The sequence below is a fragment of the Streptomyces luteogriseus genome, from assembly GCF_014205055.1.
Lineage (GTDB): Bacteria > Actinomycetota > Actinomycetes > Streptomycetales > Streptomycetaceae > Streptomyces > Streptomyces luteogriseus.
This window is the reverse complement of record NZ_JACHMS010000001.1, coordinates 2,908,968-3,360,321: the sequence shown is the minus strand read 5'-3', so window position 1 is coordinate 3,360,321 and position 451,354 is coordinate 2,908,968. Positions and strand designations below refer to the sequence as shown.

The 451,354-nt window shown below is 71.1% G+C and carries 419 protein-coding genes, 3 tRNA genes, 4 pseudogenes and 1 riboswitch (2 of these 427 only partly in view); of the genes and pseudogenes, 248 read left to right on the top strand and 178 right to left on the bottom strand.

Going from position 1 to position 451,354, the window contains the following annotated elements:
- Both BJ965_RS14430 and BJ965_RS14425 read left to right on the top strand, forming a co-directional pair.
- On the top strand, window positions 1–362 hold the 3' portion of the coding sequence (locus BJ965_RS14430) for an N-acetylneuraminate synthase family protein (RefSeq protein ID WP_184909016.1). Its footprint begins 577 nt before the window's first position; 362 of the gene's 939 nt are visible here — the last part of the coding sequence; the start codon falls outside the window, past its left edge; it ends in the stop codon at window positions 360–362.
- Between the two features lie 46 nt (window positions 363–408).
- A complete protein-coding gene (locus BJ965_RS14425) occupies window positions 409–1,596 on the top strand; it encodes a hypothetical protein (protein WP_246545897.1) in 1,188 nt (395 codons plus the stop codon).
- A 10-nt stretch (window positions 1,597–1,606) separates the two neighbouring features.
- On the opposite strand, the gene BJ965_RS14420 is transcribed toward BJ965_RS14425, so the two are convergent.
- Window positions 1,607–2,287 (bottom strand): class I SAM-dependent DNA methyltransferase, encoded by a 681-nt coding sequence (locus tag BJ965_RS14420; protein ID WP_184909015.1) that lies wholly within the window; start codon window positions 2,285–2,287, stop codon window positions 1,607–1,609.
- 298 nt (window positions 2,288–2,585) lie between these two features.
- Here BJ965_RS14420 and BJ965_RS14415 point away from each other — a divergent pair, with 298 nt between their 5' ends.
- The 9 genes from BJ965_RS14415 to BJ965_RS14375 all read left to right on the top strand — a co-directional run bounded on the left by BJ965_RS14415 (window position 2,586) and on the right by BJ965_RS14375 (window position 13,438).
- Window positions 2,586–3,818: a M20 family metallopeptidase gene (locus BJ965_RS14415; RefSeq protein WP_184917157.1), complete on the top strand. Its 1,233-nt coding sequence runs from the start codon at window positions 2,586–2,588 to the stop codon at window positions 3,816–3,818.
- 627 nt (window positions 3,819–4,445) lie between these two features.
- Entirely contained in the window at window positions 4,446–5,489 is a 1,044-nt protein-coding gene (locus BJ965_RS14410; RefSeq protein WP_184909014.1) for a BMP family lipoprotein, read from the top strand.
- A gap of 280 nt (window positions 5,490–5,769) precedes the next feature.
- Window positions 5,770–6,816 carry a BMP family lipoprotein gene (locus BJ965_RS14405; RefSeq protein ID WP_184909013.1) on the top strand — a complete coding sequence of 349 codons (1,047 nt, stop codon included), beginning with the start codon at window positions 5,770–5,772 and terminating at the stop codon, window positions 6,814–6,816.
- 210 nt (window positions 6,817–7,026) lie between these two features.
- The gene (locus BJ965_RS14400) at window positions 7,027–8,598 is read left to right on the top strand and encodes an ABC transporter ATP-binding protein (RefSeq protein WP_184909012.1); all 1,572 of its coding nucleotides are present in this window, start codon (window positions 7,027–7,029) and stop codon (window positions 8,596–8,598) included.
- Window positions 8,598–9,716, top strand: coding sequence for an ABC transporter permease (locus BJ965_RS14395; protein ID WP_184909011.1), 1,119 nt, complete (start codon window positions 8,598–8,600; stop codon window positions 9,714–9,716). The genes BJ965_RS14400 and BJ965_RS14395 overlap by 1 nt, the downstream gene beginning before the upstream one ends.
- Window positions 9,713–10,978, top strand: a complete 1,266-nt coding sequence (locus BJ965_RS14390) for an ABC transporter permease (protein ID WP_184909010.1) — start codon at window positions 9,713–9,715, stop codon at window positions 10,976–10,978. Before BJ965_RS14395 ends, BJ965_RS14390 begins: the two co-directional genes overlap by 4 nt.
- Window positions 10,975–11,379: a cytidine deaminase gene (locus BJ965_RS14385; protein ID WP_184909009.1), complete on the top strand. Its 405-nt coding sequence runs from the start codon at window positions 10,975–10,977 to the stop codon at window positions 11,377–11,379. The genes BJ965_RS14390 and BJ965_RS14385 overlap by 4 nt, the downstream gene beginning before the upstream one ends.
- Window positions 11,380–11,464: 85 nt before the next feature.
- Window positions 11,465–12,748 carry a thymidine phosphorylase gene (locus BJ965_RS14380; protein WP_030842265.1) on the top strand — a complete coding sequence of 428 codons (1,284 nt, stop codon included), beginning with the start codon at window positions 11,465–11,467 and terminating at the stop codon, window positions 12,746–12,748.
- Between the two features lie 96 nt (window positions 12,749–12,844).
- Window positions 12,845–13,438 (top strand): Uma2 family endonuclease, encoded by a 594-nt coding sequence (locus BJ965_RS14375; protein WP_184909008.1) that lies wholly within the window; start codon window positions 12,845–12,847, stop codon window positions 13,436–13,438.
- A 1-nt stretch (window position 13,439) separates the two neighbouring features.
- Here BJ965_RS14375 and BJ965_RS14370 read toward each other — a convergent pair whose 3' ends face one another.
- A complete protein-coding gene (locus BJ965_RS14370; RefSeq protein ID WP_184909007.1) occupies window positions 13,440–14,360 on the bottom strand; it encodes an AEC family transporter in 921 nt (306 codons plus the stop codon).
- 155 nt (window positions 14,361–14,515) lie between these two features.
- On the opposite strand from BJ965_RS14370, the gene BJ965_RS14365 reads away from it, so the two are divergent.
- The gene (locus BJ965_RS14365) at window positions 14,516–14,902 is read left to right on the top strand and encodes an STAS domain-containing protein (RefSeq protein ID WP_184909006.1); all 387 of its coding nucleotides are present in this window, start codon (window positions 14,516–14,518) and stop codon (window positions 14,900–14,902) included.
- Here the strand turns inward: BJ965_RS14365 and BJ965_RS14360 are convergent.
- The 3 genes from BJ965_RS14360 to BJ965_RS14350 all read right to left on the bottom strand — a co-directional run bounded on the left by BJ965_RS14360 (window position 14,786) and on the right by BJ965_RS14350 (window position 18,472).
- Window positions 14,786–15,802 carry a sigma-70 family RNA polymerase sigma factor gene (locus tag BJ965_RS14360; RefSeq protein ID WP_184909005.1) on the bottom strand — a complete coding sequence of 339 codons (1,017 nt, stop codon included), beginning with the start codon at window positions 15,800–15,802 and terminating at the stop codon, window positions 14,786–14,788. The two genes, BJ965_RS14365 and BJ965_RS14360, sit on opposite strands and share 117 nt — an antisense overlap.
- 150 nt (window positions 15,803–15,952) lie before the next feature.
- On the bottom strand, window positions 15,953–17,101 hold the full coding sequence (gene dnaN, locus BJ965_RS14355; protein WP_184909004.1) for a DNA polymerase III subunit beta: 1,149 nt from the start codon (window positions 17,099–17,101) through the stop codon (window positions 15,953–15,955).
- A 96-nt stretch (window positions 17,102–17,197) separates the two neighbouring features.
- A complete protein-coding gene (locus tag BJ965_RS14350) occupies window positions 17,198–18,472 on the bottom strand; it encodes an MFS transporter (protein WP_184909003.1) in 1,275 nt (424 codons plus the stop codon).
- A 62-nt stretch (window positions 18,473–18,534) separates the two neighbouring features.
- Here BJ965_RS14350 and BJ965_RS14345 point away from each other — a divergent pair, with 62 nt between their 5' ends.
- A complete protein-coding gene (locus BJ965_RS14345) occupies window positions 18,535–19,497 on the top strand; it encodes a LysR family transcriptional regulator (RefSeq protein WP_184909002.1) in 963 nt (320 codons plus the stop codon).
- A 95-nt stretch (window positions 19,498–19,592) separates the two neighbouring features.
- On the opposite strand, the gene BJ965_RS14340 is transcribed toward BJ965_RS14345, so the two are convergent.
- Window positions 19,593–20,351 carry an alpha/beta hydrolase gene (locus BJ965_RS14340; protein ID WP_184909001.1) on the bottom strand — a complete coding sequence of 253 codons (759 nt, stop codon included), beginning with the start codon at window positions 20,349–20,351 and terminating at the stop codon, window positions 19,593–19,595.
- 123 nt (window positions 20,352–20,474) lie between these two features.
- Here BJ965_RS14340 and BJ965_RS14335 point away from each other — a divergent pair, with 123 nt between their 5' ends.
- On the top strand, window positions 20,475–21,632 hold the full coding sequence (locus BJ965_RS14335; protein ID WP_184909000.1) for an adenosine deaminase: 1,158 nt from the start codon (window positions 20,475–20,477) through the stop codon (window positions 21,630–21,632).
- A gap of 141 nt (window positions 21,633–21,773) precedes the next feature.
- Window positions 21,774–22,127: a hypothetical protein gene (locus BJ965_RS14330; RefSeq protein ID WP_030842287.1), complete on the top strand. Its 354-nt coding sequence runs from the start codon at window positions 21,774–21,776 to the stop codon at window positions 22,125–22,127.
- Between the two features lie 78 nt (window positions 22,128–22,205).
- Here BJ965_RS14330 and BJ965_RS14325 read toward each other — a convergent pair whose 3' ends face one another.
- From BJ965_RS14325 to afsQ1, 5 genes are all read right to left on the bottom strand, one after another.
- Window positions 22,206–22,418 (bottom strand): PspC domain-containing protein, encoded by a 213-nt coding sequence (locus BJ965_RS14325; RefSeq protein WP_107455762.1) that lies wholly within the window; start codon window positions 22,416–22,418, stop codon window positions 22,206–22,208.
- A 62-nt stretch (window positions 22,419–22,480) separates the two neighbouring features.
- Window positions 22,481–23,056 carry a VanZ family protein gene (locus tag BJ965_RS14320; protein ID WP_184908999.1) on the bottom strand — a complete coding sequence of 192 codons (576 nt, stop codon included), beginning with the start codon at window positions 23,054–23,056 and terminating at the stop codon, window positions 22,481–22,483.
- A gap of 85 nt (window positions 23,057–23,141) precedes the next feature.
- Complete coding sequence (locus BJ965_RS14315) at window positions 23,142–23,759, bottom strand: hypothetical protein (RefSeq protein ID WP_184908998.1); 618 nt, start codon at window positions 23,757–23,759, stop codon at window positions 23,142–23,144.
- Window positions 23,756–25,363 (bottom strand): sensor histidine kinase, encoded by a 1,608-nt coding sequence (locus BJ965_RS14310; RefSeq protein WP_184908997.1) that lies wholly within the window; start codon window positions 25,361–25,363, stop codon window positions 23,756–23,758. The genes BJ965_RS14315 and BJ965_RS14310 overlap by 4 nt, the downstream gene beginning before the upstream one ends.
- Window positions 25,360–26,037, bottom strand: coding sequence for a two-component system response regulator AfsQ1 (afsQ1, locus tag BJ965_RS14305; protein ID WP_097219620.1), 678 nt, complete (start codon window positions 26,035–26,037; stop codon window positions 25,360–25,362). The genes BJ965_RS14310 and afsQ1 overlap by 4 nt, the downstream gene beginning before the upstream one ends.
- A gap of 238 nt (window positions 26,038–26,275) precedes the next feature.
- Between afsQ1 and BJ965_RS14300 the strand changes: the two genes are divergently transcribed.
- Window positions 26,276–27,049 carry a SigE family RNA polymerase sigma factor gene (locus BJ965_RS14300; protein ID WP_184908996.1) on the top strand — a complete coding sequence of 258 codons (774 nt, stop codon included), beginning with the start codon at window positions 26,276–26,278 and terminating at the stop codon, window positions 27,047–27,049.
- 231 nt (window positions 27,050–27,280) lie between these two features.
- Here the strand turns inward: BJ965_RS14300 and BJ965_RS14295 are convergent, their stop codons facing one another.
- On the bottom strand, window positions 27,281–28,084 hold the full coding sequence (locus BJ965_RS14295; protein WP_184908995.1) for a DUF4253 domain-containing protein: 804 nt from the start codon (window positions 28,082–28,084) through the stop codon (window positions 27,281–27,283).
- On the bottom strand, window positions 28,084–28,788 hold the full coding sequence (locus BJ965_RS14290) for a uridine kinase family protein (protein ID WP_184908994.1): 705 nt from the start codon (window positions 28,786–28,788) through the stop codon (window positions 28,084–28,086). Before BJ965_RS14290 ends, BJ965_RS14295 begins: the two co-directional genes overlap by 1 nt.
- 56 nt (window positions 28,789–28,844) lie before the next feature.
- Between BJ965_RS14290 and BJ965_RS14285 the strand changes: the two genes are divergently transcribed.
- Window positions 28,845–29,252, top strand: coding sequence for a hypothetical protein (locus tag BJ965_RS14285; RefSeq protein ID WP_184908993.1), 408 nt, complete (start codon window positions 28,845–28,847; stop codon window positions 29,250–29,252).
- Window position 29,253: 1 nt separating this feature from the next.
- On the opposite strand, the gene BJ965_RS14280 is transcribed toward BJ965_RS14285, so the two are convergent.
- Both BJ965_RS14280 and BJ965_RS14275 read right to left on the bottom strand, forming a co-directional pair.
- Window positions 29,254–30,771 carry an MDR family MFS transporter gene (locus tag BJ965_RS14280; RefSeq protein ID WP_184908992.1) on the bottom strand — a complete coding sequence of 506 codons (1,518 nt, stop codon included), beginning with the start codon at window positions 30,769–30,771 and terminating at the stop codon, window positions 29,254–29,256.
- A 26-nt stretch (window positions 30,772–30,797) separates the two neighbouring features.
- On the bottom strand, window positions 30,798–31,394 hold the full coding sequence (locus tag BJ965_RS14275; protein WP_184908991.1) for an NADPH-dependent FMN reductase: 597 nt from the start codon (window positions 31,392–31,394) through the stop codon (window positions 30,798–30,800).
- Window positions 31,395–31,510: 116 nt separating this feature from the next.
- On the opposite strand from BJ965_RS14275, the gene BJ965_RS14270 reads away from it, so the two are divergent.
- Window positions 31,511–32,254 (top strand): TetR/AcrR family transcriptional regulator, encoded by a 744-nt coding sequence (locus BJ965_RS14270; RefSeq protein ID WP_184908990.1) that lies wholly within the window; start codon window positions 31,511–31,513, stop codon window positions 32,252–32,254.
- A 71-nt stretch (window positions 32,255–32,325) separates the two neighbouring features.
- On the opposite strand, the gene BJ965_RS14265 is transcribed toward BJ965_RS14270, so the two are convergent.
- From BJ965_RS14265 to deoC, 3 genes are read right to left on the bottom strand one after another with little or no spacing between them, the layout of a single operon-like run.
- On the bottom strand, window positions 32,326–33,216 hold the full coding sequence (locus BJ965_RS14265) for an aldehyde dehydrogenase family protein (protein WP_184908989.1): 891 nt from the start codon (window positions 33,214–33,216) through the stop codon (window positions 32,326–32,328).
- The gene (locus BJ965_RS14260) at window positions 33,217–34,674 is read right to left on the bottom strand and encodes an aldehyde dehydrogenase family protein (protein WP_184908988.1); all 1,458 of its coding nucleotides are present in this window, start codon (window positions 34,672–34,674) and stop codon (window positions 33,217–33,219) included. It lies immediately after the preceding gene.
- Between the two features lie 5 nt (window positions 34,675–34,679).
- Window positions 34,680–35,642 carry a deoxyribose-phosphate aldolase gene (gene deoC / locus BJ965_RS14255; RefSeq protein ID WP_184908987.1) on the bottom strand — a complete coding sequence of 321 codons (963 nt, stop codon included), beginning with the start codon at window positions 35,640–35,642 and terminating at the stop codon, window positions 34,680–34,682.
- 188 nt (window positions 35,643–35,830) lie between these two features.
- Between deoC and BJ965_RS14250 the strand changes: the two genes are divergently transcribed.
- Both BJ965_RS14250 and BJ965_RS14245 read left to right on the top strand, forming a co-directional pair.
- Window positions 35,831–36,535 carry a PH domain-containing protein gene (locus tag BJ965_RS14250; RefSeq protein WP_184908986.1) on the top strand — a complete coding sequence of 235 codons (705 nt, stop codon included), beginning with the start codon at window positions 35,831–35,833 and terminating at the stop codon, window positions 36,533–36,535.
- Window positions 36,536–36,758: 223 nt separating this feature from the next.
- On the top strand, window positions 36,759–37,118 hold the full coding sequence (locus BJ965_RS14245) for a DUF6204 family protein (protein WP_184908985.1): 360 nt from the start codon (window positions 36,759–36,761) through the stop codon (window positions 37,116–37,118).
- Window positions 37,119–37,187: 69 nt separating this feature from the next.
- On the opposite strand, the gene BJ965_RS14240 is transcribed toward BJ965_RS14245, so the two are convergent.
- The 3 genes from BJ965_RS14240 to BJ965_RS14230 form a co-directional block, all read right to left on the bottom strand.
- A complete protein-coding gene (locus tag BJ965_RS14240; protein ID WP_184908984.1) occupies window positions 37,188–38,855 on the bottom strand; it encodes a phospho-sugar mutase in 1,668 nt (555 codons plus the stop codon).
- Between the two features lie 354 nt (window positions 38,856–39,209).
- Window positions 39,210–40,034, bottom strand: coding sequence for a purine-nucleoside phosphorylase (locus BJ965_RS14235; RefSeq protein ID WP_031110318.1), 825 nt, complete (start codon window positions 40,032–40,034; stop codon window positions 39,210–39,212).
- A gap of 107 nt (window positions 40,035–40,141) precedes the next feature.
- A complete protein-coding gene (locus tag BJ965_RS14230; protein WP_030842346.1) occupies window positions 40,142–40,579 on the bottom strand; it encodes a gamma-glutamylcyclotransferase in 438 nt (145 codons plus the stop codon).
- Window positions 40,580–40,676: 97 nt separating this feature from the next.
- On the opposite strand from BJ965_RS14230, the gene BJ965_RS14225 reads away from it, so the two are divergent.
- Both BJ965_RS14225 and BJ965_RS14220 read left to right on the top strand, forming a co-directional pair.
- Entirely contained in the window at window positions 40,677–42,125 is a 1,449-nt protein-coding gene (locus BJ965_RS14225; protein ID WP_184908983.1) for an NAD(P)H-quinone dehydrogenase, read from the top strand.
- 165 nt (window positions 42,126–42,290) lie between these two features.
- Window positions 42,291–43,277: a DeoR/GlpR family DNA-binding transcription regulator gene (locus BJ965_RS14220; protein ID WP_184908982.1), complete on the top strand. Its 987-nt coding sequence runs from the start codon at window positions 42,291–42,293 to the stop codon at window positions 43,275–43,277.
- Window positions 43,278–44,366: 1,089 nt separating this feature from the next.
- Here the strand turns inward: BJ965_RS14220 and BJ965_RS14215 are convergent.
- Entirely contained in the window at window positions 44,367–46,139 is a 1,773-nt protein-coding gene (locus tag BJ965_RS14215) for an acetyl/propionyl/methylcrotonyl-CoA carboxylase subunit alpha (protein ID WP_184908981.1), read from the bottom strand.
- Between the two features lie 337 nt (window positions 46,140–46,476).
- Here BJ965_RS14215 and BJ965_RS14210 point away from each other — a divergent pair, with 337 nt between their 5' ends.
- The gene (locus BJ965_RS14210) at window positions 46,477–46,953 is read left to right on the top strand and encodes a hypothetical protein (RefSeq protein WP_184908980.1); all 477 of its coding nucleotides are present in this window, start codon (window positions 46,477–46,479) and stop codon (window positions 46,951–46,953) included.
- On the opposite strand, the gene BJ965_RS14205 is transcribed toward BJ965_RS14210, so the two are convergent.
- From BJ965_RS14205 to BJ965_RS14195, 4 genes are all read right to left on the bottom strand, one after another.
- Window positions 46,922–47,542 carry a Maf family protein gene (locus tag BJ965_RS14205; protein WP_184908979.1) on the bottom strand — a complete coding sequence of 207 codons (621 nt, stop codon included), beginning with the start codon at window positions 47,540–47,542 and terminating at the stop codon, window positions 46,922–46,924. The two genes, BJ965_RS14210 and BJ965_RS14205, sit on opposite strands and share 32 nt — an antisense overlap.
- Before the next feature lie 32 nt (window positions 47,543–47,574).
- Window positions 47,575–47,703: a morphogenic membrane protein MmpB gene (gene mmpB, locus BJ965_RS39925; protein WP_107051621.1), complete on the bottom strand. Its 129-nt coding sequence runs from the start codon at window positions 47,701–47,703 to the stop codon at window positions 47,575–47,577.
- A 75-nt stretch (window positions 47,704–47,778) separates the two neighbouring features.
- The gene (locus BJ965_RS14200) at window positions 47,779–47,988 is read right to left on the bottom strand and encodes an acyl-CoA carboxylase epsilon subunit (protein WP_184908978.1); all 210 of its coding nucleotides are present in this window, start codon (window positions 47,986–47,988) and stop codon (window positions 47,779–47,781) included.
- Between the two features lie 25 nt (window positions 47,989–48,013).
- Window positions 48,014–49,618 carry an acyl-CoA carboxylase subunit beta gene (locus tag BJ965_RS14195; RefSeq protein WP_184908977.1) on the bottom strand — a complete coding sequence of 535 codons (1,605 nt, stop codon included), beginning with the start codon at window positions 49,616–49,618 and terminating at the stop codon, window positions 48,014–48,016.
- A 110-nt stretch (window positions 49,619–49,728) separates the two neighbouring features.
- On the opposite strand from BJ965_RS14195, the gene BJ965_RS14190 reads away from it, so the two are divergent.
- On the top strand, window positions 49,729–50,595 hold the full coding sequence (locus BJ965_RS14190; protein ID WP_184908976.1) for a biotin--[acetyl-CoA-carboxylase] ligase: 867 nt from the start codon (window positions 49,729–49,731) through the stop codon (window positions 50,593–50,595).
- A 224-nt stretch (window positions 50,596–50,819) separates the two neighbouring features.
- Window positions 50,820–51,926 carry an adenylate/guanylate cyclase domain-containing protein gene (locus BJ965_RS14185; protein WP_142160202.1) on the top strand — a complete coding sequence of 369 codons (1,107 nt, stop codon included), beginning with the start codon at window positions 50,820–50,822 and terminating at the stop codon, window positions 51,924–51,926.
- A gap of 24 nt (window positions 51,927–51,950) precedes the next feature.
- Here the strand turns inward: BJ965_RS14185 and BJ965_RS14180 are convergent, their stop codons facing one another.
- Window positions 51,951–52,622, bottom strand: a complete 672-nt coding sequence (locus BJ965_RS14180; RefSeq protein WP_184908975.1) for a hypothetical protein — start codon at window positions 52,620–52,622, stop codon at window positions 51,951–51,953.
- A gap of 233 nt (window positions 52,623–52,855) precedes the next feature.
- Between BJ965_RS14180 and BJ965_RS14175 the strand changes: the two genes are divergently transcribed.
- The 3 genes from BJ965_RS14175 to hutH all read left to right on the top strand — a co-directional run bounded on the left by BJ965_RS14175 (window position 52,856) and on the right by hutH (window position 56,605).
- Complete coding sequence (locus tag BJ965_RS14175; RefSeq protein WP_184908974.1) at window positions 52,856–53,656, top strand: enoyl-CoA hydratase/isomerase family protein; 801 nt, start codon at window positions 52,856–52,858, stop codon at window positions 53,654–53,656.
- A 109-nt stretch (window positions 53,657–53,765) separates the two neighbouring features.
- The gene (locus BJ965_RS14170) at window positions 53,766–54,917 is read left to right on the top strand and encodes a GGDEF domain-containing protein (protein ID WP_184908973.1); all 1,152 of its coding nucleotides are present in this window, start codon (window positions 53,766–53,768) and stop codon (window positions 54,915–54,917) included.
- Between the two features lie 149 nt (window positions 54,918–55,066).
- Window positions 55,067–56,605: a histidine ammonia-lyase gene (gene hutH / locus BJ965_RS14165; RefSeq protein WP_184917154.1), complete on the top strand. Its 1,539-nt coding sequence runs from the start codon at window positions 55,067–55,069 to the stop codon at window positions 56,603–56,605.
- 46 nt (window positions 56,606–56,651) lie between these two features.
- On the opposite strand, the gene BJ965_RS14160 is transcribed toward hutH, so the two are convergent.
- Window positions 56,652–56,966 carry a hypothetical protein gene (locus tag BJ965_RS14160; RefSeq protein WP_184908972.1) on the bottom strand — a complete coding sequence of 105 codons (315 nt, stop codon included), beginning with the start codon at window positions 56,964–56,966 and terminating at the stop codon, window positions 56,652–56,654.
- A 109-nt stretch (window positions 56,967–57,075) separates the two neighbouring features.
- On the opposite strand from BJ965_RS14160, the gene BJ965_RS14155 reads away from it, so the two are divergent.
- The 6 genes from BJ965_RS14155 to BJ965_RS14130 all read left to right on the top strand — a co-directional run bounded on the left by BJ965_RS14155 (window position 57,076) and on the right by BJ965_RS14130 (window position 65,444).
- Window positions 57,076–57,405 (top strand): hypothetical protein, encoded by a 330-nt coding sequence (locus BJ965_RS14155; protein ID WP_184908971.1) that lies wholly within the window; start codon window positions 57,076–57,078, stop codon window positions 57,403–57,405.
- Window positions 57,406–57,690: 285 nt separating this feature from the next.
- Window positions 57,691–58,941 (top strand): L,D-transpeptidase, encoded by a 1,251-nt coding sequence (locus BJ965_RS14150; protein ID WP_184908970.1) that lies wholly within the window; start codon window positions 57,691–57,693, stop codon window positions 58,939–58,941.
- Between the two features lie 150 nt (window positions 58,942–59,091).
- A complete protein-coding gene (locus BJ965_RS14145) occupies window positions 59,092–60,546 on the top strand; it encodes an ABC transporter permease (protein ID WP_184908969.1) in 1,455 nt (484 codons plus the stop codon).
- A 103-nt stretch (window positions 60,547–60,649) separates the two neighbouring features.
- Window positions 60,650–61,333: an ABC transporter ATP-binding protein gene (locus tag BJ965_RS14140; protein WP_184908968.1), complete on the top strand. Its 684-nt coding sequence runs from the start codon at window positions 60,650–60,652 to the stop codon at window positions 61,331–61,333.
- Window positions 61,334–61,599: 266 nt separating this feature from the next.
- A complete protein-coding gene (locus tag BJ965_RS14135; RefSeq protein WP_221513778.1) occupies window positions 61,600–64,854 on the top strand; it encodes a S8 family serine peptidase in 3,255 nt (1,084 codons plus the stop codon).
- A gap of 77 nt (window positions 64,855–64,931) precedes the next feature.
- Complete coding sequence (locus BJ965_RS14130) at window positions 64,932–65,444, top strand: hypothetical protein (protein ID WP_184908967.1); 513 nt, start codon at window positions 64,932–64,934, stop codon at window positions 65,442–65,444.
- Window positions 65,445–65,477: 33 nt separating this feature from the next.
- On the opposite strand, the gene BJ965_RS14125 is transcribed toward BJ965_RS14130, so the two are convergent.
- The gene (locus BJ965_RS14125; RefSeq protein WP_184908966.1) at window positions 65,478–66,392 is read right to left on the bottom strand and encodes a helix-turn-helix domain-containing protein; all 915 of its coding nucleotides are present in this window, start codon (window positions 66,390–66,392) and stop codon (window positions 65,478–65,480) included.
- A 180-nt stretch (window positions 66,393–66,572) separates the two neighbouring features.
- On the opposite strand from BJ965_RS14125, the gene BJ965_RS14120 reads away from it, so the two are divergent.
- From BJ965_RS14120 to BJ965_RS14110, 3 genes are all read left to right on the top strand, one after another.
- A complete protein-coding gene (locus BJ965_RS14120) occupies window positions 66,573–67,613 on the top strand; it encodes an NAD(P)-dependent alcohol dehydrogenase (RefSeq protein WP_184908965.1) in 1,041 nt (346 codons plus the stop codon).
- A gap of 154 nt (window positions 67,614–67,767) precedes the next feature.
- On the top strand, window positions 67,768–68,151 hold the full coding sequence (locus tag BJ965_RS14115) for a VOC family protein (RefSeq protein ID WP_184908964.1): 384 nt from the start codon (window positions 67,768–67,770) through the stop codon (window positions 68,149–68,151).
- Window positions 68,152–68,243: 92 nt separating this feature from the next.
- Complete coding sequence (locus tag BJ965_RS14110; RefSeq protein ID WP_184908963.1) at window positions 68,244–69,005, top strand: SDR family oxidoreductase; 762 nt, start codon at window positions 68,244–68,246, stop codon at window positions 69,003–69,005.
- Between the two features lie 9 nt (window positions 69,006–69,014).
- Here BJ965_RS14110 and BJ965_RS14105 read toward each other — a convergent pair whose 3' ends face one another.
- The 6 genes from BJ965_RS14105 to BJ965_RS14080 all read right to left on the bottom strand — a co-directional run bounded on the left by BJ965_RS14105 (window position 69,015) and on the right by BJ965_RS14080 (window position 74,329).
- The gene (locus tag BJ965_RS14105; protein WP_184917148.1) at window positions 69,015–69,998 is read right to left on the bottom strand and encodes a DUF5829 family protein; all 984 of its coding nucleotides are present in this window, start codon (window positions 69,996–69,998) and stop codon (window positions 69,015–69,017) included.
- A 111-nt stretch (window positions 69,999–70,109) separates the two neighbouring features.
- A complete protein-coding gene (locus BJ965_RS14100) occupies window positions 70,110–70,805 on the bottom strand; it encodes a DUF4389 domain-containing protein (protein ID WP_184908962.1) in 696 nt (231 codons plus the stop codon).
- A 108-nt stretch (window positions 70,806–70,913) separates the two neighbouring features.
- A complete protein-coding gene (locus BJ965_RS14095; protein ID WP_184917145.1) occupies window positions 70,914–72,047 on the bottom strand; it encodes an AI-2E family transporter in 1,134 nt (377 codons plus the stop codon).
- A 72-nt stretch (window positions 72,048–72,119) separates the two neighbouring features.
- Window positions 72,120–72,446 (bottom strand): hypothetical protein, encoded by a 327-nt coding sequence (locus BJ965_RS14090; RefSeq protein WP_184908961.1) that lies wholly within the window; start codon window positions 72,444–72,446, stop codon window positions 72,120–72,122.
- On the bottom strand, window positions 72,439–73,107 hold the full coding sequence (msrA, locus tag BJ965_RS14085) for a peptide-methionine (S)-S-oxide reductase MsrA (RefSeq protein WP_184908960.1): 669 nt from the start codon (window positions 73,105–73,107) through the stop codon (window positions 72,439–72,441). The genes BJ965_RS14090 and msrA overlap by 8 nt, the downstream gene beginning before the upstream one ends.
- A 100-nt stretch (window positions 73,108–73,207) precedes the next feature.
- Entirely contained in the window at window positions 73,208–74,329 is a 1,122-nt protein-coding gene (locus tag BJ965_RS14080; protein WP_184908959.1) for a hypothetical protein, read from the bottom strand.
- A gap of 152 nt (window positions 74,330–74,481) precedes the next feature.
- On the opposite strand from BJ965_RS14080, the gene BJ965_RS14075 reads away from it, so the two are divergent.
- Window positions 74,482–75,636: a cystathionine gamma-synthase gene (locus tag BJ965_RS14075; RefSeq protein ID WP_184908958.1), complete on the top strand. Its 1,155-nt coding sequence runs from the start codon at window positions 74,482–74,484 to the stop codon at window positions 75,634–75,636.
- Between the two features lie 19 nt (window positions 75,637–75,655).
- On the opposite strand, the gene BJ965_RS14070 is transcribed toward BJ965_RS14075, so the two are convergent.
- From BJ965_RS14070 to BJ965_RS14060, 3 genes are all read right to left on the bottom strand, one after another.
- Window positions 75,656–75,904, bottom strand: coding sequence for a hypothetical protein (locus BJ965_RS14070; protein WP_184908957.1), 249 nt, complete (start codon window positions 75,902–75,904; stop codon window positions 75,656–75,658).
- Window positions 75,905–75,929: 25 nt separating this feature from the next.
- A complete protein-coding gene (locus BJ965_RS14065; RefSeq protein WP_184908956.1) occupies window positions 75,930–76,433 on the bottom strand; it encodes a sigma factor-like helix-turn-helix DNA-binding protein in 504 nt (167 codons plus the stop codon).
- A gap of 176 nt (window positions 76,434–76,609) precedes the next feature.
- A complete protein-coding gene (locus BJ965_RS14060) occupies window positions 76,610–77,116 on the bottom strand; it encodes a MarR family winged helix-turn-helix transcriptional regulator (RefSeq protein WP_184917142.1) in 507 nt (168 codons plus the stop codon).
- Window positions 77,117–77,279: 163 nt separating this feature from the next.
- Between BJ965_RS14060 and ilvA the strand changes: the two genes are divergently transcribed.
- The 3 genes from ilvA to BJ965_RS14045 all read left to right on the top strand — a co-directional run bounded on the left by ilvA (window position 77,280) and on the right by BJ965_RS14045 (window position 80,641).
- Complete coding sequence (gene ilvA / locus BJ965_RS14055; RefSeq protein ID WP_184908955.1) at window positions 77,280–78,509, top strand: threonine ammonia-lyase; 1,230 nt, start codon at window positions 77,280–77,282, stop codon at window positions 78,507–78,509.
- Between the two features lie 300 nt (window positions 78,510–78,809).
- Complete coding sequence (locus BJ965_RS14050; RefSeq protein ID WP_184908954.1) at window positions 78,810–79,787, top strand: ATP-binding cassette domain-containing protein; 978 nt, start codon at window positions 78,810–78,812, stop codon at window positions 79,785–79,787.
- Complete coding sequence (locus BJ965_RS14045) at window positions 79,784–80,641, top strand: ABC transporter permease (RefSeq protein ID WP_184908953.1); 858 nt, start codon at window positions 79,784–79,786, stop codon at window positions 80,639–80,641. Before BJ965_RS14050 ends, BJ965_RS14045 begins: the two co-directional genes overlap by 4 nt.
- 58 nt (window positions 80,642–80,699) lie before the next feature.
- On the opposite strand, the gene greA is transcribed toward BJ965_RS14045, so the two are convergent.
- Both greA and BJ965_RS14035 read right to left on the bottom strand, forming a co-directional pair.
- On the bottom strand, window positions 80,700–81,197 hold the full coding sequence (gene greA / locus BJ965_RS14040; RefSeq protein ID WP_030842446.1) for a transcription elongation factor GreA: 498 nt from the start codon (window positions 81,195–81,197) through the stop codon (window positions 80,700–80,702).
- Window positions 81,198–81,377: 180 nt separating this feature from the next.
- Window positions 81,378–81,776, bottom strand: a complete 399-nt coding sequence (locus BJ965_RS14035) for a DUF4307 domain-containing protein (RefSeq protein ID WP_184908952.1) — start codon at window positions 81,774–81,776, stop codon at window positions 81,378–81,380.
- A gap of 147 nt (window positions 81,777–81,923) precedes the next feature.
- On the opposite strand from BJ965_RS14035, the gene mca reads away from it, so the two are divergent.
- Window positions 81,924–82,805, top strand: coding sequence for a mycothiol conjugate amidase Mca (mca, locus tag BJ965_RS14030; RefSeq protein WP_184908951.1), 882 nt, complete (start codon window positions 81,924–81,926; stop codon window positions 82,803–82,805).
- On the top strand, window positions 82,798–83,079 hold the full coding sequence (locus BJ965_RS14025) for a hypothetical protein (RefSeq protein ID WP_184908950.1): 282 nt from the start codon (window positions 82,798–82,800) through the stop codon (window positions 83,077–83,079). Before mca ends, BJ965_RS14025 begins: the two co-directional genes overlap by 8 nt.
- 112 nt (window positions 83,080–83,191) lie before the next feature.
- Here BJ965_RS14025 and BJ965_RS14020 read toward each other — a convergent pair whose 3' ends face one another.
- Window positions 83,192–86,389, bottom strand: a complete 3,198-nt coding sequence (locus BJ965_RS14020) for a tetratricopeptide repeat protein (protein ID WP_184908949.1) — start codon at window positions 86,387–86,389, stop codon at window positions 83,192–83,194.
- A 156-nt stretch (window positions 86,390–86,545) separates the two neighbouring features.
- Between BJ965_RS14020 and BJ965_RS40430 the strand changes: the two genes are divergently transcribed.
- The 6 genes from BJ965_RS40430 to BJ965_RS13990 all read left to right on the top strand — a co-directional run bounded on the left by BJ965_RS40430 (window position 86,546) and on the right by BJ965_RS13990 (window position 96,596).
- Window positions 86,546–87,883 (top strand): recombinase family protein, encoded by a 1,338-nt coding sequence (locus BJ965_RS40430; RefSeq protein WP_376777918.1) that lies wholly within the window; start codon window positions 86,546–86,548, stop codon window positions 87,881–87,883.
- A 14-nt stretch (window positions 87,884–87,897) separates the two neighbouring features.
- A complete protein-coding gene (locus tag BJ965_RS14010; protein ID WP_184908947.1) occupies window positions 87,898–89,931 on the top strand; it encodes a thioredoxin domain-containing protein in 2,034 nt (677 codons plus the stop codon).
- 146 nt (window positions 89,932–90,077) lie between these two features.
- A complete protein-coding gene (locus BJ965_RS14005; protein ID WP_184908946.1) occupies window positions 90,078–91,361 on the top strand; it encodes a glycosyltransferase in 1,284 nt (427 codons plus the stop codon).
- Window positions 91,358–93,007, top strand: coding sequence for an ArnT family glycosyltransferase (locus BJ965_RS14000; RefSeq protein ID WP_184908945.1), 1,650 nt, complete (start codon window positions 91,358–91,360; stop codon window positions 93,005–93,007). The genes BJ965_RS14005 and BJ965_RS14000 overlap by 4 nt, the downstream gene beginning before the upstream one ends.
- Window positions 93,004–94,197 carry a glycosyltransferase gene (locus BJ965_RS13995; RefSeq protein WP_184908944.1) on the top strand — a complete coding sequence of 398 codons (1,194 nt, stop codon included), beginning with the start codon at window positions 93,004–93,006 and terminating at the stop codon, window positions 94,195–94,197. The genes BJ965_RS14000 and BJ965_RS13995 overlap by 4 nt, the downstream gene beginning before the upstream one ends.
- Window positions 94,194–96,596, top strand: a complete 2,403-nt coding sequence (locus BJ965_RS13990; RefSeq protein WP_184908943.1) for a galactose oxidase-like domain-containing protein — start codon at window positions 94,194–94,196, stop codon at window positions 96,594–96,596. Before BJ965_RS13995 ends, BJ965_RS13990 begins: the two co-directional genes overlap by 4 nt.
- Before the next feature lie 69 nt (window positions 96,597–96,665).
- Here the strand turns inward: BJ965_RS13990 and BJ965_RS13985 are convergent, their stop codons facing one another.
- From BJ965_RS13985 to trhA, 3 genes are all read right to left on the bottom strand, one after another.
- On the bottom strand, window positions 96,666–97,397 hold the full coding sequence (locus BJ965_RS13985; protein WP_184908942.1) for a Mut7-C RNAse domain-containing protein: 732 nt from the start codon (window positions 97,395–97,397) through the stop codon (window positions 96,666–96,668).
- A gap of 33 nt (window positions 97,398–97,430) precedes the next feature.
- Window positions 97,431–98,057 carry a TetR/AcrR family transcriptional regulator gene (locus tag BJ965_RS13980; protein WP_449343238.1) on the bottom strand — a complete coding sequence of 209 codons (627 nt, stop codon included), beginning with the start codon at window positions 98,055–98,057 and terminating at the stop codon, window positions 97,431–97,433.
- Between the two features lie 83 nt (window positions 98,058–98,140).
- Window positions 98,141–98,854 carry a PAQR family membrane homeostasis protein TrhA gene (gene trhA, locus BJ965_RS13975; protein WP_184908940.1) on the bottom strand — a complete coding sequence of 238 codons (714 nt, stop codon included), beginning with the start codon at window positions 98,852–98,854 and terminating at the stop codon, window positions 98,141–98,143.
- A gap of 328 nt (window positions 98,855–99,182) precedes the next feature.
- On the opposite strand from trhA, the gene BJ965_RS13970 reads away from it, so the two are divergent.
- The gene (locus BJ965_RS13970; RefSeq protein ID WP_184908939.1) at window positions 99,183–101,012 is read left to right on the top strand and encodes a phosphoenolpyruvate carboxykinase (GTP); all 1,830 of its coding nucleotides are present in this window, start codon (window positions 99,183–99,185) and stop codon (window positions 101,010–101,012) included.
- 204 nt (window positions 101,013–101,216) lie between these two features.
- On the opposite strand, the gene BJ965_RS40150 is transcribed toward BJ965_RS13970, so the two are convergent.
- The 3 genes from BJ965_RS40150 to BJ965_RS13960 form a co-directional block, all read right to left on the bottom strand.
- Window positions 101,217–101,462, bottom strand: coding sequence for a hypothetical protein (locus BJ965_RS40150; RefSeq protein WP_313666860.1), 246 nt, complete (start codon window positions 101,460–101,462; stop codon window positions 101,217–101,219).
- Between the two features lie 68 nt (window positions 101,463–101,530).
- Window positions 101,531–101,683, bottom strand: a complete 153-nt coding sequence (locus BJ965_RS40145; protein WP_313666859.1) for a hypothetical protein — start codon at window positions 101,681–101,683, stop codon at window positions 101,531–101,533.
- On the bottom strand, window positions 101,683–101,886 hold the full coding sequence (locus BJ965_RS13960; RefSeq protein WP_184908938.1) for a hypothetical protein: 204 nt from the start codon (window positions 101,884–101,886) through the stop codon (window positions 101,683–101,685). The genes BJ965_RS40145 and BJ965_RS13960 overlap by 1 nt, the downstream gene beginning before the upstream one ends.
- A gap of 157 nt (window positions 101,887–102,043) precedes the next feature.
- Between BJ965_RS13960 and BJ965_RS13955 the strand changes: the two genes are divergently transcribed.
- Both BJ965_RS13955 and BJ965_RS13950 read left to right on the top strand, forming a co-directional pair.
- Window positions 102,044–102,898, top strand: coding sequence for a helix-turn-helix domain-containing protein (locus BJ965_RS13955; protein ID WP_184908937.1), 855 nt, complete (start codon window positions 102,044–102,046; stop codon window positions 102,896–102,898).
- Entirely contained in the window at window positions 102,879–103,169 is a 291-nt protein-coding gene (locus tag BJ965_RS13950) for a DUF397 domain-containing protein (RefSeq protein WP_184908936.1), read from the top strand. Before BJ965_RS13955 ends, BJ965_RS13950 begins: the two co-directional genes overlap by 20 nt.
- A gap of 149 nt (window positions 103,170–103,318) precedes the next feature.
- On the opposite strand, the gene BJ965_RS13945 is transcribed toward BJ965_RS13950, so the two are convergent.
- The 3 genes from BJ965_RS13945 to BJ965_RS13935 all read right to left on the bottom strand — a co-directional run bounded on the left by BJ965_RS13945 (window position 103,319) and on the right by BJ965_RS13935 (window position 106,057).
- On the bottom strand, window positions 103,319–104,104 hold the full coding sequence (locus BJ965_RS13945; protein WP_184908935.1) for a sulfite exporter TauE/SafE family protein: 786 nt from the start codon (window positions 104,102–104,104) through the stop codon (window positions 103,319–103,321).
- A gap of 192 nt (window positions 104,105–104,296) precedes the next feature.
- Window positions 104,297–104,713, bottom strand: a complete 417-nt coding sequence (locus BJ965_RS13940; protein ID WP_184908934.1) for an SCO4983 family protein — start codon at window positions 104,711–104,713, stop codon at window positions 104,297–104,299.
- A 132-nt stretch (window positions 104,714–104,845) separates the two neighbouring features.
- A complete protein-coding gene (locus BJ965_RS13935) occupies window positions 104,846–106,057 on the bottom strand; it encodes a pyridoxal phosphate-dependent aminotransferase (protein WP_184908933.1) in 1,212 nt (403 codons plus the stop codon).
- Window positions 106,058–106,183: 126 nt separating this feature from the next.
- On the opposite strand from BJ965_RS13935, the gene BJ965_RS13930 reads away from it, so the two are divergent.
- Entirely contained in the window at window positions 106,184–107,110 is a 927-nt protein-coding gene (locus BJ965_RS13930; RefSeq protein ID WP_184908932.1) for a hypothetical protein, read from the top strand.
- A 162-nt stretch (window positions 107,111–107,272) separates the two neighbouring features.
- The gene (locus tag BJ965_RS13925) at window positions 107,273–108,199 is read left to right on the top strand and encodes a S1 family peptidase (RefSeq protein ID WP_184908931.1); all 927 of its coding nucleotides are present in this window, start codon (window positions 107,273–107,275) and stop codon (window positions 108,197–108,199) included.
- A 21-nt stretch (window positions 108,200–108,220) separates the two neighbouring features.
- Here the strand turns inward: BJ965_RS13925 and BJ965_RS13920 are convergent, their stop codons facing one another.
- Window positions 108,221–109,834 carry an N-acyl-D-amino-acid deacylase family protein gene (locus tag BJ965_RS13920; protein ID WP_184908930.1) on the bottom strand — a complete coding sequence of 538 codons (1,614 nt, stop codon included), beginning with the start codon at window positions 109,832–109,834 and terminating at the stop codon, window positions 108,221–108,223.
- A gap of 13 nt (window positions 109,835–109,847) precedes the next feature.
- Window positions 109,848–111,128, bottom strand: a complete 1,281-nt coding sequence (locus BJ965_RS13915) for an amino acid deaminase (protein WP_184908929.1) — start codon at window positions 111,126–111,128, stop codon at window positions 109,848–109,850.
- 182 nt (window positions 111,129–111,310) lie between these two features.
- On the opposite strand from BJ965_RS13915, the gene BJ965_RS13910 reads away from it, so the two are divergent.
- The 5 genes from BJ965_RS13910 (at window position 111,311) to BJ965_RS13890 (ending at window position 115,705) form a co-directional block, all read left to right on the top strand.
- Window positions 111,311–112,345 carry a sugar kinase gene (locus BJ965_RS13910; RefSeq protein WP_184908928.1) on the top strand — a complete coding sequence of 345 codons (1,035 nt, stop codon included), beginning with the start codon at window positions 111,311–111,313 and terminating at the stop codon, window positions 112,343–112,345.
- Complete coding sequence (locus BJ965_RS13905; RefSeq protein WP_184908927.1) at window positions 112,342–113,103, top strand: IclR family transcriptional regulator; 762 nt, start codon at window positions 112,342–112,344, stop codon at window positions 113,101–113,103. Before BJ965_RS13910 ends, BJ965_RS13905 begins: the two co-directional genes overlap by 4 nt.
- A complete protein-coding gene (locus tag BJ965_RS13900; protein ID WP_184908926.1) occupies window positions 113,100–113,510 on the top strand; it encodes a RidA family protein in 411 nt (136 codons plus the stop codon). The genes BJ965_RS13905 and BJ965_RS13900 overlap by 4 nt, the downstream gene beginning before the upstream one ends.
- Before the next feature lie 102 nt (window positions 113,511–113,612).
- On the top strand, window positions 113,613–115,091 hold the full coding sequence (locus BJ965_RS13895; protein WP_184908925.1) for a GntP family permease: 1,479 nt from the start codon (window positions 113,613–113,615) through the stop codon (window positions 115,089–115,091).
- A gap of 65 nt (window positions 115,092–115,156) precedes the next feature.
- Window positions 115,157–115,705, top strand: coding sequence for a hypothetical protein (locus tag BJ965_RS13890; RefSeq protein WP_184908924.1), 549 nt, complete (start codon window positions 115,157–115,159; stop codon window positions 115,703–115,705).
- On the opposite strand, the gene BJ965_RS13885 is transcribed toward BJ965_RS13890, so the two are convergent.
- Window positions 115,702–117,054, bottom strand: coding sequence for a M14 family metallopeptidase (locus BJ965_RS13885; protein WP_184908923.1), 1,353 nt, complete (start codon window positions 117,052–117,054; stop codon window positions 115,702–115,704). The genes BJ965_RS13890 and BJ965_RS13885 overlap by 4 nt on opposite strands.
- 276 nt (window positions 117,055–117,330) lie before the next feature.
- Between BJ965_RS13885 and BJ965_RS39325 the strand changes: the two genes are divergently transcribed.
- The 5 genes from BJ965_RS39325 to BJ965_RS13855 all read left to right on the top strand — a co-directional run bounded on the left by BJ965_RS39325 (window position 117,331) and on the right by BJ965_RS13855 (window position 123,671).
- On the top strand, window positions 117,331–120,240 hold the full coding sequence (locus BJ965_RS39325; protein ID WP_246545895.1) for a LuxR C-terminal-related transcriptional regulator: 2,910 nt from the start codon (window positions 117,331–117,333) through the stop codon (window positions 120,238–120,240).
- Window positions 120,241–120,310: 70 nt separating this feature from the next.
- A complete protein-coding gene (locus tag BJ965_RS13870) occupies window positions 120,311–121,210 on the top strand; it encodes an MEDS domain-containing protein (protein WP_184908922.1) in 900 nt (299 codons plus the stop codon).
- An 80-nt stretch (window positions 121,211–121,290) separates the two neighbouring features.
- On the top strand, window positions 121,291–121,773 hold the full coding sequence (locus BJ965_RS13865; protein ID WP_246545894.1) for an ATP-binding protein: 483 nt from the start codon (window positions 121,291–121,293) through the stop codon (window positions 121,771–121,773).
- A 135-nt stretch (window positions 121,774–121,908) separates the two neighbouring features.
- Window positions 121,909–123,225, top strand: a complete 1,317-nt coding sequence (locus BJ965_RS13860) for an Nramp family divalent metal transporter (protein WP_184908921.1) — start codon at window positions 121,909–121,911, stop codon at window positions 123,223–123,225.
- Window positions 123,226–123,242: 17 nt separating this feature from the next.
- A complete protein-coding gene (locus BJ965_RS13855) occupies window positions 123,243–123,671 on the top strand; it encodes a hypothetical protein (protein ID WP_184908920.1) in 429 nt (142 codons plus the stop codon).
- A gap of 6 nt (window positions 123,672–123,677) precedes the next feature.
- Here the strand turns inward: BJ965_RS13855 and BJ965_RS13850 are convergent, their stop codons facing one another.
- On the bottom strand, window positions 123,678–125,366 hold the full coding sequence (locus BJ965_RS13850) for a chitinase (protein ID WP_184908919.1): 1,689 nt from the start codon (window positions 125,364–125,366) through the stop codon (window positions 123,678–123,680).
- A 366-nt stretch (window positions 125,367–125,732) separates the two neighbouring features.
- On the opposite strand from BJ965_RS13850, the gene BJ965_RS13845 reads away from it, so the two are divergent.
- The 17 genes from BJ965_RS13845 (at window position 125,733) to BJ965_RS13765 (ending at window position 142,203) form a co-directional block, all read left to right on the top strand.
- Window positions 125,733–126,566, top strand: a complete 834-nt coding sequence (locus BJ965_RS13845) for a hypothetical protein (RefSeq protein ID WP_184917131.1) — start codon at window positions 125,733–125,735, stop codon at window positions 126,564–126,566.
- Window positions 126,567–126,635: 69 nt separating this feature from the next.
- Window positions 126,636–127,343: a Flp pilus assembly protein CpaB gene (gene cpaB / locus BJ965_RS13840; protein WP_184908918.1), complete on the top strand. Its 708-nt coding sequence runs from the start codon at window positions 126,636–126,638 to the stop codon at window positions 127,341–127,343.
- Between the two features lie 9 nt (window positions 127,344–127,352).
- Window positions 127,353–128,606 (top strand): AAA family ATPase, encoded by a 1,254-nt coding sequence (locus BJ965_RS13835; RefSeq protein ID WP_184908917.1) that lies wholly within the window; start codon window positions 127,353–127,355, stop codon window positions 128,604–128,606.
- Entirely contained in the window at window positions 128,603–128,998 is a 396-nt protein-coding gene (locus BJ965_RS13830) for a TadE/TadG family type IV pilus assembly protein (protein ID WP_184908916.1), read from the top strand. The genes BJ965_RS13835 and BJ965_RS13830 overlap by 4 nt, the downstream gene beginning before the upstream one ends.
- Window positions 128,995–129,354: a TadE/TadG family type IV pilus assembly protein gene (locus BJ965_RS13825; RefSeq protein ID WP_184908915.1), complete on the top strand. Its 360-nt coding sequence runs from the start codon at window positions 128,995–128,997 to the stop codon at window positions 129,352–129,354. The genes BJ965_RS13830 and BJ965_RS13825 overlap by 4 nt, the downstream gene beginning before the upstream one ends.
- Window positions 129,355–129,370: 16 nt before the next feature.
- On the top strand, window positions 129,371–130,708 hold the full coding sequence (locus BJ965_RS13820) for a CpaF family protein (RefSeq protein ID WP_030842570.1): 1,338 nt from the start codon (window positions 129,371–129,373) through the stop codon (window positions 130,706–130,708).
- A 10-nt stretch (window positions 130,709–130,718) separates the two neighbouring features.
- Window positions 130,719–131,663: a type II secretion system F family protein gene (locus BJ965_RS13815; protein ID WP_184908914.1), complete on the top strand. Its 945-nt coding sequence runs from the start codon at window positions 130,719–130,721 to the stop codon at window positions 131,661–131,663.
- A 12-nt stretch (window positions 131,664–131,675) separates the two neighbouring features.
- A complete protein-coding gene (locus tag BJ965_RS13810; protein WP_184908913.1) occupies window positions 131,676–132,563 on the top strand; it encodes a DUF5936 domain-containing protein in 888 nt (295 codons plus the stop codon).
- Between the two features lie 878 nt (window positions 132,564–133,441).
- Complete coding sequence (locus BJ965_RS13805; RefSeq protein ID WP_184917128.1) at window positions 133,442–134,635, top strand: sensor histidine kinase; 1,194 nt, start codon at window positions 133,442–133,444, stop codon at window positions 134,633–134,635.
- A gap of 26 nt (window positions 134,636–134,661) precedes the next feature.
- Window positions 134,662–135,630, top strand: coding sequence for a response regulator transcription factor (locus BJ965_RS13800; RefSeq protein ID WP_184908912.1), 969 nt, complete (start codon window positions 134,662–134,664; stop codon window positions 135,628–135,630).
- A 148-nt stretch (window positions 135,631–135,778) separates the two neighbouring features.
- A complete protein-coding gene (locus BJ965_RS13795) occupies window positions 135,779–136,012 on the top strand; it encodes a hypothetical protein (protein WP_030842584.1) in 234 nt (77 codons plus the stop codon).
- The gene (locus BJ965_RS13790) at window positions 136,009–136,635 is read left to right on the top strand and encodes a pilus assembly protein TadG-related protein (protein ID WP_184908911.1); all 627 of its coding nucleotides are present in this window, start codon (window positions 136,009–136,011) and stop codon (window positions 136,633–136,635) included. The genes BJ965_RS13795 and BJ965_RS13790 overlap by 4 nt, the downstream gene beginning before the upstream one ends.
- Window positions 136,636–136,651: 16 nt before the next feature.
- Complete coding sequence (locus BJ965_RS13785; RefSeq protein WP_184908910.1) at window positions 136,652–137,233, top strand: hypothetical protein; 582 nt, start codon at window positions 136,652–136,654, stop codon at window positions 137,231–137,233.
- A gap of 8 nt (window positions 137,234–137,241) precedes the next feature.
- Window positions 137,242–137,892 carry an OmpA family protein gene (locus tag BJ965_RS13780; protein ID WP_184908909.1) on the top strand — a complete coding sequence of 217 codons (651 nt, stop codon included), beginning with the start codon at window positions 137,242–137,244 and terminating at the stop codon, window positions 137,890–137,892.
- A 459-nt stretch (window positions 137,893–138,351) separates the two neighbouring features.
- On the top strand, window positions 138,352–140,958 hold the full coding sequence (locus BJ965_RS39920; RefSeq protein ID WP_184908908.1) for a Tox-REase-5 domain-containing protein: 2,607 nt from the start codon (window positions 138,352–138,354) through the stop codon (window positions 140,956–140,958).
- A gap of 18 nt (window positions 140,959–140,976) precedes the next feature.
- On the top strand, window positions 140,977–141,705 hold the full coding sequence (locus BJ965_RS13770) for an Imm52 family immunity protein (protein WP_184908907.1): 729 nt from the start codon (window positions 140,977–140,979) through the stop codon (window positions 141,703–141,705).
- 60 nt (window positions 141,706–141,765) lie between these two features.
- A complete protein-coding gene (locus BJ965_RS13765; protein WP_184908906.1) occupies window positions 141,766–142,203 on the top strand; it encodes a hypothetical protein in 438 nt (145 codons plus the stop codon).
- Between the two features lie 178 nt (window positions 142,204–142,381).
- Here BJ965_RS13765 and BJ965_RS13760 read toward each other — a convergent pair whose 3' ends face one another.
- Window positions 142,382–142,795 carry a DUF192 domain-containing protein gene (locus BJ965_RS13760; protein WP_184908905.1) on the bottom strand — a complete coding sequence of 138 codons (414 nt, stop codon included), beginning with the start codon at window positions 142,793–142,795 and terminating at the stop codon, window positions 142,382–142,384.
- Between the two features lie 310 nt (window positions 142,796–143,105).
- On the opposite strand from BJ965_RS13760, the gene BJ965_RS13755 reads away from it, so the two are divergent.
- The 5 genes from BJ965_RS13755 (at window position 143,106) to BJ965_RS13735 (ending at window position 147,160) form a co-directional block, all read left to right on the top strand.
- Window positions 143,106–143,765, top strand: a complete 660-nt coding sequence (locus tag BJ965_RS13755) for a hypothetical protein (RefSeq protein WP_184908904.1) — start codon at window positions 143,106–143,108, stop codon at window positions 143,763–143,765.
- Window positions 143,753–144,781, top strand: coding sequence for a hypothetical protein (locus BJ965_RS13750; RefSeq protein ID WP_184908903.1), 1,029 nt, complete (start codon window positions 143,753–143,755; stop codon window positions 144,779–144,781). The genes BJ965_RS13755 and BJ965_RS13750 overlap by 13 nt, the downstream gene beginning before the upstream one ends.
- Before the next feature lie 140 nt (window positions 144,782–144,921).
- A complete protein-coding gene (locus BJ965_RS13745) occupies window positions 144,922–145,800 on the top strand; it encodes an LLM class flavin-dependent oxidoreductase (RefSeq protein ID WP_184908902.1) in 879 nt (292 codons plus the stop codon).
- A 35-nt stretch (window positions 145,801–145,835) separates the two neighbouring features.
- Window positions 145,836–146,297 (top strand): GNAT family N-acetyltransferase, encoded by a 462-nt coding sequence (locus tag BJ965_RS13740; protein WP_184908901.1) that lies wholly within the window; start codon window positions 145,836–145,838, stop codon window positions 146,295–146,297.
- Between the two features lie 62 nt (window positions 146,298–146,359).
- Window positions 146,360–147,160, top strand: coding sequence for a class I SAM-dependent methyltransferase (locus BJ965_RS13735; protein ID WP_184908900.1), 801 nt, complete (start codon window positions 146,360–146,362; stop codon window positions 147,158–147,160).
- A gap of 55 nt (window positions 147,161–147,215) precedes the next feature.
- On the opposite strand, the gene BJ965_RS13730 is transcribed toward BJ965_RS13735, so the two are convergent.
- Window positions 147,216–148,376, bottom strand: a complete 1,161-nt coding sequence (locus BJ965_RS13730; protein WP_184908899.1) for a winged helix DNA-binding domain-containing protein — start codon at window positions 148,374–148,376, stop codon at window positions 147,216–147,218.
- 809 nt (window positions 148,377–149,185) lie between these two features.
- Here BJ965_RS13730 and BJ965_RS13725 point away from each other — a divergent pair.
- The 4 genes from BJ965_RS13725 (at window position 149,186) to BJ965_RS13710 (ending at window position 154,349) form a co-directional block, all read left to right on the top strand.
- On the top strand, window positions 149,186–149,959 hold the full coding sequence (locus BJ965_RS13725; RefSeq protein WP_184908898.1) for an isoprenyl transferase: 774 nt from the start codon (window positions 149,186–149,188) through the stop codon (window positions 149,957–149,959).
- A gap of 497 nt (window positions 149,960–150,456) precedes the next feature.
- Entirely contained in the window at window positions 150,457–151,782 is a 1,326-nt protein-coding gene (locus BJ965_RS13720; RefSeq protein WP_184908897.1) for a PhoH family protein, read from the top strand.
- A gap of 420 nt (window positions 151,783–152,202) precedes the next feature.
- Window positions 152,203–152,904, top strand: coding sequence for an aggregation-promoting factor C-terminal-like domain-containing protein (locus tag BJ965_RS13715; RefSeq protein WP_184908896.1), 702 nt, complete (start codon window positions 152,203–152,205; stop codon window positions 152,902–152,904).
- 137 nt (window positions 152,905–153,041) lie between these two features.
- Window positions 153,042–154,349: an AI-2E family transporter gene (locus BJ965_RS13710; protein ID WP_184908895.1), complete on the top strand. Its 1,308-nt coding sequence runs from the start codon at window positions 153,042–153,044 to the stop codon at window positions 154,347–154,349.
- An 80-nt stretch (window positions 154,350–154,429) separates the two neighbouring features.
- Here the strand turns inward: BJ965_RS13710 and BJ965_RS13705 are convergent, their stop codons facing one another.
- Window positions 154,430–154,963, bottom strand: coding sequence for an alkyl hydroperoxide reductase (locus tag BJ965_RS13705; protein ID WP_030842655.1), 534 nt, complete (start codon window positions 154,961–154,963; stop codon window positions 154,430–154,432).
- Between the two features lie 6 nt (window positions 154,964–154,969).
- The gene (locus tag BJ965_RS13700; RefSeq protein ID WP_030842656.1) at window positions 154,970–155,524 is read right to left on the bottom strand and encodes a peroxiredoxin; all 555 of its coding nucleotides are present in this window, start codon (window positions 155,522–155,524) and stop codon (window positions 154,970–154,972) included.
- Between the two features lie 133 nt (window positions 155,525–155,657).
- On the opposite strand from BJ965_RS13700, the gene BJ965_RS13695 reads away from it, so the two are divergent.
- A complete protein-coding gene (locus BJ965_RS13695) occupies window positions 155,658–156,608 on the top strand; it encodes a LysR substrate-binding domain-containing protein (RefSeq protein WP_184908894.1) in 951 nt (316 codons plus the stop codon).
- 28 nt (window positions 156,609–156,636) lie between these two features.
- Here BJ965_RS13695 and BJ965_RS13690 read toward each other — a convergent pair whose 3' ends face one another.
- From BJ965_RS13690 to BJ965_RS13670, 5 genes are all read right to left on the bottom strand, one after another.
- On the bottom strand, window positions 156,637–158,979 hold the full coding sequence (locus tag BJ965_RS13690) for an ABC transporter permease (protein ID WP_184908893.1): 2,343 nt from the start codon (window positions 158,977–158,979) through the stop codon (window positions 156,637–156,639).
- Window positions 158,976–159,665 (bottom strand): ABC transporter ATP-binding protein, encoded by a 690-nt coding sequence (locus tag BJ965_RS13685; RefSeq protein WP_030842666.1) that lies wholly within the window; start codon window positions 159,663–159,665, stop codon window positions 158,976–158,978. The genes BJ965_RS13690 and BJ965_RS13685 overlap by 4 nt, the downstream gene beginning before the upstream one ends.
- Window positions 159,662–160,186, bottom strand: a complete 525-nt coding sequence (locus BJ965_RS13680) for a PadR family transcriptional regulator (protein WP_184908892.1) — start codon at window positions 160,184–160,186, stop codon at window positions 159,662–159,664. The genes BJ965_RS13685 and BJ965_RS13680 overlap by 4 nt, the downstream gene beginning before the upstream one ends.
- Window positions 160,187–160,361: 175 nt before the next feature.
- A complete protein-coding gene (locus BJ965_RS13675) occupies window positions 160,362–160,622 on the bottom strand; it encodes a hypothetical protein (protein ID WP_184908891.1) in 261 nt (86 codons plus the stop codon).
- The gene (locus tag BJ965_RS13670) at window positions 160,619–161,554 is read right to left on the bottom strand and encodes an SPFH domain-containing protein (RefSeq protein WP_030842677.1); all 936 of its coding nucleotides are present in this window, start codon (window positions 161,552–161,554) and stop codon (window positions 160,619–160,621) included. The genes BJ965_RS13675 and BJ965_RS13670 overlap by 4 nt, the downstream gene beginning before the upstream one ends.
- Before the next feature lie 261 nt (window positions 161,555–161,815).
- Between BJ965_RS13670 and BJ965_RS13665 the strand changes: the two genes are divergently transcribed.
- Entirely contained in the window at window positions 161,816–164,104 is a 2,289-nt protein-coding gene (locus tag BJ965_RS13665) for a transglycosylase domain-containing protein (RefSeq protein WP_184917125.1), read from the top strand.
- A gap of 77 nt (window positions 164,105–164,181) precedes the next feature.
- On the opposite strand, the gene BJ965_RS13660 is transcribed toward BJ965_RS13665, so the two are convergent.
- From BJ965_RS13660 to BJ965_RS13645, 4 genes are all read right to left on the bottom strand, one after another.
- Window positions 164,182–166,326 (bottom strand): SpoIIE family protein phosphatase, encoded by a 2,145-nt coding sequence (locus BJ965_RS13660; protein ID WP_184908890.1) that lies wholly within the window; start codon window positions 166,324–166,326, stop codon window positions 164,182–164,184.
- A 292-nt stretch (window positions 166,327–166,618) separates the two neighbouring features.
- Window positions 166,619–167,311 (bottom strand): cytidylyl-2-hydroxypropylphosphonate hydrolase, encoded by a 693-nt coding sequence (gene fomD / locus BJ965_RS13655; protein WP_184908889.1) that lies wholly within the window; start codon window positions 167,309–167,311, stop codon window positions 166,619–166,621.
- 83 nt (window positions 167,312–167,394) lie between these two features.
- Window positions 167,395–168,798, bottom strand: coding sequence for a class II fumarate hydratase (locus BJ965_RS13650; RefSeq protein ID WP_184908888.1), 1,404 nt, complete (start codon window positions 168,796–168,798; stop codon window positions 167,395–167,397).
- A 238-nt stretch (window positions 168,799–169,036) separates the two neighbouring features.
- On the bottom strand, window positions 169,037–170,707 hold the full coding sequence (locus BJ965_RS13645; RefSeq protein ID WP_184908887.1) for a fumarate hydratase: 1,671 nt from the start codon (window positions 170,705–170,707) through the stop codon (window positions 169,037–169,039).
- A 166-nt stretch (window positions 170,708–170,873) separates the two neighbouring features.
- On the opposite strand from BJ965_RS13645, the gene BJ965_RS13640 reads away from it, so the two are divergent.
- Together BJ965_RS13640 and BJ965_RS13635 are read left to right on the top strand one after the other, a co-directional pair.
- Window positions 170,874–171,572 carry a DUF1707 SHOCT-like domain-containing protein gene (locus BJ965_RS13640; protein WP_184908886.1) on the top strand — a complete coding sequence of 233 codons (699 nt, stop codon included), beginning with the start codon at window positions 170,874–170,876 and terminating at the stop codon, window positions 171,570–171,572.
- A 114-nt stretch (window positions 171,573–171,686) separates the two neighbouring features.
- Window positions 171,687–172,064 carry a WhiB family transcriptional regulator gene (locus tag BJ965_RS13635; protein WP_031103048.1) on the top strand — a complete coding sequence of 126 codons (378 nt, stop codon included), beginning with the start codon at window positions 171,687–171,689 and terminating at the stop codon, window positions 172,062–172,064.
- Window positions 172,065–172,230: 166 nt separating this feature from the next.
- Here the strand turns inward: BJ965_RS13635 and glpX are convergent, their stop codons facing one another.
- On the bottom strand, window positions 172,231–173,265 hold the full coding sequence (gene glpX / locus BJ965_RS13630) for a class II fructose-bisphosphatase (RefSeq protein WP_030842703.1): 1,035 nt from the start codon (window positions 173,263–173,265) through the stop codon (window positions 172,231–172,233).
- Between the two features lie 128 nt (window positions 173,266–173,393).
- Here glpX and BJ965_RS13625 point away from each other — a divergent pair, with 128 nt between their 5' ends.
- Window positions 173,394–173,918 (top strand): DUF4245 domain-containing protein, encoded by a 525-nt coding sequence (locus tag BJ965_RS13625; protein WP_184908885.1) that lies wholly within the window; start codon window positions 173,394–173,396, stop codon window positions 173,916–173,918.
- A gap of 55 nt (window positions 173,919–173,973) precedes the next feature.
- Here BJ965_RS13625 and BJ965_RS13620 read toward each other — a convergent pair whose 3' ends face one another.
- The 4 genes and pseudogenes from BJ965_RS13620 to BJ965_RS13605 form a co-directional block, all read right to left on the bottom strand.
- Complete coding sequence (locus tag BJ965_RS13620) at window positions 173,974–174,564, bottom strand: malonic semialdehyde reductase (protein ID WP_184908884.1); 591 nt, start codon at window positions 174,562–174,564, stop codon at window positions 173,974–173,976.
- A 126-nt stretch (window positions 174,565–174,690) separates the two neighbouring features.
- Complete coding sequence (locus BJ965_RS13615; RefSeq protein WP_184908883.1) at window positions 174,691–174,936, bottom strand: exodeoxyribonuclease VII small subunit; 246 nt, start codon at window positions 174,934–174,936, stop codon at window positions 174,691–174,693.
- Window positions 174,937–174,945: 9 nt separating this feature from the next.
- Window positions 174,946–176,154 carry an exodeoxyribonuclease VII large subunit gene (gene xseA / locus BJ965_RS13610; RefSeq protein WP_184908882.1) on the bottom strand — a complete coding sequence of 403 codons (1,209 nt, stop codon included), beginning with the start codon at window positions 176,152–176,154 and terminating at the stop codon, window positions 174,946–174,948.
- 61 nt (window positions 176,155–176,215) lie between these two features.
- A pseudogene (locus BJ965_RS13605) lies at window positions 176,216–176,395 on the bottom strand (amino acid permease); the annotation flags it as partial.
- A 150-nt stretch (window positions 176,396–176,545) separates the two neighbouring features.
- Between BJ965_RS13605 and BJ965_RS13600 the strand changes: the two are divergent.
- Window positions 176,546–177,571, top strand: coding sequence for a 4-hydroxy-3-methylbut-2-enyl diphosphate reductase (locus BJ965_RS13600; RefSeq protein WP_184908881.1), 1,026 nt, complete (start codon window positions 176,546–176,548; stop codon window positions 177,569–177,571).
- Between the two features lie 68 nt (window positions 177,572–177,639).
- Entirely contained in the window at window positions 177,640–178,386 is a 747-nt protein-coding gene (gene ppgK, locus BJ965_RS13595; protein ID WP_184908880.1) for a polyphosphate--glucose phosphotransferase, read from the top strand.
- Window positions 178,387–178,481: 95 nt separating this feature from the next.
- Here ppgK and BJ965_RS13590 read toward each other — a convergent pair whose 3' ends face one another.
- Window positions 178,482–179,078 carry a DUF6542 domain-containing protein gene (locus BJ965_RS13590; RefSeq protein ID WP_184908879.1) on the bottom strand — a complete coding sequence of 199 codons (597 nt, stop codon included), beginning with the start codon at window positions 179,076–179,078 and terminating at the stop codon, window positions 178,482–178,484.
- 170 nt (window positions 179,079–179,248) lie between these two features.
- Here BJ965_RS13590 and ychF point away from each other — a divergent pair, with 170 nt between their 5' ends.
- Entirely contained in the window at window positions 179,249–180,337 is a 1,089-nt protein-coding gene (gene ychF, locus BJ965_RS13585; RefSeq protein WP_030842729.1) for a redox-regulated ATPase YchF, read from the top strand.
- A 96-nt stretch (window positions 180,338–180,433) separates the two neighbouring features.
- Here ychF and BJ965_RS13580 read toward each other — a convergent pair whose 3' ends face one another.
- The 4 genes from BJ965_RS13580 to BJ965_RS13565 form a co-directional block, all read right to left on the bottom strand.
- Window positions 180,434–180,718 carry a hypothetical protein gene (locus tag BJ965_RS13580; RefSeq protein ID WP_184908878.1) on the bottom strand — a complete coding sequence of 95 codons (285 nt, stop codon included), beginning with the start codon at window positions 180,716–180,718 and terminating at the stop codon, window positions 180,434–180,436.
- Complete coding sequence (locus tag BJ965_RS13575) at window positions 180,706–181,152, bottom strand: class F sortase (protein ID WP_313666849.1); 447 nt, start codon at window positions 181,150–181,152, stop codon at window positions 180,706–180,708. Before BJ965_RS13575 ends, BJ965_RS13580 begins: the two co-directional genes overlap by 13 nt.
- Before the next feature lie 202 nt (window positions 181,153–181,354).
- Entirely contained in the window at window positions 181,355–182,182 is an 828-nt protein-coding gene (locus tag BJ965_RS13570; protein ID WP_184908877.1) for a DUF4397 domain-containing protein, read from the bottom strand.
- A gap of 96 nt (window positions 182,183–182,278) precedes the next feature.
- The gene (locus BJ965_RS13565; RefSeq protein WP_184908876.1) at window positions 182,279–182,893 is read right to left on the bottom strand and encodes an RNA polymerase sigma factor; all 615 of its coding nucleotides are present in this window, start codon (window positions 182,891–182,893) and stop codon (window positions 182,279–182,281) included.
- A gap of 161 nt (window positions 182,894–183,054) precedes the next feature.
- Here BJ965_RS13565 and BJ965_RS13560 point away from each other — a divergent pair, with 161 nt between their 5' ends.
- From BJ965_RS13560 to BJ965_RS13545, 4 genes are all read left to right on the top strand, one after another.
- Window positions 183,055–184,092 carry a MerR family transcriptional regulator gene (locus BJ965_RS13560; RefSeq protein ID WP_184908875.1) on the top strand — a complete coding sequence of 346 codons (1,038 nt, stop codon included), beginning with the start codon at window positions 183,055–183,057 and terminating at the stop codon, window positions 184,090–184,092.
- Window positions 184,093–184,439: 347 nt separating this feature from the next.
- Window positions 184,440–185,699, top strand: coding sequence for a lycopene cyclase family protein (locus tag BJ965_RS13555; RefSeq protein ID WP_313666848.1), 1,260 nt, complete (start codon window positions 184,440–184,442; stop codon window positions 185,697–185,699).
- Window positions 185,696–186,454: a class I SAM-dependent methyltransferase gene (locus BJ965_RS13550; RefSeq protein WP_184908874.1), complete on the top strand. Its 759-nt coding sequence runs from the start codon at window positions 185,696–185,698 to the stop codon at window positions 186,452–186,454. The genes BJ965_RS13555 and BJ965_RS13550 overlap by 4 nt, the downstream gene beginning before the upstream one ends.
- Entirely contained in the window at window positions 186,451–188,013 is a 1,563-nt protein-coding gene (locus BJ965_RS13545) for an FAD-dependent oxidoreductase (protein WP_184908873.1), read from the top strand. Before BJ965_RS13550 ends, BJ965_RS13545 begins: the two co-directional genes overlap by 4 nt.
- A gap of 58 nt (window positions 188,014–188,071) precedes the next feature.
- Here the strand turns inward: BJ965_RS13545 and BJ965_RS13540 are convergent, their stop codons facing one another.
- From BJ965_RS13540 to BJ965_RS13510, 7 genes are all read right to left on the bottom strand, one after another.
- A complete protein-coding gene (locus BJ965_RS13540; protein WP_184908872.1) occupies window positions 188,072–189,088 on the bottom strand; it encodes a DUF5914 domain-containing protein in 1,017 nt (338 codons plus the stop codon).
- Complete coding sequence (locus tag BJ965_RS13535) at window positions 189,081–190,064, bottom strand: phytoene/squalene synthase family protein (RefSeq protein WP_184908871.1); 984 nt, start codon at window positions 190,062–190,064, stop codon at window positions 189,081–189,083. The genes BJ965_RS13540 and BJ965_RS13535 overlap by 8 nt, the downstream gene beginning before the upstream one ends.
- Window positions 190,051–191,604: a phytoene desaturase gene (locus BJ965_RS13530; protein ID WP_184908870.1), complete on the bottom strand. Its 1,554-nt coding sequence runs from the start codon at window positions 191,602–191,604 to the stop codon at window positions 190,051–190,053. The genes BJ965_RS13535 and BJ965_RS13530 overlap by 14 nt, the downstream gene beginning before the upstream one ends.
- Window positions 191,601–192,743: a polyprenyl synthetase family protein gene (locus tag BJ965_RS13525; RefSeq protein ID WP_184908869.1), complete on the bottom strand. Its 1,143-nt coding sequence runs from the start codon at window positions 192,741–192,743 to the stop codon at window positions 191,601–191,603. The genes BJ965_RS13530 and BJ965_RS13525 overlap by 4 nt, the downstream gene beginning before the upstream one ends.
- 122 nt (window positions 192,744–192,865) lie before the next feature.
- Window positions 192,866–194,239 carry a cryptochrome/photolyase family protein gene (locus tag BJ965_RS13520; protein WP_184908868.1) on the bottom strand — a complete coding sequence of 458 codons (1,374 nt, stop codon included), beginning with the start codon at window positions 194,237–194,239 and terminating at the stop codon, window positions 192,866–192,868.
- Between the two features lie 4 nt (window positions 194,240–194,243).
- The gene (locus BJ965_RS13515) at window positions 194,244–195,827 is read right to left on the bottom strand and encodes an SDR family oxidoreductase (protein WP_184908867.1); all 1,584 of its coding nucleotides are present in this window, start codon (window positions 195,825–195,827) and stop codon (window positions 194,244–194,246) included.
- A gap of 117 nt (window positions 195,828–195,944) precedes the next feature.
- The gene (locus BJ965_RS13510; RefSeq protein WP_184908866.1) at window positions 195,945–198,056 is read right to left on the bottom strand and encodes an MMPL family transporter; all 2,112 of its coding nucleotides are present in this window, start codon (window positions 198,054–198,056) and stop codon (window positions 195,945–195,947) included.
- Between the two features lie 90 nt (window positions 198,057–198,146).
- Between BJ965_RS13510 and BJ965_RS13505 the strand changes: the two genes are divergently transcribed.
- From BJ965_RS13505 to tgmB, 6 genes are all read left to right on the top strand, one after another.
- A complete protein-coding gene (locus tag BJ965_RS13505) occupies window positions 198,147–198,656 on the top strand; it encodes a MarR family winged helix-turn-helix transcriptional regulator (protein ID WP_184908865.1) in 510 nt (169 codons plus the stop codon).
- Window positions 198,657–198,879: 223 nt separating this feature from the next.
- Window positions 198,880–199,152, top strand: a complete 273-nt coding sequence (locus BJ965_RS13500) for a hypothetical protein (RefSeq protein ID WP_184908864.1) — start codon at window positions 198,880–198,882, stop codon at window positions 199,150–199,152.
- 308 nt (window positions 199,153–199,460) lie between these two features.
- The gene (locus tag BJ965_RS13495; protein WP_184908863.1) at window positions 199,461–200,195 is read left to right on the top strand and encodes an RNA polymerase sigma factor; all 735 of its coding nucleotides are present in this window, start codon (window positions 199,461–199,463) and stop codon (window positions 200,193–200,195) included.
- Window positions 200,180–200,941: a hypothetical protein gene (locus BJ965_RS13490; protein WP_246545892.1), complete on the top strand. Its 762-nt coding sequence runs from the start codon at window positions 200,180–200,182 to the stop codon at window positions 200,939–200,941. Before BJ965_RS13495 ends, BJ965_RS13490 begins: the two co-directional genes overlap by 16 nt.
- A 220-nt stretch (window positions 200,942–201,161) precedes the next feature.
- Window positions 201,162–201,353, top strand: coding sequence for a putative ATP-grasp-modified RiPP (gene tgmA / locus BJ965_RS13485; RefSeq protein WP_031110112.1), 192 nt, complete (start codon window positions 201,162–201,164; stop codon window positions 201,351–201,353).
- Window positions 201,354–201,366: 13 nt separating this feature from the next.
- Window positions 201,367–202,299 (top strand): ATP-grasp ribosomal peptide maturase, encoded by a 933-nt coding sequence (gene tgmB / locus BJ965_RS13480; protein ID WP_184908862.1) that lies wholly within the window; start codon window positions 201,367–201,369, stop codon window positions 202,297–202,299.
- 7 nt (window positions 202,300–202,306) lie between these two features.
- Here the strand turns inward: tgmB and BJ965_RS13475 are convergent, their stop codons facing one another.
- Window positions 202,307–202,528 carry a DUF2283 domain-containing protein gene (locus BJ965_RS13475; protein WP_184908861.1) on the bottom strand — a complete coding sequence of 74 codons (222 nt, stop codon included), beginning with the start codon at window positions 202,526–202,528 and terminating at the stop codon, window positions 202,307–202,309.
- 246 nt (window positions 202,529–202,774) lie between these two features.
- Here BJ965_RS13475 and BJ965_RS13470 point away from each other — a divergent pair, with 246 nt between their 5' ends.
- The 9 genes from BJ965_RS13470 (at window position 202,775) to BJ965_RS13430 (ending at window position 212,381) form a co-directional block, all read left to right on the top strand.
- Entirely contained in the window at window positions 202,775–203,236 is a 462-nt protein-coding gene (locus BJ965_RS13470; protein ID WP_184908860.1) for a hypothetical protein, read from the top strand.
- Between the two features lie 226 nt (window positions 203,237–203,462).
- The gene (locus BJ965_RS13465) at window positions 203,463–204,584 is read left to right on the top strand and encodes a DUF4190 domain-containing protein (protein WP_184908859.1); all 1,122 of its coding nucleotides are present in this window, start codon (window positions 203,463–203,465) and stop codon (window positions 204,582–204,584) included.
- A 147-nt stretch (window positions 204,585–204,731) separates the two neighbouring features.
- Window positions 204,732–205,484, top strand: coding sequence for a GntR family transcriptional regulator (locus BJ965_RS13460; protein ID WP_030842776.1), 753 nt, complete (start codon window positions 204,732–204,734; stop codon window positions 205,482–205,484).
- A 341-nt stretch (window positions 205,485–205,825) separates the two neighbouring features.
- The gene (locus BJ965_RS13455; protein WP_184908858.1) at window positions 205,826–206,020 is read left to right on the top strand and encodes an SPOR domain-containing protein; all 195 of its coding nucleotides are present in this window, start codon (window positions 205,826–205,828) and stop codon (window positions 206,018–206,020) included.
- 245 nt (window positions 206,021–206,265) lie between these two features.
- Entirely contained in the window at window positions 206,266–206,721 is a 456-nt protein-coding gene (locus BJ965_RS13450; RefSeq protein WP_184908857.1) for a (deoxy)nucleoside triphosphate pyrophosphohydrolase, read from the top strand.
- 124 nt (window positions 206,722–206,845) lie between these two features.
- Window positions 206,846–207,286 (top strand): ATP-binding protein, encoded by a 441-nt coding sequence (locus tag BJ965_RS13445; protein ID WP_184908856.1) that lies wholly within the window; start codon window positions 206,846–206,848, stop codon window positions 207,284–207,286.
- Window positions 207,287–207,541: 255 nt separating this feature from the next.
- Window positions 207,542–210,178 carry a SpoIIE family protein phosphatase gene (locus tag BJ965_RS13440; protein ID WP_184908855.1) on the top strand — a complete coding sequence of 879 codons (2,637 nt, stop codon included), beginning with the start codon at window positions 207,542–207,544 and terminating at the stop codon, window positions 210,176–210,178.
- Between the two features lie 119 nt (window positions 210,179–210,297).
- Window positions 210,298–211,389: a glycosyl hydrolase family 18 protein gene (locus BJ965_RS13435; RefSeq protein WP_184908854.1), complete on the top strand. Its 1,092-nt coding sequence runs from the start codon at window positions 210,298–210,300 to the stop codon at window positions 211,387–211,389.
- Window positions 211,386–212,381, top strand: a complete 996-nt coding sequence (locus BJ965_RS13430) for a phosphotransferase family protein (protein WP_184908853.1) — start codon at window positions 211,386–211,388, stop codon at window positions 212,379–212,381. Before BJ965_RS13435 ends, BJ965_RS13430 begins: the two co-directional genes overlap by 4 nt.
- Here BJ965_RS13430 and BJ965_RS13425 read toward each other — a convergent pair.
- The 4 genes from BJ965_RS13425 to BJ965_RS13410 are packed head-to-tail and all read right to left on the bottom strand — an operon-like array spanning window position 212,356 to window position 216,272.
- A complete protein-coding gene (locus tag BJ965_RS13425; RefSeq protein ID WP_184908852.1) occupies window positions 212,356–213,132 on the bottom strand; it encodes a succinate dehydrogenase/fumarate reductase iron-sulfur subunit in 777 nt (258 codons plus the stop codon). The two genes, BJ965_RS13430 and BJ965_RS13425, sit on opposite strands and share 26 nt — an antisense overlap.
- Window positions 213,129–215,069: a fumarate reductase/succinate dehydrogenase flavoprotein subunit gene (locus BJ965_RS13420; RefSeq protein WP_184908851.1), complete on the bottom strand. Its 1,941-nt coding sequence runs from the start codon at window positions 215,067–215,069 to the stop codon at window positions 213,129–213,131. Before BJ965_RS13420 ends, BJ965_RS13425 begins: the two co-directional genes overlap by 4 nt.
- A gap of 18 nt (window positions 215,070–215,087) precedes the next feature.
- Window positions 215,088–215,924 (bottom strand): hypothetical protein, encoded by an 837-nt coding sequence (locus tag BJ965_RS13415; protein WP_184908850.1) that lies wholly within the window; start codon window positions 215,922–215,924, stop codon window positions 215,088–215,090.
- A gap of 57 nt (window positions 215,925–215,981) precedes the next feature.
- Window positions 215,982–216,272 (bottom strand): hypothetical protein, encoded by a 291-nt coding sequence (locus BJ965_RS13410; RefSeq protein WP_062928894.1) that lies wholly within the window; start codon window positions 216,270–216,272, stop codon window positions 215,982–215,984.
- A gap of 288 nt (window positions 216,273–216,560) precedes the next feature.
- On the opposite strand from BJ965_RS13410, the gene BJ965_RS13405 reads away from it, so the two are divergent.
- From BJ965_RS13405 to BJ965_RS13370, 8 genes are all read left to right on the top strand, one after another.
- Window positions 216,561–218,708, top strand: a complete 2,148-nt coding sequence (locus tag BJ965_RS13405; RefSeq protein ID WP_184908849.1) for an ABC transporter family substrate-binding protein — start codon at window positions 216,561–216,563, stop codon at window positions 218,706–218,708.
- A gap of 113 nt (window positions 218,709–218,821) precedes the next feature.
- Window positions 218,822–219,502 carry a hypothetical protein gene (locus tag BJ965_RS13400; RefSeq protein WP_184908848.1) on the top strand — a complete coding sequence of 227 codons (681 nt, stop codon included), beginning with the start codon at window positions 218,822–218,824 and terminating at the stop codon, window positions 219,500–219,502.
- Window positions 219,503–219,738: 236 nt separating this feature from the next.
- Window positions 219,739–221,646, top strand: a complete 1,908-nt coding sequence (gene typA, locus BJ965_RS13395; protein ID WP_184908847.1) for a translational GTPase TypA — start codon at window positions 219,739–219,741, stop codon at window positions 221,644–221,646.
- Window positions 221,647–222,251: 605 nt separating this feature from the next.
- Window positions 222,252–223,865: a peptide ABC transporter substrate-binding protein gene (locus BJ965_RS13390; RefSeq protein ID WP_184908846.1), complete on the top strand. Its 1,614-nt coding sequence runs from the start codon at window positions 222,252–222,254 to the stop codon at window positions 223,863–223,865.
- Between the two features lie 133 nt (window positions 223,866–223,998).
- The gene (locus BJ965_RS13385; protein WP_184908845.1) at window positions 223,999–224,928 is read left to right on the top strand and encodes an ABC transporter permease; all 930 of its coding nucleotides are present in this window, start codon (window positions 223,999–224,001) and stop codon (window positions 224,926–224,928) included.
- Complete coding sequence (locus BJ965_RS13380; protein ID WP_184908844.1) at window positions 224,921–225,883, top strand: ABC transporter permease; 963 nt, start codon at window positions 224,921–224,923, stop codon at window positions 225,881–225,883. The genes BJ965_RS13385 and BJ965_RS13380 overlap by 8 nt, the downstream gene beginning before the upstream one ends.
- 11 nt (window positions 225,884–225,894) lie before the next feature.
- The gene (locus BJ965_RS13375; RefSeq protein ID WP_184908843.1) at window positions 225,895–226,953 is read left to right on the top strand and encodes an ABC transporter ATP-binding protein; all 1,059 of its coding nucleotides are present in this window, start codon (window positions 225,895–225,897) and stop codon (window positions 226,951–226,953) included.
- A complete protein-coding gene (locus BJ965_RS13370) occupies window positions 226,946–228,094 on the top strand; it encodes an ABC transporter ATP-binding protein (RefSeq protein ID WP_184908842.1) in 1,149 nt (382 codons plus the stop codon). The genes BJ965_RS13375 and BJ965_RS13370 overlap by 8 nt, the downstream gene beginning before the upstream one ends.
- Window positions 228,095–228,266: 172 nt before the next feature.
- Here BJ965_RS13370 and BJ965_RS13365 read toward each other — a convergent pair whose 3' ends face one another.
- The 3 genes from BJ965_RS13365 to BJ965_RS13355 form a co-directional block, all read right to left on the bottom strand.
- Window positions 228,267–228,809, bottom strand: a complete 543-nt coding sequence (locus BJ965_RS13365; protein ID WP_184908841.1) for a hypothetical protein — start codon at window positions 228,807–228,809, stop codon at window positions 228,267–228,269.
- A gap of 150 nt (window positions 228,810–228,959) precedes the next feature.
- A complete protein-coding gene (locus tag BJ965_RS13360; protein WP_184908840.1) occupies window positions 228,960–229,418 on the bottom strand; it encodes a GNAT family N-acetyltransferase in 459 nt (152 codons plus the stop codon).
- Window positions 229,419–229,654: 236 nt separating this feature from the next.
- Entirely contained in the window at window positions 229,655–231,781 is a 2,127-nt protein-coding gene (locus tag BJ965_RS13355) for a S9 family peptidase (protein ID WP_184908839.1), read from the bottom strand.
- Between the two features lie 177 nt (window positions 231,782–231,958).
- On the opposite strand from BJ965_RS13355, the gene BJ965_RS13350 reads away from it, so the two are divergent.
- The 8 genes and pseudogenes from BJ965_RS13350 (at window position 231,959) to BJ965_RS13315 (ending at window position 239,775) form a co-directional block, all read left to right on the top strand.
- Window positions 231,959–232,153, top strand: coding sequence for a hypothetical protein (locus BJ965_RS13350; protein WP_030842840.1), 195 nt, complete (start codon window positions 231,959–231,961; stop codon window positions 232,151–232,153).
- 28 nt (window positions 232,154–232,181) lie between these two features.
- Complete coding sequence (gene mshB / locus BJ965_RS13345; protein WP_184908838.1) at window positions 232,182–233,084, top strand: N-acetyl-1-D-myo-inositol-2-amino-2-deoxy-alpha-D-glucopyranoside deacetylase; 903 nt, start codon at window positions 232,182–232,184, stop codon at window positions 233,082–233,084.
- Window positions 233,081–233,491, top strand: coding sequence for a DUF6113 family protein (locus tag BJ965_RS13340; protein ID WP_184908837.1), 411 nt, complete (start codon window positions 233,081–233,083; stop codon window positions 233,489–233,491). Before mshB ends, BJ965_RS13340 begins: the two co-directional genes overlap by 4 nt.
- A gap of 156 nt (window positions 233,492–233,647) precedes the next feature.
- Window positions 233,648–236,209 (top strand): hypothetical protein, encoded by a 2,562-nt coding sequence (locus tag BJ965_RS13335; RefSeq protein WP_184908836.1) that lies wholly within the window; start codon window positions 233,648–233,650, stop codon window positions 236,207–236,209.
- 206 nt (window positions 236,210–236,415) lie between these two features.
- Window positions 236,416–237,264: pseudogene (locus BJ965_RS13330) on the top strand (ABC transporter ATP-binding protein); the annotation flags it as partial.
- A complete protein-coding gene (locus BJ965_RS13325; RefSeq protein ID WP_184908834.1) occupies window positions 237,261–238,001 on the top strand; it encodes an ABC transporter permease in 741 nt (246 codons plus the stop codon). The pseudogene BJ965_RS13330 and the gene BJ965_RS13325, both read left to right, overlap by 4 nt.
- Window positions 237,998–239,164 carry a sensor histidine kinase gene (locus BJ965_RS13320; RefSeq protein ID WP_184908833.1) on the top strand — a complete coding sequence of 389 codons (1,167 nt, stop codon included), beginning with the start codon at window positions 237,998–238,000 and terminating at the stop codon, window positions 239,162–239,164. Before BJ965_RS13325 ends, BJ965_RS13320 begins: the two co-directional genes overlap by 4 nt.
- Complete coding sequence (locus BJ965_RS13315) at window positions 239,161–239,775, top strand: response regulator transcription factor (protein ID WP_184908832.1); 615 nt, start codon at window positions 239,161–239,163, stop codon at window positions 239,773–239,775. The genes BJ965_RS13320 and BJ965_RS13315 overlap by 4 nt, the downstream gene beginning before the upstream one ends.
- A gap of 110 nt (window positions 239,776–239,885) precedes the next feature.
- Here BJ965_RS13315 and BJ965_RS13310 read toward each other — a convergent pair whose 3' ends face one another.
- Together BJ965_RS13310 and BJ965_RS13305 are read right to left on the bottom strand one after the other, a co-directional pair.
- Complete coding sequence (locus BJ965_RS13310; protein WP_184908831.1) at window positions 239,886–240,737, bottom strand: transglutaminase family protein; 852 nt, start codon at window positions 240,735–240,737, stop codon at window positions 239,886–239,888.
- A gap of 17 nt (window positions 240,738–240,754) precedes the next feature.
- Window positions 240,755–241,783, bottom strand: a complete 1,029-nt coding sequence (locus BJ965_RS13305; protein WP_184908830.1) for a GNAT family N-acetyltransferase — start codon at window positions 241,781–241,783, stop codon at window positions 240,755–240,757.
- Between the two features lie 140 nt (window positions 241,784–241,923).
- Here BJ965_RS13305 and fdxA point away from each other — a divergent pair, with 140 nt between their 5' ends.
- Entirely contained in the window at window positions 241,924–242,244 is a 321-nt protein-coding gene (fdxA, locus tag BJ965_RS13300; RefSeq protein WP_003973842.1) for a ferredoxin, read from the top strand.
- Window positions 242,245–242,365: 121 nt separating this feature from the next.
- On the top strand, window positions 242,366–243,457 hold the full coding sequence (locus tag BJ965_RS13295; RefSeq protein WP_184908829.1) for a bifunctional succinyldiaminopimelate transaminase/glutamate-prephenate aminotransferase: 1,092 nt from the start codon (window positions 242,366–242,368) through the stop codon (window positions 243,455–243,457).
- A gap of 101 nt (window positions 243,458–243,558) precedes the next feature.
- Here the strand turns inward: BJ965_RS13295 and BJ965_RS13290 are convergent, their stop codons facing one another.
- Window positions 243,559–244,005 (bottom strand): ATP-binding protein, encoded by a 447-nt coding sequence (locus tag BJ965_RS13290; RefSeq protein WP_184908828.1) that lies wholly within the window; start codon window positions 244,003–244,005, stop codon window positions 243,559–243,561.
- Between the two features lie 367 nt (window positions 244,006–244,372).
- Window positions 244,373–245,356: a heavy metal transporter gene (locus BJ965_RS13285; RefSeq protein WP_184908827.1), complete on the bottom strand. Its 984-nt coding sequence runs from the start codon at window positions 245,354–245,356 to the stop codon at window positions 244,373–244,375.
- Window positions 245,357–245,441: 85 nt separating this feature from the next.
- On the opposite strand from BJ965_RS13285, the gene dapE reads away from it, so the two are divergent.
- Both dapE and BJ965_RS13275 read left to right on the top strand, forming a co-directional pair.
- Window positions 245,442–246,521 (top strand): succinyl-diaminopimelate desuccinylase, encoded by a 1,080-nt coding sequence (gene dapE / locus BJ965_RS13280; protein ID WP_184908826.1) that lies wholly within the window; start codon window positions 245,442–245,444, stop codon window positions 246,519–246,521.
- Between the two features lie 119 nt (window positions 246,522–246,640).
- On the top strand, window positions 246,641–247,399 hold the full coding sequence (locus tag BJ965_RS13275) for an LOG family protein (RefSeq protein ID WP_031109448.1): 759 nt from the start codon (window positions 246,641–246,643) through the stop codon (window positions 247,397–247,399).
- A 56-nt stretch (window positions 247,400–247,455) separates the two neighbouring features.
- Here BJ965_RS13275 and folP read toward each other — a convergent pair whose 3' ends face one another.
- Complete coding sequence (gene folP, locus BJ965_RS13270) at window positions 247,456–248,316, bottom strand: dihydropteroate synthase (RefSeq protein ID WP_184908825.1); 861 nt, start codon at window positions 248,314–248,316, stop codon at window positions 247,456–247,458.
- A 144-nt stretch (window positions 248,317–248,460) separates the two neighbouring features.
- On the opposite strand from folP, the gene BJ965_RS13265 reads away from it, so the two are divergent.
- Together BJ965_RS13265 and BJ965_RS13260 are read left to right on the top strand one after the other, a co-directional pair.
- Complete coding sequence (locus tag BJ965_RS13265; RefSeq protein WP_246545890.1) at window positions 248,461–248,841, top strand: DivIVA domain-containing protein; 381 nt, start codon at window positions 248,461–248,463, stop codon at window positions 248,839–248,841.
- A complete protein-coding gene (locus BJ965_RS13260; protein ID WP_184908824.1) occupies window positions 248,838–249,425 on the top strand; it encodes a DNA-3-methyladenine glycosylase I in 588 nt (195 codons plus the stop codon). The genes BJ965_RS13265 and BJ965_RS13260 overlap by 4 nt, the downstream gene beginning before the upstream one ends.
- A 17-nt stretch (window positions 249,426–249,442) precedes the next feature.
- On the opposite strand, the gene chcB is transcribed toward BJ965_RS13260, so the two are convergent.
- Window positions 249,443–250,246: a 2-cyclohexenylcarbonyl CoA isomerase gene (gene chcB, locus BJ965_RS13255; protein WP_184908823.1), complete on the bottom strand. Its 804-nt coding sequence runs from the start codon at window positions 250,244–250,246 to the stop codon at window positions 249,443–249,445.
- A gap of 385 nt (window positions 250,247–250,631) precedes the next feature.
- Here chcB and BJ965_RS13250 point away from each other — a divergent pair, with 385 nt between their 5' ends.
- Window positions 250,632–250,799, top strand: a complete 168-nt coding sequence (locus tag BJ965_RS13250) for a DUF3117 domain-containing protein (RefSeq protein ID WP_003966491.1) — start codon at window positions 250,632–250,634, stop codon at window positions 250,797–250,799.
- Window positions 250,800–250,933: 134 nt separating this feature from the next.
- On the opposite strand, the gene BJ965_RS13245 is transcribed toward BJ965_RS13250, so the two are convergent.
- Window positions 250,934–251,632 carry an O-methyltransferase gene (locus BJ965_RS13245; protein ID WP_269783204.1) on the bottom strand — a complete coding sequence of 233 codons (699 nt, stop codon included), beginning with the start codon at window positions 251,630–251,632 and terminating at the stop codon, window positions 250,934–250,936.
- A gap of 234 nt (window positions 251,633–251,866) precedes the next feature.
- Here BJ965_RS13245 and sigE point away from each other — a divergent pair, with 234 nt between their 5' ends.
- The 5 genes from sigE to BJ965_RS13220 all read left to right on the top strand — a co-directional run bounded on the left by sigE (window position 251,867) and on the right by BJ965_RS13220 (window position 257,214).
- Window positions 251,867–252,568, top strand: a complete 702-nt coding sequence (gene sigE / locus BJ965_RS13240; RefSeq protein WP_037833444.1) for an RNA polymerase sigma factor SigE — start codon at window positions 251,867–251,869, stop codon at window positions 252,566–252,568.
- The gene (locus BJ965_RS13235) at window positions 252,565–253,605 is read left to right on the top strand and encodes an anti-sigma factor family protein (RefSeq protein ID WP_184908822.1); all 1,041 of its coding nucleotides are present in this window, start codon (window positions 252,565–252,567) and stop codon (window positions 253,603–253,605) included. Before sigE ends, BJ965_RS13235 begins: the two co-directional genes overlap by 4 nt.
- Before the next feature lie 131 nt (window positions 253,606–253,736).
- Window positions 253,737–255,656: a S1C family serine protease gene (locus BJ965_RS13230; protein WP_184908821.1), complete on the top strand. Its 1,920-nt coding sequence runs from the start codon at window positions 253,737–253,739 to the stop codon at window positions 255,654–255,656.
- 222 nt (window positions 255,657–255,878) lie between these two features.
- Window positions 255,879–256,319, top strand: a complete 441-nt coding sequence (locus BJ965_RS13225; protein ID WP_184908820.1) for a sec-independent translocase — start codon at window positions 255,879–255,881, stop codon at window positions 256,317–256,319.
- Between the two features lie 223 nt (window positions 256,320–256,542).
- Entirely contained in the window at window positions 256,543–257,214 is a 672-nt protein-coding gene (locus BJ965_RS13220; RefSeq protein WP_184908819.1) for a hypothetical protein, read from the top strand.
- Between the two features lie 133 nt (window positions 257,215–257,347).
- On the opposite strand, the gene BJ965_RS13215 is transcribed toward BJ965_RS13220, so the two are convergent.
- Genes BJ965_RS13215 through BJ965_RS13205 form a run of 3 tightly spaced genes read right to left on the bottom strand, consistent with a single transcriptional unit; the run spans window position 257,348 to window position 260,396 of the window.
- Window positions 257,348–258,481: an Mrp/NBP35 family ATP-binding protein gene (locus tag BJ965_RS13215; RefSeq protein WP_030854741.1), complete on the bottom strand. Its 1,134-nt coding sequence runs from the start codon at window positions 258,479–258,481 to the stop codon at window positions 257,348–257,350.
- 42 nt (window positions 258,482–258,523) lie between these two features.
- A complete protein-coding gene (locus BJ965_RS13210; RefSeq protein ID WP_184908818.1) occupies window positions 258,524–259,123 on the bottom strand; it encodes a DUF1003 domain-containing protein in 600 nt (199 codons plus the stop codon).
- The gene (locus BJ965_RS13205; protein WP_030854746.1) at window positions 259,113–260,396 is read right to left on the bottom strand and encodes a magnesium transporter MgtE N-terminal domain-containing protein; all 1,284 of its coding nucleotides are present in this window, start codon (window positions 260,394–260,396) and stop codon (window positions 259,113–259,115) included. Before BJ965_RS13205 ends, BJ965_RS13210 begins: the two co-directional genes overlap by 11 nt.
- A gap of 225 nt (window positions 260,397–260,621) precedes the next feature.
- Between BJ965_RS13205 and BJ965_RS13200 the strand changes: the two genes are divergently transcribed.
- Entirely contained in the window at window positions 260,622–261,377 is a 756-nt protein-coding gene (locus tag BJ965_RS13200; RefSeq protein ID WP_184908817.1) for a hypothetical protein, read from the top strand.
- A 4-nt stretch (window positions 261,378–261,381) separates the two neighbouring features.
- Here BJ965_RS13200 and BJ965_RS13195 read toward each other — a convergent pair whose 3' ends face one another.
- On the bottom strand, window positions 261,382–261,894 hold the full coding sequence (locus tag BJ965_RS13195) for a hypothetical protein (protein WP_184908816.1): 513 nt from the start codon (window positions 261,892–261,894) through the stop codon (window positions 261,382–261,384).
- Window positions 261,895–261,917: 23 nt separating this feature from the next.
- Window positions 261,918–263,036 (bottom strand): magnesium and cobalt transport protein CorA, encoded by a 1,119-nt coding sequence (locus tag BJ965_RS13190; RefSeq protein ID WP_184908815.1) that lies wholly within the window; start codon window positions 263,034–263,036, stop codon window positions 261,918–261,920.
- Window positions 263,037–263,491: 455 nt separating this feature from the next.
- Between BJ965_RS13190 and BJ965_RS13185 the strand changes: the two genes are divergently transcribed.
- Entirely contained in the window at window positions 263,492–264,076 is a 585-nt protein-coding gene (locus BJ965_RS13185; RefSeq protein ID WP_184908814.1) for a suppressor of fused domain protein, read from the top strand.
- A 30-nt stretch (window positions 264,077–264,106) separates the two neighbouring features.
- Here BJ965_RS13185 and BJ965_RS13180 read toward each other — a convergent pair whose 3' ends face one another.
- On the bottom strand, window positions 264,107–265,330 hold the full coding sequence (locus BJ965_RS13180; RefSeq protein WP_184908813.1) for an MFS transporter: 1,224 nt from the start codon (window positions 265,328–265,330) through the stop codon (window positions 264,107–264,109).
- 161 nt (window positions 265,331–265,491) lie between these two features.
- Here BJ965_RS13180 and BJ965_RS13175 point away from each other — a divergent pair, with 161 nt between their 5' ends.
- From BJ965_RS13175 to BJ965_RS13165, 3 genes are all read left to right on the top strand, one after another.
- A complete protein-coding gene (locus BJ965_RS13175; protein WP_184908812.1) occupies window positions 265,492–266,133 on the top strand; it encodes a DUF6758 family protein in 642 nt (213 codons plus the stop codon).
- Between the two features lie 241 nt (window positions 266,134–266,374).
- Window positions 266,375–267,235 (top strand): PHP domain-containing protein, encoded by an 861-nt coding sequence (locus BJ965_RS13170; RefSeq protein ID WP_184908811.1) that lies wholly within the window; start codon window positions 266,375–266,377, stop codon window positions 267,233–267,235.
- A gap of 280 nt (window positions 267,236–267,515) precedes the next feature.
- The gene (locus BJ965_RS13165) at window positions 267,516–268,121 is read left to right on the top strand and encodes a MarC family protein (protein WP_184908810.1); all 606 of its coding nucleotides are present in this window, start codon (window positions 267,516–267,518) and stop codon (window positions 268,119–268,121) included.
- 9 nt (window positions 268,122–268,130) lie between these two features.
- On the opposite strand, the gene BJ965_RS13160 is transcribed toward BJ965_RS13165, so the two are convergent.
- Entirely contained in the window at window positions 268,131–270,236 is a 2,106-nt protein-coding gene (locus tag BJ965_RS13160; protein WP_184908809.1) for a trypsin-like serine peptidase, read from the bottom strand.
- Window positions 270,237–270,372: 136 nt separating this feature from the next.
- Window positions 270,373–270,549 carry a hypothetical protein gene (locus tag BJ965_RS13155; RefSeq protein ID WP_167545766.1) on the bottom strand — a complete coding sequence of 59 codons (177 nt, stop codon included), beginning with the start codon at window positions 270,547–270,549 and terminating at the stop codon, window positions 270,373–270,375.
- 203 nt (window positions 270,550–270,752) lie between these two features.
- On the opposite strand from BJ965_RS13155, the gene BJ965_RS13150 reads away from it, so the two are divergent.
- Window positions 270,753–271,646, top strand: coding sequence for an NYN domain-containing protein (locus BJ965_RS13150; RefSeq protein WP_184908808.1), 894 nt, complete (start codon window positions 270,753–270,755; stop codon window positions 271,644–271,646).
- A 26-nt stretch (window positions 271,647–271,672) separates the two neighbouring features.
- On the opposite strand, the gene BJ965_RS13145 is transcribed toward BJ965_RS13150, so the two are convergent.
- Both BJ965_RS13145 and BJ965_RS13140 read right to left on the bottom strand, forming a co-directional pair.
- Window positions 271,673–272,551: an alpha/beta fold hydrolase gene (locus BJ965_RS13145; protein ID WP_184908807.1), complete on the bottom strand. Its 879-nt coding sequence runs from the start codon at window positions 272,549–272,551 to the stop codon at window positions 271,673–271,675.
- Window positions 272,552–273,085: 534 nt separating this feature from the next.
- Window positions 273,086–275,710: a DEAD/DEAH box helicase gene (locus BJ965_RS13140; RefSeq protein WP_184917110.1), complete on the bottom strand. Its 2,625-nt coding sequence runs from the start codon at window positions 275,708–275,710 to the stop codon at window positions 273,086–273,088.
- A 475-nt stretch (window positions 275,711–276,185) separates the two neighbouring features.
- Here BJ965_RS13140 and BJ965_RS13135 point away from each other — a divergent pair, with 475 nt between their 5' ends.
- The gene (locus tag BJ965_RS13135; protein WP_030854785.1) at window positions 276,186–276,935 is read left to right on the top strand and encodes a ferritin-like fold-containing protein; all 750 of its coding nucleotides are present in this window, start codon (window positions 276,186–276,188) and stop codon (window positions 276,933–276,935) included.
- Window positions 276,936–277,046: 111 nt separating this feature from the next.
- Here BJ965_RS13135 and BJ965_RS13130 read toward each other — a convergent pair whose 3' ends face one another.
- The 4 genes from BJ965_RS13130 to BJ965_RS13115 form a co-directional block, all read right to left on the bottom strand.
- Window positions 277,047–277,316, bottom strand: coding sequence for a hypothetical protein (locus tag BJ965_RS13130; RefSeq protein ID WP_142159830.1), 270 nt, complete (start codon window positions 277,314–277,316; stop codon window positions 277,047–277,049).
- A 225-nt stretch (window positions 277,317–277,541) separates the two neighbouring features.
- Window positions 277,542–277,769: a DUF3107 domain-containing protein gene (locus tag BJ965_RS13125; protein WP_184908806.1), complete on the bottom strand. Its 228-nt coding sequence runs from the start codon at window positions 277,767–277,769 to the stop codon at window positions 277,542–277,544.
- 134 nt (window positions 277,770–277,903) lie between these two features.
- The gene (locus tag BJ965_RS13120; protein ID WP_184908805.1) at window positions 277,904–278,551 is read right to left on the bottom strand and encodes a TetR/AcrR family transcriptional regulator; all 648 of its coding nucleotides are present in this window, start codon (window positions 278,549–278,551) and stop codon (window positions 277,904–277,906) included.
- A gap of 207 nt (window positions 278,552–278,758) precedes the next feature.
- The gene (locus BJ965_RS13115) at window positions 278,759–278,983 is read right to left on the bottom strand and encodes a hypothetical protein (protein ID WP_030854796.1); all 225 of its coding nucleotides are present in this window, start codon (window positions 278,981–278,983) and stop codon (window positions 278,759–278,761) included.
- A 255-nt stretch (window positions 278,984–279,238) separates the two neighbouring features.
- Between BJ965_RS13115 and BJ965_RS13110 the strand changes: the two genes are divergently transcribed.
- The 12 genes from BJ965_RS13110 (at window position 279,239) to moeZ (ending at window position 294,086) form a co-directional block, all read left to right on the top strand.
- Entirely contained in the window at window positions 279,239–280,285 is a 1,047-nt protein-coding gene (locus BJ965_RS13110) for an alpha/beta fold hydrolase (protein ID WP_184908804.1), read from the top strand.
- Window positions 280,286–280,293: 8 nt separating this feature from the next.
- Window positions 280,294–282,075, top strand: coding sequence for a DUF3152 domain-containing protein (locus tag BJ965_RS13105; RefSeq protein WP_184908803.1), 1,782 nt, complete (start codon window positions 280,294–280,296; stop codon window positions 282,073–282,075).
- 69 nt (window positions 282,076–282,144) lie between these two features.
- Window positions 282,145–282,237 (top strand): Ms4533A family Cys-rich leader peptide, encoded by a 93-nt coding sequence (locus tag BJ965_RS40140; protein ID WP_311774658.1) that lies wholly within the window; start codon window positions 282,145–282,147, stop codon window positions 282,235–282,237.
- A gap of 198 nt (window positions 282,238–282,435) precedes the next feature.
- Entirely contained in the window at window positions 282,436–284,154 is a 1,719-nt protein-coding gene (locus BJ965_RS13100; protein ID WP_184908802.1) for an ABC transporter substrate-binding protein, read from the top strand.
- A 4-nt stretch (window positions 284,155–284,158) separates the two neighbouring features.
- Window positions 284,159–285,169, top strand: a complete 1,011-nt coding sequence (locus tag BJ965_RS13095) for an ABC transporter permease (protein ID WP_184908801.1) — start codon at window positions 284,159–284,161, stop codon at window positions 285,167–285,169.
- Window positions 285,166–286,164 (top strand): ABC transporter permease, encoded by a 999-nt coding sequence (locus tag BJ965_RS13090; RefSeq protein WP_184908800.1) that lies wholly within the window; start codon window positions 285,166–285,168, stop codon window positions 286,162–286,164. The genes BJ965_RS13095 and BJ965_RS13090 overlap by 4 nt, the downstream gene beginning before the upstream one ends.
- Window positions 286,161–287,753, top strand: coding sequence for a dipeptide ABC transporter ATP-binding protein (locus tag BJ965_RS13085; RefSeq protein ID WP_184908799.1), 1,593 nt, complete (start codon window positions 286,161–286,163; stop codon window positions 287,751–287,753). The genes BJ965_RS13090 and BJ965_RS13085 overlap by 4 nt, the downstream gene beginning before the upstream one ends.
- Before the next feature lie 224 nt (window positions 287,754–287,977).
- Complete coding sequence (locus BJ965_RS13080) at window positions 287,978–289,702, top strand: DUF3492 domain-containing protein (RefSeq protein WP_184908798.1); 1,725 nt, start codon at window positions 287,978–287,980, stop codon at window positions 289,700–289,702.
- Window positions 289,699–291,027: a hypothetical protein gene (locus BJ965_RS13075; protein WP_184908797.1), complete on the top strand. Its 1,329-nt coding sequence runs from the start codon at window positions 289,699–289,701 to the stop codon at window positions 291,025–291,027. The genes BJ965_RS13080 and BJ965_RS13075 overlap by 4 nt, the downstream gene beginning before the upstream one ends.
- 120 nt (window positions 291,028–291,147) lie before the next feature.
- Window positions 291,148–292,107, top strand: a complete 960-nt coding sequence (locus tag BJ965_RS13070; protein WP_010047687.1) for an NAD-dependent epimerase/dehydratase family protein — start codon at window positions 291,148–291,150, stop codon at window positions 292,105–292,107.
- Window positions 292,095–292,844, top strand: a complete 750-nt coding sequence (locus BJ965_RS13065; RefSeq protein WP_184908796.1) for a spherulation-specific family 4 protein — start codon at window positions 292,095–292,097, stop codon at window positions 292,842–292,844. The genes BJ965_RS13070 and BJ965_RS13065 overlap by 13 nt, the downstream gene beginning before the upstream one ends.
- A gap of 63 nt (window positions 292,845–292,907) precedes the next feature.
- Window positions 292,908–294,086: an adenylyltransferase/sulfurtransferase MoeZ gene (gene moeZ, locus BJ965_RS13060; protein WP_030854826.1), complete on the top strand. Its 1,179-nt coding sequence runs from the start codon at window positions 292,908–292,910 to the stop codon at window positions 294,084–294,086.
- A 71-nt stretch (window positions 294,087–294,157) separates the two neighbouring features.
- Here the strand turns inward: moeZ and BJ965_RS13055 are convergent, their stop codons facing one another.
- From BJ965_RS13055 to BJ965_RS13045, 3 genes are all read right to left on the bottom strand, one after another.
- Window positions 294,158–295,627, bottom strand: a complete 1,470-nt coding sequence (locus BJ965_RS13055) for an alpha/beta hydrolase (RefSeq protein ID WP_184908795.1) — start codon at window positions 295,625–295,627, stop codon at window positions 294,158–294,160.
- A gap of 136 nt (window positions 295,628–295,763) precedes the next feature.
- Entirely contained in the window at window positions 295,764–297,308 is a 1,545-nt protein-coding gene (locus tag BJ965_RS13050) for an alpha/beta hydrolase (RefSeq protein WP_184908794.1), read from the bottom strand.
- Window positions 297,309–297,404: 96 nt separating this feature from the next.
- Window positions 297,405–300,134: a lysylphosphatidylglycerol synthase domain-containing protein gene (locus BJ965_RS13045; protein ID WP_184908793.1), complete on the bottom strand. Its 2,730-nt coding sequence runs from the start codon at window positions 300,132–300,134 to the stop codon at window positions 297,405–297,407.
- Between the two features lie 186 nt (window positions 300,135–300,320).
- On the opposite strand from BJ965_RS13045, the gene BJ965_RS13040 reads away from it, so the two are divergent.
- The 5 genes from BJ965_RS13040 to nudC all read left to right on the top strand — a co-directional run bounded on the left by BJ965_RS13040 (window position 300,321) and on the right by nudC (window position 310,559).
- A complete protein-coding gene (locus BJ965_RS13040; protein ID WP_281402927.1) occupies window positions 300,321–300,710 on the top strand; it encodes an MGMT family protein in 390 nt (129 codons plus the stop codon).
- Window positions 300,711–300,976: 266 nt separating this feature from the next.
- A complete protein-coding gene (locus BJ965_RS13035) occupies window positions 300,977–304,315 on the top strand; it encodes an ATP-dependent helicase (RefSeq protein WP_184908791.1) in 3,339 nt (1,112 codons plus the stop codon).
- A gap of 180 nt (window positions 304,316–304,495) precedes the next feature.
- Complete coding sequence (locus BJ965_RS39915) at window positions 304,496–308,044, top strand: ATP-dependent DNA helicase (protein ID WP_184908790.1); 3,549 nt, start codon at window positions 304,496–304,498, stop codon at window positions 308,042–308,044.
- Window positions 308,045–308,054: 10 nt separating this feature from the next.
- The gene (locus tag BJ965_RS13025) at window positions 308,055–309,458 is read left to right on the top strand and encodes a dipeptidase (RefSeq protein WP_184908789.1); all 1,404 of its coding nucleotides are present in this window, start codon (window positions 308,055–308,057) and stop codon (window positions 309,456–309,458) included.
- 156 nt (window positions 309,459–309,614) lie between these two features.
- Window positions 309,615–310,559 carry an NAD(+) diphosphatase gene (gene nudC, locus BJ965_RS13020; protein WP_184908788.1) on the top strand — a complete coding sequence of 315 codons (945 nt, stop codon included), beginning with the start codon at window positions 309,615–309,617 and terminating at the stop codon, window positions 310,557–310,559.
- Between the two features lie 168 nt (window positions 310,560–310,727).
- Here the strand turns inward: nudC and BJ965_RS13015 are convergent, their stop codons facing one another.
- Window positions 310,728–310,970, bottom strand: a complete 243-nt coding sequence (locus BJ965_RS13015) for a mycoredoxin (protein ID WP_030854849.1) — start codon at window positions 310,968–310,970, stop codon at window positions 310,728–310,730.
- A 183-nt stretch (window positions 310,971–311,153) separates the two neighbouring features.
- Between BJ965_RS13015 and BJ965_RS13010 the strand changes: the two genes are divergently transcribed.
- From BJ965_RS13010 to BJ965_RS12990, 5 genes are all read left to right on the top strand, one after another.
- Window positions 311,154–313,349 carry an ATP-dependent DNA helicase UvrD2 gene (locus tag BJ965_RS13010; protein WP_184908787.1) on the top strand — a complete coding sequence of 732 codons (2,196 nt, stop codon included), beginning with the start codon at window positions 311,154–311,156 and terminating at the stop codon, window positions 313,347–313,349.
- A 164-nt stretch (window positions 313,350–313,513) separates the two neighbouring features.
- Entirely contained in the window at window positions 313,514–313,840 is a 327-nt protein-coding gene (locus tag BJ965_RS13005; RefSeq protein ID WP_078615418.1) for a hypothetical protein, read from the top strand.
- 173 nt (window positions 313,841–314,013) lie between these two features.
- Entirely contained in the window at window positions 314,014–314,382 is a 369-nt protein-coding gene (locus tag BJ965_RS13000; RefSeq protein ID WP_030854855.1) for a WhiB family transcriptional regulator, read from the top strand.
- Window positions 314,379–314,702: a hypothetical protein gene (locus tag BJ965_RS12995; protein ID WP_030854862.1), complete on the top strand. Its 324-nt coding sequence runs from the start codon at window positions 314,379–314,381 to the stop codon at window positions 314,700–314,702. The genes BJ965_RS13000 and BJ965_RS12995 overlap by 4 nt, the downstream gene beginning before the upstream one ends.
- Window positions 314,703–314,972: 270 nt before the next feature.
- Window positions 314,973–315,191: a hypothetical protein gene (locus tag BJ965_RS12990; protein ID WP_184908786.1), complete on the top strand. Its 219-nt coding sequence runs from the start codon at window positions 314,973–314,975 to the stop codon at window positions 315,189–315,191.
- A gap of 16 nt (window positions 315,192–315,207) precedes the next feature.
- Here BJ965_RS12990 and BJ965_RS12985 read toward each other — a convergent pair whose 3' ends face one another.
- Together BJ965_RS12985 and BJ965_RS12980 are read right to left on the bottom strand one after the other, a co-directional pair.
- On the bottom strand, window positions 315,208–316,578 hold the full coding sequence (locus BJ965_RS12985) for an ABC1 kinase family protein (RefSeq protein ID WP_184908785.1): 1,371 nt from the start codon (window positions 316,576–316,578) through the stop codon (window positions 315,208–315,210).
- Window positions 316,571–317,785: a ThiF family adenylyltransferase gene (locus BJ965_RS12980; protein WP_184908784.1), complete on the bottom strand. Its 1,215-nt coding sequence runs from the start codon at window positions 317,783–317,785 to the stop codon at window positions 316,571–316,573. Before BJ965_RS12980 ends, BJ965_RS12985 begins: the two co-directional genes overlap by 8 nt.
- A gap of 352 nt (window positions 317,786–318,137) precedes the next feature.
- On the opposite strand from BJ965_RS12980, the gene BJ965_RS12975 reads away from it, so the two are divergent.
- The 4 genes from BJ965_RS12975 (at window position 318,138) to BJ965_RS12960 (ending at window position 322,080) form a co-directional block, all read left to right on the top strand.
- Window positions 318,138–318,746 carry a M48 metallopeptidase family protein gene (locus BJ965_RS12975; RefSeq protein WP_184908783.1) on the top strand — a complete coding sequence of 203 codons (609 nt, stop codon included), beginning with the start codon at window positions 318,138–318,140 and terminating at the stop codon, window positions 318,744–318,746.
- Window positions 318,747–318,888: 142 nt separating this feature from the next.
- The gene (locus BJ965_RS12970) at window positions 318,889–320,616 is read left to right on the top strand and encodes a TerD family protein (RefSeq protein WP_184908782.1); all 1,728 of its coding nucleotides are present in this window, start codon (window positions 318,889–318,891) and stop codon (window positions 320,614–320,616) included.
- Window positions 320,617–320,627: 11 nt separating this feature from the next.
- A complete protein-coding gene (locus BJ965_RS12965; RefSeq protein ID WP_030854889.1) occupies window positions 320,628–321,308 on the top strand; it encodes an AIM24 family protein in 681 nt (226 codons plus the stop codon).
- Window positions 321,309–321,324: 16 nt separating this feature from the next.
- Window positions 321,325–322,080 (top strand): AIM24 family protein, encoded by a 756-nt coding sequence (locus BJ965_RS12960; RefSeq protein WP_184908781.1) that lies wholly within the window; start codon window positions 321,325–321,327, stop codon window positions 322,078–322,080.
- Between the two features lie 144 nt (window positions 322,081–322,224).
- Here the strand turns inward: BJ965_RS12960 and BJ965_RS12955 are convergent, their stop codons facing one another.
- Both BJ965_RS12955 and BJ965_RS12950 read right to left on the bottom strand, forming a co-directional pair.
- The gene (locus BJ965_RS12955) at window positions 322,225–322,746 is read right to left on the bottom strand and encodes an NUDIX hydrolase (RefSeq protein ID WP_184908780.1); all 522 of its coding nucleotides are present in this window, start codon (window positions 322,744–322,746) and stop codon (window positions 322,225–322,227) included.
- Window positions 322,743–324,215: a zinc-dependent metalloprotease gene (locus BJ965_RS12950; protein ID WP_184908779.1), complete on the bottom strand. Its 1,473-nt coding sequence runs from the start codon at window positions 324,213–324,215 to the stop codon at window positions 322,743–322,745. Before BJ965_RS12950 ends, BJ965_RS12955 begins: the two co-directional genes overlap by 4 nt.
- A 192-nt stretch (window positions 324,216–324,407) precedes the next feature.
- Between BJ965_RS12950 and BJ965_RS12945 the strand changes: the two genes are divergently transcribed.
- From BJ965_RS12945 to BJ965_RS12930, 4 genes are all read left to right on the top strand, one after another.
- Window positions 324,408–325,529, top strand: coding sequence for an SDR family oxidoreductase (locus BJ965_RS12945; protein ID WP_184908778.1), 1,122 nt, complete (start codon window positions 324,408–324,410; stop codon window positions 325,527–325,529).
- Between the two features lie 121 nt (window positions 325,530–325,650).
- On the top strand, window positions 325,651–326,112 hold the full coding sequence (locus BJ965_RS12940) for a molybdenum cofactor biosynthesis protein MoaE (protein ID WP_184908777.1): 462 nt from the start codon (window positions 325,651–325,653) through the stop codon (window positions 326,110–326,112).
- 115 nt (window positions 326,113–326,227) lie between these two features.
- Complete coding sequence (locus tag BJ965_RS12935) at window positions 326,228–326,392, top strand: hypothetical protein (protein ID WP_167455419.1); 165 nt, start codon at window positions 326,228–326,230, stop codon at window positions 326,390–326,392.
- Between the two features lie 101 nt (window positions 326,393–326,493).
- On the top strand, window positions 326,494–327,585 hold the full coding sequence (locus BJ965_RS12930) for a YlbL family protein (protein ID WP_184908776.1): 1,092 nt from the start codon (window positions 326,494–326,496) through the stop codon (window positions 327,583–327,585).
- Window positions 327,586–327,703: 118 nt separating this feature from the next.
- On the opposite strand, the gene BJ965_RS12925 is transcribed toward BJ965_RS12930, so the two are convergent.
- Window positions 327,704–328,246, bottom strand: coding sequence for a PPA1309 family protein (locus BJ965_RS12925; RefSeq protein WP_184908775.1), 543 nt, complete (start codon window positions 328,244–328,246; stop codon window positions 327,704–327,706).
- 163 nt (window positions 328,247–328,409) lie between these two features.
- Between BJ965_RS12925 and BJ965_RS12920 the strand changes: the two genes are divergently transcribed.
- From BJ965_RS12920 to BJ965_RS12905, 4 genes are all read left to right on the top strand, one after another.
- The gene (locus BJ965_RS12920) at window positions 328,410–331,349 is read left to right on the top strand and encodes a UPF0182 family membrane protein (protein ID WP_221513732.1); all 2,940 of its coding nucleotides are present in this window, start codon (window positions 328,410–328,412) and stop codon (window positions 331,347–331,349) included.
- Window positions 331,350–331,406: 57 nt separating this feature from the next.
- Window positions 331,407–331,480, top strand: a tRNA-Met gene (locus tag BJ965_RS12915).
- A 234-nt stretch (window positions 331,481–331,714) separates the two neighbouring features.
- Complete coding sequence (locus BJ965_RS12910) at window positions 331,715–333,538, top strand: tetratricopeptide repeat protein (protein WP_184908773.1); 1,824 nt, start codon at window positions 331,715–331,717, stop codon at window positions 333,536–333,538.
- 82 nt (window positions 333,539–333,620) lie between these two features.
- Window positions 333,621–333,694, top strand: a tRNA-Met gene (locus BJ965_RS12905).
- A 124-nt stretch (window positions 333,695–333,818) separates the two neighbouring features.
- Here BJ965_RS12905 and BJ965_RS12900 read toward each other — a convergent pair.
- Window positions 333,819–334,235 (bottom strand): Fur family transcriptional regulator, encoded by a 417-nt coding sequence (locus tag BJ965_RS12900; RefSeq protein WP_184908772.1) that lies wholly within the window; start codon window positions 334,233–334,235, stop codon window positions 333,819–333,821.
- A 145-nt stretch (window positions 334,236–334,380) separates the two neighbouring features.
- Here BJ965_RS12900 and BJ965_RS12895 point away from each other — a divergent pair.
- Window positions 334,381–335,650 (top strand): annotated as a pseudogene (locus tag BJ965_RS12895) (catalase).
- Window positions 335,651–335,720: 70 nt separating this feature from the next.
- Here BJ965_RS12895 and BJ965_RS12890 read toward each other — a convergent pair.
- Window positions 335,721–336,110, bottom strand: coding sequence for a CBS domain-containing protein (locus BJ965_RS12890; protein ID WP_184908771.1), 390 nt, complete (start codon window positions 336,108–336,110; stop codon window positions 335,721–335,723).
- 462 nt (window positions 336,111–336,572) lie between these two features.
- On the opposite strand from BJ965_RS12890, the gene BJ965_RS12885 reads away from it, so the two are divergent.
- Entirely contained in the window at window positions 336,573–338,123 is a 1,551-nt protein-coding gene (locus BJ965_RS12885) for a PIN-like domain-containing protein (protein ID WP_184908770.1), read from the top strand.
- A gap of 129 nt (window positions 338,124–338,252) precedes the next feature.
- Here BJ965_RS12885 and BJ965_RS39300 read toward each other — a convergent pair whose 3' ends face one another.
- Together BJ965_RS39300 and BJ965_RS12875 are read right to left on the bottom strand one after the other, a co-directional pair.
- Window positions 338,253–338,531, bottom strand: a complete 279-nt coding sequence (locus BJ965_RS39300) for a hypothetical protein (protein WP_246545888.1) — start codon at window positions 338,529–338,531, stop codon at window positions 338,253–338,255.
- A 258-nt stretch (window positions 338,532–338,789) separates the two neighbouring features.
- Entirely contained in the window at window positions 338,790–339,560 is a 771-nt protein-coding gene (locus BJ965_RS12875; protein ID WP_184908769.1) for a transposase, read from the bottom strand.
- Between the two features lie 93 nt (window positions 339,561–339,653).
- Between BJ965_RS12875 and BJ965_RS12870 the strand changes: the two genes are divergently transcribed.
- Both BJ965_RS12870 and BJ965_RS12865 read left to right on the top strand, forming a co-directional pair.
- Window positions 339,654–340,205, top strand: a complete 552-nt coding sequence (locus tag BJ965_RS12870; RefSeq protein WP_184908768.1) for a hypothetical protein — start codon at window positions 339,654–339,656, stop codon at window positions 340,203–340,205.
- A 528-nt stretch (window positions 340,206–340,733) separates the two neighbouring features.
- Complete coding sequence (locus BJ965_RS12865) at window positions 340,734–341,222, top strand: hypothetical protein (protein ID WP_184908767.1); 489 nt, start codon at window positions 340,734–340,736, stop codon at window positions 341,220–341,222.
- An 89-nt stretch (window positions 341,223–341,311) separates the two neighbouring features.
- On the opposite strand, the gene BJ965_RS12860 is transcribed toward BJ965_RS12865, so the two are convergent.
- The 3 genes from BJ965_RS12860 to BJ965_RS12850 form a co-directional block, all read right to left on the bottom strand.
- A complete protein-coding gene (locus BJ965_RS12860; protein WP_184908766.1) occupies window positions 341,312–342,058 on the bottom strand; it encodes a hypothetical protein in 747 nt (248 codons plus the stop codon).
- A gap of 254 nt (window positions 342,059–342,312) precedes the next feature.
- Window positions 342,313–343,113 carry a histidinol-phosphatase gene (gene hisN, locus BJ965_RS12855; RefSeq protein ID WP_030854928.1) on the bottom strand — a complete coding sequence of 267 codons (801 nt, stop codon included), beginning with the start codon at window positions 343,111–343,113 and terminating at the stop codon, window positions 342,313–342,315.
- A gap of 33 nt (window positions 343,114–343,146) precedes the next feature.
- Window positions 343,147–343,887, bottom strand: a complete 741-nt coding sequence (locus BJ965_RS12850) for a GbsR/MarR family transcriptional regulator (protein ID WP_184908765.1) — start codon at window positions 343,885–343,887, stop codon at window positions 343,147–343,149.
- 233 nt (window positions 343,888–344,120) lie between these two features.
- On the opposite strand from BJ965_RS12850, the gene BJ965_RS12845 reads away from it, so the two are divergent.
- From BJ965_RS12845 to BJ965_RS12830, 4 genes are all read left to right on the top strand, one after another.
- Window positions 344,121–344,792: a DUF4097 family beta strand repeat-containing protein gene (locus tag BJ965_RS12845; RefSeq protein WP_184908764.1), complete on the top strand. Its 672-nt coding sequence runs from the start codon at window positions 344,121–344,123 to the stop codon at window positions 344,790–344,792.
- 32 nt (window positions 344,793–344,824) lie between these two features.
- Window positions 344,825–345,778: an ATP-binding cassette domain-containing protein gene (locus BJ965_RS12840; protein ID WP_184908763.1), complete on the top strand. Its 954-nt coding sequence runs from the start codon at window positions 344,825–344,827 to the stop codon at window positions 345,776–345,778.
- On the top strand, window positions 345,775–346,566 hold the full coding sequence (locus BJ965_RS12835; RefSeq protein ID WP_184908762.1) for an ABC transporter permease: 792 nt from the start codon (window positions 345,775–345,777) through the stop codon (window positions 346,564–346,566). The genes BJ965_RS12840 and BJ965_RS12835 overlap by 4 nt, the downstream gene beginning before the upstream one ends.
- A 198-nt stretch (window positions 346,567–346,764) precedes the next feature.
- Window positions 346,765–347,373, top strand: coding sequence for a TetR/AcrR family transcriptional regulator (locus BJ965_RS12830; RefSeq protein ID WP_184908761.1), 609 nt, complete (start codon window positions 346,765–346,767; stop codon window positions 347,371–347,373).
- A 7-nt stretch (window positions 347,374–347,380) separates the two neighbouring features.
- Here BJ965_RS12830 and BJ965_RS12825 read toward each other — a convergent pair whose 3' ends face one another.
- The 4 genes from BJ965_RS12825 to BJ965_RS12810 form a co-directional block, all read right to left on the bottom strand.
- On the bottom strand, window positions 347,381–347,704 hold the full coding sequence (locus BJ965_RS12825; protein WP_184908760.1) for a DMT family transporter: 324 nt from the start codon (window positions 347,702–347,704) through the stop codon (window positions 347,381–347,383).
- 136 nt (window positions 347,705–347,840) lie between these two features.
- Window positions 347,841–348,851: a ribosome small subunit-dependent GTPase A gene (gene rsgA / locus BJ965_RS12820; RefSeq protein ID WP_184908759.1), complete on the bottom strand. Its 1,011-nt coding sequence runs from the start codon at window positions 348,849–348,851 to the stop codon at window positions 347,841–347,843.
- A gap of 17 nt (window positions 348,852–348,868) precedes the next feature.
- Window positions 348,869–350,185, bottom strand: a complete 1,317-nt coding sequence (aroA, locus tag BJ965_RS12815) for a 3-phosphoshikimate 1-carboxyvinyltransferase (protein ID WP_184908758.1) — start codon at window positions 350,183–350,185, stop codon at window positions 348,869–348,871.
- A gap of 110 nt (window positions 350,186–350,295) precedes the next feature.
- Window positions 350,296–351,018, bottom strand: a complete 723-nt coding sequence (locus BJ965_RS12810; RefSeq protein WP_184908757.1) for a M50 family metallopeptidase — start codon at window positions 351,016–351,018, stop codon at window positions 350,296–350,298.
- 103 nt (window positions 351,019–351,121) lie between these two features.
- Between BJ965_RS12810 and BJ965_RS12805 the strand changes: the two genes are divergently transcribed.
- The 10 genes from BJ965_RS12805 to BJ965_RS12760 all read left to right on the top strand — a co-directional run bounded on the left by BJ965_RS12805 (window position 351,122) and on the right by BJ965_RS12760 (window position 361,223).
- On the top strand, window positions 351,122–351,937 hold the full coding sequence (locus tag BJ965_RS12805; RefSeq protein ID WP_184908756.1) for an SOS response-associated peptidase: 816 nt from the start codon (window positions 351,122–351,124) through the stop codon (window positions 351,935–351,937).
- Between the two features lies 1 nt (window position 351,938).
- Window positions 351,939–352,595, top strand: coding sequence for an alpha/beta hydrolase family protein (locus tag BJ965_RS12800; RefSeq protein ID WP_376777917.1), 657 nt, complete (start codon window positions 351,939–351,941; stop codon window positions 352,593–352,595).
- A 256-nt stretch (window positions 352,596–352,851) separates the two neighbouring features.
- Window positions 352,852–353,538 (top strand): RNA polymerase sigma factor SigR, encoded by a 687-nt coding sequence (sigR, locus tag BJ965_RS12795; protein WP_313667743.1) that lies wholly within the window; start codon window positions 352,852–352,854, stop codon window positions 353,536–353,538.
- Window positions 353,535–353,846: a mycothiol system anti-sigma-R factor gene (gene rsrA, locus BJ965_RS12790; protein WP_030851585.1), complete on the top strand. Its 312-nt coding sequence runs from the start codon at window positions 353,535–353,537 to the stop codon at window positions 353,844–353,846. Before sigR ends, rsrA begins: the two co-directional genes overlap by 4 nt.
- A gap of 172 nt (window positions 353,847–354,018) precedes the next feature.
- Entirely contained in the window at window positions 354,019–355,356 is a 1,338-nt protein-coding gene (locus BJ965_RS12785) for an HD-GYP domain-containing protein (RefSeq protein ID WP_184908754.1), read from the top strand.
- On the top strand, window positions 355,353–356,600 hold the full coding sequence (locus tag BJ965_RS12780) for an HD-GYP domain-containing protein (protein ID WP_184908753.1): 1,248 nt from the start codon (window positions 355,353–355,355) through the stop codon (window positions 356,598–356,600). Before BJ965_RS12785 ends, BJ965_RS12780 begins: the two co-directional genes overlap by 4 nt.
- Window positions 356,601–356,717: 117 nt before the next feature.
- Window positions 356,718–357,698: a tetratricopeptide repeat protein gene (locus tag BJ965_RS12775; protein WP_030851595.1), complete on the top strand. Its 981-nt coding sequence runs from the start codon at window positions 356,718–356,720 to the stop codon at window positions 357,696–357,698.
- A 126-nt stretch (window positions 357,699–357,824) separates the two neighbouring features.
- Entirely contained in the window at window positions 357,825–358,475 is a 651-nt protein-coding gene (gene def / locus BJ965_RS12770) for a peptide deformylase (RefSeq protein ID WP_184908752.1), read from the top strand.
- Window positions 358,476–358,770: 295 nt separating this feature from the next.
- Window positions 358,771–359,856 carry an epi-isozizaene synthase gene (gene cyc1, locus BJ965_RS12765; protein ID WP_184908751.1) on the top strand — a complete coding sequence of 362 codons (1,086 nt, stop codon included), beginning with the start codon at window positions 358,771–358,773 and terminating at the stop codon, window positions 359,854–359,856.
- Window positions 359,853–361,223, top strand: coding sequence for a bifunctional albaflavenone monooxygenase/terpene synthase (locus BJ965_RS12760; RefSeq protein WP_184908750.1), 1,371 nt, complete (start codon window positions 359,853–359,855; stop codon window positions 361,221–361,223). Before cyc1 ends, BJ965_RS12760 begins: the two co-directional genes overlap by 4 nt.
- Window positions 361,224–361,235: 12 nt before the next feature.
- Here the strand turns inward: BJ965_RS12760 and BJ965_RS12755 are convergent, their stop codons facing one another.
- The gene (locus tag BJ965_RS12755) at window positions 361,236–362,198 is read right to left on the bottom strand and encodes a GlxA family transcriptional regulator (protein ID WP_184908749.1); all 963 of its coding nucleotides are present in this window, start codon (window positions 362,196–362,198) and stop codon (window positions 361,236–361,238) included.
- 93 nt (window positions 362,199–362,291) lie between these two features.
- Between BJ965_RS12755 and BJ965_RS12750 the strand changes: the two genes are divergently transcribed.
- Window positions 362,292–362,534 (top strand): hypothetical protein, encoded by a 243-nt coding sequence (locus BJ965_RS12750; protein WP_179878966.1) that lies wholly within the window; start codon window positions 362,292–362,294, stop codon window positions 362,532–362,534.
- Here the strand turns inward: BJ965_RS12750 and BJ965_RS12745 are convergent.
- The 5 genes from BJ965_RS12745 to BJ965_RS12725 all read right to left on the bottom strand — a co-directional run bounded on the left by BJ965_RS12745 (window position 362,447) and on the right by BJ965_RS12725 (window position 369,008).
- Window positions 362,447–363,454 (bottom strand): ribonucleotide-diphosphate reductase subunit beta, encoded by a 1,008-nt coding sequence (locus BJ965_RS12745; protein ID WP_184908748.1) that lies wholly within the window; start codon window positions 363,452–363,454, stop codon window positions 362,447–362,449. The genes BJ965_RS12750 and BJ965_RS12745 overlap by 88 nt on opposite strands.
- Window positions 363,454–365,811 carry a ribonucleoside-diphosphate reductase subunit alpha gene (locus BJ965_RS12740; protein ID WP_184908747.1) on the bottom strand — a complete coding sequence of 786 codons (2,358 nt, stop codon included), beginning with the start codon at window positions 365,809–365,811 and terminating at the stop codon, window positions 363,454–363,456. The genes BJ965_RS12745 and BJ965_RS12740 overlap by 1 nt, the downstream gene beginning before the upstream one ends.
- 124 nt (window positions 365,812–365,935) lie before the next feature.
- A riboswitch (cobalamin riboswitch) is annotated at window positions 365,936–366,061 on the bottom strand.
- 145 nt (window positions 366,062–366,206) lie between these two features.
- Window positions 366,207–367,835 carry a monocarboxylate uptake permease MctP gene (gene mctP, locus BJ965_RS12735; RefSeq protein ID WP_184908746.1) on the bottom strand — a complete coding sequence of 543 codons (1,629 nt, stop codon included), beginning with the start codon at window positions 367,833–367,835 and terminating at the stop codon, window positions 366,207–366,209.
- Window positions 367,832–368,098 (bottom strand): DUF3311 domain-containing protein, encoded by a 267-nt coding sequence (locus tag BJ965_RS12730; protein WP_107051731.1) that lies wholly within the window; start codon window positions 368,096–368,098, stop codon window positions 367,832–367,834. Before BJ965_RS12730 ends, mctP begins: the two co-directional genes overlap by 4 nt.
- Before the next feature lie 145 nt (window positions 368,099–368,243).
- Window positions 368,244–369,008 carry a GntR family transcriptional regulator gene (locus BJ965_RS12725; RefSeq protein ID WP_097220267.1) on the bottom strand — a complete coding sequence of 255 codons (765 nt, stop codon included), beginning with the start codon at window positions 369,006–369,008 and terminating at the stop codon, window positions 368,244–368,246.
- Between the two features lie 312 nt (window positions 369,009–369,320).
- Between BJ965_RS12725 and BJ965_RS12720 the strand changes: the two genes are divergently transcribed.
- The 6 genes from BJ965_RS12720 (at window position 369,321) to BJ965_RS12695 (ending at window position 375,052) form a co-directional block, all read left to right on the top strand.
- The gene (locus BJ965_RS12720; RefSeq protein WP_184908745.1) at window positions 369,321–370,601 is read left to right on the top strand and encodes an extracellular solute-binding protein; all 1,281 of its coding nucleotides are present in this window, start codon (window positions 369,321–369,323) and stop codon (window positions 370,599–370,601) included.
- Between the two features lie 73 nt (window positions 370,602–370,674).
- A complete protein-coding gene (locus BJ965_RS12715) occupies window positions 370,675–371,664 on the top strand; it encodes a carbohydrate ABC transporter permease (protein WP_184908744.1) in 990 nt (329 codons plus the stop codon).
- Window positions 371,661–372,503, top strand: coding sequence for a carbohydrate ABC transporter permease (locus BJ965_RS12710; RefSeq protein ID WP_184908743.1), 843 nt, complete (start codon window positions 371,661–371,663; stop codon window positions 372,501–372,503). Before BJ965_RS12715 ends, BJ965_RS12710 begins: the two co-directional genes overlap by 4 nt.
- A gap of 9 nt (window positions 372,504–372,512) precedes the next feature.
- The gene (locus BJ965_RS12705) at window positions 372,513–374,051 is read left to right on the top strand and encodes a glycoside hydrolase family 3 protein (protein WP_184908742.1); all 1,539 of its coding nucleotides are present in this window, start codon (window positions 372,513–372,515) and stop codon (window positions 374,049–374,051) included.
- A 210-nt stretch (window positions 374,052–374,261) separates the two neighbouring features.
- On the top strand, window positions 374,262–374,510 hold the full coding sequence (locus tag BJ965_RS12700) for a helix-turn-helix transcriptional regulator (protein WP_030851643.1): 249 nt from the start codon (window positions 374,262–374,264) through the stop codon (window positions 374,508–374,510).
- A complete protein-coding gene (locus BJ965_RS12695; protein ID WP_184908741.1) occupies window positions 374,507–375,052 on the top strand; it encodes a hypothetical protein in 546 nt (181 codons plus the stop codon). The genes BJ965_RS12700 and BJ965_RS12695 overlap by 4 nt, the downstream gene beginning before the upstream one ends.
- Before the next feature lie 76 nt (window positions 375,053–375,128).
- Here BJ965_RS12695 and nagB read toward each other — a convergent pair whose 3' ends face one another.
- The gene (gene nagB, locus BJ965_RS12690) at window positions 375,129–375,914 is read right to left on the bottom strand and encodes a glucosamine-6-phosphate deaminase (protein WP_184908740.1); all 786 of its coding nucleotides are present in this window, start codon (window positions 375,912–375,914) and stop codon (window positions 375,129–375,131) included.
- 278 nt (window positions 375,915–376,192) lie between these two features.
- Between nagB and BJ965_RS12685 the strand changes: the two genes are divergently transcribed.
- Entirely contained in the window at window positions 376,193–377,266 is a 1,074-nt protein-coding gene (locus BJ965_RS12685) for an SIS domain-containing protein (RefSeq protein WP_184908739.1), read from the top strand.
- A 223-nt stretch (window positions 377,267–377,489) separates the two neighbouring features.
- Here the strand turns inward: BJ965_RS12685 and BJ965_RS12680 are convergent, their stop codons facing one another.
- Window positions 377,490–378,242, bottom strand: a complete 753-nt coding sequence (locus BJ965_RS12680; RefSeq protein ID WP_184908738.1) for an SDR family oxidoreductase — start codon at window positions 378,240–378,242, stop codon at window positions 377,490–377,492.
- A gap of 97 nt (window positions 378,243–378,339) precedes the next feature.
- On the opposite strand from BJ965_RS12680, the gene BJ965_RS12675 reads away from it, so the two are divergent.
- On the top strand, window positions 378,340–379,029 hold the full coding sequence (locus BJ965_RS12675; protein WP_184908737.1) for a TetR/AcrR family transcriptional regulator: 690 nt from the start codon (window positions 378,340–378,342) through the stop codon (window positions 379,027–379,029).
- Between the two features lie 352 nt (window positions 379,030–379,381).
- A complete protein-coding gene (locus BJ965_RS12670) occupies window positions 379,382–380,848 on the top strand; it encodes a sensor histidine kinase (RefSeq protein ID WP_184917102.1) in 1,467 nt (488 codons plus the stop codon).
- 239 nt (window positions 380,849–381,087) lie between these two features.
- Here the strand turns inward: BJ965_RS12670 and BJ965_RS12665 are convergent, their stop codons facing one another.
- Both BJ965_RS12665 and BJ965_RS12660 read right to left on the bottom strand, forming a co-directional pair.
- A complete protein-coding gene (locus tag BJ965_RS12665; RefSeq protein WP_016639615.1) occupies window positions 381,088–381,345 on the bottom strand; it encodes a WhiB family transcriptional regulator in 258 nt (85 codons plus the stop codon).
- 322 nt (window positions 381,346–381,667) lie between these two features.
- Window positions 381,668–382,636, bottom strand: coding sequence for a diacylglycerol/lipid kinase family protein (locus BJ965_RS12660; protein WP_184908736.1), 969 nt, complete (start codon window positions 382,634–382,636; stop codon window positions 381,668–381,670).
- Window positions 382,637–382,751: 115 nt separating this feature from the next.
- Here BJ965_RS12660 and BJ965_RS12655 point away from each other — a divergent pair, with 115 nt between their 5' ends.
- The gene (locus BJ965_RS12655) at window positions 382,752–383,201 is read left to right on the top strand and encodes a hypothetical protein (protein WP_031107095.1); all 450 of its coding nucleotides are present in this window, start codon (window positions 382,752–382,754) and stop codon (window positions 383,199–383,201) included.
- A gap of 3 nt (window positions 383,202–383,204) precedes the next feature.
- On the opposite strand, the gene BJ965_RS12650 is transcribed toward BJ965_RS12655, so the two are convergent.
- From BJ965_RS12650 to BJ965_RS12640, 3 genes are all read right to left on the bottom strand, one after another.
- Window positions 383,205–384,341 carry an RNA polymerase sigma factor SigF gene (locus BJ965_RS12650; protein ID WP_184908735.1) on the bottom strand — a complete coding sequence of 379 codons (1,137 nt, stop codon included), beginning with the start codon at window positions 384,339–384,341 and terminating at the stop codon, window positions 383,205–383,207.
- Between the two features lie 17 nt (window positions 384,342–384,358).
- Entirely contained in the window at window positions 384,359–384,772 is a 414-nt protein-coding gene (locus BJ965_RS12645) for an ATP-binding protein (protein ID WP_003992877.1), read from the bottom strand.
- Window positions 384,773–385,032: 260 nt separating this feature from the next.
- Entirely contained in the window at window positions 385,033–385,293 is a 261-nt protein-coding gene (locus tag BJ965_RS12640) for a UBP-type zinc finger domain-containing protein (RefSeq protein WP_078615354.1), read from the bottom strand.
- A 62-nt stretch (window positions 385,294–385,355) separates the two neighbouring features.
- Here BJ965_RS12640 and BJ965_RS12635 point away from each other — a divergent pair, with 62 nt between their 5' ends.
- Window positions 385,356–386,954 (top strand): Na+/H+ antiporter, encoded by a 1,599-nt coding sequence (locus BJ965_RS12635; protein WP_184908734.1) that lies wholly within the window; start codon window positions 385,356–385,358, stop codon window positions 386,952–386,954.
- Window positions 386,955–387,040: 86 nt separating this feature from the next.
- On the opposite strand, the gene BJ965_RS12630 is transcribed toward BJ965_RS12635, so the two are convergent.
- The gene (locus BJ965_RS12630; RefSeq protein ID WP_184908733.1) at window positions 387,041–387,973 is read right to left on the bottom strand and encodes a 1-aminocyclopropane-1-carboxylate deaminase/D-cysteine desulfhydrase; all 933 of its coding nucleotides are present in this window, start codon (window positions 387,971–387,973) and stop codon (window positions 387,041–387,043) included.
- 255 nt (window positions 387,974–388,228) lie between these two features.
- Here BJ965_RS12630 and BJ965_RS12625 point away from each other — a divergent pair, with 255 nt between their 5' ends.
- The 7 genes from BJ965_RS12625 to BJ965_RS12595 all read left to right on the top strand — a co-directional run bounded on the left by BJ965_RS12625 (window position 388,229) and on the right by BJ965_RS12595 (window position 394,357).
- Entirely contained in the window at window positions 388,229–389,635 is a 1,407-nt protein-coding gene (locus BJ965_RS12625) for a family 2B encapsulin nanocompartment shell protein (RefSeq protein WP_184908732.1), read from the top strand.
- Window positions 389,636–389,746: 111 nt separating this feature from the next.
- Entirely contained in the window at window positions 389,747–390,916 is a 1,170-nt protein-coding gene (locus BJ965_RS12620; RefSeq protein WP_184908731.1) for a family 2 encapsulin nanocompartment cargo protein polyprenyl transferase, read from the top strand.
- Window positions 390,917–391,288: 372 nt separating this feature from the next.
- Window positions 391,289–391,912, top strand: coding sequence for a GNAT family N-acetyltransferase (locus BJ965_RS12615; protein ID WP_184908730.1), 624 nt, complete (start codon window positions 391,289–391,291; stop codon window positions 391,910–391,912).
- Window positions 391,913–392,037: 125 nt separating this feature from the next.
- The gene (locus tag BJ965_RS12610) at window positions 392,038–392,367 is read left to right on the top strand and encodes a hypothetical protein (protein WP_184918066.1); all 330 of its coding nucleotides are present in this window, start codon (window positions 392,038–392,040) and stop codon (window positions 392,365–392,367) included.
- An 85-nt stretch (window positions 392,368–392,452) separates the two neighbouring features.
- Window positions 392,453–392,866, top strand: a complete 414-nt coding sequence (locus BJ965_RS12605) for a YciI family protein (RefSeq protein WP_184908729.1) — start codon at window positions 392,453–392,455, stop codon at window positions 392,864–392,866.
- A 29-nt stretch (window positions 392,867–392,895) separates the two neighbouring features.
- The gene (locus BJ965_RS12600) at window positions 392,896–394,116 is read left to right on the top strand and encodes an RNA polymerase sigma factor (protein WP_184908728.1); all 1,221 of its coding nucleotides are present in this window, start codon (window positions 392,896–392,898) and stop codon (window positions 394,114–394,116) included.
- 10 nt (window positions 394,117–394,126) lie between these two features.
- Complete coding sequence (locus BJ965_RS12595) at window positions 394,127–394,357, top strand: hypothetical protein (protein ID WP_184908727.1); 231 nt, start codon at window positions 394,127–394,129, stop codon at window positions 394,355–394,357.
- Here BJ965_RS12595 and BJ965_RS12590 read toward each other — a convergent pair.
- Window positions 394,354–395,088: a VOC family protein gene (locus BJ965_RS12590; RefSeq protein WP_184908726.1), complete on the bottom strand. Its 735-nt coding sequence runs from the start codon at window positions 395,086–395,088 to the stop codon at window positions 394,354–394,356. The genes BJ965_RS12595 and BJ965_RS12590 overlap by 4 nt on opposite strands.
- 105 nt (window positions 395,089–395,193) lie before the next feature.
- Between BJ965_RS12590 and BJ965_RS12585 the strand changes: the two genes are divergently transcribed.
- Complete coding sequence (locus tag BJ965_RS12585; RefSeq protein WP_184908725.1) at window positions 395,194–396,348, top strand: inorganic phosphate transporter; 1,155 nt, start codon at window positions 395,194–395,196, stop codon at window positions 396,346–396,348.
- Between the two features lie 137 nt (window positions 396,349–396,485).
- Here the strand turns inward: BJ965_RS12585 and sodN are convergent, their stop codons facing one another.
- Window positions 396,486–396,881, bottom strand: a complete 396-nt coding sequence (gene sodN / locus BJ965_RS12580; protein WP_031140564.1) for a superoxide dismutase, Ni — start codon at window positions 396,879–396,881, stop codon at window positions 396,486–396,488.
- Here sodN and sodX point away from each other — a divergent pair.
- A pseudogene (gene sodX / locus BJ965_RS40425) lies at window positions 396,793–397,278 on the top strand (nickel-type superoxide dismutase maturation protease); the annotation flags it as partial. The gene sodN and the pseudogene sodX sit on opposite strands and share 89 nt — an antisense overlap.
- Window positions 397,279–397,343: 65 nt before the next feature.
- Here the strand turns inward: sodX and BJ965_RS12570 are convergent.
- Window positions 397,344–398,003 carry a CGNR zinc finger domain-containing protein gene (locus tag BJ965_RS12570; RefSeq protein WP_376777916.1) on the bottom strand — a complete coding sequence of 220 codons (660 nt, stop codon included), beginning with the start codon at window positions 398,001–398,003 and terminating at the stop codon, window positions 397,344–397,346.
- An 89-nt stretch (window positions 398,004–398,092) separates the two neighbouring features.
- On the opposite strand from BJ965_RS12570, the gene BJ965_RS12565 reads away from it, so the two are divergent.
- Window positions 398,093–398,863 (top strand): class I SAM-dependent methyltransferase, encoded by a 771-nt coding sequence (locus BJ965_RS12565; protein ID WP_184908724.1) that lies wholly within the window; start codon window positions 398,093–398,095, stop codon window positions 398,861–398,863.
- A 56-nt stretch (window positions 398,864–398,919) separates the two neighbouring features.
- Here BJ965_RS12565 and BJ965_RS12560 read toward each other — a convergent pair whose 3' ends face one another.
- From BJ965_RS12560 to BJ965_RS12550, 3 genes are read right to left on the bottom strand one after another with little or no spacing between them, the layout of a single operon-like run.
- Window positions 398,920–399,681 carry an amino acid ABC transporter ATP-binding protein gene (locus BJ965_RS12560; RefSeq protein WP_030851712.1) on the bottom strand — a complete coding sequence of 254 codons (762 nt, stop codon included), beginning with the start codon at window positions 399,679–399,681 and terminating at the stop codon, window positions 398,920–398,922.
- Window positions 399,678–400,619, bottom strand: coding sequence for an amino acid ABC transporter permease (locus tag BJ965_RS12555; protein ID WP_184908723.1), 942 nt, complete (start codon window positions 400,617–400,619; stop codon window positions 399,678–399,680). The genes BJ965_RS12560 and BJ965_RS12555 overlap by 4 nt, the downstream gene beginning before the upstream one ends.
- A gap of 32 nt (window positions 400,620–400,651) precedes the next feature.
- The gene (locus BJ965_RS12550; RefSeq protein ID WP_184908722.1) at window positions 400,652–401,602 is read right to left on the bottom strand and encodes an ABC transporter substrate-binding protein; all 951 of its coding nucleotides are present in this window, start codon (window positions 401,600–401,602) and stop codon (window positions 400,652–400,654) included.
- A gap of 625 nt (window positions 401,603–402,227) precedes the next feature.
- On the opposite strand from BJ965_RS12550, the gene BJ965_RS12545 reads away from it, so the two are divergent.
- From BJ965_RS12545 to BJ965_RS12530, 4 genes are all read left to right on the top strand, one after another.
- The gene (locus BJ965_RS12545) at window positions 402,228–403,460 is read left to right on the top strand and encodes an NAD(P)-dependent malic enzyme (RefSeq protein WP_184908721.1); all 1,233 of its coding nucleotides are present in this window, start codon (window positions 402,228–402,230) and stop codon (window positions 403,458–403,460) included.
- Between the two features lie 403 nt (window positions 403,461–403,863).
- A complete protein-coding gene (locus BJ965_RS12540) occupies window positions 403,864–404,829 on the top strand; it encodes a zinc-binding dehydrogenase (protein ID WP_184908720.1) in 966 nt (321 codons plus the stop codon).
- A gap of 100 nt (window positions 404,830–404,929) precedes the next feature.
- A complete protein-coding gene (locus tag BJ965_RS12535; protein ID WP_003992902.1) occupies window positions 404,930–405,139 on the top strand; it encodes an HTH domain-containing protein in 210 nt (69 codons plus the stop codon).
- Window positions 405,139–405,711, top strand: a complete 573-nt coding sequence (locus tag BJ965_RS12530) for a Clp protease N-terminal domain-containing protein (protein WP_184908719.1) — start codon at window positions 405,139–405,141, stop codon at window positions 405,709–405,711. Before BJ965_RS12535 ends, BJ965_RS12530 begins: the two co-directional genes overlap by 1 nt.
- A 39-nt stretch (window positions 405,712–405,750) precedes the next feature.
- Here BJ965_RS12530 and BJ965_RS12525 read toward each other — a convergent pair whose 3' ends face one another.
- Window positions 405,751–406,842, bottom strand: coding sequence for a helix-turn-helix transcriptional regulator (locus tag BJ965_RS12525; protein ID WP_184908718.1), 1,092 nt, complete (start codon window positions 406,840–406,842; stop codon window positions 405,751–405,753).
- A 1-nt stretch (window position 406,843) separates the two neighbouring features.
- Window positions 406,844–407,815 carry a DUF4097 family beta strand repeat-containing protein gene (locus tag BJ965_RS12520; RefSeq protein WP_184908717.1) on the bottom strand — a complete coding sequence of 324 codons (972 nt, stop codon included), beginning with the start codon at window positions 407,813–407,815 and terminating at the stop codon, window positions 406,844–406,846.
- A 148-nt stretch (window positions 407,816–407,963) separates the two neighbouring features.
- Between BJ965_RS12520 and BJ965_RS12515 the strand changes: the two genes are divergently transcribed.
- Complete coding sequence (locus BJ965_RS12515; RefSeq protein ID WP_184908716.1) at window positions 407,964–408,794, top strand: hypothetical protein; 831 nt, start codon at window positions 407,964–407,966, stop codon at window positions 408,792–408,794.
- A gap of 79 nt (window positions 408,795–408,873) precedes the next feature.
- Here the strand turns inward: BJ965_RS12515 and BJ965_RS12510 are convergent, their stop codons facing one another.
- The 5 genes from BJ965_RS12510 to BJ965_RS12490 all read right to left on the bottom strand — a co-directional run bounded on the left by BJ965_RS12510 (window position 408,874) and on the right by BJ965_RS12490 (window position 415,908).
- The gene (locus BJ965_RS12510) at window positions 408,874–409,053 is read right to left on the bottom strand and encodes a DUF6104 family protein (protein WP_003992906.1); all 180 of its coding nucleotides are present in this window, start codon (window positions 409,051–409,053) and stop codon (window positions 408,874–408,876) included.
- An 86-nt stretch (window positions 409,054–409,139) separates the two neighbouring features.
- Window positions 409,140–412,964 (bottom strand): multifunctional oxoglutarate decarboxylase/oxoglutarate dehydrogenase thiamine pyrophosphate-binding subunit/dihydrolipoyllysine-residue succinyltransferase subunit, encoded by a 3,825-nt coding sequence (locus tag BJ965_RS12505; RefSeq protein ID WP_184908715.1) that lies wholly within the window; start codon window positions 412,962–412,964, stop codon window positions 409,140–409,142.
- Between the two features lie 281 nt (window positions 412,965–413,245).
- A complete protein-coding gene (locus BJ965_RS12500) occupies window positions 413,246–414,358 on the bottom strand; it encodes a HAMP domain-containing sensor histidine kinase (RefSeq protein ID WP_184908714.1) in 1,113 nt (370 codons plus the stop codon).
- Window positions 414,355–415,095 (bottom strand): response regulator transcription factor, encoded by a 741-nt coding sequence (locus BJ965_RS12495; protein ID WP_030851757.1) that lies wholly within the window; start codon window positions 415,093–415,095, stop codon window positions 414,355–414,357. Before BJ965_RS12495 ends, BJ965_RS12500 begins: the two co-directional genes overlap by 4 nt.
- 135 nt (window positions 415,096–415,230) lie before the next feature.
- Window positions 415,231–415,908 (bottom strand): spermine/spermidine synthase domain-containing protein, encoded by a 678-nt coding sequence (locus BJ965_RS12490; protein WP_184908713.1) that lies wholly within the window; start codon window positions 415,906–415,908, stop codon window positions 415,231–415,233.
- Between the two features lie 152 nt (window positions 415,909–416,060).
- Here BJ965_RS12490 and BJ965_RS12485 point away from each other — a divergent pair, with 152 nt between their 5' ends.
- On the top strand, window positions 416,061–416,885 hold the full coding sequence (locus tag BJ965_RS12485; protein ID WP_246545887.1) for a rhomboid-like protein: 825 nt from the start codon (window positions 416,061–416,063) through the stop codon (window positions 416,883–416,885).
- Window positions 416,886–416,897: 12 nt separating this feature from the next.
- Here BJ965_RS12485 and BJ965_RS12480 read toward each other — a convergent pair whose 3' ends face one another.
- Window positions 416,898–417,557: a GNAT family N-acetyltransferase gene (locus BJ965_RS12480; RefSeq protein WP_184908712.1), complete on the bottom strand. Its 660-nt coding sequence runs from the start codon at window positions 417,555–417,557 to the stop codon at window positions 416,898–416,900.
- A 176-nt stretch (window positions 417,558–417,733) separates the two neighbouring features.
- Here BJ965_RS12480 and lon point away from each other — a divergent pair, with 176 nt between their 5' ends.
- Window positions 417,734–420,148, top strand: coding sequence for an endopeptidase La (gene lon, locus BJ965_RS12475; protein WP_184908711.1), 2,415 nt, complete (start codon window positions 417,734–417,736; stop codon window positions 420,146–420,148).
- A 190-nt stretch (window positions 420,149–420,338) separates the two neighbouring features.
- Window positions 420,339–420,830, top strand: a complete 492-nt coding sequence (locus tag BJ965_RS12470; protein WP_184908710.1) for a MarR family winged helix-turn-helix transcriptional regulator — start codon at window positions 420,339–420,341, stop codon at window positions 420,828–420,830.
- 33 nt (window positions 420,831–420,863) lie between these two features.
- Here BJ965_RS12470 and BJ965_RS12465 read toward each other — a convergent pair whose 3' ends face one another.
- Entirely contained in the window at window positions 420,864–421,649 is a 786-nt protein-coding gene (locus BJ965_RS12465; protein WP_184908709.1) for a protein phosphatase 2C domain-containing protein, read from the bottom strand.
- 369 nt (window positions 421,650–422,018) lie between these two features.
- On the opposite strand from BJ965_RS12465, the gene BJ965_RS12460 reads away from it, so the two are divergent.
- The 5 genes from BJ965_RS12460 to BJ965_RS12440 are packed head-to-tail and all read left to right on the top strand — an operon-like array spanning window position 422,019 to window position 428,105.
- Window positions 422,019–425,261, top strand: a complete 3,243-nt coding sequence (locus tag BJ965_RS12460; RefSeq protein WP_184908708.1) for a sensor histidine kinase — start codon at window positions 422,019–422,021, stop codon at window positions 425,259–425,261.
- The gene (locus tag BJ965_RS12455) at window positions 425,258–425,782 is read left to right on the top strand and encodes a roadblock/LC7 domain-containing protein (RefSeq protein ID WP_184908707.1); all 525 of its coding nucleotides are present in this window, start codon (window positions 425,258–425,260) and stop codon (window positions 425,780–425,782) included. The genes BJ965_RS12460 and BJ965_RS12455 overlap by 4 nt, the downstream gene beginning before the upstream one ends.
- Window positions 425,779–426,201 carry a DUF742 domain-containing protein gene (locus tag BJ965_RS12450; protein ID WP_031110388.1) on the top strand — a complete coding sequence of 141 codons (423 nt, stop codon included), beginning with the start codon at window positions 425,779–425,781 and terminating at the stop codon, window positions 426,199–426,201. The genes BJ965_RS12455 and BJ965_RS12450 overlap by 4 nt, the downstream gene beginning before the upstream one ends.
- Window positions 426,182–426,829 (top strand): GTP-binding protein, encoded by a 648-nt coding sequence (locus BJ965_RS12445; protein ID WP_184908706.1) that lies wholly within the window; start codon window positions 426,182–426,184, stop codon window positions 426,827–426,829. Before BJ965_RS12450 ends, BJ965_RS12445 begins: the two co-directional genes overlap by 20 nt.
- A 13-nt stretch (window positions 426,830–426,842) precedes the next feature.
- Window positions 426,843–428,105 carry a styrene monooxygenase/indole monooxygenase family protein gene (locus BJ965_RS12440; RefSeq protein WP_184908705.1) on the top strand — a complete coding sequence of 421 codons (1,263 nt, stop codon included), beginning with the start codon at window positions 426,843–426,845 and terminating at the stop codon, window positions 428,103–428,105.
- Here BJ965_RS12440 and BJ965_RS12435 read toward each other — a convergent pair.
- From BJ965_RS12435 to BJ965_RS12415, 5 genes are all read right to left on the bottom strand, one after another.
- Window positions 428,069–429,400: a C40 family peptidase gene (locus BJ965_RS12435; RefSeq protein ID WP_184908704.1), complete on the bottom strand. Its 1,332-nt coding sequence runs from the start codon at window positions 429,398–429,400 to the stop codon at window positions 428,069–428,071. The two genes, BJ965_RS12440 and BJ965_RS12435, sit on opposite strands and share 37 nt — an antisense overlap.
- A 106-nt stretch (window positions 429,401–429,506) precedes the next feature.
- Window positions 429,507–429,806, bottom strand: a complete 300-nt coding sequence (locus BJ965_RS12430; RefSeq protein WP_030851794.1) for a hypothetical protein — start codon at window positions 429,804–429,806, stop codon at window positions 429,507–429,509.
- A 10-nt stretch (window positions 429,807–429,816) separates the two neighbouring features.
- A complete protein-coding gene (locus tag BJ965_RS12425; RefSeq protein WP_184908703.1) occupies window positions 429,817–430,470 on the bottom strand; it encodes a TetR/AcrR family transcriptional regulator in 654 nt (217 codons plus the stop codon).
- A gap of 240 nt (window positions 430,471–430,710) precedes the next feature.
- Window positions 430,711–431,706, bottom strand: a complete 996-nt coding sequence (locus tag BJ965_RS12420; RefSeq protein ID WP_184908702.1) for a hypothetical protein — start codon at window positions 431,704–431,706, stop codon at window positions 430,711–430,713.
- 89 nt (window positions 431,707–431,795) lie between these two features.
- Window positions 431,796–432,734, bottom strand: coding sequence for an AurF N-oxygenase family protein (locus BJ965_RS12415; protein ID WP_031108281.1), 939 nt, complete (start codon window positions 432,732–432,734; stop codon window positions 431,796–431,798).
- A 121-nt stretch (window positions 432,735–432,855) separates the two neighbouring features.
- Between BJ965_RS12415 and BJ965_RS12410 the strand changes: the two genes are divergently transcribed.
- The gene (locus BJ965_RS12410; RefSeq protein ID WP_184908701.1) at window positions 432,856–433,968 is read left to right on the top strand and encodes a ferritin-like domain-containing protein; all 1,113 of its coding nucleotides are present in this window, start codon (window positions 432,856–432,858) and stop codon (window positions 433,966–433,968) included.
- Between the two features lie 156 nt (window positions 433,969–434,124).
- Here BJ965_RS12410 and BJ965_RS12405 read toward each other — a convergent pair whose 3' ends face one another.
- The 6 genes from BJ965_RS12405 to BJ965_RS12380 form a co-directional block, all read right to left on the bottom strand.
- Entirely contained in the window at window positions 434,125–435,600 is a 1,476-nt protein-coding gene (locus BJ965_RS12405) for a penicillin-binding transpeptidase domain-containing protein (RefSeq protein ID WP_184908700.1), read from the bottom strand.
- Window positions 435,597–436,961 carry an FtsW/RodA/SpoVE family cell cycle protein gene (locus tag BJ965_RS12400; RefSeq protein ID WP_184908699.1) on the bottom strand — a complete coding sequence of 455 codons (1,365 nt, stop codon included), beginning with the start codon at window positions 436,959–436,961 and terminating at the stop codon, window positions 435,597–435,599. Before BJ965_RS12400 ends, BJ965_RS12405 begins: the two co-directional genes overlap by 4 nt.
- 52 nt (window positions 436,962–437,013) lie before the next feature.
- Window positions 437,014–437,550 (bottom strand): SH3 domain-containing protein, encoded by a 537-nt coding sequence (locus BJ965_RS12395; RefSeq protein ID WP_184908698.1) that lies wholly within the window; start codon window positions 437,548–437,550, stop codon window positions 437,014–437,016.
- 113 nt (window positions 437,551–437,663) lie between these two features.
- Window positions 437,664–438,911, bottom strand: coding sequence for a sensor histidine kinase (locus tag BJ965_RS12390; RefSeq protein ID WP_184908697.1), 1,248 nt, complete (start codon window positions 438,909–438,911; stop codon window positions 437,664–437,666).
- Window positions 438,908–439,732 (bottom strand): hypothetical protein, encoded by an 825-nt coding sequence (locus tag BJ965_RS12385; RefSeq protein WP_184908696.1) that lies wholly within the window; start codon window positions 439,730–439,732, stop codon window positions 438,908–438,910. Before BJ965_RS12385 ends, BJ965_RS12390 begins: the two co-directional genes overlap by 4 nt.
- Before the next feature lie 168 nt (window positions 439,733–439,900).
- On the bottom strand, window positions 439,901–440,404 hold the full coding sequence (locus BJ965_RS12380) for a protein-tyrosine phosphatase family protein (RefSeq protein ID WP_184908695.1): 504 nt from the start codon (window positions 440,402–440,404) through the stop codon (window positions 439,901–439,903).
- 119 nt (window positions 440,405–440,523) lie between these two features.
- On the opposite strand from BJ965_RS12380, the gene BJ965_RS12375 reads away from it, so the two are divergent.
- Window positions 440,524–441,327 carry a nuclease-related domain-containing protein gene (locus tag BJ965_RS12375; RefSeq protein WP_184908694.1) on the top strand — a complete coding sequence of 268 codons (804 nt, stop codon included), beginning with the start codon at window positions 440,524–440,526 and terminating at the stop codon, window positions 441,325–441,327.
- Between the two features lie 181 nt (window positions 441,328–441,508).
- On the opposite strand, the gene ligD is transcribed toward BJ965_RS12375, so the two are convergent.
- Window positions 441,509–442,390 carry a non-homologous end-joining DNA ligase gene (gene ligD, locus BJ965_RS12370; RefSeq protein WP_184908693.1) on the bottom strand — a complete coding sequence of 294 codons (882 nt, stop codon included), beginning with the start codon at window positions 442,388–442,390 and terminating at the stop codon, window positions 441,509–441,511.
- A 63-nt stretch (window positions 442,391–442,453) separates the two neighbouring features.
- Between ligD and ku the strand changes: the two genes are divergently transcribed.
- The gene (ku, locus tag BJ965_RS12365; RefSeq protein WP_449343237.1) at window positions 442,454–443,479 is read left to right on the top strand and encodes a non-homologous end joining protein Ku; all 1,026 of its coding nucleotides are present in this window, start codon (window positions 442,454–442,456) and stop codon (window positions 443,477–443,479) included.
- A 308-nt stretch (window positions 443,480–443,787) separates the two neighbouring features.
- Here ku and BJ965_RS12360 read toward each other — a convergent pair whose 3' ends face one another.
- Window positions 443,788–444,261 carry an Asp23/Gls24 family envelope stress response protein gene (locus tag BJ965_RS12360; protein ID WP_184908692.1) on the bottom strand — a complete coding sequence of 158 codons (474 nt, stop codon included), beginning with the start codon at window positions 444,259–444,261 and terminating at the stop codon, window positions 443,788–443,790.
- A 215-nt stretch (window positions 444,262–444,476) separates the two neighbouring features.
- Here BJ965_RS12360 and BJ965_RS12355 point away from each other — a divergent pair, with 215 nt between their 5' ends.
- A complete protein-coding gene (locus BJ965_RS12355; RefSeq protein ID WP_184908691.1) occupies window positions 444,477–444,920 on the top strand; it encodes a DUF7144 family membrane protein in 444 nt (147 codons plus the stop codon).
- A 28-nt stretch (window positions 444,921–444,948) separates the two neighbouring features.
- Here BJ965_RS12355 and BJ965_RS12350 read toward each other — a convergent pair whose 3' ends face one another.
- Window positions 444,949–445,632: a hypothetical protein gene (locus tag BJ965_RS12350; protein ID WP_184908690.1), complete on the bottom strand. Its 684-nt coding sequence runs from the start codon at window positions 445,630–445,632 to the stop codon at window positions 444,949–444,951.
- A gap of 247 nt (window positions 445,633–445,879) precedes the next feature.
- Here BJ965_RS12350 and BJ965_RS12345 point away from each other — a divergent pair, with 247 nt between their 5' ends.
- Window positions 445,880–446,635 (top strand): formylglycine-generating enzyme family protein, encoded by a 756-nt coding sequence (locus BJ965_RS12345; protein WP_184908689.1) that lies wholly within the window; start codon window positions 445,880–445,882, stop codon window positions 446,633–446,635.
- Window positions 446,636–447,471: 836 nt separating this feature from the next.
- Here BJ965_RS12345 and BJ965_RS12340 read toward each other — a convergent pair.
- Complete coding sequence (locus BJ965_RS12340) at window positions 447,472–447,786, bottom strand: hypothetical protein (RefSeq protein ID WP_184918063.1); 315 nt, start codon at window positions 447,784–447,786, stop codon at window positions 447,472–447,474.
- A gap of 446 nt (window positions 447,787–448,232) precedes the next feature.
- Between BJ965_RS12340 and BJ965_RS12335 the strand changes: the two genes are divergently transcribed.
- Entirely contained in the window at window positions 448,233–448,841 is a 609-nt protein-coding gene (locus tag BJ965_RS12335; protein WP_184908688.1) for a hypothetical protein, read from the top strand.
- Window positions 448,842–448,971: 130 nt separating this feature from the next.
- Here BJ965_RS12335 and BJ965_RS12330 read toward each other — a convergent pair.
- Window positions 448,972–449,043 (bottom strand) — tRNA-Arg (locus BJ965_RS12330).
- 115 nt (window positions 449,044–449,158) lie between these two features.
- Between BJ965_RS12330 and BJ965_RS12325 the strand changes: the two genes are divergently transcribed.
- The 3 genes from BJ965_RS12325 to lysA form a co-directional block, all read left to right on the top strand.
- Complete coding sequence (locus BJ965_RS12325) at window positions 449,159–449,677, top strand: response regulator (RefSeq protein WP_184917090.1); 519 nt, start codon at window positions 449,159–449,161, stop codon at window positions 449,675–449,677.
- A 481-nt stretch (window positions 449,678–450,158) separates the two neighbouring features.
- The gene (nrtL, locus tag BJ965_RS12320) at window positions 450,159–451,205 is read left to right on the top strand and encodes an ArgS-related anticodon-binding protein NrtL (RefSeq protein WP_184908687.1); all 1,047 of its coding nucleotides are present in this window, start codon (window positions 450,159–450,161) and stop codon (window positions 451,203–451,205) included.
- A 16-nt stretch (window positions 451,206–451,221) separates the two neighbouring features.
- Window positions 451,222–451,354 carry the 5' portion of a diaminopimelate decarboxylase gene (gene lysA / locus BJ965_RS12315; protein ID WP_184908686.1) on the top strand. 1,259 nt of this gene lie beyond the right edge of the window, so 133 of the gene's 1,392 nt are visible here — the first part of the coding sequence; the start codon lies at window positions 451,222–451,224; its stop codon lies beyond the right edge, outside the window.

The window sequence follows — 451,354 nt, the reverse complement described above, 5'->3', positions numbered from 1 at the left end:
AGCTCAACCTGCGCGTCATCAACACTCTCCAGCAGGAGTTCCCGAACGTCCCGATCGGCTACTCCGGCCACGAGACCGGCCTGCAGACCACCCTCGCCGCGGTCGCCCTGGGCGCCACCTTCGTCGAGCGTCACATCACCCTCGACCGCGCCATGTGGGGCTCGGACCAGGCCGCGTCCGTGGAGCCGCAGGGCCTGACGCGCCTCGTCCGCGACATCCGCACCATCGAGGCCTCCCTCGGTGACGGCGTCAAGAAGGTCTACGAGTCCGAGCTCGGCCCGATGAAGAAGCTGCGCCGCGTCAGCGGTGTGGTCGCCGAGGCGGAGATCGCCGACGCCGCGGGTGAGCCGGTAGGCGTCTGATCCCCACCCCCCACAACCCCCCTCACCACGGGACGGTCGTACGTCGATGAGCCCCCGCGCCGGGAACGCCGGCCCCCACACTCTCGCCTTCGTCGAGAGCCCGGTACAGCTGCTGAACGTGCTGGAGTGGGCGCACGCGCACGCCCCCGGCGTGGGGCTCACCCTCGTGGTGCTGTCGCCCGTCGACCCGATGACGCGCGGCCAGCTGCGGCGGATGTCCGACCTGGCCCGCGACGAGGGTCACCAGGTCCGCTGGGAGGAAGCGCGCGGCGGGCCCCTCGCGCCCTTCCAGACCATCGGCGGCCTGTCCGGCCTGCTCCGCAGGGCACGCCGGGTCGTGCTGGGGGACCCCTTCTCCCGCTACGTCCAGCTGCTGCTGACCATCACCCGCGCCCGTGACCTGGTCGTCGTCGACGACGGCACGGCGACGATGGAGTTCGTCGGGCAGCTGGCCCGGGGCGAACGCCTGGTGCGCTGGCACCGCAAGGGCGGCCGCCCCGGCCCGCGGGACGTGCTCTTCGCGCCGGTGTCTGCGTCGGCCCGCCGCCGGCTGACCCCCGGTGAGCGCCGCCGCATCGCGATCTTCTCCTCCATGCCGATGACGGAGACCCCGGCGGGCGTCACCGTCAGCGCCAACACCTTCGCCTGGACCCGGACGCGCTTCGGCCCGCCCCGCATCACCAGGGGCGCGGACATGGTGGGCACGTCCCTGGTGGAGACCGGGGTGGTGGACGACGGCCGCTACCTGGAGGCCGTCCACACCCTGGCCAGGGCCCACGGCGCCACCCGCTACTTCGCCCACCGGCGCGAGAGCACGGACAAGCTCCACCGCCTCGCGGCCGTGACGGGGTTGGAGATCGTCCGCCCCGAACTCCCCCTCGAACTGATCGCCCGCCGCGGCCCCATCGGCCGGACGGTCCTCAGCTTCCCGTCCACGGTCGTCCACACCCTCCCCCTCGCCCTGGCCGGCACGGAGGTCCGCGTCGCCGTCTGCGACATCGACCCCGCCTGGCTGACCGAGACCGCCTCCCCGCGGGCCCAGGGCTTCCTGTCCGGGGTCACGGGCACGGCCCGAGACGTCCACCGGCTGTCGCCGACGGCTCCTACGGCCGCCCCGAACCCGGCGAGCCCGGCGAACCCGGTGAACCCGGCGAGCCCGTCCGACCCGACCGGCCCGGCCCGCTTCAGCGCCACGCCGCCTTCCGCGGGCCTGGTCGGCCCGGCGGCGTCGTGACGCCCCCGGCTCACACCTCCCGCGGCACCGGCCCGGGCCTGCGCGCCAGCAGGAACGCGCGCGGCAGCTTCTCACCGGGGCCGGGCTCGCGCAGCACGCGGGCGTAGGGCTCCAGGCCGGCTGCCGTGAGGTGCCCGGTGACCGTGTCCGGGGTGCGCCAGTAGTAGTCGAGCGCGATCTCCTGCCCGTAGCGCTCGGTCAGACGCTGGTGGCCGTCCTCGTCGCCGGACTGGAAACCGAGCAGTACGGGTGCCCCCGGCAGCAGGACGCGGCGGAACTCGGCGAAGGCGGCCGGCAGATGACCGTCCGGCACATGGATGATCGAGTAGAGCGCGACGATGCCGCCGAGCGTCTCGTCCGGCAGGTCCAGCGCGGTCATGGAACCGACGTGGAAACGCAGCTCCGGGTGCGCCCGGCGGGCCAGGGACACCATGCGGGGCGACGCGTCGACCCCGAACACCGGCAGCCCGGCCTCGTGCAGCCGTGCCGTGACGTACCCCGGACCGCTGCCTACGTCCGCGACCGGCGGCTGCCCGGACCGGTCGGGCACCCGGGCCAGCTCCACGAAGGCCGTCAGCAGCGCCCGCTCCAGCGGTCTCCCGGCCAGGCTGTCGGGGTGCTCGGCGGCGTAGGCCTCGGCGATGGCGTCGTACGAGGCCTGCGTGGACTGTAAGAAATCGGGGGCGCGCACGGGCGCAGACTAGCGGGGGCGCGCGTCCGGCAGATGAACACGCCCGTGTTCGCCGCGCAGGGCGTGGTATCCGTGGAGAGGATGGATGGATACCGGAGTCGTGACGCGCATGTGGTCGAAGTCACACTCCGGGGGGTGGGTGGCCCGGCCAGGCCCAAAAGGCAGGCCAGTTTACCCATCTCACTTGATAGCTATGCGTCCGGCGGTCATATTTTCTTCCCCTTTCGGGTTGAAGTTTTGTTGATCCAGGGTCGGTCGACCGCCTTGGCGCCCTACCCTTCAAAGGGTGAAGCCACTGATGTCACTGGAGTCCGAGGTCGATCTTCCCGGAGGAGCCGTACTCCCCGGTGCGCTGCCCGACGCTCTGCGGGCAGAGCTCATCGCGTTCCGGCGCGACATGCACATGCACCCGGAGCTCGGCAACCAGGAGTTCCGCACCACCGCCGCGATCAAGGAGCGGCTGGAGCGGGCCGGCCTCAAGCCGCGTGTTCTCGCCGTGGGGACCGGACTCGTCTGTGACATCGGCGTGGAGGGCGAGCAGTGGGACGGAGGCCCCAGCATGCTCGCTCTGCGGGCCGACATCGACGGCCTGCCCATCCCGGACACCAAGGCGGACTGCCCGTACCGCTCCACCGTGCCCGACCGCGCGCACGCCTGCGGTCACGACGTGCACACCACCGTCGTCCTCGGTGCCGGCCTCGTCCTCGCCGAGCTGCACCGGCGCGGCGCGCTGCCTCGCCCGGTCCGGTTGATCTTCCAGCCCGCCGAGGAGGTGCTGCCCGGCGGCGCCGCCGACGTCATCAAGTGCGGGGCGCTGGAAGGTGTGGGCGCGATCATCGCCGTGCACTGCGACCCCCGTGTGGACGCGGGCAAGATCGGTCTGCGCGAGGGCCCCATCACCTCCGCATGCGACCGGCTGGAGATCGGCCTCGACGGCCCGGGCGGCCACACCGCCCGCCCCCACCTCACGACCGACCTGGTCACCGCCGCCGCCCGCGTCATCACCGACGTGCCCGCGCTGGTCGGCCGGCGGTTCGACAGCCGCAGCGGGCTCGCCATCACCTGGGGCCGCGTCGAGTCCGGCCACGCCCCGAACGTGATCCCGCAGCACGCCGAGCTCTCCGGCACCGTGCGCTGCCTCGACCTCGAGGCGTGGCGGCAGGCTCCCGACGTCGTCGTCGCGGCCATCGACGAGATCGCCAACCTCCACCGCGCCAAGTCGGAGATCAACTACGTCCGCGGCGTCCCGCCCGTCGTCAACGAGCCCGGCGTCACCGAACTGCTGCGCGAGGCCATGATCGCCCGGCGCGGCGTCGAGTCCGTCGAGGGCACCGAGCAGAGCCTCGGCGGCGAGGACTTCTCCTGGTACCTGGAACACGTCCCCGGCGCCATGGCCCGCCTCGGCGTCCGCACCCCCGGCGAACGCCAGATCCGCGACCTCCACCAGGGCGACTTCGACGTGGACGAGTCGGCCATCACGGTAGGAGTGGAACTCTTCACAGCAGCGGCCCTGGTCAACGGCCTCCGCTAGACGCCCCCTCTCGGAGGCGCGGGTTCGTCGGAGGCGCGGGGAACTGCGCACCCGGCCACGACGGCACGGGTTCGTCGGGGACGCGGGGAACTGCGCGACGAGCCACGACGGCGCGGCTCGGGCTTTTAGGGGCGCGGGGAACTGCGCGACGAGCCACGACGGCGCCGCACGGGCTCCCAGGGGCGCGGGGAACTGCGCACCGACGGCACGGGTTCGTCGGGGACGCGGGGAACTGCGCGACGAGCCACGGGCGCGGCACGGGCTTTTGGGGGCGCGGGGAACTGCGCACCCAGCCACCACGGCGCCGCACGAGGCAGACAACCCCGCCCCCCGAGGCCGACCCGGGCGGCGCCCCGCCCGGTCCAGCAACCGCCCACCCGGCGGAGCCTCCGGTTGCGAGCGACGCATCCCCACGGCAGCCTGGTGCGCGTCACGAGGTAGGCACACGCCGTGTCCCCGAGTACACCTTTCGACCCCGTTCGATCCCGTGGTTCACAAGGGCGTAACCGGCCATCGGCACGAATGGATAACGGCCCCGCGGCGAACCGTTCCCAGGAGTGTCTACGCGCGTTAATGTGCGCCGAACCGAGCACCCATCGCGGGGCTTTGGAGAATGGGGAACTTCAGATGCGTCGGATTTCCAAACTGACCCGTGTCGCGGTGGGGGTCGCGTCGCTCGGGCTCGTCGCCACGGCCTGCGGCGGAACCAGCAGTGACAGCGGCGACAGCGACAGCAGCGAGCGCGGCGTCGCGATCGCGTACGACGTCGGCGGCAAGGGCGACCAGTCCTTCAACGACGCCGCCTACGCCGGCCTGACGAAGGCCAAGGACGAGTTCGGCTACAAGACCGCCGACATCGAGCCCACCGAGGGCGAGACGGACGCCGACAAGGAGCAGCGTCTGGCGTCGCTGGCCAAGCAGGGCTACAACCCGGTCATCGGCGTCGGGTTCGCCTACGGCCCGGCGTTGAAGGCCGCGGCCGCCAAGTATCCGGACACCACCTTCGGCATCGTGGACTCCGTGGTCGAGGCCAAGAACGTCGCCTCCCTCGTCTTCGCCGAGGAGCAGGCCTCGTACCTCGCCGGTGTCGCCGCCGCCAAGGCCACGAAGAGCGACGTCGTCGGCTTCGTGGGCGGCGTGGACATCCCGCTGATCCACAAGTTCGAGGCCGGCTACAAGCAGGGTGTCGAGGACACCAAGCCCGGCGTGCAGGTCCTGTCGCAGTACCTCACCCAGACGGCCGAGGAGGGCGGCTTCGCCAGCCCCGACAAGGGCAAGGCCGCCGCCGAGGGCCAGATCGAGAAGAAGGCCGACGTGCTCTACGCGGCCGCCGGCCTGTCCGGACAGGGTGTGATCGAGGCCGCCGCCAAGGCGAAGGTCTGGGCGATCGGCGTCGACTCCGACCAGTACAAGCAGGCCGCTCTGGCCCCGTACAAGAACTCCATCCTCACGTCCGCGCTCAAGGACGTCGGCGGAGCGGTCTACGCGCTGTCCAAGTCGGTCAAGGACGGCAAGCCGCTGAACGGCACGAAGACCTTCGACCTGAAGGTCAACGGTGTGGGGCTCTCCGAGTCCAACCCTGAGTACGCGAAGGTCCCGGGCCTCCAGGACGCCGTGAACAAGGCCAAGGAAGAGATCAACAACGGAACCATCAAGGTCAACACCGAGTAAGCGGGCCGGTGGGACCAACGCGGAGCGGGCGGACACCCCAGGGTGTCCGCCCGCTCCGTGCTTCCCGGCCTCCCCGACCGGATCACCCAGCGCCACGCCCCGTTTGCGGTCGGCAACGCCCCGGCCAGGTCCGGGTGATGGCTTGGGCACGGGCGCATAACAAGGTGGACAGAAGGGGTTTTCAGGCAGGTCTACGCGCGTTAATCTGCGGCGAAGCCAGCGCTGAAGCTGAACCGTCCCGGCGCTGTGCGACCTCGTTGTACGACAGGAGCACCCACACATGCGCCGGATTTCCCGGATCACGGTCGCAGGCGCAGCGACCGCCTCCCTGGCCCTCGCGCTCTCCGCCTGCGGCGGCACCTCGACCTCCGGGTCGTCCGACTCGAAGGGCGACAAGGGTCTCGCCATCGCCTACGACGTCGGCGGCAAGGGCGACCAGTCCTTCAACGACGCCGCCTACGCGGGCCTGGAGCAGGCGAAGAAGGAGTTCGGGTACCAGACGGCCGACGTGGAGCCCACCGAGGGCGAGACTGACGCCGACAAGGAGCAGCGCCTGGTCTCCCTGGCCAAGCAGGGCCACAACCCGGTCATCGGTGTCGGCTACGCGTACGCCGCGGCCGTCAAGGGTGCCGCGGAGAAGTTCCCGGACACCACTTTCGGCATCGTCGACGACGCCACGATCAACACCAAGAACGTGGCCGACCTGGTCTTCAGTGAGGAGCAGGCCTCCTACCTGGCCGGTGTCGCCGCCGCCAAGACCTCCAAGTCGAAGGTCGTCGGCTTCGTCGGCGGTGTGGACATCCCGCTGATCCACAAGTTCCAGGCGGGCTTCGCCCAGGGCGTCAAGGACACCGACCCGAAGGTCAAGGTGCTCTCGCAGTACCTCACCCAGACGGCTGAGGAGGGCGGTTTCGCCAGCCCCGACAAGGGCAAGACGGCTGCCGAGGGTCAGATCGAGAAGAAGGCCGACGTCGTCTACGCGGCCGCCGGTCTGTCCGGTCAGGGTGTCATCGAGGCCGCCGCCGCCAACAAGGTGTGGGCCATCGGTGTCGACTCCGACCAGTACCAGCAGGAAGCCCTTGCCAAGTACAAGGACTCCATCCTGACCTCGGCGATGAAGGACGTCGCCAAGGCGGTGTACAACCTGGCGAAGTCGGTCGAGGACGGCAAGCCCGAGACCGGTATCGTTCGTGGCGATCTGAAGACCGGCGAGGTGAGCCTGTCGAACTCCAACCCGAAGTTCGCGGACGACGCCGAGCTCCAGGCAGCCATCAAGACGGCCAAGGAGAAGATCATCAGCGGCGAGATCAAGGTCAAGAGCAGCTGACGAGCGACTGCCTCGAAGCAGGCGGTAACCCCCGGGGTTACGTCCGCTCGACGGGGTACGGGGAGCTGCTCCTCGTGCCCCGTTGCCGCGGGGCGTCGTCCCCTTTGTATGCCGTAGGGGCGCTACGCGCGTAGACGGCCCCCGTCCCCAGGAGAGTGCGCCATCAACGCGTCCAGCAGCCCTCCGGCCGGAGCGGCGGTCAACGAATCGGTGACCGCCGTCGAACTCGCCGGGATCACCAAGCGTTTCCCCGGAGTCGTGGCCAACCACGACATCCACCTCAGCGTCCGCAAGGGCACCGTGCACGCCCTCGTCGGCGAGAACGGCGCCGGCAAGTCCACGCTGATGAAGATCCTCTACGGCATGCAGAAGCCGGACGAGGGCACCATCGCCGTGGGCGGCGAGCAGGTCACCTTCTCGTCGCCGGCCGACGCCATCGTCCGCGGCATCGGCATGGTCCACCAGCACTTCATGCTCGCCGACAACCTCACGGTCCTCGAGAACGTGGTCCTCGGCAGCGAGAAGCTCTACGGCATCGGCGCCAAGGCCCGCCGCAAGATCAAGGAGCTCTCCGAGCGCTACGGCCTCGACGTCAAGCCCGACCTCCTCGTCGAGGAACTCGGCGTCGCCGCCCGCCAGCGCGTGGAGATCCTCAAGGTCCTCTACCGCGGCGCCACCACCCTCATCCTCGACGAGCCGACCGCCGTGCTCGTGCCGCAGGAGGTCGACGCGCTCTTCGCGAACCTGCGCGAACTGCGCGCCGAGGGCCTGTCGGTCATCTTCATCTCGCACAAGCTCGGCGAGGTGCTCTCGGTCGCCGACGAGATCACCGTCATCCGCCGCGGCACCACCGTCGGCACGGCCGTCCCCGCCGAGACGACGCCCCGTCAGCTCGCCGAGATGATGGTCGGCAGCGAGTTGCCCACGCCCGAGACGGCCGAGTCCACGGTCACCGACCGCCCGGTCATCAGCGTCGACCAGCTGCGCCTCGCGGCCCCCGGCGGCAAGGCCCTCCTCGACGACATCAGCTTCACCATCCACGCGGGCGAGGTCCTCGGCATCGCCGGTGTCGAGGGCAACGGCCAGACCGAGCTCGTCGACGCCCTCATCGGCCTCCGGTCCGCCGACAGCGGCACCATCCGGCTCGCCGACGAGGAGATCACCGCCTGGCCCACCCGCAGGCGCCGCGAGCAGGGCATGGGCTACATCCCCGAGGACCGGCACCGCCACGGCCTCCTCCTGGAGGCACCCCTCTGGGAGAACCGCATCCTCGGCCACGTCACCGAGAAGCCCCTCGCCAAGGGCGTCTGGCTGGACCCGAAGGCGGCCCAGGAGGACACCCGCCGGATCGTGACGGAGTACGACGTCCGCACCCCCGGCATCGACGTCACCGCCGCCTCCCTGTCCGGCGGCAACCAGCAGAAGCTGATCGTCGGCCGCGAGATGAGCCACAAGCCGCGCTTCCTCATCGCCGCGCACCCCACCCGGGGCGTGGACGTCGGCGCCCAGGCCGCCATCTGGGACCACATCCGCGAGGCGCGCCGCGAGGGCCTGGCCGTGCTGCTGATCTCCGCCGACCTGGACGAGCTGATCGGCCTGTCCGACACGCTGCGCGTGATCTACAACGGCAAGCTGGTCGCGGACGCCGACCCGGCCACCATCACCCCCGAGGAGCTCGGCTCGGCCATGACCGGTGCCGCCACCGGGCACCTCGAGCACGACGAAACCCCCGAGATCTCGAAGGCCGACGCCCCCGAGTCTGGTGAAGACGAGGCCCGCTGATGAAGAAGTTCGACAAGGAGCGCCTGCTCCTCGCGGTGGCCGGACCGGTCATCGCGCTGGCCGTGGCCTTCGTCCTGAGCGCGATCGTGCTGCTCGCCTCGGGCAAGAGCCCCTTCGAGCCGTTCGCCCTGATGTTCGAGCAGCTGGGCTTCTCCGACATCCAGGTGCTGATCATCAACCAGGCCTCGATGTACTACATCGCGGCGCTCTCGGTGGCCATCGGCTTCCGGATGAACCTGTTCAACATCGGCGTCGACGGCCAGTACCAGCTCGGCGCGATGCTGGCCGCGATCGTCGGCGCCCACGTCGCTCTGCCGGCCGCCCTCCAGGTCCCGCTGCTGCTCCTGACCGCGGTCCTCACCGGCGCCTTCTGGGCCGGCATCGCCGGCGTCCTCAAGGTCACCCGCGGCGTCAGCGAGGTCGTCGCCACGATCATGCTCAACGCGATCGCCACCTCCGTGATCGCCTACCTGTGGCTGCCGAACGTCTTCGGTGTGAAGGTCGGCAACAACAACACCACCGGCGAGATGCACGAGTCCGGCTGGATTCCCGGCATCCCCATGGGCGCGGCCGGTGAGATCTACGGCCTGGTGCTGCTCGCCGTCCTGCTCGGCATCGGCTACTGGGTCGTCCTGAACCGCACCCGCTTCGGCTTCGACCTGCGCGCCTCCGGCGCCTCCCAGACCGCCGCCGCGGCCAGCGGTGTGGACCCCAAGCGCATGGTGCTCAGCGCCATGCTGATCTCCGGCGGCATCGCGGGCCTCGCCGGCCTGCCGATCCTGCTCGGCGACACCCACACCTACAGCCTGAACTTCCCCACCGGCATCGGCTTCCTCGGCATCGGCATCGCCCTGCTCGGCCGCAACAGCCCCGTCGGCATCGCCTTCGCGGCCCTGCTGTGGGCCTGGCTCGACAAGGCCTCGCCCGAGCTCGACTTCCACGGCTACGACAAGGAGATCGCGGTCATCATGCAGGGCCTGATCGTCCTCTCGGTCGTCGTCTCCTACGAGGCCGTCCGCGAATGGGGTCTGCGCCGCCAGCAGCGTCGCGTCGGCGCCGAACTCGCCGCCGGACACGTCCTCGGCGCTCAGAACACGAAGGAGGTGGCTGGCCGATGACCACCGCGACCGACGTCAACCAGCCCACGCTGCAGCCCGCGGCGCCGACCGGCCGCCGCCTGTCGTGGCCCGTCCTGCTGCTCATCATCGCCGGAGGCCTGGCGCTCACCTCGATCGTGCGCCTCATCACCGGCGCCGACGGCATCACCAACGTCAGCCAGATGTCCACCGCGCTCCAGCTCGCCGTGCCGATCGGCCTCGCCGGTCTCGGCGGCCTGTGGGCCGAGCGCGCGGGCGTGGTCAACATCGGCCTCGAGGGCATGATGATCCTCGGCACCTGGTTCGGCGCCTGGGCCGGCTTCCAGTGGGGCCCGTGGACCGGTGTCCTGGTCGGCATCCTCGGCGGCGCGATCGGCGGTCTGCTGCACGCCCTCGTGACCGTCACCTTCAACGTCAACCACATCGTCTCCGGTGTGGCCATCAACATCCTCGCGCTCGGCGCCACCCGCTACCTCGCGCCCCTCGCCTTCGAGGGCCACACCGGCGGCTCCGCCAAGCAGTCCCCGGCGGTCGACTCCCTCGGCCACTTCACCGTGCCGGGGCTGTCCGACGCACTGCGCGACCTGAACAGCCAGGGCTGGTTCTTCGTCTCCGACATCGCGGGCCTGCTCGGCGGCCTCGTCACCAACGTGTCGTGGCTGACCCTGATCGCCATCGCGCTGATCCCCGGAACCTGGTGGATCCTGTGGCGCACCGCGTTCGGCCTGCGCCTGCGCTCCTGCGGCGAGAACCCGGTCGCCGCCGAGTCCCTCGGCGTCAACGTCTACAAGTACAAGTACATCGCCGTCGTCATCTCCGGCGGACTGGCCGGCCTCGGCGGTGTCTTCCTGTCGACCGTGGCCAACCCCTTCTACCTGGAGGGCCAGGTCAGCGGACGCGGCTTCATCGGTCTCGCGGCGATGATCTTCGGCAACTGGATGCCGGGCGGCCTCGCCCTCGGCGCGGGCCTGTTCGGCTACACCGACAGCCTCAACCTGCGCGGCGGCTCCGCCAACGTGCACGCCCTGCTGCTGCTCGGCGCACTGCTGCTGATCATCGGGGCGATCTTCCTCGTGGTCCGCAAGAAGTACGCCCCGTCGATGATCACCGCGGTCGTCGCCGCCCTGGTGTTCGCCTGGTACGCGAGCACCGACGAGGTCCCGAACCAGGTCGTCTCCGCGACGCCGTACGTCATCACCCTGGTGGTCCTGGCCATGTCGGCCCAGCGACTGCGGATGCCCAAGGCGGACGGGCTGCCGTACCGGAAGGGGCAGGGCAAGTGACCGGCACCGGTCCGGCCGTCGACTGGGAGAAGCTGCGCGCGGTGGCCCGGGACGCGATGTCCCGGGCGTACGCCCCGTACTCCGGCTACCCGGTCGGGGTGGCGGCCCTGGTCGACGACGGCCGGATCATCTCCGGCTGCAACGTCGAGAACGCCTCGTACGGCCTCGGTCTGTGCGCCGAGTGCGGCCTGGTGTCCGAGCTGCACAACACCGGCGGCGGCCGGCTGACGCACTTCACCTGTGTCGACCGCCACGGCGACACACTCGTCCCGTGCGGCCGCTGCCGACAGCTGCTCCACGAGTTCGGCGGCCCGGAGATGCTGCTGGAGACCCCCGCGGGGATCCTGCCGCTGTCTCAGATGCTGCCCCAGGCCTTCGGCCCGGAACACCTCAGCAAGTAATTTCCGTGCGGCCCCTCTGAGTTGCTCACGCGACCGGCTCAGGGGGGCCGTGCGGCTTCTGGAACCCTCGGAAGGAAGCCAAGCCATGGCCATGGACGTCATCTCCGTCATCCGCACCAAGCGGGACCGCGGTGAGCTCAGCGACGCGCAGATCGACTGGGTCATCGACGCGTACACCCGCGGGGAGGTCGCCGACGAGCAGATGTCCGCCCTCGCCATGGCGATCCTGCTGAACGGCATGAACCGCCGCGAGATCGCCCGCTGGACGGCCGCGATGATCGCCTCCGGCGAGCGCATGGACTTCTCGTCCCTGTCCCGCCCGACTGCCGACAAGCACTCCACGGGCGGCGTCGGCGACAAGATCACACTGCCGTTGGCCCCCCTGGTCGCCGCCTGCGGCGCGGCCGTCCCGCAGCTGTCGGGCCGCGGCCTCGGCCACACCGGCGGCACCCTGGACAAGCTGGAGTCCATCCCCGGCTGGCGTGCGCTGCTGTCCAACGAGGAGATGCTGAACGTCCTCGACACCACCGGCGCGGTGATCTGCGCGGCGGGTGACGGACTGGCCCCCGCCGACAAGAAGCTCTACGCCCTGCGGGACGTCACCGGCACGGTCGAGGCGATCCCGCTGATCGCCTCCTCGATCATGTCGAAGAAGATCGCGGAGGGCACGGGCTCCCTGGTCCTGGACGTGAAGGTCGGCACCGGCGCCTTCATGAAGACCATCGAGGACGCCCGTGAACTGGCCTCCACGATGGTCGGCCTCGGGACCGACCACGGCGTGAAGACGGTCGCGCTCCTCACGGACATGGCCACGCCCCTCGGCCTGACCGCCGGCAACGCCCTGGAGGTCCGCGAGTCGGTGGAGGTCCTGGCGGGCGGCGGCCCCGCGGACGTCGTGGAACTGACGATCGCGCTGGCCCGCGAGATGCTGGACGCGGCGGGCGTCAAGGACGCCGACCCGGCGAAGGCCCTGGCCGACGGCTCCGCGATGGATGTCTGGCGGCGCATGATCGCGGCCCAGGGCGGCGACCCGGACGCGGCGCTTCCGGTGGCCCGCGAGCAGCACGTGATCAAGGCCCCGGCCTCGGGCGTGCTGACCCGCCTGGACGCCTACGACATCGGCGTCGCCGCCTGGCGTCTCGGCGCGGGCCGTGCCCGCAAGGAGGACCCGGTGCAGGCGGGCGCCGGCGTCGAGATGCACGCCAAGCCGGGCGACACGGTGACGGAGGGCCAGCCCCTCCTGACACTCCACACCGACACACCCGAGCGCTTCGAGTACGCCCTCCAGTCGATCGAGGGCTCCTACGACGTCGCAGCGCCCGGGACGGACTTCACGCCGTCGCCGGTGGTGCTGGAACGTATCGCCTGACCAGGCGGTTTCCCCTTCGGGTGAACGGGACCGGTGGACCCCCGCCGGTCCCGTTCGGCATGCTGGGATCGGTGACGCACCGATTGGAGAACCGCCATGAGCGCACTCACCGTCGACCACTCGCCGGCCAACGGGCACGAGTGGGACGACCTCGTCCGGATCTGGCAGGAGACGGACGCGCCAGAGGGCTGCAAGGTGGAGATCATCGAGGGGATCGTCACCGTGGCACCACCGCCGTCCAACGCCCACAACGACATCGCTGACCTGGTTCAGCGAGCCTTGTACGAGGTCATCCCCAGGCACTGGGGCATCTACCAGACCCTGGGTACGGCGGTCCCGTCCCGTGACGGGCTCTACATTCCTGATCTCGCAGTAGCCCCCAGGCAGGTGCTGCGTGACGAGGGTGGCAACTTCATCCCAGCGGCTGCCGCCGAACTCATCGTCGAGATCACGTCCAAGTCGAACGCGGCGCACGACCGGATCAAAAAGGCCGCAGGCTACGCCCAGGCGGGTGTCCCGCTGTATCTGCTCATCGACGGCTGGGCCCCCGGCGGTCCCACCATCACGCTCTACGGCGAACCGCAACGGGAGGTCTACCGGGTTCTCGACGCGGGCAAGTTCGGAGAACTCATCACGCTGCCCGAGCCCTTCAGCCTCGACCTCGACACCGGCGAGTTCGCCGAGAACTGAGTCACCCCAACACAGCCGCTACCACCACCAGAACCGGCACCGACAGCACCGTCGACAGCAGGATCGCCTCCCTCGCCAGCACCTCGCCCACCCGATAGCTGCTCGCGTAGGTGAAGAGGTTCTGCGCCGCCGGCAGCGCGGACGTCACCACCACGTCGAGCAGCAGGGCACCGCGCAGGCCGAAGACGCCCGCCGCCAGGGCGTAGGCGACCAGGGGCTGGAACACGGACTTCAGGGCCACGGCGAGCAGCACCGGCGCCCGTTCCGCGCCGCGCAGCGGGAGCGTGCTGCCGCGCAGGGAGATACCGAAGGCCAGCAGGACCGCCGGGACCGACATGTTGCCGATCAGGGTCAAGGGGTCCATCAGCGGACCCGGAACCGCGAGGCCCGACGCCGAGACCGTCACCCCGGCCAGGGATCCCAGGGCTATCGGATTGCGCAACGGCGTCAGCAGTCGCTGCCACAGGGGCCGCTTCGCCCCTCCGCTCGCCAGGTCCAGGACCGTCAGCGCCACCGGTGTGACACCGACCAGCTGGAACAGCAGCACCGGCGCGACCAGGGACGCGTCGCCCAGCACATACACGGCGATCGGAATGCCCAGGTTCCCGGAGTTGACGTAACTGGAGCACAGCGCGCCGATCGTCGTCCGGCCCACACCCCATCCCCGCGCCGCGCCCAGCGCCACGAAGACACCCGCCGCCGCTGCCGTGCTCATCGCGGTGACCAGCAGCCGGTCGGAGAAGATCACCGACAGGTCGGCCTGCGCGAGGGTCGTGAAGAGCAGCGCCGGGGACGCCACGTGGAAGGCGAGCTTGGTCAGGACCTGGCGGCCGCCGTCGCCCAGATAGCCCCGGCGGCCGATCAGATAGCCGACGCCGATGACGACGGCGATGACCGCGAACCCGCTCAGCACCCCCTGCACGGCGCCTCCTCACCGGCGGAGCGAGCATCGGGCAGCGCGGCAGGGGGAGATGGTTGGGGCATACAGCCAACCCTCTGGGGAAGGCATTGCCCAGGTCAATGTGATCCTCGCGGCGCCGACCGACCCGTACGACGTCGCCGGGACCGCCCGCCGCGATGAGTTACGCCAGCCCGCCCGGTCTACCGATCGTGGACGCCATGACACCGCCCGTACTCGTACTGCCCGGCCCCGTCACCCGGGACGAGGTGAGAGGGCTCAGCGACGATGTGCGGGCACTGCTGCACGGCACCGGTGCCCGGGTCGTGGTGTGCGATGTCGCGGGTCTGGGGCCGCCGGGCCTCGCCGCCGTCGACCTCCTGGCGAGGCTCCAGCTGGCCGCCCGCCGGGCCGGGGGACGGATCCGGCTGCGCGACCCCGACCCGGCCCTACGCGCCCTGCTCGACCTGGTCGGTCTCCGCTTCGAGGTGGAGGGGGAGGTCGAAGAGCGGGAACCACCGCTGCGTGTCGAGGAAGCAGTGGAACCCGGTGATGCGGCCCTCTGAGATCTCCAGCACTTGGACCGCCCACGGCATGAAGCCCCCCTTGTCCGGGTCCGGCTTGTACTGCGCGAACCCCGGCAGGCCGTTGACCTGGACCGGCACCAGCCGGGAGCCCGCGCAGGGCGCGCCGAGGGTGGTCATGAAGCCGGTGATGTCCCGCGTACCGGTCAGCCAGAGGTCGAACGGCGGCATCGTCATGACCGCGTCCTCGTGCAGCAGGGCCGTCAGCGCCGTCATGTCGTAGCCCTCGAAGGCCGCCACATAGCGGTCCAGCAGCTTCTGCTGGTCCTCGTCCAGCGGGTCGGAGACGGCCGCCTCGGCGCCCGGCTCCTGGCGCTCGGCCAGGGTGGCGCGGGCCCGCTGGAGGGCGCTGTTCACCGACGCCACCGAGGTGTCCAGCAGCTCGGCGACCTCGCTGGCCTTCCAGGCCAGGACCTCGCGCAGGATCAGCACGGCCCGCTGCTTGGCCGGGAGCTGCTGGAGGGCGGCCATGAAGGCGAGCCGCACGGACTCCTTGGCGACCGCCGCCTCCGCCGGGTCGTGGGTCGAGGGCAGCACACGGGCGTCCGGCATGGGCTCCAGCCAGGTGTTGTCCGGGCGGGGGGAGAGGGCGGCCTGGGCGAGCGGGGTGGACTCGGTCAGGTCCATGGGCCGGGCGCGCTTGTTGCCCGCGGTCAGCATGTCCAGGCACACGTTGGTCGCGATCCGGTAGAGCCAGGAGCGCAGGCTGGAGCGGCCCTCGAACTTGTCGTAGCTGCGCCAGGCGCGGACCATCGTGTCCTGCACCGCGTCCTCCGCCTCGAAGGAGGAGCCGAGCATCCGGTAGCAGTACCCCGTCAGTTCGGTTCGGTGGGCCTCCAGCCTGGTGTCCAGGTCCGTCGGTGTCGCCGTGCCGTTCGCCATCCCGCCCACCCCTGTGGAAGTTCTGTTCACGCGCCATCGCGCCCCAGCACTTCGGAAGCTACCGCAGCCCACTGACAACGGCCCCCCGAGCGCACGAAAGCGCAGGTGGAAGGGGATGATCCAGACCGGGTCAGTCGGGTCCGCGGACCTTCACAGGAGCTCCTTGACCGACATCAGCAGATGCCGGTGCTCCCCGGCCTCCGCGCCCGCCTCCGCCGCCTCGCCGCCCGGCACGGCGCGCAGCAGCGCCCGCTGACCCGCGCCCAGCAGCTCCAGCCGTACCCGCGGGCTCTCGAAGGACGACAGCGCGTCCAGCAGGTAGGCCGGGTTGAACGCCACCGGCACCGCGTCGGCGCCGTGCAGCGTGGCCGGGAGCCGCTGGGCCGCCACGTCGTCCCCGTGGCCGGCGCGCAGCTCCACGGAGCCGTCGGCCGAGAAGTCGAGCCGCACCGGGCCGTTCGCCTCCGCCACCACCGCGACCCGCCGCACCGCCTCCGTGATTCCCGCGCGCTCCACCTCGGCGACCGCCGCCCCCGCCATGTCGAAGAGGGACGTGTACGCCGGCAGCCGCCCGTCCAGCAGCCGCAGCGCGGTGCGCGTCCGCCCGCCCTCGAACCCGACCAGCCCGCCGCCCCCGCCCGGCTCGCACCCGATCCGCACGTCCCCGCAGCGCCCCAGCGACCGCGCCACGTCCAGCAGCCGCCGCGCCGGCAGCAGGACCTCCACGACGCCGTCCCCGGCGACGGCCTCCGGCTTCCACCCCAGCCGCCGCACCGCGTACCGGTAGCGGTCCGAGGCCGACAGGGTCATCTCCCCGCCGTCGAACCTCAGCTGGACGCCCGTCAGCAGGGGCAGCGTGTCGTCGCGTCCGGCGGCGACCGCGACCTGGGCGACGGCGGTAGCGAACGCGGCGGCGCCGACGGTGCCGTACGGCGCGGGCGGTGCGGGCACGGGCGGGTACTCGGCGAGCGGCAGCGTCGACAGCCCGAAGCGCGTGCCGTCCGCCTCCACGGTGAACCGTGAGCCCTCCTGCGCACAGCCCACCGGCCCGTCCGGCAGCACCCGGCAGACGTCCAGCAGCCGCCGTCCGAGGACGAGCACCCTCCCGGGCGCCAGGACCTCCGCGTCGGCCTCCACCCGGACCGCCGCCTCGAAGTCGAACCCCGTCACGGTCAGCCGGCCCGCGTCCGCCTCCAGCAGCAGTCCGCCCAGCACCGGCACCGGCGTCCGCCCGGGCAGTGCGCGGGCCGCCCGGCCCACCGCGTCGGCGAACTCCGTACGGTCCACCCGGAACTCCATGAAAAATCCCCCTGCTCGGTCCGGTGATCAGCCGACGCGGACGGTATCCGCACCCACTGACAACCGGCCCCGACCGGGGGGGATCGCCCTCAACGCTCAGGCAGCGGTGGCCAGTTGCCGGCGCTGCAGCCGGGCCGCCCGGGTCCCGAAGACGGTGATCGTCACGACGCCCAGGACCGCCAGGAGTCCGACCCCGACCGTCCCGGCCCAGCCGCCCGCGTGGAACGCGATCGCGCCGATCGTGCTGCCCGCGCTGGAGCCGATGTAGTACGCCGACTGGTACAGCGCCGAGGCCTGGGCCCGGCCGTGCGTGGCCGTCTTGCTGACCGCCGAGGAGGCGACCGCGTGGCCGGCGAAGAAGCCCGCAGTGATGAGGACCAGGCCCAGCAGGACCAGGGGGAGGGAGCCCGCCAGGGACAGCAGCAGGCCCGCCGCCGTCGTACCGCCGCCCGCGTACAGCGCGCCCCGGCGGCCCAGCCGGCCGACCAGCCGCCCGGCCGTGGACGCCGACACCGTACCGACCAGGTACACCAGGAAGATCGAGCCGATGATGCCCTGCGGCAGCGAGAACGGGGCCTCGGTCAGGCGGTAGCCGATGACCGTGTACACGCCGCCGAACACCGTCATGAACAGCGCGCCGATCGCGTACAGCCGGCACAGCAGCGGATTGGACAGGTGGTCGCGGACCGTCCGGGCGAGCACGCGCGGCCGCAGCGAACCGGTCTTGAAGTGCTTCGGGGCGGGCAGCAGCAGCCGGAAGGCCACCGCACACGCCACCGCGATCACACCGATGACCCCGACGGCGACCCGCCAGCCCCACTCCTGCGCGACCCAGCCGGTGATGACCCGGCCGCTCATCCCGCCCACGCTGTTGCCCGCGACGAACAGGCCGATCGCGGTGACCAGCGCCTTGGGGCTGACCTCCTCCGCGAGGTACGCGGTCGCCGACGCGGGCAGCCCGGCGAGGGCGGCGCCCTGCAGCGCCCGCAGCGCGATCAGCACACCGAGGGAGGGGGCGAGGGGGACCAGCAGCCCGAGCGTGACGGCCACGGCCAGCGACCCGGTCATGACCGCACGGCGTCCGAAGCGCTCCGACAGGGCGCTCATCGGCAGCACGAACAGCGCCAGCCCGCCCGTCGCGGCCGCCACCGTCCAGCTCGCGTCGCTCGCCGCCACCCCGAACTCGCCGGAGATCAGCGGCAGCAGGGCCTGCGTGGAGTACAGCAGCGCGAAGGTCGCGACACCCGCGAGGAAGAGGGCGAAGCTCATCCGGCGGTAGCCGGGTCCGCCCGGCGAGACACGGGAGTCGGCAGCAGGGACAGGGACATCGGCGCCCACGACGGTGGACGCCCCGGTACTGGCGGGAGACATGCCTCGAACGTACGGACAGCGCACTCATCCGTCCAATGCATGGAACGGTCATAATCGTTCCCATGGTGCATCAACCGAGCTCACAGCCCCGCCTGTCACCAAGCAGTGACACAGAAGACATGGCAGAGATGTCGAAGGTGCTGGCGCCGCGCCTCGCGTACTTCGCGGGCGTCGCCCGCACCGAACACGTCACCCGCGCCGCCCAGGAGATGAACGTCCCCCAGTCCACCCTGTCCCGCTCCATGGCCCGCCTGGAGCAGGACCTGGGCGTCGATCTGTTCGCCCGGCACGGCCGCACGGTCTCCCTCACCCCGGCCGGCCGCACCTTCCTCGCCTCCGTCGAACGCGCCCTGGCCGAGGTCGAGCGCGCCGCCGAGGAGGTGCGCGCCGACGCCGACCCGGCCACCGGCAAGGTCGCCTTCGGCTTCCTGCACACCATGGGCGCCGAGACCGTCCCCGGTCTGCTGCACGCCTTCCGCGCCGACCACCCGCGCGTCCGCTTCAGCCTCGTCCAGAACTACGGCGAGGCCATGCTGGAACGCCTCCGCGCGGGCGAACTCGACCTGTGCCTGACGTCGCCGGTGCCGGACGCCCCCGACCTGGTGGCCCGCCGCCTGGACGAGCAGAAGCTGCGCCTGGTCGTGCCCGCCGACCACTCCCTGGCCGGCCGCCGCCGCATCCGCCTCGCCGAGGCCGCGGACGAAACCTTCGTCACCCTGGAACCCGGCTACGGCCTGCGCCGCATCACCGACGACCTCTGCAAGGAGGCCGGCTTCAAGCCCCGTATCGCCTTCGAGGGCGAGGAGGCGGAAACCCTGCGGGGTCTGGTGGCGGCGGGCCTGGGCGTCGCCCTCCTGCCCCCGCCGGCCGTCCCCCGCCCGGGAGTGGTCGAACTGACGGTCACGGCCCCAAGAGCGGCCCGCGAAATCGGGGTCGCCTGGTTGGAAGGCCACCCGGACACGCCTCCGGTAGCGGCTTTCAAGAAGTTCCTGCTCTCAAGAAGAGGCAGCTTGTTGCCCACCTGAGGGGCGCGGGGCTGTATCGATCTGCGGCTCCGCCGCGTGGGCGCGAGCAACCACACACCACTCACGCCCCGAAAACCACAGCAACCCGAACGGCGCTACCGCCGAGAAGGACTGAACCCCGCAGCCAACGGCATCCGCAACCCCAACGGCGGCGGCGCAGCGAACGCGTCCCGCACGGGCCGCGACACCGCCCGCCCGAACAACGCCCCCATCACGAAGTCCTCGGCCAGGGCGAGGACTTCGTCCCGATACTGGTGCAACCCGTGCCCGTCCGCGTGCACTTCGAACCGGCACACGTCCCGGTTCGCCTTCTTCGCCCGCGCCGCCAGCCGGAACGACAGCTCCGGATCCGTCCGCCCGTCGTTCGTGCCGTGCACGATCAGCGCCTGGCGGCCGACCAGCTGCTTCACCGGTTCGGGTGTCGCCGCGGCGTCCTCCTCCGGCAGCCAAGGGGCGAGCGCCAGCACGGAGTTGACGGCCTCGTGGCCAGCCGCCCGCAAGCCCGCCCGGCCGCCCATCCCGACCCCGAGGAGGCAGACCGGGACGTCCCCGTACCGCCGTACGATCTCGTCGGCCGCCCAGGTGGCGTCCTGGGCGAGATTGGCCTCGTCGCCGTTCCACCCGCGGTAGCGGTAGTGCACGACGTGCGCGGCGAGACCCTCGTCCCGGCCCGCGCGGGCCAGCCGGCGCCCGACGCCGCGCATGGAGGCGGTCGCCAGCATCGGTGACGGCCTGCGGCCGGATACCTCGTCGCCGCCGGGGAGCAGCAGCACCGCGCCGCTCACCGCCGTCGGCTCCGGACCGAGTGCCCTGCCCAGCCGGGCCCTGCGAACCGGCGTCGCTTGGTGTGCCATGACAGAACAGTGTCAGAAGCGCGGGTGTACACGACCCGTCCTCGGGATCACCGTTACGTATCGACGAAAACGCACGGCATACGGGAACGCGCCATCTACGCGCGTAGGAGTTAGAGTGCGGAAATGACGAGCCAGACCATTGCGAACACGCCGACACCGGACCAGATCCGCCGGGCGCCCAAGGTTCTGCTGCACGACCACCTCGACGGCGGTCTGCGTCCCGGCACGATCGTCGAACTCGCCCGCGAGAACGGCTATACCCAGCTCCCCGACACCGACCCCGAGAAGCTCGGCGTCTGGTTCCGCGAGGCCGCCGACTCCGGCTCCCTGGAACGGTACTTGGAGACGTTCTCCCACACCGTCGGCGTCATGCAGACCCGCGACGCCCTGGTCCGGGTCGCCGCCGAGTGCGCCGAGGACCTGGCCGCGGACGGCGTCGTCTACGCCGAGGTGCGCTACGCCCCCGAGCAGCACCTGGAGGGCGGCCTCGGCCTCGAAGAGGTCGTCGAGGCCGTCAACGAGGGCTTCCGGGAAGGGGAGCGGCGCGCACGCGAGAACGGGCAGCGCATCCGCGTCGGGGCGCTGCTCACCGCCATGCGGCACGCTGCCCGCGCCCTGGAGATCGCCGAACTCGCCAACCGGTACCGGGACCTGGGCGTCGTCGGCTTCGACATCGCGGGCGCCGAGGCCGGGTACCCGCCCACCCGGCACCTCGACGCCTTCGAGTACCTCAAGCGCGAGAACAACCACTTCACCATCCACGCCGGCGAGGCCTTCGGCCTGCCGTCCATCTGGCAGGCGCTCCAGTGGTGCGGCGCCGACCGGCTCGGGCACGGGGTGCGGATCATCGACGACATCCAGGTCCACGAGGACGGCCGGGTCGAACTCGGGCGGCTCGCCTCCTACGTCCGGGACAAGCGCATCCCGCTGGAGCTGTGTCCGAGCTCCAACCTCCAGACCGGAGCGGCCGCCTCGTACGCAGAGCACCCCATCGGGCTGCTGCGCCGGCTGCATTTCCGTGCCACCGTCAATACGGACAATCGTCTTATGTCGCACACCAGCATGAGCCGGGAATTCGAGCACCTCGTCGACGCATTCGGATACACGCTCGACGACATGCAGTGGTTCTCCGTCAATGCGATGAAATCAGCGTTCATTCCTTTCGATGAACGACTGGCCATGATCAATGACGTCATCAAGCCCGGGTATGCCGAGCTGAAATCCGAATGGCTGTTCCGTCAGACCGCCTCCACCAGCGGTTCTGCCGATTCGGACGACTGATCCAGGGGTATTCGGCGCGCAGCGGATGCGGGTGGCGTTCACAATCCGTCCGCATTTCGATGTTTGCGGCGGGTGGTGCCGGGTGTTTACGGTCGCTGGACCGCTCACCCACCCCGTCATCCCGTTACGAGGACGCATTTCATGAAGCAGTCTGCTGCCAAGTCCCTCGGTGTCGCCGCTCTCGGTGCCGCCTTCGCCGCCGCCGGCGCGGGTGCCGCCAACGCCGCCCCGGCCCTCCCGGACACCGCCCAGACGCTGGAGACCGTCACCGCGGCGCTCCCGGCGGAGCAGCTCTCCCAGGCGCTGCCGGGCTCGGGTGAGGCGCTGGGTCAGGGACAGACGGCGGCCGGCGCCGGCCTGGCCGCCGCGCAGCCGATCGCCGAGCAGGTGCTCGCCAAGGGCCCGACGGGCCCGGCCGCCAAGCTGCTGGGTGGACTCCCGGTGCAGGGCCTGCCCACGCACGGCCTGCCGGTGAACGGCGTGCCGGTCGGCTGACCGTCCCGCCGAGGCGGACACATGCCGATGGGGCGCACCCGCACGGGGTGCGCCCCATCAGTGTTCCGGCAGAGCGCGTCACCAGGCCGTCTGGGTCTTGCCGTGGACCTTGTCCTCCGACGGGAGCACGATCCACAGAGCGATGTACAGCAGGAACTGCGGGCCCGGCAGCAGGCACGAGACCAGGAAGATCACCCGCATCGTCGTCGCGGAGGTGCCGAAGCGCCGTGCCAGCGCGGCGCACACTCCGCCGATCATGCGGCCGTGGGTGGGGCGGGCGAGACGGGACATGTGCGACTCCTTCGTGAGGGTGTGTGAGGCCTCTCGTCCGAGTACCCCATCTGCACTCCACGCTACGGAGACGAAGGGGGCAAAGCGTCGCTCCACGGGGCGATCCCGACCCTGGGAATCGTCGGGGTCCGACCCTGAGCCGGCTCCTCCGGGGACAGGGGCGGACGGGCGGTGGTGCGGCGGCGCAGCCAGGAACGGCCCGCCGGAACCAGCGCGATATGCGCGAGGGCCACGCCCAGGGTGTTCAGGAACAGCGAGTCGACGTCGACGACCTGACCGGGCACGCCCGTCTGCAGCAGTTCGATGCCCCAGGAGAGCAGGGCGGCGGCCGCGACGGTGCGCAGCAGGGACGCCAGCGGCGAGACGACCATCCTGCCGCCGACCAACGGCAGCAGCACACCCAGCGGGGCGAGCAGGGCCAGCCCCTCACCGATCCGGCGGGCCGCCTCCGGCCAGCCCAGGGCGAGATCGGCCCGGATACCGGCGAACGGCCGCAGATTGGCGGGCATCACCCAGGGCACGTCCAGCGGCCGCAGCGTGAACCAGGCGACGAACGCGAGGTGGGCGACGAGGAGGACACCCCCTGTCACACGGATGCGGGACGCGGCGCTGCCGCCGATGGAGCCTTGACGCTGCACGCCTCCCAAGACGCGGCCTCCGGCAGGATCGGTTCCGGGATGAGCCCCGGTTGCCCTGTGAGGCATACGCCACAGGCGGGGCGGATCACTCCCCGGCCACGTCCTTCGACGGTGGTTCCGTGCTGCCCGGCCGGGCCCGCACCTCGTCGGTGCACTCGTAGCGGCGCGGGGCCTCGGGCCCGGGGCCGCCCAGGACCACCGAGCCGTCCCCCTCGGCCGCAGCCGAGTCGGAGAAGGTGCAGACGACCTGTGCGAGGGCGTACGAGGTGAGGCCGGCCGGTGCCGTGCTCAGCCGCAGCGTGTCGTCCGGGTCGCCGGGGCGTGGCCCGCCGACGGTGATGCCGCCGCGCACGTCCGTGCTGTAGCCGGCTTCCTTCTCGGCGGCCGACGTCGGTGTGGCGAGCTGGTCCAGCAGGCCCTGCGCCACCAGGAGGCGCCGCTCGGAGTCGGCCGCGCCGTCCGGGACCCGTACGGTCCGGTCGACGGTCACCAGCGAGGACCCGCACAGCAGGAACACCTGCACCGGCAGCCCCCGGGCGGCCTGGGTGGAGACGTCCGGCTCGGCGAGCGAGCACTGCACCCGCGAGGGCGCCGGCCCGAAGTTCGTCGGCACCTCCGTGGCCCGGATCCCGCAGCCGGCCAGCAGCACGGCGAGCGCCGGAACGGCCAGCAGACGGGGCACGGCCGCGCGACGTGCGGTCATCGTGCGTCCCCCTTCGTGTCCTCGCCCTGGGGCCGGTCGGTGTCGCTCCCGGGCGTCAGCTCGTCCTCGGCGGGCTGCTCCTCCGCCGGGGACGTGCCGCGCGGGAGCCGCAGGGTGAACACCGCGCCCGAGTCGGGCGAATTGGCCGCGGTGATCTCACCGCCGTGGATGTGGGCGTTCTCCAGCGCGATGGACAGTCCCAGGCCGCTGCCCTCGGAACGGGGCCGGGAGGCGCTGGCCTTGTAGAAGCGGTCGAAGACGTGCGGCAGAACGTCCTCCGGGATGCCGGGCCCGTGGTCCTGCACCTCGATGACGATCGAGTCCTCCGCCTCCCGCACGGACACCCGCACCGGGGAACCGCCGTGCTTGAGCGCGTTGCCGATGAGGTTGGCCAGGATGACGTCCAGGCGCCGCGGGTCCAGCCGGGCGTGCAGGCCGCGCTCGGCGTCCAGCTCGACCGCGTCCAGCCAGGCACGGGCGTCGATGCAGGCGGTGATCTGGTCGGCGAGGTCGACGTCGTCCAGGACGAGCCGGGCGGTGCCCGCGTCGAAGCGGGTGACCTCCATCAGGTTCTCGACCAGGGAGTTCAGCCGTCGCGTCTCGCTGACCACCAGCCGGACGGCGGGCTCGATCATCGGGTCCATGCTGCCGGTCTCCGCCTCCAGCTCCTCCTCGAGCACCTCCGTCACGGCGGTGATCGCGGTGAGCGGCGTCCGCAGCTCGTGGCTCATGTCCGCCACGAACCGCCGGGACGCCTCGTCGCGGGCGGCCATGTCGGCGACCCGTTTCTCCAGCGCCTCGGCCGCGTTGTTGAACGTCCGCGACAGGTCGGCGAGTTCATCGGTACCGGACACCCGCAGCCGGGTGTCCAGCTTGCCCTCGCCGAGCCGCCGCGCGGCCGCCCCGAGCCGCTGCACCGGCTTCAGCACGGTCGTCGCCGCGGCCTGCGCGAGCAGCGCCGAGCCGATCAGTGCGAGCCCCGTGGCGATGCCCAGCGACCAGGCCAGCGAGTTGAGGTCCTTGGCCTCCGGCTCCAGCGACTTGAGCATGTAACCGGTCGGGCCACCGCCGATCACCCGCGTACCGGCCACCAGGTACGGGGTGTCGTGGTCGACAATCCGCTGCCAGTACAGGTGGTAAGGGTGCTTGTTGGACCCGTCGGTCTTCTGCGTCCGGTTCACCGCCGTGCGCAGCGACTTCGGCACATCCTGGAGCGAGAAGCCGTTCAGCCCGCCGGAGCTGCCGTAGACGGTCCGGCCCTCGGTGTCGCGGCCGACCAGCAGCACGCTGAAGCGCTGGTCGCTGCCCGCCATCTGGCCCGCGGTGTGTTGCAGTTCGTCCTGCGTCGGACGCTCGGGCAGCGCGCCCGCCCGGTTCTGCATCTCCTGCTCGAAGTCGCGCAGCACGGCGTCCTGGGTGCGGGTGAGCACGGCCTCGCGGTTGAGCCAGTACGCGATCCCCGACGCGGACACGGCGGCCGTCAGGGCCACCAGGCCGAAGACGACGACCAGTCGCAGCCGCAGGCTGGTGAAGCGCAGCGGCGACAGAACTCCCTTGCGCGCCCCGGTCCAGCCGCGGGCCCCCCCTTGGTGCGCCTGGGTCACTGAGGCGCGTCCAGCCGGTAGCCGACGCCCCGCACGGTACGGATCAGCGTCGGGGACGACGGCACGTCCTCGACCTTGGCGCGCAACCGCTGGACACACGCGTCCACGAGCCGCGAGTCGCCCAGGTAGTCGTGCTCCCACACCAGCCGCAGCAACTGCTGCCTCGACAGCGCCTGGCCCGGCCGCCGGCTCAGCTCCAGCAGCAGCCGCAGCTCGGTCGGTGTGAGCTGGAGGTCCTCGCCGTTCTTCGTCACGGTCATCGCCGAGCGGTCGATGACGAGGCTGCCGAAGCTCGCCGCGTCGTTCGATTCTCGCTCGCCGCGCCGCAGCACGGCCCGGATCCGGGCGTCGAGCACCCGCCCCTGGACCGGTTTGACGACATAGTCGTCGGCGCCGGACTCCAGCCCGACCACCACGTCGATGTCATCGTTGCGCGCGGTCAGCAGGATGATCGGCAACTGGTCCGTGCGCCGGATGCGCCGGCACACCTCGAACCCGTCGATGCCGGGCAGCATCACGTCCAGCACGATCAGGTCCGGCCGCTGCTCGCGAAGGAGCTTCAGACCGTCCTCACCGCTGGCAGCGGTCGCCACGCGGTGGCCCTGGCGCGTCAGTGAGAGCTCCAGGGCCGTCCGGATGGCGTCGTCGTCCTCGATCAGCAACAGGGAAGGCACGCGCTCATTCTGGCCCATGGAGGGGTCGGGGTTCGACCGGTGGGCCCTACTGGATGCGGCCGGTACCGCCGACGCGTGTGCAGGAGCTGTGGCCGACCCGTGGTCGACCCCTGTGACAGGTCTGTGACAGTCGGCGGACACGGCGATGAAAGTGCCGCGGCAAGCTTTTCGGCACAGGCAAGGAAGCCCGCCCCAAACGGCGGGCCGCACATCGGAAGTCCACGACGGGGGGCGCGAGATGAACACGCTGCACGGCATCAGCACCAGCGCAGTTGTCACGCGTCTGCACGACGTGCACAGGGGTTCCGAGAAGTCCGGTGCCGTGAGCGGGCGGGGGTGCGCTCGCGGCACCGGGCGTCAGCACACCGCGTTCATGACGGTGGTTGACGCACCCACGGGGGAGATCAACAAGGGGTCCGCGGCGGCAGCCGCCACGGGCACCGTCGGGGGAGCAGCGTACGGGGAGGGCTCGGGGGAGCGCCGTTCGCTGACGGAGGCGGAGTTCACCGCCTACGTCCAGGAGCGCCGCGCCTCCCTGTACGCAACCGCCTACCACCTGACCGGTGACCGCTTCGAGGCCGAGGACCTGCTGCAGAGCGCACTGTTCTCGACCTACCGGGCGTGGGACCGGATCAGTGACAAGGCCGCGGTCGGCGGATACCTCCGCCGCACCATGACCAACCTGCACATCAGCGCGTGGCGCCGCCGCAAGCTGAACGAGTACCCGACCGAGGAGCTGCCGGAGACCGCCGGCGACACGGACGCGATGCGCGGCACCGAGCTGCGTGCGGTCCTGTGGCAGGCGCTGGCCCGGCTGCCCGAACTCCAGCGCACCATGCTGGTCCTTCGCTACTACGAGGGCCGCACGGACCCGGAGATCGCGGAGATCCTCGACATCAGTGTCGGCACGGTGAAGTCCAGCATCTGGCGGTCGCTCCGCCGGCTGCGCGAGGACGAGGTCCTCAGCTTCGGCCGTGACGAGGAGGACGCCTTCGGCGAGCTTGTCGCCTGAAGGTTCGGGGGGGAGCACCACAAGGGGGCCCACGGGGGAACTGCAAGGACGCTGGGGGGCGTCTTGGCAGGAGAGTGGGGAACTGCGCAGACGCTGGGGGGCGTCTCCGCAGGAGAGTGGGGGAACTCGGGGGAGGACAACGGGGGAGTACAGGAGCGGGACTGGAGGGCCGGGGGGTCCGTCCAGTCCCGCTTTTCGTGCCGTGTGCTCCCCCCCCGTCCGCCGGGCGGCTCAGTCCCACCAGAAGAACCAGAACGGCGCTGGCGCCTGGTGAGCGGCGATCTCCGGCAGCCCGCCGATGAGCTGGTCGAAGTCGGGGCAGTACGCGTACTGCTCGATCGCGACCCGCGCCGCCTGGAGCGGATCCGTAGGAGGACTCCCGACCGACAGCAGGAGCGCGGCGGTGTCGAGGTAGCAGATCTCGGCGCCGAACCGGTCGTGCCACTCGCGCAGGACGTCGGCGTGATCCCGGTAGGAGAGGGACTCCCGGCCGGGGAACGGGGTGTGGTTCGGTGTGTCGGGTGCGTCCAGGAGTTCCGGCAGGCCGACCGGGTCATCGGTGGGGACGAGGCAGATCCACTCCGGGGGCCCCACGGAGAAGGTGGCGAGGCGTGTTTCCGCGGGGCGGGGCGGCGCGGGGTGCGGAAGGGCGGCGGTGAGACGTCGGGCCAGGTCGTCCAGGTCCCGCACGGGGAGGTGTCCCGTCGGCGGCCGGAACGTCTCCGCCTCCTGGAGCAGCTCCCCCGCCTGAAGCTCCACCAGTCCGGCGATGAACGGCCCGCGGGTCTCGTCGCGGTGACTGCCGCCCGGCAGTTCCGCCCACTCCCAGTCCGACGGCGGGGTGTGGGTGATGAACGGCCACCACCCCGTGGCCGGGTGGCGCTCGCGGGCGCGCCGCCACAGGTCCAGGCACGCGTCCGGCGCGCACCGGAAGCCCAGGAGGGTGCCCCCGCGCGGGGTGGGCACCCGTTCGACGTCCTCTGCCCGCGCGCCCAGTTCGGTCGCGAGCGCGGCCCCGGCGTCCGCCCGGGGCATCAGGCCGCCGTGCCCAGCCCCGCGCACCGGCCGGCCGCCGCTGCCGCCAGCCGGCCCATCGCCTCGTCGCGGTCGCAGGCGTAGGCGCCCAGCGCCGTCTGCCGGGCCACGATCGTGCGCTCCTGCCGCATCAGGCGCCAGCCGCGGCGCAGCAGGAACGGAACCGACTTGCGGCCTTCCTTCAAATCCCGCAGGAACCGGCGGCGGAAGGTCTTCACCGGGCCGCGGCTCAGGCACAGCGCGTCGGCGAGGACGCCGAGTTCGCGGCAGCGCGTGACGATCTCCGCGGCGAAGATGCCCTCCGCGATGAACAGCGGGGTCCGCCCGATGTCGACCGTCTCCACGCCGGTGCGGGCGCTGAGCGAGAGGTCGTAGAGGGGAACTTCCGTACGGCCCGTGCGGCACAGCCGGGTGATCGCGGCGACGGCGGTGTCCGCGTCCCACGAGTCGGGATGGTCCCAGTCGATGTCGGAGCTCTCCGCCACGAGCGGCAGCGTCGGGTCGTCGGCCTCCTTGTAGAAGTCGTCGAGCCGCAGCACCGGAAGGCCGGAGCGGGCCGCGAGGAGGGACTTGCCGGAGCCGGAAGGGCCGCAGAGCAGCACGACTCGCGTCGATATGGGCAGAGGAGAACTCACGGGACACCAGTGTGAGGCATCCACCGGGGGCCGTACGACCCCGCGGGTCGCCTTTGATGCGCGCGTCACACCTCAACTACCCTCGGTCCCGACACGATTACCCAGTGCATCAGAAGGTGGCAGCCATGGCCCGACACGACTCTCCCAAGAAGCCGGCCGCCCAGCGTGCCCTGGCCGTCCTCGCGACCGCGGGTGTGGCACTGGGGGCGGGCACGGCGTCGGCCGCGGCGGACACGGCCTCGATCCTGGGCGTGGTCAACACCCGCCCCACCTCCCTCGGCAAGATCGACCCCGAGTCCGGCCTCCAGGCCGCGACCGGCACCCTCGGCTACGTCACCGGCCCGGTCGCCGGCCTCAAGCCCAACCCGCTCGCCGGTACCGGAGTCGACCCGCTCGACAACGGCATCGGCACCGACCTCGCCGACTTCAAGCCGATGACCTCCCAGGCGCTGACCGGGCCGGTCGCGCAGGCGCAGTCGATCGGGAGCATCCCGGTGGTGGGGCAGGCGGCCGGGCTGTTGTCGCAGCAGTAGGTCACCGGCCCCGCAGCGGGACCTCCCGCACCAGCCACGCCACCGCGAACGCCACGGCGCACAGGACGGCCGTGCCGAGCGCGACGCCGTGCAGACCGTCCACCACGCCGGTCCGGAACGCCTCCCGGACCGGCTCGGGCAGGTCCCGCAACAGCCCGGGTGTCAGCTCCCCTTCGGTGAGTCGCCCGCCCTCGGCACCGAGCCGATCCGTCACGGCGGCCGTGAGCCGGCCGGTGTAGACGGATCCGAGGACGGCGACACCGAGGGAGCCGCCGATGGTGCGCAGCAGCGTCTGGGTGCCGCTGGCCGCGCCCATGTCGCGGAGCTCGGCGCTGTTCATCGTGAGGAGCATCGCCGGCTGCATCAGGCAGCCGATGCCCATGCCGAGCAGCAGCGTCAGGCCGGAGGCGACGGGTGCCGTCGTGGCCGTGCCGAGCGCCAGCAGCGACAACGCCCCCGCCGTGGCGAGCACGCCGCCCGCGATCGGATAGGCGCGGTAGCGTCCGCCGCCGGCGATCCGGCGGCCGATGACGAGCTGCGCGCCCATCATGCCCAGCATCAGCGGAAGCAGCAGCAGGCCGCTCTCGGTGGACGACATGTTCCGGGCGAACTGCAGGTACTGGGGCAGATAGCTCGCCGCCGCCAGCATGGCCGCGCCCGTGACGAAACTGAGCACCTGGGCCACCGTGAAGTTCCGGTCCCGGAACAGCCGGGGCGGGATCATCGGTTCCGCGGCGCGCCGCTCGACCCTTACGAAGGCGGCCAGCGCGACCACGCAGACCAGGGCGAGCCCGATGATCTGCGGTGACGTCCAGGTGTACGTGGTCCCCGCCCAGCTCGCCAGCAGCGTCAGGGCGAGGATCGCGCCGGTGAGCAGCCCGGCCCCCGCCAGGTCGATCGGCGCCTTCACGCGGGTCGCGCGCAGCCGGACCCCGTAGCCGATGAGGGCGAGCGCGACGGCGCCGACCGGGACGTTGACGTAGAACACCCAGCGCCAGTCCAGCTGGTCGGTGAGGAAGCCGCCGACCAGGGGGCCGCCGATCATCGCGGCGGGCAGCAGCACTCCGATCAGCGACTGGGCCCGTCCGGCCTCGGCCGGGGTGAGCAGCGTGCCGATGAGCGAGAGCGCCCCCACGAACAGGCCGCCCGCGCCGATCCCCTGCAAAGCCCGGAAGGCGATCAACTGGCCCATGTCCTGGGCGAGTCCGCACAGCACCGAGCCGGCCAGGAACACGGTGATGGAGGTGAGGTAGCTGCCCTTGTGCCCGTACAGGTCGCCGAGTTTGCCCCAGACCGGGGTGGAAACGGCCGTGGTCAGCAGATAGGCGGTGAGTACCCAGGAGAGGTGGTCGAGGCCGCCGAGGTCGCCGACGATGGTGGGCAGAGCGGTGCCGACCACGGTTCCGTCGAGCGTGCCGAGCACGATGCCGAGCAGCAGCCCGAGGATGACGAGCCGGGAAGGCGGGGCAGCCGGCCGGGCCGCCTCGTCCGCGGTGGTGCCCGCCGCGCGTGTGTCCATGGTTCCCCCTGTCTCGCGGCCGGTGGTCAGGCGACGTAGCGGCGGACGGACTTGGCGTCCCGCAGGGCGTGGCCCCACCAGGCGAGCTGGTCGAGCAGGGCCTTCGCGGCGGTGTCGGCGGCGGGGTCCTTGCAGGTGCCGTCCTCGTCGAAGCGGCTCCAGGCGTCGTGGAAGCTCACGGTGTTGCGGATGGTCATGGCGTTCACCTCGGCCATGACGACCCGTAGCTGCTCCACCGCGCGCAGACCGCCGGACAGGCCGCCGTAGGAGACGAAGCCGACCGGCTTGCCGTGCCACTCCTCGCCGTGCCAGTCGATCGCGTTCTTCAGGGACGCCGGGAAGCTGTGGTTGTACTCGGGCGTGACGAGGACGAAGGCGTCGGCCGCGGCGAGGCGTGGTGAGACGAGGGCCAGTTGCTCCCGGGAGCCGGCCGGCGGCTGCCCGCCGAACGCCGGGAACACGGTCGGCAGTGGCGTCTCGGCGAGGTCGACGACGTCGGCCGTCAGGTCGTCGCGCTGCTCGAGATGGCCGGTCAGCCATGTGGTGATCACGGGTGCGAAGCGCCCCTCGCGGGTCGAGCCGACGAGGACGGCGACGCGGAGCGGTTCGATGCGGACGGGCATGGGTCTCCCCCTGGAGGTGTACGGCGTATCTGTATGCGTACAACGTACACAGCAATGTGTACGGCGTCTACTGGCGATACGCTGTACACGACACATCGACCCGGGAGGAGCGGACCATGGCGGTCACGAAAAAGGAGGGCGAGGAGAGCGGGGCCGAAGGGCCCTCCCTCTGGGAGCGTATGGAGCGGCCCGCCCCCCTCCCGCGCGCTTCACTGACCCTGGAGCGGATCGCCGCCGCAGCGGTCGAGATCGCCGACGAGGAGGGCGGCGCCGCCGTCACCATGCGCCGTCTCGCCACCCGACTGGGCGTCGCCCCCATGGCGGCCTACCGGCACGTCAACGGCAAGGACGACCTCTGGGCACTCATGATCGACCGGGTCTCCCGCGACCTTGCCGTCCCCGAGGGCACGACGGACTGGCGGGAGGTGCTCCGTTCCTACGCCGTGCAGACCCGGGAGCTGATGCTCGCCCACCCGTGGATGGCGGTCATGCCCACCCCCGTCATCATGCTCACACCGTCACGGATGGCCGTGGCGGAACGGCAGCTGGCCGCGCTCGCCGTCTGCGGCCTGGACGCCGACTCGGTGATGGCCGCCTTCCGGGCCGTCACCTCCTTCGTGCACGGCTCGGCCCAGACCGAGATCGCCCTGCGCGAGTACCAGGAACGCCACGGCTGGGCCGGCGGTGACGAGACCCGCGAGGCGCTCGCCCCGCAGATGCGCTACCTGATGAGCACGGGCCGCTACCCGGCCTTCGAGCGGTACGCCCTCGGCGCGACCCGCAAGGACGACCGAGCCTGGGAGTTCGCCTTCGGCCTCGACTGCGTGCTCGACGGCATCGGGCAGCGGCTCGGGATATGAGGCGGGACGGACGCGGAGAAGCCCCGGACCTCCTGGACGGAGGAGGACCGGGGCTTCGGCTGTGGGGGCGTCTAGTACGAGGAGCCCGACGCGCCCAGTGACCCCGTGGGGTGCCAGACCGTTTTGGTCTCCAGGAACGCCGTCAGGCGGTCGGTGCCGGGAGTCTTCGCGTAATCCACAGGCTGTGGACGGAGAACCCGCTTGAGGTTGTCGGCCGCCGCGATCTCCAGCTCCTTCGCGAGGACCTCGTCGGCGCCCGCGAGGTCGATCGCGTTGACGTCCTGGTGGGCCGCCAGCGGGGCGGCGATCTCGGCCGTACGGCCCGAGAGGACGTTGACCACGCCGCCGGGGACGTCCGAGGTGGCCAGGACCTCGGCCAGGGACAGGGCGGGGAGCGGGGAGTTCTCGCTCGCCACCACGATCGCCGTGTTGCCGGTCGCGATCACCGGGGCGAGCACCGACACCAGACCCAGGAAGGACGACTCCTGGGGGGCCACGATCGCGACCACGCCCGTCGGTTCGGGGGAGGACAGGTTGAAGAACGGGCCCGCGACCGGGTTGCCGCCGCCGACCACCTGGGCGATCTTGTCGGTCCAGCCCGCGTACCAGACCCAGCGGTCGATCGTCGCGTCCACGACCGCGGCCGCCTTGGACTTCGACAGGCCCTCCGCGTCGGCCACCTCACGGGTGAACTGGTCGCGGCGGCCCTCCAGCATCTCGGCGACGCGGTAGAGGATCTGGCCGCGGTTGTACGCCGTCGCCCCGGACCAGCCGCCGAACGCCTTGCGCGCCGCGACGACCGCGTCACGGGCGTCCTTGCGGGACGACAGGGGCGCGTTCGCCAGCCACTTGCCCTTGGAGTCGCTCACCTCGTACACCCGGCCGCTCTCGGAACGCGGGAACTTCCCGCCGACGTACAGCTTGTAGGTCTTCAGGACGTTGAGCCGATCAGTTGCATTCATTTAACGCTCGCCCTCCGGGCTCGACGGGGCGAGGTACGCCTCCAGGCCGTGGCGGCCGCCCTCGCGGCCGAAGCCCGACTCCTTGTAGCCGCCGAACGGCGACGTCGGGTCGAACTTGTTGAACGTGTTGGACCAGACGACACCCGCGCGGAGCTTGTTCGCGACCGCCAGGATGCGGGAGCCCTTCTCCGTCCAGATGCCGGCGGAGAGGCCGTACGGCGTGTTGTTGGCCTTGGCGACCGCCTCGTCCGGAGTGCGGAAGGTCAGCACCGACAGCACCGGGCCGAAGATCTCGTCGCGGGCGATCCGGTGCGCCTGGGTGACGTTCGTGAACAGCGTCGGGGCGAACCAGTAGCCGCTCTCCGGCAGCTCGCACGCGGGCGACCAGCGCTCGGCGCCCTCCGCCTCGCCCTGCTCGACGAGCGAGGTGATGCGGGTGAGCTGCTCCTCGGAGTTGATCGCACCGATGTCGGTGTTCTTGTCCAGCGGGTCGCCGAGACGCAGCGTGGACAGACGGCGCTTGAGGGAGTCGAGCAGCTCCTCCTGGATCGACTCCTGGACCAGGAGGCGGCTGCCGGCGCAGCAGACCTGGCCCTGGTTGAAGAAGATGCCGTTGACGATGCCCTCGACGGCCTGGTCGATGGGGGCGTCGTCGAAGACGATGTTGGCACCCTTGCCGCCCAGTTCGAGCGTGACCTTCTTACGGGTCCCGGCGACCGTGCGGGCGATCTCCTTGCCGACGGCCGTGGAGCCGGTGAAGGCGACCTTGTTCACGTCGGGGTGGGCGATCAGCGCGGCGCCGGCGTCGCCGTAGCCCGGGAGGATGTTGACGACACCCTTGGGCAGGCCCGCCTGGCGGCAGATGTCCGCGAAGAACAGCGCCGACAGGGGGGTGGTCTCGGCCGGCTTCAGGACGACCGTGTTGCCGGTCGCGAGGGCCGGGGCGATCTTCCACGCCAGCATCAGGAGGGGGAAGTTCCAGGGGATGACCTGGCCCGCCACGCCGAGGGGCCTCGGGTTCGGCCCGTAGCCCGCGTGGTCGAGCTTGTCGGCCCAGCCCGCGTAGTAGAAGAAGTGGGCGGCGACCAGGGGCAGGTCGGCGTCGCGCGTCTCCTTGATCGGCTTGCCGTTGTCCAGGGTCTCGAGGACGGCCAGCTCGCGGGAGCGCTCCTGGATGATGCGGGCGATGCGGAAGAGGTACTTCGCGCGCTCCGCGCCCGGGAGCGCCGACCACTTCTCGAAGGCCCGGCGCGCGGCCTTCACCGCGCGGTCGACGTCCTCGGAACCGGCCTGGGCGATCTCCGAGAGGACCTCCTCGGTGGACGGGGAGACGGTCTTGAAGACCTTGCCGTCCGCCGCCTCGACGAACTCGCCGTCGATGAACAGGCCGTACGAGGGCGCGATGTCGGCGATCGCGCGCGACTCGGGGGCCGGGGCGTATTCGAATACCGATGCCATGGTGATCAGTCCACCGTCACGTAGTCGGGGCCGGAGTAGCGGCCGGTGGCCAGCTTCTGGCGCTGCATCAGCAGGTCGTTCAGCAGCGACGAGGCGCCGAAGCGGAACCAGTGGTTGTCCAGCCAGTCCTCGCCCGCGGTCTCGTTGACCAGCACGAGGAACTTGATGGCGTCCTTGGAGGTGCGGATGCCGCCCGCCGGCTTCACGCCGACCTGGATGCCGGTCTGGGCACGGAAGTCGCGGACCGCCTCCAGCATGAGCAGCGTGTTCGCCGGGGTGGCGTTGACGGCCACCTTGCCGGTGGAGGTCTTGATGAAGTCCGCCCCCGCCAGCATCCCGAGCCAGCTCGCGCGGCGGATGTTGTCGTACGTCGAGAGCTCGCCCGTCTCGAAGATGACCTTCAGACGCGCGGAGGTCCCGCAGGCCTCCCGCACGGCGGTGATCTCGTCGTACACCTTCAAGTATCGGCCCGACAGGAACGCTCCGCGGTCGATGACCATGTCGATCTCGTCGGCGCCGGCGGCGATGGCGTCGCGCACATCGGCCAGCTTGACGTCGAGCGCGGCGCGGCCGGCCGGGAACGCCGTGGCCACCGAGGCGACCTTCACGCCCGAGCCGGCGACGGCTTCCTTGGCCACGGCCACCATGTCGGGGTAGACGCAGACCGCCGCCGTGGCGGGCGTCGTACGGTCCGTCGGATCGGGCTTGACCGCCTTCGCGCCGAGCGCCCGGACCTTGCCCGGGGTGTCCGCGCCTTCCAGCGTCGTCAGGTCGACCATCGAGATCGCGAGGTCGATGGCGTACGCCTTCGCGGTCGTCTTGATCGAACGGGTGCCGAGGGAGGCCGCACGGCCCTCGAGTCCGACCGCGTCGACGCCGGGGAGCCCGTGGAGGAAGCGGCGCAGCGCGCTGTCGGACGAGGCGACGTCCTTGAGGGGGTGAGCTGCGGTGAGTGCAGAACTGGGCATGGTCACCAGACGAGCATATCTACGCGCGTAGCGGCTGTACAGTCCCCGGTTCTCTTCGACGGGGCCCCCGTGGTCCGGGGTGCTCTTCAGGGACCCGGGACGGTCTCCAGGGCGGGGTGGAGGTGTGGGGGCGGTCTTCGGGGAGGGGGCGGAGGTCCCGGGCGGGGCGGGTCCGGCAGAATCGAGACATGACGAGCCCCGAACCCCAGCCGCCGGCGCCGCAGCCTCAGGAGCCCGAGTCCAAGGACCGGGTCTACCGGTCGGTCCCGGCCATCGCCGGTGGCGTGCTGCTGCTCGCCATCACCGGGTGGCTCGGCATCGATGCGGTGATCTCCGGAGAGGGGCGCACGCCGTGGCTGGCGCTCGCCGTGCTGCTCCTCGTCGTGCCGCTGGTCGCCGCGTTCACGCTGCGGCCCGCCGTGTACGCCGGCGATGACCGGCTGCGCATCCGCAACCCCTTCCGCCTCGTCGTCGTGCCCTGGGCGCAGGTCGCCGCCCTGCGCTCCTCCTACTCGAACGAGGTCCTCACCCAGTCCGGTGCGAAGTACCAGCTGTGGGCCGTGCCCGTCTCGCTGCGCGCCCGCAAGAAGGCCGCGCGGCGCGAGATGCGGGCGACGGCGCAGGCGCGGCGGGGAACGGGGCGGGACGCGGGGCGCGGCAGCGCGCTCGGGATGCCGACGGGTCTGGACGGGGGCCTCGGCAGGGACTCCGTCTCCGAGGGGCCCGCGCGCGCCGAGACCGACCGGATCATGGACGAGCTGCGCGGGCTGTACGAGGCGCGGCACCAGACGGAGGCGGCGCGGGGCGAGGTCACCGTGCGGTGGGCCTACGAGGTGCTGGCGCCGGCGGTGGCGGGGACGGTGCTGGTGCTGATCCTCGTGGTGGTGGGCTGAGGGTTCGGCCGGGTTCGTCGAGGGCGGGCTGAAGGTTCGGCCGGGTTTGCCGGTGGTGGGCTGAGGGCTCGGCCGGCCGTGGGGCGAGGGGCTGACCGGGTTCTGGCGGTGGTGGTTGAGGGCCTGAGCCGTTCTGTCGGCCGGGCCTGTCAGGCTTCGGCGGCGCGTCCCGGGCTGGAAAAAGCGGTGGAGGGCGTGCGCCCCCCGCGCCTAGGTTCGGGGCATGAGCACCCGTACCTTCCGTGTCACCGTCCGGGGCGTCTTCGACGGACTGAGCGCCGAGCAGCGGGCCGGGCTGCTGGAGCGGGCCGCCGAGCACGACGTGCTGCGCGCCGCGTTCACGCCCGAGGGGAGCCTGACGTACGACGTGGCCGTGCGGCCCGCCTTCACCTTCCGCTTCCTCGACTCCGGGGAGGACGAGGAGGACATCCTGGAGGCGACCGAGCGGGCCGAGGAGTCGGCGCGGGCGTGGCTGGAGCAGCGCGGGTACGGATACAGGAATCTCCGGTCCACCGCCGAGGACCTCTCCCAGGCGCCGCTCGGCAAGCGGCAGCGGCGGGAGGCCGCCCGGAAGGGTTTCTGAGTCCTCGGCGGGGGGATCGGCCGGGCGATCTGCGGGGGAGGGGAGCGGCGGTGGTGCGGGGCACTGGCCTCAGATGCCCGCAGCCGTCGACAGGTCGCGCTTGATCGACTCCAGCAGCGCCGTCGCCTTCGCGCGGGCCGCCGGGAGGTCCTCGTGGGACCCGACCGGGATCACGACCTCCAGGTAGCACTTCAGCTTCGGCTCCGTGCCGCTCGGGCGGACGATCACCCGGGCGCCGTCGAGGGTGTAGCGCAGGCCGTCCGTGGGCGGGAGTCCGGCCGTGCCCTGGGTGAGGTCGTCCGTGCGGGTGATCGGCAGGCCGGCCAGCTCCGTCGGGGGCTGTTCGCGCAGGCGCCGCATCGCGGCGGCGATGAGGGAGAGGTCCTCGACGCGGACCGAGAGCTGGTCCGTCGCGTGCAGGCCGTGCTCCACCGCCAGGTCGTCCAGCAGGTCGAGGAGGGTGCGGCCCTCCTCCTTGAGCTGGGAGGCCAGTTCCGTGATCAGCAGCGCGGCCGTGATGCCGTCCTTGTCGCGCACGCCGTCGGGGTCCACGCAGTAGCCGAGGGCCTCCTCGTAGCCGTAGCGCAGGCCCTCGGCGCGGGCGATCCACTTGAAGCCGGTGAGGGTCTCGACGTGCGGGAGGCCCGCCTTCTCGGCGATACGGCCGAGAAGGGACGACGAGACGATCGACTCCGCGAACGTGCCGGTCGCTCCGCGGCGGACCAGGTGGGCGGCGAGCAGGGCGCCGACCTCGTCGCCGCGCAGCATGCGCCAGCCGGTGGCGTCGTTACCGTCCTGTACGGCGACGGCGCAGCGGTCCGCGTCCGGGTCGTTCGCGATGATCAGGTCCGGGGCGGCCTCGCCGGAGAGCGCGCGTGCCGTCGCGAAGGACAGGTCCATCGCGCCGGGCTCCTCCGGATTGGGGAACGCGACGGTCGGGAAATCAGGGTCGGGGTCGGCCTGCTCCGCGACGAGGACCGGTGCCGGGAAGCCGGCGCGGGCGAAGGCGGCCAGGAGGACGTCCTTGCCGACGCCGTGCATCGCCGTGTACACCGTGCGGGCCGTGCGGGGGGAACCCTCGGACAGGACGGCGTCCGTGCGGGCGAGGTAGGCGTCCAGGACGCTGTCGTCGAGGGTGTCCCAGCCTTCGGTGGGGCGCGGGACCGTGCTGAGGGACGGGACGGCGGCGATCTCCGCCGCGATGTCGATGTCCGCCGGGGGGACGATCTGGGATCCGTCGCCGAGGTAGACCTTGTAGCCGTTGTCGCGGGGCGGGTTGTGGCTGGCCGTGACCTCCACGCCGGCGACCGCGCCGAGGTGCCTTATCGCGAAGGCGAGCACGGGGGTCGGGAGGGGGCGGGGCAGGACGGCCGCGCGCAGGCCGGCGCCGGTCATGACGGCGGCGGTGTCCTGGGCGAAGTCGTGGGACTTGTGGCGGGCGTCGTAGCCGATGACGACGAGGCCGGCTTCCCCTTCCCCCTCGGGGACACCCTGCTTCTTGAGGTACGCGGCGAGGCCGGCGGCGGCGCGGATGACGACCGAGCGGTTCATGCGCATGGGGCCGGCGCCGAGTTCGCCGCGGAGGCCGGCGGTGCCGAACTGGAGGGTGCCGCTGAAACGGGCGGCGAGTTCGGTCTCGTCCTTGGCGTCGATGAGGCGGGCGAGCTCGGTGCGGGTGTCCGGGTCGGGGTCCTCGGTGAGCCACGCCTGGGCCTGTGCGATGAGTTCGTCGTGCACGGTCGGTGTCAGCCTCTCGCTTGTCGGTGATCGGTGCGGGTGCCTCCGGCGGTGGGGCGGGGGCTTGCCTTCACGCCGGTGGGGGTGCGCGTGCGCTTCGCCTTCGCGTGGCGTGTGGGTCGGGGCCGCGCCGGGGGGTGTCCGTCCTCGGAACGGCGCGATGGGGTCGGACGCCGACTGACTGTTCGTTGACGCGCCGACCGCTGCGGGCGGACACCCCCCGAAACGGCCCCTTCTCGCCGTACGCGGGTGCGGGAGCGCCGTGGCTTCCGCCCCCGCTGTGGGCATGCGTGCCGCAGTGGAGCGCAGCGGCGCCCCGCGCACCCCGCCTGAGCAGCGATGCCGGGTGGTGGCCTACAGGCGGCCCAGGACCTGCGCGAGCAGGGAGCCCATGCGGGTCGCGGAGTCGCGGCCGGCCTGGAGGACCTCCTCGTGGTTCAGGGGCTCGCCCGTCATGCCCGCGGCGAGGTTGGTGACGAGGGAGATGCCCAGGACCTCGGCGCCCGCCTCGCGCGCGGCGATCGCCTCGAGGACCGTCGACATGCCCACCAGGTCCGCACCGATGACCCGGGCCATACGGATCTCGGCCGGAGTCTCGTAGTGCGGGCCGGGGAACTGGGCGTAGACACCCTCCTCCAGCGTGGCGTCGACCTCCTTGCACAGGGCCCGCAGGCGCGGGGAGTACAGGTCGGTGAGGTCGACGAAGTTCGCGCCGATGATGGGGGAGGTGGCGGTGAGGTTGATGTGGTCGCTGATGAGGACCGGCTGGCCGGGGCGCATGCCCTCGCGCAGGCCGCCGCAGCCGTTGGTGAGGACGACCGTCTTGCAGCCGGCCGAGACCGCGGTGCGGACGCCGTGGGCGACCGCGGCCACCCCGCGACCCTCGTAGTAGTGCGTACGGCCCAGGAAGACCAGGGCGCGCTTGTTGCCGATCCGGTACGAGCGGATCTTGCCTCCGTGGCCCTCCACCGCCGGCGGCGGGAAACCGGGGAGCTCGGTGACCTGGAACTCGGCCTCGGGGGCGCCCAGCGCGTCCACGGCCGGGGCCCAGCCGGAGCCCATCACGAGGGCGACGTCGTGGGTCTCGGCGCCCGTCAGTTCGCGCAGGCGGGCCGCGGCGGCGTCGGCGGCCGCGTGGGGGTCGCCCTGGATGTCGTCCGGAAGAAGAGATGCGTTCACGCCGAAGAGGGTAGCCGCTGTTTGCCTACGCGCGTAGATGGCAGAGCTCACGGGGTGGCGATCGTTGTCTTGTCGTTTCCGACGAAGGGGTCTCGCGCGGGCTGCCGTCAGCAGGGGCGCTTGCGCAGCTCCATCACGTAGTCGTGAGGGGCCCCGGCCGACTCGGCCGCGTCGGCGATCTCGCCCAGGTAGCGGGCGGAGGGCAGGCCGCCCTCGTACGCGTTGAGGGCGAAGGCCCAGGCGGAGTCCTCGCCCTCCAGGGTGTGGACCCGTACGCGCGTACGGCGGTAGATGTCGAGGCCCACGCCCTCCCAGCGGTCGAGGGACTCCTCGTCCATCGGGGCGATGTCGTAGAGGGAGACGAAGACCTGGGAGAGCGGGTCCTCCACGATGGTCGGCAGTGCGCCCTCCCAGCCCATGTGCTCGCCGCCGAAGGTCAGCCGGTACCCGTTCAGCCAGCCGGTGGCGCGCAGCGGCGAGTGCGGGGCGCGGCGGGACATCAGCCGCGCGTCGAGGTTGCCGGCGTACGCGGCGTAGAGCGACATGGGGGAAGGGTACGGCAGACGGCCCCGGCGTCACTGTCGTAACAACAGGCGCATCCCCGGGGCCCCGGGGCGGTGGCACGCCGAGCGGTGCGGGACAATGGAGTACGTGACTCGGATCGTGATCATCGGTGGCGGACCCGGCGGATACGAAGCGGCCCTGGTGGCCGCTCAACTCGGCGCGGAGGTGACCGTCGTCGACTGCGACGGTCTGGGCGGGGCGTCGGTGCTCACCGACTGCGTGCCGTCGAAGACCTTGATCGCCACGGCCGAGGTGATGACCACCTTCGACTCCTCGTACGAGGAGCTGGGGATCATCGTCGCCGACGACACCCCGCACATCGAGCAGGCCGCCCGGGTGGTGGGTGTGGACCTGGGCAAGGTCAACCGGCGTGTGAAGCGCCTCGCGCTCGCCCAGTCGCACGACATCACCGCCTCCGTGACCCGTGCCGGGGCGCGTGTCATGCGCGGGCGCGGGCGGCTGGAGGGCATGCAGGCGCTCGATGGGTCGCGCAAGGTCGTGGTGCGCACCGCCGACGGGAGTGAAGAGACCCTGACGGCTGACGCCGTGCTCATCGCCACCGGCGGGCACCCCCGTGAGCTGGCCGACGCCCAGCCGGACGGTGAGCGGATCCTGAACTGGACGCAGGTGTACGACCTCGACGAGCTGCCCGAGGAGCTCATCGTGGTCGGATCCGGTGTGACCGGTGCCGAGTTCGCCGGTGCCTACCAGGCGCTCGGGTCGAGGGTGACGCTCGTGTCGTCGCGCGACCGCGTGCTGCCGGGCGAGGACCCGGACGCGGCCGCCGTGCTGGAGGACGTCTTCCGGCGGCGCGGCATGAACGTCATGGGGCGTTCCCGGGCTCAGTCCGCCAAGCGGGTCGGGGACCGGGTCGAGGTCACCCTCGCCGACGGGCGGGTCATCACCGGCTCGCACTGCCTCATGGCCGTCGGTGCCGTGCCCAACAGTGCGGGCATGGGTCTCGAGGACGCCGGCGTCCGGCTGCGCGAGTCCGGCCACATCTGGACCGACAAGGTCTCGCGTACGACCGCTCCGGGCGTGTACGCCGCCGGTGACGTGACCGGCGTGTTCGCCCTCGCCTCCGTGGCCGCCATGCAGGGCCGCATCGCCATGTACCACTTCCTGGGCGACGCCGTGGCCCCGCTGAACCTCAAGACGGTCTCGTCGAACGTCTTCACCGACCCGGAGATCGCCACCGTCGGCTACACCCAGGCCGACGTCGACGGCGGGAAGATCGACGCCCGGTCCGTGAAGCTGCCGCTGCTGCGCAACCCGCGCGCGAAGATGCAGGGCATCCGCGACGGCTTCGTCAAGATCTTCTGCCGCCCGGGCACGGGCATCGTGGTGGGCGGTGTCGTCGTCGCGCCGCGGGCCTCGGAACTGATCCACCCCATCTCGATCGCGGTCGACAACAATCTGACAGTCGAACAGATCGCGAACGCCTTCACCGTCTATCCCTCGCTGTCGGGCTCGATCGCCGAGGTGGCACGACAGTTGCACACCCGCAAGGAGAACGGCGACGGCTGAGGCCGAAACCGACTCCTCCCTGGTCACGGGGAGTGTTCGACCATTCGTACGGCATAGTCGGTGCGACTAGGCCCTATACCACTTCCCGCTGCTCGGTGCGAACATCTTCTGCTATTCAGCGCAAACTGCTGAAAGCAGACGGTCGCTGGCGTTACTGTCAGTTTCGTGTTCGCTGCAGAACGTCGCCAATTGATCCTCGAAATGGTGCGAGCGAACGGGGCCGTGTCGCTCCGTGAGCTCGCCCGCGTCGTCCAGACCTCCGAAGTGACCGTACGGCGGGACGTGCGCGCGCTGGAGGCAGAAGGACTCCTCGACCGCCGACACGGCGGTGCGGTACTGCCGGGCGGTTTCACGCGAGAGTCCGGCTTTCCGCAGAAGTCTCATCTCGCGACCGCCGAGAAGACCGCCATCGCCGACCTCGCCGCGAATCTCGTGGAAGAGGGGGAGGCGATCGTGGTCGGGGCGGGTACGACGACCCAGGAGCTGGCCCGCCGGCTCGCCCGGGTGCCCGGGCTCACCGTCGTCACCAACTCGCTGCTGGTGGCCCAGGCGTTGGCCCATGCCAACCGGGTCGAAGTGGTGATGACCGGCGGTACGCTCCGCGGTTCGAACTACGCCCTGGTCGGCAGTGGTGCGGAGCAGTCCCTGCACGGGCTGCGGGTGTCGCGGGCGTTCCTGTCCGGGAGCGGGTTGACCGCCGAGCGCGGGCTGTCCACGTCCAACATGCTGTCGGCGTCCGTCGACCGGGCGTTGGTGCAGGCGGCCGCGGAGGTCGTGGTCCTCGCCGACCACACCAAACTCGGCACCGACACGATGTTCCAGACCGTGCCGACGGATCTCATCACGCGCCTCGTCACGGACGAGCCGCCGGCGCATGACGACCGTGCCGCCACGGAGTTGCAGGCGCTCGCCGACCAGGGTGTGCAGATCGCCGTCGCCGGGGGGCAGGGGGGTTCCGCCGGAGCGGGGGCGGGGGGCCCGGGGGGCGATGCCGTTCCGGTGCGCCAGCAGCGCCGGGATGTGCCGTTGCCCGGGCCTCGGCGGCAGGGGCCGGGGGCTGGGGGGCAGTTGAGGTCTGCCTCCGCCTCGATGCTGGGTGAGCAGGGGCCTGGGGCGGAGCGGGCCCGGGTGGCTGATCTGCGGCGTCGTTGACGTCGGGACTTCCACCGGCGGAGAGCCTGCCGCTGTCTCCGCACCCGGCGTTGTCGCTGGGGCCGGGTGGGTCCGCAGCCCGGCGCAGCGGGGTGCCGCTGCGCCCACCCGTGCCGCCCTTGGCGGCACGCATGCCCGCAGCGGGGGCGGCCGGCAGCCAGGCGGGGAGGGGGCCCGCGGCTGAGGCAGCCGCGGTGCGCATGCGGTGCGCGTGAGGTGCGAAGTTCACGGGGGCGGCTCGCGGTTCGGGGGCCCTCGACTAGGGCGGCCGCCATGGGCATGCGGCGCGGAGTGAAACGGGTCCGCGGCCTCAGGCCCGTGACGGGTGAGTCACGACGTGCCCGCAGCCACAGGCCTGCGATGGCTGGGTGAGCCAGGACGCATCCGCGGCCGAAGGCCTGCGATGGAGGGGCCGGTCACCGACGCTCCCGCGGTCATTGGGTGTGGCGCTGGGCGGGACGGCCCCGCAGTCGTCGCCCCGCGGCGCCCGGGAGAGCCGCGACGGGCCCGCAGTCATAGGGCGGCGGCCTGCGACGGCTGGGCGGGTCACCGATGTTCCCGCGGTCAATAGGGTGTGAGGCTGGGTGCGAGGGGCCCGCAGTCATTGTCCCGCGGCGCCGGGGAGAGCTCCGACGGCCCGCAGTCATAGGGCGGCGGCCTGCGACGGCTGGGCGGGTCACCGATGTTCCCGCGGTCATTGAGCGTGGCGCTGGGCGCGAGGGGCCCGCAGTCGTCGCCCCGCGGCGCCCGGGAGGGCTACGACGGCCCGCAGTCACAGGGCGGTCTGCGGCGCTCGGGAGGGCTATGGCCGGCAGTCATAGGGCGGGCGGTCTGCGGCGCTCGGGAGGGCTATGGCCCGCAGTCATAGGGCGGGCGGTCTGCGACGGCTGCTGGGCGAGTCCACGACGCTCCCGCAGCCGCCGGACGACGCAAGGGGTCGTGTCGGGGGGTGTCCGCCCGCAGCGGTTGGCGCGTCAACGGGGAGTCAGTCGGTGTGGCACCCCATCGCGCCGTTCCGAGGACGGACACCCCCCGGCGCGGCCCCGACCCGGGGCCGCGCCGTAGGCGTGCCGTGCCTCGTGCGGCGCGTCAGTCCTTGATCTCGCAGATCGCCGCGCCCGACGTCACCGACGCACCGATCTCCGCGCTCAGGCCCTTGATCGTGCCCGACCGGTGCGCGTTGAGGGGCTGCTCCATCTTCATGGCCTCCAGGACGACGACCAGGTCGCCCTCCTTGACCTCCTGGCCCTCCTCGACGGCCACCTTGACGATGGTGCCCTGCATCGGGGACGCGAGGGTGTCGCCGGAGGCGACGGGGCCCGACTTCTTCGCCGCGCGGCGCTTCGGCTTGGCGCCCGCCGCGAGGCCCGTGCGCGCCAGGGACATGCCCAGCGACGACGGCAGGGAGACCTCGAGACGCTTGCCGCCGACCTCGACGACGACCGTCTCGCGGCCCGGCTCCTCGTCCGCGTCCGCATCGGCCGGCGCGGCGAACGGCTTGATCTCGTTGACGAACTCCGTCTCGATCCAGCGCGTGTGCACCGTGAACGGGTCCGACGAGTCCGTGAGCTCGGGCGCGAACGCCGGGTCCTTCACCACCGCACGGTGGAACGGGATGGCGGTGGCCATGCCCTCGACCTGGAACTCCTCCAGCGCACGGGCGGCCCGCTGCAGCGCCTCCTTGCGCGTACGGCCGGTGACGATCAGCTTGGCCAGCAGGGAGTCCCACGCCGGGCCGATGACCGAGCCGGACTCCACGCCCGCGTCCAGACGGACACCCGGGCCGGACGGCGGGGCGAACGTCGTGACCGTGCCGGGAGCCGGGAGGAAGTTGCGGCCCGGGTCCTCGCCGTTGATACGGAACTCGAAGGAGTGACCGCGCAGCTCCGGGTCGCCGTAGCCGAGCTCCTCGCCGTCGGCGATGCGGAACATCTCGCGCACGAGGTCGATGCCGGCGACCTCCTCGGTGACCGGGTGCTCCACCTGCAGACGGGTGTTGACCTCCAGGAAGGAGATCGTGCCGTCGAGGCCGACGAGGAACTCGACCGTGCCGGCGCCGACGTAGCCGGCTTCCTTCAGGATCGCCTTGGAGGCGGAGTACAGCTCCTCCATCTGCGCGTCGGACAGGAAGGGGGCCGGGGCCTCCTCCACCAGCTTCTGGTGGCGACGCTGCAGAGAACAGTCACGGGTCGACACGACGACCACGTTGCCGTGCTGGTCGGCCAGGCACTGGGTCTCCACGTGCCGCGGCTTGTCCAGGTACCGCTCGACGAAGCACTCGCCCCGGCCGAACGCGGCGACGGCCTCACGGACCGCCGAGTCGTACAGCTCCGGCACCTCTTCGAGGGTGCGGGCGACCTTCAGACCACGACCGCCACCACCGAACGCGGCCTTGATCGCGATCGGCAGACCGTGCTCCTCGGCGAACGCGACGACCTCGTCGGCACCGGACACCGGGTCGGGCGTACCGGCCACCAGCGGGGCACCGGCGCGCTGCGCGATGTGCCGGGCGGCGACCTTGTCGCCGAGGTCGCGGATCGCCTGCGGCGGCGGGCCGATCCAGATCAGGCCCGCGTCCAGGACCGCCTGCGCGAACTCGGCGTTCTCGGAGAGGAAGCCGTATCCGGGGTGGATGGCGTCCGCGCCGGACTCGCGGGCGGCGTTGAGCACCTTCTCGATGTCGAGGTAGCTGGTGCCCGGCGTGTCACCGCCCAGGGCGAACGCCTCATCCGCGGCGCGGACATGCAGAGCGTCCCGGTCCGGGTCGGCGTAGACGGCCACGCTCGCGATACCGGCATCCCGGCAGGCCCGGGCCACGCGGACAGCGATTTCGCCACGGTTGGCGATGAGCACCTTGCGCACGATTGAGGCTCCCTCCTTGAAACAAGCCGAGTTTAGGGACTGCCGACACGACACTTCGACCCGTCCCCAGTGGTGAGCTTGCCCACACGGAGCGTGATGCGAGGCTCGCTCGACCCGCGACATCCCTTGTCGCACCGCGGTACGCAGTACTCCTCCGGGAAACCCTAGCCCTCTCCTGTGGCCAAGGTCTCTGTCATCACGTGCTGCGGGCCACTCTGTTTCTTTGTGGAGTCCCTACGAATGGCCCAATGATTCTTTGCCCGCTGCCGGACCCTTGTCCCCCGGTTTACCGGTTAGTAGCGTTCGCGGTGTCTTCGGAGGGAAGAGGGTGGGCCCGGTGATACGCAGGCCGGTGGCGTGGGTCGTGGCGGTGGTGCTGCTCGCCGAGGCGTTCGGTCTCGCGGCGCTCAACTGGTTCCTGGGCGTCGTCGTCGACCGGCAGGACATGTCGCTGGCCGGGCTCGACCCGCACATGATGTCGGTGTCGTCGAAGATCGGCGGGATCGTCTTCGGTCTCTACTTCGCCCTGTGCTCCCTGGTCGCCCTGCTGGTGGCGCTGCGGGACCGGCCCCCGGCGGGCTTTGGGCGCGTGCTGCTGATCAGCGCGGCCGTCGTGCACGGGCTGCTGGGCGCCTTCACCTGGGGCCTCGTCGGCTGGCCCGCGTTCCTGTTCATGGTGCTGGTCCTCGCGCTGATCGTGCTGCTGCTGATGACGTACGACCCCCCGGCCGAGCCCGCCGACGCCGCGCCCGAGGGCGGCAAGGGCGGCGACGGGTCTCCGGTCATTTCTCCGCCGGCGCCCACAACTCCGTGATGCCCACGCCCAGTTCGGCGAGGAGCCGGCGCAGGAGGGGCAGGCTGATGCCGATCACGTTGCCGTGGTCGCCGTCGATGCCGTCGATGAACGGGGCGGAGCGGCCGTCCAGGGTGAACGCCCCGGCGACGTAGAGGGGTTCGCCGGAGGCGACGTAGGCGGCGATCTCCTCGTCGGTGGGCTCGCCGAAGTGGACGACCGTCGAGGCGGTGGCGGAGACGTAGCGGCCGGTGAGCGTGTCGTAGACGCAGTGGCCGGTCTGGAGGGTGCCGGCCCGGCCGCGCATCGACTTCCAGCGGGCGGTGGCCTCCTCGGCGTCCGCGGGCTTGCCGAGGGCCCGGCCGTCCAGGTCCAGCACCGAGTCGCAGCCGATCACGAGCGCGCCCTTGACCTCCGGCCGGGCCGCCACGACGGAGGCCTTCGCCTCGGCCAGGGCGAGCGCCAACTCGGCGGGGGTGGGAGCGGTGACGGCGTCCTCGTCGACGCCGCTCACGATCACCTCGGGGGTGAGGCCGGCCTGGCGGAGCAGACCGAGCCGGGCGGGGGACTGGGAGGCGAGGACGAGTCGCCTGCGGTGCGGAGCAGTCATGCGGTCAGGTTAGTCACCCGGACGGGCCCGGCTCACCTGACTCCGATCACGATCATCGCGACCACCATGGCCAGGGCCAGGAGAACGCTCAGCCGCCGCAGCATGTCCTGCATGTCGCGCAGTTCTTCGGGCGGCTCGTTCTCGGGGTCGGACCACAGCATGCCTTCCATGGTCGGCCGGGGGGTGGGCCGGCGCCTGAGTACGCGTACTCAACTTGCCGAACCCACCCCCGCGCATCACCCCGGCCAGTAGGTCCGGCCCCACGCCGCGGGCCCCGGCTGGGGCAGGCGGTGGGCCGCGATGCGGGACGGGTCGGACCAGGAATCGCGGGACGCCGGCGCGCCGGGCGGGGCGGCTGCCGCCGCCGCGGCGCGCGCCCTGACCACCGCCAGGGCGGCGGCCAGCTCCTCCGGGGTCGGGTTGCCCCGTACGACCTTGATCGTCATGTGGGCCTCCTGGGCTCGCTGCGGGCTAGAGGGGGATGTTGCCGTGCTTCTTCGGAGGCAGGGATTCCCGCTTCGTACGCAGCTGACGCAGACCCCGTACGACGTGCCGGCGGGTCTCGGACGGCAGGATCACGGCGTCGACGTAACCGCGCTCGGCCGCGACGTAGGGGTTGAGGAGGGCGTCCTCGTACTCCTGGATCAGCCGCGCCCGGACCGCCTCCAGTTCCTCGCCGTTCGCCTCGGCCTCCGCGATCGTGCGGCGGTGCAGGATGTTGACCGCGCCCTGGGCGCCCATGACGGCGATCTGGGCGGTGGGCCAGGCGAGGTTGAGGTCGGCGCCCAGGTGCTTGGAGCCCATGACGTCGTAGGCGCCGCCGAAGGCCTTGCGCGTGATGATCGTGATGAGCGGGACGGTCGCCTCGGCGTAGGCGTAGATCAGCTTGGCGCCGCGGCGGATGATGCCGTCGTGCTCCTGGTCGACGCCGGGCAGGAAGCCGGGCACGTCGACGAAGGTGAGGACGGGGACGTTGAAGGCGTCGCAGGTCCGCACGAAGCGCGCGGCCTTCTCGCTGGCCTTGATGTCCAGGCAGCCGGCGAGCTGCGTCGGCTGGTTGGCGACGATGCCGACCGGGTGGCCCTCGACCCGGCCGAAGCCGGTCACGATGTTCGGCGCGTACAGCGGCTGCGTCTCGAGGAACTCGGCGTCGTCCAGGACGTGTTCGATCACCGCGTGCATGTCGTACGGCTGGTTCGCGCTGTCCGGGACGATCACGTCCAGCTCGCGGTCCTCGTCGTTGACCTCGAGGTCGGCCTCCTCGGGGAAGGCCGGCGCCTCGGAGAGGTTGTTGGACGGCAGGTACGACAGCAGCTGCTTGATGTACTCGATGGCGTCCTTCTCGTCGCCCGCCATGTGGTGGGCGACTCCGGAGGTCGCGTTGTGGGTCCGGGCGCCGCCGAGCTCCTCGAAGCCGACGTCCTCGCCGGTGACGGTCTTGATGACGTCGGGGCCGGTGATGAACATGTGCGAGGTCTGGTCGACCATGACCGTGAAGTCGGTGATGGCCGGGGAGTAGACCGCGCCCCCCGCGCAGGGCCCGACGACCAGGCTGATCTGCGGGATGACGCCGGAGGCGTGGGTGTTGCGGCGGAAGATCTCGCCGTACGCGCCGAGCGACGCCACACCCTCCTGGATGCGGGCGCCACCGGAGTCGTTGATCCCGATGACCGGGCAGCCGGTCTTCAGGGCGAAGTCCATGACCTTGACGATCTTCTGGCCGTAGACCTCGCCGAGGGCGCCGCCGAAGACGGTGAAGTCCTGCGAGAACACGGCGACCGGGCGGCCGTCGACGGTGCCGTACCCGGTGACGACCCCGTCGCCGTACGGGCGGTTCTTGTCGAGGCCGAAGTTGGTGGAGCGGTGCCGGGCGAACTCGTCGAGTTCGACGAAGGAGCCCTCGTCGAGGAGGAGCTCGATGCGCTCACGGGCCGTCAGTTTGCCCTTGGCGTGCTGCTTCTCGACGGCACGAGCGGAGCCGGCGTGTGTCGCTTCCTCGATGCGTCGCTTCAGATCCGCGAGCTTGCCCGCGGTCGTGTGAATGTCGGGCTGCTGCTGCTCTTCCGGCTCGGACATCGGGATGCGGCTCCCTGCCTGCTCAAAAGGGGGGACGGTTACTCATCCGTAGAGTAGTGGGGTGCCTCCACATCGGCAGTGCGGCGTTTGCCACACCTAGGGTGGCTTGCATGACGCCGCGAGATGCATCAGAGCCGAACGGAAGCCGGTGGTCGGACCTGGACCGCCCGCCCCTGAACGTCACCGCCCTGCGCCGGGGCCTGTTGCGGCAGGGAGGGCTGTGGTCGGAGGTGGACGTGGTGCAGCGCACCGGCTCCACGAACTCCGATCTGGTGGCCCGGGCGGCGAAGGGCGAGGTGACCGAGGGTGCGGTGCTGGTCGCCGAGGAGCAGACGGCGGGCCGCGGCCGGCTCGACCGCCGGTGGACGGCGCCGCCCCGCTCCGGCCTCTTCTTCTCCGTCCTGCTCGCACCGAGCGAGGTGCCGGTGGCCCGGTGGGGCTGGCTGCCGCTGCTCACGGGGGTCGCGGTGGCGACGGGGCTGTCACGGGCGGCGGGCGTGGACACGGCCCTGAAGTGGCCGAACGACCTGCTGGTCACGGTCGGGGGAGCGGAACGCAAGGCCGGCGGGATCCTGGCCGAGCGGGCCGGTGACGACGGGGTCGTCATCGGGGTCGGCATCAACGTCTCCCTGAAGGACGACGAGCTGCCCGTGCCGACGGCGGGGTCGCTGGGGCTGGCCGGGGCGGTGAGCACGGACCGGGACCCGCTGCTGCGGGGGATGCTGCGCTCGCTGGAGGACTGGTACGGCAAGTGGCGTGACGCTGGGGGTGACGCGGCCGCGTGCGGGTTGCAGGAGGCATATGCGGCGGGGTGCGCGACGCTCGGGCGTGTGGTGCGGGCGGAGCTGCCAGGGGATCGGTCGGTCGTGGGGGAGGCCGTGGCTCTGGACGGAGACGGGCGGTTGGTGCTGGCGACGGAGGCGGGGGTGCAGGAGCCGGTCGGGGCCGGGGACATCGTGCACCTGAGGCCGGCGTGAGCTGGGACCGGGTGGGTCCGACCCGGCGGAGCGGGGTGCCGCTGCGCCCACCCTCCCCCAAGTTCTCGGCTCCGCTCGAGCAGGGGGGACCCCCATCGCCCTCGGTGGCACGCATGCCCGCAGCGACGGCCCCGGCTGAACCTGACGGAGTGAGCTGGCGCACACCTGCCGTAGAGTTGAGGCCGGTCGATACATGACCGTGACAGATCGGAAGGGCAACACGCGTGACCGTCGACGACTCGGGTTCCGGCGAGGACGCGCAGGGCGCCGACTCCGGCGAGGATCCGCTCGCCCTGCGCCTCGAAGGGCTCATCCTGGGCGCCGAGCGCCGCTACACCCCGTTTCAGGCGGCCCGTAGCGCCGGTGTCTCCATGGAACTGGCCTCCCGCTTCTGGCGGGCCATGGGCTTTGCCGACATCGGCCAGGCCAAGGCCCTCACGGAGGCCGACGTCCTCGCCCTGCGGCGTCTCGCCGGTCTGGTCGAGGCGGGGCTGCTGAGCGAGGCGATGGCCGTACAGGTGGCCCGGTCGACCGGGCAGACCACCGCACGGCTCGCCGAGTGGCAGATCGACTCCTTCCTGGAGGGGCTGACCGAGCCGCCCGAGCCGGGCATGACCCGCACCGAGGTCACGTATCCGATCGTCGAGCTGCTCCTGCCCGAGCTGGAGGAGTTCCTGGTCTACGTCTGGCGCCGGCAGCTCGCCGCCTCGGCCGGGCGGGTCGTGCAGGCGGCCGACGACGAGGAGATGGTCGACCGGCGCCTCGCCGTCGGCTTCGCCGACCTGGTCGGGTTCACGCGGCTGACCCGCCGCATGGAGGAGGAGGAGCTCGGCGAGCTCGTCGAGGCCTTCGAGACCACGGCCGCCGATCTGGTGGCCGCGAACGGCGGGCGCCTGATCAAGACCCTCGGTGACGAGGTGCTCTACGCCGCCGACGACGCGGGCACGGCCGCCGAGATCGCCCTGCGGCTGATCGAGACCATGGCGCACGACGAGACGATGCCGGAGCTGCGCGTCGGCATGGCGTTCGGCACGGTGACCACCCGAATGGGTGATGTGTTCGGTACGACCGTGAACCTGGCCTCCCGGCTCACCTCGATAGCTCCGAAGGACGCCGTGCTCGTCGACACCGCCTTCGCCGAGGAGCTGATCCGCACGCAGGACGCTCCGGCCTCGGAGGCGGAGGCGGCCGAGGAGGCCGCGGCGGCGGAGAAGGAGGGCGAGGAGCCCCCGGTGTACCGGTTCGGGCTGCAGCCGATGTGGCAGCGGCCGGTGCGTGGCCTGGGTGTCGTGGAGCCGTGGCTGCTCACGCGGCGGGACGGGGCGCCGTAGCCGCTCGTCGGTCATCGGCGGCTGTCAGCGGCTGCCCACCGGCGAGTCCACGCACAGGCCGATCACCGGCACGCACAGGCCCGGGTCGTGCGGCTTCTTCTGCTCCTCGGGCCGGGGCGCCGGTGTGGTGCGGCTCGGTGGTGCGGGCGGGGGCGGAGCGGGGCGCGGGGCGTCGCCGCCCCCCGAGGCCGTGGGCGCCGGGGCGGGGGTGTTCAGCGTGTCGGGGATGGTCGTGGACGCCGGACCGGCGGCCGTGGCGGCCGCCGGGGTTCCGGTCGTGGCGGAGGGGGACGGCCGCGCGCCCTTGGTGACCGGCGACGGGGGCAGGCCGCCCAGGGCCGTGGGTGACGAGGGGCTCGCGTCGGGGGCTGCCGGGAAGGTCGCGGCGGTCCGGGTGGCGTCGTCCGTGGCGGTGGTGACCGGGTCCGGGCGGGGCCCGGCCTCGACGTTGCCGGCGTCGGTGCCGGGGCCGGAGGCCAGACGCAGCAGGCTCAGGGCGCCTGCGGCGACGGCGAGGCCGCCGGCGGCGAGCAGCACCTTGCGGGGGCGGGGCTTGCGGTGGCGGCCCCGGGCGCGGGGGTGGAAGGGAGCGGCCTCGGCCGGGCCCGGCTCGTGGGGCGCGGGCGGCTCACGCCGGAGGGGGGCCGTGGCGGCCCTGATGTCCTCTCGCGGCTTCGCCGTCGTGTGCGTCGTCATCACGGTCCTCCCCGAAACGGTCCCTCCCCGATGCACTCGCGCCCCCTGCGCGCCGTGGAGGACGCACGCTATGCGCTCCCTTGGGCGGTTGGGTCGGAGTTGGGGTGATGTCACTCGAACGGGTGGGCGGGGGGTGGTGGAGGGAACCGGACCCGTCGGCTCTTTCGCGGGTGGGGCGCGGCTGCGATGATCTGAGCGTCGACCTTGTTAACCCGCGTTAACCGGAGGGTGTCATGAGTGAGGAACGGTTCGGGGAGTTCGTGCTGGTGCGGCGGCATGAGCAGGGGCATGTCGCGGAGCTCGTCCTCGACCGGCCCAAGGCCATGAACGCCGTGTCGACGGAGATGGCCCGGTCCGTCGCCGGGGCGTGTGCGGCGCTGGGGGAGGACCGGGACGTCCGGGTGGTCGTGCTGACCTCGACGCACGAGCGGGCCTTTTGCGTCGGGGCCGATCTGAAGGAGCGGAACTCCTTCAGTGACGCGGATCTGCTGCGGCAGCGGCCGGTGACGCGCGGGGCGTACACCGGGGTGCTGGAACTGCCGGTGCCGACGGTGGCGGCGGTGCACGGGTTCGCGCTCGGGGGCGGGTTCGAGCTGGCGCTGGCCTGCGACGTGATCGTGGCGGACCGGACGGCGGTCGTGGGACTGCCGGAGGTGTCGGTCGGGGTGATCCCCGGGGGCGGGGGCACGCAGCTGCTGCCGCGGCGGGTCGGGGCGGCCCGGGCGGCCGAGCTGATCTTCTCCGCGCGGCGGGTGGAGGCCGTGGAGGCCCGCGAGTTGGGGCTGGTCGATCAGCTGGTGGAGGACGGGCGTGACCGGGAGGAGGCGTTGGCGCTGGCGGGGCGGATCGCCGCGAACTCCCCGGTCGGGCTGCGGGCCGCGAAGCGGGCGCTACGGCTCGGGCAGGGGCTGGATCTGCGGGCCGGACTGGAGGTCGAGGACGCGGCCTGGCGGACCACGGCGTTCTCGGGGGACCGCGCGGAGGGTGTCGCGGCCTTCAACGAGCGGCGCACGCCGCGGTGGCCGGGGGAGTAGCGGCCGAGCGGACCCTGGTGACAGCACGGAGCGGACCCCGGTGACAACAGTCGCCCCCGTTCGCGTCGTAAACAGGTCAGTCTGGCTGGAAACTCCCTAGCCTGGAGTGATGGGTGAGGACAGACGGCTGACGGCCGTCGTCGCGTTGGCTCAGGGGATGGCGGCCGCGCACGGGTCGCGTGAGGCGTGGCGTGCCGCGGCCACCGGGGCGTGCCGTGCGCTGGGTGGGAGTTTCGCCGCGCTGTCGGTCTGGGAGCGCGAGCTCGGGCGGCTGAGGGTCCTCGTCAACGTCGGCGAGCTGGCCGAGGGCGAGGAGGAGTTCCCCGAGGACGAGGCCTACCCGGTGCACCAGTTCGCGGAGATCACCGAGTTCCTGCACGAGCAGTGGGCCGGAGGCGGGGAGCCCGACGCGTGGGTGGAGACCGCCGAGGGGCCCGCCGCCGGCCGGGAGCCCGGGTACTGCCATCAGCGGGTCGCCGCTCTGCGCCGCCGGGGCCGCGGCTGCTGCGTCGTCGCGCCCATCGTGCTGGACGGGCGGGCCTGGGGCGAGCTGTATGTCGCCCGCCCGGCCGGTGAGGCCGTCTTCGGGCGCGGCGACGCCGACTTCGCCACGGTCCTGGCCTCCGTCGTGGCCGCCGGCATCGCCCAGACCGAGCGGCTGGAGGAGGCCCGGCGGCTCGCCTTCACCGACTCCCTCACCGGGCTGGCGAACCGCCGCGCCGTGGACGTGCGCCTGGAGCGGGCGATCGAGCGGCACCGCCGGGACGACACCGCCGTGAGTCTCGTCGTCTGCGATCTGAACGGGCTGAAGCGGGTCAACGACACCCATGGGCACGCCGCCGGGGACCGGCTCCTGGAGCGCTTCGGGTCGGTGTTGTCGCTCTGCGGCGCCATGCTGCCGGGGGCGCTGGCCGCGCGGCTCGGCGGGGACGAGTTCTGTCTGCTCGCGGTCGGGCCGCCCGCCGACCAGGTCGTGAAGGCGGCCGGTGAACTGTGCCGCAGGGCCTCCGAGTTGGAGCTCGGGGACGGGGTGGCCTGCGGGGTCGCGTCCACCGAGGACCCGATCGGGCCGGTGCGCTCCGCCCGGCGGCTGTTCCGGCTCGCCGACGCCGCCCAGTACCGGGCCAAGGCCGAGCGGGCGGTGAAGCCGGTGGTGGCGGGGCGGGCCGGTCCCGACGATCCCGTCGTGCGGCTCGCGGACGAGCCGTCCCAGGACGAGGGCGGAGAGCGCCGGCGGTTCCGCGGGCGGCACGCGCCCTGACCCCGGCCGGGTGGTGTGACCCCGGCGAGGCGGTGGGACCGGGACCGGGGGTGGGACCGTGACCGGGATGTGACGCATTCGGTAAGGGGTGAACGCCGCCCCCAGTGGTGACATCATCGAATTCACTGCGTACGCTCCTGAATATGGATATGCACACTGTGGTGGTGGGGACGTCCGGGGTGACCGCGTCCGACGTGCTCGCCGTGGCGCGCGGCGGCGCCCGCGTCGAGCTCTCCGAGGAGGCCGTGGCCGCCCTCGCCGCGGCCCGCGAGATCGTGGAAGCGCTGGCGGCCAAGCCGGACCCCGTGTACGGCGTGAGCACCGGCTTCGGCGCCCTGGCGACCCGGCACATCAGCCCGGAGCTGCGCGCACAGCTCCAGCGCAACATCGTCCGCTCGCACGCCGCCGGGATGGGCCCGGCCGTGGAGCGGGAAGTCGTCCGCGCGCTGATGTTCCTGCGGCTGAAGACCGTCTGCTCCGGGCGCACCGGCGTCCGGCCCGAGGTCGCGCAGACCATGGCCGACCTCCTCAACGCCCAGATCACCCCCGTCGTGCACGAGTACGGCTCCCTCGGCTGCTCCGGCGACCTCGCGCCGCTGTCCCACTGCGCGCTGGCGCTCATGGGCGAGGGCGACGCCGAGGGCCCCGACGGTGTCGTGCGCCCGGCCGCGGAACTCCTCGCCGCGCACGGCATCCAGCCGGTCGAACTGCGCGAGAAGGAGGGCCTGGCCCTCCTCAACGGCACCGACGGCATGCTCGGCATGCTGGTGATGGCCCTGGCCGACCTGGAGACGCTCTACCGGTCCGCCGACGTCACCGCCGCCCTGTCCCTGGAGGGCCTGCTCGGCACCGACAAGGTCCTCGCACCCGAACTGCACGCCATCCGGCCCCACCCGGGGCAGGCAGCCAGCGCCGCCAACATGCTGGCCGTGCTGAAGGGCTCGGGCCTGACCGGGCACCACCAGGACGACGCCCCGCGCGTCCAGGACGCCTACTCGGTGCGCTGCGCCCCGCAGGTCGCCGGCGCCGGGCGCGACACCATGACCCACGCCCGGCTGGTCGCCGACCGCGAGCTGGCGGCCGCCGTGGACAACCCCGTCGTCCTGCCCGACGGGCGCGTGGAGTCCAACGGCAACTTCCACGGCGCGCCCGTGGCCTACGTCCTGGACTTCCTCGCCATCGCCGCCGCCGACCTCGGCTCCATCGCGGAGCGGCGCACCGACCGGCTGCTCGACAAGAACCGCAGCCACGGCCTGCCGCCGTTCCTCGCCGACGACGCCGGTGTGGACTCGGGCCTGATGATCGCTCAGTACACGCAGGCCGCGCTGGTGAGCGAGCTGAAGCGGCTCGCCGTACCGGCGTCCGCCGACTCGATCCCGTCCTCCGCCATGCAGGAGGACCATGTCTCGATGGGCTGGTCGGCGGCGCGCAAGCTGCGCACGGCCGTCGACAACCTCACCCGTGTGATCGCCATCGAGCTCTACGCCGCCACGCGCGCGGTGGAGTTGCGTGAGGGGCTCACCCCGGCGCCGGCGTCGCAGGCGGTCATCGAGGCCGTACGCGAGGCGGGAGTCCAGGGGCCCGGTCCGGACCGGTTCCTCGCGCCCGACCTCGCCGCGGCGGACGCGTTCGTGCGCGACGGGCGGCTGCTGGCGGCGGTCGAGAAGGTCACCGGGCCGCTCCAGTAGGGCGACAGGGGCTCCGTCGGCCGGCGGGGCCCCGCGTCAACAACCGTCAGAAACCGAGCCGTTCCCGGCGCACCGAGTACACGACGAACCCCGCACCGAGCGTGAGGCAGAAGGTCCCGCCGATCACGTACGGCGTGCTGTCGAAGCTGCCGGTGTCGGCGAGGCGGGTGCCGGTGACGGAGGTGTCCGCGGTCGTGGCCGCGATCCGGGCCTGCTCCGTGACCTGCGGCGACGGGCTCGTCGAGACCGCGTCTCTCACCGGGGAGTCCGACGTCGCGTTCGCGGACGGGACGAACCACAGGGCGCCCAGCAGGGACGCCGCGGCGGTGGCGGTCAGCAACGGGCGGCGAGCGGATGACACGGAATATCGATCCCCTTGTGACGTCGGCGAATTGGCCGTGTGGGGCGATGTTAGTGAAAGTCGCGGGTCACGGGAAAGTCACGGGAGGGCCTGGACGTACGCTCCCGCCATGAGCACTCCAGAGACATCACGATTTGTACGGCTTCGGGTTGAACTCGTTCTCGAAGTCGACGACGCGGACGCGGTCACCAAGTCCGCGCTGCGCCGGATCGCCGACGAGGCGGAGCTGCCGGCGGCGGAACGGGCCCATGCCGAGAGCGCTGTGACGGAAGACACCGCGGAGGCCCTCGCGTACCTCGTGGACCCGTTCGACCTGGTCAGCCAGGTGCCGGGGGTCGAGCTCCAGCAGGCCTCCTGGAGCAGTGAACGGATTGACTACGACCCCGATTCGCCGGACTGGGACCTCGACGAGGATGATGGCGACGACAGCGACGGCTGAGTTGTCCGGGACTCGTGACCCCGGGCGGCAACCGCCGCCCGGGGTCTTCGCGTCTCAAGTGGCGCACCGGCCGCACCCGTAACGACCGGCCCCGTCCGTCACGGACGTGGTGATCCCCACACCTGCGCGACCTGGGGAACCGGATGAGCCGGTCGTAGCGTTGAAGGTTCCGGATGAGGACTCACGAGTCCTGGCGAGGACTCATGGGTCCCGACGGGGGCACTCAGGTTTTTGACGGGGACACTCGGGGTTTTGGGGAAATCGGCAACGATGGAGAAGCGTGTGATGACGGTCAGTAAGCGGCGCAAGGGCCTGACGGTCGCGTCCGCACTGCTCGGCGGAGTGCTGATGCTCTCGGCGTGTTCCGGAGGCGACGACAGCGCCTCCGGGGGCGACGGAGGCGACAGCTCCCAGTCGAAGGTCGACGAGGCCGCGGCGAAGAAGACCTCCGAGGCCCAGATCAAGATCACACCCGAGGACGGCTCCGACAACGCCTCCATCAACAACTCCGCCGCCGTCACCGTGAGCAAGGGCACGCTCACGGACGTCAAAATGACGACGTCGGAGGGTACCGAGGTCAGCGGCCAGATATCCGCCGACAAGACCAGCTGGAAGCCGACCGCCCAGCTGGAGCGGTCCACCACCTACAAGCTGGCGGCCGAGGCTAAGGACTCCGACGGTCGCGTCGCCCACGAGAACGCCTCGTTCACCACGGTCTCCCCGGCCAACAGCTTCATCGGCAACTTCACGCCGGACGACGGCACCACCGTGGGCGTCGGCATGCCGGTCTCGATCAACTTCGACAAGGCGATCACCAACAAGGCCGCGGTCCAGAAGGGCATCAAGGTCAGCACGACCGGGGGCCAGGAAGTCGCCTGCCACTGGTTCAACGCCAACCGCATGGACTGCCGGCCCGAGGACTACTGGAAGGAAGGCTCCACCGTCACGCTGAAGCTCGCGCTCGACGGCGTCGAGGGAGCCAAGGGCGTCTTCGGCGTCCAGCAGAAGACGGTCACCTTCAAGATCGGCCGCAACCAGGTCTCGTACGTCGACGCGAAGACCAAGAAGATGAAGATCACGCAGGACGGCAAGACCGTCCGCACGATCCCGATCTCCGCCGGCTCGCCCGAGAACAAGACGTACGAGGGCATCATGGTGATGTCCGAGAAGTTCAAGGAGACGCGCATGAACGGCGCGACCGTGGGCTTCACGGACGACGACGGCAAGGGCGAGTACGACATCAAGGACGTGCCGCACGCCATCCGCCTCTCCAGCTCGGGCACCTTCATCCACGGCAACTACTGGGGCGCGAAGTCCATCTTCGGCAGCGTGAACACCAGCCACGGCTGCGTCGGCCTGCAGGACGCCAAGGGTGCGAACGACCCGAACACGCCGGGCGCGTGGTTCTACAACAACTCGATGCTCGGCGACGTGGTGGTCGTCGAGAACACCGGCGACAAGACGGTCGCGCCGGACAACGGCCTCAATGGCTGGAACATGAGCTGGGCCGACTGGAAGGCCGGTTCCGCGGTCTGACGATCCGCCGGCTCCCCTGACGAAAGGCCGCCGCCCATCCCGGACACACGGGGTGGGCGGCGGCCTTTCGCCGCCGGGTGCTCGTCTCTTCTCATCCAGCTCTTATGCGCGGCTCAAGCCCTCATCACGGACCGTCCTTAGCTTGCCGCCATGTTCTTCACCTACCTGAGGCGCGAGTTGCGCCGCCGCAGAAAGGCGGCCCTCGTCGTCGCCTCCGGACTCGCGCTCGGTATCGCGCTGGTCATCGTCGTCACCTCCGTGTCCGCCGGTATGGGCAGGGCGCAGGACAAGGTCCTCCGGTCGCTGTACGGACTGGGCACGGACATGACCGTCACCAAGTCCGCGGCGCCGGCCGGGAGCAGCTCCGAACGGCCGCGCTTCCGCTTCGACGCCCAGGACGACGACTCGGGCGGTGAGCAGAGCAGCGACCGCGTCATGGTGCAGGGCTTCCAGACGCTGGCGGGTACGACGGTGGGCGAGGTCGACGCGCAGAGCGGTGTCGCGGACGCCGTGGGCGGGCTGAGCCTCCAGGTCGTCAAGGTCAGCGGGGCCTTCACACGCGGCCGGTTCGAGCAGGGGGAGAGCGGCGGCGGACAGGGCGGTGGCCGGGGCGGGGCCCAGCCCTCGCCGCAGGGCCGGGTGGAGGGCGGCGGCGCCGACTTCGACGTCAACAGCTACTCCGTCTACGGCACCGACGTCACCAAGCCGGCCCTCGGCCCGCTGACCTCCTCGAAGATCACCAGCGGCCGTGCCTTCACGACGGGCGAGACGAACGCGGAGGTCGCCGTCGCGGATGCGGCGTATGCCAAGGAGAAGAAGCTCAAGGCCGGGTCCACCGTCACCGTCAAGGGCACGAAGTTCAAGGTGGTCGGCATCGCCACGGCCGACAGCGGGGACGCGGCCGCCGACCTCTACATCCCGCTGAAGCGGGCCCAGACGCTCGCCGACGTCAAGGACAAGGTCACGACGATCTACGTCAAGGCCACCGACTCGCAGCGGATCGACAGCGTCAAGTCGGAGATCGGCAAGAACATCCCGGGCACGACGGTCACCACCTCCGCCGACCTCGCCGACACCGTCTCCGGCTCCCTGGCCACGGCCTCCTCCCTCGCCGCGAGCGTCGGCACGTGGCTGTCGGTCGTGGTGCTCGTGGCCGCGTTCCTGGTGGCCGGGCTGCTGACGTCCTCGGCGGTCTCCCGCCGGGTGCGCGAGTTCGGCACGCTCAAGGCGCTGGGCTGGAAGTCGGGCCGGGTGACCCGGCAGGTCGTCGGCGAGGCGGTGGTCAACGGCCTCGTGGGCGGTGCGCTCGGGATCGCGCTGGGGCTGGCGGGGGCGTACGCCGTGACGGCTGTGAGTCCCACGCTGCAGGCGCAGTTGGGCGGGGGAGGCGGAGCGGGCGGTGGCGGCTTCGGGGGCATCGGGGGCGGCCCGGGCCGTGAGGCCGCGGGGAGGACCCTCGACGTCGCCCTCACCGCTCCGGTCAGCCTGACGACCATCGCCCTGGCGGTGGCCCTGGCTGTGACGGGCGGGTTGATCGCGGGGGCCTTCGGTGGTTGGCGGGCCTCCAGACTGCGCCCGGCGGACGCACTGCGGCGGGTGGAGTAGGCGTTCCTCTCAGGCCGACGGCACCAGCACGGACCTCAGGGGCGCGGGGAACTGCGCGACAAGCCCCCACGCACCCCACTCGAAGATTCAGGAGCCTTCCACCATGTACGAACTCAGAGCCGTCACCAAGCACTACACCCGGTCCAAGGACACCGTCCAGGCCCTCGACGGCATCGACCTCACCATCCCCGACGGCGACCGACTGGTCATCCAGGGCCCCACCGGCGGCGGAAAGTCCACACTGCTCCAGATGCTCGGCGGTCTCGACCGCCCCACCTCCGGACAGGTCGTCCTGGACGGCATCGACCTCGCCGCACTGCCGGAAGCGAGGCTGACCCGGGTGAGAAGCGAAAGCATCGGCTTCGTCTTCCAGTCCTTCAACCTCATCCCGACGCTCACCGCGCAGGAAAACGTGGAGACCGCCCTCGTCCCGCTCGGCGTGAAGCCGAAACAGCGACGCGAACAGGCCGCCGAGGCACTGAAGTCGGTGGGCCTCGGCGAGCGCCTCGCGCATCTGCCCGGCGAGATGTCCGGGGGCCAGCAGCAACGCGTGGCCATCGCCCGCGCCCTGGTGAAACAGCCGAAGGTGCTCCTCGCCGACGAACCCACCGGCAATCTCGACGAGTCGACGCGCGACGAGATCATGGACGTACTCGAACGCATGTGGGAGGAACTCGGCCTCAGCTTCGTGATGGTCACCCACGACTCGGCGATAGCGAAGAAGGCTCCGCGCGTGGCGACGATCCGCAAGGGCCGGATCTCTGTCAAGGAGAACGCGCGTGCGTAACCACGCGGCCGCGTAACGGAGTTCCGTCGGCCGTGTAACAGTCGGCCGACGGAATTCTTACCGACCTCTCATCTATTGAGCACCTGATCACCCCTCGGCATACTGCGTATTCCGGGGGCGTACGGGCATGCGTGCGAGACCACCCCCGGCCGGGTGAACGGGGAATTCACCCGGTTCTTCTGCAAGGGGGAAACTTGCACAGACAAGTGAAAAGGGCGTACGCGGCCACCGTCGCGACAGCGGCGGCCGTGGCTCTGGCGGCGGGTATGACCAGCCCGGCCTCGGCCAACGGCGAGCAGGCGGCACCGTCCGCCAAGCCGGCGTCCCTTACCGCCAAGCACCGCATCACACTCATCACCGGCGACCGAGTCGTCCTGGACGCCAAGGGCCGCGTCATCGGCCTGGAACACGCCAAGGGCCGTGAGAACGTCCCCGCCCAGATCCGCAAGGTCGACGGCCACACCCTCGTCATCCCGGCCGACGCGGCCCGCCTGGTCGCCAGCGGCAAGCTCGACCAACGGCTCTTCGACGTCACCGAGCTCAACAAGTCCACGACCCGCAAGGCCCAGAAGAAGGGCCTGAAGGTCATCGTCGGCTACCAGGGCAGCGCCGCCGCGACCAAGGCCGACGTCCGTGAGGCCGGCACCCTGAGCCGCGCGCTGAAGTCCGTGAACGCGGACGCGGTGCAGACGCCGCGGCAGGACACGCCCGAACTCTGGGACGCGGTCACCAACGGCCAGAAGACCGCCGCCGGGATCGCGCACGTCTGGCTCGACGGCGTCCGCAAGGCCAGCCTCGACAAGTCCGTCCCGCAGATCGGCGCACCCAAGGCCTGGTCGGCCGGCTACGACGGCAAGGGCACCAAGATCGCCGTCCTGGACACCGGTGTCGACGCCACCCACGACGACCTCAAGGGCCAGGTGGTCGGCGCCAAGAACTTCACCACCGCGCCCGACGCCTCCGACAAGGTCGGCCACGGCACGCATGTCGCCTCCATCGCGGCCGGCACGGGCAAGAAGTCCGGCGGTACGTACAAGGGTGTCGCGCCCGGCGCGAAGATCCTCAACGGCAAGGTCCTCGACGACGGCGGCTTCGGCAGCGACTCCGAGATCCTCGCCGGCATGGAGTGGGCCGCCGCCGAGGGCGCCGACGTCATCAACTTGAGCCTGGGCGGCGGCGACACGCCCGCGATCGACCCGCTGGAAGCGGCGGTGAACAAGTTGTCCGACGAGAAGGGCGTCCTGTTCGCCATCGCGGCCGGCAACGAGGGCGACTTCGGCGAGCAGACCATCGGCTCCCCGGGCAGCGCCGCCGCGGCCCTGACCGTCGGCGCCGTCGACGACAAGGACAAGCTCGCCGACTTCTCCAGCCGCGGCCCCGGCATGGACGGCGCCCTCAAGCCCGACGTGACCGCGCCCGGCGTGGACATCACCGCGGCCTCCGCCCCGGGCAACCAGATAGCCCAGGAGGTCGGCGAGAAGCCGGCCGGCTACATGTCGATCTCCGGTACGTCGATGGCGACCCCGCATGTCGCGGGCGCGGCGGCGATCCTCAAGCAGCAGCACCCGGACTGGAAGTACGCCGAGCTCAAGGGCGCCCTCACCGGCTCCACCAAGGGCGGCAAGTACACCCCGTTCGAACAGGGTTCGGGCCGGATCCAGGTCGACAAGGCCATCAAGCAGTCCGTGATCGCCGAGCCGGTCTCGGTGAGCTTCGGTGTGCAGCAGTGGCCGCACACCGACGACAAGCCGGTCACCAAGGAGCTGACGTACCGCAATCTCGGTACGAAGGACGTCACGCTGAAGCTGACGTCGACGGCCACCAACCCCAAGGGCCAGGCCGTCCCGTCCGGCTTCTTCAAACTCGGCGCCACCTCGGTGACGGTCCCGGCCGGCGGCAAGGCCTCCGTGCCGTTCACCGTCAACACGAAGCTGGGCGGCACGGTCGACGGCGCGTACTCGGCGTACGTGACGGCGACGGGCGGCGGCCAGACCGTCCGCACGGCGGCGGCGGTGCAGCGCGAGGTCGAGTCGTACGACGTGACGCTGAAGTTCCTCGACCGCGACGGCAAGGCGGCGAAGAACTACAGCGCCGACCTGACCGGGATCGCGGGCCTGGGCAAGGGCAAGGGGGCCGCGCCGTACGACGAGGACGGCACCGTCACCGCCCGTGTCCCCAAGGGCACCTACATCCTCAACACGAGCATCTACGCGGGCGACGACCCGGAGAAGTTCGAGGGCGCCGACTGGCTCGCCCAGCCCAAGCTGAACGTCGGCAAGAACACGACGATCACGCTGGACGCCCGCAAGGCCAAGCCGGTGGACATCACCGTCCCGGCCACCGGCGTCACGTCGGAGTTCGCCTCGGCCGACTACACGGTGGAGACCGATGACACCAGCTACGGCTTCGGCTGGTGGCTGGACTCCTACGACAACTTCCGCACCGCCCACGTCGGCCCGCAGATCACCGACGGTTCGGTGACCCAGCAGTGGGACGGCCACTGGTCCAAGGGCGCCAACGAGGAGTACAACGTCGTCGCCGGCGGCAAGGTCAAGCAGCTCGCCACCGGATTCACCAAGCACTACAAGGCGAGCGAGCTCGCCACGGTGAAGGCCGGTCTCGGCGCATCGGCGAGCGGCAAGAAGGGCTCGGTCAACGCGGTGGGCTGGATGCCGTGGAGCTCCAGCGCCTCCTCGATCGGCATGCAGCAGGCCCTGCCCGGCACCCGGACGATCCACCTGTCCGCCCAGGGCGGCGTGAAGTGGCAGCTCGAGTTCGCCCAGTCCGGAGGTGTGGACGAGGACGGCTTCCCGGTCGACGAGGCCGCCTACGCGATGGGCACGCACACGTTCGCCGCCGGCAAGAGCTACTCCAAGACCGTCAACACGGCCGTCTTCGGGCCGCGCCTGACCGGCGACTTCGGTGTCATCCGTGAGGGCAACCAGATCTACGGTTCCCTGCCGCTGTTCGCCGACGGCAAGGGCAACGTGGGCTACTCGAAGTTCTCCGCGGTCGACACGACCCTGCACCGCAACGGCACCAAGGTCGGCAGCAACGACGACCCGCTGTTCGGTGACAAGCAGTTCAAGGTCCCGGCCGCCGACGCCGAGTACAAGCTGACGACGTCGGTCAAGCGGAGCGTCAAGGTCGCCGCGGCCTCCACTCGCGTCGATGCCAGCTGGACGTTCCGCTCGAAGAAGACCAGCGGCATCACCAAGCTGCCCGTCTCCACGGCCCGCTTCGGCGCGACCACGGGTCTGGACAGCAAGGCCCCGGCCGACAAGACCGTCAAGGTCCCGGTCACCGTCGAGGGCGCGGCCAAGGGCGGCAACCTGAAGTCGCTGTCGGTGTACGTGTCGTACGACTACGGCAAGACCTGGAAGAAGCTCACCGTCAAGGACGGCAAGGTGAGCGTCAAGAACCCGGCGAAGGGGAAGGCCATCTCCTTCCACGCCAAGATCGCCGACAAGAAGGGCAACAAGTCGACGATCTCGATCTACAACGCGTACTACGGCAAGTAAGCGGTAGCGCACGCGCGTTGACGGCCCGTCGGAAGCCTCGGCTTCCGGCGGGCCTGCCGCGTCAGTAGGGTCCTCGCATGACCGCCGCCGTGACCGCCATGATCACCGCCGTCGTGGGCGTCCTCGGCACACTCTTCGCGCCGGTGCTCGGCCAGCGGCTCTCCGCACGGCAGCGGGACGAGGAGACCCGGGCCGAGGAGCAGCGACGGCGGTTCGAGGAGCGCAGGGACGCGTACACGGCCATGAACAGGGCCTCACGCCAGTTCCACACCCTCCTGAAGGACGCCCTGCACCGCCTGCGCGACGGGGTCTACGGCGACGCCGAGCGCGACCAGCTCGAAGAGACGCGGCGCGACTACCGGGACCGGTACGCGCAGGCCCAGATGATCGTGCCGGAGCGCATCCTCGACGCCTCGCGGTCCGTCAACGAGGTCCTCGCGGGCATCGACGCGGCGGTCAAGCGACTCGACCGCGGCGTGGCCCGGGAGGGCGAGAGCGCGGAGGGCGCCCTGGTCGACCTGAAGGAGGCCGAACCACGGCTGTCCGCGATGCGGAGGCTGATGCGGGAGGACCTGGGCGTCGTGGACTGAGGCGGGGCGACGGTGGGAAGGCACGGGGGCCTCTCACTCCGACGGCGTCGAAGCCCTGGTGCCCGAGCGGGTCGCGTCCGCTCCCCAGCTGGCCAGCAGGCGCAGGGCCTCCGCCGACGGGCTGTCCGGTTCCGCGTGGTAGGTGATCAGGGACTGCTCGCCGTCGTCGACCAGGCGGAACGTCTCGAAGGACAGGGTCAGGTCGCCGACCAGCGGGTGGCGCATGCGCTTGACGCCGTAGCTCTTCTCCTTGACGTCGTGGGCGGCCCAGAGGCGGCGGAACTCCTCGCTCTTCACCGACAGCTCGCCCACCAGGGCGGACAGCCGCGGGTCGTCCGGGTGGCAGCCCGCGTCCATGCGCAGGTAGCCGACGATGTCGGACGCCTTCTGGTCCCACTCGACGAACAGCTCGCGGTACTCGGGCCGCAGAAACACCAGCCGCGCCCAGTTCCGCTCCTGGGCCGGCACCTCCGCCCAGTCGCCGAAGAGGGCCGACGCCATCCGGTTCCAGGCCAGGATGTCCGAGCGGCGCCCGACGACGTACGCCGGGACGGACTCGATGGAGTCCAGCAGATGCCGCAGCGCCGGCCGAACCTGCTGGCTGCGCGCCACCGGCTTCTTCTTGTTCTGCTTCGGCTTCGCCAGGTGCATCAGGTGCGCGTGCTCGGCGTCGCTCAGCCGCAGGGCGCGCGCGATCGCGTCCAGCACCTCCGCGGAGACGTTGCGGCCGTTGCCCTGCTCCAGCCGCGTGTAGTACGCCACGGACACCCCGGCCAGCTGCGCCAGCTCCTCGCGGCGCAGCCCGGGCACCCGCCGCCGCCCGAAGTCGGGCAGCCCCACGTCCTCGGGCTTCAGCCGGGCCCGCCGGGTGCGCAGGAACTCACTGAGCTCGGCGCGCCGGTCCAGGCCGCCACCGGCCGTCTGTGCGGGTTCGGGCTGTTCGTCCATGCCGTCCAGTATTCCTGGTCGTAGGCACACGAGCCTGACCCCGCCAGTGGTACGCACCGTGTGCGTACGCAAAACCGTGGTCTGGGTGAGTACGCACGGATCCGGCAGGCTGGTGATCGTGCCCGGTCAGAAGATCCAGAAGGCAGCCGGGCACAGAACCCCGCTAGGAGAACCCCCGGCATGACCACTGTTGCTGCGTACGCCGCTCCCGCTCCCAAGGCTCCGCTGGAGCGCACCACCATCGAGCGCCGCGAGGTCCGCGAGTTCGACGTCCTGATCGACATCAAGTTCGCCGGCATCTGCCACTCCGACATCCACCAGGCCCAGGAGGGCTGGGGCGAGGCGATCTTCCCGATGGTCCCCGGCCATGAGATAGCCGGTGTCGTCTCCGCGGTCGGCCCGGGCGTCACGAAGTTCGCCGTCGGCGACCGCGTGGGCGTCGGCTGCATGGTCGACTCCTGCCGCGAGTGCGAGAACTGCAAGGCCGGCCGTGAGCAGTACTGCGTCCAGGGCAACGTCCCGACGTACAACGGCATCGGCAAGGACGGCGAGCCCACCTACGGCGGCTACTCGGAGAACGTCGTCGTCGACGAGAACTTCGTCGTCCGCATCCCCGACGGCCTGTCGCTCGACGTCGCCGCACCGCTGCTGTGTGCCGGCATCACCCTCTACTCCCCGCTGCGCCGCTTCGGCGCCGGCCCCGGCAAGAAGGTCGCGGTCGTCGGCCTGGGCGGCCTCGGCCACATGGGCGTCAAGATCGCCCACGCCCTCGGCGCCGAGGTGACCGTGCTGTCGCAGTCCCTGCGCAAGCAGGAGGACGGCCTGCGGCTGGGCGCGGACCACTACTACGCCACCAGCGACCCGAAGACCTTCGAGGAGCTGGCCGGCACGTTCGACCTGATCGTGTCCACGGTGTCCGCCCCGCTGGACTTCAACGCCTACCTGTCGCTGCTGAAGACCGAGGGCACGCTGGCCAACGTCGGCGCCCCCGAGGAGCCCGTCTCCCTCAACCTCTTCTCGGTGATCGGTGGCGGCAAGACCCTCGCCGGTTCCATGATCGGCGGCATCGCGGAGACCCAGGAGATGCTGGACTTCTGCGCCGAGCACGGCCTCGGCGCCGAGATCGAGCTGATCCGCGGCGACCAGATCAACGAGGCGTACGAGCGGGTCCAGGCCAGCGACGTGCGCTACCGGTTCGTGATCGACACGGCGACGATCTGACCCCACCCCCCAAGTGAGACAGCCCTGAGGGCCCCGGCCGCGCGCCGGGGCCCTCAGGGCTGTTCGTTCGTGATGCACGACGGGGTGCGCGCGGGGTACACGTGGGGGAGTGCACCAGAGGGGTCCGCCGCCACGTACGCCAGGGGAGGCCGCCATGACCGTGCAGCTCAACCACACCATCGTCGTCGCCCACGACAAACGCGCCTCGGCCCGGTTCCTCGCCGACCTCCTGGGGCTCGACGTGAGCCCGCCCTACGGTCCGTTCCTCCCGGTCGAGATCTCCAACGGCGTGACGCTGGACTTCATGGACAGCCCCGGCGCCATCACGCCGCAGCACTACGCCTTCCTCGTCTCGGAGGACGAGTTCGACGAGATCTTCGACCGTATCCGGCAGGCCGGCCTGACCTACTGGGCGGACCCGTTCCACAGCCGCCCCGGCGAGATCAACCACAACGACGGCGGCCGGGGGGCCTACTTCGACGACCCCGACGGCCACCGCCTGGAGATCATCACGAGGCCCTACGGCAGCGGCGGCTGAGCCGTCCGCTCCCCTGCTCGTCACATCCGGTGGCGGCCGCGCGTCATACCGGCGAAGGCGACATCACCCGATGAAAGAGCTGGGGAGCAGTCATGACAGCACCGATCCTGGTCACCGGCGGCACGGGCACCCTCGGCGCCCACGTCGTCCCGCTCCTGCGCGCGTCCGGCCACGACGTGCGGATCCTCACCCGGCACACCCGCCCCGCCACGGACGGCATCGACCACGTCACCGGCGACCTGCTGAAGGACGAGGGCGTCGAGGCCGCCGTCGACGGGGTGGAGACCGTGCTGCACCTGGCGGGCGGCCCCAAGGGTGACGACCGGGCGACCCGCGCCCTGGTCCGCGCCGCGTCCGGGGCCGGCGTACGGCACCTGGTCCACGTCTCGGTCATCGGCGCGGACCGGGTCCCGCTGGCCTGGATGCGGACGAAACTGGAGTCGGAGCGTGCCGTCGCCGACTCAGGCATCCCGTGGACGATCCTGCGCGCGGCCCAGTTCCACGACCTCGTGCTGACCATGGTCGAGAAGATGGCGAAGCTGCCGGTGTTCCCGGTCCCGGGCGGCATGCGGCTCCAGCCGGTCGACGCGCGCGAGGTCGCCGCCCGCCTCGTGGAACTGACCCTCGGTACCCCGTCCGGCCTGGTCCCGGACCTGGCCGGACCGCACCTCTACGACCTCGCCGCCCTGGCCCGCCCCTACCTCCGCCGGACCGGCAGGCGCCGCCCCATGTTGCCGGTGCGCATCCCCGGGAAGGCGGGGCGGGCGTACCGGGCGGGGGCGAACCTGGCGCCGGCGGGGGCGGAGGCGGGGAAGCGGACCTGGGAGGAGTTCCTGGCGGAGAGGCTGGGCTGAGCCTCCGTCCTAGAAGGCGCTCGGCCGGTCCTGGGCCTGACCGGCGTTCGAGCGTGCCTGGTCCTGCCCGGCGCTCGGCCGGTCCTGCTCCTCGAAGGTCCACACCGCGCGGGACCCCGGGCCGACCACCAGGGCAGAGTGGCCGATCCGCTCCACGTGCCGGTACGACACCGGGTGGTTCAGCGACATCTCGATCTGCCGGAGACCCACCTGGTCCAGGGGCACGGAGTCGAACCGGATCGTCGTGCCGCCGCCCTTCGCGACGGCGCCCCCGCCCGGCAGGGACCGGACCGCGAAACCGCCGGCCTTCAGCAGCGGCAGCGTGTTGGCGAGGTCCCGTGCGGTCACCGCGAGCCGGATGCCGGTCACGTCCCGCATCAGGTGGTCGCGGTAGGCGTCGGGCAGGTAGCGCTCCCGGCCCACGTCACCGGGGTGGGAGGCGGGCTCGGTATTGCCGCGCGGGTCGGCGAAGTACTCCGGCCGGTACTCCATCCCCCAGGCGCCGAAGAGGTCGTACTCGCCGGTGGTGAAGACCGCGTCGAACCAGGGCACGGGGACGCCGTCGCCGAAGTCGCGGGTCTGCCGGAACTCGACCGCGTCGCTGATCCCGGCCTTGCGCAGCCGCTCGATCACCGTGGGCAGGTCACCGGCGCGCTCGGTGGACACGCCCAGGCCGGTGGAGCCGAGGGTGCCGTCCTTGCCGGGCACGTCACCCACCCCGAACAGCTCGAAGTAGGTCTCGCGCCCCATCAGATAGCGGCCGGTCCAGGTCTGCCCGCCGGAACCGGTGGTGGTGCGGACCTGGAAGTCGGCGAAGTCCCGCAGATACGGGGAGTGCTCGATGGCGTCCGCGGTCGCCCGGTCGAGCACACCGTAGGCGTGGTTGTAGAACAGCAGTTGCCGCCCGGTCGACGTCCCGTTCCCCTCCGCCCGTGCCGTGCTCACTCCGCCCTGGACCGCCCCCGCGAGGGCCAGAGCGATGACCATGATCAGCTGTAACGCTCGTCTGAGAACCATGCGAGGGAGCGTAGGGCGGGAGGAAACGCTTCCGCTGCGGATTGCGCGCTCTTGCGGTGACAAGGCCAAAGGCGGGTCTTGGTCCGGTCAGGGCTTGGTCAGCGGGGAGACCGGGGGCGATGCCGGGGGCGACGCCGACGGGGGCTCCTGCCCGCCCTGGTCCAGCCGGAACGGCGGGTACTGGTCTGTCAGCAGCGCGGAGTAGGCCGTCACCCGGGCCGCCCAGCGGGCGAGGCCGATCAGGAAGTCGAAGAGGTGCCGCGGGTAGCGGGCCGTGAAGAGCAGGATGACCACGGCCACCAGGGAGAGGAACGGCATCAGCCCGCCGCCGGGCCAGTCGTCCCCACTGCCCCAGCCGCTCCCGATGAACATCGCGACCACGATGTACTGCGGGATCGCCAGCAGCCACCATTTCACCAGCACCAGTCCGCGGGACAGCCTCTCGGGATAGACGACGTCGAAGTGCGCCGGGTAGTCGGGCACGTCGGCGAGGGTGAACGGCGGGTACCGGTCGGTGCCGAGGGCGGTGTGCGCGTAGTAGCTGACCCGCCAGTTCCAGCGCAGCACGCCGACGTTGTAGTCGAAGAGGGACCGCGGGTACCGGGCGGTGAACAGGATCGCGAAGAAGGCGATCACGGTGACGACGACGAATCCGATCCACAAGAACACCAGCACGATGTAGTGCGGGATGGCCAGCAGCCACTTCACCAGCCACATCCAGCGGGACAGGCGGGGATCGACGGACGCCTCCAGGCGCACGGGTGACGCGGTGACAGAGTTCATGTAGCGGCGCTCCTTCCGCCTGCAGACTCGCAAGCGAGGAGAGGCCCCGCGACCTGAGCGGGGCCGTTCGCGCGTCGATGCCGCCCGCGAAGCCCTGCGGCGGTGCCGCTACGACGGGACGGCGGCTCCGGAGTCCGGCTCGTCGGTCCCCGGCCCGCCGGCGGTCGCCTCGTCGGTCCCCGCTTCGCCCGCCCGATCGACGAGCTGTTCACGCACGTAGTTCCAGACCACGGCGATCAGCGCGGCCACGGGCACGGCGAGCAGGCTGCCCACGATGCCGGCCAGGCTGCCGCCCAGGGTCACCGCGAGCAGCACCACGGCCGCGTGCAGGCCGAGCCCCCGGCTCTGGATCATGGGCTGGAAGACGTTCCCCTCGAGCTGCTGCACCACGACGATGATGACCAGCACGATCAGCGCGTCCGTCAGACCGTTGGACACGAGCGCGATGAGCACCGCGACGAAGCCGGCGAACAGGGCGCCGATGATCGGCACGAACGCCGAGACGAAGGTCAGCACCGCCAGCGGCAGCACCAGCGGGACACCCAGGATCCACAGCCCCAGGCCGATCAGGACGGCGTCGAGCAGACCCACGGCCGCCTGGGACCGTACGAAGGCGCCCAGGGTGGCCCAGCCGCGGTCGAACACGGCCGGGACGTCGGTGGCGAGCCGGCCGGGCAGCTGACGGGACAGCCACGGCAGGAACCGCGGGCCGTCCTTGAGGAAGAAGAACATCAGGAAGAGCGCGAGGACGGCGGTGACGACGCCGTTCACCACGGTGCTCACGCCCGTGACGACAGCGCCCACCATGCTGCCGACGCCTTCCTGGGCGCGGGAGACCGCGCTGTCGAAGGCCTTGTTGATCTGCGCGTCCCCGATGTTCAGGGGCGGCCCGGCGGCCCACTCGCGCAGCCGCTGGATGCCCTCCACGACACCGTCCGTCAGCTCCCCGGACTGGGACGCCACCGGCACGGCGATCAGCGCCACCACTCCGACGGCGATCAGCAGGAACAGCACGGTCACGACCGACGCGGCCAGCGCGGGCGGCCACCCGCGCCGGCGCAGGAACCGGGCCGCGGGCCAGGTCAGCGTGGTCAGCAGCAGTCCGACCACCAGCGGCCACACCACGGACCACATCCGGCCCAGCAACCACAACGCCACGGCGGACATGGCGAACACCAGCAGCAACTCGGCGGAAACCCGCGCGGATATCCGCAGCGCGGCACGGGATTTGTCGGAACTCAGAGGCGCAGTCACGCAGGCACCCTACGGGCTGACCGGGCACCCGCAGCAGCCCCGTACCTCGGGAACGGACCGTCAGCGCACGGTGTACATGCTGAAGATGTGCAGGGCCGCTTCGATCTGTGCCCGCGTGCGGCCGTCGGGGTTGCCCGTGACCCGGACGAAGACCACGGCCGAGCCGGGGTCGTCCGCGACCAGCAGCGTTAGCGGCACCCGGCCCGACAGCGGGTAGTCGTACCAGCCGTCGGGCTTCTCGACGTCGGTGTGGGGCAGGGCGTTGCCGACGGCCTGCCAGTCCAAGTCGTCGAACTCGTAGCCCGAGAACTCCGCGATGGTCTCGCAGAACGGCCGCAGACCCTCCTCGAAGATCCAGCCCCCGCCGAAGCTCTCAGGGTCAGCCACCGGTCCTGCCCACCCCGACCGGGCAGGACACGCCCGTCCCGCCGATGCCGCAGTAGCCCGCGGGGTTCTTGTCCAGGTACTGCTGGTGGTAACCCTCCGCAGGGTAGAAGGGGCGGCCCTCGGCCGTGACGATCTCCGTGGTGACGGTGCCGTAGCCGGAGGACGTCAGGACCTTCTGGTACGCCTCGCGGGAGGACTTGGCGGCGGCCTCCTGGGCGGGGGTGTGGGTGTAGATCGCCGAGCGGTACTGCGTGCCCGCGTCGTTGCCCTGGCGGAAGCCCTGCGTGGGGTCGTGGGACTCCCAGAACGTCTTCAGGAGACGCTCGTACGAGATCTGCTCCGGGTCGAAGACCACCCGCACGACCTCGGTGTGGCCGGTCAGCCCCGAGCAGACCTCCTCGTACGTGGGGTTCTCGGTGTGACCGCCCTGGTAGCCGACGAGGGTCGTCCAGACACCGGCAGGGAGCTGCCAGAACTTCCGCTCGGCGCCCCAGAAGCAGCCCAGGCCGAAATCGGCGGTCTCCAGGTTCTCGGGGTACGGGCCGAGCAGCGGGGTACCGAGGACGGTGTGGCGGTCGGGGACCGTGAACGCCGGCTCCGGGCGCCCGGGCAGCGCCTGCTCGGCGGTCGGCAGCTGAGGCGTACGGCTGTGCAGGAACATGCGGTCTCCAATCGGCGCGACGCCCTCCACAACGCGCCGCGACCACCCGGAATTCCGGCGGTTCGCGGGCAGGGCCCGGGCGGGTTCCGGGCCCGGTGGCTCAGTGCGGCAGGCTCGCCGGGCTGCCGCCGTTCGCCTCGTAGCCCGCCACCGCCAGCGCCCGGTACACCGCGAACTCCGCCGCCGGGTCGGCCGACAGGGTCCAGGGCAGGGCGCCGACGTGGCCGTCGATGTGTATCAGCTGGTTCATGGCCTCCGACCAGCGCTCGCCGCGGACCAGGAAGAAGACCAGCATGTGCCGCACATGCGCCAGCATCGGGTCGTCGGCACGGGCCGAGTGCACCGCGTGCAGCGCGCCGTGCACCGCCTTCGTGACGACCTCGCTCTGCCAGAAGTTCGCGACCAGGGTCACCTCGGGGAGGTGCTCGAAGACCGCGAAGAGGGGCATCGCCGAGAGGAGGGAGCCCTTGGGCGCGCGGGCCGCCGCGGCCTCGGCGAACGCGTACGCCTCGGCACGGGAGCCGTGCCACTTCTCGCACCAGTAGTGCAGCGCGGCCAGGTGCGCGCCCATGTGGGCCGGGGCGCGGTCCAGGATCTTCAGCCAGACCTGCTCGAAGTCCTTCTGGGAGTAGCCGAGCCCGCGGGCCACCGACAGCTCCACGATGTACGGGATCGGGTCACCGGGGGCGAGCAGCGCCGCGTCACCGCACGCCGTCCTCGCCTCCTCCATGATGATCCGGAACTCGTCCGTGCCCGGCGTCGCCGTCCGCCACGCCTGCTGCACCAGGAACTCGGCGTGCACCGCCGCACCGCCCGCGTCCTTGGGTGCCTCGGCCCGCCACACGCGCAGCCACTGCCCGCCCGGCGCCTCGCTCACCCCGCCGGGCCGCCGCGAGAGCTCCAGCGAGGCCGCGCCCGCGAAGGCCTGCACGCGCTGCCAGCGCCGCTCGCCCTCCGTCTCCGTGCCCGCGAGGAGCTGCTGCGCGGCGCGGTAGTCCTGCGTGCGCTGCACCACGTCCAGGACGTCCAGCAGGTCCTGGTCGGGGCCGGGCATGCGGATGTCGAGCTCCTCCTCCAGGACGAAGCCGTAGTTCGCCGGGTCCGCCGCGTCCGGGTGGTCGGGGGAGACCAGCCCTATCGCACCGCCGCGCCTGCGCCGCAGGAAGGGGAGCAGCACGAAGCCCAGCATGACCAGCGCGATCAGGACCCACAGAATCTCCATGCAACAAGCGAACCAGACCGCGCCGACAATTGGCCAACCTGCTCCCGGAACCTGTGGAAAACCCGGGCCCGACCCGTCCCGCGACCTGTGGAGAACCGCGGCTCGCCCCGTACCCCGGCACGCGTCGCGTCGGCGCACTACCCTCGGTGCTCATGAGCGACAGGCACATCAGTCAGCACTTCGAGACGCTCGCGATCCACGCGGGCAACACCGCCGACCCCCTGACGGGCGCGGTCGTCCCGCCGATCTACCAGGTCTCGACCTACAAGCAGGACGGCGTCGGCGGACTGCGCGGCGGCTACGAGTACAGCCGCAGCGCCAATCCCACCAGGACCGCGCTGGAGGAGAACCTCGCCGCCCTGGAGGGCGGCCGCCGCGGGTTCGCGTTCGCGTCCGGGCTGGCGGCCGAGGACTGCCTGCTGCGTACGCTGCTCAGCCCGGGGGACCACGTGGTCATCCCGAACGATGCGTACGGCGGCACGTTCCGTCTGTTCGCCAAGGTCGTCGCCCGCTGGGGCGTGGAGTGGTCGGTCGCCGACACCAGCGACCCGGCCGCCGTGCGGGCCGCCCTCACCCCGAAGACCAAGGTCGTCTGGGTGGAGACCCCCTCCAACCCGCTGCTCGGCATCACCGACATCGCCGCCGTCGCCCAGGTCGCCCGGGACGCGGGCGCCCGCCTCGTCGTCGACAACACCTTCGCCACGCCCTACCTCCAGCAGCCGCTGTCGCTGGGTGCGGACGTCGTCGTGCACTCGCTGACCAAGTACATGGGCGGTCACTCCGACGTCGTCGGCGGCGCCCTGGTCACCGCTGACGCCGGCCTCGGCGAGGAACTGGCCTTCCACCAGAACGCGATGGGCGCGGTCGCCGGGCCGTTCGACTCCTGGCTGGTGCTGCGCGGCACCAAGACCCTCTCCGTGCGCATGGACCGGCACAGCGAGAACGCCGTCAAGATCGCCGACATGCTCACGCGTCACGCGCGCGTGACGAGCGTGCTGTACCCGGGCCTGCCGGAGCACCCCGGTCACGAGGTCGCCGCCAAGCAGATGAAGTCGTTCGGCGGCATGGTCTCCTTCCGCGTCGCGGGCGGCGAGGAGGCGGCCGTCGAGGTGTGCAACCGCGCGAAGATCTTCACGCTGGGCGAGTCCCTGGGCGGCGTCGAGTCGCTGATCGAGCACCCCGGCCGCATGACGCACGCCTCCGTGGCCGGTTCGGCCCTGGAGGTCCCCGCCGACCTGGTGCGCCTGTCCGTCGGCATCGAGAACGCCGAGGACCTGCTGGAGGACCTGCAGCAGGCGCTCGGCTAGACCGGCCCCCCGCGCGGGGTCACCAGCCGGTGAGGGGTGGAGTCGTGTCGGACGGCGGCTCCACCCACGGGCGGGCGGTCAGCGCCCACACGGTGAACGCCACGGCCGCCGCGCACAGCAGCAGCCACATCATGCGGCGGGCGAGCGCCCTGCGCCGCAGCATGCGCCCGCCGCGGCGCACCGCCTCGGTGTGGATCTCGGGCGGTACGGGGCGCGGCGCCTGTTCCAGGAGCCGTCGTACGGCCGCCTCGCGGTCGTTCCCGCTCATGTCGTCTCCCGGGCGCCGGACGGGCTCATGACCGCACCGCCTTCGCGGCCGTCACCGCGGGCGCCGGGCCCCGCGGCCGGTGCAGCAGGACCGACGTCGCCCGGTGGCAGATCGCCCGCACACGTTCGGGGGACAGGCCGAGCAGGGCCGCCGTCTGCTCCTCGGCGACGCCCTCGTAGAGCCTGAGGACCAGGATCAGCCGTTCCTGGGGGGTGAGCGGGGCCAGGGGGCTCGCGGGATGCGGCCGGGAGCGGCCGAGCGCGCCGTAGTGATGCCACGTGCCGCGCGCGAAGCGGGTGGCCAGGTACTGGCGGGTGCGGTCGTACGGATCCTCGCCGCGCAGCCGGTCCCAGCACGCGTAGGTGTGCGCCAACGACAGCGTCAGCAGGCGCCGCGCGCGAGGGTTGTCGTCGGGGGCCTCCGCGGTGAGCAGTGTGGCGGCGTGCAGCAGCCGCCCGGCCGCGCCCGCGACGAACGCCTCGAACTCCCGGGCGCGACGGGTGGCCCGGGACGCATGCCGCTCCAGCACCGCGCCTCCCGCCTGACGGCGACCCTGAGGATGCGGGCACCCGGCCGCGCGCGACGGGGGCCCGGTCTCATATCAGGCCAGGTACGGCCCCGAGGTCAAGAGCCGCGCACGGCTCGGGCGGCGCCACGCACGCGTGGAGCCCGGGCCGTGGCACCGGATTCCCTGCGGTACGGCGCTCAGGCCTCCGGCTGTGCCTCCGGCCCGGGCACCCCCTGCGCCGCCATCCGGGAGGACAGCGCGGTGTTGAAGCGCGTGAGGAGGCCGCAGAACGCCTCGCGCTCGTCGGGCTCCCAGTCGTGGGTCAGCTCGGCCATCAACTGGCGCCGTGAGGAGCGCACTTCCTCGAGGCGGGCCTGCCCGCGCGGGGACAGCTGGAGCACCACCGCGCGCCCGTCCTCGGGGTGCGAGGTGCGCTTGACCAGGCCGGTGTCGACGAGGGGAGCCACCTGCCGGGTGACCGTCGACGAGTCGATCCCCATGCTCGCGGCGAGTGCCTTGACGCCCATCGGGCCTTCTTTGTCGAGGCGGTTGAGCAGCAGGTACGCGGCGCGGTCCATGGAGTTGCGCACCTGCCCGACTCCGCCGAGCCGGGTCTGTTCGGCACGGCGGGCGAACAGCGCCACCTCGTGCTGCAGCGTGTCGAGAAGACCGGTGTCACCGACGGTCGTCATGTCCATCGACATTTCAGGTGTTGTGGGCATGGCCGGGGGCTCACTTCGTGGAGGGCTGGCAGATTGGGGGACAGGGTACGCGGCTGGAAGGCGGGCCGTACCGGCGCTGCGCAAAGCGGGTCTCGGAGGTTGGTCACAACGGTCGTTCCCGCCTGTGAACTGCGATGCTGGAGTCATGAGCTACAGCACGGCTGACTCCTTTCGACCCGTCACCCTCGACGACGTGCGCGGCGCGCAGAAGATGCTCTCGGGTGTGGCGCGGGTGACCGCGATGGAGGGCAGCAGGCACCTGTCCCAGATGGTCGGTGCACCGGTGCATCTCAAGTGCGAGAACCTCCAGCGGACGGGTTCCTTCAAGCTGCGCGGCGCGTACGTCCGGATCGCCGGTCTGCTGCCGGAGGAGCGCGCCGCCGGTGTCGTCGCCGCCAGCGCCGGCAACCACGCGCAGGGCGTCGCCCTCGCGTCCGCCCTGCTCGGCGTGCGCTCCACGGTGTTCATGCCGAAGGGAGCCCCGCTGCCCAAGGTCAGCGCCACCCGGGACTACGGGGCCGAGGTGCGGCTGCACGGCCAGGTGGTCGACGAGACGCTGGCCGCCGCGCAGGAGTACGCGGCCGAGACGGGCGCGGTGTTCATCCACCCCTTCGACCACCCCGACATCATCGCGGGCCAGGGCACGGTGGGTCTGGAGATCCTGGAGCAGTGCCCCGAGGCGCGCACCATCCTCGTCGGCATCGGCGGGGGCGGGCTGGCCGCCGGGATCGCCGTGGCGGCGAAGGCGCTGCGGCCGGACGTACGGGTGGTGGGCGTGCAGGCGGCGGGCGCGGCGGCCTACCCGCCCTCGCTGGCGGCGGGCCGGCCGGTGGCGATCGAGAACCCGGCGACGATGGCCGACGGCATCAAGGTCGGGCGGCCCGGTGACGTGCCGTTCGGGATCGTCGGCGAGCTGGTCGACGAGGTGCGCACGGTCAGTGAGGACGAGCTGTCCGCCGCGCTGCTGCTGTGCCTGGAGCGGGCCAAGCTGGTCGTGGAGCCGGCCGGGGCGAGCCCGGTCGCGGCACTGCTGAGTGAGCCGGGCGCCTTCGAGGGGCCGGTCGTGGCGGTGCTGTCCGGCGGCAACGTCGACCCGGTGCTGATGGAGCGGGTCCTGCGGCACGGCATGGCCGCCCAGGGCCGCTACCTGGCGGTCCGCCTCCGGCTGACGGACCGGCCGGGTGCTCTTGCCACTCTTCTGGGCGCATTGTCAGTGGTCGACGCTAACGTCCTGGATGTGAGCCACGTCCGAACCGACCCACGGCTCGGGCTCACGGAGGCGGAGGTCGAGCTGCACCTGGAGACGAAGGGGCCGGCGCACTGCGCCGAGGTGGGTCAGGCGCTGCGCGAGGCGGGCTACACGGTCATCGGCTGACCAAGGCCGTCGGTCACCGGCTGACCAACGTCATCGGTCACCGGCTGACCCGGCACCATCGGTCACCGGCTGATCGCAAGGCCATGGTCATCGGCTGAGCCCATGGCCAGGGCCCGGCATCGGCTGCCGGTCACACGGTCCTCGGCCCATCCGGCTCCCGAGCCGGCCCAAGATCCTTTCGTCTCACGGAGCGCAACACGGAAAAGCTCATCGCGAGACGCGATACATCGCGTTATGGTGTGTCGGTGAGAAGCTTCACCGGACATCTGTCCGGTCATCCCCGAAGACGTGGAGACTCATATGCCAGGCGCCATCTACGCCGAAGGTCTGGTCAAGACCTTCGGTGACGTAAAGGCCTTGGACGGCGTCGACCTCGACGTGCCCGAAGGCACGGTCCTCGGCCTGCTCGGGCCGAACGGCGCGGGCAAGACCACCACCGTCCGCTGCCTGACCACCCTGCTGCGGCCCGACAGCGGGCGGGCGGTCGTCGCGGGCATCGACGTGCTCAAGCAGCCCGACGCGGTCCGCCGCTCCATCGGCCTGTCCGGCCAGTTCGCGGCCGTCGACGAATACCTGACCGGCCGGGAGAACCTCCAGATGGTCGGCCGGCTCTACCAGATGCGGGCGAAGGCGGCGAAGGAACGCGCGGCCGAGCTGCTGGAGCAGTTCCACCTCGCGGACGCCGCCGACCGCCCCACCAAGACCTACTCGGGCGGCATGCGCCGCCGCCTCGACCTCGCGGCGGCCCTGGTCGTCTCGCCGCCCGTGATGTTCATGGACGAGCCGACGACCGGCCTCGACCCCCGCAACCGTCAGCAGCTGTGGGAGGTCATCAAGCAACTGGTCTCCGGCGGTACCACCCTGCTGCTCACCACGCAGTACCTGGAGGAGGCCGACCACCTGGCGCACGACATCGCGGTGGTCGACCACGGCAAGGTCATCGCCAAGGGCACCTCCGACCAGCTCAAGGCCCGCACCGGCGGCGAGCGCGTCGAGGTCGTGGTGCACGAACGCGAGCACATCCAGGGCGCCGCCGAGGTCCTCGCCGGCTTCGGCAAGGGCGAGACCACGGTCGAGGAGCACATGCGCAAGATCACCGCCCCCGTGACCGGCGGCGCCAAGCTCCTCGCCGAGGTCATCCGCGAACTGGACACCCGGGGCATCGAGATCGACGACATCGGCCTGCGCAGGCCCACCCTCGACGACGTCTTCCTGTCCCTGACGGGACACGTGGCCGAGCTCAAGGACCAGGAGACCGACAAGGAGGCCACCCAGTGAGCGCCGTCACCGACACCGTGCGGGTCGCACCCACCGCGAACCCGGTCAGCCAGTCGATCCGCGACTCGATGGTCGTCGCCAAACGCAACCTGATCCGCATGTCCCGGATCCCCGAGATGATCATCTACGGGCTGATCCAGCCGATCATGTTCGTGGTGCTGTTCACCTACGTCTTCGGCGGCTCCATGCAGATCGGCGACAGCACCAGCGCCGCCGACTACAAGAACTTCCTGATGGCGGGCATCTTCGCGCAGACCGTCACCTTCGCCACCGCCAGCTCCGGCGCCGGCATCGCCGACGACATGCACAAGGGCCTCATCGACCGCTTCCGCTCCCTGCCCATGGCGCGCGGCGCGGTGCTCACCGGCCGCACCCTCGCCGACTCCGTGCAGACGGCCCTGACCCTGGTGGTCCTCGCCGTGGTCGCCCTGCTGGTCGGCTGGCGCGTCGGCTCGAACGGCAGCACCAACGCAGCCAAGGTCCTCGCCGCCTTCGGCCTGCTGCTCCTGCTGGGCTACGCGTTCACCTGGATCGGCGCCCTGATCGGCATGTCCGTCCGGACCCCCGAGGCGGCCACGTCCAGCGGCCTCATCTGGCTCTTCCCCGTCACGTTCATCTCCAACGCGTTCGTGGACACCAGTCACATGACCCCGTGGCTGCGCCACATCGCCGAGTGGAACCCCTTCAGTGCCACGGTCCAGGCCTGCCGGGTCCTCTTCGCCAACCCGGGTCAGTCGACGTCAGACGCCTGGCCCATGCAGCACCCCGTCTGGGCCTCGCTGATCTACTCGATCCTGATCCTGGTGGTCTTCCGGACCCTGGCGGTGCGCAAGTACCGCTCGGCGACGGCATGAGAACGCCCCCGGTGCCGCAGCGACACCGGGGGCGGATCAGGGCTCGGAAGGGGGCGGGTCAGCTCTCGTACGGCTCGGCCTTGAGGATCTTCACCAGGGCCTTCTTACCGTTCGGCAGCTCGTACTCCGCGTCCTCGCCGACCTTGTGGCCGATCACGCCGGTGCCCAGCGGGGACTGCGGCGAGTAGGTCTCGATGTCGGAGCTCGCGTACTCGCGGGAGGCGAGGAGGAACGTCAGCGTGTCGTCCTCGTCGCCGTCGAACGCGATCGTGACGACCATGCCGGGCGCCACCGCGCCGTCCGCCGCGGGTGCCTCGCCGACCTTGGCGTTCTCGAGGAGCTGGGTGAGCTGGCGCACACGGAGCTCCTGCTTGCCCTGCTCCTCCTTGGCCGCGTGGTACCCGCCGTTCTCACGCAGGTCGCCCTCTTCGCGCGCAGCGGCGATCTTCGCGGAGATCTCCGCCCGCGCGGGACCAGTAAGGTGCTCAAGCTCAGCCTTGAGCTTGTTGTACGCCTCCTGGGTCAGCCAGGTGACGTTCTCGCTGGTCTGGGTCACAGGTGCTCCTCGTAGGTACTGGGAATACAAAGCATCGCCCTACCCAGAAGAATGTTCCTTCACGGAAGGGCGAAACCACGAGCCTAACAATTCAGGGGCTCAAGGGGGAGGACATAAGGCACCAGATTCACGTCAATGCAGGTCAGGCACTACGTATTCCAGGTGACACCCGGCCGTTGTTCAGCCGGCGTGGCAGCCCAGCAGCTCGGCCGTCGTCCCCGGGGAGGTCGTGCGGAGCGTGACGACCTTGTCGATGCGGGTTCCGTCCCCGTCGAAGCGGAAGTCGGCCCGGCCCACCTCGGCCCCGTTCTCGGCCTGCGAGCGCACGGTGCAGTAGCCGTCGGTGCCGGCGTCCTTGCGGACCTCCAGATGCACCTGCACGGACTCCTTGCCCGGCTCGAAGCTGATCACCTCGGCGCTGATCTCGCTCTTGGCGACGTAGTGGTAGCCGAACCAGCCGACGATGCCCAGCAGCGCCACCGCGAGGACGATGCCCACGACCTTGAGCGTGCGGTCGGCGCGCTCGTCCGAGGAGCGGCCGTATCGGCCCTCGGGCGGTCGCGTGCTCGCCGTACTCATGATCGTCCTCCTGGCAGGGCCGGGACGAAGGTCCCGGAAGGGGCTCCGGGACCGGGCCCCGGAATTATTCGCCCCCCGATTCGGTCACTATAGAAGCCGCTGATTGCGCCGACGCACACAGGGCGCCGACTTACTGAGGATTGAGTCTTGACTGACCAGTTGCGACTGATGGCCGTTCACGCCCACCCCGACGACGAGTCGAGCAAGGGCGCTGCGACCATGGCGAAGTACGTGTCCGAGGGGGTGGACGTGCTGGTCGTGACCTGCACGGGCGGGGAACGCGGCTCCATCCTCAATCCGAAGCTCCAGGGCGACGCGTACATCGAGGAGCACATCCACGAGGTACGCAAGAAGGAGATGGACGAGGCCCGGGAGATCCTGGGCGTCAAGCAGGAATGGCTCGGCTTCGTCGACTCGGGCCTGCCCGAGGGCGACCCGCTGCCGCCGCTGCCGGAGGGCTGCTTCGCCCTGGAGGACGTGGACCACGCGGCCGGTGAACTGGTGCGCAGGATCCGTGCCTTCCGTCCGCAGGTGATCACCACCTACGACGAGAACGGCGGCTACCCGCACCCCGACCACATCATGACCCACAAGATCTCCATGGTGGCGTTCGAGTCGGCCGCGGACACCGAGAAGTACCCGGAGGCGGAGTACGGCCCCGCCTACCAGCCCCAGAAGCTCTACTACAACCAGGGCTTCAACCGCCCGCGCACCGAGGCCCTGCACCAGGCGATGCTCGACCGCGGCCTGGAGTCCCCCTACGGGGACTGGCTCAAGCGCTGGGAGGAGTTCGGCATGAAGCAGCGCACGCTCACCACGCACATCCCCTGCGCCGAGTTCTACGAGATCCGTGACAAGGCGCTGATCGCCCACGCCACGCAGATCGACCCGGACGGCGGCTGGTTCAAGGTGCCCATGGAGATCCAGAAGGAGGTCTGGCCGACGGAGGAGTACGAGCTGGCGAAGGCCCTCGTCGATACCTCCCTCCCCGAGGACGACCTCTTCGCGGGCATCCGCGACAATGCCTGATATGAGCGCAAGCGCAAGCCTGGCAATGACGCACCTCGTCTCCTTCGCCAAGGAGGTGGACGAGGACAAGGTCACCCCCGGCGTCCTCGGCTTCATCGTCTTCGCGGCGATGGCCCTGGCGGTGTGGGCCCTGATGAAGTCCATGAGCCGGCACATGAACCGGGTCGACTTCACCCAGGTCCCGGACCCGAAGGCCGAGCAGCCGGAGCAGACCCCGGCGGACGCGGACGCTGACGCGGAGCCCTCCGGCCAGGTCGGCAAGAAGCAAGGCTGACGCCCCACCTCAGGGGACAGCACCCGTCGGTGGCCCGGCACCGAGCGCCGCCGACGGGTCCGCCTCTCGCGCCGGGGCGTCCCCCCGGGGGGTGCGGGCCCGGCCCCGCGGCCTACGCCTTCGACTCCACCGCGACGCCCATCACCTCGCGGGCGTGCCGGTTCGGCACCATGCCGAGTCGCCAGGCCTGCCAGCCCGCCTCCAGGGTCACGCCCCGCTCCAGGAGCAGCTGGTACGCGTCGAGGTAGTCCTCCAGCTTCCGGTCGCGCAACCCGTGGCTCGCGCGGGACAACCGGGCCAGCTCCTCCTGCGCCACCGCCGTACCCACCTCCGTGCCGCCCGGGGCCGCGTAGGGCAGCAGCGTGCAGCGCAGGAAGCGGGCCCAGTCCTCGCCCCGGCGGTCGCCGTAGGACGCGAACAGTTCCACCGCCTCGTCGCACAGGGCCAGCGCCTGCTGGGTGCGGGCGTTGCCCGCGTCCACGATCACCAGTTCCAGGCACGTCCAGGCCTCGCCGTGGGCCACGCCGATGCGCTGGAAGTCGGCCCGGGCGTCGACCAGCAGCTGCCGGGCGAAGCCGGAATTGCGCAGGGAGCCCGTCTGGGCCGCCCGCTGGTCGCGGGTGACGCGGGCCGAGTGGTGGCGGGCGCAGGCCAGACCGTACACGTCCCGCATACGGGAGAACATCGTGCGGGCACGCTCCAGCTCGCGGACGGCCTGATCGAGATCGCCCGTCTCCTCCAGGGCCTGGCCCAGGTAGTACAGCGTCCACGCCTCACCGCGCGCGTCCTCGTTGTCCCGGTGCCGGGCGGCCGCCCCGCGCAGCTCCTCCACCGCCGGAGACGCGTCCCCGGCGACCAGCAGCGCCCGGGCCAGCTGCGTCAGCGCCCAGGCCTCACCCCGGGCGTCACGGGTCCGCCCGTACAGCTCCAGGGCCGCCCGCAGTTCCGACTCGGCGCGTGGCACGTCGCCCATGCGCAGGCCCAGCTGACCGAGCTGGAAGTGCGCCCACGCCTGGCCGTGCACCGACTCGCCCGCCCGGTGCAGCACCAGCGACTCGGTCAGCAGCTCCAGCGCCTCCGCCACTCGGGCCCGGTCCCGCTCCACCGCCGCGAGAGCGTGCATCGTCCACGCCCGGTCCGTCGCCAGCTCGGGCGAGGACTGCAGGGCGAGGGCCTCGCGGAGCTTCGCCGACGCCTCCGTCAGATTGCCCTGGTGGTGCAGGGTGATGCCGAGGGAGCACAGGGCGCGGGCGGCACCCGCGTCGTGGTGGGCTTCCCGGTAGAGGTCGACGACCGAGGCCAGGGTGGTGCGGGCCTTGTCCAGCTCGCCCAGCTGCCGGGCCGCGATACCGGTGCGCCACTGCACCGAGCGGACCAGCAGGCCCTCGTCCACCGCCTGCGCCAGCTCACTGATCTCGCCCAGGCGGTAGAGGTCGCCCCGCAGCAGGCAGTAGTCGCACAGCGCGCCCAGCAGGTTCAGCACCGCCGCCTGGTCCACGCCCTCGGCGTGCCGCAGCGCCGCCGTGATGAAGCTCGACTCGTCGTCCAGCCAGCGCAGCGCCTCGTCGAGGGAGGTGAAGCCGTACGGGCTGAAGCGGTTGGTGCGGGTCGACATGTTGCCGTCGACCATCCGCAGCACCGAGTCCGCCAGCTCGGCGTAGTTCACGATCAGCCGCTCCTGCGCCGCCGTCCGCTCGGCGGGATCCTCCTCGTCGAGGAGGCGGGCCTGGGCGAAGGAACGGACCAGGTCGTGCAGCCGGTAGCGGTCGCCCCGGACGTGGTCGATCAGACCGGCGCGGGTCAGGACCTCCAGATGGCGCTTGGCCTCCGCCTCGTCCGTGGCCAGCAGCGCGGCGGCCGCGGCGGCCCCCAGCGAGGCCCGCCCGGCCAGGGCGAGCCGGCGCAGCAGCCGGCGTACGGTCTCGGGCTGGTCGGTGTAGCGCAGCCACAGGGCGCGCTCCACCGGCTCGACCGGGCCGTAGGCCTCGAGGTCGGTGGCGAGCGCGCGAGGCGAGCGCGGGCCCAGGCACGAACCCGCGATGCGCAACGCCAGCGGCAACCCGCCGCACAGCTCCCGGACCCGGTCCGCGGACTCCGCATCGTACGGCCCGGAACGATCCTGCGCGGCCGCGCCCAGCAGCTCCTCCGCACCCGCGGCGTCCAGCGGCGCGACCGCCAGCTGATGCACCCGCGCGGGCAGGCCCGCCAGCTCCAGCGGGCCCCGCGCGGTCACCAGCACCAGGCTGTCGGACCGCTCCGGGACCAGGGCGCGGATCTGCTCCGCGTCCGCGGCGTCGTCGAGGACGACCGTGACCGGCAGGCCCGTCAGATGCTGGTGGTAGAGCTCGCCCAGCCGCTTGACCTGCTGGTCGGGGGAGGAGCGCTCACGGAACAGCAACTGCTCGCGGGGCGCGCCGAGCCGGTTCAGCAGATGCAGCAGGGCGTCGCGGGTGGACAGCGGCGACTCGCCCGGCCCGTCGGCGCGCAGGTCGACGACGCAGGCACCGCGGAAGTAGTCCTTCAGCTCGTGCGTGGCGTGCACCGCGAGCGTCGTACGGCCGCTCCCGGGCGTACCGTGCAGCACGACCACGGTCGGCTGCGTCTCCGTGCTCGCCCGGGCCGACTGCACCCACTGCCGGATCTGCGCCAGCTCGTGCCGCCGCCCGGCGAACGGCTCCGCCGGCCCCGGGAGCTGCGCGAAGGACTGCTCCAGCACATTGCGCCCGCGCGCCGCCGCGCTCTTGTCCGCGCCCCGCAGCCGCGGCGCCGTCTTCTTCGGCCCGGTCGAGGCCGCGAGGACGCGCTGCTGGTCCAGGAACGGCCGGATGCCCCGCACCTCCAGTGCCGTCAGCCACTGGAGCCGCAGCTGTTCGGGCCCGCCGGGCTGGCTCGCGGCCCCGGCGCGCCGGCTGGCGGCCGGCACATGCGACCCGACCACCTTCACCACCGTCGCCGCGGCCCCCACGACCCCCACCGTCACACCCGCCCCGAGAGCGGTCCCGGTCCCCGTGCCCAGCGCCATGTCGGCGACCACGGCCGCGACGGCCGCCACGCCGGCCACCAGCAGCGGCGTCCCGGCGCCTTCACGGGCGTACCGCTGCCCGAAGGTCAGCTGCCCGGCGGACGCCTCGTCCAGGGCACGCGTGTAGGCCTCGTACTCCTCGGCCGCGCTCAGCGCCATCGCGTCGAGCCCTCCGCGCGCCCGTGCGAGCAGCACCTTCCCGTCACTGCGCCCGCCCGAGCGGCGCACCTCCTCCTCGACGGCCCGCGCCAACAGCCGCTCGGCCTCCGCCCGATGACTGTCCCGCATGTCAGGTCCCCCTCCGGCGGCAACTCCTGTGTCTACGAGTGTCCTTGGTGGGAGGCGTGAGCGCGAGGGGGCGACGATCAACGGTGCGGTTCCGGTGACCTACGAGTCACTCGCTCGTTGGTGCGAGTGGTGGGCTGACTGTCGAACGGGGGAATAATGACTGGTCACGCGCAGGGGCAAGGGGACGGCAGGATCCGAGTCGTGTCCTACGCCCGTACGTCCGAAGCCTTCCGGCAACGGGACGGCCATGGTGTGCGTCATCAGCTGCGGATCAACGAGCGGACAGCCCGGGAACACGGTTGCCTGATCGTCGCCGCGTACACCGACAACGGTCGCAGCGCTTCGAAGGAAAATGCGCCAAGGCCTGGGTTCGACGCCCTCGTTGCCGTGCTGTCGGCCGGATGCACGGCCGGTGGTCAAGCGATCCGAGGTGTCGTTTGCGTCGCGGACGACCGGCTGTATCGCCGTCCGGAGGACCTTGCCCGGTTCTTTGCCGCGCTGACCAGCAGGCCGGGGCGCGTCTACGTGGATCCGCAGGGCATGCGAGACCCGTACTCCCAGGAGGAAATGTTGCGGGCTGTGCGGTCGTTGGAGACCGCGATGACCGAGACGCGCGTGAGAAGCCGGCGTGTATCGGACTGGCACTGGGCCCGTGCGGTGGAGGGGGTGCCACACAGCGGTCCGAGGCCCTTCGGCTGGCAGGACGACAGGCTCACACTTCATCCGGTCGAGGCGGCACTGATCCGCAGAGCTGTGGCCGACCGTGTCGGGGGGAAGGCGGTGCGCGCCATCGCACGGGAATGGTGCGATCTCGGAGTGACCGGGACACGGGGCGGAAGCCCCAACGCCCAGACGGTCACTCAGATCATGACGGCGCCCCGAGTGTGTGGCTACCGAGCCAACAGAGGCGAGTTGCTGCTTCTGCCGGAGACGGGGGAACCAGTTCTCGGCCGGTGGGAGCCCGTGGTGACGCCGGAGCAGTGGAGGGCGGCGTGTGCCACGTTCTCTCCCGGAAACCTCTACATGCACCGCGGTAGCGCTGCTCCGAGACGCACCATGAGGACCACCGCCCCCAGCCGTCTCGCCAGTGGCTTCCTGCGCTGTGGTGCACGGCTTCCAAACGGAGAGATCTGCGGAGGCCCCCTGTGTGCCCAGAAGGGGAGAAGCCGGCGGAGTCCCTACGCGTATGCATGTCGCTCCTGCAGGCGGTGCAGCATCAGCGGGCCGTTGGCCGACGAAGCCCTCGAGCGCCTGCTGTTCCAAGAGGCTCCGACCCACGTGCGGCCGTCGGAGATCACGCGGCGACGCTGGCAGAAAGGGATGACGGATGCAGAGAAGCGAGAGACGATCGCGTCGGTCGTGATCCACTACGTCGTGCGTCCCGGCGTCAAAGGGAGTCACACATGGCACCACAGTCGCCTCGAGCCGGTCTGGCGTGACGCCGGCGGCGGAGAGGGGCGAGGGGCGGGTTCCGCGGTCGGGTGGCCGCTGTGAGGCAGGATGGAAGCATGCCGAACCGACTGGCTCATGAGACGTCCCCGTACCTGCTCCAGCACGCCGACAACCCCGTCGACTGGTGGCCCTGGTCGGAAGAGGCTTTCGAGGAGGCGCGTCGGCGGGGTATCCCCGTACACCTGAGTGTCGGGTACTCGAGCTGCCACTGGTGCCATGTCCTTGCGAAGGAGAGCTTTCAGGACGAGGTGACGGCCGCCTTCATGAACGAGCACTTCGTCAACATCAAGGTCGACCGCGAGGAGCGCCCCGACGTCGACGCCGTCTACATGGAGGCCGTGCAGGCGGCGACCGGGCAGGGCGGCTGGCCCATGACCGTGTTCCTCACCCCGGACGCCGAGCCGTTCTACTTCGGTACGTACTTCCCGCCCGCTCCCCGCCAGGGCATGCCGTCGTTCCGGCAGGTGCTCCAGGGCGTGCACCAGGCGTGGGACGAGCGGCGGGACGAGGTGACCGAGGTCGCCGAGAAGATCGTCCGGGATCTTGCCGGGCGGGAGATCTCCTACGGCGACGCGCAGACCCCCGGTGCGGAGGAGCTCGCGCAGGCGCTGCTCGGGCTGACGCGGGAGTACGACCCGCAGCGCGGCGGTTTCGGCGGGGCGCCGAAGTTCCCGCCGTCCATGGTGCTGGAGTTCCTGCTGCGCCACCACGCCCGCACCGGCGCCGAGGGAGCCCTGCAGATGGCGCGGGACACCTGTGAGCGGATGGCCCGGGGCGGGATGTACGACCAGCTCGGAGGTGGCTTCGCCCGCTACTCCGTCGACCGCGACTGGGTCGTGCCGCACTTCGAGAAGATGCTGTACGACAACGCCCTGCTGTGCCGGGTCTACGCCCATCTCTGGCGCTCCACCGGCTCGGAGCTCGCGCGGCGCGTCGCCCTGGAGACCGCCGACTTCATGGTGGGTGAACTGCGCACGAACGAGGGCGGGTTCGCCTCCGCGCTGGATGCCGACAGCGACGACGGGACGGGCCGGCACGTCGAGGGCGCGTACTACGTGTGGACGCCGGAGCAGTTGCGGGAGGTCCTCGGCGAGCAGGACGCCGAGCTCGCGGCCCAGCACTTCGGGGTGACCGAGGAGGGGACCTTCGAGGAGGGCGCGTCCGTCCTCCAACTGCCCGTGCGGGACGGCTTCGTCGACGCGGGAAGGGTCGCCTCCATCCGGGAGCGGTTGCTGGCGGCGCGCTCCGGGCGGCCCGCTCCCGGCCGGGACGACAAGGTCGTCGCCGCCTGGAACGGCCTCGCGATCGCCGCGCTCGCCGAGACCGGCGCCTACTTCGACCGGCCCGACCTGGTCGAGGCCGCCGTCGCCGCGGCCGACCTCCTGGTCCGGCTGCATCTGGACGAGCAGGCCCGGCTCACCCGCACCAGCAAGGACGGCCACGCGGGCGCCAACGCGGGTGTCCTGGAGGACTACGCGGATGTGGCGGAGGGCTTCCTCGCGCTCGCGTCCGTCACCGGGGAGGGTGTCTGGCTGGAGTTCGCCGGGTTCCTGCTCGATCACGTCCTGGCCCGCTTCACCGACCCGGAGTCGGGCTCGCTGTACGACACCGCGGCCGACGCCGAGCAGTTGATCCGCCGCCCGCAGGACCCGACCGACAACGCGGCCCCGTCAGGCTGGACGGCCGCGGCGAACGCCCTGCTGAGTTACGCCGCGCACACCGGCTCCGAGCCTCACCGCACCGCCGCCGAGCGGGCGTTGGGCGTCGTGAAGGCGCTCGGGCCGCGGGTGCCCCGCTTCATCGGCTGGGGGCTGGCCGCGGCGGAGGCGGTGCTGGACGGTCCGCGTGAGGTCGCGGTCGTGGGTCCGGCGCTGGACGACGAGGGCACAAGGGCCTTGCACCGCACGGCACTTCTGGGGACCGCGCCCGGTGCGGTGGTCGCTGCGGGCGCTCCGGGGAGCGACGAGTTCCCGCTGCTCGCGGACCGTCCGCTGGTCGGCGGTGAACCGGCCGCGTACGTCTGCCGTAACTTCACATGCGACGCCCCGACGACCGAACCTGACCGGCTGCGTACCGTCTTGAGTGGCTGAAGTCACGTATCGACGGAAACATGGTCTTTATCTGAACAGCCCCCAGGCTTCACAGTTCCCCCCTAATCTCTGCACAGTGACGTGGCGGACGAGGCCGGATCGGCCCACCGTCGCGACCGGGGGTTCTGGGATCTGGGGGGATCTGCTTGCTGACGTCTGTCTTCATCGCTGCCGTTTCACTTGCCCTTTTCTGGATGGCGGCGTTCACCCTGTGGTGGCAGATGCACGCCTGGCGTACGCCGGAAGTGCTCGCCTCCACGCGGTTCAGCAGTCCGGACGGGGACGAGCACGTCTCCTTCTCGCTGCTGCTGCCCGCACGGCACGAACAGGCGGTGCTGGACCACACGATCCAGCGGCTGCTGGAATCGAGCCACACCGACTTCGAGATCATCGTGATCGTCGGGCACGACGACCCGGAGACCACCGCGGTGGCCGAGTCGGCAGCCGCGCGTGACCCGCGGGTGCGGGTCGTCGTCGACACGCACGAGAAGAAGAACAAGCCGAAGGCCATGAACACGGCGCTGCCGCACTGCCGCGGCGACGTCGTCGGGGTCTTCGACGCGGAGGACCAGGTCCACCCCGAGCTCCTCGCCCACGTCGACCACGCCTTCCGCACCACCGGCGCGGACGTCGTCCAGGGCGGGGTGCAGCTGATCAACTTCCACTCCAGCTGGTACAGCCTGCGCAACTGCCTGGAGTACTTCTTCTGGTTCCGCTCGCGTCTGCACCTGCACGCGCAGAAAGGTTTCATTCCGCTCGGCGGCAACACCGTCTTCGTCCGCACGGACGTCCTCAGACAAGCCGACGGCTGGGACCCGAACTGCCTCGCCGAGGACTGCGACCTGGGGGTGCGCCTGTCCAGCATCGGCAAGAAGGTCGTCGTCGCCTACGACTCCGACATGGTGACCCGGGAGGAGACCCCGGGCTCGCTGATGTCCCTGCTGAAGCAGCGCACCCGCTGGAACCAGGGGTTCCTCCAGGTGTACCGGAAGAAGGACTGGAAGCAACTGCCCACCCTCGGGCAGCGGCTGCTCGCCCGCTACACCCTGATGACGCCGTTCATGCAGGCCTTCACCGGCCTGATCATCCCGCTCAACGTGGCGATCGCCCTGTTCCTGGACGTGCCCGTCGGCATCGCCTTCATCACCTTCCTGCCGGCCGTCACGGCCCTGGTCACCTTCGTCTTCGAGATCGTCGGACTGCACGACTTCGGGAAGCAGTACGGGCTGCGCGTCCGCTTCGCGCACTACCTGAAGCTGATCGTGGGCGGCCCCTTCTACCAGGTCCTGCTCGCCGGTGCGGCCGTGCGGGCCGTGTGGCGTGAGCAGCGCGGCCGCAACGACTGGGAGCTGACCAGCCATGTCGGGGCCCACCTCGACGAGACGGCCGTGACCCGGCAGGCCGTGACCCGAGAGGACGTTCCCGCGTGACCTCCACCCTTCCCGCGGTGACCAGTCCGAAGGTCCCCGCGCAGCGCCGGCCTGCGCCCCGCACCGGTACGCACCGACGGATCGAGCCGCCGAGCCGGCTGCGCTCCTCCCGGCCCGACCTGATCCTGTGCGGTCTCCTCCTTGCGGCGATCCTCGTCGTACAGGGCTGGAACATCGCCGACTACCCGGCCCTCAGCGACGACGAGGGCACCTATCTCGCCCAGGCCTGGTCGGTCCAGCAGGGCAACGGCCTCGCCCACTACACCTACTGGTACGACCATCCGCCGCTCGGCTGGATCCAGATCGCCGTGCTGACCTGGATCCCCGCGCTGATCAGCCCCGAGTCGATGACGGTGGGCACCATGCGCGCCGCGATGCTGGTGATCAGCGGCATCAGCGCGGTCCTGATCTTCGTGCTGGGCCGGCGCCTGGCGCTGCCCCGCTGGGCGGCCGCGCTCGGCATGGTGTTCTTCGGGCTGTCGCCGCTGTCGATCGTGCTCCAGCGGGAGATCTTCCTCGACAACCTCGCGGTGATGTGGACGCTGCTGGCTTTCACGCTGGCCGCCTCACCGAGCCGGCACCTCTGGCACCACTTCGGAGCGGGCATCGCGGCCGCCACGGCCGTGCTCACCAAGGAGACGATGCTCGTCGTCCTGCCCGCCCTGTTCCTCACCATGTGGCGCCACAGCCATCGGGACACCCGCAAGTTCGCCCTCACGGGAGCCGTCACGGCCTGCACCCTGATCGGCTTCGCGTACCCGCTGTTCGCCCTGCTCAAAGGCGAGTTGCTGCCGGGCGCCGGGCACGTGTCCCTCTGGGACGGCGTCAAGTACCAGATGACCAGACCCGGTTCGGGCTTCATCCTGGACCAGGGCTCCGGCTCCTGGGGCGTGCTCCAGTCGTGGCTGTACTACGACCGGATCCTGCCCCTCGGCGGCCTCGCGGGCGCCCTGCTGCTGCTCGTCACCTGGCGCTGGTCGGTCACCGCCCGCGCCCTGGCCGGACCCGCCCTGGCGGTGGCGATCCTCGCCGCGCTGGCCCTGCGCCCCAACGGCTACCTGCCCGCGATGTACGTCATCCAGGCCCTGCCGTTCCTCGCGCTGGTCCTCGCCGGGGGCACCGCCTCCGTCGCCCACGGGGTGCTGCGCCGCTGGCGCTCCGAGGCGGAGAAACGGTACGTCAGCGCGGGCCGTTACACGCTCGCCGCCGTCCTCGCGCTGGCCGCCGGGGCCTACGTCGTCCCGCACTGGTACGACGGTGCCCGCACGGCCGTCACGACCGACGCCAACGCCCCCTACAAGGCCGCGTCGAAGTGGCTGGCCACGGAGGTCGAGGACCCGGAACGCACCCGGGTGCTGGTCGACGACGCGCTCTGGCTGGACCTGGTGCACCAGGGCTACCGGCCCGGCCTCGGCGTCATCTGGTTCTACAAGGCCGACCTCGACCCGGCGGTGACGAAGACGATGCCGCGCGGCTGGAAGGACCTCGACTACGTCGTCGCCTCGCCGACGGTGCGGCGGGACGCGGCCGATCTGCCCAACGTCAAGGCCGCCATGGAGCACTCGGACCCGGTCGCCACCTTCGGCACCGGCGAGGACCGCATCGAGATCCGCCAGATCAAGACGTCCGCCGGAGGCGCGCGATGAGCCAGGAGTCCATTGTCCCCGCCGAGGTCGTCGAGACCGCCGAGATCCCCGAGCCCGGCGCCGTCACCATCGTCGTACCGACGTTCAACGAGGCGGCGAACGTGCGGCAGTTGCTGCGCCAGATCACCGAGGCCGTCCCGGCCCGGCTGCCCTGCGAGGTCGTCTTCGTGGACGACTCCACCGACGACACCCCCGAGGTCATCGAGAAGGCGGCGCAGGACTGCCCGTTCCCGGTGACCGTGCTGCACCGCGAGGAGCCGGTGGGCGGGCTCGGCGGTGCGGTCGTCGAGGGCCTGAAGGCCGCCACGTCCGACTGGATCGTCGTCATGGACGGCGACTGCCAGCACCCGCCGTCCCTCGTGCCCGACCTGGTCGCCACCGGCGAGCGGGCGAACGCCGGGCTGGTCGTCGCCTCCCGGTACATCAAGGGCGGCAGCCGGGCCGGACTCGCGGGCAGCTACCGCGTGTTCGTCTCGCGCGGGGCGACCTGGCTGACCAAGGCGCTGTTCCCGCGCCGGCTGCACGGCATCAGCGACCCGATGAGCGGCTTCTTCGCGATCCGCCGCAGCGCCGTCACGGCGGAGGTCCTCCAGCCGCTCGGCTACAAGATCCTCCTCGAACTCGCCGTCCGCAGCCGTCCGCGCCGGGTCACCGAGGTGCCGTTCGTCTTCCAGGACCGGTTCGCGGGGGAGTCCAAGTCGACCGCGCAGGAAGGCTTCCGCTTCCTGCGGCACCTGGCCGGGCTGCGCACCGCCTCCCCGGTCGCGCGCATGGTCGGGTTCGGCCTGATCGGGCTGACCGGCTTCCTGCCGAACCTGGTCGGCCTGTGGGCGCTGACCGCCACCGGCATGCACTACGTACCGGCTGAGATCCTCGCCAACCAGCTCGGCGTCGCCTGGAATTTCCTGCTCATCGAGCACCTGCTGTTCCGCGAGCGGCGCCGGCACCGGCGCTGGTGGGACCGGGCCGGGCGGTTCGCGCTGCTCGCCAACGCCGACCTGGTGCTGCGCATCCCGCTGATCGCGGTGTTCGTGCACCAGTTCCACCTGGGCGTGCTGTCGGCCACCGCGCTCGCGTTGGTGACGACGTTCGTCCTGCGCTACGCCGGGACCGAAGCGCTGGTCTACCTGCCGCGCCGGGGCCGGGAGAAGCCCGTGCGCGACGGCCGTACAGCAAGGAGAGCCGTGTGAGACCTCGTCGCAGAACGACCGCACTCCTGTCCGTGGCAGCCCTCACCTCGGGGCTGCTCCTGACCGCACCGCAGCCCGCCTCCGCCGCCAACCTCATCAAGAACCCGGGTTTCGAGACCGCCGGAGCCGACGGCATGCCCTACTGCTGGGAGAAGTCCGGCTGGGGCGACAACGACTTCACCTTCACCACCACGGCCGACGCGCACACCGGCGCCAAGGCGATGAAGGTCGAGCTGACCCGTCGCGTCGAGGGCGACCGCAAGGCGCTGATCACCGAGTCCGCCGCGTGCGCGCCGGTGGTGACGCCGGGCAAGCAGTACGACCTCGGCCTCTGGTACAAGACGACCACGCCCGACGCGGCGATCACGCTCTTCCGGCACGACACCACGGCCGGCTGGCAGTACTGGACCGACCTCAAGACGCTGGACCTGGCCGGGAACTGGACCGAGGCCACCGTCCGCACCCCCGAGGTCCCCGCCGGCACCGACCGCATGTCCTGGGGCGTCTCCGTCTACGGCACGGGCTCCGCCACCACCGACGACTACACCATGGACCAGGTGCCCGACCCGGTCCTGCCGCCCGAGTGCACCGGCACCGCCGATCAGTGCGCCAACGGCAAGTGGGACGTGCTGCCCACGCAGAACCCGGTCCGCTCCATGCACTCGGTCGTCCTGAACAACGGCAAGGTGCTGCTGATCGCGGGCTCCGGCAACGACGAGTCGATGTTCGAGGCCGGCACCTTCACCTCGGCGGTCTACGATCCGGCGAACGGCTCGTACAAGATCATCCCCACGCCGAAGGACATGTTCTGCGCGGGACACGTGCAGCTCCAGGACGGGCGCGTGCTCGTGATGAGCGGCAACAAGGCGTACCCGGTGCCCGGCGGGCACGGCTACGAGGGCTACAAGGACTCGTACATCTTCGACCCGGAGACCGAGACCTACTCCAAGACCAACGACATGAACGACGGCCACTGGTATCCGTCGGCGACGATCCTCGGCAACGGTGACGTCATCTCCTTCGGTGGGCTGCGCGAGGACTCCACCGGCTCGGTCACCGCCGAACTGTTCTCCGAGGCCGAGCAGCAGTGGCAGCCGCTGTGGAAGGTCAACCAGACCTGGTCGTACTGGGGCCTGTACCCGTCGATGATCCTGATGCAGGACGGCCGCCTCTTCTACTCGGGCAGCCACGTCTTCGGCAACAACATCCCGGGCACGGGATCGGCGATCTACGACTACGGCGCCAACACCACCACCCAGGTGCCGGGCCTGCGCGACAAGGACGAGCGCGACCAGTCGGCGAGCGTGCTGCTGCCCCCGGCGCAGGACCAGAAGGTCCTCACCCTCGGCGGCGGCAACATCGACTCCAACCCGGACGCGAACCGCCTGACCGACATCATCGACCTCAAGCAGCCGAACCCCGCCTACGTGGCCGGGCCGCCGATCCCGCAGGGCACGGTCGACCTCGGCAACGGTCCGGTCCCGCAGACCGGGAACCAGGGCAAGATGTACGTCTCCGCGGTGCTGATGCCCGACGGCAAGGTGCTGGAGACGGGCGGTGCGCTGCACAACCGCGCCGACCCGGTCTACGAGACGTCGATCTTCGACCCCGAGTCGGAGACTTTCGACCCGGTCGCCGTCGACCCCGAGGCGCGCGGCTACCACTCCTCGGCGTTCCTGCTGCCCGACGGCCGGGTGATGACGACCGGCGACAACCCGGGCAACGGCTCCTGGAACCAGGACGTGTCGGTGTACAGCCCGCCGTACCTCTTCAAGGGCCCTCGTCCGCGGATCACCTCCGTCATCGACACCGAGTGGAACTACGGCGACACCCAGCGGATCACCGTCGACCGGCCCATCGCCAAGGCCGAGCTGATCCGCCCGGCCGCCGTCACACACTCCTCGGACCCGAACCAGCGGTTCGTGGACCTGCCGCTGTCGGTCGACGGCGACAACGTCGACCTGAACGTCACGAGCAACCCCAACCTGGCCCCGCCCGGCTGGTACATGCTCTTCGCGGTCGACGCCGACGGCGTGCCCTCGGTGGCGAAGTGGGTGCACCTCCAGGGCCCGCAGGCGCTCAAGGCGACGGATGCCTCGGCCCATGTCCACGACTTCGCGGACGAGCCCACGGGCAAGGTCGTCAAGCCCGGCAAGAAGCGGACGTCGCAGAAGGTCAGCCCGACGATCTCGGGCTGCGACCGCCACTACGGCTCGATCAACGTCTGCGTGCCGACGGACTTCCCGGCGGAGGTGAAGAAGACCACGGCGGCACGCTGTGAGTGGCTCAGGACGAACGACTACGGCCGCCTGAAGGTCAACGGCAAGGACGATCCCTTGGGCCTGGACCGGAGCAGGGACGGGATCGCCTGCGGCAAGAAGGACCTGATCAGGCGCTGACGCCCCTGTCGGGGGCGCGGGGAACTGCGCGACGGGCCACACCGACCGCGGTTCCCCGCGGCGCTCACCTCAATGGCGCTCCGCGCGAAGCGCGATCGCCTGTTCCACGATCGCCTCCAACTGCTCATGATGCGCCCCCCGCCAATAGGCCCGGCCGCACGCCGTGCACTGCGCGAACACGTCGTACGTCGCATGCGTCCCGTGCTTCAGCTGATCGGCGACCTCGTCCTTCGTCGCCTCGCGCAGCACCCCGTTGCAGGCCGTGCACCGCGTCCAGGGAAGCAACTCGGGCCGGAACCGCTCCAGCACGTCCCGCAGCTGCTCCTCGGGCCGCGTGCTGTACACGAACGCCCCCGCCCACAGCTCCCGGCGCCGCAGCAGCCCCCGGTCGCGGCTCAGCATCACCCGCCGCTCGGCCGCCGAACGCGCCGCGAGGGCCGGGTCGCCGATGTCGGTCGACTCGTAGGCCGTGTCCACGCCGAGGAGGCGCAGCCGACGGGCCAGCGTGCCGAGGTGCACGTCGAGGAGGAAGCGCAGGGGAGCGCCCGGGACCTGCTGGGGGCGGGCGACGGCCCGCACGGTCACCGACTCGCCGGCCGCCGGGACGTGCGCGAAGGGCACCTCGCGGCCGTCCACGAGCAGCGCGCCGACCTCGGTCAGCGGCACGCCCAGCGACTCGACGACATGGCCGAGGCTGGAGACGCCGTCGGTGGCGGCCCGCACGGCGCCCGCCGCTCGGGCCCGGGGCACGAACACATGCAGCTCGGGGGCGAACTCGACCTGGATCTCGGGACCGTTCACCCGGTCAGGATGCCATGGCGCACTGCGCCGGCCTCAGTGTTTTCCGGTCGGCAGGCCGTGCTCCAGGACGTGCAGGGCGCGGTCGACGAGATCCCGGATGTCGTCGTGGTGGCCGGTCTCGGCCCAGTAGTGGCCGACCTCCATCAGCCCGCCCATCACGGACATGGAGAAGACGCGCAGCTCCAGGCTGTCGGGGTCGAGTCCGGAGCGCTCCGCCAGGGCGTCCCGGAGCAGCCGGCCGGTGGCCGCGGCGTTCTCCAGCATGCGGGCCCGGACCGCGGGCACCTCGACCCCGAGCCGCGTCCGCAGCCGGATGACGGCGGGCTCCTCGGCGAGGCCCAGATCGAGGGCCGTGCGCAACACGTACCGCAGGGTGTCGGCCCACGACTCGTCCGTGGGCCGAGCACGGAGCTCGGCCGTCATCACCGGGCCCCATTCGTCGGTGACGACGATGTCCTCCTTGGCGGGGAAGTACCGGAAGACGGTCGACGGCGACACCTCGGCGCGGTCGGCGATCTGCTCGATCGTCGTGGCGTCGTAGCCCTGCTCCTCGATCAGCGCGTAGGCCGCGGTGCGGATCGCCTGGCGGGTCTTGATCTTCTTCCGCTCCCGGAGCCCCAGCGGGGGCCGGCCGGCGGCGGTGGTGCGAGGGGCCGTCATGGAGGTCATTGTCGGCCATCGGAGTGGTCCGGGCGTGCGGAGGGCCACGGCCGGCAGCCGTGGCCCGAGTGGGGGGAGGGAGGCTATCCGTGCTGGTACGCCACCAGCGAGATCCCCACGTAGTGCGCGATGAAGGCCGCCAGGGTGAGGGAGTGGAACACCTCGTGGAAACCGAACCAGCGCGGTGACGGGTTCGGCCGCTTGATCCCGTAGACCACGCCGCCGGCGCTGTAGAGCAGGCCGCCGACGACGACCAGGACGAGGACGGCGATGCCGCCGGTCCGCATGAAATCGGGCAGGTAGAAGACGGCCGCCCAGCCCATCGCGATGTAGCAGGGCGTGTAGAGCCAGCGCGGGGCGCCGACCCAGAAGACCCGGAAGAGAATGCCGGCCACGGCCGCACCCCAGATGCCCCACAGCAGCCACTGCCCCTTGGCTCCCGGCAGGAGCAGCATGGTCAGCGGCGTGTAGGTGCCCGCGATGATCAGGAAGATGTTGGCGTGGTCCAGCCGACGCAGGACGCCGTCCATGCGGGGGCTCCAGTTGCCCCGGTGGTACAGCGCGCTCACGCCGAACAGCAGGCATGCCGTCAGGGCGAAGATCCCGCAGGCGATGCGTCCCCTGGTGGAGTCGGCGAGGGCGGTCAGCACCAGGCCGGCGACCAGGGCGGCCGGGAACATGCCGAGATGCAGCCAGCCGCGCAGCTTCGGCTTCACCGGGTGCGGCAGATCGAGCGCCTTCGGACCGTGGCCGTCGGCCGCCGAGTCCGTGGGCGCGTCGGGGACGAACGCAGTCATGGACGAATGGTAGCTACGGAACCGTAAGTCACGTATCAGTGCCTCGCCTTGTCCGGTGAAGAGTGGCCATCCTCTCACCGCGACCCCGAGATGGTCACGCAAACGGACTGTCAGGTGAACGCAACGTGCACGTAAAGACGGCGCGGGAAACCGTGGCGAGCCTCACGTTGCTCACCTGTGCGCTCCTCTGGACAGATGGGCGCGCACGTCGGATGATCAAATGAGTGCGGTCGGCACCGGATGAGCGCCAAGATCCACCCTGAAGCATCCGGGTCGCAGCCCCCACGGGGCCTCCACATCACAAAAAAACCCTCATTTAGGAGCAATCGTGGCGCGCGACATCGCGGCTCCCACCGTCCCCACCACCCATCAGGGACTGATCTCGTGGGTCAACGAGATCGCAGAACTGACGCAGCCGGACAACGTGGTCTGGTGTGACGGATCCGAGGCCGAGTACGAGCGCCTGTGCGGGGAGCTCGTCGAGAAGGGCACCTTCCGGAAACTCGACCCGATCAAGCGCCCCCACTCCTACTACGCGGCCTCCGACCCCACCGACGTCGCCCGCGTGGAGGACCGGACGTTCATCTGCTCCGAGAAGGAGGCGGACGCGGGCCCGACCAACCACTGGAAGGCCCCCGCCGAGATGCGGGAGATCTTCCAGGGCTCCGAGGGCCAGGGCGGCCTGTTCCGCGGCTCGATGCGCGGCCGGACCATGTACGTCGTGCCCTTCTGCATGGGCCCGCTCGGCTCGCCGCTGTCCGCACTCGGTGTGGAGATCACGGACTCGGCGTACGTCGCCGTGTCGATGCGCACGATGACGCGCATGGGCCAGGCCGTCCTGGACGAGCTCGGCTCCGACGGCTTCTTCGTCAAGGCCGTGCACACCCTGGGCGCCCCGCTGGAGCCCGGCCAGGCGGACGTCCCCTGGCCCTGCAACCAGACCAAGTACATCTCGCACTTCCCCGAGGACCGCGAGATCTGGTCCTACGGCTCGGGCTACGGCGGCAACGCCCTGCTCGGCAAGAAGTGCTACGCCCTGCGCATCGCCTCCGTCATGGCCCGTGACGAGGGCTGGCTCGCCGAGCACATGCTGGTCCTGAAGCTGACCCCGCCGCGCGGCGAGGCCAAGTACGTCGCCGCGGCCTTCCCGAGCGCCTGCGGCAAGACCAACCTCGCCATGCTGGAGCCGACCGTCCCCGGCTGGACCGTCGAGACCATCGGCGACGACATCGCCTGGATGCGCTTCGGCGAGGACGGCCGCCTGTACGCGATCAACCCCGAGGCCGGCTTCTTCGGTGTCGCGCCCGGCACCGGCGAGCACACCAACGCCAACGCGATGAAGACGCTGTGGGGCAACTCCGTCTTCACCAACGTCGCCCTCACCGACGACAACGACATCTGGTGGGAGGGCATGACGGAGGAGACTCCGGCCCACCTGACGGACTGGAAGGGCAACGACTGGACGCCCGAGTCCGGCGTCCCGGCCGCCCACCCCAACGCCCGCTTCACCGTCCCGGCCTCGCAGTGCCCGATCATCGCGCCGGAGTGGGAGGACCCCAAGGGTGTGCCGATCTCGGCGATCCTCTTCGGTGGCCGCCGCGCCACCGCCGTGCCGCTGGTGACGGAGTCCTTCGACTGGAACCACGGCGTGTTCCTCGGTGCCAACGTGGCCTCCGAGAAGACCGCCGCCGCCGAGGGCAAGGTCGGTGAGCTGCGCCGCGACCCGTTCGCGATGCTGCCGTTCTGCGGCTACAACATGGGCGACTACATGGCCCACTGGGTCGACGTGGCCAAGGACAAGGACCAGTCCAAGCTGCCGAAGATCTACTACGTCAACTGGTTCCGCAAGGACGACGAGGGCAAGTTCGTCTGGCCCGGCTTCGGTGAGAACAGCCGCGTCCTGAAGTGGATCGTGGAGCGCCTGGAGGGCACGGCCGAGGGCGTCGAGACTCCGATCGGGGTCCTGCCGACCAAGGAGGCCCTCGACACCGACGGCCTGGAACTGGCCGACTCCGACCTGGAGTTCCTGCTCACGGTCGACAAGGAGGTCTGGCGCGAGGAGGCCGCCCTGGTCCCCGAGCACCTCAACACCTTCGGCGACCACACGCCGAAGGAGCTGTGGGACCAGTACCGCGCGCTGGTCGAGCGCCTGGGCTGAGCCCACCCCCTGTACTCCGCGGCCGGCTGGAACCGACAGTGCCCTGACCAGCAACATCGTCACGGCCGGCCGCGGAACCGACTGGCGGGGCCCGCACAACGGCGTGCGGGGTACCGGGCCCGTCGCCGCTCTCCGTCCGCCCCGACGGAACCCGGCGGCGACAGGCCCACTCCCGCCCGCTTCGGCGCGGCCCGCTCCGCGGGCTCACGAACGTGCCGATGAATGACCGAGCGCTCCGGCCGACCGCCTACGTCGACCGGGGCGCTCGGGCGTTTCCGGTGTGCCGGCGGCGGTGACGGCGACGGCTTCGGCGTCGGTGAGCAGTTCGCACCACACCGTCTTGCGGCCGGCCTCCTGCTCCACGCCCCACCGCACGGCCAGCGCGTCCAGCAGCGCGAGCCCTCGGCCGGATTCCGCCTCGGCCCCGGCCGCTGCGACCAGGACGGGCAAGGCCCGGGGATCGGGATCGGTGACCCCCAGTCGGACCCGCCCGCCCTCCTCCGGCCACACCCGCACCGTCAGGGGACGCCCTCCCCGACGTGCCGGATCACGTTCGTGACGAGCTCGCTCGCGCAGAGCTGCACGTCGGTCCCGTACGAGCGCAGCGCTCGCCGCACACCGGACACCTCGCCGGGGGTCGCGAGCAACTCCAGCGCCACCGTCGGCCGCATCACGCCGCGCCCTTGCGGAGGGCGGCCGTCAGCGCTCCGGCGGTGCGGAGGTTGCAGTTGCCGAGCACGATCAGCGGCCGCGTGGGGCAGCGGGAGGCGAAGGCCGGGAGATCGATGCCGAGGGACGGCAGGGTGATGCCGTGTGCGGCGAGCGCGGCTCGCAACTCCTCGACGCAGGCGTCGGCTTCGGCGGGGCTGTGCATGGGGTTCACACCTTCCAGTGCGCTGAGTGACGAACTCCTCACACTCTGGCGCCGACCGTCGTAGCGTGACAGCCCTTCGGTCTCCCGCTCCTGAACTGCGGCTGCGTGGCGCAAGGGCCGGTAGCGGGCGGTAACGGCACACCAAGGACGGTGAACGATGGGTCAGCGCAAGGACATCGACGGTTCGACGGGCGTCCCGACCTTCTACGGCAGCGAGTTGCGCTGGAAACGGGAGGAGGCGGGCCTCACCCTCCAGCAGCTCGTCGAGGGCAGCTTCTACGGCCCGAGCCACCTCAGCGAGATCGAGCGGGGAACGCGCCGGATGCCGGCGGAACTCGCCGAGCACGTGGACAGGGTGCTGGGCACGGACGGCTTCTTCAGGCGGCGTTGCGAGGACGTGCGGCGGGCGAAACGGCGGGGGCACGCGAGCTACTTCGAGCGGGTGCTGGAGGCGGAGCGGCACGCCAAGTCCATCGAGGAGTGGTGTCCGACCTTGATCCCCGGCTTGCTGCAGACGGACGCCTATGCCCGGGCGCTCGTTCGAGCAGCCATGCCGCTGGCTCAGGAGGAGGAGGTAGAGGAGAAGGTCAGCGCCCGACTGGCACGGGCGCGCCTGTTCGAGGACAACCACAAGACGCCCATGTACTGGGCGATCCTCTCCGAGGTGCTGCTGCGGCAACCGGTTCTTCCCCCGGAGCGGACCGCCGAGCAGTTGGAGCACATCGCTGCGCTGGCGCATCGCCGTCGGATCGTTCCCCAGGTTCTTCCGTGGAACTGTGGGCCGCACCCACTCATGATGGGGATGGCCAAGGTCATGACCTTCTTCGATGCCCCACCGTTGGTCTACTTGGAGTCTCAGCACAGCGGGGACACAATCGACGATTCGGCTCTCGTGGAGGAGTACCGCCGGTCGTACGATCTGCTCAGGGCCGCCGCACTGCCACCCGAGGCGTCCCTCGCCCTGATTCAACAAACGGCTGAGGATGTACGAAATGGCAAGCAGCGCGATTGACTTGAGCACTGCCGTCTGGCGCAAGAGCAGCTACAGCAACGGAACGGGCGGCGACTGCGTCGAGGTGGCCGAGGCCTTCCCCGGCGCCGCCCGCTGGCGCAAGAGCACCTACAGCAACGGCGACGGCGGCAACTGCCTCGAAGTCTGCGACGCCCACACCGCCGTCGTGCCCGTCCGTGACTCCAAGGTCCCCCACGGCCCGGTCCTCACCCTCACGGCCCCGGCCTGGACGTCCTTCGTCGCGTCCCTCAAGTCGGCACCTGACGCATGACCCCGGCGGCTCCGCGAAGGCGGAGTTCGTGCCCGTTTGTCACCGGCGTGGGCGGAGGCCCCGCACCAGGCGGATGACGCAGCGCGAAGGCCAGAAGAAAGAGGGGGATCATCACTGCTGCGTAGCCCCGCATGAGCCATGGGACGGGTTCACGTCAGGGCCTGGAGCGCGTACATCCCGCCGACGCTGGTGGCGAGAATGCCGAGCAGGAGCCGCAGCACATTCTCGGGCAGGCGGGGCTGAAGCCGGGCCCCCAGGTAGCCGCCGACCAGACCGCCCACCCCGCAGGACAGCCCCAGCCACCAGTCGGGAGCGACGTCCCCGGAGCTGAGCAGGGACAGGACCGCATACACGGTGGCACCGACGACGGAGGTGGCGAACGTGGCCGCGAGGGCGGCCGGCGCCACCCGGGTCATGGGCAGGCCGCGGGCGGCGAGGACCGGCCCGAGGAGGGATCCGCCGCCGATGCCGTAGATGCCGCCGATCACGCCCACCCCGAGAGCCAGGGCAGTGAGCGCGGCCGGGGACGGTTCCGCCGCGGCGTCCGGCCGGTGGCGGGCCGGGGCGAGGGTACGGACGCACAGCCACAAGCCGAGCGGCAGCAGCAGGATGGCGATCAGGAGCCGGAAGACGCCGGGGCCGGGGAGAGCGAAGACACGGATCGCGGCTCCGAGGACGACGCCGGGCAGGGTGCCGACGACCAGACGCCGGGCCAGGCCGCCGCGCAGAGCGCCGTCGCGGCGGTACCGCCACAGGGCGCCCGGCCCGGCCACCACATTGAACAGGAGATTCGTCGGCGTAATCGCCGGACTCGGCACACCGAAGACGCTCAGGTGGACCGGAAGGAGGAACACCGCCCCGGACACCCCGACCGGCGCGGTCACCACCGCGATCAGCAGTCCCGCGGCCAGTCCCGCCCACACCGTCCACTCCACGCTGCTTCCCACCCTCCCGCCGCTGCCCGGCCAGTATCAGCGGGGCGAGCGCGGCAACGGGGAGTTGGCAACGTGATGTTCACGAGCAGCAGGAGCATCCAGGATGCCCTCGTGGAACGGTTCGTGGCGCCCGGTCCGCGCGTCGCTGCGGGTGCGCGCGGACCGGGGCCGTCAGGGGGAGCCCGGCGGGGCTCAGCGGGACGCGAGTTCGGGCTCCAGGGCCGCCGTGTGGGCGTCCATCCGCTCGGCGGCCAGGATCGCCGCCGCCGTGTCGGCGCGGGAGGCGGCGACGACCAGCGCCCGGCCCGCCAGGGCGTGCGCCCTCCGGTGCAGGGCCGCGGTGCCGCGGTCGCGTCGGCCGCTCGTCGACGCGCGCACAGGGGCGCGCCCGCCGCGCAGTCGGCTCACCTGCTCCGCGAGCCGCCCCGCGGCCGTGTCCAGGTCGGCGGAGGCCTGTGTCGCGCGCAGCTCGTCCGTGACGGCGAGCAGGGCGGCGAGATGGCCCGCGAGCTGGATGTCCAGCTCTTCCTCACGGGAGCGGTGGGGGAAGTCGGGGTTGGGGCCGTCCACCGTGCTGTGGACCGACTTGTCGCGGATCGGTTCGTACATGGGAAGGCCTCCTGTGTGCTTACAGGAAACCATCCTAGCTTAGATCTCGTCTAAAGTTGAGTTGTTCACAAAACAGGACCGCCTGCACACAAAGCGTGAGCAGGCGGTCGAGGGCGAGTCGGGAGTGCGGGGTCAGGGCTGGCTGTAGCCGTCCAGGAAGTGCCCGATCCGCCCTATCGCGTCGGTCAGGTCGCCGACCGTCGGCAGGGTCACCACCCGGAAGTGGTCCGGCTCCGGCCAGTTGAAGCCCGTGCCCTGGACGACCATGATCTTTTCGCGCCGGAGCAGGTCCAGGACCATCCGGCGGTCGTCCTTGATCTTGAAGACCTTGGGGTCGAGGCGCGGGAAGAGGTACAGCGCGCCCTTCGGCTTCACGCAGGACACCCCGGGAATCTGCGTCAGCAGCTCGTACGCCGTGTCCCGCTGCTCGCGCAGCCGCCCGCCCGGCAGCACCAGGTCGTTGATCGTCTGGCGCCCGCTGAGCGCCGCGACGACCCCGTGCTGCCCGGGCATGTTCGCGCACAGGCGCATGTTCGCCAGGATCGTCAGACCCTCGATGTAGGAGTCGGCGTGGGCGCGCGGCCCGGAGATCGACATCCAGCCGACCCGGTATCCGGCCACCCGGTAGGCCTTCGACATGCCGTTGAAGGTGAGGGTGAGCAGGTCGGGGGCGACGGCGGCGGTCGGGGTGTGCACGGCGTCGTCGTAGAGGATCTTGTCGTAGATCTCGTCGGAGCAGACGAGCAGGTTGTGGCGGCGGGCGATGTCGGTCAGGCCCTTGATCATCGCCTCGTCGTAGACGGCCCCGGTCGGGTTGTTGGGGTTGATGATCACGAGCGCCTTGGTGCGGTCGGTGACCTTGCGCTCGATGTCGGCGAGGTCCGGCTTCCAGTCGGCCTGCTCGTCGCAGCGGTAGTGCACGGCGGTGCCGCCGGACAGGGAGACGGCGGCGGTCCACAGCGGGTAGTCGGGCGCGGGGACCAGGACCTCGTCGCCGTCGTCCAGCAGGCCCTGCATCGCCATCACGATCAGCTCGGAGACGCCGTTGCCGATGAAGACGTGCTCGACGTCCGTCTCGATGCCGAGGGTCTGGTTGTGCATCACGACGGCCCGGCGCGCGGCCAGCAGACCCTTGGCGTCTCCGTAGCCGTGTGCCGACGACACGTTGCGGAGGACGTCCTCCAGGATCTCCGGCGGGCACTCGAAACCGAACGCCGCCGGGTTGCCGGTGTTCAGCTTGAGGATGCGGTGCCCTGCTGCTTCCAGGCGCATCGCCTCCTCGAGAACCGGGCCCCGGATCTCGTAACAGACATTGGCGAGCTTGGTCGACTGGATCACCTGCATGTCTGGGAGCTTACGGCCCGGTAACGCGTCCCGGGTCGTGTTTTCCGCCACGTGAGACGCGGCTATTTGGGGCGATATCGCCGCGCGCTGTCCCACCAGCACCTTCGGTCCCTAGAATGCGCCGCCATGTCCAAGCCATTCGAGTACGCCGACGGAGTGACCGGTCGCGAGGCGCAGGGCGCGCCGAACGTGTACCTGCCGCAGGCCGCCGCACCCCCCGTCTACGACGCGTACGCGGATCCGGCGGCGGCGCATGGATGGCAGGACGTGTACGACACGACGGCGTACGACACGACGGACGGCGGCGGTGCCGGGCACCCGGGCGGCGCGGACGGCACAGGCGCCTCCCGCCCCGATGTGCACCCAGCCGACGGTGGGCACCCAGGCGACGGTGCGCACCCCGGCGACGGTGCGTATCCCGCCGGCGGTGCCTATCCCGCCGACGGTGCGCACTCCGTCGACGGCGCGGACGTCACGCGCGCATACCCCGGCGGCGGCCCGCACCCCGCCGGCATGGGCGGCGCCGACGGTGCCGGCGACACCCGTGAGCTGCCCGCGGTGCCGCAGCGAGGCCGGGCCGCCGGTGGGGGGCACCGGGCCCGGCGCAAGCCGGCTCCCCGGCCCGCGCGCCGCGTGGCGGTCGCCGCCGGTGCCGTGGGGGCCGTGTCGGCGGTCGCCCTGATCGCCGGGTTCGCCCTCTCGGGGTCGCCTTCCGGCGGGACGCCGGGCGGCGAGGGAGGCCGCACGGGTCCGACGGCGGGGGAGTCGCCGACGGCGGAGAGTGGGGCATCGAGTCCGGCCAAGGGCTCCGAGGCTCCGCTCGTCGCCGGGCCGGGCGGTTCTGACGAGTCGTCCGGCACCGCGTCCGTGTCGCCCTCCTCCGGGGCGGGCCGGACTCCCTCCGCGTCCGGGACGGACAGTGCGCCGCCCCCGGCCACCGGCCCGACGGGCGGTGCCTCGACGGCCCCCGCCCCCGCTGACACGGCCTTGGCGCCCGGCAGATCCGGGGAGAAGCCCGGACGTGGCCCCGGGGGTACAAAGGGGCCCAAGTGACCGTCCGGTAAGGGCGGTTGAGTAGGGTCGGAACAGGATTCCGCAATTCCGGTTGTGGAACAGGTTCTTGTGCCGCCCCCCTGCGACGATCACAATGCACATGACAACAGTGCGGGCGGCCGGAAGATTTCCGGTCGCCTCCGTCGCAAGAGGGGACCCCCCATGAGAAAACCTCTCGCCGCCGCGTTCTGCGCCCTGGCGATAGCCGGGGCCGGCGCGGCCCCCGCGACCGCTGCCGATGCCGCCCCCACGGGCGTCGGCAAGGCCGCGGACACGGGCGAGCTCACGTCCGCCGTCTCGGGTGTGGCCACGTCCGTGGAGCAGACGCTGTCCGGGCTTCGCGGCCGGCAGGCCAAGGCCTTGAACTTCGCCGGTACCGTCGCGCTCAGCAACTGCTCCGGCTCCGTCGTCCGCATGCCGGACTCCGAGGCCGACGACCCGGCGCTCGTGATGACCAACGGCCACTGCCTGGAGTCCGGGTTCCCCGGCCCCGGCGAGGTCCTCGTCGACAAGGCCTCCAGCCGCAGCTTCACTCTGCTCAACTCCTCCGGCTCGCGCGTCGCCACCCTGCGCGCCGCCAAGCTCGCCTACGGCACGATGACCGACACGGACGTCGCGCTGTACCAGCTCACCACCACGTACGCGCAGATCAAGAGCTCGTACAACATCAACCCGCTGACGCTGAACGACAGTCACCCGGTGGCCGGCACCGCCATCAGCATCCCCTCCGGCTACTGGAAGCGGATCTACAGCTGCACCATCGACGGGTTCGTCCCCACCCTGAAGGAGGGCGACTGGACCTGGAAGGACTCGGTCCGCTACACCTCCGCCTGCAACACCATCGGCGGCACGTCCGGCTCGCCCGTCGTCGACCAGGCCACCAACAAGGTCGTCGCCATCAACAACACCGGCAACGAGGACGGTGAGCGCTGCACGGTGAACAACCCGTGCGAGGTCGACGCGAACGGCAACGTGACCGTCCGCAAGGGCATCAACTACGCCCAGGAGACCTACGGGATCCCGGCCTGCTTCGGGATCGACAACAAGCTCGACCTGAGCGCGAGCGGCTGCACCCTGCCCAAGCCGTAAGGCAGGGTGCCGGCCGGGCGGTCACGCGGGAGGAGTCCTGCGGACCGCCCGGCCCGCCAGTACATCCGTGCGGCGGCCGTCCTCGATCGCGAACCGGCCGTCGACCAGGACGTACGGGATGCCCGTCGGGAGCGTGCGCGGCTCCGCGAAGGTGGAGCCCGCCGCGACCGTCGCCGGGTCGAAGAGCACCAGGTCGGCCTTGTAGCCCTCGCGGACCAGACCCCGGTCGGGCAGCCGGAGCCGCGCGGCCGGGCGCGAGGTGAGGTGCGCGACGCACTCCTCCAGCGACAGCACCCCCAACTCCCTGACGTAGTGCCCGAGATAGTGCGGGAACGTGCCGTAGGCGCGCGGGTGCGGTTTCGCGCCCTGGAGGATGCCGTCCGAGCCGCCGGTGTGCACCCGGTGGCGCATGATCGCCCGGACGTTCTCCTCGTGCCCGACGTGCTGGAGGATCGTCGGGGCCAGCCGGTCGGCCAGCAGCAGTCCGCGTGCGGTCACCCAGGGCCCCTCGCGCCGCCGGTCCGCCGACTCCTGGATCGTCCGGCCGACGAAATCGGCCAGGGCCGGATCGCCCACGCCCGAGATCTCGATCGTGTCCCACTCGACGGGCACCCCGTGGCAGCCGTCCGAGCCGGTGACCTCCAGATGGTGACGGATCCGTTCCGCCGTCTCCTCGTCCGCCAGCCGTCTGAGGGTCTGCTCCGGTCCGCCCTCGCTCGCCCAGCTCGGCAGCACGGCCGCCAGCGTCGTACAGCCCGGGGTGTACGGGTAGGTGTCGAGGCTGATGTCGGACCCGGCCGCGAGCGCCTCGTCCAGCAGGGCCAGCAGCTCCGGGGCCCGGCCCTTGTTCACGCCGAAGTTCATGGTGGCGTGCGCGAGATGGAGGGAGCAGCCCGCCTCCCGGGTCAGCGCGACCATCTCCTCGTACGCCTGAAGGGCCCCGGCGCCGTAGGAGCGGTGGTGCGGGCAGTAGTAGCCGCCGTACGACGCCACCACCCGGCACAGCTCGGTCAGTTCGGCGTCCTTCGCGTACATGCCCGGCGTGTACGTCAGGCCCGAGGACATGCCGACGGCGCCCTGTTCCAGGCCCTCGGCGACCAGCCGGCGCATCCGGTCCAGCTCGGCCGGGGTCGCCTCGCGGTCCTCCCAGCCGACGGCGAGCGCCCGGACCGTGCCCTGCGGGATCAGGTAGGCCGCGTTCACGGCGATCCCGCGGTCCAGCCGGTCCAGGTACTCGCCGACCGTGCGCCAGTCGAAGTCGATGTCGTCACCCGGGCCGTTCCACCCGGCGATCGCCCGCCGCACCTCGCCCAGCGTGCGGTCGTCGACCGGCGCGTACGACAGCCCGTCCTGGCCGATGACCTCCAGCGTGACGCCCTGCGCGGCCTTGGCGCTGTGGTCGGGGTCGCGCAGCAACGCCAGGTCGCTGTGCGCGTGCATGTCGACGAAGCCGGGGGAGAGGACGAGCCCCTCGGCGTCCAGCTCCCGGCGCGCTGTCGGCCGCTGGCAGCCGGCCGCCGCGGCCTCCTTGACGATCGATGTGATCAGGCCGCCGTCGACCACGACATCGGCCCGGTACGCGTCCGCGCCGGAGCCGTCGACGACGTCGGCGTCCCGGATGACCAGCTCTTCCATCGCGCCCGGCCTCCTAGAAGAACGTGCGGACGTAGTCGACGACCGTGCCGTCCGCCTCCGCGACGGGGATCAGCTGCCACTTGTCGAACGAGGTGCACGGGTGGGACAGCCCGAGCCCGACCCAGTCGCCGACCTCCAGGTCCGCCTCCGGCGTGGTGGCGAGCCAGGCGTGCTGGTCGGACAGGGCCGTCACCGACACGCCCGTCGCCGGGCGCTCGGCGCCGTCCCGGCGGATCACCTGGGCGAAGGGCAGGTCGAGGTCGTAGGCAGCGTCCCGCTTGCCGGCGTTGACGAAGGCCTGCTCGGCCGAAGGCCGCGACACCACCTGGGTCCACAGCCGGAACGCCGGCTCCAGGGCGCCCTCATCGGGCACCCGGTTGAACGGGGTCAGCTTGCGGTAGTGGCCGTCGTCGTGCGAGACGTACGCGCCCGAGCGCAGCAACTTCATGACCGGCAGGGACAGTTCGGGGATCTCGGCGAAGACCTCGGCGACCGCGTCGAACCAGGCGCTGCCGCCCGCGCTGACCACGATCTCGTCCAGCCCGGTGAACCGCCCGGCCTTGTCGAAGTCGGCCGCGAGCGCGACCAGCCGCCGCAGCCACGCCGCCACCCGCGCGGTGTCGGCCTTCGGCACCTCGCCCTCGTAACCCGCGACGCCGACCAGCCGCAGCGTCCGCGTCCCCGCCACCGCGTCCGCGATGGCCGCGCACTCGGTCTCCGTACGGACGCCGGTGCGGGCGCCCTCACCGGCCGCGAGCTCGACGACGACGTCCACCGGGCGGGTGGCGTCGGCGTCCCGCAGAGCGGCGTCCATCAGCTCGACGCCGCGCACGGAGTCGACGTAACAGACCAGTTCGAAGTCCGGGTCGGCGTCCAGCTCCGCCGCGATCCAGCGCAGGGCCGCCGCGTCGACCAGCTCGTTCGCCAGGAACACGCGCCGGGTCCCGAACGCCCGCGCCACCCGCACCTGGTGCGGAACGGCCAGCGTGATGCCCCACGCCCCGTGCTCGATCTGCCGCTGGAACAGCTGCGGCGCCATGGAAGTCTTGCCGTGCGGCGCGAAGGCCAGGCCGTGCCGGGCCGCGTACGTCTCCATGAGCTTCAGGTTGTGCTCCAGGCGCTCGGCGGACAGCGCGAGCACGGGCGTGGCGAAGCCGCCGGTGAAGAGGTTGCGGCGCTGGCCGGCCAGCTCGGCGACGGTCAGCCCGTCGGCGTCCGGCGGGAGGCCCTTGAAGCGGTGATCGACGCGCTCGGCGGCGAGCCGGGCGAGGGACTGGGCGATGTCGGCCGTCATGGAGCCTCCCTGATCTGCGGTGTTGCAATCTCTGCAACCTTCATTGCGCATGTCGCTGAACGCTGTCTAACATCTCGGCCACCCCCGGTCAATGAAACCGCCACCGGCCGCACCGACACCCCGGCCGCACCGACACCCCGGCACTCCGCCACCCGACGCCTCGACGAGGAGCTACGAGCATCGTGACCCCCACCGGACCCTGCAACGCCCCCGACGTCGTGGACGTCGTCGCGCTCGGCGAGTCCATGGTCACGTTCCTGCCGTCCCGGCCGGGGCGCCTCGCCGATGTGCCGTCCTTCGCGCGGGGCATCGGCGGGGCCGAGTCGAACGTGGCGTGCGTGCTGGCGGCGGCCGGGCACTCCGCGCGGTGGATCAGCAGGGTGGGGGACGACGCGTTCGGCGATCACCTGGTGGAGACGATCGGCGGGTACGGAGTCGACGTGGCCCACGTCCGGCGCGACCCCGGCCGTCCCACCGGCATCTACTTCCGCACCGCCGGGGACCGGGCCGGCGACGCCCACGAGGTGGCCTACTACCGGACCGGTTCCGCCGCGTCCGCGATGAGCGCGACGGACCCCGACCCCGCGGCGGTGCGCGCCGGGCGCGTGCTGCACCTCTCCGGGATCACCGCCGCGCTGTCCGGGACCTGCCTCGACCTGATGCGCGACCTGACCGCCCGCCGCCCCGGCCGCCCCCTGGTCTCCTTCGACGTCAACCACCGGCCGGGCCTGTGGCGCGACACGGACGCCGCGACGGTGCTGCGCGACCTCGCCCGGGGCGCTGACCTCGTCTTCGTCGGGCAGGACGAGGCGTGGGGGCTGCACAGCGCCGAAGCCGTCCGCGCCGCCCTCCCCGAACCCGAGGTGCTGGTCGTCAAGCAGGGCGCCGCCGGAGCCACCGTCTTCGAGCGCCGGGACGTCACCTTCGTCCCCGCGCCCCGCGTCGACGTCGTCGCCGCCGTCGGTGCCGGAGACGCCTTCGCCGCCGGGTTCCTCTCCGCGACCCTGCGCGGACTGCCCGTGCGGGAGCGGCTGCGGCACGGGCATCTGATGGCCGCCGCCGCGCTCACCGTGCCCGGCGACCTCGCCACACCGCCCGCGCGGGAGCACGCCGACCGGCTCGTCGCCCTGGACGACGCGGCATGGGGGAGACTGCGACTCGGCCCGGGCTGGACCGATGAGACACAGCGGGCCGACGAGGAGGTACGAACGTCATGAGCCAGACCGTCGACCGCGCGCTCAGCATCCTGCCGCTGCTCGCCGAGGGCCCCGCCGACCTGGGGCAGGTCGCCGACCGCCTCGATGTGCACAAGTCCACGGCCCTGCGGCTGCTGCGCACCCTCCACGAGCACGGCCTGGTCTACCGCCAGTCCGACCAGCGCTACCGCCTCGGCGCCCGGCTCTTCGCGCTCGCCCAGGAGGCGATGGAGAACCTCGACGTCCGCGAGATCGCCCACCCCCACCTGGTCCGCCTCAACGAGAGCTGCGGGCACACCGTGCACCTCGCCGTGTACGAGGAGAACGAGGTCCTCTACATCGACAAGGTCGAGAGCCGCTACCCGGTGCGGATGTACTCCCGCATCGGCAAGCCCGTCGCCATCACCGTCGCCGCGGTCGCGAAGCTGCTGCTGGCCGACCTGCCCGAGCACGAGCGGCGGGCGGTCGCGGAGAAGCTCGACTACCCCATGTACACGTCCCGTTCGACACCCAACGCCGGCGCCTTCCTGCGGGAGCTGGAGAAGGTGCGCGAACAGGGCTGGGCCACCGACCTCGGCGGCCACGAGGAGTCCATCAACTGCGTCGCGGCGCCCATCCGCGGCGCCGACGGCCGGGTCGTCGCCGCGATGTCGGTCTCCGCGCCGAACGTCGTCGTCACCGCCGACGAACTCCTCACCCTCCTGCCGCTGGTGCGCCGTACGGCGGACGCCATCAGCGGGGAGTACTCCGGCAGAACACCAGTGAAGGGCACCGTATGACGGACAAGATCGCACTCACCCCCAAAACCCACACCACCCCGCCGGCCAAGTTCTCGCACGGTGTGAGGAAGGGCAACATCCTCCAGGTCGCCGGCCAGGTCGGCTTCCTGCCCGCAGAGGAGGGCAAGGCGCCCACGCCCGCCGGGCCGACCCTGCGCGAGCAGACCCTCCAGACCCTGGCCAACGTCAAGGCCATCCTGGAGGAGGGCGGCGCCTCCTGGGACGACGTGATGATGATCCGCGTCTACCTGACGGACGTCGACCACTTCGCCGAGATGAACGCGATCTACAACGCGTACTTCGAGGAGCAGGGCCTCACCCAGCCGCCCGCCGCGCGCACGACCGTCTACGTCGGACTGCCCGCGGGCCTCCTCATCGAGATCGACGCGCTGGCCGTCCTCGGCTGACCCACCCCCACCCCCGCCTTACCGAGGCGCGGCGCCACCGATGCGCCGCGCCGCGCTCCCCCCTACCCAGAAGCTGCATGCCTTTACGTAGAGGACCCCCGAATGTCCCTTCCGCTCGCCGCGTCCGCCCCTGCCGAGACCCCACCCCACACGGGAGGACTGCTCCTCCTCGTCGACGGCACGGCCGGACTCCTGCTCACCGCCGCGCTCGGCATCGTGCTGCTGCTGTTCCTCATCATCAGGATGAGACTCCAGCCGTTCGTCGCCCTGCTCGCGGTCTCCATAGCCGTCGGCCTCGCCGCCGGCCTGTCGGTCACCGAACTCTTCGGCACCGTCCAGAAGTCGGACGCCGTCTCCACCATCGAGTCCGGCATGGGCGGCATCCTCGGCCATGTCGCGATCATCATCGGCCTGGGCACCATGCTCGGCGCGATCCTCGAAGTCAGCGGCGGCGCCGAGGTACTGGCGAGGCGTCTGCTCGGCCTGTTCGGCGAGAAGCGCGCCCCGCTCGCCATGGGCCTCACGGGCCTGATCTTCGGCATCCCCGTCTTCTTCGACGTCGGCATCTTCGTCCTGGCCCCGATCGTCTACGCCGCCGCCAAGCGCTCCGGCAAGTCGATCCTGCTCTACTGCCTGCCGCTGCTCGCGGGCCTGTCCGTGACACACGCCTTCCTGCCGCCGCACCCCGGCCCGGTCGCCGCGGCCGGTCTCCTGAACGTCGACCTCGGCTGGGTCATCCTCATGGGCATCGTCTGCGGTCTGCCCGCCGTGGTGGCCGCCTGGGGCTACGCGGCGTGGGTCGGCCGCCGCATCTTCGTCCCCGTGCCGCAGGACATGGTCGAGGCGGCCGAGGAGGCCAGGCAGGCCGTCTTCGACGAGCAGCGGGCCGCCGGGGTCGCGCCCAGCGAGCAGCCGGTCTCCCTCGGCACGGTCCTCGGCATCATCGGCACCCCCCTGGTCCTCATCCTCGCGGCGACCTTCTCCTCGATCGCCCTGGACCCCTCCACCCTCCGCTCGGTGATCGAGTTCTTCGGCAGCCCGTTCGTGGCGCTGACGATCGCCCTGTTCCTCGCGTACTACCTGCTGGGCATCCGCCGCGGCTGGTCCCGCAAGTCCCTGGAGACGGTGTCCACCGCGTCCCTCAAGCCGGTCGGCAACATCCTGCTGGTGGTCGGCGCGGGCGGCGTCTTCGGCGCCGTCCTCAAGGCCAGCGGCGTCGCCCAGGCCCTCTCGGACACGTTCAACGACGTGGGCCTGCCGGTGCTGGTCCTCTCCTACCTGATCTCCGTGGTCCTGCGCGTGGCCCAGGGCTCGGCGACGGTGGCGATCGTGACGACGGCGGGCATCGTGGCCCCGCTGCTCTCCGAGGGCGACCACTCCCAGGCCTTCGTCGCCCTGGTCATCATGGCCATCTCGGCCGGCTCCATCTTCGCCTCGCATGTCAACGACGGCGGCTTCTGGATGGTCGCCAAGTACTTCGGCATCAGCGAGCGGGACACCCTCAAGACCTGGACGGTGCTGGAGAGCGTGCTGTCCGTGGCGGGGTTCGCGGTGGCGGCGGTATTGAGCCTGTTCGTGTAGGCGTCTGATAACGAAGTCGGGGTCGACTGTGTGCCGCACAGGTTTCTCGACCATACTGCTCCCCTGTGGAGCAGCGCATAGGTTCGAGCAGCCAGCCCCTGGAGGGCGCCGGATTCGACCCGGCCTTCATCCCCGGGCTCACGTCACCCGCGTCCGCACGGACGGAGGGGGACGGGCCGGAGAAGGAGCCTGAGGTCGCGGACGCCGAGGAGGCCGACGCGGCCGCCGCCGAGCCGGAAGAGGCGGCGGAGGCGGCGAAGGTGCCCCCCTCCGAGCCGGAGGAGGACACCGAGACCGACGGCCCCGTCTTCGAGGCGTCCGACCGCCGCGCCAGGATGGTCGCCGACCACAGAGGCGTACGCCTGTCCCTGGACGACCAGGAATGCGAGTTCCGCTGGGACGAGATCGGCGCGGTGGAGACGGAGACGGCCCGCTTCGGCAAGCGGTACACCGTCACCGTCCACACCCCCGACCGGCGCTGGTACCCGATCGAGATCGAGGCGCCGGCCCGCAGCCACTTCAAGGAGTGGGACGAGCAGCTGGACGCGGTCCTGGACGTCTACTTCGAGACGGAGGCCGAGACCCGGGCAGAGGCAGAGGCGGACGCGGACTAGCCGCAGTACTGGCTCTCCTTGCCGATCGACCGGTACATGCAGTCCGCGTTCTCCAGCAGTTGCAGCACCGCGTCGCGGTTACGGGAGGTCTCCCGCTCGATCACCTCGTCGGGCGGGTAGAATCCCCCGCCGCCGGACCGCGGATACATCTCGAAGGTGTACGCGAAGATCTTGTGCGTGCCCCAGAGGTAGTCGTCGATCGACCCGTCGGTGATGTACAGGTCGCTGGACTGCTCCGCCGTGTACCCGTTGCTCGCGGCCATCTTCCGCCCGACCGCCTTGAACGCCGCGTTGTCGTCCGCGGTCATCCCGGTCCCCGTGTCGGAGTACGTGTAGCCGAACGGCCACAGCACCAGCTCGCTGTACGTGTGGAAGTCGACACCGGCCTTGATCTGCTGCGTGCCCCCGACGACCCGGCTGCGCACGAAGTCGGAGACGACCTTCACCTCGGGCGCCGACTCCGCCGACGGACCCCGGTACGTCTCGGACGAGGTGGAGCCCGAGGAGCCGCCGCAGCAGCCCCAGCGGTGGCTCCAGTTGCGGTTGAGGTCCGTACCGACGTACGACGAACCGGAGTTGGGCTGCCGGTTCTTGCGCCAGGAGCGGTACGAGCCGGTGGCGATGTCGTACTCGCCGCCGTCCGGGTTGATGTCCGGGACGATCCAGATCTCGCGGTTGTTCACCATGCTCGTGACGCGTGAGTCGGAGCCGTAGTCGGAGGTCAGCTCGCGCAGCAGGTAGAGCGCCATCTCGACGGTCAGGTGCTCGCGGGCGTGCTGGTGGTGCGTGAACAGCACCTCCGGCTCGGACTCGTCGGTGCCCACGTTGTCACTGATCTTGACGGCGACGATGTTCCGGCCCTGGTACGACGTGCCGATCACGCGCTGGCTCGCGATGGACGGGTTGGCCGAGACGATCGAGTTGATCTCGCTCGTCATCTCCGCGTAGTTGTGGTACTTCGAGTCGCCCGAGGGGAAGTCGAAGAGCCGGACGTCGTCGTCGCCGGCGGAGCGGTCGGGCACCGCGCCGAGCCGGGTGACCTCGTAGCCCAGCGTGCGCAGCTTCCTGATCTGGTCCGCGCGGCCGGAGACCACGACACCGTGACCGTGGACCTCGTCCACGGTCACGCCCGTGCGCTGAAGTGCCGTGCGGTCCTCGGCCGTCGAGTGCAGATGGATCTCGTACTGCCGGACGTCGTCGGCCGAGGGGGCCGCGGTGCGGGCGCTGTCGGCGGTGGCGTCGCTCGTCGTCGCGGACAGGGGCGCCGCGAGGGCGAGGGCGAGGAGGCCGGCGAGGGCGGCGGTGCGTCTGCCGGTGCGGGCACCGGAGCCTCGTATGCGAAGTCGCATGAAATCTCCTTGTGGGAGGTGGGGTTGTTCCGTGCGACGTACGTGGTGCGGGTGGCGCACATCGTTCTGCTGATGGCATGAGCAGGTCAAGACTGAAAAGTGGCCGCGCAGTGTACGCGCGCAGTGCCGCGCCCGAGGTGTCCCGCCGGAAGTGCACCCCCAGGGGTGGCCCCGGCGTGCATATATGTACGCCGCGGGGGAGGGTGAGTGTCCGCGCAAGGGGAGCCGGAGTGTCCGGAGCCCCGGACCCCCACCCCTTCAGAGGACTGGCTGATCATGGGCGGATCAGCGCCACGACGGGACCACCACCTGCCGGCCGAGACGACCAGTTTCGTCGACCGGCGTGGCGAACTGACCCAGGGCCGCGAACTGCTGGCCCGCGCACGGCTGGTGACGCTGACCGGACCGGGCGGCGTCGGCAAGACCCGGCTCGCCGCACGCATCGCGGCCCGGGTGCAGCGGGCCTTCCCGGACGGCGTGCGCTTCGTGCACCTGTCCGGACTGCACGACCCGGCCCTCGTCCCGCTCGCCGCCGCCGACGCGCTGGGCCTCCAGGACCGCTCCGCCCAGCCGGCCCTGGACGCCCTCGTCGAACAGGTACGTGACCGGCGGCTGCTCCTCGTCGTCGACAACTGCGAGCACCTGGCGGCCGCGTGCGCCCGGCTCGCCGCGGCCCTGCTGCACGGCACCGAGGGCGTCCGGATCCTCGCCACCAGCCGCCACCGGCTCGGCCTCACCGAGGAGCACCTGCTGGAGGTACGGCCGCTGCCGGTGCCCGACCCTCACGCCGACCTGTCCGCCGCCGCCGGCTACCCGGCCCTCACCCTCTTCGCGGACCGGGCCGCCGCCGTCGTCCCCGGCTTCCGCCTCACCCCCGCCAACCGCGCCTCCGTCGCCCGCCTGTGCCACCGCCTGGACGGTCTGCCCCTCGCCATCGAACTCGCCGCCGTCCGCATGCGCGTCCTCGACGTCGACCAGCTCTTGGACCGCCTCGACGACCGCTACCGCTTCCTCACCACCGGCAGCCCCGCGGCCCTGCCCCGCCACCAGACCCTGCGGGCGGCGGTCGCCTGGAGCCACGACCTGTGCACGCTTCCCGAGCAGACGGTGTGGGCCCGGCTGTCGGTCCTGGCGGGCGGCTTCGACCTGGAGACGGCGGAGGCGGTGTGCGCGGACACCACCCCGGAGACCACCGCCCGGCCTCCGGAAGGCGGCGGCGACCTCCCGCCCGCGGCGCCCTTGCCCACGCTGCCGGCCCGGCCCAGCGAGGGCTCCGGCGCGGACGCCCGGGGCGGGGGTGGTTCCGGTGGGGGTGCTTGGCCGACGGGTGGGTCCGGCGCGGACGCCCGGGGCGGGGGTGGTTCCGGTGCGGGCACTTGGCCGACAGGTGGGTCCGGTGCGGGCGGCTGGTTCGGGGACGGGGCCGATGCGGGGGGCTGGCCGGCGGACGGGTCCGGTGTGTGTGTCCGGCCGACGGGTGGGTCCGGCGTGCACATCCGGCCGACGGGTGGGTCCGGCGTAGGCCTCCGTGTCGGCGACGGTTCCGGTGCAAGCGGCGAGCCCCCCGACGGCCGCCCCGGCACGCGCGTCCGGCCAATCGGCGGCCCCGGTGCACAGCCCGTCGACGGCCCCGACGCACGCACCCAGCCCGCCGACAACCCCAGCGCACGCTTCCAGCCCGCCGACAACCCCGGCGCACGCCTCCACTCCGCGGCAGAGCACACCGGGTCCCCCCTCACCCTGCTCTCACCCCCGGGCCCACGCACCGACGACGTCCTGGAAGCCGTCGCCGGGCTCGTGGACAAGTCCGTGCTCTGCCGGGAGCCCGGCCCCGGCGGGGTGCGGTACCGGCTGCTCGACACCCTGCGGCAGTACGGGTTGGAGCAGTTGAGGCGGATCGCAGGGGAGGAGGAGGCCGCCCGGCGGCGGCAGCGCGACTGGATGCTGCGGCGGGCCGAGGCGTGCGAACGCGGCTGGTTCGGGCCCGGGCAGCCGGAGACCGTCGCCCGGCTGCGCGCCGACCGGGACAACCTGCGCGCCGCCCTGGACTTCAGTCTCTCCACCCCCGGCGAGGCCCTGGCGGGACTGCGTCTCGCCGGCACGCTCTGGTTCTACTGGCACGCCTGCGGAGCCTCCCGGGAAGGCCTGTACTGGCTCGACCGGGCCCTGGCCGCCGCCCCCGAACCGACCCGGGAACGGGCCCGCGGCCTGTGGGTCGCCGGGCTGCTGGCCGCCGCCACCCGGGACTTCCCCCGGGGCCACCGCCACGCCGCAGAGGCCCTGGCCCTCGCCCGTGCCCTCGGCGACGCCGCCGAGGCCGCGCACGCCGAGTACGTCATCGGCGTCATCCGGCTGTTCGGCGACGACCTGCCCGGAGCGCTCCGGCACTTCGAGACCACCGTCGCCCGCGGCCCCGTGCCCGGCCGGCACCTCAGCCTCGTCGGCCTCGACCAGGTCGAACTCGCCTGCGCGCTGGCCTTCCTGGGCGAGGCCGAGCGGGCCGTCGAGGTCTGCGAACAGGCCCTCGGACTGTGCGAGCGGCACGGCGAGAAATGGGTCCGGTCCTATGTGCTGCGCATCCTCGCCCTCGCACACTCCGTACGCGGCGACTGGCCCCGGGCCGAACGGCACGGCCGCGAGGCCCTGCGGCTGAAACTCGCCGTCCACGACGTCATCGGCATCGCCCTCACCCTCGACCTGCTCGCGTCGATCGCGGCCGAACGCGGTGCCCACGAGCACGCCGCCCTGCTGCTGGGCGGCGCCGACCGCGCCTGGGCCGACATCGACACCGGCCGCTGGGGCTCCCACACCCTCAATTCCGCACGCCGGGCCAGCGAGGAGCGGTCGGCCTCGGCCCTCGGACGCGACGCGTTCGAGCGGGCCCACCGGCGGGGCCACGCGCTCGGCCTCGCGGAACTGGTCGGCCACGCCTGCCAGGAGCCGGGCCGCCCGCACCCCGCGGAGGCCACCGCCGTTCCGCCGCCGCACGACGGCACCTCGGTCCGGCTGACCCGCCGCGAGACCGAGGTCGCCCGGCTCGTCGCCGAAGGGCTCGCCAACCAGCAGATCGCGGACCGCCTGGTGATCGCCCGCCGCACCGCCGAAGGCCATGTGGAACGCATCCTCAGCAAGCTCGGCTTCCGCAACCGCAGCCAGATCGCGGCCTGGATGACCGCACAGCGCTGACCCGCCCGCGCCCGCACTCCCACCGCCAACCCCACCGTCACCGCCACCCACACCCACCCGAGGGGATCACGTGACCACCGGAGAACCCAGTCCGTTCGACCACCGCATGGCCGTCTTCGACTCCGACGACGGCTTCGTGACCGCCGCCCTGCCCTTCCTCGGCGAAGGCCTCGGCGCCTCCGGCGAGCCGCCGCCGGTGGCCATCGCCGCCCCGCGCAACCTGGACCTCCTGCGCGACGCCCTCGGCTCCGACGCGAAGGACGTCACCTGTATCCCGCACACCGAGTGGTACACCGGCTCCGCCGCCAACGCCATCGCCCGGGCCGCCGCCTACCTCACCGCACACGCCGGCCCCGGCGGCCGGCTCCACCTCGTCATGGAGCCCGTGTGGAGCGGGCGCGCCGGCCGCTCGGCCCGCGAGACCACCGAGTGGATCCGCTACGAGGCCTTCGCCAACCTCCTCTTCGCGCCCATGTCCACGACCGCCCTGTGCGCGTACGACACCCGCACCGCCGGGCCCGCCGTCGTCGCCGCGGCCCGCCGCACCCACCCCGAAACGGAGGTCTACGAGGACCCGCTGCGGCTCGCCGCCGAACTCGACGCCGTCCCCCTGCCGTTGCCCCCGGCCGGTGCGCTGTCCCTCGCCGAGCCGCGCGCCACGACCGTGCAGGGCTGGGCGGTGGGGCGGGGACTGCCCGCCGCGGACGCCGAGTTGTTCGCCGCCGCCGTGACGGAGACCGCGGCGGCCCTCGCGCCCCTCGGCGGCGACCTCCTGCTGTGGGGCGAGGCACCCGCCTGCGTCGCCGAACTGCGCTCGGTGCGCCGCCTCGACGACCCGCTCGCCGGCTTCGTCCCGCCGACCGCCGGCCCGGATCCGGGCCCGGGGCTGTGGTACGCGCGTCAGGTCTGCGCGTACGTGGACATCCGCGACGACGCCGGGGGAGCGACGGTCCGTCTCCAGTACGCATAGCCCCCTACCTGCACAAGCAGGTAGGGGATCGGGTAGTCCTCCCCCTGTGCCGGACCACCCCCGGGGATCACCCTGGACCCATGCTGCAACTCTCCGGGCGGCACCTCCCGGACCCCGACGCCCGCTACGGCCCGTTCCCGCAACCACCCCTGGGAGCAGGCCATCTGAGTGTCGAGTACCCACCCCGGACCTCCGCCGTCCGCGAGGCACGCGCGGAGGTCCGCAGGCAGTTGGAGGGATGGGGGCTCGGCGAGGACGGCGAGGTCGCGGACGTGGCCGAACTGCTCGTCGGCGAACTGGCCACCAACGCCCTGGTGCACGCCGGGAGCGGCTTCCGGCTCACCCTCTTCGCCGCGCACGGCGTCCTGCGCTGCGAGGTCGCCGACGCCGAACGCCGCGTGCCGCGGGTGCTGGACGCCGGCGCGGGGGAGAGCGGCCGCGGAATGTTCCTGGTGGACGCGCTCGCCCAGCGCTGGGGCTGCCACCGGGACGGGCCGGGCAAGACCGTGTGGTTCGAGCTCGGCACCTGCGGATCGGACGGCTGCGGTCGGCGACAGCCGTGACGCTCCGCCGGGCAGGGCCTTGGCGGTGCGTCCCGCCGCCAGGGCCCGGCCGGGCAGGTGAGTCGTACGGGTATCGCGTGAAGATCCGGCCAGGCCCTCTTGTCCCGCGGGCGCCTTTGAGCTTTCTTGACCTGCATGGCGGACACCACGGGCAACACCACGGAGAACGAGGCCACCCATCCACCGCGGCTCCGGAAAGCGAGTTGGAAACACATCGGTCCGGGCATCGTCGTCGCGGCGACCGGTGTCGGCGCCGGTGACCTGGTCGCCACGCTGATCGCGGGCAGCAATTTCGGCTACACCCTCCTGTGGGCCGCGATCATCGGCTGTCTGGTGAAGATCTCCCTGGCCGAGGCCGCGGGCCGCTGGCACCTGTCCACGGGCCGCACCCTGTTCGACGGCTGGGCGAGCCTCGGCCGCTGGACGACCTGGTTCTTCGCGGTCTACGTCGTGGTGTGGGGCTTCGTCTACGGCGCGGCGGCGATGTCGTCGAGCGCGCTGCCGTTGCAGGCGCTGTTCCCGGACGTGATGGACCTCAAGTGGTGGGGCATCGCCTGCGGCCTGGTGGGTCTGGTCTTCGTCTGGTTCAACAAGTACGCGGTGTTCGAGAAGGTCATGACGGTCCTGGTGGGCGTCATGTTCGTGGTGACGGTGTACCTGGCGATCCGGGTCACGCCGAACATCGCCGACGCCTTCGCCGGACTCCTGCCGGTGCTGCCGGACGAGAAGGACTCGATCCTCAACACGCTCGGTCTGATCGGCGGTGTGGGCGGCACGATCACTCTCGCCGCGTACGGCTACTGGGTCAACGCCAAGGGCTGGACCGACACCGGCTGGATGAAGGTCATGCGGCTGGACAACCGCGTCGCCTACGCCACGACCGGCATCTTCGTCATCGCCATGCTGTTCGTCGGCGCGGAACTGCTCCACTCGGCGAACGTCGCGATCGCGAGCGGTGACAAGGGCCTGATCCAGCTGGGCGACATCCTGGAGGAGGAGTACGGCTCGGCCACCGCCAAGTTCTTCCTGATCGGCTTCTTCGCCACGTCCTTCACCTCGCTGATCGGCGTCTGGCACGGCGTGAGCCTGATGTTCGCCGACTTCGTGGCCCGCCTGACGGGCCAGGGCCAGGCCAAGGGCGAGGAAGTCGCCTCCGGGACCCGCGAACGCTCCTGGCCGTTCCGCGCCTACCTGCTCTGGCTGACCTTCCCGCCGATGATCCTGCTCTTCGAGGGCCAGCCCTTCCGCCTGATCATCATCTACGGCGTCCTCGGCGCGGCCTTCCTGCCCTTCCTCGCCGCCACCCTGATCTGGCTCCTCAACTCCTCCCGCACGCCCCGCGAGTGGCGCAACGGCCACCTGAGCAACGCCATGCTCGCCATCGCCGGCCTGCTGTTCCTGATCCTGTGCGTGAAGCAGATCTGGGACCAGCCGTGGGGGGAGTTCTTCTAGGGCGGAAGAATGGCCGGATGACCCAGCACCCGCCACCCGGCCCGGGCTTCGGCCCGCCCCCGCCGCAGTACGCACCGGCGCCGCCCGCGTACGCGCCGCAGCCTCCGTACGCCCGGGCGCCACAGCCCCCGTACGCCCAGGCGCCGCCGCCCCAGCAGGCGGCGGCGGGGCCGGACTTCCTGGCCGTCGACAAGCGCAACGCGGTCGTCGTCGACGCGTCCGGCGTGGCCTTCGAGACCTCCGGCCACACGGTCGAGTTCCGCTGGCCGGAGATCCGCGGCGTCCACTACCGGGCGAGCCCGGACGGCAAGGCGCTGATGGTCGCCGTGGTCCACATGGACGGCGGGTTCTACGAGTGCGTGGTGGAGGCCAGGCCCAGGACGCGGCTACAGGAGTGGTTCCCGCAGCTGGCCTGGGTCCTCGGCCACTACCGTCCGATGGGGTAGGGGCCGCTACGGCAGTCCGTGCACATGCGGCCCCACCGCGTTGGACCACGCGTTGCCGGCCGTCGCGTCCCAGTTGGTCGACCAGGTCATGGCGCCGCGCAGGCCGGGGTACGTCCGGGGCGGCTTGAAGGACCCGCAGCCGGTGCCCTTGGCCAGGCAGTCCAGGGCGTTGTTCACCACGGTCGGTGAGACGTAGCCGCTGCCCGCTCCCCGGGTGGAGGCCGGCAGGCCCAGGCCCACCTGGGACGGGGCGAGGCCGTTCTCCAGCTGGATGCAGGCCAGGGCCGTCAGGAAGTCGACCGAGCCCTGGCTGTAGACCTTGCCGTCGCAGCCCAGCATGGAACCGCTGTTGTAGTACTGCATGTTGACGACGGTGAGGATGTCCTTGATGTTCAGCGCCGTCTGGAAGTAGGAGTTCGATGTCGACTGCATGTCGATGGTCTGCGGCGCCATCGTGATGATCAGCGACGAGCCCGCCTTCGCCGAGAGCGACCGCAGGGCCTGCGTCATGTAGGTGGCGTTGAGACCGTTCTCCAGGTCGATGTCGACGCCGTCGAAGCCGTAGGTCTGCATCACGGAGTACACGCTGTTCGCGAAGTTCGCCGCCGAGGCCGCGTCGTTCACCGCCACCGTGCCGCGCTCGCCGCCGACCGAGACGATGACCTTCTTCCCGGCCGCCTGCTTGGCCCGGATGTCGGCCTTGAACTGGTCGACGGTGTAGCCGCCGAGACCGGCCGAGTCGAGGTTGAAGGTGACCGCGCCCGGCGTCGAGGTCGCGTCCGCGAAGGCGACGGCGATGATGTCGTACTGCGCCTGGACGTCGGCGAGCCTCTGGACCGTCGCGCCGTTGTCGAAGTTCTGCCAGTAGCCGGTCACCGCGTGCCTGGGCAGCGCCGGGCCGGGGCCGTTCGGCTTGTTCGTGGTGCCCGTCACCGCCGCCGACTTCGGTGACTCACCGGCCCCGTTCGTCGCCGTGACCCGGAAGGAGTACGACGTCGAGGCCGCGAGCCCGGTCACCGTCGCCGAGGTGCCGGAGACCGCGGTCACCTTGGTGCCGTCGCGGTAGACGGTGTAACCCGTCGCCCCGGAGACGGCGTTCCAGGCCAGCGACACCGACGAGGACGTCGTGCCGGAGACGTTCAGGCCGCCCGGCGCGGACGGGATCGTCGGGCCCGGGTCCGTGCCCCCGCCGCCGTCGGGCCCGAAGACCGACACGTCGTCCGCGTAGTACGCCGCCTGCCCGTACCAGCCGTGCGTGTACACCGTCACCGAGGTCGTCGAGGAGCCCGTGGTGAAGGTGGTCGACAGCTGCTTCCAGGACGAGGAGTCGGGCGTCCAGGTGGACACGTCCGTGGTGCCCGTGCCGGTCACGCCGAGGTAGGCGTATCCGCCCCGCACCCAGGCGCCCAGCGTGTACGTCGAGTCGGGCTTCACCCGTACCGTCTGGGCGCACCGGGCGTTGTCCTGCCCCGCCGGGGTCGCCTGGAGCGCGGCCGAGCCGGTGTGCACCGGGGAGGAGACCGTCGTACCGCTGCCGGCCGAGCAGGTCCAGTCGCTCAGGCCCGCCTCGAAGCCGGCGTTCCTGGCGTTGTTGACGTCGGCGGCGCTGGCCTGGCCGACGGTCGTGACAGTGAGGGCCAGGGCAGCCGTGACGGCACCCGACCAGAAACGCAGGGATCGTCTGTGTGGGGACATGACAAGAAAATGGTCCAGACCAAAGCGGCTGTCAAGAGGTCCAGACCAACCTGTCGAGCGGCAGTCCCGCCGTGCGTTCCTCCGTGCATCCCGTCGACGGCGCCATGGCCGGCCCGGGACCGCCCGGAACCGTCGAGCCGACCGGCAAGATGCTCAACCTGCCCCGTTTTGACGCATCTTGTGCAACGACAGTTGCTCCTCAGCTACACAAACGCTGTTCTCCGGTCACAGAGCCGTGGATACAGTGCTGAGGTAGTCACGCAGTGAAGTCGACACGGTGCGCCGGAGTGACACCCGGCGTTCCGACGGGCATGGGGAAACGGGGAGCTGCGCGTGCCAACTGCCATTGCCGTGACCAGTGCCGACATGGCGCTGCCGCCACAGGACGAACGCACCCTGCCCGCCGTCGTGCTGCGGGACGTCGAACGACGCCCACTGGAGCAGGCGCTGGCCGAGATGCAGGCCCTGGTCGAGCACCACGGGCATGTGATCGTGGTCTGCTCACAGGCCGCGCCCACCGCGGTGCGACGACGGCTGCACACCCTGCGCTCCCTCATGGAGAGCGACCGCATCGCCCTGTTCCGGCCGGATCTGCCGCCCCTCGGACTGGCCGTCCTGGCCCGGCAGTTACGGCAGCTCGCCTCCTGCGACATCAGCCCCGGCGTGCTCGCCTCCGCCGGCCGGCTGCTCGTCCACTACATCCACGCCGGCGCGCTGCTCGGCTCCGTCGCCCGCCTCGACCGCGTCCCCGTCGGTCTGAAGTCGCACGCCAAGTCCTGGGTGCCCGGGAGCCAGTTCGGCGTCCTCGCCCACCCCGAGCCGCAGCTCGTCAAGATCACACCCGAAGCAGACCTCCCCGGCCCCGAGTTCGGCACCTGGATGCTGGTCGCCAAGGGGCAGCTCCAGTCCGACTGGGTCACGGGCACCCTCGCCCCCTCCTGGAAGGTGCAGGGGCTGCGCGAGACCCCGCTCCCGGCCGAGTCGCCCGGCTGGTGGGGCACCGGCAAGCTCATCGAGTTCTGCAGCTACCTGCCCGACCTGTCCGTGCTCTACCAGCTGGTCACCTCCGTCCGGCGCAGCCAGTGCCACTGGTGCGGCATCGACGTCATCGGCGACCGCTGCGTGTTCTGTTCGGCCACGCCACCCGTCCACGACAGCCCGCCCCGCAAGCAGCTCGAGAACCGAACGGCCGTCGGCTGAGGCTGACCCCGCTCGTCAGCACTGTTCCGATCCCGCTCGACCGATATCCCCAACGAGGTTGTACGGTTCATGAACTCCCGTCAGCGCCGCGGCGTGATCCTTCTGCTCCTGTCGATCGTCTGCGCCCTCGGCGCCTTCGCCGGCGTGCTCTCCGTGATCAGCGACGTGAAGTCGAAGGTCGGCCCCGAGGTCACCGCCTACCGGCTGAAATCCGACGTGCCGCCCTACACCACCCTCAGCACGGGCCAGTTCGAGAAGATCGAGATGCCCGAACGGTGGCTGTCCGACAACGCGGTCACCGATCTGCGGGAGATACAGGGCAAGATCGCCGTGACCACGCTGGAAGCGGGCTCGCTGCTCCAGTCCGACATGATCGTCCGTCGGCCGGCCCTCCAGCCCGGCCAGCAGGAGGTCGCCATCATGATCGACGCGGCGACCGGCGTGGCCGGCAAGATCACGCCCGGCGCCTCGGTCAACGTCTACGCCACCTTCGAGGGCGCACGCGAGGGCGACCCCGACCAGTCGAAGATCATCGTCACCAACGCCAAGGTCCTCGACGTCGGCGACCTCACCCCCCTCGAGCCCGACGAGTCCAACCGCACCCGGCAGCCCACCGAAGCCGTCCCGATCACGTTCGCACTCTCCGCCCTCGACGCGCAGCGCATCACCTACGCCGAGTCGTTCGCCAAGCGGGTCCGGCTCGCCCTCGTCGCGCCCGGCAGCGACACCACCGTCCCCGAGCGGGACCGGACGTACGAACTCGCGAAGGACAAGTGAGAGGCTGCCATGCCCACGAGGATCCTCCCGGCGGTCGGTGACACGGACGCGGTCCGGTCGATCACGACACTGCTCAGTCAGCTCCCGGACGCCGAGCCCGTCGCCCCGGTGGTCGACTCCACCCAGCTCATCGACACCCTCGCGCGCCTCGCCGCCGAGTCCGTCGACGAACTGCCCGAGGTCGTGGTGGTGCACGAGCGGATCGGCCCCGTCCCGGCGCTGGAGCTGATCCGCGAAGTGGCCCTGCGCTTCCCGGCCGTCGGCGTCATCCTCGTCACCTCCGACGCGAGCCCCGGCCTCTTCCAGGCCGCCATGGACTACGGTGCCCGCGGCCTGGTCGCCCTCCCGCTCAGCTACGAGGAACTCGCCAGCCGCGTCCAGGCCGTCGCCCAGTGGTCCGTCGGCGTACGGCGCCACCTGGGCGCGGGCGGTGACGTGTTCACCGGCGTCGGCGGCACCGTCGTCACGGTCAGCGGCGCCAAGGGCGGCGCCGGGACCACCCTGACCGCCATCCAGCTGGCCCTGGCCGCCCAGGCCTCCGGCCGCAGCACCGCCCTGGTCGACATGGACCTCCAGACCGGCGACGTCGCCTCCTACCTGGACGTCCAGTTCCGCCGCTCCGTCGTCGACCTGGCCGCCATCACCGACATCTCCCCACGCGTCCTGGCCGACGCGGTCTTCCGGCACGACACCGGCCTCGCCCTGCTGCTCGCCCCCGCCGAAGGGGAACGCGGCGAGGACGTCACCGACCGCGCCGCCCGCCAGATCGTCAGCGCCCTGCGCTCCCGCTACGAGGTCGTCGTCATCGACTGCGGCGCCCAGCTCGGCGGGGCAGGGGCGGCGGCCGTGGAGATGGCCGACCGGGCCCTGCTGATCACCACCCCGGACGTGGTCGCCGTACGGGGCGCCAAACGGGCCGTGCGGATGTGGGACCGGCTCCAGATCCGCAAGGCCGAGGAGACGACCATCGTCGTCAACCGGCACTCGCGCGGTACGGAGATCCAGCCGCCCCTCATCCAGAAGATCACCGGCACGGCCGTCGCCGCCACCGTCGTCCCCGCCAACTTCAAGGAATTGCAGAGCGTCGTGGACGCGGGCCGTATCCACGAACTGGAGAACAAGAGCTCGGTGAAGCAGGCCCTGTGGGGCCTGGCGGGCGAACTGGGCCTGGTCAAGGCCCCCGACGGTGCGCAGAAGGCGGGCCGGGGGCTGCGGGGCGGGGACCGGGGGTCGGTGAGCTTTCGGCGGAGGAGGGAGGGATGAGGGTGCTCTTAAGGAAGCGGTGGGAGCGGGACAAGGGTCAGGTGACCATCGAGTTCCTCGGGATGACGCCGACGATCATCGTGACGCTGATCGCGCTGTGGCAGGTCGTCCTCATCGGCTACACCTACATCCTCGCGGGCAACGCCGCGGACGAGGCGGTACGGCAGGCCACGGCGGCCGAGCCGGGAGCCAGGCAGGGCGTGTGCGAGGCGGCCGGGCTCAAGCACCTGTCGGACGCGTGGCGCTCCGGGGCCGAGGTGACCTGCCAGGGCTCCGGCTACGTGACGGCCGACGCGCGCCTTCAGGTCCCGGTCCTCTTCCCCGGCGCGCTGACCTTCGGGTTCACGGTCCACGGCCACGCCGGGGCGGTCGAGGAGGCGAAACCGAGATGAACGGTGTCCGCAACGGCCGCGACCGCGGCCAGGTCGCCATCGAGTACATCGGCTTCCTGCCGATCCTCCTGATCGTCGCCCTGGGGGCCGTGCAGCTGGGCCTGATCGCCTACACGGCCCAACAGGCCGGCACGGCGGCCAGGACGGGGGCGCGCAGTGCGTCGCTGGAGGGGCCGTACGAAGCGGACTGCCGTGCGGCGGTGAGCAGTTGGCTGGCCGACGAGACCAGCTGCCCGGCCTCCTACGGCGGGGACGAGGTCACGGTCACCGCCGAGATCACCATCCCGTCGGTCTTCCCGGGCAAGGACAACTTCGGCACGGCCCGCAAGACCGCGACGATGCCGCGCGACCACTGAACGGAGCACCGGACTCATGAGCCTGCGAGCACGGATCAACACCCCCGAGGAGAACGGCAACCGGGGCGAGGACGGCCACATGGTCGCCTCCTACCGGGCCAAGCTCCTGGAGGAGATCGACCTCGCGGAGATGAGTTCGCTGGCCGCCGCCGAGCGCCGGGCACGGCTGGAGCGGGTGCTCGGACACATCATCAGCCGCGAGGGCCCGGTCCTTTCGACGGTGGAGCGTGCGCAGCTGATCCGCAGGGTGGTCGACGAGGCGCTGGGCCTCGGCATCCTGGAGCCGCTGCTGGAGGACGCGTCCATCACCGAGATCATGGTCAACGGCCCGGACGCGATCTTCGTGGAACGTGGGGGAAGAGTCGAGCAACTGCCGTTGCGGTTCGCCTCCAACGACCAGCTCATGCAGACGATCGAGCGGATCGTCTCGACGGTCAACCGCCGCGTCGACGAGTCGAACCCGATGGTCGACGCCCGCCTCCCCTCCGGCGAGCGCGTCAACGTCATCATCCCGCCGCTCTCCCTGACGGGCGCCATCCTCACCATCCGCCGCTTCCCGCGCTCCTTCACCCTCCAGGAGCTGATCGGACTCGGCTCGCTGGACGAGCACATGCTGTACCTGCTGGCGGGCCTGGTGCAGGCGAAGTTCAACGTCATCGTCTCGGGCGCGACGGGCACCGGGAAGACGACCCTGCTCAACGCCCTCTCCGGGCTGATCCCCGACGGCGAACGCATCATCACCATCGAGGACTCCGCCGAACTCCAGCTCCAGCAGGCCCACGTCATCCGCCTGGAGTCGCGCCCGGCGAACGTCGAGGGCAAGGGCCAGATCAGCATCCGCGACCTCGTCCGCAACTCCCTGCGCATGCGCCCCGACCGGATCGTCGTAGGTGAGGTCCGCGGCGGCGAGTCCCTCGACATGCTCCAGGCGATGTCCACGGGCCACGACGGCTCGCTGGCCACGGTCCACGCCAACAGCGCCGAGGACGCGCTGATGCGGCTGCAGACCCTGGCCTCCATGTCGGACGTGGAGATCCCCTTCGTGGCGCTGCACGACCAGATCAACAGCGCGGTCGACGTCATCGTGCAGCTGACCCGGTTCGCGGACGGCGCCCGCCGCATCACCGAGATCGCGCTGATGGACAGCCACGGCAGCGACCCGTACCGGCTGGTCACGGTCGCCCGCTTCAACGCACAGCCGATGAGCCCCGACGGCCGTATCCACGGCTCCTTCGAGTACTACCCCCTCCCACGCCGCACCGCCGACCGCCTCTACATGGCGAACCAGCCCCTCCCGCAGGCGTTCGGCATCGCCCGGTCCGCGGACCAGCTAGCCACCCGAGAAGCCAGGTAGGACCCGACCGATGGAACTGCAATCGCTCATCACGCTCACCACCGGCATCACGCTGCTGACCTGCGTCCTGGTGGTCGTCGGCCTGCACTCCTACGCCATGGGCAAGGCGCAGCGGCAGGACCTGGTCGACCGCCTGTCCGCCACCGGCCAGGTCCCGGCGGGCGGCCGGCGCCGCAACTTCCGCGGGATCGACCGCCGTCTGCGGCGCACCAAACTCGGCAAGAAGCTGGAGCTGCGCCTGGCGGCGACCGGCCTGGACATCACCCCGGGTGAGTTCTTCGTCTCCATGCTCGCCACGGTCGCGAGCCTGTGGCTGATCGGCCAGGCGGCGCTGGCCCCGTTCTTCGGCCCGCTGGCCGGCCTGCTCGGCATCGGCGTGGCGGTCCAGTTCCTCAACTGGCAACGCCAGAAACGCATCGAGAAGTTCATCAACCAGCTCCCGGAGATGGCCCGGATCCTGGCCAACGCGACCCAGGCGGGACTCGCCCTGCGTACGGCGATCGGGATGGCGGCGGAGGAGATGGAAGCCCCGGCGGGCGAGGAACTGGGCAAGGTGTCCAACCAGTTGGCCATCGGCGCCTCGATGGACGACGCGCTGGGCGAACTGGCCGACCGCCTCCCCTCCCGCGAACTGGTCGTCCTGGTCACCACGCTGGTGCTGTCGAACCGGGCGGGTGGGCAGGTCGTGAGCGCCTTGCGGAACCTGACGGAGACGCTGGAGGAACGCAAGGAGACCCGGCGCGAGGTCCGCACCCAGCTCTCCCAGGTCACCATGACGTCATACGCCGTCCCGGTCCTGGGCGTCGGCTCCCTGTTCCTGATGAACGGGGTGAAGGACGGCGCCCTGGACCGCATGACCGGCTCCCCCTTCGGCCAGGCGGCGGTCATCATCGCCTTCTCGCTCTACGCCGTCGGCTTCGTCCTCATCCGCCGCCTGTCCCGCATCGACGTCTGAGAGGAGGCAACCATGGGACTGCTTCTCGCCCTGCTGATGGGCCTCGGTGTCTGGGGCGTCTTCGCCGGCGTCCGCATGTACCGGGCGGAGGCCAAACTGCCCGGTGACCTCGCACTGGCCCTGGAGGTGGGTTCCACCCGCACCGGCGCGGTCGACTCGCTCATCGACCGCATGGGCATGCGCTACGCGCCCGCCGTCCTGCGCCTGATGGGCCCGAAACTGGTGGCGAAGTACCGCCGCAAGATCGACCTCGCGGGCAACCCCGGCGGCCTGACGATCGACAGGTACGCCGCGCGCCGGGCGGTCTACGGCTTCCTCGGAGCCGTGGGCTTCCTCGTCTTCCTCATGCGGGGCCAGCTGCTGGTCGCCCTGCTCCTGCTGGCCTTCGGCGCGTTCTGGACGGAGGTCGGCATCTGGTCGGCGATCCGCATCCGCAAGGACGTCATCGAACGGACCCTCCCGGACTTCCTGGACGTCCTCGCGGTCGTGGTGAGCGCGGGCCTCGGCTTCCGACAGGCGCTGGACCGGGTCTCGTCCCGGTACGAGGGCCCCTGGGCGGACGAACTGCGCATCACCCTGCGTCAGATGGACCTCGGCATGAGCCGCCGCCAGGCCTTCGCGGAACTGCGCCGCCGCAACGACTCCGAGCAGGTGGCGATGTTCGTGACGGCACTGCAGCAGGGCGAGGAACTGGGCGCGCCGATCGTCGACACGCTGGTGTCCCTCGCGAAGGACATGCGCCGCACGGACGCACAGAACGCCCGCCGCAAGGCGGCCCGGGCCGTCCCCAAGGCCACTGTGATGATCACGACCTTCATGGTCCCGGCCACGATGCTCCTGCTCGGCGCGGGCCTGATCCTCGGCTCGGGCACGGACTTCGGCTCGGTGACGGGGAAGTAGGGGAGGGCGAGGGTATGTCGATGACAGGGGAGCGGACGGGTCTGCTGGGACGACGCCGCCGCCGGGCCGAGCAGAACCCGGAGATCACGACGCCCCCGGCGGGGACGGTGCTGCCCCCGCATGTCCGCACGGGCGCGCCGGACGTACCGGTGACGTCCGTGACGCCCGCGCTGCCGCCGGGGTGGGAGGCGGCGGCTGGAGGACCGACGCCGCAGATGAAGGGGGGAGGGCACCGCCAGGCGGAGGCGGGCCGGGGCTCTGCGGCGGATGCCCTTGCGCGGGAACCGCTGCCGACGTCCGACGGTCCACGGGCGCACGCGAACGGTCGCTCCGCCTCCGATGACGCCGGGCGCCCAGGGAAGCCGGACGCGGTCGGTGACGCCGCGCCGCCGCGGGAGCCGGGCGCGGTTGGTGACGCCGCGCCGCCGCGGGAGCCGGGCGCGGTTGGTGACGCCGCGCCGCCGCGGGAGCCGGGCGCGGTTGGTGACGCCGCGCCGCCGCAGGAGTCGCCCGCGATCGATGGGGCCGCGCCCTCGCAGGAGGCGTCTGCGCTTGATGGGGTTGCGCTCCCGCAGGAGTCGCCCTCGCTCGGTGTCGCCGCCCACTCAGGGAAGCGGCCTGCGCTGGATGGCGCCGGGCCTTCGCAGGAGGCGTCTGCGCTTGATGGGGTTGCGTGCCGAGGGGGGTCGGCCGCGATCGATGGGGCCGGGCGCCTGGGGAAGCGGCCTGCGCTGGATGGCGCCGCGCCCCCGCAGGAGCCGCCCGCGCCCGACGACGAAGCCCGCACGAGCGGTCCGGTGGAAACCCCGGCCCCCGCCGCAGGGCCGGCCGTCGCCGCCAGCCCCACGATCGACATCCAGGTCAACGCCCTGCAAGCCATGTGCCGCCAGGTCTTCGGCTTCAGGCTGGCCATGATCGCCCTGGCCACTCCCACCGCACTCGTCAACGCGAACGACGGCCTGCCCACCCGCCTCGTCGGCGCGGCCGTGGTCGTCACGTTCATGACCTCCTACGTCCTCTTCAGGGACTGGGAACGCTTCGGCCCCCTCCTCCTGCGCCACCCCTCCCTCCTCGCCCTCGACACCCTCTTCGGCGCCCTGCTCCTGATCGCCGCCGGCCCCGGCAGCACTCTCGCCTACGTCAGTGTCTGCACCCCCCTTCTGGCAGGCCTCGTCTACGGCTGGCGAGGCGCGGCGGTCTTCGCCTCCCTCCAGGCCCTCCTGCTGCTCCTCATCCACGCGGCACAGGAGAACCCGGCCCCCGGCATCACCGAGTCCGCCCTCCTGCCCGGACTCTGCGTCATCGCCGGCGCCGTCGGCTCCAGCCTGCGCAACCTCATGCTGCGCTTCGGCGCGGCCACCCAGGCCCTCACCACCGTCCAGGCCCGTCTCGCCGTGACGGAAGCGGTCAGCGCCGAGCGCGCCCGGCTCGCCCGCGAGATGCACGACTCCGTCGCCAAGACCCTGCACGGCGTGGCCCTGGCCGCAGACGGCCTCACCACCTCGACGAACGCCGACCGCATGGACCCGGCCCTGGTGAGACACCAGGCAGCGCTGGTCGCCCGTTCGGCCCGCCGGGCCGCCGCCGAATCCCGCGAGCTCCTGGCCGACCTGCGCCGCGAAGCGGACCCGGACCAGGCCACCGACGTCCTGGTCGAACTGGCCGCCCGCACCCGCGACTTCAGCGCCCGCTCCGGCCTCCCGGCGGTCTACCGCCCCACCGGCGCCCACGCCGTGCCCCCCGTCCCCCCGGCCGTGGCCCGCCAGCTCCTCACCATCGCCTCGGAAGCCATGGAGAACGCCCACCGCCACGCCCGCCCCACCCGCGTCGACGTCAGCGCGGGCGTCCACGGTGACCTGCTCCGCATCAGCGTCTACGACGACGGCCGCGGCCTCCCACCCGGCACCACCCTCGAACAACTGCGCCGCGCGGGCCACTTCGGCCTGGTCGGCATGGTCGAACGCGCCGCCTCGGTCGGCGCCCGCATCCGCATAGGCCGCGGCGGCCACCCCCAGGGCACGGAGGTCCGCCTGGAACTCCCCCTGGCCGCCCTGACCACCCCCACCGCATGACCCCACGACCCGAGAGGAGGCCCCTGATGCCGGACCAGACGCCCCACCCCACCGGCGCCCCGCAGCCGCCACCGCACCACCCGTTCGCCGAACTCCCGCTGCCGCATCCGGCACCACCGGCCCACCACCTCCGGGTCGTGGTGGCGGACGACAACCCCGTCGTGCGCGCCGGCCTCACCGCGCTGCTCTCCGGCCGCCCGGACATCGAGGTGGTGGCGGAGGCCGCCGACGGCCGCCAGGCCTACGAGGCCGCCCACCAGCACCGCCCGGACGTCGTCCTCCTCGACGTCCGCATGCCCGGTGTGGACGGCATCTCGGCCCTCCCGTACCTGGTCCGGATCGCGCCGGTCGTGATGCTGACCTACAGCAGGGAGTCGGAGATCGTCCAGGAGGCCCTGCGCCGGGGGGCGGGCGGCTACCTGGTCCACGGCGAGTTCACGGCGGACCAGCTGGTCGACGCCGTACGGGACATCAAGGAGGGCCGGGCCCACTTCACCCCGACGGCGGCGGGCGCCCTCCTGGCCCGACTCCGCCAGGACCGGGCCCCGGCCTCGCCGCTTCCGGACGGTCTGGGCCAGTCATCGAGTGCGACTGCATACGGAATTTCCGCCTCCGGGAAGTCGTATAGTCCGCCTCAACAGCCAGCTCCACCAGCTCATTTCCCCATGCAGCAGCCCTCTCGCCCGGTTACTTATCCGGAAAACCTTTCGCAGATGCAACCGCATGTGGGACAGTCTTCGTCTGAGTGGACGAGTGGCCCTCCGGCCGCTCCCGACAGGTCGCGGTTCCAACTGAGCACGAGGGAGGCGGAGATCATGGACCTCATCGCGTCCGGCATGAACAATCAGCAGATCGCCGCCACGTGCTTCATCAGCGAGAAAACCGTCAAGAACCACATCAACCGCATCTTCGCCAAACTCCACAGCACCAGCCGCTCCGAGGCCGCCGCGAAGTGGATCGGCACGGCGCCGGACGCACATCGGGGACGGGGGTGACCTCCGGTGACGCGAGGGGGGAACAACCGACGGCGGGGCCCGGCCCATTGGGTCCGGAATTGGGCCCAGGGGCCCTCTGGCGGACAGGGCGCTGCGCCGTACGTTCCTCGTGTCGAAAGCGACACAGCCGAAACCGGAGGGGAACACCATGAGCGACCTGATGCTGAAGACCGCCGTCGCGACCAAGGTCCGCGTGAACGGCTGGAAGAACACGACGGCCGAGGCGATGCGCCGCCGCGCGGGCGACAGGGGGCAGACGGCGGTCGAGTACCTGGGCATCATCGCGGTGGTGGTGGCTATTGTGCTGGCGATTACGGGTACGAGCCTCGGCCAGACGATCCTCGGGAAGATCCAGGCTCAGATCGCAAAGGTCGCTCCTTGACGCGACCTCGCCGGTACGGCGACGCAGGGCAGGCTTTCCCCATCTACATCACTGTGGTGGGGAGCCTGCTCTTTCTCGCGTTCGCCTACTTCGCGGTCGGCCAGGCCGCGGCGAACAGGAACGGTGCCCAGACAGCCGCCGACGCGGCGGCTCTCGCGGCGGCGCAGGACAGGCGGGACCAACTCGCCGGCGCGTGGGTGAAGGACGTACTCGACCCGGGCAAGTGGCAAGCGATCTTCCACGGGAACGCAGAAGGGCTGGGTCCCTCGTGCTGGCGTGCACATCAGCTGGCCGCACAGAACGATGCACAGGTGACCGGCCGAGGTTGTGTTCCGGATGGCCCTCTGAGCTTCACGGTCGAGGTGCAGACCAACAAGCCCATGGGGGACTCGATCGTCCCCGGCGAAGCGAACCGAAAGGCGCACGCTTCCGCCACTGCGGTGATCGAGGCCCGCTGCGAAATCGCTCCCCCAGCCGGGAACGCGGGCCCCGACGTCCTGCCGAAGCTCTTGTGCGAGGGCGAGGAGCCCTGGGAGCTGGACCCGGACGACCTCGATGTCCTGCCGGAGCCCGAAGACCTCTTCGACGTCCACCTGGCCGACCCAGTAGCGAACGACGAGTGATGAAGGAAGCAGAGAGATGAGCATTCGGTTCACTGCGAAGGCCCGCAGGGGAATGGTCGCGTTGACCGTTGCGGCCGGGTTGGCCCTCGGTGTGGCCGGCTGTGGCGGTGGTGGCGACGGCGATGACAAGTCGAGCCCGTCCGCGTCCGCATCCAAGGACCGTGGATCCAAACCGAGTGCTCAGGAAGGGCAGGCGGAGACACCGCTGGCGGAACTGAAGGGCACGGGCGGACTGCTCCTTCAGATCACGTCTGCCGCGAGGGATTCGGGCGGCTTCCTCACCGTGAACGGAGTCGTGAAGAACGACGGAGACAAGTCCGCGGTGGTCCCTCCTCAGACGAGCGGTGACGAGACGGAGGTCATCGCGCACGGTCCCTCGCTCGGTGGCGCCACCCTCGTGGATGCCAAGGGGAAGAAGCGTTACTACACGCTCCGGGACACGGAAGGGCGCCCACTGACGACAACCGGCCTCGGCAACCTCGAGGCGGGGCAGACCCTCCCGGTCTTCATGCAGTTCCCCGCACCTCCGACGAGCACGACAGAGGTCGACTTGCAGGTCCCGACATTCTCCAGCGGCACCATCAAGATCTCCGGGTGAGGCCGGCCATGAAGACCCGCACGCGCACCCGCCCGGCGACTCCCCGCCTCGCCCTCGTCCTCACCGCCGCCGGCCTCATGGTCGCCACGAACATCTACGGCGCCGTCTCGGCCCACGCCGACGAGACCCCCGGCGTACCCCCCGGCACCGAGGCCTCCGCCTCCGCCCCCGTGGAGGTCGACCCCAACGACCCCGACCTCAAACTCCCCGAAGGCGCCACCCTCGCCGACCCCAAGGTCCTCGACATCAAACAGGTCGTCGAAGACCAAAGCGGCGACGAACGCCGTGAAGACACCAACGCCGACGTCAAGTTCGCCCTCCAGGCCGAGGTCCTCTTCGGCAAGGACAGCGCGAAACTCAGCGGCGAGGCGAAGGCCCGGATCTCCGCGATCGCCGAGGAGATCAAGACGCAGAACGCGACGAAGATCCGCGTCTTCGGCTTCACCGACAACCTCGGCTCCTCCGCCCACGGCGACGTCCTGTCCAGGAAGCGGGCCGACGCCGTACAGAACGTCCTCGACCAGGAGCTCACCGACTCCAACGTCACCTACGAGGTCCGCGGCTACGGCGAGCAGTACCCCATCGCAGACAACTCCTCGGAAACCGGCCGCAAGAAGAACCGCCGCGTCGAGGTCTCCTTCCCCCGCTCGGCGACCTGACAGCAGACCGGTCCCGCCACACCCCGGCCGCGGGACCGGCCTGGTCCGGCCCTGGAAAGCCGCTCGCGCTGAATCGTGGTGCCTGTGTCAGCCGCAACAGGCCCGTCCCCAGAGGAATTGGGCCTGGGATTGGGCCTGTGGGCCCAGGTGGCTTGAAGTGACCGAACGTACGCTCTGGACCTGGATCGACGAGGGGGATCGAGGTCATCCGGAGCGCCTGGACGCGGCACCGGCTGCGCGTTCACGGGTCCGCGGAGCCGCGGGACCGGGGTTGTATGCCGTACGTGAGCGGGCCCCGGCGCGGATACCGTCACGACTCGGCGCACAAGCCTCCGTAGCCGTAGCCGTAGCCGTAGCCGTAGCCGTAGCCGTAGCCGCCTTCGCCCCATCTCCTGGGGCGCGCCCGTACGGCCCTCCTTCCCCTGACCGGTCCTCCTGCTCGCCGAGTTGAGGAGTGGCATGTCTGCGTTCGGGGGCGTTCCGGTGTTCGGCGGCGATGGATGGTCGTCGGGGAGTGGGCGGCGCCGGGAGCTGCCCGGGCCGCTGTCGGTCGCGTTGGTGCTCGTCCACACGCTGTTCGCCTTCACGGTGCTGGGCGGGATCGGTCTGCTGGCGACGGCGGCGTCGCTGGACGCCGTGGACATCCGTCTGCTGGGGCAGGTGGCGTTCGCGGCGGCGCCGGGCACGATCGGGTGGGTGCTCGCGCGCAGGTCCTGGTCAGGCGGCGTGTGGGTGTGGCGGGGCCTTCTCGCCCTGCAGGCATGGCTGATCCTCGCTGCTCTGGGCAACGTCGGAGACGGCTCGGGGCGGGGCTTCACGCAACTCTTCCTGCCCATCCTGATCGTCGTGTTCCTGACCCGTCGGCAGAGCCGGGAGTGGTTCCGGCTGCCGGATGCGGAGCGAGCGGATCGTCGCCCGTTCTCGATGGCGCGGATGATCCGCTGGCGCCGGGACGAGGGCCAGACGGCGGTGGAGTACGCGGGGCTGGTGGCCGTGGTCGCGGCGATCATCGCCGCGCTGGTGGTCAGCGGGCTGGGGACGCAGATCTTCACCGGTCTTCAGTCGGCGGTGTGCAAGGTCACCGGTACGGCGTGCCCGGCGGCGGCGGGAAACGGCGGCGAGGAGGTTCAGGCCGGGGACGGCGCTGACGGGACCGACGGTGAGAGGCCCGACGGGTCCGGACCGGCCGACCCGGGCCAGGAGGGCCAGGAGGGCCATGGCCAGGGTGATCAGGGCGCCGGCGGCCAGGGTGACGAAGACGGCGGCCAGGGTGACGAAGACGGCGGAGCCGGTGTCGGCGGCACAGGCAACCGCGGCACCGGAGGAACCGGGCCCGGCGGAGCCGACTCCGGAGGTCAGGACGCGGGCGGAGCCGACTCCGGAGGTCAGGACGCGGGCGGAGCCGACTCCGGAGGTCAGGACGCGGGCGGAGCCGACTCCGGAGGTCAGGACACCGGCGGAGCCGACTCCGGAGGTCAGGACACCGGCGGAGCCGACCCCGGAGGTCAGGACACGGGTGGATCCGTCTCGGGTGGCCCGCCCGGCGGAAACAGCGGAGGGAACGGCTCTGCCTCGCAGGACGGCGAGGGCGGCGAGGGCGGCGAGGGCGGATCCAACGGTGTCACCGGCGGCGTTTCCGGCGAGGACACCGGCGCTTCCTACACCGAGGAGACCGACGAGGAGAAGGACGAAGCGGCAGAGGACGAGCCGGGTTGGGAGGAGGACGAGGAGGCCGCCGAGGACGGCGCCGACGAAGGCGGTGACGAGGGCTGCACCTCCGGCTTCGGGGCCTTCTTCGGCTGCGTGGGGGACCAGTTCAAGCAGGTGGGGCAGGGCCTCTTCGTCGACGGCATCTGGGGTGACGTCACGGGCATCTGGGACACGGTCACCAACCCGGGCAAGGCGTGGGAAGGCCTGAAGGACTACGGCAGCTCGCTGGGCGATCAGTGGTCCGAGGATGCCAAGGACGCGGGCGGGAAGTGGGAGAACGGCGACTACTTCGACGCGCTCACCGACTGGGGCGGCGCCTCGTGGAACACGGGCGTCAAGGTCCTGGACGACATGTTCGTGGGCGACGAGGTCCGCGACCAGTGGAACAACGGCGAGAAGACCCGTGCGGTCACGAACGTCGTCTGGAACGTCGGCTCGCTCTTCATCCCCGGCTACGGCGAAGCCAAGATCGTTCAGAAACTCGGCAAGCTGGGCAAGCTCGGCAAGCTCACCGAGAACGCCGCGGAAGCGGCGGCGGACGCCAGGAAGGCGGCCAGGGCCGGTGACGTCGACGCCGCCGAGAAGGCGGCGAAGGAGGCCGACGAGGCGGCGGACGCGGCCGAGGAGAGGGCGAGGCAGTCCGGCTGCACCATCGCCTCCGCTCCCGGCCGCCGTGTCCCGTACGGCGGCGCCCCGGGCTTGACCGGGTCGGCCGGCAGCGGCACCACCGTCCTCGCCGCCGGGGGGTCCCGTTCCCCTTACGTCGTGCTGGCCGAGGGGGGCTGCGACGAAGAGGCCAAGAAGCAGGCCGAGGAAGCCCGCAAGCAGGCCGAGGAGGCCGAAAAGGCCGAGAAGGAGGCGAGGAAGGAGGAAAGCCGCAAGAAGGTCGCCAAGTGGAAGAAGCCGTCCTGGTACAACGACCTGAGGAACCCGCGGAAGGGCTCCAAGGACGGTGGCGACGGCCACTGGAAGGCCAAGAAGGCGGTGGCGTACTGGCCGAAGTCAGAGGTGTGGATGCGCTACCAGGAGCAGGTCTCCAAGGTGAAGCGCGGCAAGGAATACGCTGTCAAGGACCCCAGGACCGGCAGGGACGTCGACTTCGACGGGTGGGATTCGGCACGGCAGACTTACGTCGAGGCGAAGTTCGGCTACAGCAACAAAGTGCGGGCGGACGGCACACTCGAACCCGCTCAGGCGACCAAGTTCGTCGAGCAGGCGCGGCGGCAGCTGAGTGCGGCGAACGGGAAGCCGGTCGAGTGGAACTTCTCCAACAAGGCGGTGGCCGAGGCGGCGGAGGAAGCCTTCGACGAAGCCGGCATCGGGGTGGTCGTCAAGTACACACCGTGGGAGAAGTGAAAGACGGGAGTGCGGATCATGAGTGCGGTGACGGTGGCTGTGCACTGGTGGGCCAGATCCGAGACGCCGCAGGAGCAGGCGGAACGCTGGTCGGTGCTCCTCGCCCGGCTGACGGAACTGTCCGACGGCGAGCTGACGGAGTGGCGTTGGGACGTGGACGACGACGGCCCCGGCCCCCTGGTGCCCCGGAGTGCGGGTGAGTTCGCGACAGCGCTCCAGGCGGCGAACACGCATGACGACGTCGGCATCATCGGCTGGACAGCCCACGTGGTCGGACGCCGGCCTGACGGTGGCTACGTCCAGGTGTGGGTCTCGGCGGGCGGCACGAACGAGCACAGCCCGTTCTTCGTGATCGTGAAGCTCTTCCCCGGGCCCGGGGCGTCGGCCTCGCCGCTCGCGGACCGTCTCGCCGAGATCCTCGCCGCGCTGGCGGACGCCTGGGACCCGGACACCGGCCTTGCCTACGATCGTGAACTGTTCAAGACCGTCAAGGCGGCCTACGGTCTGTCGGCCCCCGCCCCCCGCTGCGGCTGGTCGGTCTACCTCTCCGAGAACCGTGCCGCGCGCGTCCCCGGCGACTTCACGGCCCGACGGCTGCCCACCGAGCACGGCGGTCTGGTCCTGGACCTCGCGGTGAGCCCCGGCGAGACCCCGGACACCGAAACGGTCCTTGCGGCTCACAGAGCCCTCGCTGAGAGCGGCGCCCTGGAACCCATGCCCGTACCCGCAACGGGTCCGAAGCTGTGACGATAGGGCTCACCGAGCCGGAGGGCCGGCGGTGAACGACGAAGTGGTGAGTGCCCCTCGATGAGCGTGCAGCAGCATCTGGCCCGGATCAGCGACCTCCTTGCCCGCCCCCTGACCGGAAGCGACGCCGCCTACCACCTCGTGATCTTGCGCGAGAGCCGTGACTTCGCTCCGCCGAACGACGACTGGGGCGAGCTCATGCGGACCAGCGAGGAGTTCGAGGGGGAGCTGATCGACCTGGCAGCCGCCTTGGACGCCCGATGGGGCCCGCACGCCACCCTCTCCATGGAGGGTTGCGTGCACGCCTTCATGGATCCGGACGAAGACGACCTCCCGCCCTTCTTCCGGTACCTGTGCGAGAGCGGATACTTCGGCGACCTCCTGTACTGGCGGGTCGGTGACCGTCTGCTCGCCGTGAGCGTCGGCCACGAGGACAAGGAGGAACCGGTCGTGCTGTTCGCGGGGGTGACCGGTTCCGGCGAGGGGTTCCCCACCTAGGAGCGAGCGGCTCCCGGCCAGGCGCCCGGGCCGCTGTCGGCTGCCCCCTGTCCGAAAGGCAAGCCGGGTGGGCCTGACGCGCGCTGACGCACTCGTGTCGCGGCCGCGCTTCCCCCGCACGGCCGCCGGCACACCGCGCGCGGCGGCCGGTCACCGACTCAGCCGACCGTCACGCACGTCACGAGCGGGGATGACCGGCGCCGGCGTCGTGCGCCTGACTCCGCGCCACGACGACCTCCACCCGGGCCCCTTCCCGCATCCCCCACCCCCTCATCGCCCCGGACTCCGCCTCCACCACATGCCGGGCCCGCAACCGGGGCATCCCCAGCAGCCCGGGCCGCATGGTCCGCACGGCGATGACGCGAAGACGCCGATCGAGATAGGCGACATCGATCGCCATGCGCATCCGAAAGGTGTGCACGCTGTTGGCCGGGGAGAGCAGGATCGCCCCGTCGAGGGAGTCCCGCCCCAACAGCCCCTTCGTACGGGCCCGATAGGAGGCGGCGATCTCCAGCGGCACCCTGACGGACGCCTCGCCACCACCCCCGTGCACGACCAGCTCCCCCTGCCCGTCCCGCCAACGCCGCCCCATCCAGGCCCCCTCCGACCGTGTCGCATGCCAACGGCTCTCCGCCCCGAAGGTATCCGCGGACAGCAGCCCTCACATGGGCCCACGGGCCTACGCCCTTTGCTGATTCCTGACTGAAACGCCCGACCTGGCACCGCTGTTGACGTCCGCCAATGACGCGTTATGCAACCGTTACGGCTCGAACCGGACGACGAAACGCCGATTCCTCCTCATACGCCCCGCCGGTTGACAAGCTTCACCCTGGTGCGTCCGCACCCCGCTGTATAGCTTTGGTTCGCTCAAGAGAAGCTTCGCCTCTGACCGGGAGCCGACCGTGAACCGCCGCCCCACCCTGCTCGCAGCGCTCACGCTGACCGCCGCAGCGGCCCTGACGCTGTCCGCGTGCGGAAGCGACGACAGTTCCGCACCCAAGGACAACGACAAGATCGCGGGAGCCGACACCGGCGACAAGGCGTCGCCCTCGCCGAGCGAGAGCGAAGCGGCGTCCGCCGGCCGGCCGGCCATCACCTTCCCGTCCGATGCCAAGAATGTCTTCGAGTACACGAAGACCGGCGACGCCGCCAAGGACGCGGTCCTCAAGGACAGCACGCTGAGCGTCAACTCCGTGGACGAGGCGATCCTCAAGGGGAACACCGACACCAAGGCCCTCGGTTTCTACAACGTCGGCAAGGCGCTGGAATCCTCGGTCTCCTACGCCCAGCGGTACATCGACGGCGGCGACACATGGATCGGGGAGACGCGTTACTTCGACTACAAGGTGAACCTCACCGGCGAGTCGAAGGCCTATGTCACCTACTGCTCCGATGAGAGCAAGTCCTACATCAAGAACCGGAAGACCAAGAAGGTCGACAGGTCGCCGGCGGATGCGGACTCCTACGTGCTGTACAACACCAGCCTCACCAGAAACGCCGATGGCGTCTGGCAGACGTCCAACATCGGCTCGGACAGGGGGAACAAGGCGTGCCAGCCGTAAGAAACTCGGCGCGAGTCATAACAATCCTGACCTTGGTGTGCTGCTCTGTCTTCGCTGCCCAGACGGCTTTCGCCAAGCGCGACAAGTACGGGAACAACGGGGACAGCCAGCAGAGCGCCAACGCAGGCAAAGACGGCACCGTCTCCGTCACCGTCGGCGGCGTCGTCTTCGACCGATCGAAGAACGGCAGCGGCAACTCCGCGGGCGCGCTCACGTCGACCACGTCCTGGTCCCCGCCGCCCTGCTGGTACGCCCCGAAGTACACCCCGGACCAGTTGAAGAAGTACCTCGAGCCGACCTGGGAGGCCGGTTCGACGGGCTACGAGTGGGACGCGAAGCAGCGGGACCGCTACGTCAACGGGCACCCCTACAAAGACTTCAACAAGGACAAGACCGGCAAGGGCTACTTCTGGGACTCCTTCGTCAACAAGGACTTCCCTCCGGGCTGGGACTCCTGTGAGGAGCCCATCTTCTGGGTGGACCAGGGCGACCCCCCGCCCGCGAACATCAAGAACGCCGTCACTCCGAAGGTCCTGGCCGAACTCGCCTACGCCGAGATCCGAGTCCCCGGCACCAAGGTGACCCTGGCCCCCGCAAACCAGACCAAGGTCAACCTGCCGACCTGGGCCTGGCTGGACGCCGCCGACTTCAAGCCGGTCTCCGTCACCGCCTCCGTACCGGTCATCGGCGTCACGGCGACCGCGACGGCGAGGCCCACGTCTCTCAGAATCGAACCGGGCACCAAGGACGCCGAGACCTACCCGGCCTCCGGAGTCTGCCCGATCGACAACGGACGCATCGGTGAGCCCTACGCGAAGGGCAAGGCGGACCGGACGCCGGCCTGCGGAGTGAGGTACCTGCGCTCCTCGGGCAACGGCACGTACCCGCTCCAGGCCACCGTCACCTGGGAGATCGACTGGACCGGCAGCGGCGGCGCGAGCGGCGACCTCCCCGACGGCACGTTCGGCGCCACGCAGGACGTGGTCGTACAGGAGATCCAGGCCGTCAACCGCTGAGCCGAACCACAGCTCCGACCGGCAGGCGGCCACTCGTACGGTGGCCGCCTGCGTGTCGACCTGACGCCGGCCCACCCGGCTGTCTCGGACAGCTGATAAATGGGTTGCTCCGCACCTCCGGTCCTGGGTAGGAACCCGGCATGACTCCCCTAGGCGCAGTCTTCCGCCCCCAACTGTCCCCCGAGCGACTGCGGTCCGTCTGTGCGGTCGCGGAGAGGGCCGGGCTCGAGGAGCTCTGGCTCTGGGAGGACTGCTTCAGAGAAGGTGGCATCTCCACCGCCGCCGCCGCCCTCGCGTGGACCGAGCGGCTGCGGGTCGGGGTCGGACTGTTGCCCGTGCCCCTGCGGAACGTGGCCATCACCGCCATGGAGGCCGCCTCGCTGCACCGGATGTTCCCCGGTCGGGCGATCCTCGGTGTGGGGCACGGCGTGCAGGACTGGATGGGGCAGGTCGGTGCCCGGGTCGAGTCGCCCGTCACCCTGCTGCGAGAGCATCTCGTCGCGCTCCGGGCCCTGCTGGCCGGCGAGCGGGTCACCGTCGAAGGGCGGTACGTCACGCTCGACGACGTCGCGCTCGACTGGCCGCCGGAGGGACCGCACGGCGGGGTGCTGGCCGGGGCCACCGGGCCGCGGTCGCTGCGGCTCACCGGTGAGGCCGCCGACGGCACCATCCTCACCGCCTCCACCAACGCCGAGGGCGTGCGCACGGCACGGCAGCTCGTCGAGGAGGGGCGGGCGGCGGCCGGCCGCGGGGCCGGGCACCACCCCGTCGTCGTCTACCTCCTCACCGCCACCGGGCCCGACGCCGACAGCCGGCTGCGCGCGGAACTCGCCGCCGAGGGGGTCGACTCCGTGCCGGACCTCGGGGTCGCCGGAGACGCCGGAGCCGTCGCGAAGGCCGTCGGCCGGCTGGTCGAGGCCGGGGCCGACACCGTCGTCCTGCAACCGACGGCGGACGAACCCGACCCGGAGGGATTCGTGCGGTTCGCGGCGGAAGAAGTGCGTCCGCTCGTCCCCTGAGGCTCGTTGTCAGTGGTCGCTGCCACACTCCTGGCATGAGCGATGACGACGTGGACGTGCGTCTGCGCGACGTGGTGGAAGCCGACCTCGAGTTCTTCCTGGCGTACGAGCACGATCCGGAAGCCGTTCGGCGGTCGAGGTTCACCCCTCGGCCGCGCGAGGCGTTCCTGCGGCACTGGAAGACCAAGGTCCTCGGCGACGACACCGTCTTCGTGCAGGCCGTGACCGTCGACGGTGACGTCGCCGGCAGCATCGTCACCTGGTGGGACGGGGACCGCCGATTCCTCGGGTACTGGCTCGGACGCCCGTACTGGGGCCGCGGCATCGGCAGCCGCGCCCTCGCCCTCTTCCTGGAGCGGGAGCAGAACCGGCCCCTGCACGCCGACCCCGCCGGCGACAACACCGGTTCCGTGCGCCTCCTCGAGAAGCACGGCTTCCAGCGGACCGGCACCGTCCGGCAAGGGGACAACGAGCACGTCATGCTCGTCCTCGCGTGAGCGGGAAGCGCGTGAGCGGAAATCGTGTGACTTCCCCGTCCACCCCCTGCCACCATCCCTCCATGGCAGAGCACCGGAACCCGCACACCGCCACCTTCGAAGACCTCCTCGCCGAAGGGGCCTCCGTCCCGACGGACGGCTGGGACTTCTCCTGGTTCGAGGGGCGGGCGACGGAAGCACGTCCCTCCTGGGGATACGCCGTGTCGGTGTCCGAGCGTCTCGGCCGGGCGAGTGCGGTGCTCGATGTGCAGACCGGGGGAGGAGAGGTGCTGGACTTCGCCCTCGCCACGGCCCCCGCCCCGAAGCCGCCCCTCGTCACGGTCGCCACCGAAGGCTGGCCTCCCAACGTCGCCAAGGCCACCGCCCTGCTCCGTCCGCGCGGCGTCGCCGTCGTCGCCGTTGCCGAGGACGACCCGCTGCCCTTCGCCGACGGCGCCTTCGACCTGGTCGTCAGCCGCCATCCCGTCCGCCCGCACTGGGACGAGATCGCCCGCGTGCTCCGGCCCGGCGGGACGTACTTCGCCCAGCACGTCGGCCCGAGCAGCGCCTTCGAACTCGTCGAGTACTTCCTCGGGCCCCAGCCGGACGGGGTGCGCGGTGCCCGCCATCCCGAACGCGAGCGTGCCGACGCCGAGGCCGCCGGGCTCGACGTCGTCGATCTGCGGGCGGAGCGGCTGCGCATGGAGTTCCACGACATCGGCGCGGTCGTGCACTTCCTGCGCAAGGTGGTCTGGATGGTCCCCGGCTTCACCGTGGAGGCGTACGAGCCGCGGCTGCGGGAGCTGCACGAGCTCATCCGCGCCGAGGGCCCCTTCGTCGCCCACAGCACCCGCCACCTCTTCGAGGCGCGCAAGCCCGGCTGACGCATGACCTCGGCCTCGGCACACGCAGGCGGCGCCGACGCCGACACCCGGCCGGTCACGCGTGCGGACCCACCGTCACCTCCCCCACCAGCAGCTCCGGCGTCGCTTCCAGCGCCTCGCCCACCCGCTCCACCTGCTCGCCCAGCTCCCGTTTCTGCCGTGCCGTCAACCGGACGAGCGGCTCGACCGTGACGGTCGTACGACGGCCCCGGCGCCGCTGGTGCCACACCCCCGCCACGACACCGTCGACGAGCAGCACCGGGTGGTTGCCCGCCTGCCCGCCCCCGAGGGCGCGCTGGTAGGCCGCCGCGGGGAACAGCCGCTCGCGGGGCTGCCCGGCGATGACGTACGCGTCGAAGTAGGGGAGCAGGCGCACCCCCCGTGGCGGGCCCTCCGGGAAGCCGGTGTCGCCCGCCGCCACCCAGGCCGGTGTCCCCTCGAAGCGGACCTCCTCGATACGGCCCGCCGCGGCCAGTTCGCCGAACAGCGTCGTGGCCCAGCCGGGCGGCGCCGCCAGCCAGCGCGCGAAGTGCTGCGGCGTCGCCGGTCCGTACGCGTGCAGATAGCGGTGGACGAAGGCAGCCGGCGCGTCCCCCGGGTCCGTCTCCGGGTTCCCGGGCAGCGGGCGGGTGTATGTCGCCTTGCGCCCCCGGTTCGGGCCGAAGCACAGCGTGCCCGCCCAGCCGGCCCGGTGCATCACCTGGCGCCAGCGCGGCCACAGGTCCTGGAACGCGGGCATCACGCGGTCGCCGGCCCACGGGCCCGTGCGGGCGACGACCTCCTCGGACAGTTCGTCGAGAGTGAGAAACCTGCCGTCGAGTGCGTCGCCGATCGCCGCGACGACCTGGCCGGCTTGCTCCTCCGTGAGCCGTACGCCGGGCGGGAAGGGGCTCGGGCCGCTCGGCACCGCGGTCAAGGCCGCCGAGAAGAGGGGGAGGTCCCGGGCCGGGAGGAGATGGACGGTGCCGCGCGGGCCGTACGTCTTGATCAGGGACCGGTCGTCCCACAGTGCGGCCCGTACGTCCGCCCGCGTGACCCCGTCCGCCCGCATCCCCAACGACACCTCGGCCGCGGAGAGCACCTGCGCGTGCGCGCCCAGCATCGCACCGGCCACCTCGGCGACCGGTGTGCCGGCCCCGGCCGGTCCGGCCAGAAACTGCCGCTCCGCCCGGCGCGCGCTCGCCGCGTCCCATGTGATCTCCACGGTCGTCGTCATGGTCCGACGCTAGACGCGAAAGAGGACAGATCCCGGCCTATATACCCGGCCGGCCCATGCCGCCCGTGGGTCACGCCTTTCACTCACTGCACTTGCGCATCTTCCGACGAGGGTTTTCACATCGTTATCGACCACAACTCGCCTCCGCGCCCTTGCTCACGTAGGTTCGGACCAGGGTAATTCGCGTGAGCAAAGCTGCGCGGGCGGTACCGCGCAGTGGAGGGGGCTGCGCGGTGCCAGGACCTCCCCGTCGAACCGGAGCGCCGGCGATGTCGAGTCGGCAAAGCGGTGAATCCTGGTCGACTCGGGGGCTGTGACGGTCAAGCGGGCGTTCGTGGCCGGGTCACCCGTCGGGGGGATGTCGGGACAAGTCACCCGAGTGGCCCCCAAGGCGCGGCAAATCCTTCGGATCCTGCCCCGAGGCGCCCGATTCCCCAGCGTATGCGCAGTGTTCCGGCCAGAAGTGAGCCCTGAATGAGGGCTTCCGCGAGCATCGCCGCGTTGTCGGGCGGCTCCGGAGAGTAGTTGTGACACGCCGATGCACGCAGCATCACTTACGAAGGGTTATGGTGGAAACCCCCCCTCGGGCCGGTCCGTCTCCCCCCCACGGACCGGCCCGTTTTTCTTGGTCCGCCGGGCGGCTCGAACCACCGGCCGGAACCTTTCCTTCCGCCCCCGTTGGCGGCCCACGGCCGCCGCGGGGGTAGGCTTCGCCCCCGGGGACTGCCATACGGGCAGGGACCGCCCGCGGCCACGACCGGGCCGCACGCCGCGGCCTGTCCGATCCGTACGGAGGGGCTGACAATCACGTGAACCTGCGCGACAAGCTGCGTGGCCTGCTGGTCAGGCTGTACGCACGCCGGGTGGAAGGCCACCTGGACCACGCTCAGGTGCCCAAGCACATCGGCGTCATCATGGACGGCAACCGGCGCTGGGCGAAGGCCGCCGGTTCCAGCACCGTCGACGGTCACCGGGCCGGGGCCGGGAAGATCGAGGAGTTCCTCGGCTGGTGCACCGAGACCGACGTCGAGGTCGTCACCCTCTGGCTGCTGTCCACGGACAACTTCGACCGGCCGCAGGAGGAACTCGTCCCCCTGCTCGGCATCATCGAGGACGTCGTCCGCACCCTGGCCTCCGACGGCCGCTGGCGCGTGCACCACGTCGGCACGCCCGACCTGCTGCCCTCCGCGATGCAGACGGTCCTCAAGGAGGCCGAGGAGGCCACGGCACACGTCGACGGGATAGTGGTCAACGTCGCCATCGGCTACGGCGGACGCCAGGAGATCGCCGACGCCGTGCGGTCGATGCTGCTCGACGCCCAGGAGAAGGGCACCTCGATGGAGGCGCTCGCCGAGGCCGTCGACACCGACATGATCGGGCGTCACCTCTACACGAGCCACCAGCCCGACCCCGACCTGGTGATCCGCACCAGCGGCGAGCAGCGGCTGTCCGGATTCATGCTCTGGCAGACCGCGCACTCCGAGTACTACTTCTGTGACGTGTTCTGGCCGGCGTTCCGCAAGGTCGACTTCCTGCGCGCCATGCGCGACTACGCGGCCCGCCACCGGCGCTTCGGCGGCTGAGAACCTCCGCGGCGACGCTACGCGGCCGACCTCCGCCACCGGCGCTTCGGCGGCGGCCGAGAGGCTCCGCCGTCAGCGTTTCGGCAGCTGAGAAGCTCCGCCCCCGGCTGACCACCCGCCACCAGCGCCCGTAGCGGCTGAAAACCCCCGTCACCGGACACCATGGACGCAGGACGTCCCACGTCGCAACACCTCCCGGTACCCCGTTGAAGACGCACGTAACACGGAGTTCACCGGCTCGCCGTCATATGCCGTGGCATGGCGACGCTCGTTCGAGGGCATAACCCAGACAGGTCGACGCCCGAACCACGGGTGTCGGATCTCAGCGGACGGCACGGGGCCGTCCGCCCGGGAGGCCCTTTGCACCAGCCCGATCGTGCGGTCACAGCACGGACGAAGAGGCGGAGGGCCGGTTCTCGGCCCGCGCAGGGCGGCCGACGACCGGTCCAGCTCCATACCGTCGCTCCCCGACCTCATCCGAGGGGGTACGTCCTTCCGTGGTGACCAGCACAAAGCGCCACAAGCCCGACCGGCGCACCTATGTTCTCGACACCAGCGTCCTGCTGGCCGACCCGAACGCCCTGAACCGCTTCGACGAGCACGAGGTCGTGCTCCCCATCGTCGTGGTCACGGAGCTGGAGGCGAAGCGGCACCATCCCGAACTCGGCTACTTCGCCCGGCAGGCCCTGCGCCTGCTCGACGAGTTCCGCGTCCGGCACGGTCGCCTCGACGCCCCCATCCCCATCGGGGACCTGGGCGGGACGGTCCGTGTCGAGCTCAACCACTCGGACCCCAGCGTGCTGCCCAGCGGCTACCGCCTGGGGGACAACGACTCCCGCATCCTCGCGGTCGCCCGCAACCTGCAGGCCGAGGGGTTCGACGTCACCGTCGTGTCGAAGGACCTCCCGCTCAGGATCAAGGCGTCCTCCGTCGGACTCCTCGCCGAGGAGTACCGCGCGGAGCTCGCCATCACGGACTCCTCCGGCTGGACCGGAATGTCCGAACTGACCCTGCCCGGCGAGCAGGTGGACATCCTCTTCGAGGAAGGGCACGTCCACGTCCCCGAGGCCGCCGGCCTGCCGGTGCACACGGGCCTGATGATCCAGTCGGAGCGCGGCAAGGCCCTTGGCCGGGTCACCCCCGACGGCAACATCCGTGTCGTGCGCGGGGATCGTGAGGTGTTTGGCATCAAGGGCCGCAGTGCCGAGCAGCGGATCGCGCTCGACCTGCTGCTCGACCCGGACGTCGGGATCGTGTCGATGGGCGGCCGGGCCGGCACCGGCAAGTCGGCGCTGGCGCTGTGCGCGGGCCTGGAGGCGGTGCTGGAGCGCCGTCAGCACCAGAAGGTGATGGTCTTCCGTCCGCTGTACGCGGTGGGCGGGCAGGAGCTGGGCTATCTGCCGGGCTCGGAGGCCGAGAAGATGAGCCCCTGGGCGCAGGCCGTGTTCGACACGTTGTCGGCGGTCACCAGCCGTGAGGTCATCGAGGAGGTCACGGCGCGCGGGATGCTGGAGGTCCTGCCGCTCACCCACATCCGCGGCCGCTCGCTGCACGACGCGTTCGTGATCGTGGACGAGGCCCAGTCGCTGGAAAGGAACGTACTTCTTACCGTTCTGTCCCGCATCGGGGCCAATTCACGGGTGGTTCTCACCCATGACGTGGCCCAGCGGGACAACCTCAGGGTCGGCCGGTACGACGGTGTCGTCGCCGTCGTCGAGAAGTTGAAGGGGCATCCGCTCTTCGCGCACGTGACCCTGACGCGATCCGAGAGGTCCCAGATCGCCGCCCTTGTGACCGAAATGCTCGAAGACGGGCAGATCTGACCGACTGCACCAAGTCGTGGCGGTTATCGGATAGTTGGCGCCGTCCGGAAAAGGCCAAGAGCCTAGCCGGGCGGCGCCTTCGCATGTAGGCGTTTCTGTGAATCTCCCGCGTCAAACGGGATGTGAGCTTTCACACGCAACTCAGAATTGCCTTGCCCCGTCCGGTTACGGCAGAGTCTCACTCCTGTCAGGCCCCGCATACGACACACCTGTACCCCCAGCGGTACGGCACCACAAAAGCATCAGCATCAACTGCATAGCGATGTCGTATGCCGCCCGAGCTACACACGGCACTCCCTCCGGGGGAGTTGCCCACCGGGCCCGCGCCTCCCGTGACCCCGCAGTTGGGGAGGCCAGTGCCAGGGGCACGATTGCGTCCGCGAGGGTCACCGAAGCGGGCGATGCTGGAAGGAAAACCGTGTGAGCCGGATCTCGGTCCGGGGATTCGCAGTGGCCTCGGCCACGGCGGTCACCGCTGTCGGAAGCGTCGTCGGCGTTGCCTCGGGCAGCACCGCGCAGAACAACGACGCGGAAGCGACGGCAACCGGCGCCACGCTGCTCGCGGACATCCCCGCGGGCCAGCAGGCCCAGGTACAGACCGCGTCGCTGACGCAGCAGGCCGACGCACAGGCCATCCAGGCGGACGCGAGCGCGAAGAAGGACGCCGAGGAGGCCGCCCGCAAGGCCGCCGCCGAGACGGCCGTCGCCAAGAAGGAAGCCGCCGAGAAGGCCGCCAAGGCCGCCGAGGAGGCAGCCAAGGAGCGCGCGGAGGTCAAGGCCGCCGCCAGCCGCTCCAAGGACATCTCCGACTTCCCCGTCGCGAGCTCCTACAGCATCGCCCAGCTCCAGGCGATGGCACGGCAGCTGGTGCCATCGGGTCAGTTCCAGTGCTTCAGCAACATCGTGGACCACGAGTCCGACTGGAACTACAAGGCGGTCAACCCCTCTTCCGGGGCCTACGGCATGTTCCAGGCGCTGCCCGGTTCCAAGATGTCGTCCGCCGGCGCCGACTGGCAGACCAACCCGGCCACTCAGATCAAGTGGGGCCTGAACTACATGAACGACCGCTACGGCAGCCCCTGTGAGGCCTGGTCGTTCTGGCAGGCCAACAACTGGTACTGAACCGACCGGCCCACGGCCGATCCCGCCCTTCGCGCGAGCCCCGCACCGCAGTCCGGTGCGGGGCTCGCGCCATGTACGGTCGGACGGACGACTCCCCGGGGGGAGTGGTGCGCCGAGACGGGGGAATAGGACGGATCATGTCGCGAGTGCCAGGGTGGCTCGGCCGGATCGGTGCCGGGCTGACCGAGATGAGCGAGCGGTACAACGAACGCCGCGCCGAGGCCGAACGGGAGCGGGACGACTCCGACTCCCCGGAGCTCGCCGACGACCACGTGCCGCCGCCCCCGGATTACGCACCCGACGTCGCCGCCCGCCCCGATCCCGCGCTGGCCGTGCCGTGGGGCGTGCGGGTCGCGGCCGAGGCGGGCTGGCGGCTCCTCGTCCTCGCGGGCACCCTGTGGGTGCTGATGCGGATCATCAGCGCCGTCCAGCTCGTCGTGCTCTCGTTCGTCATCGCGCTGCTCATCACGGCCATACTGCAGCCGACGGTGGCGCGGCTGCGGCGCCACGGCGTGCCGCGCGGACCGGCGACCGCGCTGACGGCCGTCCTCGGGTTCGTCGTCATCGGCCTCATCGGCTGGTTCGTGACCTGGCAGGTCATGGAGAACATCGACGACCTCTCGAGCCAGATCCAGAACGGCATCGACGAGTTGCGGAACTGGCTGCTGAACAGCCCCTTCCACGTCACGGACAAGCAGATCAACGAGATCGCCGCGAATCTGCGTGAGGCCGTCGGAGCGAACACCGACCAGATCACCTCGGCGGGTCTGGAGGGCGTGACGGTCGTCGTCGAGGCGCTCACCGGGATCCTGCTGGCGGTCTTCTCGACGCTGTTCCTGCTCTACGACGGCAAGCGGATCTGGGAGTGGACGCTGAAGCTGGTGCCGGCGGCGGCGCGGCCGGGAGTGGCCGGAGCCGGCCCGGTGGCGTGGCGGACGCTGACGGCGTACGTGCGGGGCACGGTGATCGTCGCGCTGATCGACGCGATCTTCATCGGTCTCGGCATCTACTTCCTCGATGTGCCGATGGCCGTGCCGCTGGCGGTGTTCATCTTCCTGTTCGCGTTCATCCCGCTGGTCGGCGCGGTGGTGTCCGGGGCGCTGGCGGTGGTCGTCGCCCTGGTCACCCAGGGGGTGTTCACGGCCGTCATGACACTGGTGGTGGTGCTGGCGGTGCAGCAGATCGAGGGGCACATCCTGCAGCCGTTCATCCTCGGGCGCGCCGTCCGGGTGCATCCGCTGGCGGTGGTGCTGTCGGTCGCGGCGGGCGGGATGGTGGCCGGGATCGGGGGTGCGGTGGTGGCGGTGCCGCTGGTGGCGGTGACGAACACGGTCGCCGGGTATCTGCGGTCGCACTCGCAGAAGTCGGCGCTCCGGCACTCGGTGCGGCCTCGTGGGGCCACGGCCGTGAGCGCGGATCCCGGACCGGAGACACCGCCGCAGTAGCCGGGCCTCGGAACGACAGCAGGGCCCCGCCCACCGGTCAGGTGGACGGGGCCCTGCGATGCGAGGCGTGCGGCCGGGGATTACCCGGCCAGGACCGCCTCGGCGTCCAGCGTGACGCCGACCGCCTGGATCACGGAGGCGATCTTGAACGCCTCCTGGACGACCTCGCGGTCGAGGCCCGCCTTGCGCAGCACCTGCTCGTGCGAGTCGAGGCACATGCCGCAGCCGTTGATGGCCGAGACGGCGAAGGACCACAGCTCGAAGTCGACCTTGTCGACGCCCGGGTTGCCGATGACGTTCATCCGCAGGCCCGCGCGCAGGGTGCCGTACTCGTGGTCCGACAGCAGGTGACGGGTGCGGTAGAAGACGTTGTTCATCGCCATCACCGCGGCGGCGGCCTTGGCGGCCGTGTACGCCTCCGGCGACAGGTTCGCCTTCGCCTCCGGCTCCAGCTCACGCAGCACGATCGGGGAGCGCGAGGCGATCGCCGTCGACAGCACCGTGCCCCACAGCTGCTGGGCCGGCAGGTCGGAGTTGCCGATGACCGAGCCCAGGTTGAGCTTCAGGTCCTTGGCGTAGTCCGGTATGGCGGACTTCAGGGCATCCAGCGACATGTCAGATCACTCTCCGGAGAGCAGTGCGACGGGGTCGAGGGTCTCGTCGCCCTTCGACCAGTTGCAGGGGCAGAGCTCGTCCGTCTGGAGCGCGTCCAGGACCCGGAGGACCTCCTTCGGGTTACGGCCGACCGAGCCCGCCGTCACCATGGAGAACTGGATCTCGTTGTTCTGGTCCACGATGAACACCGCGCGCTTGGCGAAGCCGTCCTCGCCCTCGATGCCGAGGTCGCGCATCAGCTCGTGCTTGGAGTCGGCCATCATCGGGAACGGCAGGTCGCGCAGGTCGTCGTGGTCCTTGCGCCAGGCGTGGTGGACGAACTCGGAGTCGCCGGAGAAGCCGAGGACCTGCGCGTCGCGGTCCGCGAACTCCTCGTTCAGCTTGCCGAAGGCGGCGATCTCGGTCGGGCACACGAAGGTGAAGTCCTTGGGCCAGGCGAAGATGACCTTCCACTGACCCTCGTAGGTCTTGTGGTCGATCTGCTGGAACTCCTTGCCCTTCTCCAGCGAGACGCAGGCGGTCAGGTCGAACTCGGGGAACTTGTCACCGACGGTGAGCACACACACTCCTTGCAGCGAAGAAACTCCCGGATCGCGGGGGTTTCCCATGGGTTGGACCGTGTTGATGTTGGCACAGGCTCGATTGATTACGGAAATAGCTACACTCGGTCGGGTTGATCGGAGGTAGTTATCAGTGACTGTCGGTAATAAGCGCAGGCAGCCCAGTCTGGCCCAGCTCCGGGCCTTCGTCGCGGTGGCCGAGCACCTTCATTTCCGGGACGCGGCCGCCGCGATCGGCATGAGCCAGCCCGCCCTCTCGGGAGCCGTTTCGGCCCTGGAGGAAGCACTCGGAGTGACGCTCCTCGAGCGTACGACGCGCAAGGTGCTGCTCTCACCCGAGGGTGAGCGGATCGCCGTACGGGCCAAGGCGGTTCTGGGGGAGGTGGGCGCGCTCATGGAGGAGGCCGAGGCGGTCCGGGCGCCCTTCACCGGGGCGCTGCGGCTCGGGGTGATCCCGACGGTCGCGCCCTATCTGCTGCCGACGGTCCTGCGGCTCGTCCATGAGCGGTATCCGCACCTCGACCTCCAGGTGCACGAGGAGCAGACCGCCAGCCTGCTCGACGGTCTCGCCGGCGGTCGGCTCGACCTCCTGCTGCTCGCCGTGCCCCTCGGTGTACCGGGCGTCACCGAACTGCCGCTGTTCGACGAGGACTTCGTGCTGGTCACGCCGCTCGACCACGGGCTCGGCGGGCGGGAGGGCATTCCGCGCGAGGCGCTGCGCGAGCTGAAGCTGCTGCTGCTGGACGAGGGGCACTGCCTGCGCGACCAGGCTCTCGACATCTGCCGGGAGGCCGGCCGCGACGACGTGCCGGTCACCACGACCGCCGCGGGGCTGTCCACGCTGGTGCAGCTCGTCGCGGGCGGGCTCGGTGTCACGCTGCTGCCGCGCACCGCCCTGAGGGTCGAGACCTCCCGCAGCAACCAGCTCCTCACCGGGTACTTCGCCGACCCGGCCCCCACCCGCAGGATCGCACTGGCGATGCGGACGGGGGCCGCGCGCGGCGCGGAGTACGAGGAACTGGCGGCCGCCCTGCGGCAGGCGTTGCGCCCCCTGCCCGTACGGGTCCTGGAGCAGGACGCCTGACGACCCGTACGGGCGGTCGGTACCGCCGCTACTCGGTGCGCAGCCCGTCGGGCCGCATCAGCCTCAGCAGCGGCGGCAGGCTCAGCAGCGTCACCACGAGGACGACACCGGCGCCGATGCCGGTCATCGACAGCACACTCGGCCAGTCCACCCGGACCGCGGTGTCGGTCATCCGCAGCAGGACCGCGCCCAGGGCGATGCCCACCGTCGCGGCGAGCAACAGGCCCAGCCCGATGGGGATCGCCGTCTGCCACAGCACCGACAGGCTGAGGGTGCGGCGCCTGGTGCCGAAGGCGACCAGGGACGACAGCAGCTTGCGGCGTTCGCGCAGCTGCTCCAGCTGCGACACGAGCAGGCTCGCCCCGATCAGCGCCAGTACGCAGGCGGAGCCGACGGACAGGCCCGTGCGGATGGTGGCGTAACGGTCGTTGCTCTCGATGCTGTGCCAGGTCATGGGCTGGACCGCCGGGTCGATTCGCGCGGCCGTGTTGCGCGCGTGGTCGTAGGCGTCCGGCACCGAGAGGTCCAGGCTCAGGAAGAGCCGCGCCGAGGTGAACGCCGCCAGCTTCCCGGGCAGCGCGCCGGGCGTGACCAGGATGCCGCCGCGCACGTACCCGGTGGGGTCCTCACGGGACTGGACCTGGCGGATGTCCTGCGGCACGGTCCAGGAGACCGGGCCCTCGCCCGAGCGTGCGGTGTCGCCCTCCGGTTCGGGCGTCCACAGGGTCGTGCCGGGCTCGGCCAGGTGGTCGCTCGCGCTGTCGTACTCCGAGCCCTTGGCCGCGAAGACGTCCCCGTCGCGGCAGGAGGGCAGCGTGGCCACCTCCCGCAGTGACGCGCAGTCGGCCAGAGTGATCTGGACGGAGGAGTCCTCGTCGCCCCGGTCGAAGAGATAGACGTCGGACAGGGTGGTGACCTTGCGCACGCCCTCGGTCTCGCGGTACTTGCCGATGACGGCCGAGGGGTCGGACCCGTCCGGCACGTCCACGCTCATCTGGGCCCGGGACACGTCGTACTGCGACGCCCGGGTGTAGTTGCCGTCCACCCCGGCGAACAGCATCTGCAGGGCGATCGCCCCGGCCACCGCCACCGCGATGCCGTTGACCATCCGGGCCGCCGCGCCACTGCTCAACTGAAGTCGCCGGACGGCCAGTTGCCAGGCGACTCCGCCCGAGCCGAGGCGGGCCACGACCGTCTCCACCACCCAGGGGAGCAGTGCCGTGACGCCGACCAGCAGGAGCATCACGCCGCCGACGACGAGGTACTGGTTGAAGGTCCCGCCGTCGTTGCCCTGCCCGATCATCGGGTAGAGCAGTGCGATTCCGCCCAGCGGCAGCAGCAGCCGCCACCACAGCCGGCGCCGTGCGGGCTTGGCCGTGCGCACCACGCCGAGCGGCTCGATGACCACCCCGCGCAGGGCGAGGATCGTCACCAGGACCGCCGCCGCCGGCACCGCCAGCGCGACCAGGACGGCCAGCACGGGGGAGGGGTTCAGATAGCTCGGGAACACGCTGACGTGGAACACCTCGGCGGAGGCCGCCAGTTCGCGTCCGAGCAGGAAGAACCCGGTGCCGAGGACGAGCCCCAGCACCGAACCCGCGAGCGCTTCGCCGGCGGCGATCCGCCGGGTCATCCGGCTGTCGGAGCCGACCAGTCGCAGTGCCGCCAGCCTGCGGTCACGCCGCTCGCCGCCGAACCGTACGGCCGCGGCGATGAACACGGCGACCGGCATCAGCAGCACCACGAAGACGACCAGGACCAGCAGGAGCAGCACCGGGTCCCAGGCGTCGGACGACCCCAGGTCGTCGTTGCCGAAGCTGTCGATCCGGGCGCCGCTCGCGGGGCCCTCCAGCACCTTCTCCAGCCCCTTGCCGCCCGCGAAGTAGGCCAGTTCCTGCGAGCCGACGAGCCCCTGCTCGCCGATGGTGCCGGCGATGCGGTAGTCCAGCCGCTCCCGCAGCAGCTTGCCGTCGTCGGAGGCGAGCAGTTCCTTCAGCGCGGGGGAGACGACCATCTCGCCCGCCGCCGGGAACGCGGCGACCCCCGGCGGCAGCGGGGCCCGCGGGCCCTCCGGCTCCAGCAGCCTGCCGCGCACGTCCAGGTCCCGGAACGTGGTGTCCGCGTCCACGACCATCAGCGTGTCGTCGGCCTTCGGCATCTTCTGCTGGCTGAACGTGTGGTCGCTGCGCGCCTCCTCACGCCGGTCCCGTTCCGCCAGGGCGCTCGGGATGGCGGCGGTGAGCAGCAGCAGCGCCACCCCGAGCCCGACGCCGACAGCCGTGAGCAGCGACCGTGTCCACCCCTCGCGCCCACCGGCGAGGGCGAACCGGGCCCCCATGGCGAGGTCCCGGCTCCACTGCCCGACGCTCATACGACGCGCTCCATGTCACGGGACTTGCCGTCCCGTACGACGATCTCGCGGTCGGAGTACGCGGCCACGCGTGCCTCGTGCGTGACGAGCACCACCGCCGCGTTGGCGGACCGGGCGGCGTCCGTCAGCAGCTCCATCACCCGCTCGCCGTTGAAGGAGTCGAGCGCCCCGGTCGGCTCGTCGGCGAAGACCACCCGCGGGTTGGTCACCAGCGACCGCGCGACGGCGACCCGCTGCCCCTGACCGCCGGACACCTCGCCGGGCCGCTTCTTGCGGAGGTCGTCGACCTCCAGCCGTTCCATCCAGGCCAGCGCGGTCCGCTCGGCCTCCTTGCGGGACGACCCGTTCAGCCGCAGCGGCAGCGCGACGTTCTCCACACAGGTGAGTTCCGGCACGAGCTGCCCGAACTGGAACACGAACCCGAACTCGGAGCGCCGCAGCGCACTGCGCTCGGCGTCGCTCATCGCGGTCACCTCGCGCCCGTTGTACGTGATCGAGCCCGAATCGGGCATGACGATCCCGGCGAGACAGTGCAGCAGCGTCGACTTGCCCGACCCGGACGGGCCCATCACGGCGACGACCTCGCCGGGATGGATGGAGAACTCGGCGCCGTCGAGCGCGGTCGTCGGCCCGTACGCCTTGCGCAGATCCTGGGCGGTGAGGAGTGAACCAGGGGGAATCGTCACCGGGTCACCGCCTCACGGAGCTTGTCCAGACGCGCCGCGGTCAGCTCCAGCCAGCGCAGGTCCGCCTCCAGGTGGAACAACGCGTGGTCGCAGATGAGCTGGTCGGCCAGATCACCCTTGCGCTTGCGGTCGGTGAGGATCCGCATGCTGCGCAGGTGCTCCGAGCGCTGGGTGTCGAGGATGTCACCGGCGTCGCGATGGGTGAGCAGCGCCAGGACGACCTTGGTGTAGAGCGTCGACTGGAGGTACGGCTCCGGCTTCTCGGGCGTGGCGAGCCAGCGCACGACGTCGGTGATGCCGGCCTCGGTGATCGCGTACCGCTTGCGCTCGGGACCACCGCCCGCCTCGATGCCGTCGACCTCGACGAGGCCGTTCTTCAGTAGCCGGGACATCGTCGAGTAGACCTGGCCGTAGTGGAGCGGCCGGTCGTGACCGAACTTCTCGTCGAACGCCCGCTTCAGGTCGTAACCGTGACGCGGGCCGGACTCCAGGAGCCCCAGGAGAGTGTGACCGATGGACATGAGCAGGACTGTACACGGGGTGTATACGCCGAATGTATACGCGGTGTGTGTAGGTCGTGGCCGGGCGGGCGTGAGCGCAGGTCGAGGGCCGTTGTCACGATTCCGCAACAGCCCTGCCCGTGCTCCGGCGGCCAGGTCCGCGGCCTCCCGGTCCGGCGCCGGGGGCCGAGGCCGTTCAGTCCGACGGGGGTCTGGGGGCGGAGCCCCCGGGAGGCCGTCCGCGCCGGGGCAGTGGTCCCGTGTCCCGCGGCAGGCGCCCCGACTCCGCCAGTGCCCTGCGCAACAGGAACTCGATCTGCGCGTTGGCCGACCGCAGCTCGTCCCCGGCCCACCGCGCGAGCGCCTCGTACACCGCCGGGTCCAGCCGCAGCAGCACCTGCTTGCGCTGCTGCTGCGGCCGGCGCCGCGGGCCCGGGCCTTCGTCGGGGACCGTCACTGGTAGAGGGACCCGGTGTTGAGGACCGGCTGCGCGGCCCGGTCACCGCACAGCACCACCATCAGGTTGGAGACCATCGCCGCCTTCCGCTCGGAGTCCAGCTCCACGATGTCCCGCTCGGTGATCCGGGCGATCGCGGCCTCCACCATGCCCACCGCGCCGTCCACGATCTGCCGGCGCGCCGCGACCACCGCTCCGGCCTGCTGCCGCTGGAGCATCGCCGAGGCGATCTCCGGCGCGTAGGCGAGGTGCGTGAAGCGGGACTCGATGATCTGTACCCCGGCCGCCTCCACGCGTGCGTGCAGTTCGACGGCGAGCTTCTCGGTGATCTCCTCGGCGTTGCCGCGCAGCGAGAGGCCGTCCTCCTCGTGGGCGTCGTAGGGGTACTCGATGGCGATGTGCCGCACGGCCGCCTCGGTCTGGGTGGAGACGAACTCGATGTAGTCGTCGACCTCGAAGGTGGCCTGGGCGGTGTCCTCGACGCGCCACACCACGACCGCGGCGAGCTCGATCGGGTTGCCGTAGGCGTCGTTGACCTTGAGGACGGCGGTCTCGTGGTTGCGCACGCGGGTCGAGATCTTCGTGCGGGAGGTGAAGGGGTTCACCCAGCGCAGGCCGTCCTGCCGGATCGTGCCGCGGTACCGGCCGAAGAGCTGGACGACGCGGGCCTCGCCCGGCGCCACCATGTTCAGCCCGCACATGGCGAGGAACGCCGCGAGGGCGACCAGGATGCCGCCGATGATCAGCCCGGCCTTCGCGCCGCTCGCGTCCACCGAGGTGGCGGCCGCGATCAGCCCGGCGCCGGCCAGCAGCCCGAGCAGTCCGAGCAGCAGGGCGAGCCCGCCGCCGATGCTGTGCGCGGTGAACTCCCGCACACGTGGCGCCGGCATCTCGGGCACGTCGGCGATGACCTGCGTGTCGTGTGTGGACATGGATGGTCCCCCGTTCTCCTGTCGAAGCCACTTCTGCATAGCTTCTGTCTAGCTAAGTGATATCACTTTTTCGCGTTGTGGCAACCCTCCGGGTGTCTCGTACGTCGGTTCCGGTGGGATGGGTGCTGATTGTCACGTCCGCAAAGGGCCGGATCGGCAGCCCTATCTCTTATCTCCCGGTGTTAGCTTTCTGAGCTGACCTGAGCGGCGAACCTGTGTGACATGTGAGCACACATGAACGAAGCGGAGCAGATCGGACTCATGGGACGAGCGGAAGAGAGACGCGCCCGACAGCGCGGTGGGCGCCGGGCGGCACCCAAGAGCCACCGTTCGTCGGCCGCGGCCGGGAAGAGCGGCATACGCAGGCTCTTCACCTGGAAGAAGATCCTCGGCACCTTCTTCGGCCTGTGCCTGCTGGGCATGGGCGCCTTCATCGTGCTGTACATGGTGATCGACATCCCCGAGGGGAACGCCGACGCCAAGCGGCAGAGCAACATCTACAAGTACAGCGACGGCTCGATCATGGCCCGCGACGGCAAGGTCAACCGCGAGAACGTCGATCTGTCCCGGGTCCCGAAGGAGGTGCGGATGACGTTCGTCGCGGCCGAGAACAAGACCTTCTTCAAGGACGCCGGCGTCGACTTCAAGGGCACCGCCCGGGGTCTGTTCAACACGGTCTCCGGCCGGGGCGCGCAGGGCGGTTCGACCATCACCCAGCAGTACGTCAAGAACTACTACCTGACGCAGGAACAGACCGTCTCGCGCAAGCTCAAGGAACTGGTCATCTCGCTGAAGCTGGACCGGGAAAAGTCCAAGGACTACATCCTCGCCGGCTACATCAACACCAGCTACTACGGCCGCAACGCCTACGGCATCCAGGCCGCCGCCCAGGCCTACTACGGCAAGGACGCCGAGAAGCTCACCGTCGCGCAGGGCGCCTACCTCGCCGCACTGCTCCAGGCCCCCAGCCAGTACGACTGGGCCGTCGCCTCGGAGAACGGTAAGAAGCTGGTGAAGGCGCGCTGGAACTACGTCCTGGACAACATGGTCGAAGAGGGCTGGCTGAGCGCGTCCGAGCGGGCCGGGATGAAGTTCCCGGTGCCCAAGGAGCCGAAGCCCGCCCCCGGCATGGAGGGCCAGAAGGGCTACCTGGTCAACGCGGCCAACGCGGCGCTGGAGAAGCAGCTCGTCGCCGACGGCACCGCCGACAGCGCCAAGGAAGCCGAGGCACTGGTCAACGCCGGCGGCTGGACCCTGACGCTCAACATCGACAAGAAGAAGCAGGCGGCGCTGGAGAAGTCCGTCCAGCGGCAGCTGAACAGCAAGCTCGACCCCGACAAGCGCAAGGTCGACGGAGACGTCCAGGCCGGTGCCGCGTCCGTGAACCCCAAGACCGGCGCGGTGGTCGCGATGTACGGCGGTGAGGACTACTTCAAGCACTACACGAACAACGCCACCCGCTCCGACTACCAGCCCGCCTCCACCTTCAAGCCGGTCATCCTGGCCGCGGCGCTGGAGGAGCAGGCGACGACGCAGAGCGGCAAGCCGATCACCGCGAACACGGTCTACGACGGCACCAGCAAGCGCCCGGTCGTGGAGGACGGCACCAAGGTCGGCTTCGCCCCCGAGAACGAGGACGACCGGAGCTACGGCCCGATCTCCGTCCAGACGGCGATGAACAGGTCCGTCAACTCCGTCTTCGCGCAGATGGGCGTCGACGTCGGCATGTCCGAGGTGGTGAAGGTCGCCGGCAAGCTCGGCATGGACACCGAGAACATGGAGGCCGTGCCCGCGCAGACCCTGGGCAGCATGGGCGCGAGCCCCCTGCAGATGGCCGGTGTCTACGCCACCCTCGACAATCACGGCAAGAAGGTCACTCCGGCCCTCGTGAAGTCGGCCGAGCGCCTGAACCAGAACGTCCCCATGCCCGACCCGGTCGGCGACCAGGTCATCAGCCGCGAGGCCGCCGACTCCGTCACATCGGTGCTGACCGGCGTGGTCGACGACGGCACCGCCCAGAAGGCCGTGGCCGAGAACCCCGGCCGCAACGGCCAGCAGGTCGCGGGCAAGACCGGTACCTCCGACAACAACAAGTCGGCCTGGTTCACCGGCTACACGCCCGACCTGGTCACCTCGGTCGGCCTGTTCGGCGAGGATGCCAAGACCCACGCCCAGGTCCCGATGTACAAGGCGGGCGGCGAGCCCCGCGTCAACGGCGGCGGGTTCCCGGCGCAGATCTGGGCGGCGTACACCTTCGGTGTGATGGGCGACGTCGACAAGTTCGACCTGGAGACCCAGCAGGGCGCGGCCGTCGAGCCGGCCTGGACGCCGACTCCCTCGCGGACGCCGACCAAGGAGCCCACGCAGGAGCCGACGACCGAGGCGCCGTCGTCGTCCCCGCCGCCGACGACCGAGGCGCCGTCGTCCTCCCCGCCGCCGTCCCCGTCGACGACACCGCCCACCCTCACCCCGCCCACGTCCCCCCAGACGACACCGCCGGGCGACGGAGGCGACCCGTTCGACCCGATCAGGCCGGGCGACGACGAGTAGAAGAGCAGGAGACGCCGAAGGGCGCCCGGTGCACACCGGGCGCCCTTCGGCCTGTTCCGTCTCGTCGTACGGCTCGGTCAGCCCCGGTTGAGCTCGAACCAGACCACCTTGCCCGTGCTGAGCCGGGTCGCGCCCCAGCGCCGGGCCATCCGGTTCACCAGGTACAGCCCGCGGCCGCCCTCGTCGGTGGCGCGTGCCTGGCGCAGCCGCGGCAGCTGCGGCACGTCGTCGCCGACCTCGCAGCGCAGCACGTCCGTGCGCAGCAGGCGCAGCGTCACCGGCCGCGAGGCGTACCGCACGGCGTTGGTGACGACCTCGCTGACGAGCAGCTCGACGGAGTCACTGAGCTCCTCCATACCCCAGCGCTGCAACGCGCGCCGGGCCAGCCGGCGGGCACGGCCGGGGGCCGCGTCCTCCGGTTCCAGGAACCAGTACGCCACGTCGCTGGGCGCGATCCCGTCGAAGCGGGCGGCGAGCAGCGCGATGTCGTCGTCCCGGTCGCCCGGGCCGAGCATGTCGAGCACCTCGTCGCACAGCGCTTCCAGGGGCGGCGGATGGTCCGGCCCGGTGAGCTGCGCGACCGCGGCGAGCTTCTCCCGCAGCTGCTCGATGCCGGTCCACACGTCGCGCAGCCGCGACTCGACCAGACCGTCGGTGTAGAGCAGCAGGGTCGCACCGGCGGGCGCGTCCAGCTCCACGGCCTCGAAGTCCACGCCGCCGACCCCGATCGGGGCACCGGCGGGCACGCGCAGCACCTCGGCACGGCCGCCCAGGTGCAGCAGGACGGGCGGCGGATGACCGGCGTTGGCGATGGTGATGCGGTGCGATACCGGGTCGTACACGGCGTAGAGGCAGGTCGCCATGCGGTCCACGCCGAGGCGCTGGGCCTGCTCGTCGAGGTGGTGCAGGACCTCCTGCGGCGGCAGGTCGAGACCGGCCAGGGTCTGGGCCGTGGTGCGCAGCTGGCCCATGATGGCCGCCGAGGTCATGGAGTGGCCCATGACGTCACCGACGACCAGGGCGACCCGGCTGCCGGGCAGCGGGATCGCGTCGTACCAGTCGCCGCCGACCCGGGCCGTCTCCGCGGCCGGCAGGTAGCGGGAGGCCAGCCGCACGCCCGTCGGGCGGGGCAGCGTCTCCGGCAGCATGGTGCGCTGCAGCTCGTCCGCGATGTAGGCCTCACGGCCGTACAGCACGGCCTTGTCGATGCCGAGGGCGCTGTGCGTGGCGAGCTGGGCGGCCACCAGGAGGTCGTCCGGCTCGAAGGCGATGCGCTCGGGGCGGCGCAGGAACAGGGCGGCACCGATCACCCGGCGCCGGCCGCGCAGCGGGGCGAGGATCGCGCGCTGCCCGTCCGGCACGGCGAACTCGCCGCCTTCACCCAGCAGTTCCGGCAGCGCGGCGCGGGCTGCGGGGGCGTCGGTGAACACCGGGCGCACCCCGCGCAGCACCTCGGCGAGAGCGCTGCCGGGCCGCACCTCGCACAGCTCGGCGCCGACCGTGTCCAGCTCGTTCGGTTCGGGCGGCGCGGCCGGCTGGAAGCCGTTCTCGGTGTCGCGCTCCGCCGGTATCCGGTCGGTGCGGCGCAGCCGCAGCACCAGCGGGCCGGTGGGCCGCTCGTCGCCGACGGGCAGCGGGTCGCGCAGATAGACCAGGATCGCGTCGGAGAAGGTGGGCACGGTGGCCCGGCACAGCCCCATCACGATCTCGTCGAGGTCGATGCCGCGGGCGATCCGCCGGGTGGCGGCCCCCACGAACCTCAGGCGGTCGCCGTCCCGCCGCATGGGCGTGGGCCGGCCGGGCGGCAGGCTCTGGCCGCTGCGGCGCTCCTGCCCGTCGGTGCTCACCCCCGGCCGGTCCTGTTCGTCGGCCGGCTGGACCGGAATGCCCTCGGGGGCCGGGCGCGGCCGAGGCGTGTCGCGCTCGGCGGTCTGCTCGGCACCCGGCTGGGAGTGCTCGAAGGCGGGGTCGCTCACGGTGTCCTTGCCCTTGCCGAACGGCGTGGAAGTGCCCGGCTCCGACGTGCCCGGCGTGCTGTGTGCCGTAGTGACCGGAACGGTGACGTCGCCGCCGGGGCGGCCCTGTACCGGTAAGGCGCCGGCGCCGGGCCCCCGCGCCGGTGTCGGGGTATGCACGAACGCCCCGCGGGGATCCACGGGGTCGACGCCCGTCTGGGGGCGTTCGAACGAGGTCGGCTGCTCCGTCACGCGTGTCGAATCCATCCGTCCGGGGCTGCGCGCCGCGCGCGCAGTTGGTCCCGCCGAAACTCCGATACCCGGATTACGTGTCCCAGGAACGGAATTCCCGCGTGGTCAGAGGTTGTTCCTGTGTCACCGGCGGACCGTCTGCGGCCCGTGGCGCAGGCCCCGCCGGTGTTGCCCTCGTACCCCTCGCTCACGTCCTGCCGCCCCTCGGTGACGATCGGTCAAGCCCAGCGCGTGCTCAGGTAGTTGCCGCCGCGCGCCCTTGCGGAGGACGATCCTACGTTTCTTTACCGGGGGCGCATCAAGGGTCTCATGAGGACACATGCGCGGGCGTACGATCCCAGTCCTCCGGGAGTGACGGTACCGCCCAGGACGGATCCGGGCGCCAGTGCTGCCAGCCTTCCGAGAACGGCGGCCCCCAGGCGCGGATCACCTCCACCGCGTCCCGCCCCGCTTCCCGTACCTTTTCCGCCTGTTGGTCGTCCATCAGCCCGTCCCGCCGGGCCTGGGCGAACTCGTCCTCGTCCCGCCAGTGCCAACTACGGTCGGGATGGACGGAGATGTCCAGGAAATGGTCCACGGAGTCGACGCCGCCCGACCAACGGACCAGCGGCTCCTCCAGGTTCACGTACCAGTTCTTGAACTGCCAGCCCGGCTCCCAGAACAGCCACACCGACCAGGGCTCGCCGGGCCGGGCCAGCTTCAGCACACCCGTGCCGAACCACCGGTCGCGCTGCACGGTCCGCGGCTTCGTGTAGCGCGACTCCAGCGGTTCCAGGTGCACGGGCGTGCCGTCGGCGAGCACGGGCTTCACACACTCGGTGCCGGGCGCCAGCCACACGGCGAGCAGGTCGGCGTCGTCCCGGACGACGGTGACGGGGCGCGCGATGTGCACGTGCGTGCCGCCGTTCTCCCGGTACCGCCACAGGATCCGGCTTCCGGGCGCCCAGAAGCCTGCCGCACCACCCGTTTCCACGCGTCTCATCGCTCCACCGTCTGCCATGAACAGATATTAGGTGCCGTAGGCATACGACGCTGCGGCGCGTGTCACGGTTCACGCGCCGGGCACACGAACGCGTCCCCTCGTCACGGGTGTGTCATCCGCAGGACATCGAGCGCCTCGTCGAGCTGCTCCGCGGTCAGGTCCCCGCGTTCCACGTACCCGCCGTCCAGCACGACCTGACGGATCGTCTTCCGCTCGGCCAGGGCCTTCTTGGCGACCTTCGCGGCCTCCTCGTAGCCGATGTACTTGTTGAGCGGGGTGACGACGGAGGGGGAGGACTCGGCGTACTCCCGCGCCCGCTCGCGGTCGGCGGTGATGCCGTCGACGGTCCGGTCGGCGAGCAGCCGCGTCACGTTGGCGAGCAGCCGGACCGACTCCAGCACGTTCTTCGCGATGACCGGCAGCATCACGTTGAGCTCGAAGTTGCCGGCGGCGCCCGCGGTGGCGACGGTGGCGTCGTTGCCGACGACCTGGGCGGCGACCATCAGCACGGCCTCCGGGATGACCGGGTTCACCTTGCCCGGCATGATCGAGGAGCCGGGCTGGAGGTCGGGCAGGGCGATCTCGGCCAGGCCCGTGCGCGGCCCGGAGGACATCCAGCGCAGGTCGTTGGCGATCTTCGTCAGCCCGACCGCGATGGTCCGCAGCTGCCCGCTGGTCTCGACGATTCCGTCCCGGGCGCCCTGCGCCTCGAAGTGGTTCCGGGCCTCGGTGAGGGGCAGCCCCGTCGTGCGGGCGACCTCCTCGATGACGGCGGCGGAGAAGCCGGGCGGGGTGTTGATGCCCGTGCCGACGGCCGTACCGCCGAGGGGCAGTTCGGCGAGCCGGGGGAGGGACGCCTCGAGACGCTCGATGCCGTACCGCACCTGGGCCGCGTACCCGCCGAACTCCTGGCCCAGCGTCACGGGCGTGGCGTCCATGAGGTGCGTCCGCCCGGACTTCACGACGTCGGCGAACTCCTCGGCCTTGCGCTCCAGGGAGGCGGCGAGGTGTTCCAGGGCCGGGACGAGGTCGCGCGTCACGGCCGCGGTGGCGGCGATGTGGATCGAGGAGGGGAAGACGTCGTTGGACGACTGGGAGGCGTTGACGTGGTCGTTGGGGTGCACGGCGCTGCCCAGGCGCTCGCCGGCGAGGGTGGCGATGACCTCGTTGGTGTTCATGTTGGACGAGGTGCCCGACCCGGTCTGGAACACGTCGACCGGGAAGTGCGCGTCCCACGTCCCCTCGGCGACCTCCCCGGCCGCGTCCTGGATCGCCTGCGCGATGTCCTTGTCCAGGACCCCCAGCTCGGCGTTGACCTTGGCCGCCGCCCCCTTGATGCGGGCCAGCGCCTCGATGTGCGCGCGCTCGATGCGCTGCCCGGAGACGGGGAAGTTCTCCACGGCCCGCTGGGTCTGCGCCCGCCACTTGGCATGGGCGGGCACCCGCACCTCGCCCATGGAGTCGTGCTCGGTGCGGTACTCGGTCCTGTCCTGCTCGTCGGTCATCGACGATCACCTCCACGTGTCACAGCGTCCGCGCCGTGACCACTGTTCCCCGTGGAGGCGAATCGGCACCGCCGTTCTCGGGCGAGTCCGGGACCGCGTACCGGAATGGACTTGAACGCGGGGGCGGGTGTCACCCGGCCCGTGCCGTTCGAGGGCGAGGCCCTTCAGCGGCCGGTGGAGATGAGACGGGCAGGGGCGGCCGGGAGGGGAGAATCCCTCTCCCGCCGCCCCCGGGGCACTACGCCAGGCCGGGTCCCCGCACCGGGATCGACGTGAACGTCGGCGCCGGCGCCGGGTCCTGGAAGAAGTCGTTGCCCTTGTCGTCGACGACGATGAACGCCGGGAAGTCCTCGACCTCGATCTTCCAGACGGCCTCCATGCCGAGCTCCTCGTACTCGACGACCTCGACCTTCTTGATGCAGTCCTGGGCGAGGCGGGCGGCCGGGCCGCCGATGGAGCCGAGGTAGAAACCGCCGTGGGCGTCGCACGCGGCCGTGACCTGCTTGCTGCGGTTGCCCTTGGCCAGCATCACCTTGGAGCCGCCGGCCGCCTGGAACTGCTCCACGTAGGAGTCCATCCGGCCGGCCGTGGTCGGGCCGAACGAGCCCGACGCGTAGCCCTCGGGTGTCTTGGCCGGACCGGCGTAGTACACCGGGTGGTCCTTCAGGTACTGCGGCATCTCCTCGCCCGCGTCCAGCCGCTCCTTGATCTTGGCGTGCGCGATGTCGCGGGCCACCACCAGCGGGCCGGTGAGGGACAGACGGGTCTTCACCGGGTACTTGGTCAGCTCGGCGAGGATCGTGTCCATCGGCTGGTTGAGGTCGATCTTCACCACGTCGGAGGACTCGTCGAGGTGCTCGTCGGTCGTCTCCGGCAGGAAGCGCGCCGGGTCAGTCTCCAGCTGCTCCAGGAAGACGCCCTCGGCGGTGATCTTCGCGACGGCCTGGCGGTCGGCGGAGCAGGACACGGCGATGGCGACCGGGCAGGACGCGCCGTGCCGCGGCAGGCGCACCACCCGCACGTCGTGGCAGAAGTACTTGCCGCCGAACTGCGCACCGATGCCGATCTTCTGCGTCAGCTCGAAGACCTTCTCCTCCAGCTCCTTGTCCCGGAAGCCGTGCCCGAGCTCGGAGCCCTCGGCCGGGATCTCGTCCAGGTAGTGCGCGGAGGCGTACTTGGCGGTCTTCAGCGCGTACTCGGCGGACGTGCCGCCGACCACGATCGCCAGGTGGTAGGGCGGGCAGGCCGCCGTCCCCAGCGAACGGATCTTCTCCTCCAGGAACTTCATCATGGAGGACTCGTTCAGGACGGCCTTCGTCTCCTGGTACAGGAACGACTTGTTGGCCGAGCCGCCGCCCTTCGCCATGAAGAGGAACTTGTAGGCGCCGCCGTCGGCCGCGTACAGCTCGATCTGCGCGGGGAGGTTGGAACCGGTGTTCTTCTCGTCCCACATGGTGAGCGGGGCCATCTGCGAGTAGCGCAGGTTCAGGTTCTGGTACGCGTCGTAGATGCCGCGGCTCAGGGCCTCCTCGTCGCGGCCCGCCGTCAGCACGTTCTGCCCGCGCTTGCCCATCACGATCGCCGTGCCCGTGTCCTGGCACATCGGCAGCACGCCCGCCGCCGCGATGTTCGCGTTCTTCAGCAGGTCCAGCGCCACGAACTTGTCGTTGCCCGACGCCTCGGGGTCGTCGATGATGCGGCGCAGCTGCGCCAGGTGGGCCGGGCGCAGGTAGTGCTGGATGTCGTGGATGGCCTCCTCGGCGAGCTTGCGCAGCGCCTCCGGCTCCACCTGGAGGAAGGTCCGCCCGTCCGGCCCCTCGACCGTGGAGACACCCTCGGAGGTCACCAGCCGGTAGGGGGTGGTGTCCTCTCCCTGGGGGAGCAGATCGGTGTACGCGAACTCAGGCATCTCAGCCCATTCCTCACTCGACGGACGGCGGCCCGCCTCCATTGGCGGGCGCCAACCAGCGTAGAACCTGCCGCTGACGGCGAGCTTGTGAGGTAAGGCTCAGTTCGTCACACTCGGCCGCGAACCAGGGGTGTCGCGATCTATCGTGTTTCGGTACGCTGCAGCCGTGGACCTTCAGAAGCACGACCTTCAGAAGCAGGAGCCCGCCGGCTCCGAGCTCCGCGCCTCCGACGCCGAGCGCGACCGCATCGCCGACATCCTGCACGACGCCCTGGCCGAGGGCCGCCTCACCGCGGATGAGCACGCCGAGCGCGTCGAGGGGGTGCTGCGCGCCAAGACCGTCGGCGAACTGGAGGTCTTCATCCGGGATCTGCCCGCGGCCCACCACCAGGGCCCCGGCCCCGCCCACGCCCCGGCCCCCCTGCGCCCCACGGCCGGCGCCATCCCGATCGACGCGGACGACAACGTGGTCGCGGTCTTCAGCAGCGCCGTCCGCAAGGGCCGCTGGCGCGCGGGACGCCGGATCCACGCTTACGCGATCTTCGGCAGTGTCGAGATAGACCTCAGCGAGGCCCTCTTCGACCACCAGCAGGTCGTCGTCAAGTCCTTCGCGATCTTCGGCAGCGTCGACATCCGCGTCCCGGAGAACGTGTCGCTGCGCGGCACGGGCGGCGGCGTCCTCGGCAGCTTCGAGGTGGCCACCCTCGACTCGGGCGAACCGCAGGCCCCCATCGTCTACGTCGACGGCTGGGCCGTCCTCGGCAGCGTCGAGGCGCGGCCGAAGCGGGGCAAGGTCGTGGCGGACATCCTGGACCGGGTGCATCGCAAGGTCGACAGGAGTTTGCGCAAACACCTGGGGCATTGACAGTCGCGAATCCCCCGAATCCGGCGGTTCGGAACTCAGTGCATAGGCGCGCGTACAGCGGGTAGGCCTTGCTGCATCGTCTCTCGCTCGCGAAGCCGTCGTCAGGAGTAGACCGTGCTGCAACCGCCGCATTCGTCCGTGCAGGTAGCTGCCGTTCCGGCCCCGCGGGTGCCAGCGCGAGACAGGGACCAAGACGCCCCGTGGCACACCGAGGCGGTGTGCCGGCGTGACGAGGCAGGCCTGTTCTTCGCCCCCTCCAAGGAGCCGACCGCCGCGAGGCTGTCCCGGGAGGAAGCGGCGAAACGGGTCTGCGCCCGCTGCCCCGTGATGGTCGAGTGCCGCGAACACGCCCTGCTCCAGCCCGAGCCCTACGGCGTCTGGGGCGGCCTCACCGCCGCCGAGCGCCGCGTGGTCCTGGCCCGGCGCCGCCGCCGCGACATGGAGCTGAAGAAGACGGCTCGCCCGGCGAACCAGATAGCGGCGGCGGGCTGACGGCCCAGCGCCACGAACGAGCACCACACGACGAACACCGCAAGACGAACACCAGAACACGAGCACACGAGACGAGCGTGACGACAAAGGGCGTCCCCACCGCACCGGGGACGCCCTTTCGTGGTGCCGGCGCTCCGCTCCCGTGCCGGCCCGCTTCGCCCCGGGGCTACTTGCCCTTGTCGAAGTCGATCGCGCTGTAGGCACGCAGCTTGCTCAGCCGGTGCTCGGACGAGATCCGGCGGACCGTGCCCGACCGGGACCGCATCACGATCGAGTCGGTCGTGGCGGTCTCCGCCCGGTAGCGAACCCCCCGCAGCAGCTCCCCGTCGGTGATGCCCGTGGCCACGAAGAACACGTTCTCCCCGGTGACGAGGTCCTCGGTCGTCAGCACGCGGTCGAGGTCGTGCCCCGCGTCGATCGCCCGCTGCCGCTCCTCGTCGTCCTTGGGCCACAGCTTGCCCTGGATCGTGCCGCCCAGGCACTTCACCGCACAGGCCGAGATGATGCCCTCCGGCGTACCGCCGATACCGAGCAGCAGGTCGACGCCCGTGCCCTCGCGCAGCGCCAGGATCGAGCCGGCCACGTCGCCGTCGGAGATCAGCCTGATGCGCGCCCCGGTCTCCCGGATCTCCTTGATGATGCCCTCGTGCCGCGGCCGGTCGAGGATCACCACCGTCACGTCCTCCGGCGCGGACCGCTTCGCCTTGGCGACCCGGCGGATGTTCACCGACACCGGGGCGTTGATGTCGACGAAGTCGGCCGCCTCGGGCCCGGTGACGAGCTTGTCCATGTAGAAGACGGCGGACGGGTCGAACATCGACCCGCGCTCGGCGGCGGCCAGCACCGCGATCGCGTTCGTCATGCCCTTCGCGGTCAGCGTGGTGCCGTCGATCGGGTCGACGGCGATGTCGCATTCGGGCCCGGTGCCGTCGCCCACGCGCTCCCCGTTGAACAGCATCGGGGCTTCGTCCTTCTCGCCCTCGCCGATGACGACGACGCCGTTCATCGAGACGGTGGAGACGAGGGTGCGCATGGCGCGCACCGCGGCACCGTCGGCGCCGTTCTTGTCACCCCGCCCGACCCAACGGCCCGCGGCCATCGCCGCCGCCTCGGTGACCCGGACGAGCTCCAGGGCGAGGTTGCGGTCGGGGGCCTCGGAGGGCACATCGAGTTCGGACGGCAAGTGATGATGCTCGGTCATCGGAGCGCACCTTTCTGTACGACGACGGCCGGATGAGGGTGTTCTTCGCCCGACTCTATCGCCGAGCCCACAAAATGAGCAGGGGCCCCCACGGATGAGCGCGGCAGGGACCTGCGACGATAGGGGGCGTGGCAGGCAAGAACGGCAAGCAGAAGACGGCGCGGGACATGATCCTCTCCATGGGAGTCATCGTCCTCGTAGCGGGCTTCGTGTACCTCTTCATCCCGCACGACGACAGCGCGCCCGACGTGAAGGCCGTCGACTACCGGGTCGAGCTGCTCACGGCACGCCGCGCGGCCTCCTACCCCGTGGCCGCCCCCCAGGGTCTGCCCGGCACATGGAAGGCCACCTCCGTCCGCTTCCAGGGCGACAGGTTCGACGCCTGGCACCTCGGCTTCCACGATCCCGAGGGGGAGTACGTGGCGGTCGAGCAGTCCACTCAGCGGCGCCCCGTCTTCCTCGACGAGGCGACCCAGGGCGCTCGGGAGACCGGGAGGACCGAGAAGATCGGCGACGGCACCTGGACCCGTTACGAGGGCGGCCGGTACGACGCGCTGGTCCTCGAGGGCACCAAGGGCTCGACGACGGTCGTGACGGGCACCGCGTCCTTCGCCCAGCTGACGAAGATGGCCGAGGCGCTGCAGACGAAGTAGTCGTACGACGAAGGCCCCCGGCGGACGCCGGGGGCCTTCGTCGTACGCGCGTCGGTCAGACGGTCGTGACGACCTGGTCGAACTCCAGGCGCGGGGAGCGCGGGTACCAGGCGTCCGGGCCGGGGCGGCCGATGTTGACGACCATCAGCGGGGTGTGGTCGTCGTCCAGGAACTCCTTGCGGACGCCCTCGAAGTCGAAGCCTGTCATCGGGCCGGCGGCGAGACCGGCGGCACGGACACCGACGATGAAGTACGCGGCCTGGAGGGCGGCGTTCAGCGCGGCGGCGTTCTCGCGGACCGGGCGCTCGGTGAAGAAGACGTCCTTGATCTGCGGGGCGGCCGGGAACAGGTGCGGCAGCTCCTCGTGGAACTCGTTGTCCGCGGAGAGGATCGCCACCAGCGGGGCGCTCGCCGTCTTGGGCCGGTTGCCCTCGGCCATGTGCGCCACCAGGCGCTCGCGGGCCTCGGGGGAGCGGACCAGGGTGATGCGCAGCGGGGTCTGGTTGAAGGCGGTCGGACCGTACTTGACCAGGTCGTAGATCGCCTGCACCTGCTCGTCGGTCACCGGCTCGTCGGTGAAGGTGTTGGCGGATCGGGCCTCGCGGAACAGCAGGTCCTGGGCGGCGGGGTCAAGAACGAGGGACATGAAGGCACTTTCTCGCGACGGTCGGTCCGGAAGATCGGCTGACGTCTCCGACCGTACCGTGAATGAAGTTCAATGTTCAATCAATGTGGGGGGTGTCGTATGCCACCCCGAACCGAACGGTCCCGGTTACTCCGCGCCCTCGTCCTCCGCGGCCTCCTCCGCCAGCGCCGCGTTCAACCGCGCCCGGGCCCCGTCCAGCCAGCGCCGGCACACCTTGGCCAGCTCCTCCCCGCGCTCCCAGAGCGCGAGGGACTCCTCCAGCGTCGTACCGCCCGCCTCCAGGCGCCGGACGACCTCGATCAGCTCGTCCCGCGCCTGCTCGTAGCCGAGCGCCTCGCCGGCGCCCGGTGTCTCATCAACCTCGCTGGTCATCCACCCACCCTATGTGTCCACTCGTACGGAGAACTCACCCTCGGAGACCCGCGCGCGCAGGGCCTCGCCGGCCTCCACCTCGCCGGGATCGCGGACCGCGTGCCCGTCCGCCTTCTGCAGCACGGCGTACCCGCGCTTCAGGGTCGCGGCGGGGGAGAGGGCCACCACGCGCGCGTGCGTGTGCGTCAGCTCCGAGTCGGCGCGGTCGAGCTGGTGCCGCAGACAGCGCCGGCCCCGGTCGAGCAGGTCCGCCACCTGGTCGGCGCGCACGTCGATCATCCGGTGCGGATCCTCTATCGACGGCCGCGCGAGCGCGTGCGCCAGCCCGCGCTCCTCCCGCTCCACCAGCGCCGCCACACACCGCCGCGCCCGGTCCCGCAGCAGCCGCACCCGCTCGTACTCCTCGCCGACGTCCGGCACCACCTTCTTGGCCGCGTCGGTCGGAGTGGAGGCGCGCAGGTCGGCGACCTGGTCCAGCAGCGGGTTGTCCGGCTCGTGCCCGATGGCGGACACCACGGGCGTACGGCACTGCGCGACCGTCCGGATCAGCTGCTCGTCGGAGAACGGCAGCAGGTCCTCCACGCTGCCACCGCCCCGGGCGACGATGATCACGTCCACGTCGTCGATCGCGTCGAGCTCCTTCACGGCCTGCACGACCTGCGACACGGCGTGCACACCCTGCACGGCGACGTTGCGCACCTCGAAGCGGACGGCGGGCCAGCGGTGCCGGGCGTTCTCCAGGACGTCCCGCTCGGCGGCCGAGGCCCGGCCGCAGACCAGCCCGACCAGCTGCGGCAGGAACGGCAGCGGCTTCTTGCGCTCCGGCGCGAACAGGCCCTCCCGCGCGAGGGCCTTCTTCAGCTGCTCCAGGCGCGCGAGCAGCTCACCGACCCCGACGGGCCGTATCTCGGCGGCCCGCAGCGACAGCTGGCCGCGCGGGGCGTACCACTCGGGCTTCGCGAGGACGACGACCCGGGCGCCCTCGCTCACCACGTCCGCGACGGCGTCGAACACCTGCCGGTAGCAGGTGACGCCGACGGAGATGTCGTACGACGGGTCCCGCAGCGTCAGGAACACCACGCCCGCGCCCGGCCGCCGCGACAACTGCGTGATCTGACCCTCGACCCACACCGCCCCCAGCCGGTCGATCCAGCCCCCGATGAGCCGCGACACCTCGCCGACGGGCAGCGGTGCTTCCGGAGTCGTGTTCACAGCCATGCCGCGAGGGTAGTGGGCCGCACCGACAACCCGGCTCAGCCGCCCTGCGAACACCGCCCCGTCACGAGGGCACCGCCCGCCGGCTCCCCTGCACCGCCAGCACCGCCAACCCCACCGCCAGCCACATCGCACCCACCACCTGGGCGGTTCCCGACGCCTCCACGATCACGGCGATCGTGATCGCCGCTCCCGCCACCGGTGCCAGCACATGGCGCCACCAGATGCCGAGACCGCGCCGCAGCGCGGGCTCCCCCTCGGCCGTACGGGCCTGCGGGCCGGTCTCGGACATCGCGCCTCCGCTCCCGCTGTACGTCACTCGCGCCGCCCCATGTCAGTCTTCCCGGGGACTCCGCACGGACGCGATCTTTGACCCGCCGTACGCGGCCTTACGATGGGACGCATGTCTGCTTCGCCTGGCCGCCGTGTCCTGCTCGCCGCCCCCCGTGGCTACTGCGCGGGTGTGGACCGCGCCGTGATCGCCGTCGAGAAAGCCCTGGAGCAGTACGGCGCTCCGGTGTACGTCCGGCATGAGATCGTCCACAACAAGTACGTCGTGCAGACCCTGGAGAAGAAGGGCGCGATCTTCGTCGAGCGTACGGAGGAGGTTCCCCCGGGCAACATCGTGATGTTCTCGGCGCACGGGGTCGCCCCCGTCGTCCACGAGGAGGCCGAGCGCGGCCGCCTCGCCACCATCGACGCCACCTGCCCGCTCGTCACCAAGGTCCACAAGGAAGCCGTCCGTTTCGCGAGCGAGGACTACGACATCCTCCTGATCGGCCACGAGGGTCACGAGGAGGTCATCGGCACCTCCGGCGAGGCCCCCGACCACATCCAGCTCGTCGACGGCCCGGGCGATGTGGCGAAGGTCGAGGTCCGCGACCCGTCCAAGGTCGTCTGGCTCTCCCAGACCACGCTGTCCGTCGACGAGACCATGGAGACCGTCGACGCCCTGAAGGACAAGTTCCCGCAGCTCATCTCCCCGCCCAGCGACGACATCTGCTACGCCACGCAGAACCGCCAGCTGGCCGTGAAGCAGATGGGCGCCGAGTCGGAGCTGGTCATCGTCGTCGGCTCGCGCAACTCCTCCAACTCCAAGCGGCTCGTGGAGGTCGCCAAGATCGCCGGTGCCCGCGAGGCCTACCTCGTGGACTTCGCCGACGAGATCGACGAGGCCTGGCTGGAGGGCGTGACCACGGTCGGCGTCACCTCGGGCGCCTCCGTCCCGGAGGTCCTGGTCGAGCAGGTCCTGGAGTGGCTGTCCCAGCGCGGTTTCGAGGACGTCGAGATCGTCAAGGCGGCCGAGGAGTCCATCACCTTCTCCCTGCCCAAGGAGCTCCGTCGCGACCTGCGCGAGGAGGCCGCGACCCTGGCCGCCGAGCGCGGCGGCGCCGGGACCGGTGAACATTCCGGGGAGTGATCGCGGACAGGCCGGGCAGCACCGCTGTCCGGCCTGTGACCGTCAGTCGTTCGTCGTAACGTAGGGCCATGCAGATCTTCGGAGTGGACATCGGCGGATCCGGGATCAAGGGTGCCCCGGTGGACCTGGACAAGGGCGATCTGGCTCAGGAGCGCCACAAGGTCCTCACCCCGCACCCCGCCACGCCCGACGCGGTGGCCGACGGCGTCAAGCAGGTCGTCGACCACTTCGGCTGGACGGGCCCGATCGGGGTCACCTTCCCGGGCGTGGTCACCGACGGAGCCACGATCCGCACGGCGGCGAACGTCGACGCCGGCTGGATCGACACCGACGCCCGCGCGCTGCTCGGCGAGCGGCTGGGCGGACTGCCGGTGACGGTGGTCAACGACGCGGACGCGGCGGGCGTCGCCGAGATGAACTTCGGCGCGGGCCGCGGCCGCCGGGGCACGGTGATCCTGCTGACCTTCGGCACGGGCATCGGCAGCGCGGTCTTCGCCGACGGCGTGCTCGTCCCCAACACCGAGCTGGGCCACCTGGAGCTGGACGGGCACGACGCGGAGAAGCGGGCCTCCAGCAAGGCCCGCGAGGACCACGACATGACGTGGGAGCACTGGGCGGTGCACCGCGTGCGCAAGTACCTCGCCCATGTCGAGATGCTGTTCTCGCCGGAGCTGTTCATCATCGGCGGCGGCGTCAGCCGCAAGTCCCACAAGTTCCTGCCCTCCATCGAGGGCATCAAGGCGGAGATCGTCCCGGCGCAGCTGCAGAACAACGCGGGGATCGTGGGCGCGGCGATGCGGGCGGCCGGGCACTAGCCGTATCCGTGCGTGCCGCCCGCCCCGGGGACGGGACCTGGGGCGGCCGCTCCGGGGAGCCGACCTGGGGGCCGGGCGCCTCGGACAACGAGAGGTCAGACCGGCGGCCGGGCCCCGGCCGTCCGCCGCCGGTGCACCAGCCGGATCCGCCGGACGATCACGATCAGCCCGGCGATGAGCGTCCCTCCGTACAGCCAGCCGGCCTGCGTGGCGAGTGCCGTCACCAGGCCCATCAGCGTGCCGCCGGTGCCGCCCTCGCCGTCGGCCACCGGCAGCAGCCCCACGGCGAACGCGATCGGCACCACGACGGGCGCGGTCATCAGGTCGCCCCGGCGCACCCAGAGGGCGGTCAGCACACTCACCGGCAGGAACAGCACCCCGTACGCCGTCAGGGACGACCCGAACAGGGCCGAGCAGAGCGCGCCGAGCAGGAACATCACCACCGCGCAGAACAGCCCGCTGCCCAGGCCGGTCAGCCGTGGGTTCGGCGGCCCTCCCGAAGCGGGCGCCGGAGCGGGCGCGGGCCGTCGTACCGGCACCGGCGGGCGGCGCCGCGGCCCCGGCGGCCGGGCCGAGCGCACGGGCTCGCCTCCCGCACCCCGCCCCGCCTGCGACGGCACGGGTTGCCGGGGCGGCCTGGGCCGGTCCCGTCGCGGTCCGTACTGAGGAGATCGCGTCCTGTATTGCTCCACCGCACCAACTTAGGTCGTTCAATATGCCGAATAGGCCTTCAGACACGCCGTCGGCCGATGCTTGGCCAAGCGTTCGACACGTCGCCGGGGCGGTTCCGGACACGCCGTAGACTGGTGGATCGGCCGGTCCCCTGGCCTCCTGGCCCCCTCCACTCACGGGAAGTCGCAACGTGTCGCTCACGATCGGAATCGTCGGTCTGCCGAATGTCGGCAAGTCGACCCTGTTCAACGCCCTGACCAAGAACGACGTGCTGGCGGCCAACTACCCGTTCGCCACGATCGAGCCCAACGTCGGCGTCGTCGGCGTGCCCGACCCCCGGCTGACGAAACTGGCGGAGATCTTCTCCTCGCAGCGTGTCCTTCCGGCCACGGTCGACTTCGTCGACATCGCCGGCATCGTGCGCGGTGCTTCCGAGGGCGAGGGCCTGGGCAACAAGTTCCTCGCGAACATCCGCGAGTCCGACGCGATCTGCCAGGTCATCCGCGCCTTCAAGGACGAGAACGTCGTGCACGTGGACGGCAAGGTCTCGCCGAAGGACGACATCGAGACGATCAACACCGAGCTGATCCTCGCGGACCTGCAGACCATCGAGAAGGTCCTGCCGCGCCTCCAGAAGGAGTCGCGCATCAAGAAGGACATCGCGCCGAAGGTCAAGGCCGTCGAGGAGGCCAAGGAGATCCTGGAGAAGGGCGACACGCTGTTCTCCGCGGGCATCGTCCAGGGCTCCGGCAACGAGGAGCTCCTGCACGACCTGCACCTGCTCACCACCAAGCCGTTCCTCTACGTCTTCAACGTCGACGAGGACGAGCTGACCGACGAGGACTTCAAGAACGAGCAGCGGGCCCTGGTCGCCCCGGCCGAGGCGATCTTCCTCAACGCCAAGCTGGAGGCGGACCTCGCCGAGCTCGACGAGGACGAGGCGCTGGAACTCCTCCAGTCCGTCGGCCAGGAGGAGCCGGGTCTCGCGACCCTGGCCCACGTCGGCTTCCGCACGCTGGGTCTCCAGACGTACCTGACCGCCGGCCCCAAGGAATCCCGCGCCTGGACCATCAAGAAGGGCGCCACGGCCCCCGAGGCCGCCGGCGTCATCCACACCGACTTCCAGAAGGGCTTCATCAAGGCGGAGGTCATCTCCTTCGACGACCTGGTGGAGACGGGTTCGGTGGCGGAGGCCCGCGCGAAGGGGAAGGCGCGGATGGAGGGCAAGGAGTATGTGATGCAGGACGGGGATGTGGTGGAGTTCCGCTTCAACGTCTAGCGGACGCTGTACCGCCATACCCGCAGGTCATACGGGGCCCGGCCTTTCCAGGTCGGGCCCGCCCGTGCTGTGAGCGGTGGGCGGGAGCGGGGGCTGTCAGCCGGGCTCGTCGTCGTGCCACGGGTGGTGCGGCGGTGGGGGTGTGCCCGTCTCGCGGGAGACCTCCTGGGTGATGCGGAGCCAGACGTCTTCGGGGGGCGGGGTCGGCAGGTCCACCGTCTCCGCGGTGCGTGCCGCCGTCACCAGTCGGGTCAGCATGGCGAGTTCGTCGCGGCAGTGGGTGCAGTGTTCGATGTGGCGCAGCGCCTCGGCGTCGGCGTCGGTCGGGGTGGCGTTGCTCAGCGCCAGTTCCACCAGGTGTGCGGACTCTACGTGGGCCACTGCGTCCTCCCGACGGGTTCCGCCGTGACGACGAGGTTCGATGCGTAGCCGCCCTGCTCGGGGACGAACGGGGGCGCGCAGGTGATGAGGGTGAGGACCGGGGCGCCGGAGCGGCGGAATGCCGAGGGCGGTAGGTCCTCCTTCGGCAGGGTGAGCCGGGAGACGACCCGGTAGGTCACCGGCGCGTCCCCCGCGCGGCGCACCTCGATCCGGTCGCCGCGCCGCATGTCGTACAGCGCCAGGAACTCGCCGAGGGCTCCGGTGTCGGTGTCGACGTGCCCGACGAGGACGGCCGAACCCCGGGCACTGCCCGGCGCGGGGCCGTGGCGGTACCAGCCGGCCACGGCCGGGTCGCCGGGGACGCTCATGTCCCCTCGGGCCGTCACGCCCACCGGGCTGATCCGGGCGTCCAGGCCGGCGCGGGGTGCGAGCACGCGACGGGGCGGTGGGTCCTGCGCCGTGCCGGGGGCCGACGTGTCCGGGGGTGTCGTCGGGGCCGCCGCCGGCCCGTGTTCCAGCGGCTCTGCCGCGAAGTCGGGCGGAGGCGCGGCCGGGCCCGACGGCGTGGGCGGAAAACCGAGGACGGCTGCCAGAGCGGCAGCCGCCACAATCGGTCCGGTCAGCCGCCGCGTGCCGTCAGCCACGCCGGCGGGCGACCCGGCGGGCCACCAGCAGGCCCGCCACCGCGACCGCTCCGGCCCCGGCGGCGAAAGCCGGCCCGAGGTCGGAGGAGTTCGGTGCGACGGCGGCACCGCTGCCGCCCGCGGGGACGCCACGGGGCGAGGACGCCATGCCGCTGAACGTCTGGGTCGCCAGGGCGAGGTTCTTGTCCTCGGCGCTGCCCCAGGCGTAGACGACATTGCTGGTACCTTCGCCGAGCTTCAGGTCGGCCGGGCCTATGGCCACGGTGTCCGTACCGGCGAGCACCACATCCGCGTTGATCGTGCCCGCGTCGACCTCGGCGGTGTCCTCCTTCGGGTTGGTCAGGTTGCTGAAGACCGGCTGTCCGCCGGCCCGGACGTCGACGGCGGGCGCTGCCGCGAGATGCCGGACCGTCAGACGGGACTTGCCGGCGTCGACCTCGGAGACGTCGTTGGTGAACGCCGTCAACTGGGGTTTGCCGTCGGCCGAGAGATGGGCGGCGACCGTGGCGTTCGCGCCCTCGGGCACCTCGATCTTCTTCTCCAGAGCGGGAGTTCCGTCAGGGCCCTGGCCCGCTTCGAAGATCTGGATGTCGTAGGTCCCGGCGTCGAGGGACTGGGGGTCCGTCACCGTGCCGGGCTTGAAGTCGCCGATCAGTTCGTCGCCGTTGGCGTACACGTCCACGGTCATGCCGGGGATGCCGTGGAAGACGGACACCATGGCCTTGTCCTCCTGGTCGGCAAGGGCGGGCGCGGAGACGCCGAGGGCCAGGGCACAGGCACCGGTCGAGGCGGCGAGGGCGAGGCGGGTGTGAGAGGTCATGGGAATCATCCCTTCGAACGGAGTCTCCGTACGGTGCGGAGTCTCGGTCCTGTTTCAGGTGTGGGGGCCGCCGCGGATGCGCGTACGGCGTCACCGCTACAGGCCCGTGCCGGGGACCGGGGGCTGCTCGATCACCAGGCGCAGCCGGTGCAGGCCGCGACGGGCGTGGCTCTTGACCGTCCCCAGGGGCATGCCGGTCCGCTCCGCGATCTGCGCCTGGGTCAGGTCCTCGTAGAAGGCCATGCACAGCACCTCCCGCTGGTGCCGCGGCAGCCGTGCCAGGGCGTCGACCAGCAGCACCCGGTCCAGGACGCGGTCCGGTACCGCTTCGTCGGGTCCGGTGGTGTCCGCGGCGCGGCCTGCCGAGTCGATCAACGTCAGCCGCCGCGTCCTCGCCGCCAGCGCGTCGACGATCTTGCGGCGCGTGATGCCGACCAGCCAGGCGCCGAGCGGGCCCCGTTCGGGACGGAATCCGGCCCGGCCGTGCCAGGCACCGAGGAAGACCTGCTGGGTCACGTCCTCCGCCTCGTACGTGTCACCGAGCAGTCGGCTGGCCATGGTGTGGACGAGCGAGCCCCAGCGCCGGTAGATCGCGGCGAACGCCTCCTCGTCGGCGGCGACGAGGCCACGGGCCAGCTCCTCCTCGTACCGCGTTTCCTCGGCGGGCGCGGTGGACGCGGTGGGGGTGGTGAGTCGCGTGTTCGTGATCATGGCCTGATTCCTCCTGCAGTGCGTCGCGCGGGGACGGAAGGCCGTCTGCCGAACCGCACCGGTCGCGCTGTGCGGAGCCGCGACCATGCGCTCTGGCCAGTGTTCGGCGCATAAACGACGCAGCTCAACATGCGTCGTTTGTGCGTCGTACAGTCGGAGGTATGGGTGTACACGAACGGGACAGCCGGCGCCGCGGACCCGAGAGCGCGCCGACCGACGCCGGACTGACCACCGGGGAGGTGGCCAGGCGGCTGGGGGTCGCACCCACCACCGTCCGCACGTGGGACCGGCGCTACGGCCTCGGCCCCGACGCCCACACCGGCGGCCGGCACCGCCGGTGGACGGCGACGGACGTGGCACGACTGGAGCGGATGTGCGCCCTCACGGCGACCGGGATACCGCCCGCCGAGGCGGCGCGCACGGTGCTCGGCGAAGCGACGCAGGAGGCGGGATCCGCGACGGAACCTGATGCCGGGGCGGTCGGGCTGACCGCCCCGGCATCACCGCCACCGCCACCGTCCGTCCCCGCCCGCAGCCGCGCGGGCAGCGGACTGCGCCTCGGTGACGTCCGTCAGGAGTGCAAGGGCATCGCCCGTGCTGCTCTGCGCCTCGACGCCGCCGCGCTGGACGAACTGCTCGAGGCCGCGATCGCCGAGCACGGGCTGGTCGCCGCCTGGACCGAAGTGATCATGCCGACGCTCCAGGCGGTCGGCCGCAAGTGGGAGAGCTCGGGCGAGAAGTACGTCGAGGTCGAGCACTTCCTGTCCTGGCACGTCTCCGGCGCGCTGCGCCGCGGTGCCCCGCCCGCGGCCGCCGACGGCCCGGGCGCGACCACCGTGCTCGCCTGCGTGCCGGGGGAGAACCACACACTGCCCCTGGAGGTGCTGGCCGCCGCGCTGGCCGAACGCGGTCTGCCGGTGCGCATGTTCGGCGGGGCCCTGCCCGTGGAGTCCCTGGTCACGGCCGTACGCAGGACCGGGCCGGCCGCCGTGGCGCTGTGGGCGCAGTCCCGGACGACCGCCAGCCGGCCGCTGGCCCAGCACGTCGCCGCGATGGAGTGGGGGGTACGGGGCGCCCGCCGCAAGCCGGTGGTCCTGACGATCGGGCCCGGCTGGAGCGGCCGGACCGTCACCGGCCTGCCGCGTCCGAGGGGGCTGGCCGAGGCCGTCGCGGTTCTGGAATCGGTGGTGTCGCGCTAGCCGCCGCCGGCTGTGTCGGGAAGTCCCGTCGGATGTCGCCTCGGCCGGCTGTGTCCGGAAGTCCCGTCGGATGTCGCCTCGGCCGGCTGTGTCGGGAAGTCCCGTCGGATGTCGCCTCGGCCGGCTGTGTCGGGAAGTCCCGTCGGATGTCGCCTCGGCCGGCCGTGTCCGGAAGTCTCGTCGGATGTGCTCCGGCCGACTGCATCCAACAGTTCCGTCGGATGCGCTTCGGCCGACTGCATCCGAACACGGCCGTCGGCCCGAAGCGGTGACGGAACTCAACACACAGTCGACCGGTCGGGTGGCCGGGAGCGGGGTACGGAGATGAGCGGCGCGTGGTGGGCCCGGTGAGCCAGGGGCCCGTCGGCACGTCGGACGTGGTGATCGTCGGGGGCGGAGCCGCCGGCCTCAGCCTCGCGCACCGACTGGTCGCGGACGGCGTCGCGACCGTGACCGTGGTGGAGCAGCCGGACGGTCCCGCGCGCCCTGCGGAGCGGACCTGGTGCTACTGGGACCATGCCGACGGTGACGGTGACGGTGACGGTGACGGTGACGGTGACGGCACCGGCGACGACTTCGGCGAGGCGGTCACCGCCACCTGGCCCCTGCTTCGGGTGCACGGCCCCGACGGCGGCCCGCTCACCGTCGACCCGGCCCCCTCGCGCTACCGCATGGTGCGTTCCCGGGCGTTCGAGCGGCTGGTGCACGCCCGGCTGGAGCGTTCGCCCGGCGGGCGGGTCCTCCGGGCCACTGCGGACTCGGTGCGCGACATCCCCGGGGGCGCGGAGGTCCGCTGCACCGCGGCCGACGGCCGCACGCTGACGCTGCGCTCCCGGTACGTGTTCGACTCGCGGCCCCTGCCCGCCCTGCCCCCGGCCCGGACGCGGCTGTTGCAGCACTTCCGCGGCTGGTTCGTGCGCACCGGCACCGACCGGTTCGACCCGGCGGTGGCCGACCTCATGGACTTCCGGGTCCCCCAGCCGCGGCACGGGCTCGCCTTCGGCTACGTCCTGCCGCTGGCCCCGGACCGGGCGCTGGTCGAGTACACCGAGTTCTCCCGGACCCCGCTGACCACCGCGGCCTACGAGGCGACGCTCGGCCACTACGCCCGCGAGGTGCTGCGCCTGGGCGAGTTCACCGTGGACACGGCCGAGCAGGGCGTCATCCCCATGACCGACGCCCGCTTCCCCAGGCGGGCCGGAGCGGCCGTCTTCCGCATCGGGACGGCGGGCGGAGCGACCCGCCCCGCCACCGGCTACACCTTCGCCGCCGTGCAGCGGCACAGCCGGGCCATCGCCGCCGCCCTGCGGGACGGCAAGGGCAGCGTGCCCGCACCGCACGGGCGCCGGGCGCTCGCCATGGACGCCGTGCTGCTGCGGGCCCTGGACACCGGGCGGATCGACGGCCCCGCGTTCTTCACCGGCCTGTTCCGCCGTACGCCCCCACAGCGCCTGCTGCGTTTCCTCGACGGCGCCACCTCGGTCCGCGAGGAGTGGGGCATCGGACTGCGCACCCCCGTCGGCCCGATGCTCCGCACCGCACTCGAAGTGCCCTTCCTGCCCCGCCGCCCCCACCCAGCCCCAGGAACCGGAGAGAGCCCCCGATGACCCTGCTGCGCGACCGCGACCTGGCCCACGCCTTCGACCACGCGTCCCGCACCTACGACCGCCTCACCGGCCTCAACCCGGGGTACCGCGCCGACCTGCTGCGCTCGGCCCGCCGGCTGAGGCTCCCCGGGGACGGGGCCGGACTGCACCTGCTCGACCTGGGCTGCGGCACCGGTGCCTCCACCCGGGCCCTGCTGCGGGCCGCACCCCGGGCGCGGATCACCGCCGTGGACGCCTCCGCGGGCATGCTGCGCCGGGCGCTGGCCAAGCCGTGGCCCGACAGCGTGCGGTTCCTGCACCTGAGCGCCGAGGAACTCTCGACGGTCAGTGAAGGGCCCGCCCCGAGCGCCGAGGAACTCGACACGGCCGGTGAAGGCCCCTTCGACGCGGTCTTCGCCGCCTACCTGTTCCGCAACGTCTCCGACCCGGACGGCGTCCTCGGCACGGTGCGCGGACTGCTGCGGCCGGGCGGGCGCCTCGCCGTCCACGAGTACAGCCTCGGCGGCTCGCCCGCGCACCGGGCGCTGTGGACGGCCCTCTGCCAGGGAGTGATCATCCCCGCGGGCACCCTCACCGGTGACCGGGCCCTGTACCGGCACCTGTGGCACAGCGTCCTCGACTTCGACACCGCCGCCGCCTTCACCGGGCGGCTGACGCGGGCCGGTTTCACGGGTGCGCGGGCCCTTCCCCTCGCCGGATGGCAGACCGGCATCACGCACACGTTCCTGGCCACGGCGGGGGAAACCGCCCGATGAGCACCCGTGAGGCCGCCCGCCGCGGCCGGGACCGCAAGGCCGAGGTCCTGATGCCCGCGCCCGGCCGGGACCGGTTCGCGCCCGGGGACGCGCCGTCCGTCGCCGTCGTGGGCGGCGGCATCGCCGGACTCGCCGCGGCCACCGGACTGGCCGAACGCGGCGCCCGGGTGACCCTCTACGAACGCGAGGAATCCCTGGGCGGCCGCCTCGCCGGGCACCCCACCCGGCTGGCCGACGGCTCCGAGGTGACCATGAGCCGCGGCTTCCACGCCTTCTTCCGCCAGTACTACAACCTGCGCGGCCTGCTACGGCGCACCGACCCCGCCCTCACCCGCCTCACCCCGCTGCCCGACTACCCCCTGCGGCACAGCGGCGGACTGACCGACAGCTTCGCCCGCGTCCCGCGCACCCCGCCCCTCAGCGCCCTCGGCTTCGTAGCCCTCAGCCCCACCTTCGGCCGCCGCGACCTCGCCGCCCTGGACGCCCGGGCGGCGCTGCCGCTGCTGGACGTGCGCGTGCCCGACGTGTACGCGCGTTTCGACCAGGTCAGCGCGACCGACTTCCTGGAGCGCATCCGCTTCCCCGAGGCCGCGCACCACCTGGCCTTCGAGGTGTTCTCGCGCAGCTTCTTCGCCGACCCGTCCGAACTGTCCGCCGCCGAACTGATGCTGATGTTCCACATCTACTTCCTCGGCTCCTCGGAGGGGCTGCTCTTCGACGTACCCGACGAGCCCTTCCCCCAGGCCCTGTGGGAGCCGCTCGGCGACTACCTCCGGCGCCTCGGTGCGACCATCCGTACCGGCACTTCCGTACTCGCAGTGGAGCCCGGCGGCACCGGTGGGGCCGAGGTGCGCACCGGCACCGGCACCGACCGGCACGACGCGGTGGTGCTCGCGCTCGACACCGGGGGGCTGCGCCGGGTCGTCGCCGCCTCGCCCGGCCTGGGCACCCCACCATGGCGCGACGGCATCGCCGCCCTGCGCGCCGCCCCGCCGTTCCTCGTCTCACGGCTCTGGCTCGACCGGCCGGTCCGCGCCGACCGACCCGGCTTCCTCGGCACCAGCGGCTACGGCGGCCTCGACAACATCAGCGTCCTGGAACGCTACGAGGGCGAGGCCGCCCGCTGGGCCGCGAAGAACACCGGTTCGGTCGTGGAGCTGCACGCCTACGCCGTCGGCCCCGGCGCGGACCGGGAGAGCGTGCAGGACGCGCTGCTCGGGCAGTTGCGGCGGATCTACCCGGAGACCCGGGAGGCGCGCGTCGTCGACGCCCGGCACGAGTGGCGCTCGGACTGCCCGCTCTTCCCGGTCGGCACCCACCACCGGCGGCCCACCGTACGGACCCCCCACTCGTGGCTGACGCTGGCCGGCGACGGGCTGCGCTGCGACCTGCCGGTGGCTCTGATGGAACGCGCCGCCACCACCGGCTTCCTGGCGTCCAACGAACTGCTCGCCGGGTGGGGTGTCCGCGGCCAGGTGCTGTGGACCGTGCCGCGGGCGGGCCGCTCTCCGCTGCTGCGGGCACTCGCCGCGCTCGCGGAGCGTCGGGTGCGCCGGTGACGCGGGGCCGCCGGACGGGCCCGGGCCGCTCCGCGCAGGCCCGTCCGGCGGGGTCGAGTCACCCGGGAAACCGCCCGGTGCTGCGCAGCTCCCAGCGCCTCTCGGCGTAGGCGAGGTCGTCGCGCCACAGGCGTCCGGCGGTGCGCCGCATCAGGGGCCGCAGCACGGGGGCGGCGGCCCGGGCCAGGGCGAAGCCGCGCCGGTCCGAAGCGGCGACGACGGCCTCGATCACGGCCGTCCGAGGCAGCTCCGCGTCCGTGGCGGTCAGCGGCGTCGCATGGGTCTCCACCACGGACGTGGCGCCCTCGCCGTCGGTGATGCGCATGACGACGGTGCGCGGCTCCGGCGCGGTGAACTGGGCCCGTACGGGCACCACCAGACGGCCCGCCACCCGGAAGGAGACGTCCACCTCGAAGGCGTCGTCCTCGTCGCCCTGAGGCTCGCCCAGCGGCTCCCTCACGACCGTCAGATCGACGAAGGAGTACGGGTGGAACCAGGAGCCGTGCCACGGGTCGAGCCGGTTGGCCACCACGTCCTGCGGTTCGCACCGCCCGACCGCCGTGTACACGGCGTCCACTCCGCTGCCCGGCGCGGGACGGTCCGGGACCACGGGCCGCTCCGTCGGCTCCTCACCGCCCACCGCGTCCAGCCGTACCCACACCAGCACCCCGTCGTCGTGGGCGGGGTACGGCTGCCAGCCGGCGAACGGGGAGCCGTCCAGGGCCAGTCCGTGCCAGTGGCACACCAGCGTGCCGCACACCACCCGGCTGTCCCGCAGCGGAGCACCGAGGTGCGGGCAGGCCCCGGGACCGGCCCGGAGCTCGCCCGACCGCGAGCGCCACAGCACCACTTCGACGCCGCCTACGGTCCTGCCGCAGGGGCTGCCGGGGCGCACCTCCCGGGAGGCCCCGGCCACGAACCAGTTGCCGGAGGGCCGGGCGGAGGCGCGTTTGAGGGTGTCGGCGATCAGCGCCGGCCGGGCCGCGCGCCAGGTCGGTGTCTGCTCCGCCCAGCCGGGGCCGCGGCGCCGCCGCAGCGGTGAGGTCCAGCGTGCATGGTCCGCCCGGTCAGCCATGGCCCGGTCCTTTCCGTTCCAGTGCGACGGGGTCCGCCGCGGGCGCCGCGTGCCACCGCGCGCGGGCCACCCTGAGGACACCGGCCGCGGCGGTGGCCGCCCGTCGCCGGCGGGGTACCACCGCCCGGTGGTGCAGCACGGTGTAGTCGTGCCGGGCGATCGCGTCGAGGATGCCGCCGTAGAGCGTGAACGCGGTCCTGATGCAGGGGCGTACCCGCGGGTCGAGCATCGCGATGCCCGGTTCCGCGTCCCGGTACACGTCCCTGGTCAGGGCCTCGGCGGCCACGAGTGCCGCCCGGATGCGCGGGTCGCCGCGCCCGCTGCGCCTGCTCCACTCCAGGAGCGGCCGGTCCACGCCGTGGGCGGTGAGCAGGTCGGCGGGCAGGTAGAGGCGACCGCGGTCGAGGTCCTCGCCCACGTCCCGCAGGAAGTTGGTCAGCTGGAACGCCACGCCGAGGGCCGCCGCGTGCGGTGCCGCCTCCTCGCGCGGGACGACCGTGCCGAGCACCGGCAGCATCTGCAGGCCGATCACCGCGGCCGAGCCGTGCATGTAGGCCCGCAGGTCGGCGTAGGTCGGGTAGTCCGTGACGGTCAGGTCGGCGCGCATCGAGGCGAGGAAGTCGGCGAACAGGTCCACCTCGATGCCGTAACGGTCCGCGGTGTCGGCCACGGCCCGGACCACCGGTTCGGTCCCGCCGCCGGTGCGCAGCGCGTGCGCGAGGTCGCCCTCCAGCCGCGTCAGCTGCAGGCCCGGCTCGTCCGGGGTCCGGCGCCGGTCCAGGTCGTCGACGATGTCGTCGGCCCAGCGGGCGAAGCCGTACAGCGCGTGCACCGCGGAACGGCGTTCCAGCGGCAGTAGGCGGGTGGCCAGGAAGTAGGTCCGGCCGTGCCGGGCGTTGAGCTGCCGGCACCGGGTGTAGGCGGCGCGCAGGCCGGGGTCGGTGATCCCGGCGGCGTCCAGTTCACGACGGGTCATGGGCACCTGCTCCGGTCGGGGCGGTCGGGCGGCGGTTCGAAGGCCTGCTCGCCCGGGTGCCGCCCCCGGTGACGCGGGCGGCGGCGAGTTTGCCGCTGATGAGCACGGTCGGTACGCCGACACCGGGTGTGGTCCCGCAGCCGGCGAGCACCACGTTGTCCAGCCCGCGGACGAGGTTGCGCGGCCGGAAGGGCCCGGTCTGGGCGAAGGTGTGGGAGACGGAGAAGGGGCTGCCCGCCGCGTGGCCCTGGGCCGTCCAGTCGAGCGGGGTCACCAGCAGTTCCTCCTCGATGCTGTCGCCGAACCCGTGGAGGCCGCGGCGTTCCAGCTCGGCGAGCAGGCTGTCGCGGTAGCGCGGGCCCAGGTCGCGCCAGGCGGTGGCGGAGGGGCCGACGGCGGTGTTGGGGCAGGGCGCCAGGACGTAGTGGAGGTGGCGGCCCGGCGGTGCCAGCGAGGGGTCGTGCGTGGTGGGACGGGTGATCAGCAGGGACGGGTCGCTCATCAGCGTTCCCGAGCGGGTCAGTTCGTCGAAGGTGCGCTCCCACGCGGCGCCGAAGGACAGCGTGTGGTGGGCGAGCTGGGGCCAGGTGCGGTCGGTTCCCGCGTGCAGGACCACCGCGGACGGCGAGTGCCGCAGCCGTACCGGGCGCCGGGGTGCCCGGCCCAGCAGCCGGTGCGCGGCGGGCAGTTCGCAGGTCAGCACCACCGCGTCGCACGGGATGCGCTCGCCCGAGGCGAGGCGGACGGCCCGCACCCGGCCCGCCGAGCGTTCCAGCGCGCTCACCTCGGCCGACCAGCGCAGCTCGGCACCGGCCCCGGCCGCCACGTCCGCCATCGCGCGGGGCAGGGCGTGCATGCCGCCCTTGGGGAACCAGACGCCGGCCACGGTGTCCATGTAGGCGATCACCGCGTAGGCCGCCAGCGCCCGGGCCGGTGCCACCCCGGCGTACAGGGCCTGGAAGGAGAAGACGCGGCGCAGGCGGGCGTCGGAGAGGAAGCGGCCGATCGCGCCGTCGAGGCGCCCGAAACCGCCGAGCGCCGCCAGCCGGGCCAGGTCCGGGTGGGCCAGTTGGAAGGGCGAGTCGAAGTTGGTGTCGATGAAGCGGCGCATCTGCGCCCGGTACAGCCGCTCCAGCCACTCCCGCAGCCTGCGGTAGCCCGCCGCCTCCGCCGGTCCGGCGAAGCGCCGCACCTCCGCCTCCATGGCGTCGCCGTCGGTGTGCACGTCGAGTGAGGTCCCGTCCGCGAAGCCCGCCCGGTAGGCGGGGTGCAGGGGCAGCAGCTCGACGTGGCGGTCGAGGCTCTCGCCGACGGCGGCGAACGCCTCGTCGGCCAGCTGCGGCATCGTCAGCACGGTGGGCCCGGTGTCCACCAGATAGTCACCGAGCCGGGCCCGCCCGGCTCTCCCGCCCGGGCCGGCGTCCCGTTCGACGAGTGTGACCCGGCGGCCGGCGCCCAGCAGATGCAGCGCGCACGCCAGCCCGGACAGGCCGGCGCCCACCACCACGACATGGTCCGTCGGTCCCGCCACCGTCCTCATACGAGCTCCTCCGCCTGCCGCGGGGCGACGCCCGAGGCCCGCTCGACCAGCGCGGCGAATTCCCGCCGTACGCCGGGGGCGGCGCCGGTCGCCCCGAAATGCCGCAGTCCGGAGGCCGCCAGGTCGGCGATCCTCGCCTCCACCTCGGCCCGGGCACCCGTCCGCTCCAGCGCCGCCCGCATCCGCTCCACGGTGTGCCCCGGCCGGGCGTCCGCGTCCGGGGCGAGCACGGCGGCGGCGTCCCGGTCGCCGGAGGCCTCCGCGAGCCGGACGGCGACGGCGAGGAGAGGGGTGAGCTTGCGGGAGCGCAGGTCCTCGTCGGCCGGTTTGCCGGTCAGCGCCGGGTCCCCGAACGCGCCGAGGAGGTCGTCGCGCAGTTGGAAGGCCAGTCCGGCGCACCGGCCGGCGGCCCGCAGCGCGCCCAGGGTGCGGGCGTCGGCACCGGCCAGCGACGCGCCCAGCGCCAGGGGCCGCGCGACCGTGTACCGGGCGCTCTTCAGGACGGCGATGGTTTGCGCCTCCTCGGCGCCGGACGATCCGCTCGCCTGTGCGCGCAGGTCGCGGTACTGCCCGGCGACCATCTCGGTGCGCATGGCCCGCCACTCCTCGAACAATCGCGGGCCGTGCGGCGAGGCGAGCGCCGTCTCCGTCAGCAGGTCGTCCGCCCACGCCAGCGCCAGATCACCCGCGAGTACGGCCGCCGACGTCCCGAACGACTCGGCGGACCCGCCGGTGCGGCCGGTCCGGTGCCCGTGGGCGAAGTCCACGTGCATCGCGGGGGCGCCCCGGCGCAGCGGTGACCCGTCCATCACGTCGTCGTGGATGAGGGCGCAGGCCTGGAGCAGTTCGAGGGCGGCCCCGGTGCGCAGGACCGCGCTCGCGTCGCCCGAGCCGCCCGCGGCCCGCCAGCCGCACCACACGAACGCCGTACGCAGCCGCTTGCCGCCGCGCCGGACGTATGCGGCGAGGCGGTCGGCCATGTCGGCGGCGAACACCGCGTCGGTGTCGCGGGCCTGCCGAAGCCGCGCCTCCAGCACCCGCTCCAGGACCGCCTCCATGGCGCGGGTGGCCCCGGGAGCGGTGAGCGGGGCGTGGTTCGTCTCCGCCGGTCCGGCCACCGTCGGCCGCGGTCCAAGCATGCGTAACCCCTTCTCGCTTCCGGTCATCCGCACATCAGTGCTTCCCCGGGCAGAGGCGTTTCGGATGCGCCGGATGGCGGGCTCTCAACCGTGAACCGGTCCCTCGGTCGTGAACCGTGCTCTCAGTCGCGGCCCCGGGCCTGCCGGAAGCGGGCCAGGCCCTCGCCGAGATCGAGGAGCGGCGCCGGATAGCGCAGCCGGGCCCGCTCGTCCTCCGGCAGTCGCCAGGGCTCGTGCACCGCGGCGCCGCCGACGTCGGCCAGTTCGGGCACCCAGCGGCGTACGTAGGCGCCGTCCGGGTCGTAGCGCTTGCCCTGGAGGACCGGGTTGAGGACGCGGTGGGGGCGGGTGTCGGTGCCGGTGCCGGCGACCCACTGCCAGTTGAGCTGGTTGTTGACGAGGTCGCCGTCGACCAGGAACCGCAGAAAGTGCCGGGCGCCGATCCGCCAGTCCACGTAGAGCGTCTTGGTCAGGAAGCTCGCCACCAGCAGCCGGGCCCGGTTGTGCATCCAGCCCTCGTGGCGCAACTGGCGCATGCCCGCGTCGACCACCGGGTAGCCGGTGCGGCCCTCGCGCCACGCGGCGATCTCCTCGGCGGCCTCCTCCTCACCGCGCCATCGGTCGCCCCGGGAGCGGTAGTCCCGGACCGACGCCTCGGGCCGGGCCGCGAGGACCTGGTGGTGGAAGTCGCGCCAGCACAGCTGCCGGACGAACGCCTCCGCCCCGGCGCCGCCCTTCGCCCGGGCCCGCCGGACCACCTCCACCGGCGACAGCGCCCCGAAGTGGAGGTACGGCGACAGGCGTGAGGTCGCGTCACCGGCCAGGTCGTCGTGCCGTTCCTCGTACCGGGCCAGGCCGGTGTCCGCCCACCGCGCGAACCTGTCGCGCCCCGCCGACTCGCCACCGGCCGGGAGATCCGCCGACACGTCCGCCACTCCGGCGCGGGACGGCAGCTCCTCGCCATGCACCGCCTCGGGCACCCGCACCGCGCGCGGGGCGGGCAGCGGGTCGCGCAGCGGCTCCTTGGACCAGCGGCGCATGTACGGCGTGAACACGGCGAAGTGGTCCGAGCCCGCCGGGGTCACGGCCCCCGGCGCCACGGCGGTGACCACACGGTCGTGCACCCGCAGCGCGACACCCTCGGCGTCGAGTTCCTTGCGCAGCCGCTCCTCACGGCGGTGGGCGAAGCCGGTGACCCCCGCCGCCATGTGCACCTCCGTGGCCCCGCACGCGGCGGCGACCACGCGGACCTCCCGGGCGACCGGCCCGGTGCGCACGACCAGCCGCCCGCCGCGCCGGCGCAGCGAGGAGTCGAGGTCGGCCAGGCAGTCGGCGAGGAACGCGGCCCGGTTGGGCACGTCGAATCCCACGGCGTGGACGGCTGGGTCGCGGACGAACAGGGGCACCACCTCGTCGGCCGCCTTCAGTGCCGCGTGCAGGGGCGGATGGTCGTGCAGACGCAGGTCCGAGGTGAACAGGACGACCGCGACGGTCATGGCGTCACTCCTGATGCGGTGGTGCGGGTTGCGTTCGTTGCTCCCGGACACTTCGCCGCTCACGGGCCCGTCGGATGCGCGCGGCGCTCCGGCGTCCGCTCGTGCCCTCGGCCGCCGCCCGCGCGATGTTGCGCGCCATGCCGCCGAACACGGCGGAGTGGAACGGGGCGACGCTCCACCAGTAGGCGTGGCCCAGCAGGCCGCGCGGGTGGAACAGGGCGCGCTGCCGGTAGCGGGTGCGGCCCGCGTCGTCGGTCTCGGCGTACATCTCCAGCCAGGCGAGGCCGGGCAGCCGCATCTCGGCGCGCAGCCGCAGCAGATGACCCGGTTCGATCTCCTCGACCCGCCAGAAGTCCAGCGAGTCGCCGACCCTCAGCCGCTCGGTGTCCCGCCGTCCGCGGCGCAGCCCGACCCCGCCCACGAACCGGTCCAGCCGGCCCCGGACCGCCCAGGCCAGGGGGGAGGAGTACCAGCCGTTGTCGCCGCCGATGCCCTCGACCACCTTCCACAGCGCCTCGCGGGAGGCGTCGACCGGCCGCTGCCGTTCGTCCTGGTAGAGGCTGCCGCCCGCCCAATCGGGGTCGGTCGGCAGCGGGTCGCTGGGCGCTCCGGGCACCGAGGCGGAGGACCAGCGCGTGGTGACCTGAGCCTCCCGCACCCGGCGCAGCGCCAGGGCGAGAGCCTCGTCGAACGGCAGCGGCCGGCCCGGGGTGTCGGGCACGTACCGGGCGATGTCGTGTTCGTGGCAGACGACCTCGTGCCGCAGCGACTCGGTCAGCGGCCGGGCCAGGGAGGCGGGCACCGGGGTGACCAGGCCGACCCAGTGGCTGGAAAGCCGTGGGGTGAGGACCGGGACCGGCACGATGAACCGCCGCCGCAGTCCGGCGACGGCGGCGTAGCGCCGCATCATGTCGCGGTAGGTGAGGACGTCCGGCCCGCCGATGTCGAAGGCCCGGTCGACGTCGTCCGGCATGGTGGCCGACCCGACGAGGTAGCGCAGCACGTCCCGCACGCCGATGGGCTGGGTGCGGGTGTGCACCCAGCTGGGGGTGACCATGACGGGCAGGCGTTCGGTGAGGTAGCGCAGCATCTCGAACGAGGCCGAACCCGAGCCGATGACGACGGCGGCGCGCAGCACCGTCGCGGGCACGGGCGAGTCGAGGAAGATCTGCCCCACCTCGGCCCGGGACCGCAGATGCGGCGAGAGCTCCCCCTCGGGGACGCCGCGCGGCGTGAGCCCGCCGAGGTAGACGATCCGCCGTACACCCGCGGCCCGGGCCTGCTCGGCGAAGATCCGGGCGGCGGCGCGGTCGGTTTCCTCGAACCGGGAGCCGGAGCCGAGGGCGTGCACCAGGTAGTAGGCGACATCCACCCCGCGCATCGCGGAGGCGAGCGACTCCGGGTCCGTGACGTCCCCCCGGACCGTCTCGGCGTGCGCCGCCCAGGGGTGGTCGCGGAGCTTGCCGGGGGAGCGGGCGAGGCACCGGACGCGGTGGCCCTCCTGCAGCAGTTCCGGCACCAGGCGCCCGCCGATGTACCCGGACGCCCCGGTGACCAGGCAGTGCAGCCGCTGCCCGTCCGTCGTCATGGTCGTGCCTCCGTCCTCCGACACCGTCGCCGTGCTGTCGGACCACGGCCGGCCCTGACGCGAACACTTCCCGCCCGGGGCCCGCGGCGGATGCGCGACACGGGCGCCGGCGACGGTTCAGCCGGAGGGGGTACCGCCGTCCGGCCCCCGCGGGTCCGTTCGGGCCAGGACGCTCGGCCACCACGCCCGGGGTCCGATGTCGATCATCAGCGCGGGCACCAGCAGGGAGCGCACGACGAGCGTGTCGAGCAGCACTCCGAAGGCGACGATGAACGCGATCTGCACCAGGAACGCCAGGGGGATCACCATCAGGGCCGCGAACGTCGCGGCGAGCACCACACCCGCCGAGGTGATCACCCCGCCGGTGGTGGTCAGCCCGCGCAGCACCCCCTGCCGGTTGCCGTGCACCAGCGCCTCCTCACGGACCCGCGACATGAGGAAGATGTTGTAGTCGACGCCGAGAGCCACGAGGAACACGAAGCCGTACAGCGGCACCGACGCGTCCGTGCCGCTGAACCCGAGCAGGTGCTGGAAGACCAGCGCCGACACCCCCAGCGTCGCCAGGAAGTTGAGCCCCACGGTCGCGACCAGCAGCACCGGCACGAGCAGGGAACGCAGCAGCAGCATCAGGATCAGCAGGATGACGGCGAGCACGATCGGCACGATGACCGTCCGGTCCCGGGCGGCGGTCTGCTGGGTGTCGTACTGCTGCGCGGTGTACCCGCCGACCAGCGCGTCGGCCCCGGAGACCGCGTGGACCTCCGTGCGCAGCCGCTCGACCGTCTCCTTGGCCGCGTCGCTGTCCGCCGCGGCCTTCAGGGTGGCGTCGATGCGTACGCGCCCGTCGACGACGAGCGGCTTGCCCGCCCCGGGACGGCCGGAGGCGGAGACGGCGCCGGCGGAGGCCACGCCCTCGGTGCTCCGTGCGGCGGCCGTCACCTCGGCGGTGCGGCCGGCGTCGGCGATGATGACGGCCGGGTTGCCGGACCCGCCGGGGAAGTGCGCACCGAGCGTCGTCTGCGCGGCCACCGAGGGCGCGTCGTTCACGAAGATCTCGTCGAGCGGCACGCCCTTGGAGGACAGGGAGGGCGAGAAGGCCGCGAACGCGGCCAGCACGAGCGCCGTCACCGCCCAGGTCCGCCGCGGCCGGCCGTTCACCGTCCTGGCGACCCGGCGCCACACGCCGGTTCCCTCCCCGGACTCCTCCGGCGGCTTCGGCCGGGACGGCCAGTAGGCGGTGCGGCCCAGCAGGGCCAGCGCGGCCGGCAGGAAGGTGAGCGTGGCGAGCACGGCGCAGCCGATGCCGATGGCGCCGACCGGCCCGAGGGCGCGGTTGTTGGTGAGGTCGCTCGCGAGCAGGGCCAGCAGGCCGAGCGCGACGGTGGCGGCGCTGGCGGTGATCGCGCCGAACGAGCGGCGTACGGCGGCCACCGCGGCGGAGAAGCGGTCCCCGCGCAGGGCGAGTTCCTCACGGAAGCGCGCGGCCAGCAGCAGGGCGTAGTCGGTGGCGGCGCCGATCACCAGGATCGACAGGATGCCCTGGACCTGTCCGTCGACCCGGACCACGCCCCGGTCGGCCAGGGCGTAGACGACCGCACAGGCGAGGCCCAGCGCGAAGACCGACCCCAGGATGATCAGGAACGGCAGCAGCACGCTCCGGTACACCAGCAGCAGGATCAGCAGCACGGCACCGAGGGCCACACCCAGCAGCAGTCCGTCGATGCCCGCGAAAGCGTCCGACAGATCGGCCTGACTGGCCGCGGGCCCGGCGATCTGCGCCGTGGTGCCCGGCACGGCCCGGGCCGCCTCGCGCACCGCGTCGAGGACGGTGGGCAGTTCGTCGCCCAGGCCGGGCTCCAGCTGGACGACGGCCTGTATCGCCTCGCGGTCGTCGGAGAGCAGGGCGGGCGACGGGCGGCCCACGACGCCGGGCTTCCCGGCGAGCGCGGCGACGGCCCGGGTGGCCTCGGCCTGCCGGTCCTCGGTGAACCGGGCCCCGTCCGCCGTCCAGACCACGATGGCCGGCACGGTCTCGGACCGGTCGAAGGCCGCGCGGGCCTCCAACACCCGGGTGGACTCGGCGCTCCGGGGCAGGAAGGCGGCCTGGTCGTTGGTGGCGACCTCGCCGAGCTTGCCCGCGTAGGGGCCGAGCGTTCCGCCCACCCCCAGCCAGACGAGGAGCAGGACGAGCGGTACGAGCCACCGGGCCCGACGCAGTGCGGTTCTCATGCGCATCCCAAGCCGTAGGAAGTGAGCCACCGGAAGAAGTAACTCACTCATAAAGTATCTCAATGATTGAGAGATACTAGGCTGGGGGGCATGAGCGGCTCCGGTGCACCCACGGCATCTCTTCCGGCGGACGACCCCACCGGGTTGCAGGCCTTCGCCGTCTTGTTGCGCCGGATGAACAGCGAGTTCAACCGCATCGCCCAGGAGTTCGCCCAGGAGCAGGGCCTGCACCTCACCGACATGCAGGCCCTGATCGCGATCCTCGACGCCGACTCCGACCCGGACGCGGGGGGCGAACCCATGACGCCGGGCCGTCTGCGGGGGCAGCTCAACCTCACGTCCGGAGCGGTGACGGCCTGCCTCGACCGGCTGGAGCGGGCCGGGCACATCCGCCGGGTCCGCGACGCCGGCGACCGCCGCGTGGTGCACCTGCACTACGCCGACACGGCCCGGGGCGTGGCCCGGGACTACTTCCGTCCCCTGGCCCGCAGCACCGACGCGGCCCGGGGCCGGTTCAGCCCCGGCGAACTGGACGTGGTCGTCCGGTTCCTCGCCGAGATGAACGCGGAACTCGCCCTCCTGCGCCGGAGCTCCGACTGAGGCTCGGCCCGGCGGGCACGACTCGTAGCGCCAAGGGGGCTACGGCGATCTCGGTCAAGGGCCGTACCCGTATCCGGATCCTGTTCCGACCCAGGCTCCTGTTCCGCCTCCGGGTCCTGCCCCGACCCCGGCTCAGGCTCCGTCGGAAAGCACTGTCCACGCGCCGGAGCCGGGCGGCCGGGCTCTCTCGGCCCTCGCCCGCAAGACCGCCGCGCCGGGGGTCATGCTCGATCCGTTCCGTACGTACCCCGCCCTGGGCGCGGGACTGGACACCCTCGTCGTGGACAAGGACATGCAACTGTCCGGCCTCGTCTCGCTGTTCAGGGCGATGAAGAGCGCCTCGGGAGGCGGGGGCGGGCAGTTGAACGTCCCCGTGGCCGGGCCCGGGCCCGGCCCGGCCGGCCGGAGTGCCCTCGAGTGGGACGCGGCGAAGGCGCAGCGGCTCTTCGCCGGACTGCGCGACGACCGGCCTGTGCGTGTCGACGATCGGGGCTGACCGGCGGGACGCAGGGCGTGTCGGGGGCGGCCGGGCTCCGTGCAGTGGACGGAGCCCGGCCCCCCGTCCCTCTCCGTCCCGCTCCCGGGGGGAGTCAGGTGCGGCACGGAGAGTGGTCCGGGACGGTCACTCACACAGCGCACGGCTCGCGCTGAACGTCACCGGGGCCCGATGAGATGTGAGGGACGCCTGGTGCGCTGTGACACTTCCGTGAGGACGCGCGCTTGTCTCCATGAGGGTGCCGCAGCGAACGGGGCGCGTCGGCCGGCACGGACTCGCCATGAACCCCGGTGCGAACGAGGACGGTCTTGGGTCAGGAACGGCAATCGCGCTACGCGCAGGCCCACGACGGCGAGCTGGGCGAGGCCGTGGCGCGGGCCCAGCAGGGTGACGAGGCGGCCTTCGCGGTCGCCTACCGGCTCGTGCAGCCGGCCCTGCTCGGCTATCTGCGCGGGCTCGTGGGCGACGACGCGGAGGACGTGGCGTCCGACGCCTGGTTGCAGATCGCCCGGGACCTCGGACGGTTCAAGGGAGACGGGGACGGCTTCCGCGGCTGGACGGCCACCATCGCCCGGCACCGGGCACTGGACCATGTGCGCCGCCAGCGATCGCGCCCACGGCCCGGCGCGCTCGAACAGGACGTGCTGGAGCTGCCCGGCCCGCACAGCACCCAGGAACAGGCCCTGGAAAGCATCTCCACCACTCGGGCCCTGGAACTGGTCCGCGGGCTGCCGCGCGACCAGGCCGAGGCCGTGCTCCTGCGCGTCGTCGTCGGCCTGGACGGCCCCGCCGCCGCGCGCGTCCTCGGCAAGCGCCCCGGTGCGGTGCGCACCGCCACGTACCGGGGCCTGAAACGCCTCGCCCGCCGGCTGGGTCCCGACCCGGAAGCCGGCGAGGGTGTGACGGATGACGCGCCGAAGACGCTGGAAGGTCGACGTCGGTCACGACGTCAGTGGCCGGACAGTCCGGCGTCCAGGGCCGGCGTTGCGGACCCATCGAACAGCTCAGGCAGGAACGGACGACGGACATGGGTGATCGGCTGAGCCGCGGCGGAGCGACGGGCCGTCGACGTGTGCACCCCGGCGACGCCGCGGACGGTCCGTGGGGCCCGCGTGACGACACCGCGCTGCGCGCGGTCCTGACCGCCGCCCTCACCGCGGACGACCCCGGCCCCGAGGCCGAGCGCCGCGCTGTGGCCGCCTTCCGGACCGCCCGCGACGCGGGAGCACACGGAGCGCGTACCCGGCACCGGGACGACTGGCGGCTGCCCGCCCCGGGGCGTACCGGCCGCCCCGTGAAGACCACGGCTGCCGCCGTGTTCACCAGCATCGCGCTGGGCGGAGTCGCGGTCGCGGCCATCGGTTCCGTGGGCTCGCCCGCGAACGGCACCGGCGGGACGGCGCCCTCCTCCGCCCCCGCCCCCGCCCGGTCGGGCGGCCAGGCCACGCAGGTCCCCTCGGACGGTCCGGGGCGGGGCGGCCCGTCATCCGCCCCGGACACCGCGGCCCAATGCCGCGCCTACGAGCGGGTCGAGGGCCGGGGAACGGCGCTCGGGGCGACCGCTTGGCAGCGGCTCGTCGCCGCGGCGGGCGGCGAGGACGAGGTCGACGCGTACTGCGCCGAGCGGCTGGCGCGGTCCACGGCCGCGCCGGGCGGATCCGGCGACCCGGGAAAGCCCGGCGACGTCGTGGTGAACCCCGGCGCGGGAGCGGGCGCGGCCGGGAACAGGGGCACGACGGGCAAGGGAAGCGTCGGCAACGGCCGCCCGGGCGGCGGCAAGGGCGAGTGACCCCTGCCGCTCCACCGCCGCCGAATGACCGCGCCGGCCCTGTCCGGCACGGCCTCAGGTGGACCCCTGTGACGATTCCGGCGCCACTTTCGGTGTGTAAGTAGTGAAGGAATTGGACGACGTAATGCCGGTGATGTGGATGAGACGTGATGAATGCGTCCTCGTGCGGGGTACGCGCGTGGCACCACATGCGGGCAGTGCGCGAACCCGGAGGCTTCGAGTGCGACCGTTCACCCTCAACTACGCGCGACCCACGTCACTTCCGACGGCGGTACCGCCCTACCGCTTCGACGACGCGCTCCAGTTGAACGTGCTCCCCGACGGCCGCCCGGCGGTCAGCGACCCGGACCTCCTGCTGGCGGTCGGGACGACGGCGTCCACCGCGGGCTCCAAAACACACTTCGACGACTGACGCCCGTGACGGCATGACCGTACTGATCCTCACGGCCAAAGACGACGTCACCGCCGACCTGGTCGTGACCAGACTCCACGACGCGGCGGTGCCCGTCATGCGGCTGGACCCCGCCGACCTGCCGGTCAGCACCGTGCTGTCCGCCCACTACGCGCACGGTGACTTCGAGGGCCTGCTGTCGGCGAACGGGCATGTGGTCAGCATGGGAGGTCTGCGCTCCGTGTGGGTGCGCAGGCCCGGCGAGCCGGCCGCGCACGCGGACGAGCCCTCCGCATGGCTGACCGCCGAGACCCGCCAGGCCCTGTTCGGGATGCTCTACTCGGCTTCCGCACGCTGGATGAACCACCCGCGCGACGCGGAGCGGGCCCGGCTGAAACCGTGGCAGCTGAGAACCGCCCACCTCAGCGGCTTCGCCGTACCGCCGACGGTCATCACCACCTTCCCGGGCCTGGCACGGCAGTTCGCCGAGGAGTACGGGGAGGTGGTGGTGAAGTCCGCCTCGGGGCCGCCGCCCGGTGAACCCGCGATGGCCCTGCCCACGACCCTGATCGGACCCGACTCGGACTTCTCCGGCGTCGCGGCCGGTCCCGCGCTGCTCCAGCGGTACGTCCCCAAGCACGCGGACATCCGCCTGACCTGCGTCGGCAGCAGGCTGTTCGCGGCGCGGAAGACGGCCGAACCGGACCAGGTGGACGGACGCTACGGCGGCACCGAGCACACCTGGGAGACGGTTCCGGTGCCCGACCGCATCCGTACGTCGGTGCACGACTACGTCGAGATGGCGGGTCTGGCGTACGCCGCCTTCGACTTCGCGGAGGACGAGGACGGCTTCTGGTGGTTTCTCGAGTGCAACCAGAGCGGCCAGTTCGGCTTCGTGGAGCTGGACACCGGGCAGCCGATCTCGGAGGCGGTCGCCCGGTGGTTGGCCCGGCCCGGCCGGGCCTGACCCGGCGTCAGCCCGTGGAGGCCTGCTCCAGTACCTCCACCGGCAGAGCTCCACCCGCACCGATCACCTCGATGCCGAGCAGCCGCCCCGACGCGTCCACGTCGAGGAACACCTCGGCGTCCGCCCCGACCCCGTCGACGGGGATCTGGCGGACGGCGGCGCCGTCCGCGATGTGCGCGACGAGAGAGACATACGCGGTGTCGTTCTCGCGGTCGTAGTCGACGTGCATGCTTCGCCTCTCGGGAACGGGCTCGGTTGCGGCCGGCGGACACGACGTCGCCGGCCATGTTGGTCACGACCCAGATCTTGCCGGTGGTGTACTTCCACGTACCCGGCGACCTGCCCTTGGTCTTCTTGCGGGACTTCACCGTACGCGCGACCATCTCCTGGCTGATGCCGCGCTGGGCCGCGTGCTTGGAGATGCTCTTGACACCTTGGGAGAGCAGCAGCCGCCTGGTGACGACGGGACACGGACATGCGGACGATGGCCCGGACGATCCACGAACTCTCGGCCCGGACCCTCACCGAACTGCGCCACCTCGTATGGTTGTTGCGCACGGCGGGAGACCCCGACGCGCAGGGCGCCCCGGGGGCCGGACTGGCCGACCTCACGGACCTGGTCCGCGACAGCGGCCTCACGGTGGACCTCGACGTGTCGCTGCCCCCGGTCCCGGTGCCCGAGCCGGTCGAACGCGCCGCGTACCGCACGGTGCGGGAGGCGCTGACCAACATCCGCAAGCACGCCCCGGGCGCGCGGGCGCGGGTACGGCTGCGCTGCGCGGCCGCCTGCACGCCGAGGTGCACAACTCCGCCCCCGGCCGCCTCCCCGCCCGGCCGGCCCTCCCGGCGGCGGCCACTGCCTGGTGGGCCTGCGCGAACGGGCCCACCTGCCGCGCGGCGACGGACACGCGTCGTTCCACCGGAACCCGCGACGTGACCGCCCTCGTCCCTCACGAACGGCGTGGGGCCGCCGAGCCACCCGGCCGCGAGGACCGGCGGGCCGTCAACCGATTCGCCGCCCGTACCGTCGCGTGCATCGACCGCATTCCGCCCGCGTCACAGTCGCGCGCATCGACCGTATTCCGCCCCCGTCGCTCCGCCCCTACGATGCGGGCGAGCCGTACGACGGACCCGCCCACCGTCCCAGCCAGGAGCACCTACCCGTGTCGATACCCCCGCCCCCTGGGAGCCGGTACCCCCAGGGCCCGTACGGCCCGCCCCCTGCCGACTGGCCGCAGGCCCACCGCCCCCACGGCACCCCGGTCTCCGTCAACGCGCTCGCCGTCGCCGCGCTGGTGCTCGGCGTGCTCTGCTTCCTGCCCGCAGCCGGGCTCGTGCTGGGGCTGATCGCGTTGTGGCAGATCCGGCGGTCCGGGCAGAGCGGGCGGGGGCTGGCGATCGCGGGGTCCGTGCTGTCGGCCGTCGGGATCGTGCTGTGGGTGGCCGTGCTGTCCACGGGCGCCGCGTCCGAGGTCTGGGAGGGGTTCAAGGACGGCGCGCGACGGGGCAACGAGGTCCTGTCGCTGGACAAGGGCGACTGCTTCGACGCGCCCGGCGGGCTGGAGGGGGACACCTACGACGTCGACCGGGTGCCGTGCGAGGGCCGGCACGACGCCGAGGTGTTCGCGGTCGTCACACTGCCCGGCGGCGCCTTCCCGGGTGAGGGAGAGATCACCGACGTCGCCGCCGAGAAGTGCTACGCCCTCCAGGACCAGTACGCGATGGACACCTGGGCCATGCCGGCCGACGTCGACGTGTACTACCTGCTGCCGTCCCGGGAGAGCTGGCGCTTCGGCGACCGCGCGATCACCTGCCTCTTCGGCGACACCGAGGCCGGGCTCAAGCTGACCGGCTCCCTGCGCGCCGACCCCACCACCCTCGACACCGACCAGGTCGTCCTCCTCTCGACGGCCAACGCCCTCGACACGGCGCTCCACGAGGAGCCCGAGAAGAGCCCCGAGGACGACCTGGCCGCCCACCGGGCCTGGGCCGGCCAGGTCCACGACGTGCTCGGCGAGCAGATCGAGGCCCTGCGCGGGCACTCCTGGCCGGCCGGCGTCCGTAAGCCCCTCGCCGGCCTGGTCGAGGACATGGAGGACGCCCGCGAGGAGTGGCGCAGGGCGAGCACCGCGCCCGACGCGGACACGTACTTCGCGCACTACGACAAGGCGTACGGGTCCGTGGACGGCCCGGCGACCGTCACGGCGCGCAAGGCCCTCGGTCTGGCGGCGACCCCGCCCGCCTCCGGGGAGGAAGAGGAAGACACCGCCGAAGCGCAGGTGTGACGGCGGCCATAGCGGGGAGAAACCGCCTGCGTAAAGCCCTCAGGGGCTCCTTGTCATCACATCGAGTGATTCTCTGGCCTTTGCTTGCACCGCACAACCTACGGTTGCCACGCTGTTGCTGTCTGTACAACCTGATGGGAGCGGCCAGTGACATTCGGTGAGCAGCCGGCGTACCTGCGCGTCGCGGGTGATCTCCGCAAGAAGATCGTCGACGGTCAGCTGCCACCGCACACCCGCCTCCCCTCCCAGGCCAGAATCCGCCAGGAGTACGGGGTCTCGGACACGGTCGCGCTGGAGGCCCGCAAGGTGCTCATGGCGGAAGGCCTGGTCGAGGGTCGTTCCGGCTCGGGGACGTATGTGCGTGAGCGGCCCGTGCCCCGGCGCATCTCCCGCTCCGGCTACCGCCCGACCGGAGGCGCCACACCGTTCCGCCAGGAGCAGGCCGACGGCGAGGGCCGCGGCACCTGGGAGTCCAGCAGTGAGCAGTCCGAGGCGAGCGTCGCGGTCGCCGAGCGGCTGGGCATCGAGCCGGGCGAGCGGGTCATGTGCACGCGGTACCTCTACCGCGAGGGCGGTGAGGCGATGATGCTCTCCACGTCCTGGGAGCCCCTCACCGTCACGGGGCGTACACCCGTGATGCTGCCGGAGGAGGGGCCGGTCGGCGGCATGGGCGTCGTGGAGCGCATGCGCGCCATCGACGTGATCGTGGACAACGTCACGGAGGAGGTCGGCGCCCGCCCCGGCCTCGCCGAGGAGCTGCTCGTCCTCGGTGGCGTCCCGGGCCATGTGGTGCTGGTCATCCAGCGCACGTTCTACGCCTCCGGCCGCCCCGTGGAGACGGCCGACGTGGTCGTCCCGGCCGATCGGTACCGGGTCGCCTACCACCTTCCGGTCAAGTAGCGAACGCTCACATCCGCCCCGCGGCGCGCACCCCGCGCGCCCCGCTCACACGCCCGCCGTGCGCACCGTCGCGGACCGGGGCGGCGCGTGCCCCGGTGCCTGCCGCCGTTGGCCCAGGTCGACGGTCGTATCCGGGGCTTGTCCAGGGCCGGTTGCGCCGAGGTGCGCCGACGGCGCGTTCGCCGACGTGCGCCCCCTGCGTTCTGGCTGGTTGCGTACCTCTTTGTGAAAAGGCGTATTCGCTGCGTGAAGGTTAGGCGTAGGGTCGGGCATATGCGCATTGCGGTTTCCTTGGCGGGTGGGGTACGGCACAGGCCGCGAGCGGGACGTGGAGGGGCGCGATGAACGACAGCACGGTCACTCTTCCCTGGCTCGTGATACGAGAGGACGACAACGGCAACCGCTACCGCGTGGGCCGGTACGCGACCCGGGCCGAGGCCCAGAAGATCGCGGACAGCCTCGACGGTCGCGGCCACAAGCAGCTGTACTGGGTCGAGCGGCTCGGTCAGAACGGGTCGGCCATGGCCCGCGACTGACCGCGTGGCAGGAACACGGCTGACCACCGTGACGGGATGCACGGCTGACCACCGTGACGAGGTACACGGCTGACCACCGTGACGAGGTACACGGCTGACCACCGTGACGAGGTGCACGGCTGACCACCGTGAACGGCAGAGCGGCTGACCACCGTGAAGGGCAGAACGGCTGACCACCGTGAAGGGCCCCGCGGAGACGTCGAGCAGGCCCCGGAGGCCGGCGGGGGCTCCCGTAGGCTCCCCGCATGAGTGAGCGGATCGTCGTAGGGGCCGCGCTGGTCGAGGACGGGCGGCTGCTGGCCGCCCGGCGCAGCGCGCCCGTCGAGCTGGCCGGGCGCTGGGAGCTGCCGGGCGGCAAGGTCGAGCCCGGGGAGACGGCCGAGGCGGCGCTCGCACGGGAGCTGCGCGAGGAACTCGGCGTCGACGCCGAGGTGGGCGGGCGCGTCCCGGGGGAGTGGCCCCTCAGGGCGCCGTACGTCCTGCACGTGTGGACCGCCCGGCTGCGCCCCGGCTCCGCCGCCCCCGAACCCCTCCAGGACCACGACGCACTGCGCTGGCTCGGCCCCGACGAGATCTGGGACGTGCCCTGGCTGGACCAGGACGTCCCGGCCGTACGGCAGGCCCTCGCGCATCTGGGAGCCCTGGAAGGCCTTCCCTCGCCCGGGCGCGGCGCCGGCGGGCCCGAAGCGCCCGGCGCCTGAAGTCGGCCAGGGGCGTGCGGCTCTCGTCGCGCCGCCGTACGGACACCCCTGCGCCTTTCGTGCCACAGCGCGCTGCCCCGCGCGGTAATTCACCCCGAATATCGGGTATGTGCCCATTAACCCCATGAAACCGGACATGGGCGGGGCTCCTGCCTGGGAAGTGATCGGCGTGATCGACACCGAAGGTGACTGCGCCGAGTGGAGCTTTCCGGACGACCCGGGTGCCGTGCGCACCGCCCGCCAGGCCGTGCGCGGCCAACTCCGCGAGTGGGGCCTCGACAGCCTCGCCGACCTCGCCGCCCTGCTGGTGAGCGAGTTGGTCACCAACGCCCTGCGACACGCCACGGGCCCCATCGGGGTCCGCCTCGTACGCCCCTCCGGCCTGGGTGGCGTCCTCCTGGTGGAGGTCTCCGACCCGTTGCCGGACCCGCCCCGCGAGCGCGCCGCCCGCCTGGAGGACGAGGGCGGCCGAGGACTGCATCTGGTGGCCTCCTCCTCGCGCCGCTGGGGCACCCGGCCCGGTGCCGCGGGCAAGACGGTGTGGTTCGAACTCGCGGTGCCGTAGTGAAAATCCGGTGTACGTACGTCTTACCGCTGTAGAGCGATTGGTTCAGGCCAGTGGCGGTTGCCGGCCTACGGGGTTCGACGACGTGTCCCCTGGTTAGAAGACTGGAAGTGTTGTCACGGTCCGGACCGAAAACCATCGGGACCGTGCTGTGATCGTGAACACCGTGTTGTGCGGTACCGTAGTGCTGGATACTGCGGGCAGCCGCCCCCGGTGACCGGTGCCGGACGCGGTGAGCTGGAGGGGACGGTTCGCGTGAGCGAGATACCAGCGAAGGCCACGGAGTCCGAGGACCCGTCGGAGGGCGCGAGGGCGAGGGCTGCCGACGGCCTGGCCTCCGTGGTGGGAGGTGCGCTCGCGGCCGACGGGGTGCGGACCGGGGACGCCATGTGGCAGAGCAGTCCCCCCGGATCCATCTACGACTACATCAGGGTCGCCTCCTTCTCCATCGGGCCCGACGGGCTGGTCGAGCAGTGGAGCCTGCGCGCCGAGCACCTCTTCGGCATCGCCGCCGACCGCGCCGTCGGCATGGACCCCATCGAGGCGTTCATCGACCCGCGTCACCGCGAGCGCGGCATGCGCAAGATGGCCGAGATCCTCGACGGCCGCGAGTGGACCGGGGTCGTGCCCTTCCGGATGCCGAGGGGCGTCGAGGGGGAGTGCGGGCACGAAGGGCTCGCCGAGGTGTACGTCATGCCGACGCGCACCGAGGAGGGTGAGAAGGCCGCCGTCTGCATCGTCGTCGATGTGCGCACCCTGCGTACCATCGAGACCGACCTTGCCGCTTCGCAGGCCATTTTCGGTCAATCCCCGTTCGGGTTCCTGCTGATCGACCCCGACCTGCGGGTCCGCCGTGCCAACCATCGATTCGCGTCCGTCTTCGGCGGCACGCCGGACGAGCATCGCGGCAAGGGCGTCCACGACTACCTCCAGCGCGGCGAGGCCGAGCGGGTCGCCGCGACCCTGCGGCGCGTCCTGGAGACCGGCAACTCCATCACCGACATGCACGTCACGGGCTTCGTGCCCGGCTCCGACGAGCGCCGCCACTGGTCCGTCAACCTCTACCGGGTGCACAGCGGTTCGGGCCGCCCCATCGGCGTGGCCTGGCTCGGCACCGACATCACCGCCCGCCGCGCCGCCGCCCGCGAGGCCGCCGCCGCCCGGCGCAACCTCGCCCTGCTGAACGAGGCCGGTGCCCGCATCGGCAACTCCCTCGACCTGGAGACCACGGCCCGCCAGCTCCTCGACGTCGTCGTCCCCGGCTTCTGCGACCTGGCCACGGTCGACCTCTACCAGGGCCTGCTGGCCGGCGACGAGACCCCGCCCGGGCTCGCCGACGGCAGCGCCGAACTGCGCCGCGTGGCGTTCGCCAGCGCCGTCTCCGACGCGCCCTTCACCGGCACCGGCGTGCCCGTCGCGGTCGGCGCCGTCCACCACTACCCGTTCAACTCGCCCTGCGCGGACGCCCTGCGCACGGCCCGCCCCCAGACCGTCCCGGGCGAGGACGGCGGACTCGTGCAGTCCACGCTCGCCGTGCCGATGGTCGCCCACGACACGGTCGTCGGGCTCGTGCAGTTCGCCCGGACGAAGGGCAGCGAGCCGTTCGGCGACCGGGACCGTGACCTCGCCGTGGAACTGGCCGCGCGGGCCGCGGTCTGCATCGACAACGCGCGTCTGTACCGCCGCGAGCACGAACGCGCGTTGATACTGCAACGGTCCCTGCTCCCGCCCGGCGACCCGGAGGCCTCCGGCCTCGACATCGCCTGCCGCTACCTGCCCGGCAACGTCAACACCGGGCGGCCCAGCGAGGTCGGCGGCGACTGGTTCGACGTCATCGAACTCCCCGGGCACCGCACCGCGCTGGTCGTCGGCGACGTCATGGGCCGCGGCCTGCGCGCCGCCGTCGCCATGGGCGAACTCCGCACGGCGGTCCGCACCCTGGCACAGCTCGACCTGGAACCGGCCGAGGTGCTCTCCCAGCTGGACGAGATCGCCCGCGGCCTGGGCGCCCCCGGGGGCGTCCAGCAGGCGACCAGGGCGGCACGCCGTCCCCGCGAGGCGGACCTGTCGGAGGTGTACCTCGCCACCTGTGTCTACGCCGTCTACGACTCCGTCACCCGGCGCTGCACCTTCGCCAACGCGGGCCATCTGCCGCCCGTCCTGGTCGAGCCGGGCGAGCCGGCGCTGATGCTCGACGTGCCGCCGGGCATGCCGCTCGGCGTCGGAGGAGAGCCCTTCGAGGAGGTCGAGGTCGAACTGCCCGAGGGCGCCCTGCTCGCGCTCTACACGGACGGCCTGGTCGAAAGCCGCGACCACCCCCTGGACGAAGGCCTCCAGGCCTTCGTCAGCGCGCTCTCCGATCCCACCCAGCCGTTGGAGGACGTCTGCGACCACGTTCTCAACACCCTCGACACCCATCACGGCGAGGACGACATCGCGCTGCTGATGGCACGTGTACAGGGGCTGCCCACCGATTCCGTCGGCGACTGGACCCTGCCGCGCGAGCCGCGCAGCGTGGGCCGGGCCCGCGAGTACGCCCGCGCCCAGCTCCTCGCCTGGGACATGGAACCCCTGGTCGACACGACGGAACTCCTGGTCAGCGAACTGGTCACCAACGCCCTGCGCTACGGTGAGGGCGACATCCGGCTGCGTCTCCTGCTCGACCGCACCCTGGTCTGCGAGGTCTGGGACTCCGGCCTGGTCCAGCCGCGCCGCCGCCGCGCCCGCGACACCGACGAGGGCGGTCGCGGCCTCCAGCTCGTCGGCCTCCTCAGCGCCGCGTGGGGCTCCCGCCGCACCCCCCGGGGCAAGACGGTGTGGTTCGAACTCCCCCTGCCCGGAGGCGACACGACCCTGACGGACCCGGCGGAGGCCTTGTTGAGTCTGTTCTGACAGACCGACGACCACCCGCACGTACGGCACCTCACCGAAGACCCCGGTTGATCGCAACCGAACGTCCGTGCTGATCGTCATCCCCGGCAACACCGATCGCACCACCGGGGGGAGACGGCATGGAGGGCACGGAGGGTACCGAGGGCACGGAGGGTGCCGAGGGCGCGGAGGGTACCGAGGGTACGGAGGAGACGACCCCCGCGAGGGGACGGCGACGCTGGGTCAGACGCGCGGCCATCGCCTTTCCCCTGCTTCTCCTGCTCCCCCTCCTCTCGGTGCTGACAGCCCTCCGCATCAACTACACGGGCGACCCGGCGGACGGCACGTACACCAGGAACCGCGACGCCCTCTGGCTCGGCCACGCCTGGGTCGACGGACGGAAGAAGGACGCCGACGTCGACGCCCTGGCCCGGCGGCTGAAGGACACCGGCATCCGGGACCTGTACGTCCACTCGGGCCCGCTGGAGCACGACGGAACCCTCCCGAAGTCGGTCTATCCGAAGGCCCGCTGGTTCATCGACGCCGTGCACGAGAAACTGCCCGGCGTCCGCGTCCAGGCCTTCCTCGGTGACGTCCTCGCATCCGAGAACAGCGAGGGCATGCTCCTGAACGACGCGGACACCCGCGCGGCCGTCGTCCGCTCCGCCCGCCAGGTCCTGGACACCGGCTACGAGGGCATTCACATCGACCTGGAACCCATGCCGTCCGGCGACCGCGACTTCCTCACCCTTCTCGACTCCCTGCGCCGCGAGACCCGCTCCCGTGACGCGCAACTCTCCGTCGCCGCGCACCAGATCGACCCGCTCCCGCACCTGCACACCGTGTTCGGCCTGTTCACCGAACACCCCAAGTGGTGGTCGCAGGAGTTCTTCGGCCAGGTCGCCCGCCGCGTCGACCAGATCGCCGTGATGTCGTACGACACCGCCCAGCCCCTGGAGGGCACCTACGGCGGCTTCGTCGCCCAGCAGACCTCCCTCGCCCTGGAGGTCACCCCGCCCTCCACCGACCTGCTGATGGGGCTGCCCTTCTACTACGAGAGCAACTTCGACCACTGGGGCCACGCCGAGACCGTCCCCGCGGCCGTACGGGGCGTACGGCTCGGGCTGTCCCGCACCGACGCCGACCGGGCCAACTTCGGTGTCGCGCTGTACATCGACTTCGCCGCGACCGAGGCGGACTGGCGTGCGTACAAGGAAGACTGGGTGCGGTGACCCCGACCCGACGCCCCCTCACCGCCACCGATCTCGCCCCCCTCGCCCGCGCCGCCCTGGGCCGGGACCGCGCCCTCACCGGCGTGGAACGCCTGCGCGGCGGCACCAAGAAGGGCGTCTACCGCCTCACCCTCGACGACGATTCCACCGCCGTCGCCTACGTCTGGTCCGCCGACGAGGACTACTGGGATCAGCCGGACCCCGACCCCCGGGACGTCTTCTCGCACGGCACGGGCCTCGGCCTGTTCACGGCGGCCCACGACCGGCTCACCGCCGCCGGTGTCCGCACCCCCCGCCTCCGGTACGCCGACTCCACGCACACGCACCTGCCCGCGGACGCGGCCGTCGTCGAGGACCTCACCGGCGGCAGCCTGGAGGACGCCCTGGCCCGCGACCCCGCCGGGGCCCCGCGGGCCATGGAGCGGATGGCCGGGCTGCTCGCCACCCTGCACAGCCACACCGGCCCCCGGTTCGGGAAGGTCGCCCTCGTCGACAACGGCGGTTCCTCATACGGCGATTCCTGCGAACAGCGCATCACCGAAGGGGCCCTGCGCTCCGTGGCCGAAGCCGCCGCGCGCGAGCCCCGCGCAGCCGCCGCACGCCGGGAGTTGGAGCGGGAGATCCACGCCCTGGCCGCCGAGGTCCGGCCCCGTGACCGCCACACTCTCGTCCACGGCGAACTCGGGGCCGACCACGTCCTGCTCACGCCCGACGGGCACCCGGCGCTCATCGACATCGAGGGCCTGATGTACTTCGACGTGGAGCACGAGCACGTCTTCCTGCGGCTCCGCTTCGGCCCTCACTACGACGCCCTGCGCGCTCCCGGCCTGGACGAGACCCGCCTGCGCCTGTACCGCCTGGCCATGCACATCGGCCTGGTCTCGGGCCCGCTGACCCTGATCGAGGGCGACTTCCCGCACCCGGGCCGGATGCGGGAGATCGCGGAACACAACCTCCACCAGGCGCTCAGCCTGCTGAAGAGCGCCTCCTGATCTTCGAGCCAAGCCACACCAGCGGGTCGTACTTGCGGTCGACCGCCCGCTCCTTCAGCGGGATCAGCGCGTTGTCCGTGATCTTGATGCCCTCGGGGCAGACCTCCGTGCAGCACTTGGTGATGTTGCAGTAGCCGAGGCCGTGTTCGTCCTGGGCGGTGGTCTTGCGGTCCAGGCCCGCCTCCGACGCCGCATCCAGCGGGTGCATGTCCAGCTCCGCCACCCGCATCAGGAAACGGGGCCCGGCGAACGCCTGCTTGTTCTCCTCGTGGTCACGGACCACATGGCAGGTGTCCTGGCACAGGAAGCACTCGATGCACTTGCGGAACTCCTGCGAGCGGTCCACGTCCTCCTGCATCATCCGGTACTCGCCGGGACCGACCCCGGCCGGCGGCACGAAGGCCGGGACCTCCCTGGCCTTGGCGTAGTTGAAGCCGACATCGGTGACCAGGTCGCGCACGACCGGGAACGCCCGCAGCGGCGTCACCGTGAGGGTCTCCTCCCGTCCGAACACCGACATCCGCGTCATGCACATCAGCCGCGGGCGGCCGTTGATCTCCGCCGAGCAGGAACCGCACTTGCCGGCCTTGCAGTTCCAGCGCACGGCGAGGTCGGGCGCCTGGGTGGCCTGGATGCGGTGGATGATGTCGAGCACCACCTCGCCGTCGTTGACCTCGACCTCGAAGTCCTCCAGGCCGCCGCCGCTCACGTCGCCGCGCCACACCTTGAAGTGGGCCGTGTAGCCGCTCATTCGTGGAGCTCCTCTTCGGCGAGGTACTTGACCAGCTCCTCCTTGTCGAACAGGGCGAGCAGGTCGTCACGGACGGGTTCGGTGGTCTCACGGGTGAGGGTGATCTGGCCGCGGACCGGGTCCGTGGCCGCCAGGCTGCCCGTGGGGTCGGTGAGCGCGCACAGCAGGTTGATACGCCGCCACGCGCGGTCCATCCCGGGGTGGTCCTCGCGCGTGTGCCCGCCGCGCGACTCGGTGCGTTCCAGCGCGGCCCGCGCCACGCACTCGCTGACCAGCAGCATGTTCCTGAGGTCCAGGGCGAGGTGCCAGCCCGGATTGAACTGCCGGTGCCCCTCGACCCCGGCCCGGCGCGCCCGGAGCCGCAGCTCGGCCAGCTTCTGAAGCGCCTGCTCCATCTCCGCCTCGCGGCGGATGATGCCGACCAGGTCGTTCATCGTCTGCTGGAGTTCCTGGTGCAGCGTGTACGGGTTCTCCGGCGGGCCGCCCGCCGGCTGCTCGATCTCCGCCTCGGCCGAGAAGGGCCGCAGTGCCTCCGCTGCCGCCGCGTCGATCTGGACGTCGTCCACCACGGGCCGCGCCCCGGCCGCCCCCGCCGCGTACTCGGCCGCGTGCCGGCCGGCCCGGCGGCCGAACACCAACAGGTCGGACAGGGAGTTGCCGCCGAGCCGGTTGGAGCCGTGCATGCCGCCGGCCACCTCACCGGCCGCGTACAGACCGGGCACCCCGCGCGCCGCCGCCGTGTCGGACTCGACCGCGATCCCGCCCATCACGTAGTGGCAGGTGGGCCCGACCTCCATCGCCTCGGCCGTGATGTCGACGTCCGCCAGCTCCTTGAACTGGTGGTACATCGACGGCAGCCGGCGCTTGATGACCTCGGCGGGCATCCGGGTCGACACGTCGAGGAACACACCCCCGTGCGGCGAGCCGCGCCCCTCCTTGACCTCGGCGTTGATGGCCCGCGCGACCTCGTCACGGGGGAGCAGCTCGGGCGGGCGCCGGTTGTGGTCCGGGTCGTCGTACCAGCGGTCGCCCTCCTCCTCCGTCTCGGCGTACTTGTCCTTGAAGACGTCGGGGACGTAGTCGAACATGAACCGCTTGCCGTCGGAGTTGCGCAGCACCCCGCCGTCGCCGCGCACCGACTCGGTGACGAGGATGCCCTTCACCGACGGCGGCCAGACCATGCCGGTCGGGTGGAACTGCACGAACTCCATGTTCAGCAGGGGAGCGCCCGCGAGCAGGGCCAGCGCGTGGCCGTCGCCCGTGTACTCCCACGAGTTCGACGTCACCTTGAAGGACTTGCCGATGCCGCCGGTGGCGATCACCGCGGCGGGCGCCTCCAGCACGAAGAAGCGGCCCGACTCGCGCTCGTAGGCGAACACCCCGGAGACCCGGCCGCCCTCTTTCAGCACACGCGTGACGGTGCACTCCTGGAAGACCTTCAGCCGGGACTCGTAGTCGCCGGTCTCCTTGAAGTCCTCCTGCTGCAGCGCGACGATCTTCTGCTGGAGCGTGCGGATCAGCTCCAGGCCCGTGCGGTCGCCGACGTGCGCGAGGCGCGGGTATTCGTGGCCGCCGAAGTTGCGCTGGGAGATCCGGCCGTCCTTGGTGCGATCGAACAGCGCCCCCCAGGTCTCCAGCTCCCACACCCGCTGCGGCGCCTCCTGGGCGTGCAGCTCGGCCATCCGCCACTGGTTGAGGAACTTGCCGCCGCGCATGGTGTCGCGGAAGTGCGTCTGCCAGGAGTCGTTCTCGTTGGCGTTGGCCATCGCCGCGGCGATGCCGCCCTCGGCCATCACCGTGTGCGCCTTGCCGAACAGCGACTTGCAGATCACGGCCGTACGGGCGCCCCGCTCACGGGCCTCGATGGCGGCGCGCAGGCCCGCACCGCCCGCGCCCACCACGACGACGTCCCACTCCTGCCGGTCGACCACGGACATCGATAAGGTCCCATCCCTCTAGAAGAAGCGCGGATCGTCGAAGGCACCGGACGCGACCAGGTAGACGTAGAAGTCGGCGAGCGCCACGCTCACCAGTGACGCCCAGGCGAGCTGCATGTGCCGGGCGTTGAGCTTCCCCGCCCACTGCCACATCCGGTAGCGCACGGGATGCCGGGAGAAGTGCTTGAGCTTGCCGCCGACGATGTGCCGGCAGGAGTGGCAGGAGATCGTGTACGCCCAGATCAGCACGATGTTGACCAGGAACACGAGCGTGCCGAGCCCCATGTGGCCCCATGCGTAGGTCTCGTCGCGGAAGGCGAGCACGGTGTCGTACGTGAGGATCCCGGCGACGAGGAGCGCGGCGTAGAAGAAGTACCGGTGGATGTTCTGCAGGATCAGCGGGAAGCGGGTCTCTCCGCTGTACTTCTTGTGCGGCTCGGCCACCGCGCAGGCCGGCGGGGACGCCCAGAAGCCCCGGTAGTAGGCCTTGCGGTAGTAGTAGCAGGTCAGGCGGAAGCCGAGCGGGAAGATCAGGATGATGATCGCGGGCGAGATGCCCCACCAGCTCCCGAAGATCTCCCAGTTCGGGCCGGACCTCATCGGCTCGCAGCGCTCCGCCAGGCACGGGGAGTAGAAGGGCGAGACGTAGGGCGCCGCGTAGTAGTGGGCGTCGGCGAAGGCCCGCCAGGTCGAGTAGACGATGAAGGCGAGCAGGCCCGCGGCCGTGCCGGCCGGGGCCAGCCACCAGCGGTCGGTGCGCAGATGCGGGGCGGCGATCGCGGCCCGCGCAGCGCCCCGCACACCGCCGCTCTCGGGTCTGGGTTCGGTGGCAGGAGGTTCCGTACCAGTGGCCACGTGACGACTCCGGTCGGGTTCGGGGGAGGTGCCGGTCGCGCTCGACTCCTTCCCGGGTCAGGGAGCGCGCCGGTCCCGGGCGCCGAGCCCCTCGTCGTCCGAGTCGCTCCACAGGGCGGAGTCGTACGGCGTGTCCGAGATGGTGACCAGCTCGGGGCGGGTCGGTGCGGCCGGTGACGCGGCGGCGTCGCGCAGCAGGGCGACGCTCTCGCGCAGGTGGTTGGCGTCGGCACGGACGCGGCGCATCTCCAGGCCGCCGGTGCCGAGCTGCTTCTCCAGGCGTCCCAGCGATCGGAACACTTCGTCGAGACTGCGCTGGACTGACGTCAGTTCGTCGTGAACGGACATGACTTGCCCTCACTTCCGCGGGTCCTTCGTGGCCCAAGGCGGCAACGTTCATGCGCCTGCGAGTGTTGCGCGTCACACCTTGTGCTGTGAAGGGATGTGCATCGATTGGCCGAGGCGTGTGGGTGCACCGTGCGGTGCGTTGGGCCGCACGAGTGGCTTCCCGTCCGTGACCGCCGTGTCGCCCTGTGTTGCCGAACCCTTTCCTCTTCAGTGGCCGCATACATCAGATGAACTCCAAATACCGCCAAAAGTGATCATAACGCCCGCGGCTTCCCGGAGGTAGCACAGATGTCCCAGCACGGCGTCGGCCCGCGCGCGGTCATGCGCTCGGTCGCCTTCCTCACCGCGGGAGTGCTCGCGGTGCCCGCGCTCGCCGGATGCGGCTCCGAGGACCCGTCCGGCAAGCCGCTCGCCGGGCAGGACATCCAGCCCGCACCCCGCGACCGGATCACCGACGGAGGCACCCTGCGCTGGGCCGTCGACTCCGTTCCCGACACGCTGAACACGTTCCAGTCGGACGCCGACGCCACCACCACCCGCGTCGCCCAGGCCGTCCTGCCGTCGATGTTCCGCATGGACGCCTCCGGCCGCCCGGAGCGCAACCCCGACTACCTGGAGTCCGCCAAGGTCGTCGACACCGAGCCCAAGCAGGTCGTCCTGTACAAGCTCAACCAGCAGGCCGTCTGGAGCGACGGCCGGGAGATCGGCGCCGCCGACTTCGCCGCCCAGTGGCGCGCCCTGTCCGGCAAGGACACCGCGTACTGGACCGCCCGCAACGCCGGCTACGACCGCATCCAGAAGATCGAGCGCGGCGACGACGCCCTGGAGGTCCGGGTCACCTTCAGCCGCCCCTACGCGGACTGGCGCTCGCTGTTCTCGCCGCTGTACCCGAAGGACGTCATGGGCACCCCGGACTCCTTCAACGACGGGGCCCGCAAGAAGCTCAAGGTCACCGCCGGGCCCTTCACGGTGAAGAAGACCGACCGCGAGGACGGGGAGATCACCCTCGCCCGCAACCCGCGCTGGTGGGGCGAGCCGGCCAAGCTCTCCGAGATCGTGCTGCGCACCGTCCCGCGCGACAAGCGGGCCGCGGAGCTGGCCGCCGGCAGCCTCGACCTGGCCGAGATCGACCCCTCCGCGGCCCGTCGCATCACCGTCGCCGCCCGCCCCCGGGCCTCCGGCAGCCCCCTGATGGGCCCGGGCGCCGACCGGTCCGCCGCGGACTCCCTGGAGTCCTGGGCCGTCGCCAACGGCTCCGACGAGGACGCCGCCGACGAGGAGACCGTCGCCCGCAAGAAGCTGCGCAAGACCACCGTCAGGTACGCCCGGCAGCAGCAGGCCCTCGGCGGTTTCGAGGTCCGCAAGTCCCTGGAGCCTGCCTACACCCAGCTCGCCCTGAACGGCGCCGAGGGCCCGCTCACCGACGAACGCGTCCGCAGGGCCGTCGCCCGCGCCCTGGACCGCAAGGAACTGGCCCAGGTCGTCCTGGGGCCCCTCGGCCTGCCCGCCGTCCCGGTCGGCAGCCACCTCGCCCTGTCCGGCCAGGCCGCCTACGCCGACAATAGCGGCGCCCTCGGCGACCAGGACACCAAGGAGGCCCAGGCGCTGCTCGCGGACGCCGGGTGGGTGCGCGGCGGCCCGGTCAAGGAGGAGAAGAAGAAGGAGAAGGCCGCCGGCCCCGAGGGCGGGGCGGCCGACGACACCGGCGAGGACGACAAGGCCCAGCACGGCCCCGACCCCGCGGGGCACCTCGCCCAGGACGGCAGGCAGTACAAGGCCCCGCACCAGGGCGGCGCCCCCGGCGCGTACGCCCCCAAGGGCACCGCGGCCCCGGCGAACCAGGAGGCCGCCCCGCTCGCCAAGAACGGCAAGCCCCTCACCCTCCGCTTCGTGCTCCCCTCCGGGCCCGGCTCCCAGACGCTGCGCACGGTCGCGGACCGCATCTCCCGGATGCTGGAGCGCGTCGGCATCGGCACCGAGATCTCCAAGGTCTCCGACGAGTCCTACTTCAAGGACCACATCGCCTCCGGCCAGTACGACCTCGCCCTGTACTCCTGGCCCGCCACGGCCTTCCCCGCCACCGATGCCCGCCCCGTCTACGCCAAGCCCGTCCCGGCCGCCGACGGCTCGCTGAACGTCGAGCAGAACTACACCCGCGTCGGCACCGACCAGGTCGACCAGCTCTTCGACGAGGCCGTGGCCACCCTCGACGAGGGCGAGTCCCGCTCCCTGCTCCGCAAGGCCGACTCCCGCATCTGGGCGGCGGCCGGCTCGATCCCCCTCTTCCAGCGCCCCCAGCTCATGGCGGCCCGCAAGAACCTGGTCAACACCGGCGCCTTCGGCTTCGGCACACCGGTCTACGAGGACATGGGCTTCCTGAAGAAGGGCGCGAAGCCCGCGTCGGGCCCGTCGGCCAAGGGCTCGCCCACCCGGTAGCTCTGGGAACGCTCAAACGCCTTGCCGCCCCCGCCCGGCGTCCGCACCATGAGATCAGCAGCGATCATGGTGCGGACGCCGGGCGTCCGTGCACGGGGGACGGGGGCAGTCGGATGCGCGGCACGGTGGGACGGGTCTGCGGGGCCGGACTGGTCGTCGGGGTGCTGGTGACGGGGCTGGGGGCGTGTACGGGGGGCGCGGGCGAGGACAAGGCCGACCAGGGCCGCAAGACCGACAAGCCCGTGGCGACGGCCTGCGCGAACGGCACCTTCACCTGGTCCCACCTCACCGAGCGGGACCGGCTGACCGGTGTCTCCGACCCCGAGCGGCTCGGCAAGGGCGGCGGCGCCCTGCGGAACCCGATGCGGCGCGTGTACACCCCGAGCCCCTCGGTGCGGGGCGACGGACCGGCCCCGTCGTCCGCGGAGATCCTCTTCTCGCTCGGCAAGAAGACCGGCGAGATCGACTCCGAGGCGCGCACCCTGGCGGAGGCGGACGAGACCTGGTCGTTCACCGACGTCCGGCAACCAGCCCCGGAACTCGACAACGACCGCGTCACGCCTCGCGCGGCGGGTGAGTTCGTCCAGTACGCCGGAGTGAGGGAGGTGTCGGCGGACTTCCGCTACACCTGCCCGGACGGCAGGGCGGTCTCCGGCCACGCCCGGAACTGGACGGTCGACATCGCGGGCCTGACCGACTGCGACGAGCGCCCGGACTCGGCCCTGGCCAGGGCGGTCGCCCGGCACGCTTGCGAACAGGCCGGGACTGACAGTCCCAGCCCGTCCGGCGCTTGAGGACGAGGCCGTCCAGGCCGAAGCGGGGGGCTGGGGGCGGCAGCCCCCAGTAGGCCCGGGCGCCGACTCCGAGGATCTCGAGAACAGGCCTGACCTGCACCGAAGTAGCCCAGCTAACCCCCGCGGCCGCAGCCCCGTACCATGGGGTGAGGCCGTGGCACGTTCAGCCCGGCAGGGCCCGCGCACCGCAGACGTCCGCGCAGGGCATTCCTCATACTCCGGGAGTACGCCGCAATATGGCCACGCGCCACGACATCCGCAACGTCGCTATCGTCGCCCACGTCGACCACGGCAAGACCACCATCGTCGACGGCATGCTGAAGCAGGCCGGCGCCTTCGCCGCCCATCAGCTCGAAGGCGTCGACGACCGCATGATGGACTCGAACGACCTGGAGCGTGAGAAGGGCATCACGATCCTGGCCAAGAACACGGCGGTGAAGTACCACCCGAAGGACGGGGGGGACGTCATCACCATCAACATCATCGACACCCCCGGTCACGCCGACTTCGGCGGCGAGGTCGAGCGCGGTCTGTCGATGGTCGACGGTGTCGTCCTGCTCGTGGACGCCTCCGAGGGCCCGCTCCCGCAGACCCGCTTCGTGCTGCGCAAGGCGCTCCAGCAGCGGTTGCCCGTCATCCTCTGCATCAACAAGACGGACCGCCCGGACTCCCGGATCGACGAGGTCGTCAACGAGACGTACGACCTGTTCCTCGACCTGGACGCCGACGAGGAGCAGATCGAGTTCCCGATCGTCTACGCCTGCGGCCGCGACGGCATCGCCTCGCTGACCAAGCCGGACGACGGCACGGTCCCCGCCGACTCCACCAGCCTGGAGCCGTTCTTCTCCACGATCCTGGAGCACATCCCGGCCCCGACCTACGACGAGACCGCCCCGCTCCAGGCCCACGTCACCAACCTGGACGCCGACAACTTCCTCGGCCGTATCGCGCTGCTCCGCGTCGAGCAGGGCGAACTGCGCAAGGGCCAGACGGTCGCGTGGATGAAGCGCGACGGGTCCGTCAGCAACGTCCGCATCTCCGAGCTGATGATGACCGAGGCGCTCACCCGCAAGCCGGCGGAGATGGCCGGCCCCGGTGACATCTGCGCGGTCGCCGGTATCCCGGACATCATGATCGGCGAGACCCTGGCCGACCCGGAGAACCCGGTCGCGCTGCCGCTGATCACGGTCGACGAGCCCGCGATCTCCATGGTCATCGGCACCAACACCTCCCCGCTGGTCGGCCGTGGCGCCACCGGCAAGGGCGCCGACAACAAGGCGGCCGTCAAGGACCGCAAGGTCACCGCCCGCCAGGTCAAGGACCGCCTCGACCGCGAGCTGATCGGTAACGTCAGCCTCCGGGTGCTGGACACCGAGCGTCCCGACGCCTGGGAGGTGCAGGGCCGCGGTGAGCTGGCGCTGGCCATCCTGGTCGAGCAGATGCGCCGCGAGGGCTTCGAGCTGACCATCGGCAAGCCGCAGGTCGTCACCAAGGAGGTCGACGGCAAGACGTACGAGCCGGTCGAGCGCATGACGATCGACGTCCCCGAGGAGCACATGGGCGCGGTCACGCAGCTCATGGGCGTCCGCAAGGGCCGCATGGACAACATGTCGAACCACGGCTCCGGCTGGGTCCGCATGGAGTTCGTGGTGCCGTCCCGCGGTCTCATCGGGTTCCGGACCGAGTTCCTGACCCAGACCCGCGGCACCGGCATCGGCCACTCCATCCACGAGGGCTTCGAGCCCTGGTTCGGCACCCTGCAGACCCGTAACAACGGCTCGCTGGTCGCCGACCGCTCCGGTGCCGTCACCGCCTTCGCGATGACGAACCTCCAGGAGCGCGGCGTGCTCTTCGTGGACCCCGGCACCGAGGTGTACGAGGGCATGATCGTCGGTGAGAACTCGCGCTCCGACGACATGGACGTGAACATCACCAAGGAGAAGAAGCTCACGAACATGCGGTCCTCCTCGGCCGACTCGTTCGAGGCGATCGTCCCGCCGCGCAAGCTGTCGCTGGAGCAGTCCCTGGAGTTCTGCCGGGACGACGAGTGCGTCGAGGTCACCCCGGAGGCCGTGCGCATCCGCAAGGTGAACCTGGACGCCCGCGAGCGCGCCCGCGCCGCGAGCCGCGCCAAGCACGGCTGACGCCCTTCACCACGGCACCGGGCACCCCGCATGGGCGGGGTGCCCGGTGCCGTTGCGTGAAGGAGGGGGAACGCGAAGGGAAGGGTTAGGGAAAACCCTCGATTTGCCGGTGACGGCCGTCAGGGACGGTTTTCTCCCACTACCCTGCTCCGGAAGCGCCACGCCTCCCCGGTACCGGGGAACGCGCAACGGCCTTGCCGCACAAGCTTCTTGAGCGCGCGACAGACTCCGGTGGCACCCTGCACGGGACCCACGGTACGTCGCAAGCGGTTTATCTCACTCTCGCGTCCGGAATGCGGACAGCCGACACCGATAGATGTGTAACAAGTCCGTTTCGCAGGGATCTTTCACCAAACCCTTTGTCCGGATTTTGGAAGATGTAGGCGAGAGCTGTGATCGAACCGAGACCTCGAGAGTGTGGTTCGGTCCAGGCGTTTGGCAGATAGTTAGGCGCGTAGAGCTCGGATGTACGGGTCAGTAGCCGGCAGCGGCGCGACTCACGAGCGCGGGGGCACTCGACGAATTCCGGCACCGGCGACGGGCGGGGGCCGTGATGTGTCGTGTGCTCCCTTCGCGGTGAACCAATGACTTCATAGGAGGAACCCATGCGCGGTGCCAAGAGCGCCAAGTGGGTCGCGGGGGCGATAGTCGTCGCCCTGGCCGCCACCGCCTGCGGCGGCAACGGTGATGACGAGGGTAAGAGCAAGGGTTCCGGGCCCGCCGGCTACGTCTCGATCGACGTCGGCGAGCCGCAGAAGCCGCTGATCCCGGCTGACACCAACGAGTCCAACGGCTCGTACGTCATCCAGTCCATCTTCACCCAGCTGCTGGACTTCGACTCCAAGGGTGACATCGTCTACACGAACGCGGAGTCGGTCACCACCGACGACTCCAAGACGTGGACGGTCAAGCTCAAGAAGGGCTGGAAGTTCCACAACGGCGAAGAAGTCACCTCCAAGTCGTACATCGACGCTTGGAACTGGTACGCCAACATCAAGAACAACCAGCAGAACTCCTTCTGGTTCCAGGACATCAAGGGCTACGACGATGTCCACCCGGAGAAGGGTGACCCGAAGGCCGACACCATGTCCGGCCTGAAGGCGGTGGACGACCACACCTTCACCATCGAGCTGAAGTACACGATGCCGTACTTCAACTACAAGCTCGGCTACACCACCTGGGCCCCGCTGCCCAAGGTCTTCTACGACGACCCGAAGGCCTTCGGCCAGAAGCCGGTCGGCAACGGTCCCTACAAGTTCGAGAAGTGGGACCACAAGAAGCTCATCCAGGTCAAGGCCTGGGACGGGTACCAGGGCCCGAACAAGGCCAAGAACAAGGGCGTCCAGTTCAAGGCGTACACGACCCTCGAGGCCGCGTACAAGGACGTCGTCTCCGGCAACCTGGACATGATCCGCCAGGTCGGCCCGACGGACCTGCCGAAGTACAAGCAGGACCTGGGCGACGGCGCCATCGAGCAGCCGTACGCGGCCATCCAGACGCTGACCCCGGCGTTCTACTCCAAGACCTTCAAGGACATCGACCCGAAGGTCCTGCAGGGTCTGTCGATGGCGATCGACCGCGACACGATCACCAAGACGGTTCTGAACAACACCCGCACGCCGGCCAAGGGCTTCACCCCGCCCGGCGTCAAGGGCTACCAGAACCTGGACACGGACGTGTTCACGTACAACCCGGCGAAGGCCAAGCAGCTCATCAAGGAGGGCGGTGGCGTTCCGGGCAACAAGTTCACCGTCCAGTACAACACCGACGGTGGGCACAAGGAGTGGGTGACCGCGGTCTGCGAGTCCATCCGCAAGGCCACCGGTGTCGACTGCACCGGTGACCCGAAGCCGGACTTCGCCACGGACCTCGAGGCCCGTGACAACGACCAGGTGAAGGGCATGTACCGCGGTGGCTGGGTCGCCGACTACCCGGTCAACGCCAACTTCATGAAGGAGCTGTACCACACCACCGCCGAGGCCAACAACGGCAAGTTCTCCAACAAGGAGATCGACGGGCTGATGAACAAGGCGGACAACGCCAAGTCCCTCGACGAGTCGGTGAAGGCCTTCCAGGAGGTCGAGAAGAAGCTCGTCGAGCACATGCCGGCCATCCCGCTCTGGTACTACCGCATCAACGGCGGCCACGGTAAGAACGTCGACAACGTCAACGTCGACTTCCACGGTGACCTCGAAGTGTGGGCCGTCACCACGAAGTAAGAGGAACCCTTAGGGCTCTTCCCCCTTGGCCGTAAGCCCGCCGCCGCCCTAGGCGGCGGTGGGAGGTGCGTGGGGCCGTCTCGTCACCAGGAGACGGCCCCCGCGCCTGCGTTAACCCCTCACGGAGGCACCTATGGGGCGCTATGTCGCACGACGACTGCTCCAGATGATCCCGGTGTTCATCGGGTCAACCCTGCTCATCTTCTGCATGATGTACGCCCTGCCCGGCGACCCCGTCCGGGCCATGATGGGAGACCAGGCGTACGACCCGACGGTGGTCGCGAGCATCAAGAAGGAACTCGGCCTCGATCAGCCGCTCCTTCAGCAGTACGTGAACTACATGACCGGCCTGCTCCAGGGCGACTTCGGTACGCAGATCGCCAGTCAGCGGCCCATCGCCGACGTCATCGCCGACGCGTTCCCGGTGACGATCAGACTCACGATCTTCGCGTTCACCTTCGTCACGCTCGTGGGCATCGGCCTCGGTGTCGTCGCCGGCCTGCGCCCCGACACGCTGCGCGACCGCGGTCTGCTGACGCTGACGCTGGTCCTCGTGTCGATGCCGTCCTTCGTGCTGGGCTTCCTGCTGCAGTACCTGCTCGCGTTCAAGTGGGCGGTCACCACGCCCACCGTGACCGACTCGACGGACTTCGCTCAGCTCGCGCTGCCCGCCACCGTGCTGGCGTCCCTGTCGCTCGCCTACGTCGCCCGGTTGACCCGCACGTCGATCGCGGAGAACCTGCGTTCCGACTACATGCGCACCGCCGTGGCGAAGGGCCTGCCGCGCCGCCGCGTCATCGGCGTCCACCTGATGCGCAACTCGCTGATCCCCGTGGTCACCTTCCTCGGTATCGAGGTCGGCAACCTGATGACCGGCGCCATCGTGACCGAGGGCATCTTCAACGTGCGGGGTATCGGCGTCGAGATCTACGAGGCGCTCAGCCGGCGTGAGGGCGCCACGGTCGTGGGCATCGCCTCGCTCATGGTGGTCATCTACCTCGTTGCCAGTTTGATCGTCGACCTGCTTTACGCGGTCCTGGACCCGAGGATCCGGTATGCCTGACAAGACCGTCGAAAAGAAGGTCGAAGCCCTTCCCGGTGACACCGTGAGCACCGCGGGTGTCGTGGTCGCCGAGGCCGGCCCGGCTCCGGGCAAGCCCCGCAGCCTGTGGTCCGACGCCTGGCACGACCTGCGGCGCAACCCGCTGTTCCTGGTCTCGACCGTGCTGATCCTGTTCCTGCTGGTGATGTCGATCTGGCCGGGACTGTTCACCGGTGCCTCGCCACGCGACGCCGATCTGGCCAAGCACTACCTGGGGAAGCCGAACTGGGGCCACTTCTTCGCTCCGGACTGGCTCGGCTACGACGTCCAGGGCCGTTCGATCTACGCGCGTGTCGTCTACGGTGCCCGCGCCTCGATCACCGTCGGTGTCGGTGTGACCGTCGCCGTCACCATCCTCGGCACGGTCATCGGCATGATCGCCGGCTACTTCGGAGGCTGGACCGACACCCTGCTCTCGCGGGTGACCGACATCTTCCTCGGCATCCCGTTCCTGCTCGGCGCCCTGGTGGTGCTCAACTCCTTCGACGAGCGCACCGTCTGGGTCGTCATCATGGCCCTGGCCTTCCTCGGCTGGACCCAGATCGCCCGAGTCGCCCGCGGTGCCGTGATCACCATCAAGCAGGCGGACTACGTCGTGGCCGCCAAGGCGCTCGGCGCCTCGACGTCCCGCATCCTGTTCCGGCACATCCTGCCCAACGCGCTCGCACCCATCATCGTCGTGGCGACCATCGCACTCGGTGGCTACATCGCGGCCGAAGCCACCCTGTCCTTCCTGGGCGTGGGTCTCGGAGACACGGCGGTATCCTGGGGCGGCGACGTGGCGCGAGGACGTGAGCAACTCCGTATCGCCCCGCACACCCTGATCATCCCGTCGGTGATGGTGTCGATCACGGTGCTGTCGTTCCTGATGTTCGGCGATGCGGTACGCAACGCCCTCGATCCCAAGCTGCGCTGAGGGAGGCGTACGTGACCATCATCGATGAAGTGGCCGAGAGTCCCGCACCGGACGGCTCGGAGGGCACGGGCCGCCCGCTGCTCGAAGTACGCGACCTGCACGTGGAGTTCCACACCCGTGACGGCATCGCCAAGGCCGTCAACGGCGTCAACTACTCCGTGTCCGCGGGCGAGACGCTCGCCGTGCTCGGCGAGTCCGGCTCCGGCAAGTCCGTCACCGCCCAGGCCATCATGGGCATCCTCGACATGCCGCCCGGCCGCATACCCAGCGGCGAGATCCTCTTCCGCGGCCAGGACATGCTGAAGATGTCCGCCGAGGAGCGCCGCAAGATCCGCGGTCAGCGCATCGCGATGATCTTCCAGGACGCGCTGTCCTCGCTGAACCCGGTGCTGAGCGTCGGCTATCAGCTCGCGGAGATGTTCCGCGTCCACCAGGGCATGTCCAAGAAGGACGCCAAGGCCAAGGCCATCGAGCTGATGGACCGGGTGAAGATCCCCGCCTCCGCGGCCCGGGTGAACGACTACCCGCACCAGTTCTCGGGCGGTATGCGCCAGCGCATCATGATCGCGATGGCGCTCGCCCTGGAGCCGGACCTGATCATCGCCGACGAGCCCACCACGGCCCTCGACGTGACGGTCCAGGCCCAGGTCATGGACCTGCTCGCGGAGCTCCAGCGCGAGTACAACATGGGCCTGATCCTGATCACCCACGACCTCGGCGTGGTCGCCGACGTCGCGGACAAGATCGCGGTGATGTACGCGGGCCGGATCGTGGAGACCGCGCCCGTGCACGAGCTGTACAAGCGACCCGCGCACCCCTACACCAAGGGTCTGCTCGAGTCGATCCCGCGCCTGGACCAGAAGGGCCAGGACCTCTACGCGATCAAGGGCCTGCCGCCCAACCTGACGCGTATTCCGTCCGGTTGCGCCTTCAACCCGCGCTGCCCCATGGCGCAGGACATCTGCCGTACGGACGTCCCGCTGCTGCACCCGGTCACCGAGCGGGACGGCGGCGAGCTTCCCGGCCGCGGCAGCGCGTGCCACTTCTGGAAGGAGACGATCCATGGCTGAGCTCGGCAAGACCGAAAAGCCCCTGGACGCCATGCCGAACGTCTCCGAGGTCGAGGTCGTCGACGCCTCCTCCGAGACGGAGGCGGTCGCCGCGATCGAGGCGCCGGTGGAGCGCGGCGAGCCGATCCTGCAAGTGCGCAACCTGGTGAAGCACTTCCCGCTCACCCAGGGCATTCTGCTCAAGAAGCAGATCGGGGCGGTCAAGGCGGTCGACGGCATCTCCTTCGACCTCTACCAGGGCGAGACCCTCGGCATCGTGGGCGAGTCCGGCTGTGGCAAGTCCACGGTCGCCAAGCTGCTGATGATGCTGGAGAAGGCGACCGCGGGCGAGATCTTCTACAAGGGCCAGGACATCACCAAGCTGTCCGGGCGTGCGCTGAAGGCGGTCCGCCGGAACATCCAGATGGTGTTCCAGGACCCGTACACCTCGCTCAACCCCCGTATGACGGTGGGCGACATCATCGGGGAGACCTTCGAGATCCACCCCGAGGTGGCGCCGAAGGGCGACCGCCGCCGCAGGGTCCAGGAGCTCCTGGACGTCGTCGGCCTCAACCCCGAGTACATCAACCGCTACCCGCACCAGTTCTCGGGCGGTCAGCGCCAGCGCATCGGCATCGCCCGCGGTCTGGCCCTCAACCCCGAGATCATCATCTGCGACGAGCCGGTCTCCGCGCTGGACGTGTCCGTCCAGGCACAGGTCATCAACCTGATGGAGAAGCTGCAGAACGAGTTCAACCTCTCGTATCTCTTCATCGCGCACGACCTGTCGATCGTCCGGCACATCTCGGACCGCGTGGGTGTGATGTACCTCGGCAAGATGGCCGAGATCGGCACGGACGAGCAGATCTACGAGCACCCGACGCATCCGTACACCCAGGCGCTGCTCTCCGCGGTCCCGGTGCCGGATCCGGAGGCCCGTGAAGGCCGCGAGCGGATCATCCTGACCGGCGACGTCCCGTCCCCGGCCAACCCGCCCTCCGGCTGCCGCTTCCGCACCCGCTGCTGGAAAGCTCAGGACAAGTGCGCCGAGGAGGTGCCCCTGCTGGCGGTACCTGTGCGTTTCGAGGGCGTGGACACGCCGGCGGCGCACGAGTCGGCATGCCACTTCGCCGAGGAGAAGAACGTCGTCCACGCGGTGTGAGCCGTCGTAGGACCCGGCCGCTGATTCCCGGCACCGACTGCGGTGCCGGGAATCAGCGTTGCCCGCCCCGAACGCAGGAGCCGCCCGAGACGCCACGGGCCGCGGAAAGTCGCGGAGACGTGGCGGCCGGGCGGCGTAGCACGCTGAGGGTGCTACTGCTTCGCTGAGGGTGCTACTTCTGCTTCAAGTAGAAGTAGATGTAGGCCGACTGGCCGCAGAAGAGAGCGTCTTCGTTCTTGCGGGACGAAATGGTCGTCTTCATGACCAAGTACGCCTTGTGCTTCTTGACCTGTAGCGTCTTGTTGATGGTGTACTTGCGGTGGTGGGCCCCCTTGCCCACGTCGCCCGGCGCCACCTTGTTCCAGACACGCTTGTTGTCGTCGACGAGGGCGTAGTTGCCCACGTAGATCTTGCGCCCGTTGGAGTGCCGGATGTCGATGCTGTTGACGCGGATGCTGCTCTTCGTCACCTTGCCCAGCTTCCAGGTGACGATCGCGTTGTAGGTGTTGTCGCTGAAGCAGCCCTTGTCTTCCGAACGGTCGACACCGGCAACGCCCGAGGTTATGGACTGAGCCTTTGTGCTGACCTTGACGTAGGTGTCTGTGCCGGGCTTCATCGAACTCGCCTGTGCGGGGGCGGTGCCGAGAGTGGCGGCCACGCCTGCAGCGGTGGCGATGGTGGCGAGCGTGAGCCCTCGCCCGGTCTTGAACGACATGCAGAACTCCTGGGTCCCTGGTCATGAGGACAGCGTCACGAATGTGACGTGATCAATATGGTTGAGTGCGCTCAACTGCGCACTTGATTTGAGGGAGTTCTGAGCTTGAGGTGCAGTTGCAAAGAAGGTGTCAAGCTGCCCCGGCCGGAGTCACGGTGTGGGTCGAAGCGAGGAGAGGCGTAGGTCGACCCAGGGGATGGTGTCGCCCGGCAGGAGGTAGCGTTCGATCTCGACGAAACCCTGCTTCTCGGCGAACCGCAGTCCGTCCTCGTTGCTGGAAAGCACGACGGTCTCGATCGTCTGCGCGCCGAGCTGCAGCGCCCGGTCGACCCCTCGCCTGTAGAGCTCGGTGCCGAACCCCTGGCCGCGGTGAGCGGGGAGCGTCCGGGCGATCACGGTCGCTGTGAGCGAGTCGCCGGCAGGCGGGCGCACCGTGCTGCAACCGACGAGCGTGTCGCCGAGATAGGCGACTTCGAGGTGGTTGCGCTGGGCGCGCTCCCGGACCTCGGCCAGAGAAAGAGTGTGGGCTGGGATGATCACGTTGTGGACGTGCTGCCAGTCCCTGAGGCCGGCGTCCTCGCTCGGCTGCTCTATACGAAGGTCGGACATCGGCACAGGAAACCGGACTGCGGTTCGAACAGCAACTCCGTTTGCCGGTGGGCCGGGCCCGAGTCTGCTTCCGCGGAGGCCCACATCCTCGCAAATCCCCGCCAACTGCGTTAACACGCAGGCAACTTCGCCGACCCGGTTCCGATATACGGACACGTCAGGCTGATCGGCGTACGGCCGTGCGGGTGCCGTAGACGGGCCGGGACGCTGTGAGGCGTCCCGGCCCGTCGTCGTGGTCAGGCGGTCGTGAGGCCCAGGGAGCGCTTCAGGAAGTCGACCTGGAGCAGGAGCAGGTTCTCGGCGACCTGTTCCTGCGGGGTGATGTGGGTGACGCCGGACAGCGGCAGCACCTCGTGCGGGCGGCCGGCGGCCAGCAGGGCCGAGGACAGGCGCAGGGCGTGGGCGACCACGACGTTGTCGTCGGCGAGGCCGTGCACGATCATCAGCGGGCGGTGCGGCCCGGCGGGGGAGGACAGCCCCTCGGCGGTGACCAGGGAGCTCTTCGCGTACGACTCCGGGTGCTCCGCCGGCGTGCCCAGGTAGCGCTCCGTGTAGTGGGTGTCGTACAGGCTCCAGTCGGTCACCGGCGCGCCCGCGATGCCCGCGTGGAAGACGTCAGGGCGGCGCAGCACCGCGAGTCCCGCCAGCCAGCCGCCGAAGGACCAGCCGCGGATCGCCACCCGGGACAGGTCCAGGGGGTGGCGCTTCGCGAGGTCCTCCAGCGCGTCCACCTGGTCGTCCAGCGACAGCGTGAAGTCGTGGTGGATCGCCTTCTCCCAGGCGGGGGAGCGGCCCGGGGTGCCACGGCCGTCCGCCACGACGACCGCGAAACCCTGGTCCGCGAACCACTGCGACGTGAGGTGGGCGTTGTGCGCGGCGACCACCCGCTGACCGTGGGGACCGCCGTAGGGGTCCATGAGCACCGGCAGCGGGGTGTCACCGTCGTAGTCCCGAGGCATAAGCACGGCGCACGGGACGCGGCGTGCGCCCCCCTCGGTGAGCGTCACGCGGGGGGACATACCGGGATCTTCGGCGTGCGAGGGGATAGTCCTGGTCGGTTTTCCGTCGCGCAGGACCTGCACCCGTGAACCTGGCCGGTTCAGTGTCGCCGAGACCAGGACCGTCACGTCGCCGGCCCGCACCGCCCCGTGCACGCCCGGCTCCTGGGACACCCGCTCCACGCCCAGTTCGTTCACCCGGTACACATGCACCTGGCCCGTCTCCGCGTCCCCGGCGGCCTCCGCACCCGCCGACGCCGAGACCAGCACGTCGTGCGCGGAGACGTCCAGCACGGCCCGGACGTGCAACTGCGCTCCCGTGAGCAGCCGTTCCCCGACCGCCAGCACCCGCGCACCCCCCTCGTCCGCGATCCGCACCAGCTGGCCCGACGGGCTCCAGCACGGCACCCCGGGGAAAAGATCAAGCCATGTTCGATCTTCGTCGGCGTGCACCATCCGGGTCGCGCCGGTGTCCGGATCCACGGCCAGGATCAGCTGACTGCGCTGGTCGCGCGCCTGGACGAGCAGCAGCGGTGCCCCCGCCGCTGACCAGTGGACATGCGCCAGATACGGGTAGCGCGCCCGGTCCCAGGCGACCTCCGTGCGCGGCCCGTCCAGCCGGATCACGAACAGCCGCACCTCCGCGTTGCCCGTGCCCGCCGCCGGGTACGGCACCCGCTGCGGCTCCCGTTCGGGATGCGCGGGGTCGGCGATCCACCACCGCCGCACCGGCGTGTCGTCCACCCGCGCCATGAGCAGCCGGTCCGACTCCGGGGCCCACCAGAAGCCCCGGGACCGCCCCATCTCCTCGGCCGCGATGAACTCGGCCAGTCCGTATGAGACATTCTCCGACTCCGGCTCGGCGAGCGCCCGGTCGTCCTCCCCCTCGGCGCCCACCACCCGCAGAGCCCCCTGTGCGACATACGCGACGTGCCGCCCGTCGGGCGACGGACGCGGGTCGATCACCGGCCCCGGCGCGGGCAGTTCACGCGCCGTCCCGGCCCTCAGCTCGGCCGTGAAAAGCCGTCCCGACAAGGCGAAAGAGGCCAGCTCGACGGCTGTGTCCGTGGCGTACCCGACGATGCCGGCCCCGCCCTCCCGACTGCGCTCGCGCCGGGCCCGCTCCTCGGGCGAGAGGTCCTCCGAGGCACCGCCCAGCAGGGCGCGCGGGTCGGCGGCCACGCGCTCCGCGCCCGCCTCCGTGTCGAGGACCCAGAGCGAATTCGCCCGGTCCGTACCGGAACCGGAGCGAAGGAACACGACACGCGAACCGTCGGGCGCCACGGTGAACGAACGCGGCGCGCCGAGCGTGAAGCGCTGGGTACGGGCGTGCCGTCGGGGGAAGGAGTGAGGCTCGGTCGTCATGCCCTGACCATATTGGCCATGCGCCCCCTTGTGCGGCCGTGCGCCGATCGATGCGCGCGGAGGGATAGTTATGATCAATGTCGCATAGTGGGTATGAACCTGCTGGCCGCTGTACGGATTTGATGCCCCCATAGTCCGACCCCCCGCGCCCTCGTGGATCTTTGGAGGTGAACCGCCGTGGCACTCTCGATTTCGGCGGTGGTGCTGCTGGCGATCATCGTCTTCCTGCTGATCAAGAAGTCGGGGCTGAAGGCGGGGCATGCGATCGTCTGCATGCTGCTCGGCTTCTACCTCGCCTCCTCGACCGTCGCTCCCACGATCAACGAGCTGACGACGAACATCGCGGGCATGATCGGCAGCATCAAGTTCTGACCGGCATGGGACCTCGTAGGCTGGTCCCATGACGGAACTGCCCTCCCCCAGGCTCTCCGAGCAGGGGGGACCCCCACCTCGCTCCGCGAGGCGTCTGCTGCTGGTGCACGCGCACCCGGACGACGAGTCGATCAACAACGGCGCCACCATGGCCAGGTACGCGGCCGAGGGTGCCCACGTCACCCTGGTCACCTGCACCCTCGGGGAGCGCGGCGAGGTCATCCCGCCCGAGCTCGCGCACCTGACGGGCGCCGCGCTGGGCCAGCACCGCCGTCGTGAGCTCACCGCCGCCATGGCCGAGCTCGGGGTCCGGGACTTCCGCCTGCTCGGCGGCGCCGGCCGCTACAGCGACTCCGGGATGATGGGTCTGCCCGACAACGACGACCCCGGCTGCTTCTGGCAGGCCGACGTCGACGAGGCCGCCGCGCACCTCGTCCAGGTGATCCGCGAGGTCCGCCCCCAGGCCCTCGTCACCTACGACGACCACGGCGGCTACGGCCACCCCGACCACATCCAGGCCCACCGGGTCGCCATGCGCGCCGTGGAACTGTCGGCCGACGCCGGTGTGCCGATCCCCAAGGTCTACTGGAACCGGGTCCCCCGGCCCGTTGTGGAGGAGTCCTTCGCGCGGCTCCGGGAGGACCTGCCCGGCACGCCCTTCGCCAAGGCGGCCGATGTCGACGACGTCCCCGGTGTCGTGCCCGAGGACCGGATCACCACCGTGATCGACGGCACCGCCCACGCCGCCGCCAAGGCCGCCGCGATGCGCGCCCACGCCACCCAGATCACCGTCGCCGAACCGTACTTCGTGCTGTCCAACGAACTCGCCCAGCCGATCCTCACCACCGAGTACTACGAGCTGGTGCGGGGCGAGCGGGCCCCCGGAGAACCGGAGACGGACCTCTTCGCCGGTGTCGGGGAGGCCTCATGAGCGACCGCACGTCGATGCTCGCCCAGCCGATGCGCCCGCCCGGCGCCGGACGCGTCGGCGCCTGCCTCGGGTTCTTCGCGCTCGGTGCCCTGGTCGGCGTGGCCGGGGCCCTGGTGCAGCCCGGCTGGTTCCCGGGCGGGCTGCTGCTCGCCCTGGCCGGTGAGGCCGGAGCCGTCCTGGGCGCCACCCGCGTCCTGCGCGGCCGGGCCGGGGGCGTCGCGGTCGCCGTCGGCTGGATGCTCGCCGTCGTCCTGCTCACCGCCAGCCGGCCCGAGGGCGACTTCCTCTTCGCCGCGGGGAGCGGCTCCTATCTCTTCCTGCTCGGGGGCATCGCCGTGGCTGTGATCTGCGCCACCCTCGCCCCGGGGCGGCAACCGGACGGCGGCCCCGTCCGACTTGCCAAGTGACGTACCACTTCGCCAGGACGTGGCCGTGGGGGTCCGGTGTGGGTTTCCATGGCGGTCACGGGATACGGGCGAGAAGTGGCCAGTATGGTGGTGCGCGCCGCCGAGCTGCCCGCGTGAGGTTGTGTCGGGCGGCGGAGCCAACCGGGAGAACCTGCCTTGAGTCGTGAAACTGACACTCCGTCCTCCGGGCCCAACGGGCGCGGTGGAGCCGCCTACCCGTCGGGTACGCCGCCGTACGGGACCCCGACGGTCTCCGACGCGGGTACGGACGCGGGCCGTTCCGCCACGCGGCCGGAGGAACGCAAGACCGAGACCACGCTGACGACCCGGATCCGGATCAACATCCCCGGGTCGCGGCCCATTCCGCCCGTGGTGGTGCGCAAGCCCGTCACGGAGGCGGAGGGGCCCGCCGACACCGACACGCACGGTGAGGCGTCGTCGGCGCCGGGCACCGCCCCGTCCGCGGGCCCGGGCGCGGCCGAGTCTCCCGGCGAGCCCGCACAGCAGGGCGACGACAAGCCGGCCAGCGACTGGTTCGCGCCCCGCAAGTCAGGCGGGGGCAAGGGCGGTCCGGGCAGCGGCTCCACCAACGGGGCCGGGCTGCCGGGCGGTTCGCGTCCGGCGCCGGGCGGCTCCGGCGCGAGCGGTCCCGGTGCCGGTGCGTCCGGCGGGGCGCGGCCGGGTGCCGGGCGTCCCGGAGGCGTGGTCGGTTCCATGGGCGCGCCGGGCGGCTCCCGGTCCGGCGGTACGAACGGCGCCGGGCTCCCGGGCGGCGCGACCGGCGGTCCTGTCGCCCCCGGGCACGGCGGCGGCACCGGCTCCTTCGACGTCACCGAGGCACTGGCGGCGGGCCCGCTGGGCAGCGGCTCGCGTCCCGCCCCGGGCGGCGGCGAACCGCGCCGCGACGACCTGCCGTACTTCTCGGAGAACGGCCGCGACGGGCAGAACGGTCAGAACGGACAGGCCGGTTACGGCGGTCAGCCCGGTGGCCCGAGCGCCGCGGACGGCTTCGGCACGCCCGGCGGCCCCGGCTCCCGGGGCCCGGCCGGCCCGACCGGCGGACCGGTCACCGGCGACGGCCCGATGGTGCCGCCGGGCGGAGCGGGCTTCGACGAGCAGGGTGGTCCCGGGGGGCCTGGCGGCTTCACCGCGCCCGGAGGCCCGGGCGCACCCGGTGCCTTCGACGCGCCCGGTGGCCCCGGCGGCTTCGGCAACGAGCCAGGTGGCCCGGTCGGCCCCGGTGCCTTCAACACCCCCGGTGGCCCCGCCGGCCGCGGCCCTGACGGCTTCGGCGACCCGGCCGGGCCCGGCGCCCCCGAGGCCTTCAACGACCCCGGCGGCCCCGGAGCCCCCGGCGCCTTCAACGCCCCCGGCAGGCCGGGAGGCCCCGGAGCCATAGGCGGCGGCCCCGGTGGCCCGGGCGCCCCCGGCGGCCCCGCCGGTACGGGCGTACCCGGCGCTGCCGGCGGCCCCCCGGGCCCGGGCGCCCGGGGCGGCACCCCCGCTCCCGGCCCCGGCGGCGGCATGAGCGACGACACCGCCATCCTGACCCCGCAGAAGCCGGCCCCCGAACCGCCGGACGGCCAGGGCTACGGCCCCCGGCACGACAACGTCTCCGGACACACGGTCACCAGCGGCATCCCCGTCGTACCGCCGGGCGCGGCCTCGCCGTTCGGCCCGGGCGCGCCCGGGGACGGCCCGGTGCCCCACACGGCGCCGAAGCTGCCCGAGCCGGTGTCGCCGCCCCCGGCGAGTTCCTCCAAGGCGCCGAAGAAGAAGGGCCGCAACAAGCTCGTGCTGCTGGCCGTCGGCGTGGTCGTCCTCGCCGGTGGCGTCTACGGCGCCGGGCTGCTGATGAACCGCACCGACGTGCCCAAGGGCACCACCGTGCTCGGCGTCGACATCGGCGGCACCACTCGCGACGGCGCGGTCCGGAAGCTCGACGAGGCCTTCGACAAGAACGCCGGCAAGGAGCTGAAGCTGTCGTTGGGCGGCAAGACCGTCTCCCTCGACCCGGACAACGCGGGCCTGCAGTTCGACATGGACGCCACGGCCGACGCGGCGGCAAAGAGCGACTACAACCCGGTCTCCGTGATCGCCTCGCTCTTCGGCAACCATCGCGCCGTCACGCCGGTCATGCCCGTCGACGAGGAGAAGCTGCACGCCTCCCTGGAGGCCGCCGCGGGCGGCTCCGGCGCGACGACCGACGGCACGATCGAGTTCAAGAACGGCAAGGCCGTCCCGGTGTACGGCAAGACCGGCAAGGGCGTCGACCTCGCCAAGTCGACGACGGCGGTGGAGGAGGCCTACCGCACCCAGGTGGAGACCGGCACGGCCGGCACGGTGAACCTCCCGACCACCACCCGCCAACCCACGGTCTCGAACGCCGAGGTCGACCGGGTCCTGAAGGACTTCGCACAGCCCGCGATGTCGGCCAAGGCCATCGTGCAGACCGACGCGGCGCACAGCATTCCGTTCGGCGCGCTGTCCCTGCCGAAGATCCTCAGCTTCAAGGCCGTCGACGGCAAACTCGTGGACACCTACAACCTGAAGGCGCTCCAGGAGGCGTACGGCACGACCTTCGAGGGCGTGCAGATCGAGGGCGCCAGCGGCAAGCGGGACGTCCTCCCGCAGGATGTCGTCGCGGCGCTGCGCAAGGCCCTGCGCGGCAAGACGCCCGCGGAGCGCATCGGAGTCATCGACACCAAGCCGAACTGACCTCCGGCCACCCGCCGCACGAGAGCCTCCGCCCGACGAGGGCGGGGGCTCTCGCCGTCACACCACACACATGACAACCGTCATGCGGCACTCCGGACGCCCGACACTGCCTCCGCCGGTGGCCCCGAAGCCACGATGTCCGTATGACAACGACAGCCTCGGTGGTCGCGTTCGACCAGGTGAGCAAGGCGTACGACGCCGTCCGGGCGGTGGACGGACTGACCCTCGACCTCAGGCCGGGGGAGACCGTGGCCCTGCTCGGGCCCAACGGCGCCGGCAAGTCCACCACCCTCGACCTGCTGCTCGGCCTCAAGAAGCCCGACAGCGGCACGGTCCGGCTCTTCGGCACCAGCCCCCGGGACGCCATCGTCGCCGGGCGCGTGGGCGCCATGCTGCAGAGCGGCGGCCTCATGGACGAGGTCACGGTCGCCGAACTCGTGCGGCTCGCCTGCGACCTGCACCCGAAGCCGTACCGGCCCTCCGAGGTGCTGTCCCGGGCGGGCATCGCGCAGATCGCCGACCGCAAGGTCGACAAGCTCTCCGGCGGCCAGGCCCAGCGCGTCCGCTTCGCCCTCGCCACGGCCGGCGACAGCGACCTCATCGTCCTGGACGAGCCCACCACCGGCATGGACGTCACCACCCGCCAGGCCTTCTGGGCCACCATGCGCGAGCAGGCCGACCAGGGCCGGACCGTGCTCTTCGCCACCCACTACCTCGAAGAGGCCGACGCCGTCGCCGACCGGGTCCTCGTGCTGCACCGCGGCCGGCTCCTCGCCGACGGCACGGCCGCCGAGATCAAGGCCAGGGCGGGCGCCCGCCGGGTCTCCTTCGACCTGGAGGGCGCCATCGACGAGCCCTCCCTGCGCGCCCTGCCGTTCCTGACCCGGATCGAGATCTCCGGACGGACCGTGCGCATCCAGTCCGCCGACGCCGATGCCACCGTCCACGCTCTGTACGGCCTCGGCGTCCGACCCCGCAACCTCGAGGTCGCCGGGCTCGGCCTGGAACAGGCCTTCGTCGCCATCACCACCGCCGAGGAGGCGAAGTCGAAGTGAACAGCCTGATCAGACTGGAACTCGCCCGCGCCCTGCGCAACCGCAAGTTCCTGTTCTTCTCCGTGATCTACCCGTCGGTGCTGTTCCTGATCATCGCGGGCAACGCCGACAGCACCACGAAGGTCCCGGGCAGCGGCCTGACCCTCCCGACCTACATGATGGTCTCCATGGCGTCCTTCGGCGCCCTCACGGCCGTCCTCATGGGCAACAGCGAGCGCATCGCCAAGGAGCGCGAGGGCGGCTGGGTGCGGCAACTGCGCCTGACCACACTGCCGGGCCGCGGCTACGTCCTCGCCAAGACCGCGAGCGCCGCCGTGGTCAGCCTGCCGTCCATCGTCATCGTCTTCGCCGTCGCGGCGGCCGTGAAGGACGTGACCCTGGACGCCTGGCAGTGGCTCGCCCTCACCGGCGCCATCTGGGCCGGCAGCCTCGTCTTCGCGGCGCTCGGCGTCGCCCTCGGCTACCTGGCCACCGGTGACACGGTCCGCCCGATCACGATGATCACCTACTTCGGCCTGTCCATGCTCGGCGGTCTGTGGATGCCCACGACGACCTTCCCGGACTGGCTCCAGGAGATCGCGAAGTGGCTGCCCACGCACGCGTACGCTGCCCTGGGACAGGCCATCGAGCAGAGCCGGGCCCCGCACGTCCAGGACCTCGCCGTCCTCGTGGTGTCGTTCGTCCTGTTCGCGGGGGGCGCCGCCTGGCTGTACCGGAAGGACACCCTGAAGGCGTGAGCGGCGTCGGGTTCGGCATGGGGCAGCGTCCGGTGAACCGCAAGCAGCGGGCGGTGAAGTCGCTGTGGACCGGCATCTGGCTGGTCTACCTCGGCGCACCCGTCTCCGACCTGCTGCACGGCGGCCACAGCACGGGCGCGCGGATCCTCGGCCGGCTGGGCCTGGCCGCGTTCGTGGCCTGGTACATGGTGCTGGTCTTCCGCACCGGCCGCGGTGAGCGCAACAACCTGGTGCTCGGCTCGCTCGGGGTGCTCGCGGCCCAGTCCACGCTCCTGGCCCTCACCCTGGGCCGCGAGTGGCTGGTGCTGTTCGTGTACGTCTCGATCGCGTCCGGCGCGGCCCTGCCGCTGCGCCTGGCCCGCTGGACGATCCCGGGTGCGTGCGCGCTGCTGACCGCCGTGGCGTTCGCCGTGCCGGACGGGCACTCCTACCTGGCCGGACTGCTCATCCCGGCCCTGCTCGGCGGCTTCGCGATGACGGGCGTACGCGAACTCGTCCGGACGACCATCGCCCTGCGCGAGGCCCGCGCCACCGTCGCCCAGCTGGCCGCCAACGAGGAGCGCCTGCGCCTGGCCAGGGACCTGCACGACCTGCTCGGCCACTCGCTCTCGCTGATCACCCTCAAGAGCGAGCTGGCCGGGCGGATGCTGCCCGGCCGGCCCGACGAGGCGGCCCGGCAGGTCGCCGACATCGAGCAGGTCAGCCGCCAGGCCCTCGTCGACGTACGCGAGGCCGTCACCGGCTACCGCCGCCCCCGCCTGAGCGCCGAACTCGCCGGTGCCCGGGTCGCCCTGGCCGCGGCCGGCGTGACCGCCGCACTCCCGGGCGAACCCGACCTCGACGGCGTGCCCGAGGAGAGCGAATCGGCCCTCGCCTGGGCGCTGCGCGAGGCCGTGACCAACGTCGTACGGCACAGCGGAGCCCACCGCTGCACGGTCGAGCTGCTGCGCCGCCAGACCCTGGACGGCCCGGTGCTGGAACTCACCGTCGAGGACAACGGCTCGGGCGGGGCGGGCACCGGCCACGGCAACGGTCTCGCGGGCCTCACCGAACGGCTCACCAAGGCCGGCGGCACCCTGGAGGCGGGCCCGCTCACGTCCGGCTTCCGCCTGGTCGCCCGGGTGCCGACGGCCGGACCGGCGGACGTAGGATCCCCGGCATGAGCCGCACGATCAAGGTCCTGCTCGCCGAGGACCAGTCGATGGTCCGCGAGGCCCTGGCCGCCCTGCTCGGCCTGGAGGAGGACATCGAGGTCGTCGCCCAGGTGGCCCGCGGCGACGAGGTCCTGGAAGCGGCCCGCGCACACGCCGTGGACGTGGCGCTCCTGGACATCGAGATGCCCGGCGCGACGGGCATAGAGGCCGCGGCCCGTCTGCACGCGGAGCTCCCGGCCGTGAAGCTGGTCGTCCTCACCACCTTCGGCCGCCCCGGCTACCTGCGCAGCGCCATGGAGTCCGGCGCCGACGCCTTCCTGGTCAAGGACGCCCCCGCCGCCCAGCTCGCCGAGGCGATCCGCAAGGTCCTCACCGGCGAACGTGTCATCGACCCGACCCTGGCGGCAGCGGCCCTGGCGGACGGCGCCAACCCGCTGACGGACCGGGAACGCGAGGTACTCCGGGCGGCCGCCGACGGCTCCACCAACGCCGAACTGGCCACGTCCCTGCACCTCTCCCAGGGCACCGTCCGCAACTACCTCAGCACAGCCATCCAGAAGCTGGCGGTGAGAAACCGAGCAGAGGCGGTCCGAGTGGCACGGGAAAAGGGCTGGTTGTAAAGCTTTTAGGGGCGCGGGGCTGTGTCGATGTGCGGCTCCGCCGCGTGAGCGCGATCAACCACGACGAGCCCACACCCTCACCCCACGCGAAGTCACACGGCGAGAAGGCGTCAGTTGAGCATCGCCCTGGCCGCGAAAGCCTCCCCCCGCACCCGCTCGGCCGCGGCCTCATCCACGGCCTCCACCACCTCCGCGTAGGCCTCCAGCTCCGAGGCCCCGCCCAGGAACTCCCCCCGCTGCACCAGCAACTGCGCCCGCTCGTACCGCAACCGAGCCGGATGCGAGGGCAACAGCAGCGACAACTCGACCGCCCACAACGCCACGTCCGACCGCTCCGGACGGGCCGCCGCCCACGCCCGCACGTTGTTCAGGATCCGCAGCACCACATCCAGCGGATCGGCCGGGCGCAGCATCGACGGATCGATACCCGTCCCCGTCGCCCCGGCCACCAGCAACTCGGCGTCCGCCCCGGTCAGCACCCGCCCGCCGTCGAACGGATCCGCGAGCACCTGTCCCTCGTCGGGCCCGAACCCGACCACGAAGTGCCCCGGCAGGGCCACCCCGTACACCGGTGCTCCCGCCCGCCGGGCCACCTCCAGCCACACCACCGACAGCAGGATCGGCAGCCCCCTGCGCCGGACCAGCACCTCGTGCAGCAGCGAGGACTCCAGCCGCTGGTAGTCCGCGGGGGCGCCGTGGAACCCCATCCGCTCACCGAGCAGTTCCCGCAGGGCGACCGCCCAGGCGTGAGGCCCGCCGGGCCGGTACGGCAGCAACCCGGCCAGCCGGTCCAGCTCGACCTGCGCGGCGTCCAGACCGGCCTCGTCCAGCTTCCCGTCCGCCTCCGCACCCACCAGCAGGCACAACGTCGACAGATCGGGCCGCTCGGACCGGGCCTCTTCGGCGAACCGCCGCCGCAGCTCGGCGGAGCGCTCGGGGGGCGGGGGAAACGGGGGACGCATGACTGGCTCGTGCCCTCTCACGACGATCGGATACCGGCCGCTGCGGCGCCGTCCGGCGCCCGGTAGTGGTGGTAGGCGTGGTGCGCCGCGAAGCCCATCCCGGCGTACAGCGCCCGCGCTGCCGCGTTGTCGGACTCCACCTGGAGCCACGCGGCCGACGCGCCCTCGTCGAGCGCCTGACGGGCCAGCGCGGCCATCACGGCCGTGGCAAGACCGCGCCGCCGCAGCGCCGGGTCGACCTCGACGGCGGCGAACCCGGCCCACCGGCCGTCGACGACACAGCGCCCGATGGCGGCGGGAGGCGCGTCCGCGCTCTCCCCGGGCACGGTCGCGAACCACACGGAGGGCCCGCTCTCCAGAACACGCAGCGCCACCTCGCTCACGCCCTTGCGCTGGTACCGGGCCAGCCATCCTTCACCGGCCTGCCGGGACAGCACGACCCCCGCCGGATCACCTCGGTCGGCGATCGGCGCCAGCGGCCCGACCCACAGCCCGGCGGTCACCTCCCGCACCCAGCCCCGCCGCTCCAGCTCGGCGCAGAGCAGCTCCTGCGTGCCCTCGGCGCCGGTCGCGGTCTGGACGTAGGCAGGCAGCCCGCGGGCGCCGTACCAGCGCCGTACGGCGTCGAGCGCCTCGTCCAGGGGCACGCCCGGCGCGCCCAGCGGCAGCACCGAGTTGGCCCGCCGGGTGAACCCGGACGCGGCCCGCAGCTCCCAGTCCCCGAGCCGCTCGCTCTCCACGGGCCGCCAGGCCCGCGCGGCGACCCGGGCCAGCTCCTCGTAGGAGGCGGCCGGACCGCGGCGACGCGCCGGTGCGGCGGGCACGGTCTTGCCCGCGACCAGCGCCGATTCCGGGATTCGGACGCTCTCGCCGCTCTTGCGTGTGATCAGCAGCACACCGTTGTCCCATGATGTGAGAACACCGACCGTGTCGGTGAACTTCTCACCCGGAGCCCCATGTTCGATCAAGCTCCGCACGGAGACCCGTTTGCCCACGTCAGCAGCGGTGATACGGACCTCGAGTCGCCCGGCGGCAGAGATTTCCACAGGTCAGTTCACCCCTCCTGTTCGGATCATGCCCAAGAACGGAGATACTAGGGGCGGGCATCGACGACGCCGCGCTCCCGCGCGCCAGGCGGCGGAGCCTGAGGAGGCCCGCCAGCGCCCTATCGAGGAGGAACGACAGCGTGACCTACGTCATCGCGCAGCCTTGTGTCGACGTCAAGGACAAGGCGTGCATCGAGGAGTGCCCGGTCGACTGCATCTACGAGGGCCAGCGGTCCTTGTACATCCACCCGGACGAATGCGTCGACTGTGGTGCCTGTGAGCCGGTCTGCCCGGTCGAGGCGATCTTCTACGAGGACGACACTCCCGAGGAGTGGAAGGACTACTACAAGGCGAACGTCGAGTTCTTCGACGAGCTCGGTTCGCCCGGCGGAGCCAGCAAGCTGGGGCTGATCGAGCGCGACCACCCCTTCGTCGCCGCGCTGCCGCCGCAGAACCAGTAAGAGCGGCCCGCACTCCGTGCCGCCTCGGTCCCGTACGGCCTGATCAGCCCGCTGATCGCCGTACGGGGCCGAGGCGTTTGCCGTGACCGGCTCGTACGTGCCAGAAAGTGAGCCCGAACCCGTGTCCGCAGTCTCCGACCGCCTCCCCACGTTCCCCTGGGACAAGCTGACCCCGTACAAGGCCACGGCCGCCGCCCATCCGGACGGCATCGTCGACCTGTCCGTCGGCACCCCGGTCGACCCGGTACCCGAGCTGATCCAGAAAGCGCTGGTGGCCGCGGCCGACTCGCCGGGCTATCCGACCGTGTGGGGCACGCCCGAGCTGCGCGACGCGATCACCGGCTGGGTCGAGCGCCGCCTCGGCGCCCGGGAGATCACCCACCGCCACGTACTGCCCATCGTCGGCTCCAAGGAGCTCGTCGCCTGGCTCCCCACCCAGCTGGGCCTCGGTCCCGGCGACCGGGTGGCCTACCCGCGCCTGGCATACCCGACGTACGAGGTCGGCGCCCGGCTGGCCCGCGCCGACCACGAGGCCTACGACGATCCGACGGAGCTGGACCCCGAGGGCCTGAAGCTCCTCTGGCTGAACTCCCCGTCGAACCCCACGGGCAAGGTCCTCTCCAAGGAGGAGCTGACCCGAATCGTCGCCTGGGCCCGCTCGCACGGCATCCTGCTCTTCTCCGACGAGTGCTACCTGGAGCTGGGCTGGGAGGCCGACCCGGTCTCGGTGCTGCACCCGGACGTCAACGGCGGCTCGTACGACGGCATCGTCGCCGTCCACTCCCTCTCCAAGCGCTCGAACCTCGCCGGCTACCGCGCGGCCTTCCTGGCCGGTGACCCGGCGGTCCTCGGCCCGCTCCTGGAGATCCGCAAGCACGGCGGCATGATGACGTCGGCTCCGACGCAGGCGGCGGTGATCGCGGCCCTCGGCGACGACGACCACGTGCGCGTCCAGCGCGAGCGCTACGTCTCCCGCCGCGAGCTGCTGCGCGAGGCCCTGGTCACCCACGGCTTCCGCATCGAGCACAGCGAGGCCAGCCTCTACCTGTGGGCCACCCGGGGCGAGTCCTGCTGGGACACCGTCGATCACCTCGCCAAGCGCGGCATCCTCGTGGCCCCCGGCGACTTCTACGGCCCGGCGGGCGCGCAGTTCGTGCGCGTGGCCCTGACGGCCACGGACGAGAGGGTGGCGGCGGCCGTACAGCGGCTGTGACCGCGGTGCGGCGGCCGTACAGCGGGTGTGACCGCGGCCGAGCACACCGAAGGGGTCCGGGGAACTTCCCCGGACCCCTTCGACGTCACAGCGCCGCCGCGTCAGCCGACTGGCAGGCTCTTCACCGGCAGGGAGTCCGCGGACGGCACGCCGCCCTTGGTCAGGGAGTCCGTGGGCAGACCGCCCTTGGCCGAACCGGCCGTGTCGCCGACGAGCTGCCCGGCGGAGCCCGCCGCGTCACCGGCCGCCTTCTGCGCCACGGGCGTGGTCTTCTTGACCGCCTTGCCGCCGGTCTTGCCCGCGGCCGGCACCGCCTTCTCGACGGTCTTGCCGCCGGTGTCACCCGCGGACTTGGTGACCTTCTGCGCAGCGCCGTCGACGGTGTTGCCGACGTTGGCCCCGTCCAGGGCGGTGAGGCCACCGAGGTTCGGGGTGGCGGGCAGCTCGGGGGCCGCGCTGGCGGAGCCGGCCGCACCGACCCCGGCAGCCGCTCCCGCAGCGACGATCAGCGCGGCACGGGCGATACGGCGGGTCAGGGGGAGGGACATGGTGCTCCTTCGACGGGAGAGAACAGTGAGCTTCGTGAAGTGTCCGACCGGGTCCGGCAGTTGATCGACTGGCTGTGGATCATCCCGGCCCGGACGCAGTGACTACCGCTCGAGGCCCGCGAAGGTTGCGGCGCCGCAACGTAAAGAGTTGGCAATGCGTCGCATTATCGGCTGCGGATAAAAACGGTCAAAAAGGCCTCCGGGGGAAACCCTGCCGAATCCTTCCAGCCCTGTGTTCGCAAGGGATTTCCCGCTTTCCCGGGCGAGAGTGCGAAAACCTGCGCACACCGTCGCCGCGGGCCCGCGCGGCCAACCCTCACGGGTGAGCCCCCGTACCCGTGCGCGATCCGGCTCCCAGTGGCAGGCCCTAGCCCATCGTGACGACACGGACGGCGTCCGCGTCCCGTTCCGCGCCCGCGGTGCCCTTCGCCGTGGGTTCCCGCCACTGGCTGGCGGTGTTCCCGGCGACCCACTCCCGCCCCGCGTAGGTGACGCGCGCGATGTGCAGTTCGGAGGCGTTGGCCACGGCCCAGTGCGCCAGCTGCCAGCCGCGCTGGTCCGGGCTCCGCCCGGTCCCCGACGGGGTGTCCGCGGCGACGGGCAGGGTCACGGTCCGCCCGCCGGTCCCGTCCGCGCCGCTCGGGGACGGCGTGGGCGTCGCCGTCGACGCACCGCCGTTCACCTCGGCACCGGCCGGCTCCAGCACGTCCCGCCCGAAGTCCCGCACGAGCGCCGCCCGCACCCCGTCCGGACCCGAGGCCCGGGTCGCGGCCGGGCGGCCCTCGCAGGTCAGCGTGGCCGCCGACTGCCCGGTGAGGGCAGCGGCGAGCAGCGCGGCGTCCGGCTCGTGCTTGGCGTAGGCCTGCGGGAAACCGCTGCGCTGGACACGCTGCGCGGCGACGGTGAGGGGCAGCCGGGTGTAGCCGGGCACCTTGACCAGGTGGTCGTAGAACTCACCGGCCGAGTACGTCGGGTCCATGATCTCCTTCGGGGTTCCCCAGCCCTGCGAGGGCCGCTGCTGGAACAGGCCGAGGGAGTCCCGGTCGCCGTGCCTGATGTTGCGCAGGGCGGATTCCTGGAGTGCGGTCGCCAGCGCGATGGTCACGGCCCGCTCGGGCAGCCCGCGCGCGGTCCCCACGGCGGTGATCGTCGCCGCGTTCACCGCCTGCTCGGGCGTGAACTCGTACGACGCTCCGTCGCCCTTGCCGGAGACCACCTGGCAGCCCGGTCCACCCGAGCCCCCGGTGATGTACTGCACGACGAGGTAACCGGCGACCGCGAGCAGGGCCATGAAGGCGGCGCCGCATCGGAAGAGGCGGCCACGACGCTTGGGAGAGGACGGCTCTGGCACGCCGTACAAGGTACTGGAGAGTACGGAGTGGCATGAGCCGGGTGTGGACAGTGAGGCCCCGGCCTGGCGCGTTAGGGTCGACGGCATGGCCGACACCTCGCTTGACCTCACGCTGGACGCCGCGGAGCTCACCGCCCGGCTCGTCGACTTCCGTTCCGAGAGCGGTACCGAGAAGCCCCTCGCGGACGCGATCGAGACCGCGCTGCGCGCGCTGCCCCACCTGACGGTCGACCGGTACGGCAACAACGTCGTCGCCCGCACGAACCTCGGGCGCTCCGAGCGGGTGATCCTGGCCGGGCACATCGACACCGTGCCGATCGCGGACAACGTCCCCTCCCGGCTCGACGAGGACGGCGTCCTGTGGGGCTGCGGCACCTGCGACATGAAGTCGGGCGTCGCCGTGCAACTGCGTATCGCGGCCACGGTCCCCGCCCCCAACCGCGACCTGACCTTCGTCTTCTACGACAACGAGGAGGTCGCCGCCGAGCTGAACGGCCTCAAGCACGTCTCCGAGACGCACCCCGAGTGGCTGGAGGGCGACTTCGCGGTGCTCCTGGAACCGTCGGACGGCCAGGTCGAGGGCGGCTGCCAGGGCACGCTGCGGGTGCTGCTGAAGACCACGGGCGAGCGGGCCCACTCGGCGCGCGGCTGGATGGGCTCCAACGCGATCCACGCCGCCGCCCCGATCCTCGCCCGCCTGGCCTCCTACGAGCCGCGCTGGCCGGTGATCGACGGCCTGGAGTACCGCGAGGGCCTGAACGCGGTGGGCATCGGCGGGGGAGTGGCCGGCAACGTGATCCCCGACGAGTGCTGCGTCACCGTCAACTTCCGCTACGCGCCCGACCGCACGCCCGAGGAAGCCGTCGCCCATGTCCGTGAGGTGTTCGCGGACTGCGGGGTGGAGGAGTTCGAGGTCGTCGACCACAGCGGTGCGGCGATGCCCGGTCTGTCCCATCCGGCGGCGAAGGCGTTCATCGAGGCGGTCGGCGGCACCCCCATGCCGAAGTACGGCTGGACGGACGTCTCCCGCTTCTCGGCGCTCGGCGTCCCGGCGGTCAACTACGGCCCCGGCAACCCCCACTTGGCGCACAAGCGGGACGAGCGCGTGGAGATCGCCAAGATCCTCGCGGGCGAGGAGCGCCTGCGGAACTGGCTGACCGCCTGACCCCACCGGGGAACCGACGGGTTTACGGCGCTTCATCGCGGACATGCTCACGTCCCTCGTTCGTAACCCGCGTAGATCTACGCTGAGGTGGAAAGACAGGCACGACGGAGGGAGCGCACATGGCGACCGGCAACCCCGAGGGGAAGAAGCAGCCGCCGGAGGAGAAGCGCCTGGGCCCGGTCCTCCAGAGGCGGGACCAGGTGCAGGCCAGCACCACCGACCAGCGGCTGCTGGACGAGCGGGCCCCCTCCGACTGGGTCCACACCGACCCCTGGCGCGTGCTGCGCATCCAGTCGGAGTTCATCGAAGGCTTCGGCACGCTCGCCGAACTCCCGCCCGCGATCAGCGTCTTCGGCTCGGCCCGGACCCCGGCGGACTCACCCGAGTACGAGGCGGGTGTGCGATTGGGGCAGGGCCTGGTCGACGCGGGCTTCGCCGTCATCACCGGCGGCGGCCCGGGGGCGATGGAGGCGGCCAACAAGGGCGCCCTCGAGGCGAAGGGCATGTCGGTCGGCCTCGGTATCGAGCTGCCGTTCGAGCAGGGGCTGAACCCGTACGTCGACATCGGCCTGAACTTCCGCTACTTCTTCGTCCGGAAGATGATGTTCGTCAAGTACGCCCAGGGCTTCGTCGTCCTGCCCGGCGGCCTCGGCACCCTCGACGAGCTCTTCGAGGCCCTCACGCTGGTCCAGACCCAGAAGGTCACGCGCTTCCCGATCGTCCTCTTCGGCAGCGACTACTGGGGCGGCCTGGTCGACTGGCTCCGCGACACGGTGATCGCCCAGGGCAAGGCGGCCGAGAAGGACCTGCTGCTGTTCCACGTGACCGACGACGTGGACGAGGCGGTGGCGCTGGTGTCGAAGGAGGCGGGCCGCTAGGGCCCGTAGAGGGGCGTAGGCCGGAGCCCAGGGGGTGGTGCCCCCCTGGACCTCGGTCAGGCCAGCCCGCGCCGGGCTACGGCAGGGGCCCGATGCCCCGCGATCGTCGCCACCATGTCCAACACCTGCCGCGTCTCGGCGACCTCGTGCACCCGGTACACCTGCGCCCCCAGCCACGCGGACACAGCCGTCGTCGCCAGCGTCCCCACCACCCGTTCCTTCACGGGGCGGTCCAGCGTCTCCCCGACGAAGTCCTTGTTGGACAGCGACACCAGCACCGGCCACCCCGTGGCGACCATCTCGTCCAGCCGCCGCGTCGCCTCCAGGCTGTGCCGCGTGTTCTTCCCGAAGTCATGACCGGGGTCGATCATGATCGACCCCCGCGGCACGCCCAGCGCGAGCGCCCGCTCGGCCAGCCCGACCGTCACGTCCAGGATGTCCGCCATGACGTCGTCGTACTCGATCCGGTGCGGCCGCGTCCGCGGCTCCGCCCCGCCCGCGTGCGTGCACACCAGGCCCACCCGGTACCGCGCGGCCACCTCCGCCAACCCCGGATCGACCCCGCCCCACGCGTCGTTCAGCAGATCGGCCCCGGCCTCGCACACGGCCTCGCCGACCTCGGCCCGCCAGGTGTCCACGCTGATGATCACGTCCGGGAACCGCCGCCGCACCTCCGCGACGAACCCGACCGTCCGCCGGGCCTCCTCCTCGGCCGTGACCTCCTCGCCCGGCCCGGCCTTGACCCCGCCGATGTCGATGATCGCGGCTCCCTCGGCCACGGCCTGCTCCACGCGCGCGAGGGCCGGCTCGTCGCGGAAGGTGGCGCCCTGGTCGTAGAAGGAGTCCGGGGTGCGGTTCACGATCGCCATGATCACCGGCTCGTGCGTCCCGAATTCCCGCCTGCCCAGCCTGAGCATCCCCTGTGACCTTTCCTGGTACGTCCCGTCTTCCGCCGCCTGCGACCCTAACCGTCGGACTCGCATGGCACGATCGGAGCCTGACAACATCCGACTCGGAGGACTCCCGGGGAGTCCGATCCATCCGACCGTGGGGGCCCCGCGATGGTTATGTTCCTGTTCCTGGTCGTCGCGCTCGCCGTCGTGGTCGGCGCGGTGACCCTCGCCGTCGTGGGCGGCGGCGAGAACAGCCCGCTGCCCGAGGCCGCCCCCGAGCGGCTGCGGGACCCGCTCCCCCCGGACCGCCCGGTCGACCGCGCGGACGTGGAGGGCCTGCGCTTCCCGCTCGCCGCCCGCGGCTACCGCATGGCGGACGTGGACGACGCCCTCAGCCGCCTGGGCGCCGAGCTCGCCGAGCGCGACGCCCGCATCGCCGACCTGGAGTCGGCCCTGGCCGGTGCCCGGTCGGCCGCCGCCCAGGGGCCCGTGCACGCCTCCGGGGAGAACCACGTGTCCATGGACAAGCGGCAGGAGGACCGGCCGTGAGCGACGGCACCGCCCTGGCCGGCCCGGACGGCGCGCTGCGCTGCCCCTGGGCCCTGTCCGCCCCGGAGTACGTGACGTACCACGACGAGGAGTGGGGCCGCCCGGTCCACGGCGACGACGCGCTGTTCGAGCGGCTCAGCCTGGAGGCCTTCCAGTCCGGCCTGTCCTGGATCACGATCCTGCGCCGCCGCCCCGGCTTCCGCGCCGCCTTCGCCGACTTCAAGATCGCCTCGGTGGCCGCCTTCACCGACGAGGACCGCGAGCGCCTGCTGGCCGACGCCGGCATCATCCGCAACCGCGCCAAGATCGACGCGACCCTCGCCAACGCGCGTGCGCTGACCGAATGGTCCCCGGGCGAACTGGACGAGCTGATCTGGTCCCACGCCCCCGAGCCGGCCGGCCGGCCGGTCCCGAAGACCCTCTCCGACGTCCCACCCGTCACCCCCGAGTCGACGGCGCTGTCCAAGGCGCTGAAGAAGCGTGGCCTGCGGTTCGTCGGCCCGACGACGGCGTATGCGCTGATGCAGGCGTGCGGCCTGGTGGACGATCACCTGGAGACCTGCGTCGCCCGAAGGGGCGCGTAGGGGGCGCGGGACGAGCGCTAGCGCCCCAAGTACTTCGGCTTCTCCTTGTTGACGAAGGCCTGGACCGCGATCGCGTGGTCCTCGGAGGAGCCCGCCCGGGTCTGGAGCTCGTCCTCCTTCTCCAGGGCCTCCTCCAAGGAGTGCGTCAGCCCGAACGCCACCGACTCCTTCAGCGCCGCGTACGCCACCGTCGGGCCCTCGGCCAGCGCCCGCGCCACCTTCTCGGCCTCCGCCCGCAGGTCGCCGGCCGGTACCAGCCGGTTGGCGATGCCCAGCTCGTACGCCTCCTGCGCGCTGATGCTCCGCGGGAAGAGCAGCAGGTCAGCGGCCCGGCCCGGGCCGATCACCCGCGGCAGCGTCCAGGAGATCCCCGAGTCGGCGGTCAGCGCCACCCCGGCGAACGAGGTGTTGAACGCCGCCGTGTCCGCCACGATCCGGTAGTCCGCGGCGAGCGCGAAGCCGAAGCCCGCCCCGGCCGCCACCCCGTTCACCGCCGCGACGACCGGCTTCGCCGCCCCGGCCAGCGCCCGCACGATCGGGTTGTAGTGCTCCCGCACCGTGCTCATGGTCTGGCCGGAGCCGGTCTCCCGGTCCTGGACCAGCAGCCCGATGTGCTCCTTGAGGTCCTGCCCGACGCAGAACGCCCGGTCACCGGCGGCTGTCAGCAGCACCGCCCGTACGGTGCCGTCGCCCGCCGCCGACTCGACCGCCTCCCGCAGGGCGACCTTGGCCGCCACGTTCAGCGCGTTCATCGCCTCCGGGCGGTTCAGCGTGATCGTCGCGAGTCCGTCGCTCACCTCGTAGAGCACGGTGTCCGTCATGGCGTATCCCCTCCGAGTCGCGGATCGGTGGCGTACCGGCCGGTACGCCCCGGGTCTGCAGGACAGCATGACGGAGATCATCGACGGGGAACCGGCCCGGACGTGTGACCTGCGTCAAAGAATTCTCGCCCGGATTCGTTCGGCGGATGTGTGTGCGGTGGCGGAGTATCGCAGTCTCATCGCCGAATTGAGTGGTTTTGCTCGCGTGCGTTGCCCAAGCGATGCCTACTGATGTTGGTCATCGGGTCCTGAGATGCGGGATAATGGCTTGGAAGCAATGTGTTCGATGCCGGTGTCGCGTGTCCTGCCACAAGGGCCGCACGTGTGCCCTTCTCAGGGGCCGTCGGCTTTGACGATGAGCTGGGTTTCAGGAAGGGGAACGAGCATGGCGGCCATGAAGCCGCGAACGGGTGATGGCCCGCTCGAGGTGACCAAGGAGGGGCGGGGCATCGTCATGCGCGTTCCGCTCGAAGGCGGCGGTCGGCTCGTCGTCGAGCTGACCCCGGACGAGGCCGACGCGCTCGGCGACGCCCTCAAGAAGGTCGTCGGCTGACGCGCAAGCGACCATACCCTTTCAGTTGCCCCGGCATCACCTGTGGTGCCGGGGCGGCTGTTTTCTCCCCGACGACACTCGCCTGCCCCGGCATCCGCCCGGCTAACGTGCGGTCCGGCTGACGTGCGGACGGGCTAGCGTTTCACCGCGCACAGCAGACCGTCGCCCACCGGCAGCAGGGACGGCACCAGCTCCTGGCTCTCGCGCACCGCGCGCAGCAGCTCCCGCAGTCGCAGCACCTCGGTGGGCTGCGGTCCGGAGTCGACCGTCCGGCCGTTGGCGAAGGCGCCCTCGAAGACGACCAGCCCGCCGGTGCGCAGCAGACGCAACGATTCAGCGAGGTAGTCCATGACCTCCAGGCGGTCACCGTCGCAGAAGACCAGGTCGTAGCCGGCGTCCGCGAGGCGCGGCAGCACGTCCAGGGCGCGGCCCGGGATGAAGCGGGCCCGGTTGCTGGCGAAGCCGGAGGCGCGGAAGGCCTGCCGGGCGAACTGCTGGTGCTCGGGCTCCGGGTCCACGGTCGTCAGGACGCCGTCCGGCCGCATACCGTGCAGCAGGTGGATCCCGGAGACACCACAGCCGGTCCCGATCTCCGCGACGGCCTTCGCGTCGACCGACGCGGCCAGCAACCGCAGCGCGGCGCCCGTGCCGGGCGTCACCGAGCGCAGCCCTGCCTCACGGGCCCGGTCCCGGGCCCAGTGCAGCGCTTCGTCCTCGGCGACATAGGCGTCGGCGAACGCCCAGCTCGTCTGCCGGTTGCCGGTAATGACCCTCTCCTGTCCCCGTGAATGCCTGGGCGTGACTGTATCCGTTGGGCACGGGAACCCGCAGATGGGACCGGTCGTTTAAAGGGATGAGCAAGTGGTGCGGGTCGGGACGGGGGGCTGGCGGTGGATCGGATCGGCGAGCAAGTGCCAACGCAGCAGTACGAGGGGTATCCACCCACATCAAATTCTCGTAAAACCGCTTATCCGGTCCTAACGGGCGAGGTGGCTATGGTAGGGGCTCCACTGGACACCACCAGAGCTGACAGGGGAGGTGCGGCTGCGCCTGTGGATCGCGGAGGAGTGCTCCGGCGCTTCCTCGGATCGGCGGGCAGGCCGACATCCGTGAACGACACCGCTGCTGACCACAGTCACGCCGCTGACTTCGCCCAGACCGCGACCTTCACCACCGACGCGGACGGGCAGGCGTGGACTCCGCCCACGTGGGAGGAGATCGTCAGCACGCACAGCGGCCGGGTCTACCGGCTCGCCTATCGCCTCACCGGTAACCAGCACGACGCGGAGGACCTCACGCAGGAGGTCTTCGTCCGCGTCTTCCGCTCTCTGTCGACCTATACGCCGGGCACCTTCGAGGGCTGGCTGCACCGCATCACCACGAACCTGTTCCTGGACATGGTCCGCCGCAAGCAGCGCATCCGCTTCGACGCGCTCGGCGACGACGCGGCCGAGCGGCTGCCCAGCAAGGAGCCCACGCCGCAGCAGGTCTTCAACGACGCGCACTTCGACGCGGACGTCCAGCAGGCCCTCGACACCCTCGCCCCCGAGTTCCGCGCCGCGGTCGTCCTGTGCGACATCGAAGGACTGTCGTACGAGGAGATCGCCGCGACCCTCGGTGTCAAGCTCGGCACGGTCCGCTCGCGGATCCACCGCGGGCGCTCGCAGCTGCGCAAGGCCCTCGCGCACCGCTCACCGGAGGCGCGCGCCGAGCGCCGCTCCTTCGTGCCCCGTGTCCCTGCCCTGGGAGGAGGGGGCGCGAGCGCGTGAGCGGATCTCGGCCGAAAGCCTCCGAGGGTCACCTCGCAGAGCAGCATCTGGGAGACCGACTCTCCGCCCTGGTGGACGGAGAGCTCGGTCATGACGCGCGTGAGCGCGTACTGGCGCATGTGGCCACCTGCCCGAAGTGCAAGGCGGAGGTGGACGCCCAGCGCCGGCTGAAGAACGTCTTCGCGGAGGCGGCCCCGCCGCCCCCGTCCGAGAGTTTCCTGGCCCGCCTGCAGGGACTACCCGCGGGCGGCGGCCCGGACGGTGAGGTCACACCGCCGGGCGGCGGAGGGCTGCGCGGAGGCCTGTCCGGACGGTTCGGATCGTCCGGCGCCTTCGGAGTGAAGCGCGGTGAGCGGTTCGAGTTCGGGTACGCCCCGTCCCGGCCGCACCTGCCCGTGCTGCCCGCGCCCCAGGGCGACCGGAGCCTCCCCTCCGACACGGGCGGTCTGCCCTCCGGCCACCGCGGCCTCCCCTCGGCGAGGGGCTTCCGCATCCACGACGTCGGCCGGCACGACGGCGACCGGTCCTCCTCGCGGCTGCGGTTCGCGTTCGCTGCCGCCGGCGCCGTCTCCCTGGCCGCGATCGCGCTGGGCGGCGTCACCACGGTCGCCCCGACCGACACGGAGGTCCGCGGCGGCCAGGGCACCGGGAGCAACGTGACACCGATGCGCACCCAGGGCACCGGCGCCGCGACCCCGCCCGAATCCCAGCGCCGCCGGACCGCGCCACTGCTCGGACAGGTGCACGGGCAGAACACGCTCGGCCACGCCCCGGTCGCCCCGACCGAGGTGTCCGCCCCGCTCCTGCCCGGGGTGCCGTCCGCCGCCCGGCACCAGGCACTGCACGCCCTGACCGCCCCGGTGATGGCCGGTGCCGCGGTCATGTCCCCGCTGATACGACCGCTCGAGGCGGCCACACCGGCCGCCCTGACCTCGTGGTCATCGGTCCCCGAGATCACGGCCCCCCTGTTCGCCGTGCCCCTCCCGGACCCCTCCTCGTCCCCCTCTTCCTCCGCCTCCTCGCGCACGGCTCACTGACCGGCCTCTGCGCGGCGGCCCGCGAACCTGATTGAATCCGGGGGTTGTCGCCCGCCGCCGAGGTGTGGCCGGGCGCCGATTCGACGAACTGCGGCCACCGCGACGAGCCGTGCCGCGGCTGTGGGGAGAGCATGAACGAGGGGAAGCCCACGAAGGCGAAGTGGTGGAGCCGTCCACGGCCGCAGGACCCGTCCGGGGACCCGGACGGTACGGGCGGTACGGGCGGTACGGACGGGGCGCGGGGACCGGCGACGGCCCCGGCGAACCTGACCGACCGTGACGGTGACTTCGAGCTGGCACGTCCAGCGGCTCCGCACGATGCAGACGGTGACTACGAGCTGAGGCGTCCCGAGGCGGCGCCTGCCGCCGCATCGACCGCCATCGCGTCACCTGCGGAGGCCGCCGCCCCGGTCCCCGCCGCCCGGGAGGCCGAACAGGACGTCCCTGTCGCGTCCGCCGCGCCCTCAGCCTCACCCGCCGCGCCGGTCGCAGGAGCTCCCAGACCGCTGCACGACCCGGACCCGTACAGCACCCCGCCCTACGGCGAGCCCGGCCCCTGGGCACCCGCCCCGCCCGTCCAGCACCCGGCGACCTCCGCCACGCCGGCGCAGGGCGTGGCGATACCCGGGCAGCCGGCCGTGCCGGGCACCCCGGCCGTGCCGTCGGTGCACGGCACACCGCCAGCCCCGGCCACCGGGACCCCGGCGCCCGCCGCTTCCGCCTCTCACGCGCCTGCCGCTCACGTGCCGGCCGAGATGCCCGCCCCCGGCACGCCCGCGCCCCTGCCGGCCCCCGGCGCACCCGCGCCGGTCTACGCCGAACCTCCGGCGCCCGCCCCCGACCCCTGGCAGCGCTACGACCCCTGGGCGGCTGCCGCGGCCGCCCAGGGGCACGGCCCTCTCCAGCAGAACGGCGCCGCCGTGCTCAGCACGGAGCAGCGGCGCAAGCGCGGCAAGAAGTCCCTGGTGCTCGGTGCCGTGCTGCTCGCGCTCGTGTCCGGGGGCTTCGGCGGCGTCGTGGGGACGTATCTGGAGCGGAACGGGGGCGTCGGGACGGTCGAGCTGCCCCAGGCCGGGAAAGAGGCCTCCGCACGGGACGCGGACAGTGTGGCCGGGATCGCCGGACGGGCCCTCCCCAGCGTGGTCACCCTGCATGTCAGCGGCGCCGGCGAGCAGGGCACGGGCACCGGCTTCGTGCTCGACACCCGCGGGCACATCCTCACCAACAACCACGTCGTGCAGCCCGCCGGCTCGGGCGGTGAGATCACCGTGACCTTCAACGGGGGGCAGACCGCCCAGGCCGAGGTCGTCGGCCGGGACAGCGGCTACGACCTCGCCGTCGTGAAGGTGAAGGGCGTCAGCGGACTCACCCCGCTGTCCCTCGGCAACTCGGACAACGTGCAGGTCGGCGACCCTGTCGTGGCCATCGGAGCCCCCTTCGACCTGGCCGGGACGGTCACCTCCGGCATCATCAGCGCCAAGCAGCGGCCCATCACGGCCGGCGGCGAGAAGGGCGACGGCAGCGACGTGTCGTACGTCGACGCGCTGCAGACCGACGCGCCCATCAACCCCGGCAATTCCGGCGGGCCCCTGCTCGACGCCCGGGCCCGGGTCATCGGCATCAACTCGGCCATCCGGTCGGCGGACAGCGGCTCCACGCAGGACGGCAGCCGGTCCGGTTCGATAGGCCTCGGCTTCGCCATACCCATCAACCAGGGAAAACGTGTCGCGGAAGAGCTGATCAACACGGGGAAGGCGACGCACCCGGTCATCGGCATCACCCTGGACATGGACTACTCGGGCGACGGCGCGCGCGTCGCCACCGAGGGCCGTGAGGGCGGAGCGCCGGTCACCGCGGGCGGCCCGGGCGCCAAGGCCGGGATCAAGCCGGGTGACGTGATCACGGAGGTCGACGGCAGCCGGGTGCACTCCGGTGAGGAACTGATCGTCAAGACCCGCGCGCACCGCCCCGGCGACCGGCTGGAGCTGACCGTCGAACGCGGCGGCAAGGAGCGGAAGGTCTCGCTCGTCCTCGGATCGTCCGGCGGCTGAGATGAGGTGCGGGACTCGCGAAGTCACCTCAACAGGCCCCACAAGGGGCCAACAAGACAAACAATCGGGAAAGCGCTCCCACCTCCCGCACTCGGAGGTCCCGGGACAGTACCGGTCGGACAGGATCGCCGGGTACCGTGGATCCGGCCCGGACCACGGCAAGACCCGCACCGACCACGAGGGCCGAGGACCGAGGACCGAGGACATCGCAAGGAGCTTCAGGTGTTCAATGACATAGGACCACTCGAGCTGGTGACGCTCATCGTCCTCGCCGTGCTCGTCTTCGGTCCGGACAAGCTCCCCAAGGTCATCCAGGACGTGACGCGCACGATCCGGAAGATCCGTGAGTTCTCGGAGAGCGCCAAGAACGACATCCGGGATGAACTCGGCCCGGAGTTCAAGGACTTCGAGTTCGAGGACCTCAACCCCAAGACGTTCATCCGCAAGCAGCTGGACAACGAGGACCTGGGGCTCAAGGAGATCCGCAACGGCTTCGACCTGAAGAAGGAGATGGCGGAGGTCACCGACGCCGTCCACAGCCGTGACGCCGACCCGTCCTCCGCGTCGTCCGCCGGGTCCTCCGGTGGTCGCATCGACATGACGAAGAAGCCGGAGACGCCCGCCCCGGACGACCGGCCGCCCTTCGACGCGGACGCCACCTGAGCGACACGCCCAGGGGCGCCCCCCCGCGCGTGACGCGTTTCATACTCCTATCGGGCTGCGTACGGCCTGATCCGGGCGCCCGTGCGGCCCACGCGCCGGGCGGTTTCCCTGCTGCTCGCAGCGGTGTGGCTATGCTGCCGAGTTGTTGTGCGGACCGTGACGAGTACGCCCGAAGGGGGGCGGGCCGTTCCGGTCCGACTAGAGCGAGGAGGCGTCCGGGCACATGGAGACGACGAGTCGGGCAGTCGCGCAGACGCCGGCCGCGGAGGGTGGACAACAGGTCCCCTCCGCCCGGCGTACGGTCGACGGCTACCTGCGTGCGCCCTTCCCGTGGTACGGCCTCGACGAGGCCTTCACGGGACCGCGCTGGCTGATGCAGGTCGGTACGACGGCCGACGGCGCCGTGGAACACGGGTCGATCGGGCACGGGGACGAACCCACGGTGCGCAACGAGCACGCGGCCGGTGGCGATCAGGATTCCAAGGAGAAGTTCGCGGTCGTCGTGACCGTGGCGGCGAACCCCTCACGGCGCACGGCGGACGGGACGGGGCTGCTGGAGGCCACGTCGGTGTCCTCCGCGGCGTGGCTCGCCGGGGTGGGGCTGCTGTCCTTCACCTGGCCCGGGCACATGGACCACACGCTGCGGGACGACTGGCTGGAGCAGCAGACCGAGACGGCGTGGGTGCTGGCGGACGACCTGGAGGGGGACGACTGGTCGACGCTGTCGCTTCCCGTGGACGGGGTGCCGACGGCGTTCCACTACCGGGAGTCCGAGTTCGGCTGGGTGCTGGCCGGGTCCACCTCGTCGGGGGTTCACGTCGGGGCGTACGGCCGGGGCATGAGTGCGTATGGGCTCGGCTTCGCCGTGGTGAAGGACATCGCGGCGTACGCGTGAGTTCCGGGGCGCCGTGTGTGTTTCGGCGCCCCTTCGCCGTGGGCTCTTCGCTTCGTGGGCGTCTGCGGGTGCGATGTGGCCGGTCGCGCAGTTCCCCGCGCCCCTGGGGGCTGCCCCCCAAGGGCGTCTCGATCTAGAACTTGTTCCTCGGGGTGATCCCCAGGGACAGGCCCGACAGACCGCGCTGCCGTCCTCCCAGCTTGCCCGCGATCGCCCGAAGGGCCGAGCCCGCCGGGGAGTCCGGGTCGCTGAGGACGACCGGCTTGCCGTCGTCGCCGCCCTCGCGCAGGCGGACGTCGATGGGGATGCTGCCGAGGACCGGGACGTTCGTGCCGGTCGTGCGGGTCAGGCCGTCGGCGACCGTCTGACCGCCGCCCGTGCCGAAGACGTCGACCATCTCGTCGCAGTGCGGGCAGGGCAGGCCGGACATGTTCTCGACCACGCCGACGATCTTCTGGTGGGTCTGCACGGCGATGGAGCCCGCGCGCTCGGCGACCTCGGCCGCCGCCTGCTGCGGGGTCGTCACGACCAGGATCTCGGCGTTCGGGACCAGCTGGGCCACGGAGATCGCGATGTCGCCGGTGCCGGGCGGCAGGTCCAGGAGGAGGACGTCCAGGTCGCCCCAGTACACGTCCGCCAGGAACTGCTGGAGGGCGCGGTGGAGCATCGGGCCGCGCCAGACGACCGGGGCGTTGCCCGGGGTGAACATGCCGATCGAGATGACCTTCACGCCGTTCGCCGACGGCGGCATGATCATGTTCTCGACCTGGGTGGGACGGCCGTCGGCGCCCAGCATGCGCGGCACGGAGTGGCCGTAGATGTCGGCGTCGACGACACCGACCTTGAGGCCGTCGGCCGCCATCGCCGCCGCCAGGTTGACCGTCACCGAGGACTTGCCGACGCCGCCCTTGCCGGAGGCGACCGCGTAGACGCGGGTCAGGCTGCCCGGCTTGGCGAAGGGGACCTCGCGCTCGGTCTGGCCGCCGCGCAGGGCGGACGCCAGTTCCTTGCGCTGCTCGTCGCTCATCACGTCGAGCGTGACGTCGACGCGGGTGACGCCCTCGACCGCGGAGACCGCGTCGGTCACGCGCTGCGTGATCGTCTCCCGCATCGGGCAGCCCGAGACCGTGAGGTACACGGTGACCGCGACCGCCCCGTCCGCACCGATCTCCACGGATTTGACCATCCCGAGTTCGGTGATGGGCTTGTGGATCTCGGGGTCGTTCACCGTCGCCAGTGCCTCGCGCACCGCGTCTTCCGTAGCCATAGGACGATGGTACGGCGCTGTACCGGTGCGTAGGAAAGCGTCTCAGCGGTCGTCTGCGTCACGTCCCCGTGGCCGTTCCGCCGGGAATACGACGGGGTCGTGCCGGTGGCCGTTCTGCCGTTCCTCCATCTCCTTGACCCAGTCCTGCAGCTCCGAGCGGATCCAGTCGCGGGTGGCGACCTCGCCCAGGCCGATGCGCAGGGCGGCGATCTCGCGGGTCAGGTACTCGGTGTCCGCGATCGACCGCTCGTTCTGCTTGCGGTCCTGCTCCAGGTTGACCCGGTCGCGGTCGTCCTGCCGGTTCTGCGCGAGGAGGATCAGCGGGGCGGCGTAGGAGGCCTGGAGGGACAGCATCAGGGTCAGGAAGATGAACGGGTACTCGTCGAACCGCAGCGGCCGGGGCGCGAGACTGTTCCACGCCACCCACAGGATGATGGCGGCCGTCATCCAGACCAGGAACCGTCCGGTGCCGAGGAAGCGCGCGATGCGTTCCGAGAACCGTCCGAAGGCCTCCGGGTCGTACTCGGGCAGGATCCGGTGCCTGGGCACGCCCGGCTGGTCGAGGCGGGCGGCGCGCGGCCGGGAGGCGGCCGTGGCGCCCGTCGGCGTGCGCTCGCGCAGGGTGTCGCGCTCAGGAACCATCGGTCGCCACCTCCTCGTCCAAGTGGAACTCCGTCTCCCGCCAGTCCTCGGGGAGCATGTGGTCGAGTACGTCGTCCACGGTCACCGCGCCCAGCAGCGAGCCGGCCTCGTCGACCACGGGGGCCGCGACCATGTCGTACGTGGCGAAGAAGCCCGCGATGGCCGGCAGCTCCGCCTCGGGGTCGAGGGGCTGCAGGTCGCTGTCCAGGATCGAGCTGACCAGGGAGGGCGGTGGCTCCCGCAGCAGGCGCTGGAAGTGGACCGTGCCCAGGTACTTGCCGGTCGGGGTCTCGTCGGGTGGGCGGCAGACGTAGACCTGGGCCGCCAGGGCGGGGGAGAGGTCCGCGTTGCGGACGCGGGCGAGGGCATCGGCGACGGTGGCGTCCGGGCGCAGCACGATCGGCTCCGTGGTCATCAGACCGCCCGCCGTGCGGTCCTCGTACGACATCAGGCGCCGCATGTCGGCCGCATCGCCGGGCTGCATCAGGCGCAGCAGCCGCTCCTGATCGTCCGTCGGCAGCTCGCCCAGCAGGTCGGCGGCGTCGTCCGGGTCCATGGCCTCCAGGACGTCGGCGGCGCGCTCCTCCTTGAGCTTGCCGAGGATCTCGATCTGGTCGTCCTCCGGGAGCTCCTCCAGCACGTCGGCCAGGCGGTCGTCGTCCAGGGCGGCGGCGACCTCGGCCCGGCGCTTGGGGGAGAGATGGTGCAGGACGTTGGCCAGGTCGGCCGGGCGCAGCTGCTCGAACGTGGCGAGGAGGCTCTCCGCGCCCTGCCCCTGTTCCTCCAGGGAGAAGCCGGTCACGGCGGTCCACTCGACGGTCAGTGCCTCGCCCTTGGCACGCCGGAAGGCACTTCCCTTCCGGCCCTTGCGGACGAAGACCCGGTCGATCTCCCACTCCCGGCGGGCCGGCAGCTGATGCACCGACAGGTCGAGCACGGAGACCTCCTCGCCGGTCTCGGTGAGCGTCACGCGCCGGTCCAGCAGTTCCCCGAAGACGAGCCGCTCGGTGGGCCGCTGCTCGAAGCGCCGGACGTTCAGCACGCCGGTGGTGATGACCTGGCCGGACTGGATGGCCGTGACCCGGGTCATGGGCAGGAAGATGCGGCGGCGGGTGGCGAGTTCTACGACGAGGCCGAGCAGTCTCGGCGGTCGCTGCCCCACCCGCAGCATGACGACCAGATCGCGCACCCGCCCCACCTGATCGCCGGCGGGGTCGAAGACGGCGATACCGGAGAGGTGCGAGACGAAGATCCGGGGGGCGCCCGCTGCCATGGCCGCGGCTCCTTTTCGTGCGGGGTGGTTCGTGGTGGCTGTGTGAGTGGCTGTCTTTGTGCCTGTGTCTTCCGAATTGCCCGCTCGGGTGGGCTTCAGGCTAGCCCGTCCCGATCGGCGACGCGTCGGCGGGCGGTCCGGACGGACTGGCTCCGATCTGCCCGTACGACCCCGGTACCCTGCGGTACGCCGTTCAGGTCTCCCGTCAGAGAGGCAGCCCCACCTGTGACTCCGATTCGCCAGAACCGTGGCCGCGGCGCCGCACTCGCGAGCGCGGTGTGCGCGCTGCTCGTGACGGGAACGGTGCTCACCGGCTGCGCGGAGGATCCGAACGAGGGCACCAACGGGGTCGGCAGACTCCCCGCCGCCAAGATCCAGGGCAAGACCCGGTCGGCCGCCGAGTCCGCCGGGGCGGTCCGGATGCACGGCAACGTCGTCAGCGGCGGGCGGACCTACGCGCTCGACGTGCGGCTGAAGGACGACGGCGGCGACGGCTCGGTCACCTCCGAGGGCGCGACCTTCAAACTGCTGCGCATCGGCGAGCAGCTCTACGTCAAGGCGGACGCCGAGTTCTGGACTCACGGCGACGGCAAGGGCGACAGCGGCGAGGGGGACGCGGCGGCGGCCTCCAAGCTCGGTGGCAAGTTCGTGAAGGTGCCGCAGGGCGACCCCTCGTACAAGAAGTTCAGCGGTTTCACGGACAAGGGTCTCCTCCTCGACAGTCTGCTGACCCTGCACGGGACGCTCGCGACGGACGGCCACGACGAGGAGGCGGGCGTCCGCACCATCCGCGTCACCGGTGACAAGGGCTCCGGCGGCACCCTGGAGGTCTCCCTGGAGGGCAAGCCGTACCCGCTGCGCCTGGAGCGGGCCGGCGGGGCGGGGACTCTCACGTTCTCCGGCTGGGGTGAGGACTTCTCCCTCAGGGAGCCGGAGAAGAACGAGACGGTGGACTACGGCAAGCAGCTGCCGGCGTCGTAGGCCGTCAGGCCCGTTTGCGCTTCTTCAGCAGCAGGCGGGGCAGACCCGCCGGGACCGGCCGGCGGGTGAGCGCCGGGGAGGGCAGCGGCGGCTGGGACAGAGAGCCGTCGGGCAGTTGCCCCGTCGCCCCGGTCGGCTCCAGGCGCAGCACCCGGCACTCGCGGGCCCAGCGCCCGGGCATGGCCTCGCCGTCGGGCGCGTTCAGCCGTTTGCCCTTGAGCTCGGCGACCGCCGCGTCCCACGCCTCGGAGCCCGGCGCGAGTTCGGCGACCCGCGCCGTCCAGGTGACCAGCCGGCCGCCCTTGTCCTTGCTGCGGACCGTCACCTTCGCCTCGGCGCCGTCGGCGAGCCCCGGCAGCGGCTGTTCGCCCGGCCCGTCGCCGACCAGGCACGCGGCACCCTCGTGCCACACGTGCCACAGCGCACGCGCCGGGCCGTCGGGGCCCTGCACCCAGACGAGGCCGGACTTCTTCGTGGCCTCCTCGACGAGGGCCTGGTCGAGCAGCTCGCTTGTCATGGGCACCAGCCTATCCAGGCCGCTCACAGCCAGCCGTTGCGCTTCAGGGTGCGGTGGATGCCGAGACAGACGACCACCGTGAAGCCCAGGATCACCGGGTAGCCGTACCGCCAGTGCAGCTCGGGCATGTGGTCGAAGTTCATGCCGTACACACCGCACACCATCGTCGGCACGGCGATGATCGCGGCCCAGGAGGTGATCTTCCGCATGTCCTCGTTCTGGGCGACGGACGCCTGCGCGAGGTTGGCCTGGAGGATGGAGTTGAGCAGTTCGTCGAAGCCGAGGACCTGCTCCTGGACGCGGGCCAGGTGGTCGGCGACGTCCCGGAAGTACTTCTGGATGTCGGGGTCGATCAGCCGCATCGGCCGCTCGCTCAGCAGCTGCATGGGCCGCAGCAGGGGCGACACGGCCCGCTTGAACTCCAGCACCTCGCGCTTGAGTTGGTAGATGCGGCCGGCGTCCGAACCGCGCGGCGAGCCCTTGCGGCCCGGGGAGAACACCTCGGTCTCGACCTCGTCGATGTCGTCCTGCACCGCGTCGGCGACGGCGATGTAACCGTCGACGACGTGGTCCGCGATGGCGTGCAGCACGGCGGAGGGGCCCTTGGCGAGCAGTTCGGGGTCGTCCTGGAGGCGGTGCCTGAGGGCCCGCAGGGAGCCCTGCCCGCCGTGCCGGACGGTGATGAAGAAGTCCCGTCCGGTGAAGCACATGACCTCGCCCGACTCGACGACCTCGCTGTTGGCGTCGAGCTGGTCGTGCTCGACGTAGTGGATGGTCTTGAAGACCGTGAAGAGGGAGTCGTCGTACCGCTCCAGCTTGGGCCGCTGGTGGGCCTGGACGGCGTCCTCCACGGCCAGCGGGTGCAGCCCGAACTCACCGGCGATGCCGGAGAATTCGGCCTCCGTCGGCTCGTGCAGCCCGATCCACACGAAACCCCCGTCGCGGCGCACCAGGCGCACCGCCTCGTGCGGGGTCAGGGCGGTCTCGGTCTCGATGCGGCGGCCGTCCCGGTAGACGGCGCAGTCGACGACGGCCGAGGCGGCCGCGGGGCTGCGGGTGGCGTCGTACGTCCCGCCGTCCTTGCGCAGCGACACACGGGACGGACGGACGACTGCTGCGCGCAGGTCGCGGATCATCGACATGGCGGGCTCCTTCGCGGGCACGCAACGAACGGCGCCGGCGACGGGTGGAACCACCCGGAATGAGGACGTAGTGACTACGGATGTTTGGCACGTCCACAAAGCGGGGAGCACCGCACCGTCGCGGTGGCCGGTTTCGTTACTGATTCAGCTACTGAGGCAGATCAGGCAAAGCGAAACGAAGCGCTCTTCCGCGGTGAAGCGAGTGCGAGAGGTGGCAGCCAGAGACAGAAGCAGCTACATCGACGGCGCGAAGAGCGTGGTGCTACTGCACGGTCGACTTCGATCCATTGCAGCCCCACCTCCTCCGGCCGGTCCCTCGTAAGGGAGTTCCTTCGGCGTCGGGGCTTGATCGCGACGCTTCTGCGTGCTGCCCCGAACCACCGGGCAAGAGTAGCAGCCGACACAACTGTCAAGGTGCTGCTTTGCCCGCTACTGGCGAGTTCTATGCTCGCCGCATGGCAGATGTTCTTCCTCTGGTCGAAGCCCGGTTGCGCACCGCGCTGGGTGACCCGGACGCGCGCGCGGCGGTCACCTTCCTCGGCACGGACCGCATCGAGGTGCTGCGCTTCCAGGAGGGCGGCATCGCCCGCTACGCCTCGCTCGGCATGTCCGCGCACCCGATGACGGACCCCACCGCGGTGGTCGCCGACCCGGTCAAGGGTCCGCGCGCCGAGCTGGTGCTCTCGGTCCGTTCCGGGGTCGCCGACACCGACAAGGTGCTCCGGCCGCTCGCCGTGCTCGCCGCGTCTCCGCAGGTGGAGGGCCTGGTCGTGGCCCCCGGCGCGTCCCTCGACGTCGGTGAGCCGCTGTGGCCCGGCGCCCCGTTCACCTCGGTCCTGGTCGCCGAGCCGGGCGGCCTGGTGGAGGACCTGGAGCTCGACGAGCCCCTCGACCCCGTACGGTTCCTGCCGCTGCTGCCGATGACCCCGAACGAGGCCGCCTGGAAGCGGGTGCACGGCGCGCAGGCACTTCAGGAGCGATGGCTGAACCACGGGACGGACCTCCGGGATCCGTCCCGGAAGTCCGTCCCGCTGGAGTGAGCAAGGTCACCAACGCCGCGATGTGCGGCGTCAGTTGGCGAACACGGTGACCCCGTCCTCGGCCGCGTGCCTCGGCTCCAGCTCCTCGGCCTCGTGTGTCAGGGCCTTGCGCCGTACGACGACCACCACCGCGCCCGCGACCGCGGTGACCGCGGCGACGACGAACGGGATGTGGATGTCGGTCCACTCCTCGATCTTCGGCGCGAAGTACGGAGCGGCCGCTGCCGCGAACCAGCGCACGAAGTTGTAACCCGCGCTCGCCACCGGCCGGGGCGCGTCCGACACGCCGAGGGCCAGTTCGGTGTAGACGGTGTTGTTCACGCCGATGAAGGCACCGGACAGGATCGTGCAGACGACGGCGGTGGTGTGGGAGCCGTAGCCGAGCACCAGGACGTCGGCCGCGAGCAGTACCAGGGAGCCGCCGAGCACCTTCAGCGAACCGAACCGCTTCTGGAGCCGGGGCGCCACGATCACCGAGAAGACGGCGAGCAGCACGCCCCAGGCGAAGAACACCGCGCCCGACTTGTACGGGGTCATGTTCAGCACGAACGGCGTGAAGGCCAGCACGGTGAAGAACGTGTAGTTGTAGAAGAACGCCGAGACCGCCGCGGAGGCGAGGCCGCCGTGGCCGAGGGCCTTGAGCGGGTCGAGCAGCGAGGTCTTGCGGGCCGGCTTCGGCTGCTCCTTCAGGAACACCGTGATGCACAGGAAGCCGACGGCCATCAGGAAGGCCGTGCCGAAGAACGGGTAGCGCCAGCTGGCGTCGCCGAGCAGGGCGCCCAGCAGCGGGCCGCAGGCCATGCCGAGACCGAGGGCCGACTCGTACAGCAGGATCGCCGCGGCACTGCCGCCGGCCGCCGCGCCGACGATGACCGCGAGGGCCGTCGAGACGAACAGCGCGTTGCCGAGGCCCCATCCGGCCCGGAAGCCCACCAGTTCGCCGACGGAGCCCGAGGTGCCCGCGAGCCCGGCGAACACCACGACGAACGCGAGGCCGAGCAGCAGCGTCCTCTTCCCGCCGATCCGGCTGGAGACGAAACCGGTGACCAGCATGGCGACGGCGGTGATGAGGAAGTACGAGGTGAAGAGCAGGGAGACCTGACTCGCCGTGGCGTTCAGGCCCTGGGCGATGGACGGCAGGATCGGGTCGACGAGCCCGATGCCCATGAAGGCGACGACCGATGCCCCGGCGGTGGCCCACACGGACTTGGGCTGCTTCAGGAGGCCGCCCGCTCCTTCGTCGAAGGGGTCCATTGCTTGCTCCCTTTCCCGAGACGTAGATAGTTGGTATATACACATACTAAGTTAGCCGAGCTAATTAATGCAAGCTACATCTAGTGTGGGTGGTGAAGGGTTCCGTCCGGATGGGTGATCGTCCTTGACGCGGCGCGGTGGGGGTAGGACCGTGGGGCCCTATGAGGGGCGAACCCAGTTGCCCGAAGTGCGGTGGCCGGGTCAGGGCTCCCGGCCTCTTCTCCGACTCGTGGCAGTGCGATGTGCACGGCACCGTTCATCCGGTGCAGCCCGTGATACCGCCCAGCGTCGACGCCCTCGACGTCGTGGTGCACCGCACCCAGGTGCCGCTGTGGATGCCATGGCCGTTGCCGGTGGGATGGCTGTTCACGGGAGTGGCCTGCGCGGGGGACGACCGTACGGGCGGCCGTGCGACCGCCGTCGCCTGTACGGGACCCGGGCCGCTCGGCGGCATGGGCGAGCTGATCCTGGTGGCCGAGGAGCTCGGGGTCGGGCTCGGGGCGCGGTACGCGGGCATGGACGGTCCCGATCCGGGGCCGCACATGAACGTCGAGAAGCCGCCCCAGGCCAAGGTGCTGGCCGCCGGCCGGCCCACGCCGTTGTGGCATGTGGCCGGGGCGCCGGAGGACCGGGCGGTGTTCGCGGGGGAGGCGCTCGGGATGTGGCTGTGGGCCGTCGTGTGGCCCGAGCAGTCCGGACTGCTGATGTACGACGAGCTCGTCCTGACGGACCTGCGGGACGCGGGCGCCGAGGTCGAGCTGGTGCCGTGCGGCGCGCTGTCGCCGCGGTTGCTGGGGGCCTGAGGGGCGCGGGGTCCGCGGTTCGTCGGTGGCTTGAGGGCGCGGGGTGCTCGCTGTTTGTCGGCGGCTTGAGGGGTGCGGCGGGCTCGCGGTTTGCCGGTGGCGCGAGGGCGCGGGGTGCTTGCGGTTTGCCGGCGGCGGCGGTGTAGGGGGCGCTTGCTGGGTTCGGGTGTGACATGGCTGGTTGAAAAGCTGGTTATCCTTGAGCAGTCCTGTCGTCCCGCCCGTGTCTGGAGTCCGTGTCGTGCGTATCGATCTGCACACCCACTCCACCGCTTCCGACGGTACGGACTCGCCCGCCGAGCTGGTGCGGAAGGCCGCTGTGGCCGGGCTGGACGTCGTCGCCCTGACCGATCACGACACCACCCGCGGGCATGCCGAGGCGATCGCCGCGCTGCCCGAGGGCGTCACCCTGGTCACCGGGGCCGAGCTCTCCTGCCGGATCGACGGGATCAGCATGCACATGCTGGCCTACCTCTTCGACGCCGAGGAGCCGGCGCTCCTCGCCGAGCGGGAGCTGGTCCGCGACGACCGGGTGCCGCGCGCCCAGGGGATGATCGCCAAGCTCCGGGAGCTGGGTGTGCCGGTGACGTGGGAGCAGGTGGCGCGGATCGCCGGTGAGGGATCCGTCGGGCGTCCGCATGTGGCGAGCGCGCTCGTCGAGCTGGGTGTCGTGCCCACCGTGAACGACGCCTTCACCCAGGACTGGCTCGCCGACGGAGGCCGGGTCTTCGTGGAGAAGCACGAGACCGACCCCTTCGAGGCGATCCGGCTGATCAAGGGAGCCGGCGGGGTCGCGGTGTTCGCGCACCCCGGGGCGAGCAAGCGGGGGCTCACCGTGCCGGAGGCCGCCATCGCCGAGATGGCCGCGGCCGGGCTGGACGGCATCGAGGTCGACCACATGGACCACGACGCGGACACCAGGGCGCGGCTGCGGGGGCTGGCCAAGGAGCTCGGGCTCCTCGTGACCGGCTCGTCGGACTACCACGGCAGCCGCAAGACGTGCGTGCTCGGGGAGTACACGACGGATCCCGAGGTGTACGGGGAGATCACCCGACGGGCCTTCGGGGCGTTTCCCGTGCCGGGGGCCGGCGGAACCGTCTGAGATCCCTCCCGTTGGCCCGTTGGCCCGTTTGGCCCGTTTGGCCCGTTGGCCCGTAGGCCCGTGAGCCCGTTGGTCCGTGGACCGGCAGGCCGTTAGCTCCTACGCTGGCTGGCTCTCTGGTCCGTTGGCTCGTGGGTCCGTTGATTCTCGGGTCCGTGGTTCCCCAGGTCCGTTGCAGGGCCGTTTCCCTCTCTCTCACCCGGCGCTGCCCGCTGCGCCCAGGCGTTCCGCCCTGCGCGACGCCTGTCCGCGGCGGCGGCCCCTTGCGCAAGGCTCACTCATGTTCGACCTCGCTGTCTTCGGCTCCCTGTTCCTGACCCTCTTCGTCATCATGGATCCTCCCGGGATCACACCGATCTTCCTCGCGCTCACCGCCGGCCGCCCCGGCAAGGTGCAGAAGCGGATGGCCTTCCAGGCCGTCTGTGTCGCCGGTGGTGTGATCACCGTGTTCGGGCTCCTCGGGCACCAGATCCTCGACTATCTGCACGTGTCCGTGCCCGCGCTGATGATCGCGGGCGGTCTGCTGCTTCTGCTGATCGCGCTGGACCTGCTCACCGGCAAGACCGACGAGCCGAAGCAGACCAAGGACGTGAACGTCGCCCTCGTACCGCTGGGCATGCCGCTGCTGGCCGGGCCCGGGGCGATCGTGTCGGTCATCCTCGCCGTGCAGAAGGCCCACAGCGTGGCCACGCAGGTGTCCGTGTGGGCGGCGATCCTCGCCATCCACGTCGTGCTGTGGATGGTGATGCGCTACTCGCTGGTGATCATCCGGATCATCAAGGACGGCGGCGTGGTCCTGGTGACCCGCCTCGCCGGCATGATGCTCTCCGCGATCGCCGTGCAGCAGATCATCAACGGCGTCACACAGGTGATCCAGGGAAGCTGACGGTCCCGGTCAGGCCCGGAGGACACCGCGGATCTCCTGGGCAGCCTTGGGGTGGCCGAGGTACTCCTCGATCTTGTGCGCGCGGTCGCGGCCGTTGGAGACGGCCAGCTGGGTGAGCTTCCCCCACCGTTCGTCCTCCAGGGGGCAGCCGATGGCCACCGCGTCGGTGGGGCACCAGACGTTCACCCAGTCACGCACCCGGGGCGGCCGCTGCGGGCCTCGGGTGAGGAGCCGTTCGTTGACGCCGTCCAAGCCGAGCGGGCTGCCCGCGGTGACCAGCAGGACGGGGTCCAGGCCGTCCGGGAGCCGGGTCAGCAGGTCCATGCCGACGACCGTGCCCAGGCTGTGCGTGACCAGCACCAGTTCGCCGCTGGTCGGCATCGTCTCCATGACGCCGTCCAGCACCGCCTGCCGCACGGCGCTGTCGCCGAGGTACAGGTCGACGTCCCGCAGGAACGTGGCGATGGTCCACTCGTCCAGGTCGGACCTGGCGGCCAGCCAGCTCAGGGGCCGGTGCAGCGCCCCGACCAGGCCCGAACCGAATCCCTCGGTGGTCGCAGGCCCGTTCTGGGGCATGCCGGCCCGGGCGGCCGCCTCGCGGAGCAGCTGCTCGTAGGAGCCGGTGGGGGACTCCGCGGCGAACACCTCGGCGGCAGCGGCGGCGCTCACCCGGTCGAGGCCGATGGGCTCCGCCGTGCTCTCCCTGCCGCTCACGAGGTCGTGCAGTCTCGTGCCGTAGAACGGGAACCACACGTCCTCCGGGTCGAGCGTGGGCATGGACGCGAGGGTGAGTCCGCGGTTCAGGCCGGCCGTCCAGGACAGGCGGAGTTCGTCGGGGTACTTCTCCTGCTGGTCCCGGCCGTGCAGGAAGACCAGGTGCTGACGGCCGCCGAAGGCGGTGCCGCGGGCCCGGAGTCCGGCCCTGGGCCGCTGGGCCTCCCTCTCGCTCTCGGTCACGGGGACCGTCACCGGGACGCCGGGGACCGGCGGTGTCGTCACACCCGGTACCGCGTCCGTCCTCCCGGGCTGTGGCGCGGGGGCCGCCGCGGGGAGGGGCGGTGCGGTGGCCATGGCCTGGTCCAGGCCGGCGTCCGGACCCATCTCGGTCAGCAGGGCACGCCGAGCCGGGTCGAGGTCCAGCCCCGCCAGGTGCTTGAGGATCGAGCTGATCCGGACCCCCTCGTTGGCGACCCACTCGATGGCGTCGTCGCCGTCGCCCTGCTGCCAGGGCCGGCCGTCCTTGCGCAGGACACGGCCCTGGTTGTCCTTCTTCGGCACGCCGCTGTGGTGCAGCGCCACGACCTCCCACTGGTCGTTGAAGACGGGGGAGCCGGAGTTCCCCGGCTCGGTGTCGGTCGTGTAGTGGACGAAGTCGTCCAGGCGGACGAGCACCGCGTTGTCGCGCAGCGCGATCTCCTTCAGCCGTCCCGAGGGGTGGCCGATGATGTTCACCTTCTCGCCGAGCACCAGCTTGCCGATCTGCACGCTCAGCCGGTTCCAGCCGAAGATCTCGCCCGGGGCGGGGCCGTCCTGGGCGGGCTTCACCGCCACGAGGGCGAAGTCGAGTCGCCGGTCCGCGGCGAAGAAGGCCCCCGGGTCGAGTTCCATCCGGACGACGGTGTCGGGCAGGTTGTCGGCCGTGACCTGGGCGTTGAACTCCGCGAAGCAGGTGCGGGCGAAGCTCTCGTCGGGCAGGACGTGGTGGTTGGTCATCAGCAGCCGCGGCGAGACCAGGAAGCCGGTGCCGTGCGGCAGCTCCCGGCCGTCGCGCCGCCGGGTGATCCGGGCGACCGTGGCCCCGGCCCTGACCCCGCGTGGCAGGAAGCTCCAGGCCTGGAGCTCGTTGGACAGGTCGATGATCCGCTCGTTGGCGTCGGGCAGGTCCATGGCCTCGCGGTGGATGTCCGCCACCACCGCCGAGGGTGACAGACCGCCCCGGCCGAGGATCCGGTCGGCGCGCACCGCGAGCGCGTCCGGGGAGTCCGGGAACCGCACACCGGCTGCCAGCCTGCCCTCGACCCGCTCACGTTCCGCGGCCGAGTCCTCGTAGCGCTGTGCGGCCTCGGCGGCGGCCTGCTGGTGCAGTTCCCTGTGCGCCCGGTCCGTCACCGACATGCTCCACCGTCCCGTTCTGGTTCGCGCCGTGCCCCCTCAGCCAGTACGCCCCCGGCCAGGGAGGTCCGCAACAGCGGAGCCCCCGCACGGCCGATGCCGGGCGGGGGCTGCGAAGTATGGGAGAGCTGCGCGCGCGTTATGAGGCCGTGGTCTCGGCCGGGCGAATCCAGAGGCGCTGCCCTATGGCGGCCGCCTGCTGAACGATGCGGTTGACGGAGGCGGCGTCCACAACGGTCGAGTCCACAGGTGTGCCGTCGACGTCGTCGAGTCGCATGATTTCGAAGCGCAAGGGCTTCTCCCTTCGTCTGGTCATCCTCCTGAGGAGAACTACTTGGGTGTGCGGCCCACCAGGCCCGTGCATGGTGTTCCGTATGGGTCAACAGGGATGCAGGGGTCAAACATTCCCTACGCTAAGGAAATTTTTCGAACGGCTAATTACCAAGCCGTAAGAGTGTCGTTACGGGACCGACCGGGAGCAGTTGTGTTCGCAGCGTGACCACCGGGACAATGGGGGTGATGAACGACGACCTGGCGGCCCTCCACACCCGCATCGACCGCACCAACGAGCTGCTCCAGCGCATGCTCGCCGAGGTGGCGAAGACGCCCTCGACCCATGCGATCTTCGTCGATGCCGGGTATCTGTACGCGGCCGCGGGACGCCTCGTCGCCGGCACGGAGGACCGCCGCGCCTTCGATCTGGACGCCGAGGGCCTGATCGACGCGCTCATCGACAGGGCCCGCACGATCTTCGCGGACAGTCGGCTGCTGCGCGTCTACTGGTACGACGGTGCCCGGCGCCGCATCCACACGGCCGAGCAGCAGACCATCGCGGAACTTCCGGACGTCAAGGTGCGCCTCGGCAACCTCAACGCCAACAACCAGCAGAAGGGCGTCGACTCACTCATCCGCTCCGACCTGGAGTCCCTCGCCCGGCACCGCGCCATCAGCGACGCGGCCCTGCTCGGCGGCGACGAGGACCTGGTCTCGGCGGTGGAGGCGGCCCAGGGCTACGGCGCCCGGGTCCACCTCTGGGGCATCGAGGCGCCGGAGGGCCGCAACCAGGCCGAACCCCTGCTGTGGGAGGTCGACAGCCAGCGCACCTTGGACCTCGACTTCTTCAAGCCGTACGTCTCCCGCCGCACCGCCCCCGCCTACGAGACGGCCGCGAACCGGCCCACCCGCGAGAACGTGCGGTTCGTGGGCGCGCAGATCGCGGCGAAGTGGCTGGCGGCACGCGGCCGGGACACGCTGGTGGAGCTGCTGCCCGGGCACCCCTACCTGCCCGGGTCGGTGGACCAGGACCTGCTCGTGGAGGCGGAGGGCCTCCTGCAGTACTCGCTGCGCGGTCAGGCGGATCTCAGACGGGCGCTGCGCGACGGCTTCTGGGAGCATCTGCGGACGCAGTACTAGGGCCTGTCCGGATGCCGGCCAGGTGACTACGGCCGTCCCAGGCCGTCCCAGAAGTCGGCGAGGGCGTGGGCCGTCGGGAGCGGCTGGTCGGCGTTGGGGGAGTGCTCGGCCCCGGTGATGACCGTGCGGTGCGCGTCCAGTCGCAGGGCCATGTCGTCCAGGATCGCCACCGGCCAGGTGTCGTCGTGCGTACCCGACAGGACGTGGAACGGCAGCGGGACCGCGGCGAGTTCGGCCACGCGGTCCGGCTCGGTGCACAACTGGCGCCCGGTCGCCAGCAGTTGGGCCGGGCTGTGGCCCAGCCAGCGGCGCCGCAACTGGTCCTGGTCGCCGAGGCCGCGGGCCGGCCCGCCGACTTCCTCCGGCGGCCCCATGGCCTCGATGGCCTCCCACACCTCCGCCATCGACAGCACGGCGAGCGCGTCCCGCAGCAGCTTCACACGCTGTTGCTGGGAGACGGAGATCTCCGCCGGGCCGGACGAGACCAGGGTGAACGAGACGAACGGGGAGTGGTCGAGCAGCACGGCCGCACGGGCGATCTGCCCGCCGAGCGAATGCCCCACCAGGTGCACGGGCCCGCCCAGCGCCGCGGCCTGCGCGAGCACGTCCCGCGCGAGCTCCCGCTGCGCGTAGACGGACTCGTCGTCCAGGGGACCCGTCGACTCGTGCTGCCCCCGCCCGTCCACGGCGACGACCCGGTACCCCCGCTGTGCGAGCGGCTCATGGAGCAGCCTGAAGTCCTCCTTGCTGCCGGTGAACCCGGGCAGCATCAGGACGACTCCGCGCTCCTCCCCACCCGCCTCCGGCGACGGCGACGAGTCGACGACGGCGAACTCACCGCGCGAGGTGCGCAGGGCGTAGGCGCGGGCGCCGGGGGGCGGAGGGAAGGCGGGGTGGCTGGTCACGGGGCGAGGGTAGCGGGTGGGGGTGGGGGAGGGAGTGGCGCTGTGTGCCCGGGTGTGGGGTCGGTGGGGAGTGGTGGTGTGTGCCCGGGTAGGGGGCGGCGGTGCTGTGCCCCGGGGTGGGCGACCGACGGAGACCGGCGCGATGCGCTGGGTGGGGATCGGCATGCGCTGGGTGGGGGTCGGCGGGGACCGGTGCTGTGTGTCGGATGGGAATCGACGGGGACCGGTGCTGTGTGCCGGATGAGGTCGGCTGGGGAGTTGAGATGCGTCCCGGGCGACTCGGCGGAGACCGACGCCCCACCCGGGTGGGGACTGGCGGGGAGTGATGCTGTCCACCCGGGGTGGGGACTGGCGGGGTGCGGCGGCGCCCCGGGGTGGGGCTCGGCGGAACCCGCGCCGTGCCCCGTGTGGAGATCGGCTGGGGAGTCGAGCGGTGCCCGGGCGGTTCGGCGGGGTCGGGCACTGTGCCCTGGGTGAACGCCGACGGCCCGGCTCCCCGTGAGGGGGCCGGGCCGTCGCAGAGGGGCGGGTGTGTCAGCCCTCCGTGGGCTCCGCGGTGGCGGCGGCCTTGCGGGTGCGGCGGGCCCTGGGCTTCGCCTCCGCCGCGTCCTCCGAAGCAGCGGCCGCGGCGGCCGTGGTCGCCTTGCGCGTACGGCGCGGCTTGGCGGCGGCCTCCGGCTCCTGATCCGCCTGTGCGGGGATCTCGGTGGGCTCGGCTGCCTTACGGGTGCGGCGGCGCGGTTTGGCCTCCGTGCCCTCGGCCGTGTCGACGGCGGCCTCCGCCGGGGCGGCGGACTTCCGCGTCCGGCGCGGCTTGGCCTCGACGGCCTCCGCGTCCGGGGCAGCGGCAGCGGTCTTGCGCGTCCGGCGCGGCTTGGCCTCGGCGGCCTCCGGCTCCTGAGCCGTCTGGGCCGGGATCTCGGCGACGGCCGGGGCGGCCTCGGCTGCCTTACGGGTGCGGCGGCGCGGTTTGGCCTCCGTGCCCTCGGCCGTGTCCACGGCGGCCTCAGCCGGGGCGGCGGCCTTGCGGGTGCGACGGGGCTTCGCCTCCGCGGCGTCGGGAGCCTCGACCGTGGCGGCCGTGGGCGTACCCGCGGTCTCGGCGCTCTCGGCGGTCTTGCGGGTGCGGCGGCGCGGCTTGGCCTCGGTGGCCTCCGCCGTGTCGAGCGCGGTCTCGGCCGCCGTCGTCGCCTTGCGCGTACGCCTGGGCTTCGCCTCTGCCGTTTCGGCGGTGGCGTCCTCCACCGCGGCCGCTGCCTTGCGCGTGCGGCGCGGCTTGGCCTCGGACGCCTCGGCCGTGTCGACGCTCGCCTCGGCCTTAGCGGCCGTCTTGCGGGTGCGGCGCGGCTTCGTCTCCGTCGGCTCCGGCGTGGACTCGGGGGTCCCCTCGGCCGTGTCGACCGCCGTCTCGGCGGCGGACGCCGTGGCCTTGCGGGTGCGGCGACGCGGCTTGGCGGCGGCCTCGGGCAGCGCAGCTTCCGCGGTGGCCGGGGCCTCGGCGACGATCGCCGACTCCGTGGCCGACGGCGTCACCGCGGCCTCGGTCTCCGCCGCCGGCGTCTCCGATCGGCGCGTACGGCGCCGACGCGGCTTCTCAGCGGTCTCAGCGGCTTCCGTCACCGTGGCCGTGCCCTCCGCCGTGGCGACGGCGGTCTCCGCCTGCTCGGACGCCGGGGACTCGACCGCCGCGACCTGAGCCTGCTCGGACTGCGCCCCACCGCGGGTGCGGCGACGGCGACGCGGCGTGCGCGGAGCCGTCACGGCGTCCGCCTCGGCGGCACCGCCGGTGGCCGTGGTGTCCGGTGCGGTGGCGCCGGTGGACTCCGGCGCCCCGTCCAGCGCGGCCCCGCCACGGGTACGGCGGCGGCGACGCGGCGTACGCGACGAGCGCTCGCGGTCGGCCGAACGGGACTCGTCCCGGTCGCCGCGGCCACCCCGGCCGCCGCGTCCGCGCGGTCCGCGGCCGCCCGGCTCGCCCAGGTCCTCGAGCTCCTCCGCGTCCAGCCCGGCGCGCGTACGCTCCGAGCGCGGCAGAACGCCCTTCGTGCCCTCGGGGATGCCGAGGTCGGTGTAGAAGTGCGGAGACGTGGAGTACGTCTCCGGCGGGTCGCTGAAGCCCAGGTCCAGCGCCTTGTTGATCAGCTGCCAGCGCGGGATGTCGTCCCAGTCGACCAGGGTGATCGCCGTACCCTTCGCGCCCGCGCGACCGGTCCGGCCGATGCGGTGCAGGTACGTCTTCTCCTCTTCCGGCGACTGGTAGTTGATGACGTGTGTCACGCCCTCGACGTCGATGCCACGGGCGGCGACGTCGGTGCAGACGAGCACGTCCACCTTGCCGTTGCGGAAGGCGCGCAGGGCCTGCTCGCGGGCGCCCTGGCCGAGGTCGCCGTGGACCGCGCCGGAGGCGAAGCCGCGCTGCTTGAGCTGGTCGGCCAGGTCGGCCGCCGTGCGCTTGGTGCGGCAGAAGACCATGACGAGTCCCCGGCCGTCGGCCTGCAGTATGCGCGACACCATCTCGGGCTTGTCCATGTTGTGCGCGCGGTAGATGAACTGCTTCGTGTTCGCGACCGTCGCGCCCGCGTCGTCCGGGGAGGTGGCGCTGATGTGCGTGGGCTGCGACATGTAGCGGCGGGCCAGGCCGATGACCGCGCCCGGCATGGTGGCCGAGAACAGCATGGTCTGACGCCGCACCGGAAGCATGTTGATGATCTTCTCGACGTCGGGCAGGAAGCCCAGGTCGAGCATCTCGTCGGCCTCGTCGAGAACCAGGCACTTCACGTGCTTCAGGTTCAGCTTCTTCTGCCCGGCGAGGTCGAGCAGCCGGCCCGGGGTGCCGACGACCACGTCGATGCCCTTCTTCAGGGCCTCGACCTGGGGCTCGTAGGCCCGGCCGCCGTAGATGGCGAGGACGCGCACGTTGCGTGCCTTGCCCGCGGTCTGGAGGTCGTTGGTGACCTGCGTGCACAGCTCGCGCGTGGGGACGACGATGAGTGCCTGCGGGGCGTCGGTGAGGTCCTCGGGCTTGGCGCGCCCGGCCTCGACGTCGGCGGGGACGGTGACGCGCTCGAGGAGCGGGAGGCCGAAGCCCAGCGTCTTGCCGGTGCCGGTCTTGGCCTGGCCGATGACGTCCTTGCCCGAGAGGGCGACGGGAAGCGTCATCTCCTGGATGGGGAAGGGAGTCATGATGCCGACGGCCTCCAGGGCCTCGGCGGTCTCGGGGAGGATTCCGAGCTCTCGGAACGTAGTCAGGGTGCTGCCTCTTCTGTGTGGGCGGCGCGAGGCGAGCGCGGGGTCGTGTCAGACCGTGCCGGGGACGTCGGCTGCCTACGGGCGGGCCGTAGAGCACGGGACCGCGCCGACGCTCTAGCGCTCATGCCGCTGAGGGTGTCCCCCTCCGGGTCTCGTACGCACTGTGGCGGACGGCCGGGGAGGGCTGTCGGGTCGGAGCCGATCGGGCCACCGACCGGGCATCCTCATACGTGCGGCCTGTCGAGGTACGGCGACGTACCAGCAGGCGCATTACCACCATACCCCGGATTCGCGCACATGCGATGGCCGATTCGGTCACGTAGTCGTCGTCACAGTGATTGACCAGGGCCTTACGCCTCCCGGCGGGCGGGCTATTGTGCGCTTCATGACGAGCTCTGACAAGCCTGAGAACGCCTCGGACACCGCCGCCGCCGAACCCACCTCAGTCGCCGCCCGGGACTGGGCGACGGCCTCAGCCGACCCGCAGTACCGCGCCGCGGTCGTGGACCTGCTCGGTGCCCTCGCGTACGGGGAGCTGGCGGCGTTCGAGCGGCTCGCGGAGGACGCCAAGCTGGCGCCGACGCTGGCGGACAAGGCGGAGCTGGCGAAGATGGCGTCGGCGGAGTTCCACCACTTCGAGAGGCTGCGCGACCGGCTCGCCGAGATCGGGGAGGAGCCGACGCGGGCGATGGAGCCGTTCGTCGCCGCGTACGACGGGTTCCACAAGCAGACGGCCCCCTCGGACTGGCTGGAGGGACTCGTCAAGGCCTACGTCGGCGACTCCATCGCCAGCGACTTCTACCGCGAGGTCGCCGCCCGGCTGGACTCCGACTCCCGCGGCCTGGTGCTGGCCGTGCTCGACGACACGGGGCACGGCGGCTTCGCCGTGGAGAAGGTACGGGCGGCGATCGACGCCGATCCGCGTGTCGGCGGGCGGCTCGCGCTGTGGGCACGGCGGCTGATGGGCGAGGCACTGTCGCAGTCCCAGCGGGTGGTCGCCGACCGGGACGCGCTGTCGACCATGCTGGTGGGCGGTGTCGCGGACGGCTTCGACCTCGCCGAGGTCGGCAAGATGTTCTCGCGGATCACCGAGGCCCACACCAAGCGAATGGCGGCACTGGGACTGGCCGCCTAGCTCCCCGCAGTCCGACCGGTCACGTCGTCACAAACGCCACCATCGGCGGCCCGTCGTCACAAACGCCACCATCGGCGGCCCGTCGTCACAAGCGCCACCATCGGCGGCCCGTCACGCGGTCGCCGATCGGCGGCGCAGTCTTCCCGCGGGGCGCAGCAGCAGCGACAGCGAGGCCACGGAGACGATCACCGCGCCGAGCAGGACGAGCAGCACGTGCCCGGCGTCCAGCGCGCTGTGCATGACGAAGGCCCCGAAAAGGGCACCGGCGACGCCGGTCGACAGGACCATGGCGCGGGCCGGGAGACGGTGCGGCAGGCGGTGCGTCGCCGCCCACGCCAGAGCGAGGCCGAGGATCGCGGAACTCAGCGCTTCCAAGAGCATGTCGGGGTCCCTCCCACATGGCCGGCCTGCCCAAATCGGTCGTAGCCCGTCTTACCCCTGACCTGCGAAATCCAATCCACCCCCGTGGGCGACTTGTGCTCCATCCGTGGAGGAACCGGTGCGCCGCAAGGGAAGTCCGGGGCCACGCGGGAGGAGTGTCCATGCGAGGGCAACGCAAACGGGGCGGGTCGGCCGAAGCCGTCCCGCCCCGTTCGCGCGCATGCGCTACAGCGCGCCGAAGCCCACCTTGCGCGGGGCCGACTCACCGATCTCGACGTACGCGAGACGGTCGGCCGGGACGAGGAGCTTGCGGCCGTGCTCGTCCACGAGGCTCAGCAGCTGCGACTTCCCTGCCAGTGCCTCGGCGACCACGCGCTCGACCTCCTCGGCAGTCTGACCGCTCTCCAGAACGATCTCGCGGGGCGCGTGCTGCACGCCGATCTTGACCTCCACGGCTTTGTCCCTCCGACGGTCAGTGATGTGCGCGACCTTCCGCGCCGTACGCAGCACACATTAGCCCGGTGAGGGGACGTACATGCTCCGCCCGAGAACGCCACGAGCGAACATCGGGCGGGAACAAAGTGCCCTCAGTGGTGCGGCTGGTCCAAGCCGTGCAGCGGGAAGCCGGCGATGCCGCGCCACGCCAGCGAGGTGAGCAGCTGCACGGCCTGGTCGCGCGGCACGCTGCGGTCGCTGTGCAGCCAGGACCGCGCCACCACCTGGGCGAGGCCGCCCAGGCCCGAGGCGAGCAGCATCGACTCCGCGCGCGACAGGCCGGTGTCCTCGGCGATGACGTCGCAGATCGCCTCCGCGCACTCGTTCGTGACCTTGTCGACGCGCTCGCGCACGGCGGGCTCGTTCGTCAGGTCCGACTCGAAGACCAGGCGGAACGCGCCGCCGTCGTCCTCGACGTAGGCGAAGTAGGCGTCCATCGTCGCCCGGACGCGCTGCTTGTTGTCGGTCGTCGACGCAAGCGCGTTCCGTACGGACTGGATGAGCGACTCGCAGTGCTGGTCCAGCAGCGCGAGATAGAGGTCGAGCTTGCCCGGGAAGTGCTGGTAGAGCACCGGCTTGCTGACGCCCGCGCGCTCCGCGATGTCGTCCATCGCCGCCGCGTGGTAGCCCTGGGCCACGAAGACCTCCTGGGCGGCACCCAGGAGCTGGTTGCGTCGGGCACGGCGTGGCAGGCGTGTGCCCCGCGGGCGAACCGCCTCTGTCTGCTCGATGGCTGTCACGCCGCCTCCCATAGTCGTCCACGTGCGGATCTGGCCGCGTCGCCATCGTACTTTTCGGTAACCGTGGTGTGCGCGGTGAGAGCGCAGAATTTCACGGACCGGACGGTTACGAAAGCGGTTGCGAAAGTTTCAAACAGGGTCAGAGCGGGCAAAATGCTGCCTCTTTCCTGTTCGGTGGAGCTGTTCGTCGCCCGTCGGCGGCGAACCTCACCGGTAGTCGTCCTCGTCGAGCGAGACGATCCGGGCCTGCTCCACCAGATCGGCCTCGTTGGCACGGTCCGGGTCGACGCCGGTCAGCGGGTCGTCGCGGTCCGGCGCGAGCTCCGCCTGCTGCTCGGCCGCGTCGACCTCGGGGGCCTCGACGTCGAACTCCTGCGCCTCGGACGCTTCCTCGGCCTCGAACGTCTCCGGGTCGGTGGGGTCTACGGCCATGCTGGGCTCCCTTCCTACGAACGTCCCTGGGAATGCAGGGGCCACACGCGGGTGCCCTCCCTACGAGCCTAGGAGACACCCGGTCCGGACGCTATGCGATCCGCGTCCGGGACGTGACGCAGTGCTCATCCCGTTGACTGCTACCCATGCGCGCCCGGGTGCCTCTCTTCGGGGCGCTTCAACTGGCCGATTCCTGTGACGGCGAACACAGGCGAACGCATGAGCCACTGCGTGATCGTCTCGTAACATTGCCGCATGTCTTCGACCGAGCTGCCGTTCGTGCCGCCCGCCAATGTGTTGCCGAAGGTGGGGACCGTCCGGGTCGCGGAGGGCGAGCGCCTGCGGTCGGTCGAGCTGCCCGGGGTCACCCTGACGGTCCGGTCGAGACCACCCGCGCGCGAGGAACTGCCACCCGCGCTGTACGTGCACGGGCTCGGCGGTTCCTCGCAGAACTGGTCGGCGCTGATGGCGCTGCTCGACGGTGACGTCGACGGCGAGGCCCTCGACCTGCCGGGCTTCGGCGACTCCCCGCCACCGGACGACGGCAACTACTCCGTCACGGGGCACGCGCGCGCGGTCATCCGGTACCTCGACGCCTCAGGCCGCGGTCCCGTGCACCTGTTCGGGAACTCGCTCGGCGGGGCCATCACCACCCGTGTCGCCGCGGTTCGGCCCGATTTGGTCCGTACGCTCACGCTTGTGTCGCCCGCTCTGCCGGAAATCCGAGTGCAGCGCTCCGCCGTGCCCACGGGGCTGCTGGCGGTGCCGGGTGTCGCCCTGCTCTTCACGCGGCTCACCCGGGAGTGGACGGCGGAGCAGCGCGTCCGCGGCGTGATGGCGCTGTGTTACGGGGATCCCGGGCGGGTGACGCCGGAGGGGTTCCGCAACGCCGTGCAGGAGATGGAGCGGCGGCTGCGGCTGCCGTACTTCTGGGACGCGATGGCGCGCTCCGCGCGCGGCATCGTCAACGCCTACACACTGGGCGGACAGCAGGGGCTGTGGCGCCAGGCCGAACGAGTTCTCGCGCCCACCCTCCTCGTCTACGGCGGCCGTGACCAGCTCGTCGGCTTCCGCATGGCACAGAGGGCGGCCCGGGTCTTCCGTGACTCCCGGCTGGTGACGTTGCCCGATGCGGGCCATGTGGCGATGATGGAGTATCCGGAGACCGTGGCCATGGCGTTTCGTGAACTCCTCCAGGATGCGGGAGAGTTGGGCGCGCAGCGAGCGAGGCGGGCCGACCGGGCGGAAGCCGGGGGCGACGCCGTCGACAGAGAACGCACCGACGAGAGCATGGGGGGCTGAGGCGCGACGTGGGACGCCACAGCCGCCGCGGACCGGTCGCCAAGGGTGACAGCGCGGACACCACAGCAGTACGGGACGGCCGGGCCGGGGCCGCGCAGGGGCAGAAGCCGGGCCAGGGTCAGGCGCCGGACGCCGGCCGGGGAGCCCGGACCGCACCACCCGGTGCCCCGCAGAGCGGCGGGCCGGCGCCGGGCCAGCGGCGGATGCCGGGGCCGCGGCCCGCACCGACGGACGGCACGCGCCCGCACGGCACGCCGCCGCAGGGCATGCCGCGTCTGCCCGATGGCTGGCACCCGGACGGCACACCGGCCCAGGGCCTCCCGCGCCTGCCCGACGGCACGCCGGTGCGGGGAGTGCCCCGCCTCGCCGACGGCACCCCGGCACGAGGCGTTCCGCGCATGCCGGACGGGACTCCGGCGCACGGTGTGCCGAGGATGCCTGACGGAACTCCGGCACGGGGCGTCCCCCGGATGGCCGACGGGACTCCGGCGCGAGGCGTTCCCAGGCCCACTGATGGGGCGCGCGGTCTACCGCGTCTGCCCGACGGGACTCCCGCGCAGGGCGTTCCCCGGCTGCCGGACGGCACCCCTGCGCACGGGACGCCCCAGGTGCCCGGCGGCGCACCGCCGCGCGGTGGACCCCGGCTGTCCGACGGGCCCCCCGCGCACGGCTTCCCACAGGCGCGTGGCGGGCATCCCGAGCAGCGGGAAGCCGGCGGTGGCTGGGGTGAGTTGAGGGGGAGTGGCGGGGGGCCCGCCGGCGCCGGTGTTCCCATACCGCGGCAGCGCCGGGCCTCCGTGCCCGGGCCGCGGCAGGACTACCTCGACGCCTTCCACGAGGAGGACGACGTCTTCGCGCCCCGTACGCCCGCCTCCGCGCACGCCGCGGACGCGCACGCCTCCGTCGCGGACTGGACCGTCGGCACCCCGGCCGACTCCGGGTCCGGCCACGACGACGCGGGGCCCACCGGCACGCCCGCACCGGGCAGGGGCGGCAAGGGCCGCGCCTTCACCGGCATCGCGGCCGCGGCCGTCACCACCGTGCTGGCCGTCATCGTCGCCGGCCAGGTCGCCGACGACCCCGGCGGCGCCGGGGTGCAGTCGCAGTCCGCCACCGACCAGGCCCGTGACCTCCGGGACGGTACGTCCCGCGCGGACGGCCGGGCACCCGCCCCCGAGGCCGCACCGCTGACGTACGACGAGAAGATGGGCCGGACGTACCCGCTCGGCGCCGAACTCAAGGGATCCGGGAAGTTCGACGCCGTTCCCGGCATCGCCGAGGCGCCGGGCGCCGGGCAGAAGTTCACCTACCGCGTGGACGTGGAGCAGGGACTCGGACTGGACGGCGCGCTGTTCGCCGAGGCCGTGCAGAAGACGCTCAACGACCAGCGCAGCTGGGCCCACAACGGCGCGCGCACCTTCGAACGCGTCTACTCGGGCAAGCCCGACTTCGTGATCACTCTCGCCAGCCCCGGCACGACCGCCGACTGGTGTGCCAAGTCGGGTCTGGACACCACCGAGGACAACGTCTCCTGCGACTCGGCCGCGACCGAGCGCGTGATGATCAACGCCTACCGGTGGGCGCAGGGCTCGGAGACCTACGGCGACAGCAAGATCCACGCCTACCGGCAGATGCTGATCAACCACGAGGTCGGCCACCGCCTCGGCTACGGCCACGTCACCTGCGACAAGGACGGCGACCTCGCGCCGGTCATGCAGCAGCAGACCAAGTTCCTCGACCACGACGGCGTCCGCTGCCGCGCCAACGCCTGGCCCTATCCCGGGAATTGACAGGCGTCGCAGCGTGGTGTGGCGCGGCTCGCGTTGACATGCTCGGAAAGTTCGTTCATATTTCTGGGCATGTCGCCCCGTCACGTCTCCGTTCGCGCCGCCATCGAGCTGGCGCTCATCGGCGTGACCCCGCTCTGCGTGGCCGACATTCACTGTTGCTGACGCCCGCCCCAGGCGCGCGTCGCTGACCCTCTCCGTGACTTTCGTCGCGGCCCTTTCGACGACCCGGCGCCGGGCAGACGTCTGTCTTCCCTTGTCTCACCCTTCGTCATTTCGTCTCGCGATCCGAGATCCGTGATCCGTAGCACCTGATCCGTGATCCGTGATTCCGAGGCGCCCTTCCGAGAGGTCGTCATTCCGATGCGCCAACCGTCCGTCAGAGCGCGCCGCGTGGCCGCGGCATCCGTCAGCCTGGTCCTGGCAGCGGGTGCCGCCGCCTGCGGGCCCAAGGACAACGATGCCAAGGGCGCCGGCGGCGACTCCACGCCGCACAAGGGCGGCACCCTCACCGTCCTGAACGCCAATCCCCAGCAGGACTTCGACCCGGCCCGGCTGTACACCTCCGGCGGCGGCAACGTCCCGTCCCTGGTCTTCCGCACGCTCACCACCCGCAACCGCGAGAACGGCGCCGCCGGCGCGAAGGTCGTCCCCGACCTCGCCACCGACACCGGGCGTCCCAACAAGGACGCGACCGAGTGGACGTACACCCTGAAGGAGGGCCTGAAGTACGAGGACGGCACCGCCATCACCTCGGCCGACATCAAGTACGGCATCGAGCGCTCCTTCGCCCCCGAGCTGTCGGGCGGCGCCCCCTACCTGCGGGACTGGCTGACCGGGGCCGCCGACTACCAGGGCCCGTACAAGGACAAGAAGGGCCTCGACGCGATCGAGACGCCGGACGAGCGGACCATCGTCTTCCATCTGAACAAGCCCGAGGGCGAGTTCCCCTACCTCGCCACGCAGACGCAGTTCACCCCCGTCCCGAAGAGCAAGGACACCGGCACGAAGTACGAGGAGCACCCGGTCTCCTCCGGGCCCTACAAGGTCGTGCGGAACGACAACGACGGGGAGCGGCTGGTCCTGGAGCGCAACCCGCACTGGTCCGCCGCGACCGACGCCGAGCGCAAGGCCCACCCGGACAAGATCGACGTACGGTCCGGGCTCGACTCGTCCGTGATCAACCAGCGGCTGTCCGCGTCCCAGGGAGCGGATGCCGCCGCGGTCACCACGGACACGAACCTCGGCCCGGCCGAACTGGCCAAGGTCACCGGGGACAAGGACCTCGCCTCGCGCGTCGGCACCGGGCACTTCGGCTACACCAACTACATCGCGTTCAACCCGAAGACCAAGCCGTTCGACGACGTCAAGGTGCGGCAGGCGATCTCGTACGCCATCGACCGGTCCTCCGTGGTGAACGCCGCGGGCGGTTCCGCCCTGGCCGAGCCCGCCACCACCTTCCTGCCCGACCAGAAATCCTTCGGCTACACGCCCTACGACCTCTTCCCGGCGGGCAAGGCCGGCGACCCGGCGAAGGCCAGGGCGCTGCTGAAGGACGCCGGGTACGCGAAGGGCCTCACCGTCACGCTGACGCACTCCAACGCCAAGGACTTCGAGACCAGCCCCGAGATCGCGACCGCCATCCAGGACGCCCTCAAGAAGGCCGGCATCACCGTCAAGCTCCAGGGCCTGGAGGAGAACGACTACTCCGACAAGATCCACAACGTGAAGACCGAGCCCGGCTTCTTCCTCGCCCACTGGGGTGCCGACTGGCCCTCCGGAGGGCCGTTCCTCGCCCCGATCTTCGACGGCCGGCAGATCGTCAAGGACGGCGCGAACTTCAACACGGGCCTGCTGAACGACAAGTCGGTCAACACCGAGATCGACGCGATCAACAAGCTGACCGATCTCGACCAGGCCGCCCGGCGGTGGGGCGCACTGGACGAGAAGATCGGCGAGAAGGCCCTGACCGTCCCGCTGTTCCACCCCGTCTACAAGCGCCTGTACGGCGAGGACGTCAAGAACATCGTGATCAGCGACTGGACCGGTGTGCTGGACATCTCGCAGGTCGCGGTGAAGTGACGCCGTGAGTGAGGCACTTCTCGCCGCCGAGGCGGCCGTGACGGACCCTGCCGTCCCGGCCGCCTCGGGGGCCCGTCAGTTCTGGCGGCGGCTGCGCACACAGCGCGCCGCCCTCGTCGCGGCCGGAGCCGTCGCGCTGCTCGTCCTGGTCGCGCTCGCCGCGCCGCTGCTCACCGCCGTCGAGGGCCAGGACCCGACCACCTACCACCCGTCCCTCGTGGACTCCGCGCGCGGCGGCGTGCCCATCGGACCCCTCGGCGGAGCGAGCGCCGACCACTGGTTCGGCGTCGAACCCCAGACCGGCCGGGACCTGTTCGCGCGGCTGGTCTACGGCGCGCGCGTGTCGCTGGGCGTCGCCCTGGCCGCGACCGTCGTACAGGTCGCCATCGGCATCACCCTGGGCGTCGCGGCCGCACTCGGGAAGCGATGGGTTGATCAACTGTTGAGCCGGTTCACGGACATCATCGTCGCCATGCCGCTCATGATCATGTCGCTGGCGCTGCTCGCGATCGTGCCGTCGAGTTTCCCGCGGCCCGTGCTCGTCGCGCTCGTCATCGGCCTGATCGGCTGGGGCAACATCGCCCGGATCGTGCGCGCGCAGACCCTCACCCTCAAGGAACTCGACCACGTCTCCGCGGCCCGGCTCAGCGGCTGGGGCACCTGGAGCATCGCCCGCCGCGAACTCCTGCCCGGCATCGCCGCACCCGTCATCACCTACGCCGCGCTGCTCGTCCCGACGAACATCACCGTCGAGGCCGCGCTCTCCTTCCTCGGCGTGGGCGTGAAGCCGCCGACGCCCTCCTGGGGACAGATGCTCACCGCCGCCGACGTCTGGTACCAGGCCGCCCCGCAGTACCTGCTGCTGCCCGCGGGCGCCCTCTTCGTCACGGTGCTCGCCCTCACGGTCCTCGGCGACGGGATCCGCACCGCGCTCGACCCGCGCGCGGCCTCCCGGCTGCGCGTCGGGACGGGACGCCGGCGGGAGTCGAAGGCGGCCGAGGGAGGCACGGCATGAACGGGTTCACCGGCTTCGTCCTGCGCCGCACCGTCGGCGCCGCGATCACCCTGCTCGCCATCTCGGTGATCGTCTACGTCGTCTTCTACGCCACCCCCGGCAACGTCGCCCAGATCACCTGCGGCCCGCGCTGCTCACCGGAACAGGTGCACCAGGTGGCCCGGCAACTGAACCTGGACGACCCCCTGTTCGTGCGCTACGGGCACTTCCTCCAAGGCCTCGTCGCCGGCCAGGACTACTCGACGGGCACGTCCGTGCAGCAGTGCTCCGCACCCTGCCTCGGCCTGTCGTACCAGAGCGACCAGCAGGTCACGCAGCTGATCTGGGCGAAGCTCCCGGTCAGTCTGTCCCTGGTGGCGGGCGCGATGGTGCTCTGGCTGATCCTCGGGGTCGGCACCGGCGTGCTCTCCGCCTGGCGGCGCGGCCGGTTCTCCGAGCGGGTGCTGACCGGCCTCACCCTCGCCGGCACGGCCACCCCGGTCTTCGTCATCGGCCTGGTCCTGATGATCGTCGTCTGCGGGGAGCTGCGGCTGCTGCCCTTCCCGCAGTACGTCGCCCTCACCGACGACCCCGAACAGTGGGCGTGGAACCTGCTGCTGCCCTGGCTGTCGCTCGCCCTCATCGAAGCCGCCGCGTTCGCCCGGCTGACCCGGGCCTCGATGCTGGAGACGCTGGCGGAGGACCACATCCGCACCTTCCGTGCCTACGGCGTCGGCGAACGGTCGATCGTCGGACGGCACGCCCTGCGCGGGGCGTTCGCCCCGGTCATCGCGCTCAATGCCAACAACGTCGGATCGGCCATCGGCGGCGCGGTGCTCACCGAGACGCTGTTCGGCCTGCCCGGCATCGGACAGGAACTCGTCCATGCCGTCAAGGTCGTCGACCTGCCGGTCGTGGTCGGCATGGTCCTGGTCATCGGATTCTTCGTGGTCCTCGCCAACGCCGTCGCGGACGTCCTGTACGCGGTGGCCGACCGACGGGTGGTGCTGACATGAGCCTGGTCGACGTGACCGGTCTCCGCGTGGACTTCGGCGCGTTGCGCGCCGTCGACGGACTCTCCTTCCGTCTGGAGGAGGGCGCCGCCCTGGCCCTGGTCGGTGAGTCCGGTTCCGGCAAGTCGACCGTGGCGTCCGCGCTGCTCGGCCTGCACCGGGGCACGGGTGCGCGCGTCGAGGGCTCGGTCGAGGTGGCCGGCACCGACGTGCAGCGGGCCTCCGACGAGGAACTGCGGCGGCTGCGCGGCGGGCGGGCCGCCATGGTGTTCCAGGATCCGCTGTCCTCCCTCGACCCGTACTACGCGATCGGCGACCAGATCGCCGAGGTGTACCGCGTGCACACGCGCGCTTCCCGGCGGGCGGCACGCGCGCGTGCCGTGGAGGTCCTCGACCGGGTGGGTATCCCGGACGCGGCCCGGCGGTCCAGGTCCCGGCCGCACGAGTTCAGCGGCGGCATGCGCCAGCGCGCCCTGATCGCCATGGCGCTCGCGTGCGAGCCCCGGCTGCTGATCGCCGACGAGCCGACGACCGCCCTCGACGTGACGGTCCAGGCCCAGGTCCTCGACCTGCTGCACACCCTGCGCGAGGAGACCGGCATGGGCCTGCTGCTCGTCACGCACGACGTGGGCGTAGCAGCCGAGAGCGTCGACGAGGTGCTGGTGATGCGGCACGGCAGGGCGGTCGAGCACGGCCCGGTCGCCGGCGTGCTGGGCGCACCGGCCGAGCCGTACACCCGGGAGCTGCTGGCGGCGGTCCCCCGGCTGGACGCGCCGCGGAAGGCCTCGACGGCTCCCGAGGAGGTCGTCCTGGAGGCGACCGGCCTGCGGCGCGAGTTCGGGCGCGGGAAACGGGCGGTCACGGCCGTGGACGACGTCTCGCTGACCCTGCGCCGCGGCGAGACCCTCGGGATCGTCGGCGAGAGCGGCAGCGGCAAGACGACCCTCGGGCGCATGCTCGTCGGGCTGCTGGAGCCGACGGCCGGATCGCTGGCCTTCGAGGGCCGCCCGCACACCGGGGTGAACCCGGCCGTGCAGATGGTCTTCCAGGACCCCGTCTCCTCCCTCAACCCCCGCCGCAGCGTGGGCGAGTCCATCGCCGACCCGCTGCGCGCCCGGGGTGAGCGGCAGGAGCGGCGCATCCGGGAGCGCGTGGGGGAACTGCTGGAGCGCGTGGGGCTCGAAGCGGGTCAGTACGACCGCTACCCCCATGAGTTCAGCGGCGGGCAACGCCAGCGTGCCGGCATCGCGCGGGCGCTCGCGGCCGACCCGCGCGTCATCGTCTGCGACGAGCCGGTCTCGGCCCTCGACGTCACCACCCAGGCGCATGTGGTCGCCCTGCTGGGGGAGTTGCAGCGCGAACTCGGGCTCGCGCTGGTCTTCGTCGCGCACGACCTGGCCGTCGTCCGCCAGGTCAGCGACCGGGTCGCGGTGATGCGGCGAGGCCGGATCGTCGAGGAAGGGCCCGTCGCGGAGGTGTACGAGTCGCCGCGCGATCCCTACACCGGGCAGCTGCTCGCCGCGGTACCGGCACTCGACCCGGAGGCCGCCGCGCGACGCCGGGCGCGGCGACGGGAGTTGGCCGCGGCGTGAGACGGGGCGCGGCGTGGGAGATGGCTGCGGCATGACGATCCGTGTCCGCTTGATCTCCTAGCGCGACAGAACGCGACCCGCACAGGAAAGTTACGACCGTTCACCCCTTTTGGTGGTGCGACGGACAACCGTCCGTCGCACCACCGCCTTGTCCGCATACGTTCGTCCCGCTGCGAGCCGCCGGGCAACGGCGGCTCCCCATACGGGAGATCGGGGGTGCACACGTGCGCATCGGACTGCTTACGGAGGGTGGCTATCCGTATGTGAGCGGTGACGCCAGGCTCTGGTGCGACCGGCTGGTGCACGGACTCGCCCAGCACGAGTTCGACGTCTACGCGCTCAGCCGCAGCGAGCACCAGGAGGACGAGGGCTGGATCCCACTGCCACCGAACGTCCGCCGGGTGCGCACCGCCCCGCTGTGGATGGCCGAGGACGACGAAGTGGTGCTCGGGCGCCGCGCACGCCGGCGGTTCACCGAGCACTTCGGGGAACTGGCCGCCGTGCTGTGCGGGGTCCCCGAGGGCGCCTCGGGGGCGGCCAGGAACCTTTCCGAGGGTGCGCCGACCTCTGAGGCGGACCGTTTCGCCAACGCTCTGTACGGTCTCGCCGAACTCGCCCGCGACGAGGGCGGGCTGGCGGGAGTCCTCCGGTCGGAGGCCGCCGTACGCACTCTGGAACGCGCCTGTCGTGCGCCCGGCGCCCACCGCGCCGCACGCGAGGCACGCGTACCGGATCTGCTCGCCGTCGCCGCACAACTGGAACGCGCCCTGCGCCCCCTCTCCCTCGACTGGTACGAGGACGACGGGCTCGGCGCCGTCGACCTCTGCCACGCCGCGTCCGGCGGCACGGCCGTCCTGCCCGGCCTGCTGGCCCGGCACTTCACCGGCGTGCCCCTGATGGTCACCGAGTACGGCGTGCGCCTGCGGACGCACTACCTCACCACCCCGGACGCCTCACCCGCCGTACGGTCCCTGCTGGCGGCCTTCCAGGGCCGGCTCACGGCCGAGGCCTACGGGCGGGCCGAAGTCGTCACCGCCGGCAACACCCACACCCGCCGCTGGCAGGAGCGCTGCGGCGCCGACCGCGAGAAGCTCCGCACGGTCTACCCCGGCATGGACGCCCGGCCCTTCGCCGCAGTGGGCGAGTCCGCGGACCGCGCGGACCCGGACACGCTCGTCTGGGCCGGCCGCGTCGAGCCCGCCAAAGACCTGGTCTCGCTGCTGCACGCCTTCGCGGAGGTCCGCAAGCGGCAGCCGGGAACGCGCCTGCGCATCGTCGGCGCCCCCGCCGGCCCCGAAGGTGCGGCCTACCTCGGTCACTGCAGGGCACTGGCCGCCCAGCTCTTCCCCGACGAGGCCGAGGGCCCGCACGCCGCCGGCGACAACCCGGTGTCCTTCGAGGAGATCGGCGGCCCCGACCTCCCGGCCGCCGCCGACGCCTACGCCTCGGGTGCCGTGACCGTCCTCTCCAGCGTCGTCGAGGGCTTCCCCGTCGGGCTCGCCGAGGCCATGCTCTGCGGGCGCGCGACGGTGTCGACGGACGTCGGCGCGGTCGTCGAGGTCATCGGCGGCACGGGGCTCGTCGTACCGCCGCGCAATCCGCGGGCGCTTGCCGAGGCGTGCGTGGCACTGCTGCGTGATCCCGAGCGCCGTGCGCGCCTGGGCGCCGCTGCTCGCGCCCGTGCCCTCGAACTGTTCACGGTCGAGCAGAACGTCGAGGCATTTCACGGCATTTACCTGGAGGTCGTCTCGCGCGCGCCCGTCCGCCGGGTCGTCCTCGACGGAGCGGGGGAGCCGCTGCCGTTCTCGGTTCCCGCCGAAGCGCACGTGCCCGTCCGCTGGACCGCCGCGGCACCCCGCCTCGCAGCCCGCAGCGGCCCCGGCTGGGCGGCGGGCAGGCCCCCCGTACGCGCCACCACTCCCGTCCCCGCCCCGGAGGGAGCGCGATGAGCGGCCTGGGCGAACTGGACCGACCGGGAGCCCCGACCGGGGCTGCCCCTGGCCGTACGGGCCCCGGGAAGCCGGTGTCTGCTTCTGACCGTACCGGCCCCGGGAAGCCGGAGTCCGCCTCCGGCAGTACCGGCCTCGGGAAGCCGGAGTCCGCCTCCGGCAGTACCGGCCTCGGGAAGTCGGAGCCGGGCGTCGACCGTGCCGGCTCCACCCCGCGGCGGGGCGCTGCCGACCCGGTGAAGGCGCTGATGCACCGTCACCGGGGCCTCTGCGAGCGTGCGGTGGACCCCTTGGAGATCGCCGCCGGACTGGAGGCGCACGGCATCACCGACCGCACCGCCGCCCGCTTCCGGCACCGGGACGTCTTCTCCCTCGCCGAGGAGATGTACGCGCGGGTCTCCCGGGACGGCGACACAACCGTGCCCGCCCCGCCCGCCGCTCCCCGCGTGCACGCCGGCTGGGTACTGCTGACCCTCCTGCCCGGGGCGCTGTGTGCCGCTGCCCTCGCTGCCGTGCACCTCACCCACGGCCGGTCGCGCCTGTTCGCGGCAGCCGCCGGGGCCCTCGCCGTGGCCCTGGCCCTCCGCGCGGCCCTGCGCCGAGGACCGCTGAGCAGGACCGGCACGGACCGGCCCGGCCCACGACCCGGCGCGGCCTCCGGCTGGACCACCCCATGGACCGTGTGGCTCGTCGCCTACTCCCTCCTTGGCAACGGCCTGCTCGGCAACGCGCTGGCCGGAGGCCCCGACACCCTGCCCACCGGCACGGCCGACGGCCCCTGGCCCCTCACCGCCGCCCCGGTCCTGGCCCTTGCCCTGGGCTGCGCGCCCGCCGCCTGGACCGCGCACCTCCTCACCGCCCGAGCCAGCCGCAAACTCGCCGTCAGCCGCGGCCTGGAGGACTTCGCCACCTCCGTACGCCCCCTCCTGATCGGCACGTTCGTCCTGTTCCTGTGCGCCCTGGCGGCCCTGCTCACCCTCAGCTCCGCCGTCCTCGGCGAGCGCGCGGCCTACCCGCAGGTCCTCACCCTGGGCGCCCTCTTCTTCCTGGCCCGCCTCCTCACCACGCACGGCTTCACCTACGCCCCCGCCGTCGTCCTCACCGCGGCGGCCACGGTCGAGGCCGCCGCCCTCGCCACCGTGTTCGCCTCCCGCCTCCCCGGTTTCGGCCTCCTGGCCACCCCCGTCGAAGCCCTCGTCACCACCTGGGGTGCCGACAGCGTCCCCACCCTCACCTGCGGAGCTGCGGCGCTGGCCCTCCTGGCCCACATGACCCGCAAGCTCACCCGGGCCTCGGCCCACGCACCGCCGGAGCCCGCGCGGTGAGCGCTGCCGGCGCCGGTCCCACCGCCGCGGGCGGCACCCGTTCCGTCCCTTCCTATCCGCCTCGAGGAGAACCCGCATGATCACCCACCCAGGAGCCCCGGCGACATGGGGAGCCGTGTGATGAGAGTCCTGCTGATCGGAGCCAACGGCTACATCGGGCGTTTCGTCGCCGACCGTCTGCTCGCCGACCCGGCCGTCCAGCTCACCGCCCTCGGCCGCGGTGACGACGCCGACGTCCGCTTCGACCTCGCCTCCGGCAGCCCCGGCGCCCTCACCCGCTTCCTCGACGCGGTCCACCCGGGCGTCGTCGTCAACTGCGCCGGCGCCACCCGCGGCGGGGCCCGCGAGCTCACCCGCCACAACACCGTCGCCGTCGCCACCGTCTGCGAGGCCCTGCGCCGCAGCGGCTGCGGCGCCCGACTGGTGCAGATCGGCTGCAGCGCGGAGTACGGCCCGAGCCAGCCCGGCTCCTCCACCGCCGAGGACGCCGTGCCCCGGCCCGGCGGCCCGTACGGGGTCAGCAAACTCGCCGCCACCGAACTCGTCCTCGGCTCAGGCCTGGACGCCGTCGTCCTGCGGGTCTTCTCGCCAGCCGGACCCGGCACCCCCGCCGGCTCCCCGCTGGGCCGTCTCGCCGAGGCCATGCGCCGGGCCATGCAGTCCGGTGACGGCGAACTGAAACTCGGCGGCCTCGGCGCGCAGCGCGACTTCGTCGACGTCCGCGACGTGGCCCGTGCCGTCCACGCCGCCTCGCTCTCCGCCGCGCAGGGCGTCATCAACATCGGCTCCGGACGTGCCGTGCGGCTGCGCGACGCCGCCGCCGTCCTCGCCCGCGTCGCCGGATACGGCGGCGCCCTCCACGAACTCGACGGACCGCCCGGCGCCCTGCGCACGGCCATCGGCCACCCCCGCCCCGACCCGGACCACGCGCCCCCCGTCGCGTACCCGTACCCGGACGGTTGCGGCAGCTGGCAGCAGGCCGATGTGCGCACCGCCCGCGACCGGCTCGGCTGGCGTCCCCGGATCGGCTTGGAGGAGTCCCTCGCCGACATCTGGATGGAGGCGGCATGCCGTATCTGACCAGATCCCGGCGGCGCACCTCGGACACGGAGCTGCGCCCCGGCGTAGGAGTCCCCGGGTACGCGCACCCCCTCCTCGCCCCCATCGAGTGGGGTGAGCTGACCCGCCCCGGCACGCCGCTGCACTGGGTGGTCCTCAACGTGGCCGACGGGCCCGGAACCCGCCCCGACCCGCACTGCCTGGAGGCGGCCGGCCGGCTGCGCAACGCGGGCATCCGCGTCCTCGGCCACCTCGACACCCGGTACGGCACCCGCAACTTCGGCGAGTTGATCTCGGACGCCCACCGGTTCGTCGACTGGTACCAGGTCGACGGCTTCCTCCTGGAGCGCTGCCCGGCGGACCACGCCGGGCTGCCCGAGGTCCGCCGCACGGTCGCCACACTGCGTGTGATCCGTGACGCAGCCCACATCGTCCTCGGCCACGGCATCCACCCGCACCCCGGCTACGTCGAACTCGCCGACCAGCTGGTCACCTTCTCCGGGCCCTGGAGCGACTACCGCTGGTCCCAGGTGGCCGAGTGGACCGTCGACCACGCGCCCGAGCGTTTCTGCCACTTCGTCCACGGCGTGCCCCGCCCCCATCTGGCCGAGGCGCTGCGCATCGCCCGCTGGCAGGGTGCGGCGACGGTCTGGATCACCGACCACACGGATCGCGGTGGAAGCACCGATCCCTGGGAGGCCATGCCCGGCTACTGGGACGAGTTCGTCTCGCGTATCGGAACAGGTGTCTCGGAATGAAAAAGGGCATGGCACTGTTACGGGGAGAACAACCGTAGTGATTGACCGACCAACGGAGTCCCCGTGTCGCTGCCACCCCTGGTCGAGCCGGCTTCCGAGCTCACCGTAGACGAGGTCCGCAGGTACTCCCGCCACCTGATCATCCCCGACGTGGGGATGGACGGGCAGAAGCGGCTGAAGAACGCCAAGGTGCTGTGTGTGGGCGCCGGCGGCCTGGGCTCGCCGGCGCTGATGTACCTGGCCGCCGCGGGCGTCGGCACCCTCGGCATCGTGGAGTTCGACGAGGTCGACGAGTCGAACCTGCAGCGTCAGATCATCCACAGCCAGGCCGACATCGGCCGTCCGAAGGCCGAGTCCGCCCGCGACAGCGTCAAGGGCATCAACCCGTACGTGAACGTGATCCTTCACGAGGAGCGGCTCGAGGCCGACAACGTGATGGAGATCTTCAGCCAGTACGACCTGATCGTCGACGGCACGGACAACTTCGCGACCCGCTACCTGGTCAACGACGCCTGCGTGCTGCTCAACAAGCCGTACGTCTGGGGCTCGATCTACCGCTTCGACGGCCAGGCGTCCGTCTTCTGGTCCGAGCACGGCCCCTGCTACCGCTGCCTGTACCCGGAGCCCCCGCCCCCCGGCATGGTTCCCTCCTGCGCCGAGGGCGGCGTCCTGGGCGTGCTCTGCGCGTCCATCGGCTCCATCCAGGTCAACGAGGCCATCAAGCTCCTCGCCGGCATCGGTGACCCGCTGGTCGGCCGGCTGATGATCTACGACGCCCTGGAGATGCAGTACCGCCAGGTCAAGGTCCGCAAGGACCCGAACTGCGCGGTCTGCGGCGAGAACCCGACCGTCACCGAGCTCATCGACTACGAGGCCTTCTGCGGCGTCGTATCCGAAGAGGCCCAGGCGGCGGCCGCCGACTCCACGATCACTCCCAAGCAGCTCAAGGAGTGGATCGACGACGGCGAGAGCATCGACATCATCGACGTCCGCGAGCCGAACGAGTACGAGATCGTCTCCATCCCGGGCGCCCGGCTGATCCCGAAGAACGAGTTCCTCATGGGCACCGCCCTGGAGAGCCTCCCGCAGGACAAGAAGATCGTCTTGCACTGCAAGACGGGTGTCCGCAGTGCGGAAGTCCTCGCGGTCCTGAAGTCCGCGGGCTTCTCGGACGCCGTGCACGTCGGCGGTGGCGTGATCGGCTGGGTCAACCAGATCGAGCCGTCCAAGCCGGTGTACTGAGCCGTAGCCGGCCTCGCTTTCCCAGCGGCGGGGGCTCCGGGCACCTCGGGTGCCCGGAGCCCCCGCCGTCGTCATGAGCAGACCTTGCCGTCCTTCGGCACCGAGTCGTCCAGCAGGTACGCGTTCACCGCGGAGTCCACGCAGTCGCTCCCACTGCCGTAGGCGCCATGCCCCTCGCCGCGCCAGGTGAGCAGCACCCCGACGCCCTTGCCCAGCTCGCCGGCCATCCTCCGCGCGCCCTCGTACGGCGTGGCCGGGTCGCCGGTGTTGCCGACGACCAGGACCGGTGCCGCGCCGGGGGCGCTCACCTCCGGGGTGTCGTGCTGTCCGGGCACCGGCCAGTCGTGGCACCAGCCGGCCGTGTCCCAGCCGAGGAACGTCCCGAAGACCGGGGAGACCTTCTCGAATCGAGGCAGCAGCTTCTTCGTCTCGGCCACCGTCGGCCGCTGCCTGTCGTCCAGGCACGATATGACCCGCTGGGAGTGGGTCGTCGTGCCGTAGCGCCCCGATGGATCGCGCTCGTTGTAGCCGTCGGCGAGGACCAGCAACTCCGAGCCGTCGCCCCTCTCCGCCGCGTCGAGGGCGCTCGTCAGCGTGGGCCAGCTGTCCTTGCTGTACAGCGGCAGGATGATGCCGGTGACCGCGAGGGCCTGGGTCAGCTTCCGCCCCGGCGCGCCCGTCGCCAGGGGGCGGGCGTCGATGCGGCGGAGCAGCTCCGCGATCTTGCGCGTGCCGGCCTGCGGGTCCTGGCCCGTGGACCTGAGATAGCCGTTCAGCGCGCGCTGGAAGCCCCTGGCCTGGTTCAGGGCATGGCCCTCGGTGTCGGCTGTGGGGTCGACGACCGCGTCCAGCGTCATGCGCCCCACCTTCTTCGGGAAGAGGTGGGCATAGGTGCCGCCCAGTTCGGTGCCGTAGGAAATGCCGAAGTAGTTCATCCTGTCGTCGCCGAGGACCTGCCGGATGCGGTTCATGTCGCGGGCCGAGTCGGCTGTCGAGACATGCGCCATCAGCTTCCCGGCGTCCTTCTGGCAGCCCTTGCCGAAGTCGGCGGCGTCCTCGAGGTACGCCTTTTCCTCGGCGGGGGTGTCCGGGGTGACGTCCACCGACTCGGCGCCCTGGATCTGCTTGTCGCCGCGGCAGCGCACGCCCTCGCTTGCGCCCACGCCGCGCGGGTCCCAGCTCACCAGGTCGTACCGCTCGCGGAGTGCGGAGACGGTCGGGGCGTACGACGGCATCATGGACACGCCCGAGGCGCCCGGGCCGCCGAAGTTGAACAGCAGCGACCCGAGGCGGTCGTCGCCGCGGGCCTTGGCGCGGATCAGCCCCAGACCGATCGTCTCGCCGTCCGGCTTCGACCAGTCCAGCGGCACCTTCAGCGTCGCGCACTGCCATTCGCTGCTCGGCGCGGGGCCGTCGGCGGTGGCCTTGCAACGGCCCCAGGAGAGCCCGCTCTTGTCGTCGCCGGACGAACCGCCGCTGCAGCCGGCGGTCAGCAGGGCCGAGGCGGCCGCCAGAGCGGTCCACCGAACGAGGCGCGTCATCGCCCATCCCCCCATCACAGGCCGTCCGCTCCGTGCCGCGGATGGCGGTCAGGCCATGGTAGGCAGATCCCGCGTCGGCCGTCGCAGCCTGTGGATAACCTTCTGACCTGCGAGTTCGTCGGGATCGTCGCAGGTGTCAGGAGCAGACGGTCCCCGTCGGCGGCACCTTGCCGTCCAGCAGATAGCCGTCCACCGCGCCCTGCACGCACTTGTTCTTGCTGTCGTAGGCGCCATGCCCCTGGCCCCGGTACGTCAGCTCGACACCGACGCCCTTGCCCAGCGCGTTCACCATGGCCCGCGCGCCCTCGTACGGTGTGGCCGGGTCGCCGGTGTTGCCGACGACCAGGATGGGCGACGAGCCCGGAGCACTGACGTCCGGGTGGTCGGCGGCGCCCGGCACCGCCCAGTCGGTGCAGCTGAGCATGGACCACGCCAGGTAGTCGCCGAACAGGTCCGACGCGGCCCGGAACTCGGGCAGCTTCCGCTGGACGTAGGCGCTGTCGTAGCGGGGTTTGTCGTCGGCGCAGTTGATGGCGACGTTGGCGGGGGTGATGTTGCTGTACTCGCCGTTGTCACTGCGCCCGTTCATCGAGTCGGCCAGCGACAGCAGGATCCGGCCGTCGCCGTCGTACGCCTGCTCCAGGCCCTCGGTGAGGTACTCCCAGAAGTCCTTCGAGTACAGCGCTTGTGCGATGCCGCTGGTCGCCGCGGTCTGGGTCAGCTGACGGGGGAAGATCCCCTGGATCGGAGTGCGGTCGAGGTCGTCGAGCAGCCTGGCGATACGGTCCTTCACGTCCTGGGCGCTGTCGCCGATCGGGCACTCCTCGGCCTGCGACACACAGTCCTCGGCGAAGTTGTCGAGTGCGAGTTGGAATCCCTTGGCCTGGCCCAGCGACCCCTGTTCGGGGTCCTGCGTGGGGTCGACGACGGCGTCGAACACGGCTCGGCCGACCCGCTTCGGGAACAGGTGGGCGTAGACGCCGCCCAGTTCGGTTCCGTAGGAGATGCCGAAGTAGTGCAGCTTGTCGTCGCCGAGGACCTGGCGCATCAGGTCCAGGTCGCGGGCCGCGTCGGTGGTGCGCAGGTGCGGCAGGATCTTGTCCGAGTTGTCCTCGCAGGCGTCGTTGAACTCCCTGGTGTTGTCGACGAGCTGGGTGCGCTCGGCAGCGTCGTCGGGAGTGGCGTCCTGCTGGAAGTAGGCGTCGAGCTGCTGGTCGTTCTCGCAGAGCACGGGGTCACTGCGGCCGACCCCGCGCGGGTCGAAGCTGACCAGGTCGTAGCGGGTGCGCAGCTTCTCGTAGCCCTCCGCGAAGGCGGGCAGCGAGGTGACGCCCGAGCCGCCGGGGCCGCCGAAGTTGAAGATGAGCGAGCCGATGCGTTCGTTCGCGGCGCCGGTCGTCCTGACCCGGATGAGCTCGAGGCCGATCGTGTCGCCCTTCGGGTCGCTCCAGTCGAGCGGGGCCTTCATGGTCGCGCACTGCCACTCACCGTCGTCCGGCAGGGGAGAGGGCGAGGCGCCGCCGCCCTGGGCCGCGTCCGGCGCCGGGCAGGCCTTCCAGCTCAAGTCCTGCCGCGTGACGTCCTCGTCCTTGGCGTCGTCGCCGCACCCCGCCAGCACGGTGGACAGCAGCACGGCGGAGGCGGTCAGGGCGGCGGCGCGCAGCCGGAGGGCGGATGGCATGGTTCCATCCTGCGGCGGTACCGGACGAGGCGCGCGGGACGCGTGCCGTATGAGGTAGGAGGGGCAGGGGAGAAGCCTGCTGCCCGCCCTGTCGGGTCAGAGGGCCTGCTTGCGCGAGAGGTGGTTGAAGGCCAGCCAGCCCGGCAGCACGGGCAGCCACAGCGTCAGCAGGCGGAAGAGCAGAACCGCCGGTGCCGCGACCTCCTTCGGCAGCCCGACCGCGATCAGGCCGACCGTCAGGGTCGCCTCGACCGCGCCCACACCGCCCGGTGTCGGCGCCGCGGACCCCAGGGCGTTGCCCGCGAGGAAGACGACGGCGACGCTGGCGATGCTGATCGACGTGGACTCGTCGCCGAACGCGCGGATCGACGCGTCCAGGCACATGACGAAGCAGGCGGTCAGCAGCAGCATGCCGCCGATGCCGGTGACCAGCTTCTGCGGCCTCTGGAGCACGTCCAGCATGCGCGGCACGACACCCGCGAACAGCGACCGCACGCGCGTGACGACGAACTTCCGCAGGAACGGCACCGACGTCACCACGAGCACGAGCACGGCCACCGTGAGCAGCCCGGCGATGACCGTCCGGGACGGCGACAGCGACGGCGTCTTCTCGGTGCCGGTCAGGTAGCCGAAGGACAGCAGCATCAGGATGTGGCAGCCGAGCCCGAACAGCTGAGAGGCGCCGACACTCGCCACCGCGAGCCCCGGGCGCACTCCCGCGCGCTGCAGGAAGCGCGTGTTCAGGGCGACCCCGCCCACCGCCGCCGGGGCGACGATCTTCACGAACGACCCGGCGACCTGCGCTGCCACGGTCCGCACGAACGGCACCCGCTCGGGCACGAACCCCAGGAGCGCCATCGCCGCCGCGACGTAGCTGCACATCGAGAACAGCACGGCCGCGGCGACCCAGCCCCACTCGGCGTTCGCGATGAGCGGCCCGAACTCGATGTGTGTGAGCTGCGTCAGCAGGAAGTACGCGCCGATCGCGCCGGCGATGAAACTGATCAGCGTGCGCGGCCGCACCCGCTCCAGCCGGGCAGGCTCGACGGGCGCCTGTGGCCTGATCCGCAGCACCGCGTGCCGGATCTGGGTGAGCAGATCCTCCTCACGCGCCTCCTCCAGGGCTTCGTCGATCGCCCGCTTCTCGGCGCGCTGCTCCGCCCGTACGGCCTTCTTGTCGGGCTTCTCCAGGACGACGGGTGACGCGTCCGCGTCCTCCTCCAGGCGGGCCTGCTTCGCCTGCCGGGATGCCTCCAGGACCGCCTCGCGCTCGCGCTGTGCACGCTCGCGGGCCAGTCTGCGCAGCGTCGCGCGCGTGGAGCGGCTGAGCGCGATGGGCTGGAGCATCGGCAGGCAGTCCGCCACCGCGTCGGGGCCGAGCACCCCCACCGCCGAGGCCACCGTGCGCTCGGCGCCGACGCGCAGGCCGAGGGTCACCAGCAGCTGGGAGGTGTCCATGCGCAGCAGCAGATCGCCGGCCGCGATCTCGCCGACGCGCAGGTCGGTGAGGATCACCTTGCCGGAACGATCCACCAGGATCGCGTCGCCCACCAGCCTGCGATGGGCGATACGCCGCGACTGCAGTGCCTTCACCTGGTGCCAGGTGTCGCGCAGCAGATCGTCGGTGATCTCCTCGTCCGACAGCGAGTCGAGGGTGCGCCCGCCGCTGTGCTCGTAGACGAGTATCACCGCGTCGGGGCCGAGCTCGGAGGTGGCGATCAGCTTGGGCGCGTTGGCCCCGGCCGCGATGGCCGCGTACGCCAGCAGGGCTTCCTGCTCCAGGGCCTGGCGCAGCGACTGGAGGCTGCTGCGGGTGGCGAAGCCGCGCAGGGTCAGGTTGCGCCAGGCGCGGTAGAAGAACCCCTGGGCCTGCTGCTCCCGGTCGACCACCGTCACGTCCAGGGGCGGGCCGTCCTCCAGCGTGACGAAGTATCGGCGGCCCCGGTCTCCGGTGTCCGGGTTGTCCGAGGTGTCCTCGCGTGAGGCGCTGACCGGGCGGAAGCCGACCGTCCGCAGGCCGGCCATCAGCGTCTGGCCGGTGGGCCGGACGTTGGGCGAGCCGACCGCGTACAGCGTGCCGTAGGCCACGGTCCAGCCGATCAGCACGGTCAGGATGATCGAGAACGGGGTCGTGTACCCGGTGACGAGCATCGAGAAGGCGTCGAGGAGCAGCACGACCCACAGCACCGCGCGCCATCTCGGTCTGCGGGACATGCCGACGGCCGTCATGTAGGCGATGACAGGGGCCAGATATCCGTGCACGGGATCGGTCAGCGCGTGGATGTCGCCGGGGGAGGGCTGGGTGAGCGCCTCCTGGATCGAATCGGGGGCGGCCCGGGCCACCCACAGGTCCGTGGCGAGGGTCACACCGTGCGCGAGGACCGCCGCGAGCACGCCGTCGGCGATGCGCAGCCCGTCCCGTTTGATCAGCCGCTCGATCGCGAAGGCGACCGGCACCAGCAGGATCGCGATGCTGGAGGCCAGCCCCGCGATCTTGATGAGCAGGTCGGGCGCCTGCCCGGTGCCCTTGTTGATGTCCTGTTCGAGACCCGAGGTGGTGCCGTGCGCGAACGCGGCGATCCCGATCAGGACCGCGACGGCGAGCACGCCCACCAGCAGGCGCATCAGGTCGGACGGGCGGTGCACGCGCGCGGGGAGCAGCGGTTCGTCGCCCTCCACCTCGTCGATGTGCGCGAAGTCGGGCTCCTCGGCGGCCGCCCGGGGCTTCTTCGCCGCCCCCTTCGGACCGTCGTCCGGAGTGTCCGGGCGCGACGAAGCGTCAGAGGTGCCCTCCGTGTCCTCGGGGTGCGCACCCTGCTGCTTCATCGTCTCTTCTTGGTCTCGTATCACCGATCACCGCCCGCACGATGGTGGCATGCCGCACCGGCACACGGGGCAATCAGGGTGCACATGCGGGGGCGGACAGTCTGCCCGATGCGCCCCTGCCGGGTGACGGAAACGCTCCGGAGCGCGCCCGGCCCGTTGTCGGTGGGGTGGGGCAGGATGGGGCGGATGAGTGAGCAGAGCCCTGAGGGGGGCCGGTCCGAGGACGGGCCCGCGCGTGCGCTGCCCGAGTACGCCGAGCAGGTCCTCGACGTCGCCGAACTGATTCCGCCGGGTCGTGTCATGACCTACGGGGACGTCGCCGAGTGGCTGGAGCAGGGGGGTCCGCGGCAGGTCGGCCGCGTGATGGCGCTCTACGGAGGAGCCGCCCCCTGGTGGCGGGTCGTCCGCGCGGACGGCGTCCTGCTGCCCGGGCACGAACAGCGGGCGCTCGGCCACTACCGGGCGGAGGGCACGCCCCTGAAGGAGGCGAGCCGCGCCGCCGAGGGCCACCTGCCGCGCATCGACATGAGACGGGCGCGGTGGGACGGCGGCGATCGCGCGGAGGGTCACACCTGACAGCTTCCGCCATCGGACGGCCTCTCGTGTGACCCGTGATCCGTACGGGGGAATCCGGGCACACCGTGGATATGACGTACGTTCGTGAGGTGAGGGGCACGAGTGCCACGCGTGCCGAGAGTGGCCGGCGGGAAAAAGGGGAAGCCCTGCTTCCGCCTCGTTCGGCGGCGTAGCGTCGGCCGCGCGTGCCCCCGTCACCCCGCGGTCACCGCCCGCCACCCGCGGTGGCCCGCCCACCAGCACTTCCACCAGAACCGGCGAACCACGTGAGCTCCTCTTCCTTCACCAACGGCCTGTCGCACCCCCGGGTGCGGCGGGGGAGCCGTGGCGCTTACCGACTGGTACGTACCCCTCCTGCTCAGATGGACCCCCCTCTTTTGGACGCCTCACAGCGTTCCGTGGTTGACCACAGGCGGGGCCCGCTGCTCGTCCTCGCAGGGCCGGGCACCGGCAAGACCACCACGCTCGTCGAGTCCGTGGCCGAGCGCGTCGCCCGGGGCGGGGACCCCGAGCGCGTTCTGGTCCTCACGTTCAGCCGCCGGGCGGCCGTCGAGCTGCGCGACCGCATGGCCCGGCGGGCCGGGGCGGCCCGCGCTCCCCAGGCGACCACCTTCCACTCGTTCTGCTACGCCCTGGTCCGCGCCCAGCAGGACAGCGACCTGTTCGTCGAGCCGCTGCGACTGATGTCCGGCCCCGAGCAGGACGTCTCGGTGCGGGAGCTCCTGGCGGGCCAGATGGACCTGGAACGGCTCGGACTCGCTCACGTGCGCTGGCCGGACGAACTGCGCGCCTGTCTGACCACCCGGGGTTTCGCCGACGAGGTCCGCGCGGTGCTCGCCCGCAGCCGCGAACTGGGCCTCGGCCCCGACGCCCTGGACGCCTTCGCCCGCCGCACGGGACGGCCCGACTGGCGCGCCGCGGCCGCCTTCCTCGCCGAGTACCTCGACGTGCTCGACCTGCAGGGCGTGATCGACTACGCGGAGCTCGTCCACCGAGCGGTGCTCCTGGCCCGCCGCCCCGACGTCGCGGCGTGGCTCGCCGCCCGGTACGACGCCGTCTACGTCGACGAGTACCAGGACACGGATCCCGCTCAGGTACGACTGCTGGACGCCCTGGCCGGCGGTGGCCGCACGCTCGTGGCCTTCGGCGATCCCGACCAGTCGATCTACGCGTTCAGGGGCGCCGACGTCAACGGCATCCTGGACTTCCCGCACGCCTTCCCCCGCGCGGACGGCCGCCCGGCCCCCGTCTCCGTGCTGCGCACGTCCCGCCGCTCCGGCGCCGGCCTGCTGGCCGCCACCCGGCTGCTCACCCAGCGCATGCCGCTGACCCGCCTGCCCGCCGAGAAGGTGCGCGCCCACCGCGAACTCGCCCCCGTACGGGACGGCGGCCGCGTCGAGGCGTACACCTACCCGACGTCCGGGACGGAACTGGACAACATCTCCGACATCCTCCGCAGGGCCCACCTGGAGGACGGCGTCCCCTGGGGCGACATGGCCGTTCTGGTGCGCGCCGGCTCCCGCACCATCCCGGCGGTCCGCCGCGCCCTCACGGCGGCGGGCGTCCCCGTGGACGTCGACGGTGACGACGTGCCGCTGCGGCACGAACCGGCGGTGGCGCCGCTGCTGACGGCACTGCGGGCGGTGGCCGCTGCGGAGGCGGGATCATCCCGGGAGCCCGACGCCCGGGAACCCGAATCCGAGGACGCCACTTCCGCGCCGCAGGACACCTGCTGGCTCGACACCGAAACGGCCCTCACCCTCCTCACGTCGCCCCTCGCGAGCATGGACGCCGCCGACCTGCGCCGTCTCGGCCGCGCCCTGCGCGACGAGGAGCGGGCCGCCGGCAATCCGCTGCCGCCGCCCTCCGACGTGCTGCTCGCCCAGGCGCTCGCCGAGCCGGAGCGCCTCGCCGTGCACGACCCCACGTACGCGCGTGGCGCCCAGCGCCTCGGCGCGCTGCTGCGCAAGGCCCGCGAACGCCTCGCCGGCGGCGGCACGGCCGAGGAGGCGCTGTGGGACCTGTGGGAAGGCACGCCATGGCCCACGCGCCTGGAACGGGCCGCCCGCCGGGGCGGCGCCGCCGGGCGCAACGCGGACCGCGACCTGGACGCCGTCTGCGCCCTGTTCGCCACCGCCGCCCGCGCCGAGGAACGCACCGGAGGCCGGGGCACCCTGAACTTCCTGGCGGAGATCGACGCCGAGGACATCGCCGCCGACACCCTCACCGGGCGAGCCGTACGCCCCGCCGCCGTCCGCCTGATGACCGCGCACCGCTCCAAGGGACTGGAGTGGCGCCTCGTGGTCGTCGCGGGCGTCCAGGAGGGTCTGTGGCCGGACCTGCGCCGCCGCGGCTCCCTCCTGGAGGCCGACCGCATCGGCCGCGACGGACTCGCCGAACCCCTCACCCCCGGCGCGCTGCTCGCCGAGGAACGCCGCCTCTTCTACGTGGCCGCCACACGCGCGCGTGAACGCCTCGTCGTCACCGCGGTCAAGGCCCCCGCGGACGACGGCGACCAGCCCTCGCGCTTCCTGACCGAACTCGGCGTCGAACCCAAGGACGTCACCGGACGCCCCCGCCGCCCGCTGTCCGTCGCCGCGCTCGTCGCCGAACTGCGCGCCACCACGGTCGACCCCCGCGTCTCCGACGTCCTCCGGGAGGCCGCCGCCCGCCGCCTGGCCCGGCTCGCCGCCCTCGCCGACGAGGACGGCCGCCCCTTGGTGCCGTCCGCACACCCCTACCGCTGGTGGGGCATGTTCGAGCCGACCGAGTCCAAGGTGCCGCTGCGCGACCGCGACCAGCCCGTGGTGCTCTCCGGCAGCGCCCTCGACCAACTGGCCAACACCTGCGCCCTCCAGTGGTTCCTCGGCCGCGAGGTGAAGGCCGACGCGCCCGCGACCGCCGCCCAGGGCTTCGGCAACGTGGTGCACGTCCTCGCCGACGAGGTCGCCTCCGGGCACACCCCGGCCGACCTCACCGTCCTCATGGAACGCCTCGACTCCGTGTGGAACGCGCTGGCCTTCGACGCGCCGTGGAAGTCCGCCCAGGAGAAGGACAACGCGCGCGTGGCGCTCGAGCGATTCCTGCAGTGGCACGTGACGAACCGCGCCGGGCGGACCCCGGTGGCCAGCGAGCACGACTTCGACGTCACCCTCGAAGCGGGCGACTACCAGGTGCGCATCCGCGGCCAGATGGACCGGGTCGAGGCCGACGGCGACGGCCGCGCCTATGTGGTCGACTTCAAGACCGGCAAGCAGGCGCCCGGTTCCAAGGAGGTGGAGCGCCACCCGCAGCTCGCCGTCTACCAGCTGGCCGTCCGCGAGGGCGCCGTCGACGAGGCCTTCGACGGTGTACGTCCCGAGCCGGGCGGCGCCGAACTCGTCCATCTCCGGCAGGGGGCGGCCAAGCGCGACGGCGGCGAGAGCCTGCCCAAGGTGCAGGCCCAGGAGCCGCTGGCGGGGGAGTGGGTCGGCGACCTGCTCGCCACCGCCGCCGGCAAGGTCCTCGACGAGCGGTTCACGCCGACCGCCGGGCAGCACTGCACCCACTGCGCCTTCCGAGCCTCGTGCAGCGCGCGGCAGGAGGGGCGTCACGTCGTGGAGTGAGCTGTCGTGGCGTGAGCTGTCCCGGGATGGTCTGTCATGGGGTGGTCTGTCACGGGGCGAGCTGTCATGGGGGGGGTCTCATGGGGTGAGCTATCGCACCACGCGTGCTGACCTGCGCTTTTTCCTCCCCCGACGGCCGACTCGGCCACCGCTGTCAGTGGCCGCCGCTAGCCTTTCGATGTGCCCGCCCGTATCACCGATCCCGAACAGCTCAAGGAGCTCCTCGGCATCCCGTTCACCCCGGAGCAGACGGCCTGCATCACCGCGCCGCCCGCCCCGCAGGTGATCGTGGCCGGAGCCGGCTCGGGCAAGACGACGGTGATGGCGGCGCGCGTGGTGTGGCTGGTGGGCACCGGCCAGGTCGCCCCCGAGCAGGTGCTCGGCCTCACCTTCACCAACAAGGCCGCCGCCGAACTCGCCGAGCGCGTCCGCAAGGCGCTGGTCAAGGCCGGCGTCACCGACCCGGACGCCATCGACCCGGACAACCCGCCGGGCGAGCCGGTGATCTCCACCTACCACGCGTTCGCGGGCCGCCTGCTGACCGACCACGGCCTGCGCATCGGTCTTGAGCCCACGTCCCGGCTGCTCGCCGACGCCACCCGCTTCCAGCTCGCCGCCCGCGTCCTGCGTGAGGCCCCCGGCCCCTACCCCGCCCTGACCCGTTCCTTCCCGGACCTCGTCGGCGACCTCCTCGCCCTCGACTCCGAACTCGCCGAGCACCTCGTGCGCCCGGAGGCACTGCGCGCGTACGACGCCGAACTGCTGCTGACCCTGCGGGGCGCCAAGCTCAGCAACGCCGACCTGCGCAAGGTCCCGGACGCGGCGGACGCCCGACGCGAACTCGCAGAGCTGGTCACCCGCTACCGGACCGCCAAGCGCGAGCGGGACCTGCTCGACTTCGGCGACCAGATCGCCCTGTCGGCCCGGCTCGCCGGGATCCCCGAAGTGGGCCGCGTCCTGCGCGACGAGTTCCGCGTGGTCCTGCTCGACGAGTACCAGGACACGTCGGTTGCCCAACGCGTCCTGCTGGCGGGCCTGTTCGGCGACGGTACCGGCCATCCCGTCACCGCCGTCGGCGACCCCTGCCAGGCGATCTACGGCTGGCGCGGCGCCTCCGTCGCCAACCTCGACGACTTCCCAGAGCACTTCGCCCACGCCGACGGCCGCCCCGCGACCCGCCAGGCCCTCAGCGAGAACCGCCGCAGCGGCGGCCGCCTCCTCGACCTCGCCAACGGCCTCGCGGAGCCCTTGCGCGCCCTCCACGCGGGCGTGGAGGCCCTCCGCCCGGCCCCCGGCGCCGAACGCGACGGCATGGTCCGCTGCGCCCTGCTCCCCACCCACGCCGAGGAGATCGACTGGGCCGCCGACTCCGTCGCCCACCTCGTCCGGACCGGAACCGCGCCCGGCGAGATCGCCGTCCTGTGCCGCACGGCGACCGACTTCGCCGAGATCCAGAGCGCCCTGGTCGCCCGGGACATCCCGGTCGAGGTCGTCGGCCTGTCCGGGCTGCTGCACCTGCCCGAGATCGCCGACCTCGTCGCCGTCTGCGAGGTCCTCCAGGACCCCGGCGCCAACGCCTCCCTCGTACGCCTGCTCACAGGCCCGCGCTGGCGCATCGGCCCGCGCGACCTCGCCCTCCTGGGGCGGCGCGCCCGGCTCCTCGTGGCCCACGCGCGCGTGGCGGACGACGACGACCAGGACCGCCGCCTCGCCGAGGCCGTCGAAGGGGTCGACCCGTCCGAGGTCATCTCCCTCGCGGACGCCCTCGACACCTTCCTGGAAACACCGCTGGACGGCCGCGGGGACGACGACGGACTGCCGTTCTCGCCCGACGCCCGCGTGCGCTTCGCCCGGCTGGCCACCGAACTGCGCGAGCTGCGCCGCTCCCTGGCCGACCCGCTGATGGACGTCCTGCACCGCGTCCTCGCCGTCACCGGCCTGGAGGTCGAGCTGTCGGCGTCCCCGCACGCCCTGGCCGCTCGCCGCCGCGAGACGCTGTCCAACTTCCTGGACGTCGCCGCGTCCTTCGCCGCCGGAGACAACGAGACGTCCCTGCTCGCCTTCCTCGGTTTCCTGCGCACCGCCGCCCAGTACGAGAAGGGCCTCGACAACGCCCTCCCCGGCGGCGAGAACACCGTGAAGGTGCTCACCGCCCACAAGTCCAAGGGCCTGGAGTGGGACGTCGTGGTCGTCCCCGGCCTGGTCACCGGCACCTTCCCCAGCAGCAAGGGCCGCGAGAAGTGGACCTCCCAGGGCAAGGTCCTGCCGCACGAGCTGCGCGGCGACGCCGACACCCTGCCCGACGTGACGTCCTGGGACGCCAAGGGGCTGAAGGCCTTCCACGAGGCCATGAAGGAGCACCAGCACACCGAGGAACTCCGCCTCGGCTACGTCACCTTCACCCGCCCCCGCTCCCTCCTCCTGGGCTCCGGCCACTGGTGGGGACCCACGCAGAAGAAGCGCCGGGGACCGTCCGCGTTCCTCCAGGCCCTCTACGAGCACTGCGAAGCCGGGTACGGCGAGATCGAGGCCTGGGCGGACGAGCCCGCCGAGGACGAGGAGAACCCGGCCCTGCACCAGGCGACGGCCGACCAGGTGTGGCCCCTGCCTCTGGACGCGGCGGCCCTGGCCCGCCGCCGCGCCGCCGCCGAGACCGTCCTGGCACACCTGGAGGACCTCGCGTCCGAGAAGGCCGGGCGCCCCGCGGCGACGCACGACCCGGACGCCCTCGACGACCCGGACTGGCCCCCGCCCCCCGAGGACGACGAGCCTCCGTACGACGAACCGGACCCCTTCGACACCGACGACGTCCCCTTCGACGAAGACGCCTCCGAGGAAAACGCCTCCGACGAGGACGCTTTCACGCAAGCAGAGGGAGCGGCGGACGGGGGCGTATGGCAGGCGGACGGGGACGCCCGGTCGGCAGACCGCCCCACGGTCCCCCACCAGGCGGGACCGCCGGAACCCCAGGACCCACAGCGACACCGCAGCCCGCGCTTCACCCCGGAGGAGGCCCGCACCGTCGCCTCCTGGGACCGCGACCTCGACGCCCTCACCGGTGAGCTCCTGCGCGCCCGCGACAGCGTCACCGAGGTGCCCCTGCCCACGTCCCTCACGGCCTCCCAGCTGCTGCTCCTGGCCGCCGACCCGGACGGCCTGGCCCAGGAGCTGGCCCGCCCCATGCCCCGGCCGCCCCAGCCGGCCGCACGCCGCGGCACCCGCTTCCACGCCTGGGTCGAGGCCCGCTTCGAGGAGCTGACGCTGCCCATGCTGGAGCCGGAGGAGCTGCCCGGCAGCGACGCGGAGATCGCCGACGAACGGGACCTGGAGTCCCTCAAGGACGCCTTCGAGCAGACCGAGTTCGCGCACCGCACGCCCTACCGGGTGGAGGCACCCTTCCAGCTCGCGCTCGCCGGCCGCGTCGTGCGGGGCCGCATCGACGCCGTCTACAAGGAGGGCGACGGCGAGGACGCGACCTACGAGATCGTCGACTGGAAGACCAACCGCGCACACACCGCGGACCCCCTCCAGCTCGCCGTCTACCGCCTCGCGTGGGCCGAGCAGCAGGGCATTCCCCCGGAGTCCGTCACGGCCGCGTTCCTCTACGTGCGCAGCGGCGAGGTCGTCCGCCCCGGCGGTCTGCCGGACCGCGCGGCCCTGGAGCGGCTGCTGAGCGAGGAGCCGTCCGGTGAGGAATCGCACTCCGAGGACGTCGGTGCGGGCCGATAGGCTCGTGACCATGAGCCAGACCCCGGACAGCGTCGTCCGTACGTACATCCAGCAGCACCGCGCCGCCTTCCTCGACGACCTCGCCGAGTGGCTGCGCATCCCGTCGGTGTCCGCCCAGCCGGACCACGCGCCCGACGTACGACGCAGTGCCGACTGGCTCGCCGCCAAGCTGAAGGAGACCGGCTTCCCGACGGCCGAGGTCTGGCAGACCCCGGGTGCGCCCGCCGTCTTCGCCGAGTGGCCCTGTGACGACCCGAAGGCGCCCACGGTTCTGGTCTACGGCCACCACGACGTGCAGCCCGCCGCCCGGGAGGACGGCTGGGACAGCGAGCCCTTCGAGCCGGTCGTGCGCGGGAACCGCCTCTACGCGCGCGGGGCGGCCGACGACAAGGGGCAGGTGTTCTTCCACACCCTGGGCGTTCGCGCCCACCTCGCGGCCGCCGACCGCAGCACCCCGGCCGTGCACCTGAAGCTGATCGTCGAGGGCGAGGAGGAGTCCGGCTCCCCGCACTTCCGCGCCCTGGTCGAGCGGCACGCCGAGCGGCTCACCGCCGACGCCGTGATCGTCTCCGACACCGGCATGTGGTCCGAGGACACCCCCACGGTCTGCACCGGCATGCGCGGCCTCGCCGAGTGCGAGATACGCCTGCACGGTCCCGACCAGGACATCCACTCCGGATCCTTCGGCGGCGCGGTACCCAACCCGGCGACGGCCGCCGCCCGCCTCGTCGCCGCCCTGCACGACGAGCACGCACGCGTGGCGATCCCCGGCTTCTACGACGGCGTGGTCGAACTCACCGACCGCGAGCGCGAACTCCTCGCCGAACTGCCCTTCGACGAAGAGCAGTGGCTGCGCACGGCCAAGTCGTACGTCGCCCAGGGGGAGGCCGGTTACACCACCCTGGAGCGGATCTGGGCCCGCCCCACCGCGGAGGTCAACGGCATCGGCGGCGGGTACCAGGGCCCCGGCAGCAAGACGATCATCCCCGCCTCCGCCCTGGTGAAGCTGTCCTTCCGCCTGGTGGCGGGCCAGGACCCCGGCCATGTGGAGAAGGCCGTCCGCGCCTGGGCCGAGCAGCAGGTGCCGCCGGGGATCCGCTGCGACATCACATTCAGCGGGGCCACGCGCCCGTGCCTGACGCCGCTGGACCACCCGGCTCTCCGGTCGGTCACCCGCGCCATGGGCCGTGCCTTCGAGAAACCGGTCCGCTTCACGCGCGAGGGCGGCTCCGGGCCGGCCGCGGACCTCCAGGACGTCCTCGGCGCCCCCGTGCTGTTCCTGGGCATCTCCGTCCCCTCGGACGGCTGGCACGCCCCGAACGAGAAAGTCGACCTCGACCTCCTCCTCAAGGGCGTCGAGACCACCGCGTATCTGTGGGGTGACCTCGCCGAGAACTGGCGCCATGAGCCCTGAGCGTCCCGTTCCGTCCGGGCCGGGCACGCGCGCGGGGCACACTGGAAGCGCCGCCCCGCACCGTCCGAGCCCGCCGGACCCGGTCCCCGCCCGCCGTACGTCCCCCTTGAACCGCCTGCCGAACCCGACCGTTCCCCCGGGGAGTTGGAAGCACCCGTGACCACCTGGACCGACCCCAACGCCGACCGCCCCATCTCGCTCACCGCCCCGAGCGGTATCGACCGGGCCGCCCACCACCGGCTCGACGAGGCCTGGCTCGCTGCGGCGTGGAGCCACCCGACGACGCGCTGCTTCGTGGTCTCCGGCGGACAGGTCCTCATCGACGAGACGCCGGACGGGCGCACCGAACTCGTCATGACCCCGTCCTTCGAGGCCCCGCTCACCGAGGCACACCGCTACTTCCTCGGCAACGACGAGGACGGCGTCAGCTACTTCGCCCTCCAGAAGGACTCCCTGCCCGGGCGCATGGACCAGTCGGCGCGCCCGGCCGGCCTGCGTGAGGCGGGCGCGCTGCTGTCGGCCCGCGACGTGGGCCTGATGGTGCACGCCGTGGGGCTGGAGAACTGGCAGCGCACGCACCGTTTCTGCTCGCGCTGCGGCGAGCGCACCGTCATCGCCGCCGCCGGGCACATCCGACGCTGCCAGGCCTGCGGCGCGGAGCACTACCCGCGCACGGACCCCGCCGTGATCATGGCCGTGACCGACGAGGAGGACCGCGTCCTGCTCGGCCGCCAGGTCCACTGGCCCGAGGGCCGCTTCTCGACACTGGCCGGCTTCGTCGAGCCCGGTGAGTCCATCGAGCAGTCGGTGCGGCGCGAGGTCCTCGAGGAGGTCGGCATCAGCGTCGGCCAGGTCGAGTACGTCGCCAGTCAGCCCTGGCCCTTCCCGTCCAGCCTCATGCTGGGCTTCATGGCCCGCGCCACGTCCACCGAGATCGAGGTCGACGGCGACGAGATCCACGAGGCCCGCTGGTTCTCCCGCGAGGAACTGCGCGCCGCCTTCGAGTCCGGCGAGGTGCTCCCGCCCTACGGAATCTCGATCGCGGCCCGGCTGATCGAGCTCTGGTACGGCAAGCCACTCCCGACGCGGAGCTTCGTCTGACGCCGCCGCCGGTGACCGACCCCCACTGGAACCAACACGTCCATCACCATCCGGCGGTGCCGTCCGCCGCACGCCGCTGTGGCGCTACGCCATGGTGTGGGACCGACCACGAGAGGGCGGCCCCCGAGAAACCTCGGGGGCCGCCCTCTCCGCACCGGCACACGGCGACTAGGCGCCGATCTTCTGCTTCACCTGAGCCAGCGAGGGGTTCGTGAGCGTCGAGCCGTCCGGGAAGAGGACGGTGGGCACCGTCTGGTTTCCGCCATTCGCCTTCTCCACGAACGCCGCGGAATCCGGGTCCTGCTCGATGTTGATCTCGGTGTACGCGATGCCCTCGCGGTCCATCTGGCTCTTCAGCCGGCGGCAGTAGCCGCACCACGTGGTGCTGTACATCGTCACAGTGCCCAGCATGTCTCTCGTGCTCCTTCGTTGGCTCGGGGCGGGTGGTCGCAGTGAGGGAACGTATGTGAAAGGTCCACCATTCCCGTGCCCCGGGCCCGGCCCGACGTGACGCCTGCCGCATTGATACGACTATCGGTGCGTGCCTGTGGACAACCGGCGCAGCCGTCTCCCGCGACCTGGCAGCATGGCTGTGTGACAGCAGCAACGCACTCCACCCTGTTCCCGCAGGTACCGGACTCCGCCGACGCGGTGCTCGAGGGGCTCGACCCCGAGCAGCGCGAGGTGGCCACGGCCCTGCACGGTCCGGTGTGCGTCCTGGCGGGCGCGGGCACGGGCAAGACCCGGGCGATCACCCACCGCATCGCCTATGGAGTGCGCGCCGGCATCCTGCACCCCTCCAGCGTGCTCGCCGTCACCTTCACCAACCGCGCCGCCGGGGAGATGCGCGGCCGGCTGCGCCAGCTCGGCGCCGCGGGCGTCCAGGCCCGTACGTTCCACTCGGCCGCCCTGCGTCAGCTCCAGTACTTCTGGCCGAAAGCGATCGGCGGCTCCATGCCCCGGCTCGTCGACCGCAAGATCCAGCTCGTCGCCGACGCGGCCGCCGCCTGCCGCATCCGTCTCGACCGGGGCGAGCTGCGGGACGTCACCGCCGAGATCGAATGGTCCAAGGTCACCCAAACCGTCCCCGCCGACTACGCGCCCGCCGCCGCCAAGGCCGGCCGCGAGTCGCCCCGCGACCCCGCCGAGATCGCCCAGCTCTACTCCGCCTACGAGGACGTCAAGCGCGAGCGGTCCGTCATCGACTTCGAGGACGTGCTGCTGCTGACCGTCGCCGTCCTGCAGGACCGGCACGACATTGCCGAGCAGATCCGCGCCCAGTACCAGCACTTCGTGGTCGACGAGTACCAGGACGTCAGCCCCCTCCAGCAGCGCCTGCTCGAACTGTGGCTGGGCGAGCGCGACAGCCTGTGCGTGGTCGGGGACGCCAGCCAGACGATCTACTCCTTCACGGGGGCGACGCCGGACCATCTGCTCGACTTCCGCACCCGCCACCCCGGTGCCACGGTCGTCAAGCTGGTCCGCGACTACCGCTCCACCCCCCAGGTCGTCCACCTCGCCAACGGCCTGCTCGCCCAGGCCCGGGGCCGGGCCGCCGACCACCGCCTGGAGCTCGTATCCCAGCGCCCCGCGGGGCCCGAGCCCGTCTACGCTGAGTACACCGACGAGCCCGCCGAGGCGGAAGGCGCGGCCCGCCGCATCCGCGAACTCATCGACTCGGGCATCCCGGCCTCCGAGATCGCGATCCTCTTCCGTACGAACGCGCAGTCCGAGACCTACGAACAGGCCCTGGCCGACGCGGGAGTGCCCTACCAGCTGCGCGGGGCCGAGCGGTTCTTCGACCGCCCGGAGGTGCGCAAGGCGGGCATCGCCCTGCGCGGCGCGGCCCGCTTCGGCGGCAACGACTCCCTCCTCGACGACGTCGTCGACCTCCCCTCCCAGGTGCGGGCCGTGCTGTCGGGAGAGGGCTGGACGACGCAGCCACCGGCCGGCTCCGGTGCCGTACGAGAGCGCTGGGAGTCCCTGGCCGCCCTGGTGAACCTCGCCCAGGACTTCGCCGCCGCCAAACCAGGCGCCACCCTGGCCGATCTCGTCGCCGAACTCGACGAACGGGCGAACGCCCAGCACGCCCCCACCGTGCAGGGCGTCACCCTCGCCTCCCTGCACTCGGCCAAGGGCCTGGAGTGGGACGTCGTCTTCCTGGTCGGCGTGGCCGAAGGCATGATGCCCATCACCTACGCGAAGACCGACGAACAGATCGAGGAGGAACGACGCCTCCTCTATGTCGGTGTGACCCGCGCGCGGGAACACCTCCGTGTCTCCTGGGCGCTCTCCCGCTCACCCGGTGGCCGCCCCAATCGCCGCCCCAGTCGCTTCCTCGACGGACTGCGCCCCGGCTCGACGGCCACCACGGGCCGCACCACCGCCGGCGGAGCGGGCGGAATCGAGCGCGGAATCCCCGGAAACAGGGAGTCCGCCCCGAAACGGGCTCAGCGAGTTCCCGCCCGCTGCCGAGTCTGCGGCCGCACGCTGACAGACCCGGGCGAGATGAAGCTGATGCGCTGCGACGACTGCCCCTCCGACATGAACGAAGGCTTGTACGAGCGGCTGCGCGAGTGGCGCGCCGACCAGGCACGCAGCAGCGGCCAGCCCGCCTTCTGCGTGTTCACGGACCGGACCCTGATGGCGATCGCCGAGTCCGCTCCCGACGACGAGCGCGAGCTCGCCCGGATCCCGGGCGTGGGGATGCGCAAGCTCACCCGCTACGGGGCCGACGTACTGGCCATCTGCGCAGGCCAGTCACTCGCTCAGGGATCAGATCAGGACTGACACGAACTCGTCGAAAAAATAGTTTGCGCATGCCCCGACGATCCCCATAGGTTCTTAGGCACGAGAACAGCGGCCTTCTCGGAGGCCCTGACTTCGTGTTGTACTTGCATACCCGCAGGACTGGTCCGTCCAGTCCCCCGAGACGCCGAGAGGAGGCGAGTCCAGTGATCAGCATCAACACCAGCTCCGTCAGCATCGTGAAAATGACCGATCGCTCGGCCGTCTCCGCGTGCATGCTCGGCGTTTCGAACCTGGGCACCGGTCTGTCCGGCATTCGTGCCGTCCGTCCGGCGTCCTCCTCCGCTGCTCCCGCGGGCCTTCCTGTCCGCGAGCGCAATGAGCGACCGACCAAGGCACTGGAAGCAGCAGTAGTGGCACAGGCACAGGCCTATGCCTTTACGGCGACCGGTGCCGGATTCCGGAAGCAGACGACGCAGCACCACCAGATGTGGGCCTTCCGTGGGCCAGAACCCTGGAGTGATCCAGCCTGATCGCAGATCAGGCCGGCGCCTTCAGGGCCGCGGAACCCCATCCGGGATCCGCGGCCCTTCTGTTTGTCCCTGAACAGGGATGACGGACCGAAGGAGCCTCGGGACAAGAAAAGAACCCGGTACCACCACCCCCCGGCCAACAGGCCGGAACGAACAGACGAGGAAGACGAACCGTGCAACTCGAAGCGCACGCCCCGTCCGTACCGCCTTCCGACACGATCCCCAAGCTCGGCTCCACGGAGGACCCCGCCTTGACCCCGCTCACCGCGCTCACCGCGCTCGACGACGCCATCGAGAACCTCGGCGTACCCGTCCCGTGCCGTTCCTACGACCCGGAGGTCTTCTTCGCCGAGTCGCCCGCGGACGTCGAGTACGCCAAGTCCCTCTGCCGCACCTGCCCGCTGGTCGAGGCCTGCCTCGCCGGTGCCAAGGAGCGGCGTGAGCCCTGGGGCGTCTGGGGTGGCGAGCTGTTCGTCCAGGGTGTCGTCGTCGCCCGGAAGCGGCCGCGTGGCCGCCCGCGCAAGAACCCGGTCACAGCATGAACACCGCAGGAACGATCGACCGACCCCTCACGCACGACCCCAAGAAGCAGGCCCCGATGAAGCCGTCCACTTACGAGCCCGCAGGCTCCGCGAACCAAGACTTCACCATCAGCGGCGCGAAGGACTCGCGCCAGAACAGGACCCGTGAGATGCAACTCATCCCAGAAGCCATGGCTCGCGCGCATATGCGCGAGCGACTGCAGGAGGCGGAGCGGGATCGACAGGCCGTGCGCCTGGTGGCCGCCCGCCGGATGCAGCGCAGGGCGGAGCGCGCTTCCCTGCGTGCCCGCCGGGCGCTCGCCATGGCGGTCATGCAGTAACCCGCCGCACCTGAAGTGGGGGCGGCCCGGCCCAGGAGCCCGGGCTGCCGCCGCCGACCTGTCACCGCGGGGGCCGGTCCGTACCGAACGGACCGGCCTCCGCGGTGCGTTGTACGGACGAACCGACTGGAGGGTGCGCGAGGCCCACCGTGCCGGGGCCCGGTGCTCACCGGCCGAGGGCGTTGCGCCCTGCACGCTCCGGGTGTTGCGCCACCGAACCCGGGGGCGTTGTGCCCACCGTGTCGCCGGGTGCGGAGTTATCGTCGCCGGGTGACGAGTCCTTCAGGAGGCAGTGCCGACGGCTCCGCCGCCCAGCCGCGGCGCTTTGTCTGTGCCCGCTGCGGCACATCGGCCGAGGTCCTGACCGACGCTCCACCACTCACCTGGACCTACTCCGTGGAGGACGGAGCGCGCCGCCACTTCTGCGAGACCTGCTCCCGGGACAACCTCAGGTCCATCGAGGGGCGCCTGGACTCGGACTGGTGGTGACGCCCACGGCCCGGGCTCACCCCTCCGCCACTGCTTCCTCGTCGTCCGCCGGGTCCTCCCAGACGAATCCCGGCAGCCACTCCTCCAGTTCCTCGCGCAGCCGCACGGTCGCCCCGAGCTGGCACAGCACTCCGATCGTGCTCAGCGTCACCCGGTGGATCAGCAGATAGGACGGGGGCAGGTTGAGCTGCTTGCCGAGCTGGTAGGCCGGGGAGCGGGGGTCGGCGACACGGGCCGCCTGGCTCCGCATCCAGCCCCGGGTGAAGGTGAACTCCTCGACCTGGGCCGGCTCGATGATCGGCAGCAGGTAGTCCATGACGGCGTCCGGGTCCAGCTCTATCGTCTCCTTGACGAACCCTTCCACGCGCAGCAGCTCGTAGACCGCCTCGGCCTCCCCGTCGAGGGTCATCCGCAGGGACTCGCCGATGGTGGCCGGCAGGCCGCCAGGGAGCCGGTCGACCGTGCCGAAGTCCAGGACGCCGAGGCGCCAGTCGTCCTCACCCTCCGGGCCGCCGGGCAGGAGCCGGAAGTTGCCCGGGTGGGGATCGGCGTGCAGCAGGCCCGTACGGGCGGGGCCGGAGAACAGGAAGCGGGCCAGGAGCTGACCGGCACGGTCGCGCTGCTCCTGGGTGCCGTCCGAGATGATCTCCGACAGCGGGATGCCGTCCATCCACTCGGTGACCAGCACCTGGTCGGACTGGTGGACCACCTGCGGCACGACCACGTCCGGGTCGTCCGTGAACTCCTCCGCGTGGGCCTGCTGGGCCTGGGCCTCCAGGCCGTAGTCCAGCTCCTCCGAGACGCGGTCCTTCAGCTCCGCGATCAGCGGCTTGATGTCCATGCCGGGAATCAGCGGTCCGAGCAGTCGCGAGAAGCGACTCAGCTGGTTCAGATCCGACAGCAGGGCTTCACCGGCGCCCGGGTACTGCACCTTGACCGCCACCTCGCGGCCGTCGTGCCACACCCCCCGGTGGACCTGGCCGATCGAGGCCGCCGCTGCGGGCTTGTCCTCGAACTCGAGGAAAAGCTCCTGCCAGCCCTCGCCGAGCCGCTCCTCCAGCACCGCGTGCACGGTGCGGGTCGGCATGGGCGGCGCGGCCTCCTGGAGCTTGGTCAGCGCGGCCCGGTAGGGGCCGGCCACCTCCTCCGGAAGCGCGGACTCGAAGACGGACAGGGCCTGCCCGAACTTCATCGCCCCGCCCTTGAGCTCGCCGAGCACCTTGAACAGCTGCTCGGCCGTGCGCTGTTGGAGTTCGCGGCCGACGAGCTCGGCGGATTCGCCGACGATCCGCTTGCCGAATCCCCAGGTCGCCCGCCCGGCGATGCCGAGCGGGAGCGCGGCGAGCTTGGCGGTCCGGGTAACCGCCTTCCGGGGAAGATCAGACATGCGCCCTCCAAGTCCCAGCCGGCCGCTCCGCCTCTGCCTCACGGCACTGCTCCGACGGCCGTTGCACAGCCATTGTCTCGTGCGACTCCCCTTCCTCCGAGAGGTGCTCCCCTTTTCCTCTCTCCACCGCCGCGCACGGGCATTCCGGATGGGCCCGGATCGGCCGCGCATGCCAGCGGAGACCAGGGACGGAGACCTCCCAGCGTGCTCCGGCGCTCGACGGGATATGGCCGTCGAGGAAAGCGAGCGCGTGCGCGGCCGCGAGGCCGGCCACGGTCGTGGCCAGCGTCAGGTCGCAGGGCCGGACCTGCCGCTGCCTGCCGGAGCGCCACTGGGCGACCAGGCGCGGCCAGGCCGGGTCCCGGTCGGCGCGGCCCTCCTGCAGGCACCTCGCGCAGCTCGTCTCCCCGGGCAGCACGAGAGGGCCGACCACGCCGGTCCCCTCCACCACACCGGCGTACAGATGGGGTGTCCCGGCAGCCATCAGCGGCTCGGCGGCGGCCGGGTCGGGCGCGTGCACGGCGACATCGTCCCGCGGAGCGAGGATCACCAGTGAGAATCCCGGGTCGCCCGCCCCCGGGCAGGCCTGAGCCGATGCGCGGCGCGGCGGCCGGTCCGGGGCCGCCCGGCGCACGGCACGGCGGGCCGACTCGTCCCTGCGATCACCGACGGACTCCGCCGGAAGCCCGCCCGGCGCGACGTCCCACGGCTCCACACAGCCACCGTCGAGTACGTCCACCTCGCCCACGCCCGCTCCGGCCAGGAGCGAGGCCAGAACTGCACCCACCCGGCCCGCGCCCCGTACCCGCACGCGCTGCGAGCGCCGGGCCGCCAGCTGCCCGATCGCGTCGCCGGGTGCCGAGGTCGTCAGGGACAGGGAGGCCAGGTCGGGGCGCAGCCGGTCCAGGACCTCCGTCTTCTTCCGCAGGACGTCGGCGGCCGGCCCTCCGCCCCGGGCGTCGTCCAGCAGCCCGGCCCGAGCGAGCCCCCGCACCAGCCCGTCGACATGACCGTCGGGCAGGCCCGTACGACGTCCCTCCTCACGCAGAAGCTCCAGCCCGCGCGTGCCGTTCAGCAGGTCGAGGAAGCTGCCCGTCGCCAGGTCCATCGGGCCGAGCGTCATCGCATGAGCCGGTGTCATCCCGAACTGCACGGTGTTGAGGTCGCGCCAGCCGCGCCTGAGCGCGGGTTTCACCATCGGATGCATGACAGGCCCCCGTATGCCATAGGTCGTCCCCGTATGCCGGCGGGGCGAGGATGCAGGCCCTGGCGGGTCACGCCGAGGCCGGCTGCAAGAGGGTCCGTGCGCAGACCAGACCCGGACACAGACGCGGGCCCGTGCGCAGGCCCACCCCGGGCGCGGGAGCGGTCCCTGGTCCCGGACCGGCCCCGCCATCGCTTCGCCGACGAGATCCAGCATGCCCAACCCCGCCGCCGGCTGCCGAAAGTTGTCCACAGGCGCGAGCATTCGTCGTACAAATCCGGCGGCCGGTGGGGGCGGCGGCACCGAACCGTCCCGGAGTCGGGACTTCCCCGTGCGCAGCGGGTAACGTCGGGGCGTGCCCGCCGACCCACTGCACCGCGCCGGAACGCCACACCGCAGCACGACGAGCCAGCCGCCGAGCGGCTCGGGGGCGAGCGCGATCGAGGTCCGCAGGAGCGCCCGCCGACGCAGAACGGTCTCCGCGTACCGCGAGGGCGATCGCACCGTGGTGCTCATCCCCGCCCGCATGTCCGAGGCGGAGGAGCAGCGCTGGGTGAACGTCATGCTCGACAAGCTGGCCGCCCAGGAGAGCAAGCGGGCCCTCGGAGACGCCGAGCTGGCCGAGCGGGCCCGACGCCTGTCGGACCAGTACTTCGACGGACGGGCCCGGCCCGTGTCGGTGCGGTGGGTGACCAACCAGAACACGCGCTGGGGGTCCTGCACCCCCGCCGAGGGCAGCATCCGCCTCTCGCACCGCCTCCAGGGCATGCCCGAGTACGTCGTCGACTACGTCCTCGTCCACGAACTCGCCCACCTGCTCGTCCCCGGACACGGACCACGCTTCTGGGAACTCCTCACGGCCTATCCGCGCACGGAGCGGGCCCGGGGATACCTCGAAGGCGTGGTAGCCGCCGAGCGGTTGCCCCATGTACCCGGCGCGCGGGGTGAGAGCCCCGCGGGGTGACCGACCGCTTTCCGCGAGCGAACAGCCGATACGGCCGAGCGGACGTTCTGTACCGGCTCTGTACCGACCTCGTCCGATGTCCGAGTTTGCCGTTAGCCTGGCGCGACGCAATCACGTTCTGGATGGGGGACGGTCGTTACGCATGGCCAGGGAATTCCAACGCGGCCACAAGGCCAGGATCAGTGACCTCACCGCGGGCACGGATCTGTACGTAGGTGTACAGATCGGCGGCCCCGGGCTGAGCTTCGACATCAGCTGCTTCGGCCTCGACGCCGACGAACGGCTCTCGGACGACCGGTACTTCGTCTTCTTCAACCAGCCGAAGTCCCCCGAGGAGTCCATTCAGCTCCTGGGCGCCCAAGCGGGCGACACGGAGTCCTTCCGGGTGACGCTCGACCGGATCCCGCCGCAGATCCAGAAGCTGTCCTTCACAGCGACGATCGACGGCGCCGGCCAGATGTCGCAGATCGCCTCCGGCTACATCCGCATCGTCGCGGGCGGCGAGGAGGTGGCGCGCTACTCCTTCAACGGCTCGGAGTTCTCCACCGAACGGGCCGTGATGCTGGGTGACTTCTACCTGAAGGACGTCTGGCGGTTCGCCGCGGTCGGGCAGGGCTTCGACGGCGGTCTGGACGCACTGCTGCAGAACTTCGGCGGCGAGGTGGCCGAGGAGGAGGCGCCCGCGCCCGCCCCGCAGGAGCCGCAGACGGGCGCCGCCCCGGCCTTCGCCCCGCCCGCGTTCGGCGTCCCCGGCACTGCGGAACCCGCCCCGGCGTCCGCACCGGCGGCGCCTCCGGCTCCCGCCCCCCAGCCCGCCGCGCAGGGCTTCGCGCCTCCGCCCGGCGCCACCCCGCCGCCGGCCCCGGCGCCCGCACCCCAGGTGCACGCCGCCCCGACCATCGTCGCGCCCTTGCACACCCCGCCCGGTGGCTCCCAGGTTCCGCCCCCCGCCCCGGCGCCCGCGCCGTACCCTCAGCCGGGCCAGCAGCCGCCGCAGTACGGCCAGGTCCCCGGTCAGACGGCCCCGCCGCCTCCCGGCTACGGCCAGCCCCAGGCACCTCATGCACCTCAGGCACCCCAGGCCCCGGCCCCGCCGCCCGGCTACGGCCAGCCCACCCCGCCCCCCGGCTACGGACAGCAGCCGCCGCCGTTCGGTCAGGCCCCCTACGGAGCCCCGCAGGGCGCCCCGCAGGGTGCTCCTCCCCAGGGCCCCGGTGTGTCCGCCGCGCTCCAGCAGTTCAAGGAGACCCCCACAGGGCAGCGCTGGACGCAGCAGAACAAGAAGCTCGTCCGCGTCGACCTCGGCATCGGCGGACAGCCCGTGCTGGCCCGGCAGGGCAGCATGGTGCTCTACCAGGGCAAGGTCGACTTCAGCTACAAGGGCGCCGGATTCGCCGGCCGGATCGTGGGCAACGCGACCGGCCAGGAGATGCAGCTGATGCGCTGCACAGGCCAGGGGCAGGTGTTCCTCGCCGAGAACTCGACCATGCTGCACCCCCTCGAGCTGCAGGGCGACGCAGTCTGCGTCTCCGCCGAGAACGTCCTCGCGTTCGACGAGACCCTCACCTACGAGGTCCGCCGCATCGAGGGCCACGGCATCCCCGGGGGCGCCCTGTTCACCATGCAGTTCCAGGGCACCGGCACCATCGTCGTGAAGACGCACGGCACGCCCGTGGTCCTGCCCGTCACGCCCACCACGTTCGCCGACTGCAACGCCGTGGTCGCCTGGTCGGCCGCAGCCCAGGTCGTCGTCTCCAGCCAGGTGCGGATGCGCCGCAACTCCTACCCCGGTGACACGGGGGAGAGCGTGAACCTCCAGTTCCGGGGAGCGCCCGGGAACTTCATCGTCGTCCAGCCGTACGAGGTCTGAGGGAGCCCGTCATGACACAGCAGCTCGCGGGCCACGCCCCCGCACCCGTCACCGCCCGCATGGAGAACCACGGCAACCACATGCTGAAGGTCGCCATGCAGACCGGGAACGACCTCCTCGCGCGCGTGGGGTCGATGGTCGCCTACGAAGGGTTCGTCCAGTACGAGCCCAACCCGCCCGCCGTGCGCCAGATCGCCAAGGACTGGCTGACCGGCGAGGGCGCGCCCCTGATGAAGTGCTCCGGCGACGGCCTGCTCTACCTCGCCGACTACGGGGCGAACGTCGTCGTGATCAACCTCAACGGCGACGGCATCTCCGTCAACGCCACCAACCTGCTCGCCTTCGACGCCCACCTCACGTGGGGCGTGGAGCGGGTCAAGGGCCTGGCGAAGTTCGCCGGGCAGGGCCTGTGGAACACCAAGATCTCCGGGCAGGGCTGGGTCGCGCTGACCTCCCGGGGCAAGCCCATCGTCGTCGACTGCGGAGGCGGCGAGGACGAGACCTACGTCGACCCCGACGCGCTCGTCGCCTGGTCCCCGAACCTCAAGGTGAAGGGCAAGCGCAGCTTCCGGGCCCAGTCGCTGATCGGCCGCGGCAGCGGCGAGGCCTACCAGATGGCCTTCTCCGGTCAGGGCATCGTCGTCGTCCAGCCCAGCGAGGACAGCACCGACCGCCTCCGGGTCCGGGGCTGAGGGGGAACCACACGCCATGCAGAGCCCGATTTTCGCCTACAACGAGCAGCAGACCCAGGAACGCTGGAGCCTGCAGAACAAGCAGATGCTGCGCGTTGCCCTGGAGGGCCACGACGACATCCTGGCCCGCAAGGGCACGATGGTCGCCTACCAGGGCCTCGTCGAGTTCGACGCCGAGTTCCAGAGCAACCAGCAGTCACGCGCGCGTGCGCAGACCGGGGAGGGCCTGGACCTCATGCGCTGCCACGGGCAGGGCACGGTCTACCTCGCCAACCTCAAGCAGCACGTCCACGTCATGGAGGTGGACCAGGACGGCCTCACCGTCGACAGCAGCTACGTGCTGGCGATGGACTCCTCCCTGCACCACGACGTCATCGCCGTGGACAGCCTGTACGGCATCTCCGGCTCCGGGAAGTACCAGCTCAACATCTCGGGCCGGGGCAAGGTCGCCCTGATGACCTCCGGGATGCCGCTGCTGCTGCAGGTGACGCCGGACAAGTACGTCAACTGCGACGCCGACGCGATCGTCGCCTGGTCGACGGGCCTGCGGGTGCAGATGCAGGCCCAGACGCACTCCTCCGGGGTGTGGCGACGGCGTGGCAGCACCGGCGAGGGCTGGGAGCTGAGCTTCATGGGCACCGGCTTCGCGCTCGTCCAGCCGAGCGAACTGCTGCCGCCGCAGAACGCCCAGATCGGCTCGGGTCTCGCCGCGCAGTACGGCATGGGCCAGCAGGGAGCGCGGGGACAGAACCAGGGCAACGCCTGGAGCTGATCGCTCCGCGGGTTGCGCCGACGGGCTCCAGGGGGCTGCGGGCCGGTCCTCGGGTGCGGGCCGTATGCGGCTGGTCGCGCAGTTCCCCGCGGCCCTGAGGGGGGCGACCGCCCATGGCGGCCGCCCCCTCAGCCGACTGTGAGCTCACAACCTCGCGCGCGTGGCCTCCAGCAGCCGTACGACCGACTCGTCCGCCACCTCCGGCACCTCGTCGTAACTGAACCAGCGCACGTCGAGTGACTCGTCGCTGATCGCGTGCATGGCGTCCGGGGGTGCCACGACCGAGTACTGGACGTCGAAGTGGCAGTGGCACGGTGGCGGGATCGGATGCCGGTCCAGCCGCACCGGGCCGCCGGGCAGCAGGGAGAGACCCGGGACGCCGGACTCCTCCGTCGCCTCGCGCAGGGCCGCGTCCGCAAGGGAGGTGTCGCCGGGCTCGCAGTGGCCGCCCATCTGCAGCCACATCCGCAGCTTCTTGTGCAGGGTCAGCAGCACTCGGCCCCCCTCGGGGTCGATCACCAGCGCGCTCGCCGTGATGTGACCCGCGTGGCAGGCCTTCCACAGGCCGTTCGGGTGCTCCGCCAGGTGGTCCAGATAGGCCTGGCGCAGCTCCGTCTGGTCCTCGTACCCCTTCAGCACGAGGACCGCGTCGTCGTACAGGCTCACCCGGCGTCGTCGCCCTTGTTCTTGTCCTCGGCCTCGTCCTCGCCCGCGTCCTTCTTCTTCAGGTCGGGCTTGTCCGCCGCCTCGCCGAGCATCTTGTCCAGCTCGGAGAAGTCGATCTGCTCGCGGTGCACGAAACCGTCCGGGTCGTCCAGGTCGGTCGCCGTCGGCAGCATGTCCGGGTGGTGCCACAGGGCGTCCCGGCCGTCGACACCGCGCGCGTCCGTGAGCGAGGCCCACAGACGGGAGGCGTCCCGCAGACGACGCGGGCGCAGCTCCAGGCCGATCAGCGTGGCGAACGTCTGCTCGGCGGGACCGCCCGAGGCGCGGCGGCGGCGCAGCGTCTCGCGCAGGGCGTCGGCGGACGCCAGACGCGGCTTGGCGGCGGCGTGGACCACCGCGTCCACCCAGCCCTCCACGAGCGCCAGTGCCGTCTCCAGACGGGCCAGGGCCGCCTTCTGCTCGGGCGTGTCCTCCGGCTGGAACATGCCCTGCTGGAGGGCCTCCTGCAGCTGCTCCGGGTTCTGCGGGTCGAACTGGCCGACCACGTCCTCCAGCTTGGCCGTGTCGACCTTGATCCCGCGGGCGTAGCCGTCGACCGCACCGAACAGATGCGAACGCAGCCACGGCACGTGCGCGAAGAGGCGCTGGTGGGCGGCCTCGCGCAGGGCGAGATACAGCCGCACCTCCTCCTGGGGAACGCTCAGGTCCTTGCCGAACGTCTCGATGTTCACCGGCAGCAGCGCGGCCTTGCCGGCCGGGCCGAGCGGAAGGCCGATGTCGGACGAGCCGACGACCTCTCCGGCCAGTACACCGACGGCCTGCCCGATCTGCGTGCCGAACATCGCGCCGCCCATCGAGCGCATCATGCCGATCAGCGGGCCGGCCATGGCCTGCATCTCTTCCGGCAGGACGTCGCCCATGGCGTTGCCGACGCGCTCGGCCACCGGGTCGACGAGCTCCTTCCAGGCGGGCAGGGTCGCCTCGACCCACTCCGCGCGGCTCCAGGCCACCGCGGAGGCGGCGCCGGAGGGCAGCGACGTGGCATCGTCGAGCCACAGGTCGGCCAGGCGGACGGCTTCCTCGACGCCCTTGCGGTCGGCGGGGCCGACGCTGGCGTCCTTGGTGCCGTCAGGACTGCCCTGGGAGACCGTCTGGCGGGCGATCTGCTTGGCCATGTCCCAGTTCACCGGGCCGCCCTCGTAGGAGAGCATCTGGCCCAGCTGCTGGAACGCGGCGCCCAGGTCGGTGGGGTTCAGCGACCCGAACATGGCTGCGAACGGATTGTCCGCACCAGGGCCACCGGGGCCACCGGGGCCTCCGCCGAAGCCTCCGGCTCCGGGCAGGCCGCCAAATCCGAACGGGTTGGCCGGTCCCTGACCACCACCGCTCTCCTGGTCCTTCTTCTTGCCCTCGTCGCCGTCGTCCGGCTCCTCCGGCGGAAGGCCGAATCCGAATGGGGTGTCACTCACGGGATTCCTCGGCTGGTAGGGCCACCGGTTCTTTCCGGCGGCACGGCTGCCCGACATCACCACCCAGCGTAGACACCCGGGGCGGATCGGGCCTCGGTGCTTCGCCGACTGACGGCCTGCGGCAGGATGGATGCCACCTGGTACGCACGCGTCGGACGCGCTCGTACTGAAGACAACCGCTGGAGACGCCCGGTGAGTTCCCCAGATCCGCAGGTTCGCGCAGCGCGAAACCAGTCAACCAGTTCCGCGAGTCCCGCGGCGCGCGGACCCGTCGTCGCGGTCACCGGCGCCGCGTGCGGCGTAGGAGCCCTGCTCACGGAGCGGCTCGCCGCATCCGACGAGGTCAAGCAGGTGCTCGCCATCGACGAGCGGCGCGGCGAGTGCGCGGCGGCCCAGTGGCACATCCTGGACGTACGGGATCCGGCCATCGCGGACAAGCTGCGCGGGGCCGACGTCGTGGTGCACCTGGCACTGGATCTCGATCTGGAAACCGACGCGGCCGCCCGAACGGCCTACAACGTACGGGGGACGCAGACCGTCCTGACGGCGGCCGCGGCGGCCGGAGTGCACCGGGTCGTGCTGTGCACCTCGGCGATGGTCTACGGGGCGCTGCCCGACAACGAGCTGCCGCTGTCCGAGGACGCCGAGCTGCGCGCCACGGCGGAGGCGACCGGTGTCGGTGACCTGCTGGAGATCGAGCGGCTGGCGCGCCGGGCACCCCGGGCGCACCCGGGGCTCAATGTCACCGTGGTCCGGCCGGCCGTGCTGGTGGGCGGCACGGACACCGCGCTGACCAGGTACTTCGAGTCTCCCCGGCTGCTTGTCGTCGCCGGGTCGCGGCCAGCGTGGCAGTTCTGTCACGTCGAGGACCTGTGCAGCGCGCTGGAGTACGCCGTCCTGGAGAAGGTCGACGGGGAGCTGACCGTCGGGTGTGACGGCTGGCTGGAGCAGGAGGAGGTCGAGGAGCTCAGCGGGATCCGGCGGATGGAGCTGCCGTCGGCGGTCGCTCTGGGCGCGGCGGCGCGGCTGCACCGGATCGGGCTCACGCCGTCCCCGGCCGGGGACCTGGCGTACACGATGTACCCCTGGGTGGTGAGCGGCAGCCGGCTGCACGATGCCGGGTGGCGGCCGCAGTACACCAACGAGGAGGTGCTGGCGGAGCTCCTGGAGGAGGTGTCCGGCCGGCACACGGTCGCCGGACGGCGGCTGGGCCGCAAGGACGCCACGGCCGCGGGTGCCGCGGGTGCGACGGTGGCGCTGCTGGGTGCGGCGGCGGTGGTGCGGCGGGCGCGGAAGGCCCGGCGGCGGATCTGAGGAACCGGCTGCCGGAATCGCCGAAGAGGGCCGCCCCTGTAGGAGGCTCCAAACGCCTACGCGCGCGTGCCGGTCGATAGCTCTATTCCGCGCTGTCGGTCGCGTGCGGCACGATGGACCCATGGCAACCACGAACGATCACCCCGGTGAGCAGGCCGCGCAGGATCCGATCAGGCTGATCGGGATCCGGGACTCGGCCCTCTCCCTGGACGAGGTGTTCCGGGCCGTCGGGGACGATGCCGCCGGCGGCACCGCGCTCTTCGTGGGAACCGTGCGCAACCACGACGGTGGTGCCGACGTCGACGAGCTGGGGTATTCGTGCCACCCCAGCGCCGAGGCCGAGATGCGGCGGATCGCCGAGAAGGTCTCCGCCGAGTTCCCGGTGCGGGCCCTGGCGGCCGTGCACCGCGTGGGGGACCTCCGGGTCGGGGACCTCGCCGTGGTCGTCGCCGTCTCCTGCCCGCACCGCGGAGAGGCCTTCGAGGCGTGCCGGAAGCTCATCGACGACCTCAAGCACGAGGTGCCGATCTGGAAGCACCAGAAGTTCTCGGACGGTACGGAGGAGTGGGTCGGCAGCTGCTGATCCGGGGAGCCGTCCTCCGGTTGCGTAACCGCACCCCCGGCGTGAGCGTTGTCACTGCGGATCGTTAATCTGCTGATCAGTCAGTTGCGGACGCTCAAAGGGGTTGGAGGTCGGCATGGCGGCGCTCGCCTGGTTGCTGATTCCGCTTGTGGCTGCCATCGGCGCGGGGCTCTGGGGCAGTTGGGCCAACCGGACCCGCAAAGTCCGTAACGACGGCCCGGAACTCACCGGCTACGCCCGCTTCCGGGAGGCCATGGAGAAGCCCCGGCCCGGTGCCTGACGGGAGAAGAACAGCAGGTCACAAGCGTGGTGGAGCGCAGGGTCGCCCCGGACGGGCGGCCCTGACGGTGCGCTGACAGGACCGTCCCGTAGTGTCGTGTCATGCCACGCCGCACCGCGACGATGCTCGCCTCCACCCTGATGCTGATCGCGCTCTTGTGCGCGGGAGTGTTCATCCCCGTGCCCTACGCGGAGATGTCCCCGGGGCCGACGGTGAACACGCTGGGCGATCACGACGGCGAGCCGGTGCTGCAGATCGCGGGCAAGAAGACGTACGCGACGAGTGGCCACCTGAACATGACCACGGTCCGGGTCACGAGCGCCGACTACCGGATGAACCTGGTCGAGGCCGTCTACGGCTGGCTCGCGCACGACAACAAGGTCGTGCCGCACGAGACGCTCTACCCGGACGGCAAGACCGAGGAGCAGTCGACCCAGGAGAACGCCGAGGAGTTCAGCCAGTCCCAGGAGAGCGCCAAGGTCGCCGCCCTGAAGCAGCTGGACGTTCCGGTGAAGTCCTGGGTCATCGTGTCGACGGTCGTCAAGGGGTCCCCGGCCGAGGGCAAGCTGCACGCGGGGGACGTGATCAAGGCCGTCGACGGTACGGCGGTGAAGGAACCGGCCGACGTCGCGAAGCTCGTCACCAAGCACAAGCCGGGCCAGGAGGTCCGCTTCACGATCGTGCCGGCCAAGGAGCAGGCCGCCGCGGAGAAGGAGAAGCGGACGCCGACCAAGACGCAGGACATCGCGATGACGACCACGACGTCCGACGACACCGGTGAGAAGCGGGCCATCGTGGGGATCTCCGCGGGGACCGACCACACGTTCCCGTTCACCATCGACATCAAGCTCGCCGACGTCGGCGGGCCGAGCGCCGGGCTGATGTTCGCGCTCGGCATCTACGACAAGCTCACCCCGGGCAGCCTGACCGGCGGCAGGTTCGTGGCCGGCACCGGCACGATCGACGACGCCGGCAAGGTCGGGCCGATCGGCGGCATCGAGATGAAGACGGTGGGCGCGCGGGCCAAGGGCGCGCGGTACTTCCTGACGCCCGCCGACAACTGCGCGGCCGCCGCCAAGGACACCCCCGACGGCCTCACCCTGATCAAGGTGGGCACCATCAAGGACGCCCTCGGGGCTCTGAAGGACATCCGCAGCGGCGACACCGCCGATCTGCCGAAGTGCGGTAAGTAGGCCGGGCCCCAAGGACCAGCCGGGCCCAAGGACCAAGGGACCAGGCGACCAAGGGACCGGGGGACCAGGGAAAAGGCGACCAGGGGCCCGGAAGACCGGACCCCACAGTCGTCAGGGGTTACTCCTCGAACGTCGCCGCCAGCGCCTCCGCCAGGCCCGGAACCAGATCGGAACCGGTGAGGACCTCGGTGGGGGAGTCCTTCTCGCGCAGCCGCAGGGCCGACTCGCGCGTGCCGTCGCGCAGGACCGCGACCGTCATGCGGACCTCCTGGCGGTCCGGGTGCTCCGCCACCCACTTCGTGAGCGCGGCCTCGCTCAGACCCTTCGGAACCTGGGCCTCCGCGGACGGCGGCAGCATCAGGCGCTCCACGGCGAGGGCGCAGCCGACCACCGCGTCGGGCCAGGCGATGGTGGCGAGGAACTCGTCGAGCGGTTTGCCCGTTGGAACTTCGTCCTGCTCGATCGGGGTGAGGCCGGAGTTCTCCGACTCGTCCCCCAGACCGAGCCGGTCCGCGAGTGAGGGCTGTTCGGCCCGCAGCCGTGCGGTGTCGACGAGGGCGAAAAGGCGGGCCGGCTGATCCCAGCCGAGGCCGGAGACGTACTCGTCGATCTCGAGAACGGCCCGGGTGAGCGGGTTCGCAGCCATGGGAGTGTTGGACATGGTCACAATCCTCTCTCGTTCCCGGCCGGAATCGGGAACCGAGTAAACGGTGAGTAAGTTGCATAGGTGGGGGCCCACGATCACGGGGGCCACGCACGGTCCGTGAAGACGCGGGCCTGACGAATCAACAGCGAACTTCGAGGTGCGCACCTTGGCTTTCCAGATGCCGGACCGCGGCGGAGGCCCTTCGGGGCCGCGGATCAGAGTGGGCCGCCCGTCCCGGCGTGTCCGGACCCTGCTCATGACGCTGGGCGTCCTGGCCGTTCTCGGCATGGCGTTCACCATGTTCGCGGGCTTTTGGACGGACTGGCTCTGGTACCGCTCGGTGAACTACTCCTCGGTCTTCACCACCACCCTGTGGACCAAGATCGGGCTCTTCTTCGTCTTCGGCGTGCTCATGGCCCTCGCCGTCGGCTTCAACATCTGGCTGGCGCACCGGCTGCGGCCGCCGCTGAGCGCCATGTCGATGGAGCAGCAGAATCTCGACCGCTACCGGATGAGCATCGCGCCCTACAAGAAGTGGCTGCTGCTCGGGATCACCGCCCTGGTGGGCCTGATCGCCGGCGCCTCCGCCTCCGGCCAGTGGCGCACATGGCTGATGTGGGTCAACGGCGTGTCCTTCGGCCAGAAGGACCCCCAGTTCAAGCTGGACGTCTCCTTTTACGCCTTCGACCTGCCCTGGTACCGGTTCCTGCTCGGCTTCGGCTTCGCCGCCGCCATCCTGTCCGTGATCGCCGCCGCGCTCACGCACTACCTGTACGGCGGTCTGCGCGTCACCAGCCCCGGCGCCCGCGCCACGGCCGCGGCCACCGGCCACCTGTCGGTGCTCATCGGCGTCTTCGTGGCCCTCAAGGCGGTCGCGTACTGGCTCGACCGGTACGGACTCGCGGTGAAGTCCAGCGACTTCAGGGCGACCGACAACTGGACGGGTCTGAGGTACGTCGACGCCAACGCCTACCTGCCGGCGAAGACGATCCTGTTCTGCATCGCCGTCATCTGCGCGCTGCTGTTCTTCGCCACCATCTGGCGGCGCACCTGGCAGCTGCCCGTGATCGGCTTCGGCCTGATGGTGCTCTCCGCGATCCTCATCGGCGGCCTCTACCCGGCGATCGTGCAGAAGTTCCAGGTCCAGCCCAACGAGCAGGCCAAGGAAGCGCCGTACGTCGAGAAGAACCTCGAGGCCACCCGCCAGGCGTACGGCATCGACGGCACCAAGGTCACCGACTACTCGGGCACCGGCAACACCGAGGACAAGACCAAGCTGCGCGACGACGTCGGGTCCACGGCGAGCATCCGGATCATGGACCCCAACATCGTCTCGCCGACGTTCCAGCAGCTCCAGCAGATCAGGAACTACTACGCGTTCCCGGAGAACCTGGACGTCGACCGCTACGCCAAGGACGGCAAGGACCAGGACACCGTCATCGGCCTGCGTGAGATCAACCTCGCGGGCATCCCGAAGAAGAACTGGATCAACAACCACTTCCGTTACACCCACGGATACGGAGTGGTCGCCGCCAAGGGCACCAGCGCCGATGCCCAGGGCCGGCCGAACTTCACGGAGTCCGACCTTCCGTCCAAGGGCGACCTCGGCACGTACGAGCAGCGGGTCTACTACGGCGAGAAGACCACCACGTACTCGATCGTCGGCGGTCCCCAGAAGGAGATCGACTACTCCGACGACAACGGCGAGAAGACCACCAGCTACAAGGGCGACAGCGGGGTCAACCTCTCCAACCCGGTCAACCGGGCCGCGTACGCGGTGGCGTTCGGCGAGCCGCAGATCCTGTACTCCGGCGCCATCGGCGACGGTTCGCGGATCCTGTACAACCGCACGCCCAAGGAGCGCGTCGAGGCGGTCGCCCCTTGGCTGACCATCGACGGCGACGCCTACCCGGCGGTGGTCAACGGCCAGATCCAGTGGATCGTCGACGCGTACACGACGACGAACGGATACCCGTACTCCTCGCGCACCACCCTCGGTGACACCACGGCCGACTCGCTGACCGCCACCAACGACAACCGCGCGGTCGTGGCCCAGCAGAACCAGGTCAACTACATCCGCAACTCGGTGAAGGCGACCGTCGACGCGTACACCGGCGAGGTCAAGCTCTACCAGTGGGACACCAAGGACCCGGTCCTGAAGACCTGGATGAAGGCCTTCCCCGGGACGGTGGAGCCCAAGAGCGACATCTCCAAGGACCTGATGGACCACCTGCGCTACCCGCAGGACCTGTTCAAGGTCCAGCGGGAGCTGCTCACCCGCTACCACGTGAAGGACGCCACGACGTTCCTCAGCGGCAGCGAGGTGTGGCAGGTGCCGGACGACCCGACGAACCGGTCGGGCAGCGCGGTGCCGCCGTACTACCTGAGCATGAAGATGCCGGACCAGAAGGCGCAGGCGTTCTCGCTGACGACGACCTTCACCCCCACCGGCCGGGACAACCTCAGCGCCTTCATGGCGGTCGACGCCGAGGCGGGCACCAGTGACTACGGCAAGATCAGACTCCTGAAACTGCCGACGAACACCACGGTCAACGGTCCCAAGCAGGTCCAGAGCCAGTTCAACTCGCAAGAGGACATCGCCGAGTCCATCAGGCTCCTGAGAGGCGGCGACTCCGAGGTCGAGTACGGCAACCTGCTGACGGTGCCGCTCGACGGCGGACTGCTGTACGTGGAGCCGGTCTACGTACGCGGTGGCGGACTGAAGTACCCGCTGCTGCGCAAGGTGCTGGTCACCTACGGAGGCCAGACCGCCTTCGAGAACACCCTCGACGAGGCCCTCAACAAGGTCTTCGGAGCGGACGGCCCGGCCACCGAGCCACCGGACGAGGGCGATACGACGACACCACCGCCGACGTCCGACAACCCGACGGTCCAACAGGCCCTGGAGGACGCCCAGAAGGCGTTCGACGCGGGCCAGGAGGCCCTGAAGAAGAACGATTGGGAGGCGTACGGCAAGGCGCAGAAGGACCTCGAGGACGCCCTGCGGCGGGCCGAGGACGCGCAGGCCGAGGCGAGCCGGGCGGGCGGTGCCGGGGGCAGCGAGAGCAAGCCCGACGGCAAGCCGAGCGGCAGTCCGAGCCCGAAGCCCAGCAGCTAGGGCCCTGGCCTGGTCAAATGCTCACCCCGCGCCGTGATACGGTTGTGAACACAACGGCGCGGGGTGGAGCAGCTCGGTAGCTCGCTGGGCTCATAACCCAGAGGTCGCAGGTTCAAATCCTGTCCCCGCTACTGAAGTCGCGATGTCCGAGCGGCACAGCGACACCGAAGGCCCGGATTCCACACAGGAATCCGGGCCTTCGTGATGTGTGAACGCATGTACTGGCACCCGCTGTGGCCGTGCCGCCGTGGGGAGTTGGGCAATCTGTGTTTGACTTGTCTCTCTGTGGGCATGTCGACAAAACGCTGAAGTGACCTCACTGGCTGCGGTATACGAGGTGTACCCAGGTTGCAGGTGGTGCGACGATGGACGTTATGGGGGACAAGGCAACTCTGTTCGAGACAGGGCGTTTTGTGCAGCCTTCCAGCCGGGAGGACACCGAGACCCCGGACGAGACCGGGGAGATCGCCGACGAGGCGGCCGAGGAGCTGCGTCAGCGGCTGGCCGCCGAGGCCGGCGACGTCGAAGCGATGAGTGTCCTCGGGGCCATGCTGCTGCGCCGTGGCGATCTCGACGGGGCCGAGCCTCATCTGCGTGCCGCCACCGCCGCGGGCGACCGGGCGGCCGCCAACAACCTGGGAGTCCTCCTTCACCAGCGGGGGTATGCCGACGAGGCCGCCGGATGGTGGCGCATCGCCGCCGTCGCCGGATCCACGGCGGCCGCGCACGCCCTCGGCCGGCACCACCGCGAGCGCGGCGACGAACCCGCCGCCGAGTACTGGCTGCGCCAGTCCGCCGAGCAGGGGCACACGCTGGGCGCCTACGCGCTCGCCGACCTGCTGGAGCACCGCGGGGACGCCGCGGCCGAGCAGTGGATGCGGGTCGCCGCCGAGCGCGGTCACCGGGAGGCGGCGTACCGGCTGGCGCGGGCGCTGGACCGGAAGGCGGCGCGGGAAGCCGACGGTGACAACGGTGTCCAGGCCCCCGAGGAAGCCGAGCAGTGGTACCGGCAGGCCGCCGCACGCGGCCACCGGCGGGCCGCGCTGCACCTCGGGACGATCCTGGAGCGGCGAGGCGAGCTCAAGGAGGCCGGGCGCTGGTACCTGACCTCCGCCAAGGACGGCGAGGCGCGGGCCGCCTGCGCGCTGGGCTTCCTGCTGCGCGACGCGGGCGACACCGAGAACGCCGCCGTGTGGTGGCTGCGGGCCGCCCAGGACGGCGACGGCAACGCGGCGAACGCGCTGGGCGCGCTGCACGCCGAGCGGGGCGAGACCCAGACCGCAGAGCGGTGGTACCGCGCCGCGATGGACGCGGGCGACGTGAACGGCGCGTACAACCTCGGCTTGCTCTGCGCGGAGCAGGGGCGCACCCCGCAGGCCGAGCAGTGGTACCGGCGCGCGGCCTACGCCGGGCACCGGGAGGCCGCGAACGCGCTGGCGATCCTGCTGCTGCGGGGCGGCGACGAGACGGGCGCGGAGCCGTGGTTCTCCAAGGCCGCGGAGGCGGGAAGCGTGGACGCCGCCTTCAATCTCGGCATCCTGCATGCCGGGAGGGACGAGGAGCAGTCCGCGCTGCGCTGGTACGAGCGTGCCGCTGCCGCCGGGCACACCGAGGCGGCGCTTCAGGTCGGCATGGCGAGGCTGCGGGACGGCGACGAGCAGGAGGCCGAGCGGCATCTGCGCTGTGCGGCCGGGGGCGGGAGCGCCGAGGCCGCGTACCGGCTGGCGACCGTGCTCGACGCGCGGCGGCCGCCGGAGCCCGCGCACGAGCTCGGGGAGCCGGTGCACCGGCGGAGCGAGTGCGAGGAATGGTACGAGCGGGCGGCCTCCCAGGGGCATCGGCGGGCGCAGGTGCGGGTCGGCATGCTCGCGGCGGCCCGGGGCGATGTCGTGGAGGCGGCTCGGTGGTACCGGGAGGCGGCCGAGGCCGGGTCTCGCAACGGCGCGTTCAATCTCGGGCTGCTGCTGGCCCGGGAGGGGAGCGAGCCGGAGGCGGCGGTCTGGTGGACTCGTGCCGCCGACGCGGGGCACGGGCGGGCGGCGTTGCGGCTGGCCCTGGTCTACGCGCGTCGGGGTGAGCTGGCGGAGGGACAGCGGTGGGCCGAGCGGGCCGTGTCGCTGGGGCCGGCGTCCGTCGCCGAGAGGGCGGAGCGGCTGAGGGACGCGCTGCGGCAGGAGCTGTCCGCGTGACCTGGTGCGGGTGGGGCCAGGGTGCAGCCGGGCAATGGATTTGCATCCGCCCTCCGCGGTGACGTAACGTTGCATTCAACGACGCGGGGTGGAGCAGCTCGGTAGCTCGCTGGGCTCATAACCCAGAGGTCGCAGGTTCAAATCCTGTCCCCGCTACTGAAGGCCGAGGGCCGGAATCCGAAAGGGTTCCGGCCCTCGGTGTATGCGGCACCGTCATGCAGCATGGCAGCAGAGAGCCCCGGCACCCATCAGTGCCGGGGCTCTCGCGCGTTCGTGCGGGCTAGGCGGCCGCGCAGTTCGGGCAGACGCCGCGGTAGGTCACCTCGACGTCCGAGACCGTGAAGCCGAAGCGCTCGGTGTCGGGGAGGTCCGCCAGCGGGTTGCCGACCGGGTGGACGTCCCGGATCGCGCCGCACCGGGCGCAGACCAAGTGGTGGTGGGGCTGGTGGGCGTTCGGGTCGTACCGCTTGGCGCGCTGGTCCGTGGAGACCTCCAGCACCTCGCCGAGGGTCACGAGCTCGCCCAGCGTGTTGTACACCGTCGCCCGGGAGATCTCGGGCAGCTTGGCGACGGCCCGGGCGTGGACCTCGTCGGCCGTCAGATGGACGTGTTCGCCGTCGAGGACCTCGGCCACGACGCGCCGCTGCGCGGTCATTCGCCATCCGCGTCCGCGCAGGCGTTCCAGAAGGTCACTCATGGACACCAGCCTAACAGCTAAGGGGACCAGGTCCCGAACAGGTGTGAGTTTAGACCCTCACGTGCTTTAGACATTGTCTATTGTAGGATCGAGAACGACTTTGGCCGGTGGACTGGATCGGTCGTGAAGGGTGCAGGAGGCGCACGTGACGCAGGGACCGCTTACGACGGAGGCCGGGGCTCCGGTCGCCGACAACCAGAACAGCGAGACCGCGGGCGTCGGCGGCCCGGTCCTCGTCCAGGACCAGCTCCTGCTGGAGAAGCTGGCCCACTTCAACCGTGAGCGCATCCCGGAGCGCGTGGTGCACGCCCGCGGTGCCGGTGCGTACGGCACGTTCACGGTGACCGCCGACGTCACCCCGTACACGCGGGCCGCCTTCCTCTCCGGGATCGGTAAGCAGACCGAGGTCTTCCTGCGCTTCTCGACGGTGGCCGGCAACCTGGGGTCGGCGGACGCGGTGCGCGACCCGCGCGTCCACGCACCAGGTGACCTGGCTGTTCGGCGACCGCGGCATCCCCGCCTCGTACCGTCACATGGACGGCTTCGGCTCGCACACCTTCCAGTGGAGCAACCAGGCCGGCGAGGCCTTCTGGGTGAAGTACCACTTCAAGACGGACCAGGGCATCAAGAACCTGACGGCCGAGGCGGCGGCCCGGCTCGCCGGTGAGGACCCCGACTCCCACCAGCGCGACCTTCGCCAGGCCATCGAGCGCGGCGAGTACCCGGCCTGGACCGTGGGTGTGCAGATCATGCCGGTGGCCGAGCCGGCGACGTACCGCTTCAACCCGTTCGACCTGACCAAGGTCTGGCCGCACGCGGACTACCCGGTCGTCGAGATCGGCAGGCTGGAGCTCAACCGTAACCCGGAGAACGTCTTCGCCGAGGTCGAGCAGTCGGTCTTCAGCCCCGCCCACTTCGTGCCGGGCATCGGCCCGTCCCCGGACAAGATGCTCCAGGGCCGCCTCTTCGCCTACGGCGACGCCCACCGGTACCGGGTCGGCATCAACGCCGACCATCTGCCGGTGAACCGGCCGCACGCCACCGTGGCGCGCACCCACTCGCGGGACGGGTACCTCTACGACGGCCGGCACGCGGGCGCGAAGAACTACGAGCCGAACAGCTTCGGCGGCCCGTTCCAGACGGACCGTCCGCTGTGGTCCGCCACGGCCGTGAGCGGCGCGACGGGCAACCACCCGGCTCCGGTGCACGCCGAGGACGACGACTTCGTGCAGGCGGGCAATCTCTACCGTCTGATGAGCGAGGACGAGAAGGAGCGCCTGGTCGCCAACCTGGCCGGCTTCATCGCCAAGGTCTCGCGCGACGACATCGTCGAGCGGGCGATCGACAACTTCCGTCGGGCCGACGGAGACTACGGCAAGCGGCTGGAGGCCGCGGTCCAGGCCCTGCGCGGCTGAACTCCAGCGCTGGACCGCTTGCGGTGGCGGACGGGCCGGGTCCCTCTCGGGGCCCGGCCCGTCCGCGTGGTTACGCCGGAACCTGCTGTCGTGCCGGTGCCCAGCAGCGGATGATGTCGCGGACCGAGACGATGCCGGCGGGTTCGCCGTCGTCCAGCACGATGAGGTGCCGGAAGCCGCCGTGTGCCATGGCGGCCGCCGCCTCCTCCAGGGTCCAGGCCGGGGCGGCGAACACGACGTCGTTGGTGGTGTGGGCCTGGGTGCGTTCCGCGTCCGGGTCCTGGCCCAGGCCCACGGAGTTGAGGATGTCGCGTTCGGTGAGGATGCCGATGCCGGCGTCGGGGTCGTGGACGACGGCCGCCCCGACCTTGCGCGCGGACATCAGCGCTGCGGCCTGGCGCAGGGTGTGGGTCGGGCCGATGGTGAGGACGACAGTGCTCATGGCGTCACGGACGAGCATGGATGGAGCCACCTCCTGGGAGTCTCCCCGCCGTTCGTTCAGAATTTCACAAATTCACAAGTGGGGGGACTCCCAGGGTGGCAGGTAAAGGGAGGGTCAACAAGGGGGCGCTCGGTAACAACGGGGGGCTCATTAGCGCTGGTTGAGATCCTCCAGTCCGGCCGAGTGTGGCCATGCGCTACACCCGGCCATCGAACTGCAAGATTGTGGTCTCCTTGGGTTGTTGGGGGTCGTTGCTGGCTCCCCTTGGACGGCCCACAGGGGCCCCGTTGAGACGCCGTCGCATGGCTGCACTGGGTGGGACGTACAGATCGTTCACGGCGAGTGGCGTCATGGGGCAGTGGCCAACCTGCGGTCTGGCGAAAGGCGGTGTCGAGTCCCTACATCCAGCTGTGGGGATGGACGACTGGGTGCAACACTGCTGAGCGTGTTGAGCGCCAGCGGGTATGCGCAGGAGGATGGATGACGGGGGAAACGGGAGCGGCGGCAGTCGGCGGGCCCGACCGGGTAGCAGAGCGGGGCATCTTCGATTGCGACGACGCTTACCGCACGGCATCGCATACTGACTACGAGCGACTATTCTCCTCCGCCATCATCGTCCTAGATACCAACGTCTTGATTAATCTGTACAGATCAAATGAGCGCACTCGTAGAGATACGTTTGCCGTACTCAATCAGGTGCAAGAACGCATTTGGATCCCGCACCAAGTTCTTTCCGAGTTTTGGCGAAACCGTGACCTGCCATCAATTCGAGGTCACCACAAAAGTAAGGCTCGCGAGGCATGCTCGGCACTAGATAAAGTCTCACGTTCAACGAGGGACGCTCTGGATCGTTGGCTGAAAGACGTTCACCTGGCCAATGACAATGAGGTTAGCCAGTACGTCAAGAATTCTACGAACGCTATAAGTAAGATCATGGCGGAGGTGAAGCAATTCATTGAAGGGCAGGCGACGAAAGACGCGCTCGAAGGCACTTCGTCAACTCTGACCGACCCGGTTTTGCAAAAACTCGAACAGATCTTGCAGGGGAGGATCGGCGATCCGTTCTCTCCGGACGAATACGACGCACTCGTCAGTGAGGCTGCCCGACGTGCAGACGAGAAGATACCTCCCGGCTATAAGGACTTTGAGTCCGATAAGACCTCAGAGCAAGCCTCGGGCGATTACCTTATCTGGGAGCAGATCCTCGCTGAAGCCGAACGGTGCAAGCGAGAGGTATTGCTGGTAACCGGCGACGTGAAAGAAGACTGGTGGGTGTCCGGCAACGGGCAAGGGGCGGCTCGGCCAAGAACTGAGCTACGCGTTGAACTTCGAAAGCGGGCCGGCGTGGAGCTGTATATGCTTACGCCTAGCCAGCTCTTGGCGGAGGCCGACCGAGTATTCGGCTTGAAGGTAGATGAACGTTCCGTAAGCGACTTGGCCACCAGCGAGAACCCTGGCACTAGGATTCGGCTACCGAGAAGACTCGCCAAGGAAATTCCCGCTTGCCTGCGTCGCTCTCATCGGCGAGCGTCGGAAGCCGTGCGGGTAGCTAATACCAACCCGGCGCTGTATGGAACCCTCATCGAATCAGCCGTCCTGGAAGGGCTCAACGAGGTAGCCCTTGGGATGGGCGGCTCCACCATACTCCTACGCTCTAAGGCTCATCCGGTGCTTGACGACCGTCTCCTTTTTCCATTCAGGTACGCGCAACACGCGGCATCGGTCGATCACGCTCTCGGCTACCTAAATCACAAGAAGTCACTGCGCGTCCTATTTAATGACCTAGTCGAGCGTCCCGAGGAACTTCCGCTGTTTGATTTGGCGCAGCCTGACGCGACGATTCCAGGACTTATCGCACCCGTAAGTTCTGACTTGGAGATTGTGCTGATTCCCTACGCATCCGACATCGACAACGGAATTCATTCAGCTCATTGGGCGACGTTGCGAATCGATACACGCAAGGGAATTGAATGGGAATATGTGGAGAGTCTGTACGTACCTCCGAACGGTGACCTAGGTGGTGTGAAGTGAATGCATGCTACGGATCTCCGCGATCTGCGGCTCATCTCACGTAATGCGCTCAAGTAATTGACCATCCGATAGCGTCGAACCGGCAGTTTGTAGAACTCTAGGTCCGTCGGCGATGCCCGCTCTGAGCGATCACCATCGACAATAGGCAACGGTCGCGTCATCTCCGGATTTGTAGCGCGGCCACCGGAGCCCCGAAGGGTCCGTGGCCTCGACCTTGCGGACCGTTTCGATCAATTCGCGGGGCCCTCCGGTCTTGAGCGTGGCGAAGACGTCGAACCAAGTCGCCATGCCGTACTCCGTCACGAGCCGGGATACGCCATCAGACATGACGGCCGCAGAATGGATGTCTTCCATTCGTGCCGTGCCGGTGAGGGCGTGCTGTGCTGCGTCTGGAATGGCTGCGGCCACTCAGTAGCCTTCTGGGGTGTTGCGTACCTGCCGCTGTGCAAGCATGAGTTGTTGCAGCGCCTCCCTGTGGCCCGGGGTGTGCGTCTCATGGCGTTCAACCTCGGCCCGCAACTCCGGAAGTACTTCGTCTACCCGGAATTCACTGATTACGATGTGATTCCCGGCGCCTTCAAGGATGATTGGCGAGTCGGCTAAGGGCTGTCCCGCAAAGATCTTGAAGTCGCCTGGGGCATGGGGGCCGCCGCGTGGCCCGCTTGTCTATCCGGCGCGCGCGAGGTTGTGCATCCGGGCGATGCCGAGCATGGCGTGGTGGACGCCGTCGCCTTTGAGGCGGCAGTCGCGGAGGATTTTCCATGTCTTCATACGGGCGAAGACGTGCTCGACGCGAGCGCGGACCTGCTTGTGGGACTCGTTGTGCTCCTCTTTCCAGTCCGGGAGTTCGCTCTGGCCGCGCTGTCGGCGGTGTGGGATGACCAGTCCAGTGCCCGGGTAGCCGCCGTCGGCGATCGTGATGGTCTTGCCGACGGCGGCCTTGGCGCCGGACTCCTCCCAGGCCTTGCAGCCGTTGCGGTTCCCGGCGAGCGGCCGGCCGACCACGACGACCAGCCGGGTGTCGGCGTCGATGACGACCTGGTGGTTGGTGGAGTACCGGTAGTTCTTCGACCGCTCGGCGACGGTGTGGTCCCGGGTGGGGACCAGGGTGCCGTCTACGATGAGGATGGTGTCCTTGGCGAATCGCTTGCGGGGCTGGAGAGCGAGCAGCGGCCCGAGGGGGTTGATGACTCGACTGGCTGTGGACTTCGAGACGCCGAACAACGGAGCGAGCTGCCGCAATGTCAGATTGGTGCGCCAGTAGGCCGTGACCAGCAACACCCGGTCCTCCAGCGGCAGACTCCACGGCCGGCCTCGGTGGACCACATCTGCTCCATTGCGCCGCAGCGTGGTCAGTAGTTTGCCGAAGCACCGCGGGCTCAGACCCGCGAATGGGGCTATCCAGGACGGCTCCGATGCCGTGCTCACACTCGCCACATCATGATCATCACTCAGGCTGGCTCAATGCCGAGACGCTCCCACAGCTACGCTGATCAGGGCAGTCCACAGGGCGCAAGACCGGGGGAAACCGTGAACCGACCGCTGCTATTCCTCGACGTGGACGGGCCACTCAACCCCTATGCAGCCAAGCCGGAGAGGCGTCCCGACGGCTACACCACGCTCAGAGTTCCCCGGAACGACGCCCATCAGGACGACGGTGGCCTCTCCTCCCGACGGCGCCCTCTGCGGGTCTGGCTCAACCCAGAGCACGGACGAATCCTGCTCCAGCTCGGCTTCGAGCTGTGCTGGGCCACCACATGGATGGACGACGCCAACCGGTGGATCGCACCGGTCCTCGGCCTACCGAAACTTCCCTTCGTAGGCTTCGGCGACGCCCTACTCCAAGAACGCCCTGATGGAGTCCACTGGAAGACCGGAACGCTGGTGGACTACGCAGGCGGCCGTCCTTTCGCCTGGGTGGACGACGAGCAGAGCGAGCTGGATCAGAGCTACGTGACCACCCACCACCAAGGGCCCGGGCTCCTCCACCACGTCAACCCGCGGTTCGGCCTACGGGAGAGCGACTTCCACACGCTCGCCGACTTCGCCCAGTCCCTGGAGACCTCACGAACCACCGGCTGAGCACGTCGCCAGCTCTTCAGGCTGCTCCGCACTCAGAGCCAAGACCTTTGCAGGACAGCCCTTAGGACCAAGTGGTCAAGGACTCCGTGGTGCTGCCGCAGGATTGCCACGGTTGCTGATGGCGTCCCGGGGTCTCTCAGGTCGCATTCCGGATGGGCCGCCGCCACGCGTTCGATGGCGTCCGCCAACCCGTCCGTGAGCGGCCGGTCAACCTCTGCTAGAGCAGTAGGCGGGGAGGGTTAGGGGCCGGTCGCGGGCGACCGTGCAGCAGACCGGTCTTGTGCGAGCACGGCCGTGGCGCCCTCCCCCGCGGCAAGAGCTCCCAGCGCGGTAGCGCCCGCCGTCGAGGCGGCAGCCGGGGACCGCCGGCAGGCGGCTCTCTCGTGGTACCGGCGGCTGACTAGGGGTGTTGCACACCCGTTCAGCGGTATCCCGCAGGTCCACTTCACGAGACCCTCGTGACTGTGTGACTGGATCACGGCCGCCTTCGGTTTGGGGGGCGCCGCCGTTGGCGCAGCGTTGTCGTTTATGGCCACCGTTTATCAGCAGAAGAAGATGTCAAGCGCTCGGCGTGAAATGGCAGAAGGTGAAGCAGCGGCGTCATTGGCAAGCGAACTGATCCGCATCCGCCGCCACCTGAGCAACATGCCGGACAAGTTCAATATTGTCCGAGCAAGAGATCGCATCGCTTGGACCGGACTCATGGCTGAGGCCAAGCGCAGCGAATGGAACGCTACTCTCGATGAGTTTTTCGCACCGGCCGAGGTAGCTGCTCGCTCTCTCCGTAACAGAGCCCTGCGCGCTCGTATGCTCGATATTCTCGAAATCTTGAGCTTTTGGTGGGCTCTAAATACGTTCGAACCTGGTTTGATGAACCAAAACTCTATGCGTGAGACGGTTAAGCACGCGTTGGAATGCCTAGGTGCCTGGCAGCGCGAAGAGAGCATCCCTACTGCCGTCCCTCCGTTTACAAAAATGCGCGAATTGTGGCAACAGGTCCAGGAGGATCAGCCGTAAGCGCAGAGCCCGTGATTCAACTGCGCGCTAAGGGAAGTCACCTTGGGGGCGTTCGTGACGGCGAAGTGCCCGCTGTTTACCGTGACTTGTCAGTACAGCTGACCCTCAGTCGTGGTCCTGAATCGGCGTTTCTGGGGGAAGCGCTCCTGCTCTGGGTCCAGGAAGTCAATCAAGTCCATCAAGGCCACTTGCAGGTCGACCAGACGGGGATGTCGCCCCGGAAGCACAGCCAATTCCTCAATACTGTTGGACAGGGGTACGAACCAGCCGGAAAACTCCAGGTCCGACTCAAGTCGTTCGCAGAACTCCGCATACCCCATGCAGTCATCTCTGCCCTTGCTCATCACAAGTTCTCCGATGGCTCGCTGGTCGCTGCGAAACAACTGGAAGTGTCGATCTGGGTAACTGTCGCCGTTCAGGACGGTGCCGATACGGGTGAGCAGCGATACAATCTGACGATTGGCTTCTTTGTTGCCGAGGTCGAGAAAATAGATACGGCGTCTGAGGATCTCGACCCATCCCAGGTACTCGGCAAACACATGCAGAGTGCTGCGGATTGCGTACTGGCGGTCATGAGGCTCAGTGAAGTAAACCCTCAGGAAGTGTCCACTGACAATGTTGAAGAGTCGGGACTGGAAGTCGAACGCAGCCCAAAGCAATGGGTCGCGAAAGCGGCTCATCGCGTCCTGCCGCTCTAGCAAGCGATGATGCTCAACCTTCTGTCGCTCCAAGTCGTTAGCGAGAAGCGAATTCTTCCTGTTCGCTTGGGCGCTGTAGGCTGCGCTCACTAGTGCGGCAGCCCCCGAAAGGACTGCCACAAGCAGTTCCGTCTTCATGGAATTGCACCGTCTAAGGCGGATTAGATGGAAAGCGTCAACACTTCTGACTACCCACGGCGTTCATCAGCGCAAACAGGTCTTGCGCCGAACGAAGCGCGCGGTCTCTGGTTGACGCTCATGCGCCGCTAGCGCTGCGACCGTCGGTCGAGGGCCCACCGTTCGTCGCCCACCGGCTGACCTTGGTGACGGCCCCACGACGGCCCAAGGGCTCTAATAGGGGAAGGAACGCGCAGGTCAGGCCGTAATCGGCCTCAGTAGCGCTGGTTGAGGTATCCCAGCAGCTCGTCGTGGAGTAGACCGTTCGACGCGGCCGCGTTGCCGCTGTGGGGGCCCGGGCGGGCGTCGAGGCCGGTGAAGGTGCCGCCCGCCTCCGTGACGACGATGGCGGTGGCGGCCATGTCCCACAGGGACAGCTCCGGCTCGGCGCACATGTCGACGGCGCCTTCCGCGACCATCATGTACGGCCAGAAGTCGCCGTACGCGCGCGTGCGCCACACCTCGCGGGTCAGGTCCAGGAAGCCGTCCAGGCGGCCCTGCTCCTCCCAGCCGCTGAGCGAGGAGTACGCGAAGGAGGCGTCGGAGAGTTTGGAGACGCGGGAGACCTGCAGCCGGGAGGCCTTGGTGAGGCTGCGGCCGGAGAACGCGCCATGGCCCTGCGCGGCCCACCAGCGGCGGCCGAGGGCCGGGGCGGAGACGACGCCGACGACGGGCTGGAAGCCGCCCTCGCCGGCCTCCATCAGTGAGATGAGCGTGGCCCAGACGGGAACGCCGCGCACGTAGTTCTTGGTGCCGTCGATCGGGTCGATCACCCAGCGGCGGGGGCCGGTGCCCTCGACGCCGTACTCCTCGCCGAGGATCGCGTCCCTGGGTCGGGCGCGCCCGAGGTGGCCGCGGATGAGTTCCTCCGCGGCCTTGTCCGCCTCGCTCACCGGGGTCATGTCCGGTTTGGTCTCGACCTTGAGGTCGAGGGCCTTGAACCGGTCCATCGTCGCGGCGTCGGCGGCGTCGGCGAGGACGTGGGCGAGACGCAGGTCGTCGAGGTAGTCGGGCATGCAACGAACCTATCTGCCGAGGTGGCGGTGGGGCTACAGGGGGTTTGTGGGGGAGTCGGAAGCGGTCTCGGGCTTGGTATGGAGGATGTCGCGTGCCTGCTCCGCGGCGCGGGCGGTGCTCTCGGAGACGAAGTCGAGGAAGCGGGCGACGTTCTCGAGGCGGACGGCGGCCGGGGTGCCGTGGCCGAGGACGCCGACGCCCTGCCGCGCGATCCCCACGACCTGGGCGATGGACCGCGCGCTGGCCAGCATCGCCTGGTACCAGACGTCGTCGTCGACGACATAGCGCTCGCGGCGGCCCGCGTCCGCCTCCCTGCGGACGAAGCCCTGGCTGTCGAGGAACGCGACCGCCTTGGACACCGACGCCGGGCTGACCTGGAGGCGCTGGGCGAGTTCGGACGCGGTGAGGCTGCCCGAGTCGGTCATGCAGAGGCAGGCCATCACACGGGACATCATCTTCGGCATGCCCGACCCCATCATGACGGTGGTGAACGTGTCCTCGTACTCGCGCAGGGCCTCGGCGTCCCGCCCGTCGGGCTGCGGGAGCGCCTTCGGGTCCCTGGGGGCGGTCTGCTTGCGGCGGGTGCGGCGTTCCGTAGCGCGATGAGCCAGGTCGGCGCGGTAGGCCGTGGGGCCGCCGTTGCGCATGACCTCGCGGGTGATCGTCGAGGTCGGGCGCTCGAGTCGCCGGGCGATCTCCGCGTAGGCGAGGCCGTCGGCCAGCCCCAGTGCGATCTGCTGACGCTCCTGCTGGGTGAGTCTGCCTCCCGGCATCGCGGCCTCCTTCGTGGTGCGTGATGTCCGCACCATAGCGTTCATCTTCATTTCATTGCAACGGGCGCGGCGGAGTTGTTGCATTAGGCGGCAGGGTCGTTGCAATGAATAATCCGCTCTGAACTGCGATTATGTCATTCGCATGCAACGAAGTCGTTGCCATCGTTGTGAATGCAACGTAGCTTTTCCATCGTTGGAAACAGCGGAAGCGAAGCGGACCAAGGAGAGCAACGATGCAGAAGTTCGACAGCCCCGCCCCCGTCTCGGCCGTCCTGGACATCCCCGCCGGGCGCATCCGCCTCATCGCGGCCGACCGGACCGACATCACCGTCGAGGTGCTGCCCGCGGACCGCTCCAAGAGCCGTGACGTCAAGGCGGCGGAACAGATGGAGATCGCCCACGAGGGCGGTGTCCTGCGGATCGCGGCCCCCGCGGCGAAGAACCGCATCCTCGGCCACTCCGGATCGGTCGAGGTCACCGTCCAGCTGCCCGCAGGCTCCCGCGTCCAGGCCAAGGGCGCCGCCGCCGACCTGCGCGGTGTCGGACGGCTCGGCGACGTCGCCTTCGACGCGGCCCAGGGTGCGGTCAAGCTCGACGAGACCGGCAGCGCCCGCCTCACCCTGCTCGCCGGTGACATCTCCGTCGGCCGGCTGGGCGGCCCCGCCGAGATCAGCACCCAGAAGGGCGACCTGCACATCGCCGAGGCCGTGTCCGGCGCCGTCGCACTGCGCACCGAGCAGGGCGACATCACCGTCACCGCCGCCCACGGTGTCTCCGCCGCCCTCGACGCCGGCACCGGCCACGGCCGGATCCACAACGCCCTCAAGAACACCGACGGCGCCGCCGCCGGCCTGACCATCCACGCCACCACCGCCCAGGGCGACATCACCGCCCGCAGCCTCTAGAAGCCCGCAGCCTGTCCGAAGGAGCACCTCTCATGACCGACCTGGCCATCGCGGCGAACGGGCTGCGGAAGTCCTACGGCGACAAGACCGTCCTGGACGGCGTCGACCTGGCCGTCCCGGAAGGAACGATCTTCTCCCTCCTCGGTCCGAACGGCGCCGGCAAGACCACCGCCGTCAAGATCCTCTCCACTCTGATCTCGCCGGACCCGACGAGCGGCGAGATCCGGGTCGGCGGCCACGACCTCGCCGCCGACCCGCAGGCCATACGCGCCGCGATCGGCGTGACCGGCCAGTTCTCCGCGGTCGACGGCCTGATCACCGGCGAGGAGAACATGCTCCTCATGGCGGACCTGCACCATCTGCCCAAACGAGAGGGACGCCGCGTCGCCGCCGGACTGCTGGAGCGCTTCGACCTCACCGACGCGGCGAAGAAGCCCGCCTCCACCTACTCCGGCGGCATGAAACGCCGCCTCGACATCGCCATGACCCTGGTCGGCGACCCCAGGATCATCTTCCTCGACGAACCCACCACCGGCCTCGACCCCCGCGCCCGCCACAGCATGTGGCGGATCATCCGCGACCTCGTCACCGGAGGCGTCACCGTCTTCCTCACCACCCAGTACCTGGAGGAAGCCGACGAACTCGCCGACCGCATCGCCGTACTCCACAACGGCACCCTCGCCGCCGAAGGCACCGCCGAGGAACTCAAGCGGATCGTCCCCGGCGGACACGTACGGCTCCGCTTCACCGACCCCGCCGCCTACCGGAACGCCGCCACCGCCCTCGGCGACATCACCCGCGACGACGACATCCTCGCCCTCCAACTCCCCAGCGACGGCAGCCAGCGCGCACTGCGCGCCATCCTCGACCGCCTCGACACGGAGGGGATCGAAGCGGACGAACTGACCGTGCACACCCCTGATCTCGACGACGTGTTCTTCGCCCTGACGGGCAACACCGACCAGCCCAAGGAGACGGCCCGATGACGTCCCTCTCGTTCGCCGTGCGCGACTCGGCCACCATGCTGCGCCGCAACCTGCTGCACGCCCGGCGCTACCCGTCCCTCACTCTGAATTTGCTGCTCACACCGATCATGCTGTTGCTGCTCTTCGTCTACATCTTCGGCGACACCATGAGCGCGGGCATCGGCGGTGGTGGTCCGGACCGTTCCGCATACATCGCCTTCGTCGTCCCCGGCCTGCTGCTGATGACCATCGGCAGCACCACGATCGGCACCGCGGTCTCCATCTCCAACGACATGACCGAGGGCATCATCGCCCGCTTCCGGACCATGGCCATCCATCGAGGCTCGGTGCTCATCGGGCACGTCGTCGGCAGCGTGCTGCAGGCGGTCGTCAGCGTGGTGCTCGTCGGCGCCGTCGGTGTGGCCATCGGCTTCCGCTCCACCGACGCCACCGTCCTGGAGTGGCTCGCGGCCTTCGGACTGCTCGTGCTGTTCGCCACGGCACTCACCTGGATCGCGGTCGGCATGGGCCTGGTCAGCCCGAACGCCGAGGCCGCCGGCAACAACGCGATGCCCCTGATCCTGCTGCCACTGCTGTCCAGCACCTTCGTCCCGCTCGACGCGATGCCGGGCTGGTTCCGGCCGATCGCCGAGTACCAGCCCTTCACCCCGGCCATCGAGACCCTGCGCGGCCTGCTGCTCGGCACCGGGATCGGCCACAACGGATGGCTCGCCCTCGCCTGGTGCCTCGGCCTCGCGGTGCTCGGCTACTTCTGGTCGACCTCGAAGTTCGACGACGACCCGAAGTAACCCTCCGGGCCGACGCCCCGCGCGACAAGGGCGTGAGCCGTCGGGCCAACGCCCCGCGGGACAAGGGCACAAGCCTCCGGCCCAACGCCCCGCGCGACAAGGCCGAAACGCGCCCCCGCGCGCGCCCGCGAACCCTTGACAGTGGTTCCACCCGCGTCAAACCTGGGCGCAGACCGCTCGCCCCAAGGGGAGGCGAAGATGCCTGCAGCGCGGGAATCCCTACTGGACGCCGCCTACGCGGCCCTGGTGCGCCGGCCATGGTCCGCCGTACGGATGGTGGACGTGGCCGCGGCGGCCGGAGTGTCCAGGCAGACGCTGTACAACGAGTTCGGCAGCAAGGACGGTCTCGCCCGGGCGCTCGTCAGGAGAGAGGCCGACGGATTTCTCGCCGGTGTGGACAGGGCGCTCACCACCGAACACGGCGATCCACGCGACCGGCTCACCGCCGCCGCCGAGTGGACCGCCTCGGCGGCCCGGGAGAACATCCTCGTCCGCGCCATGCTCACCGGCTGCTGGAGCGAGCGGCTGCCCGCCCCGGCCCTGACGGCCGTGCCGTCCACCTCCGCCGTGCCGGCCCAGCGCCGCGCCGACGGGCCGCTGCCCTCACCCGGCGACTTCGTCGCCCTCGTCCGCGACCGGGCCGTCGGCCTCCTGACCGGCCCCGGCACGGCCACTTCTGACTCCGCCGACCTGGCCCGCTCCTGCGAACTCGCCGTCCGGCTCGCCCTGTCGTGCGTGGCCGCGCCACCCGGCGAGGGCGGCGTCGCCGGCCTGGTCCGCAGCGCCCTTCAACGGCAGGCAGGGTGACGGAGCGTCAGTGTGCCGACCCCGACAACTGCAGCCCGACCACGCCGATGATGACGAGACTGATCGACACGATCTTCAGGGTGGACACCAGGTCGCCCAGGAAAATCATGCCGTAGATGGCCGTTCCCGCCGCCCCGATGCCGGTCCACACCGCGTACGCGGGACCCACGTCGAGCTTTCGCAGCGCAAGGGTCAGCAGGCCGAAGCTGCCGAGGGCGAAGATGCAGAACGCGACCGTCGGCCACAGCCGGGTGAAGCCGTGCGACAGCTTCAGACACACCGCGAAGCCGGTCTCGAGCAACCCGGCCACGATGACCAGCAGCCACGCCATGAGTCGTCCTCCCGTATCCCACGTTCAGTGACCACTTCGTCAGTTCCGTCGCTCGTCAGGCTCTGGTCGGGCTTGCATCCGGCTTGGGTGCGATTATGCACTTACCGTCCGCACGCCAGGACAAACAACGCGGAGGTCAGTCGCCTTCCTTGCGCTCGCGCGTGGCCAGCATCCGGCGCAGCGAGTACAGCCGCGCCGGATCCGCGTGCCCCTCGGCCACCCACGCGTCCAGCGCGCAGTCCGGCTCGTCGTGGCTGCACGCGCGCGGGCAGCCCTCGGTGCCCGGCTCCAGATCGGGGAAGGCGTGGATGACCTGGGACGGGTCCACGTGGTGCAGCCCGAAGGACCGCAGGCCCGGTGTGTCGATGACCCAGCCATCGTTGCCCGACAGCGGCAGCGCCAACGCCGAGGTGGTGGTGTGGCGCCCGCGGCCCGTCACCGCGTTCACGTGCCCGGTCGTACGCCGCTGCTCCTCCGGAACCAGCGAGTTGACCAGAGTCGTCTTGCCGACGCCGGAGTGGCCGACGAACGCGGTGATCTTGCCGTCGAGCTGCTCGCGCACGCGAGCGAGGGCGGTGCCGTTCTGCAGTTCCTCGCGGCTGGTCACGACGTAGGGGATGTCGAGGTGACCGTACAGCTCCAGCAGCTTGTCGGGCGGGGCGAGGTCCGACTTGGTCAGGACCAGCAGCGGCTCCAGGCCGCCGGCGTAGGCCGCGACCAGGCAGCGGTCGATCAGGCGGGGGCGGGGCTCCGGGTCGGCCAGGGCGGTGACGACCGCCAGCTGGTCGGCGTTGGCCACGACCACACGCTCGTAGGGATCGTCGTCGTCCGCCGTGCGGCGCAGGACGGAGGTGCGTTCCTCGATGCGCACGATCCTCGCGAGTGAGTCCTTCTTGCCCGTCAGGTCGCCCACGATGGCCACCCGGTCGCCGACGACCGCGGCCTTGCGGCCGAGCTCGCGAGCCTTCATCGCCAGGACCACCCGGTCCCCGACGAGGCAGGTCAGGCGGCCCCGGTCGACGGTGAGGACCAGGCCCTCGGCGGCGTCCTCGTGCTTGGGGCGGATGTTCGTCCGGGGCCGGGTGTTCCGGCGGCCCGGACGGGTGCGGATGTCGTCCTCGTCGGTGTGCTTGCCGTAGCGGCGCATGACGTGATCCCTGCGTCCTACGCCCCGAGCATCCCGGTCCACAGATCGGGGAAGTCGGGCAGCGTCTTGGCCGTCGTCGCCACGTTCTCGATCTGCACGCCCTCCACCGCGAGTCCGATGATCGCGCCGGCCGTGGCCATGCGGTGGTCGTCGTAGGTGTGGAAGATCCCGCCGTGCAGCCGGCGCGGGCGGATGTGCAGACCGTCGGCGGTCTCCGTCACGTCGCCGCCGAGTTCGTTGATCTCCTTGGTCAGTGCCGCCAGTCGGTCCGTCTCGTGCAGCCGCAGGTGGGCCACGCCGCGCAGGGTCGACGGGGAGTCCGCGAGGGCCGCGACCGCCGCGATGCCCGGCGTCAGCTCGCCGACCTCGCCCAGGTCGACGTCGATGCCGTGGATCGAGCCGGTGCCGGTGAACACCAGCCCGTACTCGGTCAGTTCGCAGGAGCCACCCATCTCGGTGAAGATCTCGCGCAGCCGGTCACCGGGTTGCGTGGTGCGGGAGGGCCAGTCCGGCACGACGACCTTGCCGCCGGTCACCAGTGCCGCCGCGAGGAACGGCTGCGCGTTGGACAGGTCCGGCTCGATGACCAGGTCCCGGCCTAGCAGGGCGCCCGGAGAGACCCGCCAGACGTTCGGCTCGCCGCCCGACTCGGGCGTGTCCACCTGGGCGCCGACCGCGCGCAGCATGTCGACGGTCATGCGGATGTGCGGCATGGAAGGCAGCGTGGCGCCGGTGTGGCGGACCTCGACGCCCTGGTTGAAGCGCGGCCCGGACAGCAGCAGGGCGCTCACGAACTGGGACGAGGAGGAGGCGTCCACGGTGACCGTGCCGCCTTCGAGGGCACCGTTGCCGTGCACGGTCATCGGCAGGGCGCCGCGGCCGTCGTCGTCGATCCGGGCGCCGAGCTGACGCAGCGCGTCGATGACGCCGTTCAGCGGGCGCTCGTAGGAGCGGGGGTCGCCGTCGAACCGGACGGGGCCGTCGGCGAGCGCGGAGACCGGCGGCAGGAACCGCATCACCGTGCCGGCGTTGCCGACGTCGACCGTGGCCGGGCCGCGCAGGCCCGAGGGGATCACCCGCCAGGCCTCACCGGTGCCGTCGGGGCCGACGCCCTCCTCGATCTCGATGCCCATCGCGCGCAGCGCCCCGGCCATCAGCAGCGTGTCCCGAGAGCGCAGGGGGCGGCGCAGCCAGCCGGGCTCGGAGGCGAGGGAGGCGAGGACCAGGGCACGGTTGGTGACCGACTTGGACCCGGGCACGTGGACCGTCGCGTCGACGGCTCCGCTCGCGTGCGGGGCGGGCCAGAGGGCGGTGTCTGCGGTGTTCGGGGCCATGGCCCCACTTTATAAGCAGGCCGACTTCCGAGTGCGGTGCCGTGGGGGCCGGTCGCGCCCGCGGGGCGGAGCCGCACCCCGTGGTGGCCACGTGCCCCTCGGGCAGGCCGTCACATCTCCAGCAGCCAGCGCCCGCCGCCGATCAGCGAGCACAGCGACACCGCGTGGAAGAGGAAGAACCACAGCCCCGCCGGCACGTGCGTCAGCCGCGACAGCTGGTCCGCGTCCGAGTCGCCCGCCCCGCCCCGCGCCCGCTTCGCCTGGAGCTCGAAGGCCGGGCGGACCCCGCCGATCAGCAGGAACCACACCACCGCGTACGCGAACGCCGCCTGGACCTGGGGCCCGGCCAGCCAGGACACCAGCACGAACAGACCGCCGGTGACGAGCATGGTCAGGGCGCCGTAGGCGTTGCGGATCATCACGAGCATGGCCAGCAGCAGGGCCGTGGCCAGCCACAGCAGGAGCGTGATGCGGCCCCCGCCCAGCAGGGCCGCGCCACCCAGACCCAGCAGGGGCGGGGCGGTGTAGCCCGCGGCGGCGGTCAGGATCATGCCGATGCCGTGCGGCTTGCCGCGGCTGACGGTCAGGCCGCTGGTGTCCGAGTGCAGGCGTATGCCGGTGAGAGTGCGGCCGGTGAGCAGGGCCACGAGCCCGTGGCCGCCCTCGTGGGCGATGGTGATGGCGTTGCGGGATATGCGCCACAGGCCGTGCGGGATCACCACGGCGAGCGCGGCGCCCAGGGTCGCGATCACCACCCACAGGTCGGGGTCGGGCTGCGTGCCGGACACCTCGCCCCAGAGGGAGGCGAGCGAGGCGGTTGCGGTGCTGTCCATGTAAGGCTTTGGCTCCCTGTGGGCGATCCAATTGGGGCGGCGCGCAGCGCCGTCGTTGAGGGGTGGTGGTCGGGCGACGGGTGGGCCTGGCAGTGTGGCACGTATGTGCGGACGGTATTCAGCGAGTCGTAGGCCAGAGGATCTCGCAGGAATCTTTGAGATCGAGAAGTGGGAGCCCGAGGAGACCCTCGCGCCGGACTACAACGTGGCACCCACCAAAGAGGTCTACGCCGTCCTGGACCGCCCCCTGAAAGACGCGGACGACCCGCGGCCGGTTCGGCAGCTGCGCACGCTGAAGTGGGGACTGGTGCCGTCCTGGTCGAAGACCCCCGAGGGCGGCGCCCGGATGATCAACGCCCGTGCCGAGACCGTCCATGAGAAGCCGTCCTACCGCCGCGCCTTCACCTCCCGGCGCTGCATCCTGCCCGCCGACGGCTACTACGAGTGGGTCACCGGCTCCCAGGAGCGCGAGCTGGAGGTCGAGGGCAGGAAGAAGCGGCCCCGCAAGCAGCCGTACTTCGTGACCCCGGCCGACGGGTCGGTCTTCGCGATGGCCGGGCTGTACGAGTTCTGGCGTGACAAGACGCTGCCGGACGACCATCCGCAGGCCTGGTGGGTGACGTGCTCGGTCATCACCACGGAGGCCGAGCAGAGCCCGCTCGCGGTGTCCCCGGCCGACGGGCCGCGGGCGCTCGCCGAGATCCACCCCCGGATGCCGCTGATGCTGACGCCCGACCGCTGGGACGCCTGGCTGGACCCCTCCCGCACGGACGCCGACGACCTGCGCGAGCTGCTCGCCCCGCCGCCCGCCGGGCTGATGCGCGCCTACCCGGTCGCCACGGCCGTCAGCAACGTCCGCAACAACGGGCCGGAGCTGCTGAAGGAGCTGGAAGGGCCCGAAGAGGGCACACTCTTCTGACGTGACGCATGTGACGAAGACGGCCCGCACGACCACCGAGACCGTCGAGACCGAGGCCGGCACCGCCCGCATCACCTGGCACGAGGCGAAGAAGGCCCGGCTGGTCCTCGCCGTCGGCCACGGCGCGGGCGGCGGCATCGAGGCCCGCGACCTGACGGCCCTGGCCGAGGTCCTGCCCGCCCACGGCGTGACCGTCGCCCGGGTGGAACAGCCCTGGCGGGTGGCCGGGAAGAAGCTGGCGCCCGCCCCGAAGACCCTGGACACCGGCTGGCGCGGTATCTGGCCCGCGCTGGCGAAGCCCGGACTGCCGGTGATCTCCGGCGGCCGCAGCGCCGGGGCCCGGGTGGCCTGCCGCACCGCGACCGAGCTGGGCGCCCACGCCGTGCTCGCGCTCAGCTTCCCGCTCCACCCCCCGGGCAAGCCGGAGAAGTCCCGCGCCGACGAGCTGCTGGGCTCCGGGGTGCCCACCCTGGTCGTGCAGGGCGGCAACGACCCGTTCGGCAAGCCGGCGGAGTTCCCCGAGGGGACGTACGCGCTCGTGGAGATCCCGTACGGGGATCATGGCTTCGCCGTGCCGAAACGTGCGCACATCTCGCAGGACGAGGCCGTGGCGGTCATCACGGACGCGGTCGTGGAGTGGACCGGGTCACTCGGGTAAAGCTTCGGGAATGCCGGGGCGGCGGTCACTGTTGTGCGGGACGTACGTGCTGGAGACCAGCGCCGACGTCGTAGGAGAGGGAGTCCGCCGCATGGGTTCGACCATCTGCCCGACCCGCAGCAGCCGCGCCGACCTGGACTGGACGGTGCTGCACGCGGCCAGGACCGCCCCTATTCGGGCGGCGGGCGGACCGGATCGTCGTCTATCCTCCGATTCGGGTGAGACCGGTCTCGGTCTCACGAGAACACTCGAGGAGGTGGGTCCGGTCACAGGGACCGACGCAGGGACCGACAACGGCCAGGCGGAGCAGCCCGAGGGCCAGGGCGGCACGGGCGCGGAGACGGCCGCGGAGCGCAGTGCGCGCTTCGAGCGGGACGCGCTCGAGTTCCTCGACCAGATGTACTCGGCCGCGCTGCGCATGACGCGCAACCCGGCCGACGCCGAGGACCTGGTGCAGGAGACGTACGCCAAGGCGTACGCGTCCTTCCACCAGTTCCGCGAGGGCACCAACCTCAAGGCGTGGCTGTACCGGATCCTCACCAACACCTTCATCAACTCGTACCGCAAGAAGCAGCGCGAGCCCCAGCGCTCCGCGGCCGAGGAGATCGAGGACTGGCAGCTCGCCCGCGCCGAGTCGCACATGTCGACGGGTCTGCGCTCCGCGGAGTCGCAGGCGCTCGACCACCTGCCCGACTCGGACGTGAAGCAGGCGCTCCAGGCGATCCCCGAGGAGTTCCGCATCGCCGTCTATCTCGCGGACGTCGAGGGGTTTGCCTACAAGGAGATCGCCGACATCATGGGGACACCCATCGGTACGGTGATGTCCCGGCTGCACCGGGGCCGCCGTCAGCTGCGCGGCATGCTGGAGGACTACGCCCGTGACCGCGGGATGGTCCCGGCCGGTGCCGGAGAGTCGAACGAAGCGAAAGGCTCGGGGTCATGAGCTGCGGAGAGCCGCACGAGACGGATTGCAGCGAAATCCTCGATCATCTCTACGAGTTCCTCGACCGTGAGATGCCGGACTCGGACTGCGTGAAGTTCGAGCACCACTTCGAGGAGTGCTCGCCCTGCCTCGAGAAGTACGGGCTCGAGCAGGCCGTGAAGAAGCTCGTCAAGCGCTGCTGCGGACACGACGACGTGCCGGGCGACCTGCGGGACAAGGTCATGGGGCGGATCGACCTGATCCGCTCCGGCCAGGCCGTCCCCGATCAGGACGTCACGGCCTCGCCCGCCACGCCCCAGGAGTCCTGACACTCCTGCGCTTTTCAACTACCCCGCTTTCCGCACGGGTAGTCACCCTCGAAGGGGTACTCACCCTCGAACACGTCACTCGAACGTGCTAATCCGCGGGTGATCGACCCGCGGACCCCCTGCCGCCGTCCTAGGCTCCGGTGCCTGACGGACATGGCCGGGGGAGGGGCTCATGACAGCGGTACCGGCGCGGGCACGTGTCTATATCGCCTGTGTCGCCATCGCCGCGCTGCTCTGCCTGCTGCCCCTGCCGGGCGTCCGCACGCCCTGGTGGGCGGCCGCGCTGCTCGCGGCGCTGTACGCGGGCTGCGAGCGCGTGGCCCGGTCCCGGTTCGTGGGGATCTCCCACCCGGCCGGGACCTTCTACCCCGTCCTGCTCGCCGGTGCCTTCCTGCTGCCGGCACCCGCGGCGGCCTTGGTGGTCGTGCCCGGCGCGCTGCTCTCGCAGGTCGCGCAGCGGCCCGTGGCGCTGCGGCGCGTGTGGCGGGCCGCCCAGCTCGTCCTCGGGGTGTGGGCCGCGGCCGAGGTGCACCGGCTGTGCGGCGGGCGGGACGCGGTCGCGGCGGGCGACGTCCCGTACGCCCTCGGGCCGGCCGGAGCGGCCGTACTGGCGTTCTGCCTGGTACTCGCGCTGCTCGACGGCGGCATCCTGGCCGTGGCGGAACGGGTGCCAGCGCGGAGGGCCTGGCGCGGCCTGGTGGCCCGCTCGCTCGCGCCGATCGCCGTGCACGGCCTCGCCGGGCTGATGATGGCTGTCCTGTGGCGCAGCCCCTACGGACCCGTCTCCGCGCTGCTCGTCCTGCTGCCCATGTGCGTCTCGTGGTGGGCGTTCGCGCAGTACCACCGGGAACGCGCCGCCCATCAGGCGACCATCCGGGCGCTGGTGCAGGCCGTCGACATCAAGGACGAGTACACCCGCGGGCACAGCGAGCGCGTCGGGCAGGCCTCCATGATGATCGCGCGCGAGCTGGGCATGGCCGACGAGCGCGTGGAGGTGCTCCGCTTCGCCGGGATCCTGCACGACGTGGGCAAGCTGGGCGTGCCCACCCGGCTGCTCAGGAAGGACGGGCCGCTCACCCCCGAGGAACGGCGGGTGATCGAGCTGCACCCCGAATACGGGCACGAGATGGTGCGCGGCATCGGCTTCCTCGGCGAGGCCCGCGCCGCCGTGCTGCACCACCACGAGCGGCTCGACGGCAGCGGCTACCCCTACGGCCTGGTGGGCCGTCAGATCCCCGAGTCCGCACGGGTCGTGGCCGTCGCGGACGCCTTCGACGCCATGACCTCCACCCGCAGCTACAGCAGGGCCCGGCCCGTCTCCGTGGCCCTGGCGGAGCTGGAGCGGTGCGCGGGCAGCCAGTTCGACCCGGTGATGGTCGCGGCGCTGGTCGAGGCCGTCGGGCGCACGGGATGGCACCCCGCCGTGACCGCCGGCGACGAGGAGACCCGCCCGTCCCGCGTGCCTCCGCCCGGCACCCACCTGGCCGGCCGTCCGGGAGCGCACCGGTGAGCGCGTACCGGCCGCCACCGCTCCTCACCCTCGTCCACGCCTGCGCCGCCCTCTTCGCGACCGGTTCCCTCGCCGTCACCTTCCACCACGGCCTGGACGAACCCCGGGTCGCCCTCGCCTTCGGCGTCCTCGTCACCGTCGGCGAGCTCACCCGGCGCAACGGCGCCCGGGTCCGGGAACCGGCGCCCCTCGGGGCCGCCGCGGCCCTCTCCTACGCCCTGCTCGGGGAAGCCGGCGGACGGGCCACCCACCACGGCCCCGCCCAGGTCGTCGCCGTCGTGCTGGCCGCCTCCCTGCTCGGCAGCGTCCCGCACGTCGCACGCGGGCAGGGACCCACCCTCGACCACCTGGCGCGCCGCGTGCTCACCGTCGGATTCGTCGCCGTGTGCTTCCAGCCCCCCTACAACCGGGGCATGTTCGACGACTGGGGCGGACCCGCCTACGCCCTGCTGCTCCTGGCGCTGCTGTCCCTGACCGCGCTGTGCGACGCGGTGTTCGCCGCCGCCCTGGCCCACACCCGCACCGGCTGGCCCTTCGGGCCGGTGCTGCGGGACGAGCTGCGGGCCGTGTACGGCATCGGGTCCGCCGTCATCGCGACCGGGGCGGTGATGGCGCTGGCGGTCGCCGTGGTGGGGCTGTGGGCGCTGCCTGTCTTCTCCGTGCCGCTGCTGCTCGCCCAGATGGCGTTCCGCCGGTACGCCGCCGTCCGGGCGACCTACCGGCAGACCATCGCCTCCCTCGCCCGGGCCACCGAGGTCGCCGGATACACCCCGGCCGGGCACGCCCGGCGCGTCGCCGTGGTCAGCAAGGCGGTGGGGCGTGACCTGGGGCTCACCGAACCCGAGCTCGCCGTGCTGGAGTACGCCGCGCTCATGCACGACATCGGCCAGCTGAGCCTCGTCGACCCCGTTCCGTCGGGCGCCACCGCCGCGCTGCCCGCCGCGGAGCAGCGGCGGATCGCCCTGCTCGGCGGAGCCGTCGTCCGGCAGACGGGCGTCGACGAGGCGGTGGCCGTCGTCGTGGAACGGCAGGCCGACCCCTACGCCGAGCAGCCGCTCGCCGCGCGAATCGTCCGTGCCGTGAACGCGTACGAGGAGAAGTCCCGGGAAGGAGGGCCCGGCGGGCCGCTGACGGCGCTGGAGGAACTCCGGCTCGCCACCGCCGGGACGTACGCCCCGGAGGTGGTGGAATCACTGGCCCGCGTACTGGCAAGGAGCAGTCTGACCCTGCCCGTGGCTGGGTAACCCATGGGTAATGAGCGCCCTCGAGGCCGTACGTGGTTGGATGCGAAGGAGAAGGTGTCCGGGGGCTCGAAACACAGCTACGGCCAGCCCACCGCACGGAACTGGCAGGCGGGAATCGTGAGGATCTTCGGCAAGGGACGGCACCGGCCCTCCGCCTCCTGGCGGCAGGCCACGGACCGGGCGTTCACCCTCATCGGCGACGGCCGGTACGAGGACGCAGGCGCACTGCTGACACGTGCCGCCGATCTGGAGCCCTGGCTTTCCGAGTCCTGGTTCAACCTCGCCCTGCTGCACAAGTTCCGGCACGACTGGGAGCAGGCGCGGGCGGCCGGCCTGCGGGCCGTGGCGCTGCTCGACCGGGACACCGGCGCGCCCGACTGGTGGAACGTCGGCATCGCCGCGACCGCGCTCCAGGACTGGCCACTGGCCCGCCGTGCCTGGCAGGCCTACGGGCTGCGGGTGCCGGGCCCGGCCAACGACCCCGGTGAACCCCTCGGCATGGACCTCGGCAGCGCGGCCGTACGGCTGTCCCCGGAGGGGGAGGCGGAGGTCGTGTGGGGGCGGCGGCTGGATCCCGCGCGGATCGAGGTGCTGTCCATCCCGCTGCCGTCGTCGGGGAGGCGCTGGGGAGAGGTCGTCCTGCACGACGGGGTGCCGCACGGGGAGCGAACGACCGCCGCCGGGCACACGTACCCGGTGTTCGACGAGATCGAGCTGTGGGCGCCGTCGCCCGTGCCCACCTGGGTGGTGCTGCTGGAGGCGGCGACGGAGGCCGACCGGGACGCGCTGGAGCAGCTGGCAGCGGACGCCGGGTTCGCCGCGGAGGACTGGTCCTCGTCGGTGCGGTTGCTGTGCCGGATGTGCTCGGAGTCCCGGATGCCGTCGGACGAGGGTGACGGGGAGCATCTCGATCCGCACGATCACAGTGAGCCGGGGCATCCCGGGCCGCTGGGGCACCGGACGGACGGGCAGCTGTGGGTTCCCGAGCGGGAGTGCGGGCTGGCTGCGCCGGCTGCGCTGGTTCGGGGGTTGCTGGACGGGTGGGTGGCGGACAGTCCGGATTCTCGTGACTGGCGGGATCTGGAAGAGGTCTGTTAGCGCCGTCGTCGGGTGCGGCTGCGTCGTGCTCGTTCGCGCAGTTCCCCGCGCCCCTGACGGGGCGCCTTCCCCGTACCCTGTATCAGCATCCCGGGTTGGATTTGTTCAGGAAGGCGTACGGACGTCATGGCTCAGCAGGACACCGATCAGCAGCGCGCGGGCGTGCTCCCCGTCGATGACGAGGGGTACGTGATCGACACGGAGAACTGCGAGGAGCGCGAGGCTGCCTGGCGGGAGCGGGGGACCTCGCGGCCCATCACGGTCGTCGGGAACCCGGTGCTGCACAAGGAGTGCAAGGACGTCACCGACTTCGGCGACGCGTTCCAGCAGCTCGTCGCGGACATGTTCGCCAGCCAGCGCACCGCCGAGGGCGTGGGCCTCGCCGCCAACCAGATCGGCGTCGACGCGAAGGTCTTCGTCTACGACTGCCCCGACGACGAGGGCGTCCGGCACACCGGCGTCGTCTGCAACCCCAAGCTCGTCGAGCTGCCCGCCGACAAGCGCCGCCTGGACGACAGCAACGAGGGCTGTCTGTCGGTGCCCACGGCGTACGCGCCGCTCGCCCGGCCCGATTACGCCGAGGTGACCGGGCAGGACGAGAAGGGCAACCCGATCAAGGTGCGCGGCACCGGATACTTCGCACGCTGTTTGCAGCACGAGACGGACCACCTGTACGGCTACCTGTACATCGACCGGCTCTCCAAGCGCGAACGCAAGGACGCGCTGCGGCAGATGGCCGAGAACGAGCCCCGCTACCCGGTCGTGGCCAACGACTGAGACCTCAGCCTCACCAGGCGCACGGCGCTTGTTCGGGTTTCCCACCCTGAACAGGCGCCGTTCGTCTGTGCCGTTCGCCTGCCCGTCGCACGTTCGATCGCTTCCGCTCGCCTGGTGACCCGCCGGTGGTCACACAACGGGAGGTTCCCGGCACCGCGGGGTAGTGAATGAAGCAAATGCGTTCCCAGGACGGTCAGTTGTAGTGCTGAATGGAATGAGCGGGGTATGCAACGGCGCACGCCCGGCACGAAGGGAGGGGCGCCCGCGCCAACTGGCGGCTGAGAGGGGTTAGTTCGTGCATGCTTTGTCACACGGCACCACATCGACACCGGTCACCATCGCAGTTCCACCGTCGCTCTCTCTCCCGGTGATCGAGGCGGAGTTTCCCCGGCAACTCCACCCGTATTGGCCGAAGTGTCAGGAGAAGACCCGGGCCTGGCTGCTCGAAAAGCGGCTCATGCCTGCGGACAAGGTGGAGGAATATGCCGACGGCCTTTGCTACACCGACCTCATGGCCGGGTACTACATCGGCGCCTCCGACGAGGTCATGCAGGCGATCGCCGACTACAGCGCGTGGTTCTTCGTCTGGGACGACCGTCACGACCGCGACATCGTGCACGGCCGTCCTGTCGCCTGGCGGCGGCTGAGGGACCGGCTCCACGCGGCCCTCGACTCCCCCGGGGAGCATCTGCACCACGAGGACCCACTGGTAGCCGGGTTCGCCGACAGTGTGCTGCGGCTGTACGCGTTCCTGCCCCAGACGTGGAACCTCCGGTTCGCCCGGCACTTCCACGCGGTGATCGGCGCGTACGACCGGGAGTTCCACAACCGCACCCGGGGCATCGTCCCGACGGTCGAGGAATACCTGCAACTGCGCCGGCTCACCTTCGCGCACTGGATATGGACGGACCTGCTGGAGCCGACCGCCGGCTGTGAACTCCCCGACGCCGTGCGCAAACACCCGGCGTATCGGCGGGCGGCGCTGCTGAGCCAGGAATTCGCCGCTTGGTACAACGATCTGTGCTCGCTCCCCAAGGAAATTGCGGGCGATGAAGTGCACAATCTCGGAATCAGTCTCATCACCCATGAGGGGCTGACTCTGGAACAGGCCGTAGTGGACGTCAGGGGCCGAGTCGAGAAAAGCATCACCGATTTCCTCGACGTCGAGCAGGAAGCCTTACGGGTCGCCGACGACCTCGCCGACGGATCCGTGCGGGGAAAGGAATTGAGCGCCGCCGTGCGGGCCTGCCTGAGCAATATGCGGAACTGGTTCAGCTCCGTCTACTGGTTCCACCACGAGTCCGGCCGGTACATGGTCGACAGCTGGGACGACCGGTCCACGCCCCCGTACGTCAACAACGAAGCGGCAGGTGAGAAATGACCGTCGAGTCTGTGCAGCCCGAAACCCCGCCGGCCGTGGAGCTGCGGGAACCGCCCCGGGCGGGCGGAGGTGTCCCCGTGCTCGGGCACGGCTGGAGGCTGGCCCGCGACCCGCTGGCCTTCATGTCCCGGCTGCGCGAGCACGGCGATGTCGTGCGGCTGAAGCTCGGGCCGAAGACGGTGTACGCGGTCACCGCCCCGGCCTTGACCGGCGCCCTGGCGCTGAGCAACGACTTCATCATCGCCGGACCGCTGTGGGAGTCCCTGGAGGGCCTGCTCGGCAAGGAAGGCGTGGCCACGGCGAACGGCCCGCGTCACCGGCGCCAGCGGCGCACCATCCAGCCCGCCTTCCGGCTCGACGCGATCCCCGGCTACGGCCCGATCATGGAGGAGGAGGCGCACGCGCTCGCCGAGCGCTGGAAGTCCGGCGAGACGATCGACTGCACGTCCGAGTCCTTCCGGGTGGCCGTGCGCATCGCGGCCCGCTGTCTGCTGCGCGGCGAGTACATGGACGAGCGGGCGGAGCGGCTGTGCGTCGCCCTCGCCACCGTCTTCCGAGGCATGTACCGGCGGATGGTGGTCCCGCTCGGACCGCTCTACAACCTGCCGCTCCCGGCCAATCGCGAATTCAACCGGGCATTGGCCGATTTGCATCTCCTCGTCGACGAGATCGTCGCCGAGCGCCGGGCATCCGGTCAAAAGCCGGACGATTTGCTGACGGCATTGCTGGAGGCGAAGGACGAGAATGGCGACCCGATCGGGGAACAGGAGATCCATGATCAGGTCGTCGCGATCCTCACCCCCGGCAGCGAAACCATCGCCTCCACGATCATGTGGCTGTTGCATATGCTCGCGGAGCACCCCGAACACGCCGACCGGGTGCATGACGAAGTGCAAGCCGTCACGGGTGGGAGGCCGGTGGTATTCGCAGACGTCCGAGGACTCAGGCACACCAACAATGTCGTCGTCGAGTCCATGCGTTTGAGCCCGGCCGTCTGGATTCTGACCCGTCGGGCGGTGCGGGACACGGAACTCGGTGGATACAGTATTCCGTCCGGGGCGGACATCATCTACAGCCCGTACGCGATCCAGCGCGACCCGAAGTCGTACGAGCGGCACCTGGAGTTCGACCCCGACCGCTGGCTTCCGGACCGGGTCAAGGACATCCCGAAACACGCCATGAGCCCCTTCAGTGTCGGCAACCGCAAGTGCCCCAGCGACCACTTCTCGATGGCCCAGCTGACGCTGGTCACGGCGGCGCTGGCCACCCGGTACCGCTTCGAGCAGGTGGCGGGGTCGAAGGACGCCACCCGCGTCGGGATCACGCTCCGGCCGCACGACCTGCGGGTGCGGCCGGTGGCGAGATGAGAGCTCCCGGACTCAGGCCGCCTCGGGGCCCCTGAAGGTCCGTCGGTAGGCGTTCGGGGTCGTCCCCACCGCCCGGACGAAGTGGTGGCGCAGGGTGGCCGCGTTGCCGAACCCCGTCCGGCCGGCGATCGCGTCCATGGTCTCGTCCGTCGCCTCCAGCAGCCGCTGGGCCAGCAGCACGCGCTGGCGCAGGATCCAGCGGTAGGGAGTCGTACCCGTCTCCTGCTGGAAGCGGCGGGCGAACGTGCGCGGGGACATATGGGCCTGGACGGCGAGCTGCTCGACGGTGACCTCCTCGTCGAGATGGCGCTCCATCCACGCCAGCACCTCGCCGATGGTGTCGCCCTCGGGCTGGGGGAGCGGGCGCTCGATGTACTGGGCCTGGCCGCCGTCGCGGTGCGGCGGCACCACCATCCGGCGGGCGATCTTGTTGGCGACCTCGGTGCCCTGCTCCTTGCGCACCAGGTGGAGGCAGGCGTCGATGCCGGCGGCCGTGCCGGCGGAGGTGATCACCGGGTCCTCGTCGACGTAGAGCACGTCCGGCTCGACGGCCACGCGCGGGTACTGCCGGGCGAGGTCCTTCGCGTGCTTCCAGTGCGTGGCGCACCGGCGGCCGTCCAGCAGCCCCGCCGCGGCCAGCACGAAGACACCGGAGCAGACGCTCAGCACCCGCGCACCGCGGTCGACCGCGTGACGCAGGGCGTCCAGCAGCTCCGGCGGGAAGTCCCGGGACGCGTAGCTGGACCCCGCCGGCACGGCGATCAGATCCGCCGTCTCCAGCCGCTCCAGGCCGTGCTCCACCTGGAGCGAGAAGCCCGAGTTCATGCGCAGCACGGGGCCCTCGGCCGAGGCGACGGCGAAGTCGTAGACCGGCAGGCCCTCGTCGCTCCGGTCCGTGCCGAAGACTTCGCACACCACGCCGAGTTCGAAGGGGTTCACGCCGTCGAGGAGGGCGACGGCCACGTTCTGCAGCATGGATCCAGTGTGCCTCGTCCGTGGCAGTAATTCGAGGGTCTACGGCAGTACTGCCACTGACGGTAAGGAGTCATCGGAGCGACAGTGGTGTCCATGAACACGAACCAGATCGAAGCACTCATCGGACTGACCGCCACCCTCGGGATCCTGGTCCTCCTGATCCTCCCGTCCGTGATCGGCCTGGTGCGCGAGAGGCGCATCGACCGTCAGATCCGGGAGGCCCAGGAGGCCCGCGGAGAGCTTCCGGCTCAGAAGTCCTCGTCCAGGTCGACGGTGCCCTCCACCGCCACCTGGTACGCGGAGGGCCGTCGCTCGAAGAAGTTGGTCAACTCCTGAACCCCCTGGAGCTCCATGAAGGAGAAGGGGTTCTCGGAGCCGTAGACCGGAGCGAAGCCGAGGCGGGTGAGCCGCTGGTCGGCGACGCACTCCAGGTACTGCCGCATCGACTCGGTGTTCATGCCCGGCAGGCCGTCACCGCACAGGTCGCGCGCGAACTGCAGCTCGGCTTCGACGGCCTCCCGGAGCATGTCCGTCACCTCCTGCTGGAGCCGGTCGTCGAACAGCTCCGGCTCCTCCTTGCGGACGGTGTCGACCACGTCGAAGGCGAAGGACATGTGCATCGTCTCGTCGCGGAACACCCAGTTGGTGCCGGTGGCCAGGCCGTGCAGCAGGCCCCGGCTGCGGAACCAGTAGACGTACGCGAAGGCGCCGTAGAAGAACAGGCCCTCGATGCACGCGGCGAAGCAGATCAGGTTGAGCAGGAACCGGCGACGGTCGGACTGGGTCTCCAGCCGGTCGAGCTTGTCGACGGAGTCCATCCACTTGAAGCAGAACGAGGCCTTCTCGCGGATGGACGGGATGTTCTCCACGGCCGCGAAAGCCGCGGTGCGATCCTCCGGGTCGGGCAGATAGGTGTCGAGCAGCGTCAGATAGAACTGGACGTGCACGGCCTCCTCGAACAGCTGGCGCGACAAGTACAGCCGCGCCTCCGGGGAGTTGATGTGCTTGTACAGCGTCAGCACCAGGTTGTTCGCGACGATGGAGTCGCCCGTGGCGAAGAAGGCGACCAGCCGGCCGATCAGGTGCTGCTCCGCCGGTGACAGCTTGGCGAGGTCGGCGACGTCCGAGTGGAGGTCGACCTCCTCCACGGTCCAGGTGTTCTTGATGGCGTCCCGGTAGCGCTCGTAGAAGTCCGGGTAGCGCATGGGGCGCAGGGTGAGCTCGAAGCCGGGGTCGAGAAGGTTCTGGGTGCTCATTACTGGCAGGCCTCGCAGGACTCGGGGTTTTCCAGGGAGCAGGCGACCGCTTCGGGGTCCGGGGTGGCCTGCGCGGGGAAGGTGGCCTGGGCGGCGCGGGCGATGCGGGTCGCCGGGCGCGAGCGCAGGTAGTACGTCGTCTTCAGCCCGGACTTCCAGGCGTAGGCGTACATCGAGGAGAGCTTGCCGATGGTCGGCGTCTCCAGGAACAGGTTCAGGGACTGGGACTGGTCCAGGAACGGAGTCCTGGCCGCCGCCATGTCGATCAGACCGCGCTGCGGGATCTCCCACGCCGTGCGGTAGAGGGCGCGCACGTCCTCGGGGATCCAGGCGAAGTCCTGCACCGAGCCGCTGGCCTCACGCAGGGCCTCCCGGCTGCGGGCGTCCCACACGCCGAGCCGCTTCAGCTCGTCCACCAGGTAGGAGTTGACCTGGAGGAACTCGCCCGACAGCGTCTCGCGCTTGAACAGGTTGGACACCTGCGGCTCGATGCACTCGTACACGCCCGCGATGGAGGCGATCGTGGCCGTGGGGGCGATGGCGAGGAGCAGCGAGTTGCGCATGCCGGTCGTGGCGACGCGCTCCCGCAGGGCCGCCCAGCGCTCCGGCCAGGTCAGTTCTACGTCGTAGTGGTCGGGATGCAGCATGCCCCGGGCCGTGCGGGTCTTCTCCCAGGCGGGCAGCGGCCCGTTGCGCTCGGCGAGGTCGGCGGAGGCCTCGTACGCGGCGAGCATGATCCGCTCGGCGATGCGGGTGGAGAGGGCCCTGGCCTCCGGCGAGTCGAAGGGCAGACGCAGCTTGAAGAAGACGTCCTGAAGGCCCATCGCGCCGAGGCCGACCGGACGCCAGCGGGCGTTGGAGCGGCCCGCCTGCTCGGTCGGGTAGAAGTTGATGTCGACGACCCGGTCGAGGAAGGTCACGGCCGTACGGACGGTCTCGTCCAGCCGCTTCCAGTCCAGGCCGCCAGTCGATGTGTCGACAAAGGAACCCAGGTTGACCGAGCCCAGGTTGCAGACCGCCGTCTCCCCGTCGTCGGTGACCTCCAGGATCTCCGTGCAGAGGTTGGAGGAGTGGACGACGTGGTCCGGCTCGGCCGTCTGGTTGGCGGTGCGGTTGGCGGCGTCCTTGAAGGTCATCCAGCCGTTGCCGGTCTGCGCGAGGGTGCGCATCATGCGGCCGTACAGCTCACGGGCGGGCAGGGTCTTCTTCGCGAGACCCTTCGCCTCGGCCTCACGGTACGCGGCGTCGAACTCGTCGCCCCACAGGTCGACCAGCTCCGGCACGTCCGAGGGGGAGAACAGCGACCACTGCGCGTCGGCGTTCACGCGCCGCATGAACTCGTCCGGCACCCAGTGCGCCAGGTTCAGGTTGTGCGTGCGGCGGGCGTCCTCACCGGTGTTGTCGCGCAGCTCCAGGAACTCCTCGATGTCGGAGTGCCAGGTCTCCAGGTAGACCGCGGCCGCGCCCTTGCGCCGGCCGCCCTGGTTCACCGCGGCGACCGACGCGTCGAGGGTCTTCAGGAACGGGACGATGCCGTTGGAGTGCCCGTTGGTGCCGCGGATCAGCGAACCGCGGGCGCGGATGCGGGAGTAAGCCAGTCCGATGCCGCCGGCGTGCTTCGACAGCCGGGCCACCTGGTGGTAGCGGTCGTAGATGGAGTCCAGCTCGTCCTTGGGGGAGTCGAGGAGGTAGCAGGACGACATCTGCGGGTGCCGGGTGCCCGAATTGAAGAGGGTGGGGGAGGAGGGGAGGTAGTCGAGGCGGCTCATCAGCCGGTAGAGGGCCGCGACCTCCTCCAGCGCGCGGGTGGTGTCGTCCTCGGCGAGGCCGCTCGCCACCCGCAGCATGAAGTGCTGGGGCGTCTCGACGACCTTGCGGGTGATCGGGTGCCGGAGCAGGTAGCGGCTGTGCAGCGTGCGCAGGCCGAAGTAGCCGAAGCGGTCGTCGGCGCCGGTGTCGATCAGGGCGTCGAGCCGGGTCGCGTGCAGCCGGACGAACTCGGCGGTGCGGTCGGCGATGAGGCCCTCGCGGTGGCCCACCGCCACGGACTCGGTGAAGGACGTGACGCCCTGCGAGGCGGCTTCCTCGCGGATGCCGATGGTCAGAAGCCGGGCGGCCAGCCGGGAGTAGGCGGGGTCCTCGGAGATCAGACCGGCCGCGGCCTCCGTCGCCAGCTCCCGCAACTCCGCTTCGTCCGCGGCGGCGGACCGGCCGCGCAGCGCGGCGGCGGCGACCCGGCCGGGGTCGGCGTCGGGGAGGTCGGCGGTCAGCTCGGTCAGGGTCCGCAGCAGCGCGGTACCGGGAGCGTCGTGCTCCTCCTCGGTGGCTGAGACCGGTTCGGCTGGCGCGATGGTCACGTGGGGCTCTCCCTCGCTCGGCACGGGGGCCTCGTCGAGGGCAGGGGGCAGCACACGAGCGCACGCGGCGTCGCGTCCACCGGCCCATTCCACGAGGCCCGGACGTCAGGGCACACCGGCCGGGTGGCCGGGCGCGCTGTCGGCAGGTCCTCGGACTGACGCTTGCGCACGGAACATGCACAAGTACACCGTTGCGGGACAGTTCCGGATTCGCACCGGATTCCCCTGCGGCGACAGCGAGCATGAGCATACATCTTGTGCCGGGCTCGGTTGGCACCCCCAGATGTTGTGTCGCGGTGGTGTCGGAGCGTCAGCTTTACGTGACAGCGGGCCGCCGTGACACGTGGTCACGACGGCCCGCTGCGGGGTGTTCGTGGTGGGCCGGAACCCTGGAATCAGTGGGCGGAGCCGGCAGTCGCAGGCGGAAGCTCCACCTGGACCCCGGGGTCGCCCGCGTCCGCCGTGTAGTCCTCCGGCTTGGTCTCGTCGATGCCGTCGGGGGCCTTCAGGGCCTTCAGGACGAAGGTCAGGACCACCGTCACCACCACGTTCAGGACGAACGCCGTGAGGCCGATGTAGCCGATCTCCCCGATGCCCGGGATCTCCTTCGCGGAGCCGCCGAAGTGCTTCTGCGTCGGGGAGGCGACGCCGTACGCCGCGACCGTGCCGTAGACCATGCCGACCGCCCAGCCCGCGAGCAGCGCCCAGCGGTGGAACCAGCGGGTGAACAGGCCGCCGACCAGGGCCGGGAAGGTCTGCAGGATCCAGATGCCGCCCAGCAGCTGGAAGTTGATGGCGACCGTCTTGTCCATGGTCAGGACGAAGGCCAGCGCGCCGACCTTCACCAGCAGGGAGACCAGCTTGGAGACCTTCGTCTCCTGTGCCGGAGTGGCGTCCGGCTTGATGAAGTCCTTGTAGATGTTGCGGGTGAAGAGATTCGCGGCCGCGATGGACATGATGGCCGCGGGCACCAGCGCGCCGATGCCGATCGCCGCGAACGCCACACCCGCGAACCAGTCCGGGAACATCGTCTCGAACAGCTGCGGAATCGCCAGCTGCCCGTTCTGCACCTTGATGCCGGCCGCGATCGCCATGAACCCGAGCAGCGCCAGCAGCCCCAGCATCAGCGAGTACAGCGGCAGGATCGTGGTGTTGCGGCGGATCACCTCACGGCTCTTCGAGGACAGCGTCGCCGTGATCGAGTGCGGGTACATGAACAGCGCCAGGGCGGAGCCCAACGCCAGCGTGGCGTACGTCCACTGGCCCGGCTCGGCCGGCGTCAGCGCACCGCGCGGCGCGCCCGTCGCCGGGTTGGTCTGGCTGTACGCCTCACCGGCCTTGGCGAAGATCTCGTCGAAGCCGCCCAGCTTGATCGGGATGTAGATGATCGCCACCGCGATGACGATGTAGATCAGCGTGTCCTTCACGAACGCGATGAGCGCGGGGGCCCGCAGACCCGACGAGTACGTGTACGCCGCCAGCACGCCGAACGCGATCAGCAGCGGCAGGTCCTTGATGAACCAGTTGGTGTTCTCGCCGCCGCCGACGCCCATCACGTCCAGCACGGCCTGGATGCCGACCAGCTGGAGCGCGATGTACGGCATCGTCGCCAGGATGCCCGTCACGGCCACCGCCAGCGACAGGCCCTTCGAGCCGAAGCGGCCGCGCACGAAGTCGGACGTGGTGACGTAGCCGTGCTTGTGGGACACCGACCACAGGCGGGGCAGGAAGGTGAAGATCAGCGGGTAGACCAGGATGGTGTACGGCACGGCGAAGAAGCCGGCCGCGCCCGCCGCGTAGATCGCCGCCGGCACGGCGACGAAGGTGTACGCCGTGTACAGGTCGCCGCCGAGCAGGAACCAGGTGATCCAGGTGCCGAACGAGCGGCCGCCCAGGCCCCATTCGTCCAGGCTCTGCTCGTTCTCGGCCTTGCGCCAGCGCGCGGCCAGGAAGCCCATGACCGTCACGGCCAGGAAGAAGAAGATGAAGACGCCGAGCGCGACGCCGTTCACGCCGTCCTTCACTGCGACGCACCGCCCTTCGCGGCCGAGCGGGCGCGCTGGTCACGCTGCCACAGCTTGTAGGCGATCATCGTCAGGACGGTGGAGATGAGCACCCACGCCATCTGGTACCAGTAGAAGAACGGAATCCCTATGAAGGCCGGGTCGGTCTTCGCGTACGAGCCGACCCACAGCATGGCCACGAACGGTGCAATGAGGCAGACGGCGATGACGACGCGCATGGGCGTCACCACCGGCCCTCCGCTGGCTTCTGGGGCTTGCGACATCAGGCGGCTCCGTCCCCTTGGTGATCACCTGTGTAATGCGCAGGCAATCTAGGTCAGGGCGTGCCGCCAGCGGAACCCCTCGTCCGCAATGCGGTACCCAACCGAAACCAGGCCTCAGCAGTGACGGAAGCGCCGCGGGGCGCCGCTAGTCGGCGGGCCGCTTCAGTCGCGCCACGAACTTGTACCGGTCCCCCCGGTAGACCGACCGCACCCACTCCACCGGCTGGCCGCCCCGGTCCAGCGAGTGCCGGGAGAGCATCAGCATCGGCAGCCCGACGTCCGTGCCGAGCAGGCCGGCCTCGCGCGGGGTGGCCAGGGACGTCTCGATGGTCTCCTCGGCCTCCGCGAGATGGACGTCGTAGACCTCGGCCAGCGCCGTGTAGAGCGACGTGTACTTCACCAGCGAGCGCCGCAGCGCCGGGAAGCGCTTCGCGCTCAGGTGCGTGGTCTCGATGGCCATCGGCTCGCCGTTGGCCATGCGCAGCCGCTCGATGCGCAGCACCCGCCCGCCGGGCGTGATGTCGAGCAGCCCGGCCAGGCGGTCGTCGGCGGTGATGTAGCCGATGTCCAGCAGTTGCGAGGTGGGTTCCAGGCCCTGGGCGCGCATGTCCTCGGTGTACGAGGTCAGTTGCAGCGCCTGCGAGACCTTGGGCTTGGCGACGAACGTGCCCTTGCCCTGGATGCGCTCCAGCCGGCCCTCGACGACCAGCTCCTGCAGCGCCTGGCGCACGGTGGTGCGCGAGGTGTCGAACTCCGCCGCCAGGGTGCGCTCGGGCGGGACCGGCGTGCCGGGCGCCTGGGTCTCCGTCATGTCGAGCAGGTGTTTCTTCAGGCGGTAGTACTTGGGCACGCGCGCGGTACGGACGGGCACCCCGTTCTCGTTCTCCGCACTGCTGACGTCGGTGCTCATGTTCCGCCTTCCCGGCTGGGTCTGCCGACACGATCCCACTTGTATACCGTCGGCGCTTCTTTTGGTCTAGTCCATCAATCGCTGTGGTCTACCCGCAGTATGCCGTGTCCACCCGGGTTTTCGCTGGCTTCTTACTTAAAGGTTCCTGCATATGTAGGTCGCATAACGGCTGGTCAGGGCCGTATCGCGACCCTTGACAGGCCTTCTGGTCTGGTCCAAGCTCCCCGTACTGGTCTACACCATTGGTCCAGGCCCGGCCCCACGTTCACTGCGGGGAGCCAGGGGGGTTGTGGGATCCCTGAGGAGGGTGGCGTGAAGCGCAAGCTGACAGCCGCGATCGGTATCGCGGGCATGATGGTCTCCATCGCGGCGTGCGGCGGCGAGGGTGGCGGGGGTTCCGACAAGGGCGCGGACGCCAAGGAGCTGACCGTCTGGCTCACCGTCGACGCGCAGAACAACTGGCCGGAGCTGGTGAAGGCCGCCGACGCCGCGGTGAAGAAGAAGCACCCCGGCGTCAAGATCAACCACGAGTACTACGGCTGGCCCGACAAGAACGCCAAGCTCGACGCCGTCCTCGCCACCGACAAGGCCCCCGACGTGGTCGAGATGGGCAACACCGAGATGCTCGGCTACATGGTCAAGGGCGCCTTCGCCCCGCTCGACCAGGCCAAGTTCGACAACTCCGACGCCTGGCTGGACGGCCTCAAGGCCTCGGTCACCTACGAGGGCAAGACCTACGGCGTCCCGTACTACGCCGGCGGCCGCGTCGCCAACTGGCGCAAGGACGTGGCGGCTTCCGTCGGGGTGAAGTCGGCGCCCAAGACGTACAAGGAGCTCACCGCCGCCCTGGACAAGATCCAGAAGAAGCAGGGCGACAAGTACAACGCCTGGTACCAGCCCACCCGCGACTGGTACGCGGCCATGTCCTTCGTCTACGACGCCGGCGGCGCCATCGCCACCGAGTCGGGCGGCCAGTGGAAGGCCTCCCTCTCCTCGCCCGAGTCCCTCAAGGGCCTCACCGAGTTCAAGAACGTCGTCGACTCGTACATGCACGGCGACAAGACCAAGGACGAGTCCGACCGTTACATCGTCTACGGCCAGGGCAAGTCCGCCATGATCTTCGCGGCGGCCTGGGAGGGCGCGACCGCCGAGGACCCCAAGAACGACAAGACCGGCAAGCTCAAGGGCAACCTCGAGAACTTCGTGATGCCCGGCCCGTCCGGCAAGAACATGCCCGTCTTCCTGGGCGGCTCCGACCTCGCCGTGCCGGTGAAGTCCGACGCGCAGGCCCTGGCCGCCGAGTGGATCAACGCGCTCACCGGCTCCTCCGGGCAGAAGGACCTGATGGCCAAGGGCAACCTGCCCAACAACAAGACCGACCTCGCGACGCTCAAGAACGACCCGAAAACGGCGGTCCCCGCCACCGCGGCCGAGTCCAACTGGTTCGTCCCGATGGCCCCCGGCTGGGGCCAGGTCGAGAAGGCGCAGATCCTGCAGACCATGCTGCAGAGCATCGGCACCGGCAAGAAGTCCGTCGAGGCCGCCGCCAAGGACGCGGACGCCGCGATCGACAAGGTCATCAACACCAAGTGACCTGCGCGCGGGGCTCCCCGGCCTGCGGAGCCCCGCCGCCGCCAAGACCTGAGGGACCGCCGAGGAGCGCGCGATGAGTGCCGCAGACACCACCACCCCCGCCAAGGTGCCGCCACCGCGGCAGGCACCACCGCCGCCCCCGAAGGACCGGCGGCCCCGCGGACAGCGCACGTCGGGCGGGGCCTTGGCCCCCTGGCTGCTGCTCGCGCCCTGCCTGCTGATCCTCGCCCTGGTCATGGGCTATCCGCTGGCCCGCCTGGTCACCCTGTCCTTCCAGAAGTTCGGCCAGTCCCAGCTGTGGGGCTTCCAGCCGGCCGAGACGGTCGGGTTCGACAACTTCGCCAAGGTGCTGGGCGACGGCGAGTTCTGGGCCGTCGTCCTGCGCACGATCGTCTTCGCCGCCGGCGCCGTCGTCTTCACGATGGTGATCGGCATGGCGCTCGCCCTGCTGCTCCAGCGGGTCTCCGGCTGGCTGAAGGTGCTCATCAACATCGTGCTGGTGGCCAGCTGGGGCATGCCGGTGATCGTCGCGACCACGGTCTTCAAGTGGCTCTTCGACTCCGACTACGGCGTCTTCAACGCGCTGCTCAGCAAGCTGCCCGGCGTCGAGATGATCGGCCACAACTGGTTCGCGAGCGGCCCCGAGGGCCTCGCCGTGATCATGCTGCTGGTGATCTGGGGAGCCGTGCCCTTCGTGGTCATCACTCTCAGCGCCGGTCTCACCCAGGTTCCCAAGGAGCTGGAGGAGGCCGCCCGCCTGGACGGCGCCGGCTCCTGGGGCGTCTTCCGCTATGTCACCCTGCCCGTCCTCAAGCCGATCATCGTGATGCTCACGACCCTGTCGGTCATCTGGGACATGGGCGTCTTCCCCCAGGTGTTCGTCATGCGCAACGGCCACCCCGAGCCGGAGTTCCAGGTCCTCAACACCTACTCCTACGACCGGGCGTTCGTGGTCAACGACTACGCCCAGGGCTCGGCCATCGCGCTGATCACCGTCGTGCTGCTGCTCGGCGTGGTCGCCGTCTACATGCGGCAGATGCTGAAGATCGGAGAGGTCGAATGAGCACGCTCGCCGGAGCCGGCCGCCGGAAGTCGCGGCTGGGCTGGAACCTCGTCGGCCTCCTCGTCTTCGTCGTCGCAGGCTTCCCGCTCTACTGGATGCTCAACACGGCGTTCAAGCCCGCCAAGGACGCCATCGACTCGGACCCGAGCCTGCTGCCGACCGGCCTCACCTTCGACAACTTCGGCCGGGCGCTGGACATCGCCGACTTCTGGGGCCCGGTGGGCCGCAGCCTGGTGGTGTCGCTGGCCGTGGTCGTCATCGGCATGGTCGTCGGGCTGCTGGCCGCGCTCGCCATCTCCCGGTTCGCCTTCCGCGGCCGCAAAATCGTCATCGTGGGCATTCTCGCCGTCCAGATGGTCCCGCTGGTCGCCATGATCATCCCGGTGTTCCTGCTCCTCAACGACCTGGGCCAGTACGACCGGCTGACCGGCCTGATCATCACGTACCTGACGTTCGTCCTCCCGTTCACCGTGTGGACGCTGAGGGGCTTCATCGTCAACATCCCGAAGGAACTGGAGGAGGCGGCCATGGTCGACGGCTGCTCCCGCACGGGCGCCTTCCTGCGGGTCGTCTTCCCCCTCCTGGCCCCCGGCATGGTCGCCACCTCGGTCTACGGCTTCATCCAGGCCTGGAACGAGTACCTCTACGCCCTGATGCTGCTCAGCCAGAAGAACCAGACCGCGACCGTCTGGCTCGGCAACTTCACCACCAAGCACGGCACCGAATACGCCCCGATGATGGCCGGCGCCACGATGATGGCCGTGCCGATCGTCGCCCTCTTCCTCCTCGTCCAGCGCAAGATGGCCGCGGGCCTGACCGCGGGCGCAGTGAAGGGATGACCTCACCCGATGACGACACTCGCCAGCGGCACCGACACGCTCACCCGCGACGCCCTGACGGTCCTCCAGCCCGGCTTCACCGGCACCACCGCCCCCGACTGGCTGCTGCGCCGGCTCGGTGAGGGCCTCGCCTCCGTCGGACTGTTCGGCCGCAACATCGCCTCCCCCGGCCAACTGGCCGCCCTGACCGCCCAGCTGCGGGCCGAACGCGACGACGTCCTCGTCGCGATCGACGAGGAGGGCGGCGACGTGACCCGGCTGGAGGTGCGCAGCGGCTCCTCCTTCCCGGGCAACCACGCGCTCGGCGCGGTCGACGACGTGGAGCTGACCCACCAGGTCGCCCATGAACTGGGCCGCCGCCTCGCCTCCTGCGGCGTCAACCTCAACTGGGCCCCGTCCGCCGACGTGAACTCCGACCCGCGCAACCCGGTCATCGGCGTCCGCTCCTTCGGTGCCGACACCGAACTGGCCGCCCGGCACACCGCCGCCTACGTCACCGGCCTGCAGTCCGCCGGGGTCGCCGCCTGCACCAAGCACTTCCCGGGCCACGGCGACACGGCCGTCGACTCCCACCATGCCCTGCCGCGCATCGACGTCTCCGCCGACGTGCTGGCCGAACGTGAACTGGCCCCCTTCCGCACCGCCATCGCCGCCGGCACCCGGGCCGTCATGAGCGCCCACATCCTGGTCCCCGCCCTGGACCCGGACCGCCCGGCCACCCTCTCCCGCCGCATCCTCACCGGCCTGCTGCGCGACGAGCTCGGCTACGACGGCCTCATCGTCACCGACGGCATGGAGATGCGCGCCATCGCCGGCACCTACGGCATCGAACGCGGCAGCGTCCTCGCCGTCGCCGCGGGCGCCGACGCCATCTGCGTGGGCGGCGGCCTCGCCGACGACGCGACCGTCCTGCGCCTGCGGGACGCCCTGGTCACGGCCGTGCGGGCCGGTGAACTCCCCGAGGAACGCCTCGCCGAGGCCGCCGACCGGGTACGGGCCCTGGCCCGCTGGGCAGGAACGGCGGGCAGCCCTGCCGAGAGCACCCACGGCACCGAGATCGGCCTGCACGCCGCCCGCCGCGCCCTCACCCTGACCGCCGCGCCCGGCCTCGGCAGCCCTGACACCTTCGAGCCCCTCACCGAACCGCCCTATGTCGCCGCCCTCACCCCCGTCGCCAACATCGCCGTGGGCGACGAGACCCCGTGGGGCGTCGCCGCGGAGCTCATCCATCTCCTGCCGGGCACGGTGACGGGCAGTTTCTCCGCCGGGGACGGCCCGGGGAGCGAGGCCGGGGAGAGCGCGGGCCGGGCGGCCCTCCAGGCGGCAGGCCCGCGGCGCATCGTCGCCGTCGTCCGCGACGAACACCGCCACCCCTGGATGGCCTCGGCCCTCGAGACCCTGCTGGCGGCCCGCCCCGACACGATCGTCGTCGAGATGGGCGTCCCCCAGGCCGCTCCCCGCGGCGCCCTGCACATCGCCACCCACGGCGCGGCCCGCGTCTGCGGCCGCGCCGCGGCCGAGGTGATCACCGGGACCCCGGGGCTGTGAGAGCACGCGGGTGAGCCGGCCGGCCCGGGGTGCTCGTGCGGCATGGCGAGGGTGCCCCGACGCGCGATCCTGAGCCGGCCCGGGGCGGTGGTGCGAGTCGAGCCGGACCAGCCGCCACCCCGGGCCGCAACACTCCGCCCGGTGCGACCCCGTGCAGCCCATCGGCCGGGACGGTTGTGAACCTGCATCCAAATGTAGTACTTCTTATACATGAGTGAGCAGGTGCACAACAGGTTGGCCGTGGTGCGCGCCGAGCACAAGGTGTCGCGCCAGAGCCTGGCCGAGGCAGTGGGAGCCCACTACCAGACCATCGGCTACATCGAGCGGGGGCAGTACAACCCGAGCCTCGACCTGGCGCTGAAGATCTCCAAGTTCTTCGGCCTGCCGGTCGAGGCCCTGTTCTCCCTCGAACCGTTCCGCCCGCTCACGGACGAGGTCTACGGGAGGAACCAGCCATGACGACGACACGCCTGACCCGCTACGACCGGAGCATGCTGCGGCTGATGAACGACCGCCGCGCAGCGGCCTGGTACGCGACGGCAGCACGCCGCCGCCTGGCCGTAGCCGCCCACGTCACCCTCACCGTGGCCCTCGGCGGTTTGATGACCCACTTCTTCCTCGCCGAGGGCGAGCCTCTGTGGACCGTGGCCGCGATGACGATGCTGCTGCTGCCCTGGATGGTCGCCACCGGCGTGATCAACGGCGCCACCCGAGGCCTGCTGGAACTGCGCGAACGCGCTCTGGATGAACGTCAGTCGGCGGAACGCAGCCGCGTCCTGGCCCGGGCTCACCGCGTGACCACCCTGCTCCTGGCCGCAGCTGCGGTCACCCTGCTGATCGCGGGCGGGACCGCCGGTGACGCCCCGAAGGCCTACGCCGCACCCCTGCTCGTCGCCGTCCTCGTCGTCCACCGGGTGATGCCCCTGTGGGTGGCCGGCTGGCGGGCCCAGGACGAGCCGGCCGATGACGAGGTGCTGGAGCCAGGGGGCCTCGGCCGCTAGGGCTCCCGGCCGCCGCCCTTTCGGCCGGATCGGACGGAGGGGAAGCGACGCCGCTGTCCGGCACCGGCGTGAGGTCTCAGATCCCCTGCCACTCCGGCTTGTTGACGTACGTGTGCCGGAAGTAGTCCGCCAGCTTCAGCTTCGACGCGGCGGCCTCGTCGACGACGACGGTCGCGTGCGGGTGGAGCTGGAGGGCGGACGCGGGACATACCGCGGCGATCGGCCCCTCCACCGTCGCCGCGACGGCGTCCGCCTTGCCCTCACCGGTGGCGAGCAGCACCAGATGCCGGGCCTCCAGAATGGTGCCGATGCCCTGCGTGATCACGTGGTGGGGCACCTGGTCGATGTCGCCGTCGAAGAAGCGCGCGTTGTCGATCCGGGTCTGCTCGGTCAGTGTCTTGATCCGCGTCCGCGAGGCCAGCGACGAGCACGGCTCGTTGAACCCTATGTGCCCGTCGGTCCCGATCCCGAGCAACTGAAGGTCCACACCTCCGGCGTCCGACAGCGCTTTGTCATAGGCCTCGCACGCCCCCTGCACATCCTCCGCCGTGCCGTCCGGGCCCGTGAACTGGTCCATCCCTATTCCGAGGGGCTCCAGCACCTCGCGGCGCAGCACCGAGCGGTAGGACTCGGGATGTTCGGCGGGCAGCCCCACGTACTCGTCGAGCTGCGCGATCCGTGCCCGCCCGACGTCCGCGGCACCGGAACGCACCTTCGCCGCCAGCGCCTCGTACACGGGCAGCGGCGTCGAGCCGGTGGCCACACCGAGCAGGGCGTCCGGCTTGCGCCGGAGCAGCTTGGCCATGGCCTCGGCAATGAGCTCGCCGCCCGCCTTGGCGTCCGGAACGATGACAACTTCCACGCTGGGCCTGCCGATCTGAGAGGAGTGCTCAACTGGGACTGGACCCGGGAGGGGTCGTGTGGTTTAGACCAATCTAACAGAGCGGGTCTGTCCCTCCCAGGGTGAACATCGCTGCTCCCGCCCGGCCAGCGCTGCCGTGCCGACCAGGCCGCCATGGGGTGAACAGCGCCGCTCCGCAAGGAGTGCGGAAGCGGGACGACCGCCTCCCGGGCGGGCGCCGCGCGGCCCGGGGGAGTGGAATGGGGTCTGCAGCCGCCCCGCTCCGGAAGGAACCCGCCATGACAGCCGCCGCCACACCGGACCCCCTCGGCGAACTCCCGGGCCGGACCATGGCCCGTGAGATGGCGGAGCAGCCCGCCGTCCTGCGGCGGATCCTGTCCGAGGGCGCCCCTGCCATCCAGGACGTGGCCCGGCGGATCGCTGCCCGCGCGCCCCGCTTCGTCCTGCTGACCGCACGCGGCACCTCCGACAACGCCGCCCTGTACGCCAAGTACCTCCTGGAGATCCGGCTCGGTCTGCCCTGCGGACTCACCTCGATGTCCACGACCACGGCCTACGGCGCCCGGCCGGACCTCACCGACGTCCTCGTCGTCACCGTCAGCCAGTCCGGCGGCTCCCCGGACCTGGTCGCCTCGACCCGGGCCGCCCGCGAGGCCGGAGCGATCACGCTGGCCGTCACCAACAACCCGGACTCCCCGCTCGCCGGCGTCTCCGAGCATCACATCGACATCATGGCGGGGCCGGAGAAGGCCCTCCCCGCGACCAAGACCTACACCGCCTCCCTTCTCGCGCTCTATCTCTTCGTCGAGGGCCTGCGCGGCGGCGACGGAGCGCCCGCGCAGGTGCTGCCGGACCTCGCCGAGCAGTTGCTCGCCCGGCAGGACGAGGTGCGCGCCCTCGCCGCCCGCTACCGCTTCGCCGAGCGCATGGTGATCACTTCACGCGGCTACGGCTACCCCACGGCCAAGGAGGCCGCACTCAAGCTGATGGAGACCAGTTACATCCCCGCCCTCTCCTACTCCGGCGCGGACCTGCTGCACGGACCGCTCGCCATGGTCGACAACGTCTCCCCGGTCATCGCCGTGGTCACCGACGGCAAGGGCGGCGAGGCGCTCCAGCCCGTCCTGGACCGGCTGCGCGGCCGCGGCGCCGACCTCGTCGTCATCGGCCCCGGACACCAGGTCGAGCAGGCGTCGGCCGGCTTCGTCCTGCCCACCGGTGACGTGGCCGAGGAGGTCCAGCCCGTGCTGGAGATCATCCCCCTCCAGCTCCTGGCCTACGAGGTCACCATCGCCCGGGGGCAGGGCCCTGACGCGCCGCGGGCGCTGGCAAAGGTGACAGAGACCCGCTGAGGGCAGGGGAGCCCGCAAACGCCCTCGGGTCCGGTGCGGCCCGGCCGGCCACGTGCCGGGCGGCCACCTGCAGGGGAGCCACCTGCAGGGCGGCCCGGCCACCGCTGGTTCTGTTCGGAGCGCCCCTCGCGGTCCACCCACGGTCTGGTCGCCGCGGCCACTGAGGCACACCCCCTCCACCCCACCGGCCGGTTGACCACCGCCACCACCGCCACCACCGCCGCTACGTGAGCGAACCCCCCGTCACATCCACCCAACTGCCCGTCACCCACCGCCCCCCGTCCGACACCAGAAACGCCACCACGTCGGCGACCTCGGCAGGCTCACCCACACCGCCCAGTGCCGATATCGCCGCGGCCTTCGCCCAGCCGTCGGGCGTGCCACGCAGCAGTTCCGCCGTGTTGTCCGTGTCGATGATCCCCGGGGCCACCGAGTTCACCGTGATACCCCGGTGCCCCAGCACCTTGGACAGGTCGCGAGAGAAGACATCCAGCGCGCCCTTCGTCATCGCGTAGGCCATGTTGTCCGGCATCGCCGCCGAGCGGGCCAGCCCCGACGAGATGTTGACGACCCGGCCGTTGTCCCGCAAGCGCGTCATGCCGTGCTTGAGGATGAAGAACGGCGCCTTCACGTTCACCGCGAAGACCTCGTCGTACTCCCGCTCCTCCAGTTGCCCGATCGGCCGCGTATTGCCGATCGCCGCGTTGTTCACCAGGATGTCCAGCCCGTCCGCGTGCCGGTCGAACTCCGCCCACAGTGCCTCGGCGTCCCCCGGCACCCCCAGCTCCACGCCCAGCGCGAACGCCGAGCCCCCGGCCCTCTCGATCGCCGTGACCGTATCCTTCGCCGCCGTCTCGTTCCTGCCGTAGTGCACCGCGACCCGTGCACCGTCGCGTCCCAGCCGCTCGGCGATGCCTCGTCCGATGCCCCTGCTCGCCCCCGTGACCAGTGCGGTCCTGCCCGTGAGCACGCCCATGACGGCGCCCCTTTCCCATTTCCCTAGCGGTCGCTACAGAAATGACCGTACAGCAGCCCTCAGACATTTCTCTAGTGCCCGCTATAAAATGCATCCCATGGTGAACGACGACGGAACCGCCCAGGCCTCGAAGGGGTCTGAAACCGCGAGCGCGCGAGTCGCCGGGGACGGCAAGGCCAGGACCAGGCCCCGCGGCCGCCCCCGTTCCTTCGACCGGGAGACCGCGCTGGAGAAGGCCCTCCTGGCCTTCTGGGAGCACGGCTACGAGGCCACGTCCGTCTCCGATCTCACCCGCGTCATGGACATCGGCGCCCCCAGCCTCTACGCCGCCTTCGGCGACAAGCGGTCCCTCTTCGAAGAGGTCGTCCACGTGTACGGCGCGAGATACGGATCCTTCACCGACCGCGCCCTCGCCGAGGAACCCACCGCGCGGGCCGCCGTCGAGCGCACCCTGCGCGAGGCCGCCACCGCGTACACCGAACCGGGCCACCCGCACGGCTGCCTCGTCGTCCATGCTGCGGCGAACTGCTCGAACCTCGAGGTGGAACAGTCATTGCGGGACCGCCGCAACGCCAACATCGCCGCCTTCGAGAGCCGCATCAGGGCCGACGTCGCCGCCGGCGTGCTGCCGCCGGCCACCGACGCCGCCGCCCTGGCCCGTCACACCGGAGCGATGATCCAGGGCATGTCGCAACAGGCACGCGACGGGGCGAGCCGGGAGGAACTGGAGGCGGTCGCGGAAATTGCCCTCTCCATCTGGCCCCGCACAGGAACCCACACAGGCTAGGCTGCCTGCTGGGCGCCGGTGCGTCCGACGTGTCGCGGAAATGACAACAACGAACAGCCTCCCACGCATGGACACCCGCAAGTGGTCTAGTCCACAATGCGTGACGAGAACGCGTGTGCAACGCGCACCAGCCTCCGTCTTCCCCGCACAGGAAGACGGACCGAGGAACCGAGGCTCTCTGCCCTGACTGCCCCGGCTCCTCATCCTTCGGCCGACCGGGACCGCACACCCCACGGCCGATGCTGCTCCGGGCTGCGGTGCCGAGAGGGTTGAGGGTCCCTCTCAGGCGCCGCGGCCCGCGGGTGTTTCAGGGCCGCACGAACCCCCGGGTACGCTCGCAGATGTGCCCTCCATGAACGAACTCGTACGCCAGCACACCGCACTCGACGACACCGATCTCGAGTGGCTGCATCTGCTGGTCTCGGAGTGGCAGCTGCTCTCCGATCTCTCCTTCGCCGACCTGGTCCTGTGGGTCCCCACCAGCGACGGCACCCGGTATGTCTCGGTGGCCCAGATGCGGCCCAACACGGGTCCGACCTCGTACCAGGACGACATGGTGGGCCACCTCGTGCCGCGCGGCCGCCGCCCGATGCTGGACGCCGCACTCGACGAGGGCCGCATCGTGCGCGAGGGAGACCCGGAGTGGCGCGAGGAGGTTCCCGTCCGGGTCGAGTCGATCCCCGTACGGCGGGAGGGGCGTGTGCTCGGCGTCATCGCGCGCAACACCAACCTCCTCACCGTGCGGACACCGAGCCGCCTGGAACTCACCTATCTGCAGAGCGCTTCCGACCTGGCGCAGATGATCGCGGCCGGGTCCTTCCCGTTCGCGAACCAGCAGCTCGACATGGACGCCTCGCCCCGGGTGGGCGACGGCCTGATCCGGCTCGACGCCGACGCGATCGTCCAGTACGCCTCCCCGAACGCCCTGTCCGCCTACCACCGGCTCGGCCTCGCCTCCGACCTCGTCGGCCAGCACCTCGGCAAGACGACCGCCGAACTCGCCCCGACCCGGGGTCCGGTGGACGAGGCGCTCGCCAAGGTCGCCAGCGGCTGGGCGCCGCGCGAGTTCGAGATCGAGGCCATTGACGGGGTCATCCAGTTCCGCGCGATCCCGCTCAAGCCGAAGGGCACCCGTATCGGTTCCCTCGTGCTCCTCCGGGACGTCACCGAACTGCGCCGCCGTGAGCGCGAGTTGATCACCAAGGACGCGACGATCCGGGAGATCCACCACCGGGTCAAGAACAACCTCCAGACGGTGGCGGCGCTGCTCCGCCTCCAGGCCCGGCGCATCGAGTCCGACCGTGGCCGCGAGGCCCTCGAAGAGGCGGTGCGGCGCGTCGGATCGATTGCGATCGTGCATGAGACGCTCTCCCAGAACCTGGACGAGCGGGTGGAGTTCGACGACATCGCCGACCGTGTGCTGGCCATGGTGGCGGAGATCTCCCCGGGCAAGGTCGCGGGCCGGCGCACCGGCCGCTTCGGCATTCTCGACGCCGAGGTGGCCACCCCGCTGTCGATGGTGCTGACCGAGGTGCTGCAGAACGCACTGGAGCACGGCTTCCGTGAGGGCGACACCGGCTCGGTCGAGGTCTCGGCGGTCCGCGGCGGCACGGCCAAGGAGGCCCGACTGCTGGTCACCGTCCAGGACGACGGGGTCGGTCTGCCGGAAGGGTTCGATCCGCACACGGCCGGCAATCTCGGCCTGCAGATCGTGCGGACCCTGGTGGAGGGCGAGTTGGGCGGCACATTCGACATGGTCCCGGCCCCGGAGCGCGGCACCCGCGTGATCCTCGACATCCCGGTGCGGTCGCAGAAGTAGCGGAAGTCGCAGAAGTGGCGGAAGCCGCAGAAGTGGCGGCATCGCAGAAATAACGGACCCCGAGCCCTGGCAAAGGGCCCGGTAAAGCAATGAGCCCCGGGCCACCAAGTGGCCCGGGGCTAAAGCTCGTTGCTGCTTAACTAAGCGCATCGGGGGAACTGCGCGCTGCGGCTCGGGGGCGGGAGATGCGTACTCGCTGTACGCGCCGCCAAGCTCAGGCTGTCAGCAGGGGTGGGTTGTCAGGCGGAGGCCTGACGGGCCCGGTTGCGGGCGGCGCGGCGCTTCATGGCGCGACGCTCGTCCTCGCTGAGACCACCCCAGACGCCGGAGTCCTGGCCGGACTCGAGCGCCCACTGCAGGCACTGCTCCATAACCGGGCAGCGACGGCAGACGGCCTTGGCTTCCTCGATCTGCAGCAGCGCAGGACCGGTGTTGCCGATGGGGAAGAAGAGCTCGGGGTCTTCCTCGCGGCAAACGGCGTTGTGACGCCAGTCCATGGCTGCTACCTCTCCTTGGTATTACATGCAGGGCTTGCTTGTGAATGTGAACGCTTTCACGAATCCCTCAACAAGTGAAGGGCCGACTGCCAGGTTCCCCGGCGAAGGTCCTGTGGATTGAAGAGGGGTTCTGGTGATCAGTGGAGGCCGGTGTTGCGGGCCGTCTCGATCGCCACGTAGAGACTCGCAAACCTCAGCGGCGGATACAACCCCTTCTGGAAAGTTTTTTTTGATTCTTCGGTGTCGACTAGGTCACAGCCGTACTTCCATGGGGTGGATCCTGGCCTAAACGTTCGAGTGAAAGGACTTTAGCCAGTTCTGCTCACACAATCACACGCAGTGCACGGCGTACGCCTGTGAACGTCACGCTTGTTCGCAGCCCCAGGTGGTCGCCGTCCATCTGGAGGGGGAGCGGGACCTTCGAATGCAAGGTGAACTCTGTCAAGTCGTGCAGAGAGGTGGCGTGCCTGCCGTGGGGTCCACGCTCGGGGGACGAAGTGAGCAACTGGGTGCCATACCGGGCAACTGCCGCAGTGGACAGGCGGCTGAGACCGAAGAGATCGAGGCCGGTATCGAACGAGGCTTTAGGCGCCGCGTAGATCGGGCGATTGCCCAGAAACGTCCATGGCGAGGTGTTCGAGACTATGGACAGCACCAGATCGGTGATCGGATCCTCGCCGGCACGCTCCAGCGTGATCGTCCCGTTGCGGCGGTTCGGCTCACCCAGCAGCTGGCGCACCACTTGGCGCACGTAGAGAGCGTGTGTGGATTTCCTGCCGCGTTCGCGGTGCTGCTCCACGCGGCCCACCACACCGGCGTCGAAGCCGAGCCCCGCGTTGAAGGTGAACCAGCGGGACGGCACCGCCTCGTCCTCCGTGCCCGGCGTGCCCGAGGTCAGACCCAGGCCGACGGTGCGCTCGCTGCCGTCGCGCAGGGCGTCCAGCAGGGCGCCGGTGGCCTCCACGGCGTCGTTGGGCAGACCCAGAGCGCGGGCGAAGACGTTGGTGGAGCCGCCCGGGACCACGGCGAGGCCGGGCAGACGTTCCGGGGCGGGGCCGGCGTGCAGGAGGCCGTTGACCACTTCGTTGACCGTGCCGTCGCCGCCGAGGGCCACCACCAGGTCGATGTCGTCACTGTCGGCCGCGTGCCGGCCCAGGTCGCGCGCGTGGCCGCGGTACTCGGTGGTGACGGCCTCCAGCTTCATCTCGCTGGCGAGCGCATGGATCAGTACGTCGCGTGTGCGCGCACTTGTGGTGGTTGCCGCCGGATTGACCACGAGAAGTGCACGCATGACTGGCAGCGTACCTACTGGGTGGTACCGGGCCCATACCGAGGTAGGGATCAGGTAAGAGGACGGGGGTGAACCGCGCCCCGGGGGGCGTGCGGGCGGGGGCTACCCTTCAGGGGTGAGCAGTGAGCAGACCCCCACCACCGAGGAAACCACCGGCCCCCGCCCCCGGCGTCTGACGTACGCGGCGCTGCTGGCCGCGCTGGAGGGGCTCGCGCTGGTCGTCGGAGGCGTCTGGATCCTCGTCCTCGGCCTCACCGGGCATCCGGACGACCGGCAGCAGGCCGTGACCGGCGGCATCACGCTGGTCGTGCTCGCACTGCTGCCGCTGCTCGCCGCCCGCGGGCTCCTCGGTTGCCGCAGCTGGAGCCGCGGCCCGGCCGTCATCACCCAGCTCATGGCGCTGCCGGTGGCCTACAACCTTCTGCAGGCCGACAGCATGGCCATTCCGGCAGGGATCGCCCTGGCGGTCGTGGCCGTCGCGTCGCTCGTGCTGCTGGTGAACCCCGAGACGACCCGGGCCCTCGGTATCCGCGGGCCCGGCAACCCCGGCAACCTGGAGAAGTAGCCGTCACTCCTCGACGAGGAGCTTCTCCCGCAGCTGCGCCAGCGTGCGTGCCAGCAGCCGGGAGACGTGCATCTGGGAGATGCCGACCTCCTGCGCGATCTGCGACTGGGTCATGTTGCCGAAGAACCGCAGCAGCAGGATCCGCTTCTCGCGCGGCGGGAGATCCTCCAGCAGCGGCTTGAGCGACTCCCGGTACTCCACGCCTTCCAGCGCCTCGTCCTCGGCGCCGAGGGTGTCGGCGACCGCCGGGGACTCGTCGTCGGTGTCGGGGACGTCCAGGGACAGCGTGGAGTACGCGTTGGCGGACTCCAGGCCCTCGAGGACCTCCTCCTCCGAGATGCCCAGCTTCTCGGCGAGCTCGTGGACCGTGGGGGAGCGGCCGTGCAGCTGCGAGAGCTCGGCCGTGGCCGTGGTCAGCGCCAGGCGCAGCTCCTGCAGCCGGCGCGGGACGCGCACCGCCCAGCCCTTGTCGCGGAAGTGCCGCTTGATCTCGCCCACGACCGTGGGGGTCGCGTACGTGGAGAACTCCACACCCCGGTCCGGGTCGAATCGGTCGACCGACTTGATGAGGCCGATCGTGGCGACCTGGGTGAGGTCGTCCAGCGGCTCGCCGCGGTTGCGGAAGCGGCGCGCGAGATGCTCCACGAGCGGCAGATGCATCCGGACCAGCTGGTTGCGCAGCTCCGCGTACTCGGGGCTGGTGCTCTCCAGCGTGCGCAGTTTGAGGAACATCTCGCGCGCCCCGCTGCGGTCCGGAGAGCCGTGCTGTCCACCCTGTGTGTGGTGGGCGCGCGGCTTCTGATCCTCGGAGTGTCGCTCGTGCTCGCTCATCGTCCCGCCCGTCGCCCTTCCCCGAGCCCTCGCCTCCTCCGTCACCCTCGGCTTCGCGCGGGTGGGGGCACCCCCTTGGGCCGGGGAGGTGGCGATCCCCGCGCCCGGAGGCGCGCTCCGTACGGCACTGTCCCGGTCCGGCCGCCCGCCGCCCGGGAGGACGGCCCCCGCTGAGTCGTCCTCGGGATGCGGGCGGGCCTGCTCGGGGATGCCGTCGATGCCGTCCGCCATGCGCCGGGCACCGCTCGGGCCGCTCGGGCCCGTGCTCTCGGCCGGCAGCTCTCGTGTGCTGCGCTCTTCGTCCCGCACCGGCCCGTCCTCGCTCCTCACGCCGGCCCGGGTCCCGCGCCGCGCTGTTTGTAGAGGCTGATCGAAACGGTTTTGTCCTTGTCCACGGCAGAGGAGACCTTGCCCGCGAGGGCGGACAGGACGGTCCAAGCGAAGGTGTCCCTTGAAGGGGCATGGCCATCGGTGGTCGGTGCCGAGACGGTGACCTCGAGTGAGTCGTCGACGAGGCGGAAGACACAACTGAGCACCGAGCCGGGCACGGCCTGCTGAAGCAGGATCGCGCAGGCCTCGTCCACCGCGATGCGCAGGTCCTCGATCTCGTCGAGGGTGAAGTCCAAACGGGCCGCGAGACCGGCCGTGGCCGTACGCAGCACCGACAGGTAGGCACCCGCGGCCGGCAGCCGGACTTCCACGAAGTCCTGGGTCGCGGGCTCGCCTGCGATCTGGGACACCCTCACCTCCATGGTGGTACAAGCGTTTCAGGGCCGAGGGTCGACCCCCGGGATAACGCGATACGTGGTTCAGCGGTGACGCTATCGCGCTCTCGACGGTCCTGTCCCCGGGACCCCAACCCCTTGTCGTCACTCACAGTAAACCTGTGGATACGCTCCGTGTCTAGGGGTTGGGCGGGCCCAAATGGGAAGAGCGCGCGCCGGGTTGACGTACCCAGACGTCAGACGGTCGAACCGTCCATCGCCGGGGTGCTGTCTCGTCACACCAGGACATGGTCGACAAAGCACCAACGCCAGGTTTCCCCGGGCTCGTGGGTCCGCATCACGGGATGACCGGACTCCTTATGATGCTCCGCCGCGTGCCGTCCCGGCGAGGAGTCGCAGCAGCCGACGTGACCGCAGCTGAGGCACAGCCGCAGCTGCACCGGATCCAGGCCCTCCGCCAGGCACTCCGGACACGTCTCGCTGAGCGGGCCGGGTTCGGGGTGCGGCAGCGCGTCGGCGTGCGTGCACTGTTTCATGATTGCCAGGTTACGACGGTCGGGCGGAAGACCGCGTCGAAAAATGAGGGCGGGCGAGAACGATGGACGTGATGCCACTGCTGCTGCTCGTGGCGGGCAGCGCCGCGATCGCCGCAGCCGCGCGGCGTACCCCGGTGCCGGCGCCGCTGCTGCTGGTGGCCGTGGCACTGGCGGTCAGCTACGTCCCGGGGGTGCCCGAGTACACGCTCGACCCGCACGTCGTTCTGCCGCTCATCCTGCCCCCGCTGCTCCACACGGCTGCCACGGACAGCTCCTACCTCGACCTGCGGGCGCAGCTGCGGCCGGTCGCGATGCTGTCGGTCGGGTACGTGCTGTTCGCGACCTTCGTCGTCGGCTGGGCCCTGTACGTGATCGTGCCGGGCATGCCGCTGACCGCGGCACTGGTCTTCGGGGCTGTGGTGGCGCCACCGGACGCGGTCGCGGCGACGGCGGTGGCCCGCCGGGTCGGACTGCCGTCGCGGATCACCACGATCCTGCAGGGTGAGTCCCTGCTGAACGACGCGACCGCGATCACTGCCTACCGGGTGGCCCTGGCCGCCGCCGTCGGCGAGGGCGCGACCTGGGCCGGGGGCATCGGTGAGTTCCTGCTCGCGGCGATCGGCGGCGTCGTCGTGGGCCTGCTGCTGATGGCCCCGATCCACTGGCTGCGCACGCACGTGAAGGAGGCGCTGCCGCAGAACACGCTCTCCCTGCTGATCCCGTTCGTCGCGTACGCCGTCGCCGAGCAGGTGCACGCCTCCGGTGTCCTCGCTGTGGTGGTCGTCGCGCTCTACCTGGGGCACCGCGCGTGGGAGGTCGATTTCGCGACCCGCCTGCAGGAGGAGGCGGTCTGGAAGATGGTCGCCTTCGTCCTGGAGTCGGCGGTGTTCGCGCTGATCGGACTACAGCTGCCGGTGGTCCTCAGAGGCCTCGGGGAGTACGAGGGCGTCGATGCCGCCTGGTACGCGGTCGCCGTCTTCCTGGTCGTCGTCGCGACCCGGTTCATCTGGGTCTATCCGGCCACCTTCCTGCCGCGGCTGCTGTCCGCCCGGGTGCGGGAACGGGAGCAGAACCCGACCTGGAAGGGGCCGTTCGTCATCGCATGGGCCGGAATGCGGGGCGTGGTCTCCCTGGCCATCGCCTTCTCCATCCCGCTCACCATGCACGACGGCGAGGAGCCCTTCCCGCAGCGCAACCTGATCCTCTTCCTGACCTTCACGACGGTCATCGGGACCCTGGTGGTGCAGGGCCTGACCCTGCCGCCGCTGATCCGGCTGCTGAAGTTCCCCGGGCGGGACGCGCAGACCGAGACGCTCGCCGAGGCCAACGCCCAGGCGCAGGCCTCCAGGGCCGCCGAACGGCGCCTGGACGAGCTCCTCGCCGACGAGCGCAACGCCCTGCCCGCCCCGCTCGCCGACCGGCTGCGCATCGTCCTGGAGCGACGCCGCAACGCCGTCTGGGAGCGGCTCGGGCAGGCCAACCCCGTCACCGGAGAGTCCGTCGACGACACCTACCGGCGGCTGTCGCGGGAGATGATCAGCGCCGAGCGCGAGGTGTTCGTCAAGCTCCGGGACGGCCGCTACATCGACGACGAGATGCTGCGGACCCTGCTGCGCAGACTGGACCTGGAGGAGGCGGCCGCCTTCCGGGAGGCCGCGTGACGGCGCCGGCGGGGAGGCCGCGTGACGGCGCGCCGGCGCTTCAGGCGACGGGCCGGCGCCTCAGGGGGAGAAGACGGGCCGACGTCTCAGAGGAGGAGACGGGCCGACGTCTCAGGGAAGGGACGGCCGGTGATCACCGCCGCCACCGCCGTCCCGCGCGGGAAGGCGCTTTCTCCGACCAGAGTGACGAGCCCGTACAGCAGCTTGGCGACATACAGGCGTTCGACCGGTAGCCCGTGCCGGTGCTCGAAGTCCGCCGCGAAGGCGTCGAGCTCGGCGGGCACGCGCGCGTAGCCGCCGCAATGGAAGCGCTCGTCCAGGCTCCAGGTGCCGCGTCTGCCCCCGAACGCGGCGCGCTGCAGGGCGTCCGTCTCGGCGGCCAGGAAGCCGCCCTTGAGCACCGGTACGCCCAGGGCCCGCTCGCCGGGCGCGAGACCGGCCGCAAGCCCCGCGAGCGTGCCACCGGTGCCGCAGGCCACGGCGACGGCCTCGGCCCGGCCGCGCAGTTCGGCGCCGAGTGCCCGGCAGCCGCGTACGGCCTCGGCGTTGCTGCCGCCCTCGGGGACGACGTACGCCTCCTCCGCGTCCGCCGCGCGCAGGATGCCGGCCAGGGTCCGCGGCTCGGACTTGCCTCGGTAGGTCGCCCTGTCCACGAAATGCAGCCGCATGCCGTCGGCCGCGCAGCGGGCCAGTGAGGGGTTGAGGGGCCGGCCGGCCAGCTCGTCGCCGCGGACGACACCGATGGTGGGGATGCCGAGCAGCCGGCCGGCCGCAGCCGTGGCGCGCAGGTGGTTGGACCAGGCACCGCCGAAGGTGACGACGGCGCGGCCGGCCGCCGCGGCCAGATTCGGAGCCAGCTTGCGCCACTTGTTGCCGATCAGTTCCGGGTGGATCAGATCGTCCCGCTTCAGCAGCAGCCGCACACCCCGGCGCTCGAACCGGTCGTCCACGACCTCCTGCACCGGCGACGGCAGCCGGGGGCGCAGGGCGGCGATTCCGGGGGTGTCGGGGCTGGTCACCGGCCCATTGTCACCCGGGAGTGGGGAAGGGTGGGCTCGGGGCTGACGGAGCGCTCTGTGCCCCGGCAGCTCGGTCCGACGGGCCGGACACGGGTGCTTTCGAACGCCGCGACGGGGCCCCATGCCCAGCGAAGCAAAGATCCATTCCCGCTCTTTCGGGTAATAGCACCGCCACGCTGAGTGAGGAAGGCTTGCTCGTGCACATCGATGCCCGAGGCATATGGGCGTCGGTCACAACCGGGAGGGCAGTTCTCTATGTCGGTAGGCGAAGAGGTCCGCACGGAGCAGACCAAGCCGCAGCAGAGTCTCGGCACGGCGGCCGCGCGGAACCTGGCCACCACGACCAAGTCCGTGCCACAGATGCAGGAGATCAGCTCCCGCTGGCTGCTGCGGATGCTGCCGTGGGTCGACATCCAGGGTGGTACGTACCGGGTGAACCGGCGGCTGACGTTCGCCGTGGGCGACGGCCGTCTGACGTTCGTGAAGACCGGCGACCGCGTCGAGATCATTCCCGCGGAGCTCGGCGAGCTGCCGGCGCTGCGGTCCTACGAGGACGAGGAGGTGCTCTTCGAGATCGCCCGCCGCTGCGAGCAGCGGGAGATCCCGGCGGGCGACGTGATCGCCTCGTTCGGCAGCCCGTCCGACGAGGTGTACCTCCTCGCGCACGGCAGGGTGGAGAAGGTCGGCACGGGCCCGTACGGGGACGACGAGTCCCTCGGAGTCCTCGCCGACGGTGCCTACTTCGGCGACGACGCCCTGCTGAACGATGACGCGATCTGGGAGTACACGGCCCGCGCCCTCACCGCGTGCACCGTGCTGGTGCTGCCCCGCCAGGAGTTCGCGCAGATCGCGGAGCGCTCGGACACCCTGCGCGAACACCTCCAGCAGCGTCGCTCGATCCCCTCGCAGCGCTCCAACAAGTACGGCGAGAAGGAGATCGACCTCTCCGCCGGCCACTCCGGCGAGCCGGACATCCCGCACACCTTCGTCGACTACGAGGCGCGGCCCCGTGAGTACGAACTGAGCGTCGCCCAGACCGTGCTGCGCATCCACTCGCGCGTGGCCGACCTGTACAACCAGCCCATGAACCAGACCGAGCAGCAGATCCGGCTGACGGTCGAGGCGCTGAAGGAGCGCCAGGAGCACGAGCTCATCAACAACCGCGACTTCGGGCTCCTGCACAACTGCGAATACGACCAGCGGATCCAGCCGCACGACGGCGTGCCCAGCCCGGACGACATGGACGAGCTGCTCAGCAGGCGCCGCGGCACCAAGATGCTCCTCGCCCACCCGCGCGCCATCGCCGCGTTCGGCCGCGAGCTCAACAAGCGCGGGCTGGTACCCGAGACCATCGACATGGCCGGCAACCGCATCCCGACCTGGCGCGGCGTGCCGATCTTCCCGTGCAACAAGATCCCGGTCTCGGACGCCCGTACGACGTCGATCATCGCCCTGCGTACCGGCGAGGCCGACCAGGGTGTCATCGGTCTGCGTGCCTCGGGCATCCCGGACGAGATCGAGCCGAGCCTGTCGGTGCGCTTCATGGGCATCAACGAACAGGCCATCATCAAGTACCTGGTCACGGCCTACTACTCGGCCGCGGTCCTGGTACCGGACGCGCTCGGCGTGCTGGAGAACGTCGAGATCGGCCGCTGGCGGTGACACTTCCGGTCCGCCGGCTGTGTCCTCGCCCGTCAGGGCGGGTACATCCTCGGGGTACGAGCCCAGCGGCAGCGGAAGCGCCACCGTCCGCTCATTCTCCGAGGCGGTCACATGGGTGAGTCCCTCATGGAGCCCAGGACGGGGACGACACTGCCCGCCCCCGGCGGGCAGCGCGGCACCGAGCCCCGGCAGGCGGCCGGGGCTCCGGGAAGGCGGGGCCCCATCGGGACGCAGGGGGACGGCGGGGTGGCACCCGCCGAAGGGCACGAGGCGGTCATGCTGCTGGAGCGGGCCCGGGCGGAGGTCGATCCGGTGCTGCGGGCGGCGCTCGGCTCGCTGCCCGGCCCGCTGCGCCGGATCGCGCTCTACCACTTCGGCTGGGAGCGGGCCGACGGCAGCCCGGCGGAGGGGGGCTCCGGCAAGGCGATCCGGCCCGCGCTGGTCCTCGCCGCGGCGGCCGCCCTCGGCGGGCCCGAGGCACGCGCGGGAGCGGCCCGCGCCGCCGCCGCGGTGGAACTGGTCCACAACTTCACGCTGCTGCACGACGATGTGATGGACCGGGACGCCACCCGCCGCCACCGCCCCACCGCCTGGACCGTGTTCGGCGACGCCGACGCCATCCTCGCCGGGGACACCCTCCAGGCGCTGGCCCTGCGGCTGCTCGCCCAGGACCCGCATCCGGCGTCCCCGGCCGCCGCCGCCCGGCTCGCGGACTGCGTCATCGAACTGTGCGCGGGGCAGCACGCGGACACGGCCCTGGAGCGGTGCGCCCCCGCAGAGGTCACTCTCGACGGAGTGCTCGCCATGGCGGAGGCCAAGACGGGCGCCCTGCTCGGGAGCGCCTGTGCGATCGGCGGGCTGTACGCGGGCGCTTCCGACGGGGAAGTGGAGGCGCTGGACGCGTTCGGCCGGGAAGCAGGGCTCGCTTTCCAGCTCATCGACGACGTCATCGGCATATGGGGTGACCCGAGCCGCACCGGGAAGCCCGTCGGTGCCGACCTGGCCGCCCGGAAGAAGTCGTTGCCGGTGGTGGCGGCCTTCGCCTCCGGCACACCGGCGGCGGCCGAGCTCGCCGGACTGTACGCCCGACCCGGCGACGAGGGGGACCTGGACCACATCGCCCTGACCGTCGAGCGCGCGGGCGGCCGCGACTGGGCGCAGGGCGAGGCGGCCGACCGGATGGCACGGGCGATGCAGCAGCTGGCCCGAGCGGTGCCGGACCCGGAGGCGGCGGGCGGTCTGCTGGCGCTTGCCGAGTTCGTGACGCGGCGGACCGGTTGACGACCGGTGGTGCCGGCCGGCAGGAGTCGACGACCGATAGCGCCGACCGGCAGTGGCCGACGCCCGACCGTGGCCGGCCGTCGACCGGCGGCACAGATGACAGCCTTCGGGCGACCGAAGGAAGAGCCCCGGAGTGCCGGGGCCGTGCGGCTCCTGACCCCGCACGGTCTCCGGCCTCCGGTCGGCGGGTCCCGCACTGCCCCACGGTGTGCGGGGCCCGCCTCTTGCCGCAGCGGCTCCTGCACCGGTGCGCGCATCGACAGAGTTTGGGCAAACGTTCGACTGAATCCCGCCAAGATCCTGCTCGCATCCCTCCGCGGGGGCCAACGCCCCTACGATCGACGCCCGTCGGGTCGAGCGAAGGGGCGGGGCATGGGTGTGGCCATCCGGACGGCGGGCGAAGGGGACAGGGAGCTGATCGTCCGGCTTCTGGACGAGGCGTTCCAGGACGACCCCGTGAGCGGCTGGGTCTTCCCGGGCGCGGAGGACCGTCGTGCCAAGCACCCCGGACTCATGGCCGCCTTCATCGACATCGTGCTCGCGGCCGGCCGCATCGATGTCATGGAGGACGGTTCCGCCTGCGCGCTGTGGCTCTCCATGCCCGCCGACGAGGGCCACGACGACCTGGACGGCGATGCCGAGGACGAAGGTCCGGCCCAGGTGCGGGAGGCCGTCGACCCGGACAACGAGCGCATCGAGGCGATCGGACGGCTGACGGCCGCCGTCCATCCCACCGGGCGGGCCCACGAGTACCTGTGGATGATCGGTGTGGCGCCCGGCCGCCAGGGCGAGGGCCTCGGCACCGCGCTGATCGAGGCCGTCCTCGACCGCTGCGACCGCGAGGGGCTGCCCGCGTACCTGGAGGCCAGCAACGCCCGCAGCCGCAAGCTGTACGAGCGCCTCGGCTTCGAGCCCGCCGGCCCGGCCCTCGACCTCCCGGACGGCCCGGCGATGTGGCCCATGTGGCGCGAACCCAGGCCGCGCCGGCCCGCGTAGGCCGAGTCTGCACAGCCTCCTGGCCCTGTCCACACCCTGAAGTCGGTGCGCACGTTCGGCAACGGCGCGCTGGTGCGCGCGTACAACAGGAAGCGCTCAGCTTCCGACCGGCCTACCCTGAGGTCATGGGCAGCGAACGACACGTCTGTCCGGCCTGCGGACAGCCAGTGGAAACAGTCGTCCGGCGCCACAAGACGCTGGGCACATGGGTCCCGCTCTGGGTGGCGGGCCCGTGCCGCAACCCCGAGTGCGGTGCCTACGACGCGGAAGGCGCCGTCCGCGGCGATACCGGCGAGGACACCCGGCCCCTGAAAAGGGACCGGTCCCTGAAAGGCGACCGGTTCCAGGAAGGCGACGGGTCTCCGGGCGACGACCGGCCCACCGAGGTCACCGCCCCGCCCGCCGAGAGCCCGCCCGAACCGGCCTCGGGAGAATCCGCCGCGGAAAAGCCCTGAGCACGTGTCGAGATGCGCGGCCCGGCTCCGACGTCCCTTGTGAAGAACCGCCCACCGGGGCGGTGAGAGCCGAAGGAGCGGACTGATGAAGTACCTGGTCATGGTGCAGGGCACACAGGCGGACTACGAAGCCATGCGCGGCACGGCGTCGGCGAACTCCCCGGCCTGGAGCGAGGAGGAGCTGAAGACCATGTTCGCGTACATGGGCGCCATCAACGACGACCTGTCCGAGAGCGGCGAGCTCGTCGACGGGCAGGGCCTGGCCGAGCCGGCTCAGACCCGGCACGTCACCCTCGGTGACGGCGGCAAGGCCGTGATCACCGACGGGCCGTACGGCGAGACCAAGGAGCTGCTGGCCGGCTACTGGGTCCTGGAGTGCGAGAGCCTGGAACGGGTCACCGAGATCGCCGAACGCGTCGCCCGCTGCCCCCAGCCGGCCGGCGCGCCCGACCATCCGGTCGTGATCCGCCCGATCATGGACGGCTCCGGCGACATCTGACGGACCGGTCGACGCCGACGGACACACTGGTGCGAAGCACACCGGAGATCGAGGACCTGCTGCGCGGCAACGCGCCGCAGGTCCTCGGTGCGCTGGTCAGGCGGTACGGGCACTTCGACGCCGCCGAGGACGCCGTACAGGAGGCGCTGCTCGCGGCCGCCGGGCAGTGGCCCGAAGCGGGCGTGCCCCGCAATCCGCGCGGCTGGCTGATCAAGGTCGCCTCGCGGCGGCTCACCGATGCCCTGCGCAGCGATCAGGCCCGGCGGCAGCGCGAGGAGCGGGCGGCCGCGCTCACGCCCCGGGACGCCTTCACGGCGCCGCCGCCCGGGGAGCGGGCACCCCGGGAGGACGACACGCTCTCGCTGCTGTTCCTGTGCTGCCACCCGGACCTGTCGCCGCCCGCGCAGATCGCGCTCACGCTGCGCGCCGTGGGCGGTCTGACCACGGCGGAGATCGCCCGGGCCTGCCTCGTTCCGGAGGCGACCATGGCGCAGCGCGTCAGCCGGGCCAAGCAGAAGGTGCGGGGCGTGCGCTTCGGCCGCCCGGACCGCTGGGAAGAACGGCTTCCGTCCGTCCTGCAGACCCTCTACCTGATCTTCAACGAGGGCTACACGGCCACCTCCGGCGCCGCTCTGCAACGCCGCGACCTCGCGGGCGAGGCCGTGCGGCTGACCCGCACGGTCCACCGGCTGCTGCCCGGCGACTGCGAGGTGACCGGTCTGCTCGCGCTGATGCTGCTCACCGACGCCCGGCGCGAGGCGCGCAGCGGTCCGCACGGCGAGCTCATCCCCCTCGACGAGCAGGACCGCGACCGCTGGGACCATGCCGCCATCGAGGAGGGCGTCGCGCTCATCACCCGGGCCCTGTCCCGGGGCCGGCCGGGGCCGTTCCAGCTGCGGGCCGCGATCGCCGCCGTGCACGACGAGGCGTCCTCGCCCGGGACGACCGACTGGGCCGAGATCCTCGGCCTGTACGACGTCCTCGTCGGCCTGGTCCCCGGCCCGGTCGAACGCCTCAACCGCGCGGTCGCCGTCGCCATGGTCCACGGCCCGCGCGCGGGACTTGCCGAAGTGGACGCCCTGGCCGACGAGTTGAAGGGCCACCGCCTGGAAGCCGTACGAGGCCACCTCCTGGAGCGCGCGGGCGAGCCCGAAGCCGCCCGGGCCGCCTACGATTCGGCCGCCTCGCAGACCCTCAGCCTGCCCGAGCAGCGCTATCTCCGGGCCAGGGCGGCGCGGTTGAGCGACTAGCGTGTGAGACATGGGCAGACCGGGGGAGCGGCGTCGCAGGGTGTGGCGCCTGGTGGTGATCGTGTGGGTGCTGGTCGTGGCCGTCGCCGGCGGGCTGACCCTGTGGATGCAGGACTCGACGGAGCCTCGGGGGCCGTATGTCTGGGAGGAGACGAATCCCGACGAGCCACCGGACCTGCCGCCCTGCCCGACGCCCGAGGAGGCCGGGGCCGTCGCCTGCGCGTACGCCGACCTGCACTAGCCGCGCGGCCCGCCCGTCACCGGGTCCCGGGTCGTCAGGCAGTACATGCCGCCCGCCGGATCACGCATCACCGTCCAGCCGGGGAAGCCGGTCACGAAGGCGGCTCCGAGTTCCTCGTGCCGTGCCCGGGTCGCCGCGACGTCCGCGCAGGCGAGGTCGAGGTGGGCGGTGGCCGGGCGTTCCTCGTTGAGGCGTTGCAGGAGCAGACGGACCGGCAGGCCGGACGGCGGCTCGACCACCTGGAACTCCGCGAGGGAGCCCGGCCGCGACTCCCAGCCGTCGAGCAGCGCGCTCCAGAAAGCGACTTCCCTCCCGAAGGCCGAGGCCGGGACGTCCACGCACACCTGGTCGAGCCGGCTTCCCCGCACCACGCCCGGCCGCGACGACTGCCCGCGCCAGGGGTCCGCGCAGAACACCTGCCCGCCGGGCGAGCGCAGCACGACGAGCGACCCCAGGCCGGCCACGACGCTCGCGCCGAGCCGTACCGCCGTGGCCGCGAACTCCGGTACGTCGTCCACACAGAAGTCGATGTGCGCACCCCCGGAACCCGGGCCGACCGCCTGCACCTTCACGCACGCGTCGGCACCGTCGGGCAGCAGGGTGACGAACTCGTCGTGTTCGCCCCGCAGTTCGGACAGGCGGGTCTTCGTTACGGCCGTCCAGAAGTCACAGGCCGCGCCGAACGTCTCACGCGGGCGGTCGATGAAGGCGTACGTCCATCTGATCCTCATGGAGGTGATCGTAGAGGGGCCGCACCCCCGCCACCTGCGTGAACCTTGACCGGCCCCCGCCACACCGTTCCCCGTCCATCGGCCCGCGCTTGTTTGCATTCAGGAATGGACCACATCACGTTCCTCGTGGCGGTCGTCATCGTCACGGCGCTCGCCTTCGACCTCACCAACGGATTCCACGACACGGCGAACGCGATGGCCACGTCCATCGCCACCGGCGCGCTCACCCCCCGAACGGCGGTCCTGATCAGCGGTGTCCTCAACGTCGTCGGTGCCTTCCTGTCCACCGAGGTCGCCAGGACCATCTCGGAGGGCATCGTGGACGACACCCTCGTCTCCCCGGCCATGATCTTCGCGGGACTGGTCGGCGCGATCCTGTGGAATCTGCTGACCTGGCTGGCCGGTCTGCCCTCGAGTTCCTCGCACGCCCTGTTCGGCGGGCTGATCGGGGCCGTGTGGGTCGGGGCGGGCAGCCAGGGCGTCAACTTCGGGAAGGTCGTGGAGAAGGTGCTCGTGCCCGCGGTGGTCTCGCCGGTCGTCGCCGGTGTCGCCGCGCTGCTCGCCACCTACCTCGCCTACCGGCTCACCGACCGGGCCCGCGAGGACTCCGTCACCAAGGGGTTCCGCATCGGCCAGATCGCATCCGCCTCACTGGTCTCCCTCGCCCACGGCACGAACGACGCGCAGAAGACCATGGGTGTCATCACCCTCACCCTGATCTCGGCCGGCGCGCTCGGTCACCACGCCGGCCCGCCGCTGTGGGTCATCGCGTCCGCGGGCCTCGCCATCGGCCTGGGCACCTATCTGGGCGGCTGGCGGATCATCCGCACCATGGGCAAGGGCCTCACCGAGATCCAGTCGCCGCAGGGCTTCGCCGCCGAGACCGCCGCGACGGCGGTCATCCTGACCTCCTCCCACCTCGGATTCCCCCTGTCCACCACGCAGGTGGCCTCGGGCAGCATCCTCGGCGCGGGGCTCGGCCGCCGGCCGGCGGAGGTCCGCTGGGGCGTCGCGGCCAGGATGGCGGTCGCCTGGACGGTCACCCTGCCCGCCGCCGCGCTGGTCGGGAGTCTGGCAGCCGCGGTCGTGCAGAACGGCGGGGACCTCGGCACGGCGGTCGTCGCGCTGGTCGGCGCGGTCCTCGCGGCGGGCATGGTGGTCGTCTCGCGCCGCAACCCGGTGCACGCGCACAACGTCAACGACGCGCACGAGGCCGGCATTCGCACCGAGCCGCCGGCCAAGGTCGGCACGGCCGCCTGAACGACGGGAGCAGGACGTGCATCCGGACGGGAGTGCACTCGGCGATTCATCTGATCGTCGCTCGGTTCCACTGACAGCGCGCACGACGAGGGGGCCCGACCGGTTCTCGGTCGGGCCCCCTCGCCGTACGAAGGCGATCAGGCCTTCTTGGTCTCCCAGAAGATCTTGTCGATCTGGGCGATGTAGTCCAGCGCCTTCTGGCCGGTGGCCGGGTCGGTCGAGCCCTTGGCGGCCGAGAGGGCCTTCAGGGTGTCGTTGACCAGCTGGTGCAGCTCCGGGTACTTCTCGAAGTGCGGGGGCTTGAAGTAGTCGCTCCAGAGCACCGAGACGTGGTGCTTCGCGAGCTCGGCACGCTGCTCCTTGATGACGGTGGCGCGCGCCTGGAAGTGCGGGTCGTCGTTGGCGGCCATCTTCTCCTGCACGGCCTTCACCGACTCCGCCTCGATGCGGGCCTGGGCGGGGTCGTACACACCGCAGGGAAGGTCGCAGTGCGCACTGACCTTGACCTTGGGGGCAAACAGGCGGGAAAGCATGGAGCATTCCTTCCTCGTGATCGTCTTCTCACAGGGGACATTACTCCGTGAGGGACGGCTTTTCGCGGGTGCCCCCATGGGCTTAGGACAAAAGTCCGGGGCGAGACTGAGACTGGTGGACGAAGAACCGGGGAGGTGCCGGGTGATGCCGGAGCTGTCGCAGGAGTCCGAGCGGGGGAGGCCGGCCCCGCCCTTCGGGGTGGCCGAGGTGACCGGGCCGTCCATGGTGCCCACGCTGTACCACGGCGACCGGCTCCTGGTGCACTACGGGGCGCGGGTCAGGCCCGGTGACGTCGTCGTGCTGCGGCACCCCTTCCAGCAGGACCTGCTGGTCGTCAAGCGGGTCGCCCAGCGGCGCGAGAGCGGCTGGTGGGTGCTCGGGGACAACGCGTACGCCGGCGGCGACAGCACCGACTACGGCGTCGTGCCCGACGACCTGGTGCTGGGGCGGGTCCGGTTCCGCTACCGGCCGCGCAGGTCGGACCGGAGGTCGCCCTGGGCGCTGCTCGGCTGGGCGCTGTCGGCGGCGAGGCCCGTCTTCTCGGGCAGGTCGGGCCGGGCGGCCTCCAGGCGTTTGCGGGCGCGGTAGGCCGCCACGTTGGCGCGGGTCGCGCAGCGGTCGGAGCAGTAGCGCCGGGAGCGGTTGGTGGAGGTGTCGAGGTAGGCGTTGCGGCAGGGCGCCGCCTCGCACAGGCCGAGGCGGTCCGCGCCGTGCTCGGTCAGGTGGAACGCCAGGCCCATCGCCGCGATCGCCGCGTAGCCCGCGGTGGCGTTCGACGGGTGGTCCGCCAGGTGCATGTGCCACAGGGGGCGGCCGTCGTCGTCGCGGAAGTCGTGCCCCGAGATCTGCGGGCTCACCGGGAACTCCAGCAGCAGCGAGTTCAGAAGGTCGACGGCGAGCCTCTCGTCGCCCGAGTCGGCCGCCTCGAAGACCGCGCGCAGCCGGGCCCGGACCGAGCGGAAGCGGGTCACGTCCGCGTCGGTGGCGCGGCGGGCGGCCGACTGGCTGGGCCCGAACAGATCGCGGACGGCCTCGACCGACGTCAGAGCGTCCTTGCCCCGGGCCGGTTCCTCGGTGTTGACGAGGCGCACGGCGTAGTCCGAGTAATAGGCCAGTTCCACTTGTAGTCCTTACGGTGGGGCTTTATCGTCGAGGGTGCGCACGTGTAACAGCTGATGGTGCTTCCAGGGTATTACGAGGGAGGGGCTCGATGACGGACGCCGGCATCACCGCGGTCACCGCCGACTGGCACGCCTGGCAGGAGAGCTGGGACCGGCAGCAGGAGTGGTACCTGCCCGACCGCGAGGAGCGGTTCCGGATCATGCTCGACATGGTCGAGGCCCTTGTGGGCACCGCTCCTCGCGTCCTCGACCTCGCCTGCGGCACGGGCAGCATCACCGCCCGGCTGCTCGACCGCTTCCCGGGGGCCACCAGCACCGGCGTCGACCTCGACCCGGCGCTCCTCGCCATCGCCGAGGGCACCTTCGCGGGCGACGACCGGGTCCGTCTCGTCACCGCAGACCTCAAGGACCCGGACTGGCCGGCGAAGCTGCCGTACGACTCGTACGACGCCGTCCTGACCGCGACGGCCCTGCACTGGCTGCACCGGGAACCCCTCGCGGACCTCTACGGCCTGGTCGCGGGACTCGTCCGCGCCGGCGGTGTCTTCATGAACGCGGACCACATGATCGACGAGACGACGCCCCGGATCAACGCGGCGGAGCGGGCGCAGCGGCACGCCCGCATGGATCAGGCCAAGCGGGACGGCATCCTCGACTGGGCCGAGTGGTGGCGGCTCGCGGCGAAGGACCCCGTTCTCGCCGAGCCCACGGCCCGGCGCCACGAGATCTACGGCGAGCACGCGGAGGGCGACACGCCCTCGGCCCGGTGGCACGCGCGCGTGCTGCGTGAGAAGGGGTTCGGCGAGGCCAGGCCCGTGTGGTGCTCGCCCTCGGACACCCTGCTGCTGGCCGTGAAGTAGCGCGCGCGAAGGGGGCGGTACGGAGATCCCGTACCGCCCCCTCGCCGTGTCCGCCGTCAGAGCACCTTGGACAGGAACGACTTCGTCCGCTCGTGCTGCGGGTTCGTCAGCACCTCGCGCGGGTGGCCGGATTCGACCACCACACCGCCGTCCATAAAGACCAGGCTGTCGCCCACCTCGCGGGCGAAGCCCATCTCGTGGGTGACGACGATCATCGTCATGCCGGACTCGGCCAGGTCGCGCATGACGTCCAGGACGTCACCCACCAGCTCCGGGTCCAGCGCCGAGGTCGGCTCGTCGAACAGCATCAGCTTCGGGTCCATGGCGAGGGCCCGGGCGATGGCGACGCGCTGCTGCTGACCGCCGGAGAGCTGGGAGGGGTAGCTGCCCGCCTTGTCGGCCAGGCCCACCCGGTCCAGCAGTTCCAGGGCGCGCTCGCGGGCCTTGCCCCTGCTCACGCCCTTGACCTGGACCGGCGCCTCCATGACGTTCTCCACGGACGTCATGTGCGGGAACAGGTTGAAGCGCTGGAAGACCATGCCGATGTCCCGGCGCTTGACCGCGACCTCGCTGTCCTTCAGCTCGTAGAGCTTGTCGCCCTTCTGCCGGTAGCCGACCAGATCGCCGTCGACGTACAGGCGGCCGGCGTTGATCTTCTCCAGGTGGTTGATGCACCGGAGGAAGGTGGACTTGCCGGAGCCGGAGGGACCGATGAGGCAGAACACCTCGCCGGACTTCACCTCCAGGTCGATGCCCTTGAGGACTTCTACGGGGCCGAAGGACTTGTGGACGCCCTCGGCCTTGACCATGGCGGTCATGCGGTGCCTCCCGTCGACGCCGAGCGGTTGGACAGGGACAGCACGTTCGCCTTGATCTTCTGGAACGGCGTGGCCGGCAGCGACCGGCTCGAACCACGCGCGTAGTACCGCTCCAGGTAGTACTGGCCGATGCTGAAGATCGACGTCATGAGCAGGTACCAGGCCGCCGCCAGGAACAGCATCTCGGCGGGGGCGCCGGAGGTCTGGCCGATGTCCTGAGCGGCGCGCAGCAGCTCGGGATACTGGACGACCGAGACCAGCGAGGTCGTCTTCAGCATGTTGATGACCTCGTTGCCCGTCGGCGGCACGATCACGCGCATCGCCTGCGGGATGACGATCCGGCGCAGCGTCTTGGCGTGGCTCATGCCCAGCGCGTGCGACGCCTCGGTCTGGCCCTCGTCGACCGAGAGCAGACCGGCCCGGCAGATCTCCGCCATGTACGCGGCCTCGTTCAGGCCGAGGCCCAGCAGCGCCGTCAGGAACGGGGTCATGAAGTCCGACCACTCGTCCTTGTAGAACGGCCCGAGGTTGATGTACTCGAAGACCAGGCCCAGGTTGAACCAGACGATCAGCTGCACCAGGACCGGGGTGCCGCGGAAGAACCAGATGTAGAACCACGCGATCGACGAGGTCACCGGGTTCTTCGACAGGCGCATCACGGCGAGCATGACGCCGCCGACGATGCCGATCACCATGGACAGCACGGTCAGCAGGAGCGTTTTGCCGACGCCGTCCAGGATGCGGTCGTCGAAGAAGTAGTCCGGGATCGCGCCCCAGTTGATCTTGCCCTGGGCGAACGCGTACACGACCCCGACCAGCAGGGCGATGGCGACGACGGCGGAGACGTACCGCCCGTAGTGCCGGACCGGGATGGCCTTGATGGCCTCCGGTCCGGCCGGGGGGGTGTCGGCCGGCGTCTTGTCGATGTCAACAGTCACGGGTGTTGCCTTTCAGTGCCGCTGCGCTGCGGTCACTTGCCGCCGTTGATGGTGGCCGCGTCGATCGAGCCGTCCGTGACGCCCCACTTCTTCATGATCTTCTCGTACTCGCCGTTCTTGACGACGGCGTCGAGAGCGGCCTTGAGGGCGTCCCGCAGCTGCGTCTGGTTCTTGGCGACCGCGATGCCGTACGGGGCGGCCTCGACCTGCTCGCCGACCAGCTGGAAGTCCTTGCCGCCACCCGAGGTCTTCACTGCGTACGCGGCGACCGGGAAGTCGGACGAACCGGCGTCGGCACCGCCCGCGCGCAGACGGGTCTGGGCCTGCTGGTCGTTGTCGAAGGCCTCGATGGCGATCTTCTTGCCCGCCGGGCACTTCTTCGACTCGGCCTTGGCGAGGTCCTCGGAGACCGTGCCGCGCTGCAGCACGATCTTCTTGCCGCACAGGTCGGACCAGCTCTTGATGCCCTGGTCGTCGCCCTTCTTGGTGTAGATCGAGACACCGGCGGTGAAGTAGTCCACGAAGTCGACACCCTCGCCGACCTTCTTGCCGGTGTCGGAGTCGATGCCCTCCTGGCGGTCCTTGGTGTCGGTCATCGCGGACATGGCGATGTCGTACCGCTTGGAGCGCAGACCCGTGATCAGCGTGTCGAAGGTGCCGTTCTCGAACTGGAAGTCGACCCCGAGCTGCTTGCCCATGGCGGCGGCGAGATCCGGGTCGATGCCGACGACCTTGCCGGAGCTGTCCTTGAACTCGACCGGGGCGTAGGCGATGTCGGAGCCGACCTTGATGACGCCCTTGTCACGGATGGCCTGCGGCAGCTTGTCGGCGAGCGGGGCGGAGGCCGCGGTGTCGCTCGAGCCGGTGTCCTTGGTCTGGTCACCGCATCCGGTGAGCATCAGCGCGCCTGCGACCGCGATCGCACCGACCGCTGCTAGCCGGGAGTGCGCGGCGGTCGTACGACGGGTGGAGCTTGCGGTCATGGTGGGTTCCTCCGGCGGATGGGTGGAGTTGCCGATGGGGCGGGCCGCCACCGATGGGTTCGGTACGGCCGTGGCACGCCGAAGGGCTCGGCAGTGCCGTGGGTCGACGAGAGCACACCTCTTCGAGTGTCGCGACCTCGTGTGATTACGGCATCTTGCCATTCGGACTGCGCGATTCTGGGGGCCAGCCATGTCAAAATCGGATAACGGGCGACCCCCGAACCGCACCACTCCGGTACATCACGGCCGGACCTTCTATGGGAATCAACCCTTCCGGCCGAAAGATCTTCGGTATATCCCGGGATTTCGATACGGGGACCGCGGCTTTTGCTAAAAGTTGAGTGGTTGTAGCTGGTTTGTCCAGGTCTTGTCCCGATTTTGGACGAAGAGTCAGGGCGCTGTCATGTGACCTTCGCGTTATGGACTCGTCCCCGATGCCGTCCGTCCGGTAAGAAGGGTCCTTACACCCCTCATCCGGGGCTCAGGGCGCGTGTGCGGCGCGCCCGTCGCGTACGCGCCCGTACGTATACACGTACAAGCACGACATGGGCCTACGCGGTGCCCGCCCACCCCTCACCAGGAGTGGCCACCCTCAAAACAATGAAGATTTAAGGGGTAAAACGAAGTGGCAGCGGAGATCGTCAATCCTCGCAGCGAGAGCAAGACCGGAGATACGGAGCACGAGGGCAGTGCGGAGCCCCTCGACTCCTTCGACCCGGCATTCGCGTTGCACCGCGGCGGCAAGATGGCTGTGCAGGCCACCGTGCCGGTCCGTGACAAGGACGACCTGTCCCTGGCGTACACGCCCGGCGTCGCGAAGGTGTGCAGCGCGATCGCGGAGCAGCCGGAGCTCGTGCACGACTACACGTGGAAGTCGTCGGTCGTGGCCGTCGTGACGGACGGTACGGCCGTGCTGGGGCTCGGTGACATCGGGCCCGAGGCCTCCCTCCCGGTGATGGAGGGCAAGGCGATTCTGTTCAAGCAGTTCGGTGGCGTGGACGCGGTTCCGATCGCCCTGAACTGCACGGACGTCGACGAGATCGTCGAGACCGTGGTGCGGCTCGCGCCCTCGTTCGGCGGCGTCAACCTGGAGGACATCTCGGCACCCCGGTGCTTCGAGGTCGAGCGGAAGCTCCAGGAGCGGCTGGACATCCCGGTCTTCCACGACGACCAGCACGGCACGGCCGTGGTGACGCTGGCCGCCCTGCGGAACGCCGCGCGGCTGAGCGGGCGGGCGCTGGGGGAGCTGCGGGCCGTCATCTCCGGCGCCGGTGCGGCGGGTGTCGCCATCGCCAAGATGCTGGTCGAGGCCGGGATCGGGGATGTCGCGGTGGCCGACCGCAAGGGTGTCGTGTCGGCGGACCGGGACGACCTCACGCCGGTGAAGGAGGAGCTGGCCGGGTTCACGAACAAGGCCGGGATCACCGGGTCGCTGGAAGCGGCGCTGGACGGGGCCGATGTGTTCATCGGCGTCTCGGGTGGCACGGTCGCGGAGTCCGCGGTGGCGACGATGGCCAAGGGCGCGTTCGTCTTCGCCATGGCGAACCCGAACCCCGAGGTGCATCCCGAGGTCGCGCACAAGTACGCGGCTGTCGTCGCGACCGGGCGGTCTGACTTCCCGAACCAGATCAACAACGTGCTGGCGTTCCCGGGGATCTTCGCGGGGGCGTTGCAGGTGCGGGCCTCCCGGATCACCGAGGGGATGAAGCTGGCCGCCGCGGAGGCGCTGGCCGCTGTGGTCGGGGACGATCTCGCCGCCGACTACGTCATTCCGTCGCCGTTCGACGAGCGGGTCGCGCCGGCGGTCACGGCCGCGGTGGCGGCGGCCGCTCGGGCCGAGGGTGTGGCGCGGCGCTGAGGCCGACCTGACGTTGATGTGAGGTGGCCCCGTCCGGGATCGGGCGGGGCCACATCTTTGCGTTTGGGTGGGGCTGTTCGGGTGGCGCGTCTGCCTGCGGCGGGCTGTGGGGTGCGCGTCCGTCTCGCCTGACCGTGGGGTGGGGGTCGGGGCCGCGCCGGGGGGTGTCCGTCCTCGGAACGGCGCGATGGACCCCCATACCGACTGACTGGCGTTGACGCGCCAACCGCTGCGGGCGGACACCCCCCGACACGGCCCCTTCTCGCCGTACGCGGGGGCGGGCGCGTCCGGCTTCGCGTCGTAGGCGGCGGCCCCAGCAACACCGGTGCCCACCTGGCAAGAGGGCGTGTCTCACAGGGGCGGATGGTTCCTTCGGTCCCTCGGGGAACCTATCGTCAAGGTCATGTTCGCTGTCTACGCCGCCCGAATCGACCGCGACCAGCCGCTGTCCGGCCTGGAGTTGGGAGAGCGTCCTGCTCCCGAGGCCCGTCCCGGCTGGAGCACCGTCACGGTCAAGGCCGCCTCCCTCAACCACCACGACCTCTGGTCCCTGCGTGGCGTGGGCCTCGCAGAGGACAAGCTGCCGATGATCCTCGGCTGTGACGCCGCCGGCGTCGACGAGGACGGCAATGAAGTCGTCCTGCACTCCGTGATCGGACAGAGCGGACACGGGGTCGGCCCGAAGGAACCCCGTTCCATCCTGACCGAGCGCTACCAGGGCACCTTCGCCGAGCAGGTCGCCGTGCCGACCTGGAACATCCTGCCCAAGCCCAAGGAGCTTTCCTTCGCGGAGGCCGCCTGTCTGCCGACGGCGTGGCTGACCGCGTACCGGATGCTGTTCACCAACGCGGGGGTGCGGCCCGGGGACTCCGTGCTGGTGCAGGGCGCCGGTGGTGGTGTCGCCACGGCGGCGATCGTGCTCGGGAAGGCCGCGGGGCTCCGGGTCTTCGCCACCAGCCGGGACGAGGCCAAGCGGAAGCGGGCCCTGGAGCTGGGGGCCGTGGAGGCGCTGGAGTCCGGGGCGCGGTTGCCTCAGCGGGTCGACGCCGTGATCGAGACTGTCGGGGCCGCCACCTGGTCGCATTCCGTGAAGTCGCTGAAGCCCGGCGGCACGCTGGTCATCTCCGGTGCCACCAGCGGCGACCGGCCCTCGCACGCGGAGCTGACCCGGATCTTCTTCCTCGAGCTCAAGGTCGTCGGATCCACGATGGGCACCAAGGACGAGCTGGAGGACCTGCTTTCGTTCTGTGCCGCCACCGGGGTGCGGCCCGTCATCGACGAGGTCATGCCGATGGACCGGGCACGCGAGGGCTTCGAGCGGCTGGCCTCCGGTGAGCAGTTCGGGAAGGTCGTGCTGACGAATCCCTGAGCTTGCTCGAGGTGCGTTGACGGTCGGTCCGGGATGGGTCGGCCGTTTTCGTTTGTCAACTATGGTTGACGGATGTCATTTGTCAACGTAGGTTGACTTCATGACCGAAGCGACCGATCTGGCCGAGCGTGCGGGTGACCGTGATCCACGGGTCGGCCTGCGGGCCGTCGCCGCGCTGCGTCGGCTGCTGGAGCAGCTGGAAGCCGTCCAGGTGCGCAATGCGCGCAACCAGGGCTGGTCGTGGCAGGAGATCGCCACCGAACTCGGTGTGAGCAGGCAGGCCGTGCACAAGAAGTACGGGAGGCATTGATGTTCGAGCGGTTCACGAAAGACGCCAGGGACGTGGTCAAGGGCGCCTACACGCATGTGGAGGGGAGTGGTGAGGGCGGGCAGTGTGTGGAGCCGGAACATCTGCTGCTGGCGCTGCTCGACCGGGAGGGCGGTCGGGGGCCCTTCGCGCTCGCTGCTCTCGGGCTCGATGAGCGGCGGGAGTCCGTGCGGGAGGCGCTGCGTGACGCGCGGCGGCGGGCCGGGCTGACGCAGGCCGAGACCGACGCGCTGGCCGGGTTGGGGATCGATGTGGGGGAGATCGTCGCCCGGGTGGAGGAGGCGCACGGGGTCGGCGCTCTGGCGGGCGACCGGAAGGGCAAGGGGCGGTGGTCGGGGCGGGTCACCTTCGGCCGGGGCGCCAAGGAGGTCTTGGAGCGCTCACTGAGGGTCGCTCTCGCCCAGCGGGACCGGCACATCGGGGACGAGCACCTCCTGCTGGCCCTGACCTTGCGCCCCGGCGTGCCGGCCGAGGTCCTCGCCGACCACGGGGTGACGTACGAGTCCCTGGTGCGGGTGCTGTACGGCAGTGGTGGCGAGGCCAAGGCCGGCTGAAGGGCAGGTCGGGGCAGGGCCAGGGCTCCGGGTGGGCGTCTACTGCTTCTGCGTCCGCAGGAGGGCTCCTATCCGGGCCGCCGCCGTCGACAGGTGGTGGCGGGCGTCACGCAGCTGGTCGGGGGTGACGCCGTGGTCGCGGGCCGCGTCGCGGATGTCGTCCCGGAAGCGGTCGAGCAGGCGGTCCAGGTCGCGGGCCGGGTCGCCGGTGGAGTCCGCGGCGTCCTCGTGGGCCCAGGCGGGTTCGTAGGCGGCCGGGAAGTCCTCCGGGGGCTGTGGCTGTGAGGGTGTCGGCTCCGCGGTGGGCTTGCCGGTGCTCGTGCCGGTGCCGGTGCCGGTCCAGTCGAAGCCGAAGTCTTTGCCGAAGTCCTTGCCGTAGTCCTTTCCGAACTCGCCCACCTCCTTGACCAGTTCGCTCAAGCCCTCGCGCAGGCCCGTCGGCCAGTCGCCCCGGGCGAAGTGGTCCTGCACCTGCTCCTGGACGCGGCGGGTGATGCGCTGCACCTGCTCCTGGGCCTGAACCCGGGCCTGTTCCTGGGCCTCCTTCGCCTGGCGGCGGGCGCGCTGGGCGTCCTCGCGGGCGCGGCGGCTCTCATCCTTGGCGCGCCGGGCCTGCTCCTTCCACTCCTGGCGGGCGCGGCGCATCTCCTCCTTGGCGATGCGCCAGGCCTCCTTGTCGCCGTACGGCGAGGAGTCGCCGTATCGGGCGCCTGTCGTGCCGTCGGTCCTGGCGCCGGTGTCCTGGCGGGCCTCGGTCGCCGCCGCGCGCATCTCGCGGCGCAGGTCGCCGGCGGCTCCACGCACGTCGGCCTGGATCTCCGCGGCCAGTTCCGCGACCGACTCCCGGATCTCCAGCTCCAGGTCGACCAGCTCGCCGCTGCGGTCGGCCAGCTCGGCGCGGCCCGCGTCCGTGATCGAGTAGACCTTGCGGCCGCCCTCGGTGGTGTGGGTGACCAGGCCCTCGGCCTCCAGCTTGGCCAGGCGCGGGTAGACCGTGCCCGCCGATGGTGCGTACAGCCCCTGGAAGCGCTCCTCGAGGAGGCGGATCACCTCGTAGCCGTGGCGGGGGGCCTCGTCCAGCAGCTTCAGCAGGTAGAGGCGGAGGCGGCCGTGGGCGAAGACGGGAGGCATGTCAGAGCACCTTCTTGTCGGTCGTGCCGTCGGCCGGGACGGTGGTGGGGTCATCGCCCGGGCCGGAGACGGAATTGTCTCCCGAGCCGTCCTGGGTGCCGCGCCCCGGGGCTGCCGCCGCGCCGCCGGCGGCGGGCGGGGTCTTCCCCCACTCGTCGTGATCGTCCTCCCCGGCGGGGCGGCGCAGCAGGGCGATCGAGCCGGAGACGGTGGTGGCCCGCAGTTTGCCGGTGCCCGCGCCCAGGCGGCCCGTGATCTTGTGGGCGCCCCACTGGCCGTGCACCCGCAGTCCGTCGAAGGCGTTGGAGACGGAGCCGCTCGCCGTGTTCGCCTCGACCTCCGCGTCCGCCGGGTACGGCAGCCGGATCGCGATCTCGCCCGAGACGCTGGTGAGCCGGACGTCCGTCGGGCCGTTCGGGTCGAGGTCGACGATCATCGAGCCGCTGACCGACTCCGCCCGCACGGAGGGCCCGGAGCCCTCGACCACCGTGAGGTCGCCGGAGACCGAGTTGAACCGCAGCTCGCCGGTCACGTCCTGGGCCTCCAGGCTGCCGGAGACGGTGTCGGCGCGTACCGGGCCCGAGAGTCCCACGAGCGTCGTGTCGCCGGTGACGCCCTTCACCACCGAAGGGCCCTGGATCCCGGAGATCACGGCGGCCGCGCCCACCACGCCCACCTCCACGCGGGTGCCGGCCGGGACGGCCAGGGAGACCACCGCGCTACGGCGCCAGCCCTTGCGGTCCAGCCACTTGAGGAAGCCCTTCCAGGGCAGGTCCTCGTAGGCCACCGTCAGGACGCCGTCCTGCTGGGTCACCACCAGGGGTGGTCCCTCGATCTCGGAGATCTCCAGGCGGGCGGAACCTTCGTCGGTGCCCACCACGTTCACCGTTCCGTTGACGAGACGTACGTGCAGATCGCTCACGGGCTCGTCGAAGGTGAGCTTCCTCGGTTCCGTGACGGACCACTCGGACATGGTGCAGACCTCCCCGATTCGACGCGCCATATCGCGTCCTCTCGTATTCACGATATATCGCGGTCCGGGAAAGTCAAGACACCCGTTCCGGGGAGGTGTGGGGGGATAAAAGTACTCAAAATCTGGCGATTCGACCTAGCGTGTGAGCATGCCGACGGAAGCTGCCCCCACCGGTCCCGCGTCCGGGGCGTTGCTGCTGTGCCGGGCGGCGCCCGCGTCCGTCGCCCCCGTCGCCCACCTGCTGCGCGAACCGATGCGGCTCACGCGCGCGGGCGACGAATGGAGCGTCCTCGTCCCCGAGGGCAGGCCCTGGCGGGACGGCGCCGAGCCCGTCGACCGCGTGGTCACCGGGTGGACCACGGCCCTCGCCGTCGGCGCGCCCTGGCCCGTCCTGGCCTTGTGGTGGGACCCCGGCCACGCGGGATTCACGTTCGCGTCAGGCTTCCGCCGCCCGGTCGGCTTCGAGTGGCTCGCGAGCGGTGTACCGGTCGGGGAGGACGAGGCGATGCGCACGTTCGCCGCCCGCCTGGGTCTCGACCCCGTGCTGGACGTGGAGGCCCTCGACCGGCTGGCCGAACCCGACTCCGCGGCGGACGCCGGCACCCGCCTGCGCGGCCTGCTCGCGGTCCTCGCGCGCGTGGGTGTCTCCCTGCCCGCCGGACTGGCCCCCGGCGCACCCGCCGACCGCCTCTTGGAGGCCGCCGCCGAACGGCCGGACAGCCTGCCCGTCGAGTGGCCGGGCTGGCGTGAGGCGGTCGCGGAACGCGGCACCGTGGACCACAGCCGCCTCGGCCCCTGGATGCCCTGGACGGGCGGCCCCAGGGCCCGCGCCCTGGCCCTGGCGCAGGTGGCGGCGGGCCTGCCGCTCCTGGTGCGGGGCCTGCGGCGGAGGGGTGGCGGCTGGGCCGCGGCCGGAGCCCTGCTCCTCGCGCACGGCGCACTGGGGCTGACCTACGCCCTCACGCACCCCCGCGACTGACACGTCCGGCGCGTGGGCCGGCCGACGGCGACGCGTTCCCCTGCTCGTCGCCACGGGGGACGGCCGACGGACGCGTTCCCTACTCGTCGTCCTCGTCGTCCAGCCGCGCCAGCCACGTGGCAAGCCGCTCCACCGGTACCTCGAAGTCGGGATTGAGATCGACGAACGTCCGTAGCTGCTCGGCGAGCCACTCGAAGGTGACTTCCTCCTCGCCGCGCCGCTTCTCCAGTTCCTCGATGCCACGGTCCGTGAAGTACATGCCCCCAAGGATAAGTGCGCGCAAACGGCCGGGCCGCACCCCCGAAACGGGGATGCGGCCCGGCCGTACAGGACGCGCGAGGGCGACTACGCCTCGAACACCTCACGCACCAGCTGCTCCTGCTCCGCCTGGTGCCGCTTCGCGGAACCCACCGCCGGGGACGAGCCGTGCGGGCGGGAGATGCGCCGCAGCCGCTCGCCGTGCGGGACGTCCGCGCCGACCGCCAGGTCCAGGTGGTCGATCAGGTTGAGCGCGATGAACGGCCAGGCACCCTGGTTCGCCGGCTCCTCCTGGGCCCACAGGTACTTCTCGGCGTTCGGGTACTTCTTGATCTCCGCCTGGAGCTCGGTACCCGGCAGCGGGTACAGGCGCTCGATGCGGATGATCGCCGTGTCCGTCACGCCGCGCTTCTGACGCTCGGCCTCGAGGTCGTAGTAGACCTTGCCGGCGCAGAAGACGACCTTCTTGACCGCGGCCGCGTCCACCGACGTGTCGCCGATGACCGGCTGGAACTGGCCCGTCGTGAACTCCTCCGCCTTGGCCGCCGCCGCCTTCAGGCGCAGCATCGACTTCGGCGTGAAGACCACCAGCGGCTTGTGGTGCGGGTTGTGCACCTGCCACCGCAGGAGGTGGAAGTAGTTCGACGGCGACGTCGGCATGGCGACCGTCATGTTGTTCTGCGCGCACATCTGGAGGAAGCGCTCCGGGCGGGCCGAGGAGTGGTCCGGTCCCTGGCCCTCGTAGCCGTGCGGCAGCAGCAGGACGACACCGGAGGTCTGGGCCCACTTCTGCTCGGCCGACGAGATGAACTCGTCCACGACCGTCTGGGCGCCGTTGACGAAGTCGCCGAACTGCGCCTCCCACATCACGAGCGCCTCGGGGCGGGCCAGCGAGTAGCCGTACTCGAAGCCCATCGCCGCGTACTCGGAGAGGAGGGAGTTGTAGACGTTGAGCCGCGCCTGGTCCTCGGAGAGGTACTGCAGCGGCGTGTACTCCTCGCCGGTGCTGCGGTCGATGATGACCGCGTGGCGCTGGCCGAACGTACCGCGCTGCGAGTCCTGGCCCGCCAGGCGGACCGGGACGCCCTCCAGCAGGAGGGAGCCGATCGCGAGGGTCTCGCCCATGCCCCAGTCGATCGTGCCGTCCTCGACCATCGACGCCCGGCGCTGCAACTGCGGCAGCAGACGCGGGTGGACGGTGATGTTGTCGGGGATGTTGACCTGGGACTCGGCGATCCGCTTGACGATCTCCGTGGTCACCGCGGTGTTCACGGCGACCGGGAACTCGGCCTGCGGGTCCGAGGACTCGACCGTACCGGGCTGGGACGTGGCCTCACGGACCTCCGTGAAGACCTTCTCCAGCTGGCCCTGGTAGTCCTGCAGCGCCTGCTCGGCCTCTTCCAGGGTGATGTCGCCGCGACCGATGAGGGACTCGGTGTAGAGCTTGCGCACCGAGCGCTTCTTGTCGATCAGGTCGTACATCAGCGGCTGGGTGAAGGCCGGGTTGTCCGACTCGTTGTGACCGCGGCGGCGGTAGCAGATGAGGTCGATCACCACGTCCTTGTTGAACGCCTGGCGGAACTCGAAGGCGAGCCGCGCGACGCGGACCACGGCCTCCGGGTCGTCGCCGTTCACGTGGAAGATCGGGGCCTCGATCATGCGGGCCACGTCCGTCGCGTACATGGAGGAACGCGAGGACTCGGGGGCCGCGGTGAAGCCGACCTGGTTGTTGATGACGATGTGGACCGTGCCGCCGGTGCGGTAGCCGCGCAGCTGCGACATGTTCAGGGTCTCGGCCACCACGCCCTGGCCCGCGAAGGCCGCGTCGCCGTGGATCGCCACCGGCAGGACCGTGAAGTCCGTGCCGCCCTTGTTGATGATGTCCTGCTTGGCGCGCGAGACGCCCTCCAGGACCGGGTCCACCGCCTCCAGATGTGAGGGGTTCGCGACCAGGGAGACCGCGATCTGCTCGCCGTCGAGACCGGTGAAGGTGCCCTCGGCGCCCAGGTGGTACTTCACGTCACCGGAGCCGTGCATCGACTTCGGGTCGAGGTTGCCCTCGAACTCGCGGAAGATCTGCGCGTACGACTTGCCGACGATGTTGGCGAGGACGTTCAGGCGGCCGCGGTGGGCCATGCCGATGACGACCTCGTCCAGGCGGGACTCGGCGGCCGAGTCCAGCACGGCGTCCAGCAGCGGGATGACGGACTCGCCGCCCTCCAGGGAGAAGCGCTTCTGGCCGACGTACTTCGTCTGCAGGAAGGTCTCGAAGGCCTCGGCGGCGTTCAGCCGGCGCAGGATGCGCAGCTGCTCCTCACGCTCCGGCTTGGTGTGCGAGCGCTCGATGCGGTCCTGGATCCACTTGCGCTGCTTCGGGTCCTGGATGTGCATGAACTCGACGCCGGTGGTGCGGCAGTACGAGTCGCGCAGGACGCCGAGGATGTCGCGCAGCTTCATCAGGGACTTGCCGGCGAATCCGCCGACGGCGAACTCGCGCTCCAAGTCCCACAGGGTGAGGCCGTGCTCGGTGATGTCCAGATCGGGGTGCTTGCGCTGCTGGTACTCCAGCGGGTCGGTGTCGGCCATGACGTGGCCGCGGACCCGGTAGGAGTGGATCAGCTCGAAGACGCGGGCGGCCTTCGTGACGTCGTCGTCGTGGCTGGCGTCGATGTCCTTGAGCCAGCGGACCGGCTCGTAGGGGATGCGCAGAGCCTCGAAGACGTCGTCGTAGAAGCCGTTCTCACCGAGGAGGAGGTTCGCGACGATCCGCAGGAACTCTCCGGAGGCGGCGCCCTGGATGACCCGGTGGTCGTAGGTCGACGTGAGCGTCATGACCTTCGAGATGCCGAGCTTGTTCAGCGTGTCCTGGGACGTGCCCTGGAACTCGGCCGGGTAGTCCATGGAACCGACGCCCATGATCACGGACTGGCCGGGCATCAGACGCGGCACGGAGTGGACGGTGCCGAGGCCGCCGGGGTTGGTCAGGGAGACCGTCACGCCGGTGAAGTCGTCCATGCCCAGCTTGCCGTCGCGGGCGCGGCGGACGATGTCCTCGTAGGCCTGCCAGAACTCGAAGAAGTTCAGCGTCTCGGCCTTCTTGATGCCCGCGACCACGAGCTGGCGGTCGCCGTTGGGCTTGACCAGGTCGATGGCGAGGCCGAAGTTGACGTGCTCCGGCTTGACCAGGGTCGGCTTGCCGTCCTTCTCCGCGAAGGAGTAGTTCATCGACGGCATGGCCTTGATGGCCTGCACCATCGCGTAGCCGATCAGGTGCGTGAAGGAGATCTTCCCGCCCCGGGCGCGCTTCAGGTGGTTGTTGATGACGATGCGGTTGTCGAAGAGCAGCTTCACCGGGACCGCGCGCACGGACGTGGCCGTGGGCACCTCCAGGGAGGCGTTCATGTTCTTCGCGACCGCGGCGGCGGGGCCGCGCAGCACGATCTGCTCGGGGCCCGAGGGGGCCTCTCCGACGGGTTCGGCCTTCTTCGCGGCGGCGGCCGGCTTGGCGGCCGGGGCGGCCTGCGCCGGAGCGGGGGCCTGGGCCGGAGCCTGGGCCTGCGCGGCGGGCTTCGCCTGGGCCGGAGCCTGGGCGGGAGCCGGCGCTGCGGCGGGCTTCTCGGCCGCCGGGGCGGGGGCCTGGGCGGGGGCGGCCGGAGCGGCCGCCTGAGCGGTGGTGGTCCCCGCGGCCCCCGCGGCCGCGGTACCCGCCGGAGCCGAGGCGGCGGGGGCCCCTGGCTTGTAGTCGGCGAAGAAGTCCCACCAGGCTCGGTCTACCGAATTCGGGTCCTGGAGGTACTGCTGATAGATCTCGTCGACGAGCCACTCGTTGGCACCGAACGACGCGGCAGGGTTCTTCCCCGCTTGGTCGGTGTCGGTCGAGATGCTCGAGTTACTGGGGGACTGTGGCGACACGGCGGCAACCGCCCTCTTCCGCTTCACAAGATGATGGACAGCGGGAATCAAGGCTACGCCCCCTGGACGGGGAAGGTCAGGCCGGGCCCGTGCAACGTCGTGCAAGTCACATCTGGAACCGTGTTTCGGGGCTTGAAATGGCGGGAAACAAGCGTGGTTCCGCTTCAGGAGGGAAGAACGGGGCAGGGCCCCGGGCGCCGATGGCGCGGGCCTGTGCCTGATCACACGTGTCAGTCGGCGCGGACGTCCGTGGATCTTGTGGCTCCGCTTCGAACTTTACGTCAACTTGGCAGAGATGCCAGTCCCGGAAGAGTGACAAGAATCCGGCAACCCCGCTCGGATTCGGCCACTCCGATCCGGCCCCCGTGCAGGTCCACCGCCCAGCGGGCGATCGCAAGTCCGAGTCCAGTGCCGCCGTCGCTGCCCGGCCCCTGCGGCCGCTTGGCGCTGCCGCGGTTGAACCGCTCGAAGACGCGGTGCCACTCGGACTTCGGAATGCCGGGCCCCTCGTCCAGGACCTCCAGCTCCAGCGACTCCGGCAGGGCGCCGCGCCGCGCCTTCACCGTCACCCGGCCGTGCGGGGGGCTGTGCTTGACCGCGTTGTCGATGAGATTGGCGACGACCTGGTGGATGCGCTCCGGGTCGGCGTGGGCGGTCAGCTCCGGCGGGTGGACGTCGAGGTGCAGATGGACGTCGGTGCGGGTGTGACTGCCCGAGCCCGTCGCGATGCCCGCGCGCACGGAGGCGACCATGTTGGCCTCCTTCAGCACCCCGGACAGATACGGCCACACCTCGAACCGCCGCTGCTTCAGCGGTACGACGCCGTTGTCCAGGCGGGACAGGTCCAGCAGCGTCTCCACCAGCCGCCCGAGGCGTTCGGTCTGCTTCAGCGCCGTGCGCATCGTCTCCGGGTCGGCCTGCGTGACCCCGTCGACGATGTTCTCCAGCACGGCGCGCAGGCCCGCGATGGGCGTGCGCAGCTCGTGCGAGACATTCGCCACGAGTTCCTTGCGCTGGCTGTCCTGGGCCTCCAGCTCGTCGGCCATGGCGTTGATCGTCACGGCCAGGTCGCCCAGCTCGTCACGGCGGTTCTCCCGCGTGCGGCGGGTGTAGTCGCCCTGCGAGATGGAACGGGCCACCGCGGTCATCTCGTCCAGCGGTGCGGTGAGTGAATGGGCCACGAACTGCGTGATGAGAAGTGTGGCGATCATCGAGAAGACCGTGATGAAGCGCAGCTCCGTCTTGGTGTGCACCGCGATCACCGACAGACCCGTGGTGATCAGCACCGAGATGACGACGAGCGCGCCCAGCTTGGTCTTGATCGAGAACGGGCTCACCCCGCCCCAGGGATCCGGCTCCCCGGGGTTTCTCCGTCCGGCCGGCCCACCGCTCATGGCGTCGGGGTCTCCAGGGCGTAACCGACGCCGTGCACCGTGCGGATCCGCTCGGCGCCGATCTTCCGGCGCAGCGCCTTGATGTGACTGTCGACCGTGCGGGTGCCGGAGGCGTCCGCCCAGTCCCAGACCTCGGCGAGCAGCTGCTCACGGGAGAGCACCGCACGCGGGGTGTTCGCCAGGCACACCAGCAGGTCGAACTCGGTGGGCGTCAGGTGAACGTCCTCGCTGCGCACCCGGACCCGGCGCTGCGCGTGGTCGATCTCCAGCTCACCGAGGCGCAGGATGCCGGAGCGGGGGGTGGCCGCCGCGATGGCGGCCCGCTCCACGCGGCGCAGCAGGACGTGCACGCGCGCCGCCAGCTCCCGCATCGAGAAGGGCTTGGTCATGTAGTCGTCGGCGCCGACGCCGAGCCCGACCAGCATGTCGGTCTCGTCGTCGCGCGCGGTGAGCATCATCACCGGCACCGGGCGGGCGGCCTGCACGCGCCGGCAGACCTCCAGCCCGTCGAAGCCGGGCAGCATGATGTCGAGGATCAGCAGGTCGGGCTGCCACGCCTCGGCCGTGTCGACCGCGGCCGGACCGTCACCCGCCGTTTGCACGAGGAATCCCTCGGCCCGCAGGCGGGTCGCGATGGCGTCCACGATCGTCGCGTCGTCCTCGACCACCAGGACCCGGCGCTGTGCGCCCGGAGTAGCCGTCGCCGAACCGTTGTGGGAGGTCTGTGTCTGCTCCATCGCCCGCCCCTGGGGTGTGCTTTCCGGAATCAGTGGGGTGATTCCTTCTGACTGGCTATGCCTGCGCATGGTTGCGATTGACGCTTGAATGATCGGCGTCAGAGGAGCAGCGTACGGGGAGTCAGCACGCCTTTGCTATCCAGGGCGGATGCCGAGGTGCACGACGTCCGGAACGCCCCGGGCAACCGGGATCTCTTCGGTACGCACCCGTTGGAACCCGGCATTCCGCAAGGTTTCTTCGAATTCCGGAGACGGCTGGGCGGACCAGACCGCCAGAACCCCGCCCGGTCTCAACACCCTTGCGCAGCTTGCCAGTCCGGCTTCCCGGTAGAGATTTCCGTTGCCCTCCGTGACCGTCCAGCCGGGGCCGTTGTCGATGTCGAGGCACAGGGCGTCGTACGTGTCGGATGTCTCATTGACGTGTGCGACGAGATCGGCCTCGACGATTTCCGCCCGGGGATCCGCCAGTGCCCGGGCGGAGAGTGAGGAGAGCGGGCCGTCCCGATGCCATTCGACGATCGCGTGCTCGCGTTCCACCACCGTGATCCGTCCCCAGCGCGGGTCCGCCGCGGCGTGCGCGAGGGAGAAGCCGACGCCGAGTCCGCCGATCAGGACGTGGGGGCGGTCCCGGCCGTCCAGGGCGTCCAGCGCGGCGTCGACCAGCAGCCGCTCCGAGCGGCCGTCGGAGGTGTCCATCAGGAAACAGCCGTTGGCGATGATCTCCAGCCGGTCACCGTGCCGCCGCAGCACCACCTCGCCGTGCGGGCCCTCGCGACGGTCCAGGACATCGGGAATGTCGTACGAGTTAGGCATGGGGGCATCCTGGCAGGAGTGGACGGAGTGGCGCCCGGCGATTCACCGGGGGCCGGAGGCAAGACGCAGCACGAGGCTTTCGGGTTGCTGTGAATCCGCTCTCGCGTGGCGCGGGTCACAGACAGCGCGGACTGTGGGGCCAAGGCTGGGACATGACGGAGGGAGTGCCCGTTTTGGAACGCACCGCGCCGCCCCACGAGTCGGCCGCACCGACGCCGGCGGACGCGCCCTTCTGTGATGCGCCCGGGCTGCTCGACGGGGTGCCGCGGCAGCGGGGCCCGCGCGGGACGGCGGTCGCGGAGGTACGGGAGCCCGTTCCGGCGGCAGCGCCCCGGCCCTGGGCACTCCGCCCCTGGCGGCTGCTGCCCACCCCCGCGGGTACGCCGTTCACCTTCGGCTACGCCACGGTCCTCTGCCTCACCTCGCTGATCGCCGCCTACGCGGATCCGGCCCTGGTGCACGCCCTGCTCCAGGGCTCCAGCACGGACGTGGCGCACCTGGTGCGCACGCCGGAACTGGCGCTGATCGGGAGCGCGCTGTGGGTCGCGGGCGGCGTGACCTCGCCGTTCGCCATCGCCTTCGTGCTGGTGCTGACCGCGCTGGAGCGGCGTATCGGGGGCCTGCGCGCGGCCGGGGTCTTCGTGCTCGGACATGTCCTCGCCACCCTCGCCACCGAGGTGCCCGTGGGGCTCGCGGTGCTGGCCGGGCACCTTCCCGGCAGTTCCCTGCACCGCCTCGACTACGGCGTCAGCTTCGGGGTCGCCGCCGGTATCGGCGCCCTGGCCGGTCTGCTGCCGCCGTGGCTGCGCCTGCCGCTGCTGGCCGGCTTCGGCTGGATGCTGCTCCAGGACCTGCTCGCCTTCGCCGACCCGATGACGAACTGGGGGCACCTCATCGCCCTGGGCATCGGGCTCGCGACCTGGCCGGTGATCCGGCGCGCGGCACGACCCGGCCCGCCGGCCTCCGCCCGGGCCTGACCGCCGGCCCCCTCAGGTCCGGGCGGAGACCGGCGGGTCGTGCTTCGCGCTGGTCAACAGGGCCACGACCTCCCAGCCCAGTGCCTCGTAGAGCCCTCGCCCGGCGGGGGTCCCGGCCAGGATCCCGGTCCGCGCCCCCTGCCGGACGGCGGCGTTCTGCAACGTTCGCACGACGAGGCTGCCCAGACCCTTGCGGCGGTGATCGGGGGACGTCTCGACCTGGTCGATCACGGCGGTCCCACCCGTCGGGGCGATCTGGCCGCGTGCCGCCAGGGATCCGTCCGGCGCGGCCACCATCACGCGGGTCACCCCACCGCGCGACCACCCGCGCAGCCGATAGCCGTCGGGGGCGGCCGGAGCGCCGTCCGCCGCCAGCGGGAGCGTCATCAGAAAGCCGGGCTCGGGGTCGATCCACCAGCTGCCGTCCAGCCAGCCCGCGACCACCGACGGATCCCGGAACGCCTTCAGCCACACGCCCTGCCCGGTCACCGCCCCGGCCACCTTGCGCACGGTCGTCTCGTCGAGCCCCTCGTCCGTCGCGCCGAACACATGCCGCGTGACGTGCCCGTACATCCCCATGTCGATCGTCCAGCCCCACGGTTCGGCCAGGGGCGGAGCGGCCCCGCGCGAGACGATCCATCCGTTCACCCATGCCCGCACGGTTTCGTTCATGCCATCCCCCCGTAATGAGTGCTCACCTTGATCATCTATTACTCAATGGGACCTTACGCGGGTGCCCGCCCCCGGCGTCAGGAGTGATCGCTGACAGCGAACAGCGGGTGGGGAACATCCGGCCCCGCCCGAGCATTGAGTCGGCATAGCTCAACTTGACTGCTGAAGGGGAGATCATGGCTTCGACGTCCACACCGCTCACCCTGCCCGTGCTGCCGCTCGACGGCGAGGTCGTGCTGCCCGGCATGGTGGTCCCGCTGGACCTGAGCGATTCCGAGGTCCGTGCAGCGGTGGAGGCCGCCCAGGCCGCTGCCCGCACAACACCCGGAAAGCCCCGGGTACTCCTGGTGCCGCGCATCGACGGGACCTACGCGAACACCGGTGTCCTCGGCACCGTCGAGCAGGTCGGCCGGCTGGCCGACGGCGACCCGGGCGCTCTGATCCGCGGCCGGAGCCGGGTGCGCATCGGCGCGGGGACCACCGGCCCCGGCGCCGCCCTCTGGGTCGAGGGCACCGGCGTCGACGAGACCGTCCCGGAGCCGCTGCCCGGGCAGACCGCCGAACTGGTCAAGGAGTACAAGGCCCTCGCGACCGCCTGGCTGCGCAAGCGCGGCGCCTGGCAGGTCGTCGACCGGGTCCAGGCCATCGACGACGTCTCGGCGCTCGCCGACAACTCCGGCTACTCGCCGTTCCTGACCACTGACCAGAAGGTCGAACTGCTGGAGACCGCCGACCCGGTGGCCCGGCTCAGGCTCGCCACCCAGCAGCTGCGCGACCACCTCGCCGAGCAGGACGTGGCCGAGTCCATCGCCAAGGACGTCCAGGAGGGCGTCGACAAGCAGCAGCGCGAGTTCCTGCTGCGGCGTCAGCTGGAGGCCGTCCGCAAGGAGCTGCGCGAGCTCAACGGCGAGCAGGAGGGCGAGGAGTCCGACGACTACCGCACCCGCGTGGAGGCCGCCGACCTGCCCGAGAAGGTCCGCGAGGCCGCGCTCAAGGAGGTCGACAAGCTGGAGCGGTCCTCCGACCAGTCGCCGGAGGGCTCCTGGATCCGCACCTGGCTCGACACGGTCCTGGAGATGCCGTGGAACGAGCGCACCGAGGACTCCTACGACATCCGGGGCGCCCAGGCCGTCCTGGACGCCGAGCACGCGGGCCTGGAGGACGTCAAGGAACGCATCACCGAGTACCTCGCGGTGCGCAAGCGGCGTGACGACCGGGGCCTCGGCGTGGTCGGCGGGCGGCGCGGCGGTGCCGTGCTCGCGCTCGTCGGGCCGCCCGGCGTCGGCAAGACCAGCCTCGGCGAGTCCGTCGCCCACGCCATGGGCCGCACGTTCGTCCGCGTCGCCCTCGGCGGCGTCCGCGACGAGGCCGAGATCCGCGGCCACCGGCGTACGTACGTCGGCGCCCTGCCGGGCCGCATCGTCCGGGCCATCAAGGAGGCCGGGTCCATGAACCCGGTCGTGCTGCTCGACGAGATCGACAAGGTGGGCTCGGACTTCCGGGGCGACCCGGCCGCCGCCCTCCTCGAAGTGCTCGACCCGGCGCAGAACCACACCTTCCGGGACCACTACCTGGAGGTCGAGCTGGATCTGTCCGACGTCGTCTTCCTCGCGACCGCCAATGTCCTGGAGGCGATCCCGGAGGCCCTGGCCGACCGCATGGAGATCGTCCGGCTGGACGGCTACACGGAGGACGAGAAGGTCGTCATCGCCCGTGACCACCTGCTCCCGCGCCAGCTGGAGCGGGCCGGGCTCGACAAGGACGAGGTGACCATCGACGAGGGCGCGCTGCGCAAGCTCGCCGGCGAGTACACACGCGAGGCGGGCGTGCGCACCCTGGAGCGGTCCGTCGCACGGCTGCTGCGCAAGGTCGCCGCCCAGCACGAACTGGGCGAGCGGAAGCTGCCGCTCACCGTCCGGGACGAGGACCTGCGCGACCTGATCGGCCGGCCGCACCACGTGCCCGAGTCCGCCCAGGACCCGGCCGAGCGGCGGACGTCCGTCCCCGGCGTGGCGACCGGCCTGGCGGTGACCGGAGCGGGCGGTGACGTCCTCTACGTCGAGGCGTCGCTGGCCGACCCGGAGACGGGCGCGGCCGGACTGACCCTGACCGGACAGCTGGGCGACGTGATGAAGGAGTCCGCCCAGATCGCGCTGAGCTTCCTGCGCTCCCGCGGCGCCGAGCTGGAGCTGCCGGTGGCGGATCTGAAGGACCGGGGTGTGCACATCCACTTCCCGGCGGGCGCGGTCCCCAAGGACGGCCCGAGCGCCGGCATCACGATGACCACGGCCCTGGCGTCCCTGCTGTCCGGCCGGCTGGTCCGCACGGACGTGGCGATGACCGGCGAGGTCTCGCTGACCGGGCGGGTCCTGCCGATCGGCGGTGTGAAGCAGAAGCTGCTCGCCGCGCACCGGGCCGGTGTCACCACCGTGATCATCCCCAAGCGCAACGAGCCCGACCTGGACGACGTCCCGGCCGAGGTGCTGGACAAGCTCGACGTCCACGCCGTCACCGACGTCCGCCAGGTCCTGGAGCTGGCGCTCGCGCCCGCCACCGCGGGTGCCACGCCGGAGGTTCCGGTCGCGGCGTGACGGACGTGACCGGATAAGGAAGGCCCGGGTTCCCGTGAGGGAGGCCCGGGCCTTCACCGTGTGGTGGCCCTGTGGACACGGACGCCCTGACCTGCGGAATACTTGCCGAACTGCGGTGATGGCGGCAGGTGGCGGAAAATCCAGGTACCGGAACTCTCACGACCGGGCGACGACCGAGGCAGGGGCTGACGTGCACGAGGGCGGCAACGACGACGGACGCCGGGACGCCGGTCTGGCCGGAAGCGGTGTGGACCAGCCTGCCTTCCTGGCGCTGGAACGCGAGCTGACCGTACTGCTGCGCCGCGCCCGGGCCAGCCAGGGCGAGATGGCCCGCGAGGTCCACCCCGACCTGGAGTCGTCCGCGTACGGCCTGCTCGTCCGGCTGGACGAGTGCGGGAAGCAGCGGGCCACCGAGCTCGCCGCCTACATCGGGGTCGGCAAGGCGACGATGTCCCGCCAGCTGCGCGCCCTGGAGGAACTCGGGCTGGTCGCGCGCGAGCCCGACCCCGCCGACGGACGCGCCTGGCACGTCGCCCTCACCCAGGAGGGGCACGACCGCGTCCGGCGGGTCCGGGAGGCCCGCCGCGCCCGCTACGCAGGCCGCCTGGCCGACTGGGACTCCCGCGAGGTCACGGAACTGGCCCGGCTGCTGAACCAGCTCAACCGCGGCATGGAGAAGTAGGGCCGGGCAGGGGCCCGGGAACCGCGCGGCCGTTCAGAACTCGACGTACACGGCCGTCGCGTCGTCGTGCCGCTTGCTCCGGCCCAGGAACGTCGCCGCGGCGTCCGACCGCTCCAGTGCCCGGACGCGGTCCACCAGCGCCTGGGGGCCCTCTTTGCGGACCAGGTGGAAGCAGTCCGTCCAGTCGCCCTCCTCGAACCGCTCCACCCAGCGGGTCGCGCCGTCCGTCAGCGCGGCCAGGGCACGCACTTCGCCGCGGGGCACGGTTCCGGTCACGGCCCGGGCCGCCACCGAGGGGTCGGCCGCCGCCGTGAAGAACCCGCCCTCCCTGTTCCGGAGGGTGGCGTCCACCTGCGCGTCCGTCGCCAGCGCCGAGCGGGGGAGCAGGGTCAGCCGGTCGTCGAGGACGGGCCTCACCACGCCGTCCGGGGACTCCAGCAGGAGAGCCGAGTCCGACAGCACCAGATACTCCACCGTGTCCGGATCCCAGCGGACCGCGACCACCGTCGCCTGGGGAGTGCGAGGGTGAGAAAGGTCACAGGTTGTGGCGTGTGCCTCGGAGGTACGCGCGATGGCACGGGACAAGGCGTCGACCAGAGGAACATCCGGGAGTGAAACGGTCAGTTCGGTCAGTGCTCCGCCGAGGCGTGCGGTGAACCAGGGGACGGAATGCAGACAGCCCGTCCCCGTCCTCGGCGGCGTGACCCCGTCCAGGACGACGACCGAACCGCCCTGTCCCGAGGCCGGTAGTCCGACGCTGGCGAAGTCCTCGTTGGGGCGGTCGGCGTCTCCCGGCTCCGAGGCGAGTTCAGTACGCATCCAGCCAGTCTGCACGAGCCCTTCACAACGTACGCAAAAGACCGGCAATGGTTGCCGGACCGGCGCAGCCGCGCAGGTCAGACGCCAGGTTTGGGATGGAATGATTTGTTCCGGGAAGGCGTGGTGGCGAATACTGCCACCGGCCGTCGCCGTCGTCCAACCGGCGTGCCGCGCAAGGTCACTGCAAGGGCCTGCGGAACTTGCCCCTCAACTCCCGTCCGAGGTTCACTCCTTCGGGTGGCGGGTCAGGTGATGCGCGTGCGCTGCCCACCGGCGCTGGGAGGGTCGGGAAGTGTACCGGGAGTACGCACCAGTTGACGGTGCGTCATCCGGGCCCAAGGGTTCACGAGTTCAGGAATGCGAGCACCGGTGCAGAAGACGCGGCCTCGTCGCACAGGCAAGCAGAAGGCCCCCGTTCAGGGTGCCGAGCCAGCGCCCCCCACCGGCAAGGGCCGCCCCACGCACGTACGCAACCGGCTGATCGTGGCCGTGGCCGTGGTGGCCGCGGCCATCGCCGGTGCCGGTACGCCGTCCGTCCTCGCCGCCTCCGGGCAACTCCACGACTCCCAGGAACTGGTGACGCTCGCGGAGCAGACGCAGGACGCCCTTGCCCTCGCGCACTCCCTCGCCGACGAGCGTGACGACGTCACCTCCTACATCGCCGCCGGGCGCCCCAAGTCCAAGGCGCCCTCCGAGCAGCGCAGCGCCCGCGTGGACCGGCAGGTCGAGGAACTGAGGGCCGACACCGACACGCCCGCCTCGCTCCGGTCGGACCTCGACGGCATAGCGGCCGTGCGCCGGGCGGCGCTCACCGGCAAGAGCAGCGCCCTCGAAGCGCACCAGGCGTACTCCACCGCCATCACCGAACTCCACGGGCTCGCTGAGCAACTGGCGCAGCGGACACCGCCGCGCGCGGGCGAAGGCGGATACGCCCTGGCCGAGCTGGACTCGGCCGTCCAGCAGGCCGCCGCGGCCCGCGGGCTGCTGCTAGCCGCGCTGAGCGTGCCGCGCAGCACCGGAACGGTCATCGACCCCGTCACCGGCCTGCCCACCGAGACCTCCAGCTCCTCGGACGCCGACACCCGGCAGCGCGACGCTCTCAGCGCCGCCGCCCAGCAGGCCCGGCTGCGCTCCGACGCGGCGCTCGCCGACTTCCGCGGCACCGCGCCCAAGCCGGCCCGCGCCTCCTTCGACTCCACGGTCACCGGCACCGACGTCAACTCCGCCGACAAGTACCTCGCCACCCTGACCGACCAGCCGACGCTCTCCCGCAGCGATCTCACCGCCAGCCCCAAGAAGCTGGACGCGGCCCTGTCCGCCCGCGTCGACCTGATGCGCGGCGTGGAGTCGGCCCTCTACGACCGGCGCACCAAGGACCTCGAGGCGCTGCGCGACGACGACGTCACCGCGCTGGAGATCCGCATCGCCGTCCTCGGCGCCCTCATGCTGCTCGCCGTCGGCGTCGCCACGGGCATGGCCCGCAGCCTCACCCGCCCGCTCGCGGTCCTGCGCCTGGGGTCCAAGCGCCTCGCCGAGGCCGACGACCCGGCGGCCGAGGAGCCGGTGAAGTTCACCGGCCGCAACGACGAGTTCGCCCAGGCCGTCCGTTCCGTCAACGCCCTGCACGCGCACGCCGCCGCCCTCACCGAGCGGATCACCACGCTGGAGTCCGACCGCAAGCACCTGGTCGGCCAGCGCCAGAAGATGGCCGACGCGCGCGAGGAACTGCGCGGTGAACTCGCCGAGTCCGCCGCCCAGCTGGACCGGCTGCGCACGGCCATCGGCGGGACGTTCGTCAACCTCGCCCTGCGCACCCTCGGTCTCGTCGAGCGGCAGCTGGCCGTCATCGAGAACCTGGAGGAGCGCGAGCAGGACCCGGACCGGCTCGCCACGCTGTTCAAACTCGACCACTTCGCGACGGTCATGCGCCGGCACAGCGAGAACCTGCTGGTCCTCGCCGGCACCGAGCACGTCCAGCACGCCGCCGGGCCGGTGCCGCTGGTCGACGTCGTCCGTGCCGCGGTCAGCGAGATCGAGCGGTACGAGCGGGTCCGGATCGCCGCGCTGCCGCCGCACGCGCACATCGCCGGGTTCGCCGCGGACGACCTCTCCCACCTGCTGGCCGAACTCATGGAGAACGCCACCTCGTTCTCCCCGCCCGACCTGCCCGTCGAGATCTCCGGCTGGCTGCTGGAGAACGGCGAGGTCATGCTCTCCGTCCAGGACGAGGGCATCGGCATGACCGAGGAGCGGCTGGAGCGCCTCAACTCCCGCCTGGCCGACTTCGACCCGGAGGCGCCCTACGACCAGGAGGGCGAGGACGGTCTCGGCCTCGGTTTGTACGTCGTCGCCCGGCTCGCCCAACGCCACGGTGTGCGCGTCCAGCTGCGCGAGCAGAAGCAGGGCGGTGTCGCGGCGGTCGTCGTCCTGCCGCGCACGCTGCTCGCCGCCGCCCCGCCCGTGGCCGCCCCGGCCTCCGGGCACCTCGCCGGCACGGCCCCCTCCTACTCCTTCCCGGGCGCCGACGCCGAGGCCAACTCCAACGTCCTGCCCGGCCGCGCGACCGGCGACGACCCGCTGGTGGCCCTGGCGGAGAAGGCGGTGGCGGTACGGCAGGACGAGGCGGCGGACACCACCGACACCGATCCGGGAACGCCTGCCGACCCGGGGGCGACGCCCGTCGACCCGGGGGCAGCGCCCGCCGACCAACCGGCCGCGCCCGCCGGACACCCGGCCGCGCCCGCCGGACAGCCTGCGTCGGCCCTGTCTGCCGCCCCGGTCGCAGACGCCGACCCGGCGACGCCCGCCGACGGGGCCGCACAGGCCGAACCGGCGCTGCCCGCCGCCACGGACGCCCTTGCGGCCCGGGCGGAGCACGTCGACACGGATGCACACGCCGCCCCGGGGACGCACGCCGACCTGGCTGGGCCCGCTGAAGGGCCCGCGCACGCCGACCCGGCGACGCCCGCTGGGCCGACGCACCCCGACACGGACGCCTCGGCCGCTGCGCCGACGCACGCCGACTCGGTCGGGTCGGTTGACGCCGCCCCGGCGACGCCCGCCGACACGGAGACGCCCGCTGGTCCGGCCGCGCACGCCGATCGGGATGCCCCCGCCGACCACGCGAGGCACGCCGCCCCGTTGGAGTCCCCCGCGGAAACCACCATGGAGCTGTGGATTCCGGCACAGCCGGAGGGCTCGGACGCGGCCGGGTCCGACGTCGCGGGCTCCGAGGCAGGGCCGCACGGGGTGTCCGTGGACGGGGACCTGACCCGTACGGGCGGCCCGGACACGGTCGAGGGGGACGGCCGCGAGCACGAGCGTGCGTCCGACGAGGAGGAGGACCGGGTCACCGACAAGGGCCTCCCCAAGCGCACTCCGAAGATCACCGCACCGACCACCGCCCCGCGCCAGCGCAGCGGCTCCGTCGACGCCGACGCCCTGCGCCGCCGACTCGGCGGGTTCCGTCAGGGCGCTCAGGCCGGCTACCGCGACGTGGAGGCGGAGATCGCCGAGAGGACGGCCTCGCACCAGCGGCCGGCCACCGGCGCAGCAGGACCAGCTGAACCCGAAGAAGCCACGGGGGGCACAGTCGAGGAGGCAAGCAGTTGACCGCTCCCAGTACCTTCGGACTGATCGGACTGAGCAGTGAGGCCCGCAACCTGCACTGGCTGCTGACCAACCTGGTCGAGGAGGTCCCCGGCATCCTCTCGGTCGCGGTCGTCTCGTCCGACGGGCTGCTCCTGCTCTCCTCCGACGACCATCGCAACAAGGAGGCGCGGGACGCCCTGCAGGCCCGCGGAACCAAGCGCACCGGCCCGCGCGGCTCGGCCGCCGACCTGGCCACCATCGTCTCCGGCATCGGCAGCCTCACCGTCGGCGCCGCCAAGCTGATGGACTTCGGCGGGGTCCGGCACACCATGGTCGCCATGGACGAGGGCAGCCTGTTCGTGATGTCGATCAGCGACGGCTCACTGCTCGGCGTCCACGGCTCCGCGGAGTGCGACATGAGCGTGGTGGCGTACCACATGGCCCTGTTCGTCGGCCGGGCCGGGCACGTCCTGACGCCCGAACTCCGCAGCGAGCTCCGCAAATCCCTGGAGGATTCCCAGACGACGGGGAGTGCCCGATGAGCAGCACGCCGAAGCATCATCTCCCGGTCCGCGGCGGCGATCGTAAACCCGCCCGGGTCCGCCCCTACTCGCTCACCGGCGGCCGCACCCGCTTCGGCCACGTCCTCCTCGTGGAGACGTTCGTGGCGAGCACGGCCGCGCTCGACGCCCCGGAGGAGCGCAAGGAACTGACGAACGGCCACCTCTCCACCCGCGTGATGCCGGAGCTCCGGGCCATCGTCGAACTGTGCCGCCGGATGCGTACGGTGGCCGAGATCGCCGCGCTGCTGAAGATGCCGCTCGGCGTGGTCCGCGTGCTCCTGAGCGACCTCGCGGACCAGGGAAAGATCCGTGTGTACGGAACGGGCACCGGCCATGGCACGGGCCGCCCGGACCGGGCTCTGCTGGAAAGGGTGCTGAGTGGACTCCGTCGTCTCTGACGCCGCTCACGGCGTCTCTGGTTCCTCCCCGTTCGTCCAGCCGGACGACAGCATGCACGCGTGGGAGACGGACCGCACCCGGGCCCCCATAGCCACGAAGATCGTGGTGGCGGGCGGCTTCGGCGTGGGCAAGACCACGCTGGTCACCGCGGTCTCGGAGATCACGCCCCTGCAGACCGAGGCGCTGATGACCGAGGCGAGCGAGGCGACCGACGACCTCACCGCCACGCCGGGCAAGTCCACCACCACCGTGGCCATGGACTTCGGGCGCATCACGCTCGACGACGACCTGGTGCTCTACCTGTTCGGCACGCCGGGCCAGCAGCGGTTCTGGTTCATGTGGGACGACATCGTGCGCGGCGCGATCGGCGCCGTCGTCCTCGCCGACACCCGCCGTCTGAAGGACTGCTTCCCGGTCCTGGACTACTTCGAGAGTTCCGGACTGCCCTACGTGGTCGCGGTCAACCACTTCGACGGCAGCGAGCTGTTCGAGCCGGAGGACGTGCGGGAGGCCTTGACCATCCCGCGACACATACCTGTCATGATCATGGACGCGCGTCGCCGGATCTCCGTGATCGAGACCCTCCTGGCCCTCGTGGGCCACGCGCTCGACGAAACCCCCGAGTAGAGGACAGCCCCGCATGCGGAAGATACTCGTCGTCGGAGCCGGTCAGTCCGGGCTCCAGATAGCTCTCGGCCTCCAGTCGCAGGGGTACGAGGTCACCTTGATGTCCAACCGGACGGCGGACGAGATCCGCACCGGCCGGGTCATGTCGACGCAGTGCATGTTCCACACGGCCCTGCAGCACGAGCGCGATCTCCAGCTGAACTTCTGGGAGTCCCAGGCCCCGAAGATCGAAGGACTCGGCGTCTCGGTCGCCGCCCCCGGCTCCTGGGCCGAAGGCCCCTCCGCCCGCGCCATCGACTGGCTGGGCAGGCTCGACGGCTACGCGCAGTCCGTCGACCAGCGCGTGAAGATGGCAGGCTGGATGGAGACGTTCGCCCAGCGCGGCGGGCAGCTCGTCATCCACGGCGCGGCCGTCGGCGACCTCGACTACTTCTCCCGCACCTACGACCTGGTGCTCGTCGCGGCCGGCAAGGGCGAACTGGTCCAGATGTTCGGCCGCGACGCCGAGCGCTCTCCGTACAGCGAACCGCAGCGCGCGCTGGCCGTGGCGTACGTCCACGGCCTGGGCCCGCGCCCCGAGCACCCCGGCACCGAAGCGGTCCGCTGCAACCTCGTGCCGGGTGTCGGCGAACTGTTCGTCATGCCGACCCTGACCACGTCCGGCCGTGCCGACATCCTGTTCTGGGAGGGCATACCCGGCGGCCCGCTCGACGCCTTCAACGGCGTCAAGGACCCCGCGGAGCACCTCTCCCTGACCCTGGAACTCATGGAGCGGTACGTCCCCTGGGAGTACGCGCGGGCCACCAAGGTCGAACTGACCGATGCCGGCGGTACGCTGGCCGGCCGCTACGCCCCCACCGTCCGCAACCCGATCGGCCGCCTCCCCGGCGGCGGACTCGTACTGGGCGTGGCGGACGTCGTCGTCGCGAACGACCCCATCACCGGGCAGGGCTCCAACTCGGCGTCCAAGTGCGCCGCCGCCTACCTCGCCTCGATCACCGAGCACGGCGACAAGCCGTTCGACGAGGAGTGGATGCGGGCCACCTTCGACCGCTACTGGAACACCGCCCAGCACGTCACCAAGTGGACCAACGCGATGCTCGCGCCGCCGCCGGAGCACATCCTGAACCTCATCGGCGCCGCCGGTGAGCTCCAGCCGGTCGCCGACCGCTTCGCCAACGGCTTCAACGACCCGGCCGACTTCGAGAACTTCTTCTACGACCCGGACAAGACGGGGGCCTACCTGGCCGAGGTGTCCGGCGCGGGCGCCGCGTAACCTCCGTCGTCCCCGTACCCCTCGTCCGACCCGTCCGCGGCACCCTCGGGGAGCTCCGGCGGCTCGTAACGCCGCAGGGGCTTCCCGCCCGGGTCCGGTCGTACGGCACCCAGGACCGGGTTGGCCGCGATCGGTGACACCTTCACCTTCGCGCCCGGCCGGGGAGCCTGGACGACCATGCCGTCCCCGAGGTACAGCGCGACGTGCGTGGCCTTCGGGAAGTACACGACCAGGTCGCCCGGGCGCAGCTCGTCCAGGGGGATCCGCTCCAACCGCTTCCACTGCTCCTGGCTGGTCCGGGGGATGGGCGTGCCGGCCCCGGCCCAGGCCTGCGAGGTCAGGCCCGAGCAGTCGTAGGCCCTCGGGCCCTCGGCGCCCCACTCGTACGGTTTGCCGAGCTGCCGCACGGCGTAGCGCACGGCGCGGCGGCCTTCGGCGGACGGGGTGGGGGTGCGGGTGGTGCCGGTGCTTGCGCGGCGGCCCCTGTTCTTACCGTTGTCCTCGGTGTCTCCGTCCACCTCGGCGGCTTCGACCTCGTCGGCTTCGGCTTCGTCGCCGTGAGCTTCGCCGGCTTCGGTTTCGCCGGCTTCGGGTTCGGCTTCGGCTGTGTTTCCGAGCGCGCCTGACGCCATGAACTCCCTCTGCGCCTTCGCGATGCCCTTCTGCTCGAACTCCGCGAGGTCGGTGAGCTGCTCGCGGCTCAGGGAGGCGAGCAGTTCCTCGACGTCGTGGAGCCGGGCGCGGACCCCGTCCCGCTCCTTCTTGCGCCGCTCGGTGAGGGCGAGCTGCCGGTCGAGGGCCGTGCGGGCCTTGCGGGCCAGTTCGTTGGCCTTGCGCTCGTTGCCGGTCAGCCGGCCGATGGTGTCGGCCCGTTCCCGGGCGAGTCGGCCGATCACATGGCCCTGCTCGATCGCGTGCTGCGGGTCGCGGGCCAGGAGCAGACGTACGTACGGGGAGATGTCGGTGCTGCTCTGGTACTGCTGCCGGGCCAGCCGGCCGGCCGCGCCCCGGCTGTCGTGCAGGGAGAGCCGGGCGCGGGCGAGGGCGCGTTCCAGGCGGTCGGTCTCGGCGCGCTGCTCCTTCAGCTTCTCCTCGGTGCCGTTGTAGGCCTCGGTGGCCTCCTCGGCCTTTCGGTACAGCTCTTGAAGGTCCGTCAGGAGGTCGGCGATGTCATGTTGTTCCGTGTCGCGCTGTTCCGTCTCCGGCTCGGGGGCAGCCGTGGCCGGGACGGGCGCCAGGACGGTTCCGGCCGCCGTCGCCGCGATGCAGACCAGACGCAGAAGCTTTCCTGACATGCCATCACCTCCGTTGCGGGGGCGGCGTGGTGCCGCCGGACAACGTGAGGATCAGGCGTGTGCGGGCGGAGCGCGCGGTGGGTGTGCGCGGTTCGGCGCAACGGGGTCACCCGTCGGCGTCGTCCGGCTTGCCGTGCGGCGTGGCGTCTGGCTTCGACCACGGCCAGTTGAGCCGGCGTGGCGGGACCCCCTCCGGGGCGTACGCGTACTTCCACCGGTTGGACAGGCCGACCCTGCCCGGGCCCCGGGGGACGCGGCGGTAGACGAGCACGGTGTCCGGTCCGCCGTCGGGGTCCGGGACGGGAATGCGGTACGTCTTGGGCGGGTGGCCGGTGATGCCGAGGAGGACCGGCAGGACCCTGCCGTCCATGGGGCCGCCCTCGAAGGGGGTGTCTTCGCTCTTCACGGGATCAGTGTCAGACATCCTCGGCGAGCGCCCGGACCAGGGCGTCGGTCTGCGGGTCGCGGCGGGCGGTCACCGTCAGCATCGCCACGAACTGCTCGACGAGCCAGTCGCGGAGCTCCTCGGCGGGCGGCTGCTTGTCCTCGTCGAGCCAGATGAGCGACGACGCCTCCACGGAGGTGATCCACATGCGGATGGTCATGCGCAGACGCGGGCCGGGGCCGGTGACGCCCAGGTGGCTGAGGATGTGCTCGGCGGCGACGCGGCGGACGCCGTCGACGATGGCGGTGGTGCGTGACGTCTCCACGACGCTGCCGCCCTGGAGGAGGGCGCTGAAGCCGGTGTCGTGCTCGTCGACGAAGGTGAGGTAGCGGTCGAGGGCGCGGGACAGGCGGGGGAGCAGGGGGCCCTCGCGGGGTTCGTCGAAGCAGTGCTGGAGCTCGTCGGCCGCGGAGCGCAGGGCGGCCTCGTAGAGCTGCTGCTTGCCGCCCGGGAAGTACCGGTACACCAGGGGGCGCGAGACCCCGGCCGCCTCCGCCACGTCGTCCAGGGACACCTCCTCCGGGGCGCTGTGGGCGAAGAGGTCCAGCGCGGAGGTGAGCAGCTGACTGCGGCGTTCCTCGACGCTGAGTCGCCGGTAGGCGGGGGTGGGGGCGGCTGGTGTCATGTCTCGCAGGGTAATCGGGGGGCCGGGGGGCTGCGTAGCGATGGCGGGGGCGGGGGCGGTGGGGGTGCGCGTTCGCTTCGCCTTCGCGTGGGGTGTGGGTCGGGGCCGTGCCGGGGGTGTCCGTCCTCGGAACGGCGCGATGGGGTTGCGTACCGACTCGCTCCCCGTTGACGCGCCAACCGCTACGGGCGGACACCCCCCGACACGGCCCCTTCTCGCCGTACGCGGGTGCGGGAGTGCCTAACGCGCGTCCACGTGCTGGAAGTCGACCGCGGTGATCCGGGCCGCCTTCGGGGTCAGTTCGGCGATGCCCTGGCCCTCGAACGTGTCCGTGATCAGCGGGCCCCTGGTGGCGCCGAACGCGGACTGCTCCTTGCTGGGCACGAGGGACGCGCTGGAGCGGTAGGGCTCCTTGAGCAGGGATTCCTGCTTGTGGGCGGCCGGGAAGAGGGCGAGGACGCCGCCGTCGGCCGTCCGCAGGGCGTAGACGCTCGGGTCGGCCGGGGACTTGGCGAAGAACATCTTCGTGGCCATGCCGTCGGCGACGCCCTCCTTGCTGCTGCGCTGGTAGGTCTTCTTCGCGTTCTCGACCGGCTTCGTGGAGGTCAGGGCGGTGCCCTTCTTCTTGCCGCCCGTCTGGAGGAGGTCCTCGTAGGCGGCGCCGATGTCGGCGGGGGCGAACTTTCCGACCTTGGCGGAGGGGTTCGCGACCTCGGCCAGGCCGTGCTTGTCGAGGGCAGGCTCGGGGAGAGGGGCGCCGCCGTCGGCCCAGAGGGAGAGCACCATCTTGTGGGTGCCGCCCACCTTGTCGAAGACCAGCAGCACGCTGTTCTTGCTGTCCTCGCTGGACGTCGCCCGGACGGCGAACCAGGTGGCCGTGCCCTTCTCGGGGATGACGTACTGGCGGTCCCGGTAGGAGAAGGGCTTGGCGTAGGCCTTCTGCTCCTTGGCCGGCCAGGTCTTGACGAGGGTGTAGGTGGCCTTGTCCATCGCGTAGACCTGGCCCGCTTCGACCGTCGCCAGAAGCTTCTCGTCCTGGGCCGCGTTGGCCTTGTTGTTGACCTGCTCGTAGTGGTCGGCGATCTTCTTGGCCTCCGCCTGGCTGACCACGCCCTGCGGTTTGGCGTCAGCGGCCTTGTCGCCGTCCGAGCCGGTGCCACCGCCGCACGCGGTCAGCGCGAGGGCGGTCGTGGCACCGATGGCGGCGGTCTTGAGACGGGTGGTGTGGGGGGACATACGGTGCTGATCTCCTTCAGGGCCACGGAGGGTGACTGCGTCCTGAAGGACAGTAGTCACCCCGCATGGACATGACGGAGTCGGGGCCTCTACGCCAGCAGCCCGGACGACTTCCACAGGCGGCGGCCGACGCCTCGGAGCACGCCGATGTCGTCGAGGAAGTCGGTCAGCCGCTTGGAGCCGTTCTGCATGACCTCCCGGCGGTGGCCGCTCGCGCGGACCTGGGCGAGGGCCTCCCGCTTGTCCAGGCCCACGTTGGTGTAGACGTCCGGGTTCACGAAGGCCACCGAGAAGACGCGGGCGAACTCGCCGGAGGTGACGCGGGTGAACTCCTGGGACCACTTGGGGGCCGTCACCATCTGGCGGCGGAGTTCCTCACGGGCGTAGCGGACGTGGCGGGCCTCCTCCACGACATGGATGCGGGTGACACCGCGGACCAGGGTCTGCACCCGCTCGTCGGGGAACGTCAGGCGCTGCATCCAGTCGAGGACCTCCTCGCCGAGGAGGGTGGCGGTGAAGGAGCCGGGGGTGGTGGAGATGGTCTTGAACAGGCGGCCCAAGTGCTGGTGGGCCCGGCTGACCGGGTACCAGGGTGTGTCGCCGTGGGAGATCAGGCGGGCGAACATCTTGGAGTGGCGGCACTCGTCCTCGATCTCCGTGAGTGCGTAGCGCACATGGGCGCTCGTCGCCGCCTTGTCGTAGATGTGCCGGACCAGCAGCTGCATCAGGATGATCTCGAACCAGATGCCCAGGGAGGCCAGGGCCGCGGCCTCGTGCTGGGAGAGGAGGATGCGCTGCTCCTCGCCCATGCGCTTCCAGAGCGGGGTGTCGTAGAGCGAGACCAGCTCCGGGGGCCAGAACCACTTGCCCTCCTCGAAGGGCGCGTCCCAGTCCAGTTCCTTGTCCGGATCGAAGGAGTGCTTGGCGGAGGAGTCGAGCAGCCGCTGGGCCACCTGCTCCCGGTCCTTGAGCAGGCCGAGGGCATCGCGCAGTCCGTCGAGCGCGTCGGCTTCCGTCAGGGTCGTCATGGCTGCCCACCTCGTTGTGCACACGTCACTGTCCCTCTTATGAGACTGCCTGTCAGCAAGCTCGTCAATCCCCCGCGCACTACTTGTTGACCCGGTGTCTACCTCGTGTGAGCCTGCGGGCATGCCGACCTTCGACCTGTACGCGATGGAACCGCCAGAGCCCGTACGACAGGTGCCGGCGAGCGGCGCGGCCCGTTTCACCTGGGAGTACGACGACGGCCGCGACCGTCTCCTGGCCCTCTACCAGAAGGGCAAGGACAAGCAGTGGGACGGTCAGAAGCGGATCGACTGGGAGCTGGAGGTGGATCCGTACGATCCGCTCGGCACCCCGGACGAGGCGATGTCCCTCTACGGGACCAGGCACTGGGCGAAGCTGACGGAGAAGGACCGGGGCGAGCTGCGCAGGCACTACGCCTCCTGGCAGTTCAGCCAGTTCCTGCACGGTGAGCAGGGCGCGATGATCTGTGCCGCGCGGATCGTCGAGTCGGTCCCCGATCTGGACGCGAAGTTCTACTCGGCGACCCAGACCATGGACGAGGCCCGGCACGCCGAGATCTACGGCCGCTTCCTGCACGAGAAGATCGGGATGCTGTACCCGATCAACGACAACCTCCAGTCCCTGCTGGACGACACGCTGCGCGACGCCCGCTGGGACATGCCGTACCTGGGCATGCAGGTGCTGATCGAGGGCCTCGCGCTGGCCGCCTTCGGCATGATCAGGGACACGACGGACAAGCCCCTGCCCAAGCAGATCCTCGCGTACGTCATGCAGGACGAGGCACGGCACGTGGCCTTCGGGCGGATGGCCCTGCGCGACTACTACCGGCAGCTCACCGACGCCGAGTTGAGGGAGCGCGAGGAGTTCGTCATCGAGGGCTGCTACCTCATGCGCGACCGGCTGCGGGGCGTGGAGGTGCTGGAGAACTTCGGCATCCCGAAGGCCGAGGCGGAGGAGTACAGCGAGCAGTCCGAGTTCCTCACCCTGTTCCGCAAGCTGCTGTTCAGCCGCATCGTCCCCTGCGTCAAGGACATCGGCCTGTGGGGCAAACGCCTCCAGCAGGCCTATGTCGACATGGGCGTCCTGGAGATGGGTGACGCCAGCCTCGACCTGCTGATGTCCGAGGACGAGGAGATCGCCGAGAAGCTCGACGCCGAGCGTTTCGCGGCGGAGGAGGAGGCGAGGACGGCGGAGGTGCGGGGGGCGATCGACGCGGGGCGGGCGGCCGGCGGCTGAGCGCCTGTCGGAGTGCGCAGCCCGGGCCCTCCGGCACGTCGCCGAGCAGGGGTGTCGCCCCCTGGGGCGGGCTCAGTCGTGAATCGAACGGCAGGCCGGGCGCCCTCGGTCCCGGCAGCCCCGTCCCGGCAACCGGGCTGCCGCGCCCGAGCCGCGTCAACCGAACGGCTGATCAGGGGACTTCAGCACCGCCTCCATCACCGCTCGGGCGATCGGCGCCGCGTCACCGCCCCCGCTGATGTCCCCGCGGTCCGTTTCCGCGTCCTCCACGACGACCGCGACCGCCACCCGCGGCGCCAGATCGCGGTCGCCCTGCGCCCAGGAGACGAACCAGGCGTACGGCGTACCGGAGTTGCCGAGGCCGTGCTGGGCGGTGCCGGTCTTGCCGCCGACCTTGGCCCCGCGGATGGCGGCGTTGCGGCCGGTGCCGTTCTCGACCACGTCCCGCATCATCGCCCGCAGCCGGGCGGCCGTGGACGGGTACATCGCCTGCCGGGTCGCCCGCGAGCCGGCCGTCGCCAGGGTGCTGCCGCCCGGCCGGGTCGTGCGCTCCACCAGGTAGGGGTCCCGCACCTGACCGCCGTTGGCCACCGCCGCCGCGACCATCGCCATCTGCAGCGGTGTGGCGCGGGTGTTGTACTGGCCGATCGACGACAGCGCCAGCTGCGCCTGGTCGAGGGTGGTGTCGAAGGTGGACCGGGCCACCGGAAAGGGGATCCTCAGCGCCCCGTTGTTGAAGCCGAAGGCGTGCGCGGTGGCCGTCATGTCCGTCACGCCCGCCTCCGCACCGAGCTTGGCGAACACCGTGTTGCAGGAGAGGGTGAAGGCCTCGCGGACGGAGGCGTTCGCGCAGCCCTTCGACGCGTTCGTCAGGCGTGTGCGCGTCCCGGGCAGCCGGTAGGGGTCGGGGGTGTCGGTCGGCGCTTCGAGGTCGGTGACCACACCGGCGTCCAGCGCGGCGGCCGCGGTGACGACCTTGAAGGTCGAGCCCGGTGGATAGGTCTGCCGCACCGCCCGGTTGAGCATCGGGCGGTCCTTGTCCGCGGTGAGCCGCGACCAGGCCCGGGCCGCCGCCGAGCCGTTGCCGGACAGCGGCTGGGGGTCGTAGGAGGGGGCGGACACCAGGGCCAGGATCCGGCCGGTCGACGGCTCCAGCGCCGCCACCGCGCCCTTGTGGCCCGCGAGCCCCTCGTACGCGGCCTCCTGGGCGGCGGGGTGGAGCGTCGTGACGACGTCTCCGCCGGCGTTGCGTGCCCGCGTGAAGTCGTTCCACAGCGGGAACGGCGCGAGCATCGGATCCGCGCCGGACAGCACGCCGTCCTCAGCGCTCTCCAGGAGCGTCGTCCCGTACAGCTGGGAGGCGAATCCGGTGACCGGGGCGTACATCGGGCCGTCGGTGTACGTCCGTTCGTAGCGGAGGTGCTCGCGGGTGTCCCGGGAGCCCGTGACGGGCCGCCCGCCGACCAGGATGTCCCCGCGGGGCTGCTCGTAGCGGGTGATGTCGGGGCGCCGGTTGCCGGGGTTGCGGTCGTACGACGGGGCCTGGACGACCTGGACGCGGGCGGCGTTCACCAGCAGGGCCACCAGCAGCAGGGCGCAGAAGTACCCGGCGTGCCGGATGTGCCGGGTCACCGGGCGTCCTGCCCGTCGTAACTCCGCCGGGCCGAGTCGCTGACCCGCACCAGCAGCGCCACGATCGCCCAGTTGGTGACCACCGACGAGCCGCCCTGCGCGAGGAACGGCATCGCCATGCCGGTCAGCGGGATCAGCCCGGTCACCCCGCCCGCGATCACGAACACCTGGAGCGCCACCAGCGAGGCCAGGCCGACCGCGAGCAGTCGGCCGAAGGGCTCGCGCTGTGCGAGGCCCGCGCGAAAACCGCGCTCCACCAGCAGGCCGTAGAGGAGGAAGACGGCGGCGATGCCGGCCAGGCCGAGTTCCTCGCCCGCGGTGGCCAGGATGAAGTCCGACTTCACGGCGAAGCCGATGAGGAAGGAGTGGCCGAGCCCGAGGCCCGTGCCGAGCATGCCGCCCTCCGCGAAGGCGAACAGCGACTGGGCGAGCTGGTTCGCGCCCTCACCCGCCTCGATGGAGGCGAACGGGTGCAGCCAGGTCTCGATCCGGCTGTGCACGTGCGGCTCCAGCCGCCCGACGGCGACCGCCCCCAGCGCGGCCAGCAGCAGACCGACCGCGATCCAGCCGGTGCGGCCGGTGGCGACGTAGAGGAGGACCACGAACAGGCCGAAGAACAGCAGCGACGTGCCGAGGTCGCGCTCCAGGACCAGCACGCCGACGCTCACCAGCCAGACGGCGAGGATCGGGCCGAGCACGCGGCCGGTGGGAAGCTGGAGCTTCCAGACGCGGCGGCCGGTGTAGGCGAGGGCGCTGCGGTTCGCCGCCAGGTACGCGGCGAAGAACACCGCCAGCAGCACCTTCGCGAACTCGCCCGGCTGGATGGAGAACCCGGCGATCCGGATCCAGATGCGGGCCCCGTTCACCGCCGGGAACAGGATCGGCAACGTGAGCAGGATCAGCGCCGCGACCACGCAGACGTACGTGTAGCGCTGGAGCACCCGGTGGTCGCGCAGCAGCAGGACGACCAGGATGAACAGCGCCACGCCCAGCGTCGACCACACCAGCTGGGCCGGTGCCGCCCGGTCGCCCGGGGTCTCCAGGTCGAGCCGGTAGATCAGCACCAGGCCGAGCCCGTTGAGCAGCACCCCGATCGGGAGGAGCAGGGGGTCGGCGTACGGGGCCCGCAGGCGTACCGCCAGATGGGCCAGCAGCGCCAGGACGCCGAGGCCGGCGCCGTAGCCCGCGGCGCCGGGCGGAAGCGCTCCGTGCCGGGCGAGTCCGACCGCGCAGTAGCCGTACACCGACAGCAGGACGGCCAGCACGATGAGGGCGAGTTCGATGCCCCGGCGCCGGGGGAGGCGGCGGACGGCGGGCGCGGGCGGGTCCGCCGTCGCCACGGTGATTCCGGCCTTGCTCATGTCCGGAACCTACCCAAACAGTGTCTCTTGTGTGCCTTTGGGTGACCGGGTGTCAGCACCAGCGTGGCGCGGGGCCGATGTTGTCGATGTACCGGGCCGCGCCCCAGGCCCAGGTGCCGTCCGTCAGCAGGTACCAGAGCGGATTGCCCTGCACGGTCTCGCCGCCCGTCTTGCAGAAGATCTTGACGACGTCGCCCCGGTGGGCGTACCGGATGATCTGCGAACCGCGGTTCGGGGCGCTGCGCAGCGCCAGGGTGTCCGCCGTGACGACGCCCTTGTAGAGGCTCTGGGTGTTGTGTTCGTTGCCGCCGTTGCCGCCGTTGCCGCCGTTGCCGCCGTTGCCGCCGTTGCCGCCGTTGCCGCCGTTGCCGCCGTTGCCGCCGGTCCAGCCGCTCCAGCCGTTCGGGTCGTTCTGGCCGTTGCCGTTGCCGTTGCCGTTGCCGTTTCCGCCGTTCGGGCCCTGCTGGCTGGTGCCGTTCCCGCCGCTCGCGTCCCAGTCGTCGTGCGCGGCGGCGGCGGGCGTGACGGTGGCCGCAGCGGCGAGGAGCCCGGCGACGGTGGCTATGGAGAGACGGGTGCGCAGGGACATGGGGTTACCTCCATGTGGGGGCGAAGGAGCCGAAGCTGACTAATCGCCACATTAGGAGCGCTCATCGGGTGCCGCTCCCCACGCTGGGCCATAGGAGGACGAGACCCGGGCGCTCACTCCGCCGCGAGTTCCAGCGTGGCCACCGCCCCGCCGTCCGGCGCGTTCGCGAACTCCAGCCGTGCCCCCAGCACCTCGGCCTGCCCCCGCGCGATGGTCAGCCCCAGCCCGTGACCCCGCGCACCGCCCTCCGTGCGGAACCGCTGCGGGCCGTGCGCGACGAGGTACTCCGGGAACCCGTCCCCGTGGTCGCGAACGGTCACCACCGGGCCGTCCACGGTCACCACCACCGGCCCCCGTCCGTGCTTGTGCGCGTTCGCCACGAGATTGCCCAGCACCCGCTCCAGCCGCCGCCGGTCCGTCTCCACGGACACATCCCGTACGACCCTGACCTCCGTGTCGCTCCCCGCCGCACGGACCGCCCGCTCGGCCAGCGGCCCGAGTCGCTCGGTGTCCAGCTCCACCCGCTCCCGGCCGGTGTCCAGCCGGGAGATCTCCAGCAGGTCCTCGGTGAGGGTGCGCAGCGCGGCCACCCGGTCCCGGACCATTTCCGTCGGACGGCCCGGCGGAAGCAGTTCGGCCGCCGCGTGCAGTCCGGTCAGCGGCGTGCGCAGCTCATGGGCTACATCCGCCGTGAACCGCTGCTCGGCGAGCAGCTTGCGCTGGAGCGAGGCCGCCATGGAGTCGAGAGCCGCGGCGACCGCGGCCACCTCGTCCGGCGGGCCGGCGTTGGTGCGCGGCCCGGTGCGGGGGTCGTTCACGCGGGCGTCCAGGTCGCCCGCGCTGATGCGCCGGGCCACCCGCGCCGTGGTGTGCAGGCGCCGCGTCACCCGCGTCACCGCGAACGCGCCGACCAGAAGTGTCGCCCCGATCGCCAGGCCCGACGACCACAGGATCGCCCGGTCGAGGCCCTCGATCGTGCGGGCCTGCTGGGAGTAGTCGACGGCCACCGCCAGCGCCCGCTCGCCGTCGACCGGACCCGCCGCCCACATCGTGGGGCGTCCCGCGCGGTCGGCGACCATCGTGCCGCGGTCCCCGGCCACCGCCAGGTTCCGCAGCTCCCGCGGCAGCTCCGGCGGATCCACCGCTGCGCCCCGCCACAGGGTGTCCCCGGCCTCGTACCGCTCCGTCGCCTGCGTCAGCCGCTGCAACGCCTGGTCGCGGGCCTGGCCGACGGTCTGGTTCGTCACCTGCACATGCACCAGGACACCGAGCAGGGCCGCCAGCGCGCAGCACATCACCGTGATGAAGACGGCGGCCTTCACGGCGAGCGTCCCGGACCACGGGGGGAGTGCGAGCCTCATCCGCCGCTCGCCGAGGGGGAGACGGACGGGGAGGCGGACGAGGAAGGGGCGGGGGAGCCGGTCGGGGATCCGGTCGGGGATCCGGACGGGGGTCCGGACGAGGATCCGGTGGGGGAGGAGCCCGATGGGTGCCGGGAGTGCTTGTGCGGGCCGGTGCGCAGCATCTCGTCATGGGTGAGGAGCATGGCGCGCTGGTCCCGGTCCCAGGTCCACTGCAGGCGGTACTCGTAACCCGCGACCTCCGACGGCGAGCGGATCACCAGGGAACGCCCGGCCAGCTCGACCCCGCTCAGGGCGTCCTCCCACCCCATCACCTGCACCAGCCGGTGCTTCTCGACGGTGTAGACGCGGACCGCGGTCGTCTTGCCGGGCAGCAGCGGGAAGCCCAGCGTCAGGTCGTCGTGCCCGTCGCCGGTCAGATCCCGGTAGTACGGCCTGAGCACCGGGCACTTCCCGCGCCCCGGGCCCTTCGCGCAGTCGGCCATCTCGCGCTTCGTGTCGCGGTAGGGAGCCTTGGCGCCGTCGTAGTCGCCCGGGTTGCCGTCGATCTCGGCCCGGACGATGGAGACCGGGTCCACCCGGCGGATGTCGTCGCCGGGGACCTTCACCCCCTTGACCACCTCGGTGTTCACCTCGCCGATCTCGAAGGCCGGGCTGGACGCCGGCGTCAGCTCCGGCCAGAGCCGCGCCGGACCCTCCGCCGTCGGCGTCGACCCCGCCCCCTCCAGCCCGCCGGCGTCCCCGCAGCCCACGGTGGCGGCCAGCAGGAGGGCGACGACGGCGAGGCGACGGGCGGCTTGTCCGGGGCGGCTGAGGGGCACTGCACTCCTGGCGTTTCATGGTGATCACACGGCGGGCACACGGCGGACGCGACCGTCGGTGGCGTGCACCTGTCGGCCGCGTACACCTTATTCGTAGGGAAGTCCCATTTGCGCGAGAGGGCGGCCGTATGTGTGCTGCCGCCGGTGAGCAGCCCTCCGCGTGCCGTGCTACTCGGTCAGTTCCTCCAGCAGCCGTGCCGTGACCAGCCCGGCCCGCAGATACTCGACGAACAGGTCGTTGTGCAGCGCCCAGGGCGAGCGGCGGGCCCGGATCAGCCGGATCGCCTTCTCGGCCGAGTGGCCCTGGCGCATCAACGCGTGCGCGACGACGAGACCGGAGCGGTTGTACCCGTGGTAACAGCGCACGAGGACCCTGCGACCCTCGTCCAACGCCTCGCACGCGGCCTCGGCCAGCCGGATCACACCGGCGAGCTGTGTCCCGTCCAGCGGCCCGTCCGGGATCGGCCACACATGGTGCCGGACACCGGGGTCGGGCCCGTGCCCCGGCAGCCGCAGCAGCGTCTGCACGAGATCGAACTCGTTCCGTACGACGGCGAACTCCAGGTGCCCCAAGGCCCCCGTGTACTCGTGACCGCCCATCCAGAGCCCGGGGACGACCTCGCTCCACGGACTCTCCGGAGCGGGTACGTCGGGTTTACTGCGGGTACGCAACGGCGCCTCCCCACGACTACCGCCCGAGGGTCCGCGGGCAGGCCCAACTCCTCTCAAAGGTAACCGGGTTCTTGCCCCCGCAGCACCCCGCCTGTTCCCATGGACAGGGGTGATGGTGCATGAACGGACTGCGCGTCATACCGACCTGGCGGCACGGCCGGGAGCGGCTCCACGTCTGCCTCCCGGACGGCAGGAACATCGCCTGGTACGACCGGGAGACCGGCCGGGTGAACCTGCTCGGCCAGGACCGCGAGGACGACGTCCTGCGGGCCCTCGGGCCCTTCATCACCGGCCCCGTGACCGTGGGGCCGCCCCCCGTCCCGACCCCTGCCGAACTGTCCCGTCTCGCCCTCCACCCCGACGACGACCTGGCCCCCAACCGACCCGGCGAGGCCCTCATCGTCGCCCTCGACCGCGACCCCGGCCCCACACACCGGCTGCGCCCCGACCCGCGCCGCAGGGCCCTGGCGGCCGAGCAGACGGTCGGCGACGCCCTGGACCGCCTCGACGGCGGGGGCTGGCACACCCTGCACTCCGTGCCGCTCCCCGGCGGTGACCGCATCCACCACCTGCTGATCGGCCCCGGCGGCCTCTACGCCGTCCACACCCTCCACGCCCGCAGGCAGCGCGTCCGGATCACCGACCCCGTGATCACCCTGGGCCGCCGCGACCCGTACCCCCTCCTCCGCCGCGTCCGCTCCGACGCCGACCGCGCCTCCTACGCCCTGACCGCGGAGGTCCGCCCGGTTCTCGCCCTGGTCGACCCGGCGGCGGTGTCGATCCCCACGGCCCCCAGGGAGGTCCACGTCCTGACGGCCACGGAGGTGGAGGGCCTGTCCCAGCGGGGCGGCGTCCTGAAACCGGCGGACGTGGAGGCTCTGCACGCGATGGCCCGCGACCGGAACACGTGGGCGCGGGTGTGAGGGGCGCGGGTGTGCGGGGCGCGGCCGGGGACGGCTGGGCGGGGCACGGCACCTGACTGCCGGGGAGGGCTGGGCGAGGCACGGCACCTGACAGCCGGGGTCGGCCGGGCGGGATACGGCACGCGCCTACTGCGACGCCCGTCGCGAACCCGCCGGCTGTCGGGCCACGGCAGCGGTCGGGCTACGGCAGCGAGCCGGCCGCCTCCGTGTCCAGCAGCGGAGCGAGCAGGTCGCCGTAGTCCTGGATCCTCGGGGCGATGTCGACAGCCTGGAAGTCCAGCCGGCCGGGTGCGCGGCACTCCTCGATCTCGTCCCAGGTCACCGGGGCCGAGACGGTCGGTTCCGGGCGGGCCCGCAGGGTGTAGGGGGTCGCCGTCGTCTTGCGTGCGGCGTTCTGGCTCCAGTCGACGAAGACCTTCCCCGGGCGCAGGCTCCTGGTCATCCGGTGGAGCGCGAGCCGCGGCATGGCCTTCTCCGCCTCGACGGCGAGTGCCTTGGCGTACTCGGACACCCGCTCGGAGGACGCTCCGCGCACGGCGGCGAGCAGATGCAGCCCCTTCGAGCCGGAGGTCTTGGCGTAGGTCTCGAGGCCGTCGCGCGCGAGCCGTTCCCGTAGCCACAGCGCGACCTCGCAGCACTGCACGATGGTCGCCGGTGCCCCCGGATCGAGGTCGAACACGATCCGGTCGGCCTCGTCCGGAGTGTCCACGAGCCACTGGTGGGTGTGGAACTCGGTCACGAGATTCGCCGACCACATCAGGCTCGGCAGGTCCTGCACCAGCACCATCCGGGAGGGTCCCTCGACCCGTGGCACCTCGGCGGTGGTGACCCACTCGGGTGTACCCGGAGGCACGTTCTTCGTGAAGAACACCTGCCCGTCCGGCCCGTCCGGATAGCGCAGGAAGGACACCGCCCGATCACGCAGATGGGGCAACAGGACCTCGGCGACGGTCGCGTAGTAGTGCAGCACCTCGCCCTTGGTGAAGCCGGTGGCGGGATACAGCACCTTCTCCAGATTGCTGAGTGCGAGCCGTCGCCCCTCCACCACAGTGATAGGCGCCATACGATAAGAATCCCACGCAAACCATGACGAACGCCCCCGAGCGTGACCGGAAGGGTGCTGCACGTGAGATCCATATGGAACGGCGCCATCTCGTTCGGCCTGGTCAGCATTCCGATCAAGCTGGTCAACGCCACCGAGAGCCACTCGATCTCCTTCCGCCAGATCCACACCGAGGACGGCGGCCGCATCCGTTACCGCAAGTTCTGCGAACTGGAGGACCGCGAGGTCACCCAGGGTGAGATCGGCAAGGGCTACGAGGACGCGGACGGCACGATCATCCCGATCACCGAGGAGGACCTGTCCAGCCTGCCGCTCCCGACGGCCAAGACGATCGAGATCGTCGCCTTCGTCCCGGCCGACCGGATCGACCCGCTCCAGATGGATGCCGCGTACTACCTCCAGGCGAGCGGAGCCCCGGCGGCGAAGCCGTACACCCTGCTGCGCGAGGCGCTGAAGCGCAGCAACAAGGTGGCGATCGCCAAGTTCGCCCTGCGCGGCAGGGAACGCCTGGGCATGCTCAGGGTCGTCGGCGAGGCCATCGCCATGCACGGCCTGCTGTGGCCGGACGAGGTCCGCGCCCCCGAGGGCCTGGCCCCCGACACCGACGTGACCGTCCGCGACCAGGAACTGGACTTGGCGGACGCGCTGATGGACACCCTGGGCGAGGTCGACCTGGAGGATCTGCACGACGAGTACCGCGAGGCCGTGGAGGAGGTCATCGCCGCGAAGGCCGCCGGCGAGGCCCCGCCCCAATCCCCGGAACCGGCCACGGGCGGCAAGGTCCTGGACCTGATGGCGGCCCTGGAGAGCAGCGTCCGCGCGGCCCGTGAGTCACGGGGCGAGGAGGCCGAGCACGCCGAGGTCAAGTCGCTCCCGCAGCGCAAGACGGCCCGGGCGGCCCCCAAGCAGACCGGCGGTAAGAAGTCGACCTCCACAGCGAAGAAGACAGCGGCGAAGAAGACCACGGCGGCGAAGAAGTCGACGGCCAAGTCGGGCCAGGGACAGGGGACGACGAAGAAGACGGCGTCGAAGAGCGCCGCGAAGAAGACACCGGCGAAGAAGTCGACGTCCCGCAAGCGCTCGGCCTGACACGGAGGGGGCGCTGCCTGGCAGGGGGCTCCGCCGGACACGGTGGGGGCTCTGCCGGACACGGTGGGGACTGCCTGGCGCGGAGGGGACTCTGCCTGGCACGGGGCGGCTCTGCCGGACACGGAGGGGACTGCCTGGCGCGGAGGGGACTCTGCCTGGCACAGGGCGGCTCCGCCGGACACGGAGGGGGGAGGCCCGGCCTTGACGCGAACCGGCCGGGCCTCCCCAGGAGAAGGACGAAGGGCACCACACCGCACGCTGCCCGCCGCCGCCTCAGGGCCGAGACCTGCTGAGGCGAATGCCTCGGTTCAGGCCACCCGCCTGCTCTCCTGCTGCTCGGACTCGTCCTCCTCCTCGTCCGGCAGATGGACGTCGCCGACGGCGATGTTGACCTCCACGACCTCCAGGCCGGTCATCCGCTCCACCGCGTTGACGACGTTGGTCCGGATGTCCGCGGCGGTGTCGGCGATGGCGGCGCCGTACTCGACGACAACGTCGAGATCGACAGCGGCCTGACGTTCACCGACCTCCACCTTCACCCCCTGGGTGACCCCGCCGCCCCCGCCCGGCACCCGCTGACGCACAGCCCCGAAGGCCCTGGTCATTCCTCCGCCGAGGGTGTATACCTCCGGGATCTCCCGGGCCGCCATGCCCGCGATCTTCGCGACGACCGTGTCCGCGATGGCGGTGCTCCCCCGGGTGCCTGGAGCACCCTTGCCGCCCTGCGATGGCGCCCCGTCCTGCCTGCCCGCTGTGTTACTGCGCTGAGTGGTCTCCGTCATGACCGTCACCTCGATGATCGGTGAGGGGGTGAGCAGCGTCGTTCCCCTCCACGGTAGAACAATGGTGCGTATGGGGCGAAAGTGGCATTTTCTTCCCTGTCGCGCTTCACCCATCCCGGGTGAGGCCCACCGCGTCTTGCCGTGGGCACGCTGAGAACGACACGGCCCTGGAGGGCGGCCACCCGACCGGACGGGATGGGAACGAGGAGGCCGGCATGACCACCACGCACCCGGGAAGCGCCCGCACGTCCCTACGGGAATGGGTCACGGGCGTCACCGTCTTCGCGGCCATCATGCTCATGATCGGCGGCATTCTCGACGTCATGCGCGGCATCGCGGAGATCGCGGACGACGGCATCTTCGTCTCGACACGGAACTACGTCTTCGAGTTCAACCTCACCGCCTGGGGCTGGATCCACCTTGCCCTGGGCGTACTCGCCTTCGTCGTCAGCTTCGGCCTGTTCATGGCATCGACCTGGGCCCGCGTCCTCGGCGTGGGCATCGCGGCCCTCGTCGTCATCTCCAACTTCCTTTCCCTGCCCTACTATCCGGTCTGGTCGATCATCATGATCGCCATCTCGGGCTTCATCGTCTGGGCGCTGTGCGTGATGCGGAAGGACGACGCGTTCGTCCCGTTCGAGAGCCCACGGGACACCTGAAGCGAGATGCGCCGCTGTGCGTCCTCGGCTACGTGTGCCGATAGGGCCGCCACGCAGGTCGCTCTGTCTCCAGCTCGATCCCATGCGCACTGATGAAATCCTTGACCGCGGCCTCCATCGCCCTGGTGAAGACCATGTCGAACAGCCGGGCGATGAAGGCGCCGAGATACAGGATCGTGGAGAACAGGCAGCCCAGGAGCGTCGCCAAGGCCAGCCAGGACCCGTCTCCGCCTTCTCGCCTGGCTGACCACTCGAGGAGGGCGAATATGGTCACTGCCGCGAGCACAGCCACCCCCAGGGAGAGCAGCGCCCGGGTGATGCGCACTTTGTACGCGATCCTGGCCAACACGAAAGGCCGCCGGAAGAACTGATTGAGCCGGTTGAACTCCTCATCGAGAGTGGGGTGGTTACGCGTGTCGTACTCCGCATCCCACCACCCCTCCGCGATCTCCTGCCAGGCGTCACGGAATTCCAGGTCATACAGAAACCTGCCGAACGGGCGATTCCTGAGAACCTGATCCGGAATCGTGTACCCGAGATTGATGGCCCGGTCGGAGAACCGAACCACCCGGGCCACTCCCGTATCAAAAACGTGCCCCAGCTTCACACGGCGCCCGACATTGTCCGTCGTGATCGCATAGAACTCGACGAGTGACGCGAGCAGCAACGCCGCGGTGATGCTGGTGGCAATGGCAGCGTAGTCCTGACTCATCTGGTACCGAGCCGCCGCGGAGATGAATGACGGTCCCAAGCGTGGCCTCCCCCGAACCCAAGTGGGAGGCGAAGCCTAGCGGGACGCCGACTCCAGGACACGACGAAGAGGGAGAGAGCCGGTGAAACTGGCTCCCGCCCTGGTCGGCTACGAGACGTCGCAAGTGACTCGGCAAGTGCCCCGGATCAGCTGACCACACTCCCTCCCGGCCGACGTCCGGGATATCCGGCTGCTAGCGTCCGGCACCATGTGGGCTCAAGAAATCGTGGCCGGCCGACCGGCTTGGCGGCACACCCCTTCCGGAGTGGTCTTCCGGGCCGTCCCCGGTGGGACGTTCCTGATGGGCCTGTCCGACGCGGAACTGGACGCGGTTCGTGCCATAGAGCGGTCCGACGGCGCCGATGACGACCTCGGATCGTTCTTCGCCGGTGCTGTCCAGGCCCGGCCCGTACGAGAAGTGCGGGTCGAGCCGTTCTTGATCGCCCGACATCCGCTCACGGTGGCGCAAGCACGGCACTGGCTGCCCGACTACGAGGACAGCTTCGCCGAATCGGATTCACGCACGGCCCGCTTCGAGGACGACTTGGACGACCTGCTGGGGGCGTTGCCCTTCCGGCTGCCCAGTGAGGCGGAGTGGGAGTACGCGGCCCGGGCAGGCACGACCACTCTGACCTTCCGAGGGGACGGGATGCCGGACGAGGACCAGGTGCTCGACGACTTTGCCGACGAGGAGCGCACCGCCGCGGCTGAGAACGCCTTCGGGCTGGCGGCGATGGGGTCGGCGAACGAGATCTGCTCCGATGTGTGGATCCCGCATTTCACGGACGCCCCGGTGGACGCCCGTCCCCGCACCGGCGACGGACCGCGGGTGGTGCGGGGAGGTGGCGGCGACCTCTCTCCGTGGCAGGGCTGCGACGAGTGGCTGCTGTTGCTCTCTGCCACCCGCTGCGAGCGCCAGGACTTCACAGCGGTCCGCCCGGTAGCACCCGTGCCGACCGGTTAGGGGCAACAGCTGGATGTCAGAAGGGGAGAGGCCAGGGGGATCGTGCCGCTGAGCTGAGCCTTCGATTCCCGGTCAGACGGCCAAGAACTCGACCGGACACCCGCGTTGACCGTGGCTACCCCCGCATCCGGCACGACAGTGGCACGAACCTCCGGTCTGGACGAGAGCGTGCACGCCGAGCGTGAGAAGACGCGAGAGAACAGCGAGCCTTGGCTTCCAGCTCCACCTGCGCACGGGAAAGGAGCCGGCTCATACGGAGGAAGATCCGGGTCGCTGATCCGGCGGGTACGGCCTCCGCGCCATGGTGACCAGGCCAACGCCCACCATCGGGAGGCCGTATCCGTATTCGGGTGCGACCCATAGGGAGATCAACGCTCCGGAGCACGTCATGACCGCACCCGCTCCCCACCACCTCGGCCGGGGCAGTCCGCTCAGGCCGAATACCGCCCCAGGGACACGCCCGCTGACCCATGCTGACAGGCCCGAGATCAGTAGAACGGCCACCAGAACGGTCGTAATGATCTTGACGGCAAACATGGACCCTCCCCTTGAACCGTGGGTCCCCACAGTTTGCGGCCTGCTGGTGCAACTGTGGTGCGCCGCTGCCGGCAGGGGCCGGACAACGAACCAACACCAGCCCGGTGACCTGGGGTTTCATCATGGATCGGGTGGCAGGAGTCGAGCTCGCGCTCTCAACTTGGCAAGCTCGGGTCCCATGCGCTCGACAGGCTTGCTGACCTGCTGCGGAGCGGCACTGTGACGCGTGAACGCGGCTGTTGAGCGACGGCTGTTTCCCGTGCATCCCCGCACCATTTGGCACGGCTCCGGCACGCAGCTCACCGCGGCCCTGGCGGCTTGGGGACATCCTTGTCCATCAGCCTGTTGATGAACTCGATCGCGAACCGGTGCGATTCGGGTGACACGTCGGTGGGCTCGCCGGCGTACCAGCGGAAGGTGTCCGGGTTCCGCTCGGCCTCGTCCAACCAGTGGGCCAAGCGGTGAAGCTCCCCTTCGCTGAGCTTGATGGCGGCCTGATGAACCCACGTCTCATCCGGCCCGGCGTAGGTCTCCAAAGCCATGACAGCCAGCTGCACCACATCCGGCGCGAAGACGGACCGGCAGAGGTCGCGAGCGTCAGGAGAGACCGGCATACGCTGAGAATGCGGTGTCCAACATGGAACGGCAACAGCGAGGAATCACCGGTTTTCGCACCTGGTGCGCATCTGACCCGAGGCGATGTTCCTTGAGCGTCCGTGCGTGGCCGTCCGCGGCGTCAATCAGTTGGACACGCATCACTGACGGCTGCGGGCGCCGCTGACTCAGTTCCGCCTCTCCTGACCAGCGGCGGTGAGCCGGCAGACCCGGACGCCCCGGCCGGCACGGATCCCTGTGGCGGAGGTAGCTCGGCGCGCCGGCGACTCGCCAGAGGTCATTCATTGCCGCTACGCGGGCGTCATCGACGACAGAGAGGAGGAGAAAACCTAGAAGATCGTGAAGACTATGGGTTGGGATATCGCCTCTAAGTGATGGTCCGTCAAGAGCGCTACAGTCACCCCTCATGCGAAGATCTGGAAGGCGCGTAGCGCCCTTCATCCTCATGACACTGCTGGCCAGTTGCGCCACAAAGACCACCACGACAAAGGCTGGTGGGGTGACGACCACGGTGGTCCAGGACAGTCAGTGGGTCACGGCACTGATATCTGCTGGTGCAGTCCTGTTCAGCTCCGCGCTCGCCGCGTGGACCGCTCACCACTTCACAGGTCGAACGGAGAAGGCACGGCAGGACCACGCTGAGAGGCAAGAAGAGTCCAAGCGTCGCCACGACTCAAAGCTTGCCGAGGAGCAGCGGGTGAGGGAGCAGGTGATCGCTACAGCGACAGCCATATCGAAGATGCTCCACGACTTCCGCGAGAAAGCCGGGGCAGCGGCCGAGGCGCTCAACGTCGATGCAGCCGAGCTCTACGACGAGTGCGCGGCGCTGGTGCGCAAGCACCATGACGAGGCGTTGCCCGTGATCGAGGTCATGCCGGACTTCGACCTGCGGCAGAGGGCCAACAACGTCTTCCACATCCACGGGCTCTGGGCTGCTCAGACGTGCGAGGCCCTCGTCAACGGCCTTGCGCTGCCCGACGCCGACGGACTGGACGACAGCCGAGAGCGGTTCTATCGCCACGCTCGGACGATCATCAAAGACGCTGCGGCTTGATCCATACGCTCCTCACACGCGAACCGTGAGAGACAGCGAGAAAGGGCGGGAGTCAGTGAGACTGACACCCGCCCTCTTCTGTCGGCATCCACCCTGGTCAGACCATGATTCTGGGTCTCTGACCGGCGAGTGCCCCCGGCAGGATTCGAACCTGCGCACACGGCTCCGGAGGCCGTTGCTCTATCCCCTGAGCTACGGGGGCGTGTTCGTCGCGTTGCTCGCGGCGACGGGTAGAACACTACCAGCTCCCTCGGGGTGGTCATGAACGGGTTTCCGCTGCCGGGGGCGGGGATGTGAGTCGCTTGTGCGGGGTGGAAGTGGGGAAAACCCGGACGCGATGGCCGGGTTCGACCTACTCTCGAGTGGTGCCAGGCGTGTCTGGTCGGGTGCTTGTTGTGGACGACAACAAGGTCATCCGGCAGTTGATCAGGGTCAACCTCGAGCTGGAGGGGCTGGAGGTCGTGACCGCGGCCGATGGTGCCGAGTGTCTTGATGTCGTTCATCAGGTGCGGCCCGATGTAGTGACCCTCGACGTCGTCATGCCCCGGCTGGACGGGCTCAGGACCGCCGCCCGGCTGCGGGCCGATCCCCGTACCCGTGACATGCCCCTCGCCATCGTAAGCGCCTGCAGTCATCCCGAGATCGAGGCCGGGCTCGAAGTCGGCGTCGACGCCTTTCTCTCCAAGCCCTTCGAGCCGGCCGAACTGGTGCGGATCGTAAGCCAGTTGGTCGAGCGAGCCCGGGCCCGGGGCGGGGGCCGGGAGCACGGCGACAGCCCCGACGCCGGAGGCGACGGCGTCCCGGTGAAGGAAGTGGATCAGCCGGCCGTGCCGTAGCGGGACGGCCCGAGCCCCGCCTCTTGCGGCAGGCCGTCACCATCGCCCCTGGCGGCAGACCATCGCCACCGGTCCCTGCGGCAGGCCGTCACCACCGCGCCTGGCGGCAGACCATCATCACCGGTCCCTGCGGCAGGCCGTCACCAGCGCCCCTGCCGCGCTGTCGCACCAGCGGCAGCTGGCCATCACGAGGTGCCGCGACCACATCCCCGACCGGCCTTCATGAGGCGCAGCGTCAAGATCCCCGACCGGCAGCCCATGAGGGGCGTCGCGTCCACATCCCCGACCGGCAGCCCTCACCAGGCCCCGCGACCGCATCCCCGACCCGCCCCCCACAGGCCCCGCGACCGCATCCCCGACCCGCCCCCCACAGGCCCCGCGACCACATCCCCGACCCGCCCCCAAAAAACACCCGTCCACATCCCGGACCGTACCGAAACCGGCTCGCATACCCACCCCCTTCCTCCCATACGCTTGTCCCGTGACCCCCGCCGAGCTCTCCCGCACCGTGCTGCACGCCGTGCGTCGCGCTGTCGACGAGGGTGAGCTCAGCGTGACCGTGCCGGAGCGGGCCGTGGTCGCGCCGCCGGGGCCGGGCGGGTGTGGTGACTTCGCCACGAACGTCGCCCTCCAGCTGGCCCGCGCGGCGGGGCGGCCGCCGCGTGACGTGGCCGAGATCCTGCGGGCGCGGCTCCTCGACGAGCAGCGGTTCGCCGATGTCGTGGTCACCGGGCCCGGATTCCTCAACGTCAGCCTGCACAGCACCGCCTCCGGTGACCTGGTCGACGAGATCCTGCGGCGCGGGCGGCGCTACGGGCACACGACGAACGGGTTCAGTAGGAGCGCCCTCAAGATCTACTGCCGGGCAGAGGTGCGTGCCGTCGTGGTCACGGACGTCGTCGCCCGTCTGGCGCGGAGCCAGGGGGACATCGTCCGTGTCTCGTGCACCGGCCGGCCCGCCCCGGAGTGGAAGTCCGTCCTCGGGGCGGACATCGTCACCCCGGGGCCACGCGTTCTTCCCGACCGGTCCGTCACCGTCCGCCCCGTCCCCGCCCCCGCCGACCCCCTTCCCCTCGGCCGGGACGCCGCCCGCTGGGCGCTGCTGCACCCCGCCGCCCACGACCGGCCCCGGATCCCTGGCGACCACCTCGTCCAGCGGGAGAACAACCCCCTCTTCCGCGTCCGGTACGCCCACGCCCGCACCCGGGCCCTCCTGCGCAACGCCTCCGACCTCGGCTTTCACCCCGAGCCCGGTCCCGTGAGCGAAGCGGAAGAGCTGCTCGCCGCACTCGGCGATCACCCCCGCGTCCTCGCCGCCACCGCCACGCACCACACCCCCGACCGCCTGGCCCGGCACCTCGTCACCGTCGCCGATGCCGTGATGCCCCTGCTCCCCGCCGTGCTGCCCCGCGGTGCGGAGAAACCCTCGGCCGCCCACCGTGCCCGGCTCGCGCTCGCCGAAGCCGCCGGGACGGTGCTGGCCGGCGGCCTGTCCCTGCTCGGCATCGACGCTCCCGACCATCTCTGAGAGACACGAACAGATCATGAGCCGTTCCGCACATCCCGCCGGGCCCCGTCACGCCGATGTCCTCCCCGAGGGTCACTACTCCGGCCCGCCCGCCGACCTCAACGCGCTGGACCCCAAGGTGTGGGCCCAGACCGTCACGCGTGACGAGG

Excerpts from the sequence above, each read along its gene's own strand:
- BJ965_RS12480 (WP_184908712.1), bottom strand. The coding sequence starts at position 417,557 with ATGAACGAAACCGTGCGGGCATGGGTGAACGGATGGATCGTCTCGCGC.
- BJ965_RS14285 (WP_184908993.1), top strand. The coding sequence starts at position 28,845 with ATGGCCCGACACGACTCTCCCAAGAAGCCGGCCGCCCAGCGTGCCCTG.
- BJ965_RS12610 (WP_184918066.1), top strand. The coding sequence starts at position 392,038 with ATGGGCAGCGAACGACACGTCTGTCCGGCCTGCGGACAGCCAGTGGAA.
- aroA (WP_184908758.1), bottom strand. The coding sequence starts at position 350,185 with ATGGCCCCGAACACCGCAGACACCGCCCTCTGGCCCGCCCCGCACGCG.
- BJ965_RS14365 (WP_184909006.1), top strand. The coding sequence starts at position 14,516 with ATGAGTTACGCCAGCCCGCCCGGTCTACCGATCGTGGACGCCATGACA.
- BJ965_RS13535 (WP_184908871.1), bottom strand. The coding sequence starts at position 190,064 with ATGACCCGTCGTGAACTGGACGCCGCCGGGATCACCGACCCCGGCCTG.
- BJ965_RS12670 (WP_184917102.1), top strand. The coding sequence starts at position 379,382 with ATGAACGAACTCGTACGCCAGCACACCGCACTCGACGACACCGATCTC.
- BJ965_RS12625 (WP_184908732.1), top strand. The coding sequence starts at position 388,229 with ATGTCGGTAGGCGAAGAGGTCCGCACGGAGCAGACCAAGCCGCAGCAG.
- BJ965_RS12640 (WP_078615354.1), bottom strand. The coding sequence starts at position 385,293 with ATGAAACAGTGCACGCACGCCGACGCGCTGCCGCACCCCGAACCCGGC.
- BJ965_RS12830 (WP_184908761.1), top strand. The coding sequence starts at position 346,765 with ATGCCTGCAGCGCGGGAATCCCTACTGGACGCCGCCTACGCGGCCCTG.
- cpaB (WP_184908918.1), top strand. The coding sequence starts at position 126,636 with ATGAACTCCCGTCAGCGCCGCGGCGTGATCCTTCTGCTCCTGTCGATC.
- BJ965_RS13220 (WP_184908819.1), top strand. The coding sequence starts at position 256,543 with ATGGAGACGACGAGTCGGGCAGTCGCGCAGACGCCGGCCGCGGAGGGT.
- fomD (WP_184908889.1), bottom strand. The coding sequence starts at position 167,311 with ATGGCAGACGGTGGAGCGATGAGACGCGTGGAAACGGGTGGTGCGGCA.
- BJ965_RS12840 (WP_184908763.1), top strand. The coding sequence starts at position 344,825 with ATGACCGACCTGGCCATCGCGGCGAACGGGCTGCGGAAGTCCTACGGC.
- BJ965_RS12635 (WP_184908734.1), top strand. The coding sequence starts at position 385,356 with ATGGACGTGATGCCACTGCTGCTGCTCGTGGCGGGCAGCGCCGCGATC.
- BJ965_RS13860 (WP_184908921.1), top strand. The coding sequence starts at position 121,909 with ATGGCGGACACCACGGGCAACACCACGGAGAACGAGGCCACCCATCCA.
- BJ965_RS12410 (WP_184908701.1), top strand. The coding sequence starts at position 432,856 with ATGCCGACCTTCGACCTGTACGCGATGGAACCGCCAGAGCCCGTACGA.
- BJ965_RS12350 (WP_184908690.1), bottom strand. The coding sequence starts at position 445,632 with ATGAGTCAGGACTACGCTGCCATTGCCACCAGCATCACCGCGGCGTTG.
- lon (WP_184908711.1), top strand. The coding sequence starts at position 417,734 with ATGGCTTCGACGTCCACACCGCTCACCCTGCCCGTGCTGCCGCTCGAC.
- BJ965_RS13895 (WP_184908925.1), top strand. The coding sequence starts at position 113,613 with ATGTCCCTTCCGCTCGCCGCGTCCGCCCCTGCCGAGACCCCACCCCAC.
- BJ965_RS14135 (WP_221513778.1), top strand. The coding sequence starts at position 61,600 with ATGACCAGCCCGGCCTCGGCCAACGGCGAGCAGGCGGCACCGTCCGCC.
- BJ965_RS14380 (WP_030842265.1), top strand. The coding sequence starts at position 11,465 with ATGGCCATGGACGTCATCTCCGTCATCCGCACCAAGCGGGACCGCGGT.
- BJ965_RS12710 (WP_184908743.1), top strand. The coding sequence starts at position 371,661 with ATGAGCACGCTCGCCGGAGCCGGCCGCCGGAAGTCGCGGCTGGGCTGG.
- BJ965_RS12420 (WP_184908702.1), bottom strand. The coding sequence starts at position 431,706 with ATGTCCCCCCACACCACCCGTCTCAAGACCGCCGCCATCGGTGCCACG.
- BJ965_RS13905 (WP_184908927.1), top strand. The coding sequence starts at position 112,342 with ATGAGCCAGACCGTCGACCGCGCGCTCAGCATCCTGCCGCTGCTCGCC.
- BJ965_RS14140 (WP_184908968.1), top strand. The coding sequence starts at position 60,650 with ATGTACGAACTCAGAGCCGTCACCAAGCACTACACCCGGTCCAAGGAC.
- BJ965_RS13405 (WP_184908849.1), top strand. The coding sequence starts at position 216,561 with ATGTCCCAGCACGGCGTCGGCCCGCGCGCGGTCATGCGCTCGGTCGCC.
- BJ965_RS12560 (WP_030851712.1), bottom strand. The coding sequence starts at position 399,681 with ATGACCGCCATGGTCAAGGCCGAGGGCGTCCACAAGTCCTTCGGCCCC.
- BJ965_RS12400 (WP_184908699.1), bottom strand. The coding sequence starts at position 436,961 with ATGAGCAAGGCCGGAATCACCGTGGCGACGGCGGACCCGCCCGCGCCC.
- BJ965_RS14325 (WP_107455762.1), bottom strand. The coding sequence starts at position 22,418 with ATGTCCCGTCTCGCCCGCCCCACCCACGGCCGCATGATCGGCGGAGTG.
- dnaN (WP_184909004.1), bottom strand. The coding sequence starts at position 17,101 with ATGGAGTTCCGGGTGGACCGTACGGAGTTCGCCGACGCGGTGGGCCGG.
- ppgK (WP_184908880.1), top strand. The coding sequence starts at position 177,640 with ATGCAGATCTTCGGAGTGGACATCGGCGGATCCGGGATCAAGGGTGCC.
- BJ965_RS14060 (WP_184917142.1), bottom strand. The coding sequence starts at position 77,116 with ATGTCGATGGACATGACGACCGTCGGTGACACCGGTCTTCTCGACACG.
- BJ965_RS13135 (WP_030854785.1), top strand. The coding sequence starts at position 276,186 with ATGACGAGCTCTGACAAGCCTGAGAACGCCTCGGACACCGCCGCCGCC.
- BJ965_RS14190 (WP_184908976.1), top strand. The coding sequence starts at position 49,729 with ATGACGCCGCGAGATGCATCAGAGCCGAACGGAAGCCGGTGGTCGGAC.
- BJ965_RS12425 (WP_184908703.1), bottom strand. The coding sequence starts at position 430,470 with ATGACACCAGCCGCCCCCACCCCCGCCTACCGGCGACTCAGCGTCGAG.
- BJ965_RS12605 (WP_184908729.1), top strand. The coding sequence starts at position 392,453 with ATGAAGTACCTGGTCATGGTGCAGGGCACACAGGCGGACTACGAAGCC.
- BJ965_RS13760 (WP_184908905.1), bottom strand. The coding sequence starts at position 142,795 with ATGGGGCGGCGTTGGCGGGACGGGCAGGGGGAGCTGGTCGTGCACGGG.
- BJ965_RS13645 (WP_184908887.1), bottom strand. The coding sequence starts at position 170,707 with ATGCCTGAGTTCGCGTACACCGATCTGCTCCCCCAGGGAGAGGACACC.
- BJ965_RS14115 (WP_184908964.1), top strand. The coding sequence starts at position 67,768 with ATGACCGTGCAGCTCAACCACACCATCGTCGTCGCCCACGACAAACGC.
- BJ965_RS12730 (WP_107051731.1), bottom strand. The coding sequence starts at position 368,098 with ATGTCGCAAGCCCCAGAAGCCAGCGGAGGGCCGGTGGTGACGCCCATG.
- BJ965_RS14405 (WP_184909013.1), top strand. The coding sequence starts at position 5,770 with ATGCGCCGGATTTCCCGGATCACGGTCGCAGGCGCAGCGACCGCCTCC.
- BJ965_RS12760 (WP_184908750.1), top strand. The coding sequence starts at position 359,853 with ATGACCGTCGAGTCTGTGCAGCCCGAAACCCCGCCGGCCGTGGAGCTG.
- BJ965_RS12805 (WP_184908756.1), top strand. The coding sequence starts at position 351,122 with ATGTGCGGACGGTATTCAGCGAGTCGTAGGCCAGAGGATCTCGCAGGA.
- BJ965_RS13275 (WP_031109448.1), top strand. The coding sequence starts at position 246,641 with ATGGCGACCGGCAACCCCGAGGGGAAGAAGCAGCCGCCGGAGGAGAAG.
- BJ965_RS13425 (WP_184908852.1), bottom strand. The coding sequence starts at position 213,132 with ATGAGCGGCTACACGGCCCACTTCAAGGTGTGGCGCGGCGACGTGAGC.
- BJ965_RS14230 (WP_030842346.1), bottom strand. The coding sequence starts at position 40,579 with ATGTCGCTCTACGCCGCGTACGCCGGCAACCTCGACGCGCGGCTGATG.
- BJ965_RS13165 (WP_184908810.1), top strand. The coding sequence starts at position 267,516 with ATGTTCGACCTCGCTGTCTTCGGCTCCCTGTTCCTGACCCTCTTCGTC.
- glpX (WP_030842703.1), bottom strand. The coding sequence starts at position 173,265 with ATGACCGAGCATCATCACTTGCCGTCCGAACTCGATGTGCCCTCCGAG.
- BJ965_RS12440 (WP_184908705.1), top strand. The coding sequence starts at position 426,843 with ATGCGGAAGATACTCGTCGTCGGAGCCGGTCAGTCCGGGCTCCAGATA.
- BJ965_RS13865 (WP_246545894.1), top strand. The coding sequence starts at position 121,291 with ATGCTGCAACTCTCCGGGCGGCACCTCCCGGACCCCGACGCCCGCTAC.
- BJ965_RS40140 (WP_311774658.1), top strand. The coding sequence starts at position 282,145 with ATGTCGCCCCGTCACGTCTCCGTTCGCGCCGCCATCGAGCTGGCGCTC.
- BJ965_RS14270 (WP_184908990.1), top strand. The coding sequence starts at position 31,511 with ATGGCGGTCACGAAAAAGGAGGGCGAGGAGAGCGGGGCCGAAGGGCCC.
- def (WP_184908752.1), top strand. The coding sequence starts at position 357,825 with ATGGCTCAGCAGGACACCGATCAGCAGCGCGCGGGCGTGCTCCCCGTC.
- BJ965_RS14180 (WP_184908975.1), bottom strand. The coding sequence starts at position 52,622 with ATGACGACGCACACGACGGCGAAGCCGCGAGAGGACATCAGGGCCGCC.
- BJ965_RS14425 (WP_246545897.1), top strand. The coding sequence starts at position 409 with ATGAGCCCCCGCGCCGGGAACGCCGGCCCCCACACTCTCGCCTTCGTC.
- BJ965_RS13420 (WP_184908851.1), bottom strand. The coding sequence starts at position 215,069 with ATGTCCGTGGTCGACCGGCAGGAGTGGGACGTCGTCGTGGTGGGCGCG.
- BJ965_RS13230 (WP_184908821.1), top strand. The coding sequence starts at position 253,737 with ATGAACGAGGGGAAGCCCACGAAGGCGAAGTGGTGGAGCCGTCCACGG.
- BJ965_RS13540 (WP_184908872.1), bottom strand. The coding sequence starts at position 189,088 with ATGGCTGACCGGGCGGACCATGCACGCTGGACCTCACCGCTGCGGCGG.
- BJ965_RS12970 (WP_184908782.1), top strand. The coding sequence starts at position 318,889 with ATGGCCAGGGAATTCCAACGCGGCCACAAGGCCAGGATCAGTGACCTC.
- BJ965_RS14225 (WP_184908983.1), top strand. The coding sequence starts at position 40,677 with ATGGAGTACGTGACTCGGATCGTGATCATCGGTGGCGGACCCGGCGGA.
- BJ965_RS12930 (WP_184908776.1), top strand. The coding sequence starts at position 326,494 with ATGCCACGCCGCACCGCGACGATGCTCGCCTCCACCCTGATGCTGATC.
- BJ965_RS13130 (WP_142159830.1), bottom strand. The coding sequence starts at position 277,316 with ATGCTCTTGGAAGCGCTGAGTTCCGCGATCCTCGGCCTCGCTCTGGCG.
- BJ965_RS14120 (WP_184908965.1), top strand. The coding sequence starts at position 66,573 with ATGACCACTGTTGCTGCGTACGCCGCTCCCGCTCCCAAGGCTCCGCTG.
- BJ965_RS13815 (WP_184908914.1), top strand. The coding sequence starts at position 130,719 with ATGGAACTGCAATCGCTCATCACGCTCACCACCGGCATCACGCTGCTG.
- BJ965_RS12530 (WP_184908719.1), top strand. The coding sequence starts at position 405,139 with ATGTTCGAGCGGTTCACGAAAGACGCCAGGGACGTGGTCAAGGGCGCC.
- deoC (WP_184908987.1), bottom strand. The coding sequence starts at position 35,642 with ATGCCCAGTTCTGCACTCACCGCAGCTCACCCCCTCAAGGACGTCGCC.
- typA (WP_184908847.1), top strand. The coding sequence starts at position 219,739 with ATGGCCACGCGCCACGACATCCGCAACGTCGCTATCGTCGCCCACGTC.
- BJ965_RS13670 (WP_030842677.1), bottom strand. The coding sequence starts at position 161,554 with ATGTCCACACACGACACGCAGGTCATCGCCGACGTGCCCGAGATGCCG.
- BJ965_RS14100 (WP_184908962.1), bottom strand. The coding sequence starts at position 70,805 with ATGAACTCTGTCACCGCGTCACCCGTGCGCCTGGAGGCGTCCGTCGAT.
- BJ965_RS13805 (WP_184917128.1), top strand. The coding sequence starts at position 133,442 with ATGTGCCGCCAGGTCTTCGGCTTCAGGCTGGCCATGATCGCCCTGGCC.
- BJ965_RS14070 (WP_184908957.1), bottom strand. The coding sequence starts at position 75,904 with ATGAGCGGGAACGACCGCGAGGCGGCCGTACGACGGCTCCTGGAACAG.
- BJ965_RS12705 (WP_184908742.1), top strand. The coding sequence starts at position 372,513 with ATGACGACACTCGCCAGCGGCACCGACACGCTCACCCGCGACGCCCTG.
- BJ965_RS12520 (WP_184908717.1), bottom strand. The coding sequence starts at position 407,815 with ATGTCCGAGTGGTCCGTCACGGAACCGAGGAAGCTCACCTTCGACGAG.
- BJ965_RS13825 (WP_184908915.1), top strand. The coding sequence starts at position 128,995 with ATGAACGGTGTCCGCAACGGCCGCGACCGCGGCCAGGTCGCCATCGAG.
- BJ965_RS13210 (WP_184908818.1), bottom strand. The coding sequence starts at position 259,123 with ATGGTTCCTGAGCGCGACACCCTGCGCGAGCGCACGCCGACGGGCGCC.
- BJ965_RS13500 (WP_184908864.1), top strand. The coding sequence starts at position 198,880 with ATGCTCGATCCGTTCCGTACGTACCCCGCCCTGGGCGCGGGACTGGAC.
- BJ965_RS13565 (WP_184908876.1), bottom strand. The coding sequence starts at position 182,893 with ATGATCACGAACACGCGACTCACCACCCCCACCGCGTCCACCGCGCCC.
- BJ965_RS12865 (WP_184908767.1), top strand. The coding sequence starts at position 340,734 with ATGGCCACCGTTTATCAGCAGAAGAAGATGTCAAGCGCTCGGCGTGAA.
- BJ965_RS14075 (WP_184908958.1), top strand. The coding sequence starts at position 74,482 with ATGAGCGACAGGCACATCAGTCAGCACTTCGAGACGCTCGCGATCCAC.
- tgmB (WP_184908862.1), top strand. The coding sequence starts at position 201,367 with ATGACCGTACTGATCCTCACGGCCAAAGACGACGTCACCGCCGACCTG.
- BJ965_RS12595 (WP_184908727.1), top strand. The coding sequence starts at position 394,127 with ATGGGCAGACCGGGGGAGCGGCGTCGCAGGGTGTGGCGCCTGGTGGTG.
- BJ965_RS14130 (WP_184908967.1), top strand. The coding sequence starts at position 64,932 with ATGACCGCCGCCGTGACCGCCATGATCACCGCCGTCGTGGGCGTCCTC.
- BJ965_RS14250 (WP_184908986.1), top strand. The coding sequence starts at position 35,831 with ATGACGAGCCCCGAACCCCAGCCGCCGGCGCCGCAGCCTCAGGAGCCC.
- BJ965_RS12965 (WP_030854889.1), top strand. The coding sequence starts at position 320,628 with ATGACACAGCAGCTCGCGGGCCACGCCCCCGCACCCGTCACCGCCCGC.
- BJ965_RS13780 (WP_184908909.1), top strand. The coding sequence starts at position 137,242 with ATGAAGACCCGCACGCGCACCCGCCCGGCGACTCCCCGCCTCGCCCTC.
- BJ965_RS14150 (WP_184908970.1), top strand. The coding sequence starts at position 57,691 with ATGACGGTCAGTAAGCGGCGCAAGGGCCTGACGGTCGCGTCCGCACTG.
- BJ965_RS13560 (WP_184908875.1), top strand. The coding sequence starts at position 183,055 with ATGGGTGTACACGAACGGGACAGCCGGCGCCGCGGACCCGAGAGCGCG.
- BJ965_RS13360 (WP_184908840.1), bottom strand. The coding sequence starts at position 229,418 with ATGTCCGACCTTCGTATAGAGCAGCCGAGCGAGGACGCCGGCCTCAGG.
- BJ965_RS14350 (WP_184909003.1), bottom strand. The coding sequence starts at position 18,472 with ATGTCTCCCGCCAGTACCGGGGCGTCCACCGTCGTGGGCGCCGATGTC.
- BJ965_RS13980 (WP_449343238.1), bottom strand. The coding sequence starts at position 98,057 with ATGACGGCCCCTCGCACCACCGCCGCCGGCCGGCCCCCGCTGGGGCTC.
- BJ965_RS12585 (WP_184908725.1), top strand. The coding sequence starts at position 395,194 with ATGGACCACATCACGTTCCTCGTGGCGGTCGTCATCGTCACGGCGCTC.
- BJ965_RS13155 (WP_167545766.1), bottom strand. The coding sequence starts at position 270,549 with ATGACCAGACGAAGGGAGAAGCCCTTGCGCTTCGAAATCATGCGACTC.
- BJ965_RS12960 (WP_184908781.1), top strand. The coding sequence starts at position 321,325 with ATGCAGAGCCCGATTTTCGCCTACAACGAGCAGCAGACCCAGGAACGC.
- BJ965_RS13820 (WP_030842570.1), top strand. The coding sequence starts at position 129,371 with ATGAGCCTGCGAGCACGGATCAACACCCCCGAGGAGAACGGCAACCGG.
- BJ965_RS13025 (WP_184908789.1), top strand. The coding sequence starts at position 308,055 with ATGAGCCAGACCCCGGACAGCGTCGTCCGTACGTACATCCAGCAGCAC.
- BJ965_RS14330 (WP_030842287.1), top strand. The coding sequence starts at position 21,774 with ATGAAGCAGTCTGCTGCCAAGTCCCTCGGTGTCGCCGCTCTCGGTGCC.
- BJ965_RS14410 (WP_184909014.1), top strand. The coding sequence starts at position 4,446 with ATGCGTCGGATTTCCAAACTGACCCGTGTCGCGGTGGGGGTCGCGTCG.
- BJ965_RS13370 (WP_184908842.1), top strand. The coding sequence starts at position 226,946 with ATGGCTGAGCTCGGCAAGACCGAAAAGCCCCTGGACGCCATGCCGAAC.
- BJ965_RS13290 (WP_184908828.1), bottom strand. The coding sequence starts at position 244,005 with ATGTCCCTCCCCCTGACCCGCCGTATCGCCCGTGCCGCGCTGATCGTC.
- BJ965_RS12920 (WP_221513732.1), top strand. The coding sequence starts at position 328,410 with ATGCCGGACCGCGGCGGAGGCCCTTCGGGGCCGCGGATCAGAGTGGGC.
- BJ965_RS13215 (WP_030854741.1), bottom strand. The coding sequence starts at position 258,481 with ATGGCTACGGAAGACGCGGTGCGCGAGGCACTGGCGACGGTGAACGAC.
- BJ965_RS12810 (WP_184908757.1), bottom strand. The coding sequence starts at position 351,018 with ATGGACAGCACCGCAACCGCCTCGCTCGCCTCCCTCTGGGGCGAGGTG.
- BJ965_RS13310 (WP_184908831.1), bottom strand. The coding sequence starts at position 240,737 with ATGCGTCCCCCGTTTCCCCCGCCCCCCGAGCGCTCCGCCGAGCTGCGG.
- BJ965_RS14260 (WP_184908988.1), bottom strand. The coding sequence starts at position 34,674 with ATGGCATCGGTATTCGAATACGCCCCGGCCCCCGAGTCGCGCGCGATC.
- hutH (WP_184917154.1), top strand. The coding sequence starts at position 55,067 with ATGCACACTGTGGTGGTGGGGACGTCCGGGGTGACCGCGTCCGACGTG.
- BJ965_RS12785 (WP_184908754.1), top strand. The coding sequence starts at position 354,019 with ATGACAGCGGTACCGGCGCGGGCACGTGTCTATATCGCCTGTGTCGCC.
- folP (WP_184908825.1), bottom strand. The coding sequence starts at position 248,316 with ATGCTCAGGCTGGGCAGGCGGGAATTCGGGACGCACGAGCCGGTGATC.
- BJ965_RS13510 (WP_184908866.1), bottom strand. The coding sequence starts at position 198,056 with ATGAGAACCGCACTGCGTCGGGCCCGGTGGCTCGTACCGCTCGTCCTG.
- BJ965_RS12390 (WP_184908697.1), bottom strand. The coding sequence starts at position 438,911 with ATGAGGCTCGCACTCCCCCCGTGGTCCGGGACGCTCGCCGTGAAGGCC.
- BJ965_RS12660 (WP_184908736.1), bottom strand. The coding sequence starts at position 382,636 with ATGCGTGCACTTCTCGTGGTCAATCCGGCGGCAACCACCACAAGTGCG.
- BJ965_RS13180 (WP_184908813.1), bottom strand. The coding sequence starts at position 265,330 with ATGGACCCCTTCGACGAAGGAGCGGGCGGCCTCCTGAAGCAGCCCAAG.
- BJ965_RS12490 (WP_184908713.1), bottom strand. The coding sequence starts at position 415,908 with ATGCCTAACTCGTACGACATTCCCGATGTCCTGGACCGTCGCGAGGGC.
- trhA (WP_184908940.1), bottom strand. The coding sequence starts at position 98,854 with ATGACTGCGTTCGTCCCCGACGCGCCCACGGACTCGGCGGCCGACGGC.
- BJ965_RS13950 (WP_184908936.1), top strand. The coding sequence starts at position 102,879 with ATGGCAAGCAGCGCGATTGACTTGAGCACTGCCGTCTGGCGCAAGAGC.
- BJ965_RS40145 (WP_313666859.1), bottom strand. The coding sequence starts at position 101,683 with ATGCGGCCGACGGTGGCGCTGGAGTTGCTCGCGACCCCCGGCGAGGTG.
- BJ965_RS13400 (WP_184908848.1), top strand. The coding sequence starts at position 218,822 with ATGCGCGGCACGGTGGGACGGGTCTGCGGGGCCGGACTGGTCGTCGGG.
- BJ965_RS14010 (WP_184908947.1), top strand. The coding sequence starts at position 87,898 with ATGCCGAACCGACTGGCTCATGAGACGTCCCCGTACCTGCTCCAGCAC.
- BJ965_RS12890 (WP_184908771.1), bottom strand. The coding sequence starts at position 336,110 with ATGCTCGTCCGTGACGCCATGAGCACTGTCGTCCTCACCATCGGCCCG.
- BJ965_RS14155 (WP_184908971.1), top strand. The coding sequence starts at position 57,076 with ATGAGCACTCCAGAGACATCACGATTTGTACGGCTTCGGGTTGAACTC.
- BJ965_RS13660 (WP_184908890.1), bottom strand. The coding sequence starts at position 166,326 with ATGGATTCGACACGCGTGACGGAGCAGCCGACCTCGTTCGAACGCCCC.
- BJ965_RS14170 (WP_184908973.1), top strand. The coding sequence starts at position 53,766 with ATGGGTGAGGACAGACGGCTGACGGCCGTCGTCGCGTTGGCTCAGGGG.
- BJ965_RS12755 (WP_184908749.1), bottom strand. The coding sequence starts at position 362,198 with ATGCTGCAGAACGTGGCCGTCGCCCTCCTCGACGGCGTGAACCCCTTC.
- BJ965_RS12515 (WP_184908716.1), top strand. The coding sequence starts at position 407,964 with ATGCCGACGGAAGCTGCCCCCACCGGTCCCGCGTCCGGGGCGTTGCTG.
- BJ965_RS13855 (WP_184908920.1), top strand. The coding sequence starts at position 123,243 with ATGACCCAGCACCCGCCACCCGGCCCGGGCTTCGGCCCGCCCCCGCCG.
- BJ965_RS13530 (WP_184908870.1), bottom strand. The coding sequence starts at position 191,604 with ATGAGGACGGTGGCGGGACCGACGGACCATGTCGTGGTGGTGGGCGCC.
- BJ965_RS13600 (WP_184908881.1), top strand. The coding sequence starts at position 176,546 with ATGGGACGCATGTCTGCTTCGCCTGGCCGCCGTGTCCTGCTCGCCGCC.
- BJ965_RS12845 (WP_184908764.1), top strand. The coding sequence starts at position 344,121 with ATGCAGAAGTTCGACAGCCCCGCCCCCGTCTCGGCCGTCCTGGACATC.
- BJ965_RS13455 (WP_184908858.1), top strand. The coding sequence starts at position 205,826 with ATGAACGACAGCACGGTCACTCTTCCCTGGCTCGTGATACGAGAGGAC.
- BJ965_RS13570 (WP_184908877.1), bottom strand. The coding sequence starts at position 182,182 with ATGACCTCTCACACCCGCCTCGCCCTCGCCGCCTCGACCGGTGCCTGT.
- BJ965_RS13390 (WP_184908846.1), top strand. The coding sequence starts at position 222,252 with ATGCGCGGTGCCAAGAGCGCCAAGTGGGTCGCGGGGGCGATAGTCGTC.
- BJ965_RS13770 (WP_184908907.1), top strand. The coding sequence starts at position 140,977 with ATGAGTGCGGTGACGGTGGCTGTGCACTGGTGGGCCAGATCCGAGACG.
- BJ965_RS13110 (WP_184908804.1), top strand. The coding sequence starts at position 279,239 with ATGTCTTCGACCGAGCTGCCGTTCGTGCCGCCCGCCAATGTGTTGCCG.
- BJ965_RS12910 (WP_184908773.1), top strand. The coding sequence starts at position 331,715 with ATGGACGTTATGGGGGACAAGGCAACTCTGTTCGAGACAGGGCGTTTT.
- BJ965_RS13545 (WP_184908873.1), top strand. The coding sequence starts at position 186,451 with ATGAGCACCCGTGAGGCCGCCCGCCGCGGCCGGGACCGCAAGGCCGAG.
- BJ965_RS12540 (WP_184908720.1), top strand. The coding sequence starts at position 403,864 with ATGTTCGCTGTCTACGCCGCCCGAATCGACCGCGACCAGCCGCTGTCC.
- BJ965_RS14300 (WP_184908996.1), top strand. The coding sequence starts at position 26,276 with ATGAACACGCTGCACGGCATCAGCACCAGCGCAGTTGTCACGCGTCTG.
- ilvA (WP_184908955.1), top strand. The coding sequence starts at position 77,280 with ATGAGCTACAGCACGGCTGACTCCTTTCGACCCGTCACCCTCGACGAC.
- BJ965_RS12860 (WP_184908766.1), bottom strand. The coding sequence starts at position 342,058 with ATGAAGACGGAACTGCTTGTGGCAGTCCTTTCGGGGGCTGCCGCACTA.
- BJ965_RS12725 (WP_097220267.1), bottom strand. The coding sequence starts at position 369,008 with ATGAGCACCGACGTCAGCAGTGCGGAGAACGAGAACGGGGTGCCCGTC.
- BJ965_RS12335 (WP_184908688.1), top strand. The coding sequence starts at position 448,233 with ATGACACTGCTGGCCAGTTGCGCCACAAAGACCACCACGACAAAGGCT.
- BJ965_RS13515 (WP_184908867.1), bottom strand. The coding sequence starts at position 195,827 with ATGACGACGGACGGGCAGCGGCTGCACTGCCTGGTCACCGGGGCGTCC.
- BJ965_RS13410 (WP_062928894.1), bottom strand. The coding sequence starts at position 216,272 with ATGTCCGTTCACGACGAACTGACGTCAGTCCAGCGCAGTCTCGACGAA.
- BJ965_RS13090 (WP_184908800.1), top strand. The coding sequence starts at position 285,166 with ATGAACGGGTTCACCGGCTTCGTCCTGCGCCGCACCGTCGGCGCCGCG.
- BJ965_RS13995 (WP_184908944.1), top strand. The coding sequence starts at position 93,004 with ATGAGCCAGGAGTCCATTGTCCCCGCCGAGGTCGTCGAGACCGCCGAG.
- BJ965_RS13115 (WP_030854796.1), bottom strand. The coding sequence starts at position 278,983 with ATGGCCGTAGACCCCACCGACCCGGAGACGTTCGAGGCCGAGGAAGCG.
- BJ965_RS12985 (WP_184908785.1), bottom strand. The coding sequence starts at position 316,578 with ATGTCTGATCTTCCCCGGAAGGCGGTTACCCGGACCGCCAAGCTCGCC.
- BJ965_RS40430 (WP_376777918.1), top strand. The coding sequence starts at position 86,546 with ATGACTGGTCACGCGCAGGGGCAAGGGGACGGCAGGATCCGAGTCGTG.
- BJ965_RS12940 (WP_184908777.1), top strand. The coding sequence starts at position 325,651 with ATGGCAACCACGAACGATCACCCCGGTGAGCAGGCCGCGCAGGATCCG.
- BJ965_RS13365 (WP_184908841.1), bottom strand. The coding sequence starts at position 228,809 with ATGTCGTTCAAGACCGGGCGAGGGCTCACGCTCGCCACCATCGCCACC.
- BJ965_RS14375 (WP_184909008.1), top strand. The coding sequence starts at position 12,845 with ATGAGCGCACTCACCGTCGACCACTCGCCGGCCAACGGGCACGAGTGG.
- BJ965_RS12465 (WP_184908709.1), bottom strand. The coding sequence starts at position 421,649 with ATGCGTACTGAACTCGCCTCGGAGCCGGGAGACGCCGACCGCCCCAAC.
- BJ965_RS12375 (WP_184908694.1), top strand. The coding sequence starts at position 440,524 with ATGAACGGACTGCGCGTCATACCGACCTGGCGGCACGGCCGGGAGCGG.
- BJ965_RS13520 (WP_184908868.1), bottom strand. The coding sequence starts at position 194,239 with ATGACCGTCGCGGTCGTCCTGTTCACCTCGGACCTGCGTCTGCACGAC.
- BJ965_RS13065 (WP_184908796.1), top strand. The coding sequence starts at position 292,095 with ATGCCGTATCTGACCAGATCCCGGCGGCGCACCTCGGACACGGAGCTG.
- BJ965_RS13705 (WP_030842655.1), bottom strand. The coding sequence starts at position 154,963 with ATGTCGCTGGATGCCCTGAAGTCCGCCATACCGGACTACGCCAAGGAC.
- BJ965_RS12675 (WP_184908737.1), top strand. The coding sequence starts at position 378,340 with ATGGTGAACGACGACGGAACCGCCCAGGCCTCGAAGGGGTCTGAAACC.
- BJ965_RS12935 (WP_167455419.1), top strand. The coding sequence starts at position 326,228 with ATGGCGGCGCTCGCCTGGTTGCTGATTCCGCTTGTGGCTGCCATCGGC.
- BJ965_RS14280 (WP_184908992.1), bottom strand. The coding sequence starts at position 30,771 with ATGGACACACGCGCGGCGGGCACCACCGCGGACGAGGCGGCCCGGCCG.
- BJ965_RS12565 (WP_184908724.1), top strand. The coding sequence starts at position 398,093 with ATGACGGACGCCGGCATCACCGCGGTCACCGCCGACTGGCACGCCTGG.
- BJ965_RS12835 (WP_184908762.1), top strand. The coding sequence starts at position 345,775 with ATGACGTCCCTCTCGTTCGCCGTGCGCGACTCGGCCACCATGCTGCGC.
- BJ965_RS14315 (WP_184908998.1), bottom strand. The coding sequence starts at position 23,759 with ATGACCGCACGTCGCGCGGCCGTGCCCCGTCTGCTGGCCGTTCCGGCG.
- chcB (WP_184908823.1), bottom strand. The coding sequence starts at position 250,246 with ATGACGGACACCGTGCTCTACGAGGTGAGCGACGGACTCGCGACGATC.
- BJ965_RS13960 (WP_184908938.1), bottom strand. The coding sequence starts at position 101,886 with ATGCACAGCCCCGCCGAAGCCGACGCCTGCGTCGAGGAGTTGCGAGCC.
- BJ965_RS13925 (WP_184908931.1), top strand. The coding sequence starts at position 107,273 with ATGAGAAAACCTCTCGCCGCCGCGTTCTGCGCCCTGGCGATAGCCGGG.
- BJ965_RS13435 (WP_184908854.1), top strand. The coding sequence starts at position 210,298 with ATGGAGGGCACGGAGGGTACCGAGGGCACGGAGGGTGCCGAGGGCGCG.
- BJ965_RS14245 (WP_184908985.1), top strand. The coding sequence starts at position 36,759 with ATGAGCACCCGTACCTTCCGTGTCACCGTCCGGGGCGTCTTCGACGGA.
- BJ965_RS14035 (WP_184908952.1), bottom strand. The coding sequence starts at position 81,776 with ATGAGTACGGCGAGCACGCGACCGCCCGAGGGCCGATACGGCCGCTCC.
- BJ965_RS12340 (WP_184918063.1), bottom strand. The coding sequence starts at position 447,786 with ATGCCGGTCTCTCCTGACGCTCGCGACCTCTGCCGGTCCGTCTTCGCG.
- BJ965_RS13475 (WP_184908861.1), bottom strand. The coding sequence starts at position 202,528 with ATGCACGTCGACTACGACCGCGAGAACGACACCGCGTATGTCTCTCTC.
- BJ965_RS13740 (WP_184908901.1), top strand. The coding sequence starts at position 145,836 with ATGAGCGATGACGACGTGGACGTGCGTCTGCGCGACGTGGTGGAAGCC.
- BJ965_RS12900 (WP_184908772.1), bottom strand. The coding sequence starts at position 334,235 with ATGAGTGACCTTCTGGAACGCCTGCGCGGACGCGGATGGCGAATGACC.
- BJ965_RS14080 (WP_184908959.1), bottom strand. The coding sequence starts at position 74,329 with ATGGAGATTCTGTGGGTCCTGATCGCGCTGGTCATGCTGGGCTTCGTG.
- BJ965_RS13525 (WP_184908869.1), bottom strand. The coding sequence starts at position 192,743 with ATGCTTGGACCGCGGCCGACGGTGGCCGGACCGGCGGAGACGAACCAC.
- BJ965_RS13710 (WP_184908895.1), top strand. The coding sequence starts at position 153,042 with ATGTCGCGAGTGCCAGGGTGGCTCGGCCGGATCGGTGCCGGGCTGACC.
- mshB (WP_184908838.1), top strand. The coding sequence starts at position 232,182 with ATGACGGAACTGCCCTCCCCCAGGCTCTCCGAGCAGGGGGGACCCCCA.
- BJ965_RS13140 (WP_184917110.1), bottom strand. The coding sequence starts at position 275,710 with ATGACGCTTCCCGTCGCCCTCTCGGGCAAGGACGTCATCGGCCAGGCC.
- BJ965_RS14145 (WP_184908969.1), top strand. The coding sequence starts at position 59,092 with ATGTTCTTCACCTACCTGAGGCGCGAGTTGCGCCGCCGCAGAAAGGCG.
- BJ965_RS13070 (WP_010047687.1), top strand. The coding sequence starts at position 291,148 with ATGAGAGTCCTGCTGATCGGAGCCAACGGCTACATCGGGCGTTTCGTC.
- BJ965_RS13445 (WP_184908856.1), top strand. The coding sequence starts at position 206,846 with ATGAAACCGGACATGGGCGGGGCTCCTGCCTGGGAAGTGATCGGCGTG.
- BJ965_RS12615 (WP_184908730.1), top strand. The coding sequence starts at position 391,289 with ATGGGTGTGGCCATCCGGACGGCGGGCGAAGGGGACAGGGAGCTGATC.
- BJ965_RS12415 (WP_031108281.1), bottom strand. The coding sequence starts at position 432,734 with ATGACGACCCTGACGGAAGCCGACGCGCTCGACGGACTGCGCGATGCC.
- BJ965_RS13690 (WP_184908893.1), bottom strand. The coding sequence starts at position 158,979 with ATGAGCGTCGGGCAGTGGAGCCGGGACCTCGCCATGGGGGCCCGGTTC.
- BJ965_RS14275 (WP_184908991.1), bottom strand. The coding sequence starts at position 31,394 with ATGCCCGTCCGCATCGAACCGCTCCGCGTCGCCGTCCTCGTCGGCTCG.
- BJ965_RS14345 (WP_184909002.1), top strand. The coding sequence starts at position 18,535 with ATGGTGCATCAACCGAGCTCACAGCCCCGCCTGTCACCAAGCAGTGAC.
- mmpB (WP_107051621.1), bottom strand. The coding sequence starts at position 47,703 with ATGCTGTGGTCCGACCCCGAGAACGAGCCGCCCGAAGAACTGCGCGAC.
- msrA (WP_184908960.1), bottom strand. The coding sequence starts at position 73,107 with ATGTTCCTGCACAGCCGTACGCCTCAGCTGCCGACCGCCGAGCAGGCG.
- BJ965_RS13160 (WP_184908809.1), bottom strand. The coding sequence starts at position 270,236 with ATGTCGGTGACGGACCGGGCGCACAGGGAACTGCACCAGCAGGCCGCC.
- BJ965_RS13900 (WP_184908926.1), top strand. The coding sequence starts at position 113,100 with ATGACGGACAAGATCGCACTCACCCCCAAAACCCACACCACCCCGCCG.
- BJ965_RS13550 (WP_184908874.1), top strand. The coding sequence starts at position 185,696 with ATGACCCTGCTGCGCGACCGCGACCTGGCCCACGCCTTCGACCACGCG.
- BJ965_RS14205 (WP_184908979.1), bottom strand. The coding sequence starts at position 47,542 with ATGACTGCTCCGCACCGCAGGCGACTCGTCCTCGCCTCCCAGTCCCCC.
- BJ965_RS13505 (WP_184908865.1), top strand. The coding sequence starts at position 198,147 with ATGAGCGGCTCCGGTGCACCCACGGCATCTCTTCCGGCGGACGACCCC.
- BJ965_RS13185 (WP_184908814.1), top strand. The coding sequence starts at position 263,492 with ATGGCAGATGTTCTTCCTCTGGTCGAAGCCCGGTTGCGCACCGCGCTG.
- BJ965_RS12360 (WP_184908692.1), bottom strand. The coding sequence starts at position 444,261 with ATGACGGAGACCACTCAGCGCAGTAACACAGCGGGCAGGCAGGACGGG.
- hisN (WP_030854928.1), bottom strand. The coding sequence starts at position 343,113 with ATGCCCGACTACCTCGACGACCTGCGTCTCGCCCACGTCCTCGCCGAC.
- BJ965_RS13470 (WP_184908860.1), top strand. The coding sequence starts at position 202,775 with ATGCGGACGATGGCCCGGACGATCCACGAACTCTCGGCCCGGACCCTC.
- BJ965_RS13650 (WP_184908888.1), bottom strand. The coding sequence starts at position 168,798 with ATGACCGACGAGCAGGACAGGACCGAGTACCGCACCGAGCACGACTCC.
- BJ965_RS14200 (WP_184908978.1), bottom strand. The coding sequence starts at position 47,988 with ATGACGATCAAGGTCGTACGGGGCAACCCGACCCCGGAGGAGCTGGCC.
- BJ965_RS13045 (WP_184908793.1), bottom strand. The coding sequence starts at position 300,134 with ATGAAGCAGCAGGGTGCGCACCCCGAGGACACGGAGGGCACCTCTGAC.
- BJ965_RS13250 (WP_003966491.1), top strand. The coding sequence starts at position 250,632 with ATGGCGGCCATGAAGCCGCGAACGGGTGATGGCCCGCTCGAGGTGACC.
- BJ965_RS12495 (WP_030851757.1), bottom strand. The coding sequence starts at position 415,095 with ATGGAGCAGACACAGACCTCCCACAACGGTTCGGCGACGGCTACTCCG.
- BJ965_RS39920 (WP_184908908.1), top strand. The coding sequence starts at position 138,352 with ATGTCTGCGTTCGGGGGCGTTCCGGTGTTCGGCGGCGATGGATGGTCG.
- BJ965_RS12355 (WP_184908691.1), top strand. The coding sequence starts at position 444,477 with ATGACCACCACGCACCCGGGAAGCGCCCGCACGTCCCTACGGGAATGG.
- BJ965_RS13150 (WP_184908808.1), top strand. The coding sequence starts at position 270,753 with ATGAACGACGACCTGGCGGCCCTCCACACCCGCATCGACCGCACCAAC.
- BJ965_RS13930 (WP_184908932.1), top strand. The coding sequence starts at position 106,184 with ATGTCCAAGCCATTCGAGTACGCCGACGGAGTGACCGGTCGCGAGGCG.
- xseA (WP_184908882.1), bottom strand. The coding sequence starts at position 176,154 with ATGGCTGTGAACACGACTCCGGAAGCACCGCTGCCCGTCGGCGAGGTG.
- BJ965_RS13665 (WP_184917125.1), top strand. The coding sequence starts at position 161,816 with ATGGGACGAGCGGAAGAGAGACGCGCCCGACAGCGCGGTGGGCGCCGG.
- BJ965_RS13745 (WP_184908902.1), top strand. The coding sequence starts at position 144,922 with ATGACTCCCCTAGGCGCAGTCTTCCGCCCCCAACTGTCCCCCGAGCGA.
- BJ965_RS13850 (WP_184908919.1), bottom strand. The coding sequence starts at position 125,366 with ATGTCCCCACACAGACGATCCCTGCGTTTCTGGTCGGGTGCCGTCACG.
- BJ965_RS12925 (WP_184908775.1), bottom strand. The coding sequence starts at position 328,246 with ATGTCCAACACTCCCATGGCTGCGAACCCGCTCACCCGGGCCGTTCTC.
- BJ965_RS13835 (WP_184908917.1), top strand. The coding sequence starts at position 127,353 with ATGCCCACGAGGATCCTCCCGGCGGTCGGTGACACGGACGCGGTCCGG.
- BJ965_RS14415 (WP_184917157.1), top strand. The coding sequence starts at position 2,586 with ATGTCACTGGAGTCCGAGGTCGATCTTCCCGGAGGAGCCGTACTCCCC.
- BJ965_RS39325 (WP_246545895.1), top strand. The coding sequence starts at position 117,331 with ATGGGCGGATCAGCGCCACGACGGGACCACCACCTGCCGGCCGAGACG.
- rsgA (WP_184908759.1), bottom strand. The coding sequence starts at position 348,851 with ATGCGCCGCTACGGCAAGCACACCGACGAGGACGACATCCGCACCCGT.
- ligD (WP_184908693.1), bottom strand. The coding sequence starts at position 442,390 with ATGGCGCCTATCACTGTGGTGGAGGGGCGACGGCTCGCACTCAGCAAT.
- BJ965_RS14050 (WP_184908954.1), top strand. The coding sequence starts at position 78,810 with ATGCCAGGCGCCATCTACGCCGAAGGTCTGGTCAAGACCTTCGGTGAC.
- BJ965_RS14340 (WP_184909001.1), bottom strand. The coding sequence starts at position 20,351 with ATGGCACACCAAGCGACGCCGGTTCGCAGGGCCCGGCTGGGCAGGGCA.
- dapE (WP_184908826.1), top strand. The coding sequence starts at position 245,442 with ATGGCCGACACCTCGCTTGACCTCACGCTGGACGCCGCGGAGCTCACC.
- BJ965_RS12395 (WP_184908698.1), bottom strand. The coding sequence starts at position 437,550 with ATGTCCCTGCGCACCCGTCTCTCCATAGCCACCGTCGCCGGGCTCCTC.
- BJ965_RS13955 (WP_184908937.1), top strand. The coding sequence starts at position 102,044 with ATGGGTCAGCGCAAGGACATCGACGGTTCGACGGGCGTCCCGACCTTC.
- BJ965_RS14025 (WP_184908950.1), top strand. The coding sequence starts at position 82,798 with ATGCCTGATATGAGCGCAAGCGCAAGCCTGGCAATGACGCACCTCGTC.
- BJ965_RS12850 (WP_184908765.1), bottom strand. The coding sequence starts at position 343,887 with ATGCCGGGAGGCAGACTCACCCAGCAGGAGCGTCAGCAGATCGCACTG.
- BJ965_RS14295 (WP_184908995.1), bottom strand. The coding sequence starts at position 28,084 with ATGCCCCGGGCGGACGCCGGGGCCGCGCTCGCGACCGAACTGGGCGCG.
- BJ965_RS14390 (WP_184909010.1), top strand. The coding sequence starts at position 9,713 with ATGACCACCGCGACCGACGTCAACCAGCCCACGCTGCAGCCCGCGGCG.
- BJ965_RS13205 (WP_030854746.1), bottom strand. The coding sequence starts at position 260,396 with ATGGCAGCGGGCGCCCCCCGGATCTTCGTCTCGCACCTCTCCGGTATC.
- BJ965_RS12450 (WP_031110388.1), top strand. The coding sequence starts at position 425,779 with ATGAGCAGCACGCCGAAGCATCATCTCCCGGTCCGCGGCGGCGATCGT.
- BJ965_RS12500 (WP_184908714.1), bottom strand. The coding sequence starts at position 414,358 with ATGAGCGGTGGGCCGGCCGGACGGAGAAACCCCGGGGAGCCGGATCCC.
- BJ965_RS13920 (WP_184908930.1), bottom strand. The coding sequence starts at position 109,834 with ATGGAAGAGCTGGTCATCCGGGACGCCGACGTCGTCGACGGCTCCGGC.
- BJ965_RS12685 (WP_184908739.1), top strand. The coding sequence starts at position 376,193 with ATGACAGCCGCCGCCACACCGGACCCCCTCGGCGAACTCCCGGGCCGG.
- BJ965_RS13265 (WP_246545890.1), top strand. The coding sequence starts at position 248,461 with ATGGTTATGTTCCTGTTCCTGGTCGTCGCGCTCGCCGTCGTGGTCGGC.
- BJ965_RS13735 (WP_184908900.1), top strand. The coding sequence starts at position 146,360 with ATGGCAGAGCACCGGAACCCGCACACCGCCACCTTCGAAGACCTCCTC.
- BJ965_RS12435 (WP_184908704.1), bottom strand. The coding sequence starts at position 429,400 with ATGTCAGGAAAGCTTCTGCGTCTGGTCTGCATCGCGGCGACGGCGGCC.
- BJ965_RS12525 (WP_184908718.1), bottom strand. The coding sequence starts at position 406,842 with ATGCCTCCCGTCTTCGCCCACGGCCGCCTCCGCCTCTACCTGCTGAAG.
- BJ965_RS13015 (WP_030854849.1), bottom strand. The coding sequence starts at position 310,970 with ATGCTGGGCACTGTGACGATGTACAGCACCACGTGGTGCGGCTACTGC.
- BJ965_RS13795 (WP_030842584.1), top strand. The coding sequence starts at position 135,779 with ATGAGCGACCTGATGCTGAAGACCGCCGTCGCGACCAAGGTCCGCGTG.
- BJ965_RS13175 (WP_184908812.1), top strand. The coding sequence starts at position 265,492 with ATGAGGGGCGAACCCAGTTGCCCGAAGTGCGGTGGCCGGGTCAGGGCT.
- BJ965_RS13915 (WP_184908929.1), bottom strand. The coding sequence starts at position 111,128 with ATGACGGCCGACATCGCCCAGTCCCTCGCCCGGCTCGCCGCCGAGCGC.
- BJ965_RS12665 (WP_016639615.1), bottom strand. The coding sequence starts at position 381,345 with ATGGACTGGCGTCACAACGCCGTTTGCCGCGAGGAAGACCCCGAGCTC.
- BJ965_RS14335 (WP_184909000.1), top strand. The coding sequence starts at position 20,475 with ATGACGAGCCAGACCATTGCGAACACGCCGACACCGGACCAGATCCGC.
- BJ965_RS13055 (WP_184908795.1), bottom strand. The coding sequence starts at position 295,627 with ATGACGCGCCTCGTTCGGTGGACCGCTCTGGCGGCCGCCTCGGCCCTG.
- BJ965_RS12745 (WP_184908748.1), bottom strand. The coding sequence starts at position 363,454 with ATGAGCACCCAGAACCTTCTCGACCCCGGCTTCGAGCTCACCCTGCGC.
- BJ965_RS13450 (WP_184908857.1), top strand. The coding sequence starts at position 206,266 with ATGAGTGAGCGGATCGTCGTAGGGGCCGCGCTGGTCGAGGACGGGCGG.
- BJ965_RS13615 (WP_184908883.1), bottom strand. The coding sequence starts at position 174,936 with ATGACCAGCGAGGTTGATGAGACACCGGGCGCCGGCGAGGCGCTCGGC.
- BJ965_RS13680 (WP_184908892.1), bottom strand. The coding sequence starts at position 160,186 with ATGTCCATCGGTCACACTCTCCTGGGGCTCCTGGAGTCCGGCCCGCGT.
- BJ965_RS14020 (WP_184908949.1), bottom strand. The coding sequence starts at position 86,389 with ATGCGGGACAGTCATCGGGCGGAGGCCGAGCGGCTGTTGGCGCGGGCC.
- BJ965_RS13810 (WP_184908913.1), top strand. The coding sequence starts at position 131,676 with ATGGGACTGCTTCTCGCCCTGCTGATGGGCCTCGGTGTCTGGGGCGTC.
- BJ965_RS13085 (WP_184908799.1), top strand. The coding sequence starts at position 286,161 with ATGAGCCTGGTCGACGTGACCGGTCTCCGCGTGGACTTCGGCGCGTTG.
- BJ965_RS12700 (WP_030851643.1), top strand. The coding sequence starts at position 374,262 with ATGAGTGAGCAGGTGCACAACAGGTTGGCCGTGGTGCGCGCCGAGCAC.
- BJ965_RS12485 (WP_246545887.1), top strand. The coding sequence starts at position 416,061 with ATGACGGAGGGAGTGCCCGTTTTGGAACGCACCGCGCCGCCCCACGAG.
- BJ965_RS12995 (WP_030854862.1), top strand. The coding sequence starts at position 314,379 with ATGAACACCGCAGGAACGATCGACCGACCCCTCACGCACGACCCCAAG.
- BJ965_RS13730 (WP_184908899.1), bottom strand. The coding sequence starts at position 148,376 with ATGACGACGACCGTGGAGATCACATGGGACGCGGCGAGCGCGCGCCGG.
- BJ965_RS13050 (WP_184908794.1), bottom strand. The coding sequence starts at position 297,308 with ATGCCATCCGCCCTCCGGCTGCGCGCCGCCGCCCTGACCGCCTCCGCC.
- BJ965_RS13315 (WP_184908832.1), top strand. The coding sequence starts at position 239,161 with ATGAGCCGCACGATCAAGGTCCTGCTCGCCGAGGACCAGTCGATGGTC.
- BJ965_RS12885 (WP_184908770.1), top strand. The coding sequence starts at position 336,573 with ATGACGGGGGAAACGGGAGCGGCGGCAGTCGGCGGGCCCGACCGGGTA.
- BJ965_RS12620 (WP_184908731.1), top strand. The coding sequence starts at position 389,747 with ATGGGTGAGTCCCTCATGGAGCCCAGGACGGGGACGACACTGCCCGCC.
- BJ965_RS13845 (WP_184917131.1), top strand. The coding sequence starts at position 125,733 with ATGGCGCTGCCGCCACAGGACGAACGCACCCTGCCCGCCGTCGTGCTG.
- BJ965_RS13075 (WP_184908797.1), top strand. The coding sequence starts at position 289,699 with ATGAGCGGCCTGGGCGAACTGGACCGACCGGGAGCCCCGACCGGGGCT.
- BJ965_RS13340 (WP_184908837.1), top strand. The coding sequence starts at position 233,081 with ATGAGCGACCGCACGTCGATGCTCGCCCAGCCGATGCGCCCGCCCGGC.
- BJ965_RS13620 (WP_184908884.1), bottom strand. The coding sequence starts at position 174,564 with ATGTCCCTCGTTCTTGACCCCGCCGCCCAGGACCTGCTGTTCCGCGAG.
- BJ965_RS13830 (WP_184908916.1), top strand. The coding sequence starts at position 128,603 with ATGAGGGTGCTCTTAAGGAAGCGGTGGGAGCGGGACAAGGGTCAGGTG.
- BJ965_RS14195 (WP_184908977.1), bottom strand. The coding sequence starts at position 49,618 with ATGTCCGAGCCGGAAGAGCAGCAGCAGCCCGACATTCACACGACCGCG.
- BJ965_RS13100 (WP_184908802.1), top strand. The coding sequence starts at position 282,436 with ATGCGCCAACCGTCCGTCAGAGCGCGCCGCGTGGCCGCGGCATCCGTC.
- BJ965_RS12715 (WP_184908744.1), top strand. The coding sequence starts at position 370,675 with ATGAGTGCCGCAGACACCACCACCCCCGCCAAGGTGCCGCCACCGCGG.
- BJ965_RS14265 (WP_184908989.1), bottom strand. The coding sequence starts at position 33,216 with ATGAATGCAACTGATCGGCTCAACGTCCTGAAGACCTACAAGCTGTAC.
- BJ965_RS12680 (WP_184908738.1), bottom strand. The coding sequence starts at position 378,242 with ATGGGCGTGCTCACGGGCAGGACCGCACTGGTCACGGGGGCGAGCAGG.
- BJ965_RS13040 (WP_281402927.1), top strand. The coding sequence starts at position 300,321 with ATGAGTGAGCAGAGCCCTGAGGGGGGCCGGTCCGAGGACGGGCCCGCG.
- BJ965_RS13935 (WP_184908933.1), bottom strand. The coding sequence starts at position 106,057 with ATGCAGGTGATCCAGTCGACCAAGCTCGCCAATGTCTGTTACGAGATC.
- BJ965_RS13195 (WP_184908816.1), bottom strand. The coding sequence starts at position 261,894 with ATGACAAGCGAGCTGCTCGACCAGGCCCTCGTCGAGGAGGCCACGAAG.
- sodN (WP_031140564.1), bottom strand. The coding sequence starts at position 396,881 with ATGCTTTCCCGCCTGTTTGCCCCCAAGGTCAAGGTCAGTGCGCACTGC.
- BJ965_RS13385 (WP_184908845.1), top strand. The coding sequence starts at position 223,999 with ATGGGGCGCTATGTCGCACGACGACTGCTCCAGATGATCCCGGTGTTC.
- BJ965_RS12980 (WP_184908784.1), bottom strand. The coding sequence starts at position 317,785 with ATGCATCCGATGGTGAAACCCGCGCTCAGGCGCGGCTGGCGCGACCTC.
- rsrA (WP_030851585.1), top strand. The coding sequence starts at position 353,535 with ATGAGCTGCGGAGAGCCGCACGAGACGGATTGCAGCGAAATCCTCGAT.
- BJ965_RS13885 (WP_184908923.1), bottom strand. The coding sequence starts at position 117,054 with ATGCGACTTCGCATACGAGGCTCCGGTGCCCGCACCGGCAGACGCACC.
- BJ965_RS12750 (WP_179878966.1), top strand. The coding sequence starts at position 362,292 with ATGAACACGAACCAGATCGAAGCACTCATCGGACTGACCGCCACCCTC.
- BJ965_RS12345 (WP_184908689.1), top strand. The coding sequence starts at position 445,880 with ATGTGGGCTCAAGAAATCGTGGCCGGCCGACCGGCTTGGCGGCACACC.
- BJ965_RS13765 (WP_184908906.1), top strand. The coding sequence starts at position 141,766 with ATGAGCGTGCAGCAGCATCTGGCCCGGATCAGCGACCTCCTTGCCCGC.
- BJ965_RS13800 (WP_184908912.1), top strand. The coding sequence starts at position 134,662 with ATGCCGGACCAGACGCCCCACCCCACCGGCGCCCCGCAGCCGCCACCG.
- BJ965_RS12825 (WP_184908760.1), bottom strand. The coding sequence starts at position 347,704 with ATGGCGTGGCTGCTGGTCATCGTGGCCGGGTTGCTCGAGACCGGCTTC.
- BJ965_RS12510 (WP_003992906.1), bottom strand. The coding sequence starts at position 409,053 with ATGTACTTCACGGACCGTGGCATCGAGGAACTGGAGAAGCGGCGCGGC.
- BJ965_RS14360 (WP_184909005.1), bottom strand. The coding sequence starts at position 15,802 with ATGGCGAACGGCACGGCGACACCGACGGACCTGGACACCAGGCTGGAG.
- BJ965_RS14125 (WP_184908966.1), bottom strand. The coding sequence starts at position 66,392 with ATGGACGAACAGCCCGAACCCGCACAGACGGCCGGTGGCGGCCTGGAC.
- BJ965_RS13785 (WP_184908910.1), top strand. The coding sequence starts at position 136,652 with ATGAGCATTCGGTTCACTGCGAAGGCCCGCAGGGGAATGGTCGCGTTG.
- BJ965_RS13490 (WP_246545892.1), top strand. The coding sequence starts at position 200,180 with ATGGGTGATCGGCTGAGCCGCGGCGGAGCGACGGGCCGTCGACGTGTG.
- BJ965_RS12550 (WP_184908722.1), bottom strand. The coding sequence starts at position 401,602 with ATGACCGCAAGCTCCACCCGTCGTACGACCGCCGCGCACTCCCGGCTA.
- BJ965_RS13190 (WP_184908815.1), bottom strand. The coding sequence starts at position 263,036 with ATGTCGATGATCCGCGACCTGCGCGCAGCAGTCGTCCGTCCGTCCCGT.
- BJ965_RS12695 (WP_184908741.1), top strand. The coding sequence starts at position 374,507 with ATGACGACGACACGCCTGACCCGCTACGACCGGAGCATGCTGCGGCTG.
- BJ965_RS13940 (WP_184908934.1), bottom strand. The coding sequence starts at position 104,713 with ATGTACGAACCGATCCGCGACAAGTCGGTCCACAGCACGGTGGACGGC.
- BJ965_RS14110 (WP_184908963.1), top strand. The coding sequence starts at position 68,244 with ATGACAGCACCGATCCTGGTCACCGGCGGCACGGGCACCCTCGGCGCC.
- BJ965_RS13355 (WP_184908839.1), bottom strand. The coding sequence starts at position 231,781 with ATGACGACCGAGCCTCACTCCTTCCCCCGACGGCACGCCCGTACCCAG.
- BJ965_RS12535 (WP_003992902.1), top strand. The coding sequence starts at position 404,930 with ATGACCGAAGCGACCGATCTGGCCGAGCGTGCGGGTGACCGTGATCCA.
- BJ965_RS12590 (WP_184908726.1), bottom strand. The coding sequence starts at position 395,088 with ATGAGGATCAGATGGACGTACGCCTTCATCGACCGCCCGCGTGAGACG.
- BJ965_RS13380 (WP_184908844.1), top strand. The coding sequence starts at position 224,921 with ATGCCTGACAAGACCGTCGAAAAGAAGGTCGAAGCCCTTCCCGGTGAC.
- BJ965_RS14395 (WP_184909011.1), top strand. The coding sequence starts at position 8,598 with ATGAAGAAGTTCGACAAGGAGCGCCTGCTCCTCGCGGTGGCCGGACCG.
- BJ965_RS14175 (WP_184908974.1), top strand. The coding sequence starts at position 52,856 with ATGAGTGAGGAACGGTTCGGGGAGTTCGTGCTGGTGCGGCGGCATGAG.